Annotated in this window: 410 protein-coding genes, 3 tRNA genes, 1 pseudogene, 1 riboswitch and 6 other annotated features (1 of these 421 running past the window's edge); of the genes and pseudogenes, 329 read left to right on the forward strand and 85 right to left on the reverse strand. The window is 38.5% G+C overall.

Going from position 1 to position 461,373, the window contains the following annotated elements; translation table 11 throughout:
• The 8 genes from BK581_RS17275 to BK581_RS17310 all read left to right on the forward strand — a co-directional run.
• A protein-coding gene (locus tag BK581_RS17275; RefSeq protein WP_078579324.1) for an ABC transporter ATP-binding protein crosses the window boundary here: on the forward strand, positions 1–201 show its 3' portion. It extends 705 nt beyond the left edge of the window; the window shows 201 of its 906 coding nt (coding positions 706–906); its start codon lies beyond the left edge, outside the window; its stop codon occupies positions 199–201.
• Entirely contained in the window at positions 198–986 is a 789-nt protein-coding gene (locus tag BK581_RS17280) for an ABC transporter permease (protein WP_078579325.1), read from the forward strand. Before BK581_RS17275 ends, BK581_RS17280 begins: the two co-directional genes overlap by 4 nt.
• Before the next feature lie 949 nt (positions 987–1,935).
• Positions 1,936–2,238 (forward strand): DUF4212 domain-containing protein, encoded by a 303-nt coding sequence (locus BK581_RS17285; protein ID WP_078579326.1) that lies wholly within the window; start codon positions 1,936–1,938, stop codon positions 2,236–2,238.
• A 118-nt stretch (positions 2,239–2,356) separates the two neighbouring features.
• The gene (locus BK581_RS17290) at positions 2,357–4,030 is read left to right on the forward strand and encodes a sodium:solute symporter family protein (protein ID WP_078579327.1); all 1,674 of its coding nucleotides are present in this window, start codon (positions 2,357–2,359) and stop codon (positions 4,028–4,030) included.
• A 1,565-nt stretch (positions 4,031–5,595) separates the two neighbouring features.
• Positions 5,596–6,426 carry an electron transfer flavoprotein subunit beta/FixA family protein gene (locus BK581_RS17295; RefSeq protein ID WP_078579328.1) on the forward strand — a complete coding sequence of 277 codons (831 nt, stop codon included), beginning with the start codon at positions 5,596–5,598 and terminating at the stop codon, positions 6,424–6,426.
• A complete protein-coding gene (locus BK581_RS17300) occupies positions 6,423–7,466 on the forward strand; it encodes an electron transfer flavoprotein subunit alpha/FixB family protein (RefSeq protein WP_078579329.1) in 1,044 nt (347 codons plus the stop codon). The genes BK581_RS17295 and BK581_RS17300 overlap by 4 nt, the downstream gene beginning before the upstream one ends.
• On the forward strand, positions 7,459–8,754 hold the full coding sequence (locus tag BK581_RS17305; protein ID WP_078579330.1) for an FAD-dependent oxidoreductase: 1,296 nt from the start codon (positions 7,459–7,461) through the stop codon (positions 8,752–8,754). Before BK581_RS17300 ends, BK581_RS17305 begins: the two co-directional genes overlap by 8 nt.
• 1 nt (position 8,755) lies before the next feature.
• Positions 8,756–9,037, forward strand: a complete 282-nt coding sequence (locus BK581_RS17310; RefSeq protein ID WP_078579332.1) for a ferredoxin family protein — start codon at positions 8,756–8,758, stop codon at positions 9,035–9,037.
• Between the two features lie 206 nt (positions 9,038–9,243).
• Here BK581_RS17310 and BK581_RS17315 read toward each other — a convergent pair whose 3' ends face one another.
• Positions 9,244–9,843, reverse strand: coding sequence for a cysteine hydrolase family protein (locus BK581_RS17315; protein WP_078579333.1), 600 nt, complete (start codon positions 9,841–9,843; stop codon positions 9,244–9,246).
• Positions 9,844–10,008: 165 nt separating this feature from the next.
• On the opposite strand from BK581_RS17315, the gene BK581_RS17320 reads away from it, so the two are divergent.
• From BK581_RS17320 to yugI, 3 genes are all read left to right on the forward strand, one after another.
• Positions 10,009–10,506, forward strand: a complete 498-nt coding sequence (locus BK581_RS17320; RefSeq protein WP_078579334.1) for an Lrp/AsnC family transcriptional regulator — start codon at positions 10,009–10,011, stop codon at positions 10,504–10,506.
• On the forward strand, positions 10,503–11,696 hold the full coding sequence (locus BK581_RS17325) for an aminotransferase (RefSeq protein WP_078579335.1): 1,194 nt from the start codon (positions 10,503–10,505) through the stop codon (positions 11,694–11,696). Before BK581_RS17320 ends, BK581_RS17325 begins: the two co-directional genes overlap by 4 nt.
• Positions 11,697–12,169: 473 nt before the next feature.
• Positions 12,170–12,607, forward strand: coding sequence for a S1 domain-containing post-transcriptional regulator GSP13 (yugI, locus tag BK581_RS17330; protein WP_078579336.1), 438 nt, complete (start codon positions 12,170–12,172; stop codon positions 12,605–12,607).
• A 233-nt stretch (positions 12,608–12,840) separates the two neighbouring features.
• Here yugI and BK581_RS17335 read toward each other — a convergent pair whose 3' ends face one another.
• Positions 12,841–13,068, reverse strand: coding sequence for a DUF378 domain-containing protein (locus BK581_RS17335; RefSeq protein WP_078579337.1), 228 nt, complete (start codon positions 13,066–13,068; stop codon positions 12,841–12,843).
• A 301-nt stretch (positions 13,069–13,369) separates the two neighbouring features.
• Here BK581_RS17335 and BK581_RS17340 point away from each other — a divergent pair, with 301 nt between their 5' ends.
• The 3 genes from BK581_RS17340 to BK581_RS17350 all read left to right on the forward strand — a co-directional run bounded on the left by BK581_RS17340 (position 13,370) and on the right by BK581_RS17350 (position 16,694).
• On the forward strand, positions 13,370–14,536 hold the full coding sequence (locus BK581_RS17340) for an iron-containing alcohol dehydrogenase (protein ID WP_078579338.1): 1,167 nt from the start codon (positions 13,370–13,372) through the stop codon (positions 14,534–14,536).
• Positions 14,537–14,698: 162 nt separating this feature from the next.
• Positions 14,699–16,057, forward strand: a complete 1,359-nt coding sequence (locus BK581_RS17345; protein ID WP_078579339.1) for a glucose-6-phosphate isomerase — start codon at positions 14,699–14,701, stop codon at positions 16,055–16,057.
• Positions 16,058–16,268: 211 nt separating this feature from the next.
• Positions 16,269–16,694 (forward strand): YugN-like family protein, encoded by a 426-nt coding sequence (locus BK581_RS17350; protein ID WP_078579340.1) that lies wholly within the window; start codon positions 16,269–16,271, stop codon positions 16,692–16,694.
• A gap of 111 nt (positions 16,695–16,805) precedes the next feature.
• On the opposite strand, the gene BK581_RS17355 is transcribed toward BK581_RS17350, so the two are convergent.
• A complete protein-coding gene (locus BK581_RS17355; protein WP_078579341.1) occupies positions 16,806–17,804 on the reverse strand; it encodes a potassium channel family protein in 999 nt (332 codons plus the stop codon).
• Between the two features lie 102 nt (positions 17,805–17,906).
• Here BK581_RS17355 and BK581_RS20200 point away from each other — a divergent pair, with 102 nt between their 5' ends.
• Positions 17,907–18,065: a hypothetical protein gene (locus tag BK581_RS20200; RefSeq protein WP_169837776.1), complete on the forward strand. Its 159-nt coding sequence runs from the start codon at positions 17,907–17,909 to the stop codon at positions 18,063–18,065.
• Between the two features lie 21 nt (positions 18,066–18,086).
• Here BK581_RS20200 and BK581_RS17360 read toward each other — a convergent pair whose 3' ends face one another.
• Entirely contained in the window at positions 18,087–18,626 is a 540-nt protein-coding gene (locus BK581_RS17360) for a CDP-alcohol phosphatidyltransferase family protein (protein WP_078579342.1), read from the reverse strand.
• A 255-nt stretch (positions 18,627–18,881) separates the two neighbouring features.
• On the opposite strand from BK581_RS17360, the gene BK581_RS17365 reads away from it, so the two are divergent.
• The 4 genes from BK581_RS17365 (at position 18,882) to BK581_RS17385 (ending at position 23,061) form a co-directional block, all read left to right on the forward strand.
• Positions 18,882–18,957 (forward strand) — tRNA-Ala (locus tag BK581_RS17365).
• A gap of 352 nt (positions 18,958–19,309) precedes the next feature.
• Complete coding sequence (locus BK581_RS17375) at positions 19,310–19,657, forward strand: cupin domain-containing protein (RefSeq protein WP_078579344.1); 348 nt, start codon at positions 19,310–19,312, stop codon at positions 19,655–19,657.
• 178 nt (positions 19,658–19,835) lie between these two features.
• Complete coding sequence (locus tag BK581_RS17380) at positions 19,836–21,263, forward strand: aldehyde dehydrogenase family protein (protein WP_078579345.1); 1,428 nt, start codon at positions 19,836–19,838, stop codon at positions 21,261–21,263.
• Positions 21,264–21,714: 451 nt separating this feature from the next.
• Complete coding sequence (locus BK581_RS17385) at positions 21,715–23,061, forward strand: amidohydrolase family protein (RefSeq protein ID WP_078579346.1); 1,347 nt, start codon at positions 21,715–21,717, stop codon at positions 23,059–23,061.
• A 58-nt stretch (positions 23,062–23,119) separates the two neighbouring features.
• Here BK581_RS17385 and trhA read toward each other — a convergent pair whose 3' ends face one another.
• Positions 23,120–23,761, reverse strand: coding sequence for a PAQR family membrane homeostasis protein TrhA (gene trhA / locus BK581_RS17390; RefSeq protein ID WP_211273982.1), 642 nt, complete (start codon positions 23,759–23,761; stop codon positions 23,120–23,122).
• A gap of 254 nt (positions 23,762–24,015) precedes the next feature.
• Between trhA and BK581_RS17395 the strand changes: the two genes are divergently transcribed.
• Both BK581_RS17395 and BK581_RS17400 read left to right on the forward strand, forming a co-directional pair.
• Entirely contained in the window at positions 24,016–24,219 is a 204-nt protein-coding gene (locus tag BK581_RS17395) for a hypothetical protein (RefSeq protein ID WP_078579348.1), read from the forward strand.
• An 18-nt stretch (positions 24,220–24,237) separates the two neighbouring features.
• The gene (locus BK581_RS17400; protein WP_169837777.1) at positions 24,238–24,534 is read left to right on the forward strand and encodes a spore coat protein; all 297 of its coding nucleotides are present in this window, start codon (positions 24,238–24,240) and stop codon (positions 24,532–24,534) included.
• A 415-nt stretch (positions 24,535–24,949) separates the two neighbouring features.
• Here the strand turns inward: BK581_RS17400 and BK581_RS17405 are convergent, their stop codons facing one another.
• The 6 genes from BK581_RS17405 to BK581_RS17430 form a co-directional block, all read right to left on the reverse strand.
• Entirely contained in the window at positions 24,950–25,615 is a 666-nt protein-coding gene (locus BK581_RS17405; RefSeq protein WP_078579351.1) for an HAD family hydrolase, read from the reverse strand.
• Positions 25,616–25,865: 250 nt separating this feature from the next.
• Positions 25,866–26,360 carry a GNAT family N-acetyltransferase gene (locus BK581_RS17410; protein WP_078580007.1) on the reverse strand — a complete coding sequence of 165 codons (495 nt, stop codon included), beginning with the start codon at positions 26,358–26,360 and terminating at the stop codon, positions 25,866–25,868.
• Between the two features lie 74 nt (positions 26,361–26,434).
• Positions 26,435–26,809 (reverse strand): SH3 domain-containing protein, encoded by a 375-nt coding sequence (locus BK581_RS17415; RefSeq protein ID WP_078579352.1) that lies wholly within the window; start codon positions 26,807–26,809, stop codon positions 26,435–26,437.
• A gap of 245 nt (positions 26,810–27,054) precedes the next feature.
• Positions 27,055–28,275: an MFS transporter gene (locus BK581_RS17420; RefSeq protein WP_078579353.1), complete on the reverse strand. Its 1,221-nt coding sequence runs from the start codon at positions 28,273–28,275 to the stop codon at positions 27,055–27,057.
• Positions 28,276–28,533: 258 nt separating this feature from the next.
• Positions 28,534–29,166, reverse strand: coding sequence for a response regulator (locus tag BK581_RS17425; RefSeq protein WP_078579354.1), 633 nt, complete (start codon positions 29,164–29,166; stop codon positions 28,534–28,536).
• A gap of 12 nt (positions 29,167–29,178) precedes the next feature.
• Positions 29,179–30,312, reverse strand: a complete 1,134-nt coding sequence (locus BK581_RS17430) for a GAF domain-containing sensor histidine kinase (RefSeq protein WP_143709705.1) — start codon at positions 30,310–30,312, stop codon at positions 29,179–29,181.
• A 738-nt stretch (positions 30,313–31,050) separates the two neighbouring features.
• Between BK581_RS17430 and BK581_RS17435 the strand changes: the two genes are divergently transcribed.
• The 4 genes from BK581_RS17435 to BK581_RS17450 all read left to right on the forward strand — a co-directional run bounded on the left by BK581_RS17435 (position 31,051) and on the right by BK581_RS17450 (position 35,188).
• Positions 31,051–31,497 (forward strand): DinB family protein, encoded by a 447-nt coding sequence (locus tag BK581_RS17435; RefSeq protein WP_078579356.1) that lies wholly within the window; start codon positions 31,051–31,053, stop codon positions 31,495–31,497.
• Positions 31,498–31,805: 308 nt separating this feature from the next.
• Positions 31,806–32,687, forward strand: a complete 882-nt coding sequence (locus BK581_RS17440; RefSeq protein WP_078579357.1) for an aminoglycoside 6-adenylyltransferase — start codon at positions 31,806–31,808, stop codon at positions 32,685–32,687.
• A gap of 195 nt (positions 32,688–32,882) precedes the next feature.
• A complete protein-coding gene (gene solA / locus BK581_RS17445) occupies positions 32,883–34,034 on the forward strand; it encodes an N-methyl-L-tryptophan oxidase (protein WP_078579358.1) in 1,152 nt (383 codons plus the stop codon).
• A 362-nt stretch (positions 34,035–34,396) separates the two neighbouring features.
• Positions 34,397–35,188: an SDR family oxidoreductase gene (locus BK581_RS17450; protein WP_078579359.1), complete on the forward strand. Its 792-nt coding sequence runs from the start codon at positions 34,397–34,399 to the stop codon at positions 35,186–35,188.
• 148 nt (positions 35,189–35,336) lie between these two features.
• Here BK581_RS17450 and BK581_RS17455 read toward each other — a convergent pair whose 3' ends face one another.
• Positions 35,337–36,134, reverse strand: a complete 798-nt coding sequence (locus BK581_RS17455; RefSeq protein ID WP_078579360.1) for a DeoR/GlpR family DNA-binding transcription regulator — start codon at positions 36,132–36,134, stop codon at positions 35,337–35,339.
• A gap of 348 nt (positions 36,135–36,482) precedes the next feature.
• Between BK581_RS17455 and BK581_RS17460 the strand changes: the two genes are divergently transcribed.
• Together BK581_RS17460 and BK581_RS17465 are read left to right on the forward strand one after the other, a co-directional pair.
• Positions 36,483–38,552: a bifunctional aldolase/short-chain dehydrogenase gene (locus tag BK581_RS17460; protein WP_078579361.1), complete on the forward strand. Its 2,070-nt coding sequence runs from the start codon at positions 36,483–36,485 to the stop codon at positions 38,550–38,552.
• 172 nt (positions 38,553–38,724) lie between these two features.
• Positions 38,725–39,090 (forward strand): sensory rhodopsin transducer, encoded by a 366-nt coding sequence (locus tag BK581_RS17465; protein WP_078579362.1) that lies wholly within the window; start codon positions 38,725–38,727, stop codon positions 39,088–39,090.
• 429 nt (positions 39,091–39,519) lie between these two features.
• Here BK581_RS17465 and BK581_RS17470 read toward each other — a convergent pair whose 3' ends face one another.
• A complete protein-coding gene (locus tag BK581_RS17470) occupies positions 39,520–40,278 on the reverse strand; it encodes a DeoR/GlpR family DNA-binding transcription regulator (RefSeq protein ID WP_078579363.1) in 759 nt (252 codons plus the stop codon).
• Positions 40,279–40,506: 228 nt separating this feature from the next.
• Positions 40,507–41,382 (reverse strand): LysR family transcriptional regulator, encoded by an 876-nt coding sequence (locus tag BK581_RS17475; RefSeq protein ID WP_078579364.1) that lies wholly within the window; start codon positions 41,380–41,382, stop codon positions 40,507–40,509.
• A gap of 118 nt (positions 41,383–41,500) precedes the next feature.
• Here BK581_RS17475 and BK581_RS17480 point away from each other — a divergent pair, with 118 nt between their 5' ends.
• Positions 41,501–42,601, forward strand: a complete 1,101-nt coding sequence (locus tag BK581_RS17480) for a citrate synthase/methylcitrate synthase (RefSeq protein WP_078579365.1) — start codon at positions 41,501–41,503, stop codon at positions 42,599–42,601.
• Between the two features lie 265 nt (positions 42,602–42,866).
• A complete protein-coding gene (locus tag BK581_RS17485) occupies positions 42,867–43,502 on the forward strand; it encodes a pyridoxamine 5'-phosphate oxidase family protein (protein WP_245829135.1) in 636 nt (211 codons plus the stop codon).
• Between the two features lie 230 nt (positions 43,503–43,732).
• Here BK581_RS17485 and BK581_RS17490 read toward each other — a convergent pair whose 3' ends face one another.
• A complete protein-coding gene (locus BK581_RS17490) occupies positions 43,733–44,062 on the reverse strand; it encodes a cyclic-phosphate processing receiver domain-containing protein (protein WP_078579367.1) in 330 nt (109 codons plus the stop codon).
• Between the two features lie 320 nt (positions 44,063–44,382).
• Here BK581_RS17490 and BK581_RS20480 point away from each other — a divergent pair, with 320 nt between their 5' ends.
• The 9 genes from BK581_RS20480 to BK581_RS17535 all read left to right on the forward strand — a co-directional run bounded on the left by BK581_RS20480 (position 44,383) and on the right by BK581_RS17535 (position 54,796).
• On the forward strand, positions 44,383–44,517 hold the full coding sequence (locus BK581_RS20480) for a hypothetical protein (RefSeq protein WP_276327427.1): 135 nt from the start codon (positions 44,383–44,385) through the stop codon (positions 44,515–44,517).
• A 233-nt stretch (positions 44,518–44,750) separates the two neighbouring features.
• A complete protein-coding gene (kduI, locus tag BK581_RS17500; protein ID WP_078579369.1) occupies positions 44,751–45,581 on the forward strand; it encodes a 5-dehydro-4-deoxy-D-glucuronate isomerase in 831 nt (276 codons plus the stop codon).
• 101 nt (positions 45,582–45,682) lie between these two features.
• Positions 45,683–46,342: a bifunctional 4-hydroxy-2-oxoglutarate aldolase/2-dehydro-3-deoxy-phosphogluconate aldolase gene (locus BK581_RS17505; protein WP_078579370.1), complete on the forward strand. Its 660-nt coding sequence runs from the start codon at positions 45,683–45,685 to the stop codon at positions 46,340–46,342.
• Positions 46,320–47,318: a sugar kinase gene (locus tag BK581_RS17510; protein WP_078579371.1), complete on the forward strand. Its 999-nt coding sequence runs from the start codon at positions 46,320–46,322 to the stop codon at positions 47,316–47,318. Before BK581_RS17505 ends, BK581_RS17510 begins: the two co-directional genes overlap by 23 nt.
• A gap of 152 nt (positions 47,319–47,470) precedes the next feature.
• The gene (uxaC, locus tag BK581_RS17515; RefSeq protein ID WP_078579372.1) at positions 47,471–48,874 is read left to right on the forward strand and encodes a glucuronate isomerase; all 1,404 of its coding nucleotides are present in this window, start codon (positions 47,471–47,473) and stop codon (positions 48,872–48,874) included.
• Between the two features lie 40 nt (positions 48,875–48,914).
• Complete coding sequence (locus BK581_RS17520) at positions 48,915–49,748, forward strand: sugar phosphate isomerase/epimerase family protein (RefSeq protein WP_078579373.1); 834 nt, start codon at positions 48,915–48,917, stop codon at positions 49,746–49,748.
• A 57-nt stretch (positions 49,749–49,805) separates the two neighbouring features.
• Positions 49,806–51,302, forward strand: coding sequence for a UxaA family hydrolase (locus BK581_RS17525; protein WP_078579374.1), 1,497 nt, complete (start codon positions 49,806–49,808; stop codon positions 51,300–51,302).
• 34 nt (positions 51,303–51,336) lie between these two features.
• Positions 51,337–52,869, forward strand: coding sequence for a tagaturonate reductase (locus tag BK581_RS17530; RefSeq protein ID WP_169837778.1), 1,533 nt, complete (start codon positions 51,337–51,339; stop codon positions 52,867–52,869).
• A 484-nt stretch (positions 52,870–53,353) separates the two neighbouring features.
• Positions 53,354–54,796, forward strand: coding sequence for a glycoside hydrolase family 28 protein (locus BK581_RS17535; protein ID WP_078579376.1), 1,443 nt, complete (start codon positions 53,354–53,356; stop codon positions 54,794–54,796).
• A gap of 198 nt (positions 54,797–54,994) precedes the next feature.
• Here the strand turns inward: BK581_RS17535 and BK581_RS17540 are convergent, their stop codons facing one another.
• Positions 54,995–55,651: a YesL family protein gene (locus tag BK581_RS17540; RefSeq protein WP_078579377.1), complete on the reverse strand. Its 657-nt coding sequence runs from the start codon at positions 55,649–55,651 to the stop codon at positions 54,995–54,997.
• A gap of 624 nt (positions 55,652–56,275) precedes the next feature.
• Here BK581_RS17540 and BK581_RS17545 point away from each other — a divergent pair.
• The 9 genes from BK581_RS17545 (at position 56,276) to BK581_RS17585 (ending at position 68,245) form a co-directional block, all read left to right on the forward strand.
• Entirely contained in the window at positions 56,276–58,564 is a 2,289-nt protein-coding gene (locus BK581_RS17545; protein WP_143709706.1) for a helix-turn-helix domain-containing protein, read from the forward strand.
• A 541-nt stretch (positions 58,565–59,105) separates the two neighbouring features.
• Positions 59,106–60,644 carry an extracellular solute-binding protein gene (locus tag BK581_RS17550; protein WP_078579379.1) on the forward strand — a complete coding sequence of 513 codons (1,539 nt, stop codon included), beginning with the start codon at positions 59,106–59,108 and terminating at the stop codon, positions 60,642–60,644.
• Positions 60,645–61,094: 450 nt separating this feature from the next.
• The gene (locus BK581_RS17555; protein ID WP_078579380.1) at positions 61,095–62,063 is read left to right on the forward strand and encodes an ABC transporter permease; all 969 of its coding nucleotides are present in this window, start codon (positions 61,095–61,097) and stop codon (positions 62,061–62,063) included.
• A gap of 18 nt (positions 62,064–62,081) precedes the next feature.
• Positions 62,082–62,957, forward strand: a complete 876-nt coding sequence (locus BK581_RS17560) for a carbohydrate ABC transporter permease (protein WP_078579381.1) — start codon at positions 62,082–62,084, stop codon at positions 62,955–62,957.
• A 100-nt stretch (positions 62,958–63,057) separates the two neighbouring features.
• Positions 63,058–63,300, forward strand: coding sequence for a cupin domain-containing protein (locus tag BK581_RS17565; protein WP_078579382.1), 243 nt, complete (start codon positions 63,058–63,060; stop codon positions 63,298–63,300).
• Between the two features lie 17 nt (positions 63,301–63,317).
• Positions 63,318–64,859: a glycoside hydrolase family 28 protein gene (locus BK581_RS17570; RefSeq protein ID WP_078579383.1), complete on the forward strand. Its 1,542-nt coding sequence runs from the start codon at positions 63,318–63,320 to the stop codon at positions 64,857–64,859.
• On the forward strand, positions 64,856–66,415 hold the full coding sequence (locus BK581_RS17575; protein WP_078579384.1) for a glycoside hydrolase family 43 protein: 1,560 nt from the start codon (positions 64,856–64,858) through the stop codon (positions 66,413–66,415). Before BK581_RS17570 ends, BK581_RS17575 begins: the two co-directional genes overlap by 4 nt.
• A 17-nt stretch (positions 66,416–66,432) precedes the next feature.
• Positions 66,433–67,557, forward strand: a complete 1,125-nt coding sequence (locus BK581_RS17580) for a glycoside hydrolase family 88/105 protein (protein ID WP_078579385.1) — start codon at positions 66,433–66,435, stop codon at positions 67,555–67,557.
• 145 nt (positions 67,558–67,702) lie between these two features.
• Positions 67,703–68,245 carry a hypothetical protein gene (locus tag BK581_RS17585; RefSeq protein WP_078579386.1) on the forward strand — a complete coding sequence of 181 codons (543 nt, stop codon included), beginning with the start codon at positions 67,703–67,705 and terminating at the stop codon, positions 68,243–68,245.
• 96 nt (positions 68,246–68,341) lie between these two features.
• Here the strand turns inward: BK581_RS17585 and BK581_RS17590 are convergent, their stop codons facing one another.
• Positions 68,342–69,322, reverse strand: coding sequence for a LacI family DNA-binding transcriptional regulator (locus BK581_RS17590; protein WP_078579387.1), 981 nt, complete (start codon positions 69,320–69,322; stop codon positions 68,342–68,344).
• A 1,227-nt stretch (positions 69,323–70,549) separates the two neighbouring features.
• Here BK581_RS17590 and BK581_RS17595 point away from each other — a divergent pair.
• The 13 genes from BK581_RS17595 (at position 70,550) to BK581_RS17655 (ending at position 87,913) form a co-directional block, all read left to right on the forward strand.
• On the forward strand, positions 70,550–71,863 hold the full coding sequence (locus BK581_RS17595; protein WP_078579388.1) for a Gfo/Idh/MocA family oxidoreductase: 1,314 nt from the start codon (positions 70,550–70,552) through the stop codon (positions 71,861–71,863).
• A gap of 16 nt (positions 71,864–71,879) precedes the next feature.
• The gene (locus BK581_RS17600) at positions 71,880–72,995 is read left to right on the forward strand and encodes a rhamnogalacturonan acetylesterase (protein WP_169837779.1); all 1,116 of its coding nucleotides are present in this window, start codon (positions 71,880–71,882) and stop codon (positions 72,993–72,995) included.
• Positions 72,996–73,239: 244 nt separating this feature from the next.
• Positions 73,240–74,589, forward strand: coding sequence for an ABC transporter substrate-binding protein (locus BK581_RS17605; protein ID WP_245829138.1), 1,350 nt, complete (start codon positions 73,240–73,242; stop codon positions 74,587–74,589).
• Between the two features lie 125 nt (positions 74,590–74,714).
• A complete protein-coding gene (locus BK581_RS17610; RefSeq protein WP_211273984.1) occupies positions 74,715–75,611 on the forward strand; it encodes a carbohydrate ABC transporter permease in 897 nt (298 codons plus the stop codon).
• A gap of 3 nt (positions 75,612–75,614) precedes the next feature.
• Complete coding sequence (locus BK581_RS17615; RefSeq protein WP_078579391.1) at positions 75,615–76,457, forward strand: carbohydrate ABC transporter permease; 843 nt, start codon at positions 75,615–75,617, stop codon at positions 76,455–76,457.
• Positions 76,458–76,501: 44 nt separating this feature from the next.
• The gene (locus tag BK581_RS17620) at positions 76,502–77,530 is read left to right on the forward strand and encodes a glycoside hydrolase family 88/105 protein (protein ID WP_078579392.1); all 1,029 of its coding nucleotides are present in this window, start codon (positions 76,502–76,504) and stop codon (positions 77,528–77,530) included.
• Between the two features lie 254 nt (positions 77,531–77,784).
• On the forward strand, positions 77,785–78,414 hold the full coding sequence (locus BK581_RS17625; protein ID WP_169837781.1) for a YesL family protein: 630 nt from the start codon (positions 77,785–77,787) through the stop codon (positions 78,412–78,414).
• A gap of 375 nt (positions 78,415–78,789) precedes the next feature.
• The gene (locus BK581_RS17630; protein WP_078579394.1) at positions 78,790–80,529 is read left to right on the forward strand and encodes a sensor histidine kinase; all 1,740 of its coding nucleotides are present in this window, start codon (positions 78,790–78,792) and stop codon (positions 80,527–80,529) included.
• Positions 80,530–80,702: 173 nt separating this feature from the next.
• On the forward strand, positions 80,703–82,361 hold the full coding sequence (locus BK581_RS17635) for a response regulator transcription factor (RefSeq protein ID WP_078579395.1): 1,659 nt from the start codon (positions 80,703–80,705) through the stop codon (positions 82,359–82,361).
• Positions 82,362–82,712: 351 nt separating this feature from the next.
• On the forward strand, positions 82,713–83,468 hold the full coding sequence (gene kduD / locus BK581_RS17640; protein ID WP_078579396.1) for a 2-dehydro-3-deoxy-D-gluconate 5-dehydrogenase KduD: 756 nt from the start codon (positions 82,713–82,715) through the stop codon (positions 83,466–83,468).
• 445 nt (positions 83,469–83,913) lie between these two features.
• Positions 83,914–85,065: an iron-containing alcohol dehydrogenase gene (locus BK581_RS17645; RefSeq protein WP_211273985.1), complete on the forward strand. Its 1,152-nt coding sequence runs from the start codon at positions 83,914–83,916 to the stop codon at positions 85,063–85,065.
• Between the two features lie 20 nt (positions 85,066–85,085).
• Positions 85,086–85,916 (forward strand): rhamnulose-1-phosphate aldolase, encoded by an 831-nt coding sequence (gene rhaD, locus BK581_RS17650; protein ID WP_078579398.1) that lies wholly within the window; start codon positions 85,086–85,088, stop codon positions 85,914–85,916.
• Between the two features lie 311 nt (positions 85,917–86,227).
• Complete coding sequence (locus tag BK581_RS17655; RefSeq protein ID WP_078579399.1) at positions 86,228–87,913, forward strand: methyl-accepting chemotaxis protein; 1,686 nt, start codon at positions 86,228–86,230, stop codon at positions 87,911–87,913.
• A 126-nt stretch (positions 87,914–88,039) separates the two neighbouring features.
• On the opposite strand, the gene BK581_RS17660 is transcribed toward BK581_RS17655, so the two are convergent.
• A complete protein-coding gene (locus tag BK581_RS17660) occupies positions 88,040–88,861 on the reverse strand; it encodes a squalene/phytoene synthase family protein (protein ID WP_078579400.1) in 822 nt (273 codons plus the stop codon).
• 497 nt (positions 88,862–89,358) lie between these two features.
• On the opposite strand from BK581_RS17660, the gene BK581_RS17665 reads away from it, so the two are divergent.
• On the forward strand, positions 89,359–89,715 hold the full coding sequence (locus tag BK581_RS17665; protein ID WP_078579401.1) for a hypothetical protein: 357 nt from the start codon (positions 89,359–89,361) through the stop codon (positions 89,713–89,715).
• A 226-nt stretch (positions 89,716–89,941) separates the two neighbouring features.
• The gene (locus tag BK581_RS17670; protein WP_078579402.1) at positions 89,942–91,447 is read left to right on the forward strand and encodes a S41 family peptidase; all 1,506 of its coding nucleotides are present in this window, start codon (positions 89,942–89,944) and stop codon (positions 91,445–91,447) included.
• Positions 91,448–91,716: 269 nt separating this feature from the next.
• Here BK581_RS17670 and BK581_RS17675 read toward each other — a convergent pair whose 3' ends face one another.
• Positions 91,717–93,030: a 6-phospho-beta-glucosidase gene (locus tag BK581_RS17675; protein WP_078580011.1), complete on the reverse strand. Its 1,314-nt coding sequence runs from the start codon at positions 93,028–93,030 to the stop codon at positions 91,717–91,719.
• 163 nt (positions 93,031–93,193) lie between these two features.
• On the opposite strand from BK581_RS17675, the gene BK581_RS17680 reads away from it, so the two are divergent.
• Complete coding sequence (locus BK581_RS17680; RefSeq protein ID WP_078579403.1) at positions 93,194–93,916, forward strand: MurR/RpiR family transcriptional regulator; 723 nt, start codon at positions 93,194–93,196, stop codon at positions 93,914–93,916.
• 294 nt (positions 93,917–94,210) lie between these two features.
• On the opposite strand, the gene BK581_RS17685 is transcribed toward BK581_RS17680, so the two are convergent.
• Positions 94,211–95,188, reverse strand: coding sequence for an NAD(P)H-dependent flavin oxidoreductase (locus BK581_RS17685; protein ID WP_078579404.1), 978 nt, complete (start codon positions 95,186–95,188; stop codon positions 94,211–94,213).
• A gap of 397 nt (positions 95,189–95,585) precedes the next feature.
• Between BK581_RS17685 and BK581_RS17690 the strand changes: the two genes are divergently transcribed.
• The 3 genes from BK581_RS17690 to BK581_RS17700 all read left to right on the forward strand — a co-directional run bounded on the left by BK581_RS17690 (position 95,586) and on the right by BK581_RS17700 (position 98,396).
• Positions 95,586–96,566: a Delta(5) desaturase DesA gene (locus BK581_RS17690; RefSeq protein ID WP_407690354.1), complete on the forward strand. Its 981-nt coding sequence runs from the start codon at positions 95,586–95,588 to the stop codon at positions 96,564–96,566.
• Positions 96,567–96,669: 103 nt separating this feature from the next.
• Positions 96,670–97,785: a sensor histidine kinase gene (locus BK581_RS17695; RefSeq protein WP_078579406.1), complete on the forward strand. Its 1,116-nt coding sequence runs from the start codon at positions 96,670–96,672 to the stop codon at positions 97,783–97,785.
• A 5-nt stretch (positions 97,786–97,790) separates the two neighbouring features.
• Positions 97,791–98,396, forward strand: coding sequence for a response regulator transcription factor (locus BK581_RS17700; protein WP_078579407.1), 606 nt, complete (start codon positions 97,791–97,793; stop codon positions 98,394–98,396).
• A gap of 320 nt (positions 98,397–98,716) precedes the next feature.
• Here BK581_RS17700 and BK581_RS17705 read toward each other — a convergent pair whose 3' ends face one another.
• Positions 98,717–100,069 (reverse strand): sodium-dependent transporter, encoded by a 1,353-nt coding sequence (locus BK581_RS17705; RefSeq protein ID WP_078579408.1) that lies wholly within the window; start codon positions 100,067–100,069, stop codon positions 98,717–98,719.
• A gap of 245 nt (positions 100,070–100,314) precedes the next feature.
• Between BK581_RS17705 and BK581_RS17710 the strand changes: the two genes are divergently transcribed.
• From BK581_RS17710 to BK581_RS17775, 14 genes are all read left to right on the forward strand, one after another.
• The gene (locus tag BK581_RS17710) at positions 100,315–101,994 is read left to right on the forward strand and encodes a PucR family transcriptional regulator (protein ID WP_078579409.1); all 1,680 of its coding nucleotides are present in this window, start codon (positions 100,315–100,317) and stop codon (positions 101,992–101,994) included.
• Between the two features lie 300 nt (positions 101,995–102,294).
• Positions 102,295–103,503 (forward strand): M24 family metallopeptidase, encoded by a 1,209-nt coding sequence (locus tag BK581_RS17715; protein WP_078579410.1) that lies wholly within the window; start codon positions 102,295–102,297, stop codon positions 103,501–103,503.
• 118 nt (positions 103,504–103,621) lie between these two features.
• Complete coding sequence (locus BK581_RS17720; protein WP_078579411.1) at positions 103,622–104,821, forward strand: cystathionine gamma-synthase family protein; 1,200 nt, start codon at positions 103,622–103,624, stop codon at positions 104,819–104,821.
• A 38-nt stretch (positions 104,822–104,859) separates the two neighbouring features.
• On the forward strand, positions 104,860–105,945 hold the full coding sequence (locus BK581_RS17725; RefSeq protein WP_078579412.1) for a homoserine dehydrogenase: 1,086 nt from the start codon (positions 104,860–104,862) through the stop codon (positions 105,943–105,945).
• Positions 105,923–107,377: an aldehyde dehydrogenase family protein gene (locus BK581_RS17730; protein ID WP_078579413.1), complete on the forward strand. Its 1,455-nt coding sequence runs from the start codon at positions 105,923–105,925 to the stop codon at positions 107,375–107,377. Before BK581_RS17725 ends, BK581_RS17730 begins: the two co-directional genes overlap by 23 nt.
• 465 nt (positions 107,378–107,842) lie before the next feature.
• Positions 107,843–108,616 carry an alpha/beta fold hydrolase gene (locus tag BK581_RS17735; protein ID WP_078579414.1) on the forward strand — a complete coding sequence of 258 codons (774 nt, stop codon included), beginning with the start codon at positions 107,843–107,845 and terminating at the stop codon, positions 108,614–108,616.
• A 1-nt stretch (position 108,617) separates the two neighbouring features.
• Entirely contained in the window at positions 108,618–110,216 is a 1,599-nt protein-coding gene (locus BK581_RS17740) for a UDP-N-acetylmuramoyl-tripeptide--D-alanyl-D-alanine ligase (protein WP_078579415.1), read from the forward strand.
• A gap of 34 nt (positions 110,217–110,250) precedes the next feature.
• Positions 110,251–111,447: a D-alanine--D-alanine ligase family protein gene (locus BK581_RS17745; RefSeq protein WP_078579416.1), complete on the forward strand. Its 1,197-nt coding sequence runs from the start codon at positions 110,251–110,253 to the stop codon at positions 111,445–111,447.
• Between the two features lie 284 nt (positions 111,448–111,731).
• Entirely contained in the window at positions 111,732–112,931 is a 1,200-nt protein-coding gene (locus BK581_RS17750; RefSeq protein ID WP_245829141.1) for a PQQ-dependent sugar dehydrogenase, read from the forward strand.
• Between the two features lie 289 nt (positions 112,932–113,220).
• The gene (locus BK581_RS17755; RefSeq protein ID WP_078579417.1) at positions 113,221–113,844 is read left to right on the forward strand and encodes a DedA family protein; all 624 of its coding nucleotides are present in this window, start codon (positions 113,221–113,223) and stop codon (positions 113,842–113,844) included.
• A 295-nt stretch (positions 113,845–114,139) separates the two neighbouring features.
• Positions 114,140–114,400, forward strand: coding sequence for a metal-sensitive transcriptional regulator (locus BK581_RS17760; protein ID WP_078579418.1), 261 nt, complete (start codon positions 114,140–114,142; stop codon positions 114,398–114,400).
• Positions 114,401–114,591: 191 nt separating this feature from the next.
• The gene (locus BK581_RS17765) at positions 114,592–115,368 is read left to right on the forward strand and encodes a DeoR/GlpR family DNA-binding transcription regulator (protein WP_078579419.1); all 777 of its coding nucleotides are present in this window, start codon (positions 114,592–114,594) and stop codon (positions 115,366–115,368) included.
• Positions 115,346–116,272 (forward strand): 1-phosphofructokinase, encoded by a 927-nt coding sequence (gene pfkB, locus BK581_RS17770; RefSeq protein ID WP_078579420.1) that lies wholly within the window; start codon positions 115,346–115,348, stop codon positions 116,270–116,272. Before BK581_RS17765 ends, pfkB begins: the two co-directional genes overlap by 23 nt.
• 5 nt (positions 116,273–116,277) lie before the next feature.
• Positions 116,278–118,137, forward strand: coding sequence for a PTS fructose transporter subunit IIABC (locus tag BK581_RS17775; protein ID WP_078579421.1), 1,860 nt, complete (start codon positions 116,278–116,280; stop codon positions 118,135–118,137).
• 271 nt (positions 118,138–118,408) lie between these two features.
• On the opposite strand, the gene BK581_RS17780 is transcribed toward BK581_RS17775, so the two are convergent.
• Together BK581_RS17780 and BK581_RS17785 are read right to left on the reverse strand one after the other, a co-directional pair.
• A complete protein-coding gene (locus BK581_RS17780; protein ID WP_078579422.1) occupies positions 118,409–119,191 on the reverse strand; it encodes an HAD family hydrolase in 783 nt (260 codons plus the stop codon).
• 170 nt (positions 119,192–119,361) lie between these two features.
• Positions 119,362–120,249 carry a YitT family protein gene (locus BK581_RS17785; RefSeq protein ID WP_078579423.1) on the reverse strand — a complete coding sequence of 296 codons (888 nt, stop codon included), beginning with the start codon at positions 120,247–120,249 and terminating at the stop codon, positions 119,362–119,364.
• 281 nt (positions 120,250–120,530) lie between these two features.
• On the opposite strand from BK581_RS17785, the gene BK581_RS17790 reads away from it, so the two are divergent.
• A complete protein-coding gene (locus tag BK581_RS17790) occupies positions 120,531–121,163 on the forward strand; it encodes a hypothetical protein (protein ID WP_078579424.1) in 633 nt (210 codons plus the stop codon).
• A 61-nt stretch (positions 121,164–121,224) separates the two neighbouring features.
• Here BK581_RS17790 and BK581_RS17795 read toward each other — a convergent pair whose 3' ends face one another.
• On the reverse strand, positions 121,225–121,977 hold the full coding sequence (locus tag BK581_RS17795) for a hypothetical protein (RefSeq protein ID WP_078579425.1): 753 nt from the start codon (positions 121,975–121,977) through the stop codon (positions 121,225–121,227).
• Between the two features lie 365 nt (positions 121,978–122,342).
• Between BK581_RS17795 and BK581_RS17800 the strand changes: the two genes are divergently transcribed.
• The 3 genes from BK581_RS17800 (at position 122,343) to BK581_RS17810 (ending at position 126,331) form a co-directional block, all read left to right on the forward strand.
• On the forward strand, positions 122,343–123,995 hold the full coding sequence (locus BK581_RS17800; RefSeq protein WP_078579426.1) for a methyl-accepting chemotaxis protein: 1,653 nt from the start codon (positions 122,343–122,345) through the stop codon (positions 123,993–123,995).
• 227 nt (positions 123,996–124,222) lie between these two features.
• On the forward strand, positions 124,223–125,914 hold the full coding sequence (locus tag BK581_RS17805) for a methyl-accepting chemotaxis protein (RefSeq protein WP_078579427.1): 1,692 nt from the start codon (positions 124,223–124,225) through the stop codon (positions 125,912–125,914).
• A 174-nt stretch (positions 125,915–126,088) separates the two neighbouring features.
• Positions 126,089–126,331, forward strand: a complete 243-nt coding sequence (locus BK581_RS17810; protein WP_078579428.1) for a YuzF family protein — start codon at positions 126,089–126,091, stop codon at positions 126,329–126,331.
• 120 nt (positions 126,332–126,451) lie between these two features.
• Here the strand turns inward: BK581_RS17810 and BK581_RS17815 are convergent, their stop codons facing one another.
• The gene (locus BK581_RS17815; protein ID WP_078579429.1) at positions 126,452–127,330 is read right to left on the reverse strand and encodes a polysaccharide deacetylase family protein; all 879 of its coding nucleotides are present in this window, start codon (positions 127,328–127,330) and stop codon (positions 126,452–126,454) included.
• A gap of 588 nt (positions 127,331–127,918) precedes the next feature.
• Here BK581_RS17815 and BK581_RS17820 point away from each other — a divergent pair.
• The 4 genes from BK581_RS17820 to ytkD all read left to right on the forward strand — a co-directional run bounded on the left by BK581_RS17820 (position 127,919) and on the right by ytkD (position 130,332).
• On the forward strand, positions 127,919–128,710 hold the full coding sequence (locus BK581_RS17820; RefSeq protein ID WP_169837782.1) for a formate dehydrogenase accessory protein FdhE: 792 nt from the start codon (positions 127,919–127,921) through the stop codon (positions 128,708–128,710).
• Positions 128,697–129,341, forward strand: a complete 645-nt coding sequence (gene mobA, locus BK581_RS17825; protein WP_078579431.1) for a molybdenum cofactor guanylyltransferase — start codon at positions 128,697–128,699, stop codon at positions 129,339–129,341. Before BK581_RS17820 ends, mobA begins: the two co-directional genes overlap by 14 nt.
• Before the next feature lie 29 nt (positions 129,342–129,370).
• Positions 129,371–129,580: a twin-arginine translocase TatA/TatE family subunit gene (tatA, locus tag BK581_RS17830; RefSeq protein ID WP_078579432.1), complete on the forward strand. Its 210-nt coding sequence runs from the start codon at positions 129,371–129,373 to the stop codon at positions 129,578–129,580.
• A gap of 248 nt (positions 129,581–129,828) precedes the next feature.
• A complete protein-coding gene (gene ytkD / locus BK581_RS17835) occupies positions 129,829–130,332 on the forward strand; it encodes an RNA deprotection pyrophosphohydrolase (protein WP_078579433.1) in 504 nt (167 codons plus the stop codon).
• 51 nt (positions 130,333–130,383) lie between these two features.
• Here ytkD and BK581_RS17840 read toward each other — a convergent pair whose 3' ends face one another.
• From BK581_RS17840 to BK581_RS17850, 3 genes are read right to left on the reverse strand one after another with little or no spacing between them, the layout of a single operon-like run.
• Positions 130,384–131,187 (reverse strand): ABC transporter permease, encoded by an 804-nt coding sequence (locus BK581_RS17840; protein ID WP_078579434.1) that lies wholly within the window; start codon positions 131,185–131,187, stop codon positions 130,384–130,386.
• A complete protein-coding gene (locus BK581_RS17845) occupies positions 131,171–131,944 on the reverse strand; it encodes an ABC transporter ATP-binding protein (protein ID WP_078579435.1) in 774 nt (257 codons plus the stop codon). Before BK581_RS17845 ends, BK581_RS17840 begins: the two co-directional genes overlap by 17 nt.
• A gap of 35 nt (positions 131,945–131,979) precedes the next feature.
• Positions 131,980–132,936: an ABC transporter substrate-binding protein gene (locus BK581_RS17850; RefSeq protein ID WP_245829241.1), complete on the reverse strand. Its 957-nt coding sequence runs from the start codon at positions 132,934–132,936 to the stop codon at positions 131,980–131,982.
• Positions 132,937–133,589: 653 nt separating this feature from the next.
• Here BK581_RS17850 and BK581_RS17855 point away from each other — a divergent pair.
• The 11 genes and pseudogenes from BK581_RS17855 to rbsB all read left to right on the forward strand — a co-directional run.
• Positions 133,590–133,976 (forward strand): annotated as a pseudogene (locus tag BK581_RS17855) (hypothetical protein); the annotation flags it as partial.
• A gap of 25 nt (positions 133,977–134,001) precedes the next feature.
• Positions 134,002–134,334, forward strand: a complete 333-nt coding sequence (locus tag BK581_RS17860) for a hypothetical protein (protein ID WP_078579438.1) — start codon at positions 134,002–134,004, stop codon at positions 134,332–134,334.
• 912 nt (positions 134,335–135,246) lie between these two features.
• Entirely contained in the window at positions 135,247–136,713 is a 1,467-nt protein-coding gene (locus BK581_RS17865; RefSeq protein WP_078579439.1) for an ABC transporter permease, read from the forward strand.
• Positions 136,714–136,728: 15 nt separating this feature from the next.
• Positions 136,729–137,400: an ABC transporter ATP-binding protein gene (locus BK581_RS17870; RefSeq protein ID WP_078579440.1), complete on the forward strand. Its 672-nt coding sequence runs from the start codon at positions 136,729–136,731 to the stop codon at positions 137,398–137,400.
• Entirely contained in the window at positions 137,393–138,829 is a 1,437-nt protein-coding gene (locus BK581_RS17875; RefSeq protein ID WP_078579441.1) for a PASTA domain-containing protein, read from the forward strand. The genes BK581_RS17870 and BK581_RS17875 overlap by 8 nt, the downstream gene beginning before the upstream one ends.
• Positions 138,830–139,139: 310 nt before the next feature.
• Positions 139,140–140,108 carry a LacI family DNA-binding transcriptional regulator gene (locus tag BK581_RS17880; protein WP_078579442.1) on the forward strand — a complete coding sequence of 323 codons (969 nt, stop codon included), beginning with the start codon at positions 139,140–139,142 and terminating at the stop codon, positions 140,106–140,108.
• A gap of 17 nt (positions 140,109–140,125) precedes the next feature.
• Positions 140,126–141,010: a ribokinase gene (gene rbsK / locus BK581_RS17885; RefSeq protein ID WP_078579443.1), complete on the forward strand. Its 885-nt coding sequence runs from the start codon at positions 140,126–140,128 to the stop codon at positions 141,008–141,010.
• Positions 141,011–141,012: 2 nt separating this feature from the next.
• Positions 141,013–141,402: a D-ribose pyranase gene (rbsD, locus tag BK581_RS17890; protein WP_078579444.1), complete on the forward strand. Its 390-nt coding sequence runs from the start codon at positions 141,013–141,015 to the stop codon at positions 141,400–141,402.
• Between the two features lie 14 nt (positions 141,403–141,416).
• Positions 141,417–142,916, forward strand: coding sequence for a sugar ABC transporter ATP-binding protein (locus BK581_RS17895; protein ID WP_078579445.1), 1,500 nt, complete (start codon positions 141,417–141,419; stop codon positions 142,914–142,916).
• The gene (locus BK581_RS17900; protein ID WP_078579446.1) at positions 142,903–143,850 is read left to right on the forward strand and encodes an ABC transporter permease subunit; all 948 of its coding nucleotides are present in this window, start codon (positions 142,903–142,905) and stop codon (positions 143,848–143,850) included. Before BK581_RS17895 ends, BK581_RS17900 begins: the two co-directional genes overlap by 14 nt.
• Before the next feature lie 15 nt (positions 143,851–143,865).
• Positions 143,866–144,789, forward strand: coding sequence for a ribose ABC transporter substrate-binding protein RbsB (gene rbsB, locus BK581_RS17905; RefSeq protein WP_078579447.1), 924 nt, complete (start codon positions 143,866–143,868; stop codon positions 144,787–144,789).
• Positions 144,790–145,294: 505 nt separating this feature from the next.
• Here the strand turns inward: rbsB and BK581_RS17910 are convergent.
• Complete coding sequence (locus BK581_RS17910; RefSeq protein ID WP_245829144.1) at positions 145,295–147,229, reverse strand: LTA synthase family protein; 1,935 nt, start codon at positions 147,227–147,229, stop codon at positions 145,295–145,297.
• Positions 147,230–147,700: 471 nt separating this feature from the next.
• A complete protein-coding gene (pckA, locus tag BK581_RS17915) occupies positions 147,701–149,284 on the reverse strand; it encodes a phosphoenolpyruvate carboxykinase (ATP) (RefSeq protein ID WP_078579448.1) in 1,584 nt (527 codons plus the stop codon).
• 482 nt (positions 149,285–149,766) lie between these two features.
• Positions 149,767–149,889, forward strand: a riboswitch (SAM riboswitch).
• 262 nt (positions 149,890–150,151) lie between these two features.
• Here pckA and metK point away from each other — a divergent pair.
• Entirely contained in the window at positions 150,152–151,366 is a 1,215-nt protein-coding gene (gene metK, locus BK581_RS17920) for a methionine adenosyltransferase (RefSeq protein WP_078579449.1), read from the forward strand.
• A gap of 157 nt (positions 151,367–151,523) precedes the next feature.
• On the opposite strand, the gene BK581_RS17925 is transcribed toward metK, so the two are convergent.
• Positions 151,524–152,060, reverse strand: coding sequence for a gamma carbonic anhydrase (locus tag BK581_RS17925; protein WP_078579450.1), 537 nt, complete (start codon positions 152,058–152,060; stop codon positions 151,524–151,526).
• 147 nt (positions 152,061–152,207) lie between these two features.
• Between BK581_RS17925 and BK581_RS17930 the strand changes: the two genes are divergently transcribed.
• Both BK581_RS17930 and BK581_RS17935 read left to right on the forward strand, forming a co-directional pair.
• Complete coding sequence (locus tag BK581_RS17930) at positions 152,208–153,002, forward strand: alpha/beta hydrolase (RefSeq protein ID WP_078579451.1); 795 nt, start codon at positions 152,208–152,210, stop codon at positions 153,000–153,002.
• 35 nt (positions 153,003–153,037) lie between these two features.
• A complete protein-coding gene (locus BK581_RS17935) occupies positions 153,038–154,147 on the forward strand; it encodes a tetraprenyl-beta-curcumene synthase family protein (protein WP_078579452.1) in 1,110 nt (369 codons plus the stop codon).
• 73 nt (positions 154,148–154,220) lie between these two features.
• Here the strand turns inward: BK581_RS17935 and BK581_RS17940 are convergent, their stop codons facing one another.
• The 3 genes from BK581_RS17940 to ltaE all read right to left on the reverse strand — a co-directional run bounded on the left by BK581_RS17940 (position 154,221) and on the right by ltaE (position 156,938).
• Positions 154,221–154,793 (reverse strand): tRNA 5-(aminomethyl)-2-thiouridylate-methyltransferase MnmM, encoded by a 573-nt coding sequence (locus tag BK581_RS17940; protein ID WP_078579453.1) that lies wholly within the window; start codon positions 154,791–154,793, stop codon positions 154,221–154,223.
• Positions 154,790–155,758, reverse strand: coding sequence for a tRNA modification radical SAM protein MnmL/YtqA (locus BK581_RS17945; protein WP_078579454.1), 969 nt, complete (start codon positions 155,756–155,758; stop codon positions 154,790–154,792). The genes BK581_RS17940 and BK581_RS17945 overlap by 4 nt, the downstream gene beginning before the upstream one ends.
• Before the next feature lie 160 nt (positions 155,759–155,918).
• Positions 155,919–156,938 carry a low-specificity L-threonine aldolase gene (gene ltaE / locus BK581_RS17950; protein WP_078579455.1) on the reverse strand — a complete coding sequence of 340 codons (1,020 nt, stop codon included), beginning with the start codon at positions 156,936–156,938 and terminating at the stop codon, positions 155,919–155,921.
• A 311-nt stretch (positions 156,939–157,249) separates the two neighbouring features.
• Between ltaE and BK581_RS17955 the strand changes: the two genes are divergently transcribed.
• Both BK581_RS17955 and leuS read left to right on the forward strand, forming a co-directional pair.
• Positions 157,250–158,458, forward strand: coding sequence for an MDR family MFS transporter (locus BK581_RS17955; protein ID WP_078579456.1), 1,209 nt, complete (start codon positions 157,250–157,252; stop codon positions 158,456–158,458).
• A gap of 125 nt (positions 158,459–158,583) precedes the next feature.
• Positions 158,584–158,812, forward strand: a binding site (T-box leader).
• An 82-nt stretch (positions 158,813–158,894) separates the two neighbouring features.
• Entirely contained in the window at positions 158,895–161,312 is a 2,418-nt protein-coding gene (leuS, locus tag BK581_RS17960) for a leucine--tRNA ligase (RefSeq protein ID WP_078579457.1), read from the forward strand.
• Positions 161,313–161,620: 308 nt separating this feature from the next.
• Here the strand turns inward: leuS and BK581_RS17965 are convergent, their stop codons facing one another.
• Positions 161,621–162,883, reverse strand: coding sequence for a BaiN/RdsA family NAD(P)/FAD-dependent oxidoreductase (locus tag BK581_RS17965; RefSeq protein ID WP_078579458.1), 1,263 nt, complete (start codon positions 162,881–162,883; stop codon positions 161,621–161,623).
• Between the two features lie 299 nt (positions 162,884–163,182).
• Here BK581_RS17965 and BK581_RS17970 point away from each other — a divergent pair, with 299 nt between their 5' ends.
• From BK581_RS17970 to BK581_RS17985, 4 genes are all read left to right on the forward strand, one after another.
• Positions 163,183–163,875 carry a hypothetical protein gene (locus tag BK581_RS17970; RefSeq protein ID WP_078579459.1) on the forward strand — a complete coding sequence of 231 codons (693 nt, stop codon included), beginning with the start codon at positions 163,183–163,185 and terminating at the stop codon, positions 163,873–163,875.
• Positions 163,876–164,044: 169 nt separating this feature from the next.
• Positions 164,045–164,845 (forward strand): pyrroline-5-carboxylate reductase, encoded by an 801-nt coding sequence (gene proC, locus BK581_RS17975; RefSeq protein WP_078579460.1) that lies wholly within the window; start codon positions 164,045–164,047, stop codon positions 164,843–164,845.
• A gap of 20 nt (positions 164,846–164,865) precedes the next feature.
• Positions 164,866–165,267: a secondary thiamine-phosphate synthase enzyme YjbQ gene (locus BK581_RS17980; protein ID WP_078579461.1), complete on the forward strand. Its 402-nt coding sequence runs from the start codon at positions 164,866–164,868 to the stop codon at positions 165,265–165,267.
• A 601-nt stretch (positions 165,268–165,868) separates the two neighbouring features.
• On the forward strand, positions 165,869–167,482 hold the full coding sequence (locus BK581_RS17985) for a putative polysaccharide biosynthesis protein (protein WP_078579462.1): 1,614 nt from the start codon (positions 165,869–165,871) through the stop codon (positions 167,480–167,482).
• 293 nt (positions 167,483–167,775) lie between these two features.
• On the opposite strand, the gene BK581_RS17990 is transcribed toward BK581_RS17985, so the two are convergent.
• Positions 167,776–168,087 carry a winged helix-turn-helix transcriptional regulator gene (locus tag BK581_RS17990; RefSeq protein ID WP_078579463.1) on the reverse strand — a complete coding sequence of 104 codons (312 nt, stop codon included), beginning with the start codon at positions 168,085–168,087 and terminating at the stop codon, positions 167,776–167,778.
• Positions 168,088–168,439: 352 nt separating this feature from the next.
• Between BK581_RS17990 and wrbA the strand changes: the two genes are divergently transcribed.
• The 4 genes from wrbA (at position 168,440) to BK581_RS18010 (ending at position 172,647) form a co-directional block, all read left to right on the forward strand.
• Positions 168,440–169,060, forward strand: a complete 621-nt coding sequence (gene wrbA / locus BK581_RS17995; protein WP_078579464.1) for an NAD(P)H:quinone oxidoreductase — start codon at positions 168,440–168,442, stop codon at positions 169,058–169,060.
• A 456-nt stretch (positions 169,061–169,516) separates the two neighbouring features.
• A complete protein-coding gene (gene ftsW, locus BK581_RS18000; protein WP_078579465.1) occupies positions 169,517–170,719 on the forward strand; it encodes a putative lipid II flippase FtsW in 1,203 nt (400 codons plus the stop codon).
• Between the two features lie 26 nt (positions 170,720–170,745).
• On the forward strand, positions 170,746–171,921 hold the full coding sequence (gene rodA, locus BK581_RS18005; RefSeq protein WP_078579466.1) for a rod shape-determining protein RodA: 1,176 nt from the start codon (positions 170,746–170,748) through the stop codon (positions 171,919–171,921).
• Between the two features lie 18 nt (positions 171,922–171,939).
• Positions 171,940–172,647 carry a pseudouridine synthase gene (locus BK581_RS18010; RefSeq protein WP_322788443.1) on the forward strand — a complete coding sequence of 236 codons (708 nt, stop codon included), beginning with the start codon at positions 171,940–171,942 and terminating at the stop codon, positions 172,645–172,647.
• Positions 172,648–172,844: 197 nt separating this feature from the next.
• On the opposite strand, the gene BK581_RS18015 is transcribed toward BK581_RS18010, so the two are convergent.
• A complete protein-coding gene (locus BK581_RS18015) occupies positions 172,845–173,063 on the reverse strand; it encodes a DeoR family transcriptional regulator (RefSeq protein ID WP_078579468.1) in 219 nt (72 codons plus the stop codon).
• Between the two features lie 381 nt (positions 173,064–173,444).
• Here BK581_RS18015 and pepV point away from each other — a divergent pair, with 381 nt between their 5' ends.
• Both pepV and BK581_RS18025 read left to right on the forward strand, forming a co-directional pair.
• Positions 173,445–174,860, forward strand: a complete 1,416-nt coding sequence (gene pepV, locus BK581_RS18020; protein WP_078579469.1) for a dipeptidase PepV — start codon at positions 173,445–173,447, stop codon at positions 174,858–174,860.
• A 24-nt stretch (positions 174,861–174,884) separates the two neighbouring features.
• The gene (locus BK581_RS18025) at positions 174,885–176,039 is read left to right on the forward strand and encodes an MFS transporter (RefSeq protein ID WP_078579470.1); all 1,155 of its coding nucleotides are present in this window, start codon (positions 174,885–174,887) and stop codon (positions 176,037–176,039) included.
• A gap of 245 nt (positions 176,040–176,284) precedes the next feature.
• Here the strand turns inward: BK581_RS18025 and cysK are convergent, their stop codons facing one another.
• Positions 176,285–177,229 (reverse strand): cysteine synthase A, encoded by a 945-nt coding sequence (cysK, locus tag BK581_RS18030; RefSeq protein WP_078579471.1) that lies wholly within the window; start codon positions 177,227–177,229, stop codon positions 176,285–176,287.
• Positions 177,230–177,350: 121 nt separating this feature from the next.
• On the opposite strand from cysK, the gene thpR reads away from it, so the two are divergent.
• The 4 genes from thpR to BK581_RS18050 all read left to right on the forward strand — a co-directional run bounded on the left by thpR (position 177,351) and on the right by BK581_RS18050 (position 180,582).
• Positions 177,351–177,911 (forward strand): RNA 2',3'-cyclic phosphodiesterase, encoded by a 561-nt coding sequence (gene thpR / locus BK581_RS18035; RefSeq protein WP_169837783.1) that lies wholly within the window; start codon positions 177,351–177,353, stop codon positions 177,909–177,911.
• 24 nt (positions 177,912–177,935) lie between these two features.
• Positions 177,936–178,886 (forward strand): nuclease-related domain-containing protein, encoded by a 951-nt coding sequence (locus tag BK581_RS18040; protein ID WP_078579473.1) that lies wholly within the window; start codon positions 177,936–177,938, stop codon positions 178,884–178,886.
• 62 nt (positions 178,887–178,948) lie between these two features.
• Positions 178,949–179,251 carry a hypothetical protein gene (locus BK581_RS18045; RefSeq protein WP_078579474.1) on the forward strand — a complete coding sequence of 101 codons (303 nt, stop codon included), beginning with the start codon at positions 178,949–178,951 and terminating at the stop codon, positions 179,249–179,251.
• 536 nt (positions 179,252–179,787) lie between these two features.
• Entirely contained in the window at positions 179,788–180,582 is a 795-nt protein-coding gene (locus tag BK581_RS18050) for a phosphotransferase family protein (protein ID WP_308240409.1), read from the forward strand.
• Between the two features lie 129 nt (positions 180,583–180,711).
• On the opposite strand, the gene BK581_RS18055 is transcribed toward BK581_RS18050, so the two are convergent.
• Complete coding sequence (locus BK581_RS18055) at positions 180,712–180,993, reverse strand: YtzH-like family protein (RefSeq protein ID WP_169837784.1); 282 nt, start codon at positions 180,991–180,993, stop codon at positions 180,712–180,714.
• Positions 180,994–181,063: 70 nt separating this feature from the next.
• On the reverse strand, positions 181,064–181,387 hold the full coding sequence (locus tag BK581_RS18060) for a hypothetical protein (protein WP_078579477.1): 324 nt from the start codon (positions 181,385–181,387) through the stop codon (positions 181,064–181,066).
• Positions 181,388–181,607: 220 nt separating this feature from the next.
• Here BK581_RS18060 and trmB point away from each other — a divergent pair, with 220 nt between their 5' ends.
• Positions 181,608–182,246, forward strand: a complete 639-nt coding sequence (gene trmB, locus BK581_RS18065; protein ID WP_078579478.1) for a tRNA (guanosine(46)-N7)-methyltransferase TrmB — start codon at positions 181,608–181,610, stop codon at positions 182,244–182,246.
• 37 nt (positions 182,247–182,283) lie between these two features.
• Complete coding sequence (locus tag BK581_RS18070) at positions 182,284–183,141, forward strand: YtnP family quorum-quenching lactonase (protein WP_078580017.1); 858 nt, start codon at positions 182,284–182,286, stop codon at positions 183,139–183,141.
• A gap of 713 nt (positions 183,142–183,854) precedes the next feature.
• Here BK581_RS18070 and BK581_RS18075 read toward each other — a convergent pair.
• Both BK581_RS18075 and BK581_RS18080 read right to left on the reverse strand, forming a co-directional pair.
• A complete protein-coding gene (locus tag BK581_RS18075) occupies positions 183,855–186,227 on the reverse strand; it encodes a S8 family serine peptidase (protein ID WP_078579479.1) in 2,373 nt (790 codons plus the stop codon).
• 480 nt (positions 186,228–186,707) lie between these two features.
• Positions 186,708–187,031: a PepSY domain-containing protein gene (locus tag BK581_RS18080; protein WP_078579480.1), complete on the reverse strand. Its 324-nt coding sequence runs from the start codon at positions 187,029–187,031 to the stop codon at positions 186,708–186,710.
• A 312-nt stretch (positions 187,032–187,343) separates the two neighbouring features.
• Between BK581_RS18080 and BK581_RS18085 the strand changes: the two genes are divergently transcribed.
• Positions 187,344–188,417 carry a M42 family metallopeptidase gene (locus tag BK581_RS18085; RefSeq protein ID WP_095995567.1) on the forward strand — a complete coding sequence of 358 codons (1,074 nt, stop codon included), beginning with the start codon at positions 187,344–187,346 and terminating at the stop codon, positions 188,415–188,417.
• 72 nt (positions 188,418–188,489) lie between these two features.
• Positions 188,490–189,002 carry a DUF84 family protein gene (locus tag BK581_RS18090; protein WP_095995568.1) on the forward strand — a complete coding sequence of 171 codons (513 nt, stop codon included), beginning with the start codon at positions 188,490–188,492 and terminating at the stop codon, positions 189,000–189,002.
• Between the two features lie 171 nt (positions 189,003–189,173).
• Here the strand turns inward: BK581_RS18090 and BK581_RS18095 are convergent, their stop codons facing one another.
• Positions 189,174–189,620, reverse strand: a complete 447-nt coding sequence (locus tag BK581_RS18095) for a YtoQ family protein (protein ID WP_078579482.1) — start codon at positions 189,618–189,620, stop codon at positions 189,174–189,176.
• A gap of 296 nt (positions 189,621–189,916) precedes the next feature.
• Between BK581_RS18095 and BK581_RS18100 the strand changes: the two genes are divergently transcribed.
• The 8 genes from BK581_RS18100 to murC all read left to right on the forward strand — a co-directional run bounded on the left by BK581_RS18100 (position 189,917) and on the right by murC (position 199,339).
• Positions 189,917–190,939 carry a PTS transporter subunit IIC gene (locus BK581_RS18100; protein ID WP_078579483.1) on the forward strand — a complete coding sequence of 341 codons (1,023 nt, stop codon included), beginning with the start codon at positions 189,917–189,919 and terminating at the stop codon, positions 190,937–190,939.
• Between the two features lie 13 nt (positions 190,940–190,952).
• Entirely contained in the window at positions 190,953–191,273 is a 321-nt protein-coding gene (locus BK581_RS18105; protein ID WP_078579484.1) for a thioredoxin family protein, read from the forward strand.
• Between the two features lie 425 nt (positions 191,274–191,698).
• Complete coding sequence (locus BK581_RS18110) at positions 191,699–192,508, forward strand: DUF1444 family protein (protein ID WP_078579485.1); 810 nt, start codon at positions 191,699–191,701, stop codon at positions 192,506–192,508.
• A 111-nt stretch (positions 192,509–192,619) separates the two neighbouring features.
• On the forward strand, positions 192,620–194,986 hold the full coding sequence (locus BK581_RS18115) for a DNA translocase FtsK (protein WP_245829150.1): 2,367 nt from the start codon (positions 192,620–192,622) through the stop codon (positions 194,984–194,986).
• Positions 194,987–195,172: 186 nt separating this feature from the next.
• Positions 195,173–195,361, forward strand: coding sequence for a hypothetical protein (locus BK581_RS18120; RefSeq protein WP_078579486.1), 189 nt, complete (start codon positions 195,173–195,175; stop codon positions 195,359–195,361).
• A 34-nt stretch (positions 195,362–195,395) separates the two neighbouring features.
• Positions 195,396–196,502 carry a nicotinate phosphoribosyltransferase gene (locus BK581_RS18125; protein WP_078579487.1) on the forward strand — a complete coding sequence of 369 codons (1,107 nt, stop codon included), beginning with the start codon at positions 195,396–195,398 and terminating at the stop codon, positions 196,500–196,502.
• 525 nt (positions 196,503–197,027) lie between these two features.
• Entirely contained in the window at positions 197,028–197,696 is a 669-nt protein-coding gene (locus tag BK581_RS18130) for a hypothetical protein (RefSeq protein WP_078579488.1), read from the forward strand.
• 332 nt (positions 197,697–198,028) lie between these two features.
• Complete coding sequence (gene murC, locus BK581_RS18135) at positions 198,029–199,339, forward strand: UDP-N-acetylmuramate--L-alanine ligase (protein WP_078579489.1); 1,311 nt, start codon at positions 198,029–198,031, stop codon at positions 199,337–199,339.
• A 94-nt stretch (positions 199,340–199,433) separates the two neighbouring features.
• Here the strand turns inward: murC and BK581_RS18140 are convergent, their stop codons facing one another.
• Positions 199,434–200,549: an aminopeptidase gene (locus BK581_RS18140; RefSeq protein WP_078579490.1), complete on the reverse strand. Its 1,116-nt coding sequence runs from the start codon at positions 200,547–200,549 to the stop codon at positions 199,434–199,436.
• A 180-nt stretch (positions 200,550–200,729) separates the two neighbouring features.
• Here BK581_RS18140 and BK581_RS18145 point away from each other — a divergent pair, with 180 nt between their 5' ends.
• Genes BK581_RS18145 through ytxJ form a run of 3 tightly spaced genes read left to right on the forward strand, consistent with a single transcriptional unit; the run spans position 200,730 to position 202,025 of the window.
• Positions 200,730–201,188 (forward strand): DUF948 domain-containing protein, encoded by a 459-nt coding sequence (locus BK581_RS18145; RefSeq protein ID WP_078579491.1) that lies wholly within the window; start codon positions 200,730–200,732, stop codon positions 201,186–201,188.
• Between the two features lie 25 nt (positions 201,189–201,213).
• A complete protein-coding gene (locus BK581_RS18150; protein WP_078579492.1) occupies positions 201,214–201,678 on the forward strand; it encodes a YtxH domain-containing protein in 465 nt (154 codons plus the stop codon).
• A gap of 17 nt (positions 201,679–201,695) precedes the next feature.
• Positions 201,696–202,025 (forward strand): bacillithiol system redox-active protein YtxJ, encoded by a 330-nt coding sequence (gene ytxJ / locus BK581_RS18155; protein ID WP_078579493.1) that lies wholly within the window; start codon positions 201,696–201,698, stop codon positions 202,023–202,025.
• 310 nt (positions 202,026–202,335) lie between these two features.
• Here the strand turns inward: ytxJ and BK581_RS18160 are convergent, their stop codons facing one another.
• Positions 202,336–204,501, reverse strand: a complete 2,166-nt coding sequence (locus BK581_RS18160; RefSeq protein ID WP_078579494.1) for a cell division FtsA domain-containing protein — start codon at positions 204,499–204,501, stop codon at positions 202,336–202,338.
• Between the two features lie 571 nt (positions 204,502–205,072).
• Here BK581_RS18160 and BK581_RS18165 point away from each other — a divergent pair.
• The 4 genes from BK581_RS18165 to motS all read left to right on the forward strand — a co-directional run bounded on the left by BK581_RS18165 (position 205,073) and on the right by motS (position 209,710).
• On the forward strand, positions 205,073–206,170 hold the full coding sequence (locus tag BK581_RS18165; RefSeq protein ID WP_078579495.1) for a bifunctional 3-deoxy-7-phosphoheptulonate synthase/chorismate mutase: 1,098 nt from the start codon (positions 205,073–205,075) through the stop codon (positions 206,168–206,170).
• An 839-nt stretch (positions 206,171–207,009) separates the two neighbouring features.
• On the forward strand, positions 207,010–208,026 hold the full coding sequence (ccpA, locus tag BK581_RS18170; RefSeq protein ID WP_078579496.1) for a catabolite control protein A: 1,017 nt from the start codon (positions 207,010–207,012) through the stop codon (positions 208,024–208,026).
• 105 nt (positions 208,027–208,131) lie between these two features.
• Positions 208,132–208,944 carry a flagellar motor protein MotP gene (gene motP, locus BK581_RS18175; RefSeq protein ID WP_078579497.1) on the forward strand — a complete coding sequence of 271 codons (813 nt, stop codon included), beginning with the start codon at positions 208,132–208,134 and terminating at the stop codon, positions 208,942–208,944.
• Positions 208,937–209,710: a flagellar motor protein MotS gene (gene motS, locus BK581_RS18180; protein ID WP_078579498.1), complete on the forward strand. Its 774-nt coding sequence runs from the start codon at positions 208,937–208,939 to the stop codon at positions 209,708–209,710. The genes motP and motS overlap by 8 nt, the downstream gene beginning before the upstream one ends.
• Positions 209,711–210,046: 336 nt before the next feature.
• Here motS and BK581_RS18185 read toward each other — a convergent pair whose 3' ends face one another.
• Positions 210,047–210,400: a hypothetical protein gene (locus BK581_RS18185; protein WP_078579499.1), complete on the reverse strand. Its 354-nt coding sequence runs from the start codon at positions 210,398–210,400 to the stop codon at positions 210,047–210,049.
• A 312-nt stretch (positions 210,401–210,712) separates the two neighbouring features.
• Between BK581_RS18185 and BK581_RS18190 the strand changes: the two genes are divergently transcribed.
• Complete coding sequence (locus tag BK581_RS18190; RefSeq protein WP_078579500.1) at positions 210,713–211,420, forward strand: 5'-methylthioadenosine/adenosylhomocysteine nucleosidase; 708 nt, start codon at positions 210,713–210,715, stop codon at positions 211,418–211,420.
• Positions 211,421–211,743: 323 nt separating this feature from the next.
• Here the strand turns inward: BK581_RS18190 and BK581_RS18195 are convergent, their stop codons facing one another.
• From BK581_RS18195 to BK581_RS18210, 4 genes are all read right to left on the reverse strand, one after another.
• Entirely contained in the window at positions 211,744–212,907 is a 1,164-nt protein-coding gene (locus BK581_RS18195; protein WP_078579501.1) for an acetoin utilization protein AcuC, read from the reverse strand.
• Entirely contained in the window at positions 212,904–213,551 is a 648-nt protein-coding gene (locus BK581_RS18200; protein ID WP_078579502.1) for a CBS and ACT domain-containing protein, read from the reverse strand. The genes BK581_RS18195 and BK581_RS18200 overlap by 4 nt, the downstream gene beginning before the upstream one ends.
• Positions 213,552–213,572: 21 nt before the next feature.
• Entirely contained in the window at positions 213,573–214,208 is a 636-nt protein-coding gene (locus tag BK581_RS18205) for a GNAT family N-acetyltransferase (protein ID WP_078579503.1), read from the reverse strand.
• A 275-nt stretch (positions 214,209–214,483) separates the two neighbouring features.
• Positions 214,484–217,459, reverse strand: coding sequence for a transglycosylase domain-containing protein (locus tag BK581_RS18210; RefSeq protein ID WP_078579504.1), 2,976 nt, complete (start codon positions 217,457–217,459; stop codon positions 214,484–214,486).
• A 462-nt stretch (positions 217,460–217,921) separates the two neighbouring features.
• Positions 217,922–218,133 (forward strand) — a binding site (T-box leader).
• Between the two features lie 112 nt (positions 218,134–218,245).
• Between BK581_RS18210 and tyrS the strand changes: the two genes are divergently transcribed.
• Together tyrS and BK581_RS18220 are read left to right on the forward strand one after the other, a co-directional pair.
• On the forward strand, positions 218,246–219,517 hold the full coding sequence (gene tyrS / locus BK581_RS18215; protein ID WP_078579505.1) for a tyrosine--tRNA ligase: 1,272 nt from the start codon (positions 218,246–218,248) through the stop codon (positions 219,515–219,517).
• 126 nt (positions 219,518–219,643) lie between these two features.
• Positions 219,644–220,294, forward strand: a complete 651-nt coding sequence (locus tag BK581_RS18220; RefSeq protein ID WP_078579506.1) for a glycoside hydrolase domain-containing protein — start codon at positions 219,644–219,646, stop codon at positions 220,292–220,294.
• A 734-nt stretch (positions 220,295–221,028) separates the two neighbouring features.
• Here BK581_RS18220 and BK581_RS18225 read toward each other — a convergent pair.
• Positions 221,029–221,367: a YolD-like family protein gene (locus BK581_RS18225; protein WP_078579507.1), complete on the reverse strand. Its 339-nt coding sequence runs from the start codon at positions 221,365–221,367 to the stop codon at positions 221,029–221,031.
• 882 nt (positions 221,368–222,249) lie between these two features.
• Here BK581_RS18225 and BK581_RS18230 point away from each other — a divergent pair.
• Positions 222,250–223,638 carry a cellulase family glycosylhydrolase gene (locus BK581_RS18230; protein WP_078579508.1) on the forward strand — a complete coding sequence of 463 codons (1,389 nt, stop codon included), beginning with the start codon at positions 222,250–222,252 and terminating at the stop codon, positions 223,636–223,638.
• A 322-nt stretch (positions 223,639–223,960) separates the two neighbouring features.
• On the opposite strand, the gene rpsD is transcribed toward BK581_RS18230, so the two are convergent.
• The gene (rpsD, locus tag BK581_RS18235; protein ID WP_078579509.1) at positions 223,961–224,563 is read right to left on the reverse strand and encodes a 30S ribosomal protein S4; all 603 of its coding nucleotides are present in this window, start codon (positions 224,561–224,563) and stop codon (positions 223,961–223,963) included.
• Positions 224,564–224,972: 409 nt separating this feature from the next.
• On the opposite strand from rpsD, the gene BK581_RS18240 reads away from it, so the two are divergent.
• Positions 224,973–227,297 (forward strand): diguanylate cyclase domain-containing protein, encoded by a 2,325-nt coding sequence (locus tag BK581_RS18240; RefSeq protein ID WP_078579510.1) that lies wholly within the window; start codon positions 224,973–224,975, stop codon positions 227,295–227,297.
• A gap of 136 nt (positions 227,298–227,433) precedes the next feature.
• Here the strand turns inward: BK581_RS18240 and BK581_RS18245 are convergent, their stop codons facing one another.
• Complete coding sequence (locus BK581_RS18245) at positions 227,434–227,913, reverse strand: GAF domain-containing protein (RefSeq protein ID WP_078579511.1); 480 nt, start codon at positions 227,911–227,913, stop codon at positions 227,434–227,436.
• A 169-nt stretch (positions 227,914–228,082) separates the two neighbouring features.
• On the opposite strand from BK581_RS18245, the gene refZ reads away from it, so the two are divergent.
• Complete coding sequence (gene refZ, locus BK581_RS18250) at positions 228,083–228,727, forward strand: forespore capture DNA-binding protein RefZ (protein ID WP_078579512.1); 645 nt, start codon at positions 228,083–228,085, stop codon at positions 228,725–228,727.
• Positions 228,728–228,742: 15 nt separating this feature from the next.
• Here the strand turns inward: refZ and hisJ are convergent, their stop codons facing one another.
• On the reverse strand, positions 228,743–229,546 hold the full coding sequence (gene hisJ / locus BK581_RS18255; RefSeq protein WP_322788446.1) for a histidinol-phosphatase HisJ: 804 nt from the start codon (positions 229,544–229,546) through the stop codon (positions 228,743–228,745).
• Between the two features lie 231 nt (positions 229,547–229,777).
• On the opposite strand from hisJ, the gene ezrA reads away from it, so the two are divergent.
• From ezrA to BK581_RS18285, 6 genes are all read left to right on the forward strand, one after another.
• Positions 229,778–231,484 carry a septation ring formation regulator EzrA gene (gene ezrA / locus BK581_RS18260; protein ID WP_078579514.1) on the forward strand — a complete coding sequence of 569 codons (1,707 nt, stop codon included), beginning with the start codon at positions 229,778–229,780 and terminating at the stop codon, positions 231,482–231,484.
• A 27-nt stretch (positions 231,485–231,511) separates the two neighbouring features.
• A complete protein-coding gene (locus tag BK581_RS18265) occupies positions 231,512–231,985 on the forward strand; it encodes a hypothetical protein (RefSeq protein WP_078579515.1) in 474 nt (157 codons plus the stop codon).
• A gap of 464 nt (positions 231,986–232,449) precedes the next feature.
• Positions 232,450–233,595 carry a cysteine desulfurase family protein gene (locus BK581_RS18270; RefSeq protein WP_078579516.1) on the forward strand — a complete coding sequence of 382 codons (1,146 nt, stop codon included), beginning with the start codon at positions 232,450–232,452 and terminating at the stop codon, positions 233,593–233,595.
• Positions 233,592–234,800, forward strand: coding sequence for a tRNA uracil 4-sulfurtransferase ThiI (gene thiI / locus BK581_RS18275; RefSeq protein WP_078579517.1), 1,209 nt, complete (start codon positions 233,592–233,594; stop codon positions 234,798–234,800). Before BK581_RS18270 ends, thiI begins: the two co-directional genes overlap by 4 nt.
• Before the next feature lie 373 nt (positions 234,801–235,173).
• The gene (locus BK581_RS18280; RefSeq protein WP_078579518.1) at positions 235,174–235,380 is read left to right on the forward strand and encodes an alpha/beta-type small acid-soluble spore protein; all 207 of its coding nucleotides are present in this window, start codon (positions 235,174–235,176) and stop codon (positions 235,378–235,380) included.
• 132 nt (positions 235,381–235,512) lie between these two features.
• Positions 235,513–237,111 carry an amidohydrolase gene (locus BK581_RS18285; RefSeq protein WP_078579519.1) on the forward strand — a complete coding sequence of 533 codons (1,599 nt, stop codon included), beginning with the start codon at positions 235,513–235,515 and terminating at the stop codon, positions 237,109–237,111.
• A gap of 259 nt (positions 237,112–237,370) precedes the next feature.
• Here BK581_RS18285 and BK581_RS18290 read toward each other — a convergent pair whose 3' ends face one another.
• Complete coding sequence (locus BK581_RS18290) at positions 237,371–238,171, reverse strand: NAD kinase (protein ID WP_078579520.1); 801 nt, start codon at positions 238,169–238,171, stop codon at positions 237,371–237,373.
• Positions 238,172–238,365: 194 nt separating this feature from the next.
• Between BK581_RS18290 and sppA the strand changes: the two genes are divergently transcribed.
• From sppA to BK581_RS18325, 7 genes are all read left to right on the forward strand, one after another.
• The gene (gene sppA, locus BK581_RS18295; protein ID WP_078579521.1) at positions 238,366–239,358 is read left to right on the forward strand and encodes a signal peptide peptidase SppA; all 993 of its coding nucleotides are present in this window, start codon (positions 238,366–238,368) and stop codon (positions 239,356–239,358) included.
• A gap of 11 nt (positions 239,359–239,369) precedes the next feature.
• Positions 239,370–239,921, forward strand: a complete 552-nt coding sequence (locus tag BK581_RS18300) for an RDD family protein (RefSeq protein ID WP_078579522.1) — start codon at positions 239,370–239,372, stop codon at positions 239,919–239,921.
• 76 nt (positions 239,922–239,997) lie between these two features.
• Positions 239,998–240,681: a DUF2953 domain-containing protein gene (locus BK581_RS18305; RefSeq protein ID WP_078579523.1), complete on the forward strand. Its 684-nt coding sequence runs from the start codon at positions 239,998–240,000 to the stop codon at positions 240,679–240,681.
• Positions 240,674–241,150 (forward strand): GerW family sporulation protein, encoded by a 477-nt coding sequence (ytfJ, locus tag BK581_RS18310; protein WP_078580022.1) that lies wholly within the window; start codon positions 240,674–240,676, stop codon positions 241,148–241,150. The genes BK581_RS18305 and ytfJ overlap by 8 nt, the downstream gene beginning before the upstream one ends.
• A gap of 135 nt (positions 241,151–241,285) precedes the next feature.
• Positions 241,286–241,786: a thiol peroxidase gene (gene tpx / locus BK581_RS18315; RefSeq protein ID WP_078579524.1), complete on the forward strand. Its 501-nt coding sequence runs from the start codon at positions 241,286–241,288 to the stop codon at positions 241,784–241,786.
• Positions 241,787–242,024: 238 nt separating this feature from the next.
• The gene (locus BK581_RS18320; RefSeq protein ID WP_078580024.1) at positions 242,025–243,008 is read left to right on the forward strand and encodes a class I SAM-dependent methyltransferase; all 984 of its coding nucleotides are present in this window, start codon (positions 242,025–242,027) and stop codon (positions 243,006–243,008) included.
• Positions 243,009–243,270: 262 nt separating this feature from the next.
• The gene (locus tag BK581_RS18325; protein WP_078579525.1) at positions 243,271–244,461 is read left to right on the forward strand and encodes an acetate kinase; all 1,191 of its coding nucleotides are present in this window, start codon (positions 243,271–243,273) and stop codon (positions 244,459–244,461) included.
• 98 nt (positions 244,462–244,559) lie between these two features.
• Here the strand turns inward: BK581_RS18325 and BK581_RS18330 are convergent, their stop codons facing one another.
• A complete protein-coding gene (locus BK581_RS18330) occupies positions 244,560–244,862 on the reverse strand; it encodes an ABC transporter C-terminal domain-containing protein (protein ID WP_078579526.1) in 303 nt (100 codons plus the stop codon).
• 19 nt (positions 244,863–244,881) lie between these two features.
• Entirely contained in the window at positions 244,882–245,325 is a 444-nt protein-coding gene (locus BK581_RS18335; protein ID WP_078579527.1) for a universal stress protein, read from the reverse strand.
• 223 nt (positions 245,326–245,548) lie between these two features.
• Here BK581_RS18335 and BK581_RS18340 point away from each other — a divergent pair, with 223 nt between their 5' ends.
• Positions 245,549–246,301 (forward strand): SDR family oxidoreductase, encoded by a 753-nt coding sequence (locus BK581_RS18340; RefSeq protein WP_078579528.1) that lies wholly within the window; start codon positions 245,549–245,551, stop codon positions 246,299–246,301.
• A gap of 51 nt (positions 246,302–246,352) precedes the next feature.
• On the forward strand, positions 246,353–246,763 hold the full coding sequence (locus BK581_RS18345; protein ID WP_143709709.1) for a hypothetical protein: 411 nt from the start codon (positions 246,353–246,355) through the stop codon (positions 246,761–246,763).
• Positions 246,764–246,821: 58 nt separating this feature from the next.
• Here the strand turns inward: BK581_RS18345 and BK581_RS18350 are convergent, their stop codons facing one another.
• Entirely contained in the window at positions 246,822–247,922 is a 1,101-nt protein-coding gene (locus BK581_RS18350) for a M24 family metallopeptidase (RefSeq protein WP_078579530.1), read from the reverse strand.
• Positions 247,923–248,312: 390 nt separating this feature from the next.
• Here BK581_RS18350 and BK581_RS18355 point away from each other — a divergent pair, with 390 nt between their 5' ends.
• The gene (locus tag BK581_RS18355) at positions 248,313–248,999 is read left to right on the forward strand and encodes a metal-dependent hydrolase (protein WP_078579531.1); all 687 of its coding nucleotides are present in this window, start codon (positions 248,313–248,315) and stop codon (positions 248,997–248,999) included.
• A 201-nt stretch (positions 249,000–249,200) separates the two neighbouring features.
• Here the strand turns inward: BK581_RS18355 and BK581_RS18360 are convergent, their stop codons facing one another.
• Positions 249,201–249,866 carry a hypothetical protein gene (locus BK581_RS18360; protein ID WP_078579532.1) on the reverse strand — a complete coding sequence of 222 codons (666 nt, stop codon included), beginning with the start codon at positions 249,864–249,866 and terminating at the stop codon, positions 249,201–249,203.
• Between the two features lie 213 nt (positions 249,867–250,079).
• On the opposite strand from BK581_RS18360, the gene BK581_RS18365 reads away from it, so the two are divergent.
• Positions 250,080–251,387 (forward strand): DRTGG domain-containing protein, encoded by a 1,308-nt coding sequence (locus BK581_RS18365; protein ID WP_078579533.1) that lies wholly within the window; start codon positions 250,080–250,082, stop codon positions 251,385–251,387.
• 54 nt (positions 251,388–251,441) lie between these two features.
• Here BK581_RS18365 and BK581_RS18370 read toward each other — a convergent pair whose 3' ends face one another.
• A complete protein-coding gene (locus BK581_RS18370) occupies positions 251,442–251,741 on the reverse strand; it encodes a YtpI family protein (RefSeq protein WP_078579534.1) in 300 nt (99 codons plus the stop codon).
• A 131-nt stretch (positions 251,742–251,872) separates the two neighbouring features.
• On the opposite strand from BK581_RS18370, the gene BK581_RS18375 reads away from it, so the two are divergent.
• Positions 251,873–252,817 (forward strand): DHH family phosphoesterase, encoded by a 945-nt coding sequence (locus tag BK581_RS18375; protein WP_322788447.1) that lies wholly within the window; start codon positions 251,873–251,875, stop codon positions 252,815–252,817.
• 215 nt (positions 252,818–253,032) lie between these two features.
• Here BK581_RS18375 and ytrI read toward each other — a convergent pair whose 3' ends face one another.
• Positions 253,033–253,536 carry a sporulation membrane protein YtrI gene (gene ytrI / locus BK581_RS18380; protein ID WP_078579535.1) on the reverse strand — a complete coding sequence of 168 codons (504 nt, stop codon included), beginning with the start codon at positions 253,534–253,536 and terminating at the stop codon, positions 253,033–253,035.
• Complete coding sequence (locus BK581_RS18385; RefSeq protein WP_078579536.1) at positions 253,533–253,865, reverse strand: sporulation membrane protein YtrH; 333 nt, start codon at positions 253,863–253,865, stop codon at positions 253,533–253,535. The genes ytrI and BK581_RS18385 overlap by 4 nt, the downstream gene beginning before the upstream one ends.
• 197 nt (positions 253,866–254,062) lie before the next feature.
• Between BK581_RS18385 and dnaE the strand changes: the two genes are divergently transcribed.
• From dnaE to BK581_RS18425, 8 genes are all read left to right on the forward strand, one after another.
• On the forward strand, positions 254,063–257,452 hold the full coding sequence (gene dnaE / locus BK581_RS18390; protein ID WP_078579537.1) for a DNA polymerase III subunit alpha: 3,390 nt from the start codon (positions 254,063–254,065) through the stop codon (positions 257,450–257,452).
• Positions 257,453–257,536: 84 nt separating this feature from the next.
• Positions 257,537–258,775, forward strand: coding sequence for an NADP-dependent malic enzyme (locus BK581_RS18395; RefSeq protein ID WP_078580028.1), 1,239 nt, complete (start codon positions 257,537–257,539; stop codon positions 258,773–258,775).
• 107 nt (positions 258,776–258,882) lie between these two features.
• Entirely contained in the window at positions 258,883–259,545 is a 663-nt protein-coding gene (locus tag BK581_RS18400; protein WP_078579538.1) for a FadR/GntR family transcriptional regulator, read from the forward strand.
• 277 nt (positions 259,546–259,822) lie between these two features.
• On the forward strand, positions 259,823–260,695 hold the full coding sequence (gene accD, locus BK581_RS18405; protein WP_078579539.1) for an acetyl-CoA carboxylase, carboxyltransferase subunit beta: 873 nt from the start codon (positions 259,823–259,825) through the stop codon (positions 260,693–260,695).
• Positions 260,688–261,665 carry an acetyl-CoA carboxylase carboxyl transferase subunit alpha gene (accA, locus tag BK581_RS18410; protein ID WP_078579540.1) on the forward strand — a complete coding sequence of 326 codons (978 nt, stop codon included), beginning with the start codon at positions 260,688–260,690 and terminating at the stop codon, positions 261,663–261,665. The genes accD and accA overlap by 8 nt, the downstream gene beginning before the upstream one ends.
• A 132-nt stretch (positions 261,666–261,797) precedes the next feature.
• The gene (gene pfkA, locus BK581_RS18415) at positions 261,798–262,757 is read left to right on the forward strand and encodes a 6-phosphofructokinase (protein ID WP_078579541.1); all 960 of its coding nucleotides are present in this window, start codon (positions 261,798–261,800) and stop codon (positions 262,755–262,757) included.
• Positions 262,758–262,867: 110 nt separating this feature from the next.
• Positions 262,868–264,622: a pyruvate kinase gene (pyk, locus tag BK581_RS18420; RefSeq protein ID WP_078579542.1), complete on the forward strand. Its 1,755-nt coding sequence runs from the start codon at positions 262,868–262,870 to the stop codon at positions 264,620–264,622.
• 152 nt (positions 264,623–264,774) lie between these two features.
• Positions 264,775–265,185: an FxsA family protein gene (locus tag BK581_RS18425; RefSeq protein WP_078579543.1), complete on the forward strand. Its 411-nt coding sequence runs from the start codon at positions 264,775–264,777 to the stop codon at positions 265,183–265,185.
• A 408-nt stretch (positions 265,186–265,593) separates the two neighbouring features.
• On the opposite strand, the gene ytvI is transcribed toward BK581_RS18425, so the two are convergent.
• Entirely contained in the window at positions 265,594–266,700 is a 1,107-nt protein-coding gene (gene ytvI, locus BK581_RS18430; protein ID WP_078579544.1) for a sporulation integral membrane protein YtvI, read from the reverse strand.
• 232 nt (positions 266,701–266,932) lie between these two features.
• On the opposite strand from ytvI, the gene BK581_RS18435 reads away from it, so the two are divergent.
• From BK581_RS18435 to BK581_RS18545, 23 genes are all read left to right on the forward strand, one after another.
• Positions 266,933–267,403, forward strand: a complete 471-nt coding sequence (locus BK581_RS18435; RefSeq protein WP_276540429.1) for a DUF441 domain-containing protein — start codon at positions 266,933–266,935, stop codon at positions 267,401–267,403.
• A 512-nt stretch (positions 267,404–267,915) separates the two neighbouring features.
• Positions 267,916–269,031, forward strand: coding sequence for a citrate synthase (citZ, locus tag BK581_RS18440; RefSeq protein WP_078579545.1), 1,116 nt, complete (start codon positions 267,916–267,918; stop codon positions 269,029–269,031).
• A 150-nt stretch (positions 269,032–269,181) separates the two neighbouring features.
• Positions 269,182–270,447 (forward strand): NADP-dependent isocitrate dehydrogenase, encoded by a 1,266-nt coding sequence (icd, locus tag BK581_RS18445; protein ID WP_078579546.1) that lies wholly within the window; start codon positions 269,182–269,184, stop codon positions 270,445–270,447.
• A 66-nt stretch (positions 270,448–270,513) separates the two neighbouring features.
• On the forward strand, positions 270,514–271,452 hold the full coding sequence (gene mdh, locus BK581_RS18450; protein ID WP_078579547.1) for a malate dehydrogenase: 939 nt from the start codon (positions 270,514–270,516) through the stop codon (positions 271,450–271,452).
• A gap of 417 nt (positions 271,453–271,869) precedes the next feature.
• Positions 271,870–272,586, forward strand: a complete 717-nt coding sequence (locus BK581_RS18455; protein WP_078579548.1) for a response regulator transcription factor — start codon at positions 271,870–271,872, stop codon at positions 272,584–272,586.
• Positions 272,579–274,360: a two-component system histidine kinase PnpS gene (gene pnpS, locus BK581_RS18460; protein WP_078579549.1), complete on the forward strand. Its 1,782-nt coding sequence runs from the start codon at positions 272,579–272,581 to the stop codon at positions 274,358–274,360. The genes BK581_RS18455 and pnpS overlap by 8 nt, the downstream gene beginning before the upstream one ends.
• A gap of 546 nt (positions 274,361–274,906) precedes the next feature.
• Positions 274,907–277,576, forward strand: a complete 2,670-nt coding sequence (gene polA / locus BK581_RS18465; protein ID WP_078579550.1) for a DNA polymerase I — start codon at positions 274,907–274,909, stop codon at positions 277,574–277,576.
• 30 nt (positions 277,577–277,606) lie between these two features.
• Positions 277,607–278,434, forward strand: a complete 828-nt coding sequence (mutM, locus tag BK581_RS18470; RefSeq protein ID WP_078579551.1) for a DNA-formamidopyrimidine glycosylase — start codon at positions 277,607–277,609, stop codon at positions 278,432–278,434.
• Positions 278,435–278,537: 103 nt separating this feature from the next.
• Entirely contained in the window at positions 278,538–279,176 is a 639-nt protein-coding gene (ytaF, locus tag BK581_RS18475; RefSeq protein WP_078579552.1) for a sporulation membrane protein YtaF, read from the forward strand.
• Positions 279,177–279,195: 19 nt separating this feature from the next.
• On the forward strand, positions 279,196–279,789 hold the full coding sequence (coaE, locus tag BK581_RS18480; RefSeq protein WP_078579553.1) for a dephospho-CoA kinase: 594 nt from the start codon (positions 279,196–279,198) through the stop codon (positions 279,787–279,789).
• A gap of 375 nt (positions 279,790–280,164) precedes the next feature.
• Positions 280,165–280,557 (forward strand): adenosylmethionine decarboxylase, encoded by a 393-nt coding sequence (speD, locus tag BK581_RS18485; RefSeq protein WP_078579554.1) that lies wholly within the window; start codon positions 280,165–280,167, stop codon positions 280,555–280,557.
• A 104-nt stretch (positions 280,558–280,661) separates the two neighbouring features.
• The gene (locus tag BK581_RS18490) at positions 280,662–281,069 is read left to right on the forward strand and encodes a DUF1499 domain-containing protein (RefSeq protein WP_078579555.1); all 408 of its coding nucleotides are present in this window, start codon (positions 280,662–280,664) and stop codon (positions 281,067–281,069) included.
• Between the two features lie 77 nt (positions 281,070–281,146).
• Positions 281,147–281,614, forward strand: a complete 468-nt coding sequence (gene nrdR / locus BK581_RS18495; protein WP_078579556.1) for a transcriptional regulator NrdR — start codon at positions 281,147–281,149, stop codon at positions 281,612–281,614.
• A 68-nt stretch (positions 281,615–281,682) separates the two neighbouring features.
• Entirely contained in the window at positions 281,683–283,077 is a 1,395-nt protein-coding gene (locus tag BK581_RS18500) for a replication initiation and membrane attachment family protein (protein ID WP_078579557.1), read from the forward strand.
• Between the two features lie 15 nt (positions 283,078–283,092).
• Positions 283,093–284,031 carry a primosomal protein DnaI gene (gene dnaI, locus BK581_RS18505; protein ID WP_078579558.1) on the forward strand — a complete coding sequence of 313 codons (939 nt, stop codon included), beginning with the start codon at positions 283,093–283,095 and terminating at the stop codon, positions 284,029–284,031.
• 99 nt (positions 284,032–284,130) lie between these two features.
• Positions 284,131–285,237 carry a cyclic dehypoxanthinyl futalosine synthase gene (mqnC, locus tag BK581_RS18510; RefSeq protein WP_078579559.1) on the forward strand — a complete coding sequence of 369 codons (1,107 nt, stop codon included), beginning with the start codon at positions 284,131–284,133 and terminating at the stop codon, positions 285,235–285,237.
• A gap of 380 nt (positions 285,238–285,617) precedes the next feature.
• A complete protein-coding gene (locus BK581_RS18515) occupies positions 285,618–286,511 on the forward strand; it encodes a putative sporulation protein YtxC (protein WP_169837785.1) in 894 nt (297 codons plus the stop codon).
• Between the two features lie 47 nt (positions 286,512–286,558).
• Positions 286,559–286,794: a binding site (T-box leader), on the forward strand.
• A gap of 89 nt (positions 286,795–286,883) precedes the next feature.
• Positions 286,884–288,836: a threonine--tRNA ligase gene (thrS, locus tag BK581_RS18520; RefSeq protein ID WP_078579561.1), complete on the forward strand. Its 1,953-nt coding sequence runs from the start codon at positions 286,884–286,886 to the stop codon at positions 288,834–288,836.
• Between the two features lie 108 nt (positions 288,837–288,944).
• Positions 288,945–289,067 (forward strand) — a sequence feature (ribosomal protein L20 leader region).
• A 109-nt stretch (positions 289,068–289,176) separates the two neighbouring features.
• Entirely contained in the window at positions 289,177–289,680 is a 504-nt protein-coding gene (gene infC / locus BK581_RS18525) for a translation initiation factor IF-3 (protein WP_143709710.1), read from the forward strand.
• An 85-nt stretch (positions 289,681–289,765) separates the two neighbouring features.
• Positions 289,766–289,957: a 50S ribosomal protein L35 gene (gene rpmI / locus BK581_RS18530; protein WP_078579563.1), complete on the forward strand. Its 192-nt coding sequence runs from the start codon at positions 289,766–289,768 to the stop codon at positions 289,955–289,957.
• 38 nt (positions 289,958–289,995) lie between these two features.
• Positions 289,996–290,352: a 50S ribosomal protein L20 gene (rplT, locus tag BK581_RS18535; RefSeq protein WP_078579564.1), complete on the forward strand. Its 357-nt coding sequence runs from the start codon at positions 289,996–289,998 to the stop codon at positions 290,350–290,352.
• A 297-nt stretch (positions 290,353–290,649) separates the two neighbouring features.
• Positions 290,650–290,922 (forward strand): DUF1294 domain-containing protein, encoded by a 273-nt coding sequence (locus tag BK581_RS18540; protein WP_078579565.1) that lies wholly within the window; start codon positions 290,650–290,652, stop codon positions 290,920–290,922.
• 75 nt (positions 290,923–290,997) lie between these two features.
• A complete protein-coding gene (locus tag BK581_RS18545; protein ID WP_078579566.1) occupies positions 290,998–291,582 on the forward strand; it encodes a TVP38/TMEM64 family protein in 585 nt (194 codons plus the stop codon).
• A 336-nt stretch (positions 291,583–291,918) separates the two neighbouring features.
• On the opposite strand, the gene BK581_RS18550 is transcribed toward BK581_RS18545, so the two are convergent.
• Positions 291,919–292,323: a sigma-w pathway protein ysdB gene (locus BK581_RS18550; protein ID WP_078579567.1), complete on the reverse strand. Its 405-nt coding sequence runs from the start codon at positions 292,321–292,323 to the stop codon at positions 291,919–291,921.
• A gap of 519 nt (positions 292,324–292,842) precedes the next feature.
• On the opposite strand from BK581_RS18550, the gene BK581_RS18555 reads away from it, so the two are divergent.
• The 3 genes from BK581_RS18555 (at position 292,843) to BK581_RS18565 (ending at position 295,531) form a co-directional block, all read left to right on the forward strand.
• Positions 292,843–293,343: a dUTP diphosphatase gene (locus tag BK581_RS18555; RefSeq protein WP_078579568.1), complete on the forward strand. Its 501-nt coding sequence runs from the start codon at positions 292,843–292,845 to the stop codon at positions 293,341–293,343.
• 92 nt (positions 293,344–293,435) lie between these two features.
• Positions 293,436–294,515 (forward strand): M42 family metallopeptidase, encoded by a 1,080-nt coding sequence (locus BK581_RS18560; RefSeq protein ID WP_078579569.1) that lies wholly within the window; start codon positions 293,436–293,438, stop codon positions 294,513–294,515.
• Between the two features lie 197 nt (positions 294,516–294,712).
• Positions 294,713–295,531, forward strand: a complete 819-nt coding sequence (locus BK581_RS18565; protein WP_078579570.1) for a YitT family protein — start codon at positions 294,713–294,715, stop codon at positions 295,529–295,531.
• Positions 295,532–295,790: 259 nt separating this feature from the next.
• Here the strand turns inward: BK581_RS18565 and sspI are convergent, their stop codons facing one another.
• Positions 295,791–296,000: a small acid-soluble spore protein SspI gene (gene sspI, locus BK581_RS18570; RefSeq protein WP_078579571.1), complete on the reverse strand. Its 210-nt coding sequence runs from the start codon at positions 295,998–296,000 to the stop codon at positions 295,791–295,793.
• 272 nt (positions 296,001–296,272) lie between these two features.
• On the opposite strand from sspI, the gene BK581_RS18575 reads away from it, so the two are divergent.
• From BK581_RS18575 to pheT, 3 genes are all read left to right on the forward strand, one after another.
• A complete protein-coding gene (locus BK581_RS18575) occupies positions 296,273–297,028 on the forward strand; it encodes a TrmH family RNA methyltransferase (protein ID WP_078579572.1) in 756 nt (251 codons plus the stop codon).
• Positions 297,029–297,661: 633 nt separating this feature from the next.
• The gene (gene pheS, locus BK581_RS18580; RefSeq protein WP_078579573.1) at positions 297,662–298,696 is read left to right on the forward strand and encodes a phenylalanine--tRNA ligase subunit alpha; all 1,035 of its coding nucleotides are present in this window, start codon (positions 297,662–297,664) and stop codon (positions 298,694–298,696) included.
• Between the two features lie 32 nt (positions 298,697–298,728).
• Entirely contained in the window at positions 298,729–301,149 is a 2,421-nt protein-coding gene (pheT, locus tag BK581_RS18585) for a phenylalanine--tRNA ligase subunit beta (RefSeq protein ID WP_078579574.1), read from the forward strand.
• Between the two features lie 168 nt (positions 301,150–301,317).
• Here pheT and rnhC read toward each other — a convergent pair whose 3' ends face one another.
• Entirely contained in the window at positions 301,318–302,277 is a 960-nt protein-coding gene (gene rnhC / locus BK581_RS18590) for a ribonuclease HIII (protein ID WP_078579575.1), read from the reverse strand.
• Between the two features lie 227 nt (positions 302,278–302,504).
• Here rnhC and zapA point away from each other — a divergent pair, with 227 nt between their 5' ends.
• From zapA to BK581_RS18655, 13 genes are all read left to right on the forward strand, one after another.
• Positions 302,505–302,756 carry a cell division protein ZapA gene (gene zapA, locus BK581_RS18595; RefSeq protein WP_078579576.1) on the forward strand — a complete coding sequence of 84 codons (252 nt, stop codon included), beginning with the start codon at positions 302,505–302,507 and terminating at the stop codon, positions 302,754–302,756.
• Positions 302,757–302,761: 5 nt separating this feature from the next.
• On the forward strand, positions 302,762–303,304 hold the full coding sequence (locus BK581_RS18600; RefSeq protein WP_078579577.1) for a CvpA family protein: 543 nt from the start codon (positions 302,762–302,764) through the stop codon (positions 303,302–303,304).
• A 153-nt stretch (positions 303,305–303,457) separates the two neighbouring features.
• Positions 303,458–305,179 carry a DNA polymerase/3'-5' exonuclease PolX gene (polX, locus tag BK581_RS18605; RefSeq protein WP_078580031.1) on the forward strand — a complete coding sequence of 574 codons (1,722 nt, stop codon included), beginning with the start codon at positions 303,458–303,460 and terminating at the stop codon, positions 305,177–305,179.
• Positions 305,180–305,197: 18 nt separating this feature from the next.
• On the forward strand, positions 305,198–307,558 hold the full coding sequence (locus tag BK581_RS18610; RefSeq protein WP_169837845.1) for an endonuclease MutS2: 2,361 nt from the start codon (positions 305,198–305,200) through the stop codon (positions 307,556–307,558).
• 18 nt (positions 307,559–307,576) lie between these two features.
• On the forward strand, positions 307,577–307,984 hold the full coding sequence (locus tag BK581_RS18615) for a DUF350 domain-containing protein (protein ID WP_078579579.1): 408 nt from the start codon (positions 307,577–307,579) through the stop codon (positions 307,982–307,984).
• Positions 307,985–308,538: 554 nt separating this feature from the next.
• The gene (locus tag BK581_RS18620) at positions 308,539–310,236 is read left to right on the forward strand and encodes an AMP-binding protein (RefSeq protein ID WP_078579580.1); all 1,698 of its coding nucleotides are present in this window, start codon (positions 308,539–308,541) and stop codon (positions 310,234–310,236) included.
• A gap of 88 nt (positions 310,237–310,324) precedes the next feature.
• The gene (locus tag BK581_RS18625; RefSeq protein WP_078579581.1) at positions 310,325–312,022 is read left to right on the forward strand and encodes an AMP-binding protein; all 1,698 of its coding nucleotides are present in this window, start codon (positions 310,325–310,327) and stop codon (positions 312,020–312,022) included.
• Positions 312,023–312,473: 451 nt separating this feature from the next.
• On the forward strand, positions 312,474–313,064 hold the full coding sequence (locus BK581_RS18630) for a TetR/AcrR family transcriptional regulator (protein ID WP_078579582.1): 591 nt from the start codon (positions 312,474–312,476) through the stop codon (positions 313,062–313,064).
• A 225-nt stretch (positions 313,065–313,289) separates the two neighbouring features.
• Entirely contained in the window at positions 313,290–314,060 is a 771-nt protein-coding gene (locus tag BK581_RS18635) for an electron transfer flavoprotein subunit beta/FixA family protein (RefSeq protein WP_078579583.1), read from the forward strand.
• A 158-nt stretch (positions 314,061–314,218) separates the two neighbouring features.
• Positions 314,219–315,190 carry an electron transfer flavoprotein subunit alpha/FixB family protein gene (locus tag BK581_RS18640; protein ID WP_078579584.1) on the forward strand — a complete coding sequence of 324 codons (972 nt, stop codon included), beginning with the start codon at positions 314,219–314,221 and terminating at the stop codon, positions 315,188–315,190.
• Between the two features lie 455 nt (positions 315,191–315,645).
• Positions 315,646–315,960 carry a thioredoxin gene (gene trxA / locus BK581_RS18645; protein ID WP_078579585.1) on the forward strand — a complete coding sequence of 105 codons (315 nt, stop codon included), beginning with the start codon at positions 315,646–315,648 and terminating at the stop codon, positions 315,958–315,960.
• Between the two features lie 324 nt (positions 315,961–316,284).
• Complete coding sequence (gene uvrC, locus BK581_RS18650; protein ID WP_078579586.1) at positions 316,285–318,066, forward strand: excinuclease ABC subunit UvrC; 1,782 nt, start codon at positions 316,285–316,287, stop codon at positions 318,064–318,066.
• A gap of 433 nt (positions 318,067–318,499) precedes the next feature.
• Positions 318,500–319,747, forward strand: coding sequence for an aspartate kinase (locus tag BK581_RS18655; RefSeq protein WP_078579587.1), 1,248 nt, complete (start codon positions 318,500–318,502; stop codon positions 319,745–319,747).
• A gap of 398 nt (positions 319,748–320,145) precedes the next feature.
• On the opposite strand, the gene BK581_RS18660 is transcribed toward BK581_RS18655, so the two are convergent.
• Positions 320,146–320,592, reverse strand: coding sequence for a DUF2507 domain-containing protein (locus BK581_RS18660; protein ID WP_169837786.1), 447 nt, complete (start codon positions 320,590–320,592; stop codon positions 320,146–320,148).
• A gap of 426 nt (positions 320,593–321,018) precedes the next feature.
• On the opposite strand from BK581_RS18660, the gene BK581_RS18665 reads away from it, so the two are divergent.
• The 28 genes from BK581_RS18665 to BK581_RS20390 all read left to right on the forward strand — a co-directional run bounded on the left by BK581_RS18665 (position 321,019) and on the right by BK581_RS20390 (position 345,158).
• Entirely contained in the window at positions 321,019–322,368 is a 1,350-nt protein-coding gene (locus tag BK581_RS18665) for a TrkH family potassium uptake protein (protein ID WP_078579589.1), read from the forward strand.
• A 511-nt stretch (positions 322,369–322,879) separates the two neighbouring features.
• Positions 322,880–323,002 (forward strand): hypothetical protein, encoded by a 123-nt coding sequence (locus BK581_RS20485; protein WP_095995573.1) that lies wholly within the window; start codon positions 322,880–322,882, stop codon positions 323,000–323,002.
• Complete coding sequence (locus tag BK581_RS18670) at positions 323,002–324,579, forward strand: spore germination protein (RefSeq protein ID WP_078579590.1); 1,578 nt, start codon at positions 323,002–323,004, stop codon at positions 324,577–324,579. Before BK581_RS20485 ends, BK581_RS18670 begins: the two co-directional genes overlap by 1 nt.
• 28 nt (positions 324,580–324,607) lie before the next feature.
• A complete protein-coding gene (locus BK581_RS18675; RefSeq protein WP_078579591.1) occupies positions 324,608–325,711 on the forward strand; it encodes a spore germination protein in 1,104 nt (367 codons plus the stop codon).
• Entirely contained in the window at positions 325,698–326,888 is a 1,191-nt protein-coding gene (locus BK581_RS18680) for a Ger(x)C family spore germination protein (protein WP_078579592.1), read from the forward strand. Before BK581_RS18675 ends, BK581_RS18680 begins: the two co-directional genes overlap by 14 nt.
• Before the next feature lie 535 nt (positions 326,889–327,423).
• A complete protein-coding gene (locus tag BK581_RS18685) occupies positions 327,424–328,035 on the forward strand; it encodes a succinate dehydrogenase cytochrome b558 subunit (RefSeq protein WP_078579593.1) in 612 nt (203 codons plus the stop codon).
• A 21-nt stretch (positions 328,036–328,056) separates the two neighbouring features.
• The gene (sdhA, locus tag BK581_RS18690; protein WP_078580033.1) at positions 328,057–329,829 is read left to right on the forward strand and encodes a succinate dehydrogenase flavoprotein subunit; all 1,773 of its coding nucleotides are present in this window, start codon (positions 328,057–328,059) and stop codon (positions 329,827–329,829) included.
• Positions 329,826–330,590: a succinate dehydrogenase iron-sulfur subunit gene (sdhB, locus tag BK581_RS18695; RefSeq protein WP_078579594.1), complete on the forward strand. Its 765-nt coding sequence runs from the start codon at positions 329,826–329,828 to the stop codon at positions 330,588–330,590. Before sdhA ends, sdhB begins: the two co-directional genes overlap by 4 nt.
• Before the next feature lie 221 nt (positions 330,591–330,811).
• Positions 330,812–331,273 (forward strand): acyl-CoA thioesterase, encoded by a 462-nt coding sequence (locus BK581_RS18700; RefSeq protein WP_078579595.1) that lies wholly within the window; start codon positions 330,812–330,814, stop codon positions 331,271–331,273.
• A gap of 120 nt (positions 331,274–331,393) precedes the next feature.
• Positions 331,394–331,618: a helix-turn-helix domain-containing protein gene (locus BK581_RS18705; protein WP_078579596.1), complete on the forward strand. Its 225-nt coding sequence runs from the start codon at positions 331,394–331,396 to the stop codon at positions 331,616–331,618.
• Positions 331,619–332,028: 410 nt separating this feature from the next.
• Positions 332,029–332,880: a PRD domain-containing protein gene (locus tag BK581_RS18710; protein ID WP_078579597.1), complete on the forward strand. Its 852-nt coding sequence runs from the start codon at positions 332,029–332,031 to the stop codon at positions 332,878–332,880.
• Between the two features lie 291 nt (positions 332,881–333,171).
• Positions 333,172–333,435 (forward strand): phosphocarrier protein HPr, encoded by a 264-nt coding sequence (locus BK581_RS18715; RefSeq protein WP_078579598.1) that lies wholly within the window; start codon positions 333,172–333,174, stop codon positions 333,433–333,435.
• A complete protein-coding gene (ptsP, locus tag BK581_RS18720) occupies positions 333,435–335,150 on the forward strand; it encodes a phosphoenolpyruvate--protein phosphotransferase (protein WP_078579599.1) in 1,716 nt (571 codons plus the stop codon). The genes BK581_RS18715 and ptsP overlap by 1 nt, the downstream gene beginning before the upstream one ends.
• A gap of 230 nt (positions 335,151–335,380) precedes the next feature.
• The gene (locus BK581_RS18725) at positions 335,381–335,860 is read left to right on the forward strand and encodes a MarR family winged helix-turn-helix transcriptional regulator (RefSeq protein ID WP_078579600.1); all 480 of its coding nucleotides are present in this window, start codon (positions 335,381–335,383) and stop codon (positions 335,858–335,860) included.
• 25 nt (positions 335,861–335,885) lie between these two features.
• Entirely contained in the window at positions 335,886–336,728 is an 843-nt protein-coding gene (gene racE / locus BK581_RS18730; protein WP_078579601.1) for a glutamate racemase, read from the forward strand.
• Between the two features lie 112 nt (positions 336,729–336,840).
• Positions 336,841–337,995, forward strand: coding sequence for a GerMN domain-containing protein (locus BK581_RS18735; protein WP_078579602.1), 1,155 nt, complete (start codon positions 336,841–336,843; stop codon positions 337,993–337,995).
• Positions 337,996–338,156: 161 nt separating this feature from the next.
• A complete protein-coding gene (gene rph, locus BK581_RS18740) occupies positions 338,157–338,945 on the forward strand; it encodes a ribonuclease PH (protein ID WP_078579603.1) in 789 nt (262 codons plus the stop codon).
• Entirely contained in the window at positions 338,938–339,543 is a 606-nt protein-coding gene (locus BK581_RS18745; RefSeq protein WP_078579604.1) for an XTP/dITP diphosphatase, read from the forward strand. The genes rph and BK581_RS18745 overlap by 8 nt, the downstream gene beginning before the upstream one ends.
• A gap of 20 nt (positions 339,544–339,563) precedes the next feature.
• Complete coding sequence (locus BK581_RS18750; RefSeq protein ID WP_078579605.1) at positions 339,564–340,079, forward strand: metallophosphoesterase family protein; 516 nt, start codon at positions 339,564–339,566, stop codon at positions 340,077–340,079.
• A 382-nt stretch (positions 340,080–340,461) separates the two neighbouring features.
• A tRNA-Gly gene (locus tag BK581_RS18755) sits at positions 340,462–340,535 on the forward strand.
• A gap of 22 nt (positions 340,536–340,557) precedes the next feature.
• A tRNA-Arg gene (locus BK581_RS18760) sits at positions 340,558–340,634 on the forward strand.
• 228 nt (positions 340,635–340,862) lie between these two features.
• On the forward strand, positions 340,863–341,333 hold the full coding sequence (locus BK581_RS18765) for a hypothetical protein (protein WP_078579606.1): 471 nt from the start codon (positions 340,863–340,865) through the stop codon (positions 341,331–341,333).
• An 86-nt stretch (positions 341,334–341,419) separates the two neighbouring features.
• Positions 341,420–342,223, forward strand: a complete 804-nt coding sequence (locus BK581_RS18770) for a DUF5677 domain-containing protein (protein WP_245829250.1) — start codon at positions 341,420–341,422, stop codon at positions 342,221–342,223.
• A gap of 96 nt (positions 342,224–342,319) precedes the next feature.
• Positions 342,320–342,490, forward strand: a complete 171-nt coding sequence (locus tag BK581_RS20385) for a hypothetical protein (RefSeq protein ID WP_245829153.1) — start codon at positions 342,320–342,322, stop codon at positions 342,488–342,490.
• Between the two features lie 487 nt (positions 342,491–342,977).
• The gene (locus BK581_RS18780; protein WP_078579608.1) at positions 342,978–343,733 is read left to right on the forward strand and encodes a hypothetical protein; all 756 of its coding nucleotides are present in this window, start codon (positions 342,978–342,980) and stop codon (positions 343,731–343,733) included.
• A gap of 162 nt (positions 343,734–343,895) precedes the next feature.
• Complete coding sequence (locus BK581_RS18785; protein WP_078579609.1) at positions 343,896–344,207, forward strand: hypothetical protein; 312 nt, start codon at positions 343,896–343,898, stop codon at positions 344,205–344,207.
• Positions 344,208–344,217: 10 nt separating this feature from the next.
• Complete coding sequence (locus BK581_RS18790) at positions 344,218–344,607, forward strand: hypothetical protein (protein WP_078579610.1); 390 nt, start codon at positions 344,218–344,220, stop codon at positions 344,605–344,607.
• Positions 344,608–344,633: 26 nt separating this feature from the next.
• Complete coding sequence (locus tag BK581_RS20390) at positions 344,634–345,158, forward strand: peptidoglycan-binding domain-containing protein (RefSeq protein WP_245829253.1); 525 nt, start codon at positions 344,634–344,636, stop codon at positions 345,156–345,158.
• Positions 345,159–345,201: 43 nt separating this feature from the next.
• On the opposite strand, the gene BK581_RS18800 is transcribed toward BK581_RS20390, so the two are convergent.
• The 3 genes from BK581_RS18800 to BK581_RS18810 all read right to left on the reverse strand — a co-directional run bounded on the left by BK581_RS18800 (position 345,202) and on the right by BK581_RS18810 (position 347,733).
• Positions 345,202–345,510: a hypothetical protein gene (locus tag BK581_RS18800; RefSeq protein WP_078579612.1), complete on the reverse strand. Its 309-nt coding sequence runs from the start codon at positions 345,508–345,510 to the stop codon at positions 345,202–345,204.
• 16 nt (positions 345,511–345,526) lie between these two features.
• The gene (locus BK581_RS18805) at positions 345,527–347,128 is read right to left on the reverse strand and encodes a T7SS effector LXG polymorphic toxin (RefSeq protein WP_078579613.1); all 1,602 of its coding nucleotides are present in this window, start codon (positions 347,126–347,128) and stop codon (positions 345,527–345,529) included.
• Positions 347,129–347,526: 398 nt separating this feature from the next.
• A complete protein-coding gene (locus BK581_RS18810) occupies positions 347,527–347,733 on the reverse strand; it encodes a hypothetical protein (RefSeq protein ID WP_078579614.1) in 207 nt (68 codons plus the stop codon).
• 106 nt (positions 347,734–347,839) lie between these two features.
• Between BK581_RS18810 and BK581_RS18815 the strand changes: the two genes are divergently transcribed.
• From BK581_RS18815 to yihA, 20 genes are all read left to right on the forward strand, one after another.
• Positions 347,840–348,262, forward strand: coding sequence for a hypothetical protein (locus tag BK581_RS18815; protein WP_078579615.1), 423 nt, complete (start codon positions 347,840–347,842; stop codon positions 348,260–348,262).
• A 445-nt stretch (positions 348,263–348,707) separates the two neighbouring features.
• A complete protein-coding gene (locus tag BK581_RS18820; RefSeq protein WP_078579616.1) occupies positions 348,708–349,373 on the forward strand; it encodes a DUF3885 domain-containing protein in 666 nt (221 codons plus the stop codon).
• 527 nt (positions 349,374–349,900) lie between these two features.
• Entirely contained in the window at positions 349,901–350,512 is a 612-nt protein-coding gene (locus BK581_RS18825; RefSeq protein ID WP_078579617.1) for a TetR/AcrR family transcriptional regulator, read from the forward strand.
• A 15-nt stretch (positions 350,513–350,527) separates the two neighbouring features.
• On the forward strand, positions 350,528–351,445 hold the full coding sequence (locus BK581_RS18830; RefSeq protein WP_078579618.1) for an ABC transporter ATP-binding protein: 918 nt from the start codon (positions 350,528–350,530) through the stop codon (positions 351,443–351,445).
• Entirely contained in the window at positions 351,445–353,049 is a 1,605-nt protein-coding gene (locus tag BK581_RS18835; RefSeq protein ID WP_078579619.1) for an ABC transporter permease, read from the forward strand. The genes BK581_RS18830 and BK581_RS18835 overlap by 1 nt, the downstream gene beginning before the upstream one ends.
• Positions 353,050–353,937: 888 nt before the next feature.
• Entirely contained in the window at positions 353,938–355,992 is a 2,055-nt protein-coding gene (locus BK581_RS18840) for a BglG family transcription antiterminator (protein WP_078579620.1), read from the forward strand.
• Between the two features lie 56 nt (positions 355,993–356,048).
• Positions 356,049–356,525: a PTS sugar transporter subunit IIA gene (locus tag BK581_RS18845; protein WP_078579621.1), complete on the forward strand. Its 477-nt coding sequence runs from the start codon at positions 356,049–356,051 to the stop codon at positions 356,523–356,525.
• On the forward strand, positions 356,525–356,806 hold the full coding sequence (locus tag BK581_RS18850) for a PTS sugar transporter subunit IIB (RefSeq protein ID WP_078579622.1): 282 nt from the start codon (positions 356,525–356,527) through the stop codon (positions 356,804–356,806). The genes BK581_RS18845 and BK581_RS18850 overlap by 1 nt, the downstream gene beginning before the upstream one ends.
• 107 nt (positions 356,807–356,913) lie before the next feature.
• The gene (locus BK581_RS18855) at positions 356,914–358,176 is read left to right on the forward strand and encodes a PTS galactitol transporter subunit IIC (protein WP_078579623.1); all 1,263 of its coding nucleotides are present in this window, start codon (positions 356,914–356,916) and stop codon (positions 358,174–358,176) included.
• A gap of 209 nt (positions 358,177–358,385) precedes the next feature.
• On the forward strand, positions 358,386–359,417 hold the full coding sequence (locus tag BK581_RS18860) for a zinc-binding dehydrogenase (protein ID WP_078580034.1): 1,032 nt from the start codon (positions 358,386–358,388) through the stop codon (positions 359,415–359,417).
• Positions 359,418–359,450: 33 nt separating this feature from the next.
• Positions 359,451–359,888 (forward strand): ribose 5-phosphate isomerase B, encoded by a 438-nt coding sequence (rpiB, locus tag BK581_RS18865; RefSeq protein WP_078579624.1) that lies wholly within the window; start codon positions 359,451–359,453, stop codon positions 359,886–359,888.
• 276 nt (positions 359,889–360,164) lie between these two features.
• A complete protein-coding gene (gene rpe / locus BK581_RS18875; RefSeq protein ID WP_078579626.1) occupies positions 360,165–360,839 on the forward strand; it encodes a ribulose-phosphate 3-epimerase in 675 nt (224 codons plus the stop codon).
• Positions 360,840–360,886: 47 nt separating this feature from the next.
• Entirely contained in the window at positions 360,887–362,065 is a 1,179-nt protein-coding gene (locus BK581_RS18880; protein ID WP_078579627.1) for a sn-glycerol-1-phosphate dehydrogenase, read from the forward strand.
• Between the two features lie 53 nt (positions 362,066–362,118).
• Positions 362,119–364,119: a transketolase gene (gene tkt / locus BK581_RS18885; RefSeq protein ID WP_078580036.1), complete on the forward strand. Its 2,001-nt coding sequence runs from the start codon at positions 362,119–362,121 to the stop codon at positions 364,117–364,119.
• Between the two features lie 448 nt (positions 364,120–364,567).
• Positions 364,568–365,626: a tetratricopeptide repeat protein gene (locus BK581_RS18890; RefSeq protein WP_078579628.1), complete on the forward strand. Its 1,059-nt coding sequence runs from the start codon at positions 364,568–364,570 to the stop codon at positions 365,624–365,626.
• Positions 365,627–366,048: 422 nt separating this feature from the next.
• On the forward strand, positions 366,049–367,338 hold the full coding sequence (gene tig, locus BK581_RS18895) for a trigger factor (RefSeq protein WP_078579629.1): 1,290 nt from the start codon (positions 366,049–366,051) through the stop codon (positions 367,336–367,338).
• Between the two features lie 423 nt (positions 367,339–367,761).
• Entirely contained in the window at positions 367,762–369,033 is a 1,272-nt protein-coding gene (gene clpX, locus BK581_RS18900) for an ATP-dependent protease ATP-binding subunit ClpX (RefSeq protein WP_078579630.1), read from the forward strand.
• 487 nt (positions 369,034–369,520) lie between these two features.
• Entirely contained in the window at positions 369,521–371,206 is a 1,686-nt protein-coding gene (gene lonB / locus BK581_RS18905) for an ATP-dependent protease LonB (protein WP_078579631.1), read from the forward strand.
• A gap of 226 nt (positions 371,207–371,432) precedes the next feature.
• The gene (gene lon / locus BK581_RS18910) at positions 371,433–373,751 is read left to right on the forward strand and encodes an endopeptidase La (RefSeq protein WP_078579632.1); all 2,319 of its coding nucleotides are present in this window, start codon (positions 371,433–371,435) and stop codon (positions 373,749–373,751) included.
• A 4-nt stretch (positions 373,752–373,755) separates the two neighbouring features.
• On the forward strand, positions 373,756–374,340 hold the full coding sequence (yihA, locus tag BK581_RS18915) for a ribosome biogenesis GTP-binding protein YihA/YsxC (RefSeq protein ID WP_078579633.1): 585 nt from the start codon (positions 373,756–373,758) through the stop codon (positions 374,338–374,340).
• A gap of 317 nt (positions 374,341–374,657) precedes the next feature.
• Here the strand turns inward: yihA and BK581_RS18920 are convergent, their stop codons facing one another.
• Positions 374,658–375,143 (reverse strand): LiaF transmembrane domain-containing protein, encoded by a 486-nt coding sequence (locus BK581_RS18920; RefSeq protein ID WP_078579634.1) that lies wholly within the window; start codon positions 375,141–375,143, stop codon positions 374,658–374,660.
• 304 nt (positions 375,144–375,447) lie between these two features.
• Between BK581_RS18920 and hemA the strand changes: the two genes are divergently transcribed.
• From hemA to ysxE, 10 genes are all read left to right on the forward strand, one after another.
• On the forward strand, positions 375,448–376,839 hold the full coding sequence (gene hemA / locus BK581_RS18925) for a glutamyl-tRNA reductase (RefSeq protein ID WP_078579635.1): 1,392 nt from the start codon (positions 375,448–375,450) through the stop codon (positions 376,837–376,839).
• Positions 376,840–376,857: 18 nt separating this feature from the next.
• The gene (locus BK581_RS18930; RefSeq protein WP_078579636.1) at positions 376,858–377,679 is read left to right on the forward strand and encodes a cytochrome C assembly family protein; all 822 of its coding nucleotides are present in this window, start codon (positions 376,858–376,860) and stop codon (positions 377,677–377,679) included.
• Positions 377,680–377,747: 68 nt separating this feature from the next.
• Positions 377,748–378,680 carry a hydroxymethylbilane synthase gene (gene hemC / locus BK581_RS18935; RefSeq protein ID WP_078579637.1) on the forward strand — a complete coding sequence of 311 codons (933 nt, stop codon included), beginning with the start codon at positions 377,748–377,750 and terminating at the stop codon, positions 378,678–378,680.
• Between the two features lie 17 nt (positions 378,681–378,697).
• Entirely contained in the window at positions 378,698–379,480 is a 783-nt protein-coding gene (locus BK581_RS18940) for a uroporphyrinogen-III synthase (protein WP_078579638.1), read from the forward strand.
• A gap of 16 nt (positions 379,481–379,496) precedes the next feature.
• Complete coding sequence (gene hemB / locus BK581_RS18945; RefSeq protein ID WP_078579639.1) at positions 379,497–380,480, forward strand: porphobilinogen synthase; 984 nt, start codon at positions 379,497–379,499, stop codon at positions 380,478–380,480.
• Between the two features lie 15 nt (positions 380,481–380,495).
• A complete protein-coding gene (gene hemL / locus BK581_RS18950; RefSeq protein ID WP_078579640.1) occupies positions 380,496–381,788 on the forward strand; it encodes a glutamate-1-semialdehyde 2,1-aminomutase in 1,293 nt (430 codons plus the stop codon).
• Between the two features lie 283 nt (positions 381,789–382,071).
• Positions 382,072–382,527: an NUDIX hydrolase gene (locus BK581_RS18955; RefSeq protein WP_078579641.1), complete on the forward strand. Its 456-nt coding sequence runs from the start codon at positions 382,072–382,074 to the stop codon at positions 382,525–382,527.
• A 312-nt stretch (positions 382,528–382,839) separates the two neighbouring features.
• Complete coding sequence (gene spoVID / locus BK581_RS18960) at positions 382,840–384,003, forward strand: stage VI sporulation protein D (protein WP_169837788.1); 1,164 nt, start codon at positions 382,840–382,842, stop codon at positions 384,001–384,003.
• 17 nt (positions 384,004–384,020) lie between these two features.
• Positions 384,021–384,947 (forward strand): hypothetical protein, encoded by a 927-nt coding sequence (locus tag BK581_RS18965; RefSeq protein ID WP_078579643.1) that lies wholly within the window; start codon positions 384,021–384,023, stop codon positions 384,945–384,947.
• Entirely contained in the window at positions 384,944–385,957 is a 1,014-nt protein-coding gene (ysxE, locus tag BK581_RS18970; protein ID WP_078579644.1) for a spore coat protein YsxE, read from the forward strand. The genes BK581_RS18965 and ysxE overlap by 4 nt, the downstream gene beginning before the upstream one ends.
• 345 nt (positions 385,958–386,302) lie before the next feature.
• Here the strand turns inward: ysxE and BK581_RS18975 are convergent, their stop codons facing one another.
• Positions 386,303–386,524 (reverse strand): hypothetical protein, encoded by a 222-nt coding sequence (locus tag BK581_RS18975; RefSeq protein WP_095995574.1) that lies wholly within the window; start codon positions 386,522–386,524, stop codon positions 386,303–386,305.
• Positions 386,525–387,031: 507 nt separating this feature from the next.
• Positions 387,032–387,300, forward strand: a binding site (T-box leader).
• Between the two features lie 136 nt (positions 387,301–387,436).
• On the opposite strand from BK581_RS18975, the gene BK581_RS18980 reads away from it, so the two are divergent.
• From BK581_RS18980 to BK581_RS19010, 7 genes are all read left to right on the forward strand, one after another.
• A complete protein-coding gene (locus BK581_RS18980) occupies positions 387,437–390,082 on the forward strand; it encodes a valine--tRNA ligase (protein ID WP_078579645.1) in 2,646 nt (881 codons plus the stop codon).
• 29 nt (positions 390,083–390,111) lie between these two features.
• Entirely contained in the window at positions 390,112–390,942 is an 831-nt protein-coding gene (locus BK581_RS18985) for an aminotransferase class IV (RefSeq protein WP_078579646.1), read from the forward strand.
• Positions 390,943–391,346: 404 nt separating this feature from the next.
• Positions 391,347–391,688 carry a lmo0954 family membrane protein gene (locus BK581_RS18990; RefSeq protein ID WP_078579647.1) on the forward strand — a complete coding sequence of 114 codons (342 nt, stop codon included), beginning with the start codon at positions 391,347–391,349 and terminating at the stop codon, positions 391,686–391,688.
• A gap of 13 nt (positions 391,689–391,701) precedes the next feature.
• Positions 391,702–392,358 carry a PspA/IM30 family protein gene (locus tag BK581_RS18995; RefSeq protein ID WP_078579648.1) on the forward strand — a complete coding sequence of 219 codons (657 nt, stop codon included), beginning with the start codon at positions 391,702–391,704 and terminating at the stop codon, positions 392,356–392,358.
• A gap of 104 nt (positions 392,359–392,462) precedes the next feature.
• Positions 392,463–393,188, forward strand: coding sequence for a cell wall-active antibiotics response protein LiaF (gene liaF, locus BK581_RS19000; protein WP_078579649.1), 726 nt, complete (start codon positions 392,463–392,465; stop codon positions 393,186–393,188).
• Complete coding sequence (locus BK581_RS19005; RefSeq protein WP_078579650.1) at positions 393,185–394,234, forward strand: sensor histidine kinase; 1,050 nt, start codon at positions 393,185–393,187, stop codon at positions 394,232–394,234. Before liaF ends, BK581_RS19005 begins: the two co-directional genes overlap by 4 nt.
• A complete protein-coding gene (locus BK581_RS19010) occupies positions 394,227–394,862 on the forward strand; it encodes a response regulator (protein ID WP_078579651.1) in 636 nt (211 codons plus the stop codon). Before BK581_RS19005 ends, BK581_RS19010 begins: the two co-directional genes overlap by 8 nt.
• Before the next feature lie 23 nt (positions 394,863–394,885).
• Here the strand turns inward: BK581_RS19010 and BK581_RS19015 are convergent, their stop codons facing one another.
• Together BK581_RS19015 and BK581_RS19020 are read right to left on the reverse strand one after the other, a co-directional pair.
• The gene (locus tag BK581_RS19015; RefSeq protein ID WP_078579652.1) at positions 394,886–395,767 is read right to left on the reverse strand and encodes an ATP-grasp domain-containing protein; all 882 of its coding nucleotides are present in this window, start codon (positions 395,765–395,767) and stop codon (positions 394,886–394,888) included.
• 15 nt (positions 395,768–395,782) lie between these two features.
• Positions 395,783–396,685 (reverse strand): ATP-grasp domain-containing protein, encoded by a 903-nt coding sequence (locus BK581_RS19020; protein WP_078579653.1) that lies wholly within the window; start codon positions 396,683–396,685, stop codon positions 395,783–395,785.
• A gap of 160 nt (positions 396,686–396,845) precedes the next feature.
• Between BK581_RS19020 and BK581_RS19025 the strand changes: the two genes are divergently transcribed.
• From BK581_RS19025 to srtB, 33 genes are all read left to right on the forward strand, one after another.
• The gene (locus BK581_RS19025; RefSeq protein ID WP_078579654.1) at positions 396,846–398,150 is read left to right on the forward strand and encodes a bifunctional folylpolyglutamate synthase/dihydrofolate synthase; all 1,305 of its coding nucleotides are present in this window, start codon (positions 396,846–396,848) and stop codon (positions 398,148–398,150) included.
• 148 nt (positions 398,151–398,298) lie between these two features.
• Complete coding sequence (locus BK581_RS19030) at positions 398,299–399,975, forward strand: sensor domain-containing diguanylate cyclase (RefSeq protein ID WP_078579655.1); 1,677 nt, start codon at positions 398,299–398,301, stop codon at positions 399,973–399,975.
• 82 nt (positions 399,976–400,057) lie between these two features.
• Complete coding sequence (locus tag BK581_RS19035) at positions 400,058–400,840, forward strand: prepilin peptidase (protein ID WP_078579656.1); 783 nt, start codon at positions 400,058–400,060, stop codon at positions 400,838–400,840.
• Positions 400,841–401,463: 623 nt separating this feature from the next.
• On the forward strand, positions 401,464–402,513 hold the full coding sequence (locus BK581_RS19040; RefSeq protein ID WP_078579657.1) for an SPOR domain-containing protein: 1,050 nt from the start codon (positions 401,464–401,466) through the stop codon (positions 402,511–402,513).
• Positions 402,514–402,553: 40 nt separating this feature from the next.
• Positions 402,554–403,978 carry an aspartate ammonia-lyase gene (aspA, locus tag BK581_RS19045; protein ID WP_078579658.1) on the forward strand — a complete coding sequence of 475 codons (1,425 nt, stop codon included), beginning with the start codon at positions 402,554–402,556 and terminating at the stop codon, positions 403,976–403,978.
• Between the two features lie 634 nt (positions 403,979–404,612).
• Positions 404,613–405,191, forward strand: a complete 579-nt coding sequence (locus BK581_RS19050; RefSeq protein ID WP_078579659.1) for a Maf family protein — start codon at positions 404,613–404,615, stop codon at positions 405,189–405,191.
• A gap of 39 nt (positions 405,192–405,230) precedes the next feature.
• Positions 405,231–405,917 carry a RadC family protein gene (gene radC, locus BK581_RS19055; protein ID WP_169837789.1) on the forward strand — a complete coding sequence of 229 codons (687 nt, stop codon included), beginning with the start codon at positions 405,231–405,233 and terminating at the stop codon, positions 405,915–405,917.
• A 607-nt stretch (positions 405,918–406,524) separates the two neighbouring features.
• Positions 406,525–407,565, forward strand: a complete 1,041-nt coding sequence (locus BK581_RS19060) for a rod shape-determining protein (RefSeq protein ID WP_078579660.1) — start codon at positions 406,525–406,527, stop codon at positions 407,563–407,565.
• Between the two features lie 12 nt (positions 407,566–407,577).
• The gene (gene mreC, locus BK581_RS19065) at positions 407,578–408,468 is read left to right on the forward strand and encodes a rod shape-determining protein MreC (RefSeq protein WP_078579661.1); all 891 of its coding nucleotides are present in this window, start codon (positions 407,578–407,580) and stop codon (positions 408,466–408,468) included.
• Positions 408,465–408,980, forward strand: coding sequence for a rod shape-determining protein MreD (gene mreD, locus BK581_RS19070; RefSeq protein ID WP_078579662.1), 516 nt, complete (start codon positions 408,465–408,467; stop codon positions 408,978–408,980). The genes mreC and mreD overlap by 4 nt, the downstream gene beginning before the upstream one ends.
• 177 nt (positions 408,981–409,157) lie before the next feature.
• Positions 409,158–409,850, forward strand: a complete 693-nt coding sequence (minC, locus tag BK581_RS19075) for a septum site-determining protein MinC (protein WP_078579663.1) — start codon at positions 409,158–409,160, stop codon at positions 409,848–409,850.
• A 66-nt stretch (positions 409,851–409,916) separates the two neighbouring features.
• Positions 409,917–410,717, forward strand: a complete 801-nt coding sequence (gene minD / locus BK581_RS19080) for a septum site-determining protein MinD (RefSeq protein ID WP_078579664.1) — start codon at positions 409,917–409,919, stop codon at positions 410,715–410,717.
• Positions 410,718–411,285: 568 nt separating this feature from the next.
• Complete coding sequence (locus BK581_RS19085) at positions 411,286–412,116, forward strand: M23 family metallopeptidase (protein ID WP_169837791.1); 831 nt, start codon at positions 411,286–411,288, stop codon at positions 412,114–412,116.
• On the forward strand, positions 412,109–412,948 hold the full coding sequence (locus BK581_RS19090) for a M50 family metallopeptidase (protein ID WP_078579666.1): 840 nt from the start codon (positions 412,109–412,111) through the stop codon (positions 412,946–412,948). The genes BK581_RS19085 and BK581_RS19090 overlap by 8 nt, the downstream gene beginning before the upstream one ends.
• A 169-nt stretch (positions 412,949–413,117) precedes the next feature.
• Complete coding sequence (locus BK581_RS19095; protein ID WP_169837792.1) at positions 413,118–414,581, forward strand: Rne/Rng family ribonuclease; 1,464 nt, start codon at positions 413,118–413,120, stop codon at positions 414,579–414,581.
• 86 nt (positions 414,582–414,667) lie between these two features.
• Positions 414,668–414,739: a sequence feature (ribosomal protein L21 leader region), on the forward strand.
• Positions 414,740–414,751: 12 nt separating this feature from the next.
• On the forward strand, positions 414,752–415,060 hold the full coding sequence (rplU, locus tag BK581_RS19100; RefSeq protein WP_078579668.1) for a 50S ribosomal protein L21: 309 nt from the start codon (positions 414,752–414,754) through the stop codon (positions 415,058–415,060).
• 11 nt (positions 415,061–415,071) lie between these two features.
• Positions 415,072–415,401, forward strand: a complete 330-nt coding sequence (locus BK581_RS19105) for a ribosomal-processing cysteine protease Prp (protein ID WP_078579669.1) — start codon at positions 415,072–415,074, stop codon at positions 415,399–415,401.
• A gap of 18 nt (positions 415,402–415,419) precedes the next feature.
• Entirely contained in the window at positions 415,420–415,713 is a 294-nt protein-coding gene (gene rpmA / locus BK581_RS19110) for a 50S ribosomal protein L27 (protein WP_078579670.1), read from the forward strand.
• A gap of 162 nt (positions 415,714–415,875) precedes the next feature.
• Positions 415,876–416,373 (forward strand): GNAT family N-acetyltransferase, encoded by a 498-nt coding sequence (locus tag BK581_RS19115; RefSeq protein WP_078579671.1) that lies wholly within the window; start codon positions 415,876–415,878, stop codon positions 416,371–416,373.
• A 19-nt stretch (positions 416,374–416,392) separates the two neighbouring features.
• Positions 416,393–417,133: an MBL fold metallo-hydrolase gene (locus BK581_RS19120; RefSeq protein WP_078579672.1), complete on the forward strand. Its 741-nt coding sequence runs from the start codon at positions 416,393–416,395 to the stop codon at positions 417,131–417,133.
• A 228-nt stretch (positions 417,134–417,361) separates the two neighbouring features.
• Positions 417,362–418,366: a phosphate ABC transporter substrate-binding protein PstS family protein gene (locus BK581_RS19125; protein WP_095995575.1), complete on the forward strand. Its 1,005-nt coding sequence runs from the start codon at positions 417,362–417,364 to the stop codon at positions 418,364–418,366.
• Between the two features lie 113 nt (positions 418,367–418,479).
• Entirely contained in the window at positions 418,480–419,415 is a 936-nt protein-coding gene (pstC, locus tag BK581_RS19130; protein ID WP_078579674.1) for a phosphate ABC transporter permease subunit PstC, read from the forward strand.
• Positions 419,416–419,418: 3 nt separating this feature from the next.
• Positions 419,419–420,303, forward strand: a complete 885-nt coding sequence (gene pstA, locus BK581_RS19135) for a phosphate ABC transporter permease PstA (protein WP_078579675.1) — start codon at positions 419,419–419,421, stop codon at positions 420,301–420,303.
• 83 nt (positions 420,304–420,386) lie between these two features.
• Entirely contained in the window at positions 420,387–421,148 is a 762-nt protein-coding gene (gene pstB / locus BK581_RS19140; protein ID WP_276327436.1) for a phosphate ABC transporter ATP-binding protein PstB, read from the forward strand.
• Positions 421,149–421,163: 15 nt separating this feature from the next.
• Positions 421,164–421,823, forward strand: coding sequence for a phosphate signaling complex protein PhoU (phoU, locus tag BK581_RS19145; RefSeq protein ID WP_078579677.1), 660 nt, complete (start codon positions 421,164–421,166; stop codon positions 421,821–421,823).
• A 25-nt stretch (positions 421,824–421,848) separates the two neighbouring features.
• The gene (locus BK581_RS19150; protein WP_078579678.1) at positions 421,849–422,613 is read left to right on the forward strand and encodes a response regulator transcription factor; all 765 of its coding nucleotides are present in this window, start codon (positions 421,849–421,851) and stop codon (positions 422,611–422,613) included.
• Between the two features lie 654 nt (positions 422,614–423,267).
• Positions 423,268–423,471 (forward strand): hypothetical protein, encoded by a 204-nt coding sequence (locus BK581_RS19155; RefSeq protein ID WP_407690340.1) that lies wholly within the window; start codon positions 423,268–423,270, stop codon positions 423,469–423,471.
• Positions 423,472–423,923: 452 nt separating this feature from the next.
• Positions 423,924–424,607, forward strand: a complete 684-nt coding sequence (isdC, locus tag BK581_RS19160; protein WP_078579679.1) for a heme uptake protein IsdC — start codon at positions 423,924–423,926, stop codon at positions 424,605–424,607.
• 17 nt (positions 424,608–424,624) lie between these two features.
• Positions 424,625–427,792, forward strand: coding sequence for an NEAT domain-containing protein (locus BK581_RS19165; RefSeq protein WP_078579680.1), 3,168 nt, complete (start codon positions 424,625–424,627; stop codon positions 427,790–427,792).
• A 355-nt stretch (positions 427,793–428,147) separates the two neighbouring features.
• Complete coding sequence (isdE, locus tag BK581_RS19170) at positions 428,148–429,041, forward strand: heme ABC transporter substrate-binding protein IsdE (protein ID WP_078579681.1); 894 nt, start codon at positions 428,148–428,150, stop codon at positions 429,039–429,041.
• A 30-nt stretch (positions 429,042–429,071) separates the two neighbouring features.
• Positions 429,072–430,058 carry a FecCD family ABC transporter permease gene (locus tag BK581_RS19175; protein WP_078579682.1) on the forward strand — a complete coding sequence of 329 codons (987 nt, stop codon included), beginning with the start codon at positions 429,072–429,074 and terminating at the stop codon, positions 430,056–430,058.
• Positions 430,045–430,830 (forward strand): ABC transporter ATP-binding protein, encoded by a 786-nt coding sequence (locus BK581_RS19180; RefSeq protein ID WP_078579683.1) that lies wholly within the window; start codon positions 430,045–430,047, stop codon positions 430,828–430,830. The genes BK581_RS19175 and BK581_RS19180 overlap by 14 nt, the downstream gene beginning before the upstream one ends.
• Positions 430,831–430,861: 31 nt before the next feature.
• Positions 430,862–431,623: a class B sortase gene (gene srtB / locus BK581_RS19185; RefSeq protein ID WP_078579684.1), complete on the forward strand. Its 762-nt coding sequence runs from the start codon at positions 430,862–430,864 to the stop codon at positions 431,621–431,623.
• 306 nt (positions 431,624–431,929) lie between these two features.
• Here the strand turns inward: srtB and isdG are convergent, their stop codons facing one another.
• The 4 genes from isdG to BK581_RS19205 are packed head-to-tail and all read right to left on the reverse strand — an operon-like array spanning position 431,930 to position 435,028.
• Entirely contained in the window at positions 431,930–432,271 is a 342-nt protein-coding gene (gene isdG, locus BK581_RS19190; RefSeq protein ID WP_078579685.1) for a heme oxygenase, read from the reverse strand.
• Between the two features lie 22 nt (positions 432,272–432,293).
• Entirely contained in the window at positions 432,294–433,082 is a 789-nt protein-coding gene (locus BK581_RS19195) for an ABC transporter ATP-binding protein (RefSeq protein WP_078579686.1), read from the reverse strand.
• A complete protein-coding gene (locus BK581_RS19200; protein ID WP_078579687.1) occupies positions 433,083–434,078 on the reverse strand; it encodes a FecCD family ABC transporter permease in 996 nt (331 codons plus the stop codon).
• Positions 434,075–435,028, reverse strand: a complete 954-nt coding sequence (locus BK581_RS19205; protein WP_078579688.1) for an ABC transporter substrate-binding protein — start codon at positions 435,026–435,028, stop codon at positions 434,075–434,077. Before BK581_RS19205 ends, BK581_RS19200 begins: the two co-directional genes overlap by 4 nt.
• Positions 435,029–435,891: 863 nt before the next feature.
• Between BK581_RS19205 and BK581_RS19210 the strand changes: the two genes are divergently transcribed.
• On the forward strand, positions 435,892–436,041 hold the full coding sequence (locus BK581_RS19210; RefSeq protein WP_078579689.1) for a YrzI family small protein: 150 nt from the start codon (positions 435,892–435,894) through the stop codon (positions 436,039–436,041).
• Between the two features lie 817 nt (positions 436,042–436,858).
• The gene (locus tag BK581_RS19215) at positions 436,859–437,698 is read left to right on the forward strand and encodes an HAD family hydrolase (protein WP_078579690.1); all 840 of its coding nucleotides are present in this window, start codon (positions 436,859–436,861) and stop codon (positions 437,696–437,698) included.
• Between the two features lie 208 nt (positions 437,699–437,906).
• Here the strand turns inward: BK581_RS19215 and ald are convergent, their stop codons facing one another.
• Both ald and BK581_RS19225 read right to left on the reverse strand, forming a co-directional pair.
• Positions 437,907–439,025 carry an alanine dehydrogenase gene (gene ald, locus BK581_RS19220; RefSeq protein ID WP_078579691.1) on the reverse strand — a complete coding sequence of 373 codons (1,119 nt, stop codon included), beginning with the start codon at positions 439,023–439,025 and terminating at the stop codon, positions 437,907–437,909.
• A 653-nt stretch (positions 439,026–439,678) separates the two neighbouring features.
• Positions 439,679–439,894, reverse strand: coding sequence for a KTSC domain-containing protein (locus BK581_RS19225; RefSeq protein WP_078579692.1), 216 nt, complete (start codon positions 439,892–439,894; stop codon positions 439,679–439,681).
• Positions 439,895–440,416: 522 nt separating this feature from the next.
• On the opposite strand from BK581_RS19225, the gene BK581_RS19230 reads away from it, so the two are divergent.
• From BK581_RS19230 to BK581_RS19245, 4 genes are all read left to right on the forward strand, one after another.
• Positions 440,417–442,204, forward strand: a complete 1,788-nt coding sequence (locus BK581_RS19230) for a putative bifunctional diguanylate cyclase/phosphodiesterase (protein ID WP_169837794.1) — start codon at positions 440,417–440,419, stop codon at positions 442,202–442,204.
• Positions 442,205–442,730: 526 nt separating this feature from the next.
• Positions 442,731–443,162: a disulfide oxidoreductase gene (locus BK581_RS19235; RefSeq protein WP_078579694.1), complete on the forward strand. Its 432-nt coding sequence runs from the start codon at positions 442,731–442,733 to the stop codon at positions 443,160–443,162.
• Positions 443,163–443,636 (forward strand): thioredoxin family protein, encoded by a 474-nt coding sequence (locus tag BK581_RS19240; protein WP_078579695.1) that lies wholly within the window; start codon positions 443,163–443,165, stop codon positions 443,634–443,636. It begins immediately after the preceding gene.
• 55 nt (positions 443,637–443,691) lie between these two features.
• The gene (locus BK581_RS19245; RefSeq protein WP_078579696.1) at positions 443,692–443,955 is read left to right on the forward strand and encodes a hypothetical protein; all 264 of its coding nucleotides are present in this window, start codon (positions 443,692–443,694) and stop codon (positions 443,953–443,955) included.
• 808 nt (positions 443,956–444,763) lie between these two features.
• Here the strand turns inward: BK581_RS19245 and BK581_RS19250 are convergent.
• Entirely contained in the window at positions 444,764–445,351 is a 588-nt protein-coding gene (locus tag BK581_RS19250; RefSeq protein ID WP_078579697.1) for a TetR/AcrR family transcriptional regulator, read from the reverse strand.
• A gap of 112 nt (positions 445,352–445,463) precedes the next feature.
• On the opposite strand from BK581_RS19250, the gene BK581_RS19255 reads away from it, so the two are divergent.
• The 7 genes from BK581_RS19255 (at position 445,464) to BK581_RS19285 (ending at position 453,136) form a co-directional block, all read left to right on the forward strand.
• Positions 445,464–446,030: a hypothetical protein gene (locus tag BK581_RS19255; protein ID WP_078579698.1), complete on the forward strand. Its 567-nt coding sequence runs from the start codon at positions 445,464–445,466 to the stop codon at positions 446,028–446,030.
• On the forward strand, positions 446,023–446,640 hold the full coding sequence (locus BK581_RS19260) for a GNAT family N-acetyltransferase (RefSeq protein WP_078579699.1): 618 nt from the start codon (positions 446,023–446,025) through the stop codon (positions 446,638–446,640). Before BK581_RS19255 ends, BK581_RS19260 begins: the two co-directional genes overlap by 8 nt.
• Positions 446,641–447,081: 441 nt before the next feature.
• Positions 447,082–447,537 (forward strand): MarR family winged helix-turn-helix transcriptional regulator, encoded by a 456-nt coding sequence (locus tag BK581_RS19265; RefSeq protein WP_169837796.1) that lies wholly within the window; start codon positions 447,082–447,084, stop codon positions 447,535–447,537.
• Positions 447,534–450,959, forward strand: a complete 3,426-nt coding sequence (locus tag BK581_RS19270; RefSeq protein WP_078579701.1) for an efflux RND transporter permease subunit — start codon at positions 447,534–447,536, stop codon at positions 450,957–450,959. Before BK581_RS19265 ends, BK581_RS19270 begins: the two co-directional genes overlap by 4 nt.
• A gap of 187 nt (positions 450,960–451,146) precedes the next feature.
• A complete protein-coding gene (locus tag BK581_RS19275; RefSeq protein WP_218247965.1) occupies positions 451,147–451,383 on the forward strand; it encodes a hypothetical protein in 237 nt (78 codons plus the stop codon).
• 161 nt (positions 451,384–451,544) lie between these two features.
• Complete coding sequence (locus BK581_RS19280; protein ID WP_078579702.1) at positions 451,545–452,171, forward strand: hypothetical protein; 627 nt, start codon at positions 451,545–451,547, stop codon at positions 452,169–452,171.
• Between the two features lie 359 nt (positions 452,172–452,530).
• Positions 452,531–453,136: a TetR/AcrR family transcriptional regulator gene (locus BK581_RS19285; protein ID WP_078579703.1), complete on the forward strand. Its 606-nt coding sequence runs from the start codon at positions 452,531–452,533 to the stop codon at positions 453,134–453,136.
• 166 nt (positions 453,137–453,302) lie between these two features.
• On the opposite strand, the gene BK581_RS19290 is transcribed toward BK581_RS19285, so the two are convergent.
• Positions 453,303–454,019 carry a Crp/Fnr family transcriptional regulator gene (locus BK581_RS19290; protein ID WP_078579704.1) on the reverse strand — a complete coding sequence of 239 codons (717 nt, stop codon included), beginning with the start codon at positions 454,017–454,019 and terminating at the stop codon, positions 453,303–453,305.
• 228 nt (positions 454,020–454,247) lie between these two features.
• Between BK581_RS19290 and BK581_RS19295 the strand changes: the two genes are divergently transcribed.
• The 3 genes from BK581_RS19295 to arsC all read left to right on the forward strand — a co-directional run bounded on the left by BK581_RS19295 (position 454,248) and on the right by arsC (position 455,838).
• Positions 454,248–454,913 (forward strand): pyroglutamyl-peptidase I, encoded by a 666-nt coding sequence (locus BK581_RS19295; RefSeq protein ID WP_078579705.1) that lies wholly within the window; start codon positions 454,248–454,250, stop codon positions 454,911–454,913.
• Entirely contained in the window at positions 454,910–455,329 is a 420-nt protein-coding gene (locus tag BK581_RS19300; protein WP_078579706.1) for a GIY-YIG nuclease family protein, read from the forward strand. The genes BK581_RS19295 and BK581_RS19300 overlap by 4 nt, the downstream gene beginning before the upstream one ends.
• Positions 455,330–455,418: 89 nt before the next feature.
• Positions 455,419–455,838: an arsenate reductase (thioredoxin) gene (gene arsC, locus BK581_RS19305; RefSeq protein ID WP_078579707.1), complete on the forward strand. Its 420-nt coding sequence runs from the start codon at positions 455,419–455,421 to the stop codon at positions 455,836–455,838.
• A gap of 198 nt (positions 455,839–456,036) precedes the next feature.
• Here arsC and BK581_RS19310 read toward each other — a convergent pair whose 3' ends face one another.
• Positions 456,037–456,327, reverse strand: coding sequence for a 4a-hydroxytetrahydrobiopterin dehydratase (locus BK581_RS19310; RefSeq protein WP_078579708.1), 291 nt, complete (start codon positions 456,325–456,327; stop codon positions 456,037–456,039).
• 611 nt (positions 456,328–456,938) lie between these two features.
• Between BK581_RS19310 and BK581_RS19315 the strand changes: the two genes are divergently transcribed.
• Positions 456,939–457,976: an EAL domain-containing protein gene (locus BK581_RS19315; RefSeq protein ID WP_078579709.1), complete on the forward strand. Its 1,038-nt coding sequence runs from the start codon at positions 456,939–456,941 to the stop codon at positions 457,974–457,976.
• Positions 457,977–458,204: 228 nt separating this feature from the next.
• Here BK581_RS19315 and BK581_RS19320 read toward each other — a convergent pair whose 3' ends face one another.
• Positions 458,205–458,900: a cytochrome c biogenesis CcdA family protein gene (locus tag BK581_RS19320; protein ID WP_078579710.1), complete on the reverse strand. Its 696-nt coding sequence runs from the start codon at positions 458,898–458,900 to the stop codon at positions 458,205–458,207.
• A complete protein-coding gene (locus tag BK581_RS19325; protein ID WP_078579711.1) occupies positions 458,897–459,424 on the reverse strand; it encodes a TlpA family protein disulfide reductase in 528 nt (175 codons plus the stop codon). The genes BK581_RS19320 and BK581_RS19325 overlap by 4 nt, the downstream gene beginning before the upstream one ends.
• A gap of 112 nt (positions 459,425–459,536) precedes the next feature.
• Between BK581_RS19325 and BK581_RS19330 the strand changes: the two genes are divergently transcribed.
• The 3 genes from BK581_RS19330 to BK581_RS19340 all read left to right on the forward strand — a co-directional run bounded on the left by BK581_RS19330 (position 459,537) and on the right by BK581_RS19340 (position 461,314).
• Positions 459,537–459,974 carry a FixH family protein gene (locus BK581_RS19330; protein ID WP_169837799.1) on the forward strand — a complete coding sequence of 146 codons (438 nt, stop codon included), beginning with the start codon at positions 459,537–459,539 and terminating at the stop codon, positions 459,972–459,974.
• Positions 459,975–459,986: 12 nt separating this feature from the next.
• Positions 459,987–460,571, forward strand: coding sequence for an NAD(P)H-dependent oxidoreductase (locus BK581_RS19335; RefSeq protein WP_078579713.1), 585 nt, complete (start codon positions 459,987–459,989; stop codon positions 460,569–460,571).
• A 305-nt stretch (positions 460,572–460,876) separates the two neighbouring features.
• Positions 460,877–461,314, forward strand: coding sequence for a hypothetical protein (locus BK581_RS19340; RefSeq protein ID WP_078579714.1), 438 nt, complete (start codon positions 460,877–460,879; stop codon positions 461,312–461,314).
• Positions 461,315–461,373 lie beyond the last annotated feature (59 nt).

The following is a 461,373-nucleotide window of genomic DNA, read 5'->3' on the forward strand; positions in this document are numbered from 1 at the left end:
TGGATGGAGAAGGTGAAAGATAACTCATGGATCGAAGGTGTTAAGCATCATAATGGCACGGTTACTCTAGAAGTTAAAAACGTGAATCAAGCGAGACAACAGCTGCTAAACGATCAAGACTTACATGACTTAAATATTGAGCGGTTTGAAGTCGTTAAAACATCATTAGAAGACTTGTTTATGAAGGTGGCGATTAAATGAAGATATGGTGGGTATTATTTAAAAAAGAAATGTCAGAAGCGGCTAGAAATTTTAAATGGATGTGGCTGCCTATCGTTTTTATTTTACTAGGTATTATGCAACCTGTCACATCTTATTATTTACCTGATATGTTAGAACAATTTGGGGACCTCCCAGAAGGGGCATTGCTTGAGATTCCTTTGCCGAGTGGTGCGGAAGTATTAGCGGGAACTTTTGGCCAATTCAGTCAGATCGGGCTGCTCGTCCTAGTCCTTGCTTTTATGGGAACCATCTCCAATGAAAAAAATATGGGAACACATGTTATGGTACTTGTTAAACCTGTGTCTTTCAGAAGTTACATTTTAGCTAAATGGTTACATATTTTAGTAATAGCATCGTGTTCATTTGCAGTTGGTTACATGGCTGCTATCTATTACACGTTTCATCTTATAGAACAAGTGCCTTTTTTAAATATCGTTTATGCTGGCCTTATTTATTTTCTATGGTTAATCTTTCATTTGACACTGATGGTTAGTTTAAGTGCTTTAAGTAAAAGTACGGCTTTTGTAGCATTTATGACGCTTGCTACAGCGGCTGTTTTAACGCTATTAAGTTCATATATCCCAAATGCCATGCGGTGGTCACCTGGGATATTGACAACCCATAGTCAAGCGGTGTTACAATCAGGCACACCTAATAGTTACTTTTGGTTGAGCATTATTATGACAGTATTAGTTACCGTTTTTCTTTTGATTGCTAGTACTCACCTCTTCAATAAAAAGGAATTAACTAAAAGTACCTCTTAAAAGAATGGAGGTCATAAATCATAATTGTTTGACATGCAATCAAATAGAGCATTATTAAGAAAATAACACAGTTCCTGTATATTAAGGAGCTCTGTTATTTTTTTGTGATGTCCTCTGCTCTTCATCAGCTTCCCCTTCTAATGTCTCTGTTTGAAAGGGCTGAATGGTGTCGTATTTTATGACTAATTTCCCCTAATAATCACTCTTTAAAAACAGAATTTTTAAGGCAAAAGGGACATTGAGACGGAAGCTGTCTTGGTACCTATAAATATCAGATCGAATGAAAGTATAAATGTTGTTTATTTCATTTAACACTGGCTTTAGGCCGGCTTCCATCCACTTAATAGCGTCCGGTCATTTGAACTTACGATCATATTAAAAATTTACAGCTAAAGGGGCTAAGGCGGTTTGCCATTGGGAAATCCAGCGATAGGAAAAATGTAGTTAAGTTTACCGAATTTATGATTATAAATAACAACAAAGGAAAAAAAGCGACAACACGAGGCAAAAAATGGCGCATTTTCTTTCTTGACTAATTATTAAATTATAAGCATAATAAAAAATGCAATTTTCATAAAATTAAATCATTTAATGTGTAATTCTAAAATGATAACGCTTTCTTTCACGAAGGGGAGGTACTATGCTTTTTATTTTTACTGTTATCACCTTATTCAGCTTAGTTATAACGTTTCGTTACCGTAAAGTGTTCTTCTTAGCCCTACCATTCCTAACAATTTTTATATATTTCCTTCATCAGATTATCCTTGTCCCAGCACCGTTCATGGAAACTGTTAAGTTTATATTTAGTTTAAGGTAAAAGAAGAGTAGATACGGAGGAGGTATGTAACCGTGAGTGTGCGAGGACTGAGAGAATGTACTATTGGAATGGTAGAAAAGAGTAAGTAAAACCAAAAATGATTAACTCATTGATCTTTGTGGAGGTGACCAAGTGAAGAAAATGGACCGGAAACTAGCAAATCGTTATTTTAAAGAACGAACACGTTATATGAGCTTCTATTTTATCGTTTGGTTCGTCGTTTCTTATGGTGTGGTTATATTTGCTGAGCCATTGAGTCATTTCTCGATCAACGGATATCCTTTTCATTATTTTATGGGGGCACAGGGATCCATTGTCACGTTCATTGTTTTACTGTTTATTAATGCCTCAGTAAGCGATGCTATCGATAAGAAATTTGGTATTTTGAAAAATGATAATAAAAGGTTAAATAAAGAAAAGGCGATTAATAACTGAACTGTTGTGTTTACAAAGAATAAATAGAACTCCTCGAACAATGTGCTTTTAATTTGTTTTTTATAATTTAAAAAAGATATTAATCAATTGCTGAGCGGAAGAGAGAAGGAGGGGTATGTTGGATACACAGTTTTTAGTTTCATTATCGGTTATTATGGCATCCTTTGCCATATACATTGGAATCGCTATATATAATAAAGCACGCGCTACATCGGATTTTTATGTAGCTGGAAGGGGAGTCCCAGCAGTCTTTAATGGTATGGCTATTGGGGCAGATTGGATGAGTGCTGCTTCCTTTATTGGGATGGCTGGCACGATCATGCTGCTTGGATATGATGGGCTCGCGTACATCATGGGATGGACTGGTGGCTATTTGCTGCTCACTTTTTTACTTGCTCCCCAGCTACGTAAGTACGGACGTTATACCGTTCCTGAATTTATTGGTGACCGGTATGAAAGTCATTGGGCACGTTTTATTGCTGCCGTGTGTACGATTATTATTAGTTTCACTTATTCAATTGGGCAGTTGTCCGGCTCTGGTGTGGTTATCGGAAGATTGTTTGAGATCGATGCTAAATTTGGCACGATGATCGGAGTCGTACTCATTGCTTTTTATGCTGCATTTGGAGGGATGAAAGGGATCACATGGACACAGGTAGCTCAATATATTATCTTAATTACTGCTTATTTAATTCCAGTTATCTTCATGTCACTTCAATTAACCGGTAATCCCATGCCGTGGATTTCATATGGTGAGATTATTGGGAAAATGGGGGAACTTGATCGAGAACTTGGGATCTCAGAATACTTTGCCCCATTTACTAACGATACAAAATGGCAGTTCATCGCACTCATGTTTACACTGATGGCTGGAACTGCAGGTTTACCGCATGTTATCGTTCGCTTCTATACAGTTTCTTCTATGAAAGCAGCGCGATGGTCAGGGGCTTGGGCCTTACTGTTTATTGGCTTGTTGTATTTATCGGCACCTGCCTACGCGGCATTCTCTCGTTTTATTCTAATGACAAATGTTGCAGGTAGTAAGATTACAGAGCTTCCTGAGTGGACACAACCGTGGATTGATACGGGAAGGCTGCAGCTGGCGGATGAAAATGGGGATGGGATTCTGCAATGGAATGAATTGATCATATCAAATGATATCGTCGTCATGGCCACGCCAGAAATCGCTAATCTTGGGGTATTTGTTATCGGACTCGTTGCTGCTGGTGCAATGGCAGCTGCCTTGTCAACAGCTGGTGGACTGATGATTGCTATCTCCTCCTCTTTCGCGCATGATATCTATTACCGCGTATGGAAGCCGGAAGCGACAGAACAAACGCGGTTAAAAGTCGCCCGTTGGTCCATCGCCACTGCCACTTTGTTAGCTGGGGTGATCGCTTTAGATCCACCTGGGGCGATCACACAAATCGTCGCATGGGCGTTCGCTCTTGCCACAGGGACATTTTTCCCAGCGCTTGTTCTCGGTGTTTGGTGGAAACGTTCTAATACCAAAGGGGTTATTGCTGGTTTGCTGGTCGGATTAATTACCACACTTAGTTATATTTTTGCTGCTAAGTATGGCGGTTTTACGATTCTTGGGATTATAGATACAGGGGCAGGTGTCTTTGGTGCAGCTGCTGCATTTTTAACAAATATCATTGTCTCGCTGGCTACGGATGAGCCTTCGCAAAAAATTCAAGAAGAGGTAATTGACCTTCGTTACCCTGAACAAATGGTTTATAAGGATGGTGAGGTATGGCTGGTGGATGATCATAAAAAGACATCTCACTGAGAAAGTGCTAGAAGCTGTATCATCCTCTTTTATTTTAATTTAAGAAGGAATTGACAGCTTCATATAAATAAGTGGGTTGATTTCATAATGATGTTTTCAAAGCAAAAACAAGAATCGATACATTTCATTCAAAAGGCGGATGGTTAAACGAATCTTCAATCCAAAGGCAGTTTTCTTATTTTTCTTTTGATTGGTCGTTGAGTCAATCAGGAGATTAGCGTCCGTTAGCTTTCTTCTCTAGCCAGGAGTTTTACGGACGCTTATCTGTGATATGGCTTTATAAAAAGAGGCGGAACGCCACCTCTTGGATCGGGGGGCCGCTCTTATCGGTTGGGGGTGGGCAGGTTAAGTACTCGGTCTGGGACATAGACGGAAAAAATCCCCTTAAATAGTTTTTAGCCATGATGATAGCTTAAATAGACGGAGAAATTCCGCTAATGATCCGGCAAATCTGAGGAATGGAGCGTTTTTCTTTAGATAATCGGAAAAATTCCGCCTATATTCACAAAAATGGGCTCTCTCCTGCATCTAACCGAAAAATATCCGCTTATTTTACTTTCGCTAATGACGCGATTATTGACAAAACTTTTTATCTACAGGTAAAGAGATAAATTAGTTTATAAAAAAGGTGCCTAAATGCGTTTTTTATAAATAACAAGCCTGTTGTATTAGGGTTTCACGTTGTCTTTTTTGTCACTAATGTTCATTAAAGTTAGTTATGGAAAGAAAAAGACCTTTATAATGAGTCAGATGGTAACCCGTCGAAATCCATCTTTAACCTGTTACTTCTTTTTTGGTTCTACGCCTCTAGAATCATTAAAACTGAAAATAGCTCATAATATTTTTGGAAAGGACAGTATAGATGGTTATTGACGAATTTTAAAAATAGGTTGTTACTTTAAACTATTTTTGATATAAATAAACTAAAGAAATCGCTTTCAAACCTTTCTGTTTAGTAAGTTTATAAAATTTCTTTTAACGGATTACATCACCTTTTTATGTAACACTGGCAGTATTAAGGTGATGAAATGTTCTTACAGTTATGATTCCACGCGTGCATTCAACTAGTCGTCATTTCCTCTTAGAGATAGGCACACAGCAAGCTTATTTATCCTTAACTCACCACATTTAACTATCGTGTTCATCTTCATCAACTCAGTTTTTTTACTTGTTACTATTTTAATGAGGGTTAATCATTCTCCTACTTGCATAATAGTGATAAGATAAAGCATTTATTTCGAAATAGCGCTTGAAAGGATTTCTTAATAGTTTAGTAATGAAGGGGGGACGTAACATAACTGGATAGATTAATGACAGCCTTTTATAAGCGTGCTGTGATAACCCAGTTATAGGGGAAGTCATACACTTTTAATAATGGCGGTAAAAATAGCACTATCGTGATGCCATCTTCATTTAGAACGGCATTGTTCGTGAAACTTTGAACAAATGATTGGTAACATCCTTACCGGTGTAGAGACTATGAAACTGTGAATCGGAAGTCCTGTTTAATTAAGAGGGTTTGATATTTGATTCGTAAAATATTGGTGAAAAGAGGGGGGAATGTCATGAATGTTCTAGTTTGTATTAAGCAAGTTCCGGATACGAAGATCATTAAAGTAAACCCGAAGACGAATACACTTGACCGCTCCAGTGCACCGGCTATATTAAATCCGTATGATGCCCATGCAGTGGAGGAAGCAGTGCGTCTTACAGAACAACATGGTGGGAAAGTCATCGTGCTATCGATGGGACCACCCCAAGCGAGAATAGCTATTAAGAAATGTATCGAAATAGGGGCTGATGAAGGCTATTTAATTTCCGACCGGCGATTTGCTGGGGCAGATACGCTTGCTACAAGTTATGCGCTTTATAAAGCAATTGAAAAGTTAATTAAGGAAGAAGGCATTGATCTCGTATTATGTGGTAAACATGCGATTGATGGTGATACAGGGCAAGTGGGGCCTGGTATTGCTCGCCGTATGGAAATTCCACCATTAACAAATGTCATACGTGTGGAGAAAGTGGACACTGATGAAGGAAGCATTATCGTTCATCGTAAAATTGAAAATGGTTATGAACGTATTCAATCAACGCTACCGTGTCTACTTACTGTAGAAAAAGAAATTAATGAAGTCGCTTATTCACCACTTCCTAACATGATTAAAGCTGCTAGGTATGAACCAATAGTATGGACAGTTGATGACTTGAATGATGTGGATGTCAAGCAGTTAGGGTTAAAAGGGTCTCCTACAATTGTTGGGAAAATGTGGCCGCCGGAAAAAAGCTCAGGTGCGGACATGATCGGAGGAACAGTTGAAGAACAAGTTGAGCAATTACTGACAATCACTCTTGAAAAAAGAGAATTATTCAGTGTGAAAGGAGGGGAGACAACATGAATCTTGAGGATTATAAGGACGTATGGGTGTTCATTGAACAACAGGACAGTCACATTATTGATGTAGGATTAGAATTGCTTGGAGCTGGAAGGGAGCTAGCTGATAAACTTGACGTTAAATTGTGTGGTTTTATATTAGGTGATCACGTGACTGAAGCGGCAGAAAGCTTATATGCATACGGTGCAGACAAAGTGTATGTGATTGAGGATCCTATTTTAAAAGACTATCGTACAGAAACATATATGAAAGCAACAGGAGATTTAGTTAGAAAATACAAACCTGAAATTATCCTTTATGGGGCAACAGCCAATGGGAAAGACCTTGCCAGTGCAGTAGCTACAGAAGTGATGACGGGGCTTACAGCCGATACGACGTTATTGGATATTAATGTTGAGAAGCGCTTATTTGAAGCGAGCAGGCCAGCATTTGGCGGCAATATTATGGCCACTATTCTCTGTAAAAAACATCGTCCGCAAATGGCGACTGTTAGGCCAAAAGTTATGAAAAAACCAGACCCTGATTGGCATAGAGAAGGGACTCTTGAACTGGTTTCCGAAGCTATTTCTTTAAAAGAGGACACTCTCCGGACCAAGGTTATTGAAATTGTTAGGGAGGCTAAAAAGGCAGTTAATTTAGAGGAAGCAGATGTTATCGTTGCAGCAGGTAAAGGGATTAAAGACGAAAAAGGGTTCCAGATGGTTAAAGAATTAGCTGATGCTTTAGGTGCTTCCGTAGGTGCGAGTAGAGATATTGTTGAAGCGGGTCTTTGTGGACATGATCATCAAGTTGGTCAAACGGGCTTAACCGTTACACCTAAACTGTATATTGCTATAGGTATCTCTGGGGCCGTTCAACATATTGTAGGTATGCAGAATTCAGACTTAATAATCGCCATTAATAACGATCCTGACGCTGCTATTTTTAATGCTGCACATGTTGGTGTCGTAGCTGATGCATTTGAAATCGTGCCTATGCTAACACAGGCCTTTCGAACTCAGTTAGCAGGAGAAGAAGCAGGGGGAGTGACAGCTGATGTCTGAAAAATTTGATGTGATCGTTGTAGGAGCCGGGCCCGCAGGAACAAGCTGCGCATATACTGCAGCAAAAAATGGTTTAAAGGTTTTGCTTATTGAAAGAGGTGAATATCCAGGGGCAAAAAATGTCATGGGAGGGATTCTTTACAGAAAACAATTAGAAGAAATTATACCGGAATTTTGGAAAGAAGCCCCTATAGAACGGCCTGTCGTGGAGCAGCGTTTCTGGTTTTTAGATAAAGAATCGATGGTGACGACTAGTTATAAAGGTTTGGAGTGGGGGAAGGAGCCTTTTAACAATTTTACGGTGCTCAGAGCGAAATTTGATAAATGGTTTGCTGATAAAGCGGTAGAGCAGGGAGCCCTTCTCATTAATGAAACGGTTGTGACAGAATGCCTTGTTGAGGATGACAAAGTGATTGGTGTTAAAACAGATCGTCCCGATGGCGATATTTATGCAGATGTGGTTGTATTAGCTGACGGAGTGAACTCATTACTTGCAAAGCAGCTCGGTTTTCATAAAGAATGGAAGCCAAATGAAGTGGCATTAACCGTCATGGAAGTATTGAAAATCCAAAAGAAGGTCATTAACGAACGATTCAATATTAAAGATGATCAGGGCGTGTCTGTTGAAATATTTGGAGATGCCACTCAAGGAATTTTAGGCACAGGCTTTTTGTATACAAATAAGGATAGCGTTAATATCGGCGTTGGTACCACGTTATCAGGCATGGTAAAGAAAAAACTAAAGCCTTATGAACTGTTGGATCGCTTAAAAGAGCATCCAATGATTCAACCTTATATAGAAGGTGCGGAAACACAGGAATATTTAGCCCATTTAATTCCAGAAGGTGGCTATCATGCTATTCCTAAACTTGTAGGGAACGGTGTTATGGTTGCAGGGGACGCTGCGCAGTTTGTCAATGCTATTCATCGAGAAGGCTCTAATATGGCAATGGCGTCAGGAAAAATGGCTGCTGAAACAATCATAGAAGCAAAGAAAACAGATGATTTCTCCGAGCGAACACTTGACAGTTATCGAACCAATATTTATGACAGTTTCATTGGAAAAGATCTTAAAAAATATAAAGATGCTGCCCATACATTTGAAGAAAATCCTCAATACTTCCAAGAATATATTCCATTAATGAACGAAGCCATGCACGCCTTCTTCTCGGTAGATGGCACACCTAAACGAGAAAAACAGAAAAAAATTATGGCAAAAATGACGGCAGGAAGAGGGAAGATTGGTTTAGCGAAAGATATGTACAGAGCCTGGAAGGCGGTGAAATAATATGGCGAAAACATTGGAAGACAAACAGTATCTCATTCGTTTTAACTGTGATAAAAAATCACACCTAGAAGTGTTGAATCATGACCTTTGTGCTACGGCATGCCCCGATAAAGCCTGTACACTGTTTTGCCCTGGTGAAGTGTATAAATGGGAAGGTGACCGGATGTTTGTAGGCTATGAAGGCTGTCATGAGTGTGGAAGCTGCAGAATTGGTTGTCCACATGAAAATATAAAATGGGAATACCCGAAAGGAGGACATGGTGTTGTCTTTAGGCTGGCATAAAGTAAAAAAAGGACCCGCGGATACGTCCGGGGGTCTTTTGCCATTATTGGCAAATGAGTGGTGAACATGGCAAAGTGTCAATTAACACTATGAGTATAGGGTTATTATAACTTATCCATTTAACAAGGTAAAGAGATGGATGTGGAGTATCAAGTGCTCTTATTCCTATCATGATCTAGTATAACGGGCGAAAATTAACTTTTCAGCTAGCGCCATTCATATTTTATTGCTTCTAAATCAAGCTCTTCTGAGGGCTGAATAGTGGCTTTTAGGACATGTGCCATTAAGTGAAGGGCTTTGTCGTTTTCTTCTCTAGAATTAGAAGCGGTACAATCAGATGGAATATAGAGTTTGTATCCTCGCATAAACGCATCATTTGCTGTGAAATGTATACACATATTACCAGCCACACCACAAATAATGAGCGACTTTACATTTAAATAGTTAAGTAATAATTCGAGTGGGGTCATAAAAAAAGCAGAGTATTGCGGTTTTAAAATAAAGTAATCATCATCATCAGGTTGTAGAAGATGGACGATTTTCTTACCTTGTTCGCTTTGCTTCATCTCTTCTACAATCCCAGGGAAATCAGATTGCCATCTACCGTAATTGTCATTAACGTATAAAATAGGGATGTTAAGTTCTTTAGCACGCGTTTTTAACTTAGCCATTTTCTTCGCAGCTTTTAGTGTATGTGGAAAAAGTCTTTCTCCGTCTTCAAATGAAAAATCACTGATCATATCAACAAACAATAAAGCCACATGTTCATAATCATGGACATGTGGATGGCTATTTTTTTCACTCATTTTTCCATCTCCTTTGCAAAAATATGTCTGGTATGAACACTCACTGTCATGTAGAATATAGTGAATCAGAAAATTATCATTTCGGGAGGTCTAGACTTTGTAATAGAATTCCCTTTTAATATTAAATAAAACGATGTTTATGTAGATTATTGGGAGGTAAGCAACATGAAAGAAAAAGAACAGGAGTTGCTCAGTTTAATCGAAAAAGAAGGCAGAATGGAGAGTCATCACCTAGCGAAAATGCTTGATACAACGATCGATGATGTAGAAGACATGCTTAGAAGCTTGGAAGAACAAAAAATTATTCTAGGCTATTCTGCATTAATTGATTGGACTAAAACAGATATCCAAGAAAATGTTACTGCGATGATCGACGTGAAGGTGACGCCTAAAAGGGGCGTTGGATTTGATGCTGTCGCCGAAAGGATTTATCGATTTAAAGAGGTAAAAGCGTTGTATCTTATGTCAGGAACATACGATCTCTCGGTAGCTATCGAAGGTAAATCCATGTCTGAGGTGGCCCAGTTCGTTTCTGAGAAATTATCCACATTGGATTCCGTTATTTCCACAACAACGCATTTTCAATTAAAAAAATATAAACACGATGGGGTTATTTTTACAGAGGACGATGATGATGATCATAGAATGGTGGTTTCACCATGACAATCATTAAAACTGAGCATGAACCTAAATTGTCACAAGGAGTTAGGCGAATTCAACCATCAGGTATTAGGCGCTTTTTTGACCTTGCATCGTCAATGGAAAATATCATATCTCTAGGGGTTGGAGAGCCAGATTTTACTACGCCGTGGAATGTAAGAGAAGCGAGTATTCATTCTCTAGAGCGTGGAATTACTGCTTATACAGCAAACGCAGGCTTAATGGAATTAAGAGAAGCCATCTCTGATTATTTACATCGTCGCTTCACACTTTCGTATAATCCGAACAATGAAATTGTCGTAACCGTAGGAGCCAGTGAAGGAATCGACTTAGCTTTAAGAGCTGTTATCGACCCTGGAGATGAGGTGCTTATTGTAGAGCCATGCTTTGTAGCCTATGCACCCCTCGTTTCTCTGATGGGGGGCATCCCTGTATCAGTCCCTGTAAAAGCTGAAAATCATTTTGAACTAAAGGCTAGTGATGTGGCTGATAAAATAACAGAACGGACGAAAGCGATCATGCTGTCCTTTCCTAATAATCCAACAGGTGCTGTTCTAAGTGAGAGTGCATTAAAAGATGTAGCAAAAGTGGTCGTAAAACATGATCTCATCGTCATATCTGACGAGATTTATGCTGAACTAAGTTATGATTCATCTCATGCTAGTGTCCCTAATGCAGTGGGGATGAGAGAAAGAACAATACTTATTTCAGGCTTTTCAAAAGCATTTGCCATGACTGGGTGGCGTGTAGGGTATATTGCTGCTCCAGAGCCCTATGCTAGTGCGATGCTAAAAATTCATCAATATGCGATGATGTGTGCATCTACGATGGCACAATATGCTGCTCTTGAAGCATTAACTAATACGCAAGATGAGATGGAAGAAATGATTGTCAGCTACCGACAACGCCGGAATTACTTCGTTAAGTCGTTACGAGAAATCGGTCTTTCCTGCCATATGCCCGGAGGCGCTTTTTATGTGTTTCCGTCAATCCAAAGTACTGGTTTATCTTCTGAAGCCTTTGCAGAACAGCTATTAATGTCACAAAAGGTTGCGGTTGTTCCTGGTCATGTATTTGGAGCTGGTGGTGAAGGATATATCCGTTGTTCATATGCTGCCTCAATGAAACAATTAGAGGAAGCGGTAGATCGAATTGATCACTTTTTAAAAAATACACAAGTCCGCATTAGGTAACCATTAAAAAGAAGAGACGTATTAAGCACGCCTCTTCTAAAAGGGGGAATACTAGGTTGTAGTATACAGCTATAGTATTACCAAACGGTGTGAAGGCTATACATTCAACTATCCGAAAGAGGACGGTTTTTGTAAAAATCCGTTTTCTTTTATTTTGTAGTGGGAAAACTAAATCTAATAAGATTTTTATCACATCACAGATAACCGTCCGTAAAGTTCCCGGCTCAAAATAGAGAGGATAGTTAAATCTATATAGGGAGGAGCTAACGGACGCTAAAGTCTTGATTGACTCAACTACCAATCATTGGGGGGAGAATGAAAAATCCAACTGATTGAAGGGGCGTTATATTAAATCGTCGTTTTAAAAATATAGGACTATTGTTATAGCGCTTGAGCTATTAATAAAATTTTTTGTCATGATCAGAAAGCTGTGTTATAATTACACAGTTAATAAATAATTAGGAGTTGTTTTCATGTCAGGTCAATATGAAGTAGGTAGTATCGTTGAAGGAAAAGTAACTGGAATTAAGCCTTTTGGTGCGTTCGTTGCATTAGACGAGAAAAAACAAGGGCTCGTTCACATTTCTCACGTTGCACATGGGTATGTGAAAGATATCAATGAAGAATTATCTGTTGGAGATGAAGTGAAGGTAAAGGTTCTTTCTATAGATGAAGAATCTGGTAAAATTTCGTTATCTATTAAAGAGACGCAACCTAAGCCTGAACGTACAGAACGTCCACGTCCACAAAGTAGTGGCCCACGCGGTGGTGGTGGCGGTGGAAATCGTAAACCAGGTGCGGGACAACAAAGCCAGGCGCAAGGTTTTAACACGTTAGAAGACAAGCTTAAAGACTGGCTAAAACAGTCTAACGAAATTCAAGCAGATCTTAACAAACGCATTAAAAAATAAGTGGCTTTATTGCTTTTCCTGAAACGATAAAGAGGCGGCCCGCGGGCTGCCTCTTTTTTCGGTTTGTGAAAAGAATTGAGGGAATCGAGTTGAGCCAGATGAGCCGATGTTTAAAAGTAAATGGTTACTTTTAAACATACGTGATTAAAGCAAAATGGAATTGAAGCAAGTCTTCTTTCGTTAACGAAGCATCCATGGGTAAACACGTAGCTAGTTGATGTACATGGAACGCATTAACGCTGTGGCTCCGGGCTTCTTTCCATCTCCTCAGATGGCTTAAATAATATTGAAATACAATATAAACCTGCCAATCCTACGAGGGCATAAATGAAACGGGAAAAACCGGCGGCCTGTCCACCGAAAACCGCTGCTACTAGGTCAAATCTGAAAAAACCGATTAAGCCCCAGTTTACAGCACCGATTATCGCAATCACCAGCGCAGTTCGTTGAATTCCGTTCATGCGCTCCTCACCTCCTTATAAGGGGTAAATTAGTCATATGCTGAAGCAAAAGTGCTTCTTCCTTTAGAATGATTAATGTCCTTGAAAATTATTCATCAGAAAATAAAAACTTCTCTTTTTGTCTTATTTAACTTTCTAATAAAAGTGAATGATCTTTATTAAGTTAAGGATAGTTATTTCGGATAACGAAGCACATGTTTTGTTTTTTCTTTCTGTGTTCGCCATAATAATAAAGAGACTGTTGTTAAACAGACATGAGATGTTTTATAAAAAGTAAATAGAGGAAGAGGAGGCGTTTCATATGGATCAATTTATTTATCAAAATCCAACGCGACTAATTTTTGGGGAGGGACAAGTTGAGCAACAGCTTGTAGCGCAACTCGAGCCACTTGGCAAGAAGGTTTTACTCGTTTATGGCGGAGGAAGTATTAAACGCAATGGCCTTTACGATGAAGTAATCGGTTTATTAAATGCTAATGGGTTCATTGTGTCTGAATTGGAAGGGGTTGAGCCAAATCCGCGATTGGGAACAGTGAGGAAAGGAATAGAGCGATGCAAAAGAGATGACGTGGACGTCATTTTGGCAGTGGGTGGTGGCAGTGTCATTGATTGTACTAAGGCTATTGCTGCTGGAGCAAAATACGATGGTGATGCTTGGGATTTTATCACAAAAAAAGTGGCGGTAGAAGACGCTTTGCCATTTGGGACAATCTTAACATTAGCCGCTACAGGTTCTGAAATGAATGCAGGGTCTGTTATAACCAATTGGGACACCCATGAAAAATATGGATGGGGAAGCCCACACGTATTTCCAACCTTCTCGATCCTTGATCCACAGAATACATTAACAGTCCCGAAAGATCATACGATTTATGGAATTGTTGATATGATGACACATGTATTTGAACAGTATTTCCACTCTCAGCAAAACACACCGCTTCAAGAACGGATGTGTGAAGCCGTTTTACAAACGGTCATTGATACAGCACCTTCCCTCGTTGAGAATTTAAACGATGTTGCACATCGTGAGACAATACTATACTCTGGTACAATCGCTTTAAATGGTTCGTTGCAAATGGGAACACGTGGTGATTGGGCTTCTCACAATATTGAGCATGCCGTCTCCGCCGTTTACGATATTCCACATGCAGGAGGACTGGCTATTATTTTCCCACAATGGATGAGGTACCATAAGGAGAAAGGGGAACAAAAGCTATATCAACTAGCCACTCGTGTATGGAACATAGATCCTTCCGGGAAAGATAAACAACAAGTAGTGGAAGAAGGTATAAAGAAGCTAGAAAGCTTTTGGCAGTCACTAGGAGCGCCAAGCCGATTGAAGGATTATGATATCGATGATACTCGACTTGAAGAAATGGCTGAAAAGACGATGGTTAATGGACCTTTCGGTAATTTTAATAAGCTGCAGAAGGAAGACGTCCTGTCCATTTTGAAGGCGTCGCTGTAACTAAATAAAAAATCTATGCAGTTATTCTGGCAGATTTAACACATCTGTCAGAAAATATTCGATTTTGAAAGCGATTACTTTTGAGTCGTCACTTGATTATCAGTCATTCTTTTAATAAAGTGAAAAGTGGAAGAAGTTCATTAATACGAAGGAGACTAAATCATGACTAAAAAAGTTTCATTTGATTACTCAAAAGCATCGTCATTTTTAGCGCAACATGAAGTGGATTATTTAGCAGGAGCTGTTGAATCGGCTCACCATGCTCTACATGAGGGAACTGGTGCAGGCAACGACTTTCTCGGTTGGATTGATTTACCTGTGAACTATGATAAAGAAGAATTCTCACGCATTCAAAAAGCGGCGGAAAAAATTAAATCAGATTCAGACGTGTTAATCGTCATCGGTATCGGTGGCTCCTACCTTGGTGCTCGGGCTGCTATCGAAGCGTTAACCCATACATTTTATAATGAAATGGACAAGTCTGGTCGGAAAACACCACAAGTTTTCTATGTAGGTAATAATATTAGTTCAACGTATGTAAAACATTTATTGGAAGTGATTGAAGGGAAAGATGTTTCCTTAAACGTTATTTCTAAATCAGGAACGACGACGGAGCCAGCGATTGCCTTCCGTATTTTTAGAGATTACGTGGAGAAAAAATACGGTGTTGAAGAAGCGCGTAAACGTATTTATGCCACAACGGATAAAGCGAAAGGTGCTTTGAAAAAATTAGCTATGGAAGAAGGATACGAGTCGTTTATCATCCCTGATGATGTAGGTGGCCGTTTCTCAATTTTTACAGCTGTAGGTTTATTGCCGATTGCAGCAGCTGGTTTGAATATTGAGACGATGATGAAAGGGGCAGCAGAAGCACGCGAGGATTTTAGCACACCAGATTTAGCTAAGAATGCTGCTTATCAATATGCCGCTGTCCGTAATGCCTTGTACAATAAAGGCAAAACAATCGAATTGATGGTAAATTATGAACCAGCTCTCCACTTCACGAGTGAATGGTGGAAACAGCTGTATGGAGAAAGTGAAGGAAAAGATGGTAAAGGCATCTTCCCTGCTGCTGCTGACTTTTCTACTGATTTACATTCACTAGGTCAATACGTTCAAGATGGCCGTCGTGATCTGTTTGAAACAGTCCTACATGTTGAATCAACAGCAGAAGAAATGACGATTGAAAAAGCAGAGACTGATTTAGACGGACTAAACTATCTAGCAGGAAAGAACATGAACTTTGTCAATGACAAAGCATATGAGGGGACGTTACTTGCTCATATTGATGGCGGCGTACCGAATCTCGTCATATCTATTCCTACATTGGATGAGTACCATTTTGGTTATTTAATCTACTTCTTTGAAAAAGCGTGTGGTCTAAGTGGCTACTTACTTGGTGTCAACCCATTTGACCAGCCAGGTGTTGAAGCTTATAAGAAAAACATGTTTGCATTATTAGGAAAGCCAGGCTTTGAAGAACAAAAAGCAGAGTTAGAGAAGCGCTTGAAAGATAATTAAATCTCTTTAAAACACGTCTCCAGTAGTGAGGCGTGTTTTTTTAATTTTCAGCAATAGAGCCAAATTTTTCAGCATGAATAGTGACATATTCAGCATTAGAAGAAAGGATTTCCGCAACGAAAGCAATAACGTGAGTGAGTATGAAAGCTTAAAATAAGTTTTGTCATTCAGGATAAACTAAGTGAGATGATGATATAGGGAGGTAGGTCATGTGCTAGAAATTCCCTCAAAAGTGGAAAATCACACGTTTAAATTGTATGATCTAGAGAAAAAATTGAAGCCTGTTGGTTATGTGATTGGTGGTGGATGGGAATATGATCATGGTTATTTCGATTACAAGATAGACGATAATGGCAGTTATTTATTTGTTCGCCTGCCTTTTCAAGCGGTTGACGGAGAAGAATTAGATGTTAAAGGTGTACATGTGACATTAGGACGCCCTTTTTTACTTGCCCATAAATATAAACAGGGCTTGGATGATCATGTTGATGATCCTAACCCTTTAGTGAATCAATTTTCTGAACCGGAAGATCCTGATGCACCATTTCCACCGGAATGGATTGCAGCAGGCCGTGAATATGTGATAGAGCTTGAACAAATGATTTTTAACGATTTAGAAATCTCACCGAGAAGTTAAGTGTTATCAAACAGATAACCGTCCGTAAACCACCCTGCTCAAAATAGAGAGCAGGAGGTATTATATAGATTGGGGGGGAACGGTCGGTAATGTCCTGATTGAAGGATCGTTTTATCGTTTCACATAAATCAGTTCATCCCCTTGCTGTAAGACACATTTTTCTGAAGGGTGAAGAATCGCTTCATGAGCACGGCAAATGCCAAGAAGGAACCGATCAGACGTACTAGCTTGATTGCAAATAGTCCCGAACTTCTTTCCGATATAGTCGGGAGGTAATGGTGCTATACAAAGGTGCTTCGTTTGATTCTGAGTGATAAGCTTTCTAATAACGTCGATTAACCCATGATGGTGGGTGCCATTCGTCAGCAACATCCCCACGTGCTGAGAGGCTTCTATAATTTCATCGGCTCCGGCCCTTTTAGCATTTTTATATTGCTCTGAGGTGAGTAATTCAGCGATGGTATAGGTAGTCGGAGCCAATCCTTTCACTGTGAGTAATGTTAGGATCGTATTGGCGTCAGCAAGCCTTTCTTCAACATGTAAACTAGCGGTAATGACAATCGTATCAGCGTGTCCTATATTAGCGCGAGTTAATGTCTCATCTAATTTAGGATTTCCTTTGATGAAGCGAACATAGCGATATTGAACAGGAAGCTGTAGTAATGTTTCATCGACTAGCACGATGGATTTGGATGGGGAAAGTTGGTGCGTTTGCTCAATCAGTAGCTTACTTCGTTCATTCCAGCCGATGATTAATAAATGGCTTGCATGCTGAGCTGTACCTAACCCCTTTTCAGATTGCTCTTTAATCAACAGTGTAGAAGCAGCCAAGTTTGTAACAAAAAATGAAAATAACGCTATACCTACGACAATTAACAAAATACCTAAAAGTCGTCCGGTTATGGACTTTGGTACGAAATCGCCGTAGCCTACCGTTGAAATGGTAACGATAGCCCACCAGATACCATCTAATAAGGAATCAAAAGTATTAGGCTCTAATGTGTGGATGGCCGCTCCAGCTAAAGCAACGAAGAGCGACACGCCGAGAATAATTTTAAGTAAGACCATCTTTTTTTCATAGAGTTCAGACAATAACGTTTCACGAAACATGTGCGTCTTCCTTTCTAACTTCTATCTTTCCATTATGGGCAAAATAAGGTGCATTCCATTCATGAGTTTGTTACGATAGAACAGGTGAAGGAGGTCGGGGCCATGATTCAAGCACTGATTTTTACGATAACTATATTTATAGGATGGCTCATTTTCGACGCTATCAAACATAAAAAGCTCCTGAAAGAAAATATCATTTCCGGTCTTTTAACAGCGGTGGTTGCGGGTGTTTTTTGGTATATACTTTTTATAGTGTTTTAATCCCAATTAAAAGATTTCACGCTAATGGCCACTGCTTATGAAAAGGCTTTTTCGATTAGCTTGAAAATGATGTGACGTTAAATGAATGAGTAGTTCTTCAACGGCAGAAAAGCTAGCAAGGATACAAACGGGGATAACGAATACATCTAGCGGGAAAAAAATGAATGAAATCGGTAAAATACTCAATGTTAATCCGGTCAGTTTGTTTCCATAGGAATGGACAATACCAAACGTTTTGCACTTCAAAACTACAATAATAAGCGATGTTGCTCTGATGAAGGCGATTATGATAACCAAATAAATAATGAGCGTAGTTGGATTAATAATCCCATACAAAACATACATTAAAATTATGAACGTGATCATATCAGCGAACGAATCAAGTTTTGCACCAAAACGACTTTCCGTGTCGGTCTTTCTTGCTATATAACCGTCTAAGCCATCGCTAATGAAACACATGAAATATAGTGTGAAAAATAGACCTCCTAAAGGTTCGACTAAAAGTAAAAAGGGAGAAAGAACAATTCTAAAGAGTGAAAGGTAATTAGGGATAGAACTCACTTCACACCTCGCCGCTGATTTTTCTTAATCATACACTTAACAATCTTAACAATTAAAAAATGACTATGTTATTTGGGGCAACCTAGTCGCCTTTTTCATTTAAACACAATGATGGACAATATTTGATTAACACATCGGCATTTAAATATGACATAATTTAAATTATTTTTAAAAAATTTAAGAAAAAAGCTTGCGAAATGACAAACTTCTGTTTATAATTTTAAATTGTGAGTCATATTTTACATAATCTTTTACGGGGCATTAGCTCAGCTGGGAGAGCGCAACACTGGCAGTGTTGAGGTCAGCGGTTCGAGCCCGCTATGCTCCACCATTAACATGTGAATGATTAAGAATTTTTACATAGAGGTTCATATGGGCGGTAAACTAGTAAACGTGGTGGGAACTATGAACACTGTCCACATAATTTTTTTACGTGTTATACATATTGGGACCAACGACGCATTTTCTCGCAAAGACGAGGAGGTGTGTCGTTTTTTAATTTTCGTTGATGGAGGAATAAGCAAAGGGGAATTTTGGGGTATTAAACACAAATAACTGATAATTAATGATAAAAAATGTTAATATGACAATATAAGGTTTAGTTTGTTGGCTAAGTGAATGAATTATGAGCGATGTAACATCATTTTTATTTTAATAGATCAGAACAGTAGAGGAGAATTAAAATGATTGAGGGAAAAGTTAATATTAAACAACTTACTGATTCTATAAAAAAACAATATGATAATTTTGTATTGGCGAATATTAACGATCATTGTGTTCGAGTAGCTGTCTTTGAAGGCGTATATGAATGGCATAGCCATCCAGATTCAGATGAAAGTTTTTTAGTACTCGAGGGTGAGTTACAAATAGACATAGAGGGATTAGAAGAGCCTATTATTTTACAGCCACAAGATTTTTACACCGTGACGGCAGGAATAGTACATAGAACGCGAGCTAGCTGCAGAACCGTCAATTTGTGTTTTGAAAAAGACGAGGCTGAAACGGTTTTTATCACAGATAACCGTCCATAAACCTCCCTGCCCAAAATAGAGAGCGGGAGGTCATTCTATTTAGATTGGGGTAACGGTCGGTAATGTTCTAATTGAAGGGAAAGTTCGTTTTATTTTACGCTTTTTGTTTTATATGTGAGTAAGCTGGGAATATGTGCTCTAACTCTTATTTTAATTGAAAGAGAAAGGAGCATGATTTATGCGACAGCAAACGAAACACTTTATTAATGGTGAATGGCTTGAATCGACTGGATCAGAGACGATAGACGTAATTAATCCAGCAACTGAGGAGGTAATCGGAACCATTAGCTCAGGGACTGAAGAAGATTTAAATAAAGCGGTGAAAGCTGCCCGTCAAGCATTTCCTTCGTTTTCTAAGTCCACAAAAGAAGAACGTATTCACTGGCTCGAAAACATTGTGGAAGGGTATGAAGCGAGAAAGGATGAGCTTGTCAATATCATGACAGATGAACTTGGGGCACCTCTATCTGTATCTGAAGATGTACATTATCATATGGGCCTTGGTCATTTTAAACAAGCTGCAGAGTCCCTTTCATCCTATTCCTTTGAAGAGGAAAGAGGCGGTCATACTTTGAGGAAGGAATCAGTCGGTGTGAGCGGTCTTATTACGCCGTGGAATTTCCCTACAAATCAGGTGTCAACAAAGATAGCCAGTGCTATTGCCGCTGGGAGTCCTGTCGTCCTGAAACCCGCTTCTAAAACGCCGTTTGCAGCGATGATTTTAGCTGAAATCATCGATGAAGCAGGTGTCCCTAAAGGGGCTTTTAACTTAGTGAATGGCTCAGGGTCTGTGATTGGTAATGGGATAAGCAAACATCCTGACATCGATTTTGTTTCTTTTACAGGGTCTGGCTCAGTAGGGGAAAAAATCATGCAAAACGCTGCCCCTACAATTAAAAAGGTGGCGTTAGAGCTAGGAGGTAAATCGCCAATTGTCGTCTTAGGTGATGCTGATGTGGAAGAAGCGGCTAAAACAGCACTTTCAAATATTATGACTAATACGGGTCAAGTGTGCTCGGCTGGTACACGTGTTATCATTCCACATGCTATGAAAAAAGAATTTGAAGATAAAATAGTAGAGCTCCTGCCAACCTTCCCAGTGGGAGATCCACGTAAGGAAGGCATAGCCACAGGGCCATTAGTGTCAAAAGATCAATGGGATACCGTTCAGTCGTATATAGAAAAAGGTGAAAAAGAAGCCACAATGCTCGTTGGGGGAACCGGCAAGCCAGAAGGACTGGAAACGGGTTACTACGCAAGACCAACAATTTTTACCGATGTATCGAACGATGCGGTTATTGCCCAGGAGGAAATCTTTGGCCCTGTTACGACAATTATTGCGTACGAGGATTTAGAAGAAGCGATTGATATTGCCAATGACACAGTATATGGATTGGCCGGCTTTGTTGTCGGTAAAAATCCAGAAACTTTGCAACACGTTGCGTCAAACTTACGTGCCGGTCGAATAACAGTGAATAACACTGAGACGGACTTTAACGGGCCTTTTGGTGGCTACAAGCAGTCTGGAATTGGCCGGGAATGGGGAGACTTTGGTATTGAAGAATATCTAGAAATTAAATCTGTGCACGGCATGCCAGCGTCATAATTGATCGTTGAGTGAGCATCCGGTTTGGTTGTTGTAGCAGCCGAATCGGATGCTTTAGTGTGAAGTAAAAACCATGGCAGCTCTGAATGGTTAGAAGAAAGGACAAAGGGTTAGAGCATTGTTGTCTAATCAAATGAATGTCACGATTGCACTATCGACACAGACAAGCGCCCATTAATAAATAGTCTTTATCACCGGGACGTTTTTGAAAAAGAAATGAAGCGAAGACAGGTCTTCGAAAACCCCCACCTGTTGGCTAATCATGGGTATTTTGTATGTTGAATTTGACTATATCAATTAGCTAATTGGTTGTGGAAAGGAATTGAATACATAAATATTGGTAGTAATACTGTTAATTATAGGCATTTTAATTGACGTATGTAGTGGAGGGGCTTTATTCTAATTCTTATAATCTATAAATATCATTTTAATAAAAAGAGAGGGTGTTTGTATGGTAAAAAAAGTTTTTAAAGGTGGCAATATAATAACGATGGATCCTCATATAGGGGATCTTGAAAAAGGTGATATTTTAGTTGAAGGTTCTAAGATTATTGATATTCAGAGAGAGATACACATAGATGACAAAGAATGTGAGATTATTGATGCTACCGATATGATTATTCTGCCAGGTTTCATCGACACCCATCGTCATACGTGGGAATCGCTTATTCGAAACATCGGTGCGGACTGGTCACTACAAACCTATTTAAGTAGTATTTATTACGGTAATATTGGATCTCTCCGGTCCCCTGATGATGATTATATAGGCAATTTAATAGGTGCACTTGAAGCTCTTGAGGCAGGTGTCACAACCATTTTAGATTGGACGATGATTATCTCTCAAGATCATACGGACGAGCTTATTCGAGGTTTACAGGAATCAGGTATTCGAGCAGTATTTGCCCATGGCTCTCCAGGAGAAGGAACATTTTGGGATAGAGAAAGTGAGCGCGTAAACTTAGAACAGGCGAGATATACGAAGAAAACGCATTTTTCATCAAACGATCAGTTGATAACGATGGGACTGGCTATTCGTGGACCTGAATTTTCTGCTTGGGAAGCGACTGTAAAAGAAATTGAATTAGCTCGAGAATTAGATGCTATTTGCAGCATGCATTTAGGGTTTGGCACATGGGGGGCTCAGGACCGTTCTATAGAAAAACTAAATCGCGCAGGTCTACTAGGAAAAGATTTAAACTTTACCCATGCCAACGCTGTTAGCCCAGAGGAAATAAAGATGCTTGTGGAAAAAGGAGGGTCTGTTTCCGTCACACCAGAAGTAGAGATGATGATGGGGCATGGATACCCAGCTACGGGCTTATGCTTGGAAAATGGTTTAAACCCAGCATTAGGGGTAGATGTCGTCACGTCCACAGCAGGTGATATGTTTGCCCAAATGAAATTTGCCTTACAAGCAGAGCGAGCGCGAGTCAATCAGAAGATGTTGGATGACGGGAATATGCCAGGTCCTGAATTATCTATTTCTGCAAGAAGGATGTTGGAATTAGCGACAATCGAGGGGGCTAAAACGTTAAACCTTGATGATAAAGTAGGGTCATTAACCCCAGGGAAAGAAGCAGATATTGTAATGATCCGCACGTCAGATTTGAATCTTTTTCCAATAAATGACCCTGTGGGAGCTGTCGTGCAAACGTGTCATGCAGGAAATGTGGATTCAGTGTTCGTAGGTGGGAAACCAATTAAACGCGAAGGTAAGATGTTAAATATCGATATCACAGGCTTGAAAAAGCAAGCGAACGAGGCAAGAGATGCTATTATGAGTCGCTATCAGCGCTAAAATAAAACATCCCGTTCTGAGGTGCCACAGAACGGGATGTTTTCTATTCGATACGCTCTCATTGAGGTAAAAGGGTTAAGACTGAAAAAAAGTGCATAATACTTCCTGCCAGAACAAAAAGATGCCATAGAGCATGATGGTAGAGAAAACCACGCCATACATAAAAAATAGATCCTACTGTATAAAGCACACCTCCCACAACTAAATAGACAATACCTTGAGGAGGGACATTGGCGATTAAAGGCTTCCAAACGAATACAATCATCCAGCCTAATACGACATATAAAAAGGTTGAAGCATGTAAAAAGCGTTTCACGAAGAAAGATTTAAATATTGTTCCGCCAATAGCAAGTCCCCATACAATTCCAAAAAGCGTCCAACCTAAAGGACCATTTGCTGCGATAAATAAAAAAGGTGTATATGTTCCTGCAATGAAAAAGTAAATCGAGGAGTGATCTAATATTTCAAAAATATCTTTTACTTTCCCTGCCGGAAAGCTGTGTAATAAAGTGGATGATGTGTAGAGTAAAACCATCGAGAATCCGAATAATGAAAAACTAACGACATGCCAAGCAGTTCCGTATAACACAGAAGATACAACTAAGATGACGAGAGCTGCTATGCTTAATAGGACACCAATGCCATGAATAATGGCATTAGCAAGTTCCTCTTTTTTAGTGAAAGTGTGTGTATTAGACAGTGGGATCATCCCCTTTTTTAAAAGTAAACGATAAATCTTTAGAACATCACCTAGTTAACAAACAGCACGATAATCGTATCATACGTTAGAATGCACGTAAGTGTCTACTCCTTAGTTTTTTTACTTTTATGTAAGGCCGAACTGTTCGCATAAGGAAAGCAGAATGTGAATTAACAGGAACTTCTGATATATAAGGATGAAAGAGAGTAAGATGTCTCATACTAGTACAAGAGAAAATATGGAGGTGTTTTTTTGTGAACGAATTATCCTTAAAAGAATTGACTAGTGTAGAAGACGAGATAAGAACTGAGGAAATTTTAGCTAAAACGATTAACTGGTGTGCTAGCCAGTGCGATGATCCTGAAATTAGAGGGGTATTAGAAGGAATTGCAGAACAACACCAATTGAGAGTAGCCGAAATTTCTCAATACTTTAATCGTTCTCATTTAACACAATAATACATAGGAGGACTGATGATGCCAAATAATATGGATGGCCGTGGACTAACAGATAGAGAAATGCTTCAGCTTTGTTTGGAACTTGAAAAAGGACGATGTAGAAGTGCTGCCAATGTCCTCATGGAGACGAGTCATAAAGATCTTAGAGATATTTATGAAGGTTGTTTTGCAAATGCGAAAGACAGTCAATATGACCTATACGAAATCCTTCACAGTAAAGGATGGTACATTCAGTCACAAGCAACCAACGAAGATGTGACACGTGTCCGAGAAGAAATGCGCAACAACCTACATCCCGATGATCAATTTATGTAAGGAAAGAGTCTCACACGTCGTTTTCGGCCGTGAGACTTTTTTCAATTGAGCGAGGTGGAATGGTTTTATAGTGCAAAGGTTTTGCCTTGGTAAGTGAATCAATTTTACAATGACGTTTTTCACGAGCGATAAAACGACTAATATTTATTAATTTGGATGATAACAATAGCCGAAACATAAGATGGGGGCTCCTCCCGGAGGATAAAACGCAGTCTGAAGGTCCACTACTGCGAGGAATTACCGAGCAAAAGTTAGCTGAAGACAAGCACTCGGGAAAGCATCCGTCTGAAGTGAAAGCTACATTCAATATTCGGGTTTTAACATCATATTTTGAATGATGGCATTCCTTTAGTATAGCCCTATTAAAAACGTCATTTTATTGGGAGTGACACCTGAATTAATAAGGTGATAGACTTTATTTTCTTAACTCCTCTAAAATTAAAGGTATTCCCTTCAAATCTTCCACTATGAAGTCTGCTTTAACGTTCTCCCATTGATTGTCTCTTTTCCACACAGCTTTCATACCTACATTTTGAGAAGCTTGTATATCGTTTTCTGGATGATCGCCGACATATATGCTTTCAGATGGTAAAACATTGAGATTTTTTAAAGCTTTTTGAAAGATTTGTGGTTTAGGCTTTTTCATTCCTTCCCATTCGGATATAACAATTGTTTCAAAGTAGTTTTCAATACCTAAAGCCTTAATATTATCCAGTTGGAACTGCCCTTTACCATTCGTTATCATTCCAACGACAAGGTTATAATCCTTTAATTTTTCTAACGTACTAATAAGGTTAGGGAACGGAACACAGCTATAGTGAAATTGACTGATATAATCTTGGAGTAATTCTTCCCAAGTCAAACCAGTAATAGCAAATTCATCGATTAACTGTCGATAGACCTTATCTTTCCACACATATCCTCTTTTATCGAGTTCTATGAATCTAGTTATGTATTTTTCCATTGGGACATGACTAACCCAATGATTAAATCGCTTGTATTGCTTCTCAATAAATAGAAGTACCGATGCATCTCGATTTAACAAAGTGCCATCTAAATCAAATAAAACCGCTTTGAGAATAGTCTTTCACTCCTTAAAGTATGCATTCCCTAATTTTTGTGTATCATTGTTTTAAAAGAATAATCAGTATGAGATAAACTTTTTTCGATTTGCTGTTTCAACACTATCTTTTCCAAAAAAATCACACAAAGTTCACGTTTATCACAGTTAAGCGTCCGTAACCCTCCTGGCTAAAAATAGAGTGGAGAGGGAACGCTATTCTCTTACTGATTCAAGGTCGTTTTAACTAGTTCTAATACCACTGTTTAATTTAAAAGGATTTATAATAAAAAACGGTAGGGTGCAGTTCTCCGTTTGCCGATTTGGCATAATTGGGGATTTTACCAGCTTGACTATAACCCAGTGAAGAATAAAGAAGGTTAGAAGGGTCTCCTTCTCTCGTGTCAAGAACGATTAACGACTTCTGTTCCTGCTTAGCTCGCTCCTCAGCTTTACTCATAAGTGTGCGACCAATCCCGTTACGTCTATAGTTAGGGTGCGTCATTAGTTTTGCAATTTCAGCTCTATGAGCACCATTTGGCTTATTACAAAGGTGCAATTGGACACTACCAGCTATTTGATTGTTTACCTTAGCAACGAAGAGGAGAATGTCATGGTTCAATAAATTTTCCCAATAATGATGAGCATCCATTTGTGAGAGTGGCGGTAAAAACCCAATGGATGCCCCATCCGCTACTACTTGCATCAAAAGTTCAGACAATTTATCAATGTACCTTTCAATTGATTCTATTTGTTCAATTTTCATATTACTATTCAATAAAATCACCTCAAGAATAGATTATTTTCCTACCCGATAACTATTCGTTAACAAACCTATATTTAATATTGTTTATTGATAACTTTAACGTTTTCTTTTGGCACCCACCCTTCTTCTGCATGAGAGGCCTTTTTAACCCATAACCACCCATTAAGTTCTTTGATTTTCACAAGTTCTTCCCCAACCTTTACATTCAATTCTTTTGCAGTATAATCCTCTAAAATCACGCCATCCTCACCTTGAATATGAATGATTTGTTCAGGTACCCATCCCTCTAAATGGTTATCTTTAGTGTAGCAATATATCCAGTTATTCCAATCTTCCTTTCCCTCGTATTTAGTGCCGACAATAACATCTTGTCCTTTAAGCAGGCTAATTGGGCTAGGGTAGTTGCTTGTATGTTGTTTCGTTACTAGATAAATCTTTTTATCCTCCATTATTATTCACTCCTTTAGTAACTTAGTCTTAATAAAAATCAAAAGAAATAGTGTACGAGATAAGGTAAAATCGACAATGAAAATGCATGGGTCTTGACCATCTGCCACATTCATATGAACCTGGCCATCACGTAAGTTATCGAAGTGAAGGCCCGATTCATTACTCTAATTCTGACATCTTATTTTGAATTATGGAATTCCTTCAGTTTATAAAAAAATAAAGAAGATCATGATGCTACAATCTATTAGGCTATTGATTTAACTGGTGCTTCTTTTATCACATGACGCAATGTTATGGTAATGATAATAAATGACACGAAAAGAACGATACTTAATACTTGAAAGGGTAAAATAACATTTTGCACGGCAATCATTTGTGTAAATAATGAAAGGAGTAAAATTCTAGTCCCTAAACCTATGCCACGAAATAAACTATCGACTCTTCCAATCTTGTCATTTGGGATCCGTTCCATTATAAGAGAGTTTCTTGCAACGCGCGTGCCAGCGTTTCCAAACGCAATAAGAACCGTTAAAAGATAAAATATCGAAACAAATGGGAAAAATATATATAGCGTAATTGAGACGGCAAATAAAAGGACTGTAAAAACAATAGTCGACTCATTTCCAACTCTTTTTAAAATGATCGGTAAAAAGATACCTGCGAACACTGCCCCAATACCATACACCATCGTTTTCATCCCGTAAACAGAAGCACCTGCTTGCAAAATGTTATCGATATATACTGGAAAAAGATAATTAGTCATCATGACCCCGATAAAAGGCATAAACGAAGCAACAAGAAAAAGAAATAAACGCGGGTAGCGCATCATGTAAACATACCCTTCTGTTAACTTCCTCCAAAAAGAATCTTTTGTTGGATTTTTAGGCATTTTCTTATAGGGGATAAGACTAAAGAAAACAATCGCTATTGCATAAGTCGTTGAATTTAGTAGTAATAGCCATTTGAATTCTATAATGGGAAGTAGTAGGGCGGCTAATCCTCCTGATAAAACAGCTGCTAATTGACCTTGCACTTCCATGATACCATTTAGCGTTTTATATTGAGATGGTTCGAAAATCTCCTGATTGAAAGCAAAAATAGTTGGATAAAAAAGATTATAGTAAAATGACCCTGTGATAAATAAAATAACGAAATACCATGTTGTATAACTGACACCAGAAAATCCTGCAATCGTGAATAGCATAATAATGAGCAACCCAATCATTTCACCAGCAATAAGCAGGCGTTTACGGGATACTTGATCAATTAAGTTTCCGATAAAAGGGGTAGACATAAATAAGAGTATAGTGACACATAACGTTACATATCCAAAGACCGTTTCTCCGCCATCCTTTGTTACGAAAAGCCAAGGGACAGCTATCATCGTCATCCCTGATCCCATAGAAGAAAACATATTGGCAGCTAACATCTTAAATAGTCGTGTGTCTTTCTTTAAAGTAGTCATGTCACGTCACTCGCGGTAAAACGTTTCCTCTCCAAGTTTAAAAGCTCTACTCTGGGTATGGATATAAATACGTGTAATAATGTCATTCGACATCTCTCCTTCATAATTAGACTTCTCTATTCTCAGTATAAAGGCTCCGAGCCTCCCTTAAATCGGAGTGAGGTTCGAACTTCTGCTACATAAATAGACTTGGGAATGGAGAATGAAAAGTCAGACTAAAGTTGTAGAAAGAGAGCTTACTTAAACATTATTATCTACTTAAAGATGATGCTTAACCGCATAAAGCGCAGCTTGGGTACGGTCTTGGAGTTCCAGCTTCGCTAATAGATTGGAGACGTGTGTTTTCACCGTTTTTTCCGTTATGATAAGACTGGCAGCAATTTCTTTATTGCTTTTTCCTTTCGCGATTTCCGCTAATACTTCTTTTTCCCTTTTTGTTAATCCACTTAGTCGTTTTTCTTCTTTATTGCCGTGAGATAAATGGGACATCACATGAGACGTTACCTTTGGATGTAGCGGGCTTTCCCCCCTATAAACACGCCTAATCGAAGAAACTAACTCATCTGGATCTACATCTTTCAGTTGATAGCCGCTGGCACCTGCTTTGATAGCTGGAATAGCATGGCTTTGGTCAGAAAAGCTTGTTAAAATTAAGACTTTTACATCGGGGAACTGTTCCTTGATTTTTTGGGTTGCTTCGGTGCCATCCATGTTAGGCATGTCAAGATCCATTAACACGATATCTGGTTGGAGTTTCTCGACTAATGTTACTGCTTCCATCCCATTTTTGGCTTCCCCTACAATTTCAAGACCAGCTTGTGTTTGTAAAAAAAATAAGAGCCCTCTTCTAACAACATGGTGATCATCCGCAATTAATATTTTAATCTTCATTTTTCTGCTCCTTTAAATCGGCAATGACACACATATTTTTGTCCCTTTACCAACTGCCGTTTCTAAATTAAACGTGCCACCTATCATATCTGTCCGTTCCTTCATGGAAGCTAACCCTAAAGAACCGGTTCCTTTCATTTTTGAAAAATCAAATCCATTGCCTTGATCTATTATGTCCATGCACACACTGTTATTTTTAACGATGATATTTAATGTAGAATGCTTCGTGTTGGCGTGTTTTTGAATATTGTTTAGTGCTTCTTGACCTATACGCCACAGTACTTCTTCTATTTCTGGCGATAAATCCAGGACGCCATCCACGTTGATAGCCACTTCTATTCCTAGCACTTTTCCATAATTCATTAACGCCATTGCAACCCCCTCTTCCAACCCTTGGGGGCGTAATTGCCAAATAAGAGCTCTCATTTCACTCGCTGCCTCTTGGGATAGGTTTATCATATAGGAAAGCATGTCTTTCATTTTTTCATCATCGGTCATTTCTTTTGCCCCACCAGCGGTCAACTTGAGTGAAAAAAGAAGCTGGTTTACTGAGTCATGTAAATCTCTAGCAAGTCGATTACGTTCATTCATTAAAGCCATCTTTTGTTCAGTTTCCGCTAATTTTATTCGTTTAATGGCCGTTCCAATTTGAAATGCCACGGCTTCTAAAAGAGCTAGTTCCTCACTAGAAAAGTGTGTCTTTTTGGGAGAGGTGACATTTAATAAGCCGAAATTTTCAACTCCTGCACGAAGGGGGATAGTGGCATGATGGGTGATCTCATTCGTCTCTCCCCAGTGATACTCAATGGCATTTTCAAGCCTTTTACATTCAATTATATTAACGGCTCTTTTTAGCCGGCCATCATTAAAACGTTCTATGCACCAACAATCACCTTCACACATCGGCTTTTTATCTTGCCACGTTAACGCAGGTGGAAGTTTGACATCAGCTGCTAGGGTATAATGACCACTGTTATTAACTAAAAAAATCCATCCCGTTTTCATTCCGATGAGTGATAAAAGTTCGTGTAATACTTCTTTAAGCATGAAATCAAGTTCATTTGCTTCATTTAATTTCTCAGCAATGACCTTTAACGTATTAAGTTTCTTAACTTGTTCACGTTCATTTTTATCTGTCATCCTCATTCATCCTCTTTAAGATTCATAGCTACTATACTATTATACATTTCTACTGAAATGAGGAGTACGTTAAAACAAATAAAGCTTTTTCGTCTGAAAAATAGCCGGAGAAAATCCCCTTAAATAGTCATTAGCAATAAAAATAAATTAAATAACCGGAGGGATTCCGCTTATTGACTCGGAAAATCTGAAAATAGGTCGTTTTACTTCGAATAATCGGAAAATTTCCCGTTATATTCCCTAAAATGAGCTTTCTCCTGCACTTAACCGAAAAATCTCCGCTTATTTTGCTCTTACTAATGACTCGGTTATTGGGGGTAAAGAGGTGAACAGTTTTATAAAAAAAGGTGCGTAAACGAGGTTTTTAATTAATGACAAGCCTGTCGTATTAGGATTTCACGTTGTCTTTTCTGTTACTAATGTTCATTAAAGTGATGTTATGCAAAGAAAAAGCTTTTTATAATGAATAAGTCAGGTGATGCCCCGTCCAAATCCACCTTTAACCGGGTATTCTCTTTATTTGGCTGTAAACAACTAGAATTACTAAACTGAAAATTATGATATTATTTATATAATGCTAGTAATCTACATTATAAAACAGGAATAGCGTCAATTTACCTCCATCTTTTTATTGCTCCCCTTGTCAGTCATTTAATTTATCAGCTCATAAATAGATATATATATAGAAAATTATAACGTGTTCAAACAATACCTCATTATTTTAAATTCTTAGGAGGAGATTCAATGAATAAAACATTCAGTCAGTTTGGAAAAATGGGTGATAGTATTTTGAAGTTAAAAGAACTCCCTGAAGACATACTATCTGAACCTATTAAAGAAAGAAAATGGTCAATCATACAAGTGGTTGGACATTTATACTATTGGGATAAATATAATCTTGAAGAGATGGCACCGTATATGACTGAAGGGGCTGATTTACCACAGTTCCCAGCCCATGATCCACATAATGAAGAGGCAATGGCTTTTATTGAAGGTTTTTCTGTTGCATCTCTTATTGATCGTTTTGTACAAACTCGAAAAGAACTTACTGAAGAATTATCTAAAGTCGGGAAAGGTGTAAGGTTCACTATTGGCGGGGGAAAAAGGAAATTCTCAGCAGAAAGTTTTGTTAAAATATTCATTAAGCATGATGACCACCATCTCAAACAAATTCATGAGAAATTACAATAAGGGATAACGATATTTTGCGTATTGATATGAAGCAAACGAAGAGCAACGTATACGCGGGCTGTAAGTGATGCAGCTCGTTTTTATGTCCTACTACTTAAGAAATAATGTGAAAGAAGAGGGGGATTTGAACAACAGTTGTTATTATGTAAAAGGGGCGTTATTATGAAAGTCAGCAAAGCGCTATCTGATGTAAGGGGAATGGTCAATGTCCACGTTGATAGTTGGCTAATAATAATCAATAAAAGTGAATACATAAACTGCCGTTTTTCATAAATTAATGTGGTCATGATGTGAGAGGAGTGAAGAGAATGAGGAATGAGCAAGAAATGTTTGAATTAATAATTTCAGTTGCCAAAAACGACGAAAGAATTAGAGCTGTCTATATGAATGGATCAAGAACGAATCCAAATGTTCCAAAGGATATTTTTCAAGATTACGATATTGTATATGTTGTAACGGACACGTCTTCATTCATTAAAGATGAGCACTGGATTGAGATATATGGGGATGTACTTATGAAACAAGAACCAGATAAACTCGAAAAAGGCAAAGGTCTGGATGCAAATTTTGAGCGTACATACGCCTATTTGATGTTATTTACAGACGGGAATCGGATTGATCTGCGTATTCAAACAGCTGAGGCAATGCTTGAAGAGTATGGAGAAGATAAACTCACTATCCCACTATTGGATAAAGATGCTATTTTACCTTCTATACCACCACCCTCGGACCTCGACTATCACGTTAATAAACCAACAGAGGGGCAATATGATAGTTGCACTAATAATTTTTGGTGGTGTCTACAAAATGTTGCAAAAGGAATACGGCGTGATGAGCTACCCTATTCAAAATTAATGTTTGAATATACAACAAGGGTTGCTTTGGACGAGATGGTCAACTGGTGGATTGGAATAGAGAATGATTTTCAAGTTTCAACAGGAAAAATGGGAAAATACTTTAAGAAATACCTTCCTGAATCATATTGGGAGATGTACATAAACACGTACTCTGATTCAGACTATGAAAATATGTGGCAATCAGTTTTTATTGCTTGTAAATTGTTCCGAATTTTATCACATGATGTAGCTAATCACTTCCATTTTTCCTATCCTGTTGAGGATGATAACAATATGACGAAATACCTTAGACACTTAAGAGACTTGCCTGCTAACGCTAAGGAAATATTCTGATTGTGAAAAATCATTATTGGGTATATGAGTGAAGACCATTATACAGTTTGATATGTCTCGCATGTTAGAGGATATGAACTATTTTTATGGATGAAAGAACAATTTTTTAGGGGAAAACGGGCATAGTGTTGCATATACCATAAAGATTTAATTGGGTAGACTGTATGAGTGCGAAGTGAATTGGAGGCAATGAATATGAAACATTATGACGTCATTATTGTAGGAGCAGGATCGATAGGAATGTCGGCAGGCTATTTTTTAAGTAAAGAAGGAAAACGTGTTCTGCTACTTGATGCGCATGATCCGCCTCATACGATGGGAAGTCACGGTGGAGAAACACGGTTAATTCGTCATGCTTATGGGGAAGGGAGAGCATATACGCCACTTGCATTGAAATCTCAACAGCTTTGGGATGATCTCCAAGAGCAGACAGAGCTGCCAATTTTTCAGAAAACAGGTGTACTTAGCTTTGGCCCAGTGGATACGCCATTTCTAAAAGAAGCATTAGAGAGTGCTAAAGCGCATCATTTACAAGCTGAAAAATTAACGGAAGCAGAGATGAAAAGGCGCTGGGCAGGTCTTCAATTTCCAGAAGAAGGGCCATATATCGGTTGCTATGAGCCTGACGCAGGCGTGTTATTTGTTGAAAATTGTATTCAAACTTACCGAGAGCTAGCTTTACAGGAGGGAGCAGAACTTCTAACTGAAACCCCTGTCAAAGACGTTACGATGAGAGATGAGCAAGTATCTATTCAAACTAGCAAAACCTCTTATATAGCTGATGACGTGATAATCTGTGCAGGAGCTTGGAATAGAATGCTACTCCAAGGCGTTGATCTTATGCTCCCACTGCAACCGAAAAGGCAGGTCGTGGGCTGGTTTGAAGCCAATGATCAATTGTTTGGAAGTTGTGAAGGGTTTCCAGGTTTTTCAGCCCACACCCCTTCTGGTATTTTTTATGGTTTTCCTAGCATCGATGGAAGCGGAGTTAAGGTCGGCTGCCACGATTTTGGCCAAGTGACAGAGCCAGATGAGATGGTTAGAGAATTTGGGGTGTATGATGAAGATGAAGCTGTTCTTTCCCAGTTTTTAAAAACGTGGATGCCGGAAGCGGGAGGACATTTGAAAAAAGGACTTACGTGCTTGTACACAATGACACCTGATGAACATTTTATTATCGATACACATCCAAACAATAATCGTATCTTGATAGCAGCAGGGTTTTCAGGTCATGGCTTTAAATTTGCGAGCGGGATCGGCCATGAGCTAACGCAACACATCTTAAAAGGCAAGACAGAAATAGATCTCTCACTATTCAAATTAAATCGCCAAGCTTTAACAACTTGATAAACGGATACTCATGAGCCAGTAGCAAGTCATTGGAGGAGATTCAATGAGAGGTGACATGTAAGCAAACCTCATCCAATTTCCTAATATTACAGTTAATGAAGTAGAGGAAAACGAAGTGAATACCCATATAAATAGGGGAGTGCAAATAGATGACTTTTGACATTGTCCTGCCTATTTTTAATTGATTGAGAGATGACGTATGGATCTCATCTATCCCATATTAAATGTATTAAACTAAACTTAGGATCTGGGTTGTACTTGGTGAAATGTGTGACAAGTGTTTTAAGAGTGTGGATTAAATATAGTAAACTTAAAGCATTATAAGGGTGAGTCAAGCTATTAGTAAAGGAGATGTGAGAATGGAAGCAACGGAATTTAGCAGTAAGGTTGTTCTCATAACTGGCGCTGCATCAGGTATTGGTTTGGCAGCGGCCAAGAGATTCACTCAAGCTGGTGCTCACGTTTGTATGCTTGATATAAATGAACAGAGACTTAAAGAAGCAGAGAAAGACTTACAGTCTTATGGAACGGAGATATTGCCGATTGCCTGTGATATAAGTGATAACTGTGACGTTCAAGCTGCTATTGAGAAGGCGACAACATTATGGGATAGGTTGGACATTGTTTTTGCCAATGCTGGTATTGGGGGGATGATGGCGCCTATTGAACACATGACAGTGGCAGACTGGAAGAAAACAATTGATGTTGATTTAACTGGTTGTTTTTTAACGGTGAAGTATGCCATTCCATGGATGAAAAACCATGGGGGTTCTATTATTATGACGAGCTCTGTAAGCGGAAACAGAGTCTACTCACAACCAGGATTTAGTAGTTACAGCACAGCTAAGGCTGGTCAGACAGCATTTATGAAAATGGCAGCCTTAGAGTTAGGACAGTTTGGCATTCGCGTGAACGCTGTTTGTCCAGGTAGTGTGGACACTCATATAACGGAACAGATGCGAAAGCACCCTGAAGTAGATAATATTAGTATGCAAGTAGCGTTTCCACGGGGGCGCCAGCCACTCATGCAAGGCAGCGCTACTGCTGATCAGGTGGTTGATGCCGTAGAATTCCTAGCTTCGACTAAGGCAGGGCACATTACAGGTACGGAGCTTTATATCGACGGTGGGGAATCCCTTTTACAAGGATAAACTGGTGGTTGTTTAGAAGTAGGTATCACGCTTCAATTATCAGTATGGTATGACCGGAATTATTGTATTAAGTAAAAGCCTGTCTAAGAGGGATTCATATACCTCTTAGACAGGCTTTGGTGTTTTTAAACAACAAGGAGTAGGTAACTTAGGTTTTTGAGACGCTGATTGTTTTAATGTTTTGTAGTGTATAAGGCTTAAAATCTTGATGTGACGGATCAGCAGAGGTAATTAACGTATGAATATTTTCTAAAGGCAGCCAGCGGACGAGAGATTTTTGTTCGAGCTTGCTATGATCCACTAATAACACGATTTTTTCCGACAATTCGGCAATCCTTTTTTTTGTTTGTGCCTGCATCTCATGACTGTCACTCACACCCCACTCACTGTCAACGGCAGTACATGACATGAAAAAGGTGTCAATATGATAGTCGTTAATCATTTTATCAGACGAGAAACCTACGAGAGACATAGATTCTTGTCGCAAATATCCGCCGGTTAACATCACCGTAATGGCCTTCTTCTTTGCTAATTCAATGGAGGCATGAATAGAGTTGGTAATGACCGTTAAGGGCTTATCTTCTAGGGCCTTTGCCAACTGCAAACTGGTTGTACTGGCATCTAACGCAATAATTTCACCCTCATTTACTAATTTAACAGCCTCTTTTGCCATCGCTTTTTTCTCATCTAAAAACTTCTTTTCTCGCTCAAGAGAAGGTGTTTCAAATCCTTCTACTTGTCTAGGAATGGCACCGCCTCGTACACGAATTAACTGTTTCTGCTCTTCAAGTATTTCTAAGTCACGTCTAATTGTTTCTTCCGTTACATCCAGTTGTTCACTTAACTCGGAAACTCTCACTTTTTCCTTTTCTTGTAATTGGTGAAGTATTTGGCTGTGCCGTTTATCGGCCTTTGATTCCCTAGACAGGTTTATTGAAGATCGCATCGTTCATCTCTCCATTATGTATAGTTTATCTATCATAGATAACCGTTCGTAAGACTCGCGCTCAAAATAGAGAGCAGAGCTAAAGCTATTTAGGCGGGAAATAACGAACGCTAATGTCCTGATTAACTCAACTTCCAATCAGTGCGATAAGGATGAAAACGCCAATGATTGAAGGGTCATTTTATAGTATTCATTATACGCATTTAAATGTAACTTAGCCACTAAAATAACTAACAATAACTTTTGAAAAACAAATAATTGTTTTGAAACAAATATAAAATATTGAAAACAAAAAATACTGCCCTTATAATAAACAAAGAACCACTACTATAGTTAACGGAGGTTATTATGGTCAAATATTTATGGAATGATAGTGACGCACGTGAACTGTCCCCTGGATTAGACGAGCTTGTTTATCGCTCAAACCTTATTGGATCGGATAGGGCTATTTGTAACTGGGGTGGTGGAAACACATCACTGAAAACAGTAGAGAAAGATTTTCGAGGCAGAGAGATTGATGTTATGTGGGTAAAAGGAAGCGGCTCTGATTTAGCAACGATGTCACATAAAAATTTTACTGGTTTAAACTTAACGGATATTCGTCCTTTAATGGCACGAGATCATATGTCCGATGAGGAGATGGTTTCATATCTTTCCCATTGTATGATAGACAGTACTCATCCCCGTTCATCTATTGAAACATTACTTCATGCCTTTTTACCGTATCCGCATGTGGACCATACACATCCTGACGCTATTATTAGTATTTGTTGTGCTCATAATGGAAAAGAAATAGCAAGAGAGATTTTCGGTGATCGCTTTGTTTGGGTGCCCTATGTCAGACCAGGTTTTACACTTTCAAAGATGATTGCTGAAGGAGTGAAAAATCACCCTAGGGCAGATCTTGTGTTAATGGAAAAGCATGGCCTTGTCGTGTGGGGTGATACAGCGAAAGAAAGTTATGATAAAACGATCGCTGTCATTAATGAAGCGGAAGAATACATTAAGAAGCAACGAAATGGAAAGTGCCTGTTCGGTGGTGAAAAGTATTCAACATTGGTTAGGGAAGAGCGTCGAGCTATTTTAGCGGAGATTATGCCTTATTTAAGAGGACAAGTTTATGAAGAAGAGGCGATGATTTTAACGTACAAGGATGAGCCGGAAATTCTTGAATTTATCAATAGCCACGACGCTGATACATTATCTCAAATAGGTGCGGCGTGTCCTGACCATCTCGTACACACGAAACGACTACCGTTATATCTCGATTGGGACCCTGCGACAAAAGATGTAACATCTCTTAAACAATTCATTAATAACGGTATTGAAGCCTATAAAGACGCCTATAAAGCTTACTTTGAGCGCAATAAAAATGAAGGGGATACGATGTTTGAACCTTCACCACGTGTCATATTAATCCCTGGTCTAGGCATGATTAATACAGGGAAAAATTTAGCGATGGCTCAAGTCAGCGGGGCCCTCTATTCTCGAGCGATTCAAGTAATGGCTGGGGCTACAACTCTCGGAAACTTTGTATCTATAAATGAGAGCGAGTCATATGAGATCGAGTATTGGCCGTTGGAGCTTTATAAGCTATCACTTGCTCCAGCAGAAGCTGAATTTTCTCGCAAAGTTGTGCTTGTGACTGGTGGTGCAGGTGGCATCGGCAGTGAAACGTGCCGCAAGTTTGCTGAACAGGGTGCACACGTGGCAGTCACCGATTTAAAATTAGAGGGTGCACAAAAAGTAGCAGATGACTTGAACAATGTCTTCGGTAAAGGTCGAGCGATTGCACTTAAAATGGATGTGACGAATGAAGAGGAGATTCGATCAGCTTATAAGCGTGTGGCACTCACTTATGGTGGTGTCGATACGATTGTGAATAATGCTGGTCTTGCCACCTCCAGCCCCTTTGAGGAAACAACATTAAAAGAATGGGAACTGAATATGAATGTCCTTGGTACAGGCTATTTTCTTGTAGCCCGTGAGGCTTTTAAACAGATGAAGGAACAAGGAATAGGCGGAAGTATGGTTTTTATTGGTTCGAAAAATTCGGTTTATGCAGGTAAAAATGCGTCTGCATACAGTTCTGTTAAAGCGTTAGAGGCTCATCTCGCCCGTTGTATTGCTGCAGAAGGAGGCGAATATGGCATTCGAGTGAACTCAGTTCTTCCAGACGCCGTTTTACAAGGCTCTGCCATTTGGAATTCTGATTGGCGTCATGAGAGGGCTGAAGCTTATGGAATAGACCCGAATGACTTAGAAGAGCATTACCGCAAACGGACGACATTGAAGGTGAACATTTTGCCAACAGACATAGCAGAAGCCATCATATTTTTAGCCTCGTCTAAATCGGCAAAAACCACAGGTTGTATGCTAACAGTGGATGGTGGAGTACCAGCAGCGTATACGAGGTAAATTAGCACATTTCAGAAATCTGACTGAATGTCACAATTGAATTTTCAACGCGAATGAGCACATGAGCATTTGAAAAAATGCAATGAAAGGTGGTCACTCCTAGAGTGGGCACTGTTTAAGTCGTTTTTTACAGAACTAACATTTATTTAATTAGGAGATAGGAGGCGGTGGAATGGAATCGAAAGGGAAAAAACATTGGTTTATTCCAGATGGTTATATTCCGGAACAAAGTTCAGGAGAGGTGGAAAGTCATGAAGCGATCTGCGTCTTAAATTGTCACTCTGAACCTGCTCACTTGTCCATGACCATTTATTTTGAAGATAGAGAACCGTTAGACAAAGTAAGTGAGACGATTCCAGGTCGCAGAACGAAACATATTCGGACAAATAGCCTTCATAACAGTGAGAATAGACGTATTCCTGTCGGTGTTCCTTATGCATTGGAAATCACCTCTGACAGACCAGTTATTATCCAATACAGCCGACTAGATTCATCTCAAAAGGCGCTGGCCTTAATGACAACGATCGGGTATGCATAACATCTTTCTTATTTGAGTAGAGTCGTCTTCTAACGGAATATGATCTGAACGAATGGGCTATTGGAATGTAATTTTTTTGAGATGAATTATTTTACAACAAGGGTGTACCAAAAGGCGCTTAATAAGTGCTTAAGGGGTACCCCTTTTTTATTGATAAATGAATGTCACGATTAAATCTTCAACGCAAAAAATAGATCGATGGCAAACAAACGATAAAGGATCGCAGTGAATAGTGGTGACTCCCACGGGGGAATCAATAGGGTCTAGTCGTATGGATATAAAAGTGAACAAGTTAAACCAAGATTTTATGTGAAAAAATGAGCGGAGGGAACTAGCAGGGAACAGCAAAAAAACGACTACTCAATAGAGAGTCGTGGGTGATGATTATTAACGCTATTTCCCATGAGAGATGTTCTTACGCTGAATGGTTTACACCCTTACAATTGATCTGCCCTCGTTTCTAATTTTTTCATAAAGTTGATCATCAAGGGCTTTATCGGTAATAATGTGGCTAATATCGTCCATAGTAGCAAATTGAATTAAAGCATCTTTCTGAAACTTTGTAGAATCACTTAGAAGAATTATATGGTCAGAGCACGTTAACGCTTCTTTTTTCCAATCTGCATGAAGGCCGTTAAATACAGTTAAGCCGTTTTCTATTGAAATACCTGTCGTTCCGAAAAAGATTTTATTCACGCGAATTTTTTTAAGCATACTAGATGCTTCGGAACCAAAAAGGGAACCCGAAGTACCGATTCGAGTACCACCAGCCATGATGAGCTGAACACGTTCTTTGTCAAGAAGGGTGTATGCAAGTTTTATGTCGTTTGTCATCACAGTAACAGGAAAGTCACCTAATAAACTAGCAAAAGCTTGTGTTGTACTCCCACCATCAATAAGCAACGTATCATTTTCTTCCACATGTTTTAACGCTTCATTTGCAATCGCGTGTTTACTATCTCCATGCTCCAGTTGTCTTTTTTTAATAGGTAAGAGATGGTTTTCCCCTTCAGCTAGTGTGGCACCACCATGGATGCGTTTTAGCATTCCTCTTTGTTCTAATGTTTCTAAATCGATGCGGACCGTTTTCTCTGTCACTTGAAGTAAGTCGCTTAGTTCAGAAACTTTCACAATAGAATGTTTATCAAGTTCATTTAAAATGCGTTCATGACGTTCAATAGAGAGCATATCAGTTTCCTCCACTAAAAAGTATAGTTCATTATACGAACAAAAACAATCATTTGTAAACAGTTTCAAACATTTTTATAACTATAATTAAGACTCTTGTTTTTATTAGCATGCTAAAGAGTACTTAAAGACCAATATAGTGAGGTTCTTTGATTATAGAGAAAGGATACAAGTAATTTATTTAAAGTGTGTCTCCAGACTCGGCCTATGTCTTTTGATGGGCTGTGGTTAAATAAGCTGTTTCAATGTTTGAATAAAACGGTTGGTTATATCGGTTTCAAATTTTTGGATATAATAGGTTGCTGCTAATGGCAACGTGATAGTGGAGGATGTGACCTCGCGAATTCTCTGTTCAGCTAACTCTCTTGTGAGTGTAGAGTGCGGCAAAATCGAAAATCCGATGCCTTCTTCAATAAATCGCTTTGTTATCGACACTTGTGAAACTTTCATCGTGCGGACCTGTCTGTAAGCATTTTTCAATTCCAAAAGAACGGGGTCCCAGTACCCAGGATGGTTATGTGTTAACAAAACATAGGTATTTATTATTTCCTCTAGTGTAACAGAAGAAGCTAGCGGAAATTTATCTAAAGCATAGGGAGCAACTATTTTGACAGGTTCTTCATATACTTTTTCACAAATAAGACCAGATCTACGAGACTCTTGGCGTGACAAGCCGATATCCGCCTTACCTTTATCCACTTCTTCAGCGATTAAGTGAGACTCAAGAACGTGCACATCAATTTCCACATGACGATTTGTTTTTAAAAACTGTTTCATCCAAAAAGGGAGATATGTGGAGGCAATCAAAGGTGAAACTGCAATAGTCAAAGTTTTATTATAACCTTGCCGTAACTTCTCAATATGGTCAATCCCTTCGTCCACATTAGCCATAATAGCTTGTGCATGGTTTAAAAATTCTCGACCGTAGGATGTGAGTCTGACATTCCTTCCTTTTTTCATAAACAAAGGAATGCCTAACTCTTTTTCAAGTTTTCTTATATGAACAGTGACGGTAGGCTGCGATAAAAAGAGCACTTCTGACGTTTTGTAAAAATTCTCATATTCAGCGGCAATTAGAAAAGTACGGAGCCATGTGATATTCATTGCGTTCTCCCCGATTCTATTAATTATGAAATATAATCAATTATACAATAATTATTTAATTTTATTAATGTAAATGCTGCTGTATCGTAAGTATAACGACTAATTCGAGGTGAATAAAATGGAAAATAAGGTGAGAAAAGGATTAGAAGGCGTTGTAGCAGCCGAAACAGCTATAAGTTATATTGATGGGGAACAGGGGGAACTTATTTACAGGGGACACCATGCGAAGGAGTTGGCAATCAACGAAGGGTTTGAATCCGCCTGTTATCTTCTGTGGTATGGGGATCTACCGGATAAAAATAAATTAGATAAAATCAAGCAGGAATTTAGAAATGGCCGACAGCTACCGGATTATGTGAAGAAGATCATACAGTTGCTTCCATTAGAAACATCCATGATGAGTGTGATTCGGACGTGTGTATCTGCAATGGGAGATAAAGAACGAGCGTGGCCCCCATCTGTGACAGAGGCCATTCATTTAACAGCCGTAATACCGGTGATGATTGCGATGAGACAGCGAGTACTTGAGGGAAAAGACATGATAGCACCTCACCCTACTTTGGATCATGTTGCAAATTATTTATACATGCTTACTGGTAATGAACCTTCCAAAGCACATGTTAAGGCATTAGACGCTTATTTTGTACTAACGATGGAGCATGGTATGAATGCGTCTACTTTCACATCACGTGTTGTCACCTCAAGTCAATCTGATATGGTATCTGCCGTAACAGGCGCTATCGGCACGATGAAAGGACCCCTTCATGGCGGAGCACCCACGGAAGTAACTTCCATGCTTGAGTCAGTAGGTATGAAAGAAAATGCGGAAAAATGGCTTAGACAACGATTGGAGAATGGTGAAAAATTGATGGGCTTTGGCCACCGTATTTATAAGACGAAAGATCCACGAGCAGAAGCATTGAAAGAAGTCACAAGAGACTTAACGGCTGAAGATACTTGGCTTGATTTAGCAGCACATGTAGAAGAAACAGCGATCCGTCTGTTAGAGGAATATAAGCCAGGAAGAAAGCTTTATACAAATGTAGAATTTTATGCGGCAGCGGTACTTCGTGCTGTATCTATGCCTAATAGTCTCTTTACACCTACGTTTACAGCGGCGCGTGTAGCTGGGTGGACAGCACATGTCATTGAACAAGCGAACGACAACCGGATTTATCGACCTCAGTCTTTATATACAGGTGATAAGCCCGTTTCCTAGAGAAAAAGGGTAATTTTCGTTTCGGCGTTTTAAATCAGTCTTACAACTGGTTTGTTCCACGTATCTACTTGGAACAATCACTATCATTTAAGCAGATTTTTCATCACACCTTTCTGTTTAGAGATGGTTTTATCTCATTGATTATTCTTTAAAAATAGGTATGATAAAATGGTTTTAATGGCACATGAGATTGACGAAGTTTGTCATAATTATGGTTGTTAATTTTTTAGTTTGTGGATGATAAAAAGAAAAGAGGGAGAAGCTGTTGAGTGAGTGGCCGTTTGAAAAAATTGTTGCGACAGAAGAAGAACTAAGAAATGTGATAGGAACACCTAGTAAAGTAGCGAATCAAAAAGTCGTGTCCTATTTAGATCATCATTGTCGGTCGTTTTTGGCATTATCACCATTTGTCATCATATCAACGGCTAATAACAGCGGGGCATGTGATGCTTCACCACGGGGTGATCAGCCAGGCTTTGTTCATGTAATAGATGATCATCATCTTGTTATTCCTGAAAGACCAGGAAATCGCCGGGGTGATTCTTTAACAAATATTATGGAAAATACTCACATCGGCTTGCTGTTTATGATACCTGGCCTTGGAGAAACATTAAGAGTAAACGGAAAGGCGTGTGTCACGACTGATGAGAGATTATTAACTGAAATGGCTGTGAATGATAATATCCCCTCCCTAGGTATCGGAGTGAAAGTTGAGGAATGCTTTATTCACTGCGCCAAAGCGTTCATACGTTCCTCTCTTTGGAAGCCAGATTCATGGCTTAATAATAAAGATAGACCCTCTGCCGCCCAAATATTAAAAGATCATGTAAAAGATAACACACTGACTGAAAACGATATGTCTGAATTATTAAAAGAAAGCTATGAAAAAAAGCTTTACTAATGTTATATAATTGTTAGGTATTTAGAAGTGATCCAACTTTTAAATACTTTTTTTATTTGGTGAAATGATGGGGCTGCTAAATTATGAACTCTAAACGCCTCAATAAGCATACAAAACAAAATAGCCTGAACTTCTAGATGATGACCGTCAGTTCAGGCTTTTACGCTTTCTATCTGTCTCAAAATGAACTAGTATGAGCGGGCAATCTAGCAGAAAACATGATTAGGAAGTTAACGTAAAGGAAGAGGGCGTAGTTTAATAAGAATAGTAGGGGGGATTTGGGAATTTGCTTGGGCTTGTTTTAAGAAGTAGTACATTGCTTTTCCTCCGCTTGCGTTGGCGGAATGTATTGTAATTGATTTTGCCAATAACTGCTGGCTTACCATCATCTCAACAAGCATGAATCCGTTTCGATGCTTGTTTTCCAAATCGTGATCAAGAGACAGATGGTTCACTTCATTCTGTTGTAAGGTGTCTAAACACTCATCAATCGTTTCAACTAATAAATAGTCTGGCGGGCAAGTTCTGTAATCATCAAGAAAAACATTGATTTCAGTCATATTGCCTCCTCTCACTTTCCACTGTAACATACGATAAGGTTAATGATAACAAGTATATTTTATCTTACTGGCCTGATAGACGGTTATACCGATTTTAAGAGTTTTATCACAGATAACCGTCCGTAAAACGCCTGTCTCAAAATAGAGAGCGGTTAAATCTATGTAGGTAGGAGCTAACGGATGCTAATGTCCTGATTGACTCAGCTATCAATCAGAGGGAGAAGAACGCCAAACTCCTTGCCGCGCTGTGCCCACGATATCTTCACGTGGAAGCAGGCAGAAAAGATCATTTATTTCCTGAAAAAGGGGTTAAGAGAGCGGTGTCATATTTAACGCAAATCTACGAGAAGGAAAGAGTAGGAAACAATTTTACAAGTCACTTTTTTAATGGTGGACATGAAGTGTGCGGTGAGAAGGCATTTACGTGGTTATCAGATGTCTTAATGAGAGAATGATAGTGTGAAATTATAAGGTAATCGAGTCAAAAGTCATTAGTAAAAAGCGCCATGATCAATTGTTTACTAATGGGCTGATGACTCTTTCTCTATGTTGTTTTCCAAATAGTGAACAGCTCGTTATTTTTTACATAATTCATTGTAAAACAATTTTAGTCTTGTTATAATCAAACTGTAACGAACAAAAACGAACTTAAAAGGTACTCATTTTCAAAAGGAAGGGGAATATATAATTGGAGATTAGGTATGCTACAAATCCAGAAGATATGAAGGCGTATACAACTGAGAAACTACGAGATGATTTCTTAATTGAAAGCTTGTTTGTTAAGGGCGAGGTTAACATGGTTTATTCCCATTATGATCGGGTTATTGTTGGTGGTGTCATGCCAACTACGGAAGGATTAAAATTGGATGCAGGTGACGCTTTAAGAACAGATTACTTTCTCGAACGTAGAGAAATAGGGATTGTCAATATTGGAGACAAAGGTAAGGTAACGGTTGACGGGGAAGATTATCCATTGAACAAACGAGATTGTTTGTATGTCGGTCTCGGAAAAAAAGACGTGACATTCCATAGTGATGATCCCTCCTCACCCGCTAAGTTATATATCGTTTCAGCGAATGCGCATAAGGAATACCCGACTCAAGTTTTACCGATTAAAGAGGCACAGCCAACAAAGCTTGGATCAGACGCTGAATCTAACAATCGCACCATTTATAAATATATACACGGGGAAGGTATTCAAAGCTGCCAGTTAATGATGGGTATGACGCTATTAGAGCCAAATAACATGTGGAACACAATGCCTGCCCATGTGCACGATCGGCGTATGGAAGTTTATTTATATTTTGATATGGATGAAGAATCACGGGTATTTCATTTTATGGGAGAGCCGAAAGAAACACGTCATTTACTAGTTAAAAACGAGCAGGCGATACTTTCTCCCCCTTGGTCAATTCATTCAGGTGTCGGAACAAATAACTATACGTTCATTTGGGCGATGGCTGGTGAAAACTATACATTTAAAGATATGGATTTTGTAAAAATGGAAGATTTAAAGTAATGTTGTTTATCGTACCTAGTCACTCTCTGTCGCTGGGTACGATTTTAATAGCTTGTATGTAAGCGCTTTACAAACAAAATATACTAAAAAGAGGTTAGACGATGACACATTTAGTTGATGAGCTAAAAAAGAAGAAGCTTGTAGCAATCATTCGTGGGATAGCCTATAAGGATGGTGAGGCAACAGCACGAGCGCTTAAAGATGGCGGAATAACATTTTTAGAAGTCACGTTAAATACAGATAACGCTTTACAATTAATCGAGGATTTGAATGATCACTTTGATGGAGAGTTAATTGTTGGTGCAGGAACTGTGTTGAATGTGCAAATGGCGAAAGAAGCTGTGGCTGCTGGCGCTACTTATCTCGTATCTCCTAACTTGGACGAAGCAGTTATTGAGTACGGGGGGGCGTGTGATGTAGACGTTTGGCCTGGCACACTTACACCGACAGAAATTGTAAGAGCGTTTGAACTGGGAGCCTCAGCCGTTAAAGTCTTTCCCATCGGAGCAGTAGGCGACGACTATATAAAAAATATTCGTGGACCACTGCCACATATTCCGATGATGGTAACAGGTGGTGTCACCTTGAATAATATGAATCATTATTTTTCTCAAGGAGCTGTAGCAGCAGGATTGGGAAGCAATCTTGTTAATAACACGTTGATCGCTAAAGGGGAATTTTCGCAAATGACAGCGATGGCCAAGAAGTATACAGAATTGGTGAATGGAGGTCTAGCCCATGACAGCCTTACGAAGCGTTGATGTCGTTACCATTGGTGAGAGTATGGTTTTATTTCAACCATCCCCAGAAGGGACGATTCCATATGCCTCTCTTTTTGCCAGCTCGGTTGGCGGTGCAGAATCCAATGTGGCTCTCGCTTTATCGCGGCTTGGTAAGACATCACGTTGGATTAGTAGATTAGGCGATGATCCATTTGGAAAGATGATTTTATCCACGCTTGCAGGAGAAGGGGTTGATGTGTCTCACGTTATAACGGATGATCAGCACCCGACGGCCGTTTTTTTCAAAGAGTCAAAGGGTTATGGAGATCCGAATGTATATTATTATCGCAAGAATTCAGCAGCAAGCTATTTCTCGAAAGAAGATATAAGCAGTAGCTGGTTTCTTGGCGCAAAGCATTTGCATGTCACTGGCATCACCCCTGCTTTAGGTTTGCAGACAGCTGAGATGGTATCGGAAGCTATGAAACAAGCAAAAGAACAAGGTTTGACTATTTCCTTTGATCCAAATATTCGCAAAAAATTATGGCGTGAAGATGAGGCTAGAGAGACCCTCCTGCCAATGGTGGCGTTATGTGATCTGTTCATCCCTGGAATTGATGAAGTAAAACTTTTAGTAGGTGAAAGAGCTAATGACGTCGATTATGCTAAAGCGTGTCAACATTTAGGAGCACAAATGGTGGCAATGAAATTAGGTTCAGAAGGCGCCTATATGCGATTCGGTAACGAGTTTCATAGAGAACCAGCGTACCGTGTCAATCATATTGTGGACACAGTTGGGGCAGGAGATGCGTTTTGTGCAGGTCTGCTTTCTGTACTGCTTGATGAAGAAGATCCTTTTAATATCGTCACATTAAGGCGATCTGTGTCACAAGCTGCAAAACGGGCGGCGGCTATGGGAGCACTCGCTACACAGTTTAAAGGTGATTGGGAAGGGTCTCCAACATTACAAGAGATTAATAGTCTCATCACTGGTGACCAGTACACGACTCGCTAAGAAGATAAAGGTGTTAAGAACAGAGGAAGCTCAGATGAATAAGACGACTGGTTTAGAATGACCGAATGGCTTTTTCTAAGAGGTACTATTTAAGAGCCACCCTTAAAATAACAACGTTGTTATTTAAGGGATTTAACAAGGAGTGATTAACGATGCGAGCCTTTATTCATGACGATTTTATGCTTAATACGAAGCCAGCACAAAAACTTTACCATGACTTTGCGAAAGAGATGCCAATTTTTGATTTTCATTGTCATTTAAGTCCTCAAGAAATAGCGGAGGATCATTCATATGCGAACATGGCAGAAATTTGGTTGCATGGGGATCACTATAAGTGGCGAGCTATGCGAACTTACGGTGTAGATGAACGTTTCATAACAGGCGATGCTTCTGATGAAGAGAAATTTAAAGCATGGTCAAAAACGGTACCTTATACGATTGGAAACCCGCTTTATCATTGGACTCATTTAGAGCTGAAAAGGTATTTTGACACCGATGAGTTACTAAACAGTGCGTCGGCCCCTAAGATATGGGAGCATTGCAACACCCAGTTAGCGAGCTCAAATTTCAGTGCTCGGAACATTATAGAACGATCGAACGTAAAAGCCATCTTTACGACAGATGATCCGATAGATTCATTGACCTTCCACAACGCTATTCGTGATGCCTCACATTTTAATGTGAAGGTGAGGCCAACATTTAGGCCTGATAACGTAATAGATATTCAAAAAGACACGTTTGTAAAGTATATTGAAAGACTTGGTGACGTTGCGAATATATCCATAACAGATGTTGCCGGTCTTATGAGGGCTATTACGTCACGAGCAAAATTTTTTCATGAAGCAGGCTGTCGAGCATCCGATCACGGGATTGCCACACTGCCTTCATCTCCATGTACTGAAGAAGAGGCGAATGCCGTATTCCTTAAAAAGATGAATGGGGACACCGTCACTGCCACTGAAGCAGATAAGTATGAGACATTTATAATGATTTTCTTAGGCAGATTGTACGATTCTCTCGATTGGGTGATGCAATTACATTTAGGCGCTATAAGGAACAATAATGAACGAATGTTTGGGAAGTTAGGTCCTGATACTGGCTATGATTCGATCTACGATTTCCATCTTGGTAAGGCGTTAAATGGTTATTTTAACGAATTGGAAAAGTCAGATGAACTGCCTAAAACAATTGTCTATAATTTAAACCCAGCTCATAACATGGTTATTGCAACTGCAATCGGTAACTTTCAAAAGGGCAGTTGTAAAGGAAAAATTCAATTTGGATCAGGCTGGTGGTTCAATGATCAAAAGGACGGAATGATAAGGCAATTAACAGATTTAGCTAATACAGGATTGTTAAGTACGTTTGTCGGTATGTTGACAGATTCACGTAGCTTTCTTTCATATACCAGACATGAGTATTTCCGGCGCATCTTGTGCAACTTGCTAGGTCAATGGATGGAAGCAGGAGAGGTGCCTGAGGATTATAAGCTGTTAGGAGAAATTGTACAGGGCATTTGCTTTAATAACGCAGAAAGATATTTTAATCTTTCATAGATAACATTCTACCAAACAATCATTAGAGAGGAGATAGCTTATGTCAGTAGGCGTTTTAGCGCATCTTTTTGGAAAGCAGCCTTACGAAAAGCTCGCAACTCAAGTTGGGGCATACGGGTTTACTAATATTCAGCTCGCTTTATGGAAGGCGATTGACAACTATCCTTTCTCTGAACAGAGAGTGTTGTCCCCCGCATTGGCAAAGAAGATAGCAGATGAATTTGCTAAGCACGGTGTTTCGATCTCTGTTTTAGCTTGTTACTTACATCTGTTTGAAAGAGATGCTGAAGCCCGGGAAGTGACACTTGAAAGATACAAAGAATGTATTCGTCATGCCAGGTTTTTTGGTGCTCCGATGGTAGCTACTGAAGTAGGAAAGCCCACTAGTCCCTCTCATAAAGAAGATTGGAAGATTCTTGTACGTTCAGTAGCTGATTTGGCGAAAGAAGCAGAAAAGTGGGGTGTCTTTTTAGGATTAGAAGCGGCGAATGGCCACTTAGCAGGAACAGCCTCTCAACTTAAAGCACTTATAGATGACGTAAAATCTTCCCATATAGGAGTCGTCATTGATCCAGGTAACCTTATGACAAAAGAGAACTTTTCCAGTCAAGATGATGTGATAGCAGAAGCTTTTGACTTATTAGGTGACCGAATTATCGCCGCCCATGCAAAGGATCGAAAATTCAGCGAGACAGGAGAGTTACTTGTATTCCCAGCAGGGCAGGGTGAAATGAATTATGATAGATATCTTAACCTGTTGGAAAAAACGAAGCCCGATGTTCCGATTATTTTGGAAGAATGTCGGCCAGAAGAGATGGGTAAATCGAAAAGGTATATTGAATCAATTCGACAAAGATATGCTCCTTTCTCATAACAAAGAACCACCACATCTGTTTAAAAAAGTGTAAGTTCAATTTCAAGGAGGGACACGATGAAAGAACATTATTTACAAGTTCATAAATCAGATAATGTCATAGTTGCCCTAAGAGAGTTTAAGGAAGGAGAAACAATTGATCTCAGTACTGGCCCTTTAAAGGTAACAGAGACAATCCGTACAGGGCATAAAATCGCTGTCACGAAAATCGAAAAAAATCATAATGTCACAAAATATGGCTATCCGATAGGGAGTGCAAAAGAAGACATTTTACCAGGTGAGTGGGTTCATACCCATAATGTCAAAACCAATCTGGAGGGTACCCTTTCTTATGAGTACGACCCCAAAAAATCACCTCTGAATGTTGACAGAAATTCGGAAAGAACATTTAGAGGCTATCGGAGAAAAAACGGTGAAGTGGGTATTAGAAATGAAATTTGGATTATCAATACAGTAGGCTGTATTAATAAAACGGCTGAAATTGTTGCGAAAACAGCAAATGACATGTACAGAGATGAGCGACTCGATGGGATCTATCATTACCCGCATCTCTTTGGCTGCTCACAACTGGGGGATGACCTGCATAACACGCAAAAAATCTTGCGGAATCTCGTGATGCACCCAAATGCTGCTGCCATTTTAGTCATGGGCCTTGGCTGTGAGAACAATCATATTGCTGAATTTAAAAAGGTTCTCGGCGATTATGATGAAGAACGTGTCAAATTTATCGCAGTGCAAGAAAGTGGTGATGAAATTAGTGAAGCACTTGATTTAGTTGAAGGGCTAGTAGGTTACGCTAAAACATTTGATCGCGAGGATATATCTGTTTCGGAATTAAAGGTCGGGCTAAAATGTGGAGGATCTGACGGCTTTTCAGGCATAACAGGTAATCCATTATTAGGCGCATTCTCTGACAAACTAATTACTCATGGGGGCACAACAGTTTTAACAGAAGTACCTGAAATGTTTGGCGCAGAAAAAATTCTTATGGAGCGGGCGAAGGATGAAGTCGTCTTTAATAAAATTGTTGATTTAATTAATGATTTTAAAGATTATTTTCTCAAGCATGGTCAAAATGTGTATGAAAACCCTTCTCCAGGTAATAAAGAAGGCGGTATCACGACGCTCGAAGAAAAATCTCTCGGGAATGTGCAAAAAGGGGGCTTTGCCGAAGTGACAGACGTTTTACCGTATGGCGAAAGGTTGTCACAAAAAGGGTTGACCCTTTTACAAGGGCCAGGAAACGATTTAGTTTCCGTTACAGCACTTGCAGCTTCAGGAGCTCATATCGTTATTTTTACGACTGGCAGAGGTACACCGTTTGGCGGTCCAGTACCGACTATAAAGGTATCAACTAACACAGCTTTAGCAGAGAAAAAAGAGAAATGGATCGACTTTGATGCAGGACAAATGATTAGCGGAAAAAATAAGCAGGAACTGACTGATGAATTTTTCGATTATATGTTAGATATTGCTTCTGGAACGGTAAAGGCCAGAAATGAGCAATTTGGCTTCAAGGAAATTTCAATTTTTAAAGACGGTGTTATTTTGTAACTTATTCGCTTATATTTCAAAAGGGGTGGCTATTTTGAAACAGTTAAATAAATCTTTAACTATGAATGATATGTCTGCAGATGTTATCCATGATCATCTACCTGATTTACCCGAGAAAGCGATACAGTTCGGTGGAGGTAACTTTTTAAGAGGATTCATAGATTGGTTGATTCATGAATTAAACAAACAGCAATTATTTAATGGGAAAGTGGCGATTGTACAATCACATGTGGCAGGTAGTGAAGTGATTGATATGCTAAAGGAACAGGATTATTTATATACAGTCGTGCTTCGTGGACGACAAAAAGGAAAAGTCATTGATAAAAAAGAGATTGTGTCGTCAATTTCTCGAACGATACATGCCATAGACGAGTGGGCAGTTTTAATGGAAGCTGCCGAATCACCAGATCTTGAAGTTATTTTCTCAAATACAACAGAAGCAGGCATTACCTATAGTGATGAGGGGTATCCGAGGGCTGGAAATGTTCCTGAGTCATTTCCCGGGAAATTAACAATGTTTCTTCATCATCGGTATGAATCATTTGCTAATAAAACCGATTGTGGTCTTGCCATTATCCCATGCGAATTAATTGAGCAAAATGGTGACAAATTGAAAGAACTTGTATTAAGAAAAGCGGAGGACTGGGAGTTGTCAGAGGCGTTCAAAGATTGGGTGAAAAATAACAATTCATTCTGCAATACACTTGTAGACCGAATAGTCACGGGTTATCCGAAGGACGCAGTCGAAGAATATGAACAGGCGCTAGGTTATAAAGATAACTTAATAACTGTTGGTGAACCTTATCATATGTTTGCGGTGGATGCCCCTGATCATGTGAAACACATTCTGCCGTTTCATCGGGCAGGGTTGAATATAAAGTGGGGGGGTGTTGTGCCACACAGAGAATTAAAGGTAAGGCTATTAAATGCCCCTCACACGATGATGTTTGCAACAGGTTACCTTTATGGAGCTGATACAGTTCTTGATGTTATGGAAGAGGAAAAATTAGCTGACTATGTTCAGCGCAGCTTTAATGAATTATTACCAACAGTCAACATGACAGAGAGTGTGAAGAAAGATTTTGTAGAAGACATTAAAGAACGGTTCTTAAATCCATTTAACAAACATTATTTAACCGATATAGGAATGAATGCGCTATTTAAGTATCATTCGCGAATTTTGCCATCGCTTTTATCATTTTATGATCGATACGGACGTTTGCCACAGACAATGGTCTTTTCCCTCGCAGCTATTATTGCTTTTTATCGCCCGGATCATCAAAAAGAGGGAAGATGGTTTGGCAAAAGGGGAGATGAGATGTACAGTATTCTTGAAAATCGGGACGTACTGGACATGTTGACAAGTCTTTGGGGAAAAATTGCGAGCAAGACTCTGTCCCTTGAAGAATTGGTGGAAGCCGTATTAAAAAGTGAGCAAATATGGGGACGAGATTTAACAGCTGTGTCGGAATTACATGAGGGAGTCACTTATCAACTCCATAGCATAAGAGAAAAAGGGATGAAGGAAGCGGTAACGAATTTATTGAATAAAGAGACAACGGTCTAACTAATTAAAATAAGTATATTCTCTGGACGTGACGGCCAGGATATTTAAGGAAATAAGGCGAAATACGGTTGTCATAGCGAGTAACATCTAACCTTACTGATGAGAAATAGGCCAACGTTACTTTCAAATATTAATGTACCTTTGTCATATCACACCAACTTCTTTAGTAGAGCAAACTAAAGAAAAGAAGAAGGGCGAGTAAAAGAAATTATTTGATATATGACTAATCAATTCTATTATGAAGAAGGAACCTCTTCTTTTTAATCACAGATAACCGTCCGAAAAACTCCCTTCAAATAGAATGCATAGAAAATCTATTTAGGCGGGGGATAACAGACGTTAAAGTCCTGATACACTCAACTCTACTGATTGCAGGTTCGTTTTATCCTTCGTGAGTCACCGTATTTCGCTGTGATCACTCTGTCATGGGAGTTGCTCGGTATACTTTGCTTGAACAGCAAATTTCAACAAGGGGGAAACTATTATGGGAGAAGCTAAAGACGGCAATTTCACTATTCATCTTCCGACTATACCGGACTATAACATCTCCATTACCGATTTCGGTGGACAAGGAAATGGGCACACCTTAAATACGCAAGCATTTGTGGAAGCGGTGGAGGCTATTTATAATAACGGTGGTGGGAGGTTAATAGTACCAAAGGGGATTTGGCTCACAGGTCCTATCCGTTTCACGAGCCATATGGAGCTCCATCTTCAAAAAGGGGCTGTGATTGTTTTCAGCCGTGATTACACAGATTATCCTCTCATTATCTCAAGCTTTGAAGGAGAACCGGCCGTTCGTTGTCAATCACCTCTTGATGGTGAGGATATGACTGATATTGCGATTACTGGTGAAGGAGTGATTGATGGAGCGGGAGAGGCATGGCGCCCTGTGAAAAAATATAAAGTGACGTGTAAACAATGGAGCCAGTTAGTGGATAGTGGCGGGGTGGTAGAAGAAGCTGATGATATTTGGTGGCCAACAAAAGCGGCATTAGCAGGGAAACAAGCTGTTAAAAATCTAAAAGATCGCAAGGAATTTTCATTATCTGCTTATGAACCTTACAAAGAGTTTTTACGCCCAAATTTAGTTAGTTTTAGACGTTGCAACATTATTTTAATTGAAGGTGTTACCTTTCAGAATTCCCCAGCTTGGAATATCCACCCTTATATGTGCACGCATGTCACAATTAAAGGGATTCAAGTTAGAAATCCATGGTATGCACAAAATGGTGATGGACTCGATATAGAATCATGTCGTTATGTAAGTGTGGAGGATAGCACTTTTGACGTTGGAGATGACGCTATTTGTGTGAAATCAGGTAAAGATGAAGCTGGACGAAAAGCGGCTATGCCAAGTGAAGACATCCGAATTAAAGGGTGTACGGTTTACCATGGTCATGGAGGTTTTGTTATAGGAAGTGAAATGTCAGGGGGTGTTAGACGCGTGTCAGTGACTAACTGCTTATTTATGGGGACAGATACTGGGTTAAGATTTAAGAGCTGCCGAGGACGGGGAGGCATAGTAGAGAATATTTCAATTTCAGATATTCATATGGTTAATATCAAGCATGAAGCAGTCATTTTTCATATGTTTTATGAAAAAACTGAGGATGAAAACATACGGTGGAAGCCAATCTCAGAAGAAACACCTCAGTTTCGCCATATACATATGAAGCGGCTTACGTGTGCTGGAGCTGATCAGGCGATTTCTATGACAGGCTTACCTGAAATGCCGTTACAGGATATCACTTTCACACACTCAAAATTTCATACTAAACATGGTATAACAGCTTTATATTGTGATCAACTGTCACTTCTAAGTACGAGCGTGACGACCACTGATGAGCCAAAATTTTGTTTAAACCACGTGACGAACCATAATCTAAAGAAAGATGATATTTTTACGGAAACTAAAGTATTCTAGCTGTGCTAAGATATTTTACATTGGAAGAGTAAAGAACCTAAAAAAGTGAAAGACGAGGTTTCCCGTCTTTCACTTTTTAAGTATGATTATTGCTCTTTAAAGACTATCCACTCTAAGGAATAGGCTTTTCATTTCTGATATTTTATTTGAGAAAGAAGCCATACGTAGCCTATTTGTTAAGATAAAGCTTTATATTATTCACTCAGCTTGTAGTAAAGCTTCCTTAGCTAATATTTTCTCCCTTTTCCGCTCTAATAATTTAAAGGCAGTACTAGCGGACCACATCATCACATAAGTCGGAATACTTATAGAGAAAAAAGGAACTAATCCTGGGATAAGCATAAATAAATAATACAAGAGGGCAAGAATGATACCGGTTCCAATTGTCAGATGAAGGTTTGTCATGCCTATTAGTAAAGCATATTTTAAATAATGAATAAAGGGTAATTGAAAATGGACATAAACAGGGAAGAAATACATAAATAAAATAACGAATAAAAGTGCTACAAGCACAAAGAAAAAGAAAAGAAAACTGTAAAGATGTCCGGTTACAATCGATAAATACTGTAAATCAATAAAGAGCACATAAGCGATAGCAACAAAAATCAAAGCGAATAAATTGCCTTTTAAAAATTCTTGTTTGAACGTTTTAAAAAATGTAGCAAAAACAGGGGTATCTGGTTCACCTCTAAGCCATTTTCTCGTTACAGTAAATAAAGCAATCGTTGCTGGGAAAATACCTAAAATAATGCCTCCCATCAAGGTGAATAAGAGCCAAACTAAATTAGCGTAAGCAAGCCGCATGATCCATTCACTAATTCGAAGAAATCCACCCATCAAACCTGACATTTCCATATTAATCCCTCATTTCATTCAATGTCGTTCGTGGACTTTAGCAAAGTAACTTGTCTATTTAATATAACGACCTTCAATCATTGGGCATTTTCGTACTTCTCACACTGATTGGCCGTTGAGTGAATCAGGATATTAGTGTCCGTGAGCTCCCGCCTAAATATATTTTTTATGCTCTCTATTTTGAGGCGGGTGTTTTTCAGACCGTTATCTGTGATAAAGCTCAAGTACGGATTATGAGCTAACAGAGTTAAAGCAATGAAATAACTAGTTAAAATACAATTGGATGTAAACACAGGGTATCACAGCAAAGCTTTACATCGGGTAAAAATGACTGAAGTTCTGAGGAAATGATAACGTTTGAAATTTGCCATAATTAATATATGATTTTATCTGTATATCTTTGGTAAGTTATTTTATAATGTTAATAACAACGTTTGAAAACGTCCCACCTACTCCTAATCCTCTTACATCAGGAAGACACGTCATGCTAATAGTCAATAATCTATGAATACGCAATATTGTAAGCGTAAACATTACTCCTTCGTCCGCCACAGTATCAGTCACTAAGCAAAAGTTTCACTGGAATTAACCGGGGGTGAAAAAGTGAAAAATAAGAGCTTTCTAATGAAACTAATTATCTTTGGCTGCTTAATAAGTATTGTACCGGTTGTTTTTATTGGCACGTTTTCCTATGTCCAATCAACAAATGAAATCCAAGAAAAAGTTAATGAAGAAAAAATACAATCTATGCAACAGGTTAATTCCAATGTTGAGCAAATTTTAACGACTGTTAATTTCACGCTTAATAGAATTATTGATTCTGCTGTAATGGAGCATTCTTTACGTCGATCAATGATCGCTGAAGATTTTCAAATTCATCGAGATTTACGTAAAGAATTAGTTAATTTACAATCTATGGAGACACGGGTAGAGGATATTACAATCCTTAATTTTGAAAGGGATTGGCTCATGAATAATCGTGGAATAAGCAGGTTGGATGAACATCCAGATTCAGCATTATACATATCTTTTTTAGACATGCCAAATAACTCCTCTTGGGAGTTGCTAGAGCATGAAGTATTTGAAGAACCTATTTCTAGTGGAAGTTGTACTTATTCTTTAAGCTTAGTCAAAAAACTACCTACCTTCCAAAGTAATAAATTTGGCTTAGCTTTTGCAAACATCCCTACCTGTACAATCGCAGACATGATTTTTTCTGACAATTCCTCAGAAGAATTTATGATTGTAAATCATGAATTTGATATCATCGTTCACCCTGATGAAGAAATGATCGGACAATCATTATTAAATAGCAATTATGTATCCTCGCTAACGCCCTTTGAAGAAGAAAAAACAGGTCAATTTAATACGACCATACATGATGAACCCTACACTATTACTTATCACACCTCCGATTTTAACGACTGGACTTACTTATCGATAATGTCTATTAATGAGTTAACAGCAGAATCTAAAAGTATCGGTTGGATGACCATTTTGGTTACGTCACTTATGATTGTTATGTCACTTATTACGGTTTTTATTATAAGTCGACGTCTTTATTCACCGCTACAGCGAGTAATGCGACAAATTGAATATCATCTTCCAACATTAAGGAAAAATGAAACGGATGATTTAACGTTGTTAGAGAACCAAGTGACACATTTATTTTCATCAAAAACGACGATGGAAGTAGAACTTCTAGAGCATAAAAAGCAAGTGAAAGTTTTATTTATGAATCGTCTCTATCAAGGCATTATAAAACCATCTGACCTAGAGGAAAAATTAGCGTATTTTAATCTTAACGATATGACGGCTAAGTGGCGTCGGCATGTTGTCCTCACAATCAAGTTAGATTGCATGGAAGAATCAGTATATGAAGCAGCGGACAGGGAATTACTTTCCTTTGCTATGATGAATGTAGCAGAAGAATCTGTACGGGGAATCGATCATTTACCTGTCGTGTGGGTGAACAAATCCTTAGTTATCCTTATAGGCTTTACTGAAGAAGAGTCTGATATACAAATGAATTCAACCATTTACAAGTTAACTGAACAACTGCAAGATAATATTGAAACATGCTTGTATATTACAGTTAGTATTGGCATTAGTCTGCCGTTTGTTAAGTTGTTAGATGCTTCAAGAGCTTACCAAGAAGGGCTCGAAGCTCTAAAGCATCGAATTACATTAGGAAAAGGTGTTATCGTTCATTATGAAACAATAAATTCTGGGAAACATACTTTAATTTATGAATATCCTCAAAGGGCAGAAGAAGAATTAATATTAGCTATTAAAGTTGCGGATAAAACGAAAGCACTGGCACATCTGAAAGCATGGATGAGTAAAGTGTTTAAAGACACGTATTCACCCCGAGAGTACCATATTTCAATGATGCGTCTCCTTAATAATCTATTACTTATCAAACAGGAGAATAGTATTAGTTTTCAAGAAATTGACGTTGAATATGACGCATTGTATGAAGAACTTCTAACGATTCACATGAAAGAGGATATAGAGAAGTGGTTTAAAACAAAGCTGATCTGTCCACTCATTGAGATTTTTAGTAAACGGCGTGAATCTCAGTTTCAAAATATCTCTGAAAAAATGATGGATTTAATTCATAAACATTATGATACAAACATTACATTAGAAGAATACGCAGAAAAAATGCATTACAATGCCAATTACTTAAGTAGCGTCTTTAAACAGGAGACAAATTACACATTTAGTGAGTATTTAGCAAAGTATCGTTTCAAAAAGGCTAAACAGTGGTTAATTGAAACAAACATGACGGTAAAAGAAATTGCTGATAAGCTTCAATATAAAAATTCACAAAATTTCATTAGATCGTTTAAAAAGTTAGAAAATATGACGCCAGGTCAATATAGAAAAGAGTATAGTCGTGTCTCTTAAAGTCTCTCAAAACAATTAACAGTGGCCAGACTTAAACAATATCAAGCAGTGGGGAATTGCTGATGCTTGGGCTCGCCTCTAAGGCGAGTCTTTAATGTTTTGAAAATTATATAAAGGTGAGTAGTTATTGGATTTGAGAAAGGGAGGAAAAATTCAGGAGTATGTCTATGAAAGAGATGCCAAGACTTTTGCTCAGAATCTGGGCGAATATGACATCGTAAAACGGATAATCACTAGATCAGATGGAGGGATAACGGCGCTAAGCAGTACGAGGGAGAAGATGTGTATGAGTTAGTGATTATATACATTATACGTTCGTGTATTTTAGAATTGATGAGGAAACAACGTTGTTATTATGAGTTCTCATAAAATAAGGAGGGGGAAACGGAAGACATTAACTATCACCGAGTTGTCTCATCCTAAACACTACACAAATTATGTAACCGCTGTCATTTTACTTGTGAGTTATCACGTATTTAGTTGGTCGCAATCAAACGGTCAAGGTTTGCTAATAATTTTTTTATAATGGGAGGTTAATTTTATGTTCACTGTTAAAAAAATTCTTTCTCTCTGCGGCATGACTGCAACGTCTCTGTTAATACTGGCTGCCTGCGGTGGAAATGAAAATGTCTCTCAAAGTAATTCCAATGAAGGCTCCGGCAATCATACATCCGATAATGGGGAACCTTTCGAAATTGAGATGATGGCTAATTTACACACACCTGAAACGCCTGATAACTTGCTAAAAGAACTACTTGAAGAAAAGACGAACACCGTTCTTAATATCCAATGGGTACCTGATGGGAACTATGAGGAGCGTTTAAACACAGCTTTTGCTACAGGGACGTTACCGATGGTCGTACCTATGGGTTTCGATATGTTCAATCAATTTAAAGACGCTATGAGAGCAGGGGAGTTTTGGGAGATAGAGCCTTACCTTGAAGAGTTTGAAAACCTTAATAACCTTAATCCTGACATTTTAGACAATACACGTGTTGATGGAAAGCTTTATGCTATTTACCAAGGGCGTCCTTTATCACGACAAGGTATTATTTATCGAAAAGATTGGGCTGATAATTTAGGAATTGATGAGCCCACAAATACAGATGAGTTTTATGAGATGGTGCGTGCGTTTACTGAAGATGACCCGAATGGTACCGGCCAAGATGATACGATCGGAATGACTGATAGAAGTGATCTTGTATATGGGTCTTTCAAAACGATTGCATCATGGTTCGGAACACCGAATTCCTGGGGAGAAGAAGACGGTGAATTATTGCCGGAATTTATGTTCGACGAATACATGGAGACACTCGATTACATGAAAGACATTCATTCGAATGGCTATATGAATCAGGATTTTCCTGTGACGAGTAAAGACGATCAAATCGCACAATTTACTAGCGGCAGAGCTGGGGTTTATGTTGGCTCAATGGGAGATGTTCTCAGTCTTTATAATGATGCCTCTGCCACTAACCCTGACATTGAATTAGCCGTTACCAATTATATCGAAGGACCGGACGGAGAGTATGGTATTTGGGCTATTCCTGGTTTTGGGAGTGTGATGATGTTCCCGAAATCAGCGATTGAAACAGAAGATGAATTACGAAAAGTTCTTGGTTTTTATGATGACTTAATGACGCCAGAAGTAGCTAACTTACTCGTTTGGGGAGTGGAAGGAACACACTATGAAGTTGAGGGCGATGGTATTCGAATTATAGAAGAAAACCGGAACCTAGTCGACACGCAAGTAAGACCGTTCCTCTCGCTCGAAGTAGGTGAGCCAGAATCGAACGGTAGGTATGAGATGGTGGCGGAATATGACGTGAAAGCAGAAGCGGATGAATTAATTATTGATAATAACAATTATTTGATTCATGATCCATCTATAACACTTGATAGTGAAACATATATTACAAATGGTGACCGTCTGCAGCAATTAATTGACGATGCCACATATCAATATATTTTAGGACAAATGGATGAAGACGATTTTAATAATACAATCGAGCGATGGAGAAACGAGGGTGGTGACGCGATAATGGCTGAGTTTAATACGTCATACGCCGAACAAAAATAATAAGATCATAATAAAAGTGCCTCCATTAGGTTGTTTAAACACAGCCATAACGGAGGCACTTTTTTTCTGCTGATTTCTAAGAAGTAAATATGTAGTAATAAGACATTCACTCCTTTGAAAATATACGTACTCGCTGTTCACAGCCTTAAGAAATTGAAAAATTTAGTGGTACGTTGGATGAAAAAATTAACTGACGATGAACTGGTAAATGCCACTTTTAAGAAGGTGTTCTCAGATTGGGAGCTTAATCGTTAACAGGAGACTAGCACACATAATCATCAGCTTAGATTCTGGCTCCCTTCTACTATATAGGGAGAGAAATTTATGCACAGATAAAGATGATTATAGACGTTACTTATGAGGAAACGTACGCTTTTTATATAGAGAGCTTGAAGTAAGTAAAGTGAAAGAGGATCACACAGACTGATAAAAGAGAAAGGGTGAACGAGTATGGAGCCTCAGTTACAAGGGCAGGTAGAGACGTTGACAAAGTCACAAATACGCTCTGCTAGAAAAAAAGAAATATGGAAAAATATTAAGAAAAATAAACTCATTTACTTAATGATTTTACCAGGATTTATTTATTTCTTTATTTACAAATATATTCCGATGTATGGTCTCGTGATTGCGTTCCAAAATTATCAGCCGTATTTAGGGATTACCGGTAGTGAGTGGGTTGGCTTCGAGCATTTCCATAGGTTGTTTACCGGATCGGATTTTTGGATGATTTTCCGAAACACACTTGTGTTGTTTGGCCTTCAACTATTTATATATTTCCCGATTCCTATTATTCTGGCTCTTATGTTAAACGAAGTGAGACATCATATGTATAAACGAACAATTCAAACGCTCATTTATATCCCACATTTTATGTCTTGGGTGGTTATTGTGTCAGTAAGCTTTGTCGTCTTAACGTTAGATGGGGGTATTGTAAACGGTATGCTTGAGTACTTTGGCTTTCAACCGATCAACTTCCTTATGAATGACTCGTGGTTCCGCCCCATGTATATATTACAAGTCATTTGGCGAGAAGCTGGCTGGGGAACAATTATCTTCTTAGCAGCCATCTCTGCAGTTGATCCACAATTATATGAAGCGGCTCGTATGGATGGGGCGAATCGAATTAGACAAATGTGGCACATTACACTTCCAGCAATTAAAAGCGTGATTGTCATTCTTTTAATCTTAAAAATTGGCGATGTACTTGAGCTTGGATTTGAACATGTTTACTTGCTACTGAATGCTTCAAACCGTGAAGTAGGAGAGATTTTTGACACGTATGTGTACACTGCAGGTTTGAGACAAGGACAATTTAGCTATAGTACGGCAGTCGGATTTTTTAAAGGAATAGTTGGCTTGATTTTAATCATTTTTGCCAATAGACTCGCTAAAAAGTTTGGCGAAGAAGGTGTTTATTAACTTAGGAGGTGACTGACGATGGTAGAAGATCGTTCATTAGGCAGCAAATTATTTAATATTACCAATGCTATTTTATTGGGCATCATTGCGCTCATTACCGTTCTCCCATTTTTACATGTTATTGCAGCATCCTTTACGACAAGCGCCGAATTAGCAGCGAAAAAATTTGTATTATTCCCTACAACATGGAGCTTTGATGCGTATCGCTATATCTTTTCTACAGATACGATTTTAAAAGCGATGGGTGTATCGATTGCCGTAACATTAGGAGGCACGATGTGGAGTATGCTTATGTCAACATTAATGGGCTACGGTTTATCTAGAAGAGATCTAGTAGGCCGACGTTATATTACATTTTTCGTTATCTTCACGATGCTATTTAATGGTGGGATGATTCCAACGTTCCTCGTTGTTCAACAAACAGGATTAATGAACTCTTTATTAGCGCTTATTATTCCAGTATCGATAAATGCATTTAATATGATTATATTGAGAAGTTTCTTTCAAAACCTACCAGATGGCCTAGAAGAATCAGCTAAAATTGATGGCTGTAATGATTTTGGTATCTTATTTCGAATTGTTATTCCGTGCTCAAAGCCTGCTATTGCGACGATTTCACTGTTCTACGCTGTGACGTATTGGAACACTTACATGCATGCCATTCTTTATATTAGTGATTCATCTAAGTGGCCAGTTCAAGTATTACTTAGACAAATCGTTGTGTTAGCAAGTGGTTTGAATTATGACGGTGCAGCTTATACAGATATTCCACCGCCAGAGCAAACAGTCAAAATGGCAACGATCGTCGTCGCAACCATTCCTGTTTTACTCGTTTATCCGTTCTTACAGAAATATTTTGCAAAAGGAGCATTGCTTGGTTCTGTAAAAGGATAAGGTGACAGATTCGTAGTGTTAGGTGTTGACGGCAAAGGACGGTTGGTAAACGATATCTTCAGAAGTGAAGTGGCAAATTCATCCGCCAGGAGAACATTTAATGCTTATGGAAGTAGCCTTTAAAGCAGGAGGAATTGGAGAATCACACAGCCATCCTCATGAGCAGATCTCATACTGCCTTAAAGGTAAAGTAGCGTTTCATATTGATGGCGAGACGTTAAGGATTCACGCTGGTCAGTCTGTTGTGATTCCTAGTCATACTGAGCATGGTGTGACAGCATTAGAAGATAATACGTTACGCGATGCTTTTACCCCATTGCGTCAAGATTTACTTAATACGTGAAAGGGTGTGTATAGACGTTGATATATAATATCGTTGATTATGGAGCTGTGGCGGATGGTGTAACAGATAATTCCAACGCTTTTAAAGCAGCGATTAGCGAGTGCGAGGAAAAAGGCGGGACTGTTTATGTGCCAAGCGGAGAATATGTAACAGGCCCAATCCATCTCGTTAGCCATTTAACATTATATTTAGAAGCTGGTTCAGTTATTTTGTTTACAGATGATTTCTCACGATATCCCCCTATCAGAACACGATGGTCGGGTTATGACTGTTATGCTTTCTCACCTCTTTTGTTTGGAGAGAATTTAACGAATGTCACTGTTAAAGGGGAAGGCGTGTTAGATGGTCAAGGTGAGTCGTGGTGGAAGGTTGCCAATGACCTGAAACGTGGATGTTCATATCATGATGAGACAACGCATCGTTTAAGAGCTTTAAATCACGCGTTATTACCGGATTTAAAAACGAATGTTTTAGAATGGGAGAGTCAGTTCCTTCGTCCTCCACTTCTTCAATTCTATGAGTGTAAAAATATCACATTAGAAGGGGTTACGGTTAGACACTCTCCTTTTTGGAATACTCATCTTGTTTACTGCGAAAATGTCACGATTCGAGGTCTCACGTTCGAAAACCCAGCAGATACACCTAATGGAGACGGGTGTGATATTGATTCATGTCGTTATGTAAGAGTAAGTGACTGTCAATTTGATGTTGGAGATGATTGCCTCTGTTTAAAATCAGGCATTGATGAAACGGGACGAAGGATTGGCAGACCGACTGAATACGTGACTGTTACAAATTGTACGATGGCTCGTGGACATGGAGGCGTTGTAATGGGCAGTGAAAATTCAGGTGGGATTCAGCATGTGACGATTTCAAATTGTGTCTTTAATGGAACAGATCGTGGTATTAGGCTGAAAACAAACCGAGCTAGAGGAGGTTACATTAGGCACATTCTTGCAACGAATATTATGATGAATGATGTCTTTTGTCCAGTAGCTATTAATATGTTTTATAAATACGGTATCGATGAGCACGACGAGTTACTGCAAAAAGAAGAAGCGATACCTATAACAGAGAAGACACCGGTTATTGAACATATTTATCTAAGTCATATTACTGTTGATAGAGCAAGAGCTGCTGCTGCGTTTATTTATGGTTTGCCAGAAAAGCCAGTTGCTGATGTCAGGATAAGTCATGTCCACATTCGTATGACAGACGATGAGGAAGAAAAAGGCGGAGAGCCTGATATGGTGAAGGAGTCTGTTAGGATGGCTGGAGATGGGATAGTCGCAAAGTATGTAAATGGCCTGCACCTTCATGATGTAAGTGTCACGACGAGGCAAGGGCCTGCTTTTAAAGTTAATCACGGTACAAATGTCACTCTAAATGACTTAACAATGCCGTCAATTCATGAAGGGACACCTGTCATCGTGTCCCAAGGCGAAAATGAATTATACGTAGGCGGAAATCAAGCTAGTATGTTACGTGATAGTTATTATGAGGCTGATCATCTGATTCATGATGGTAAAAGTCAAAGAAATAGGGAGCCGTTATTATGACTACCTACCGAAATCCGGTTCTTCCCGGGTTCTATCCAGACCCCTCTATTTGTCGCGTTCAGGATGATTACTATCTTGTAACCTCTTCATTTAATTATTATCCTGGTGTCCCTATCTTTCATAGTATGGATCTTGTTAACTGGTGTCAGATAGGCCATGTGCTTGATCGCCCTTCTCAGCTTAATTTAGACGGAACACCTTGTTCAAGAGGGATTTATGCCCCTACACTCCGCTATCACGAAGGGACATTCTATATGATCACGACCTTTGTCGTCAGTCAGACAGGCGCACGGAAAAACTTTTATGTCACGGCCACTGATCCTGCAGGACCATGGTCTGACCCTTATTGGCTTACGGATGCCCCAGGTATCGACCCTTCTTTATTTTTTGATGATGACGGAAAAGTCTATTATACAGGTAATCGCCGGCCCCCCACAGGTCAAGACTATCCAAAACATATGGAAATTTGGCTGCAAGAAGTAGATCTACAAAAGGGCGATTTAATCGGTGAGAAAATGAGTTTATGGGATGGGGCAATGAAGCAAAATCATGCACAAGAAGCTCCCCATCTATACAAATTATTTAGTTATTATTACCTTATGATAGCAGAAGGAGGTACTGGATTTACTCACTCTGTTACGATGGCAAGGAGTAAAAATATTACTGGACCATATGAGGTCTGTAAAACGAATCCTATTTTAACCCATCGGCATTTAGGTAGAGATTACCCTATTACGAACATCGGACATGCAGATATCGTCGACACCCAAAAGGGAGATTGGTGGATGGTCTGTCTCGGTACACGGCCATATGGTGGATCACATCGGAATTTAGGAAGGGAAACGTTTTTAGTCCCTTTCGTATGGGAAGATAATTGGCCTGTGGTTAATCCAGGTAAAGGCATTGTTGAACTGGAAATGCCGTTTCCAAATCTTGAACAAAAAAGGTGTCACGTAGCCCCTGTTTGCGATCATTTTAATAAAAATGAATTGTCTTATCAATGGAATTTTATAAGGACTCCTAGAGGCGATTTTTGGTCATTAGAAGAAAGACCGGGTTTTTTAAGATTAAAAGCAAAGGGTGACGTCATTACAGATGAAGTGAATCCTGCATTTATAGGGCGGCGGCAACAACATATTAACTTCATGGCCCGAACAATAATGGCATATACGCCAGAAAAAGTGGGTGAAGAGGCAGGGCTTGTCTTGTTGCAAAATACGGATTATCAAATACGAGTGACTAAGCTCTTAGTAGGAGGGATGCCATATCTACAGTTGGTAAGGCGGGAAGCTGGAGAAGACACCGTAGTGGCCATTGAATTAGCCCCAGCACACATGACGTATATTAAAGTGGAAGCCTATGGCCAGCAGTACCATTTTTATTATGCTGATCAAGAGGAGGAGTGGTCTTCCCTCGGTGATGTAGTGGATGGACGTGTATTGAGCAGTGATCTTGCTGGAGGATTTGTGGGTGCTTATCTTGGAATGTATATCACAGGTGAAAACCGAAATACTGCTGATTTTGATTGGTTTGAATATGTCGGATTAGATAACTGAAGAGAGGGAGAATTAGGATGGAGGACAATACGTTTTTTCTCGATCAAACACCTTTAGAATGGGCAGAACAAGCATGTCAATCACTTATGAATACGTATGAACCGATCATGTTACCACCTGAAAAGCGCTGGCACTATCATCAAGGTGTGTTTTTATGTGGGATGATTGATGTGTGGAAAGTCACTCAAGATGACACTTATTATGAGTATGTGAAAGAGTATGTCGACGGTCTTGTGGATGATAATGGGAACGTCTATTTTGCCAGAGACGAGCTTGACGCCATTCAAGCAGGGCAATTGCTGTTCCCGATTTATAATCAAACGAAAGAGGCGAAATATGCGATAGCTGCTAAGAAATTACGACAGTTAATCAACACAATTAATCGCACATCTGAAGGGGGTTTTTGGCATAAAGATAAGTACCCGTATCAAATGTGGTTAGACGGTTTGTACATGGCAGGGCCCTTCTTATTAATGTATGCCGAAGCCTTTAATGAACCAGAGCTCGTGGACACAGTTCTTCATCAAGAGGAGCTTATGAGAACACACACAAAAGATGACACAACAGGGCTCTATTTTCATGGTTGGGATGAACGGGGGGGAACACCTTGGACGGAAGAAGGACGGTATCATGCGCCAGAAATATGGGGAAGAGCTCTCGGATGGTACGGTATGGCTTTAACTATGATTGTTGAAAGGTTGCCAGAAAATCATCCGAAAATAGGCGTATTACAAGGTGTTATTCAGAAGTTGGTTAAGAATATCGTTAAGTTCCAAGATGAGGAAACAGGCTTATGGTATCAAATTGTTCCTAAAGGTAAAGAAGCAGATAATTGGTTGGAAACCTCTTGTACAAGTTTGTTCGTTCTGACTATTCTACGAGCAGTAAATCATGGATATGTGGATAATTCCTATGCAGAGTATGCGTTAAAAGGCTATAAAGGAATTATAAATCATAAAGTGAGTGTAAATAAAGATGGCGTGCTCAGCTTAAAGGGAATATGCATAGGGACTTCTATAGGTACTTATGATTATTACGTCAGTCGCGAAACGAGTGTGAACGATTTACATGGCGTAGGGACGTTTGTCTTAGCGAGTGTGCAGTTACACGATTACTTAATTAATGTGGAAGAGACGAATTAGTTGGATTGTTGAAAACTAAAAATCGATAGAAGTGGTTTAAGATCAATTCATAATAAACATCTGTAAACTGGTGACATGACATTGATGCATTCTTTTCTTAAGAAAACCTGAGACTATCGGTAAATATGAAAATAGGGTGAATAGAATGAACAAACTACGTTGGACCTTCATTCTCAGTTCAATAATAGTGTTACAAGGCTGTGGTAACGGAGAAGAGACGTTTGACATTCTTTTTTTCACGAAGGAATTAAGTAAGCAAACGAGTGAAGCAGAAGTGTCTAAAGTGATTTTAGAGCATGTGGATCATTTATCTGAGGATGGTTTATCGGTTACTTTCCACGTGCCTATGACAGAAAAATTTTTTATCGAAGTTGCTTCCCATGAAGGAGATCTTATCATTGCTGATGAGGTATTACTTGAAGCAGGAGTCATGCCTGATGGATTGCAGCCGTTGGATAGTATAGTGGAAAGTAAGGGAGAGCCTACGCCAAATTATCCATATGAAAAACAAGATCCACAGACTGGTGAATGGCGATACTACGCTCTTCCATTATCAGAACAAATGACAGTAATAGAAGATTTAGGGGTTGAAATGAATGAGAGAATAGGAGCTGTCATTCCTATTTACTCAGACTATCATGAGCTCTCGCTCGAAGTATTGCAAATACTTGGAGGAAAAGTGGATTGAATAAAAGAGCCAGTACCCCTAAAAAAATGGGTGCTGGCTAAGCGTGTAATAGTGAGAAGAGGGAAGGCTTAAAGCATGAATTTAATAACATAAAAATTAAGAAGGCATCTCAGCTTTTACCTCTATTAACTCAGGCGATAAGATCGTTGAAGGAGGAATGTTTTTATGTTCCATCATATTTATTAGCCTGTTTACGATCGCATCCGTTATTTTTTCTAGAGGGACACCGATAACAGATACAGGACTTTCAAACGTTGTTGTTTGAGGGATATTATCATAGCTGAGTATCGTTACATTTTCCGGTATTAATAAATTTGCTTCCTGAACAGCTCGAATGATTCCTTTTGTTAGATCAAAGCTTCCACTAATGATAGCGGTGATGGTGGAAGGGAAATCAGCAAGAAGCTCTTCAGCTGCTTTGTAACCATCATAGTATGTCATGCCATTAGAATTGATTAATAAGTTAGGAGGAATGTGACCAGCTCCATCTAACATCCCTTCTTTAAAACCTAGCACTTTTTCTTCTTGTAATGGATCCATACCTGATAAATCACCGATGAATGCAATATGTGAATGGCCCGCTTTAATTAAATGAGAAACAGCCAAGTAAAGAGCACCTTTTCGGTTAACATCTATGACAGGAAATGGTGAATTGTGTGAGCTCCCATAAACTAAGACAGGCACATCAGGAATTGAAGGGACCTGGTCTGTCATTTGGTCATAGAAAATTAAAATAGCATCTACTTGGATACTTTGAAAAGTCGTGATGGCGTCAGACATATTATTAATTGATATAAGTGATTTATATCCTTTTTCTTCAAGGTGCTCATTGATTTGTGTCATTAATGCTGCATGGGCCGCTCTTTCGACAGTGGGCCAAATAATGCCAACTGTATTCGAACGTTTAGATACAAGACTTCTAGCAGCAACGTTTGGATGATAACCGAGATTGTCGGCAATGGCCATTATACGTTTTTTTGTCGGTGCTTTAACAAGTGGGCTATTTCGTAAGGCTTTAGAGACAGTGGAATAACTAACGCCAGCAACTTTGGCTATATCTTTAATCGTGACACTCATAAAGCTCACCTCTTTCGTTAAATAGTTGAGATAGCGTTTTCATTATACTTCGGTAATGACTATAAGTTTCTTTGTAAAGGAGGGCTTTTTCAGACATAACACCTGTTGAGGTGGCAAATTAATGTTATCTTTCAAACAATGGAAACCAACATATAGCAGGTGTGACTTTGTTGGTACTTATCGCAGGAGATCGATTCGATGATTGGACGATGTTTATGCTTGACAGTTTAGTATGATAACATTCGTGAACAATTTAAAATAACTCCCACTGAATGAAGGTTCGTTTTATGCTTCTTATTCTGTCAATGTCTTTATGTGTTTATTTTATCAGCTTTTGGATAGCAACGCTGTGTCATTTACGTTACGACCGAACGGTGACGATTATGTATAGTACCAGTATGGGGCTGGTGCGGCCATCATTGTACTATATTTTCCTCCGTCTACAGGATATTTAATTGGTTGTGATACAGTGTTTCAATAGCTTTTAGTATTTATAATCCTGAATCCGTGATAGTAAGTGTTGATATGCCATCCATCTACTCGCTTTCCGCGGGCGGCTGGTGAGCCTCCTCGACCTGCGGTCTGTGGGGTCTCACCCTTGCCTTTGATCCCGCAGGAGTCTCCTAGATTCCTGTCATATCAACTTCTATATATAATTTGTATTGGTTTTAGTTGCTTAATAAGCCTGATAAAGTGATCATTTTTCAGGCTCTAAATCACAGTTTTCACTCGTCGACGAATAACTTTTTTCTTCAGTGGGGCATTTTCTTCTTTTAGGCTACTTCATTTAGAATTTTCTATTTACTCGAAGTAGTGAATGGTGGCGACTCCAGCGGGAACAGCGCGAGCTGAAGACCCTACAGACGCATTTTTTACGTCGAGGAGGCTGAGGCCGTGTCCGCGGAAAGCGTCCACCAGCAACGGATTCGACTATTCACTCTACAAAGTTAAATTATAAGATTTTGAGGTTTGATACAAAGAGTAAATTATGTCATCACGGATTAAGGTAATATTAAGAATGTTAATGCCTTACATTAACAAGGTCTTATCGTTTTAAAAACTAACAAATCGTTTTCTATTTTACGAAGGTTATATAGGTAGCAACGTAAATTAAAGGATGTTTGCTATAGTAAAAGCGAGAAAATGAAAGCGTTGTCTTTTTGGGGAAGTTTTGCTAAGGGCGAACATTTTAAAAAAATAATGCCGTTATATAGGAGGAGGGCCAATATGAATAAACGTATTGTGATTTGTGGCGTGAGCAATAGAAGTATGGGGATGTTTATTGAACCGTGCCTTAATCGTTTTTATGAGAGCAATAGGATTGTGGGGTTACTTGATAAAGATGTAAAAAGATTAGCTATCTGTAAGGAACGTTTTCCTTCTTTAAGTGAGCTTCCTGTTTATCAACCAGATCAGTTCGAGCAGATGATCGATGAAACTAATGCTAATACGGTTATTGTAGCAGGGAGAGACGATACACACGTGGACTATATTGTGAAAGGATTAAAGCATGGTTTGAATGTCATTACTGAGAAACCGATGGTGACAACGGCAGCTGATGCAGCGAAGGTCATGAAAGCTGAAAAACAAAGCAAAGGAAATGTGCTTGTCACCTTTAATTATCGCTACAATGCTTTTCATCGAAAAATAAAAGAATTACTATTAGCAGGTAAAGTAGGACGTGTGACGTCGGTCGATTTAAATTGGTACATTGATACGTATCATGGGGCGAGCTATTTTAAGCGTTGGAACCGAAAGAGAGAGTATTCAGGAGGATTGTCTATTCATAAATCCACGCATCACTTTGATCTAGTTAACTGGTGGCTTGATCAGATCCCTGAGCAGGTCTTTGCTTATGGGGCGTTAAATTATTATGGTGAGGAAGGCGAGCATAACCCTAGTAACAAAACTGGCAGGTACTGTGCCACCTGTGATGAACGCTCATCCTGTCCGTATTATACAAGGTGGTTCAGCCGTTCAAATGGCACAGTATCTGTAAAAGATGATCATTTGCAGGCAAATAGTTTTGAGGATGCTTACTTTGATTATACGGATTATCGTCCAGATCAATGTATTTTTGATAATGACATTTCTATTGAGGACACTTATACAGCGACAGTCAAATATAAAGGTGGTGCGCTGTTGAGCTATTCTATTAATTTCTCTTTGCCGTATGAGGGATACAGGCTTGCCATAAATGGTACGCATGGGAGAATAGAGACGACTGAGTTTCATGAGCCGAGCAGGGTTCCTTTTCCGATCCCAGAGCAAACAATTGATTATTTTCCTTTGTTTGGAGGAAAAGAAACGATCCACGTGGTACAGTCTGAAGGCGGGCATGGAGGTGGAGATCCACTTATTCAGGAGGATTTATTTTTAGGTGAAAACCCTAACAGAGCGTATGATATTTTAGCCGGCGCTGAAGCAGGTGCATGGTCGATCGCAATAGGTGAAGCAGTATGGAAATCAGCGAAAGAGAATAAACCATATTGTGTGGCCTCTCTACTTCAGAATGAACAAGGGGGGCAACAAATTAAATAAAGGGGCTTACGACACTATGAGGCAGCAATTAGCTTATTGTTTTAAAAAAGGGTATGAAATGAAAGAAGATGTTATGACTTTACTAAGTGAGAAGGATCTTCATCAATCTTATGGTTGGATAACGACGCCACTTGTAGAGGCGTTTATCGAAACAGGTACGGAGGCTTTCTCCCTGCCTGGACACTACAGTATGGATAGTGGATATTCTTTTTTCACGGAGGTTCCGAAAGGGCAATATAGTGTCACGTTATACTTTGAAGCAGGGGAACCACAGGATATAACGGTTATATTTAATGAAGGTCAACGTTTAGTGAAACGAAAGTTAGAAGAAAAGGAAATGGTATATGAGGTAGCCTTACGAGTAGAAAATCGGCTATTTATGATGGCTGTTTTGCCACATTTAGAGCGCCTTGTTAGGCTGACAATAGAGAGTGAACCGACTATGCCTGTCATTTACCTTGCTGGAGATTCAACAGTAACGGAACAGCCAGCTGCAAGGTATCCTTATTCAGGATGGGGACAGATGTTACCACTATTTTTACACCCGACTATCGCTGTTGTAAATGCAGCTAAATCAGGTAGAAGTTCGAAAAGTTTTATTGAAGAAGGACGTCTTAACGCGATAGAGAAGGAGTTAAAAAAAGGTGATTACCTTTTCATTCAGTTTGGGCACAACGATGAAAAAACAGATGAGAGAGGTACAGACCCAGATACGTCATATCCATTTTATTTACGTCAATATATTCAAGTAGCATTGGAAAAAGGGGCTTTCCCTCTACTGATAACGCCTGTACAAAGACGAACGTTTAATAGAGACGGCACTTTGCAAAATACACACAGTCGTTATGAAAAGAGTATGTATCGCGTTAGTAAAGAAGACGGTATTCCTCTTATTTCGTTAGGTAAGATAAGTAAACACATGATAGAGCAACTAGGCAATGAAGCTTCCAAAGAACTTTTTATGTGGCTGAACCCCGGTGTCTATAAAGGATTCCCTGAAGGAGCAGAGGACAATACTCATTTCACAGAAAAAGGCGCTTCTGAGATAGCTAAGCTAGTGGTAATGGCAATGAAGGAAACCTCACTTTCAGGATTACTTCCCCATATCGATGATAATCATATAAATACTTAGTTAGTATGGTGTGATGCTTTAATGTGGGGTGATCAGCATCAGGTGTTTTTTCATTTACTCCGTATAACCTCCTCACGTTAAGAGACAAAAACGATAACCACCTACTGTTACATTTTCTTTGTTTTAAAAAAAATTGTTGTTTTTCAAAAGTGATTTAACGTTTCTTAGCTATCATCATTGAAATATTACTACTATAATTAAATGTAAGCACTTACATTATAGTTTCGAAGGGGGATTTAAGCGGATGAAAGATACATCTCAGAAAAGATGGCTCATGAGTATGTTGCTTATTGGCTTGATGATTGTGGTAACAGCATGTGCCGGTAATGATAATACGACGAGTAATGGATCAAATGGCGACGATGGCACATCACCATCTAATAATGGTCAGACAGATAGTGATGGAGATGTTACCATACGTGTTGCCTGGTGGGGTGGACAGGAACGTCATGACATGACACTTGAAGCTATTGATTTATTTGAAGAAGAATACCCTCATATAACAGTTGAACCTGAATATACAGGTTGGGATGGTTACTGGGAGAGATTAAGCACACAGGCGGCAGGTAACAATCTACCAGATGTTATAAATATGGATAACTCCCGTCTAATGGAATATAGCAGCCGTGATTTAATTGTTGATTTACAACCGTTCGTGGATGAGGGGCTTATTAATTTAGACGATGTGGATGAGGTTTACCAAGATTTGAATGTCACAGAAGATGGTTTTGTGATGGCTATTTCTATCGGTGCTAATGCACTAGGTATTATTGAAAACAGAGAGGTGCTTAATGAATATGGGATTGAGTTAGAGCCTGGTTATACGTATGATGATTTGATTCATGCCCTAGAAGACATTCAATCAGCTACAGATGACGAATTTTTTGGATTTGATTTAGCCAATTCGGAGTTTGAGATGTTTTTCGTTTATGCCCGGCAAAATGGTCAATCTGTCTTCAATGAAACAGGTGATGGTTTAGGATTTGAAGAAGATGTATTAGTTGATTTTTTTGACCTTATTCAAACGATGGTTAATAATCACGTGGCTCCTCCCCATGATGTGATGATGGATTATATTGATGGCGGGGATTCAATGGTAGGCGAAGGTTCTGCAGCTGCAAGTATGGCTGCAAGTAATCAAATTATTGGGCAACAGCAATCATCAGAAATGGACCTCGGTCTTAATTTAATGCCTCACCTAGAAGGCGGTGAATACGGAAACTGGATACGTCCTAGTATGTCATTTTCCATCTCTGCTCATTCTGAACAGCAGGAAGCCGCAGCTGCGTTTATTGACTTCTTCACAAATAATATTGAGGCAAATGAGATTTTACAAGCAGATCGAGGTGTTCCGGTATCATCAGTTGTTCGCGATCACCTATCTGACATAGTAGACGGTGCTACAGCAGAAACGTTTGAATTTTTAGAACTGGTAGAAGGTTATACAAGTCCGGCAGATCCTCTTTCTCCTCCAGGGGAATCTGAAGTACGTGGGTCTTTTCAACGTGTTGTTGAAGCATTGAAATATGATCAAGTAACGCCTGAAGAAGCTGCTCAGCAATTCATACAGGAAGCAGGGGCAATCTTACAATAGAACGATCGGTACAGCAGGCCATTCATAATGGCCTGCTGAAACATAGGAGGCGCTGATATATGGCAAAGACAGAAACCGATATAACTAGCCCTAAGCTTCCTTCTCCTGATGCAGAGCGTAAAAAGATGGAAAGGAAAAAGGCGTTAAAGGAAAGCTTAACAGGTTATGCGATTATATCGCCGTGGTTAATAGGATTTTTCTTTTTAATACTAGGGCCGATTGTAGCTTCGTTTTATTTATCTTTCACTGATTATGATTTACTATCAAGCCCAAATTGGATTGGTTTTGATAACTATATTAACATCTTAACGAATGACCCTAGATTTAGACAGTCATTAACGGTTACCCTTATTTTTGTGTTTGTGTCCACACCGCTAAAGCTTATTTTTGCTTTGGCATTAGCGATGCTCTTTAACACAGGCAGAAAAGGAACAGGCTTTTTTACAACGATTTACTACATTCCTTCTATTATCGGAGGAAGTGTCGCTATTGCGGTTGTATGGCGAATTATTTTTGGGCGAAATGGGGCAATCAACGACATATTGACGACGCTCGGTTTAGAAGGGATGAATTGGATAGGGAATCCAGATACGGCTTTGACAGTACTCATTCTCCTTGTTGTTTGGCAGTTTGGTTCCCCGATGATTATCTTTTTAGCTGGGTTAAGGCAAATACCAACTGAATTATATGAAGCAGCCAGTGTGGATGGCGCCAATAAATTACAGACATTCTTTAAGATCACGATCCCGATGCTGACACCAGTTATTTTCTTTAATCTGATTATGCAGACGATTGGCGGGTTCATGATTTTTACACAGGCTTATTTAATTACTCAGGGTGGTCCGATGGATTCAACACTTTTCTATGCTCTTTATTTGTATGAAACGGCTTTTGAATATTTAAGAATGGGATATGCGTCAGCAATGGCCTGGATACTTTTACTTATTATTGCTGCGATTACACTGTTGTTGTTCAAGTCGTCAAGTCGTTGGGTGTTTTATGAGTCGGAAGGAGGGCGTTAATTAGTGAAAAAGAAACGAACCCTCTCAGATATTGTGTATTATACGTTTGTTATTTTATTTGGATTTGTCATGATCTATCCGATCCTTTGGATGGTTATGAGTTCGTTAAAACCTGAAACAGAAATTTTCGGCAATGCAGCTTCTCTTCTTCCAGGAGAATGGCAGTGGGGAAATTATAGCCGTGGCTGGGAAGGATTTGGACGTACAGGATTTGATGTTTATTTTAGGAATTCAGCGATTGTAACAGGGCTCGTTGTTATCGGAACGGTGTGTTCTGCTAGTTTAGTTGCTTACGGGTTTGCGAGAATTAATTTTAAATTTAAAGCAGTGCTGTTTGCATGTTTAATGGCAACGGTCATGCTCCCCGTGCAGATTACACTCATTCCTCAATATATTTTATTCCATAACGTAGGATGGGTAAATACGTTTTATCCCCTCGTCGTTCCTGCCTTTTTAGGCGGACAGCCGTTCTTTATTTTCTTATTGATTCAATTTATAAGAGGGATTCCAAGAGAGTTAGATGAAGCGGCGATCATAGACGGATGTAATAAATTTGGTGTGTTCTATCGCATCATTTTGCCATTATTAAAACCGGCTCTTGTAACGGTTGTTATCTTCGCTTTTATGTGGACATGGGATGATTTTTTAGCGCCATTAATTTATTTAAATAGTGCTAATTTGCATACGGTAACGCTAGGGCTACGTAATTTTATGGATGCAGATGGAGGGACGAATTGGGGCCCGTTGCTAGCGATGTCCTCGCTGTCATTATTCCCTCAGTTTATCTTATTTGCATTCTTTCAAAAATATTTAGTACAAGGAATTGCGACAACAGGATTGAAATAGTGAAAGAGAGGAAAGAAATAATGTGTTTGAAGGAGGGGCCGGACTTGCCGCCATTACAGTTTGATGAACAAGAAGTGAAAGAGACGATTGATAAGGTAGTAGAACGGACATTTAACATGGATTTTCCGTGGGACTGGCCGGGAGGTGTGGCGTTTTATGGCGTGACTGAAGCTTATGAAGTAACAGGAGAGACAGCTTATATGGAGAAAATTAAAACATGGATCGATGAGGAGCTAGAAGATGGCTTACCCCCTCTAACTGTGAATGCCGCATCCATAGGTCATCTTTTATTATCTTTATATACGTATACTGAGGAAACAAAATATTTAGATATCGCCACACAGATGGCAGAGTATTTGGTAAATGATGCTGAACGTTTTGATGATGATGTGCTACAACATACAGTTAATGGTGATAAATATACTTTTCCTGAGCAAGCATGGGTAGACACGATGTTTATGGCTGGATACTTCCTGTTGAGAATTGGGAAATTGCTTGAGCGAGATGACTTTTTTGAATTTGGACTAAAGCAATATCATGGACACGAGAAATTTTTACAAGATGATGAAACAGACTTGTATTATCATGGATGGGATAATATTGCGGGCAATCATATGTCAGGTGTTTTCTGGGCTAGAGGAAATAGTTGGGCTGCCATTACGATGGCAAGGGCGTTAGAATTAGTTGAAGTTCAGCATCCATCCTATATGATTATAGATGGCTCGCTTCGGGATCAGCAAAGTGCCCTTGTCCGTTTACAATTGGACTCCGGCTTATGGCCAACAGTTCTCAAAGACCCTGATTCTTATGAAGAATTATCAGGCTCTTGTGGTATTGCGGCTTCTTTACTTGTAAGAGGTAAGCTTTACAATAAACATATTCAGAAAGCCATTACCGGTATTTTAAATCATATTAAAGAAGATGGGTCTGTCATGAATGTATCAGCAGGAACAGCTGTTATGCATGATACACAAGGTTATAAAGATGTTCCGGCAAAGCGGGTACAGGGCTGGGGACAAGGTTTGGCCTTAGTGTTTCTAGCTTCTTTGTTAAAGCGACGTAACATTTCTTAATGACTAATTGATTGGTTGGTGTATAATACCCGGCTTAAAAAGTGGCCGGGTTTGGTTTTTATCCCACTCTTAAGGGGCAGTAAAACCCCTACTTTAAAACTTAAGAAGACCGAAAAGTTTAGGCGGGGGAGGAAGGAACCCCCCACACACTTATGAAGCTTAGCTTTATCTTTGTACAGTTACAGTAAATGTATGAGAGCTATGAGGTCATGAGAGGTGAGCATGTTCTGACTGAAATGAATGAGGGGGATAATATGAAAAAATTTTCGAGTACGTTTTATACCTTTTTTGAAATATTAATGAATTTAGCCATATGGAATACGATTTGGTTGGTTCACACCATACTTGGGTTAGGCATTTTTGGATGGGCTCCTGCAACTGCTGCATTATTTTCTGTTTTGCGTCAAGAAAAGCTAGACCAGCGAGATGTTCCTAAGTGGCGGACTTTTTTTACTAGTTATAAACGAGAATTTGTTAAAGCAAATATTATTGGTTTTCTAGTTGTAGGGGGTGGGGGAGCCATTTTGTTCAGCTTTAATACCCTTCTCTATATGGGATTTGGACTGAGATTACTATTTGGGACGTTATTAGTTATCCTTTTTATCATGTATTTACTCACGTCAATTTATATATTTCCAGTATTAGTGCATTATAATACGTCCCTTATGAAGCATATTCGTTTTGCACTTATGATTGGACTCGCTTATTTACCTCATTCGTTGTTGATTGGAGTTACTATTGTGTTGATCGGGGTTATTTATCAGGCTTTTCCAGGTCTCATTATGTTCTATTTAATGAGCTTTCCTGTAGCAGTCATTTTACCTATCGTTTTACATGTGTTTAAATCAATCGAAGAAAAAGAAGTAGTACCAGAACGCATGTAACTTGCTTCGGTTATTGGCACACCACTTCTTAAGTTAAAAAAATGGGTTCAAATGAACTTTCATCAGTGGGCGCTTTCATTCTCTCCCCCCTGATTGGTCGTTGAGTCAATCATGACATGACCATCCGTTATCTTCCAGCTTAATAGATTTCCTTTGCTCTCTATTTTGAGATGCGTGCTTTAAGGACGGTTATCTGTGATAAACCGCAAAATTCTACATCTTTATTTCGTGAATCATGGTATTTTAGTGTTAGAGATAATAGACGATGTGCATGTGAACCTAACAAATTTATTTACAAAACCTCATTATGATAACGCTTTCTTAATAAAGCCATCTCACAGCTTGTAGATTAGTTGGAGAGGATGTGACAGTCATATGCTTATGTTTAGAAAATATCGCATTCATAGTATTTTCTTTGCAAGTTTTTTTATATTTACGGTTTCTATTTTAATCGTTATCATTTTCTTCAGCTACCACTATTCATCAACGCAAATTATTGATACAACGACTGAGTATCAAAAAAATAATCTCTACCGCTTAAGTGAAGAATTAGGAGACAATTTGAAATCTTTTCAAGACTACTCTGTTATTTTGTCACGACAGCATAATTTTAGGCAGGTTATTAGCGGACGGCAATCGGTAAGGGAACAAGCTAGTGGTCGAACCTCGTTAACGAATGATTTCTCTAACGTGATTTATAGTGTTCAAGCGTTGCATACTGTGGAAATTTTTATGTCTTCCCCACCAGTGGATAACATTCAATTTCCGGTTAGATATTCAGAACTAGCGTCAATTTTTGAAAAGGAATGGTTTCAAGATATAGAGGATAGTGCTTATTCGTGGTTAGGACATCGAGAAGTTGACACGACAGCTGGACCTACCGAAGTCATTAGCTTAGGACGAAAAATCAATACATCAAACGGTGACTTATCTGCTGTCATGATTATCAATCTTGACCCGCTCATTGTAGAAAATTGGCTTAGAAAAGATTATGAAGATTCTCATATTGTTCTGCTAGATCATATGGGGACGATCGTTGCTTCCACTAACCAAGAAGAAATTGGGGGGAATGAATATGGTGGCTTAATAAATGGTTCTCAAGAATCATTTTTCGATTCGCCATCACAGAGCCAACGTCAGTTAGACAATAACCTTGTTGTCACAAGTTCGATTCCCTCTGTTAATTGGACGGTTATTCAAATTACACCTTATGAGGAATTAACCGAGGGAAGTGTGAATATGGCTAAAAAGCTAGGTCTAATCGGCGTCGTAGGTGTGCTGATCGTTCTTATCGTGACGTTCTTTTTAACAAAGAAATTTACATATCCTATCTTACAATTAGCCAACGTAATGAAATCTTATCGATTAACACAAACAAAGGTATCGCTCCCGCAAGGTTATCGAAATGAATTCGGTGAGCTTTTTGAGGGGTTCGAAGAATTGACAAACAATATGGAGGAACTTTATAAATCTCTTGATGATCAGCACCATCGACAAAGAAAAGCAGAAATTAAAGCGCTGCAAGCGAATATTAATCCACACTTTTTATATAATACGCTGGATCAGTTAAATTGGATGGCGATAGAAAAAGGGAATATTGATATTAGTCGTATGCTTGAACTACTGGGTAAGATGCTTAGAATTGGGTTGTCCAAAGGTGAAAGTATAATAACGATAAGAGATGAATTGAAGTACTTAGAATATTATATGAACCTTCAAAAAATACAATTAGAAGATAGCCTAACCTATGATATGAGAGTAAGTGACAATGTGTTAAATTATTATATTCCAAAACTCACGTTGCAACCCTTTGTTGAGAATGCGATTATTCACGGTTTCCGTGACAGAAGGCATGGTGTCATTATGATTGATATGAAAGAAAATGCGCAAGACTTAATCCTTTATGTGATAGATAATGGCATTGGTTTTTCAAAACCCCCACTTTTAACGAATAGTCAACAACATCTTGGCGGATACGGGATAAAAAATGTAATAGAACGTTTAAATGTTTATTTTGGAGATAAAGCAGATGTTCAGATTGATAGTGAGGAAGGGAGAACCACTGTCTCAATTACAATCCCGAAAGTCAGTAATAAATCTCATTTGTCAGCTTAATTTGATTCATCACAGAGAACCGTCCGAAAACGCCCATCTCAAAATACAGCGGAGATAAATTTATTTAGGTGGGATGTCCTGATTCACTTTACTACCAATTGGTGGCAGAAGAACGAAAATGCCACTGATTGAAGTTTCGTTTTATAAACTTTGCTTGTAGGGAGGCCTTCAGCATGTGGAAAGTCGTGATTGTTGACGATGATGATAAAGTATTACGAGGAATGCGAAACATTATTCCGTGGGAAGAGTTGTCCTGTGAATGGGTTGGAGAAGCGAGGAATGGTGAAGAAGGGCATCATGTGATAATGGATTTAGAACCAGATTTAGTCATTACAGATATTTATATGCCTGTTATGAATGGTCTTGAGATGATTGAGCAGGTGCGAGCCTCAGGATTGAACACACGGGTGATCATATTAAGCGGCTACAATGAATTTGAGTATGCTAGACAAGCGATGCGATTAAGCATTGATGACTATCTGTCGAAACCGGCTTCACCAGATACAATTAAAGACGTACTCATCTCATGTGTTAATAGTCTGGAAAAGGAGGCTATTAAGCAAATGGAAGTGAGTGAGCTGAGGGAAAGAGTAGCGCTTTATGAACCATTAGTGGAAAAGGAATGGGTGAAGGCGGTCATAACAGGAACGACAACTCATTTAACTAATTTGCCTCGTACTCTCGATCAATTAACCCGTCGTTGGTCTCAGCAACAACATGTGATTATGACGATTAGTTACGATCAATCATTGGAGGCATCGTCTCTCTATAAAAGTGGTTGGTACTTATTTAGATTTGCGACGGAAAATGTGATTAATGATGCTGTTAATAAATATATTGATGATAGTCATTATATTGAACTGCATAGTCATCAAACAGCGTTATGCCTCCACATAAATCAAACTAAAGGTAAAGTAAATGACGAGCTACTCAATCATATTAAACATGATATAGTGACGAAATTAGACACATATTTTAAATTGAAAGTACGCGTTGGCTTCGGGTGTTTTAAAAATGAATGGGCTGATATGGCTATTTCGTTGAAGGAAGCATTAATGGATATAGACCAGGAAGTTCAAGAGGTGACAGGCCTTTATAATGAATTCATGTTTAATGAAGAGACCAAGCTGAATTCAAAGAGTTTATGGTTAGATTCTATAGAAAATATCCACCGATTATCCGAAGCTATCCGCTACGCTGATAAAGCGAGTGCACAACATGTCATTCAAGCAGCGTATTTTTATTATAAAGATCACCCTTTTAACATGTCAGAAGTCATGCGAGCAGGTATCGAAATGTGGACGATTATGACGTATTCCCTCTATGATATCGGAATAAAAATTGATGAGATGTTTTCAGATACATTTGATTTTCATTCAGGTTTGACAAAGCTCTCTCATTGGAAAGAATTTAAAAATTATATGAATGACCTTATAAGTCACATTTGTGATCATCAACAATGGGATGAGAATCTTAAACACCGTCAATTAATTGAACAGATGCTAGATTATATTCATAAAAATATCAGCAAAAATATTACATTACAAGATATCGCTAATGAATTGTATATCTCTCGTAACTATCTCGGTCAAATTTTTAAAAAAGTGGTGGGGGAATCTTTTAAAAATTATTTAACGAGAGTACGTATGGAGAAAGCTAAAAAAATGATTCAAGAGGGCGACCACTTGATTTATGAAATTTCCGAAAAAGTAGGATTTATAAACCCTGCTTACTTTACAACGACGTTTAAAAAATATACCGGTTACACGCCTTCTGAACTTATCAATCGAAAATTAATGGCAGCTCATGAACAAACAGTTCAGGATGCTTAATTGCTTGTTTTCCCTCACATATCACGTAAGGGTTTTATTTTCATCTATCTATCTAAATTGTTTTCTAGATATGTTATTCACCTACTTACTTTCACCAGACGTCAAAATTGGAATAATGAATGTGAACTGTATTTCAGACGAACCCTTTCCCGGGGGCTTGTCTTCAGCTAACTTTTCCTCAATAAATCTTGTTTTTGAAACATCATTATAAAATCACCTCAAAGTACAAATTTAATGCCAATTTCAATCTCGTTTTCTTATAAATAAATACCCAATTTTCAAAGAGTATGTTACAATCAAACTATAATGAACTTTATCGAACATAATAAAACATAACTAGGGAGTGAAAATATGAAGGAGATGTTTTCATTAGAAGGCAAAACAGCTGTGGTAACGGGGGCTACAAGAGGTTTAGGACAAGGGATGGCTCTTGGTTTAGCAGAAGCTGGCGCTGATATTATCGGGATTAGTTACTTGCCACAAAAAGAGACTCAAAAGGAGGTTGAAGCACTAGGTCGTCAATTTTTTGATATAAATGCGGATTTGTCTATTCAAGACGAGTTGGCTTCTGTAGTAAAAGATGCGATTTCCAAAACAGGAAAAGTTGACATCCTTGTTAATAATGCTGGCATTATTCGAAGAGAGCAGGCAGAGAATTTTAGTGATAGAGATTGGGATGATGTTGTAAATGTCAATTTGAACGCCGTTTTTCGTTTGTCGAGAGATTTTGGTAAACACATGATTGAAAACGGTTTCGGTCGCATTGTAAATGTGGCGTCAATGCTCTCTTTTCAGGGAGGTTTAAAAGTACCTTCGTATTCTGCGACAAAACATGGTGTGGCTGGCTTAACCAAATCATTTGCCAATGAGTGGGGAAGTAAAGGTATTAATGTGAATGCCATTGCTCCTGGATATATGGTCACGGATAATACTGCACCACTTAGAGCGGATAAAAATCGTTCTGATTATATTACGTCTCGCATTCCAAAAGGCGAGTGGGGAACACCAGAAGATTTAAAAGGACCAGTTGTATTTCTAGCTTCTGAAGCAGGTCGTTACGTTAATGGGCATATTTTATGTGTGGATGGAGGATGGATGAGCTCATAAATAACAAGAACTCTCCCCTTGATTTATACCTCATAAGAGATCACTTGCTCTCTTAATTGATGATTAAGGCGATATACACTTAATAGTGGAGTGATAGCACATCTTTGTTGTTCACTTTTCTCCAAATCATGACGATTAGTTATGTTGGTTTCTTGAGAGGTAAGCTTTGTAGCTTAAAGGAAAGTCCTTTACTAGGAAAACAATGTTTTAAAAACGAGCTGGGTGTGATTTTAGAGCTAAGCTCGTTTTTGTTATGATTTTTTAAATAGTTAAAGATTAAAATATTTGAAATAAAAATATAAATATATATTTTGTGTGAAAAATAAATAATTTTATTGTTTTAAAAGAAAAACAACTTATAATTAAACTATATTAAACGACTTGATTAGGTGCTTTTGCTTAAGATTTAAATGTGAATACCTGAACATAATGACAGGAGGTTTTCATAATGGGGAAAGTTTTTCACGTGCCTGAAACAAATTTAATGGGATGTGGTTGTTTAGCAGAGATAGGAGTCTATATATCCGAATTGAACGTCAAGAAAGCCTTACTTGTAACAGACTCTATGCTTTCGAAAAATGGTGTGGTTGATAAAGTTATTGACGTTTTAAAAAAAGCGAACATAGCTTATACCACATTTGACCACGTTAAACCTAATCCAACTGTTCAAAATGTGACAGATGGTGTAAGACATTATAAAGACGCGAACTGTGATTTTATCATATCAGTTGGAGGAGGATCTCCACAGGATGCGGCAAAAGGGATTGGCTTAATGATAACGAACGGTGGGGATTTACGGGATTATGAAGGCGTTGGGAAAACAACATATAAATCTGTTCCCATTGTAGCAATCAATACGACAGCAGGCACATCAGCAGAATATACGATCAATTACGTTATTACAGATGAAGAGCGGCATGTCAAAATGGTGATGGTCGATAAAAACAGCCTTGTAAAAATCTCGGTTAATGATCCTGAATTAATGGTCAGTAAGCCATCTAATTTAACTGCAGCTACAGGGATGGATGCGCTCACACATGCTATTGAGGCGATTGTAACACCAGGTGCCTATACGGTTACGGATGCTACTGCATTGTCTGCAGTGGAAATCATCTTTTACTATTTACCACGGGCAGTGGCAGATGGAAAAGATATGGAGGCGCGTGAGCAAATGGTATATGCCATGTTTCTAACGGGTATGGCCTTCAACAATGCCGGTTTAGGCTATGTCCATGCTATGTCCCATCAGCTTGGGGGCGTCTATGATTTACCACACGGCGTATGTAATGCCATGCTTCTGCCAGTGGTTGAGAAGGAGAATGCAAAACGACATCCAGATAAATTCCCGCTAATTGCGAAAGCAGCAGGTATTAATATTGAAGGAAAGACGCCTGATCAATGTGCAGATGAAGTGATTAAAAAAATAAAAGCATTATCCAAAGTAGTCGGCATTCCTACTAGATTATCAGAATTAGGAATAGATAGTGTAGATATTAATCTTTTGGCGGAAAATGCCATGAAAGATGCGTGTGCATCAGGGAATCCTTTCATCCCCACAAGACAGGAAGTCATCGACATGTTTAAAGAGATCGTATAATGAGGAGGAGCGGATTAAGAATGACTGAAACAGTTAAGAAGACGATACTGAGTGCTGACTTTATGCAAGACATGATAAAAACGACAACAAACCTTTATAGGTTAGGCTGGGATGAGCGTAATGGTGGAAACATCAGCTATCTTTTAAAGGAGGAAGAAGTAGCTGCTTTTACAGATGTTAATCAAACGATTAAAACTATTCCGCTAAATTTTCATATACCTGAGCTTAGTTATCACTATTTTTTAGTGACAGGGTCGGGCAAATATTTTAAAAACATTGTGGATGCTCCTGAAGAAAACCTTGGTATCATTCGTATTAATGAAGGAGGGGAAACTGCAGCTATCATTTGGGGGTTTAGTCATGGCACCTTACCCACTAGTGAATTACCGTCACATTTAATGGCACATAAGGAAAGGTTAGCAAGGGATGCCAGTCATCGGGTTGTTATGCATACACATACTACACACTTGATTGGGATGACGTTTACGCATACCTTAATAGAAAAGGAGTTTACAAGAACACTATGGAAAATGTGTACAGAGTGTATCGTTGTCTTTCCAGAAGGTGTCGGTATAATTCCTTGGATGATCCCAGGAACAGATGAAATTGGCAAAGCCACTGCTGACAAGATGTCTGACGTTCGTCTTGTTGTCTGGCCCCACCACGGTGTATTCGGGACGGGTAATACAATGGATGAAGCATTCGGATTAATAGAGACAGCTGAAAAAGCGGCGGAAATTTATTCTCTCGTGGAGGGGAAAATCAAGCAAACAATTACGGACTTGCAATTATACGATTTGGCTCAAGCGTTTAATGTAAAGCCTAGAGAAGGCTATCTAAATGAGACTTAAATTAACGACCAAAAAAGCGCCTTATTGAAAGGCGCTTTTTACTTTTGTAGTAGATCTTTTTAGGTTGCCATGTTCATCGACTTACAGTAACCGTAAAACGGATTAACGAAAACGCTAGAAGGGGATGAGAACTACCTTACATCTATAGTATTAAATGGTATTTAACAAGGAATAAACAATTGTATAATTAAGGACTTTTGATTTTGTGAACTTTTTGTGACATCTATTTTCAACATCTATGTTACTATATACGAATCTAAAAAATTGAAAATAATTAGGTATAAAAGACTAAATAAGAGAAGGGGTTCAAAATGAAAAGTAGTTTAGCTATAAAACTTAACGTTCTTATTTTTTCAATATTAATTTTGTTTTCCATCGTGCTAGGTAGTGTCCTTTACAAGCAAATTACAGATGGGATCAAAGAAGCAGCTGTAGAAAAAGCTGCTTCAGATTTAGAATTGGGATTTCGTTATATTGATAAAGCGATACCTGGAGAGTGGTATGTAGAAGAGGGTGTTCTTTATAAGGGTGACACACCTATGAATGAAAATTATGATCTTGTTGATGAAATAGGAGATATGACTGGCGGTACAGTTACCCTATTTCTTCATGATACACGAATAGCTACAAATGTTATTTTGGATGGTGAACGGGCTGTGGGGACCCAAGTTTCAGAAGAAGTTGCAGAAGCAGTATTGTCACGAGAAGAGATTTACTTAGGTGAAGCAGATGTAGCAGGTTACAGTTATCAGACAGCTTATATGCCAATAACAAGCGCTAATGGTGAAGTTGTTGGTATTTGGTACGTGGGTGCTTCTCAGGAGTTTATAGATAGCACAGTTAAGAGTGCCATGCAGGGATTTCTAATTGTTTTAACTGCTGTTATGGTAGTTGCAGTAGGTGCCGTATTTGTATTCACTAAGCGTTTAACACGCCGTTTAAGTAAATTAACTGACGGTGTGAAAGCGGCAGGAGAAGGTGATTTTTCAATTCAATTTTCTGATACGTCTAAAGACGAATTCGGCCAATTAGCTGGAAGTTTTAATACTATGGTAAAAAAAATTCATAGATTGTTATCAAATGTGTCTCATTTGTCTCAACAAGTAGCTGCGTCATCTGAACAGTTAACAGCTAGTGCTGAGGAGACAACGAAGGCGACAGATCAGATCTCAGAATCGGTTCAAAATGTAGCAGCTGGTACTGAAAAGCAGTTAGAGAAAGCGGTTGTTTCTAATGAAGTAGCTGAAACAATCTCTTTCGAAATGGAGAATATCTCTCATCATATAGAACAGGCAAATGAAAAAGCAAATAGGACTTCCAAAACTGCTGAAGAAGGAGGTAAGGTTGTCGATCAAACGTTGATGAAAATGAAAGACATTCAAGACAAGTCGGAGAGTGGCGTACAAGTTATTCGTAGTCTTAGTAATAAGTCTGTTAAAATAGGGGACATTTTGTCCGTCATTTCAGGAATCTCTGAACAAACGAATCTTTTAGCATTAAATGCTGCAATTGAGGCAGCGAGGGCTGGCGAGCAAGGGAAAGGATTTGCAGTTGTTGCTGAAGAAGTTAGAAAGTTAGCTGAGGAATCTGGGGATTCTGCTAAACAAATTAGTACGATGATTGGTGAGATCCAAGAAGGCATTAGTGAATCTGTGACAGCGATGGAAAGTAGTCGCACGTCTGTTGCATCAGGAATTGAGAATGCTGATAAAGCAAAAGAGACTTTTAAAGATATCAGTGAGGCGATTAAGGATGTTTCCGATCAAGTCATGAATGTGACTGAAGCAACTCAGCACGTGACAACAAATATAGGGAAAATGGTTACCTCAATAAATGAAAGTAAGCTTATTACGGAAAATGCCGCTGGTTATTCACAGAATGTGGCTGCTTCTACCGAAGAACAGACAGCTACTATGGAGGAAATTGCATCATCTGCTTTCACGTTAGCTAAAATGGCTGAAGATTTACAAAAAGCGGTAAGTGCTTTTAAGTTATAAGAGGATGAAATAAAGAGAGTTTTTTTAAATAGTATGTTTGGAAGTGGCACATTACTTAAGGGCAACCGTCTATTTGAGACGTTGCCCTTAAAAAATACATATATTCAGAACAATAGTATATCTAAATTAATGATAATTTTTAATATCTTCAACCGTTTGATTCACTTCGTCTCTAGACATTTTTTCACGACCAGACTTTAGAACATGAAGTGTTCTCTTGGCTAATTCTAGCGGGATTTTGCAAAAGAGACTAACATTTTTACTAGTGATGTCTTTCATATATTCATCTCCGAGAGCAAGGTTGGCCTCAGCGTACTGAAACGTATCAGCAATATTCCAATTTTTAGGTATGAATGAAATTCCTCGATCTTTATCTTCTTCTTGATTACGAAGAATATTGACTGTCTGTAGGCCGCGTCCGTAAGCAATAGCATAGTCTCTGTCCGTTTTCGTTCCATCTCGCCATTCCCAAATATCAGAAAGCATAACACCTACAAGACCGGCTACATAATAGGTGTAATCGTCTAAATCTTCTTTCGTTTGAATATCCCAATTTTTTTCGGCCCATTTTGCCATACCTTGAGCCATAATACTTGTAGATTCCTGCACTTTTTCTATAATATCCGCAGGGCAAACTGAAAGCCAATCGCCGAGTCTTATTGTCACTTCAGGGAGTAGCTGTTTGTAGGGCTCAATCAATTCAAGGTATGCGTCATTGTTAAAAGTGTCGCTTAATAAAACACTTGTTTTCGAGAGAAGATGAGATTTCGTTGCAGGTTCAAGATTCTCATGGTCTTCAATTTCGTCAATTGCCCTCATACATAAGTAGGCGGAAGCCACTGTTTTTTTTAATGTGGGCTCTAATAATGTGATTGGAATATAAAAGGTTCTACTTGTTTTTTTTAATTGTCCCATAGCCTCTTTATGTAACTGTTTCTCATTCTTCATATCATTTCCTCCTTGATTTTACCCCAAAGCTTATATCATCACTAAAAGGACATCGCACTTAAATTTAACAAACGCGATATAGTGAAAAGTGTTTAGAAATATGTCGAGTACCAAGTATCATTTACTCTAAAATACTACAAAAGCTTATCATTATTCAACTTTTTTAAGAAGAGACAGGATAAAGACTTTTATCTTTCTTTTATATTTTTTAAGAAATGAACGCCTTTCATTATACAAACTACCGCTGTAACAAACGCCTCATACATTAATCTTCTACTGTAGGCGGGCGCTTTCTCGAGGTTTGTTTTTTACTACAGCCTACTTTTTAAAAACGAGCAGGTATTATTGTCCCTTGGTCGTGTTAAACCTTCAATATGTAACAGTCAATAGTATACCACCTTCTGGCACTAATTCATTATTTTAATTCTAAAGGTGGAAGTGTTTACATGTCACTATGAAAGGGAACAGATCAGTAAAACTTGAAAGGAGATTTACGTATGAGTCAAAAGATTCAAGCGTATTTCAAAACTGAAAATGATGCTGAAAAAGCAGTAGCACACTTACAAAAATTAAACACGTCTAATGTAATAGTTGATGAACTTCCTGAAGGTGGAAGATCGTTGATTCTTTTCCCTGTTGCTAATCTGGGTACCACGGGAAGTGGGATGGGGAACTTTGGAGCTCCTGGCTTTTTTGGAAGTAAGGAAGAAATAAAAAGTATGGGATCAAATAAAAGCGAGACGTTTACTCACATTGTGGAATTTAATATATCGGAAGATGAGGCTAAAGAAGCGTTTGCTACGCTTAAGGAAGCGGATGCATATATTGATTCTGAGCTGAACAGTTCTCCCTAAACTTGAACCTACCCTTCCACATTTAAGCCGACTAAATGTGTTAGAAAAAGTTGATAGGTTATATAGGCTCGCCTATTGGCGGGCTTTCTTAAATGTGTGTGTGCAAGAGCTTGAGAGAAATACTCGCCTGTATGTATGAAAAAGATATAGTAAATTTAGAATGTTTTCTTTTCATAGAAACTTTTTCATAAATATATTCGTAATGATAGAAGGGAGGGAACGATGAATGATGACATGGATAATTAGCCTTCTTATTCTATGCAGTCTCATTGCTGGATGCAGTGAAGTAGTAGAACCAATAAGTGACATTGAAAAACTTCGTGATATTACGATCGAAGAACGTTTTTCTGAATCCGTGAGGAGGGATGAGATAGAAAAATACTTACATAAAGAGAATGGTGATAACGAGATTGAGTCAGATGATTTAAATATGCTAAAAGTGTCTAATGGGAGAGCGGAGACAGTCACAAAAGAGGAAATGTTACTGGATAGTCATCTGTTAAATCAAATATGGTCTCATTCTTATGCATTATATGAGGTGTATGGTGGTCAAGATAGTTTTAGTCAAGCACATGAGTTATTGACAGCGACTATTGAAGACGAGTATTCCGAAGGGGAGGAGGCTAATTACGAGGAGTTCATTGCACTTATTAGTGATCATTATGCTTTTATAACGGATCAACAGTTATTAATTGATGGTTCCCCATTTTTTGACCGTGAACATCAGTTTTATATTACTGAAGAACTGACTTTTGTGAAAGATGATAATAATAATTATTGGCTTTATAAAGATAATCATAAAAAAGACAAGGTGGTCTCTATCAATGGAGACGATCCTGATGTGTATTTGCTCCCAAGTCTTAACTTTGAAGGGGAACTAGTTTATTTTCCAGGGATGTATACAGATTATTTGCCGCAAAAATTATGGGATATTGATTTGGAGAATCAAGAGACTATAGAGGTGACCGTACGTCAATCTGGATTAGACCGTTTAAGAGACACATCGTTTGACGTTTATGAAGACGAAGAGGTACCAATTATTCAGCTGAGAAATATGTTAGTTTACAAGGAAGATTCATATAATTATGAAGATATGTTGGGCTCAGTGGATCAGGTAGAGGATGAATCGACTTTTATCCTTGATTTACGAAATAATAATCAAGGGCACATTAAGTTTGCCCAGGAATGGTATAAGAGATTGACATCACATGAACCGAGTATAAAAAGTTATTCTGCTCAATTAATGACGCCTACTACCATTACCTTTTTAGAGGATAAGGTAGAAAGAAACAGAGAAGCGGGGGTTGAATGGGGAGGTTTATTGGATACTGAAGATCCTTTTAACATTAACGAGTATCATGATGTGACTCGGTTGCAGTGGTCGATTGAAGAAATGGAGACAGATGGCATAACTGAGCTTGATTCCACTATTTATATTTTAATTGATGAAGCGACGAGTGCATCTGCAGAAATACTAGTGGCTTACTTACGACAGCATCCTAATGTGTATATTGTAGGTGCACCTAGTGAAGGTGCCATGAGTTCAGGAAACAGTCAATTAATAGAACTTCCCCACTCAGGGGCAAAAGTGAGTATACCTAGTATGTTCCGCTATCATCCACAATTTTTAGAAAAAGAGGCCATTGGTATAGAGCCAGATTTATGGGTTTATCCCCGTTTTGCGAGAGAACGTGTCGTGAAGTGGATAGATAATAATAATGACGATTTATAAACTTTTAAATTAAGTTAAAGAGTTTTTTATTGCACAGATAAGGGTTTGTAAAACCTCTCGCCACAAATAAAGAGGAGAGCTAACTCTATTAAGGAGGGAAAAAACGACCGCTAATATCCTAAGTAAAGCAACTCCCACTGATTGAAGGGCCGTTTTATAGAGGCGCGTATAGATGACGTAAAAATGAAGAACGATCCTTTTGTTCGCTCATTAGAGGGACTCAAAAAGGGAGGCCCTCAATTGTCTTTGGGGCGTCCCTTAGTTACTGCTTACTGAAATTGAGGTAGATATTCTTTGTGCGCTTCAAGCATTTCATCGAGTATGAGTTTAGCGGTTGTATCAGACGGGACAAGTGGATTAATTGTCATTGCTAACAAGGCTTGATCGTAGTCACCACTAACCGCCGCTTCAGCAGCAATGCGTTCGAAAGATTTAATTTGCTGTACGAGCCCTCTTACAGAGACGGGGAGATCGCCAACTGCTAACGGTTTAGGACCATCTTTTGTAATGATGCAGTTTACTTCTACAGCGGAGTCGTCCGGTATACTGCCAATCGCCCCTTTGTTTAACGTATTGACAGGTTGAATATCACCACGATCATTATAAATGGAATCGATAAGATTACAAGCTGCATCACTATAATAAGCACCACCGCGTTTTTCTAGTTGTTCAGGTTTGGTACGCAAGGTTTCATCTTTATATAGTTCAAATAACTCTTTTTCCAATTGTTGAACAACTTCAGCCCGAGTTCCTTCTTCGGCTGCGTTTTTCTTCTCTTCTGCCAACATATCAGACGTTTTATAGTAATAACGATGGTATGGACAAGGAAGCATATTTAATGCTTTCAAAAATCCTGGTTCCCACCCGATGTCTACGATGTTTTTCATCGTCATTGAAGAATCTCCTGACGTTATTTTATTAATAACGTCTTCTGTGACACACTTGCCGTCTAAATAAACGTCCATGCCGTATACCATATGGTTTAATCCAGCAAAATCAACGTGTATTCTATTGGCTTCCACATCAAGAGCTTTGGCTACACCCATTTTAATCCCTACAGGCACGTTGCAGAGCCCGACGACTTTGCGCCAGTTAGAGTGTCTATAAATAGCTTCTGTTACCATACCAGCAGGATTTGTGAAATTAATTAACCATGCATGGGGGCATAGACGTTCCATATCTTGAATAATATCAAGGATCACTGGGATAGTTCTTAACCCTTTAAAAAGCCCTCCTGGACCATTTGTTTCCTGCCCGATTACATCGTACTTCAAAGGAATTCGTTCGTCTTTAGCACGCGCATCGAGTAGACCAACACGAAATTGAGTTGTGACGAAATCGGCATCTTTTAGGGCCTTTTCACGGTCAAGTGTGAGATGAATTGTCATGGGAACACCAGCTTCTTCTACCATTCGTTTAGCAAGGTTCCCTACGATTGTGAGTTTTTCTTCTCCTTCTGGAATATCAAGTAACCATAACTCACTGATCGGTAATGAGTCATATCGTTTAATAAATCCTTCGACTAACTCTGGTGTATAGCTAGAACCGCCACCAATAGTTGCAATTTTTAATCCTTTTTTAATCATGTTTAACACTCCTTTAATATTATAAATATAAGATAAGATGGACGAAAACCATTTCATTTGTATAATAGAAAGTGAAATAAACGTATGAGCGTTTTATACTATTTGAAGGCGCTTAAATAATGACAATATGGCGTAAGCCAATGTAAAAAGGACGATGCTAATGTTTACACCGAAACAGCTTGCCCGCTTTTCTGACTTAGACACACTTCTATATCACTACATACTAGCTCACGGAGAAAAAGTTGCTTATATGCGGATTAGAGAACTGGCGGAAGTAACACATGTTTCTCCAACGACTATTTTACGCTTCTGTAAGAAACTTGATTGTGACGGTTTTTCAGAATTTAAAACTAAGTTAAAGCTTTATTTAGAGAAAGCGGAAACGAAATGGTTAAATCATAGTTATGAATCAATGAATGAATTTTTGGAACGGACATTGAAATCAGATTATCAAGCTCAATTAAGTGCCATCGCAGACGAGATTGTATCTTCCTCACAAGTTGTCTTTATCGGAAGTGGTAGTTCAGGCATCCTAGCAGAATATGGTGCTCGTTATTTTTCAAGCTTAAATACTTTTTCATCAGCCATAAGTGACCCATTTTATCCGATTAACGGAAAGCAAATACGTCATAGTCTTGCTATTATTTTATCTGTATCTGGTGAGACACAACACATTGTTTCTAAGCTACATCGCTTTCGAGAAGAAGGTGCCACGATTGTAAGTATTACCAATACAAAAAGTAACACAGTAGCACAGTTGGCTGACTACCCATTAGCGTATTATATTAATACTGAATTTAATGATATTTCCAATGTGACGACTCAACTTCCTGTTCTCTATTTAATAGAAACGCTGGGGAAAATAGTGTTTGAAAAGTTATAACTCATTGTGATGCGTAGATGCCTTATTTTAGGGTAATGCGCCCTTTTAAAGCTTTCAGTCACGTTGAAGGTATGCTTTGTAATGATAATAACGTAATGCCTTTAAAGCGGGTTTTCTAGAGAGAAACTCTCAATTTAAAATTTGTGTCGGCCCTCCTTTGTGGTCTTACACTATTTATTATTACTGTCTTGCTTTGTTCAGTAAAGAGTATATAGGCAATGAGGAAAACGTCTATATAAAAAGAAACGTGTTCCAACAGAGGAACACGCTGTACCATATTGAACGTTTTATGGGTTAAGTAGGTTGATTAGAAAGTGTACTCGTTAAATCTCTATATTCTTTAATAATATTATCAATAATGTTCTTTACTGGGAGGATATCATTGATTTCATGCACACGAGACCCACTAAAGACAAGGCCTTCTTCTGCATCGCCTGCACGGGATTTTAACAAAGAATCTAAAATACAAAAGCGATGTGAGCATTTCTTTAAACATGACATACATTTTTCAATTTTTACTTTTTTTCCATCACTTATTTTGTTTGTGAACGTATTTTTAATGGCACGTCCTTCTAACCCGACGACAGATGTTATTAAAGTGGTATCTCCTTTTTTACTAGAGAGATACTTTTCTTTGAAAGATTGGGGGGCATCACATTCAGTGCTAGCAACAAATCGAGAGCCCATTTGGACACCAGAAGCGCCCAAAGATAACGCTTTTTTAACATCGTTGCCATTGATAATGCCACCAGCAGCAATCACTGGAATATCAACTGATTCCACGACTTCAGGTAATATATCGAAAAGTGGTCTATCTGTCCCTAAATGTCCTCCGGCTTCAAATCCTTCGACGACGACAGCTGATGCTCCTAATCGTTGAGACATTTTTGCTAATTTTCCAGAAGAAACAATAGAGATGACAGGCGTGTTGTATTCTTTCCCCCAAGCATACATATCTCTAGATATACCAGCACCTGAAATAATAAAGTCCACTTTTTCTTCCAGAGCCGCCTTCATTGTGTCAGCAAAATCTGTCATGGCATATAGAACATTTACACCTATATAGCCAATACCTTTTGTTAGTTTGCGAGCTCTTCTAATGTGGCCTTTCATTTCCTCTATTGGGATACCTGTTCCGGAAATGATCCCCATCCCCCCGGCATTTGCAACGGCTGCTGCTAAATTGCTAAGAGATATACCTACACCCATTCCTCCTTGAATGATCGGTACTTTAGGCTTCATCTGTGCAATTTTTAGTTGTGGTAATTCCATTCAACTCACCCTCTTATTGTGTCAGTAGAGGTCAATGGTAAGAATATGTTTACTTAACATGACCTATACAGATCGTATCAACACAAAAGTGTCATGACAATAAAAATTACCACCAGCCTATGATAATTGGTTTTAATTATGAAAATTTTATGACAATTCGAAAGTGACCTTTTTATGATTAAGAGTAAGGATTCATGTGGGGCATAGTGTTAGAACGAGGGAGGTGCTTCATCAATTTGTCGATATGACATTTGTCATATCATTTATCTGACGCTTGTGACTTATATGGGAAACAGATTGTAGGTATACTTATAAAAGTGACAAAAATGTGTCCTTTAAAATTGTTCAGGAGGCGAGTGCCTTGAGTAAAGAAAGTATTGTTAAGTTAAAGAAAGAGATGGCACCTTTCGAAAAAACAGAACGAAAGATAAGTATTAAACAGATGATTAACACGTTAGGGCCTCTTGTGATTTTATGGTACTTGGCTTATTTAAGTCTTGAAGTGTCTTATTGGATGACAATCCCTTTACTTATTACGGCAGCGGGTTTTTTAGTTAGAACCTTTATTATTTTTCACGACTGCTGTCACCAATCTTTTTTCAAAAGTCGTAAAGCGAATGATATACTTGGAACAATCACAGGGATTCTAACCCTGGTTCCTTACCAACAATGGAAAAATAGTCATAATATTCATCATGCAACAAGCAGTAACCTCGATAAAAGAGGAACAGGAGATATGTGGCTCTTAACGATAGAAGAATATGCAGCAGCCTCCATCTGGCGAAAAATAGCTTATCGCCTTTATAGAAATCCTGTTGTTATGCTAGGACTTGGCCCACTTGCAGTCTTTTGTATTGATTATCGTTTTAATACAAAGGGCGCGAAACGAAAAGAAAGACTTAATACGTATGTGACAAACGTGTCTATCGTAGCTTTGTACGGAGCATTAATTTGGGCTATCGGTTGGCAGTCTTTTTTACTAATTCAAGGACCGATCCTACTCGTTTCTGGCATGTTAGGTATTTGGTTATTTTACGTCCAACATCAGTTTGAAGATACGTATTTTGAACATGATGACGAATGGAGTTACGTGCAGGCAGCTGTGGAAGGAAGCTCTTACTATAAGCTTCCAAAGGTGTTGCAATGGATTACAGGTAACATTGGTTTTCATCATGTCCATCACTTAAGTCCGAGAGTTCCTAACTATTATTTGGAGAAAGCGCACGAAGCCACACCACCTCTCCAAAAAGCAACGACAATAACGATTGCAACGAGCTTCAAATCATTACGCTATCGTCTTTGGGATGAAACGACAAAATCTTTTGTTACATTTAAAGAAGCTAAGAAGTTAATGATGAAGAAAACGCACTTAGCATAGGTGAAATGAGTGGTAATATGGGGAAAACATGCCTATATAACGCCTCATATAAGCTATAATATAGAGGAACAGAAGACGCTATAAATGGAAAAGAGGTGGGATGATGAAAAATTGGACGAAAAAATTTCGAAAAAACACGGGGCTTAGTCCTTATGTTTGGGTCGTTTTTTACATCCTGCCCTTTTATTTCATTTTACAAGATTCCTCCACGTTGGAAACGATGATTGGTATTGTGATGACCATTGTTTTTTTCCTATGTTATGTCTTATCGTTTGCTTCTCATGGATGGCTTGTTTATTTGGGAGCCAGCATGCAAATTGCCATTTCAACTGCCATGAGTTTGTTGTTCGGTTACATTTATTTTTTTCTCTTTCTAGCCTTTTTTATCGGCAACCTTAAAAATAGAGTTGCCTTTTTTACGTTATACATTATTTTACTCATTACAACCTTCGGAACGAGTTACTATGGATTCCTTATGCATAGTGTTTTTATTACACAGCTTCCGTTCGTCTTTTTAAGCATTATTGCTGTTATCCTTCTACCGGTTAATACGTATAACAAAAACAAAGAGGAACAGCTTCAAGGACAACTTAATGATGCCAATAAACGTATCGCAGAGTTAGTGAAATTAGAGGAGCGGCAACGTATATCGCGAGACCTTCATGATACCTTGGGACAGAAGCTTTCTCTGATTGGTTTAAAAAGTGATTTAGCGGCAAAATTAGTTGAAAAAAATCCCTCAAAAGCACAGCTTGAGATTAAAGATGTTCAGCAGACAGCTAGGATCGCCTTAAAAGAAGTGCGAGAATTGGTTATGGAAATGCGAGGGACAAAACTAAATGATGAAATCAATCGGGTTGAACAAATATTGCAAGCAGCAACGATTAAATTTCATCTTGAAAAGCCAGACGAACTACCACGTATTCCACTAATCATTGAAAATGTTGTGAGCATGTGTTTAAAAGAAGCAGTCACGAACGTCGTTAAACACAGTCAAGCATCCAAGTGCGCTATCATAATAAAAGCTTTGAAAACAGAATTAACTATTACTATTTCTGATAATGGCATTGGGATAGGAAAATCTGAACGTAATAAAAATAGTGGCTTACAAGGGATGAAAGAAAGGCTGGAATTTGTGAACGGGCATTTGAAAATAGAGGATACTAACGGGACCAATGTCATTATTAATGTACCTGTAATAAGCAATCGAAAGAGGTGAATCAGTTGATTCGAATTATTATTGCCGAAGATCAGAAAATGTTACTCGGCGCTCTTGCTGCTTTGCTGGATTTAGAAGAGGATATGACGGTTGTTGGTAGTGCGAGTAATGGAAAAGATGCTATAGAGCTAGTTTATAAACATCAACCAGATGTATGCATTATGGATATTGAAATGCCAATAAAAACAGGACTGGATGCTGCCGAAGAGCTGAAATTGAAAGATATAGCGTGTAAAGTCATCATTTTAACAACTTTTGCCCGAACAGGTTATTTTCAGCGTGCAGTAAAGGCGGGAGTCGATGGCTACATGTTAAAAGATAGCCCGAGTGAAGAGCTTGTGAATGCGATCAGGAGCGTCATGTCAGGAAGACGCATTTATGCACCAGAACTAGTGGACGAATTTTATAGTACGCCGAATCCTCTTACTGAACGTGAAAACGATGTACTTCGGTTAATGGCTGACGGAAAAAGTACAAAAGAAATTGCAGATTTACTACATTTAACAAATGGTACAATTCGAAACTATATCTCTTCCATTCTTGAGAAACTTGAAGTCAGTAATCGTATTGAAGCGATTACGCGCTTTAAAGAAAAAGGTTGGTTTAAATGATTCTGTCATAACAAATGTTGATATGTTCACTAGACATTTACTCGCATCTAGGCAAAGGTATTACTGGATATAATCTTGTGATGTCTTTCTCGTCCTCAGGAATTTTATGTTGAAAAAGCAGCGACATCACGATAGAAACGGTCAGCCAGTATCGGATTCAAGTCATTTTTTTTGAATTATCGAGCGCATAAATAATCACATCATAACGCAGTTTAATTGTATTTAATGGTAAGTGTAATGGTGAAATACTTGTAATGTTCTGGAAAGAATGTATTATAAAATAAAAAAGCTCCGCCATTGGCGAAGCTTTACACGCTATTTTAAAATAAACCGATGGAGCTTAAGAAAATAATTAAGATGGCGATTGGCGCAATCGTTCGTAAAATAAATATCCACGTATGTCCAATCCATGTATCTCCAAAATCTGATGCTTCCATAGCCTCTGCTTTGTTCCAGCCTATCCCCACGAATAACGCAATAAGCAAGCCACCTAGCGGCAAGAAAATGTTAGATGCAATAAAGCTCATGGAGTCTAAAATATCTCGACCGCCAATTAACGTCACATGGTCTAGCGCTCCATATCCGAGTGAGGAAGGAATACCAATTAAGAAAATGATTCCTCCAATGATGACAGCGGCTTTTTTTCTAGACCAGTTGAACTTTCTCATAAAATAAGCGACGGCTACTTCCAGCAATGAAACCCCAGAAGAGATGGCAGCTGCTGTAAGTAGGAAGAAGAACAATGTACCAAACACAACCCCTAAGCTCAAGCTATTGAAGATATCAGGAAGTGTAATGAACACGAGTCCAGGACCTGAATTTGGCGCATTTCCAAATGCAAATACAGCAGGAAAAATCATTAAGCCTGCTAAAATGGCAAACAGGGTATCAAGTGTCACGACACTAACAGCAGCTCCTGGCAGCTTCTCTTTATTTGATAAATAACTTCCATACGTAATCAAAGCACCCATCCCGAGACTTAATGAGAAAAATGCTTGACCGAGAGCTGCTAAATAAACATTTGGATCTCTTAATGAACTCCAGTCTGGTGAAAATAAGAAAGACAACGCTTCTTGTGCACCGCCTAATGTTAAACTATAACCAGCTAAAAGAATGACGAGAATCGCTAGAAGTGGCATAAAAATTTTATTTGATTTCTCAATCCCTTTCTTAACACCGACGTACACAATGCCAATTGTTAATATCATAAAAATAGATTGCCAAATTAACGGTGAATAAGTACTCGTATGAAATTCAATGAAATAACTTTCTGAACCACCTTCACCACTAATAGCTGGCCCACCTAAAACGTACTGGAAGAAATAATGCAAAGCCCATCCGGCGACCACCCCGTAAAATGACAGGATGATGAAGGCGGATGCGACTCCTAAAAATCCAGTAACGAACCAAGGAGTTCCTGGTGCTAACGTTTCAAATGATCCGACAACATCACTTTTTGCTCGGCGACCAATTGTAAATTCAGCCATAAGAATAGGAATTCCAATAGCGATGATACATAAAATATAAAGAAGTAAAAATGTACCTCCACCACTTTCACCTGCTACATAAGCAAAGCGCCATATATTTCCCAGTCCGACGGCAGATCCCATGGCGGCAAGAATAAAGCCGAGTCTTGATCCCCACTGTTCGCGGCCTGTGTTTAAATCGTTCACGAATGTTTCCTCCTTTAAAACGTTGAAGTGTAAAAATAATAACTTAAATACTATAACATATTGTGCAACATATTTGTCAGTTAATTAAGATTTTTTACTATAAAGTTTGAGTGTAAGTCATCCAGGGATTATATACGTGCTTGGATTGTCAACGAGCGTATTTCATGAGAAAATTTCTTAATAGTTCAATTAGCAGAATATTATAAAATTTCTTTTGAGAAGTCAATTATAAATGAGGTGAGAGAATGGGGTTAACAGCACATAAAATCGTTCAATTACCTTTATTAAAAGAGGCTATAGTTTTAACGGGTACTCCTTATTTAAAGGAGACACCGATTGAGTGGATATCTGTGATAGAAATGCCTGTAGAAAACTTTGTAAGGGAAAATGAATGTGTATTAACAACTGGTATTGGTTGTCATGGAGACACGCTGTTGTTAAAACAGTTTGTGAAAGATGTCATTCAATCGGGAGCGTCTATGCTTGGAATTGCTACCGGACGTTACATATTTGATTTGCCTCAAGAGATCATCCAATTGGCAGAAGAGCATCAGTTTATAATTGTGGCGGTCCCTTGGGAAGTAAGGTTCGGTGATATTATGCATAAGGTTTTAGAAGAGATAAATCAAGATAAGAAAATAGAACGTCAACTGACTGAAGAAATTCGCCGGGAATTAATTAATGATGTTCTGCAAGATAAAGGGCTTCAAGAGATAGCGGAAGTCATTGTAAAGCATATTAATGTGCCAGTAGTCATTACAGATTATGCCCGTTACGTCCGTGCAGCCAAACCAGTCGAGACAGAAACACTTAAGAAATTTCAGCAAGACGACAAGGTCCCTTTGTCAGCTAATGAATCACCAAATGTCACCTATATTGAACATCCGTTGTACCCTCACATTGAAGGCTATTATGTCCATGGCGAGAAATGGTATCAAGTGTTAATTTCGACAAATCACCGAAAACAGGGATTTTTATGGTTTACATTACCTGACAATAAACCGTTATCGTGGTTCATGATGAACGTACTTGAACATGGGATAACCGCCTGTGCCCTCTATTTTTTAAAAGAGAATGCGATTGAAATGACTGAAATTAGACTCAAAGATAATTTTATTTTAAAGTTAGCGAAAGAGCAGAACAGTGACTTACGGGAGCTTATGTCTAAAGGGGAATTATTAGGTTATGATTTAAAATGCACTTATATTTGTATTGTCGGTGAAATTCGCCTTCGTGAAAAAACAGCCTCTTTTGCTAAATTTAAGCAAGATCGTCCGCCCACATCCTCTTTACAAAGCTTAAACTATTACATCCAAAAAGAAATTACACATGCAGCACGACTTATCGGGCGGAAGGCAATGGCCACATTTGATGAGGATGAGGTGATTATCTATTTACAAACCGATCATCACCTTCATACAGAAACAGCGAACGAATTTTTAGATACCATTGAGCGGAGGTTAAATGAGTTATTAACGGAAGTGGTATTAGTTTGGGGAATTGCGGCCCAAAAAAGCGAGCAAGGAGGGTTTCATGAAAGTTATAATGAAGCTAAAAACGCGCTTGAGTTAGGTAAAAAACAACATGGTGGGGGAGAGCGGACTTTTTTTAAAGATACTCGAATTAATAGAATTCTTCTAGCTGTGGCTGATCATAAAGATATCATTCATGTCGTCAAAGAAACGATTAAACCTCTTATTGAGTATGATGAAAAAAGGCAAACAGATTTAATCCACACCTTTATGACTTACAATAAACATAAAGGTAACGTCAGTCAAACGGCAAGAGAATTAAACCTTCATCGCCAATCGTTAATTTATCGACTAAGAAACATTGAATCATTAACCCAGCTTTCGCTCATTAATGGAGAAGATATCTTTTTGTTAGAGTTATGTATTCGGTTATGGCAATTACGAGTAACCTAATAGAAGTTGAATTTAAGCGTTTGTTTTGGAAATGAAAGTATAAAATAATAAGAGATCCCATTCATCTACCGGCTTATTATACGAGCTGGTTTCTTTGTGTGAGATAAATTGTTTAAAGGCGGCATTCAGATAAGTGCCGAGGATGAAGCAGGTATGTTAATAGAGGCGGATATATGAATGTGTATAAAAGGTCGCAAAGAAAGTTCATACACTTTGCACATGACATTATGTTAGCCATTTTAATATAGTAATAGTACGAAATATCTAAAAATTCTGCAATTTGAGAAAGGTGGATTGAATATGCTGCCGTTTGATTTAATTGAATATCAAAAGCGCCTTCATAAAACAAAATCCCAAATGGAGAAAAAGGGCATTGAGGTTCTGTTAATAACTGATCCGGCTAACATGAACTATTTAACAGGTTACGACGCCTGGTCGTTCTATGTACATCAAATGGTAGCCGTTATCATTGACGAACCTCAACCCATTTGGTTAGGCCGTTTTCAGGATGCTAACGGTGCGAAATTGAAAACATGGTTGTATGAAGAGAACATCATCGCCTATCCTGATTACTACGTCCACTCGGACAGCTATCATCCTATGGACTTTATGGCGAGAATATTAACTGAAATAGGTCAAGGGAATAGACGTATTGGGATAGAAATGGATCATTACTATTTTTCAGCGAAGGCGTTTGAACAACTGAGACTGGGACTTCCAAATGCAGAATTTATCTCAGCCGACTTATTGGTGAATGGTGTTCGGTTAATTAAGTCAGATAAAGAAATTGAGTATATGGAGAGAGCAGCTCGCCTTGCGGAACAGGCGATGTACCACGGTATTGAAACAATTAGAGCAGGTGTACGAGAATGTGAAGTAGCAGCTAAAATCTATTACTATATGATAGCTGGAACAGAGGAGTTTGGAGGCGATTACCCGGCAATAGTACCTTTATTACCATCTGGGAAAAACACAGGGATTCCTCATCTTACATGGACGGATAGAAAGTTGGACGAAGGGGATTCCATTGTCATAGAGCTGGCTGGTTGTTATCACCGGTATCATGCCCCGCTTGCAAGAACAGTTAGTATAGGGGCACCGCCTCCCGCCTTAGAGGAATTAGGACCGATCGTGACAGAAGGTGTTAATCGTGTACTTGATGCAGCAAAACCAGGCGTTACATGTGGCGAACTAGAGGAGGTATGGCGAAAAATCATTCGCAAATATGGCATCGAAAAAGAAGCCCGACTTGGCTACTCCGTTGGTCTAGGGTACCCGCCAGATTGGGGTGAACATACAGCTAGTATTCGGCGTCATGATAAGACAGTCCTTCAACCGAATATGACGTTTCATCTTATTCCAGCTCTCTGGTTTGATCATTATGGTCTAGAAATTAGTGAAACGTTCAAGGTATCAGAAAGTGGTTCTGAGACATTAACTCAATTTTCACGTGAATTAATTGTCAAGCATCCTTTTATGATACCTCATCAAGATGGTGAAATATCTTGAAACGAATAAATGATCAGATGATGTGAATCTGGTAACCTTCGAGGATAAAAAAGATTAATGAAGCCCGTTTTAAAACTTAGTAACTACTTTTACTAACCATACTAAGGAGGCGTTAATTATGAAGCAACCGAATATCGGAACACAATCTATCTGGGCAGGGGAAAATGACTATCTAGCATTTGGGGCTACACAAGTGCCAGTCGTTCACAGTGTCTCTTTTGGGTATGATGACATGGATGACTGGTATGACGTAGCTGTAGGACAAAAAGAGGGTCACATTTATGGGCGTAATACGAATCCCACTGTTCAGGCATTTGAAGAAAAAATTAAAATTCTTGAAGGTGCAGAATCAGCTACTTCCTTCTCCACAGGAATGGCCGCGATCAGTAATACATTAAGTACGTTCCTGTTTCCTGGAGATAGGATAGTATCCATTAAAGACACTTACGGTGGAACGAATAAAATTTTTACAGAGTTTTTACCTAAGCAGCAAGTGGAGGTCATGTTGTGTGAGACGGGAGACCATGAGGCTGTAGAAGCAGAGTTGGCAAAAGGCTGCCAGGTGCTGTACCTTGAAACACCGACAAATCCTACAGTGAAAATCACCGATATTAAACGGCTTGCTAAAGCGGGAAAAGAATCGGGAGCAATTGTTATTGTAGATAATACATTTGCAACACCAGTGAACCAACATCCTTTAGCATTAGGCGCTGACCTTGTGATCCACAGTGCAACGAAATTTTTAGGGGGGCATGCTGATGCGCTAGGGGGAGCATTATGCGGTTCTAAAGAATTAGTGGAAAAAGTGTATCACTATCGGGAAATCAATGGAGCGACACTTGATCCAATGGCGGCCTATTTGCTATTACGAGGTATGAAGACGTTGAAGTTACGAGTGGATAAGCAAAATGAGAATGCTATGGCTGTGGCACGCTTTTTACAAACCATTGACATGGTAAATGAGGTTTTTTATCCAGGGCTTGATTCACATTCAGGCCATGAGATAGCAAAGGAGCAAATGTCAGGATTTGGCGGGATGTTAAGCTTTTCCGTTCGTGGTGGTGTAGATACAGTGAGGCATTTATTGCCAAAACTAAAATATGCTAATCGTGCAGCCAATTTAGGCGCAGTAGAAACGATTGTGGGCCCAGCGAGGACGACGAGTCATGTTGAGTGTACACCAGAGGAGCGAGCTGCTATGGGAATACCAGAAGGTTTAATCCGTTATTCGGCAGGTATTGAAGACATTGAGGACCTTATTGCTGATTTACAGCAAGCGTTTGCTGCTTTACCGGCAGATGTTGTGATAAAAGCATAATGATGTTTAAGTAAGGCCATACGAACGGAGGTACTGATATGAAAATAGCATTCATTGGCTTTGGCGGTGTAGGGCAAGCTCTTGTGCAAATGATTGGCGATACGAAGAATACATTGTTAGAGGAAGTCGGAATGGAAATAGACATTGTAGCCGTATCAGATATGATGAAAGGGGCTGTCTATGACCCTAATGGGCTTGACGGAACGCTTCTTCTCGACACTATTGCACGTCATAAAGATCTGATGTATTACCCTGATACAGCTCATACTGTGAAAGGGATGGATAGTTTTGAAACAATTAAGCACTCGAATGCAGACATGATCGTTGAAGTCACTTACACGGATGTGGTGACAGGACAACCGGCAATCGATCATTGTCGACTTGCATTTGAAAATGGTAAAAGTGTTGTCACAACTAATAAAGGGCCAGTGGCTATGGCATATAAAGAGCTTAAAGCATTGGCGGAAAGAAACACCCTTTTCTGGGGATTTGAAGGGACCGTCATGAGTGGTACACCTGCATTAAGGCTTCCATTCACGACATTAACTGGAAATACGATAACAGAAATAAACGGTATTTTAAATGGTACGACCAACTATATGATCACTGAAATGGAGCGTGGGCTTAGTTATGAGGAAGCTTTAAAAACAGCTCAAGCGAGAGGCTATGCGGAAGCAGACCCAACGAGCGATGTGGCAGGTTATGATGCTCGTTACAAGGCGGTGATACTTGCGAATGTTATTTTAAAACATCACATAACAGCAGAAGAGGTAGAATGTACTGGAATTGAAGATATAACGGCATCTATGGTAAAAGAAGCGGTGTCTAATGATAAACGGTGGCGGTTAATCGCCACACTGAAACGGCATGAAACAGGAGTGGAAGCATCTGTAGGACCAAAATTACTTGATAAAGATCACCCATTAGCAACGATTACCGGTGCAACGAATGCGATTGTTTATAACTGTGATTTAGCTGGACCCATAATGCTTACAGGGGCAGGGGCAGGCTTAACCGAAACTGCCTATTCTTTACTCATTGACCTTATTAATGGATACAAATCAGTTTATCATCAAGCAAGTCAAAAGGTGGTGCATGAGCATGCAGATACAAGTTCGGACTGAAAAAATGCTTGTTGCAGGAAATTGGCTGGAAGCACGGACGATGTTCGATGTTATTAATCCACAAAACAATGAGGTGATAGCAAAAGTCCCTAAAGCAACAGAAAAAGATATGATGAGAGCCATTGAGAAATCTGAAGAGGCATTTCGTCATTTAGCTTCATGGCCTACACATGAACGTATAAAGGTACTGCAAAAAGCAGCTGATTATGTTGCGAACAATTTTGAGAATTTTGCTGAAACGATTGCTTTAGAAGGAAGTAAAACCATTAATGAAGCGAGGAGTGAGGTGACACGAACGATTCAAACATTAAACATAAGTGCGGAAGAAGTGAGACGATTAAAAGGTGAAACGTTGAATTTCGATCAGAGGGAAGGAAGTGAAAATAGAACAGGGTACTATTACCGATTTCCCATTGGTATTATTGCTGCCATCACCCCATTTAATGATCCTTTGAACCTCGTAGCGCATAAAGTGGGGCCAGCTTTAGCAGCAGGTAATCCGATTATTGTTAAACCTGCCTCAAACACACCACTAAGTGCTTTATTGCTAGCAAAAGCGTTAGATGAGGCAGGTGTTCCGAAAGGGTTTTTATCTGTTGTGACAGGGGCTGGGAGCGACATTGGAGATACTCTTATAACCCATCCATTTGTAAAAATGGTGTCCTTTACAGGCGGCTTTGAAGCAGGGGAAAAAATTGCCCACAAAGCGGGATTAAAAAAGGTTGCAATGGAGTTAGGATCTAATTCTCCCGTTATTGTTTTAAAGGATGCGTGTCTATCGGATGCTGTCATTTCCACTGTTTCAGGTGCGTTTTCAGCAGCAGGTCAAAATTGTTTAGGGGTTCAACGAATTTTCGTAGAGGAATCTGTTTATAAGCCATTTATTTCTGCATTTGTTGACCGAACAAAAGAATTAACTGTTGGTGATAAAATGTCTGAATGGACGGATGTAGGCCCATTAATTAATGAGAAAGAAGCTAAGCGAGTAGAAACATGGATCGAGGAAGCGGTTTTTGAAGGAGCAGTCATTGAGACAGGGGGTAGACGTGAGGGAGCATATATTCAACCAACAGTTCTTACACATGTTTCACCTCAGTCCACCATTTATCAGGAGGAAGTTTTCGGGCCTGTCGTTATGATTGAAGCGGTGGGACATCTGAAGGAGGCAATAAAAAAAGCGAATGATGTGAATTATGGCTTACAAGCAGGTATTTTCACAAAAAATATGGATCATGCTTTTTATGCTGTTCACCATCTTCAGTCTGGTGCCGTGATGGTTAATGATAGTAGTGATTATCGAATTGATGAGATGCCTTTTGGAGGTGTGAAAGGCTCGGGGCTAGGCAGGGAAGGTATACGGTATGCCATTCATGATATGACAGATCCAAAGGTAGTTTGCTTCAAGATTGATAGCATGTGGGGTGTGTCTTAACTGAATATGTTTTTTCTTTAAAATAAAAGCCTCTAACACCTGTTGTTCAACTCTAACGGCGTGTGGGAGGCTTTGACGTTTTATTAATGTATGTTAAAAATATAAACGTCTTTAGAAATGTAGTATACTTAAATTTATCCCACTCTTAAGGGGGAGTAAAACCCCACTGATTGAAGGTTCGTTTTATGTTTTTACAAGGCAAGTGTGACGTTTCCGGGTGAATGACGTCATTATATATTAGAGAAACTTCTTAATGGAAAAATCGATGTCTACTAGGTGTTAGACAGCTACAGCAATGCTGATTCTGACACCTTCTTTCATGCGCAAGAATATGATAAAATAATACACGGGAAAATAGGCCAAAAAACCATATGTAGAACGAATAAACACAAGGGTATTTAGCGTACATATAAGGATTGAAAAGAGACTTACTACAATGCGGATAAATAAATGAGGAGCGCCAATATGAAGATTGAGTTAACAGATGTCACATTAAATTATCATGTTTCTGGGGAAGGACAGGAAATTATCCTCTTACATGGATGGGGAGCAAACATTGCAGCGGTTGCACCTATCCATAAAAATCTTGAGCAACACTTTAAAGTATACAGTCTCGATCTGCCAGGGTTTGGTGAAAGTACTGAGCCCCCTTCACCATGGCGTGTTAAAGATTTTACTAATGCGCTGCGTGAATTCGTTGAGAAAATGGGAATTGAACACCCTATTCTTATGGGCCACTCCCACGGAGGCAGGATCGCTATCATGTATACCGCTACTTATGGGGATGTTAATAAAGTCATCCTTGTAGACAGCGCTGGCATAAAGCCGAAGCGTAAAGCAAGCTATTATGTAAAAGTTTACACATATAAAGCGGCGAAAAACATATTGAAGCTACCAGGTTTGAACAAGTATAGAGAGAAAATCTTATCTAATATGAAAGCTAAAGTAGGCTCTACTGATTATAAAAATGCCAGTGGTGTCATGCAACAAACACTTGTGCAAGTAGTCAATGAAGACTTGCAACATTTAATGCCAAAAATAACTGTTCCAACCTTGCTTATTTTTGGTGAAAACGACACTGCCACTCCTGTTTCTCACGGTAAGCGAATGGAAGAGCTTATACCGGATGCGGGTCTTGTTGTCTTAAAGAACGCAGGGCACTTTGCTTACCTTGATCAGTTACATCAATTTAATGTGATCGTAAATACATTCTTAGAAAAGGACCGAAGGAGCTCGTAATATGACTATTAAAATTATTTTTTTTACACTACTATTAATTACATGGATATTGCCTGTCGTTTTAAAAACAAAGCGAAGTGTTCATATGCTTCAGCTAAACTCATACCGAAATGAAAGGTATGGAAAATGGATTAGTCAAAATCGTCCGAAGGTCTTTCCTTCTTTAGAAGGATTATATATTGTCCCTATCGTTTTGGCACTATTAGTTGACTCTCCAGCCGTTGTATTAGGAAGTGGTGGGCTGATATTTTTAGGTATCTACCTTTATTTTAGAAACAGCCAGCAAACAGAAAAGAAAAAACTTGTTTATACGCAGCGTGTCCAGCGCTTGCTTGGAACGACTTATATTATGTATGGTCTAACAGCAGCAGGAGCGATTATAGCAGGTGCGTATCTCAATTTACTAACGGCACTTATCATTTTAATTTTGGCAGCAGTTTTACCTTACTACATTATCATGTTTGCGAATACGATTAACCGTCCTATTGAAGCGAGAATTAGTCAGGGCTTTGTGAATGATGCAAAACGATTGCTTAAAGCCTCTCCAGAGTTAAAAGTGATCGGAATTACTGGAAGCTTCGGTAAAACAAGTGTTAAACACTTTGTTCATGCGGTTTTATCCTCTAAATATAATGTCTTAATGACGCCTGAAAGCTATAACACAAAGCTTGGCGTTACTAGAACGATAAACGAACAGCTAAAACCATATCATGACATTTTTATTGCAGAAATGGGAGCTAAGCAAGTAGGAGATATTAAAGAAATATGTGACATAGTAGATCACCAATATGGCATTTTAACAGCGGTTGGTGAGCAGCACTTGGACACATTTAAAACACTTGATAATATTAAGAAAACGAAACATGAAATCGTTGAAACATTGCCAGAAGACAGTGGTGTAGCTATCTTGAACAAAGATGATAAAAATATTATGTCCTATACACCGCAAAACCCTTGTCGTAAAGTTTATTATGGCGTAGAGCGAGAAGATGTGGATCTCCATGCGAGTAACATTGCCTTCAGTTCAAAAGGGATGACGTTTACCGTTACGACGGCTAGTGGGGAAACAGAAAGATTTCTGACACGGTTATTAGGTAAACATAATGTCTATAACATTCTTGCGGCACTTGCTATCGGTTTAGAAATGGGGCTAAAGTTAAAGGACATGGCACGTGCAGTTAAACAAATGGACCCTGTCCCTCATCGATTAGAATTAAAACGATCCACCGGAAATATTACGATCATTGATGACAGTTTTAACTCCAATCCTGTGGGCTCCAAAATGGCAGTAGATGTTCTTGGACGTATGGAGGGCTATCGTATGCTTATTACGCCCGGGATGATTGAACTAGGTGATAAAGAATTTGACATTAACAAAGAATGGGCTCGTTACTCAGCAGATAAATGTGATTTTATTATACTCGTTGGTAAAAAACAGACGTTGCCACTTCAAGAAGGATTAAAAGAGGCCGGCTATCCTGAAAATCAATTTTACGTAGCGAGTGATCTACAGGACGCTCTTCGGAAAATGCACGAAGTGGCCCAAGCAAATACAGTCGTTCTGCTGGAAAATGATTTACCTGATACATTTAATGAGTAAATGAAGATAGAGATAGAAAAGGATGGTTTAAATCATGAAAACAAGAGTAGCAGTTATTTTTGGTGGCGTCTCAGTCGAGCATGAAGTATCGGTTATTTCTGCACTTCAAGCTATTCAGAATATGAATAAAGATAAGTATGACATCATTCCCCTATACATTTCGAAAGAACGAGTATGGTATACAGGTGAAGAATTATTAGATATTGAAAACTATAAAAATGTAACGTCGTTATTACAAAAAGCACAAAAAGTAGTGTTAACACGTGACGATGAGGGGCGTGTCGTCGTGCAAAAAGAACCACGTCCTCGCTTTGGGAAAAGTACTCTGCACGAGGTAGATGTGGCGTTTCCGATTATTCATGGGACATTTGGAGAAGATGGCGTGCTTCAAGGATACTTAGAATTATTAAATCTTCCGTACGTAGGCTGCGATGTCTTATCTTCTAGCACCGGGATGGATAAAGTCATTATGAAAAATGTTTATCGTGATTCTGGATTGCCAATTCTTGATTATCTATGGTTCTATAGTACGCAATGGGCTGATGACCCGATGGCTTGGACAGAAAAAGTAAAAGAGACGCTTGATTTCCCGGTTATTGTAAAGCCTGCTAACCTCGGTTCGAGCGTGGGAATAAGTAAAGCAGAGAATAGTGAAGAACTTGAAGAGGCGGTCGATTTAGCAAGTAAGTTTGCCACGAAAATTGTCGTGGAAAAAATGGTGCAAAACATGACTGAAGTTAATTGCTCTGTTGTTGGGGACTATGAACACGTGGAAGCATCGGTCTGTGAACAAGTGCTAGGTAGTGATGAATTCCTCTCTTATGAAGATAAATATGCAGGCAGCGGTTCAAAAGACAGTGGCGCAAGTAAAGGAATGGAAGCGACAAACCGCATTATTCCCGCAGAGATTGGTGATGACAAAACGAAGGAAGTGCAGGAACTTGCTAAAAAGTCATTTCAGCTTCTTGGATGTAGTGGTGTATCACGTATTGATTTCATGATAGATAAAGACACGGATAATGTCTATATTAATGAAATCAATACAATTCCAGGTTCACTTTCTTTTTATTTGTGGGAACCAGCAGGAAAACCTTATAAACAGCTGCTGGATGAACTTATCCAACTAGCTTTAAAACGTGAACGTGACCGTAGTCGATTAATGTTTTCCATTGATTCAAATCTCTTTTCATTACAAAAGGGCGGAGGCTCTAAAGGTTCTAAAACAAAATAATAATCTTATCAAACCCACTTCGGTGGGTTTTTTCAATGTTCATAAGAAAGAGTGAAGATGTATCATTCTTGAAATGACTTGTTAACTTTATCACAGATAGCTGTCCGTAAAATTCCTGTTACAAAATAGAGTGGAAAGCTCAGTCTATTTAGGCGGGAGATAATGGACGCTAATGTCATAATTCACGTAACTATCATTCAGTGGAGAAGGACGAAAACGCCCGCTGCTTGAAGGTTCGTTATATGCTAAGTAGGGTAAATATGAGAAAAAGGAGGAAGATGTTCATGAAACAAAAAGAGATGCGACTATCATTAGCAAGTTTGTTACTTGTTTTAAGTGGGATGTTATTAACAGCATGTCAGACGAATGGACAATCGGGGAGTAATGAAAGTGACACTGCTGAAAGAGACACGCAGAGTGTTAGAAACAATGACATAACTGATACGCATGAAGCTAACAATGAGCATCATGATAAAGATGAAAGAGATGCCATGCCTTTAAAGGAAGTGACACCTGATGAGTGGCAAGTGGAGGTATTAGCAGAGAACCTCAATATCCCATGGGCGCTTAATGTTCATGAGGACGTTATTTTTATGACTGATCGTGAAGGGCATATTATCGAAATTGAAAATGGGGAAACGAGCCAAAGTGAATTGCAGACGTCAACGCCAGTGGCTCATATAGGTGAAGGGGGACTTCTCGGATTTGTATTAGCAGAGGACTTTTTTGATACAGGGGAAGCCTATGCTTATTATACTTATCAAACAGATGAGGGGCATTTTGAAAATAGGATCGTCCGTGTTGAACAGCAACATAATAATGGATGGTCTGAAACAGAAATTTTATTAGATAATATTCCAGGTGCTGAGATTCATAATGGTGGGCGGTTAGCGGTCGGACCAGATGGTATGCTTTATGCGACAATAGGTGATGCTGATATTCCAGATGCGGCACAGGATGAGTCGAATCTAGCCGGAACTATTTTAAGAATGACACCTGAAGGAGATATTCCTGAGGATAATCCCATAGAGGGTTCTTACGTTTATAGTTATGGGCACCGGAATCCACAAGGGCTTGCTTGGCGGAATAATGGTGAGATGTATAGCTCCGAACATGGCGCAGTAGGACATGATGAAATAAATATCATTGAATCAGGTCATAATTATGGTTGGCCAGTTATTGAAGGGGATGAAACAGAAGAAGGAATGGAAGAACCCCTGATCCATTCTGGGGAAGATACTTGGGCACCATCAGGAGTGACTTTTTGGGAGGAGCAACTTCTTGTGACAGGATTACGTGGTGAAGCACTTTATTTATTTGATGAAGAGGGGGAAGAAATGATAGACATATTTAGTGGCGAAGGTAGATTAAGAGATGTAACCTATGATGGGGATGCTCTGTATGTCATTACGAATAATAGAGATGGTAGAGGCCAACCGAAAGAGAATGATGATCGTCTCTTAAAACTGACGTTAAATCAATAGACGAGTTTTAACTATAAATGTTCCTCTTTTTTTTCCTCAAAATAAGAGATGATGTGAAATAGCTTGCTTTATTTTGAAAGGAGCTTATGAACCTGCCCAGTCAGTTATTTAATAGATGGCATGACTTATAAATAAAAAGAGGGATTTCCTAAAATTTAAAGACTGCTTTCATAAAGCGTCATGTTTTACAAACGTTAAGCAGGGTATTCTAATTTAAATAAGACGGCTAAATAAAAGGTGATACTACAATACTGACCGTTACTATTTTAGTATAGGCGAGGAGATCATAATGATAGAGTTAATTTTTGATTTGCTTCGGCAGCTAGGCTGGATAGGATTAGTCATAGGAGTTGCCATAGAAGCACTCTCAATCCCATTCCCTGCGGCTATTTTCGTCCTTGTGTATGGCTATTTACTAAATCCTACTTGGCTTGACATTTTACTATATTCCGTTTGGACCTCGCTTATTTATGTGACGGTGAGTTTTATTCCTTATGTCATTAGTATTCGTTATGAATCCGTTGTGAGGGAGAAAATGCCAAAACAAAAAATGGCGTTTGCTCAAAAGTGGGTTGATAAGTATGGGGATTGGATGATTGCAGTCGGACGTTTTATTGGAATGGGGTATATTACGTATATAGCTGGTTTCAGCCACATGACTAAATGGAAATTTGCTTCCTTAACGTTTATTGGTTTCTATCCGTTATCTATCATCATGTTTTATTTAGGAACACTTGGGAATATCGAAGCCATGATCACACGCTTTCAACAAGCACAATGGCTAATATTAATAGTCTTAGGGATCTTGTTAATCTTATACATTATTTTCCGAATACAACGCCGAAAGAAATTTAAAGAAAACTCTCCGATTGGCAAGCCCAAAAGGCGAAGACAGAGGGGTAGTTGCCCTTAGGCGGATAGAGAAAATGTAGGAAACATCTATCCGCTAAAGAAAACTCTCCGATTGGCAAGCCCAAAAGGCGAAGACAGAAGGGTAGTTGCCCTTAGACGAATATAGAAAATATAACGAACTCAATGACTAACTACTTGTATAAGTATGAGACCTTAGGCTATTATGTGTTAATGTTAGCTTAGATAGTAAAAATATAGTAAAATGATCAGAGAAGATAGAATTAAAGTCCCTTTCAAGGATAATGTTAATTAAGAAAAATCACTGTATGTTTTATTAAGAAAGGTGGTACTGGCAAGTGGAATATTCCAAAGATATGAAAAACCGTTTAAGACGCCTTGAAGGTCAAATACGTGGTGTTTTACGCATGATGGAAGAAGAGAAAGATTGTAAAGAAATCATTACGCAAATGAGTGCAGTAAGAACGGCTCTTGATCGAGCAACAGCATATGTAGTAGCAAGAAATTTAGAATCGTGTCTCCGAAATGAATCAGAAAATGAAGAAGTTCGTGAGGAAATGATTGAGGAAGCAATTAAAATGCTTGTCAAAAGCAGATAAGAATAAATAAAATGATGTGCCGGAAAGCCAGATAAGGCTTTCTTTTCTTTTATCTTGATGATTGCTTTTTACCGATTATGATTAAAAATGATTGATGTTAAAAATAAATAAAAAAAATTTGACTAATTTTGATTGATTTTGATCGGTTTTGATTGTATAATGACATTAATAAGTGAAAAGGTGTGACTACCATGTTAACTTATGAACGACATGAAGCCATTTTACAACTGCTAGAGAAACAAAAGATCGCTAAGCTTGCGGAATTAGTTAATGAGACAGGTGCTTCTGAGTCAACGATACGCAGAGACTTAACGATCCTAGAGAATGAGAAAAAAATAAAGCGTATTCATGGTGGGGCTTCACTGCTAAAAAGAAAAGTAGAAGAACCGTCCATGATAGAAAAACAGCAACAATTCACTGTAGAGAAACAACAAATGGGTGAAAAGGCTGCTGGATTTATAAAGGATGGAGACAGCTTATTTATTGATGCTGGGACATCTACACAGGCAATTCTTCCTTACATTAAGGCAAAAGATGTCGTCATTGTAACGAATGGCCTCAATATTATTGAGGAAGCCATTAATCTTAATTTTCGTACGTACGTGCTTGGGGGATATGTCAAATCAGGTACCCATGCTTTTGTTGGTAAAGGAGCTGTAGAAGCCATCCAACAATTTCAATTTGACAAAGCTTTCATCGGAACAAACGGTGTCGACTTAAATTTTGGTTATTCCACGCCGGACCCGGAAGAAGCGCAAATTAAACATTTAGCAATTAAACAATCTAACCATTCATTTGTTTTAGCAGATTCATCAAAATTCGGTGATGTCACGTTCGCAAAATTTGCAGACTTAAATGAAGCCGTTCTCATTACGACGGAAGGCGATGATGATGAATTTTTTAAAAAGCTCAAACAAATAGTGACACTTGAGGTGGTGAAGGACGATGATATATACAGTAACCATTAATCCATCTATTGATTATTTAGTGAATGTAGACAATTTTCAATTAGGTGAAACAAACCGTGTAGCAACTCAGAACATGGTGCCAGGAGGAAAAGGAATTAACGTTTCAAAAGTCTTAAAAAATTTCGGCATGGCGTCCGTAGCTTTAGGATTTACAGCAGGATTTACCGGTCAGTATCTTAAGCAGGAACTGATAAAAGATGGTGTTGATTGCCAGTTTATTGATACACCGGGCCATACACGAATTAATGTAAAACTAAAAACAGACACAGCGACAGAAACAGAAATTAATGGCGTCGCTCCAGATATTAAACAAGAGCATATTGATCAACTATTTCAACAACTTGATAAACTGCAAAAAGGCGATCTACTTGTCTTGTCTGGAAGTCTACCAACTGTATTAGAAGCCGATCTCTATATGCAACTTATTGATCATGCTAAAAAGAAACAGGCGCACGTCCTCGCTGACACGAGCGGTGAACCGCTGAGACATGTTTTGAAAGCGTCACCGTTTCTGATTAAACCGAATGAGAAAGAATTGCAGTATTTATATGAAGGACAAATTACTGATCTTGATTCAGCTATCGAATTTGCTCAAAAAGCGATTGAAGATGGTGCCGAGCATGTGCTAGTCTCTATGGCTGATAAAGGTGCTGCATTAGTTTCACAATCTCAGGTATATACCGCTACTGTCCCAAAAGGTACTGTCAAAAACTCTGTTGGTGCAGGGGATTCTATGGTAGCCGGTTTTATATATGCTTACTCCCAGTCACGCGATTTACAGGAAGCTTTTCGCTTTAGTGTTGCGGCTGGAAGCGCTACAGCTTTCTCCGATGGTATGTGTACCGAAGAGAAAGTCAAGTCATTATTATCTCATATTTCTATTAAAACAAGAAAGAAAGGGTGATTACGATGAGAATTACTGAATTATTAACGAAAGAGACTATTTTACTAGATTTAACCTCAACATCTAAAGACGCTGTCATTGATGAATTGGCGGAAAAACTAGACGCTGCTGGGAAGTTAAGTGATAAAAAACTTTTCATAAAAGAGATTCATAATCGTGAAAGTCAAAGCTCAACAGGAATAGGCGATGGCGTGGCTATTCCTCATGCCAAAACGAAAGCAGTAAAAGATCCAGCTATCGTATTTGGTCGCTCAAAAGAAGGTATTGATTATGAAGCACTAGATGGTGAAAAAAGCCATTTATTCTTTATGATTGCGGCGAGCGAAGGTGCAAATGAAGTCCATCTTCAAGCGCTTTCTCGCCTTTCCACATTGCTCATGGATGATGAATTTCGCAGTACATTAATGGAAGCGCGTTCAAATTCGGATGTTCTAGCTGCAGTGAACAAGAAAGAAAAAGAAAAACTGGATTCGACAGAAAAAGAAACAGCAACTGCACCAAGCGCAAACCGTCCTTATTTTGTAGCAGTGACAGGGTGCCCAACAGGTATTGCCCATACGTATATGGCAGCTGATGGGCTAAAAGATAAAGCCAAAGAGCTAGGTTATGATATTAAAGTTGAAACAAATGGATCTGATGGCGTCAGAAATAAACTAACTGCTCAAGATATTGAACGGGCTGATGCTGTCATTATCGCAGCGGATACTGAAGTAGAAAAAGCACGATTCTCAGGGAAAAAGCTTATTAGTGCACCAGTAACGGCAGGCATTCGCCGTCCAGCTGAATTATTGAAACAAGCGGCTGCAGGTGATGCTAAAGTTTATCAAGCAGATAGTAAAGAATCAGGAAGTTCTAGTGAAGAAGATAAGCGTCCAGCTTTTTATCGTCACTTAATGAATGGGGTTTCAAACATGCTCCCATTCGTTGTCGGGGGCGGGATTCTCATTGCCTTATCGTTCTTCTTTGAAGATCAAGTAGAAGGCGTAAGGACGCCGTTTGGCGACATCTTGATGGAAATTGGTGGCGCGAATGCCTTTTCTCTTATGGTACCAGTGTTAGCTGCATTTATAGCTCGAAGTATCGCTGATCGGCCTGGGTTTGCTGCTGGTATGGTCGGGGGACTGATGGCTAGTAATGGAGACGCCGGTTTCTTAGGTGGTATTATCGCTGGTTTCTTAGCTGGATATTTAGTTGTAGCTCTCAGAAAAGCATTCGCTTTCGTTCCACAGTCGTTAGATGGCATTAAAACGATTCTGTTATTACCGTTATTTGGTATTTTCTCTACTGGTCTTATCATGTATTTCATCGTGACCCCTTTAGCTGATGTCCAAGGAGGACTCGTTAACTGGCTTGAAGGATTAGGCACAGGAAACATCGTATTATTAGGCATTTTGTTAGGGGCCATGATGGCGATCGACATGGGTGGTCCAATAAATAAAGCAGCATACACCTTTGGTATTGCCATGATTGCTGCTGGTAATTTAGAACCTCATGCGGCCATAATGGCAGGTGGTATGGTGCCACCGTTAGGTATTGCATTTGCAACGACGTTCTTTAAAAATAAATTTACGAAGCAAGAAAAGGAAGCTGGAAAAACAAACTATGTCCTCGGTGCCTCATTTATTACAGAAGGGGCGATTCCATTTGCTGCTTCTGATCCAGCACGAGTCATTCCAGCTATTGTTGCAGGTTCAGCGGTTGCTGGTGGTTTATCAATGTTATTCGGTAACGCGACAGAAGCACCACACGGCGGCGCTTTCGTCATATTACTTGTTAATAACTGGCCGATGTATATCGTTGCCATCTTAGCAGGAGCAGCCGTAACAGCTACGTTGCTTGGAATATTAAAGAAAAAAGTAGTTTAAATAAAGTATTTATCTCACTCTAAAGGGGGCAGTAAAACCTCCACCTCAAAACTTAAGAAAATCGAAAAAGTTTGGTTGGGGGATAAACTGCGCCTAAAGGTCCGATAAGTTAAACTAACAATCAGTGGGGGATGAAGGAAAACTCCCACTGATTGAGCTTAGCTTTATAAATGAAGTAAAGGGTATCCTTAAAAGTCCACTTTTAAGGATACCTTTTTTTATTCCAGATAAACGTCTGTAAAACTACCTACTCAAAATAGAGAGGTGACGGTTAGTCTAATTTCTCTAGCAGTGGAAAAAGCTCGCTCAACTCTTTAATCTCATAATTTGGCTGAATATGGCTCTTGTCTTTGTTGAAGCGATTAAGCCAAACTGACGTGATCCCAGTTTCATTAGCGCCAAGAATATCCGTGTTCAGATTATCTCCGACCATGAGAGTGTCGTTAGGAAGAACGTTCATAACCTTTAATGCGTAGTCAAAGATTTCTCTGTCAGGCTTGCCCTTACCAAATTCCCCCGAAATAATAATTTTATCAAAATAAGGGGCTAATTCAGGTGTAATAGTCAGCTTCGTATTTTGCAACTCTGGAGAACCATTGGTCAACATGAGTAGCTTATATTTTCCTTGTAACTTCTCTAAAACAGATAACGCATCATCGAACAAAAATGGTACCTTTTTTCTTTCTTCTGGGAACCGTTCACCTAATTCTTTGCCTAACAAAGGGTCATCTACCCCTAGTTTTTTTAAACCTTGTGTCCAAGCCTCTTGCCGATATGTTGGAACGATCTCTTTCATTTTGTTAAATTGAGGGCCTGGATCATTAAATTGTCCCCACAGTCCTTCAAAGGGATTAATCCCAATCATTTTAGTGAAGTTAAATGTGTCATAACGACTGTATAGCTCCTGGGCACTATTTCTGACTGCTTGCTCCAAGGCTTCTACATCTAAGTCATACTTTGAAGCAGCGTATTGACACGTTAATTCGAAGGCTTTTTTAACACTTTTTTCATCCCATAATAATGTATCGTCCAAGTCAAAAAAGATAGCTTTCATCTCAACTTCCTCCAGTCTTATGTACAGATGCCATTAATGAATAGGGTATAGAAAATCCTTCTCTCTGTAAATAGCTGATTAGTATGAAAATTAAAATCTTTTAGAGATCTTTTGTTAATACTTCGTTAAAAATCCCGAAAGCTCAATGCTTCGGGACTAGACAATCTTGATTATGAAGTTGGTTTTAGCGGTCGGCGCTGATTATCGAATGTAAACCCTTCACCTGATACTTCTTTTACATCATTGACTGAAAAGAAAGCGTAGGGGTCCACGTCATCAATTAAATTCTTTAATTGGACCAATTCATTTCGATGAATAACACAATATAGAATTTGACGTTCATCTGCAGTGAAGCTTCCTTTTCCAGTAAGCACGGTGGATCCTCGGCTCATACGCTCAATGATCACTTGGGATAACTCATCTGCTTTTGATGAAATAATCATGGCAGACTTAGCGGCACTGGCTCCTTCAATAATGAAATCAATCACTCTACTTGCAACGAATACTGCAACAAGTGTATACATGGCATGGAGTAAAGATAAATGAATAAGGGAGATGATAATGACAACTGCATCAAAACATAGCATAAATTTACCAATACTTATACCGAAGTATTTATTTGCCAACCTTGCCAGAATATCTACTCCCCCTGTTGTACCTCCTGCTCTAAAAATCATGCCTAAACCTGTACCGACAAATACGCCTGCAAAAATGGAAACGAGTATCATATCATCTTGCAGTGGGAGTTGTGTAACAGGGTATAATTCAAAAATTCTTAACGAAATGGATAATGAGAGAGTTCCAATTAGACTATAAACAAGCATTAATCGTCCAAATAATTTATAGCCGATTAAAAAAAGTGGGATATTAAGTAACAGGTTTGATAACGACGGCTCGATTTTAAAGAGGTAGTAGAGTAATAGAGTAATACCAGTAAAGCCCCCATGAGCAAGACCGTTTTGTAAATTAAAATGAATAATGCCAAAACCGAAAATCGTTGTCCCGATAAAAATGATGATAATTGGCCGTAATTTAACCCCTTGAAAAAGACGTGCCATCGTCATTCCCTCCTTTTGTTTTAGACCAAAGAAGTATAACATAGCAATGGCGACAGCCCAACAGACTTAAGATGAAAAGATTAAAGTCTTTATATTCAGAAAATAGAAAGTGTTAATAAAAAATCAGCTGACTTCTTTTCATGATAATAGAGGTAAAAACAATGATGATATAGATATCTTGTATAGACGGAAACGCATCTGTGAGTTTTGTCTAAAGTTGTCATACTTTGTTTCAGCACGTCTCATTGTTTAGTATAATAAACGTTAGAGGCGGGATAACAATGTTCAAAAAAATGCTAATGAGCATGATATTTATGACGGTTTTAATCGTTGGAGGTTTATTATTTTATTTTAATTCGACCACAGGGGGGCTGTTTGGAAAAGCAGACTCTAGTAGTCGAGGCGCTTTAGCTAAAACGTTTGAAGATGACACGTATATGTATTATTTATCGGAAACACAAATTCAGCAAGCGATTACAACAAGTACTACAACAGTAGATTTAATTGAAAATTTTCTTTTAGAAGAAAAACAAGGTGAGGGCTCAGGTGTTGCTTTTGCATATGTTGAAACACCTTATTTAACAGTTGTAAAAGAAGCTCGTAAAATATATGATTATACTGGTAGAAGGCCTGTGGTGGAAGAAGTTAAACCAAACTTAATGGATCAATATTTACCGGTGCATGTTCGTTTTTATGAAAATAAGGCTTATATTTATGATGTACAAATCGGGCAAGATGATGATAGTATCCAGCCTTATAAAGTAGATAATGCAAATGGCGGTACAGCAAAAACCATTTATTTAAATGTAGAAAAGTTGGATTTTTCGCAACCACTAACGATTACTACTGTAGATAGAATTGATTCATCTCAAATGAGCGTATTTTCTTTAGAATTCGATGAGTATGCTCCATGATATTAGAACAAAACGGCTGAATTCAGCGTAGGTATTACTACGTTGACATTCAGCCGTTTTGTTAGTTTGTGTCAATTAATTCTGGATGACTTTCCATCAGTTTTTCCATGACTTGTTGATCGATATCATAATATAAATAGGTAAGGTCATCATCAGGGTCTTCCCCATTTTCCTTTGCTACATCGTCTTTAATCGTTGCCCAAATGTAAGGCCTTAAATAATGAAACTCTAACTGTCGATAATAGAGATTATCATTAATAGAGGCAAGCTCTTCTAGTAATAATCTTGTACTAGTTTCTTCTTCTGTATCTGAATCGTTTTCAACAAAAGCGGCAAGGTCCTCAGGTTCATATGAAAAACCATATTTTTCCTGAGCGAAATCGAACCAAGCTTTTATCTCTAAAGACATCCAGCGAGCATCATCTTCTGCAGAACCTTCTTCAGCAGCTTGGTCCTCAAAAAGAAATGTATAGCGTTGGTAAAGAAGTGCATGGTCATAGAGAGTTTCTTGGGTTAATTCCTCTGCTTGCTTATTGAAAGAAGTGTTAGAAATGGCTTCTTGAGCATACTGGCGCAGCTCTTCATCACTTTCGATGAGTGCCGAATCGTCAATGGCACTTTCAGAAATATTATTGGATGTACCTGTGTTGCTATCAGTACCAGAACTTTCAAGTTCGGTTCCAGTATTGTCACCGCTCGTACTAGGCCCAGAATTCTCAGTATTCTCTGCTCTCTCCAGAACAATTAATAGAAAAAGTAGGATGACAAGAATCACAGAACCGGCAATTAATATGATCAGTTTATTTCTTTCCATGTTTCACCTCTAGAGTCTACAATAATTGAACACTTGGCTTGATTATATCATGTTGAGGTAGTGAGAGGTAATATAGCACATTTAGAAAGGTTTAGAGGTCCAGTGAGATATAGGGACTATTTAAGATATTTTCATTATAGTGAAAAGTTTTATACGTTAAAGAAGATCTGTATGGTATTATATACATAGGTCAAAAGTTGCTTAAAATGATAACGCTTAATTATGATCTAAAGAATTAGTATGGATTGAATCACCGGAAATAACTAGCGAATAGGTAATAGTCAAAAGGGGGTTACTTTATTAAGAAGATAGCCTCTTTAACGCTAACAGAATTTAAATACTTAAGCTGAAAGGAACCTATAGTTATGTGGAAAAACAGATCGATTCAAACAAAATTTCTTGCAGGTTTTACATTGGTAGTACTCTTATTTGGTGTTGGATTTATAGGTAGTTTTTATTATTTAAATAATGTAGAAGCAGAAACGCAGCAAATGCAGGAAAATACAGAGCGTCTAACGGTTATTCAAGAATTAACAACAAATCTTCAGCAACAGTCAATTATACTGACAGAAGGTGGCTCTATAACAGAGCTTCAAGACTTGCAAGAGATGTTTGCAGAATATCAACAGTCATTTGAAAATCAAGTGACTACAGAGGAACAACGAGAGATATTTGAGACTGCGATGGCAGCCTATAATGATTTTTCAACAGAAAGTGAGCGCATGCTTTCAGCAAATAACGAGGTTGATATTCAGCAACAGGGAGCGTTAAGAGATGAGGCTGTAAGTGGGTTAATGAGCTTAATCAGTATTTATGATCAGCAAGTTAGCGACTCCTCACAAGCTGTATCCTCTGAAATTAATGTTACAAAAATACTTATGGTTGGTTCTTTAAGTATTGCCTTTATCCTTGGTACAGTAGTGTTTGTTATGATCGGCTTAGTTGTTTCCCGTTCTCTAAATAATGTGATTGCTACCCTTACACAAATAAGTGAAGGGAATTTGCAAGTCGAGATGTTAGATGATCAGTCGAATAACGAGATCGGAAAAATGGCTAAAGCAGTGAATAAAATGGTCACGCAACTGAAGGCTTTGTTAGGGCAAGTCGATGATATGTCCACACAACTTGCGGCTTCATCGCAACAGTTAACTGCCAGTGTCAATGAGTCAAGTTACGCTTCTGAACAAATTACCTCATCCGTTCAAGAGGTTACTGGAGGGGCAGAAAAACAAGCAGAATTCGCTCATGAGAATAAAGATGTTGTTAAAGAGATGTCTGTTAATATTGCTTCATATACTGAGCATATACAGAAGGTCAATCAAACATCTGAAACGTCTGTTGTTTCCGCAAAAGAAGGCGAACAGATGATTCAAGATAGTATTGATCAAATGAAGAACATCCGTGAAATGACAGATAACATGTCCATGTCTGTGACAAGACTTGCACAGAAATCAAACGAGATAGGGACTATATTAGGAATGATTACGGGTATTGCAGAACAAACCAATTTGCTAGCCCTTAATGCGGCAATTGAAGCTGCAAGAGCTGGTGAACAAGGTAAAGGTTTTGCCGTTGTAGCAGATGAGGTTAGAAAGTTAGCAGAACAAACGACGAGTGCGTCTGGTGATGTACAAGGTCTAATTGAAACAATTCAAAACGAAATCGAATCGTCAGCGATGGCCATGACAGAAGGTTACATGTCAGTAGAAGACGGAGAGAAAATGGTTAATAATGCAGGAACCGCATTTAATGAGATTTCTGGTGCTATCGGAGCGATGAGAGAACAATTAAGCACCATTGCTAGTGGTATGCAAACAATGGAAAGAGACACTGAAAAAATGCTGACAACAGCTGATCAGTCATCTGATTTATCCAAATCCTCAGTAGATGCCATGCAATCTGTAGCAGCAGCTACTGAAGAACAGCATGCCACACTTGAAGAAATTAATGCCTCTTCAGAACAATTGGCTAACATGTCAGAAAACTTAAGAAAAGCAGTACAGCAATTTAACCTATAATGATAGGAAAAACACCTGATAACCGTGTCAGGTGTTTTTTCATATTTTCCATTTACATAAAAGTAAAATAGGACTTTAGGTTGTTACCAAAAGACTTTTCACTATTTTAGACCTACTTATTTCTAAGCTAAAAGAATTATGATATGATGATTTTATCAAATTAGAGTCTTTTGTACTGCGTTTTTAGGACTAATTATTTACAAATAATGTATAAAGGGTGAAGAAGAGTGAAATTTTTACATAATGCTACGATGTCTATACGATTAAAAGTGCTAGGTACATTTGCATTTACTATTCTTTTACTCATCATAGGGGCTGTTGTCACCTATTTTCAACTGAGTGGGGTTGAACGAGAAATGGATGTGTATGCTGATCAGAGCGAGAGAGCTGTTATTGCAGCTAATGTTGCTTCATCTATAAGAGGTAAATATATTGCAATCAGTGACTACTACCGTACTGGAGAAGAGGGAAATCTCACGAGGTATGATGATTTTTCTGGTCAATTGACTACTGAATTAGCAGCGCTTGAAGGACGGATGTATACTGAAGAATCAAAAGAACTATTTAATTACCTTCAGGCCCAAATTTTAGAATTCGATGAGAGAGTGGAACGTATTCCTGGTGACTCAGGTCCTCTGCAAAATCAACGATTACAGGAATTGACAGAAACGAGATCAGCGGTCGTTAATAACGCACTAAATCTTTCTGATGTCATGCTTGAGGAAGCAGAAGCAGCAGAAAAAAGTGTTTATGACATAATTTCGATGAACATCGTTTATTTTTCTATAATGGTTCTGATTGTCATTGTTAGCGGAGGAAGTATTTTCTGGTTTGTAACACGTAATCTCTCGAAGAGTTTAAATCAGGTTGTTGGGACAGCTGAACAACTAAGTAGAGGCAATTTAGCCGTTGAAAAAATTGAGATTAAATCGCAGGATGAAGCAGGGAGAATTGGAGTGGCTATTAATCAAATGATTGATAATCTCTCAACAATGATTACGAACGTGCGTAGGACATCTGACCAAGTAGCAGCGAGTTCAGAACAATTATCAGCCAGTTCTACCGAAACAACGAAAGTAACAGAAGAAATCACGGAATCAATTCAGGAAGTAGCCTCAGGAGCTGATTCACAAGTAGAAAAAGCTGCTGACAATGAACGAACTGTTAATGACATGTCAAAAAGCATTGACTTAATCGCGTCTAGTATAGAGACCGTAAATGAGTCTTCTAAGGTGTCTGCACAGAAAGCGGAACATGGGACTGATGTCATTTCTTCCACCATGTCTCAAATGACATCTATTCACGAGTTGACAGATAAAATAGCCGGATCAGTTAATGGATTAGCTGTCAGTTCTGAAAAAATTGGATCTATTATTTCTCTGATTACAGATGTTGCGGAACAAACCAATTTATTAGCTTTAAATGCAGCAATTGAAGCTGCACGGGCTGGGGAACATGGCAAAGGATTCGCAGTTGTGGCAGATGAAGTGAGGAAATTAGCTGAACAAACAGGAAATGCAACGAATGAAATTAGCAGCTTAATAGCCCATATCCAACAGGATATTCAACACTCTGTATCCTATACGAAAGAAGGACGCGAAGCAGCTCAAACGGGTATGAGTTATATGGAGGATGCAGGTAGATCTTTCGAAGAACTATCTGAAGCGATACATGGTGTCTCATCTCAGATGCGAGAAGTAACGGCAGCTGTTGCACAGGTCGAAGAAGGTGTTAACAGGGTCAAATCTTCTGTCGAAGAAACAACATCAATTGCAGAGCAATCTGCCGGTTACACACAAAATGTTGCTGCGTCAGCAGAGGAGCAGAACGCGTCTATGGAGGAAATTAGTTCATCAGCTGATCAATTGGCGAAAATGGCAGAGGAATTGCAGGAATCTGTCAGTAAATTTAATTTATAATCTGTTTAACAATAATTGACATATAAGATTTTAAAATGAAACGGTTGTCCAGAATAGGGCAGCCGTTTCGTTATAACATCACCTTCATAGGTGAAGACGGGTAAAGACAAACACCATTTCTTTTATTGGGCATATGATGAGAGTGGCTAGATATAAAAGGAAAGGAATGATTAGATGTATCATGATGAGTCACGACATACAGAATATAATGATACGCTCCAGTATGTCAGCCTGTATGACCCATTTGTCTACCAGACACTCCAATCTGTCCAAGGTTCTATCGTAGTCGTTCAAACTTGCCAAGGAAACATTAGAGGAAGAGTTGCGGAAGTTAAACCAGACCATGTGGTCATTGATTCCGATGGGGCGACTTATTTTATACGGACGCAACAAATTATTTGGGTAATGCCTCAATAATAATATTGTTTCGGAAAGGAATGCCTCCCAGTGCATTCCTTTTAAATATGATAATGGTATTGCTTTAGGCATTAAGTTTCCTTGTCCTTTCATGCGTGAGAATAACTTGTCTACAATAGATCATTCAACTAACGTTTGATCTACTAAATGAACGAACGTAAAGCCGTTTTCTTTAAGCTGAGGAATAGCGGCCATCACCCCTTCGGCTGTGCCACTTTTCGGCTGATTCATGTGTAAAAGTGGAATTGATCCAGGAACAACAGTCAGCAGAGCCTCCTCCACTTCACTAGCTGAATAGGTAGCACCAGCATCTCCGAGGACGTCATAATTAACGATTGTTAAACCAAGGTCTTGTGTCATTTGGACAGCAAGATCATCGTAATGGGCTGTACCTGAGCGGAAAAAATTTGGTAAATGACCGGTCATCTCATAAATTAACGTCTGGTTGTCCATTACCTCATGTATAATCTCCTCGGCGGATGCCGTTCCCTCAATCCCCCAAGCTGTTTGCCCAGAAACAGATAGAGGGAGGTGATTTGTACCGTGGTTTTGAATCGAAAATAATGGCTCTTCAGCTAGCATCATAAATGTCTCTTTGTTAGCTTCAATCCAGCGAGCATTTATAAACAAAGTGGCAGGGATTTCTTCCTCTTTTAAAAAGTTTATTAACGTCTCATCATATTTTTCTCCCCATGTGCCGCCACATGCATCAAACGTTAACGCGATGATCTTTTCTTCTGTATCTATTTTATTTTTAACACCAGAAATGTGTTCTCCCCACTCAGTGGCTTCTAGGTGCTGATCTTGCCACTTATTTAACACGTCATTGGTTCTAGTTTGAAGATTAACAGAAGGCTGTTTCACAGGAGACTTAGTAAAGACGGCTTGTGTTACGTCGTAGGTGTTACTTTGAGATGTGTTTTGCAGGTTAAGTATAACGTAAGTGACACCTCCCAAAAACAGCAGGCTTAAAACAGAGATGATTCGTAAGGTCTTCATAATCCTTCCTTTCCCTAATAACACAGCTAATAATGATGAGTGTTCCTTATAAAAAGTCCGTATTGGATGTCATAAAGTTTCTTTTATTATAAAGTAAAGAGGCTGGAACAAACACCAGTAAATCAAAAAATATAGTGACACTCATCCAATAAGTTTTGAGTAGGTGCTTAAATATCCTGCTAAACTTTGCTGTTGATTGTCGTTTCGCTACAAATGCTATTGTATCAGTTTCCTAGGGAAAACTGCCTTGCGGGCTCTTCGGAGAATATTTTCCTCGAAGTCATCTTTTACTTATTTCTATAATCAACTACTTTTAAATTTTTTTAGACACTGAAAAGAAACTTGATAATGTATCGGGGCTTTTCATGCTTAAATTTTATAAAAGAGAAAAGTGTTGTGAATAGGTAATGACGTTTTTTTACGTGTTTAACTGATAAATGAGGAATGAAAACAAAAATAGACATAGGGAGATAATCAACTTCTTTCTTAAAATAGAAGATGTTCTTTATATAATCAACCACACAATGTAGACAGTTTTTAAACGCTAGGGCTATAATAGTTATAAGCCAATAATCTGGGGGGATGACGATGGATTCTCAGGTGGTAGCTAATCGCTATATGCAGTTGCAAAGGGCTCTTTTTAACGAGCAGCAATTATTAAAAGAGCAGTTTCTCCCTCATATAAAAAAGATGTTTGGAGATATACCTTTAAATCGAGAAGTCCCAGTCCTTATGCAGCTACCGCGGCCAATACCTATTGAACTATATAGGGCGTCATTGCAAGCGGTAAGCCACATAATAAGTGATAATGAACCACACATTAAACAAGACATTTATAAGCTTATAAATGAACTAAGTGATCAACAGGCTGATCAATGGATTAAGGCAGCGATTAAATATGAGATGACTTACTTTCACGATTTAGCAAAAAAGCAGCACGTATCAGACTGGCTCCCTCATTTTCTTGCTGAGCAAGCATTTCGACCCTTTGCGCAAGGCATTGCTCATTTACATGCGTCGATAATGACCGAATTTAATGTCATGGGGACATGCCCTTGTTGTGGTGAACCACCGAGACTCGGCAAAGTAACGCGAGATCAAAAGACAAGTTTAGCTTGCCCTAGGTGTGAAACGCAATGGTACAAACAACGTTTAGCATGTGTGCATTGCGGTGATGATAAAGAAGAGAATACCTTTCACCTTACGATTAAAGAAGATGAATCTGTGCATATTGAAATTTGTAGCACGTGCAATAACTATTTAAAGCTAATTGATCGAAGCTCCTATCCTGAAACGATGTCGGCATCGTTATTGGATCTACAAACGATCCATCTTGATTTTGCCGCACAAGAAGAAGGATTTGGCGATGACAATTATTAACGAGTCTAAAAAGAAATGTTTAAATGTGACGGGCATTATTCTCGCCGGTGGTAAATCAAGCCGAATGGGTGTGAACAAAGCGTTATTACCCATCCAAGGGGACGAAACGATTCAGAGGCTTACTAATGAGCTTTTAACCTCAACTAAGAGTATGATAATAGTAACCAATGATACTGACGCTTATACATTTTTGAAACAGCCACTCGTCCATGATAACTATGTTAATAAGGGGCCTTTAGCAGGTATTCAAGCTGGGTTGGCGGCTTCTCATACAGAGTGGAATTTTATTACGGCATGTGATATGCCCTTTTTAACTCATAAGGTTGTTGAGATACTTTTTACAAAAGCAAATAAATTACCTCATAAGCAAGTGATAGTACCACAAATAGATGGGAAGAAGCATCCATTGAGTGCCCTTTATCATGCGTCTTCTTTGCCGTATGTTACAGAGTGTTTAATGAAAGATAAGCTCAGAGTATCTGAGGTGGTGTTCGGTTTAGATTATGAGGTCATCACTGAACAAGCCTTTTTAAATGCCGGCCTTGAAAAAGGTGTAGTAGAAAGAAATTTCTTTAATATGAATTCAAGAGAAGATTATGAACAAGTCATGCGCGATGTTGATAAAAAATAAATGTGACATTCACTAAGGAGGAAAAAATGATGTTGGCGAATATTGGATTTCCTGGCTTGTTGCTTATTTTAACTATAGGACTTATTATTTTTGGACCACAAAAACTTCCGGAGATTGGAAGGGCAGCTGGACAAACGGTTCGAGAATTTAGAAAATCAACAAATGAATTAACAAAGGATATCACGGGACCTACTCAAGAGACATCTAAAGAGATAAAGGCGTCGACTAAAGAAGAGTAGAAGATATTTTTAAAGAACAGCTCTCACTCATTATGAGCAAAGGGAAGGTAAAAGACTGCTACTTCTCTGTACTAGAAAGAGTTGCCCGCAGTCATTTTAACTGTTCATAATGGAGATTATCGTTTGAGGAGAAACTGATTAGGGAACTTTAGCTATTAGGCCTATATGAACGGTGCTTTAGATGAAGCTACCACATCTAATTTGTTTGCCCGTTTACTATTTTCGTTTCCTTTTGGAGGTTAACCGCAATGTTAAAAGAGCATTTATTTAAAGATTATTATAATAACAATGTCCGCTTTTCTACTAAGGATCATCCGTACTCGAAGGAGCCGCGACATGTTTGGGTTATAGCACGTTATAAAAATAGCTGGCTCTTAACGATACACCCCTCAAGAGGTCTTGAATTTCCAGGAGGAAAGGTGGAAAAAGGAGAGACTGCTTGTGAGGCTGCCAAGCGCGAAGTATTTGAAGAAACTGGCGGACATGTTACTATTACTAACCTTCATTACATAGGACAATATCAGGTAGAGGGAAAAAGTGAAACAGTCATAAAGAACGTTTATTATGCAGAAATTAAAGAGCTTATTTCTAAAAAGAATTACTTAGAGACAAAAGGTCCAAAGCTCGTTAAACATTTACCTGATAATGTGAAAGAAAATAAGCAGTACAGCTTTATTATGAAAGATAATGTTCTTTCGTTAAGTTTAAGTGAAGTGGAGCGACGTTTTTTTATAGCGAAGCATAATTCTTGAAGATAATATTTCCTGGTTGACTTACTATTTTTCATGAAAAAGCTCATGGCCTTATGTGCGGTGACCGATGAGCTTTCTTTCAATTAATTCAACCGTTTGATACATAGCGGTAGCTAAGATGGCAATGATCACGAGAGAAAGCATGACTAATGTAAAATTGAAGACTTGAAAACCGTAAATGATTAAGTACCCTAAACCTTGCTTTGAAACGAGGTATTCCCCGACGATGACCCCGACCCATGCGAGTCCAACATTTACCTTCAAGGTGGATATCATAGTAGGATAAGATGCAGGGAAAATCACATGAAAGAATGACTGGCGCTTTGTGGCACCAAAGCTTCTCATCACTTTTAAGTAATTATCATCGACCTCTCTAAACGCGTTATATACGACCATTGTTGTGATGACTAAGGATACAAGGATACCCATAGCTATAATTGAGGCTAATCCTGGGCCGAGTCCTACAATTAGGATCGGACCTAACGCTACTTTTGGCATGGAATTTAGCACCACAAGGTAAGGGTCAAGGACGCGCGATAAAAATGGTGACCACCACAAAATAGCAGCTAGACATGTTCCTAATAGTGTCCCTAATAAAAAGCCAGCAACGGTTTCTAAAAGTGTGACCGATGTGTGGGTTAACAAACTACCATCTTGCATTCGTTCCATAAAGAGCTGCCAAATCCTACTTGGAGAGCTAAACAGTAGTGGATCGATCCATTTAAGCGCTGTGGCCACTTCCCAACTGGCGAAAAAGAGAAGTAAGATGGCGAGTTGAAGCGTTCGGATTTGTCGATTTTTGTTTGTCGTTCGACGACGAAATTTCTTATGAAGCTCCTCACGTATGTGTGTCATGACTCTCCATCTCCTTCCATATTTGCTGAAATAACGGATTAAATTCGTCAGCTAATCTCACGTTAAACGGCAGATCATCCGCTAAATGCAATGGTATATTAAACGTTTTTCTAATCGAACCGGGCCTACCGGTAAGTAAAATAATACGGTCGCTCATGGCGATAGCTTCCCCAATATCATGAGTGACAAGAATCGCAGTCTTTCCATGCGTGCGTATCGTTGAAAAAACGAGATTTTCAAGTTTTAATTTTGTCTGATAATCAAGAGCAGAGAAAGGCTCATCAAGTAACAGGAGTTTGGGGTCAGTGGACAACATTCGTACAAGTGCAACTCGTTGCCGCATCCCACCTGATAGCTGGGACGGGTAATGGTGTCGTTTATCCGCTAAGCCGAGAGTGGTGAGCATATCAAATGCAAATGCTACATCCTGTTCAGTTGTTTTTCCCATCGTTCTAAGTCCAAGGGTAATATTCTCTTCGATGTTTAACCAAGGAAATAAATAATCTTGTTGAAGCATATACCCCGTTTCAGGTGTTGGTTCTTCAATAACTGTCTCCTCCAACAAAATCTGCCCGGTAGTCGGATGGAAAAGACCCGAAATTAACGATAGAAGCGTTGTTTTCCCGCATCCGCTTGGTCCAATTAACGATATGAATTCACCTTCATTAATCGTAAACGATATATTCTCAACTGCTGTTGTCATAGTGTCATAAGTGAAAAATGTTTTTTCAACGTTTTCTAGTTCAAGAAAGGCCATATCTTTCCCCTACCTTTCATTAGTGTGCAACATCGTTACTCCTTCATGATCTGCTCAGCTATATCCCGATTTACTAATGTACTATAGGTAATTTCTTCTGGTAACTCGCCAGCTTCAGCCATCATCGCTTGTAAATGGTACCAACCTTCCTCTTCCAACACTGGTGAGGTAGCGTATGAACCTTGATCCTGGTATCGTTCTATGACTTGTTCAATGACCTCAAGTGGTGTGTCATCAAAATACGGATCGATCGATTCAGCAATGGTTGCTGGGTCTGTTTGTTTTACCCATTGTTGTGCACGGTATAGAGCCCGAGTGAAGCTCTCAATAACATGTTGATGATCATCAAGGTAACTCTGTTTTGCCATATACACAGTATACGGAACATCCCCCGACTGTGTGCCGAATGAATCGACAATATGGCCAATGCCCTCTTGTTCAAAAAGGGTGGCTTGCGGCTCGAATAATTGTACAAAATCACCTGTTCCCGAAGCAAAAGCAGAAGGGATATTACCGAAATCAATGTTTTGAACCATCTCCACATCGTGATGCGGATCAATACCGTTTTCCTTCAGAACATACTCGCCTACCATCTGTGGCATGCCACCTTTACGTTGGCCGAGAAATGTCTTTCCCTTCAAATCTTCCCATTGAAAATGATCTATTGGATTTCGTGAAACTAAAAATGTACCGTCTGTTTTGGTCAGTTGAGCAAAATTAATAGCTGGATCATTCGCCTCCTGAGCATAGACATAAATAGATGTTTCAGCTCCAACGAGTGCGATATCTGCTCCATCTGATAAAAGTGTTGTCATCGTTGTATCGCCGCCCCAAGTAGTTGTCAATTCTATATCAAGGCCTTCTTCTTCAAAAAAGCCTTCTGAAAGAGCGACATATTGAGGAGCATAAAAAATAGACCGAGTGACTTCTGCAAGCCTGACCTCGGTCATCTCATCTTCTGTGTGACAGCCCGCGAGTAGGGCGGTGAACATAGCGCCGAGAATGATAAACAAGCTAGACATTTTCATACTAATTCTCCTTTTTGTCATGACATATCAACTTATGTGATTGTGATAACGTATGTGATAAATAGTGAAAAGGTGCAGGCTCATATTAAAAGAGGAGAAGTGATGGGCACACACATGTGACGGGTGAAGTGGAAATTGAGAAAAGATGACTTGATAAAGTTTAATTTAGTCACTTTATAGGACGGTTTTTTATAGAGAAAAATTGAAACAAATAGGCGTTTTAGACCATGTAATGTGCCATTCGTATGAGCATTCTATAACTATTTTCTTTAAAAGTTCTATCTCTAGTGTCAATTTGTGAGTTTACCTATATGAGAGGCGTGTCAAATAGACAAGGGATATGTTAATCAATTGATAAACGGGTCTTTTTACCTGCTTTAATAATAGTTTGAACCTAAAAATCCCTTCTTTAAAATTTATTAATCTTTTATATTGTATCCTAGAAAAAGGTTAAAAAGCCAACATGATTCCGATATTAGCATTGTAAACAGTAATTTTAGTTTGAGAGGAGATGGAGAAATGATTAAGAAATTCTCATTATTGTTAGCTTGTTTGACTTTAGTTTTTTTAGGAGTAGGGACCTTTGATTCTGTAGAGAAGCAGGTCCTGCTCCTCCATTAACTTATATGAATATTGATGCGATCACATCTGATGGTGGTGGATTCGAATGGCACTATCCTGATCAAGAGTATATGAGTACAGGTTATACAGCTAGCGGAAGTGAGATTTATATTGTGACATATGTTGAAGGTTATACTTCAGGTATATACCCAATGATATTTGTGGATGGAGAGAATGTTACAGATCAAACTTATAGAACAAGAGAAAAACAATACCTTTCTGGGTCAGATAATATTATTTACGGTTATTTAGACTATAGAACTATACCGTTAGAATTGTTTGAAGGTCAGGAACAAGGAGTTATAACACTATTTGCTAGAGATTTGACAAGTCCATTAAATACATTGTCAGTAACTAGAAGTTTCAACATAGATTGGAATTAATTAACATGATACAAGGAGGAACTTTATGAAGCTATACGAGAAACATCCAGCAGCTTGGGTAGCCTTTACAAATATGACCGTTTTAGCTAGACATAACGCTAAAAGAGAAGGTCTAGCAATCTCCGAAAATAATAAATCAATGGGATTTGAGGAATTTTTAAACATGATGGAACAAGAAGAGGTAGTTAATCCTAACCTCTCTAGAGAAGTTGATAAATTTCAGAAACAAAGTAAAGACTTACAGATTAGAATGGGAAGTAACTATACCATTCAAAATGAAGCATTTAACTATGTTGAAAAAGCATATGAGTTAGGTATTATAGATCCGAATGGTATGTTGCATAAAGGAAAGGCGTAGTCATGTAAAAGCTAGTAGGGGAACCTGCTAGCTTTTTATATATGGATAGAGACATACTCAGCCTTGATAATAGAGGAGGATTAAGGAAAAAGCGACTGCTATTAAGATATTGTAAGTAAATAGGAATGTTTTACATGTATTCGTAAACTTTTAAGAGAGTTAAAGCGTCTTAGTATTAAGTTCGCAAAACTTTCGTTTAGATAGTCATTCAACAGCATGTGAGCCTTTATTTTTCACTTATAGTTTTATGAGGCGTTAGTTGAATAAATGTCACGATTGAATTTTCACCACGAACAAGCGAACGATGATAAATGGTCTATATCACATGTTCGTAAAAAAGGGCTACAGAGTTGGTGACTCATCAGCGACGTCTGCAAAATCAATGATGCGAAAGGTGTTATCACAGACAACCGTCTGTCTGAGGGAAGGTGACATACATTAGTCGGTTTTTGACATTTTATTTTGATTTATGACATTCATTCATTTATAAAAGTATTTTATCAACATATTAATTAAGGGAATTTTTTGTTATCTTTAACCGCTTTTTTGTCAGATAGCCTGCTCGATTTTTTTAAGATTTATCCTCACTCAATTCGCGTATGGATAATCCTTAGGCGTTAATCAACTTGTGAATATTTGTTGTAAGTAGCTATTTTTTTCAAAAAAGAATTGGAAGCTAAACAGAATGCTATCTCAATATAAAATATTAAGTTTGATTTCACTTTGAAATAAGGAGAGATTTTTTGGAAAAATGGTTGATATTACTAGTAATATAATAATATAATATATAAGGTTACTGGAAAAAATTGCTAATAGACCTCAAGGAGGTGTTTTAGTGATGACGCCCAGTGATAGTAACATAAAGAAAAAAGTGTTTAAGCACTAATCTTTTATAATATGAGGGGGTTTGAGATGAACTTTATTAAACGTGGACTATTAGGTATTACAAGAAAAAAAGGTAAGTCATTGATTTTATTGGCCGTTATTTTTATTTTAGGAAATCTTATATCAGGGGCAATTTCGATCCAACAAGCCACCGATAATGTTGAATCAACCATCAAAGAAAGACTGGGAACGGCAGCATCGCTTGAGCTTGATTATGAAGCATTAGAAGCTATGGATGACTCAGAGATGAATGATTTTGAGATTTCGAATATAGATATTGCTCTCATTAAACAAATTGGTGAACTTTCATATGTGAAATATTATGACTATAGCATGTCTACACACTTAGGTTCAGAGAGTATTGAAAGTTATCAAGGAGAGGAGATGGAAGAAGAGGAGATTATTTGGGAAGGTCCTAGCATGGATTTCATGTTGAAAGGGATTAACTATGCTCCTGTTATTGATTTTGAAGAACAGAAAGGAAAACTTGTTGACGGTCGTGTTTTTACAACAGATGAGGTGGAAAATGGTTCTGCTGTCGCGATTATTTCAAATAAATTAGCAGAAAAAAATAATCTTCATGTGGGAGACACTTTTACGTTAAACAATGAGGTTTATGAGTACTCAGAATCTAGCGGTGAAGAGGAGTTAATTGCTTCTCGTGATGTTGTCTTAGAAATAATAGGCTTATTCGAACCTCAATCAGCCAAAGAAGATAAAGGGGAATCATCAAGTAGTGGGATGATCGATTTTATGGACATAGACTATCAAAATACCGTGTATGTACCTAACGAAGTGGTCTCAAGTGAAGACAGGTACCGTTGGGAAGAGTATGCGAAAGTGGATGATAGTTTTGCAATAATGCTTGAGGAAGAAGAGGATTTAGACTATTATCAACCGACGTTTTTCTTAAATAATCAAGACGATACTGAAGCATTTAAGGAAGAGGTATCGCCATTGTTGCCAGAATTATATATAGTGGTGAATGCTAGTGACCAATATGAAAATATTGCAGCACCCATTGAATCTATGTCTACCATATCCGGCTATGTTCTACTAGTTGCTGTTATTGCAACAGTACTGATCATTGGCTTAGTAGTCTTATTATTTTTGCGTGATCGCAAACGGGAGTTAGGTATTTATTTATCGTTAGGAGAACGTCGTAGCCGTGTTGTAGGGCAAATTCTAATCGAAGTCATGATTATTGGACTTATCGGTATTACCTTATCTTTGTTCAGTGGTAACTTTTTGGCTCAAGGTGTCTCTGATACGATGCTCCAAGCTGATCACGATCAATTTCAAGAAGATACAATATATTTTCATGACTTCGATATAGATTTAACAACAGACGATGTACTGGAGTCTTATCAAGTTAAACTTGATGCAAATTATATTATCATGTTTTATGTTGTTGGTTTATTGACGATTCTTGTATCAACTGTTATACCGTTAACGTATATCGTGCGATTAAATCCGAAGAAAATAATGATGTAATAGAGAGGTGAGACCATGATTTTAGAAGCGAAAGATTTAAATTATTACTATCAAGATGGGGAAAGTCGTCGTTATATCTTAAAAGATACATCTGCTTCTTTTGAGAAAGGAAAGTTTTATACGATTTTAGGACAGTCTGGTTCTGGAAAGACGTCATTTTTAGCGTTACTTAGCGCTTTAGATTCGCCACACAGTGGCACAGTTTTGTTTAATGACCAGGATATTAAACAAATTGGTTATGAAAAGTACCGTCGCAATAATGTCGGTATTATATTTCAAAGTTATAACCTGATCCCGTCTTTAACCGCAGTAGAAAATGTGTTGGTTCCCATGTCTATTACTGAAAACGAACTGCCAGAAGACACGAAGACAGTGGCATATAATTTGTTAGATTATATCGGTATTGTAAAAAGCAAAGCAGATCGTTATGTCAATCAACTTTCTGGGGGAGAGCAACAACGTGTTGCCATTGCCCGGGCCTTAGCGACAAATGTGGAGTTAATTCTTGCTGACGAACCGACAGGAAATCTTGATGAAGAAATGGAACAAGAAATTATTGATATCTTCAAAAAATTAGCTCATGAACATCAAAAATGCGTCATCGTGGTCACCCACTCCAATGAAATTGCTTTACAGTCTGATCAAACCTTCAGTCTCAAGAAAGGTGTATTGACGTCTAATGAGTGATTTTTTATCAAAATTCAATAAAAAAAACTACGATGATCTATTAGATGAGCAAGATGAAAAGGGAAAAAGCAGTGATAAATCGGAAGAACCACCACAAAAATCAGAAGAAACAGCGTCAGCCTTGGAAAGTGAATCTATGCCTAAACCTTTGTCTACCAGAAGTAGTCGGCGAGACGAGGCAGTAGAAGAATTGGAGATCGATCCAGATTACCAAAAGAAAAGACGACGTATGATGTGGTTGATTATTTTGGGTACTATCATAGCTTTTGCGTTAATTGCTTTCATTTATTATCGAGCTGTTCATGCTGAAGTAGAAGATTTTGTAGGAAGCCCTGTTTCAGATGCACGCACTTGGGCTAACAAAAATGACGTGACTCTCGAATTATCAGAGGAATATAGTATGGAGCATGAAGCAAATCAAATTATTTCTCAAAGTATCTCTGCGGGAAAAAAGATACGTAAGGGTAAAGATATTCAGTTAGTTAGTAGCTTAGGACCTGATCCAGAGGCTGTAATTCCACTACCTGATTTTTCGGAGATGAATCAAATGGAAGCACAGAATTGGATTGAGGAAAATAAAGCAGAGAATCTTCAACTCGTTGAAGAATACAGCGATGACGTAGAAGAAGGAGAGTTTCTTCAACTAACCATCAGAGAGAGCGACATTGATGCATCAGAATATCAACGTAAAGACAGTGCGGCTGTCTACTATTCAAGAGGGAAAGAAGTCTTTGAAAAGAACATTACCATACCTGATTTTACTGGAAAAACACGAGAAGAAGTGGAACAATGGGCAGAAACAAATGAAATCGATATGTCTTATGAAGAAAAAGACTCTAACAGTGTAGAAGCGGAACTTATTATTAGTCAAAGTGAATCACCAGAAGAAAAAATTGCTAAAAGAGATAAAATGGAAGTTGTTGTCTCTTTAGGAAAAGCGACAGAGGTGCCGAACTTCGGAGAGCTTACAATAGATGAAGCGACTGCTAATTATCCCGAATTGTCAGTCATGGTGAAACAGAGATTTCACTCAGAGGTTCCGTATGGAGGGCTTATCTCACAATCGGTTGAGGCAGGAACAAAGTTAACGGAAAAAGATGATATGGAGGTTACTGTTACATATTCAGAAGGACGTCCATATTTGGGTGATTATCGCGGTCAATTAGAAGGTGATTTGCCAAGGTTGTTTTATGAAGAATATCAGTCTAAAGGGGCAGATATTAATTATATTGTTAAGTATGTTGACTCCCCCGAGGTAAAGGGAACGGTTGTGAGTATGAGCAAGTTTAATGAATTTGTGCCCATGACATATACTGTGGAAATTAAAATTAGTAATAATGCATCAGTAGCAGCAAATCCACCAGAAGAATTTGAGGATGAAATAGACGATTCTTTTGAAGAGGTGGAGACTGCAGATTCTGGAGAATAAAACAACATCACTGTTGATGAAAGCTCTTAGTGACCCTGAAAAATGTAAGTAACTATTAAAAATTAAAGTGGGTTGATGGTCAATTGAACGAAGTTATGAAATGATGGCGTCTCCTTTTATGCAGTCCTTCATCCGAGGACTGCATAAGTATATTAATAGACATTATATAGGTTAGGTTTTGTGTCCACCTATGACCGATTTAACGAATATTGTTTCTATATATACGGTGATCAATATTTTTGTTGACACATGTCAAAATGTATATTATTCTTTATGTAACCGGTTACACAAAAAGATAGGCGGAATGACAATGGCGACGATTCGAGATGTAGCGAAAAAAGCAAATGTATCAGTGGCGACGGTATCTCGCGTTTTAAATAATAAAGGGTATGTAAGCGAAGAAGCTCAAAAAAACGTGATGGCAGCAATTGAATCGCTTAGTTATACGCCAAATTCCGTAGCGCGCACCTTATACAATAAGTCTTCAGGTATGATTGGCTTAGTACTACCGGATATTACGAACCCGTTTTTCCCTGAATTAGCGAGAGCGGTGGAAGATGTTGCCCACACTTATGGTTACACAGTTGTGCTATGTAATTCTGATGAAGAAGTAGCAAAGGAAAAGAAATATTTTGACGCCCTGAAGCAAAAATATATTGATGGTATTATTTTAACGACGAGCAGCTTAACTTCTAAAGATTACGATCGGTTGGATTTACCAATGGTTGCACTAGATAGACGGATTGGCGATCATATTCCGACAGTCGTCTCTGAAAATAAACAGGGGGCCTGTGAAGCAACAGAGCATCTGTTAGCAAAAGGGTGTCGTTATTTGGCACATCTAAGAGGACCTGAAGGCGTTAAGACAGCTGACGAACGTTATAAAGGTTTTATGGAAGTGGTTGAACAGCATGGAGTGGAGCACGTCGTGTTAAATGCAGAGTTTCAAATCGATAAAGCTGAAGCGGTAGCACAAGAACTCTTCACAACTTATCCGCAAGTTGATGGCGTGTTTGCCGGAAGTGATGTGACCGCAGCAGGCGTGATGAAAGCGGCCCATACCTTAAATAAAAGAATCCCTGCTGATATAAAACTTATAGGCTTCGATGGTATCCCGTTAGGAAAAATGCTTGTCCCTGCCTTATCCACGGTAGAACAATCTATTTATAAAATGGGGGCCCTCTCAGCAAGATTGCTTATTAAGCAAATAGAGAAACAACCGATGGCGTCTATGTATTATGAATTACCAGTTAAATTAATAGCTAGGGAAACGACTTAGATGAGGAGTGTGAACGTATGAAAAAACCAGTTGTTACAGTTATAGGTAGCTTAAACATGGATTTAGTCACGCAAACAAACTCTTTTCCTGTAAAAGGTGAAACAGTGATAGGCGATCACTTTATGACAGTCCCTGGGGGAAAAGGTGCTAATCAAGCAGTGGCAGCAGCACGTTTAGGGGCCAATGTAAATCTTATTGGACGTGTGGGAGATGACCCCTTTGGGGAAATCTTACTGAGAAACTTAACAGAGAATAGTGTTTTTAAAGCGAATGTGGAACCGGTTACAGATTGTGCCACAGGTGTGGCTACGATTATTCTGCATGATCGTGATAATCGTATTATTGTCACACCGGGAGCTAATAATTATGTTACTAAAGAGTACATTGTCCAACATGAGAATGTGATTTTAACGAGTGATATTGTGTTGTTACAAATGGAAATTCCGCTTCCGACGATCGAATTTGTCCTCCAGCTATGTGAAGCATCAGCAGTTCCTGTCATCCTTAATCCGGCACCAGCGCATCAACTTTCGGAAGAAGCATGGCAAAGAGCAACTTATCTCACACCTAACGAAACAGAGAAGGAGCTTCTATTTGGCAAAGAGCCGAGTGAATATTTGAGAGAAAAGCTTATCGTGACTGAAGGAAAGCATGGTGTATCCTTTTTTGAAAGCGGTTCCTTTGATAGGGTAGATGGTTGGAGCGTGACGCCTGTAGACACGACGGGGGCAGGAGATACGTTTAATGGGGCAATGGCAGTGGCGTTATCCGAAGGGAAGTCAAAAGCAGAAGCTATTACATTTGCTAATGCAGCAGCAGCCATGTCCATTCAAAAGCTAGGAGCACAGGGAGGTATGCCAACTAGGCAGGCATTAGAAGAATTCATACAAGTGGGGGACTGACGATGAAAAAAAGAGGGATATTAAATAGAGATATCGCGACAGTGTTAGCACATTTAGGTCATACAGATCGCATAGCGATTGCAGACTGCGGACTACCAATTCCACCTCATATACCGTGTATTGATATTAGCCTTCGTTTAGGAGAACCAACTTTTCTTCAAGTATTAGATGAAGTTCTAGAAGATATGGCAGTGGAGAAAATGGTGATGGCTGAAGAGATAAAAGAGCAAAATAGCTCTCTTTATCAGGTAATAAAAGATAAAGGAATCGACTATACTTTCGTTTCTCATGACCAATTTAAACAGGAACTTACACGAGTAAAGGCAATTATTCGTACAGGAGAAGCAACACCATACGCTAATGTGATTCTTCAATCTGACGTCATATTTTGAAAGGATGAAGGCCTATGATTATTCGAATGGAAGGCATTCATAAAGCTTTTAGCGGAAATAAAGTGTTAAAAGACGTGTCGTTTTCACTAGAAAAGGGTGAGATTCATGCCTTAATGGGGGAGAATGGGGCAGGTAAGTCCACGTTAATGAAGATACTCACTGGTATTTACCCTTTAGATAGCGGAAAGGTAGAAGTAAAAGGTAGGCAAGTCGTGTACACACATCCAAAAGATGCAGAAAAAGACGGTATTGCGGTTATTCATCAAGAATTAAATATTCTTCCTGAATTAACGGTGGCTGAAAACTTATTTTTAGGAAATGAACAAACGATAGGGAAAACCGGCATATTGAAAACACGGGAAATGAATAGACAAGCTGTTCAAGTATTGGAAAAGCTCGGTTTAAAAGTAAGCCCGACAGCACGAGCAGGGAGTTTGTCCATTGGGAAACAACAAATCATTGAAATTGCGAAAGCATTAAGCACTAATGCTGATATTATCATTATGGACGAGCCGACTGCTGCTTTAACGGATAGAGAGATTGATACGTTGTTTAAAACGATAAGGCAGTTAAAGCAAACAGGTGTCACATTCATCTATATTTCTCATCGAATGGAAGAAATTTTTTCACTGTGTGATCGCATCTCAGTATTGAGGGACGGTGAATATATCGGGACAAAAGTGATTAAGGAGACTAACTTTGATGACATTGTGAAAATGATGGTAGGTCGCGAACTTGGAGGAAGGTTTCCTGACTATGATTTAACACCAGGCGATATTAAATTGGAAGTGGAAAAATTAACGCGAGATGGTGAATTTAACGACGTTTCTTTTCAAGTCAGGAGTGGAGAAATCTTTGGTATATCAGGGCTTATGGGAGCGGGAAGATCAGAACTCGTGGAAACCATCTTTGGCTATCGAAAAGCCACAAGTGGTATTGTGAAAATCGACGGTAAGGAAACTGCAATAAAAGATCCTCAATCCGCGATTCGACATGGAATTGGATTTGTATCAGAAGATAGGAAATCAAAGGGGCTCATCGTTGATTTTTCTGTTAAAGAGAATTTAAGCCTTACTAATTTAACGGATATTTCCCATCTAAACTGGCTTAGCACAGAGAAAGAAATGGCACTATACACTGACTTAGTAGCAAAGCTTGGCGTACGAACTTCCAGTCCTCAGCAGGCAGCGAAATCGCTCAGTGGAGGTAACCAACAAAAAGTTGTCATTGCCAAGTGGCTCGGACAGAATACACGGATCTTAATATTAGACGAGCCTACACGTGGGGTAGATGTAGGTGCAAAAAGAGAAATTTATAACATCATGAATGATTTGGCGAAGCAAGGTGTGGCAATCATTATGATTTCATCAGAGTTACCAGAAGTCATCGGTATGAGTTCACGTGTTGGCATTATGAATGAAGGTAAATGGATGACGATTTTAGATAGAGATGACTTAACAGAGGAGACAATTATGCATTACGCCACAGGAGGGGATAAACATGTTCGCCAATAAAAAATTTAAGTCCACAATTGGCTTGTTAGGGCCTTTTATTGGACTGTTCCTCATTGTTGCTATTATAACGATTTTAAACCCTAGTTTTTTATCTTTTGGTAATGTGTTAAATGTGTTGCGTCAAGTGTCTATTAATGCGCTTATTGCTTTCGGGATGACATTTGTTATTTTGACTGGTGGCATTGACTTGTCGGTTGGGTCGATGCTTGCATTGTCAGGGGCAGTTACTGCTACACTGATGGCTTCTGGTGTTGACCCCGTTTTAGCAATGCTTATCGGTTTACTGACTGGTGTCGTATTAGGAGCGATAAATGGCTTTATTATCGCCAAAGGGAAGGTGGCACCGTTTATTGCCACGTTAGCTACCATGACGATTTATCGTGGTCTTACACTCGTTTTCACAGATGGCCGTCCTGTCTCAGGTTTAGGCGGGGAGAATGGTATGTTTGAATTATTAGGACGAGGTTATCTTTTCGGTGTTCCTGTACCGGCAGTAACTATGCTTGTTAGCTTTCTCGTTTTATATCTTATTTTAAAGAAAACGACGTTTGGGCGACGCGTTTATGCGGTGGGTGGTAATGAAGAAGCCTCTATTTTATCTGGTATTAAAGTAGACCGCATTAAAGTATATGTGTATTCCTTAACCGGTTTTTTATCGGCTTTAGCTGGCATTATATTAACCTCAAGGTTGAATTCAGCTCAACCGACAGCGGGAACGATGTACGAATTAGATGCAATCGCAGCTGTTGTGTTGGGTGGAACAAGTTTAACAGGGGGACGAGGTTGGATCGTCGGTACTTTAATCGGTGCCTTGATCATAGGTGTTTTGAATAATGGGTTAAATTTGTTAGGTGTGAGTTCCTTTTTTCAGCAAGTTGTCAAAGGCAGTGTTATTCTCTTGGCGGTACTTATGGACCGCAAAAAAAATGCTTAAAGGGGCGATTTTATCATGAAAAAGTTAGGTTTATTAATGGCGTTAGCAGTGCTGAGTTTATTGGTTATTGCGTGTACAACAGAATCTCCAGTTAATGACACATCGAATAATACCGCTGGTAATGATGACGGAGATTTTACAGTTGGATTCTCCATTTCAACGTTAAATAACCCGTTCTTTGTGACGCTACAAGAAGGTGCTGAAGAAAAGGCAGACGAGTTAGGTATTCAGTTAAATGTTGTTGATGCTCAAGATGATAATTCAAAGCAAGTGAACGATGTGGAAGACTTGATTCAACAGGGTGTTGATGTGATTTTAATTAACCCAACAGATTCTTCGGCAGTCGTATCAGCAGTTGAATTAGCGAATGCTGAAAATATTCCTGTCATTACGGTTGACCGAGGAGCAGACGGTGGAGAAGTAGTGGCACATATCGCTTCGGATAACATTGCAGGTGGCGAAATGGCTGGGGAGTTATTAGTAGAGCTTGTTGGAGAAGGAGCCGAAGTAGCAGAATTAGAAGGTATTCCTGGATCATCAGCAGCCAGAGAAAGAGGAGAAGGGTTTAATAACATTGCAACTGAATCACTGGACGTAGTGACATCACAAACAGCTAATTTTGATCGAGCAGAAGGATTATCTGTCATGGAAAATATCCTTCAAGGTAATCCGAATATTGAAGGCGTTTTCGCTCATAATGACGAGATGGCATTAGGAGCACTAGAAGCTATTGAAGCATCGGGAAAAGATGTAATCGTAATTGGATTTGATGCGACAGATGATGCTGTGACAGCGGTAGAAAACGGTCGATTAGCTGGTACTGTGGCCCAGCAGCCAATTATGATTGGTGAGAGCGCCGTACAAGCAGCATTCGACCTGCTTAGTGGTGAAGATGTGGAAGACTTTATTCCAGTCGATTTGGAATTAGTGACAGAATAACCTTTTGTATCATCGTATTTAGGAGAAGCCATTGTTTTGTGACAATGGCTTTTTTTCAATTTTCTAAGATCTGTAGTAAAATCTGTGGCCTAACAGGGCCTTCGAAACTTAGAGGTACCGTTTGCATAATTTCGTTTTTAGCCAAGAAAACAGCGATATCGGCTCGACATTATATAGTCTATGGGAAAGTTTCCGAGCCGCTTCAGACTTCGCCTTACTTCTTTGTTCGTAAGAGTCTCCTCTATTTCAGAAGCACCACTTTCATTAAAACCTTTCAAAGATTATGACCAGCAAGGGTTTTGGATAATATAGTAGTTTTTTTGCCCTTGATGTCAAAATGATTGAATGAAATTGTTGTCACAATTTAAAACAAAAAAATCTATATAAAAGGGTCTTTAAGTTGATTTTAAAGTGACTATTTTGAAGAAAACAGACTAGTTTAAGTGATACATAGAAAAACCACCTTAAAGCTTATTCGGCTTTAAGGTGGCTGGTTATCTACAGTTTAAGAAGCATTTTCTTCTTGAAGCTCTTCTTTCATGGTATCAACATCATTTGCGTCAGTATCTTCGTTATTATGGTTTCGGCCATCAAAACGTAGAAGGTCTCCGTAAATAATTTTATCAGAGTATTCTAGTTCTTCATGTACACGATCTAAATAGGGTTCGCACTTTTCATCGTCTGTCGGTTCACCAGTTTCTTTAGAATAGCAAACTTCATTGACATAAACGATTTCATCTGTTATAAAGTTACCATTTCTAAGAATTGTAAATTCTTCGTAGTCTTCTGAGAAGATGTTATCACCGAAGATCGTTTGATTTTCCACTTCAATTCCTAACAAATGGAGTATGGTCGGTCGAACGTCTATTTGTCCAGAGACCTTCGAGATTTTTTCACCTTCCATCCCTGGAATGTGGATAATAAATGGCACTTGTTGCAGTTGTGTTTCAACAAATGGTGTCACGTCTTCACCTAAAAACTGTCCCATCGCTCTGTTATGATTTGATGAAATTCCGTCATGATCACCATAAATGACGATAATGGAATCTTCATACAAGCCTTCTTCTTTTAAACGCTCAAATAAAACTTTAATGGATTCATCCATATAACGGACGGTTGGGAAGTACTTGTTTAAAGTATTACTATTAGAATCAAATCTATCAATATACATGTCTTCCTCGTCTAGATCAAATGGGAAGTGGTTTGTTAACGTGATAAGTTTTACTTCGAATGGCTGTGGCATGTCTAGCATGTGTTCAACAGATTGTTCCATGAAATCGATATCTTTTAAACCCCAGCCTACGCTATTCTCTTCCGTAATTTCATAGTCATCTTTCGTATAAAAATCGTCGTAACCGAATTGATTATACATCACATTTCTATTCCAAAAGCTCCCATTATTTCCGTGCATAGAGGCTGTGTAGTACCCATTTTCATTTAAAATTTCAGGTAAGGCGTAATACTCGTTGGTAGCGTGAGAGAAAAAGACCCCACCTCTTGCCAACGGATATAAGGAATTATTAATAAGAAACTCCGAATCTGAAGATTTACCTTGTGCTGTTTGATGATAGAACTGATCAAAATAATAGCTTTCTTCTACGAGCTCATTTAAAAACGGTGTAATTTCCTCACCATTGAGAGTTTCGTTAATAACGAAATCTTGGAGCGATTCTGCGGCCACAAAAATAACATTTTTACCTTCAGCGATGCCATATAAATCTTTTTCTATACTTGGTTGGTTCTCCCCAATAAATTCATTCACTTCTTCAAGGCCAGATTCATTTGCAAATACGCGTGGAGCTTGAGAAGCAGTATGGAGATAAGCATCATAAAGGTGGAAACTGTAAACGCCTAGATTTTTGACTAAAAGTTCTCTGTCAAATGTTCGTGTCAATAATTGTGGACGTTCAACATTGGCAAGACTAACATTAATGATCGTTAAAATGATAATAACCGCATAGTAGGGACGGAGATCTTTAAAACGATGCTTGTACTTGACAACTTTCCCTGCTTTTTCCCACTTGTGAATTAAAACACCTGCAATCACGATATCTACGAAAAATAGTATATCGTACCATTTAACAAGGGTATGGATACTTGACCCTAAATCAGCCATGTTGTTACCCATGAAAAGGAGCGGAATTGTAATGAAATCTGTAAATTCTCTATAATAAACCACGTTTGAATACAATACAATTGAAGCCAGTGTCATAAAAACGAGCATGTAATAAGTTTGTCTGCTTTCTTTACGACGTAATAAAAACGTAATGACTAACATTAAAATAGGTAGAGGGTTTAATATGAGAATAATGAATTGGTTCATATTTTCTATCGTTATATTAAACTGTGTAACCCCTACGATGACCGTCTTAAGCCATAAAAAGAACAGGGCAATCCAAAAGATTGACGGCTTCTTTAAATTATTTTCTTTTTTCATCATGTTTTCTTCCCCCATAAATTAATCTTTATCTGTAATATGTTTAAGCTATCTCATAGCTTAACTGTAACTATAAAAGTGTGTTGTGTTATCTATGCATAAGGACATAATGGATTGTGTCTGTTTTTATAACCCATTTATTAAAGCCCTTAAAAATAACACACTTCAACTATTATAGTCCGTTTGTAAATGAAAAGTAAACAAAATATGAATTAATTATAATAGTTAGACGTGCTTTGAAGTAAAAAGTTCCGCAATTCTATATATAATTACTTAATTTTACAAACTTTTTCTATCTATACCGGGGTGTTTGTTCATTTTAGTGACTAAGGCTAGCTTAATGTGTTCCGATATTTCCTTCTATAACAAAATAAAACATGTTCTTCCTGAGAAGGAACAAGGATCGATATTGAAACATCGATCATCCTTAAAGGAAGAACATGATAAATGGAAGACTTTCTATACGAAAGTTTTTTAGATAAGCGGCCCACCGATTAATACATCTCTGGATATGTCTTTAAACCGGTTGAAATTCTCTTTGAATTTATAAGCTAGCTCTTTCGCTTTTTGTTCATAGGCAAGGGGTTCTGCCCATGTTTGCCATGGGAGTAAAAGATGATCAGGAACGCCAGGGCAATGAAGCGGAATATTTAACCCAAATACTGGATCTTTAGTCGTTTCTGCTGATTGTAAATCACCTTGAAGGGCGGCTCTTACCATTGCTCGAGTATAATGTAAACTGATCCGGTGACCAGTGCCATATGGTCCCCCTTGCCATCCTGTATTAACGAGAAACACATCTGTGTTATGCTCCGTCATTTTCTCCCCTAACATTTTGGCGTAGTGGCTCGGATGTAACGGGAGAAACGGTGCACCGAAGCAAGCTGAGAAAGTGGCTGTTGGTGAACTAATTCCCCGTTCTGTCCCTGCTAGCTTGCTAGTGTAACCTGATAAAAAGTGATACATAGCTTGTTCTACTGATAACTTACTTATTGGAGGGAGGACTCCAAAAGCATCAGCGGTTAAAAAGATCAATGTTGAAGGGTGCCCGCTAATACTAGGTATGGTTGACGAATCAATGGAAGTTAGGGGATAGGCAGCTCGCGTATTCTCAGTGAAGTCTGTAGCATCATAGTCCGGCTCTCGTGTGTGTTCATCGATGACAACGTTCTCTAAAACGGCTCCGAACTTAATTGCATTGTAAATGTCTGGTTCTTTTTCCTTGCATAAATTAATACATTTGGCATAGCAACCACCTTCAATATTAAAAATACCTGTCGGAGACCAAGCATGTTCATCGTCACCGATGAGTGACCGGTGTCGGTCAGCTGAAAGAGTCGTTTTACCTGTGCCAGAGAGGCCAAAAAATAACGCCACATCTCCTTCACTACCAACATTAGCTGAGCAATGCATAGAGAAGACCCCCTGTTTTGGTAATAGGTAATTCATAATAGAAAAAATCGCCTTTTTCATTTCTCCGGCGTATGCTGTTCCACCTATGAGAATCGTTCGTTTTTCAAATGAGGTGATGATAAATGCCTCTGAGCGTGTGCCATCACGTGTTGGATCAGCTTTGAATCCTGGAGCGCTAACAATCGTGAATTCTGGCAATTGTGTGGCTTTTTTTTCTTGCTCTGGGCGAATAAATAACTGTCTTACAAATAAATTATGCCATGCTAATTCATTTACGACCCGAATAGGATATTGATAGTTAGTGTCGGCTCCGGCAAAGCCCTGTCGTACAAATAGTTCATCCTTATCAGCTAAATAATGTAAAACTCTTTCATAAAGACGTTCAAAAGTTTCAGATGAAATGGGTTTGTTAACAGAGCCCCAATGAATATCTCTTTCTGAGGAAGCCTCTTTAACGATGAACTTATCCATTGGAGAGCGACCGGTGTACTCCCCTGTTTTGGCTACAAAGGCCCCTGTGGCAGTTAGATGCCCTTCTTTTCTAGCTAACATCTTTTCAATTAAATGGGGGACAGGGAGGTCCTTGTTCACATTGTTTCCTTGTATCAGCTGACACAATCTTGTTTCAAAATGAAGCATACTCATAGTATCCACCCTTTCAAAATAATTTACTTCGTTTTCCTGTGAGGGGCACCTTTAAGACAAGACGAACGTGAATGTTCATTAATGTAAGAAGGTGTGTAAACTTTCACGAAAAGCCAACTAGTTAATAACGTGTCTTAATCTTATTCAAATAATATAGTATGACTTATATATTATAAAGTATAATACATTAAGTTTATATGTGCTATACTTTATTGCGGAATTGAGAAATCAAATTAAGGTTAAGCGTGAAGGAGACAGATGAAAGCGAGTGATTTTTAAAAGGTGATTTTAGAAGAATTGATAAACAGATATTGGTTAAAAGTAAGAATATGACTACAAGTTTAGTGTAATCGAATGTCTACCTAAAAAGAGAAAGAAATTTAAAAGCGTCATAATATTGTCACAGTGTTATGAGAGAAGAAGTTAAAGGATGAAAGTTGACACTTTAAAAAAAATCGGTTATTCTTTCTTGAGAACGGATACTCTTATCCTGAGTAGGCGGAGGGACAGGCCCAACGAAGCCCAGCAACCATCACTAAGGCAAAATGTGAACGGTGCTAACCTGCAAGGCATACGCTATCATACGGTGTCTTGACCGATAAGAGGTGAAAGGCGAATGGATTCAAACCTTTTCCTCTAGTCAGGGAAAGGTTTTTTATACTTCTATGAAAGTCTGACTATTTAAAGGCAGGAAGCGTAGGATATTATGCCGATGCGCTTTTAAAAGTGAAGCTTTCCAAACAGCACTTACGATGTTGTTGTAAGTGCGACAACTCACCAGCTAATCTAGTGAGGAGAGAAACCATTCTACAGGAGAACGAGTACCGTCATCGGCAATGAGTTGAAAAAATTGAGGAGGTACATAAAGTGGCAGGAAAAACACGTTTATTTACATCAGAATCGGTGACAGAAGGGCATCCAGATAAGATTTGTGATCAAATATCGGATTCTATTTTAGATGAAATTATGAAAAACGATCCTAATGCAAGAGTGGCATGTGAAACGTCAGTTAACACAGGACTTGTGCTTGTAGCTGGAGAAATTTCAACCTCAACATATGTGGATATCCCAAAAGTTGTTCGAGAAACGTTGAAGGAAATTGGATATGTACGGGCGAAATATGGATTTGATTATGAAACATGTGCTGTACTCACGTCTATTGATGAACAATCTCCAGATATTGCACAAGGTGTCGATCAAGCACTTGAAGCGAGAGAAGGCCATATGACTGATGACGAAATTGAAGCAATCGGTGCAGGAGATCAAGGGTTAATGTTTGGCTACGCAGATAATCAAACACCTGAACTTATGCCACTGCCAATCTCCTTATCACATAAACTTTCTCGTCGTCTTGCAGAAGTGCGCAAAGATGGCACATTGGATTATTTACGTCCTGATGGAAAAGTACAAGTAACAGTGGAATATGATGAAAATCAACAGCCAGTTAGAATTGATACGATTGTGATTTCTACTCAACATCATCCTGAAGTAGAATTAGCACAAATTAAAGCAGATTTAACGACACACGTTATACGACCAGTTGTTCCAGAGGTATTTTTAGATGAAAACACAAAATATTTTATTAATCCTACTGGACGTTTCGTGATTGGTGGGCCTCAAGGGGATGCTGGTTTAACTGGTAGAAAAATTATTGTAGATACGTATGGCGGATATGCGCGCCATGGAGGTGGGGCTTTCTCTGGTAAAGATGCGACTAAAGTGGACCGTTCTGCCGCCTATGCTGCCCGTTATGTGGCAAAAAATATTGTAGCAGCTGGTTTAGCTGAACGGTGTGAGGTTCAATTAGCGTATGCTATCGGTGTTGCTCAGCCAGTGTCGATTGCAATTGAAACATTCGACACGGGAAAAGTATCGGAGGAAGTACTCGTTAAAGTAGTACGAAATCACTTTGACTTGCGTCCTGCAGGGATTATCAAGATGCTTGATTTACGTCGACCAATATATAAACAAACTGCTGCCTATGGGCATTTTGGCCGTACAGATGTTGCCCTTCCATGGGAGGCGACAGATAAAGCGGATCTTATGAGAGAAGAGGCTTTTGCACTAGCAAAGCAATCTTAATTCGTTTTAACCTATCTAAATTAAAGAGCACGCATGATGTGAAATGACTTTAGTCTCGTCAACTTATAGTTGGCATGAATAAAGTATTTCTCGGTCATCAGCGTGCTTTTTTAGTTTAATTCAGTTAATTGAGTATATCTTCCCATATTTAACTGTGTCACTTTTTAGTGTTACGTTGCTTCTCTTCAAAACGCTTATAATAAGCGGCTTTTGCCATGTAGTCTTCTCTGATCCGTTTCATTTCTCTAAAGTCGTCATCTGTCAATTCGCGTATGACTTTAGCCGGATGACCGAGTGCTAATGTTCTTGGTGGAATCTTTTTTCCTGGCGGGACGAGACTTCCTGCACCAATAAAGGCTTCTTCACCGATTTCTGCGCCATCAAGAATAAGTGACCCCATTCCTATCAAAGCGTGTCTATGAATGAGGCAACTATGTAACGTACATTGATGGCCAACTGTAACCCCTTCTTTCAAATGCAATGGGATGTTAGGACTTTGATGAAGAGTACTATTATCCTGGACATTAACGTTCTTTTCAATGATTGTTGGGGCTACATCTCCACGTATGACTGTATTAAACCATATGCTTGTATTTTCATGAATAGTGACATCGCCAGTAATAATAACCCCTGTTGCAATAAAAGCTTCTTCACTGATAAGAGGGGTTTTTCCGTTATATGGGTAAATAGTCATCAACTCGCCTCCTTAAAAATACTTATACTTTCACCAATAGTTTAGCAAATTTTCTTTTGGGAACGAAATCTCAATTTCTATGACTTGACGAAAGTGTTATGGAAAGGGAAGATAGTAAGAAAACAGACTGAATCGAAGGTGATAAATATGTGGAGATGGGAAGCAAAGTCAAAAGAGGCTAAAGGGGTATTTGTTGTTGTTCACGGAGCTGGAGAATATCATGTGCGTTACAAGTGGATTACTGAGCGGTTAAATGAATTTGGGTTTCATGTTATACTCGGGGACTTACCTGGCCAAGGGACAACGGAAGGGAGAAAAGGTCACGTAAAAAGCTTCAATGACTACATAAAAGCTGTATCAGGCTGGCTTAATGAAGCTAAAAAGTATGGTTTACCTGTGATTTTATTAGGCCATAGTATGGGAGGCCTTATATCAACTCGCACGCTAATGGAGATGCGAGAAGAAAAGCTCCCTCAAATGGTGATTTTGTCATCACCTTGCTTTGGATTATTTAATAAAACGCCGATAAACAAAAAGATACTTTCATTGGCATTGAATAGAGTGACACCTGGTTTGAGGTTTCCGTCAGGTCTTGAAACAGGATCAGGTACGCGCGACCCGTTAATGCGGGAACGAGATGCCACCGATCATTTGTTAATCAAAAAAGTTAGTGTCAGATGGTATAGAGAATTAGATAAAGCGATGAAAATAGCTCATGACAATACAGAACGCTTTCCAGAACTACCGCTACTTGTGATGCAAGGTGGCGATGACCGAATTGTTGATAAATTTAAAGTGAAAGAATGGTTTAATCAAGTGGATTTAAAGGATAAATATTATAAAGAATGGGAAGGACTGTACCATGAAGTGTTAAACGAACCGGAAAAAAATCACGTGCTGGCTCATATGCTCGGTTTCGTTACGATGAATCTTCATAATTAAGTGGTTCTGTTCACCGTGTGATGGAGGAATGTGAAGTGACGATCCCTACGACATCTTGGTCTCTTATGATTCAAATATATAAAAAGGTTATTCCGGAGGTCTATACATGCTTAGATGAGTGGCGGAAGCGAGCTAAAGAGATTCCAGATCCAGAGCTTCGGGAACAAGCGTTAGCAAGTATTGCTAACAAAGCGTTTCACTGTGAAGGTGGTGCTGTCTATGCGCTATTGGCAGGTGATCATCTAAAGGAAGCAGTTAAGTTTATTGTGGCTTATCAAACGATCAGTGATTATTTAGATAATTTGTGTGATAGAAGCACTTCGTTAGACCCAAAGGATTTTAGTGCGCTTCACATGGCGATGTCAGATGCTCTTACAGTAAACGCACCATTGCATGATTATTACCACTATCGAAGTGAAAAGGATGACGGGGGATATTTATCTGAGCTCGTAAAAACCTGCCAGACGTGTATCTTATCATTTCCTGCTTACAAGGAGGTTGAAGCTCAAAACCTTCAGTTAGCTTCTTTATATAGTGACTTACAAGTGAATAAGCATGTCCATCACGAGAACAGAGAAACACGGCTGATTGATTGGTTTGAACAGCATAAAGCACAGGTGGCGCCCATGACATGGTATGAATTTTCGGCTTGTACAGGATCAACTCTCGGAATATTTTGTTTAAGTTCATATGCAGCAGGTGACGCTTCCTTTTCAAAAAAAGAGGCAGAGCTTGTTAAAGATGGGTATTTCCCTTGGGTTCAAGGGCTACATATTATGATGGATTATTTCATTGATCAAGAGGAAGATCGTATAGAAGGGGATTTAAATTTTTGTTTTTACTATGAGAGTGACGAAACACTACTTAGTAGAATGGAACAGTTCTTTATGAAAGCTGATGATTCGCTAAAAACTCTGAGAGATAACAAATTTCATCGGCTCATTAATAATGGGTTACTCGCTATTTATCTTGCGGATGAAAAAGTCAAAAAAGATGCTAATTTAAAAAGAAATAAACGTCGCTTAATGCGTCATGGTGGAATGACAACGTTACTCTTTTATTCATTTATAAAGTTTAACCTAAAAACCGCCCGAAGAGAAAAAGCGACAGGGGTAGTGAGGCTAGGACAAAACAGTTTTTATTGAAGTAGAAGATGCGATTATCATTTATGATAATCGCATCTTCTTATGTTGGAATAGTATAAAGAGCATTTTATTCTTAGCGCTTTTCGATAGCAATAATAAACGGCGGGTTATTTCGCTGATTCGTGAATCGATATTCTAGCACATGGTACATGTCTTGAGGCAATTGACGTACAAAAGGTATGACCACCTCTCGCTCTTTTTTCCCTTCCATATGGCCACTATAAATGACTAGTATGAGAAGGCCCTCAGATTTTAAATGAGTTAAAATATGACGTATCGCTGTGATCGTTGTCTCAGCTATGGTTACGATCGATTTATCACTCCCAGGCAAATAGCCTAAATTGAAAATTGCGCCATCAACTTGTCCGTTATGCTCAGTTTTTAGATATGTGAGTAAGTTTTCGTGTCCATCATGAATGAGATTGACAGGGGTTAACGCACTTTCTGACATAAGCCGGCTCTTAGTTGTCTCAATCGCCTGCTTTTGGATATCGAAGCTATATACAAAGCCGTGTTCGCCAACGCATTTCGCTAAAAAGAGTGTATCATGCCCATTACCAGCTGTGGCATCAATCGCTATCCCACTCTTAGGAACGGCTTTCGCTAATAATTCCCTTGCGAAGGGGAGAATACGTGTTAATTTCATAACGCAATCCCCTTTTGACTACCGTCAGTAGAGAAGTATTTTCCTTGCCAACTGTTACGTTCTTTCATTTCTTTATCGATCCCATTTAGCACTTCCCACTTATTTAAACTCCACATCGGTCCGATCATTAAATCTGCAGGACCATCTCCTGTTAAGCGGTGAACAATCATTGAAGGAGGAAGGACTTCTAACTGATCACAGACGAGCTTAATATAAGTCTCTTTATCCATTAAGTCCAGCATCCCTTTTTCATATTGTTTAACCATTGGCGTCCTTTTTAATAAGTGGAGTAAATGTATTTTAATCCCTTGGACATCTAGTTTAGCCACTTCTTTAGCCGTTTGAAGCATCATGGCATTCGTCTCCAATGGCAAGCCGTTAATTATATGAGAGCATACGCGAATACCATGCTTGCGAAGCTTTTTTACACCTTCAACATAACATTGAAAATCATGAGCGCGGTTAATAAGTTCTCCTGTTTGATCATGGGCCGTTTGCAAACCTAACTCCACCCATAAATAAGTGCGCTTATTCAGTTCTGCCAAGTACGCAACTACATCATCTGGTAAACAGTCAGGACGTGTGGCGATGGAGAGACCGATCACATCTTCCTGCTTTAAAATGACCTCATACATGTCACGAAGCTCCTCTACGGGGGCATACGTATTTGTATAGGCTTGAAAATAACCGATATATTTTCCCGAGCGCCATTTTTTATGAAGTTTGTCTTTAATCGTATGAAACTGTGTGACTAAATCATCACGTCTGTCGCCGGCAAAGTCGCCAGAGCCTCGCTCACTACAAAATGTACAGCCACCGTAAGCAACATTTCCATCCCGATTAGGACAGTCAAATCCCCCGTCTAAAGGGACTTTAAATATTTTTTCACCAAATTGCTGTTTCAAATGATAATTCCATGTGAGATAGCGCTTATCTCCGAAAAGATGCGCTTGTTCGTTAGTCATCGCATTGTCAACTGCCTTTCATTTATCACAGGTAACTGTCCATAAAGCGTCGGCGTCAAAATAGAGAGGAGAGGTATCCTTATTTTGCCGGGGCTACCGGACGCTAAGGTCCTGATTAACTTAATCTTCAATTAGTGGGATCACTGATTGAAGATTCGTTTTATGAACATGTTTTTAATAAGTTAATGACGTCGTTAATATTTTTTGTAGATATATTTAAATGTGTTGTGAAACGTAATGCTTCAGGTTTATATTGGATTACGGAAATGCCTTTTTCAGCTAGCAGGGATACCCATTCTTTAGCTGTCTTAGCAGAGTGGGCTGTGTCGGCAATAATGATGTTGGTATGAATGTCGTGAGTGACTACCATATCAGTATATCTATTTATTGCAGCTGCTAACATTCGAGCATGTTCGTGATCGTCTTCCAAACGTTTTATATTTGATTTTAACGCTAGCAGGCCTGGAGCTGCAAGTACACCTGCTTGGCGAAGGCCACCTCCGAGCATTTTTCGTTTTTTTCTGGCGTTAGCGATAAATTGTTTACTACCAGCTAGAATGGATCCTACAGGGGCACCGAGCCCTTTTGAGAGGCAAAATTGTACGGTATCCACATGTTGCGTAATCGTTGTCACGTCTTCTTTGATGGCAACTGCAGCGTTAAAGAGACGAGCGCCATCCATATGTACTGGCACGTTATGGTGAGTGGCTATTTCCGCTACATGTTTTAAGTAATCAATCGTTAACACAGTTCCACCGCTACGGTTATGCGTGTTTTCAAGCCAGATTAGGCCTGTTTCAGGGAAATGCACATCATCTGGTCGTATGGCTTCCTCCAGTGTTTTCAATGGTATTTCTCCGTTTATGTGGGGAAGTGTACGTGATTGAACACTAGCAAAAGCAGAAATAGCGCCACCTTCATAAATAAATACGTGCGCGTCTTCGTCCATAATCACTTCTTGCCCTAAATGAGTATGAGACAAAACGGCTATTTGATTACCTTGTGTACCGCTTGTGACGAAGAGGGCCGCTTCTTTTCCCACAAGCTTAGCTGCGTATGCTTCTAATTCATTGACTGTAGGGTCTTCTCCATATACATCATCACCCACATCAGCTTTTGCCATCACATCCCGCATTAACTGGCTCGGTTTGGTAACTGTATCACTTCGTAAATCAATCATGAAGCTCGTCCTCCTCTATGGGTCTGTTTCTTCTATCCTATCACACTTGCACAGCGTGAAAATAATACTAATCATTACAAAGGTGTGATTTGATCACAGATAACCGTTCGTAAACGTCCTAGGTCAAAATAGAAAGGAGAGCTAACTCTATTTAGGCGGGAGCTAACGGCCGCTAATGTCCTGATTCACGCCACTACCAATCAGTGGAGAGGAACGGAAACTTCCACTCATTGAAGGTTCATTTTGTTGCTAATTAAATCATAATCATCTAATCTATTAGTTAGTGTATCGAAATAATGGAGGGGAAATACGTGCCAAAAGCAATTTGGATTTTAGTCATTGGGATGACAATTAATGTGACAGGTGCGTCATTTTTATGGCCGCTGAATACCATATATATGAGTCAAGAACTAGGGCGTTCTTTAACAGTGGCTGGCAGTATTATTATGATAAACGCAGCTGCAGGGGTTGCAGGGAATCTATTAGGTGGTAGGTTGTTTGATAAAATTGGTGGCTATAAAACGATTATGGCCGGCGTTACGATTACAACAGTGAGCGCCTTTACGCTAGCTGTTTTCCATCAGTCATTTATAGCCTATGTACTCATGCTCACCACGATTGGATTTGGTGGAGGTATGATGGTGCCTTGTATGTATGCATTAGCCGGAGCGATTTGGCCTGAAGGTGGACGCAAGCCGTTTAATGCCATGTACGTGGCACAAAATGTGGGTGTTGCCGCAGGGGCAGCCATTGGCGGGTTGCTTGCCAGCTTGAGATTCGATTTTGTCTTCTTTGGGAACGGTGTGATGTATTTTAGTTTTTTCTTATTGGCACTCACTTTTTTTAAACATCTTGAAGAGGAAGGAAGGAAAGTATCAGCTTCCTCTACGTTTCAACAGACAGAGCGAGTGGAAAGTAGTAAGCGATTCCAAGCACTTCTTTTGCTATGCGCTGGCTTCTTAGTGTGTTGGATTGCTTATACTCAGTGGGCATCGACTATTTCCGTTCATACGCAAAACTTAGGAATACCTTTAAGTGCGTACAGTCTATTGTGGACGATTAATGGGGGAATGATTATTTTTTGTCAGCCTCTTATTAAATTTTTTATAAGAAGATGGGTTCATTCTTTAAAAGCACAAATTTATGTGGGGCTTAGTATTTTCATGGTTTCGTATTTAATTTTAGCTAGTGCTGAAGTGTTGACAGCATTTGTGGTAGCGATGATTATTCTAACATTGGGAGAAATGTTTGTTTGGCCAGCTATACCGACAATTGCGCACACATTAGCTCCAAAAGGAAAGGCTGGCTTTTATCAAGGAATTGTCAATAGTGTCGGAACTGGAGGTAGGATGATTGGACCGCTTTTCGGTGGACTCATGGCTGACTTATTTGGAATGGCGGTCTTATTTTATGTGCTTGTCGCTATGTTTTCGATTGCCTTTATCATGACCCGAATTTTCGATAAAGGCGTTCCACACCTGGATTTTACGAAAAAACGACAAGAACGTTCAGCTTCTTAGAGGAGTGCTATAAAATGGTCGTTCACTAGAGTCTAAAAATACATTTTTTGTAAGGTGTATGAGCAAGACTTGACAGTGATTGTGTCACCTCATAAAATAACGTATAATGACGATAAATGAATGTGAAAAAAATGTAGAAAAGGATTAGTAATGAAGTAACCTTGATACAGAGAGTTAACGGTCGGTGAAAGTTAACCATGGTTGTTCATGAACTCACCTTGGAGTTGCAAAGGGGAAATCATTTACCCTTTGTCGTGTGACTGGCGTTAACGGTATAGAGTGAGTGCTTATGAAATTAGCGCTAAACGTGGGTGGTACCGCGGGAAGGATGATTATCAGCCTCTCGTCCCTAGTCATAACTAGTGACGGGAGGCTTTTTGCTTTTAAGCGTTTAAGTAACACTAACTATAGAGAGAGTTTTAAGGAGGTAACAAAGTTGGCATTTGAACATCAGCAAATCGAAAAAAAATGGCAGCACATTTGGGAAGAAAACAAAGTATTCGCGACAACAGAGGACCCAGCTAAGAAAAAGTTTTATGCATTGGATATGTTCCCATATCCATCAGGAGCAGGGTTACATGTAGGACATCCAGAAGGCTATACAGCCACTGATATTTTGTCACGGATGAAGCGTATGCAAGGGTATAACGTCCTTCATCCAATGGGATGGGATGCTTTTGGTTTACCGGCAGAACAATATGCGCTTGATACCGGTAAGCACCCGCGTGAATTCACAGAACAAAATATCAATAATTTCCGCAGACAAATCAAAGCACTCGGGTTTTCTTACGATTGGGATAGAGAAGTGAATACAACCGATGAGAAATATTATAAATGGACGCAGTGGATTTTCCTTCAACTATATAAAAAAGGGTTAGCGTATGTGGATGAAGTAGCGGTTAATTGGTGTCCTGCATTAGGCACTGTCCTAGCCAATGAAGAGGTTATCGATGGAAAAAGTGAACGGGGCGGTCATCCGGTTGAACGCCGTCCGATGAAGCAATGGATGCTTAAGATAACCGCTTATGCAGATCGACTTCTTGAAGATTTGGAAGAGTTAGATTGGCCTGAAAGTATTAAAGATATGCAGCGTAATTGGATTGGCAGGTCAGAAGGTGCGGACGTTCATTTTAAGCTTGATGAGCTTGGAAAAGAGGTGACCGTTTTTACAACACGCCCAGATACTTTATACGGAGCCACGTATCTCGTACTAGCGCCGGAGCATTCTCTTATTAATGACTTAACGACGGCAGAGCAAAAAGAAGCGGTCACTGCTTATCAGCACCAAGTAGCGACAAAAAGTGACTTAGAACGCACAGAACTAGCAAAAGAAAAAACGGGTGTGTTTACAGGTGGGTATGCGACTCATCCTGTAACAGGGGAAAAACTCCCTATTTGGATCGCCGACTATGTTCTCGTTAATTATGGAACAGGAGCGGTAATGGCGGTTCCTGGACATGATGAACGAGATTATGAATTCGCCAAAACATTTAATTTGCCGATTAAAGAAGTGGTATCAGGTGGTGATATTGCAACAGAAGCATACGCTGGTGACGGGCCACACGTTAATTCTGACTTCTTGGATGGCCTTCATAATGAAGAGGCGATTTCAGCAATGTGTGACTGGCTAGAAGAAAATAAAAAAGGGGAACGACAAATCACTTACCGATTACGTGATTGGTTATTTAGCCGTCAACGTTATTGGGGAGAACCAATTCCGATGATCCATTGGGAAGACGGAACAATGGAACCCATTCCTGAACACGAGTTACCACTCACACTTCCTGAAATGGAGGAATTCAAGCCATCGGGCACAGGAGAGTCACCGCTGGCTAACAATACTGAGTGGTTATATGTCACAGATCCTAAATCAGGTAAAAAAGGACGACGTGAAACGAATACGATGCCACAATGGGCAGGGAGCTGCTGGTATTACTTGCGTTATATTGATCCGCATAATGATGAACAGCTTGCTGATCCAAAGAAGTTACAACAATGGTTACCAGTAGATATTTATATTGGTGGTGCGGAACATGCAGTTCTTCATCTCCTGTATGCGCGATTTTGGCATAAAGTGTTGTATGATATCGGCATCGTACCAACAAAAGAGCCGTTCCAAAAGCTTTATAACCAAGGGATGATTCTTGGAGAGAATAACGAAAAAATGAGTAAGTCAAAAGGAAATGTCGTCAACCCAGACGATATTATTGAGTCTCACGGTGCGGATACACTTAGACTTTATGAAATGTTCATGGGCCCATTGGATGCTTCCATCGCATGGAGTGAGAATGGATTAGATGGTGCGCGGCGTTTTCTCGACCGTGTATGGCGGTTAATCATTACCGATGAAGGAAAGCTAAACCCTATTATCGCTGATGCTCATGGCAGTGACGAGATGACCCGCGTCTATCATCAAACCGTGAAAAAAGTGACGGATGATTTTGAGGGATTAAGGTTTAATACGGGTATTTCACAATTAATGGTGTTTGTAAATGAAGCTTATAAACAGGAAATGCTATCAAGAAGTCACCTGGAAGGCTTCCTTAAATTATTGTCGCCAGTGGCTCCTCATTTAAGTGAAGAACTATGGAGCCACCTAGGACATGAAGAGACGTTGGCATACAGCTTGTGGCCAGTTTATGATGAAACATGGCTCGTCGAGAATGAAGTAGAAATCGTGGTACAAGTAAACGGAAAAGTTCGCACAAAACTGATGGTAGCTAAGGAAGCTACCAAAGAAGAATTAGAAGAACAAGCACTTACATTAGAGAAGATAAAAGAAGAAATAGACGGCAAAACCATTCGAAAAGTAATTGCTGTCCCAGGAAAATTAGTGAACATTGTTGCTAACTAACACTAATGGGCGTCCGACAGAATAAGACACGATGAGCTGTGTTATTATTCTGTCGGGCTTTTTTGTATGGGCAAAATAAAAACAACTGCTTAGCGTCAGGATGTGTCTTTTCAAAACATAAAATGAATCTTTAATTAATGGTCCCAATGATTGATAGTTGTGTTAATGAGGACATTAGCGTCCGTTCCCCCCTAAATAGATTTATCTTTCCTATCTATTTTTGACGTGAGCGTTTTATGGATGGTTAGATAAAACAAAACGCCCTTCTTCAGATTAACGAAGAGAGGCGAAATGATAAAAAAACTTTACTACTGACCCGCAGCTGCTTTTCCTGCTGTATAACCAGTCGAAAAAGCAACGGTTATATTATAACCACCGGTATAACCATGTAAATCAAGGACTTCACCGCAGAAAAAGAGCCCTTTGACTAGCTTTGATTCCATTCGTTTCGGTTGAATTTCTTTCACACTAACACCGCCTCCGGTGACAAACGCTTTTTCGATAGAAAGAGTCCCTGTGGCTGTCAGTGGGAAGCCTTTAATAAGCTGAGCCAGCTCCCTAAGCTTGGCGTGAGCAAGCTCTGGATAAATGGCTAAAGGATCAATATGGGCCATCTCTAATAAAATTGGGATAAGGCGCTCAGGCAAAAAGCCTTGAAGGGCGTTTTTAATCGCTTTTTTAGATTGTTCTTTAAGTAACTGGACGAGTTGCTGTAACACGTCTTCGGTGGTTTCCTTAGGAAACAAGTCCACCTGTAAGGGAATCGCTGTATCCGGATGTTTTTTTCGTGCTTTAACAACATATTGGCTACAACGCAAACTAATTGGACCGGAAACCCCAAAATGAGTAAAGATCATATCTCCTTCATGAGCTTTAATGACTTTTCTTTTTTTCGGATCCAGTACAGATAATTGAACATCTCTTAATGAAAGACCTTGTAATGTTTTCGCTTTTATAAACGCGTCATGACATGTAATTGGAACTTCAGTAGGATATAAATCTGTTACCGTATGCCCTGCTTTCACAGCCCACGGATAGCCATCACCGGTGGAGCCAGTGTGGGGAACCGATTTTCCACCTACCGCGATAATAACTCGGTTCGTTTCAAGTTTTTCACCATTTTTTAATAAAACCCCTGTAACGCTAGTGATCGACGGATCATAAAGGATGTCACATACTTCTGTATTCGTACGAATAGAGACATTTAATGAACGGATTTTATTTAATAAAGCTCGGACCACATCCACCGCTTTATCATTTACGGGGAACATTCTGCCTCGATCCTCTTCTTTTAATTTTATTCCTAGACTTTCAAAAAAGGCAATAATGTCTTCATTATTAAATATAGAGAAGGGGCTATGCATGAAGCGCCCATTACCCGGGATATGCGTAATGATATCCTCGATATCCGCACGATTAGTTACGTTACAGCGCCCTCCACCGGAAATGGCAAGTTTGCGTCCTAGTTTTTTCCCTTTATCGAGCAGTAAGACTGTTGCACCGTGCTCAGCTGCTGCCACGGCTGCCATTAATCCAGCTGGCCCACCACCGATGATTATGACATCAGTCATCTTAACGCCTTCTTTCTTGTCAGATTCAATTCATCTATCCGATTTTACTGTGCTTGAAAGAAGGAAGCAAGCTTTAGTGAAAAAAACAGGTACCATATTTATTTTTCAGAAAAATAACGCCAAATTAAGCGATTATTAGTTATTTATCTACCTGAGAGACGGTGAGGGTGAAATACATATCAAATAGTTGAATTTTTTTTGAAAAACGCTGTTTTATTTCTCATTTGAATGTGGTAAACTTCAGGTGGGAAATATTCTACCATTGTTTATGAGTGAACTCGTGAAAGGAGGAGAGGCACATGTTTCAAAACTTGAAGGAAAAGTTTGAAGCAAAACGTGCGGTTTGGGCTGAGGAGACACAGGCTCGTATTAATAACTATGCTATTTTGGAAAGACGAAAAATGCTAGCAGAGATGAAAAGAAAAGAGACGTTACAATCTCTATTAAATTCGGAGGTCTCTAAGTACCTTAAAACAGTTTTACCAACTTTTTTATTGAAACCAGAAGCGAGCCGAGCGCTTTTAAACATGTTGCATGCTCGCTCTGAAGGCACGGTAAGCATAAATCTCAATATGACAAAAGAAATGCGGCAAACACACCTGTTTTATCACAATGAATTAGACGTATTTATCACCTTACTTGAGCGAAAAGGCTTTGTGCTTGAAGGGAACGAAGACTTATTCTTAACCTCTTTTTTAACGACCTTAAGGGAGTACAACTATCGTTTATGCATAGATGTTTACGGTGATTTTGTTCCAGATGATGCGTCGTTATTAGAGGCTTTTGATCGGTATTTTGAGACCGTTGAAGATAAATTTAAATATGAAAGCGGAAATGTGGACTTTTTCGCAGCTTACTTAAATCAAAAAGGGATAGTCGATGGCAATTTAACTAAAAGCCGGTTAAAACGTAAATTAAAGCAATATGAAAAAGCAAATAAACATGAATTTAAGTTAAAGAAATTAGAACGGAAGCTACAGAATATTAGCTAAATATATGGAGAGCTGGAGATCTGACATCGTCAGATCTTTTTTTGGTGAAATGCGGCTTTAAAGATGATCTTGAATATGGCTAACCATTTTAGTCGATACCGTATGTCATTTTTACATGATAGTTCGTTCGTGGTATGTTAGAAGACGTAGTGAAGGAGATGAATGAGGTATGACATCATTATTAGTTATTGGAGCAGGGAGAATGGCAGAGGCTATTATTTCAGGCTTAGTGGCAGAGGAAAAAAATATTTTCTCATCTATAACCGTTTCAAATGTTTCAAACAAAGATAGGCTTAGCAGGTTAAAGCGTACATATGGTGTTCACGTGACGCAAGATGCTATAAGTGAAGTAGCTTCTCACGATGTGATTTTATTGGCTGCACCCCCCGATGCGCATAATTACTTGCTGGAACAGTTGAAAGAAGTGATAGATCATCAGCTTATTTTAACAGTAGCAGCAGGAATTGATCCAGCTTATATAGAGGCCCGCCTTAATACGCGGACACCAGTTGCTTGGATTATGCCAAACACCGCGGCAAGTATCGGAGAATCAATGTCCACGTTTACGTGTGGGGAATATGTGGAAAATCATCATAGAACGATCATTAACTATATTTTGTCATCCATTGGAGAATCGGAAGAACTATCAGCTGAAAAAGTTCATGATTTAACTGCGGTTACCGGAAGTGCGCCAGCTTTTTTGTACGCTTTTGCGTTGGGGTTAGAGGAAGCGGCTGTGAACTATGGGGTTAGTCGTAAACAGGCGAGGAAGCTCGTGACCCATATGTTAAAAGGATCAGTATCTATGCTAGAACATAATGGGGAACCACAACAATTAATGGATCAAGTGGCATCTCCCGGAGGCTCTACGGCTAAAGGGCTAGAGGTTCTTAATGAACAAGGTTTTATGAGCATGCTAAAAGATGCGGTGAAGGCGACTAACAATCATGCACGTACTCATAACCAATAAGAAAGTAGGTGAAGAGAGAGATGCTCAAGAAATTAGCGATCACCACAGGCTCACGAGATGAGATGAAGGATATGACGGAAGAGGTGCAGCAAGTCGTTAATGAGAGTGGTGTCCAATCCGGGGTTGTATACATTTACTGTGCTCATACAACAGCAGGAATTACAATTAATGAGAATGCAGACCCAGATGTGAAACATGATATGCTCATGCGCTGGGATGAGGTTTATCCATGGCATCATGATAAGTATCGGCACGTAGAAGGGAATACTGCGGCTCATTTAAAAGCAAGTACGACAGGGGCTTCGCAAATGGTCATCATTGAAAATAGCAAACTCATTTTAGGCACGTGGCAAGGTATTTATTTTTGCGAATTTGATGGCCCCCGACAGCGACACGCCTATGTAAAAGTTATCGAAGGCTAATTAATTAAAAGAGCGCAATGAAGTCTCTTATTACAACGTTATTAAGCTAGGAAAGAGCCTATTTCCTAGCTTTTTTCATGTTCTGCTTTTGTTCTGTACAAGCCTTAATGAAGAGCGAGAAGAAGGTGTAAGTTCAAATAAATCATATACATCTTCGAAAGCGATTATTGTATGTGAGGCATTCATATTAATTAGAGATAAAGCATGGTTAACTCTCCTCTCCATACCCAAAGTCAGCTTTCCCCTATTCACCATAATACAAATGACTGTGTCATTTTGCTAGTTTTAAAGTGTGGTAATAAAGTGCGAGTTTATCACAGATAAACGTCCGTAAAACTCCGGCTTCAAAATAGAGAGTAGAGCTATCTCTATTTAGGCAGGAGATAACGGACGCTAATGTCCTGATTAACTCAACTAACAATCAGTGGGAGAAGAACGAAAACTCCCACTGATTGAAGGTTCGTTTTATAGTCCTTTAGAAGGGGATAGCACGAATAGAATAAATGACTGGATTAATTGCAACATAATTCCCTACTTTTTAATAAAAAGTATGATAAAATGCTATCAGTGTTATGTGAAACTAAGGTGAGGAGCAAGAGACATGTCAGAGCAGCAATTAATTAGAGGTACGGTTATTCTAACGGCGAGTGTCTTTATCTCTAAGATTCTCGGGTTAATTTACGTGTTCCCATTTACAGCAATTGTGGGAACAAAAGGAATGGCACTTTATACATATGGCTATTTGCCCTATACAATTATGTTAAGTTTATCTACGCTCGGAGTTCCCCTTGCCGTGTCGAAATTTGTGTCTAAATACAACGCTCTAGGCGATTACAGAACGGGACAAAGGTTATTAAAATCGGGCATTGTTGTGATGCTTATAACAGGTATCATTGCCTTTTTAGCTTTGTTTTCCTTAGCGGAGCCCATTGCAAAACAAGTCGTTGATCCTACTGACTTAAAGGGGAATTCCTATGAAGATGTCATCTTCGCTGTCAGGATGGTCAGTGTGGCATTATTAATTGTCCCAGTTATGGCGATTATAAGAGGTTATTTTCAAGGACATCAGTCGATGGGGCCTACAGCTGTTTCTCAAGTTATTGAGCAAATCATTCGAATTGTTTTTATTCTTTTATTTGCTTTTCTCATTTTGAATGTATGGAACGGTGAATTAGGTACTGCTGTTGGTATTGCTACATTCGGGGCTTTCGTCGGTGCCCTTGGCGGTCTGGCTGTTTTGCTAATCTATTGGAAAAAAAGAGGCCCTAGTCTAAAAAGGCAAATTGACGAGAGTACAGTAGAACAAAAGCTACCTCTTCGCAGTATGTATAAAGAATTATTAACTTATGCCATACCGTTATCGATAGTGGGATTAGCGATCCCATTATATCAGTTAGTTGATATGGTTACGTTTAACCAAGCGATGCAAGCGCTTGGCTATGATATGAATGTCGTCGAAACTTATTATGGGGCATTTTCACAAACCACTCATAAGCTTATTCAAATTCCAGTGGCACTTGGAACAGCCATGTCGTTAACGATCATTCCAACCGTGACAAACGCATTTATAAATGAAGAGCATGATCGTCTACAACGAACTATCACGCAAACTTATCAAATCATTTTGTTCCTTACTGTTCCAGCAGCAATTGGTCTAACGGTGCTGGCGGAGCCTGTCTATGGTGCACTATTTGGTTTAGCTGATTTAGCTGAGGGGGCCGAGGTGTTACGATCGTATGCATGGATAGCGGTGGCATTTGCCATCTTTGCTGTAACTGCAGCTATTCTTCAAGGAATTAACAGGCAAAAATGGGCTGTTATTGCATTGTTAGCTGGGCTTGCCTTTAAAATACTATCAAATACACTGCTTATTTCATGGTTTGAGGTTCATGGCGCTATCCTCGCTACAGGAATAGGATATATAATTGCCATCGCAATAAATATTTGGGCTATAAAAAAATATGCAAATTACGATTATACATTTGTCTTTAAACGATTCTTACTTGTTTGTTTGTTCACCGGCATGATGGCAATTGTCGTTGGATTTTTACAATACGGTCTTATGCAACTTCTTCCCATAAATACGAGAATGGATGCTCTTATCATCCTTGCGGTCACTGTTTTATCAGGTATTGTCGTTTATTTGAATTTAGGCATTCGCTCAGGACTGGCTGGTCAAATCCTTGGAGAGAGATTTAAATTCTTAAATAAATAGAAAAAAACTATAAAAATAGAGGCGTGTTAGGATATTACCACCTCAAATAAAAGTTATTCCGCTTCGGTTAGATGACGCACAATAATATTTTTGTAAATGACTTGAAACTATAAAAAGAGATAAAAAGTAAAAGGGAAGTTGTTTAAGACATATGACGACTTCTCTTTTTTGTGACTTTTAACTGCCATAAACGAAGAAAAAGACCTTTTCGCAATAAGCAAAAGGTCGACCTTAAACAGCTATTTTATATACCAAATGAAAGCTATCAATTTAGCCTTCGAGTAAATTTAAGTTCAGTTAACCCATTTTTCAGCCCAATGCTGAATTTCGTCAAGAGCAGGTTTTAATGCTTCCCCTTTTTGCGTTAGCTGATATTCTATCCTGACTGGTGTTTCTGGATAGACAGACCTTTCAATTAGTCCTGCTTCCTCTAATTGCTTCAAACGATCAACGAGCATTTTATCACTCATACTTGGTATATTAGATGAAATGTCCCGAAAACGAACAGGTCCTTGTAAAAGTACTCGAAGGATTAAGCCATTCCATCGTTGGCCAAGTAGTTGAAATGCAGATTCAAATTTTGGGCATAGATTCATCTTTTCCATTGTTATATCACTCCCTAGGCATCTTTATCACAGATAACCGTCCGTAAAACGCCCGCGTCAAAATAGAGAGGAGAGATAAATCTATTTAGGTGGGAGGTAACGGACGCTAATGTCCTGATTCACTCAACTAACAATCAGTGGGAGAAGAACGTAAACTCCCACTGATTGAAGGTTCGTTTTATGCCTGACATTATTATATCATACTCTACTTGACAATAGTACACGGCACAGAATTTTTCTTACTAAAGGTAAGTAACATACCGAATGATTGGTCGTATCAAAAAATAAGAGGTTTAGTGGTGTTGAATGACAGGAATTATAGAAGTAAATTCCGTTATAAGGAGTGTTGAACATGACAAAAGTGTTAGTACCGTATTACAGTACTTACGGTCATATTTTTACGATGGCACGTGCTATCGTGGAAGGTGCTCAAGAAGTTGAGGGGACAGAAGTCAAGTTAGTGAGAATTGAAGAGTTTGACGCGGTAAAAGATGCCATGTCTGAACAAGATGCGTATGTGCACGCCCAAGAGGCGCAGAAAGATGTCCCTGTTGCGACTCATGATGATTTACGATGGGCTGATGGTGTTGTGTGGGGGATCCCGACACGTTATGGGGCGATGCCTGCCCAAATGAAGCAATATCTCGACTCTGCCGGGGGGTTATGGGCAAATGGTGAATTAGAAGGGAAAGTAACTGGGATTTTTACAAGTACCGGTTCGATCCATGGCGGGCAAGAAACAACCGCCATCACTTCACTTGTTCCCTTATTACACTTTGGATTTATCTTCGTGGGGCTTCCTTATGGAGAAAATCCAGAACAGCTAACGACAGATGGCATTGGTGGGTCACCATATTCAGCTTCTACAATTGCTGGTCCTGATGGCAGCTCACAGCCAGATCAAAGAGATTTACTGATGGCGAAGCGATTAGGCAAAAGGGTTGCCAGTGTGGCGAAAGCATTAAGAAGTTAAAAAATAACGATTCATTGTGAAGATCACACCAATACTATATTTCGTAGGGCTTTAAACTGCTGTATATTTACAGCGGTTTTTTCTAGTATGAACGAAACTTTTTTTATTTTTTTTCGTCTATATGTGAGACGTTAATTTAGTTATTAAGTGAATTTAACCTAAAATTGACTTGACGCCAAGGCTAAAAATATCTAACTAAGAATAGTACGTTATAATTAAAAAAGGTTAATAGCACATGAATTATTGAATGAATGAATGAGTGATTGAATGTAGGCCATCTGCTGGGTTAAAGAGCAAACCTCTTTGTCTCTTGATCTTCTAAAGATCGGGTATTTAGTCATTTGTCAGAAACTTTTATTTTAATGACCACGGGAAGTCTCTTTTAGCAAGAGGCCCCATCTGCTATAATGAAAGAATTAGCATGGTCGTTGCCCTACAGGCACGGAGGTGAACACCTTGGAAGAAGAAAAGCGTAAAGGGCTTTATATAGATTGGTATCTTATTGTCAGTATAGTACTTCTGGCTTTATTTGGACTTGTGATGGTGTACAGTGCAAGCTATGTTCAAGGCTATCAGGTTTATGATAACATGACTTATTTTTTTGATCGTCAGCTACAATGGCTGGTGATTTCTGCTGTTATGTTCACTTTTTTTATGTTTTTTCCGTATCGTCATTTTCGCAAATTAGTGCCATGGATTGTGTTTGGCTCGTTTGCGTTATTGCTCCTCATTTTAGTTCCGGGAGTTGGCTATGAAGTTAATGGCTCCATGAGATGGATTAATGTTGGTCCCATTAGAATCCAACCATCGGAGTTTGTTAAAGTCGGATCTATAATTTATTTGGCGTATGTTTATTCAAGAAAGCAAGCATATATTAATAAGTTTTTTACGGGTGTTATGCCACCGTTAATTATTGTGCTCGGATTTTTTATTCTCATTATGTTCCAACCAGACTTAGGGACGGCTACTTCCATTGTATTAGTGGCGGGATTATTAGCGTTTTGTTCTGGAGCGCGTATGCTTCATATTATTTCTTTAAGCTCGCTTGCGGCTTGGGCACTGTACCATTATGCTCAATCAGCACCTTACCGGTTAAATCGGTTATTAGGCTACCGAAACCCGTTTGAATTAGAGCAAACAGAAGGGTTTCAGCTTGTCCAGTCGTATATTGCCATTGCCCATGGTGGCCTTTCAGGTGCTGGATTAGGCCAGAGTGTCCAAAAACTATTTTACCTCCCCGAAGCCCATACTGATTTTATTCTGGCGATTGTCAGTGAAGAATTGGGGTTAATCGGTATTGCCGTCGTCTTTTTATTAATGCTTGCGATTATTGGTCGTGGGGTGATAATAGGCACTCGTTGTAGAGATGCTTTTGGAAGCTTGCTTGCCTTTGGTATTGTTTTTCAGCTGAGTATTCAAATGATATTTAATGCAGGAGCAGTTAACGGTCTCTTGCCTATTACAGGGATTCCATTTCCATTTATTAGCTACGGTGGGTCTTCATTATTAGTTAATTTCATCGCCATGGGTATCCTTGCAAATATTTCGAGACGCACTGAAAAAGAACGACAAGAAGGCTTGGAAAAAAATGAGGCATTACCTTTAGAAGAGAATGAAGAGATTCAAGTAGGAAGACCGCATGTGACGGTTGTGAAATAAATCTGAAAGTGTGAGTAGGTGCATCTATGCAAGAGAGAAAAAGTGCGTTTCAACAGTTAGATTATTCGTTATTATTTTTTCTGTTTGTCCTTATGTGTATTAGTTTATTAGCGATATACAGTGCGGCTGGGCAATATAATGTTCCCATTTTCTTCGTCCAACGCCAAATTATTTGGTTTGCTGTAGGGACAATTTTAATGCTTGCCGCTATGATGGTGGATTATGAGAATTTTAAAAACTTTTCAATTCCTCTCTATATTATGGGAATGGTCATGTTACTTATTGTCCGCTTTGTCCCTTTTTTGAGCGCTGAGAGAAATGGTGCTAGGCGTTGGCTAGGGTTAAATAATGAACCACTTTTTCAGCCTTCTGAGTTTGTCAAAATCTTTTTGATCATTGCTCTGGCTCATTTAATTTTTTTGATTGCAAAAAAACCGCGAGAAAAATCCTTTAAATCAGATTGTATTGTTGTGGGAAAAATCTTAGCTGTCGGTTTGCCGCCATTTGCATTAATTTTAGTTCAGCCGGACTTAGGAACGGCGTTAGTTATTGCAGCAATTATTTTTATTATGATTTTAATGGTCGGTGTGTCGTTTCGAATGATCGGATTACTCGTGGGGCTTGCTGGTTCATTTATTGCTTTTCTAGTCTGGCTTCATAACCAATATTTTGAGTTTTTTAGTATATTTATAAAAGGACATCAATTAAGCCGAATTTACGCGTGGCTCGATCCTAGTGCTAATACTGGAGGAGAGGGGTATCAGCTTTATCATGCAATGCAGGGGATTGGTGCTGGTCAGCTTTATGGGAGCGGGTTTGGAAGTGGTGTGAAAGCTCAAAGCGGTATTATTCCTGAGCTTCATACCGATTTTATTTTTGCGGTAATTGGTGAAGAATTTGGCTTTGTGGGTGCTACTGTCTTGCTCGTCGTCTACTTTTTGTTTTTATATCGCATGGTTATCATTGCCTTTAACTGTAACAATAGTTTTGGAACTTACTTAGTAGCAGGTGTTATTGGGTTACTTGTGTTTCAAATCTTTCAAAACATTGGGATGACGATCGGTTTAGTGCCGATTACAGGACTTGCGTTACCTTTCATTAGTTATGGAGGAAGTGCGTTAATTACGAACATGTTAGCGGTAGGTATCGTCTTAAATGTTAATATAAGAACGCGTCATTATATGTTTGGTGAAGAAGAGTGATGAAATGAGGGAGTTATCTTGCGTGCGGATAAATTGCTAGCGTCGATGGGCTTCGGTTCTAGAAAGGAAGTCAAGAAGCTGCTTAAAAAAGGGGGCTTTACCGTTAATGAAGCCGTCGTGAAGGATGGAAAAACGCATGTCACCCCAGAGACTGACACCCTTGAAGTATTTGGGGAACGGCTTTATTATAAACCTTTTATTTATTTAATGATGAATAAGCCTCAAGGGGTCGTCTCGGCCACGGATGATAAGCGAGATAGGACTGTCACTGATCTATTGGAACCTGAAGATGCGCTATATGTTCCCTTTCCAGTTGGACGACTAGATAAGGATACGACGGGGCTGCTTCTTTTAACAAATGACGGACAGTTAGCCCATAAACTCACATCACCTAAAAAAAAGGTGGATAAACAATACCTTGTGCATCTAGAGAAATCAATAGATGAAGCGGATATTTTAGCATTAGAGCAAGGGATTGAGCTAGATGATGGCTACGTGACAAAGCCAGCTGTTGTGGAATTGGTGAATGATCAAGAAAAGGACGTCGTATACCTCACAATACAGGAGGGAAAGTTCCATCAAGTAAAACGCATGTTTCAAGCCCGTGGAAATCGCGTTGTGGCGTTAAAGCGTAAACGGATCGGGCCACTTAACTTGGATGAAACGCTGTCACTTGGCACGTATCGCAAACTTACGGAAGATGAGTTGGAGAAGTTGTTAGAATAAAAAAAGCTAGGAGATATTATCTCCTAGCTCGTTCTTTTAAAAGCAAGATGTCTTATTTGCAACGTCTTTTATCATATATTTGTTCCGACTTTCCACAGGAGTCACCATCATTCGTTCCAAGTCGCAAACATTTTATTATTAATTTCAAATGTTTTTCGTTATATTGAGCGTGCCATTGTACTATGACGTTCATTCAATTAAGAGACTTTTACTTTTTTCTTAGTTGTTGTCCAAACGCCTCGTTCTGTACTTACTACGAGCTTGTTGTATTCTAACACATTAAGATCCCGCTGGACAGTTCGTTCAGTGATCCCAAACTCCTCAACTAATTCTTTTGTAGAGACGCTTCCCTTTTTTTTGATAAATAAGTAAATTGATTTAATTCGGGTTAACATCCGCTCAGTTGAAGGATTCAAAAAACCACTCCTTATTAATGGTCACCTGTTTGTAATAGAAAAAGTGCGAATGCAAGGCGACTTTTTTTAAGACATTAAATTAAAGGGACAGATCAATGAATGTTAATTATCAGAATACAAACGTCTCGGATAGTGAGATTGCCGAGTGAACGGTAAAGCCATTCTGTCAGAAGGTGTGAGAGACTTACACATGGTAAGGTATTAATGTTAGTCTATACGCCCCTCCTTTCTATAGTTTAACGCAGAAAAGGGTCACAAGTAAAGAAAGACTCATTTTTAAAGGAAAGAAGACTATGTCTTTATACTTATTCATTGGAAGTCTTTTCTAACACATGATAAAGTCGTATACTTATAAATATCGCTTTAAATGGAGGTTTAGACGTGAAAAATTGGAAACAAGAGGTAGAAAAGCGGCAAGACGAACTAATTCAAAGTACATGTGAATTCCTGAAAATACCAAGTATGTATGATTCGGCGTCTGTGACTACGGAGGCACCGTTCGGTGAGGGGATTGCGAAAGCTTATAACTGGTTATTAAATAAAGCCCAAAAAGAAGGCTTTCGAATTAAAGATTTGAGCGGTAAAGCAGGTCACATTGAGTGGGGGCAAGGGGACGAGGTAATTGGTGTTTTATGCCATATTGATGTTGTTCCAGGAGGAGAAGGATGGACAACGCCAGCTTTTTCAGCTGATATTAGAGATAATCATATTTATGCAAGAGGGGCTCTTGACGATAAAGGGCCGACAATGGCTTCCTATTATGCGTTGAAGCTAATAAAGGAACTTAATATTCCGTTGAAAAAACGAATAAGGCTGATCATTGGGACGGATGAAGAAAGAGAATGGCAGTGTGTAAAGCATTATTTTAAGTACGAAACAATGCCGGATATTGGATTCGTACCAGATGCTGACTTTCCAGTAATATGTGCAGAAAAAGGGATCGCTGATTTTCTTTTTTACAAAAAAGCGATTATAAGCGATGGCTTGGTTATGTCTTTCTCAGCAGGCACACGTTTTAATATGGTCCCAGATAAAGCTGTTGTGACGCTTAATCGTAAACGAATAAAGGACTTAGATCTCCTTAAGCAAGTGTTTACTGTTTTTTTGAGCGAAGAAGACTTAACAGGTAAGTGGGAAATGGATGAAGCTCGTGTTGTATTAACCTTCAACGGTCTTGCTGCTCATGGAAGCACACCAGAAGAAGGACGAAATGCGGCATTAGCTGGGGCTGCTTTCTTAACAAAAATCTCGTTGAGAAAAGAGGAAAAAACGTTTTTCCAATTTCTAAATCAATTGTTTTATAACGATTATCTTGGAGAAAGACTCGGTATTTCTTACACTGATGAAGAGCTAGGAGCGGTCACGATAAATATAGGAACTTTATCGTATGAAAGGGATAAAGGGATACGCGTAGGGATTAATTTACGTTATCCAAGTGGGGCTGACTATCAAACAATAATGAAGAATTTAATTAAAGCATTTGATACGATTGATATGGACACAGAAGTTGTCAGCCATCAAGAACCGCATGGTGTAAGAAAAGATCATCCCCTCATTAAAGTTCTCTCTGATGTTTATAAACGTCATACTGGTGAGAGTAGAGAGCCCATTGCGATTGGCGGTGGCACTTATGCGAGAGCTTTACGAGCGGGAGTTGCTTTTGGTCCACTCTTTCCTGGGCAGCCGGATGTGATTCATCAACCAGATGAATATATTACGATCGATCATCTCATTAAATTAACAGCGATTTATGCAGATGCTATGTCTATATTGGCAAGTAATGAACTTAAAGAATAAGGGGAAACAGAGGTTAACATACTAATGAATAAACGGACATTTTTAAACATGAAGGCATTTTATTTCTTTTCTTTTTTTGCAATAGGTGGACTCTTTCCGTTACTTACGGTTTATTTAAATGATGTGGGGTTAACAGGAGCCCAAATTGGGGTGATAACGTCAATCGGCCCGATTGTTATGCTGCTTTCGCAACCCATTTGGGGAATACTAAGTGATTATACGAAGAAGCCACGAGTATTATTAACGATTGCAGTAATTGGAACAGGGATTATTGGATTCACCTATTTATTTGCTGAAGACTATGTTATATTCGTCACCATTGCAGCAGGTTTGGCCCTGTTTCAAAGTGCCATTGTCCCCTTATCGGATAGTATGACGATGAATTATGTGTCTCTCCATGGGGGGAATTACGGAAAAATTCGTATGTGGGGGGCAGTAGGGTTTGCTTTAGCTGTTTGGATTATGGGAAATTTATCTGACTGGTTTGGTCAACCTGTTATTTTCTATGGATTTGCTATCGTATTATTTATGAGTGCGTTTTTTTCTATTAAAATGCCGAATGGGACTGTCACCGCAGCGATTGATTTACGTGGTGGGATGAAACAACTTATCAAGGTACCAGGGTTTTTATTATTTCTACTTATCACCTTTCTAGTTTTCGGGCCTATTATGGCGAATAATTTTTATTTTGGCTTACTTATTCAGTTTACGGGAGGCACTTTGGCAGGTGTTGGTTTTGCGTTTTTATTGGCAGCTGGAAGCGAAGTGCCATTCATGCACTGGGCAGGAAATTGGATTAAAAAAAGAGGCGTTTTAGTCATTTTATTTGTGGCGTCATGTGTTTCTGGTTTAAGATGGTTATTTTACGCAGCAGGTCCTTCTCCGTTGTTCATTTATGTGACAACAATTATACAAGGGTTCAGCATTGGACTATTTGTACCTGCCGCATTGCAATACGTGATAGATATTGCGCCAAAACAAGTCAGAGGGACAGCTGTTGCTGTTTATTCAGCTGCCGGAAACGGTCTTGGTGCTTGCTTTTTTAGTATTAGTGCGGGGCTTATTATGGATAGGTACACCATACTGTCTGTGTATATGTTTTATGGTACGCTATCCCTCGTTGGGGCGGGCCTAACTTTATGGCTAATTAATAAGCAAAGGACAGTGAAGGTGGTATAATTCAGAAGAATAAAGCGGCTTTATTACGGATAACCAGTTTGTAAAACGCCCGTCTCACAATAGAGGGGAAAGATAAACCTATATAGGCGCGAGGATAACGGACACTCATGTCCGATTCACCAACTATCAATCAGTGGGAAAAGAACGAAAACGCCCCCTGATTGAAGGGGCGCTTTATGAAAAGTCGTTTTTATGCATTCCCGTTAACGTAGGGACAGTATATAGACGAATATTGAACGCTATCATTAAACGTTCTGTGAGTCAAAATCAAACAAGTCAGTGGACAAGTAGCGTTCTCCTGTATCACACGCAATTGCGACGACGATCTGGTCTGGAGAAAGTCGCTTGGCTACTTGTAAAGCAGCATAGCATGCAGCTCCTGAGGATGGTCCCACAAGAATCCCTTCTTTTTGGGATAAATCCCGTGTCACTTGATAAGCATCTTCATCACTAATTTGAAATATCTCGCTATACACGTCCTGATTTAAAATAGGTGGAATAAATCCTGGGCTTGTTCCTACGAGCTTGTGAGGGCCTGGTTTTCCTCCGGATAATACTGGAGATCCTTTAGGCTCGACTACATGTATAGTCGCATTTGGATACGCTTTTTTTAATTTTTCGCCTGTGCCTGTAATTGTGCCGCCGGTTCCAGAAGCTGCTACAAAAGCAGATAGATCTTTACCAAGTTCGCTCATGGCTTTAATAATTTCAGAGGCCGTCGTATGGCGGTGCGCATCAGGATTAGCGGGGTTCTCAAATTGCATTGGCATGTAACTGTTAGGTATTTTTTTAACTAGCTGATGAGCTCTTTCAATAGCCCCAGGCATCTTTTTGTCGCCGGGAGTTAATTCTACTTTCGCACCATAAGCTTTTAGAAGATTAATACGTTCTTGAGACATAGTGTCAGGCATCACTAAAATAGCCTTAAGGCCTTTAGCTGCTGCTGTCATGGCTAAACCGATGCCTGTGTTTCCAGAAGTGGGTTCGATAATGACGGAATTTTCATCAATTAGCCCTTGCTTTTCAGCATGTTCAATCATATTGAAAGCTGCGCGATCTTTTACGCTTCCGCTCGGGTTCATAAATTCTAGTTTAAGATATACTTGAGCCCCTGTTGTGACAGGGAGTTGCTGTAATTTAACAAGTGGGGTATCTCCAATGAGTTCGGACATGTTATTTACAATTTTCATCTCTGTTTGTCATCCTTTCCTGTAGACAGTACAACGTGTAAAATAGTATTACCTATTAAAGCGATATGTTTAATTTTTATTGTATCACAGCTTCTTTGGAGGACAAAAGGAGGGGCCTATTTTGTCAGATTTCCATAGTTTTATCGGAATACCATTGAATCAACAGATAAATAAAGTTTTTTCACAGCTACAAAGTGACTATGAGTTAGAAAAGTATTACAAAAAAATAGTCGATAAACATGACTTTCACCTGACATTACTGTATTTAGGTGGATGGGATGCTCAAAACAGGGTAAAGTTATGGGAGCGGCTAAATAAGAGATTAAACGCCTATCCAACTGTTTCGCTAAGGTTTCAACAGCTCGATTTTTTCGGGAAACCGAAACAACCAGGTGTTTTTTACGTGAAGGCGGCTGAAAATCCTCACTTGTCCAATTTGCATACGATCGTTCAGGAGGAAGCAGCAGCCCTTAACTTCCCGTTGGAAAAGCGGTCGTTTAAGCCACACGTAACTTTAGCGAAAAGGTGGAAAGTGACAACATCGAATAAGCCAAAACACTGGGAGTTCCCAATGGAAATGAATGACGTCTTTGTAACAGCAGATACTGTGTGCCTTTATCGGGTTCATCCGCACAAGCAATCGATGTATGAGAGGCTGTCTACAATTAACTTATCTGAATAAGGACTTATGAGAGGGTGAATGTAAATGGCACAACTCGTTAAATTGTCTGATTATGTTTCGCGTTACGAAATTGATATTTATCGTTATCCATCACGCTATGTTAGATTAAAAAGGGAACGGTGGGAACGGGTTAGACAAGATTGGGAAACCCGTAAGAAAGGTTTTCAAGATTTACCCTTATGGCACTCCTATGAAGATAATAGCGAATCATTTATTCAGAAATCATTAAGAAAACTTCCATGGAAAAAGTCTGAGATTCAAGAAGAAGTGGAGTTGCCTACAAGAACTGAAATAACGCATCATTCTTTAGAAAAACTAAAACAATCTTTCCGAGAAGAGCTCTTTCAGTTCCAACTTAATTGGGCGAGTTCTACTATTTCAGAGAAATCCCATGTGAAGCGGAGTTATTATTACGATAAGTTTTTATACTACCTCTTGCAAAATCTTCCTGATACTTTTTTTGTCTTCTATGAACCTGTGTTTTTTATGAAGAAGGCACCTGTGGATTTGGATGTCATTATTTTAACCCCAACGGAGTTGTGGTTAATAAAGCCTTTGAGTGGAAATGATCACACTATTTACCAAACAGAGACAGATAGGTTTTGGAAAAAAAGCGAGAATGGTGTAGAAGAGCGATTGTTAAATCCGTTTGTGACATTAAAACGTATGAAGACGGTAGTAGAAACGATCTTAACAGAAAATCATATCACATTGCCTGTGAAAATGGCGGTAGTGGCTAAGGATAGCTTCATTGATGTACCACCAGTGAGCAAGCGAGTTAATTTAGTGGATAAACGGCAAATTGAGAACTTTAAAAAGTTGTTATTAAAAAATCAAACCCCTATAAAACATCAGCAGTTAAAAGTTGCTGAAACATTGCTTGCACATTCTTTAACGATATCAGAAAACCGTTTGCAAGAAGAGATCGATGAAGAACAAAGAGAAGAGACAGATTCAAGGATTGAAAATGATTAAATTATCCGTTAAGATAATAGAGGTGTTTGGAATTGAAATCATGAGGAGACGGGCTCATACCAATGACTACTTATAAACTGACACCTTACAATGGAAATCCGATCCTTCATGTTCGTAACATTTATGATTGGAAAGGACATAGAGGAATTGAATTATCACTAACTCACGAGAACATTACCGTCTTTGCTCACTCATTCCAATTGGCTTTGAAAGATTTAGAAGAGTGGTACTTACTGCATAGATCTGAAGAAAGCTACATGCAATTTAAGTCAAAGACGAAAGAGTATATGATTGAACCGGCTATGACATGGCGTGAAAAGAAAAGAATTGATGACAGCCTCGTAGACTGGATCAGTACCTTGTAAGAATGATAGTGGGAGAATAGCAAAGACGAGGACAACCTTGCCTATGTAAAAATGATGGAGCAAGGTTGTTTAGTAGTCTTAAAAAATGGTTTATTCATTATTTTCCGAGAGCTTTTTTAGCTTGGCTATAGGTTCATTATTAACTAAATAAAGATTTATTAGTTAAAAGAGAGAAAAAATGGTATTTTTTATTGATTATTTGCTATTCTAAAAATTTGCGAGTTTAAGTTGAAGAAACGTTAAATGTTCTTTACAATAATAAAAGTGCTTCGCTTCGCTAAAACAAGTGTTAAATGAATCGAGGCAATTTTTACACTGCAGAATGTTCGATTGAGTAGAGAATGAGCTCCTTAAAAAAAGTGCGATACAAGTACTTTTTTACATATAACAGCTATATAAACAGAGAAAGATCGGAAGTGTATCTGTTGTATTCAAATTGTCATAACGGCAACAATTATGTCACATACTTTGTATGTTATCCATGACTCACATTGCTGAGGTGGAGGGATAGAATAACGGATGAATGAAAAATGAGGGTGAAACAATTGGAACATTTCATGGGTGAAGGATGGCAGTTACGACCGGCTGGTGGGGCTACAGGAGAGGCGTATATTGCCGAACAAGGCGAACAAAAAATCTTTATTAAACGTAATTCTTCACCGTTTTTAGCTGTGCTTTCAGCAGAGGGAATTGTTCCAAAATTGTTATGGACAAAACGCCTTGAAAACGGAGATGTGATCACAGCACAGCGTTGGGTGGACGGTCATGAATTAAAAGCGACTGATATGAATGATACCCGTGTTGCATCTTTGTTATCAAAGATTCATCAGTCCAAAGATCTACTGCATATGTTTAAAAGGATGGGGAATTTGGCTTTAACGCCTGAGCATTTATTAGGTAAGTTAATGCATAAGAGAGAACGTGCAAACTTTGAAGATGCTACTATAACTGAAGCATTCAAGTGGCTTGTAGAAAACATCCCTCTTTTATCTGAAGAGAATTATGTCGTTTGTCATGCTGATATCAATCATAATAACTGGATGAGTAATGGAGAGAACCATCTTTATTTAATTGATTGGGACTGTGCTCAAGTGGCGGATCCAGCCTTAGATCTAGCGCCTCTCTTGTACATCTATATACCTAAAACAACTTGGCCTAAATGGCTTGAAATATATGGAGTGGACATGTCTGTAAGTTTATTAAACCGTATGCGTTGGTATATGATCGTAGAATGTATCGATAATATCTTATGGTATAGGGAACGAAATGGAGTCAAAGAGATGCTAAAGTGGTCTGATAAATTGAAGAATGTCTTAAAAGAAAGAGACTAATATTGCGATAACACCTAATAAAACCCGAAATAATTTCTCGGTATAATAGGTATATAAACAGCCCGAAAAGACTTTCACACCTTTTCGGGCTGTTTATAGTATGTGGCGATGCTTACATAGGTGATACCTTTAATGGAACTTTTCAGATTCATGGTTCACTTGCTGAATCCAACTATCTAAATCCACTTTACCTAAATGACTGTGTGCACCCTCTTTATCATGCTGATAGGCATATTGTTCGATGGACAAAAGAGTTTGCTTTAAATCTTCAGGAGTAGCATTGTTTTGGACGAGAGACTGGACAAGACTTTGTAATTGATGGAACTCATCATGACTACCATAATCTTCTGTTAATTGATTAGCCAAAATATCTTTCAATAATGTTAATTGATGATAGTAATTTATTGCCATTATCATTCACCCTTTCAATCGTTAAAAAGAAAACATTCTTAAGAGAAAGGGTATGGAGTAAGAGCTGATTTTATACTTCTCTACCTTTCCGTTGTTCATAATCAATTGTGACCTTTCCCCCGCCATTTATGAGAAGGCCTACTTCTTCGATCCACCTTGCCATATTAAGTGAATGGTGATGGACAACATCGTTAGGGTGTGAGCTAGTGATGACTTTATCAGCAAAAATATGAATTTCTTGAATCGTACCGGTGAAGTTTGGATTGAGCTCCATGTTTCTCAATTCTTTAATGGTCTCGTTTAGACGGAAGATCGTCTGATTTTTTAGAATAGGTGTTTCTTTTAGTTCATACAGTAAGGTTTGGACGTCCTTTAGTAATTCTTCTCTAGCCATGACAGGCTCCTCCTAACAGAATTTAGTCTCGTTAATCTCGTTCCCTTTATGGAGGATTTTACACGTGTTTTTGGATGGAATTTAAACATTGAATATGAGAGTTTAAGGTGAAGTTATTGCAAAAGAAATCTGACGAGTGTAGCGATTTATGATATTCTGGTTTTGTACTGTGTAAACACATGAAAACAATGGTTTAAATTGAGATGGAGAGTGACGTCACATGCGTTTAAGAAATAAGCCATGGGCAGGCGAATATATCGAAAGCCACCCAGCAATTGTAGAGCAAGATCCTGAAAAATGGAAAGGAAGATGGTATGAGAGGTTTGGAAACGAGGCGCCTCTTCATATAGAAGTAGGTACTGGTAAAGGACGGTTCTTGACCGAAATGGCAAAAATGTACCCTCATATCAATTATATCGGTGTGGAAAAATATGAGAGTGTACTTATAACAGCTGTTCAACGAGCTGTTGAGGAAAACATACCGAATGTGGTGTTTTTACAAAAGGATGTCAGTGACTTAACAGACTATTTCAGTCCCAAGGAACTTGATAGAGTATATATTAATTTTACTGATCCATGGCCAAAAAAGAAGCATGCAAAGCGTCGGTTAACTCATGAGTATTTTTTAACAAAATACCGCGCTTTGCTTAATGATAGAGGTGCGATTCACTTTAAAACAGATAATCAAGGGTTATTTGAATATTCTATAGAAAGTATGTCTAAATATGGCATGGCTATCGAAAATGTTAGCTTAGACCTTCATAATAGTGATATCGAAGGAAATGTTATGACGGAATATGAAGAGAAATTTTCGAATAAAGGTATGCGCATATTCCGACTTGAAGCCCGTTTTAAATAAAGAGTCCCATAAGTGAAAGGAGACGGTCAATTTGGCGATGGAGACATGGCATGTGTCAGATCATATGAGATTAACATGGTTGAATGGTGGTGTTACTCACATGGATGGAGGTGCCATGTTTGGTGTGGTGCCAAAACCTTTATGGGGTAAAAAGTATCCTGTAAATGAAAAAAATCAAATCGAGCTAAGAACGGACCCGATACTTATCCAAACAGGCGGTAAAAACCTACTTGTGGATACTGGAATCGGCAATGAAAAATTATCTGAAAAGGAAAAACGAAATTTTGGGGTGACGCAGGAATCTAAGATTGATGAAAGTCTCAAAATGCTTAATCTGTCACGTCAGGATATTGATCATGTCTTAATGACTCACATGCATTTTGATCACGCTTGTGGTTTAACAATTATGGATAACAATTCGTTAGTGTCTGCCTTTCCTAATGCTACTATTCATGTTCATAAAACTGAATGGGAGGAAATGTGTGCACCAAATATTCGTTCTCGCAATACGTATTTTTCGACTAATCGAGAAGGCATTGAGGAGCAAATCGCCACGTTTGAAATTGATGTGGAAGTGGTCCCAGGTGTTCGATTAATTCACACTGGAGGGCATAGTGCGGGTCACGCCATTTTAAAGTTGTCAACTGAGGATAAAACGATCTGGCATTTAGCAGATATTATGCCGACCCACGCTCATCTTAATGTTTTATGGGTATTAGCGTACGATGATTATCCAATGGATTCCATTGAAGCAAAACAGGCTTATATCCCTAAAGCGACTCAAAACGGAGAATGGTTTATTTTTTATCACGATTATCGTTATCGAGCCATCAAATGGGATAGTAACGGTCAACAGATAATCGATGCTTTGGAAAGAAATATGAAAAATGAGTAAAGATAAAGGGAAGTGTGGCATAATCAAGTATTAATCATGTCATAAAAGGGTTTGCAGTGTTTTTTAATTAATTCACTCGCTTATTCATAGTGCATAAAAGCCGAGTCAAGGTACAGAACGACGGCTTTCGAGGCGTGAGGTGGAGGGGGACGACTTGCTCTAACATACACGACGTTTCGCTACGAAATCCTAGATGCCGATTAATAGATGGCGTAACCAGTGCCTTTAGCATGTCATGCTTTAAAGCTTATACGTTGTATCTTAAAAAGAGGCTGGGACAAAACCCAGTGAATAAGGATGGCCCTGACTTATTGTGAAAGCCATTTTTTAAATTCATGTTTTCGTTATTTAGGTTGCTTGTCAAAAATACACTCGCTTGCCGCGGGCAAGGCTTCAGCTAATCGGGGGAAGATCACCCCGATGGATCTTCTGTTCCTGCGATTACTCGTCGCAAATAAATTAGCTCTTGCTTTTCCCGCAGGCGTCTCGTGTTTTTGACAACCAACGGGTTTAAATAAAATTCATAACTTGAGGAAGTACACCGCCAGAACAGCACACAAACTGTTTTATAACCACACAAAACGCTTCCGACTATCATTTTTGATAAATCGGAAGCGTTTTTTCTGTTTAGAGACCGTTATGTCCCAGTCTCTGAAATACGTTTTGTTAGTTTACATTATGAAACCACATTACTTAAAAGTGAGAGTTGCTATTTAGTCCACAGTAAAGTCTCCAATCACATAGACTTCTTCAACTTCATTAGCCCCAATAAACGTAACGAGAGAATAGTCGCCTGGTTCCAGCTCTTTGTAGATGGAAGAGGCATCAATCTTTAAATGCTGTTCGCCTTGGGGAAGAGGACCAAACTCTTCAAGGAAAGTAACAGGTTCTAAATTTGCTGTGAACAAATATGTTTCGACATAATCGACAGGTCGATTTAGTTGAAGTTGAAAATCGATGATTCCTTCATGGACATTGTTGATGCTCCCATAACTCAAATGAGGGTAGTCTGGGTCCATGACGAACAGAATAGTCGGTATTTCTATTTTTTCATCCCCGTGTGATAGTGTAATCATCCCTTCATAATAACCACGTGTTAAAGCACTTGGCTTTACTTGGACATTCATCGACACTTTTTGGGTACCACCTGGTTTAACGTTTAGATTCTTGCTTGTGGTTACTCTTATATGCTCATTGCCTTCATAAAATTCGATATCAATGTTATAGCGCTTTCGTTCATTCGATAAATTTGTAATTTCAAAGTGCTGCCTTTCTGTTTGACGCCCCTTCTCTTTATCGAATACGCCAAATGAATGAGAACCTGGTGTCACTAATGTTTCCGTAGTTAATGCTTCTACGAGTCTAATGCTGCCGGCACCTTGGGTATTAAATGGATATCTAACACCCTCTCTATCAAAAATAGGGGCAGCTGTATTCATTAAGGCTGCTTTTACTTGTGTTGTATCCCAATCAGGCTCTGCTTCAAGCAGTAAAGCTGCAGCCCCTGCCACATGTGGTGAAGACATGCTCGTCCCTTGCAATGAGGCGTATTCTTCATCTGGGAAAGTACTGACAATGGCAACTCCTGGTGCTGCTACATCTGGTTTAATCATCCAAGTCCCATAAGTTGGTCCCCGGGAAGAGAAGTCAGCGATTGTTTCCCCTATTTCCCCGTCAGGCGTTATATTAAATGTGAGGGTGTCATGTCCTTCCCTTAACTCATTTAGAAGTGTTTCACCATCTGCTTGATTCATTTGTAACGTTGGTATCTCCATACCTGGAATGTAAAGATTTAAATTTCCACTCACATTATTATATATTATGGCACCCACTGCACCTGCATCAGCAGCGTTTTCAACTTTATCTACGAAAGGAATTTCCCCTCTTTTAATGATGGCGACATGTCCCTGTACATCAATGTCTTCAAAATCTTCTTCGTATCCAAGGCCAGCATTTACGAATGTGTGAGTGGTGTTGTCAAGGGCTAGTAGATCTTCTTCATTGGCATATCCCATCACCTCAACAGATGGATACGTAACATTATCGCTGGTGAAAATGTTAGCCTCAAAGGTATTGTAAGGAAGTTGAGTAGCACCGACAGATATAGCTTCACGACTTGTAGCAGGAGAGCCGACTGTCCAGTTGTCAGGCCCGCTGTTGCCATTAGAGGTAACAGCTACGACACCTTCTTCCATCGCCCAATCAAGCGCTAATGATGTGGCAAAGTCAGGGTCATTTATACTGTTCCCTAAAGATAAATTCATAATGTCAACGCCATCTTTATAGGCCAGCTCAATAGCTGCAACCACATCAGCAGTGGTGCCTCCTTGGGGGCCAAGAGTGCGATAAGCAAGTAAGCTCGCGTCTGGAGCGACACCTTTAATTTGACCGTTAGCAGCAACTGTTCCAGCTACGTGGGTACCATGATATTGCCCTGCCCCTTCTTGTGGATCATCATCGTTATCAACAAAATCGTACCCCTTATAATCACCAAAAGCATGTTCTAAATCGGGGTGGGTATAATCAACCCCAGTATCGATGATAGCGACAGTGACACCGTCTCCCGTAATCCCATATTTCTCCCAAACTTCCGGCGCACCGATGAATGGTGCACTATCCATCATCTTAGGTGAGAAGCTTTCTTCTGGAATGATTTCAGGCTCAAATGTATCAGGTTCATAAGTAATGGAAGGATAAACAGCTGCCACACCATCAATGTCTAGTAGCTGAAGAACATCTTTTTCTCTTAATGTTAAGGCGAATCCAGAAAATAAATATTCATATTCTCTTATAACATCACTCTCTGGTAAAAGATCGGTTACCTCGTCTGTGAGCTCATTTAATGTAGCAGTCAGATTGGCTTGTGTTTGGACTTCATCTGTATGCTTTGCTTCCACAAGAGAAGGCTCTTCCAACTGAACCATAACGGTTACCAATTCTTCTGAGGTAAAATCGTACTCTCCCTCTATCAAAGTTAAACTTTTAAAATCTTCCGTCGTGGCTTCACTCGTTAATGTAAAGCTACTCATTAATAAGATAAAACTGCAAGCTAATATAACTGTTTTTTTAACCATAGACTTTTTCATAGATTCCTCCTTGTTTCGTTTTTTTAATAAGAGACAGATAACATTAATGGAAAAAGACACGTGATTCATTCATCTATTTCCTACAATGGAATCGCCTTACTAAATGTATTTCGACACACGAGAGGAATGTCCTTGTAACCAAAGACTTATTATTCAGAATTTTAAAAAGAAAATAGTGATCTTTACTAAAGATGTTATTTAAAATAGTTAATTAGGACTGCTGAGTAGACAAAATTCATGGTTATTCACTATCATCTAACAAAAGATATTCAACCTAATGCCTAGTGTGTTTTAATGGAAGGGTGAAAAATGAAGGAAGTCATAAGGAGGAAACATCACGAAATTAAAAGGCAGAAAGGTGAATGTAGGTCTAAAGTTCTGTTTCGTGTGAACAACGAGAAGGAGGCTTAATGATGAGGAAGTGACTATAATGCGTTAAATGAAAAAAACCTATTGAAAAAATCAACAGGTTTCGTATAATTAATCTTCTTGTTTATTAAGTGCTAAAACGGTGCCAGTGGCAGCATCTACAAAAAATTCGTAAGCTGACAGGTTTCCGTCAGTATCAGAACATGTCAGTCCGCCACGATAGACGTTAAATAAGAGATGATCTTGTTCAAATTCCTCTGTTATCATATGTATCCATGACCCTTCAATTTGACCAAGATGCGCGGTTTTTCTTTTTACTAATTTTAAGGCCTTTTCAGGTGCTAATTTACCTTCAGATCTGTCTAACTGGTTCTTCGCTAGAAGTGTTACGGCAACTCCCGCCCCAACTCCAGCTGCAAAGCGTTTCCATCCCAATGCTGTCACCTCTTTCTTAATATATACCTTTCACAAATATCATCAATTTCATTCTAAGTATATCGAAAGTAGCCATAAAAGCCAATCGTCTAACAGAAACTTACGCTATTGAAGATTTGGCGCGAAAAAATAGTAGAGGAAGAGGCATATAGTAAACGGTAAACAAATTATTTCGTTTACCCACGCTTAAGGGGCAGTAAGATCCCCACTGATTAAAGTTTAGCTTTATCGAAAAAAGTGGAAAGACATGATACATTTCGATAAAATGGATAGTACTGATACATACTAATAATGAGGGGAAGGAGCTTTATAATGAATAATGAAACGTATGAAATGTTTGAGACGTTGACTCAGCTTCCGGGAGCACCGGGATTTGAGCGTGAAGTAAGACAGTACTTGAAAAAAGAATTGCAAAAATATAGTGATGATATTATTCAAGACCGTTTAGGTGGAGTATTTGGCGTGAAAAAAGGGGATGAAGACGGACCAAAGGTCATGGTCGCCGGTCATATGGATGAAGTAGGTTTTATGGTAACATCGATCAATGACAAAGGATTAATTCAGTTTCAAACGTTAGGTGGTTGGTGGAGCCAAGTGTTACTTGCTCAACGGCTTCACATTATAACAGACAACGGACCTGTGACTGGTGTGGTGGGGTCTATTCCGCCGCATCTTCTTGATGAAGCTAAACGAAATAAACCGATGGAAATTAAGAATATGTATATTGATATTGGAGCAGACAACAAAGAAGATGCTGAACGCATAGGTGTGAAGCCAGGTCAACAAATTGTTCCTGTTTGTCCTATGGAGAAAATGGCAAATGAGAAAAAAATTATGGCTAAGGCTTGGGATAACAGATATGGTGTAGGACTCTCCATTGAATTGTTAAAAGCGTTGAAAGAGGAGTCAATTCCAAATACGCTATATTCAGGGGCGACTGTTCAGGAAGAAGTAGGCTTACGTGGGGCTCAAGCTGCGGCAAACATGATTCAGCCGGATATCTTTTATGCGTTAGATGCAAGCCCAGCTAATGATGCTACTGGAGGAAAAGATGCTTTTGGCCATTTAGGTAAAGGGGCACTTTTAAGAATTTATGACCGTACGATGATTACACATCGAGGAATGAGAGAGTTTATCATTGATACTGCGGAAACAAATAATATTCCATATCAGTTTTTCATTTCTCAAGGTGGGACAGATGCAGGTCGTGTTCATATATCAAATAGTGGCGTCCCTTCAGCTGTTATTGGTATTTGTTCAAGGTATATCCATACTGCTGCTTCTATCATTCATGTCGATGATTATGCAGCGGCCAAGGAATTGATTACGACACTTGTCAAACAAACAGACAAGACAACCCTTCAAACTATTCGTGACAATGTGTAAGAAGAATGGGAATCTCGCTTTGGCGGGATTTTCTTTCGTTCTATTTCTACTAATAACAAAAGGAGATTAATAGTGACTATTTTAAAAGTTGGCACACTAAACGAAGCTAAATTGATGTCCGTACGTGACGTATTTGGAGAAACATGTGAGGTATATGGTTATGAAGTCCCTTCTGGTGTATCCGCACAGCCTCTCACTGATGAAGAGACGAAACAGGGAGCCGTTAACAGGGCGATGTATCTTATTGACAAAGAATCAGCTGATATAGCACTAGGACTGGAAGGGGGCGTCATGGTTATAAATGATCATTATTTTTTATGTAACTGGGGAGCTCTTGCAACAAATTCCGGTCACATTTTCGTGGCTGGAGGTGCTCGAATTCCATTACCTGATGAGGTGGCTGCTAGTATAAAAGAAGGGATGGAATTGGGAGACATTATGGACCGGTATGCCAGTAAACTTAATGTTAGGAAAAATGAAGGCGCTGTTGGCATTTTAACGAATTTACAGGTAACGCGATCAGAGATGTTTAGTCATATTAATCGACTGCTTAAAGGGCAGCTTGAGAGAGCTAAAAAGATATAATATTAAAAATGTTAAACTGTCTATATAGTTTATTTAATGTGGCGTAACGCACTTTATATGGTTGGAGGTTATGACTTCTCGTTATAAGCGAAGTGCCGTCCATCCATGCTAGGTGAGAGAAAAATTTGAATAAACAGGAGCTGAGAAAAAGGTCAGCTCCCTTTCTTAATGTTAGTCATTATCAAAAATATAAGCTAATGTGTGTAAGGCTTGGTCGATCGTCTCTACGGTTACTTGTGCTTTTTCAGATAACTCTTTGAGTGGATGATGAAGTTCGGCTGGTCTGACTAGAATGAGCGGCTTATTTAAAGCAACGGCGGACGCAGCATCTGCAGCACTGTTCCATTGTTTATATTTTTCTCCGAAGAGAGCAATCACAATATCTGATTTTTCCATTAGGACACGAGTCCGTAAGTTATTCATTTTTGAAGCAGCTTCATCTTTTAAAATAGGATTTGGCTGCTGTCCGAGAATTTCCTCGCCAATATTATCTGAGCGGTCGTGGTTTTCCATCGGACCCACAAATGTGATTGGGAGTTTTTTTTCGGAAGCTTTATCTTTTAATGTTTTGCGCCAATCATCATGAATTTGTCCAGCCAAATAGACGATGAGTTCCATATGTTTTAACCTCCTTAATAGTTGGTGACTCAAGAGTCGCCTTTTCCTGCATAATAAAATAAAAACCATTTTCAATCAAGGTTATGAGATTATGTCATTAAAAAAATGGTGTAGCACATATGATATGATGTCTAATGGATATAATGGGTTGATGGTATGCGTATGGAAAGTGAATAAGTCCAACTATCGTGCTCAATAACTGAAAGCATTAGGCTAATGTGACGAAGAACGCAGGTTTGATTCGGTATAGTCAGTCATTCTAATAGAGAGATTTGTATTCTGAAAAGGAGTTTGAGATGAAAGAATTTTTAAAGCGGAAAGGGGTTGAACCCTCTTTTCATAATTATGTGATAAAAGCATTAAGTTATATGGCCTTAGGGTTGTTCTCTTCGTTAATTATCGGATTAATCATGGAGACACTTGGAACGCAGTTAGGTGATATTCCTGGTGGTGCGCTGCTTATTCAAATGGGTGAGACAGCTATGGGGTTATCAGGTCCCGCTATAGGGGTTGCTGTTGCTTATGGATTAGGTGCCCCACGCCTCGTCCTTTTTGCGGCTGTTGTGGGTGGGGCTGCTGGAGGTGAAATGGCAGGCCCAGCAGGAAGCTTTATTGCTGCATTACTTTCCACTGAAATCGGCAAGTTAGTATCACAATCAACAAAAATTGATATCATTGTCACCCCTTTTGTAACGATTGCTACTGGTGTGATAACGGCTTTGTTTATCGGTCCTCCCATCGGTCAGGCTATTAGCCAATTTGGCCTTTTTATCATGTGGGCCACCGACCAACAGCCATTTGTCATGGGGATTTTAGTCGCTGTTTTTATGGGGCTTGCCCTCACAGCCCCTATATCAAGTGCAGCCATTGCTTTTATGCTTGAGCTTGAAGGGATTGCTGCAGGTGCTGCCACAGTAGGATGTGCGGCACAAATGGTCGGCTTTGCTGTCAGTAGCTTTCGAGAAAATAGGTGGTCAGGCTTGCTCGCTATTGGTATTGGTACATCCATGCTGCAAATCGCCAACATTATTAAAAATCCGTATATTCTTATTCCCCCAACATTGACGGCGGCTATTCTTGGGCCGATATCTACGCTTGTTTTCATGATGGAAAATAACCCAGCGGGAGCAGGAATGGGAACGAGTGGCTTTGTGGGTCAGATCATGACTATTCATACTATGGGGAGCTCGTTGGGCGTTTTAATTAGTATTTTTCTGTTGCATTTTCTTGCACCTGCCATCCTTAGTTTGGTATTCTCAGAATGGTTAAGAAGGCTAAATAAAATTAATTTAGGTGATATGACGATCGACAAATCGTAAGGAGGTAAATAGAATGAAGGAATTAACATCTATTGAACATTATCATGATGTAATCGGTGGGGAGGGAACAGTTTTAATGTTTTCTGCTGGCTGGTGCCCTGATTGTGTTGTGATTGAACCGGTGCTGCCTGAGTTAGAAGAAAAACATAGTGATTTGGCATTTTATAAAGTGAATCGAGATGACTTTATTGAATTATGTCAAGAATTAGAAGTATTTGGTATCCCGAGTTTTCTCGTGTTCAAAAACGGAAAAGAAGTCCATCGATTTGTAAGTAAAGATAGAAAAACGAAGGAAGAAATTGACGCATTTTTAAGTGAAGCTAAAGAGAAATAATACTCATTAAAGTAAGCGATAAATAGACTGTTGAGATATAATGTACTCAACAGTCTATTTTGTATTGGAAATGTCTATGTGACTTAACTTGTACGGTAGGTAGAAGTGGGGAAGAATATGGACAATGGTGCTATTTTTACAGCTGCTACGGCATTTGATAGAGAATATGAAAAAACCTAATTTGTTGTAGAGTTATTGAGTTGTTAGTGGGAATAGACATGAATATCTAAAGCGATTAGAGCTAGTTGTTCATGTCTATTTCTAAGTTGGTATTTAGAGCAGATATGTTGTTGATTAATCTCATTACTGAAAGCAAACTTTAAACCTTTAAAAGATACATCTGTTTTTTAATGAAATTATGAGCAAGACAATTGGTAATAGTGCGCTCACGTGTTAAACTAGCCGTGTACTGGAGGGACGAAACAATGAAATCAATTCAAATAAAAAGAGAGATAGAGAGCAAGTTAACTAATAACAATTGGGTAACATCTTATAATAGGGAACAAGATACACTGCGAATTGTTGATAAACGTGTTGATAAAGGGGTGACGATCAATTTAGCTAATCTCGCTCCGAAGTTTGAAAAAGATAAAGAAAAAGCTTTACAAGAAACGATCAATACGATTACTGAAGGATTAAGACTGTTAACGGCAGAGCTAGAACTATCGGGAAGAGAGCGTCACATTTTCCCGGTTATACGTTCCACATCTTTTCCTACAGAAACACCGGATGGCAGACAGTTAATTTATAGTGACCATACGGCTGAAACACGCATTTTTTATGCACTGGATCAAGGGGGATCTTATTCATTAATTGACAAAAAAACATTAGAAAAAGAGAAAAAAACATTTGAGGAAATTAAGGAAACAGCACTGTTTAATATTAGATCGTTAAATAACGAGATGAAAGAAGATAAAGTAGCAGGAAATACATTCTACTTTCTTACAACTGGAGATGGTTACGAAGCTAGTAGGCTGCTTAATGAAACATTATTGAAAGAGATGAATGAAAAAGCATTAGGTCAACTAACAGTGGCGGTCCCGCATCATGATGTGATTATTTTTGGAGACATCCAAAACGAAGTAGGATATGATGTTTTAGCGCAAATGGTGTTTCAATTTTTCTCTGAGGGAGGACTCCCTATTACAGCGCTACCATTCATGTATGAAAATGGAGAATTAGAACCAATATTTATTTTAGCTCAGAAAAAACGTCAAGAGACGAAAAAAGATTGATGATTTTTATCGCTACAAAAGTTAATATGAAAGAAGGAAGATTAAAGAAGAATCGCCCAAAGGTGGTTCTTTTTTATTCAAACGTGTAAAGAGATGAAATAGGTGATAAAAATGACGAATAAAAATTCTAATGGATTTATATCGAAAATAAAAAAGTGGATGTTTCCAGATGATGATGAATCGGTAGCAGAACCTAAAAAACAGAAACGCTCAGTGTCGATTCAGCGAGCTCAGCCATTAAATCGTCCAGTCAAAAAAAGTCAACATGATGTGAAAGTGCTTCGTCAATATCCGGAAGGGAGCTTTAGGTTTCCTGTTATTAAAGACACCCCTACTGAGAAAAAGGGGCCGTCTCGGTTTAGCAAAAATTCAAGTGGCTCATTTTCACGTCCTGCTACTGAGCGACGTACTGAGATGAGACCCTTTCAAAAAAAGATGATGATGCAAGAGACGGTTTCTCAGGAAGGGAACAATACGACAGAAAGAAGAATGTTTCAAGGGCATGATTTTAGAGCCCGTTCTATACCGTCACCGGTTCACGGCTTTGGAGAGAGACAATCAAGGACCTCTACTACGTTTGATAGTAAGAAACGACCTATTGTTAGCGTAACTCCCCTTAATAAAGAAGGGGCCCGTGATAAAATTATTCAGAAGAGAGAAGAAGAGCCTGCAAAGGATATCACAAAGGGGTTTGAGGCTTCAGAGGTGAGGGGTTCTTCTCTTAGAAGCAACACTCATCAGGCTGTTTATAAACACAGGGAGGAGAAGAAGGAGACAAATGAAAATCCACCGTTCGTTAAAGAGAGTAGCGATGCCTTAATGGCAGAACCGCGGAGTGAGTCAATTCCTGACTCAGTTATGTCCGTGTCGAACGATTTACAGCGTGATGATAAAGAAAGCGATTGGTTATCTGATTCATCAAAGCAGGAAACTGAAAAAGCCCCTCCAATGGCACAACAGCCGTTTTCACAGGGTGCTAAGAAAGCTACTGATAGTGAATCACAACCTGAGCCCAACCACCTTGTTACGACCGATGGTGTCAGTAGTCTTGGTGAAGGGGAAGAACCGACATATGATTTTCCAACACTAAATTTGCTCAACCATACGAAAGTGAACACAGGGGATGACGATTGGTGGCTTGATGAAAAGGCACATCAGTTAAATAGTACATTTGAATATTTTCATATTCGAGCTCAAGTGACCGGTGTTACAAAGGGGCCTGCGGTAACTCGCTTTGAAGTGCAGCCGGAACCAGGTGTTAAAGTAAGTAAAATTGTGAATTTAACAGATGATTTGAAGCTTAGTCTGGCAGCGAGAGAAATTCGTATTGAGGCGCCGATTCCAGGAAAAAACACGATAGGAATCGAGGTGCCTAATGAAAACGCTGAGCCTGTTTTTTTGAGAGAGCTGCTTGACGATTCGATTTTTCAACAACATCCTTCACCATTGGCGGTGGCTATGGGAAAAGGGTTATCAGGAGAACCGGTCATTATGGATCTACAAAAGATGCCTCACGGGTTAATTGCTGGGGCCACTGGGTCTGGTAAAAGTGTGTGTGTCAACTCTATTTTAACAAGCATAATATATAAAGCATCCCCTGATGATGTTCGGTTGCTATTAATTGATCCTAAAATCGTGGAACTTGCACCTTATAATGATGTTCCACATTTGGCAGCCCCAGTCATAAATGATCCAAAAGAAGCAACAGAAAGCTTGAAATGGGCTGTAGCAGAAATGGAGAGACGTTATGAAGAGTTTGCTAGAGCGGGTGCAAGGGATATAGCGCGTTATAATAAGAAGATGAAGCAGAGTGGTCAAGAAGATGATACCTTGCCTTATATACTCATTGTCGTAGATGAGTTGGCGGACCTCATGATGGTGTCGCCACAAGATGTTGAAGATGCCATCTGCCGTATTGCCCAAAAGGCAAGAGCGTGTGGTATCCATTTACTCGTTGCGACTCAACGTCCTTCTGTAGATGTTATTACAGGGCTTATTAAAGCGAATATTCCTACTAGAGTGGCTTTCTCTGTATCTTCTCAAGCAGATTCTAGAACGATTCTCGATGGTGGGGGAGCAGAAAAGTTGCTTGGAAAAGGGGACATGCTTTTATTAGAGAGTGGTACGTCAAAGCCCGTTAGACTTCAAGGAACGTTCGTCTCAGATGATGAAATAGAACGTGTTGTAGACTATGTGAAGCACTCGCAACATCCAGGTTATTTATTTGAAAAGGCAGAATTGAAAGAGCAAGTAGCCGCGGAAACAGAAGATCCGTTATTTGAAGAAGTGTGCGATTTTGTTGTGGAACAACAAGCTGCTTCTGCTTCATTGATTCAACGACGTTTTCGTATTGGCTATAATAGAGCTGCTCGTATGATTGATGATATGGAAGCACGTGGGATTGTATCGCCACAACGAGGAAGCAAACCGAGAGAGGTTTATTTGACAAACCATACCCATAAAGACGACAATAGGTAAAAGAGCGAAATTAAGACTACACATTCCGCTACTTTTTTAATACAATGGTTAGTAATTGTTATTAAATAAGACAATTGAATATGAAGGGATCCGTGAAAGGCTTTTCAGGTGGTAAGAACGGAACAACATTGTTAAGTTCATCACGTTTCACTCGAGATCGAACTAATACCAGGGAGGGATGTTCGTATGCAACAGATATCTTTGGAAAATTTGGTTCAACATGTGTCTCCACAGTGGCTTCACCTATTAACATCTAAGGAACGGTCCCAATCAATTGTATTAAGAGACGGCCTCCAGCGTTTAAATGCTGAAGATTTAGCAGAAATTATGGAAGCCGTTATTCAAGAACATGCTAAAAAATACTATTATCATTAACGAAAAATAATGAGGGGTTTCAAGGAGAAAATCAATGAAAGAAATTCATTTAAAGCTTCAGGGAAAAATTAAACGTTTAACAAACAAAACTTTTAAATTTGATGAACGTGTTAGTGAAGGTTGGTTTTCAGCTGTTTATTTTTTAAAAACAAAAGAAATAGCTGAAAAATATAAACCAGATAACATCGTCACGATGCAATTCTTTCAGAAAAAAAAGGCAGTTCTTTGTGGAACTGATGAAGTCATTGCGCTACTTGAAACATTCGCAGTGCATCCTGAAGAGCTGGAAATCCATTCACTTGAAGACGGCGATAAAGTTGAGCCATTTGAAACAGTGATGACGATAACGGGTCCCTATCAATATTTTGGTTTTTTAGAAGGTGTTATAGACGGTATTTTTGCAAGGAGAACCTCTGTGGCTACTAACGTTTATGAAGTTGTTACAGCAGCAAAGTCAGCTGGGAAAGAAAAACCGATCATATTTATGGGTGATCGCGATGACCATTTTATGATGCAATCAGGTGATGGTTATGCAGCGTATATCGGTGGTTCTAAAGCTCAAGCAACACATGCTATGAATGAATGGTGGGGGAAGCGAGGCATGGGTACGATGCCTCACGCACTCATTCAGTTATTTGAAGGGGATTTAGTAGAAGCGACTAAAGCATACAAAGAGACTTACCCTGACGACAATTTATTAGCACTGGTAGATTATAATAATGATGTCATTACAGATTCGCTGAAAGTAGCGAGAGAATTTGGTGATGAATTAGAAGGGGTTAGGCTTGATACCTCTAACCACTTAATTGATAAATACTTTACCCGACACCCGGAAGTTCTCGGCACATTTGACCCTAGAGGGGTCAATCCCACGTTATTATTCGCCCTTCGTGAGGCGCTAGATAATGAAGGATTTCAACATGTGAAGATTGTGGCCTCTGGGGGATTTGATGCTGAACGAATTGAACGGTATGAACGTATGGGAGCACCTGTAGATATGTATGGTGTGGGGAATAGTCTACTTAAAATTCACATTGGGTTCACAGGGGACAATGTGAAACTAAATGGTGATCATCAAGCTAAGGAAGGTCGCCGTTTCCGGGAAAATCCTCGTTTAAACCGTATTACATTTGGTCAATGAAATAAGTAGTTCGTAACTTATGAATGATGATCAAATAGTGCTGTAAGGGAACATAAAAGCTGTTCATTGTGGATGAATGAACAGCTTTTTCTTAACGGATAAATTCAGATAAGCTGATGCTTACCTCAATAAAATGAGTGTTATTTTTGATATAATATTTCTAAAGAGGTATGTTTATCACAGAGAACCGTCTGTAAATCTCCCTGCTCCAAACTCAAGCGGAGAGCGACATTATTTAGATGGGTTCTAACGGCCAGTAAAGTTCTGATTCGCTCATCTACCAATCAGTGGGCGTGAAACGGAAACACCCACTGATTGAAGATCGTTTTATTATGCAATTACTATGTCAACTTTCAAACTAGCACCTGTTCATCTAAAGGAACTGAGGCATTGTCAGAAGGAAAATAGCAGCATTATTAATGCGGAAAATGATAGTTCCTGAAAATGGTGTGAAGCGGGTGATACGTTGTGTCACTTATGCTTTACTTAATAAATAAGTTTTACTTCTCAAAGGGGTTATTGGAGATGAACGGCAGAAGAGCGGAATTTTTAATCGATCTTCAAAAAATAAAAGCGCAAAAACAAAAAAAAATAAATGATATTTTTGCGGATTTATATGAATGGATGTTTATTTATCTTCAAACGGAAACGAATCTTCGGGAAAAGGTCCGTGCCAAACAATTATTTAGACATAAACTCGACCTGAATAAAGAAGAAGTATTAGATAATGATTTACAAGTCCATTTAGAACATTGGCTATTATTAGATTATGTAACGGTCGCAGGCTCCAGGCTGTTTGATATATTCGTACGAACCAAACAAGAAAAAATGTCTAAAGAGATGCTCGAGCTTAGTGGTATTTTAATGCTTGTGCATTTTGAACCTGTGAAAGTGATCGATGTGGAAAAAGAAGTGGTCACGTACGATACATTATTCGGTGATAATACAGATCTTTTTCAGGCTTCCCCATTTCTTTTTAGTGTGGATGTGAGACCTGAACAATTAGCGCTCATACGTACCGCAACGATTGGATTTGAAAGAAAAATAATTGGTCCATCCATTGTTATAGATCCTTCTTTTGAATCGGAAGTAGCGGGTATATTTAAAGATGTACATGATCAAGGATACCATGTTTGGCGCCGATACTTTAAAGAATATGGTATTGACATGCTAAAATATAGAAAAAAAACGTAAACATCATAAAAATAACAATGAAATAGGTTATAATCACATATACTTAAATTAAAGTCTCTCTTTATTAACTAAAAGAGTACCTTTACTTCACAATAAGCATCTATTGAAGCAAGATCCTGTTAAATTATCAAGACCATTGCGTCATGGTGAGCCGCTTTTTTTTCTGCTATAATAGTGTAGCGTCCAAGGGGAAAAAATAGGATAATAAACCTTAAATATGTTTATGACCAAATCTAAATCTTGTTGTGACTAACTTTTTTTATAAATAAATATGATTTGAAAAAAGCGCATTAAAATTAGTCGTACTTTAATTAAATCGTGGAGGTTCAACGATGACAGCATATCATTTTATTGGAATAAAAGGCTCTGGCATGAGTGCGTTGGCACAAATATTATCTGACATGAAACATCATGTCCAAGGGTCAGATGTCAACAAAATCTTCTTTACACAAAAACCTTTAGAGAGTAAAGGGATTCCAATATATCCTTTTGAGAAAGCGAATATTCATGAAGAGCAAACGATTATTGCTTCTCCAGCCTATAACGACGAGAATGCTGAAATACAGGCAGCAAAAGAAAAAAACATGAAAATTCATTACTATCCACACTTTTTAGGGGAATTTATTCAAAACTTTACAAGTGTTGCAGTTACAGGTTCGCACGGAAAAACATCGACAACGGGACTGCTTTCCCATGTGATAGGTGAAGCTCGCCCTACATCCTATTTAATAGGTGATGGGACAGGGAAAGGTGAAGAAAACAGTGAGTATTTTGTTTTTGAAGCCTGTGAGTATCGAAGACATTTTTTAAATTATCATCCTGACTATGCGATTATGACAAATATTGACTTTGATCATCCTGACTATTTTAAAAATGTTGAGGATGTTTTTGAGGCGTTTCAAAGCATGGCTATGCAAGTTAAGAAAGCATTGATTGCATGTGGTGACGACGTATATTTACAACGTCTCAATGCCCAAGTGCCAGTACTATATTATGGATTAACCGAAGATAATGATTTTTATGCCAAGGATATTCAGTCAGATGCTGAAGGGACTCATTTTGATGTTTATGTTCGTAGTTCCTTTTATGGGTCATTTTCGATTCCAGGATATGGGGATCATAATGTGTTGAATGCTTTAGCTGTCATTACTCTCTGTGATTACGAAAATATTGAGCTGGCTACTGTCCAGAAACAGTTAAAAACATTTCAAGGGGTAAAACGTCGTTTTAGTGAAAAAGAGCTGGGAAATCAAATCCTCATTGATGATTATGCCCATCATCCAACTGAAATTTCAGCCACAATAGAAGCTGCGCATAAAAAATATCCTGAGAAGGAAGTTGTGGCTGTTTTTCAACCTCATACTTTTTCTCGAACGCAAGCATTTCTTGATGAGTTTGCGTCTAGTTTATCGGCGGCTGATCGTGTTTATTTATGTGATATTTTCTCATCTGCTCGTGAAAATAATGGGGAATTAACTATTCACGATCTACAAGATAAAATTTCAGGCTGTGAGATTATTCATGAAGAAAAAACAGATGTCTTGCAGACACATGAAAACAGTGTCATTATTTTTATGGGAGCTGGAGATGTACAAAAATTCCAGAAGGCATACGAACAAACGTTAGAAAAACGAGTGAAATAGGGGAAGGTCAAAAAATCTGTTGTGAATGAACACAACAGATTTTTTATAATTAAAACAAACGAGGATTATTAAATAATACGAAAGTAATAGACTTTTACTTTAAGTTTTCTGGATTTAACTCTTGTAAGTCCTCTGTAACAAAGCGCCCATCTTTACGGATCAATTCACCATCAAAATAAATGCTTCCACCACCATATTCAGGTCGCTGAATCGTGACAATATCCCAATGGATAGCTGAATCATTGTGGTTATAAGCATTGTCGTATGCTTGTCCAGGGGTGAAGTGAAAGCTACCATCGATTTTTTCATCAAATAAAATGTCTTGCATCGGGTGTAAAATATAAGGGTTCACTCCGATGGCGAATTCACCAATATAACGTGCTCCTTCATCTGTGTTTAAGATATCATTAATTTTTTTAGGGTGATTAGATGTGGCTTCAATTATTTTACCTTGCTCAAATGTGAATGAGATATTTTCAAATGTCGTACCTTGATAAGGCGATGCTGTATTATACGTAATGGTACCATTTACAGAATCCTTGACAGGGGCTGTATAAACTTCTCCGTCTGGTATATTTAATTTACCCGCACACTTTATAGCTGGCATCTCTTTTATAGAAAAATGTAAGTCTGTGCCTTCACCTGTAATATGTACGTGATCTGTACGAGTCATTCGTTTCACGAGGGAGTCCATTGCTTTATCCATTTTGGCGTAATCCAAATTACATACATTAAAATAAAAATCCTCGAAACCTTCTGTACTCATCTGCGCTAATTGGGCCATAGAATGACTAGGATAGCGAAGGACAACCCATTTGGTATGCGGTACTCTAATTTTTCTATGGACCTCTGTTCCGACTGTTTGCTCGTGAAGGCTCATCTTTTCTGATGGGACATCGGATAATTCGTTTATATTGTTTCCAGCCCTTAAGCCGATGTATGCATCCATCTGTTTCATGACGTAAGATTCAAAATCAGCAGTCATCTTTTGCTGGATATTTGAAGCACCTTTAATCAAGTAGCGGTTTATTTCATGCTCTTTCAGGGAAACGAAAGGAATAGCTTCGGCGGCGTAAGCCTCTTCCACAAGGGCTTGAACTAATTCTTTTTGCACGCCAAAATTTTCGATAAGGATTTTTTCTCCTTTCTGTAAATTGATTGAGTAACGAATAAGATTTTTTGCTAAAGTTGTTATACGAGGATCTCGCATGTTTGGCCTCCTTTAAAAGTGAAATGATCATTACCCTTCTATTTTACACGGATGATAAAAAAGAAGCGAGAAACGTAACGGAGGGAAGGTTCGTTTTATTAGGAAGGTGACCTGATCTTGTGGAGGTATGACAGTTTACGGTACAATGAAGAAAAACGGCATAATTGGGAGGTGTCAGACATGGAATGGTTAATGAGTGTAAGTGTAGCGGTCATTGCTGTGGCATTTGTGTTATTTGTTATTTATTCAATTAGCATCTTCATCTCGATAAAAAAAACAATGGTGAATATCTATGCAACTGTTGAAGATTTAAAAGGGGAGATGGAAGGTGTTAAGAAAGAAACTGAACAATTATTACATAAAACAAATCGTCTAGCTGATGATATACAACATAAGTCAAATTCGTTGAATAGTGTGTTTGATGCAGCAGAAGACTTGGGGCAAACTTTTCAACACGTCAATCAATCAGTTAAAAAAGTATCCTATGCTGTTTCTAAGCAAGCAGATGAACAATCTGAACAGGTCGCGCAAGCTGTCAAATGGGGAAATGTCATATTAGAGTTTTGGTCAAAATGGCAGGCTAAGAAAGCGGAGAAAGCAGCAAAAGCAGAGAGCACTGTTACCTCACGTGGTGAATAAGGAATAATATGAGGGAGGAATTATTATGAGTGATAAAATGAACACAAAAGATTTTTTAATTGGTACTTTAATAGGTGGGATTGTTGGTGCTTCAGCAGCATTTTTATTTGCCCCTAAATCAGGGAGAGAATTACGTCAAGATATTAATGAGCAAGCAAGAGCCGCTAAGGATAAAACATCTGACTGGACCAATCAGGCAGTTGAGAAAGGAAGCACAATGGCTTCAACAGCTGCAAGAAGTGTGACAGATCAATCAACACAACTTATTGATAAAGTGAAAAAATTAGCGCTGTCTGTTAGAAAAGATATGCAGACTTTATCTGAATCAGCTGACTACTTAGCGGATGATTTGAATGGTATCAGCGAGGATATTGCTGCTTCTGTTAGACAAGAAGTAGAAGATTTACAACGCTCTGTTGAACAACTTGTTAAAGAAGTGGAGCAAAAAGAGCAGGAAAAGAAAGCAAAGCAAGATGGGCAACAGCATTAAGGAGGATGACGCCAGCGATGAATAAATTGACTGATAGCACTGAACTTACACAATTACTTACAAATGAAGAGACGTTTTTCTTGCTGAAAAACAGCACGACATGCCCGGTTAGCAGTGATGCTTTTCAAGAGATGGAAACGTACGCTAAAGCAAATGAGACACTTCCTGTTTTTTATTTAAACGTACAGGAGTTGCGTGATGTCTCAAATAAAGTAGCTGAGGATTTCGGTATTAAGCATGAATCCCCGCAACTCATTTTATTTAAACAAGGCAAGGCTGTATGGAATACGTCTCATTGGAATGTGACAGGTAAGAATGCTGAAGAAGCAGTGGCTGAATTTAGCTGAACCATTAGTATTCGAATTCATCAATTAACTGGGGATAAGGCATGCCTTCCAAGTTGACCGAGAGTGACATTCTTACAGAACAATTAACAAAGTAGTAATTATGGCTGTAAATCCATTACAAAAATGACCTCAATCTTGAACGGATGAGGTCATTTTTACGTATTTTGACGTACAATTATCACAGATAACCGTCAGGAAAGAGGAGAGCGACATTTATTTAGGCGGGAGCTAACAGCCGCTCATGTCCTGAATCACTCAACTAGCATCAGTTGGGGAAGCAAAAAATGCCACTGATTAAAGCTTAGCTTTATTAAGCATCAACCCATTTTAATTGTAAAACATCACCATGATGAATCTCGCTAGAGAATGAGGTTTCTTCATCGTTTCTTAAAATAACGGGTTTTTTCCGTTCTTCTTTTTCGGGGCGTTGTATCTTCACTTTAGTGAACACATCTTGGAAAATAAAAGGCGTTACAGTCTTTTTTTTAATCTCCAAAGAGTCCCCGTGCTTTATTTTGGAATCAACGGTCACTTTATCTTTATTAATGTAACAGTCATATAGCTCTTTCTCGAGATAAACGGGTTTCCCATTAAATGTGACGATGAGCTCTCTAGTGACTGTATCGTAATTATGAGATAATACATCTTTTATTGTAGGTGGAGCGTCGTCTTTTTTTACGATATCTAATCGATCACCCTGCTGAATAGGAGCTTTTAGTGAGACACTTTTACCGTTAAGGAGAAGTGCTGATTCAGTTGTTTCAAAAGACATAGGCTGTCCATTAAGTGTTACTTTCATGCGCTGTGATATGACTTGTTCTCTAGCTATATGAAGGAGAGGCAAGACGTCCTCAACCGTTTCAGGGAGTTGACAGACAATCGTATCGCGGTCTTTCAATGATGCATTAAAGGCTGTCTCTTCTCCATTTTTAATTAACCGAGGTGAAAGGCGCTTTTCCTCCCCATTAAATATGATAGTCAGTTCAGGAGGTTGATCTACAACATCTTGAATAGTTGCTGAAGCATCTTGGCCATTTGACCCTCTTTCTACTTCAATATGATCGCCATGAATTAATGGCGCATCAAGTTCAGTTGGAACGCCGTTCTTTTTTAATAGTGGTGGTGTACCATGCATGCCAGGAATCGATACAACTCGGCCGTTTACTTTTACCATGATGGCCATTCCCGGTTTACCATAAAGCTTTGGTAATTCAAGCCCGCTAGATAGGAGTCCGTCTCCTACTGTCAGCTTTTTAATATCGAATAAACGCACGCTTTCATCGTTCACTTGAATACTAATGTATTCTACTGGACTTTCTTTTGCTGCAATGGCAATACCAATAGGCGTGACAAGCTCTGGTGTTGCATCATATTCTTTTTCAAACGTGAGCTTTTTAATAGCATCAATCCCCCTAATGGCCACACGGTTTTCAGGAAGTTCCAGTCGCTCAGCAATCTTCTCTGGTAAATGAGGTGTCATACTACCTCCTCCAACAAGCATGACAGCCTTTGGTGCTTTACCGTTTAGCTTTAAGACTTCCCTTGCTATTTGATCGGCTAAATGATTGATAGCACCTTCAATGGGCTTAATAATCTCGTCACGAGAGAATGATGTTTCTAGCCCTAAAATATCGGTCATCATTAACTCATCGTGACTAGATAGCTGTCGCTTAATATTTTCCGCATCAGGGAAGTCTAATAAAAAGTGATCACTCAAGGCTTCTGTAATTTCGTCTCCAGCATTCGGGACCATCCCATATGCTGTAACAGTACCTAAGTCAGTAATCGCAATGTCTGAGGTTCCCGCTCCTATATCTACTAAGGCGACATTAAGCCGTCTCATAGAGGAAGGAATAAGGACATTTATGGCTGCAATAGGTTCTAAAGTTAATGCTTCTAATTCAAGGTCGGCACGCTGCAATGCTGAAATTAAAGATTCTACAACAACTTTAGGTAGAAAAGTTGCAATAACTTCAATTGATACCTTTTCTCCACGTTGGTCGAGTAAACTACCAATCACTTCACCATCTAAGCAGTAATTAATAACTGAGTAACCGACACAGTAATCATTTATTTTTTGCCTACTGTCAGCATTTTCATTAGCTAATTCAAATTGCGCTTTTTGGACAGCGCTTAATTCGAGATGGAGTAAGGAGGGCCGATCAAAAATTGGTTTTCCGAGTATGTCCCTTTCTACAAGTGCGCGCTTCGTCTTTAAAGAACGCCCAGCAGCTGCGACGCATACCTTTTTTAATTTACCATGGGTTGCTTCTAAATGTTCTTTCACCTGAAGAATTTTCTCTGATACAGCGAGAACATTATGTATTTGACCATCAAGCATGGATCGCTCATCATGTTCAATTGAGTAAACGTCTAAAACATGGTATCCTTGATCTCTTTTCTCAAGCATGAGGCCAACCACAGAACGGGTGCCAATATCGAGACCAAAAATAAGGTTAGATGAAGCCTCTTTCATATACAATTCACCTCGTATAAAATGATATGCTTTATTCATTAAAAATACTGATTGCAATTAAACAGCTTGGACATATAAAGCCTGAATAAGAGAAATAGCTCGTAAATAGTGATTGAACGATAGAAAATAGAAAATCGTTAGGCTTCCTCTTAAGAATAGTCGCTTATTGTCAATTAATAAATGAGCATTTTACGCTTAATACTAATTAGGAATCAAATTGAGGGCTTATTTCAGTATAATGCGTTCGATTTATCACCATTACAATGAGTTTTTTGTGTAGTTAGTATAAGTATCATGCCAAAAATCTCATTATAAAATGACTTAAAAGGAAGTACCCTATCGTAAATAAGTAAATTAACTGTCTAAATGTCTCTCATTGTGTTATTTTTTATTATACATGAAATTGTTTAATGGTTGGTATAGCAACATTTTTTAACCTCACAATCACTTTAATGCTTAAAAGCGTTTAAGAATTAAAGAAAAAGTGATGACATTCTTAATAATATCGTTTATAATAGTGGCTAAATGAAAAGTCTTAAGAGGCTTTGCTGCTAAGAGAGGGGTTTTTTTGATGGGAAATGAACAATTAGAAGAGTTGAGAGACCAATTGGATAGCATTAATGAACAATTGGTTGAGTTAATTAATGAGCGAGCGAAAGTAGCGCAAGAGATTGGACGAGTGAAGCGGGCGCAGGGTCTTAATAGGTTTGATCCAGTTAGAGAGCGCAAAATGCTAGATATTATTGAAAATAAGAACAAGGGGCCGTTTGAAACGTCAACCCTTCAACATATTTTTAAACAAATTTTTAAAGCTAGTCTGGAATTACAAGAAGACGACCATAGTAAAGCATTGCTCGTATCACGTAAAAAACAACCACAAGATACGATCGTGACAATCCGTGGTGAAAAGGTCGGGAATGGTGAACAGCGTTTAATTGCTGGTCCTTGTTCTGTAGAAAGTTTTGAACAGGTAGACGAAGTGGCTAAAGCACTGAAAAAAGAGGGGATTAAGTTTCTTCGTGGAGGTGCTTACAAGCCAAGAACATCGCCATATGATTTCCAAGGTTTAGGTGAAGAGGGACTTAAGATATTAAAAGAAATTGCAGATAAGCACGACTTGGCTGTCATCAGTGAAATTGTGACGCCACATGACATAGAGAAAGCTGTTGATTACCTTGATGTCATTCAAATTGGTGCGAGAAACATGCAGAACTTTGAGTTACTAAAAGCTGCTGGAAGCGTCGATAAGCCTATTTTATTAAAACGTGGTTTGTCAGCGACGATTCAAGAATTTATTAATGCTGCTGAATATATTCATTCAAAAGGAAACGGCAATATTATGCTATGTGAGCGTGGTATTCGTACTTATGAAACAGCCACACGTAATACGCTAGACATTTCGGCCGTGCCGATCTTAAAACAAGAAACACACTTACCTGTATTCGTAGATGTGACACATTCAACTGGACGACGAGATTTGCTTCTACCTACAGCTAAAGCTGCCCTTGCTGTTGGAGCAGATGGTGTTATGACAGAGGTTCATCCAGACCCTGCTGTTGCTCTCTCTGATTCAGCACAGCAAATGGATATTCCTCAGTTTCATGAATTCATGAAAAATTTGGAAGAATCAGGTCTGTACAAAAAGACTCAAGCAGCTTCGTCTAAATAGTAAGGTGTTCATCTATATAAGAGAAAGCTCCCTTTAAATAGGGGCTTTTTCTTGTGTTAGAAAAGGTCTTTATCACAGATAAAAGTCCGTAAAACGCCTGCGTCAAATTAAAGAAGAGAGCGACATCTATTTAGGCGGGAGATAATGGACGCTAATGTCCTAATTCACGCAACGATCAATCAGTGGGCCTAGGACGAAAATGCCGATTGATTGAAGGGTCGTTTTATGTCAATGACTGTCCAATTGTTAAGAAAAAATCAAATGATCTCTTTCTTAGATTAAAAGAAGTTCATAGCAAAGTTCGACAAAAAGGAATAGTTTCCAGTTTTTTGAGACACGCTAGCATTAGAAAGTGATAGGTCCTATAAGTCATGCGAAAGGTATTCAATGGTTGAAAAAAATACTAAAGTAAACGTCGGTCGTGCTAATGGACGTTTGAACTTTTAAAACGTGAGACTGCTACATTTAACATACCATTTACACTGTATACGGATATACCGACATTATCTACATACGATCCTGTAAGCCTGATGATAAAGATGACACACTTCTGAAAAAAATAGTCATATTATTGCCGATATACGGTAATGAAGAACCAATTTGGAAAAGGAAAAGCGACACGAATACATAGGATTTGTAGGATAATGACTTTTTTTGGGATAAAACCGGTTATATTATCCCTTATCCCATATGATTTTTTCTAACTTCCCTTAATTTTTAGGAGGATATGTCGATATAAATAAAGAATTTGCGCCCCTCCTGAAAGTGTCGTATTATAGCAGTACATTATGAAAGTATGAAAGCCATATTATGTAAGAGTTTTGAGGAGGAAGCGAGTAATGAATATTACAATTTATGATGTAGCAAGAGAAGCTGGAGTGTCTATGGCCACCGTATCTAGAGTGGTTAATGGAAATCCGAATGTCAAACCAACTACGAGAAAAAAAGTGTTAGAGGCCATCGAACGTCTGGGTTATCGTCCAAATGCAGTGGCAAGAGGCTTGGCTAGTAAACGTACCACGACTGTAGGCGTTGTCATCCCTGATATTTCAAGTACATTTTTTGCAGAGCTTGCTAGAGGGATTGAAGATATTGCCACAATGTATAAATACAATATTATCTTATGTAACTCTGACCAAAATAAAGAAAAAGAAATTCATCTAATTAATACGCTGCTTGAAAAACAAGTTGATGGAATCGTGTTCATGGGTGGTGAGATCACAACTGAACATGAGGAAACGTTTAAAAAATCACCAGTACCAATTGTCTTGTCGGCTACGATTGACGATAAGAAAGAATTCCCTTCTGTCAACATTGACTATAAGCAAGCAGCTTATGATGCTGTAAAATCCTTGACGGATGAAGGCCACACAAAAGTAGCCATGCTGTCAGGGACATTAGAAGATCCTGTTAATGGCTATCTAAAATTCTCAGGTTATAAAAGTGCTATACAGGATGCTGGCCTTCATTTAGATGATGATCTCGTAGTAATTGGTGATTATTCGTATGACTCCGGCTTAGAGGCAATGGCATCGCTACTCAAGCTAAAAGAGCGACCAACAGCTATTTTTGCTTCAACAGATGAAATGGCACTGGGTCTGATTCACGGGGCTCAGGATGCGGGTGTTAAGGTCCCTGAGGATATCGAAATAATTGGCTTCGATAATACTCGCTTGGCAACGATGGTGAGACCGACTTTATCCACAGTCGTGCAACCGATGTATGATATTGGTGCTGTCTCTATGAGACTCCTTACAAAATACATGAATAAAGAAGACGTGTCGGAGAATGTCGTCATTCTTCCACACCATGTTGAGTATCGCCAGTCCACATCCTTCACTGCCAAAGGGGAATAACGTTTTACTGTTGGTTTCTGTCATTAAACGATGGCGGAAACCAATGTGTTACAAAAAAGTTCTCTATAGAGAAAAAGAGAAATGTGTAGGGTTAGGGAGAGGATTATGAAAAAAATTGATTTGTTAACACCAATAGGCATATTTATCGGATTAACAGCAGTATTTGCAGCTATTTATACGAACGCGTCAGGTGCAGGCTCACTGACAGACTTTATCCAGATTGCCTCAATCCTCATTGTTCTAGGCGGAATGTTTGGCGCTATCTCGATAAACTTTTCTTTTGCTGATATTAAATTACTTCCAAAAGTCATAAAAGAAACATTTCAAACGAAAGATCAAAATTTGCAAGAGCTCATTAACACATTCGTTGATCTTTCTGCTAAAGCAAGACGTGAGGGCCTTTTAGCCCTTGAAGCGGGTCTTGAAGATGTAGATGATCCCTTCATTGAGAAAGGTGTATTATTAGCTGTTGATGGAATTGAACCTGATATTATTAAAGATATTATGATGGCTGAAGTATTAGCTATGGAAGAAAGACATAGAAAAGGCCGAATCATTTTAGAAAAAGCAGGGGAGTATGCCCCAGCATGGGGGATGATCGGAACATTAGTAGGTCTCGTACTGATGCTTCAAAACTTAAATGATCCATCTACCCTTGGGCCTAATATGGCAGTTGCTCTTTTAACAACACTTTATGGAACCCTTTTAGCGAATCTCGTCTTTATACCTATGGCTAATAAACTTGCTTTAAGCACTGAAGAAGAAGTGTTTGTTAAACAAATTGTTGTAGAAGGTGTTATTGGTGTTCAATCAGGTCAAAACCCTAAGATTCTAGAAGAAAAATTAAGTGCGTTCCTTCCAAATCATGTTAAAGATAGCAATGGCGAAGAGACAGAGGAGAAGGATATGAATGAATAGGCGGAGGCAGAATAAAGATGACAAAGGGGCACCGAAATGGATGGTCACCTTTTCAGATATGATGACGCTCATTCTCGTTTTCTTCATTTTGTTATTCTCTATGTCTGTCGTTGATGCTACAAAGTTTAGAGCTATTGCTGAGTCATTTCAGGATAGAGCTGTATTTGACTTTTATCCTTCTATCGTGCCTTTTGAAAATCCGGCAGAAGATCGGGAAGTTAAAGACGATCCATTTGAAGAAGAGGCGGATCCATTTGAAACCTATTTAGAAATGGACGAGGAAGAGATCAATGAACAGCTTGATAGCCTTCTTGAAGAAGTGGTTGAATATCTGGAGGAAAATGAACTAACTGAAGAAATCACGGTATCAAGAGATGACAGAGGCGTTGTTCTCGTGTTACAGGAACAAGCCCTCTTTGAAACAGCCCGTGCTGATATTATTTCAGAGGCTGAGCCTTTCCTTGGCAAGGTAGGTGCTCTCTTAAATGAAATACCGAATATGGTTAAAGTAGAAGGACATACGGACAGCAGGCCTATCAGTACAGCACAATTCCCCTCTAACTGGGAGTTGTCCGGGGCTCGTGCCAGCAGTGTCATCCGGTTTTTAATCGACGAATCTAATCTAGAGGCGGGGCGCTTCTTAGCGATAGGTTACGGTGATACACGACCAGTAGCTCCGAACACCACACCGGATAACCTACAGCAAAACAGACGAGTCGTCATTGTCATCTCAGATCCTACGTACAGCGATGATGATCTATACTAATGATAAAGTTAAGCCCGAGAAAATTTTCTCGGGCTTTTTAATATGGGTGACAACAGCCTTGACTGAACTACTTAACGCATAAGAATTGAGTCTTATTATAAAGTAGTAGATTCAAAGCAGCAGCTGAATATAGTTGTGACAGAATATATGAGATCACTAAACAATGCCTAACTCATATTAGCCACGAACTCCAAAATAGGTTATTTAGATCCTCATTTAACGTTCCAAATTGAACGAACGAAGAAGCAGATGAATTAGCCAGAGCTTTTCGAGATGTATTTGCAGAGTGGTTGGATAAAAAGGACTAATAAAAAGGGGATGTATAAGTTCCTAAAACTACCGCCTCACGAATAAAAATGTGGCGGTAGTTTTTTTACCTTGTTTTTTATAATCTTTCAAAATAGATAAGTACATAACTAAATTCATTAGTTCTTCTTCATTTTCTTTCCGATATTGTAAGCCTGCAAAATATAAAAAAATCATTAACAATGATACCCCTACCCCTAATGCGATGACTGGTAAACTAAAGAGGTAAATTGCCAACCTCATCATTTTATTTTTACATAGAAATATTAATATCGCCACAAGAATTGGAGCGAAATAATAAGTAGGAAAAGTATATAATGTTAAGTACGTGAGGACATTCACTATAATAGCTAAGGCTAGAATGATCCCATTTCGAACACTCATAATTATAAACCTCCTTTGTGACCTTCATGTTTCTTAGAAGTTATTATTAGGAAAATAGGGTTTAGTGTTGTAAATTCACATTTTCCTGACCCCTATTCACCAAAAAACATGATCTCATTCAAACCCATTAAGACATATTAATACTAGCATAATTAGGAAATAATGACATGCGAAAAACAGCAATAATTAATAATTGTTAGATAGACTGACTCACCGTAAGAGGGGTGGATAATTCAATAGCATCCCCACCCCTTTATTTATATAATAAGATAATAGCGGAAATTGAATGTTTGTAGAGGGAGTGATAGTATCATGACAATCGGGATTATTGGGGCAATGGATGAAGAGGTTTTATACTTTCGAAAAAGGATGGTTGATTTTGAAAGTATTTCTCATGGTAAACAAACATTTTATAAGGGACGATGGCATGGTCATGAAACGATCGTTGTGAAATGCGGAGTAGGAAAAGTGAATGCAGCTATGGTCAGTCAGATGCTGATTGATGTTTATAATGTAGACAAGCTCATTTTTACAGGGGTGGCAGGAGCAGTCAATCCCGAGCTAAATGTTGGTGACATTCTTATTTCTCAATCGTGTCAACAACACGATATCGAGGCCACAGCTTTAGGTTTTTCACAGGGCGTCATTCCAATGTATGACGGCCCGTCGGTATTCCAGGCAGATCCGACTTTACTTAACATCGCTTATTCAGCAGCAAACGAGCTAGCAAAAAAAATGGAGAAGGCAGTTTTAAAAGGGAAAGTCGTCAGTGGCGATCAATTTATCTCAGACCCTTCTCAAGTGACATTGTTGCGTGAGATGTTTACAGCAGATTGCGTTGAAATGGAAGGGGCAGCGGTTGCTCATGTAGCTGATTTTAACCACATTCCTTTCGTCATTATACGCTCCATTTCTGACAAAGCCGATGGAAAAGCCAGTGGGGATTTTCAAACGTTTATGGCAGAAGCTGCTCAAACGTCAGCTGAAATCGTCAGTCATATGCTGGAATTGAAATTATAAGACAATGTTTGTTATGTGAATCAATTTCATAATGTTGTTTCTGAATGATATCTATTGATTTTTATTTAATATGTGGCTAATAAAAAGTGGCTGCAATGTATGAGGGCGACTCACGGAGGAGGATCCTCTTTTGCAGGAATTTACCGAGCAAAGGTTAGTTAAAGACAAGCCCTCGGTCTGAAGTGAAGGCCACATTCACTATTAGGACCTTGATATCTTATTTTGAATGAGGCATTCCTTTGAGTAACTAAAAGTGTGAAAAAGCGGCACTAATCTCGTACCGCTTCTTTCTCTTTTAAGTAATAGAAAGTGATGGACGTCATTCAATCGCTTATGTCTATGATGGGCTTTAACGCTTTTATTAATGAACGTCTGTTTTTTGTTTCTATGTCTGCTTGTCGGGAAATATGAGGGTAAATGCCTTCAGGATCTGTCCATGAGGTAGGTAAGGATACGGGCGCTTCTTTTTCCCATTGTTTAATCCATGTGTCTGGTATACAGGTCTTCATTTTATGCTGTTGGTTTGACATTTCAAGCCACAGTGATGACCAGGCACGGGGAACGACTCGCCAAATATCATATCCCCCACCACCTACGGCAACCCAGCGCCCATCACAAAATTCGTGTGCCAGTTCATGAGCTAATTTAGGGATTTCGTGAAAAATGGTCATCGTACTGCACAAGTGGGTTAAAGGATCGTAATAATGAGCATCAGCCCCATTTTGTGTGAGAATAATATCAGGTTTAAAATAAGCCGTCACCTCCCTCATCGCTTTTCGATATGAAGAAAGCCATGAGGCGTCCTCAGTGAACGCTTCAAAAGGTATATTGAATGAATAGCCATAACCATCCCCGTGCCCCCGCTCGTTCACATGTCCTGTGCCAGGGAAAAGGAATCGTCCACTTTCATGAAATGAGAGTGTGCATACGTCAGGATCGTTGTAAAATGCCCATTGGACCCCATCTCCATGGTGAGCATCGGTATCTACATATAAAACGCGTGCCCCATATTTTTGCCGAATGTATTCAATGGCTATTGAACTGTCGTTATAAATACAAAATCCTGACGCTTTCCCTCTAAAGCCATGGTGAAGGCCACCGCCTAAATTCAATGCATGAGAATAAGCATTGGACATGACACAATCGACAGCGGTTAAGGTGCCCCCTACGAGCCAAGCAGCTGCATCATGCATCTGGGGAAAAACGGGGGTATCATCTGTACCAATGCCGTATGTCGTACGGTAAGAGGAACGACTTTGTCCTTCTGCTGCTGCAATGACAGCTTGAATGTAATCCTCATCATGGATGAGAAGAAGCTCTTCTAATGTTGCTTGCCTTGCTGGGAGAATAAAGTCGTCTGAAAGTGCATCAGCTGCTTTCAGTAAATCAGTTGTAATAGATAATCTGTGCTGATTGAAAGGGTGGTCATGATGAAATTTGTATTGCAGCTGTTCTTGGGAAAAAATATAGACTGCCTCTTGTTTCATTGTGTCATCCCCACATCTTGCGGCCAAACAATCTTGTAATGCTTCTCTTTTAACGCAGATATTAATCCTCGCATATCCATACATTGAATACGGAAAACGAGCGTTTGTCTTTCAGAATTTGAAAACGAAGGATATACAAGGACACTATGAATATTAATTTTATGTCGCTTTATGACATCGCTCACATTAGATAATTGACCAGTTTCATTTGGAACATCAATTTCTAGGCGAGATGTAGGTAGGTCAGCCCCCGTTAATCTGACTAATATATTAAGTAAATCCGTTTCCGTAATAATTCCGATAAGACGCCCATTTTCTTCGACTGGTAAGCAGCTAATTTGTTGCTCTGTCATTATGTGGGCCGCTTCTTCCACGAAATCATCAGGAAGGGCTGTTATCACATTTTCAACCATTACCTTTGATACGGGGAGAGACATGACATCTTCTTTAGGTTTGCTGTCAAAAATGGAAGGAATAGCATCACTTAAATCTCGATCTGATATAATTCCGACTAAATGATTGTGTTTGTCTACGATAGGTAAATGACGAATTCGGTGGAGGAGCATTAATTTTAAAGCTTCCGAAAGTGACATCTCAGGTGGGGCAACTATCACTTTCGTCACCATAATATCTCGCACATGCATGCATATCACCTTCCTAATAAATTACAACATATATTTGTGTTTAAAGCGAACTCGGTTAAACTCATGAACCGCGTCGGGAGTGACACGTTTACCAATGCGAGCCATTAAACAGTTTGCTGGGTGGGAGCAAATTTCTGGATCATCAGTGGCATACCATTCTAAGCCCCCGGTCTTCATGACTTTTTCCATAACATCACGGTATTCCCAAATAGATAATCCTGTACCTCTTAAATCCCAATGCCAGTAGTATTCAGTGGTGATAATAATATAGTCTTCCATCGCTTCATCCATCATCGCTACTTTTAAAAGGTGTTTCGCAATTTGATGACCACGGTAATCGCTGGACACCTCAATTGCACCTAATTCTAATAAATTATCTAGCTCAATTTCTGACCATCTCTCTAATGGATCTGGATATAAGAAAATAGCATAGCCGATAATTAAATGGCCATCCCTTGCTACGATAATTCGGCTTTCATCCAAATCAGCTACTTTTAAAAGCGCTTTCTTTTGTTGGTCAGATGGACGAAATGCTGTCAGTTTTGAATCTAATTCACATTCTTCAAGGGTATGTTTTGGAATAGGGCCTTCGATGATGAATTGATGATTGTCTTTTGATTTGAGTCGAAGTGACTTACAGGTTTTTCGGTGCTTCACAAGCATCCCACCTTGAGAAGTATTGAATCACAAAAGTCTGTTACCCCTACTATAACATATTCTTTTAACAGGAGAGTGAGGGAAATTTGGCGAACTAGCCGTCCACATTTAAATATTTAGGACGTACGAAAAATGTCAGCCTACGCAATGCAGCTGTTTCACATGTTGTTCTCGTGCTATCCAATAAAGGCGAGGCTTTTGGAATATGCCTATAACGCATCAGTAGAAAATGGCGGGCTAGAGAAAAAGCTAGGAGAAAGTTTCTCCTAGCTGTATTAATTAGACGTATTCGTGTTGTTTGATTCATTATTATCTGTTTCGTTATCATTCTCATTATTATTCGAATCATCTGTGTTGTTATTGTCATTTGATTCGTTCTCGTTATCATCCTCGTCTTCACGAGTAGCGTTGTTATTGTTATTAGAGTTGTTGTTTTCATTATTATCATTGTTTGAGTTGTCGTCATTCTCATTTTCATCTGAGTTAGATTCATCGTCATTTCCGTCATCATTTGATGAGTCATCATCGTCATCATCAGGATTGCCGATAGATACATCATCACCAGCTGATGATTCTCTTCCAGCTACATCTACAGCTGTGACGTAATAGTAGCCTGAGCTCCCTGAATAACTATAGCTCTCATCCCAACGAACACTATCAACTTTACTAAAGTTGGAACCATCTGAAGAGTAGTAGACGCGATAGCCGATCACATCTCCTTCATGATGTGTGCTCCAAGAGATACTATTTCCTGATGTGGAGACTGATCGTAAAGAATCGGGTGTTTTCCCATTATCAGGTGCCTCTTTATCGGGAACAAGGTTATCCCATCCATCTGGAATGTATTCGGATATATCCCCATCTGCAAAGTCAAAGTATTCTTCTTTAATGGCTACCCCTGCTTTCGTAAATTCAGTCGGTGTTGATTCAAGGGCTTTGTACATGTCATCATTGACACGCACATATTGTACACGGGATAAACTGTCATCTTCTTCTGTTGGGACATATTTTACATTAAATAAGTCGGTTGTGACAAAACCAGCTTCCCGACATAAATCAGATGGGAGTTTACCGGAAATGCCACAAATGGATTGACTGACGATCCCATCAGGTTGCTCAAACCGCTCTGAAGGCGCTATTAAGTCAGGTTCTACCTCATAAGCTGCATTTGCCAAAGCGGCCCATAACATTTGGGTGCGCTGGTTATACCGCATGCCATGTGATTCCTGCGGTATTGGCTCATTGTCACCAAAACCGAGCCAAATACTTTGAGTAATATTTGGATTTCCACCAACGAACCAAGAATCTCTAATTTCTTGACTCGTCCCTGTTTTTCCGTACAGGTCTGAATTAAAGTTAAGGTAGCTCGGCAATTGTGAAGCTGTCCCACCGCTTGACACCACATCACGCATCATATCAATCATCAAATAGTTCGTCTGAGGAGAAAGGATATCGATTTCTTCAGACTCATGTTCAAACACTACCTCGCCATCAGATGTTTCGATGCGTTCAATCATATAAGATTCTTGTCGAACGCCATTGTTACCGAAAGTAGAATAGGCACTCGTATTTGCTTCAATGGTCATGCCGATCGTTCCAAGAGCAGTAGATTCATAAGGCTCATCTTCCTGCATAAAGCGCTCAAATCCATAGTTAATAAGGGCTTCACGCGCGATACTATGATCTACTTTCGCAAACTCCCTAACAGCAGGGACGTTACGTGATAAAGCGAGTGCCTCACGTGCTGTCATTAAGCCTCTATGGGAATTATCAAAGTTAGTGACGTTGTCATTATTTGCCCTATAAGTATATGGCGTATCAGGGGTAATAAAGCCTGGCTGTAAGACACCTGTTTCAAAGCCGACAGCATACGTTAGTAATGGTTTCATCGTGGAACCTGTATGGCGTATTGCTTGTGTCGCATGATTATAATTTTGCGTTTCATAATCACGGCCGCCAACAAAGCTAATAATAGCACCGGTAGAATTATCAATTAAAACAGACCCAGGCTCTTCCGGCCGTGTAATTTCAACTTCTTCACCATCTTCGTCAGTGACGATTTCTGTTCTACTTGGAGCGAAGTAGCTAAAGTTTTCAATAACCTCTTGTTGTGCGTCATAAATATCTTTGTTGATCGTCGTGTGAATTTTATAGCCTTCTCGTTGAAGGGCTCGCTCGGCTTCTTCAGTATATCGACTTATCATGAGCTCTCGTTGAGCCTCATCATCAATTTCATCGAGGTCAACACCATCTTGTTCCATTAACACTTCAGCTAAAATTGGTCTTGCTCGTCTTTGGACTTCATCGGTTACAAACGGATATGCCTCAAGACTACTAGCACGAGCTTCTGTCAAATTTTCTCGAATATCATAAGCAAGCGCTTCTTCAAGTTCTTCATCGGTAATATAACCACGGCTGTGCATACGGTTTAACACAGTAGTCATTCGATTTAGCCCCGCTTCAAAGTCCTCTTTCACCACTCCTTGAGAAGTAAAAGGTGTATAGGCAAATGGACTCTGTGGCAATCCGGCAATAAAGGCCGATTGCGCAATATTTAATTCAGAGGCATCAACACCGAAAATACCTTGAGCTGCTGATTGCGCGCCAGCTACTTGCCTTCCATTGGCATTCCTACCGAAAGGGACGACATTTAAATAAGCTTCCAGAATCTCGTCTTTTTCAAAGAAATTTTCTGTTCTAATCGCTAAGAGTATTTCAAGAGCTTTCCGATCGTGTGTCACGTCGCTTGTTAAAACTTGATTTTTGATTAATTGCTGCGTTAAAGTACTCCCACCAGTTTGAGTATCAGCATTAGAGAAGTCTTGATAAACGGCTCTAAATAATGCTTTAGGTACAATGCCTTCGTGTTCATAGAAGTATTCATCCTCAGTGGCAATCACCGCATCAATTAAATGTTGAGAAATATCCTCTAAATTTACTTCTCTTCGTTCTAAAGGACTTGGTAAATCCCCTAAATATACGTCGTTTGCAAAATATATTTCGGTTGCTTCCTCATAGTCATAAATATCATTTTGAATGTCTTCAAAACTGCGAATCGGTTCATCTTGTACAAGTGATGCAAAATAACCGGCTGCAGCCCCTCCAATAAAGAAAAGAGAGATAAGGGCAAGTGTGGAAAAAATCAAAAATAAATTCCAAAAAACCTTCGAGGTAACACGGACCCCTTTTATGACAGATTGAGGTTCTTTCCGTTTTAAAAACGCTTTAACAGAAAACCTTTGATCACTCATTTTTCAAAACCCCCTAAAAAGTCAACAACATTATAGCACAACCTTCAAAAGCTGCATAACCAGAAAAATAACAAATTTTGTACATGTCAGTTAGAATAAGTCCATTGTTGTGATGGCATATTTTATGCCTGTTGTTTTATGATATTTTTTTTAAAACATTAAACTTAAGAAAGAGCATGATAAATAAGGGAGAACAGGCACTTTTCTTTGATGAGTGAGCTAGAAAAATTCATTTAAATATATGCGGATGGTCACTTAATATGAGATATGGTAAAAAAGAATCATTTTCTATTTTGCAAACTCAGTCCCCTTTCATTAACTAAATCAATGGCTTGTTCTTCTTTAATATTGTGTGGATAGCAGATATCTTTTTTGTAGTTAAAAGGTTGATGATAGCAAATAGAATTGACAATAAACATGGACGTATGCTATTAATATAGAACAGAATGAGTTCATTTATATATGGTAACTGTGAAAAGGATGAAGTAGTTTATGCCTCCCTGCCCCAGAGAACCGGTGGTGCTGTGAACCGGTGTATAGGCAATAAACGAATTACCTCCTTGGAGTTTATTTATGGAAACATAAATCGTCGGTGAGGCGTTAACTCACAATTCGAGGTGGGAAAGCACTATTTTCCAATCAGGGTGGTACCGCGATTAATCATCGTCCCTTAATGTTATTAAGGGGCTTTTTTATATGTTATAGAAACGAAAGCACCTTGATAACTTTCTTATAAAAGGTACAAATAACTGTGGAATTATTAAATTAAAGTTAGGGTGGAAAAAAATGACAACATTACTTGAAGATTTAACGTTTCGTGGGCTTGTTAACCAAATGACAGATGAAGAAGGCTTGAAAGAACTGATAGACAAAGAATCAGTTAAGTTGTACTGTGGTTTTGACCCCACTGGTGACAGCCTTCATATCGGTCACCTATTAACGATTTTGACATTGAGACGTTTTCAGTTGGCAGGGCATAAACCGTATCCGTTAGTAGGTGGCGCCACTGGTTTAATCGGTGATCCTAGCGGAAAAAAAGCAGAACGGACATTAAATGAACAAGCAGTTGTGGAAGGCTATAGCGACAAAATAAAAACGCAGCTTCAACGTTTCCTTGACTTCGATGGCACGAACGCTGCGACACTTGTTAATAACTACGACTGGATTGGTTCCATGACAGTTATTGATTTCCTGAGAGATGTGGGTAAATATTTTGGACTAAATTATATGCTTGCTAAAGAATCTGTAGAGACACGAATCGAAACGGGTATATCTTTTACAGAATTCAGTTACCAGATATTACAATCTTATGATTTCTACCGTCTTAACAAAGAAGAAGGTGTGAAGTTACAAATTGGTGGTAGTGATCAGTGGGGGAATATTACCGCAGGACTTGAATTAATCCGCCGTATGTCAGGTGAGGAAGAAGGGGAACGACCAAAAGCATTTGGTTTTACGATTCCACTTGTAACAAAGGCAGATGGTACGAAGTTTGGTAAAACTGAAGGAGGAGCGATTTGGCTCGATCCAGAGAAAACGTCCCCGTACGAATTTTATCAATTTTTGTTAAATACAGATGATCAAGACGTTATTAAATTCCTGAAGTATTTTACATTTCTAACGCGTGAAGAAATTGAGGCATTGGAGATCGAATTAAAAGAGCGTCCGCATGAGCGACTTCCACACCGTCGTTTAGCTGAAGAATTAACAGCTTTTGTGCATAGTGAAGCAGCTGTTAAACAGGCAAAGCGGATTAGTGAGGCATTATTTGGCGGCGGTGATTTAAAAGAGTTAACGGGTGAAGAAGTGCTGCAAGGTTTTAAGGATGTACCATCTTATGACATGCCAGAACCTGAAAAAAGTCTGGTTGATTTGCTAGTGGATGCAGGGATTTCACCATCTAAACGTCAAGCACGTGAAGATATTAAGAATGGTGCCGTTTATATTAATGGTGATCGTTGCCAAGATATAGATAAGCAGATGGGGATGGATGATAAAATCGATGGTCAATTTACGATCATTCGTCGCGGAAAGAAAAAGTTTTATCTTATAAAATAATCGTTAACCAGATGTTTCGGCATCTGGTTTTTATTGTTTTTAAATTTTCCACTAACATGTAGAAGGCATCGGTACAAACACCTACCTCGTTTGCTGTTCATATAATGTGGAGAAGGAGGTGAGCGGATGAGAAATCTTTACTGGGGGGTGGACTCTGCCACAGATGTTGATCAAGCATTGTACGCGTGTGTAGTAGCTAATTTTGGCCAGCCGGATTTTTGGGGCAGATATTTGACAACTGTTCCGAACGTTAATGAAGGGCTTACACGTGAGGAAATTGCATTTTTGCAAGGTGTGGGAATTAAATTGATGCCGATTTATAATGATTTTAGCGAAGCATTAGGCTATACACAAGGCAGGGTGGCAGCAAGGAACGCGATTTTTCACGCCCAAAGACTAGGAATAACAGGAGATATTTTTATTTTTGCCAACTTGGAAAATTTCTTTAATATCGATGCAGATTGGCTAATTGGCTGGGCGGATGCCTTTGTCGATAGCAGCTTCCGTCCGGGGTACTATAACGACCCGATCGAAGGGGATTTTAATGAAGCGTTTTGTGAGGCACAGGAACAAAGTGAAAATGTTAGGTTTCAAACAGTCTTGTGGAGTGCCGAACCTGAACCGGGCGTCACGACAAAAGCGAACACCCCTGTTTATAACCCAGAAGCTCCTGAGTGCGGGGGGAATGTGTGGGCCTGGCAATATGGTCGGGACGCCGCAGCTTGCCCGATAGATACCGTTCTTATGGAGGAACGGTTGTTTAATAGTCTGTTTTAGGATGCGAGTGGTCTATTCTTATATGGAGGAAGGGGGTGGTCCCGATAAGTGTGTACTTAGGAGACCATCCCTATTTGTCCTACCATGATTTTTTTATCACAGATAACCGTCCGTAAACCTTCCGTCTCAAAATAGAGAGGAGAGTGACATATTTAGACGAGAGAATACTCTGTTCGACTCACGGGCGTAGATACAATGTTAGTGATGGCATGAGGTATGAAGGTTAGGTTTATTTTGGGGTATCAGATTAAGAGCCCGATCTTAGAAATAGGCGGAAAAAACTCTCTTAAATAGTCATTAGCCATGATAATAGCTTAAATAGACGGAGAGATTCCGCTAATGACCGGGAAAATCTTAGAAATGGGTCGTTTTGCTTTGCACAACCGGAAAAATTCCTCTTATATTCCACAAAATGAGCCCTCTTCTGCATCTAATCGGAAAATATCCGCTTATTTTACTTTCACTAATGAACTAAATTATTGACAAGATTTTTTTAAGGGTAGAGAGAAGCCGGTTTATAAAAAAGGTTGAGACCTCATTTAAACCGAGTTTTTTATTAAAGGTCAAAGAATGACAAGCCACCTATTAGATTTCATTTGTCTGTTTTGTCACTAATGTTCTTTAAAGTTATGGTATGCAAAGAATAAATCCTTTAAGTCAGGTGGTATCCCGACAAAAGCTCCCTATTTTGGCTCTAAACAACCAGAATCATTAAACTGAAAATTATGACATTATTATAGCCTCTCGATCACTTTAATCAAGTTAATTTTTATCCACTTATCATTAATTTTAACCTGTTTAAGCTGTGTATCTATTTTATCAATAATCCCGATTACATCCGTATAATAGCCTTCATGCCAGTGTGTTAGTTTAACTTCTAATGTATATCTCATGGAGTCAAAGGCGATGTGGCCCATGTCCGTTAGTTCATCCTCAGTTAAATGAGGTTTAGGATCCTCGGCTTTTTCAAGATCGTACTCCCTTAAAGCTTGAATGTGTTCCGGCAACATCATTCGGCTCCCTTCCCACATTAAATTACCTCTTCGTAAAAATATGTCCTCGTGTTTTTTCATGGTGTCACCTCTTTATAACCAAATTACAAACAAACGTTCGTATTGTCAACTGGTTATTGTTACCTATATAAGAGGTGTATGAAATAGGAATTAAAAGGAAAGGCGAAAAGGCGCCTATTTTCGTAAAAAAACGAGTGATTAACAGCATATCCCGTGAAAGAATGCTAGTTTAGTGTAAGATATAAGCCACATTCTAGTTTGGGGAGCAGTAGATTACGGTGCTAAATATATAGTGGTTTAATGCTTTCTACATGTTTTTTTAGTGAATTATTATTGAGCTATGTATTCGTATTTAAAAACATGTGTCATTATTTCTTATAAAAAGTAATCACTTAAAGTAAAACAGCACTTTCGCCTAGTTTTCATGGGTTTGTCGTCCGTATAAATGGAAATGAAACTAATTTTTTCCTTTATTCAGGGTAAAATGAGAACAAAAGAATGTAGTTATTTCTTTATCTAATTTTTGATTCATTCTTGGGATAAAATAACCCATTTTTAAAATGGAGATTTGAAGATAGTAATAGTGATTGTCCTAGAAAAAAGAAGAGCTATAGAGAAAAGACAGAAGGCAGGGGTAGTATTGAAATATTTTTCGGGAAAGGTTTAATAGTTGAAGTGGATGCCATCATAATAGTTTGCTATTCTATGTAGGAAAATGACCATATATGGATACAGTATCATAAGTGCTATGACTTTTTACTAATAAAGAAAGACGATAGGTATATTCTTGAAATTGACTAAAAAAAAATTGTTCTATACAATGAATTCCGTTACATATTTTGCAAAAAAGAGGGTGATGGTGCTACATATACTCCTTAAAAAGTGCAGACTAAAACGATTTCGTTGCAGTATGAAAAGTTAAACCATTACAAGGAGGAAAATATGAAAAAGATAACTACTATTTTTGTCGTATTGCTTATGACAGTGGCGTTGTTCAGTATAGGAAACACGACTGCTGCTGATAATGATTCAGTTGTAGAAGAACATGGGCAATTAAGTATTAGTAACGGTGAATTAGTCAATGAACGAGGCGAACAAGTTCAGTTAAAAGGGATGAGTTCCCATGGTTTGCAATGGTACGGTCAATTTGTAAACTATGAAAGTATGAAATGGCTAAGAGATGATTGGGGAATAAATGTATTCCGAGCAGCAATGTATACCTCTTCAGGAGGATATATTGATGATCCATCAGTAAAGGAAAAAGTAAAAGAGGCTGTTGAAGCTGCGATAGACCTTGATATATATGTGATCATTGATTGGCATATCCTTTCAGACAATGACCCAAATATATATAAAGAAGAAGCGAAGGATTTCTTTGATGAAATGTCAGAGTTGTATGGAGACTATCCGAATGTGATATACGAAATTGCAAATGAACCGAATGGTAGTGATGTTACGTGGGACAATCAAATAAAACCGTATGCAGAGGAAGTCATTCCGGTTATTCGTAACAATGACCCTAATAACATTATTATTGTAGGTACAGGTACATGGAGTCAGGATGTCCATCATGCAGCTGATAATCAGCTTGCAGATCCTAACGTCATGTATGCATTTCATTTTTATGCAGGGACACATGGTCAAAATTTACGAGACCAAGTAGATTATGCATTAGATCAAGGAGCAGCGATATTTGTTAGTGAATGGGGAACAAGTGCAGCTACAGGTGATGGTGGCGTGTTTTTAGATGAAGCACAAGTGTGGATTGACTTTATGGATGAAAGAAATTTAAGCTGGGCCAACTGGTCTCTAACGCATAAAGATGAGTCATCTGCAGCGTTAATGCCAGGTGCAAATCCAACTGGTGGTTGGACAGAGGCTGAACTATCTCCATCTGGTACATTTGTGAGGGAAAAAATAAGAGAATCAGCATCTATTCCGCCAAGCGATCCAACACCGCCATCTGATCCAGGAGAACCGGATCCAACGCCCCCAAGTGATCCAGGAGAGTATCCAGCATGGGATCCAAATCAAATTTACACAAATGAAATTGTGTACCATAACGGCCAGCTATGGCAAGCAAAATGGTGGACACAAAATCAAGAGCCAGGTGACCCGTACGGTCCGTGGGAACCACTCAAATCTGATCCAGATTCAGGAGAACCGGATCCAACGCCCCCAAGTGATCCAGGAGAAAATCCAGCATGGGACCCAACGCAAATTTACACAGATGAAATTGTGTACCATAACGGCCAGCTATGGCAAGCAAAATGGTGGACACAAAATCAAGAGCCAGGTGACCCATACGGTCCGTGGGAACCACTCAATTAAACAATATAATTGATAAAAATTTACTAATCAGATAATGAGAATGCCAATAGTCTAAATTTGAAGATTGGCATTCTCATTTTACAATTAATTAATTTAATCATTGAAAATATTTAAGAACGAATTTGATAATATCCAAGGTACCATACTTAATTGGTGGTACTTTTTTCTGTACTTATAGCTGCCATTTCCCGAAAAAGCGGTCGAAAACTGGTGTGTTTTTCTGCATAATATTATAAATGTCAAAACATAAGAAAAAGCCTTGAAACATTGATATAACAACGTTTCTAAGGCTTTTCTGTATTTCTTATTCAGTGTATGCCAATTAACGAGAGTACCACTCAACGATAAGTTGTTCGTTAATTTCAGCTGGAAGCTCAGAACGCTCAGGTAAACGAGTGAACGTACCTTCGAGCTTATCTGCATCAAATTCAACGTAAGCAGGCGTAAAGTCGTTAACTTCAACAGCTGCTTTGACGATATCAAGATTACGTGATTTTTCACGCAAACCGATAGTTTGACCAGGTGTTACACGGTAAGATGGAATATCTACGCGTCCACCATCTACAGTGATATGGCCATGGTTAACTAATTGACGTGCTTGACGACGTGTGCGGGCAAGTCCTAAACGATAAACAAGGTTATCAAGACGGGATTCAAGTAAAACCATGAAGTTTTCACCGTGAATACCAGACTGTTTACCGGCTTGTTCGAAAAGACGTTGGAATTGGCGTTCGTTCATGCCGTACATGTGACGAAGTTTTTGCTTCTCTTGAAGCTGAAGGCCGTATTCCGTTAATTTTTTACGTTGGTTAGGGCCGTGTTGTCCTGGGCCATAAGGACGTTTTTGAAGTTCTTTTCCAGTTCCACTTAATGAGATACCAAGGCGGCGGGAAATCTTCCAGCTTGGTCCAGTATATCGAGCCATAATATAGCTCCTCCTTTAATATAGAAAGTGTTGTGAAATAAATAACAGTAGTAATCCCGTTCATACCGTCATTTCATTTTAGGCACCTTCGCCTCGACAGCTAGAGGTTACACAATACCCCTCGCACAAATAGCGGGAATGGAATGAACAACATGACGTTTACTTTGGCTGTCTTATTTGCACAAAGTACAGTGTATAATTTTTTGGCTTATAAGTCAAGGGAGAGAACGACTATGTCAAACAATCATTTTGTTTTGCCTATTTGATAATGCTTACATGGAGAAATCATTGTATGGATCAAAAAAAGTAATAGTTACAACTAGTAAAATAGAACGATTTTCATGTATAATGGATCATATACTAAAGTTTCATTTACGAACTTTATCAACGTAAGAGAGAAGGGGAAGCTATGATTACAGGGGAAAGATCGCTAAATTTTTCGACTATCTTTGAGACCGTCTTTCAGGACGATTGTCTCATTCCGGAAAAATATAAGCCAGCCATCTTTTTTTTAGCAGAAAATAATGGAGAAGTCAAAGTGTCAAAACAAACAGGGGATGTCCCCTTTATTATGACTGATTCATTTTCACATATGTCCCCTGATTGCTTTCGTGTCCCAGAAGCAGATTATATTATCATGACAGTAGATATGGCTATCCATAATAATGACTATAGTTGGCAGGGGTTATTTGGTGCCTTTTTTAAAAAAGATGCTAGAAAATTAGGAGAAGTGAAAGCTTACTTGAACGGCTTAAAGCCGTCGATTCATTTGGCGGCGGCAATGAACAAAGAAAATGTTCCGACTGCACGTTCTTTGCATACCTTTAATGTGCATGACAAGATTGCACACATGCTTAAAGAGACACATTATACCGATGAATTAAATGTATTTACAGATGTTTTTGCCCACCAGTTAAAAGATTATGTATCGAAAGAGGACGACGTGGCTGTCTTACTTAAAGATCCTTTTAGCTCCTATTATGTGTTAGAGGCTTCTACAAATGCCGCTTTGACTGATCAGAAAAGTCAATATACGATCGAGCAAATGACGCTGGCAGGTTTGCTTCAGTCTTCTGATAAAATGGGGGCTTATATTATTGAAAAAAAGGATGTCCCCTATTCGCTCTTTCGCGCATTATGGGCATATAATGATTTTTACATCATGCCGATTTTCTATAAGGCGGATTGCATTGGTATGATTATGGTTCTCACTTCACATGGGGAATGCAATCGGACGCACAATGGAGAAATGCTAAAGCTGACGTCAGATTTAGGTGCTTGGTTCAATAAGCTGATTCACGCTAAGCAAATGAGTGTAGAAAAGATAAGGAAAGATTTGTTACTAAAGGTTACTAGAAAATTTTATAGCTCTAAGGATGTAGGTGAGATTCTCGGTGAAATCGTGGAATCCCTACGCGAAGCTTACCCTGGGTGTAAGGTGAACTTAATGCTCTCGAACGAATGGGATGTTGCAGAAACACTTCCTGTTCAAATGCTAGATTTACAAGATTCGGTAGATGAAACGGCAGCTAAAGCGTATGTGACTGGAGAGCTCATCGTAACAGATACGACTATTAACGGGAAAACGATTCTTACTGTTCCGTTAAAGGGGCGCCAAGGGGTATATGGTGTTTTTGAAATGGAAATGGCTGTTTCGCAAATTTTCACTCACAGTGAATTGGAGTTTATTCAAGTTCTTGCGGATACAGGAGGAAATGCTATTGAGAATGCAGAGTTATATCAACAATCACGTCAGTATATAGAAGATCTTCAATTAATTAACCAGACCTCTCATCTCATTAACTCCAATTTGAAGGTAAATGAAGCGGTTGATCTAATGATGAACAAGATTATCGAGGCGTTTAAAGCGGATGAAGCTGGATTCATTATGTTTGATGATCGTTGGACGTTTAAAGATGGTGGACGTACATGGAGGTACCCTTCTGAAGAATTATTTGAAAATAACGTAAAGATTGCTGATTTAGTTATGACTTTAAAAACAGGCAAACAGGAGGTATTTTTAGGCGACTGGTCTAAAAACGTAAAGAATCCACCATTTAAGTCCGTTATTGGTATTCCAATGGTGCATAACAGCCAAGTAATTGGTGGTGTACTAGTCTTCAAAAAAGATGCTTATGCATTTAGTTTCGACTCTTTTAAATTATGTCAGTCTCTTGTGCACCATTGTACACTAGCTTTTGTTAATGCGATTCTACATGAAGAAATGAAGGAACTTGTCGTTACAGATTATTTAACGAAACTCTATACGCGTGAATATATGGATGAAATTGTGACTCACTCTATGAAAAATGACGGCTATGGCGCGTTTATTTTACTTGATATTGATCATTTTAAATCCATCAATGACCGATTTGGGCATCAAGCAGGAGATGCTGTTATTATCCAGGTAGCAAAAGTGATTCAGTCCTACACGAAACAAGACCGCGATATTGGTGTTCGTTGGGGAGGCGAGGAACTAGCAGTTTATTTACCGAAAACCGATGCTACCCATGCAGGTGATGTAGCTGAGCGAATTCGAATTATCGTCAAAGAGGAAACGGAACCGAACGTAACCGTTTCGTGTGGTGTATCTAGTTGGGCTTCTGAAGAAGGGATACCATCGCTAACGAAATTATTTAACGATGCAGATAAAGCTTTATATAGAGCGAAAGAAACTGGAAGAGATAAAGTTGAATTCTTTCATGAAACCGATAATAACGTGGAAGAACTTTAATTTAGAAGAAAGATGACATATCAAATGTGCATCACTCTTTTATCCAGCTAGTTAATGTTATTTTAAAACGTGTGTAAAATAACAAAAACGCTGAAAGGACAAGTGTCCTAAACGGCGTTTTTGTTTACGTATTTATTCAAATATGAGAGGACAATACTTTAACAAATTGCTGTAAGCCTTGTTCGTCCTCTTCTGAAAAACGTCCTTTTGACGGGCTATCGATATCTAGGACGCCTAGAAGTTCTCCATTCTTTAAAAAGGGGACCACAATTTCAGAATTTGAAGCGGCATCACACGCTATATGGCCAGGAAAGGCGTGAACGTCTTCAACACGCATCGTTCTTTTTTCTTTAGCGGCTGTACCACAAACCCCTTTGCCATAAGCGATTCTAACACAAGCTGGTAACCCTTGGAAGGGACCTAAAACAAGCTCACCTTGTTTCCATAGATAAAAACCTACCCAATTAACATCGGTTAAAAATTGATTTAAGAGGGCTGATGCGTTGCTTAAATTGGCAACTTGGTCCTTTTCTCCTTCTAATAATGCATCGAGCTGTTTAGCGAGGAGGTCATATTTAGCTGTTAAAGATCCTTCGTATGTTTTTGGTTGAAACAATGGTCTCATTCCTTTCAAAAGCTTTTGAAAATTATAACACAACTCGTTATCCAATGGAGAATTAAAAGTGTTTTTGTCGAGTATTCTTTGCAGGAAATTGTCTTTCCGACAAGGAAATTATAAAGACTACCGAATTTCACTTGAGTGATCAAGGAGGTGCTATGCTAACATGAATAAAAAAGCCTCAAAGAATAAAGTGATGCAGGCTGCTATTGAATTGTTTAATGTTAAAGGGTTTAGTGGAACCTCGGTGCGAGATATCGCTTTTAAAGCAGAGGCGAATGTGGCGCTGATATCTTATTATTTCGGCAGTAAACAAGGACTGTTGGAGCATCTTATGACGCACTTTCTTGAAGGGTATGTGGCTGCGATTGAGTCGCAATGTTTAGATTTGGAAGACGATGTCGAGCTCATATTTGATCGGTTATTACAGGCTATTTGGAATGTTATGGTGTATCAGCAGAAGCATCATGCACTAGCACGGTTTGTTCATCGAGAGATCACGTTAGATACCACCCTTGTCAGAGAACTCATGTCTTCGTATTTAGCAAAAGAAAAGCACCTCTACCATACATTATTAGTGGCAGCATATGAGAGAGGTGAGATGAAAGCCCGTGCGAATGAATATTTTGTTTTACAACTAAGAGGCATGCTCACAATGCCATTTTTGCATCCTCAATACATTCGAGAGGTTTATCATTTAATGCCTCATGAAAATCACTTTCTTGATAAATACTTCTCTGAGTTGTGTCAATGGGTTTCAACCCATTTCAAAGATGCTGTCACGAGCGTTCCTATACAAGATCAAACATGACAGCGGTTTTCTACATTAGAAAAATCTTGCCACTTCATCTCTAGAAGTCCCTACATAATTGGCTGTATGAGCATCGGATCCATACACAAGTGGAATGTGCATTTCTTTCGCTTTTTCAATCCAACGTAACGGTGGATAAGTTTCACCACAATGCTCTTTGCTTAAGCCAGCAATATTAATATCTAATGATTTATTATTATCTCTAACTGTTTCAAGTGTCTTCATTATCAAAGGTGTATCATCAAAATCACGAGGGAACAGTTTTTGAAACTTTCTAGCAAGCGAGATGTGGCCGATACGACATGGTGTAAATTGACCTAAGTTGGCTTCAATGGAAGCTTGGACGGTCTTGTAGTACAACTCATATACTTTTTTGATGGAGCCACAAGCACTTATGAGAGACTGAAATGCCTCTGGACTATAGTCGATACAATGGTAGGAGCCATTAGGTGCTTGGAGAAAGTGGACAGACAAAATGCTATCATCTAATTGGTGTCCCCATGTGTTTAACAACATAGCAGTCTGCTCGGAAAAGCCATCGATATAATCTATTTCTAACCCAATGTTGATCTCAATAGAAGAGGCATATGTTTGTTTGGCAGCATAACAGGTGTCTATGTAAAGAGACAATTGATCAGGTGATAGGGCAGAATCCTTAGTTGGAACAGGATCTGTGAATCCATTAGGTAAAGGGGCATGCTCCGTGAAAGTGATCGATGTCACCCCCTTATCAATTGCATTTTCAATATAAGCCTCTAATGGGTCTGAGGAGCCATGCGGGCAAAAAGGTGTGTGGATATGGTGGTCATGTGTAATCACGTCATAGTCTCCTTTCTTTTCCTTTAAAAAATCATGAAGAAAGACGACCACTTTCGACCTTTCCATGATATGATAGAAGTAGGTATCACTAAGTATAGTTAGGGAAATGCGAATACGTTTAAAACGTCGCTAAAAGATAAGCTATATAAACGTTTATTTTATTCTGGTAACGGGTATATTCTATCATAATTTTTATAAAGATGAACACATAGGTTAAGGAGGCCTCATAATATGTTTTTATATATTGTATATACTGTCATAGTTCTTTTTTTAGTCACAATTATCTATGGGGCATGGGCTAGAAAGAGAATTTATAAAGAAGTGGACAGGCTGGAAAGTGAAAAGTTGCAATTAATGAATGAGCCTGTAAGAGAAGAGCTGGCCAGGATAAAAGGACTAAAAATGTCTGGCGAAACGGAAGAGCGCTTCGAACAGTGGCGCGAAGAATGGGATAATATCATTACAATTCAACTTCCTGATATGGAAGAAAAGCTATTTGATATTGAGGAAATGGCAAATAAATATCGGTTTCAAAAAGCGAAACGCTATATTAAGTTTATGGATGAAGAGCTAGCAGCTGTTAAACAACAAATGAAAGAAATGATAGGAGAAGTTGACGAGCTATTACATAGTGAAGAAAAGAATCGAGAGGATATTCATGCTGTTAAAGAGCAGTTCGATGATACGAAAAAGAAACTGTGGGTCCAAAAAGGGACGTTAGGTCAAGCAGCTCCAATAATTGAAGCGCGTTTAAAGGAAGTTCATGAGATGTTTGATCGCTTTGATGAGCAAACAAACGAAGGTAATTACTTTCAAGCAAGGGAAATACTTCTTGAAATGCAATCTTTGTTAACCGTTTATTTTAATTATATGGATGAGATACCCCAGCTATTAGTTAAGTTGGAGAAGGATCTACCAAAACAATTAGAGGAATTAGAGAAAGGTCTTGAAGAGATGAAAGCTGATGGCTATCCTCTTCATCATTTCTCATATGAGTGGCAAGTAAATGAGATGAAACGGCAACTTATTGCCACATTACCTGTAGTGGAAAACCTACAATTAGCCGAGGCTGAGGAGCCAGTACAGCATATAGAAAATGAAATTAATGATATATATGGAAAACTAGAACATGAAGTATTATCTCGTAATTTTGTAGAAAAAGAGCTACCTGAACTAAATGAAAGGTTAACTGGCCTACGTCAGCTATTCGAAGAGTTAAGTGCAGAAATAGAGACGATTAAACTCAACTACCGGCTTGATGAAGAACATGATCGCCATCAAATGAAGCTAGAGAAAGATCTTAAAAATTTATTCAGTCAATTTGCTGTACTTGAAGATGCCCTGGAGGAAAAAAAGCAATCTTATACAACACTTAGGAAAATGACGCAAGATTTTCAAGAGCAAATTCAGGTGACGGAAGATGACATAACTGAAACAACAGATAACCTTAATCTGCTACGTAGTGATGAGCGACAGGCGGAGCAAACGATTCAGGATTTGAAACATACGCTTTCACAAAGCCAAAAACATTTACAGCGTAGCAATATCCCTGGTGTGCCTGAAAGTAGTATGATGCGGCTTGACGAGGCTGAAAAGCTTTTGCGATCAGCTGCTGAGGGTTTAAATCAAATACCAATATCGATGAAAGAAATTAATCATAAAGTCGATCAGGCTAAAAAGCAAGTGGATGAATGTGTCACAGAGTTAGAAAAAACAATTGACCATGCCCACCTTTCTGAGAAGGCGATACAGTATGGAAATCGTTACCGCAGTCAAAATGATCACGTTAATATTAAGCTTTTACAAGCTGAGGATCGCTTTAGAAATTATTTGTATGAAGAAGCTTTAGAGCTGGCAGTGGAAGCCCTGGAGCCTATAGATCCTGATGTTCTTGAAAAAATCAAGGAGCAGGAAACTTACCAAGTGACGTATTCTTAATAAAGGGGATTTCGGAGGGGATCACTCATGAAAAAAACGTGGATGATAGTAGGAAGTGTCACTCTTCTTTGTATCACAAGTTGGTTGTTAGTCATTGTCATCCTGTTTGACCCTTTTTCAAAAAAAGAATTAACAACTTTGCAAGGTGAAGAATCTTCGTCCCTTTTTGATGTATATGGAGAACATTTGAGTAGCAGTCATCAGGCAGATTTAATAGGACTTGAGGAGTTTGAAAAGGAATTAGCCGCTGACAATCCTTCTTCCTCTACTGAGATTAGTTTAGAGAGTGAACCAGCTGAAGATAAAGAGTTAAAAAGGGATAGGAAGGAAGAGGATAGTGTGGAGAGCGAGACTAATCACACTGATCTCAATAAAGAAAAAGTCACAGAAGAAATAACGACTACGAAAGGTATACGTCCTGGAGATTTTTCTCATATAGCACCTGATGGTATTATTTCTATTGAAAAGCTCTTTGAAGAACTCTCTATAGAAGTGGAATAATGGCATGATGATGAGTTGCCTGCTAGGTCTTAATGAGCCGAAGCAGGTTTTTTGTTTGTTAAGTGTTGTTCTAGGGCGAGTGAAATTGGAAAATGACTTTCTTTATTAATATAAAACGAACCTTCAATTAGTGGGTGTTTTCGTCCTTGTCCTACTGATTGGTCGTTGCGTGAATTAGGACCTTAGCGTCCATTAACTCCCGCCTAAATAGATTTTATCTCTACTCTCTATTTTTGGGGGAGTTTTATGGACAGGCTATCTGTGATAACAAGGTGATAGGTATAAAACATATCATAACTGTAAATGGAGCACACTAACACTGTGATTTGTGTCGTCTTTACACTAGTTTAAGGTTTGAACATCAAGGCTTGAAAAAAGTAAGTATTTAGCTGTTTGAAAAATAATAATTATGGTATGATACTTTGTTGAATATAGTTTCTAGACAAATGAAGGGGTCGTTTGGAATGATATATTTTGATAATAGTGCTACAACACTACCGTACAAAGAGGTAGTGGATACTTTTGCAAAAGTTTCAATAGATTATTTTGGTAATCCTTCATCGCTTCATCCTATAGGAAAAGCGTCTGAGCAGCTTATGGAGCAAGCAAGAAAAAGAGTAGCTGCGTTACTTAACGTGAATGCCTCCGAGATTGTGTTTACTTCAGGTGGCACTGAAGGCAATAATTTGGCGATTAAAGGGGCTGCTTATCAGCACCGTTCACGTGGCAATCACATTATTACGACAGGTATAGAGCATTCTTCTTCTTATGAAGTGTGTAAACATCTAGAAAAAGAGGGGTTCTTAGTAACCTATCTGATACCTGATAAAAACGGTTGTGTATCAGCTTCGGATGTGAGAAAAGCCTTAACGGATAAAACAATCTTAGTGTCTGTCATACATGTTAACAATGAGCTCGGAAGCATCCAGCCGGTTGAGGAAATTGGGTCTCTATTGGCTGAATATCCAAAGGTATTGTTTCATGTAGATCACGTTCAAGGTGTGACGAAGGTGCCCATTAATTTTCAAAGGGCAAATATAGATCTCTGCACCATTTCAGCACATAAATTCCATGGACTTCCAGGTAATGGTGTTGTGATAGTGCGTGACAACGTAAAATTGGTCTCTTTGTTCTCAGGAGGAAATCAACAAGCTGGTTATAGAGCAGGGACAGAAAATGTAGCAGGGATTGTGGCTATGACTAAAGCGTTACGAATTACCTTGGATGAAGCGGAAAAAGGGACAGATCACCTTCAGCAAATGTCACATTGGTTGGAAGAAGAGTTAATGAAAATAGATGGTGTTATAATTAATTCTCCGGCAGAAAGAGCACCGCATATTTTAAATTTTTCTATACCAGGGTTAAAGCCAGAGGTTGTCGTTCAAGCATTAGCAGAACGAGACGTGTACGTGTCTACAAAATCTGCTTGTTCATCGAAAAAGAATGCCCCTAGTCGTATATTGGTGGCGGCAGGATTTGAGGAGAAACAAGCTAATTCTGCCATCAGATTATCTTTCTCGTTCAGTAATACAAAAGAAGAAGCTTCGGTTTTTCTCGAAAAATTAAAAGAAGTAGTGGCGACGATGAAAAAGGTGGTAAAAATCAAATGAAGTATGATCATATTTTAATCCGTTATGCGGAATTATCTTTAAAAGGAAAAAATAGAAAGCAGTTTGAACAGAAGTTAGAAAGAAATATTAGAGAGGTTTTAAAAGGTTTTGAAGCAATTAAAGTAAAACGTTCCTTTGGTCGCATGTTTGTAAAATTGAATGGTGAAGAGGAGACAGCTGTGTGTCAGAAGCTACAGACTGTATTTGGCATCCATTCTCTTAGCCCATCAATAAAAATTGCTTTATCAGAAAAGGAGATAAGTGAGGGCGCTTTATGGGCAGCGGAAGATGCTTTACCATCGGGAAGAGGAACCTTTAAAGTGTCAGTGAGGCGTACCAATAAAGATTTTCCAATAGGCTCACAAGAAATGAATAAGGTGATCGGCGGTCATATTTTACGAAATATGAATGAGATTAGTGTGGATGTTCATAACCCAGATGTTGAATTAAAAGTGGAGATCAGATCTGAAGCTGCTTATATATCATCTAAAGTTCTTAAAGGAGCAGGTGGGTTACCAGTAGGAACGAGCGGAAAGGTTTTACTAATGCTCTCTGGAGGGATAGACAGTCCTGTAGCAGGCTATCTTGCCTTGAAAAGAGGTGTTACATTAGAGGCCATTCATTTTCATAGTCCTCCTTTTACAAATGAAAGAGCGAAGCAAAAGGTTGAGGATTTAGTAAAAGTGTTAACACAATTTGGTGGGACGATTAAGCTCCATATCGTGCCTTTTACTGATGTGCAAACGCTGATTCATAAGCAAGTACCAGATAATTATGAAATGACGGTTACGAGACGTTTTATGCTGAGAATAGCCGAAAAAATAGCAAAGGTACACCATGCTAAAGCGATTGTAAATGGAGAAAGTCTTGGACAAGTGGCTAGTCAGACGCTTGATAGTATGTATACAATTAATAGTGTGACAAATCTGCCTGTATTGCGTCCCCTTATTACAATGGATAAACTTGAAGTAATTGAGCAGGCAAGAAAAATTGGTACATACGATATCTCAATTTTACCTTATGAAGATTGCTGTACTATTTTTTTACCAGCCGAGTCGAAAACAAAACCAGATAAAGACAAAGCGGAACGATATGAAAGTTTCCTTAATCTTGAGGAGATCATTGATGACGCAGTAAACCGAACGACGAGCCATGAATTTACGCCTTCTGCAGATGAAGAGTCAGAAATTAATGAGCTTTTCTAAACGTAAGAATATAAAGAGAATATCACAATTGAAGATTCATCATGAACAAGCGAAAAATACTAAATAATTTAAATCGTATGGTCGTTTTATAAAAGGTTATAGATTAAGAACAGGACTAACAGAGCAATGTTGCGAAAGAATTTATCGCCTCATTTTTAGACGTCCCACGATAAAACTACGTCTCTGGCATTCACTGTATGCTTATTTTTAGAGATGGCATATGTGTTTGGATGAAGGAATGGATAGAGTAACTGATGGTTTAGTTAAAGCAATATGATATCATTTTTCAATTATTGGATGTCTAACCAAGATTCTTCTCGAATTAGATCATTTCTTTTGTCGCATTATAAGCGTACAAGGGAGGTGAGATTATATGGCTAATAACAACAACAGCTCAAATCAATTAGTAGTCCCTGGGGTACAACAAGCGTTGGATCAAATGAAATACGAAATTGCTCAAGAATTTGGGGTGCAACTTGGTCCAGATGCAACTGCACGTTCTAACGGTTCTGTCGGTGGTGAAATTACAAAAAGACTTGTTCAAATGGCAGAACAACAAATGAGTGGGTATCAACAATAATATAAAAATATGTGACTCTAGGGCATCCGAATGGGTGCCCTTTTATTTTTGATTTATATCTTAATTGCCTGTATGATGAATTTGTTATATATTTTACAGAATTAAAGCTGTCTGTGGAAAGGAGCACTTTCTTTGGGAACTTTGTGGTATGGAGGAAGAATACGCACCCTTTGTAGTGAAGAGGATGTGCAAGAAGCAGTTTTTGTTGAAGAAGGACATATCGTGAGTGTCGGTCGGTTAGCCGATTTAAAGCTTAAACATGAAGGCACTATTTCCGAGGAAATAAATCTACAGGGCGCTGTTATGTATCCTGGATTTGTTGACAGCCATTTACATATGATTGGACACGGAGAAAAGTTGCTTAAACTCGATGTCTCAGATGTGACAAGTATTACGAGATTATGCGCCATCTTAAAAAAAGCGATTAAAGAACTCCCGCCTGGACAATGGCTCGTGGCAGAAGGGTTTAATGAAAATTTATATGATCAGCAACTAGTTCCAGATAAGTATGTGCTCGATAGCGTCTCTTTACATCACCCGATTATCGTTTCAAGGGTGTGTCGACATGCAAGCGTAATAAATACATATGCTTTACAGTTAGCTGGGATTGATAAACATACTCCTGAGCCTGCTGGCGGGATAATTGTACGTGATGAGCATGGTGCACCAACTGGCTATTTGCATGATCAGGCACAAGAATTAGTTAAAAAATATTTGCCAGAGAAAGATTTTACTTATGTAGAAAAGGCTCTCTCCACAGCTGTTAATGATCTTCTTAAAAAAGGGTATACAGGAGGACATTCAGAAGATCTAAACTATTATGGTGATGCGGACGCTACTCTTAAAGCGTTTTACAATGTGATAGATAGTATACATTGTAAATTTCGCACGAATCTACTTATCCATCATGAGGTAGCCTCTGGCATTTTATCTAACTATCATCAAACTGATCACCCCTACGTCGAGCTTGGGGCGGTGAAAATTTTTGCTGATGGAGCTTTAGGTGGGAGAACTGCTTTACTGAGTAAGCCGTACGACGATGATCCTTCCACTTGTGGGGTGGGGATTCATACGAAAAGTGAACTTGAGGAGCTTATCAAAGAAGCCCGTGCTTTCTTCAGACCAGTTGCGATACATGTCATTGGAGATAAGGCGCTTGAAATGGCGATCGAGGCCATTGAAGCATACCCTCCTGAAGAAGGACAGCGTGATCGTTTAATACATTTGCAAGTAACGAGAGAAGATTTAATAGCTCGTTTGCAACAGCTTCCTGTAGTTCTCGATATTCAGCCTAGGTTTGTTGCTTCTGATTTCCCATGGGTCGAGAAGCGTCTTGGAAAGAAAAGGTTGGAAACCTCCTTTGCTTGGAAAACATTCATAGATAAAGGGCTAATGTGTGCAGGAGGCTCTGATGCCCCGATTGAACCAATTGACCCGATGCTTGGTATTCATGCAGCTGTCACGAGACGGAAACCTGAAGAGGAACATGCAGGTTATAACCCACATGAAAAACTATCGTTATACGAGGCGCTTACGTTATTTACTACTGGCAGTGCAAAAGCGATCGGAAAAGAGAATGTATATGGCAAAATAGCAAAAGGATATAAGCCCGACTTTACAATTTTAACAGAGGATTTGTTTGACCTTTCTCCTGATGAGTGGCTAAATGTTAAAGTGGCTAAAACTGTAGTGGATAATACAATTATGTACGCTTTAAATCAGAAGTCGTAAGTTAAGGAGAATGTGCCACGATTGGGTGGCGTCATATGGGTTAAGTTTAAAAAGAAGAGAGAGATTAAATATTTGGTAACATGTATTAGGAAATAAGTAGACAACAAAGTGGAAGTCTTGCGTATACAAAACTTCCACAGGCATATGATTTATCACAGATAACCTCCGTAAACAAGTTAACGGACGTTAATGTCTTTATTAACTCAAATTACGACTCAGGGGGGCAACGACGAAAATGCCCACTGATTGAAGGTTCGTTTTATAAAAAGCTACGTTTGACTTTATGAATAAATAAATTGTCTTTTAAGCGAAGTGTTTTAATGGTTCTGTCACTTACTTTCACTTTCACTTCATGTGAATGGCGAATACTTAGGGCTTCATTATCAGCACCAATGATAGGATGATCATTACCATCTTGTACGATTTTAAGGATGAGCTCACGATCGTTATTTAATATGAGAGGTGATCCTAAAGTACGATATTGATTGTTGTTAAGAGAAGCAATTTCAGTTAATTGCATAGCGTTTAATTTAGGGTCCACAACCGCCCCTTTTAGTGATTTATTATAAGCGGTACTACCTGTAGGAGTAGACACAATCATGCCATCTCCACGGAAGGTTTCAAGATGGATACCATCGATGAATACATCGATAGCAAATGTTTTGATGATGTTAGACCGAATCGATAATTCATTTAGACACTGGAATTCCTGAAGATCGTCAACAGTGACTTGAAGAGTGGGGTAGCGTAACACTTCGATATTTTCTGCTTGCATGCCCAACTCTATTTTTTCTAAGTCATTTAAATTAAAATCAGTATAGAAGCCAAGCTTATCGTCGTTAATCCCGATGTAGAGGCAATCCTCACGGAAACCTGTTTTTCTGATAGCTTGAAGGAATGTTCCATCGCCTCCAATACTGGCAATGATATTGGCTTTATCAGGTGATTCAGCTAACGTAAAACCATGTTTCTTTCCAAGCTCACGAAGCTTTTGAACTTTTTCATCAAGTTCATCATTTGGCTTATAAAACAAATAGACCTGTTTTCTCTCACTCTTCATGTTGGATGCATCCTTTCTTCTTACATGATTTTCATCAGTTTCGTTTTTTCTGTAAACACGTTAAAATAAAACTTAGTGTCCCACATAAGTCGTAATATGAAACTAAACTTCTACTATTATCGTATCAAATAATAGGTCATTCGTGGGTATTTACATAAATAAAACGCTTTATTAATTTTAGCAGGAGGGATAAGATGAATGCAAAACGATGGATTGGCCTCGCTATAGCAGGTGTCCTTTTATTAGCAGCAACACTCGTATCTTTTTTTCAAGCATCTATGGAAGAATCTTTTGAAGGCTTCTTTGGCGGAGCAGGAGAACCCTTTCATGAAAAGATTTTGGAAACTGGAACAGGCAGCGGTAAAATTGCCGTTATTCATGTAGATGGGATCATACAGAGTGGTGCTTCTGGTGGGCTTTTAGCTGGTGGTTATGACCATCAGATGCTGTTGGATCAGCTTGATTATGCAGCAGAAGACCCAGAAGTACATGGTATCGTGCTAAGAGTGAATACTCCTGGTGGTGGCGTTGTAGAAAGTGATGAAATTCATGATAAAGTGGCGACTGTTCAAGAAGATTATCACAAGCCCGTTTACGTGTCCATGGGAAGCCAGGCAGCAAGTGGCGGTTATTATATTTCAGCACCTGCTGAACAAATTTATGCTAATCCGCAAACAATTACGGGGTCCTTAGGCGTCATCATGTCCTCAATTAATATCAGTGAGCTTGCTGAGAATTGGGGTATTCAAGAAGAAGTGATTAAAAGCGGACCTTATAAAGATATCATGTCTTCAACGAGAGATATGACAGATGAAGAAAGAGCCATTTTGCAAGATCTTGTTGATGATGCTTATGAGCAATTTGTTGATGTTATTGAGGCAGGTAGAGATTTTGAGCGTGATGAGGTATATGATTTAGCAGATGGCCGTATATATACAGGTTCTCAAGCTCTAGAGCAAGGGTTAATTGATGGGCTGGGTCATCAGGATGATGTGGTTCAAGCACTTGAAGAAGCATTAGGTTATGGAAACTTAACTGTAGTGGAATACGAAGCGAATATCGGCTTTTCCTCATTACTAGGAATAAAAATGAATGAGTTATTTAGTAATCAAAGTCATTTAACAGATATAGAAAGCTGGTTCCGTCAAAATCAAGGCGCACAGCTAATGTATTTATATACTGATTGAGGTGATAGCTGATGAGTGAAGATATCCATAACGAAGAACCTATTGAAAATCAAGACATTAACAGCAGCGACACGGCAGAAGAAATCACCATTCTATATGCAGGATTTTGGATGCGTTTTTGGGCCTATGCTGTTGATTCGATAGTGGTGTGGAGTATTAATGGTGTCTTATTTGTACCATTAATGGCTCTCACTGGGGTGGCGAATGTTACTTGGGGGACAATAGCGTTAGCAGCAATTGTCGTGTCTATTGTCTCGTTTGTGTATTTTTCAATTATGACTAAAATGCTTGGTCAAACCCTAGGCAAGCTCATTTTTGGGATTAAAGTTTATAGTTATGATAAAGAGGAGCTTACATGGTTAGATGTTATCTTTAGAGAAGTTGTGGGACGGTATCTCCATCAAGCGCTTCCGATTTTATTCCTCCTTTATACGATCGTTGCTTTTTCTCCTGAAAAAAGGGGAGTCCACGACCGTTTAGGCAATACATTTGTAGGACTTGAACCAAGGCGTTCCAAAAAGATGATCGTTCATCATCATCCAACGCAAGAACCACTTACCTGATAGCTATTGCTATCAGGATTTTTTTATGTTTTTTGGTCATGCTAAGACTGGAAGATGATGGACTTGGGGTGAAAAAATGTTTACGATTGCTAAAATAATCATTTTTATAATCGTTGTTTTATTAGTTTTGATCATGTTTTTAACTCTAACAGTAAATGTCTCTTTTCATCAAAGAAATAAACAGATTGATGGAAAAGTAACCCTATCACTTTTGTTTCGCCTCATTCGCTATACGATCACTATTCCATCTGTTGCAATGGATGATGAGTCACCGTCACTTGTTTTTAAAGAAGAAAAAAGTGGCATGGGAATGGAAGAGCAAAAACAGGAAAAATTAAGTTACTTGGAGGTAATCAAAGATATAGAATTATTTCAGCATTTTTTAGAGGAAACGGTCGGCTTTTATAACATTGTGACATACTTTTTATCTAAAGTGCGTATCACTTCCTTATCATGGGAAAGTAAAATTGGCGCTGGAGACGCTGCTAAAACAGGTCAACTTTCAGGAGCGGTTTGGTCACTTAAAGGAGCCTTTTTAGGGATCTTATCAACAAAAGTCATCGTTACTAAGCGTCCTAAACTTCAAGTAGATCCTATATTCCAAGGATTTATGTTTGGAACCTTGTTTCAATGCATGCTTTCATTTCGAATCGGTTATGCTATCCATGCGGCTATTAAAGTATGGCGTCACAAAAAACGTGGGAAAGACCTTAAAGAGAAGTTATTAAAACAAAGGAAAGGCAGTGATGTCGATGTCTGAACATCCTATTCAAGGATTAATGAAGACTGCAATGGAAAATTTAAAGGAAATGGTTGATGTTAACACGATTGTTGGAGATCCAGTAGAAACACCTGATGGAAGCGTTATTTTACCTATTTCAAAAGTAGGGTTCGGTTTTGCTGCTGGTGGCAGTGAATTTGTATTAAAAAACCATCATCTCAGTAGTCCGGGGCAGAGACATGCTGAACATGAAGAGGGAAAGCATCCTTTCGGTGGAGGTAGCGGCGGTGGAGTGTCTATCACGCCTATTGCCTTTTTAGTTGTAAATGGCCATGGTGTGAAAATGTTGCATCTTGACCATACTGCCCATTTATATGAAAAGTTAATGGAGTTTACACCGCAAGTTGTTGAAAAGATTCAGCAAATGATGCAATCGGCAGGCGTAAGAAACCAGACACAAACGCAACCAACGACGCCGCCTAATATGGAAAAACCGTTTGAATTTTAAAGGCATGTTTTATGCTAAGGAAAAAATAATTCCGTTGCCACATAAAAAGTGAACAAGCACATTACTATTTTTAGTAGTAAATGTTGTGGTACTCTTATTAAGAAAGAATAACTCTTAATAGGAGGCGATCTCATAATGCCAAAGGTAACATTTAAAGAACAGCCTGTAACACTTGTAGGAGATGACATTTCAGTAGGAGACAAGGCACCAGATTTCACCGTTTTAGCTACCGATTTATCTGAAATAACATTATCTGATTCGAAAGGTAAGATTAGATTAATTAGTGTTGTTCCTTCTATCGATACAGGTGTTTGTGACCAGCAAACACGCAGGTTTAACGAAGAAGCGGCTAAATTAGAGAATGTTGAAATCCTCACAATTAGTGTTGATTTACCGTTTGCACAAAAAAGATGGTGCGCTGCAGCCGGGATCGATAATGTCCAAACATTATCTGATCATCGAGACTTAGATTTCGGTAAAAAATATGGTGTTGCCATTGAAGAACTCCGCCTGCTAGCTAGAGCGATATTTGTAGTAGACAGTTCAGATACTGTTGTCTATGTTGAGTATGTTCCAGAAGTAAGTCAGCATCCAAACTATGAAGAAGCCATTAATGCGGTTAAAAACGCTAAATAAATTCCTAATTAAAAGTACCTCTTACGGGGTGCTTTTTTTGTGGGGATTAGAGGAGAGCAGTGTGCTTTAAGGCGACAAGAGGCCCATATAATGAGTTAACTTTTGTCATTAAGGTAGAAATCTAATACAATATGTACGAAGCTCATTGACTATAAGGTCTCGAGTTAGTTAGGGATTATATACGACTGACGATTATAAGGAATAACAAAAGGACGTGATGGACGTGCAGGAAGCTACAATGACTGAGACAATTTACAATGTATTAGATCAAGGTGCTGAAATAGTAAAAAGTGAGAAAGATATATTGTATTTAGAAGCATTAAGCTATATGGGAGAGATGATGTTTAACAGACACACTGATGAAAGCCTTCAAGGTAGTGAGAAGTTGGACAAGCTATTAAGTGGTTTGCCGGATAAAGGGGTAAAAACAAGGGAAAATTACCGAAGAGCGATGCAACTAGCTGTTTTGAAAGGAATGCGCGAAGCAACTCAGCCTCATCATGCTATGACACCTGATGCAGTAAGCTTATTTATAGGCTATATTGCTAATAAAGTACTCAGTCATGATGATAAGACCAAGCATGTGGTCATGGATCCGGCGGTAGGGGTAGGAAACCTTATGACAGCAGTGTTGAATCAATTGGAGAAAGAAGCGCTTTTTGTAGGAGTAGAACCTGATGAAACACTCTTAAAGTTAGCCTATGCAAATGCCAATTTACAGACCCATGATGTAGAACTTTTTCATCAAGATAGTGTGAGCAGCCCGTTAATAAAGGAAGTAGATCTCGTTGTTTCTGACCTTCCTGCAGGTTACTATCCGAACGATGCAATAGCAGAGAAATTTGTTACTAAGGCAGCTGAGGGTCATTCATTCGTTCATCATCTCCTAATTGAGCAAGGTGTTAAACACGTGAAAAAAGGAAGATTTCTTATTTTCCTTGTCCCTAACACCCTTTTTCAGAGTGAACAGTCGAAACAGCTTCATACGTTCATAAAACAGGAAACGATTATTTATTCATTCATGCAGCTACCTTCATCAATGTTTAAAAATCAAGCTGGCGCAAAGAGTATTCTTGTTTTAAGAAAGCAGAGCGAAGGAATAGTAGCACCAAAGCAAGCGTTATTAGCAGAACTACCCTCATTTTCGCAGGAAGGCTCTCTAGCTGATATGATGGGGCGGATTTCGACATGGTTTGATGACCATCTCAAAAGAGATCATTAATTTGTCACAAATATGTCACATTTACACGAACTGTATTACTTTCAATTTTAATTTTTATCTGTATGAGAACAGTCAGAAGTGCTTTGGGCTTTGAAGGGCTGAAATTGCAACGTTTTCTCAAGGGGAGGTGTTATAGTTCTGTATTAAAGAGTTTATTGAAACAGAGGTTGCAATCTTAAACATCTCATGTTTTAATTATCTATGGTATAACAAAAATAGTATAACGTCTTAAACTATAGAAGATTGAAGGAGAGAAGTGAATATGTCGAAAATTATGGCTATCAATGCCGGCAGCTCATCATTGAAATTCCAGTTGCTGGAGATGCCTGAAGAAAAAGTGGTAACGAAAGGAATCGTGGAACGGATCGGACTTAACGATTCTATCTTTACCATTGAAGTGAGCGGCGAGAAGAAAACTGAAACAAAAGATATTGACGATCATGCTGAGGCAGTGAAAATTTTGCTTGATAAGTTAATTAGCTTTGGCATTATTAAGTCGTTAGACGAGATTGAAGGAATTGGCCACCGTGTCGTTCACGGAGGAGAAAAATTTAATGACTCAATCTTGATTACTGAAGAGGTGATTAACGGTATTGAGGAAGTGTCTGAACTTGCGCCTTTGCACAATCCAGCTAACTTAGTTGGAATTCGCGCTTTTAAAGACATTTTACCTAATGTGCCCTCTGTAGCAGTGTTTGATACAGCTTTCCATCAAACAATGCCTGAGAACTCTTACCTATATAGTTTGCCATACGAGTATTATGAAAAATACGGCATTCGTAAATATGGATTCCACGGGACGTCTCATAAATATGTTTCTGAACGTGCAGCTGAAATGCTTGGCCGTCCGCTTGAAAACTTGCGTCTTATTTCTTGTCACTTAGGAAATGGGGCAAGTATCGCAGCTATTGAAGGTGGAAAATCAATCGATACATCAATGGGCTTCACGCCTCTTGCCGGAGTTACGATGGGAACACGTTCGGGAAATATTGACCCTGCTTTAATTCCTTATATTATGGAAAAAGCAGATTTATCAGCTGAAGAAGTTATGAATGTATTGAACAAAAAGAGTGGTATGCTTGCTTTATCAGGCTTCTCCAGTGATTTGAGAGATATTGAAATGCAAGCAGAAGAAGATAATGGACGGGCACAATTAGCACTGGGAGTATTCACATCACGTATCCATAAATACATTGGCTCTTATGCTGCACGTATGCACGGTTTAGATGCTGTTATTTTTACAGCAGGTATTGGTGAAAACAGTAGCACGATTCGTGAACAAGTCTTAAAAGGGTTAGAGTTTATGGGGATTTATTGGGATCCATCTCTCAATAAAACACGTGGGAAAGAAGCATTTATTAATTACCCTCACTCGCCTGTTAAAGTGATGGTTATACCTACAAATGAAGAAGTTATGATTGCTAGAGATACTGTAAGACTTTCTCATAATTAAGAGTGACAAAACCCCTTTAGGAAAAACATCCTATTGGGGTTTTAATAGTCATGCTATCAGATACTCAATGTCACATGTTGTTAGCTATATGATCGGCGTCAAGCAGAGATGGTAATGTCGTCGCCAGCTCGATACCATATCCATAAATCATTAATAATTGAAGCTAATTCTGCAATATCCCTGTTAAGTTTACAGCTTTTTTCGAAGTTTTCTTCACGGTAAAGGGCGTTTTGTAACTTATTAATTTTACGTTCTATTTCCTCAATTCTATCTGGGATTGTGCCGCGTATTTTCTCCCAAGTCACTAAAATAGCTGTTTGTTCAAGAAGGGACAGCTCCTCCCATGTTCCTGAAAAAGAAGGTAGCCTAATACCGAGTCTGGCGTCATACGAAAAGCACATAGTGTCCTCCTCTTCATCTTTAAGAATCCGTTCGTACAATAAGCACATCACATTTAGCATGCCTCGTAATATGCTCGGAAACACTTCCAATTAAAAAGCGTTCAACGGCATTTAAACCAGTTGCACCTGTTACGATGAGGTCTACTTCATACTTCTTTGCGACTTCTTTAGCAATTTTCACCTTAGGAGAACCGTAATCAAGAATGAGAGTGACATCATTTAATCCGTCGTTTTGTGCTAATTTCTTGTACTCTTCAAGCATGTCACGAGCATATTTTTCAGCCTCGGAAAAAATCGTTCGATCATAATGTTCAACGGATGCAAACGTACGAGTGTCGACGATATGAGTTAATAACAGCTTTGCCTCATGATCTTTTGCAAGTAGGAGCGCTTTTCGAAATGCTCTTTTTGCCTCGTCTGAACCGTCAACAGCGACTAAAATGTTATCGTATTTAATTGACATAGGAAGGCCTCCCTTTATAATTTGGTAAAAATTGATTCTACACTTCCATTATAACAAATACCCTTTTAAACAGAGGAGTATTCTTACATTAAATATGACAACCTGTGACTATTAACGCTTTGTGTCTGAGTAAATGTTTTTACTTTCAAAGCTTACACTAAGTATAATAAAAACAGATAACCTTATTCAATAAACAGATCTAAATAGAAATGAGGGAGCACACATGCGCCACGCATTAATAACGGCTGGGTCTAAAGGTTTAGGGAAAAAGGTAGCAGAAGCTCTGCTTAATCATGGATATTCGTTAACAATTAATTATAAAAGTGATGAAGAGGCTGTGAGACAATTAAAAGATGACTGGCGAGATAACATACAACACATTCAATTTGTTAAAGGAGATGTGACTAAGAAAGAGGACTTAGTCAAGCTTGTGAAAAACGCGTATGAACGTTTCGGTAGAATTGATGTGTTGATACTAAATGCTGGTCCTTATGTGTTCGAAAGAAAAAAATTAGTTGATTATACAGATGACGAGTGGGACGAGATGGTAAGTGGCAATTTATCTTCTGCATTTCATCTGTTTAAGTGTGTGATACCGTATATGAGAGACCAACAATACGGCCGTATTATTACCTATGGCTTTCAAGATGCACAGAACGCGCCAGGGTGGCTATATCGATCTGCTTTCGCCGCAGCTAAAGCTGGCCTAGTGTCATTAACAAAAACAATCTCCATTGAAGAGGCTGAACATGGTATAACAGCAAACATGGTATGCCCAGGTAAAATAACTGGAGATATGAAAGAAGCTTCTATACAGGATGCTGTAGAGGATAAAGAAACACCGGTGGGCAGGTCAGGAACAGGAGAAGATATTGCTAGAACTGTGATGTTTTTATGTGCGCCAGAGTCTGATATGATTACCGGGAGTGTTTTAGAAGTAACAGGTGGAATAAACGTGTTACATAAATATAGATAAAACATGTATATGATCCATTATTTACCTCATACTAATCATGAGGTGATGAAAATGAAGAGATGGAGAGGCTCTAGAAGGTGGCAAGTGATCCTGGTTTTAGGATTGATAGCCAGTATAGTCACTTATCAGCTTCACGCCTATGCTGATAGCTATCCTTGGCTTGAGGATATGACGTTAGATGTTAAAATTGAAACGGATACAACCATTTATGAATGGGAATATGAAAATCCGAATAGCTTTGAATATGAAGAGGGCAGTCTGATTAAAAGAGGGGAAAAAGCAAAAGACTCTTTTGAACACTTGTTACAAGTCCTTGACTTAACGCAATCACAGATTACTGATGATATGGTGAGTGAGTTATCTAAGGAATTTAAACAAATTAGACGAATAAGTGCTCGACGAGTTGATGGCGATCATTGTTTGCAAACATGGGTGTGGAATCATAGTGGCAACGACGAGTAACGTTAAAGTTAGGCCCCTCAGAGAAGCAACTCTGAGGGGCCTAGTTTAAGGGGGCGTATTAGGTCGATGTGACAACAGTTAGTTCTTTTGTAAATTGAGTTAAGACCTCATAACCCCCCTCTGTTATAAGAACATCGTCTTCGATTCTCACTCCTACACGATTAGGAATGTATATACCTGGTTCAATAGTGATAGTCATCCCTTTTTCAAGCGTTTGTTTATTTGTGCTAGTTAATGAGGGAAATTCATGAACGTCTATCCCTAAGCCATGTCCAATTCGATGGGGAAAGTATTCTCCAAAATGCGCTTTTTGAATAATGTCCCTTGCTGAATGATCTAACTCTGCAATGGGGAGTCCAGGTTTACATTTAGTCAGGGCTTCTAATTGGGCTTCCTGCACGGTTTGATAGATCGCTTTATTATCTGCAGTGACATGATCAAAGAAGACGGTCCGTGTAATATCAGAGCAATACCCTTTCCAGACAACTCCCAAATCAAATAAAACAGCATCTCCTTTTTGGAGTGATCTGTTTCCTGGTATACCATGAGGGTCACCTGCTTTTTCGCCGAATAACACCATCGTTGAAAATGACATCTCCCGAACGCCTTCTTTTTTTAGTGAGTATTCAATAGAAGCCAGTACCTCCATTTCAGTTATACCTTCTGTTAACGCTGCGATACCAGCTTTCACACCTTTATCTGCAAAAGTAGCAGCTTCACGCAATAATTGTTGTTCATAAGGGCTCTTTAGAATTCTCAATTGATTGAGGTATGTATCCGCCTCACAAAACTCAGCTTCTGGAACGATAGACTGCCAACATTTAAGCCGTTCCCATGATAGAGAGGATTCGATAGCAATAGTATGAAGACGTATTTTGCTTTTTTTTATGTAGTGAGCTAGTTTTTCCCACGGGTTTTCTGTGTCATCGTACCCGATGATGTCGCCTTCAGTAAACAATGACTTAACTTGGTTTACCTCCATATTAGGGCATATGAGTAGTGGATGATGGTTTTTAAACACAATGACTGACACGAGACGTTCATGAGGATTGGTGTCAAACTGACTTAAATAAAAAACATTAGCGCGTGTTTGGACCATCAAAGCATCCACATTTTCATTTTCTAATTGATGTTTAACTTGTTGTAGACGCTCAAACATGTATGTGCCTCCTTTAAAATATGAGTGTAGCCTATAATCATTTTATCACAGATAACCGTCCGTAACCCTCCCGGCTCAAAATAGAGAGAAGAGATAATCTAATTAGACGCGAATAACGGAAGCTAATGTCCTGATTCACTCGGGCCAACAGGATGTTGGTCACACAAGCGTTTTCGCAGGACGCGAAGACGTTAGCTTGTGTTCCTTATCAGTGGGAGAAGAACGAAAACCTCCACTTCTTGAAGGTTCGTTTTATCATTATTTAAAACCTACGTCATAAATGAAAAGAAAATGAAGGATTTCTGTCCATTTATATCAAATAAAAGCATAATGAGAGAGAAAGCAGGGTAAGGGGAGAAGAGAACTATTTTTATAAAGGAGAGGACATGTATGAAGGTATCTTATCATGGACATTCTGTTGTAAAGATTGAAACGAATGGGACCAATATTTTCATCGACCCGTTTATTACGGGGAATGGAATGACAGATCTTAAGGCCGACGATACGAAGGCAGATGTGATTTTACTCACTCATGGGCATAATGATCACGTAGGTGATACGATCGACATTGCTAAAAGAAATGATGCTTTAGTGGTTGCCCCCTTTGAATTAGGAACATATTTAGGATGGCAGGGGCTTAACGTGCATCAAATGCATATTGGTGGTACATTTGAATTTGGCTTTGGAAAAGTTAAACTGACGCAAGCCTTTCATGGTTCTTCTTACACGGAGGAAGAAAATAAACGTATCATCTATACAGGTATGCCAGCAGGAATTTTATTTTCGGCTGAAGGGAAGACAATTTACCACGCAGGAGATACAGGACTATTCTCTGATATGAAGTTAATAGGGGAACAGAATGACATTGATTTGGCTTTTTTACCGATCGGTGATAACTTTACAATGGGGCCAGAGGATGCCTTAATTGCTGCTAAATGGCTTGGAGCAAAACAAGTTGTTCCAATTCATTATAATACGTTCCCTGTCATTGAACAGGATCCAGAAGCATTTGCAAACAAAGTAAGCTCAGGAAAAGGACTGGTTTTAAAGGCGGGAGAAGAGCTGGAGTTAGTTTAGAAAAACCTCGGTTTGAAGTGATGATTATGTGCAAGCCACACGATAAGATGTTATGAACATCATAACGAGCTGAGCCCTTGTCTAAAAAGGGTTGTCAGCTCGTTTTACGTAAATACTATAAAGGGAGAGTTTAGTATGTTACTCATGTTATTAAAACCCCCATGGGAGAGAGGAAAAGCTCTAATACGTTGAGTGTGAGAACTAAGTGTGTCTACTTTGCATGTAGTTCAACACTTCCTGTTCGTATTGCTTACCTAAGTAAACACCATCTAGCCTTGTTGCTTCTGCAGCAGCGTATTTTTTTTCAAGTAATGGCATTAATTCATCCCAGATGAGCGCCCTTTCTGCATAATCACGATCGAAATTAAGCATAAATTCTTCAATAGTCAAATTTAGTCCTTCTGACATTCCTATAATGGAGGCTGGTAAAGAATTTTCATAAATCTCGAGGTTATAGCTTGCCTGCGAGTCGATATCTTCATCAGTCATAACGACGCCGTATTGCCTTTCAGCGTATTCTTTCCAAGCCGCTTCATATTGTTGACGGGCATAAGCCATCTCAAATATCTCATCTTCTGTCCATGGCTCATTATACTCATGTTTTTGTATGTAATAGCGTACATACCACCGGAGTAAGTCGTCACGATTAGGACGGTAAAGGGGTGTGGCTTCATTAAAAATGTCTAGTGCTTGTTCAGTTAATGCCTGATAATCTTCCACTGTTAAGCTTGCTTGGTTTTCCCCTATTATGACTTCCACAGGGTTACTTTCTTCATTAGCTGTCTCGTTGATATTCTCATTTTCTCCATTACATGCTATGACGAGAATGCACGTGCTACATAACGAGATTAATTGAAGTATTTTCACTCTTAGTCTCCTCCTCTCAGTGGGGTGAGTCAAGTGCACCTCAGTATTAATTCTAATCGGTTCGTTTATCTAAGAAATGGCTAACAGATAGACATTGATTATATTTAATCCTAGATTGGTGCTTGATGTCAAAAGTTCTGACGATTATACTTGTAATAGTACAGGCGTGAAGAAGTGAGTGAACAGTTTATACTTGAGGGAGTGAACCCTAATATGACAAAGCATGAACAAATATTACAGCACATCCGTTCATTAGACGTAGGAAATAAAATTTCTGTTCGACACATTGCTAAAGTGCTGCATGTAAGTGAGGGAACAGCATATAGGGCAATTAAGGATGCAGAAAATCAAGGGTTAGTGAGTACGATTGAACGTGTAGGGACGATTAGAATCGAAAAGAAACAAAAAGACAACATCGAGCGACTTACATACGCTGAAGTCATTAATATTATTGACGGATCTGTTTTAGGAGGGCGTAACGGACTCCATAAAACGTTAACTAAATTTGTTATTGGAGCTATGAAAGCGGACGCGATGATGCGTTATATTGAAGCGGGCAACCTTCTCATCGTCGGTAATAGGGAAGAAGTACATAAGTTAGCTCTTGAAGAAGGCTCAGCTGTTCTTATTACAGGTGGCTTTGATACGAGTGAAGAAGTAAGACGGCTTGCTGACTCACTTGATCTACCTATTATTTCTACCTCGTATGATACGTTTACGGTAGCGACAATGATTAATAGAGCCATTTATGATCAACTGATCAAAAAAGAAATTATTTCTGTAGAAGATATTTTAATACCAGTTGAAGAAACGAATTATTTAACCATCTCCCATACTGTGGAAAAATGGCATGAATTAAATAAACAAACGAATCATAGTCGATATCCAATTGTCGATAACGAGTTAAGGCTTCAAGGAATCGTGACAGCGAAGGATGTTATCGGTGTTAATCCTTTTATAGAAATAGAAAAGGTCATGACGAAACAGCCTATTACCGTCACGAGTCAAACGTCAGTAGCTTCTGCAGCTCACATAATGGTATGGGAAGGAATTGAACTTCTACCTGTTATCACATCGTCAAAAAAATTAATCGGAATTATTAGTCGACAAGATGTTTTAAAAGCGTTACAAATGATTCAAAGGCAGCCTCATGTGGGGGACACGATCGAAGACCTAGTGACCCGCCATTTGGAGGATATTTCAACGTCGAAGGATTTTGCCTTTCAATTAGAGGTGACCCCTCAAATGACGAATCACCTTGGGACTATTTCATATGGTGTCATGACTACGATTGTAACAGAAGCAGGGAGTAGAGCCCTAAGAAAGTATAAAAAAGGTGACTTAGTTGTAGAAAATATCACCCTCTTTTTTATTAAACCGGTGCAAATTGAATCCGTGATGCAGGTGCGACCAAAAGTATTAGAAGTTGGACGGAAATTTGGAAAAGTGGATGTTGAACTTTATCATGATGAGCAAATCGTCGGTAAGGCTATGCTCATGGCTCAGCTGATTGATAGATAAGTGCTTCTACCGACAGAAAACACAGCGTTTAATAAAACGCTGTGTAAGTCAAATCTAGTTCGTTTCAGTTGATGTTGCTTTTGGGGAATAGTTTTTCAGAAGGCGATATTGTTTCCAACCAACGAAGACGTTGATACTCCCAACCACAAGGAAAATAAGGGCTACAACAGCGGCCACAGATGATTGGAGACTCATGTAGCTGTTGATTCCAAAGGAAATTAGGAAAATTCCTATAGCTATACTGCTTTTAAGCGAGTAACTGCGTTTTACTAGTGGTTCAACTTCTCGAGACTGTTGAACTTTTAAATAGACAAAGGCAACGAGAGAAGCGAAAATTAAGGCAACTAAAAACATAGTGAATGCTCCTTTAAAATACAAGATAACCTATATAATATTATTGTAATCTACAATGAGTAAGTAAGCAAATAGCTATAACTGTTTTCCTTGTTTAGATAAGAAGGTGTAAGTATGAGAGGACTGAGATAATGACAATGACCATGAAACAAACAATTATTAATGAGATTAAAAAATGGGATTCAATTATCATTCACCGTCATGTACGTCCTGATCCAGATGCCATTGGGTCACAAGCGGGATTGAAAGCATTAATTCACACTGTATTTCCCCATAAGAAAGTTTATCTTGCAGGAGAGCAGGAAGAATCCCTCGGTTTTCTAGCACAGATGGATGAGGTAGATGATGATATTTTTCAGCGTTCACTAGTGATCGTGTGTGATACAGCTAATACAGATCGTATCGATGACCAACGCTATGTTAACGCAAACGTCGTGATTAAAATAGATCATCACCCTGATGTGGATACATATGGTACGTTAAGGTGGGTGGATACAAACGCCAGTTCAACCTCAGAAATGATTTTTGACTTGTTTGAAGCGTGCGAAGCCGAGGGAGCTAGTTTAAATCAAGAGATAGCTCGTCTATTGTATGCAGGAATTGTAGGAGATACAGGTCGTTTCCGTTTTCCAAATACAACGGAAAAAACATTTTTGGCCGCAGCACGTCTCGTTCAAACAGGTTTTTCGCGGCCAGAGCTGTATGACGACCTTTATGAGACGCCATTAGCGGTCTTAAAACTCCAAGGTTATGTCTTAAGTCAATTAACGGTAAGTGACAGTGGTGTAGGTGTCGTGCGTTTGCCCAAAGATGTACTTGAAACATATCACGTAACCTCTAAAGAGGCTGCTTCAGTTGTTAATAGCTTCTCAACACTCAAGGGATTAAAAGCATGGGTCTTTTTTGTGGAGGAAGAAGATGTGATTAGAGCCAGAATCCGCTCGAAAGGGCCAGAGATTCATGAGTTAGCTGCTCGTTTCAACGGTGGAGGGCATCCAATGGCATCTGGGGCATCCCTCTTTTCGTGGGAAGAAACGGATACTTTTTTAAAGGAATTAGAGCAAATCTGTAAATGAGTGACAGTTGTATGAGCATAACTAGAAAGAAGTTCATCAGTAAACTGCATATACAAAAGAAAGTTTACTAATAAGAAGAGCTAGAAGAGAGACTGTCTTTGAGGGCATCTCTCTTTTTACCACAGATTAACCGTCCGTAAACCTCTCTGCTCAAAATAGAGAGGGGAGAGACCTCGATTAAGATTGAACGACGTATACATTCTTTAAAGTACGTTCTAGTCAGCAGAAACAATCATGACATGGATTTCTAGTGTTGTGAAAAGAAAAAGCTGCTCCACCTTTAGCTGGAAACGTTTATCATTGATAATAAATATTTTATTTTCCACAGTTTTTAATAGAAATTCCCTTGAATTGGCAACGGATTCGATATCTTTATTACGAACGTTCTCTAATTCACTTTCCACCGCATCTCTTAGTTCATGTAAAGTTAATTCGCTTAGCTTCACCTCTGATTCATTAATAAATTCAATACGAATATCCTGAACAGTTAACAATTGCTGATTTTCTCTATTTTGTTTATCTTGATCTTCTCGTAAGATGTCAATTGTTTTCTCATGTTTGTCAATGACAGCTTGTTGATTGCCAATTTCTAATAAGAGATTTTCATGAACAGTACCGAATTGGAAAAGAAAAAATACCCAGCCGATGATGGTACCGAGAAAAAAACCGGCAAAAAAACGCTGCCAGCTTTTGTCACGGTACAAAGTAGGAATCCTCATTTTATCCCCTCTTGGGTGATCCACTGAATTAAAACCGTCCCACTGTGTGCGCCTGACAGGGCGGCAAAAATCATAATTAATGTTTTGACAATATCAGCATGTGTTCCTTCGAAAATACCTCGCTCTAGTGTGGAGATGGCATCGAATGTTCCGCCTATAGCAGCTACGAGAGCCCATATCTTTAAACTGGAGGCTAAATCATACATAATAGATAGAGGGGGTTTTCCAATAAGGTAGGCTCCAATGCCACCGATGATCGTACCACCAATAATGACGCCGAAAGCCACGAAGAAATCTATAACAAGTGTTGCGAGAAAGTCTTTATCCATGAAAAATCCTCCTTGGAAACAGGCTCATAGTCTATACTTATGGACAATCTACAGCCCGTATGACAACAAATTAACAATGAAACAAACGTATGTTTGGTATATACTTGTACATAGACTATAATAAAAACCAACAGGCGGCTCATAGCAGTCTTTAATTAGAAGATAGAGAATTTAGAGGCATTAAAGGGGGGATTATAATGGCTTTTGTCCATTTGCACGTTCATAGTGAATTTAGTCTACTGCAAAGTGTAGCGAAAATAGCCGACCTCGTGGAGACAGCTGCAAAAAAGCAATTTAAAGCGATAGGATTAACGGATATTGATGCTATGTACGGTGTTATTCCTTTTTATAAAGCGTGTCGTTCACATAATATTAAACCGATTATCGGTGTTGAATTAAAGGTTTCAGAAGGGCCATTATTATCGCGAAGTCGTACAGAAGAACGCCTTATTTTTTTAGCGGAAAATTTTGAAGGCTATCAAACATTATTAAAATTAACAAGTCAAGCACAAAACAGAGAAAATGCTTATGAGCCGTATATTTTATATGAGGAACTAGCTACTCTAAAAGGGGTCATCATTATTAGCCCATTTCAACAAGGGAAAATCCAAAACGCCCTATACGAAGGTGTCCAAAATGAAGCAGAAAAAATGTACACCTATCTTAAAAGGTCAGTTGGCGAGGAGAATGTGTATATTGAAGTACAAAATCATTGGAGGCGAGAGGAACGGGAAAAACTACTTGCTGTTAGAGATTGGGCTTTAAAAGAACAAGCGAAAGTAGTAGCTACAAACCATGTTCATTTTATAGAAAAAGAACAAGTAGAGGCTCACAGAGTAGTCGAAGCTATTAAAGCAGGGGAAACACTTAAGGAACAGCAGAGCCACGCTTCATCTGAAGAATATTATTTAAAAGATGAAGACGAAATGATTCACGCTTTCTCTTCCTGGCCAGAAGCGCTTGAGGAAACAGGGAAATTAGCTGATCGGTGTCATGTTGAGATTCCTCTGGGTGAACTGGTTTTACCGAAGTTTCCCGTTTCAGATGGAGAGACCGCCGAGACACTACTAGAACGTCTTTGTAAAAAAGGTTTAGAAGAAAGATATGTGAATCCTAGCAAAGAGGTTTATGACAGGCTTGACTATGAATTGCGTGTGATTTTTGACATGAATTATTCAGACTATTTCCTTATTGTAGCTGATTTTATGAATTATGCTCATAAGAATGATATTTTGACAGGTCCTGGTCGTGGATCTGCAGCCGGCTCACTAGTCGCTTACGTCTTAAAAATTACGCAAGTAGACCCAATAAAATATGGCTTACTTTTTGAACGCTTTTTAAACCCTGAACGTGTGTCTATGCCGGATATCGATATTGATTTTTCTGACCAGCAACGTGATGAAGTCATTCATTATGTAGCACGTAAATATGGTGCGCAGCATGTGGCCCAAATTGTGACATTCGGAACATTAGCTGCTAAAGCTGCATTGCGCGATGCTGGTAAAGTATTAAGCTTGGAACCAAGAAAAATTGATAAAGTGGCAAAGCTCATACGAAGCAAGCCAAATTTGCGAATACGTCAAGCTGTTAGTGAAACACCTGCCTTAAAGGATCTGATGAAAGATGATGATGAATTAACATTACTGTTTAAAGTTGCATCAGATATCGAAGGGTTACCTAGACATACATCGGTTCATGCGGCCGGTATCGTTATCAGTCAAGCGCCGCTCACGGATGTGGTCCCGTTACAGAAAGGACATGACGGGCTATCATTAACCCAATATCCTATGGGGGATTTGGAAAGTATCGGCTTATTAAAAATGGATTTTCTTGGATTGAGGAATTTAAGCTTTATTGAAAAAATAAGTGAGCTTGTGAAAAAAAATTCTGGACACGAGCTTCAAATCACGACACTTTCTTTGGAGGATGAGGCTACATTTGCTTTATTGGGAGAAGGAGACACAAGTGGTGTTTTCCAACTTGAATCTTCGGGGATGAAAAGTGTGTTAAATCGATTGAAACCATCCCATTTTGAAGACATTGTTGCGGTAAATGCGTTATACCGCCCCGGGCCTATGGAAAACATTCCATCTTACATTAAACGGAAGCACGGCGAAGAAACAGTCATCTATCCCCATGATGATTTGCAGGCTATTCTAGAACCTACATATGGCGTGCTCATTTATCAAGAACAAATTATGCAGATTGCTTCAAAAATGGCAGGATTTAGTCTCGGGCAGGCAGATGTGCTGAGACGGGCGGTAGGTAAAAAGAAACGTGAGACTTTAGAAGAAACGAGGGTAACCTTTATTGGAGGGGCGGTAGAGCAAGGATACACTATAGAAGAAGCTGAGAAAGTGTATGACTTGATCGTTCGTTTTGCTGATTATGGATTCAACAGAAGTCACGCAGTAGCGTACAGCATGATCTCCTACCAGTTAGCCTACTTAAAAGCTAATTATCCGTTAGAATTTTTAAGTGGCTTAATGGATATGTCACTTCACCATCAAGATAAATTAGCGGAATATATTGCTGAAGCTAAGCGTAAAGGGATTAACGTGCAACGCCCATCCATTAATACAAGCGAAACAGGATTTACTATATATGATAACTGTATATGGATTGGTCTAGCTGCTCTTAAAAATGTAGGTATACAAACGGTAAATGCTCTCCTACAGGAGAGAGAAAAAAGGATGTTTGAGGATTTGTTTGATTTATGTGCCAGATTACCGTTAAGACTTCTCGGAAGAAGAACGTTGGAATCGCTCATTCTTTCAGGAGCTCTCGATGATTTTAACATTGATCGCGCGACGTTATTAGCATCATTAGATGATGCCATTGAATACGGTGAAAAGGAGCAGGAGAAACTAACACTAGGCGAAGACTTTTTATTTTTTGAAGAGGAACAGAAACCGCACTATACTCAGGTAAATCCTTTATCTGCTAAAGATAGACTTCAATCTGAAAAAGAAGTGTTAGGTTTTTATGCCTCAGGACATCCTATTGAACATGAAAAAGTGATCTTGTCTCCATACGACCGGATGACAATACATAAGATCAAAGACTTATCTGATCATCATACAGTTAGGATGGCAGGAATGGTGGAAGATGTGCGTGTGATTCAAACGAAGAAGAAAGAACAAATGGCTTTCATCCGTTTATCAGATGAATCTGGAGAAATGGAAATAACCATTTTTCCACAAGCGTATAGTACGTCACACACAAAATTTCAAAGGGATGAGTTAGTATTTATTGAAGGAAAGGTCCAACTTCATAATGGAACTAAAAAAGTAGTGCTTGATAAATGTGTGACGATCGAGGAACTAAAACGAAAAGAGAAAGAAAGACAGCAGCCTGTCTTATATCTATTTATTACCCATCTTCATGAAAAACAGGGTTTAGATGACCTAAAAGAGCTGCTACAAAATATGCCTGGTGAAGTACCTGTTGTGTTAAAGTATCAGTCAACAAACAAGGCTGTTAGGCTATCGGAGATGTGGAATGTCACTGATAATGAGGACTTTCTTATTAGACTAAAAAGCCTAATTGGAGCAAAGAACGTCTATTTAAAAAATCCGAGGGTGTAAGAAGATAAAATATTTGTTATAATGTAACATGTCCAACGGGTGGTCAGACCACTCCAATATACGGGAGAAGGGAGTGTGAGAAGCGTGACGACACTCAGGGAAGAAGCATTACATATGCATCGAGTTAAAAAAGGGAAAATCGAAACGACACCCAAAGTAGCTGTACGTAATGCAGAGGATTTGTCGTTAGCTTATTCACCAGGTGTTGCTGAGCCATGTAAAGAGATATTTGAAAACCCTAAAACAGTGTATGACTATACAGTTAAAGGAAATATGGTAGGGGTAGTATCGGATGGAACTGCTGTCCTTGGTTTAGGAAATATCGGACCGGAAGCTGCCATGCCTGTTATGGAAGGCAAAGCCGTTTTGTTTAAATCGTTTGCTGGTGTCGATGCATTTCCAATATGCCTTAATACAACGGATGTTGAAGCTATCGTAGAAACGGTTAAACGAATGGAGCCAACATTTGGTGGTATTAATTTGGAAGATATTGCGGCACCAAGGTGCTTTGAAATAGAAGAGCGATTAAAAAAAGAAATGAACATTCCTGTGTTTCACGATGATCAGCATGGTACTGCAATTGTGACCGCTGCTGGTCTCTTGAATGCTTTAAAATTATCAGGTAAAAAACTTGGAGAAATTAAAGTAGTGGTTAATGGTGCAGGAGCAGCAGGCATTGCTATTATAAAGTTACTAATGAGTATGGGATGTAAACATTTTATTCTTTGTGATTCAAAAGGAGCCATCTATGATGGGCGTCCTTATGGCATGAATCAATTGAAGCAAGATATGGCTCTCGTGACAAACTTGGAAAAACGGGATGGCTCACTTGAAGAAATTATAAAAGGAACGGATGTCTTTATTGGGGTTTCTGTAGCAGGTGCGTTAACAAAAGAAATGGTTAAATCTATGAATGATAATCCCATTATTTTTGCAATGGCTAACCCTGTACCAGAAATAATGCCAGAGGAGGCTAAAGAGGCTGGAGCCAGTGTAATAGGCACTGGAAGATCTGACTTTCCTAATCAAGTAAATAATGTATTAGCTTTCCCAGGTATTTTTCGTGGCGCTCTAGATGTCTACGCCACTCACATCAATGAAGAGATGAAAGTAGCTGCAGTAAAGGCTATTGCAGGCCTTGTGGGAGAAAGCGAGTTAAACGAAGATTATGTCATACCTGCTCCATTTGATGCGAGAGTAGCACCTGCTGTTGCGAAAAGTGTGGCACAAGCTGCTATGGAGACAGGCGTTGCAAGAAGGCAGGTAGACCCAAAAGACGTAGAAATAAGAACGAAAGATCTGACGATGATTGATAACACTTAAAAGCCTTAATATACTTAAACATCAAGCCTACAAGGGTTCTCACTATCATGGTTGAGAGCCCTTCACCACTGAAAACGAATGATTGTCGGAAGGACTGACGTAAACGTATGAGTGTAGGTAGTAAGGTATATTTAAATATATTAAAAGAAATTAGTCGCATTATGCAAGATGATCAGTTGGAGCCGGGAGATAAACTACCATCGGAACGTGAACTTGCCGAACGTTTACAAGCTGGTCGATCTTCAGTGAGGGAAGCTTTACGGGCTTTAGAGCTTTTGGATCTCATTGAAACAAGAAAAGGTGAAGGGACATTTATACAGCAAGCAGGAAGCCACCGGCTAGCTGACATTTTAGCAAGTTTTTTGCTGAAAGAAAAAAAAGCGAAAGAAGATGTTACTGAAACACGACGTATTCTTGAAATAGAAGCAGTCAGACTTGGTTGTGAGAGAGTGGAAGAACATCAATTAGCAAAATTGAAAAAGCTCATCAATACAGCTATTAAAAAATACGCCACTGGCGTAATACCTGTTGAAGAAGATTATTTATTCCATCAAACGCTTGTAGAAACTAGCCATAATAACTTATTAATAAATATTTGGCGTCCTCTAGTTGAGTACGCAAAAATAGCGTTAGAACAATCTTTATCAAGAGAAGGACGTCCAGACGATGCGTTAGAAGAGCACGAGGAAATTTATCGGGCACTGGAAGCAAGAGATGAGACCGCAGTAGTCCAAGCGTTAAGTAAGCATTTAATTAACAGTCGCTTCTAAAAATTGATACCTGTTAAATTTGGTTAATAAGTTCTCTCAAAATAATGAACAAGCATGACTTGTATTCCATATAGAAAAAAAGTATGATGAAACTTATTTATGGAAAAAATTGTTTAGGACTAACTTTCAAACACTTAAGGTACATTATCTCATATTTATGACGACACGCTATGACCTTTCGATGATAGAATCTTTATTTAATTGTTAATCTTTGTCATTCATTGAAACAGTTTAGGAATTATCCCTATCTTATTACGACGTAAAAAGAGGTGACATTATGAGAATTTTTTCAAAGAAAAAAAAGTATGCTACGATTCCTTCTGAACAGGCGAAACAAGAAGTGCCAGAAGGTTTAATGGCTAAATGTCCGCAATGCAAATCAATAATGTATATTAAAGAGCTTAAGAAGAATAAAATGGTCTGTGATCAATGCCAGTTTCATCACCGTCTTACAGCTTGGGATAGGCTAGATTTTACGCTGGACGAAGGAACATTTGAAGAATTCGACTCCAGTCTTGTTGCCGGTGACCCTTTAAAATTCCCTGATTATAAAGAAAAGTCTGCGAAAGACCGGGATACAACTGAATTAAATGAAGCCATTGTTACTGGAAAAGGGAAAATAGGTGGATTTGACGTTATAATTGGCGTTATGGACGCCCGCTTTCGCATGGGGAGTATGGGATCAGTTGTTGGGGAAAAAATTACAAGAGCGATTGAACGAGCGATTAAAGAGAATTTACCATTCATTTTATTTTCAGCTTCTGGAGGAGCTAGAATGCAGGAAGGCGTTTTCAGCCTTATGCAGATGGCAAAAACAAGTACAGCATTAAACCGACTACACGAAGAAGGCGGTTTATTTATTAGTGTGATGACACATCCAACAACTGGCGGAGTTTCTGCTAGTTTTGCTTCATTAGGTGATATTAATCTAGCTGAACCAGCTGCACTCATTGGATTTGCTGGACGGCGTATCATTGAACAAACAATTCGTCAAAAGTTACCAGAAGATTTTCAGACAGCAGAATTTTTATTAAAACATGGCCAACTGGATAAAGTAGTTCATAGAAAAGACATGAAACAAGTGTTGACTACGATTTTGGAAATACATTTTCCTGGTGCACACGAAAAGAAGGAGGAAGACCATGGCTGATCAATTCCCTTTCGAAAAACCGATTATTGAACTGCGAAATAAAATTTCAGAGCTTAAAACGTTCACATTAGAAAAAGACATTGATCTTTCAGGAGAAATTGAGAAATTAGAGGGGCGTCTTGAGCAGTTAGAAGAAGATATATATGGTAATATGGGCGCCTGGGATCGTGTGCAGATTGCAAGACATAACAATAGGCCAGGGACGCGAGATTATATTGATCGACTTTTCACAGATTTCCTTGAGTTGCATGGTGACAGAGCCTATGGGGATGACGAGGCTATTATTGCAGGGATTGCTAAATTCGAAGAGGAGCCAGTGACAGTCATTGGTCACCAGCGGGGGAAAGATACGAAAGAAAATTTACGGCGTAATTTTGGTATGCCACATCCAGAAGGCTATCGTAAAGCATTACGTCTTATGAAACAGGCGGAGAAATTTAAGCGTCCTATCATATGTTTTATTGATACAAAAGGGGCTTATCCGGGAAAAGCAGCTGAAGAAAGAGGGCAAAGTGAAGCGATTGCTAAAAATCTTATTTCTATGGCTGGCTTAAAAACACCTATTATATGTATTGTCATCGGTGAAGGTGGCAGTGGTGGCGCCCTTGCATTAGGTGTAGGTGATCGGCTCTATATGCTAGAGAATTCTACGTATTCCGTTATCTCACCGGAAGGAGCCGCCGCATTGCTGTGGAAAGATGCTTCACAAGCTAAGCGGGCAGCAGAAACGATGAAAATTACAGCACCTGAGTTAAAGGAGCTTGGTTTAATTGACGATGTCATACCAGAAATCCGTGGAGGCGCCCATCGAAATGTTGATACTCAAACAGGCTATATTCGGTTAACTATAAAATCAGCACTGCTAGAACTGAAAAAAATTGACCTGAGCGAAATTGTGAACAAACGTTACGAAAAATTTAATAAAATCGGCCAATATACGGATGAAAACGTTGTCAATGCTGAGGAATAAGACATGGGACTTCATTCATTTCAGAGCTGACACTAGCCTGACACAGGCTGTCTATTGTTTTTGATTAATGAAAATGGTATTTTTAACACATGTTATAAAACAAACAGATGTTAAACAGAGGTGAATCGATCGATGAAACGAATTGGTGTACTAACTAGTGGTGGTGATTCTCCTGGAATGAATGCAGCCATCAGAGCTGTTGTCCGTAAAGCTATCTTTCACGATGTGGAAGTTTATGGTATTTATTCAGGTTATGCCGGCTTAATTAGTGGTGATATTAAAAAATTGGAGCTTGGTTCCGTAGGCGATATTATTCATAGAGGCGGCACAATGCTTTATACGGCCCGCTGTGAAGAATTTAAAACGCTAGAAGGTCAAAAAAAAGGTATTGAGCAATTAAAAAAATTCGGCATTGAAGGTCTCGTAGTTATCGGTGGGGATGGTTCTTTCCGTGGCGCTGAAAAGCTCACTGAACATGGTTACCCAACCGTGGGTGTTCCAGGCACAATAGATAATGATATTCCAGGTACAGATTTTACAATTGGATTTGATACAGCGTTAAATACAGTTATTGAAGCGATTGATAAAATCAGGGATACAGCAACATCTCATGAGCGCACTTACGTTATTGAAGTGATGGGAAGAGATGCTGGAGATCTTGCGCTATGGGCAGGACTAGCAGATGGGGCTGAAACGATTATGATCCCTGAAGTTAATGAGGACATGGAAGACATTATTAAACGTCTAGAAAGAGGGCATCAGCGAGGTAAAAAGCACAGTATTATTGTAGTAGCTGAAGGTGTAGGCTCTGGCGTCGAAATAGGAAAAGTTATTCAAGACAAAACAGATCTTGAAACACGGGTGACAGTACTTGGTCACATTCAACGTGGCGGTTCTCCAACAGCGCAAGATCGTGTCCTTGCCAGTCGCTTAGGCGCAAAAGCTGTCGAAATGCTACTAGAGGGACAAGCAGGGAAAATGGTAGGTATTGAGAATAATCAACTTGTATCCCACGAGATTGATGAAGTTCTTGCAAGACCACATGAACTTGACAACGCTATGTATAAACTTTCTAAAGAGCTGTCAATTTAAGTACCTAAATGACACGCCGACACTACATATAACTGGGACAAATAGTTTGTCCTAGTTTTCGTGTGGGAACAAAATGAGTAAAGTGTTACACATAAAGAGGAGGATAATAAATGAGGAAGACTAAGATTGTATGTACGATTGGACCAGCAAGTGAATCGAAAGAAAAACTAACGGATATTATTAAATCCGGTATGAATGTGGCACGATTAAATTTCTCTCATGGTGATTATGAGGAACATGGTGCAAGAATCGAAAATATCCGAAAAGCTGCACGTGAAACTGGTGAAAATGTGGCCCTTTTACTTGATACTAAAGGCCCGGAAATTCGCACACAAACACTTGAAGGCGGAGAAGCATCATTAGAACGTGGTAGTACTGTCCGCGTCTCTATGACTGAGGTGACAGGGAATAAGGATGTTATTTCAGTAACATATCCAGGTCTTATTAATGATGTACACGTTGGGTCTAAGCTTTTACTGGATGATGGCCTTATCGAATTGCAAGTAACTGAAATTAAAGACAATGAACTGGTAACAGAAGTTTTGAACAGTGGGGTATTAAAAAATAAAAAAGGTGTTAACGTGCCTAATGTTAGTGTTAACCTTCCAGGTATTACTGAAAAAGACGCTAATGATATCATATTTGGTATTGAACAAGGTGTCGATTTTATCGCTGCTTCCTTCGTTCGCCGTGCTTCTGATGTTCTAGAAATTAGAGAGTTATTAGAAAAACACGATGCGACACATATCCAAATTATACCTAAAATCGAGAATCAGGAAGGCGTCGATAACATCGATGAAATCCTTGAAGTATCCGATGGCCTTATGGTAGCGCGCGGGGATTTAGGGGTAGAGATCCCAGCTGAGGATGTGCCGCTCGTTCAAAAAGATTTAATTAAAAAGTGTAATAAGCTAGGGAAACCTGTTATTACAGCGACTCAAATGCTTGATTCTATGCAGCGCAACCCAAGACCAACTCGTGCTGAGGCTAGTGATGTTGCTAATGCCATTTTTGACGGTACGGATGCTATTATGCTTTCAGGAGAAACAGCAGCTGGATTGTATCCAGTTGAATCTGTCCAAACAATGAGCAATATTGCATTAAAAACAGAGACAGCTCTTAAATACAAAGATATCTTACGTAAACGCTCAAAAGAAAGTGAGCCAACAGTCACAAATGCTATTAGTGAGTCTGTTACTCATACTGCGCAAAATTTGCAAGCAGCAGCTATTCTTACATCAACTGAAAGTGGCCATACTGCTCGTATGATTTCAAAATATCGACCAGAAGCTAAAATCGTAGCTATTACACGAAATGAGCGTGTTTCAAGAGCATTAGCTCTCGTATGGGGAGTTTATACCCAAGTAGGGCCTCAAGTAGAGACGACAGATGAAATGCTTCACCTTTCTGTAGATGAGGCGTTAAAAACAAACCTCGTGAAAAATGGGGATCTTGTCGTTATTACAGCAGGTGTTCCTGTAGGTGAAAAAGGAACAACAAACCTCATGAAAGTTCACGTGATCGGTGAGATAGCTGCTAAAGGTCAAGGAATTGGCCGGAAATCTGCTACAGGTCAAGTAGTCATTGCTAAAACAGCTAATGATGCTTTAACTAAAACAAAAGAAGGCGATATTCTTGTCACGCCGAACACAGACCGGGATATGATGGATGCGTTTGAAAAAGCGTCTGCTGTTATTACTGAACAGGGTGGGTTAACATCTCATGCTGCGGTAGTAGGCCTTAATTTAGGGATCCCTGTAGTGGTTGGTGTAGAGGATGCGACTTCAACATTCACTGATGGCGATGAAATTACTGTGGACAGCCAGCACGGAAAGATTTACAAAGGACAAGCAAGTATCTTATAATATATTTACAAAAAGAAGGAATAGGTACTATTCCTTCTTTTTATATTAGCCTTCAGATTATGTTTTACAAAGTAGAAAAGGGTTCATAACAACTGAAGGCAAACAGAGATGTTAACGTCCGTGCTGACGTAACTGTGAAAGGAAGAAATATAATGGGAAAATTGTTTTTACTTCTCTTGATTATCGTTCCTGCTCTGGAAATTTGGGTACTTATTCTATCAGGTAATGCGTTTGGTGTGCCTGTTACGATATTATTAATTATATTAACAGGTGTATTAGGGGCAGCCCTTGCAAAAAAAGAAGGCCTTAATGCCATTAGAACAGCCCAAATGCAGGCCTCACAAGGACAAATGCCTAGTGGTGTAATGCTTGATGGTATTTGCATACTCGTTGGTGGCGTAGTTCTTTTAACACCAGGATTTATTACCGACGCTCTTGGCTTCTTCTTACTTATTCCCCAAACGAGAGCTGTTTTTAAAGGATTTTTACAGCGAATATTTCAAAAAGCCGTTAAATCTGGCAGCTTTATTTATGTCTCCCATAATCGATGGGGCCGTAAATAGGTAGAATGATTATCATCGAATTTTGAACACGAACAAAATCATAGATATTCTTTATCAAGTGTGTAATTTTAAAAAAAGTCTTCATAATCTTTAAACATAAGGATATCTCTGATTCTGTTCAGAAGGTATCCTTTTTGCGTATTATTTTAAATGAGTTTTATTTAATTCCGTTGATTGTCAAAACACGAGACGCCTGCGGGAAAAGCAAGAGCTGAAGCCTTGGACATGACAAGCGAGTATATTTTTGACAAGCAACCTAAAATAAAGAAAATATGAATTAAAAAATGGCTCTCACAATAAGTGAGGGCCAGCCTTATTCACTGGGGTTAGTCCCAGCCTCTTTCTGTAGACGTTTACAACAGATACTGCCACTGTTCTAATTTGAATTGCCGACTCCTTAAAGATGATTTACCGGAACAAATAATGCTTAATTTCTTCAAGTACACGGGCATTTTTCAGCGTTTGAATGATTATTAAGATAAAAGGTCCAAAGAGTATGCCGGCAAAACCAAACACCTGATAACAAGCAAATACAGTAAATAATAAAACTAAGGTAGGCATCCCCATATGATGAGCAAGAATTTTTGGTTCAGAAAGCTGTCTTTGAATGACGACGACCCCATATAAAATAGACAGTCCGGTTGTCATATACCAATTAGCATTTAAAAAAGAATAAATAATCCATGGGATGAACACGATTCCCGTTCCTATATAGGGAAAGATATCAACAACAGCAATTAGGAGGGCTGTGGTGAAAGCATAATTAACGTTAAGAATAATTAAACCTGCAAAAACAATAAATGCAGTTATGAGGACTAAAATGAACTGAGCCATCAAATAATGACCTAAGGCAGCTTTCCACTCTTTGAAAATTCTCCCACTTACATATGTGAAATGATGAGGTAAATGAGTATTTATCCAAATCATGAGTTGCGGCCAGTCTTTCGTAATAAAAAAGGAGGCTAGTAAAGAGAATAGAATCATTGTTAACGCGTGTGGGAAGGCTATGAAAAAGTCCTTTAATTGATTTAGAAAAGCTTGAATGATATTTCCAATCTGCATACTTCCTTCATTTAAAATTTGATCAATTGATTGATCAAATGTCATACCAGATTCACGTTCTAAACCACTAGTGAATTGAGAAAAATCCGCAATAAAAGGGAATAAATATGTGTTTATCCATTGCTGAATAGTTTTGGTCAATTCTTCTATATAACTCGGTAAGACTTTTGCTAAGAACGACAACCCTTGTACCATTTCTGCTATAATGACCGTCATTAATATCATTAATAGTAAGATGAAAGTTGCAATAACAATAAATGTAGCCACGGCTCTTTTCCATCGTAAATAATTTTCTAAGTAGTTTACAAAAGGCAAAAAAATCAAAGAGAAAACAATAGCTAATAAAAATGGGTAAAAATACATAATAGCTACTGCCACGGTAGCCATTACAACAAGAATGATACTTGACAAAATGACGGTACGTTTGATTAAAAGAAAAGATCTTTCAGACATCTATTTCACCTGCTTAAATCAGTATTAGAGTCTTAATATCTTTGAAATGTGCGCGGTTAGGGTGAACTACTTATATGAATGTATGCATGTCCTGTTTGTTTATACTCAAAGATAAGATTTTTTTGAGGTGAGGAGTAAGGGAAGTTAAGACGAAGGAGGGGATAACTGGTGCGAGAAAGAGAGGAACTGTGATAGTATAGTTAGCGGAATGATGGATAGAAGGGGAATAATAATGACTCAACCAACTATTTTTATGCTTATTTTACTTGCTATTGGCTTATTTGCTAAAAATCAATCTTTAATTATTGCTGTCGTGTTTCTGCTTGTTGTTAAATGGAGTGGATTAGCTGATAAAATTTTACCGTTTGCTCAGCAAAAAGGGATTAATATAGGCGTTACAATTATAACTATTGCTGTCTTAGTTCCCATAGTAACGGGGGATATTGGTTTTAGAGACCTACAAGAAGCTTTGAAATCATCATATGCATGGATTGCTTTAGCCTCCGGCATTTTTGTGGCTATCATTGCTGCTAATGGGATTGAATTGCTTCAAAATGATCCACATATTACTGCTGCATTGGTGTTCGGGACGATTCTTGCTGTGGCTGTCTTTAACGGCGTAGCTGTAGGTCCACTTATCGGTGCTGGAATTGCTTATCTGGCCATGAAAATGGTTGAATTTTTCAGCTCTATTGGCGGATAATCGTCTTAGAAAAAATCTATCAATTTATCACTGATAAGCGTCATTAAACCTAAAGGCTCAATAAGATAGAGAGAAAAGTAACTCAATTTAGGTGGGGGTAATTAATTACCAATTAGTGGGGCAGAACGAGAACTCCCACTGATCGAAGGTTCGTTTTATTTGAAATAGTAGTATAAATCAGAATATTTTCTTCCTTTAAAACTTTTTCGTTCACAAAAATGTTAAAAATGGTATAATGATAAACGAATAAAAAGAAATACATAGACAGTTAAGTTGCTCTCGCTAACTAAGGTTTTTCGTAAACGCTTACTAAAAGAGATTTCTTAGTCAATTATTTAAGGCTGAGCGCATGTTTATGAGAAAGTATCGAAGGAAAATAAATAGAGTAGTACCACTAGTTTCACGCACAGGAGTAAATTGTCTGTCGTAAATACGAGTTAATCGAGAAACCTTGGAGGATGAAAGAAGGAATAATGAGAAACCGCATATTTTATCTGTAAAGGAGAGGTAGCATGAGTACGACTAAAGGATTGGAAGGTGTCGTTGCTACGACATCAAGTGTAAGCTCAATTATTGATGGGGTATTAACTTATCACGGTTATAATATTGATGATTTAGCTGATTATGCCAGTTTTGAAGAAGTGATTTATTTATTGTGGAATCATAAGCTTCCCAATGAACAAGAACTGATCTCTTTTAAAACAGAACTGTCTTCCGCAGCCGTAGTTCCCGAGGCAGTCATTGAGCAATTACGTACTTTTCCCGTTGATAAAGTTCACCCTATGGCGATGTTAAGAACAGCTGTTTCTAACCTTGCTTTGTTTGATGAAGAAGCGGATGAGCAGGATGAGGCTGCTAACTATAGAAAAGCAATTAAACTTCAGGCACAGCTTCCAACTATCATAACCGCTTTTTCGCGGATAAGGCGTGGTAAAGAACCGGTTAAACCTAATGAAAATTTAAGTTTTGCTGCTAATTTCCTTTATATGCTCAATGGAGAGAAACCTGATGCTATCTCTGAGAAAGCTTTTAATAAAGCGCTCGTTTTACATGCAGATCATGAGTTAAATGCCTCAACTTTTACCGCTAGGGTTTGTGTGGCAACATTGTCCGATATGTATTCGGGGATTACAGCTGCAATTGGCGCTCTTAAAGGCCCTCTACATGGTGGTGCCAATGAGCGGGTGATGGCGATGCTTACAGACATCGGTGAGGTGGATAAGGCAGAGGCCTATATAAAAGACGCTTTAGCTCGCAAAGTGAAAATTATGGGGTTCGGTCACAGGGTATATAAAAATGGTGATCCTCGTGCCAAACATTTAAAGGAAATGTCTCGCCAGTTGACTGAAATTACAGGAACTAACAAGTGGTATGATATGAGTGTTAAAATTGATGAAATTGTAACGAATGAGAAAGGGTTATTACCGAATGTGGATTTTTATTCTGCATCCGTTTATCACAGCCTTGGCATTGAGCACGATATTTTTACACCTATTTTCGCTGTAAGTCGTGTTTCTGGTTGGATAGCTCATATTCTTGAACAATTTGAAAATAACCGACTTATTCGACCACGTGCAGAATACACAGGACCAGATCATCAGGCCTGGATACCACTCGAAGAAAGATAATGATGGCGGATAAAAGAGGGGACGATCAAACTCCTCTTTTAACGTATGTCTTTTTTCGAGTATAATCAAAGTCATGTGCTGTCTGTTGCATTCCTTAAAGGATGTTGGCAGTATAAATATATTACATAGTGACTATTAGGAGGTTTTTTTATGTCAGGACAGAAAATTACTGTAAATAATGGTGTATTAAATGTTCCGAATGAGCCAGTTATTCCATATATCGAAGGTGATGGTATTGGGCCAGATATTTGGAAGGCTGCCTCACGTGTGATTGAAGCTGCCGTTGATAAAGCCTATAACGGTGAGAAAAAAATTCATTGGACAGAAGTGTTAGCTGGTGAGAAAGCTCATACGCAAACAGGTGAGTGGTTGCCGGATCAAACTTTGGATACTATTCGTGAATATATTATTGCGATAAAAGGACCGTTAACTACGCCTATCGGTGGAGGGTTCCGTTCTTTAAATGTGGCGTTACGTCAAGAGCTTGACCTTTACACATGTCTACGTCCAGTGAGATGGTTTGAAGGTGTCCCATCACCAGTTAAACGACCGCAGGATACAGATATGGTTATTTTCCGTGAGAATTCAGAAGACATCTATGCGGGAATTGAGTACCAAGAAGGCACTGAGGATGTGAAAAAAATCGTTGATTTTCTTCAAAATGAAATGGGAGCAACGAAGATCCGCTTCCCTGAAACATCAGGCATCGGTATTAAGCCAGTGTCTCAACAAGGAACTGAGCGCCTTGTACGTGCAGCTATTCAATATGCATTAGACGAGGGACGAAAGAGTGTAACGCTCGTCCATAAAGGAAATATCATGAAATTCACTGAAGGGGCCTTCAAAAATTGGGGCTATGAATTAGCGGAAAAGGAATTTGGTGACAAAGTCTTTACATGGGCTGAATACGATAAAATTGTAGAAGAAAAAGGGAACGATGCTGCAAATGAAGCCCAGTCACAAGCAGAAGCAGATGGCAAAATTATTGTGAAGGATGCTATTGCGGATATTTTCCTTCAACAAATTCTTACACGTCCTAAAGAATTTGATGTTGTAGCAACAATGAATTTAAACGGTGACTATATATCTGACGCTTTAGCTGCACAGGTTGGCGGAATTGGTATTGCTCCTGGCGCAAACATCAATTACGATACAGGACATGCCATTTTTGAAGCCACTCACGGTACAGCACCAAAATATGCCGGTTTGGATAAAGTGAATCCATCGTCTGTTCTTTTGTCTGGTGTTTTAATGTTACGTCACTTAGGATGGGGCGAAGCTGCAGACATGATCGAAAATGCCATGGACAAAACTATCGGTAGTAAGACGGTGACGTATGACTTCGCGCGCTTAATGGATGGAGCGACTGAAGTGAAATGTTCAGAATTTGGAGATGCGCTTATTAATAATCTATAAACTTTTCAACGTAACATCACTTTGAGAAGGGTAAGATACTTATCCAAAAACGAGGAGATGACTAATATGGCAATCAGACGAAGAAAGATAAGTGTTGTCGGAAGCGGTTTTACAGGAACGACCACGGCTCTCATGGCGGCCCAAAAGGAGTTAGGTGATGTCGTACTTGTGGATATCCCCAATTCGGAACAACCTACCAAGGGGAAGGCATTAGATATGTTAGAAGCGAGCCCTGTTCAAGGGTTTGATGCTAATATTATTGGAACTTCCGATTACAAGGACACCGCTGATTCAGATATTGTCGTCATCACTGCAGGTATTCCACGGAAACCAGGAATGAGCAGAGATGACCTTGTGAGTACGAATGCAAGTATCATGAAAAGTGTTACGAAAGATATTGTCAAATATTCACCAGATTGTTTTATTATCGTTCTGACCAATCCAGTAGATGCCATGACTTATGCTGTTTTCCAGGAATCCGGTTTTCCTAAAAACCGTGTTATCGGACAATCAGGTGTCTTGGATACAGCGCGGTTTAATACATTTGTGGCACAAGAATTAAATGTTTCTGTAGAAGACGTGACAGGATTCGTTTTAGGGGGCCATGGAGATGATATGGTACCAATGCTACGATACAGTTTCGCCGGAGGTATTCCACTAGAAAAGTTAATTTCGAAAGATCGTTTAGACGCGATTGTGGAGCGAACGCGTAAAGGTGGGGGAGAAATTGTTAATCTACTAGGCACAGGGAGTGCTTATTTTGCTCCTGCAGCTTCTATTGTTCAAATGGTTGAAGCGATCTTAAAAGATAAAAAACGTATTCTACCATCTATTGCATACCTAGAAGGTGAATATGGCTATAACGATATTTACTTAGGGGTGCCTACAGTCCTTGGAGGCAATGGATTAGAAAAAATATTTGAATTAGACCTTACAGAGGAAGAGAAGCAGCAACTCGATAAATCCGTTGAATCTGTTAAAAGTGTATTAAAACTTGTTAAATAGTGTGACTACTAAGTGTCTCGAGAAGCTGTTTAAATATAGCTTCCGAGGCACTTATTTATTTTAATAGGAGCGGGCTTTTATTAACAGAGCATGGATTATTTTCTTTATTTATATCACTTACAAACCAATGAATGTTAAATATGAACTAGTGCACTACTTTTAAAAAGAGTTGTGGTAAAAGAAAGCGCCTCCTGAAGATTCATGTATGAGTCGTTTTTTACAGGTATAGTTTGTACGATGACATTGGTAAACGCATTAACATTTATAAATGCTAAACAGTTAAAGAAAAGAAATGTAAAAAAGCCATTTTTGCGACTTTGTTAAAAAATGAAAATGTAGTATGATGAAATTAAACAGTCACAAAAAAACTTAGAGATTGCTTTGATAGGGGATCAAAGCGGTGCAGGAGGAACCAGTATGTCGCAAAAATTATTAATTGTCGATGATGAAGAATCAATTTTAACCTTGCTACAATTTAATTTGGAACAAGGTGGTTTTGATGTGACGACTGCTATGGACGGAAAAACAGCATTGAATACAGCGATGGAGACATCATTTGATTTAATCATTTTGGATTTGATGCTACCTGAGATGGATGGTTTAGAAGTGTGTAAAGCCTTAAGACAAAATAAAATTTTAACACCTATCTTAATGCTTACCGCAAAGGATGAAGAATTTGATAAGGTGCTAGGGTTAGAGCTAGGGGCGGATGATTATTTAACGAAGCCTTTTAGTCCAAGAGAAGTTGTGGCGAGAGTAAGAGCGATTCTTCGACGCTCTCAGAAAATGCTACAAAAAGATGATGTGGAAAAAAACACTCACAAAATGACGATCGGCGATGTGGAGATTTTTCCAGATAACTATGAGGTTTATTTGCAGGGGGAAGCGTTAGAATTAACACCTAAAGAATTTGAATTACTCGTCTACTTAGTCAATCATAAAGGCAGAGTTTTAACGAGAGATCAGTTATTAAATGCTGTTTGGAATTACGAATTTGTAGGGGATACGCGCATTGTCGATGTACATATTAGTCATCTGCGTGAGAAAATTGAACCAAATACGAAAAAACCAATATATATAAAAACAATACGTGGATTAGGGTATAAATTAGATAACCCGTTTAAAGATGAATAGCTATCGATTCAGATTAATCGTTCCTTTATCATTAATTATTTTACTTGTTCTATTTAGTTTAGGTGCAGTGCTTGGTCCTTTCTTTAAGGATTTTTATTTAGAGAGAATGTTTGATCGGATTGAAAAGGAAACACATTTAGTTGTTTATCAGCTTGAAGAAATAGATCTAACGGATGAAACGAGGGTTCAAGAAAGGGTTTCAGAGATTGCTGAACGACTTGATGTTCGTTTAACAGTCATTGAAGAAGAAGGTGAAGTACTAGCAGAAACTGCCACTTCGCCCGAGGAAATGGATAATCATCTAAATCGTCCAGAAATTCAGTCTGCTGTGGATAATGAGGGTGGAAGAGCAACAAGGTATAGCGCAACCGTTGGAAAAGAATTGTTATATTTTGCTTTGCCTTTTGAGACTGAGACAGGTTCCTCAGGATTCATCCGTTTAGGGGTGGCAATGGATGAATTGAATGCTGTGTACCAGAATATCTGGACATTACTATTTGTTTCTTTTTTTATTGCTTTTTTAATTATTTTAGTATTAGCATCTAAATTGACGAATCAGATGGTAAAACCCGTTGAGGATGCACGGCGTGTGGCCAATGAATTGGCAAAAGGTAACTTTGAAGCAAGGACATTTGAAGGGGAAAATTTAGAAACCGGAGAGTTAAACCGCTCGATTAATGTTCTTGCTGAAAATTTATCACAAATTACAAGAACCTATGAAAGTCAACAAGAAAGACTTGAAACGCTCATAGAAAATATGGGAAGTGGCCTCATATTAATTAATGCTAAAGGTGATATAACGCTTATAAATCGTTCATGTAAAGAACTATTTGATGAAGAAACAGAACTATGGAAAAACCAGCTTTATTATAAAGTCATTAAACACAAACAAATCATTCAATTTATACAGGAAATTTTTCTGACAGAATGTCGTACGAGGAAGCCTCTTAAGCTTTCTGTAGGTATTTATTTTAAACATGTGGACGTACATGGTGCACCGATAATTGGCATCGATGAAAAGTTAAAAGGGATTGTCCTTGTTTTTCATGATATTACTGAGTTAAAGAAACTCGAGCAAGCTCGAAAAGATTTCGTGGCAAATGTCTCCCATGAACTTCGAACTCCTGTTACATCCCTAAAGGGTTTTACAGAAACATTACTAGATGGCGCAATGGAAGATGAGAACTTAAGAAAACGGTTCTTAACAATTATCGCCAATGAATCAGAGCGGTTAGAAGGATTGATAGTCGATTTATTAGAGTTATCAAAAATAGAAGGTGCTAAATTCCAATTGAATTGGCAACATGTCACGTTAGAATCAGTCGTGGATGAAGTATTTATAATTTTGAAAAATAAAGCGGAAGCGAAAAAGATGAGGCTAGAAAGAAAAGTAATTGGCTCCACATGTATTGAAGGAGACCCTCATCGGATTAAACAAATTCTCATTAATCTTGTTAATAATGCGATCGTTTATTCACCAGAAGGTGGCCGAATTAATGTAAGAGTTAAAGAGCAAACGGAAACGGTTATTTTGGAAGTGGAGGACACTGGCATTGGTATTAATAAAAAAGAGATACCTCGCGTGTTTGAGCGGTTTTATCGTGTGGATAGAGCACGCAGTAGAAATTCTGGGGGCACGGGCCTCGGTTTAGCCATTGTTAAGCATTTGGCTGAAGCTCATCATGCCAAAATATCTGTAGAAAGTGAAGTAGGGAGAGGGACAAACTTTAGGCTCATGTTTTATAAAAAAAGACAATCAGAGCTAGAGGAGTAATTTGTCAGATGTAATAGTAACTTTACAGTCTCTTTAAAGTGAGTTAATAGTTATTCGGTATATTATAAGAGTGACTTGTTTATTGGAAACGCTATGGATGAATGATTATTCAGGAGAAACCCTACCTGATCTCTCAATCAATCCGTTCGTTTCCGTCGTGAGCGAAAGTTCCCCCCTGGACTCTCGCTCTTTTTCTACTTCACAATACAAACAAAAATATCCCTCTCTCTCCTCCATTTTTACTTACACATGATACCTATGAGAATATAAGCCAATATGTTATGTTAGTCTCTACGCTCATTAAGTATATCTTCCCCTGAGCAAAAGGAAAATAAGTGACTAAGACTAAAGAAGAAGAGCATTTTTTCTCGATGATAGGTCAAATTAAACTTGTTAGAAGGCATTACTGATAGGTTATAGCTTACATTATTTTTAGGAAGCATCTCATCAAAATAAGGTTACTAACATATCAACCCTTCAAAATTAAAATCATTTTCCGTGCCTCATAAACCAATTGAATAATGAAAAAACAGAATTCATGATAGAATAAAATTATTAATTAAAAACGAGGTGTTGAATGTGGAAAAACTCGTCTTAGTAGACGGAAATAGTATTGCATATCGTGCTTTCTTTGCATTACCACTTTTAAATAATGAAAAAGGCGTCTATACAAATGCTGTATACGGCTTTACAACGATGATTCTAAAAATATTAGAAGACGAACAACCGACACACATGCTTGTAGCATTTGATGCAGGTAAAACAACGTTTAGACATGCCACATTTAAAGAATATAAAGGGAAACGTGAGAAGACCCCGCCAGAACTAGCTGAGCAGCTACCAATTATGAGAGATTTACTAAAGGCTTTTAATATTCGCTACTATGAAGTAGATAATTATGAAGCCGATGACATAATTGGCACCCTTGCCACAAATGCAGTTAACGAGCAACAACAATGGCAAGTTAAAATTTACACAGGTGATAAAGATTTACTCCAGCTTGTATCACAAAATGTTCATGTTTCGTTGACACGAAAAGGTATTACGAATGTAGACACGTATGATCTGCAATTGGTAGACGATACATATGGCATAACCCCTAAACAAATTGTTGATATGAAGGGGTTGATGGGAGATAGCTCAGATAATATCCCTGGAGTACCAGGAATTGGAGAAAAAACGGCCTTAAAACTACTTAAAGAGCACAAGACCGTTGAAGGTGTTTATGAAGCAATTGACAGTGTAAGTGGCAAAAAATTAAAAGAAAATCTTGAACAAAATAAAGAGCAAGCATTTATGAGTAAAAAGCTTGCAGAAATTATGCTTGATGCGCCAGTAACCATTGCCCTTGATGAGCTAAAGTTAGGCGAAAGAGAGAACGACGAGCTAATCAGCTTGTTTAAAGAATTAGAATTTAATTCTCTCCTTGATCGACTTGGAATGGAGGCAACTCCCTCTGGCTCAGAGGAGATGGAAGACCTAGACGTACAACGTGTTAATCACGTGACAGAAGACATGCTTCAATCACCATCAGCAATCGTCGTTGAAGTGTTAGAAGAAAATTATCACCAAGCTGATATAATCGGTCTAGCGATAGCCAATGAAACAGGTACGTATTATTTATCGGCGGATGTAGCATTAAAAAGTGATGTGTTTAAAAGCTGGGCGTCTGATGGCACTAGAGAGAAGTACATTTTTAACGCTAAAAGGGCAGTTGTAGCTCTGGGCTGGCAGGATGTTGTCATGAATGGCATTATATTTGACGTGCAGATAGCTTCTTATTTAATTAATCCATCTGCAAGCTCACATGATTTAGCCGATATTGCCAAACGGCAGAAAAGCCTTCAAGTGCAGTTAGATGAATCGGTATATGGAAAGGGGAAAAAACGCCACATTCCTGATGTCACTATCTTATCTCAACATTTAGGACGTAAAGCCACTGCTTTACTTGAATTAAAAGAAGTATTATACGATGAATTGCAGAGAAATGACCAACTAGATTTATTTGAAAAGCTCGAAATGCCGCTATCAGTCATTCTTGGAAGAATGGAAATGAATGGTGTAGCGGTAGATGGAGACGTTCTAAGAGAAATGGGTAAAGACTTATCACATCGGTTAGAAAAAATGGAAAAAGAGATTTATGAGCTTGCAGGCACAGAATTTAATATTAATTCTCCTAAACAGCTTGGTGAGGTGTTATTCGAAAAACTAAACCTGCCTGTCATTAAAAAAACGAAAACGGGTTACTCTACTTCAGCTGATGTATTAGAAAAATTACAAGATTCTCATGAGGTGATACCGTTAATATTGCATTATCGCCAATTAGGAAAACTCAATTCCACTTACATTGAAGGGCTGTTAAAAGTGCTTCATAAAAAGACCGGGAAGATTCATACGATTTTTAATCAAGCGATCACCCAAACAGGAAGATTAAGCTCAACTGAACCTAATTTACAAAATATCCCGATACGACTTGAAGAAGGACGGAAAATTCGTCACGCTTTTATACCAGAAAATAAACATGCACGAATCTTAGCCGCTGACTATTCACAAATTGAATTACGTGTACTCGCCCATATTTCTCAAGATGCCAATTTAAAGCAAGCATTTAATGAGAATATGGATGTACATACGAAAACAGCGATGGATGTTTTTGGAGTGGATCATACAGAAGTGACGGATAATATGAGAAGAACAGCGAAAGCAGTGAACTTTGGCATCGTTTATGGTATTAGTGATTACGGATTGTCACAAAACTTGGGGATCACAAGGAAAGAGGCACGAACTTTTATAGATAGGTACTTTGAAAGTTATCCGGGCGTAAAAGAGTATATGGATACGATCGTGGAAGAGGCACGGGAGAAAGGATTTGTTACAACGATGCTGCACAGACGTCGTTATTTACCTGAGCTTACCAGTCGCAATTTTAATCAACGCAGTTTTGCTGAACGAACAGCGATGAATACGCCGATTCAAGGAAGTGCTGCTGATATTATAAAAAAAGCGATGGTAGACATGGCTGAAAAAATGGAAGAGCAAAACATGAGATCGCGTCTTCTTCTACAAGTGCACGATGAACTTATTTTTGAAGTGCCGGAAGAAGAACTAGAACAGATGACAAAGCTTGTACCTGAAGTTATGGAAAAAGCGGTAGAGCTGGATGTGCCATTAATAGCAGATGTAGCACACGGTGATACTTGGTACGATGCAAAATAATAAGGGAAATGTGAAAAGTAGGTGAACGATATGCCAGAATTACCTGAAGTAGAAACAGTAAAACGAACATTAACTGAACTCATTAAAAATGAAACGGTCACAAAGGTTAGTGTTGAGTGGCCGAAAATGATAAAAGAGCCAGACGACTCAGCACAATTTAGCGTGATGATGGCTGGGCAAACATTTAAATCGATCGAGCGAAGAGGAAAATTTTTAATCTTTCGTCTCGATGATTACAGCCTAGTATCTCATTTGCGTATGGAAGGTCGTTATGGTGTTTTTGAGCAAGATGAACCTACAACAAAGCACACTCATGTGCGATTTTTCCTTGAGAGTGGTAAAGAGCTTAGATATGCGGACGTCCGTAAATTTGGAACGATGCATCTGTTTCCAATCGATACAGAATTACAGCAGCTGCCTCTCGCCAAATTAGGGCCTGAGCCATTATCATCTGATTTTTCATCAGCCAGATTAAAAAAACAGCTAGAAAGAACGACGAGAGCAATTAAATCAGCTTTACTAGATCAAACGATTGTAGCTGGTTTAGGTAATATTTATGTGGATGAAGCTTTATTTAAAGCAAGGGTACACCCGGAGAAAACAGCCAATATGTTAACTGATGACGAGGTTGAACAGCTTTTTATAAGTATTAAACAGACCCTAAGTGATGCAGTGGAAGCTGGCGGTTCTTCAATTAAGTCTTACGTAAATGGTCAAGGTGAAATGGGGATGTTTCAACAACAATTAAATGTGTACGGTCGAGCTGGTGAACCATGCCGTACGTGTGACAGTATGATCGTTCGTTCTGTCGTTGGTGGGAGAGGGACACACACATGCCCTACATGTCAGCTGTTATGAAGATTATTTAGTTACAACTGTATGAAATAAATAAGATTAACGTACAATGGATGGGCCTCTGCCATATAATAACTTAGTTTAAGTAAGAAGGAGGCTCATTCCATTGACCGAATTACTGTCATTACTTATCCTTGCGTTTGCTGTCAGTTTAGATAGTTTTAGTGTTGGCCTTACCTACGGATTACGGCAAATGAAGCTGCCAATGTTATCTGTTCTGTTTATCATGAGTTGCTCTGCGGTGGCTATTCTACTAGCTATGTGGATAGGGACTACAATCAGTGCTTTATTGGCACCTGAGCTTGCAGAGACGCTAGGTGGCATACTCCTTATTATGATCGGCCTTTATGCCTTGTTTCAAGTATATAAAAAGCCGCCTATTCATTCCCCCTCTTTGAGACAGGAAAAAGTTCTCATGAACGTGGAATTAAAACGTCTCGGTATTGCCATTAATGTGTTAAAAAAACCGATGGAAGCGGATTTGGATGACTCCGGTTCCATAACAGGAGTAGAGGCTATTTTACTAGGCGTGGCTCTGTCACTAGATGCATTCGGTGCAGGTCTAGGCGCAGCTCTTTTTGGTGTGTCACCTTGGCTTCTTGCTCTCAGTGTTGCTGTCATGTGTGGCGTATTTTTGAACGCTGGAAAATGGTGTGGTGTGTGGCTTAACCATTCTGAAAAATTAAAAAAGCTTTCATTTTTACCAGGTGTTCTGCTAATTTTTATCGGTATATGGAAACTGTAGTATTTTTGGGGGTGGAAGTTTGATCATTGGTCTAACAGGTGGCATAGCAAGTGGAAAAAGTACGGTGTCTAAAATGATACGTGATGAAGGACTCCCTGTAGTGGATGCAGATATTATTGCCCGTAATGTCGTTAAACCTGGAAAAAAAGCGTATCATCAAATTATTGATCATTTTGGATTAGCCATTCTTAAACAAGATGGCCAACTAAACAGAGAAAAACTAGGGGAGATCATATTTAATGATGATAAAGAAAGAGATGTATTAAACCAAATTGTTCATCCGCAAGTAAGAAAAGAATTGAAAGATCAAGCTGAGTCTTTACGAAAAGAAGGACATTCGATTGTTATACTTGATATCCCACTTCTTATAGAAGGAGAACTCTTTTATTTAGTAGATAATATCCTACTTGTATATGTTCCGAAAAGCATTCAATTAAAACGATTGAAAGAACGCAACAACTATACAGAGGAAGAGGCATTAAAACGCATTAACTCTCAATTATCTCTTGATAAAAAGAAGGCATATGCTACCTATATTATTGATAACTCCTCTGACTTAACACATACGAGAGAGCAAGTGACAACTTTATTGAAAAACCTAAAAGCGTTATAATGGAGTCCAACAATATAGTGGGCTCCATTTGTCATTTTAACTTGAATCCATCCACGTATAAATTGTGTCATCATGGATTCAATTTAAATATACTTATTTTTAAAATTAATAAGGGGCTAATGATTAATAGTATTAAATGGTATGTTAAGAGCCTCGCGAACAAGTGAATTCATAAGGGAAATAATTCATTTGTAAAACACATTAAAAAGTATTTGCATTGGTATATTAAACACAGTATACTAATTTTCGTGAGCATGATACTAAGCATATTGGAGAATAGTTGTTACTCAAGGGTTAGGACCTCTTTGGACTAACTTTCCCCCAGTAACTAATAACTAAAACATCTCCATGCTAAATTTAAAGGGGGATTTGACCATGGAAACAATGGGAAGGCACATCATTACCGAGCTATGGGGTTGTGATACAAATAAATTAAATGATATAGGATTTATAGAGAAGCTTTTTGTCAATGCAGCTTTAGAAGCGGGGGCAGAAGTAAGGGAAGTGGCATTTCACAAATTTGCTCCTCAAGGAGTTAGTGGCGTTGTCATTATTAGCGAATCTCACTTAACAATCCATAGTTTTCCTGAACATGGTTACGCCAGCATCGATGTTTATACATGTGGAGATCGTATTGACCCTCATGTCGCATCTGATTATATTTCACGTGAGCTCCATGCTAAGACAAGTGAAGTGGTGGAAATTCCTAGAGGGATGGGCCCTATTGCAATTGCAAATAAAAAAACAGTGGAAGTGGGTATGGCCTGACAGCTTTCATGTACGCTCTCTGTCTTCATGAGAGCGTTTTTTCAATTGAACAAATCGCCATTTACTGCTATCCTTATAGGTAATAAGGTGGGAGATGGTATGCTATGGCAATAAAAAATACATTCAGAAAAATTTTTAGTACAAGTACTGAAACGAGAGAACACCATCACGAAGACAGCCTCAAAACACGTTATTATAAGACAATGAAAGATAAAGCAATGATGGAAGTAGAAACGATGTTAAGAAATCGGAAAGGGTTTGAAGTTGCCTCTGTTTCTGAGGACCATGGCGAAATTGTCGTCAACGTAAAAAGCGGGAAGAAAACCTTCGTTGTGGCTACTATTATAATGGTCCGTCCGTTTCGTACGGCAGTGGACTTTTCTGTTTCTACTGAAACGTTCTTATTCACAGATTTTGGACATAGTCGTAAAATGATCCGTGAACTATATACAGATTTGGATAAGCGGTTGCAATTTGTGGGGACAGGCTTAGGTGATGAATTAGCTAAATAAAACGGTACCATTTATTTGCCAAACTCATAAAACATCTTTAAGATCTAACAATCAGTGTACGAATGGAGTGACAAGTCATGATATGCCCTAATTGTCAGCACAACGGGACGAGGGTTCTTGATTCCCGACCAAGTGATGAAGGACGCTCAATTCGCCGTAGAAGAGAATGCGACGCATGTAGCTATCGATTCACAACGTTTGAAAGAGTAGAGAAAACGCCTCTTATCGTTGTGAAAAAGGATGGGAATAGAGAAGAATTTAGCAGAGAAAAGCTCCTTCGTGGTCTCATTCGAGCTTGTGAGAAACGACCTGTCCCATTAGAGAAATTAGAAAGTATTACTGAAGATGTAGAAAAAGATATACGCAATCAAGGCTTATCGGAAGTAAGTAGTGATGAAATTGGTGAAAATGTGATGGAAGCCTTAGCGACAACTGATGATGTAGCTTATGTCAGATTCGCTTCTGTGTATAGACAATTTAAGGATATTAATGTGTTTGTCGATGAACTTAAAGAGCTCATCAACAAAGGTAATAACGACAAATAAATGGAGCCTAGCCGCTCCATTTTCTCTATATGTAAAGCAATAAAGTGGGAAAGATTAGGTGAAATATCATGCACTGGAAAGAAATACTCCCTTCGAATGGTTATACGGCCTATATGACAGATTATTTACAAGTATCTGATAAAGAAGTGTTAACACTTCTTTATCAGCCTCTTATTGGATCTGTTGCATACAGTCTATACATGACATTGGCTATTGATGTTCAAAAACAACCACAAAAAAAAATTACGAGAATTCATAAAACGATTATGACGTTTACTGGTTTGCCTCTTGATGCTATATTTTCAGAGAGAAAAAAGTTAGAGGCTCTTGGATTAATGACGGTATATCGAGAAAAAGAGACGGATGAGTATCACTATTTTTATCACCTTCATCCTCCAATGTCAGCTAAAGATTTTTTTGACGATGACCTTTTAAGTGTTTTTCTTTATAATCGTCTTGGCACGAAAGAACGTTATCGTGAACTTCGACAATATTTTGCTGTTAACAGCGTTGACATAACGAACAAAGAAAATATTACACAAGGCTTTAGTGAGGTCTTTACATCTCTACATCCATCAGAGCTAAAAAGCACGACGTCTGAGATGCTTGAAGCTTTATCGTCTTCCATGCCTTTGATGGGGCGGCATGCCTCTGAGAGCTCTTATTCTATTGGTGAGAGTCAGTTTGATTTTCAAAAACTGCTCGATTTCCTTCCAAGCTTTGTACCGAAGGAAGAAGTAGAAAAAGAGCAAAACCAGCGGCTGATTGCCCAATTAGCTTTTATGTACAAGCTTTCACCGGAGGAGATGGCTAACATTGTGCAGGATGCGATGCTCCATGCAGAACAATTGGATGATGAGCAATTAAGATTACAAGCGAAAAGGCGTTATAGAATGAGTGAAGCTGATGAGCCACCTAGACTCGGTTTAAGAAAGCAACCTGAAGAACTAACAACTGCTCCTAAAGAACCGAAAACACAAGAAGAGAAAACAATCTTCTACTTTGAATCTACTGCTCCTATCGAATATTTAGAAGAATTAAGCGATGGTGCAAAGGTTTATGAAGGAGATATTGATATCATTGAACGCCTGATTTTCGAATACAAACTTACGCCAGGTGTGGTCAATGTCTTACTTGATTATATCTTTATGGTGAACGATAAAAAGCTTTCAAAAGCCCTTGCCTTTAAAATTGCAGGCCACTGGAAGCGTAAAAACATTCAAACTGTTCAAGATGCGATGGCTTTGGCAAAGAAAGAAAATCAGAAGAGTCAAAGTAGTAAAGCATCAGTAAAAAGTATTTCTAGCCAAGGCAAAGGCTATGGTGGTCAAGTAAAGAAAGAACCCCAGCCAAAATGGATGACGGACGAAAATTGGCAAAAAGAAGATTGGAGTGCTGAAGAGCTTGAACAGGCTAAGCGTGAAGCAGCGAAGTATCGTGATTTATTAAAGAAAAACAAGTAGAAGGAGGGATCGGACATGGAGTCTATTAATCAATCATTACGACAGTTTTCAAATTCCCGTCTTCAACAGCAATTTCAAAAATTAAAGAAAGACGTGTTGGAAGATGCTCGTATACGCTCTTATTTAGCCTCACATCCTGAATTGACGACAGAGCAAAGAGACAACGGCTTAAATGAGCTTTATCAATATAAAGAGCAATGGCAAAACTGTGATAAGTGTCCTGGTCTCGATGCATGTCCTAATTTAATTAAGGGGTATCAACCACACTTAACGATATATAGACATGATATTCACCTTGAATATCAAACTTGCCCTTTAAAAAGGAAAGCTGACGAAAGAAAGCGACATGCTTCTTTCGTTAAAAGCCTTTATATCCCTAAAGAAATGACAGAGGTTAGTTTCGACGATTTTCATGAAGATAATCCGTCCCGTGTCAAAGCATTTGCGAAAGCAATGGGATTTTGTGCAGAAGTTAAACCAGGAGAAAATGGCAGAGGTTTATATATTCACGGTCCTTTCGGAGTTGGGAAAACGTTTCTTGTTGGGGCAATTGCTAATGATTTAGCTGATAGAGAGACGACCACGATGATTGTCTATGCACCTGACTTTTTCAGAGAATTAAAAACTGGCATTTCAGATGGGTCTTATCAGAATAAATTAGACGTGGTGAAGCAAGCACCTGTTTTAATTTTAGACGATATTGGCGCTGAAACGATGTCCAATTGGATTCGGGACGATATATTAGGTGCTATGCTACAATTTAGAATGATGGAAAAACTTCCGACTGTTTTTACGTCAAACTTTGACTTAGATGAATTAGCCATCCATTTGTCCTCTACTCAAAGGGGTGGTATAGAGAGGGTGGACCAGTTAAAAGCCGGAAGAATTCTTGAACGAATTAAGCATATGAATGATGTGATTGACATGAAAGGGGAAAACAAGCGAGAGAAATAAACATTCCCCGTTTGTTTTGAGACAATTACCACCGAAATTAATGGAATATATGTTACCATGGAATAAGATGATTAAAGCATTGGAATGGAGGAGACATAGATGAGTATTGATCATATTCTTGATCGGGTAAGACAAGGGGAGCGTCTCTCAGTTGATGATGCCATTGAACTATACAAGAGTGATGAAGTAGAAAAAATGGGTGAACTAGCTAATGACATTATGAAAAAGTGGCATCCAGAGCCTGAAACGACCTTTGTTATTGGCAGAAACGTTAATTATACAAACCTGTGTGATACATATTGCCGGTTTTGTGCATTTTATCGTCCGCCAAACGCGAAAGACGGATACGTATTGGATAACGAAGAGATTTTTAGAAAAATACAAGAAACGATAGATGTGGATGGAACAGAGATTTTAATGCAGGGCGGGACGAACCCTAATTTACCTTTTAGTTATTACACAAACTTACTGAGAGAAATCAAAAAGCGGTTTGACATTACAATGCATTCTTTCTCACCAGCAGAGATTTATAAAATGGTTGAAGTATCAGGACTTTCATTAGAGGAAGTGTTAAAAGAGCTCCACGAGGCTGGACTTGATTCTGTCCCAGGGGGTGGAGCAGAAATTCTTGATAACCGAACTAGACGTCGGATCAGTCGTCTCAAAGGTACTTGGGAAGAGTGGATTGACTGCATGAAAGCAGTTAAAAAAGCAGGGATGCACGGAACTGCTACAATGGTCATCGGTTTTGGAGAAACATATGAAGAACGCGCGTTGCACCTTCAAAGAGTGCGCGATGCTCAAGACGAAGCGGACTGTTTTCTCGCCTTTATTTCTTGGACGTTCCAACCTGACAATACAAATATGAAAGGGGAAAGAATAACCCCAAGAGAGTATTTAAAGAATCTGGCCATATCTCGTATTTTTCTTGATAATATCGCTAATTTTCAATCCTCGTGGGTTACGATGGGGCCGGAAACAGGCAAGAAGTCTCTATCATATGGATGTAACGATTTTGGGAGCACGATGATGGAGGAAAATGTTGTGTCAGCAGCAGGTGCTACTTATAAAGTAGATACGAACCTTATTATCCGTTTTATTCGTGAAGCCGGAAAAATTCCTGTGCAACGAGATACGAAATACAACCATATTCGTACCTTTAAAGAGGGAGAAAAAGCGGAGCGGGACTTTGTGATGCAAAATTAGCATAATACTTTAGGAAAGAAAAGGTATCTAGAGAATTTAACTATTGGTATCAATCATTTCATTTTAATGATTGATACCTTTTTTACGTGGACACCTATCAAGGGGTGACAGGTTATCTTTGTCACATCACCTTTTTAAATTTCATAAGTCGGTAAAATGGTGGTGTGTCGCGTCACCTTGGTTAAAACACGTAGTAAAAATGCGAAGCAAACAGTTCTTTTTTTACTTAATCACCTCTTTTATACACAGAGGTCGAAAACTTCAACTCATAAAACTAATCAGGCTCCATATACATGTACTAGTGTGAGGAGTTGAAGCACAACATGGGGAAGCACTACTTAGACCCTCAACTCGAAATGGACGACTAGGAGGGGCTGCTGTTGCTAGTTATTGAGTTTAAGGATTCACACATCGGTGAAGCCTTTTATCATCAACTGAAACAATCATTAGCTGTTACAAAACGATCGAATGACGACCTCATTCATATTCATTTTAAAGAAAAGGAGACATTGACAACGTTATCGATTGAAGGACTTAATTCTCTGCGAAGAGATGAGCAACAAGCTATCATCAGTGTTCTTACAAATGTAACAATCACTCACTTTTTTCCTAAGTGGTTAAAGGAATTTCTTAAAGACATGTTCTATTATGAAGATGAACAAGAAATTCAAGCTATTATTCAAACAGCTAAATCATTATTTTTTCCATCTGGTGGGGAAGAAGACAGAAATTTCACCATGGCCTTTTTACAGTGGCAACAAGATATTTTCCAAAAGTTAGCACCATTTGTCGAAAATAATATCTCATTTTCCTTTGATTCGTTTTTGTTTTTCCGCTTGAAGCCTTCTCGTGAAAAACTGTTATCTTTAGCGGAGTTAGCTATTGATGAATACAAACTGGAAATGGAATATCAATTAATGCTTGATCGTTGTCGTGATTTTTTGAAAAGACAATCACCGCGGGTGCATACCGTTTACGTTTTTTTGAAGAATGGCATTGAGTTTTATGATAGTGAAATGAAAAAAATTTCTGTACAACAAATTTATGAATGGTTAGAAACCGGAACCCCATTTGAAAAGAATTTGCCAGTTAATGAACGAATGATCGGACCGCTTGTCAGTATGGCACCTAAGAAAATTATCATTGATTCTGCTTATTGTGATGATGACTTATATCATACGCTTAAAAATATATTTGAGGAACGACTCTTTACATCTTCTATGACGTTTGTTCAAAAACAACCTTCTGTTAAAAGATCTTCATTTCTGTCTTGATTTTCTAGTCATACATGATTATAATACTATCCATAAGCAAACTGTCTATAAAAGCGATGAAAAGGACATGAATCATGAGGTGAGTCATACAGAGAAGGAAGCCATTGGCTGGAAGTTTCCTATGATCAATCCATGGATTTACCCCCTTAGAGCTGCAACTTGGAACAGACAACTGTCTTAGTATATGTTTGCCGGTTTTCCCCGTTACGGAATGAATGAAGCTGAATATGTGTATGCTATTCAGAAACAAGGGTGGAACCACGGTCTCACACTCGTCCCTTTTGATTGAGGGATGAGTGTTTTTTGCGTGCTATTTTAGATACTCGCTGCGATAACCGTCCCTGGAGAGATTATAAAAAAGGAGTGGGTCACATGGCAGATGGTAAAGAGATGATTCAACTAACTTTTCCTGATGGAGCTAAGAAAGAATTTTTAAAGGGAACGACAACCGACGAGATCGCTGCCTCTATCTCTCCGGGCTTGAGAAAGAATGCTTTAGCCGGGAAGCTTGATGGAGAGCATATTGATCTTAATGAGCCGATTTTAACTGATGGAAAAGTAGAAATTATCACGTATGATACGGAAGATGGTCTTCATATCTTAAGACATAGTACTGCTCATTTACTAGCACAAGCAGTCAAAAGGTTGTATGACGATGTTAAGCTTGGTGTGGGACCAGTCATTGAAGAAGGCTTCTATTATGACATTGAAATGCCTCATAAACTGACACCAGAGGATTTACCAAAGATCGAAAAAGAAATGAAACGCATTATGGATGAAAATCTTCAGATTAGACGTATCGAAGTGAGTCGTGAAGAAGCCATGGAAAAATACAAGAAAATCGGCGATGAGTTAAAACTAGAATTGCTTGAAGACATACCAGAAGGTGAATCGATTAGTATTTATGAGCAAGGAGAGTTTTTTGATCTTTGTCGCGGCGTGCACGTTCCTTCTACGAGTAAATTGAAGAAATTTAAATTATTGCAAATAAATGGGGCTTATTGGCGTGGTGACAGCAAAAATAAAATGCTGCAACGTATTTATGGGACTGCCTTTCCGAAACAGTCACAAGTTGATGACTATTTAAAGCTTCTTGAAGAAAGGAAGGAGCGGGATCACAGGAAACTAGGGAAAGAGCTCGAAATATTTACAGTCAATCAAAAAGTGGGACAAGGATTACCACTTTGGTTACCTAAAGGGGCAACTGTTCGTCGAATTATCGAGCGATATATCGTCGATGTTGAAGAACGATTAGGTTATGATCACGTCTATACACCTGTGCTTGGAAGTGTTGAATTATATAAAACTTCAGGACATTGGGATCATTATCAGGATGATATGTTCCCTGTGTTGGAGATGGATAACGAGGATCTTGTTCTTCGCCCGATGAATTGCCCGCATCATATGATGATTTACAAGAATCAAAAACACAGCTATCGCAATTTGCCCCTAAGAATTGCTGAGCTAGGTACCATGCATCGTCATGAGATGTCTGGGGCTCTCGCCGGGCTACAACGTGTGCGGGGCATGACTTTGAATGACGCTCATATTTTTGCCCGACCAGATCAATTAAAAGAGGAATTTATTCGCGTTGTAGAATTAATTCAAGCCGTGTACGATGATTTCGGAATTAATGACTATTATTTCCGCTTATCTTACCGGGATCCTGAAGATAAAGAAAAATATATTGATAATAATGAGATGTGGGAGAAAGCGCAAGGAATGTTAAAAGAAGCAGCTGATGAAATGGGTGTTGATTATATAGAAGCTGAAGGAGAAGCCGCTTTTTACGGGCCGAAGCTTGACGTTCAAGTAAAAACAGCTTTAGGAAAAGATGAAACACTTTCTACAGTCCAACTAGACTTCCTCCTTCCTGAGCGATTTGATTTAACGTATACAGGAGAAGATGGGAAAGATCATCGTCCAGTGGTCATACATCGCGGTGTTGTTTCAACGATGGAACGTTTTGTTGCCTTCCTGTTAGAAGAATATAAAGGGGCTTTTCCAACATGGCTCGCCCCAGTACAAGTACAAGCTATTCCTGTTAGTGACGTTCATATGGATTACGTCCGTAAAGTTGAAGCTGAGCTTAAAAAAGCAGGTGTACGTGTGAATGTAGATGTAAGAGATGAAAAATTAGGCTATAAAATTCGTGAAGCTCAAATGAAAAAGATTCCGTACTTGCTCGTTCTTGGTGACAAGGAAATCGCCACAAATGGCGTTAATGTCCGACGTTATGGTCAAAAAGAAACTGAAGAGGTTTCACTTGACCAATTTATAGGTCAGATTCAAGAAGACATTAAAAATTATTCGAGGCAACGCTAAATGTTAAGTGAGAGGATCTGAAATTCTTATTTAGGTTTCATGAGAGAATGTGTGTTGACAAGGCTACAACCTTGTGATAAAGTAACCAAGTGAACATTATACAGAAAACAAAGCAAGAAGAAGCGCCCGCTTCTCACCTAGTCGGTCATTAAACTGGCAGGTTATGATTTTTTAATCTTAACACGTATGTAGAAGTGTGGGCGCAGAATGCACCCACACTTTTTTGTCACGTCTTTTCCATGATTTTAGAAGCAGCGACTTTTTAAAATAGGAAGAGAGAAAAGGAATCTCTTGCTTTGAACTGTTATTATTATGGAGGTGGCTCAACATCAGTAAGGATATGTTCGTTAACGAAAACATTCGCGCACGGGAAGTTCGTTTAATTGGTGCTAATGGTGATCAAATTGGTGTCAAGTCAAAACAGGAAGCCCTAGACATGGCTAGAAATGCTGATTTGGATTTAGTCATGGTTGCACCTAATGCTAAACCTCCTGTCTGCCGAATTATGGACTATGGGAAATATCGTTTCGAGCAGCAAAAGAAAGACAAAGAAGCTCGTAAAAAGCAAAAGGTTATTAATATCAAAGAAGTTCGTTTAAGTCCAAATATTGAGGATCACGATTTTAACACGAAGCTTCGAAATGCAAGAAAGTTTTTAAGTAAGGGGGATAAAGTGAAAGCAGCTATCCGTTTCCGTGGACGTGCTATCACTCACTCCGAGCTTGGCCGAGATGTTCTTATGAAACTAGCTGAGGAATGCAAAGATATCTCAACTATAGAATCAAAGCCTAAGATGGAAGGGCGCAGCATGTTTTTAGTCCTCGCCCCGACAGCTGAAAAGTAACATCAGTCTTCTAATGCCAGCTTTTCGAGGTTAGGCCGACAATTTATGAAGACAACAATGATTTATTGGACAGGAGGAAATAAGAATGCCTAAAATGAAAACACATAGCGGTGCATCTAAACGCTTTAAAAGAACTGGGAGCGGGAAACTTAAGCGCGGACACGCTTTTACTAGTCACTTAGCTGCTAACAAATCTCAGAAGCAAAAGCGTAAACTACGTAAAGCTGGGCTTGTAAGTAAAGGTGACCAACGACGAATTGATACAATGGTAAAATAATTAAAACTACTGAGAATGACTTATAAGGAGGGATTACGATGGCTAGAGTAAAAGGCGGGTATGTTGCCCGACGGCGTCGTAAAAAAGTTTTAAAACTTGCAAAAGGATATGTAGGTTCAAAACATAGATTATTTAAAACAGCACAAGGGCAGGTAATGAAATCTTTCCTATATGCTTACCGTGACCGTCGTCAGAAAAAACGCGACTTCCGTAAGCTTTGGATTGCTCGAATTAATGCAGCAGCCCGTATAAATGGTTTATCTTATAATCGTTTCATGCATGGCTTAAAGCAGTCTGGCATTGACATGAACCGTAAAATGTTAGCTGATTTAGCAGTCAATGATGAAAAGGCATTTACTGAGCTTGCTGAAAAAGCGAAAGCTGGTTTAAAATAATACAGTGATTGGGAGCGGTATATCAGGTTGGAGATCAACTTGATATACCGCTCTTTTTAGGTATAAAGTAAAGGCTGTTACTTGAATGAATGTCATCATTCAAAATAAGATATCAACATTCGAATAATGACTCTGATTTTCACTCTAGACAGACGGACCCTAATGTCCTAATTGAAGGTTCGTTATATCACTGTATATAAATTAAATCACTTAATAAACGAGATGAACCATTCTAAATAAGGTAGTAAATTGGCCCAAGAGAACAGATTTAAAATAACATATAGTAAGGAGAAACGAATGCAAATAGTTGATATTAGCCTTGTAATATGGCTTTTAATGATGAATTTAATTGGGATAATATTAATGAAGATAGATAAGCGCCGGGCTCGAAGGAATGAATGGCGAATATCAGAAGCAAGGCTCTTTTTAATAGCAGCACTCGGTGGCGCAATAGGTATGTGGTTTACATCAAAGGTTATTAGACATAAGACTAAAAAATGGCGTTTTCGCCTCGGATTCCCATTGTTTACTATATGTCACGTGGCTTTACTTGTTCATTTTTCTATGTGAAAATAGAGCTTGGTAATTTAATAGCATGTACATTTTTTTTTGGTCATAGAATAGATTGAAAGGGGAGATACCATCATGGATTCATTCAACGAAGCAATTCCTCAATTAATAGATGATGCTGGATGGATGGCGCCTGTCCTCTTTATAATTCTTCATTTAATAAGACCGTTATTATTTATCCCTGTTATTGTTGTATGCATTTTAGGTGGTTATTTATTTGGATTTTTTTATGGAACATTGTATTCTATTGTAGGTTTATCACTCATGAGTCTCGTGTTTTATAAACTTATAAATTTATTTCCATTTTTTCAGAAGCGTATTATTAAATTAAAACAGAAAGTTTTTAAAGATCGATTGCTTACAATTGGGCAAGTTATGATTCTTAGAATGATGCCTTTCGTTCATTTTCATTTACTCTCTTTATATTTAATGGATATGACAAAAACATACCGTGAGTATATGACATATTCGATTGGTGGTGTCATTTTTCCTTCAATGCTTTACACAGCATTTGGTCAAGGCATCACAGAGCTACCTTGGTATTTATCACTTGTTTTTTTCGTTCTTCTGGCAATGATTTTTTCCTATTTAGGTAAGAGGGGAACAGCTGTTTATAAATGGGGGAAATTCTTTCCGAGTAAAGTGTATGAACGTAGTTGAAGAATGCTAAAACCCCCTTCCACCCATCTTGGGAGCATGATTGGAAGAGTGGCCGTAGCTAAGCTGAGAAGCTAGAAGTATTAGTTAGACGTTTGGAAATGAAGCTGTGGGACTACGATCAAAATCAGTGGCTTTACTTTTGGAAAACTAACGTTAGGCGTGGGAAACAGAACCTCAATGGAAAGGAACGAGAGAGTTCTTAAATGACAATCAGCAAACTTCATTTATTGATCCACCAAAAAACAGAAACATTCCTTAAACGGAGCGTTTCTGTTTTTTGTTTAGGAATGTTTTTCAGTGGCTGCTGGCATGGAGAAGTGTATTTTAAAGAAACGGTTACTTTCCTTGTCTTTCAAGGCGTTTTAATAGGTTGCTGATTGGTGGCCGCCATTGAATATCAGCTTTGGGATAGCGTAGTCTTAATTCTTTCTCAATAAAATGAAAGTCACGGCGGCTTAACCCATGTAATTGATCGATATCCTCAGAACTAACGATAATCGAGGTGACTTCAAAGGAATCGTCAGCCGGGCCAAGGAATTTTTCCGCCTCAAATAAAGCGTTGCGAAACGTAAATAACACATTTTTTCTTACGTTATCTGGATCATCAAGTAAATAAAAATAACCATTATGGTAAGCTCTTTCTAATTTACGTCGAGGGTCCAGGGTGTATTTAATTAAACTGAAAATAATAATTCCAACGGCTAACAGGAGGAAGATTCGAAATAGAATGACGGTTAACATGATATCTCTCCTTCATACACGTGAATGAATGTCATAATTCAAAATAAGATGCCAAAATTCGAACAATGACTTTGACCTTTACTTCAGACGGTTTCCCGAGGATATGTCATCAGCCAACTTTTGCTCGGTAACCCCTAGCAAAAGTGGCTCTTCCGACTGCGCTCAATCCCCAGGAGTCGTCGTCTTACGTTTCGGTCACTTTTTGTCACAGAAAACCGTCCGTAAAACTCCCGCTTCGAAATAAAAAGCAGAGAAAATCTATTTAGGGGGAGCTAATGTCACTCGATTACTAATCAGTGGGAGAAAGACGAAAACACCCACTGATTGAAGGCTCGTATTATTATCATTGTTCGCTTCTTCGTGTAAACACTCTTTTAACATACACGCAATAGGTGTGAATCACTCTCATATGTGCTACGATTGAAAAGAAACAAGGTTTCAAAATAGTAAGCAATCATTTAAGATATAATTAAAGTATAAAATTATAATCAAACGTAAATCAAGGATAAGGAGTGTCAGATGAATTTTTTAAAGCTGTTTGAGATGCAAAGAACGTTAGATTCATACATAGAAACTAAACAAGGGTTACATAATGAGGCGTTACTAGAACGTAAATTGCTTGCATTGCAAGTAGAGCTTGCTGAACTAGCAAATGAGACGCGCTGTTTTAAATTTTGGAGCACCAAAGAGCCATCAGAACGAGACATTATATTAGAAGAGTACGTAGACGGCATTCATTTTATTTTATCTATTGGCCTTGAATACGGGTACGATAAAACGTGTCATTGCCAATATCCAGAAAGTGTGAGTGTGTCTAAAGAGGTTTTGGTTACAGACTTTTTTAACGTGACAGACAAACTTCTTAACCTGAGAAAAGAAGGCTCAAAAGAGGCATTTGAGGAACTTTTTACCAGTTACTTAACGATAGGGGCACATTTAGGCTTTAATGGTGACGATGTTGAAGAGGCCTATATGAAAAAAAACGATGTCAATAAACAAAGGCAAGATCAAGGATACTAAGTTTTGCTGATTATATTTTGCATAAAAAATTGAAATCAGGCCAAACTCGATATAATCAATGACTCATTATAAAATATAGGAGGCGTGTGTAAATGGATGATATGTTAGTAATGCTAAAAGATTTAACAGATGCTAATGGGACACCAGGGAATGAACGACAACCACGAGAAGTGATGAAAAAGTACATATCTTCTTATGCAGATTCGGTAGAGACAGATCACCTTGGCAGTCTTATTGCCAAAAAAACAGGTTCAGTGGAAGACGGGCCAAAAATTATGGTAGCGGGACACCTAGATGAAATAGGATTTATGATCACGCATATAGATGATAAAGGATTTTTAAAATTCCAATGTCTCGGAGGCTGGTGGGAGCAAGTCATGCTTGCACAGCGTGTGACAGTCATGACCAAGAGTGGCAACATTCCGGGGGTTATCGGTTCTAAACCTCCGCATATTTTAACCCCAGAAGTCCGTAAGAAGTCTATGGATAAAAAAGAGATGTTTATCGATATTGGTGCTACAAGTAAAGATGAAGCCATGAGCTTTGGAGTTCGACCTGGAGACACGGTCGTACCGGTATGCGATTTTACCATTATGAAGAATGAAAAAATGCTAATGGCTAAAGCATGGGATAATCGTATTGGCTGTGCCATTGCCATTGAAGTACTGCGCCAACTTAGTGATACAGAACACCCTAATACAGTCTATGGTGTGGGAACCGTACAAGAGGAAGTAGGCTTACGAGGAGCAAAAACTTCTGCACACCTCATTCAACCTGATATTGGATTTGCAGTGGATGTAGGCATTGCAGGGGACACACCGGGGGTAACGGAGAAGGATGCATTAGCAAAGATGGGAGACGGTCCACAAATTGTGATGTACGATGCCTCTATGGTGGCTCATACGGGCTTGCGTGACTTTGTGACTGATACAGCTGATGAGAAAAATATCCCTTATCAGTTTGACGCTGTCCCAGCAGGAGGGACAGATTCTGGTTCGATTCATTTGACTGCAAACGGAGTACCAGCTTTATCTATTACAATTGCGACTCGTTATATTCATACTCATGCAGCTATTTTACATCGTGATGATTTCGAGAATGCTGTTAAGCTCATTGTGGAAGTGATTAAGAAATTAGATAGAAAAACGGTTGACGCCATTACGTTTGATTAAAAAAATGATTGCCGACTGCAAATTGCAGTCGGTTTTTTGCTTTTCGTAATAATGTTTTAGTGAATGACAATGATGATAGAGAGGAAGGTAACAGAGAAAAACCTTCTTTAATAACAAAAAAGAGGTGTAACTATTGACGAGGGGTGGTATGAATCAGTATAATTCCAAAAGTAATTTAAGGAATATGGAGTGATGTCATGCAACGGGGAATTCGCCTACTTGTCATTTTTATTGCGTCAATTGTTATTGGTGTTGCATTTAACTTATTTTTACTACCACATGAAGTATTAACAGGTGGGGTAACAGGCCTTGCAATGGTTTTTGGTCTTATGACACCTGTGAATACAGGGTATTGGATCGTTCTACTAAATGCGCCGATCTTCGTTTTGGGCTGGATGAAGTTAGGAAGAGAATTTATAGGGAATAGTATTTTTTCCGTTCTCATCACATCGATTTCGATGTTATACATTCCAATTATTCAAGTAACGGAGGATGCGTTATTATCGTCGGTCTTTGGCGGGGTCATTGCTGGTGCTGCAATTGGTGTTATTATCCGTTTTTATAGTTCCACAGGAGGATTCGATATTGTTAGTCTTGTATTAATAAAAAAGTGGGATGTGCCTTTAGGAGGCTTAATTTTTGCACTCAACAGTGTTGTTGTGTTTATTTCTGCTTTTTTCTTTGCGTGGGATTTAGCCTTGTACACGATGCTGTCAATCTACATAACTGGCATTGTAATTGATCGTGTTCATACTCGTCATGTGAAGCTTAGCTTAATGGTAGTGACGAGTAAAGGTGACAAATTAAAGAAAGAGCTCCTAGCTAATCTTGTTAGAGGAATAACGGTCATTGATGGGAGAGGAGCCTATTCAGGTGAAGATAAGAAAGTGTTGTATACAGTCATTACTCGTTACGAGTTGGCGATCATTAGGCCCATTTTGAAAGAGATAGATCCAGAGGCATTTGTAAGTGTGAGTGAAAGCATGGAGGTTATGGGGAATTTTAGACGGGATTAACAGCTTTGTCTATTACGCACCTTATTTTATCGCAGCTAACAGACGCTAATGTCCTAATTGACTCAACTATTAATTAGTGTGAGAAGAACAAAAACGCCCACTGATTGGAAATTCGTATTATCTTGAGACTGGTTTTGGTGGATTAGATAGATAACGGCACGTTCTCCCACTATGAACACACTTATTTAATGGCATATTATGCAACGGAGATTAACACAGAAAAAAGGTCTAAAGCTCGAGGTTTAGACCTTTATAAAACTTATTTTAAACCGGAAGCGATACGGTCTGTTATGGCATTCTTCTCTTCTTCACTAGCCGTTTTCCAAAAGACTTCCATGAGGACACCTAATCCTGGAAGCATTTTCTCCTCTCCGCTTTGGATGGCGTCAACTATTGTAGCCTCGACCTCCTCTTGGTTACTACCTGATACATTTTCTAGAATGGCACCACGTAAATTAAAATTGGCCATAATGAACCTCCCTCTCATTTTAGTTTCTATTAAGGAATTGAATCGTTTTGTTTAGTTAATTCTGTTATAGTATGGTTGGAACCTTTGAACAATATGTACTTAGAAAGTGTTATCGGTTTGCTGAGACATGAAAGCTAGCTGGATCAATGTATGGTGAATCGTTTTTAAACAGACGCTAGAAGTGATTAGAAGCTGGTATCATGAGGAATACATTTACTAAAGATGACGTGAACATAGTGAAGGAACAAGGTGTTTATTGAAAGGGGTAACAAATGGAAATCATTGAATCCGTACAAAATTCTAAAATAAAATCATGGAAAAAACTTCATACCAAAAAAGAACGTGATAATACAGGTCTTTTTATCATTGAAGGTATCCATCTCATTGAAGAAGCCTTAAAATCCGATTTGGTTATTAAAAACTTAATTATTGAAGAACACAAACACATGCCTGTAGAGTGGCATGTGAAAGAATTACCAACGGTTACTGTGACAGAGAGAGTCATGAAGGAAATATCTGAAACAGAGACCCCTCAAGGGTTTGCCGCAGTTTGTCAACAGCCTGAAAATGAAAATCTTTTGCTAGAGGAAGGGAAATATTTATTCGTGGATTCTGTCCAAGATCCAGGTAATTTAGGAGCAATGATTCGTACCGCCGATGCTGCAGGCATATCAGGTATCATTCTTGGCCACGGCACAGCCGACCCTTATAATGGAAAAGTCATTCGTTCAACACAAGGCTCGTTGTTTCATTTACCTGTGCAAAAAATGGATCTCGAAGAAGCCATTGACCTATGTCATGACAATCATATTCCTGTTTTTGGTACGAGTCTGCATGGGAGTACCTATTCAGCGATTGCTCCGCAAGAAAATTTTGCGCTGATTGTTGGAAATGAAGGTAGTGGTGTAGACAAGAAATTGCTTGAAAGAACAAGTCAAAATCTATACATCCCGATTTTTGGTGAAGCAGAATCCTTAAATGTTGCCATCGCTACCGGTATCTTACTATACCATCTAAGAGGGGATTGATGGATGCGATTCATCTGTGATGTGAAGCAATAACCACTTTAGGTAGTTCGCTAATTGGGTGTAATGCGTGTTAGAGCTAACTATAATAGTTGTGGCATGATGGTATTTAATGATTAATGATCGTTAGTCAGTCAGTTTTAACAGTCCATAACGTTTTCGAAAGACTATTTGCCTTCATTGTCAAAACCTTATATAATAGTCACAGACATATCATAAGAAAAGCTGTGATGGAGATTAGTATGCCGATTTTGGACCAACAATCAGGGAAGAGATGCCATAGACTGAGAGCAACTCTAGGTGGGACACGGCGGAATTCACTCCGGAGCTGACACCGGACTACAGGCGCATTTCGTCTGGAAAAGGTGCTCCGGCAAGCAAGCCGTTAAGTTGTTCTTGAGTGAATGCTTGAAAGCACAATGTCAAAGGCATTAACAAGGGTGGTACCGCGAGTCTTCGTCCCTTTTTTAGGGGAGGAGACTCTTTTGTGTTTTCAAAATAATTGCAACTCTGCAACCTGGCTTAAAATCGACTGTAAGGTCTTAAAGTCATTGATCACTGAGTGATATCTGAAGGTCATATCTCGATGTAGTGATGACAAGAGCAGTTCATTTAAAAACATAAGGAGGAAAAGGGATGTTAGACCGTTTACAAGAACTTCATGATGAAGCAATGAAAAAAGTAGCTGATGCTTCAAATTTAAATGATTTAAAAGAAGTAAGAATTGCTTATTTAGGAAAAAAAGGCCCCATTACCGAGGTGATGAAAGGAATGGGGAAGCTTTCAGCTGAAGAACGGCCGAAAGTAGGACAAAAAGCTAATGAAGTAAGACAGTCGGTTCAACATTATATCGAAGAAAAAGAAAAAGCATTTGAAGAGGCAGCTTTATTAGAAAAGCTGAAAAAAGAAAGCATTGATGTAACATTACCTGGTCGCCAAATAGCGAAAGGAGGCCGTCATCCATTAACATCCGTTATCGAAACGATTGAAGATGTGTTTATTGGAATGGGCTTTAGCATTGCTGAAGGACCAGAAGTAGAAACGGATTATTATAACTTTGAATCATTAAACTTGCCAAAACATCACCCTGCCCGTGATATGCAAGATACCTTCTTTATAACGAGTGATTTGTTGCTTCGGACGCAAACGTCACCTGTTCAAACGAGAACGATGGAGAAGCATGAAGGAAAAGGGCCAGTAAAAATAATCTGTCCTGGAAAAGTTTATCGCCGTGATGAAGATGATGCAACGCATTCCCATCAATTTATGCAAATAGAAGGACTTGTCGTTGACGAAGGTATACAGATGAGTGACTTAAAAGGGGTTTTTGCAACATTCGTGAAAGAATATTTCGGTGAAGATAGAGAAATTCGTTTACGACCTAGCTTTTTTCCATTTACTGAACCGTCAGCTGAATTAGATATTTCCTGTGCGATGTGTGGAGGAAAGGGCTGCCGTACATGTAAGCATACTGGTTGGATTGAAGTGCTTGGTTCAGGAATGGTCCATCCTAATGTCTTGCGAATGGGTGGCTTTGATCCTGAGAAGTATTCTGGATTTGCGTTTGGAATGGGTGTAGAGCGCTTTGCTATGTTGAAATATGGTGTTGATGATATACGCCATTTTTATACGAACGATACCCGCTTTTTATCACAGTTCTCGCGAGTATAATTAGGAGACGTATTACTAAAGGAGGAAATGCTGTGTTAGTATCATATAAATGGCTGAAAGACTATGTTGAGATTGATGATTTGTCAGCAGCAGACATCGCAGAAAAATTAACGAGAAGCGGTGTTGAAGTAGATGCTGTTCAATCATTAAATGAGGAGATTACCAATCTTGTTGTTGGGAAAGTACTTACGTGTGTCAAACACCCAAAAGCAGATAAACTCAATCTTTGTCAAGTGGATGTAGGAGAAGAACAACCTATTCAAATTGTCTGCGGGGCTAAAAATGTCGGTGAAGGGCAATTTGTAGCAGTAGCACGAGTGGGGGCTCGCCTACCTGGTGGTATGAAAATTAAACGGGCTAAATTACGTGGTGAAGTATCGGAAGGCATGATTTGTTCCTTACAAGAGCTAGGTATCCAAGGGAAAGTTGTTCCTAAAAAATATAGTGAGGGTATTTTTAACTTTCCACAGGAAATGATTCCTGGTGAGGATGCCCTTGCACCACTTGGCCTTGATGATACACTGCTTGAACTTGACCTTACACCAAATCGTTCTGATTGTTTGAGTGTGCTCGGAGTTGCTTATGAGGTAGCTGCAATTCTTGGACGAGACGTGAAAGTTCCTGAACCTGCCCTTGTACCAGCTAAAGAAAAAGCATCTGACAGGATCGCTGTTCATGTTGAGGCCAACGGTGACAATCCTTACTATGGCGCAACCGTGATCAAAGGAGTAAAGATTAGTGAATCACCTCTCTGGCTGCAAACAGCTTTAATGAATGCAGGTGTCCGCCCTCTGAATAATGTTGTTGACGTTACAAACTATGTTCTTCTAGAATATGGTCAACCGCTACACGCTTTTGATTTAGACCGTTTTGGCTCTGAAAAAGTAGTTGTGCGACGCGCAACAGAAGGTGAGCAGATTGTTACTCTTGATGAAACTGAACGAACTTTAACAGGTGAACACCTTGTCATTACAAATGGTAAGTCTCCAGTCGCTATCGCTGGCGTGATGGGTGGAGCCACATCAGAAGTGAATGATGAGACAGTTAATATTTTGTTAGAATCTGCCTATTTTAGCCCTAGCACGGTGAGAAAAGCCTCAAAGGATCTCGGATTACGAAGTGATTCAAGTATTCGTTTTGAGAAAGGCGTTGATCCGAATCGGGTTGCAGAAGCGGGAAAGAGAGCGGCTTCTCTCATTCAACAGCTGGCAGGAGGAGAGGTTTTATCTGAGACTGTTAAATTTGATGAATTATCCCGAGAAGAAAAACGTATTGACATTACGCTCGCTAAAATCAATGACGTCCTAGGGACATCACTGACAGAAACTGATGTCACAAATATTCTGTCACAATTAAAATTTAATCATGACTATGAAGACGGGACATTCGCTATTAACGTGCCTACAAGACGACAAGATATCACGATTAAACCAGATATTATTGAAGAGGTGGCTCGCCTTTACGGCTATGATAATATCCCAGTGACGTTGCCTAATACATCTGCCACACCAGGTGGCCTCACAACGGAGCAACGACAGAAGAGAAGAGCGCGTCGTTTCCTTGAAGGTGCAGGAATTCATGAAGCGGTAAGCTATTCATTAACAACAGCAGAAAAGGAAGCGTATTTTAAAGAATCAGAAGGCTTACGTGTGAATGTAGCTCTCCCTATGAGCGAAGAAAGAAGTACACTAAGGACGACACTTCTTCCCCATCTTCTAGATGCGTTAAGCCATAATAAGAATCGAAATGTCTATGACGTGCATTTATATGAAATAGGATCTGTTTTTCATACAAAAGAAAAAACAATCACAACTCAACCAGAAGAGAAGACATATTTATCTGGTGCTTTTATGGGATTGTGGCACGAACATAGCTGGCAAGGTGAAAAGAAACCAGTGGATTTCTATGTCATTAAAGGTGTTGTCGAAGGGTTATTAGAAGAGCTACATGTGTCAGGAGAAGTGCGCTTCGAACAAACGGAGAAGGCTGGTTTGCATCCTGGTCGAACAGCGACACTTTTTATCAATGATAAAGAAGTTGGATGTCTCGGTCAGCTCCATCCAGCTGTAGCGAAAGCGTGGTCGTTACCAGCCACCTACGTATTTGAGTTGAACCTTCAACATCTGCTAAGTTTACCAGCAAACGTGGTTCGTTACGAAGCTATTCCGCGATATCCAGCGATTCAAAGAGACATTGCTTTAGTAGTAGACGAAGCTGTTCAAGCTGAAAAACTGAAAAGGGTTATCATGGCATCTGGTGGTCGCTTACTACGTCATGCAGAGGTATTTGATGTCTATCAAGGTGAACACCTGGAAGAAGGAAAGAAGTCATTGGCTTTTTCCCTAAAGTATCAAGATCCTGAAAAAACATTAACAGATGACGAGGTAACAGCTGTCCATACCAAAGTGTTGCAAGCTTTAGAAGAAAAAACGGGTGCGACACTCCGTTCCTAGAGTGTATTAATCAAAATAGACCTCAGAACCGGCTCTTCAGAGTAACGGGCGTCTGAGGTCTTTCCTTTTTTGTCTTACTTTATAATATTATGTGACTTTATATGGTCAAAAATCACGTTTATAGTGCGAAAGGTATCATGATACTATTTTATTTTTAAAAGAGCATTCTTAAAGAGCTAAAGCGCGTTGAGTGTTGGAAAAATGCCATTTTGTTATAGAGTAGAGTGTCTCTTTCCCGTATTGTTGGATAATCTCTTTAGCGGCAAGATCTACATGGGGACCAGCCCCTTTTGGAATCGTAACACCGAATTTTTTAGATAATGTGTCCATTTCTTTTAAGAAAGCATAGCGTGCGAGAATGGAGGCAGTAGCTACTGCTGGATGCTTACTTTCAGCTTTCGTTGCAAAGTAAATCGGTTTTTTTGCTGACCAAGTTGTCCCGTTATTTGAGAGGTATTTAAAATAACCACTTGGGGTGACGAATTGATCTACAAGCACACCGTCAAAGTCGAGATTTTTTTCTTTACAGGTGGTCATTACATTTATGATCGCTCGATGGTGTAAGAGTGCTTTCATTTCGCCTTGATTCATTCCTTTTTTTTGCATGTGGTTATATTTATCATTTTTTAAAATAAGTAAACTATATATACATTCTTTCAACAGTTTTGGAGCTAAATCGCGAATATCGGCATCTTTGATTGTCTTTGAGTCGCGTACCCCCCAACTGTCAATTGTCTTCATTTGTTCAGCTGTTAAATGAACACAAGCAACGGTCATAGGTCCAAAATAATCGCCAGTTCCTGTCTCATCACTACCGAGAATGGTGAGTGTTTCTAGATTATTAGGGGGATAATAGCTATGGTTATCCACATGACTTTTTTGAGTAGTAGATGTTGCTAGCGAGTGTTTAGGTGTTGATGACTCATTTTGCCATTGGGCGGCCTCTTTAGAAGCCTCTTTACCTTGAAATAGAACTTTTCCAGACTGATAGGCGGTCACGTGACAACCTACTGCTGTTTTAGCACTGAAAATAGCTCCTTGAGGGACTGTTGCTTTCAAAGATGAACGATAGTGATCTTTCATATCATCCAATTTTTTTCTTGAAACGTTAATGACTTCATAACTCATGAAATGTCCGCCTTTCATTCAAATAAAGTGACAATGTTGCGACATTGCGGCTATGTACAATCTGCTTAGTTGGGACTCACACGTGCGTAAATTAGGAAGTTTTCTCTAAGTATAGACAATTTATAGCCTTATTTCATTACTTAAGCAGATTTAATTTATATTTTCAACCTTTGACTGACGTGTTATGATATATGTTAGGATTTCTAAGACGAACGGGGGCTTAGTTGGTGGGAGAAGAACGGGAGAAAAATCGAACCAATGTGACAATTTATAATCAGCCTTACACCATCGTCGGTGATGAAAGCTCTGAACATATTCAGGAGGTGGCAGCCCTCATTGATACAAAGATGAAAGAGCTCAAACACCACAATCCGTATTTAGATTCTACTAAATTAGCTGTATTAACAGCAGTAAATATCGGTAACGATTATTTATCCATATTAAAAAAATTGGAAGATGAAAAGAAAGACGAGGACTAAAGACGATGCTTAGTGTCATACTGTTTCTTGCTTTAATTATTAGCTTTTTTATTGGATTCCGCCGCGGGCTCATTCTGCAAATTTTACATATTGGCGGATTAATTATCTCTTTTGTGGTCGCTTATTTATACTACGAAGATGTGGCTCATTATATTAGGCTATGGATTCCTTTCCCACAGTTATCAGATAATTCGGGGTTAACGTTACTCGTTGAGGCTTTCAATGTTGAGTTAGTCTATTACAATGGTATTGCATTTGTTATTTTGTTTATCATAACGAAAATTCTAATGCAGATTGTAGCTTCTTTGTTTGATTTCATCGCCCACCTACCAATTCTAAATATGTTAAATGGTTGGCTTGGTGGCTTTCTCGGCTTTTTAGAAGGTTTAATCATTATTGTTATTATCCTTCATTTAGCAGCCCTTATACAAATCGAAATGGTTCAGACGATGTTACAAAACTCATCATTTGCTCAAATGATCTTAGATTATACGCCAATTATCTCTAACCAACTAAAAGAATTGTGGATACAGGGTCGTCACGATTAGCTTTCCGTCATCGATGGAAAGCTTTATTGCTGTTTGAAAATAGGAGATCACTCCAAGGGATCTATTCTACTTGCGAATAGTCGCACGGATTGGCTATGATGAAGAAGTAAACTGAACTGTGACTATGTTAAGAGGTGAAAAGTAATGACGATGATGAATAAAAAAGACGTGCTAAATGCATTAGAGCAAATTGCTGTCTACTTAGAGATAAAAGGAGAGAATGCTTTTCGAGTGTCTGCGTATAGAAAAGCAGCTCAAGCGTTAGAACGTGATGAACGCACACTGGATGAGATAGAAGATCCATCAACTTTAAATGGAATCGGTAAAGGAACAGCCGCTATCATTAAAGATTTAAAAGAAACAGGTGAAACGGCCTTATTAACCGAATTAGCAGAGGAACTCCCAGATGGCTTACTGCCATTGTTGAAGCTACAAGGTCTTGGTGGGAAAAAAATAGGCAAGCTTTATCAACAATTAGGTGTTATAGACGCTGAATCTTTAAAGAAAGTGTGTGAAGAGAAGCAAGTGAGAGATTTAGCTGGATTTGGCGCTAAATCCGAAGAAAAAATACTTGCAGCACTTGCTGACTTAGGTAAACGTCCAGAACGTCTCACAATTGCACAAGTACTTCCTGCAGCGGAGGACTTAAAAAAGCATCTTGCTAGTATTGAAGCAGTCGAGCGTTTTGAATTAGCCGGAAGCTTTAGAAGGGGAAGAGAAACAGTCAAGGATCTTGACTTTATTATTTCCACAGACGATCCGCTCAATGTAGGTGAAGAATTAGTTGCCATGCCCCATGTGACTGAAATAATCGGTCATGGCGAAACGAAAGTCAGTGTGGAAATTACTTATGGAGAAATCATTGTCCCTGTTGATTTTAGAATGGTTAAAGATGAGTCGTTTGCAACAACACTCCATCATTTCACTGGTTCAAAGGATCATAATGTATTAATGCGTCAACGAGCCAAAGAACGAGGGGAAAAAATAAGTGAGTATGGTGTAGAGGAAGAGGGAACTGACAAGGTGCACCATTTCACTACTGAAACCGCGTTTTTTAACCATTTTAATTTACCTTTTATTCCCCCTGAAATTCGTGAGGGAATGGGAGAATTAGAAAAAGCCGTACAAGCTGATAAACTGATCAACGAAGACGCCATCAAAGGTGATCTTCACATGCATACGACGTGGAGTGACGGGGCTCAATCCATTGAAGACATGATAGCAGCATGCCAAAAAAAGGGATATGAGTACATGGCGATCACAGATCATTCTCAGTATCTAAAAGTAGCGAATGGTCTCACAGTCGAAAGGTTAAAGCGCCAACATGCCGAGGTGCGTGCAATTAATGCCAAACAGGATTCATTTACTGTTTTCACCGGGATTGAAATGGATATTTTACCTGATGGCACATTAGACTATAGGGATGATGTACTGAAAGAGATCGATTTTGTTATTGCTTCTATCCATTCGGGATTTAGTCAGGACGAAGAAACGATTATGAAACGTTTAGAAGCGGCCTGCCGTAATCCATATGTTAGTATGATTGCTCATCCTACAGGAAGATTAATTGGACGAAGAGACGGCTACCCTGTAAATATGAACCGCTTATTTGAACTAGCGGCCGAAACACAAACAATTCTTGAGTTAAATGCAAACCCAAATAGACTTGATCTATCAGCCGATATGTTAAAAAAAGCACAGGAGTGTGGCGTGAAAATTTGTATTAATACAGATGCACACAGATTTGATATGCTTGATCATATGCCAATCGGAGTAAAAACTGCTCGGCGTGGATGGCTAACAGAGGAAACAGTCGTTAATACGTGGAGTGTTGAAACGTTTAGTAATTTCATAAAAGAAAAAAGACAGGGATAAGTGGAGGTGACCCTTGTGATCAACAAGGTTAGTCGCATTTTAGAATACGATAAAATGAAAAAGCAGCTCATCGAGTTCGCAAGCTCTTCTTTAGGTAAACAACGTGTCAAAGAGTTGCTTCCTTTGTTTGATTTTGAATCTATCAAAGAGGCACAAGCGCGTACTCAAGAAGGTGCAAAAGTGATTCGATTAAAAGGCCAAGCACCTTTAGGCGGGCTGAGAGATATCCGTGAATCGTTGAAAAGGGCAAAGATCGGTGGATTACTGAGTGAACATGAATTGCTTGATATATCCTCGACAATATACAGTAGCCGCCGCTTTAAACGTTTTGTGGAAACACTTATAGAAGAAGGCGTTGATATTAAAATTTTGCCTGAGCTCGTAAAGGATATTGTGCTATTAGCAGAGCTTGAAAAGGACATTAATCAGGCGATTGATGAAAATGGTGGTGTCCTAGATTCTGCTAGTCCTGCTTTAAGGTCAATACGCCAACAGATTCGCTCTTATGAATCAGGCATAAGGTCTAAACTTGAAAGCATCACACGCTCTTCTAGTGGACGGAAAATGCTTTCCGACGCTATTATTACAATCAGGAATGACCGTTACGTTATTCCTGTTAAAGCTGAATACAGAGGTCATTTCGGCGGCATGGTACACGATCAGTCAGCTTCAGGTGCTACCCTGTTTGTGGAACCAGAATCTGTGGTACAAATGAACAACCAGTTACGAGAAAGTAGAATGAAGGAAGACCAAGAAATACAGCGGGTACTTCATGTTTTATCGGGACAAGTTAGTTTAGAAGTTGACGCCCTAACAATGAATGTTAGTGTGATGACAGAAGTGGACTTTATGTTTGCTAAAGCGTTATATAGCCATTCAATTAAAGCGATTGAGCCAAAATTAAATACTGAAGGCTTTATTAAAATGGACAAAGCTCGGCACCCGCTTATTCCCGAAGATGAAATCGTTCCGATTGATATAGAACTTGGTGGGGAATTTTCCTCACTGGTTATTACTGGTCCTAATACAGGCGGAAAAACCGTCACACTAAAAACGGTCGGCCTTTTAACATTAATGGTTCAGTCAGGCCTTCATATTCCCTGTGATGAAGGATCAGAAGCGGCTATTTTTCAGAAGATCTTTGCGGATATTGGGGATGAACAGTCGATTGAACAGAGCTTAAGTACGTTTTCCTCTCATATGACTAACATCGTTAACATTATGGAAGAAGTGGATTTTCAATCACTCGTTCTTTTCGATGAGCTTGGTGCGGGGACGGACCCTACAGAAGGAGCTGCACTCGCTATTTCAATATTAGATCGCGTTTACAGCGTAGGAGCCAAAGTCATAGCTACAACTCATTATAGTGAATTGAAAGGCTACGCTTATAATCGAGAAGGTGTTAAGAATGCCAGTGTCGAGTTTGATGTGGATACATTAAGACCAACGTATCGTCTTCTCATCGGTGTTCCTGGTAGGAGTAATGCCTTTGCCATTAGCAGACGACTTGGTTTGAGTGACCAGATTATTGACGAAGCTAAAAATCACATTACAGCAGACTCTAATAAAATGGAAAACATGATTTCATCACTTGAGGATAGTCGGAAACTGGCTGAGAAAGAGATGGAAGAGGCGGAGCGATTAAGAAAAGAAGCAGAGCAAATTCATCATGAGCTTGCTCAGGAGATGGAGAAACTGGAAGAGGAAAAGCAAAAAGTTCTTCAATCTGCAGAGAATAAAGCAGCAGATTCTATAAAAAAAGCAAAAGAAGAAGCGGACCAGATTATCGAAGAATTAAGAGAAATTCAAAAGAATAACCCTGCTGTCAAAGATCACGAGTTAATAGATGCTAAAAAACGATTAGAAATGGCAGAACCGTCTTTAACCGCCCAAAAGAAAAAATCTGTACCTGTAAAACATAAAGCTGATGTAGATAAGTTAATGCCAGGTGATGAAGTAAAAGTGATAAGCTTCGATCAAAAAGGTCATATCGTTGATAAAGTAAACGACAAAGAATATTATGTTCAACTTGGTATGATGAAAATGAAAGTAAGAAAAGAGGATCTTCTTTACATTAACCGTCCGAAGGCTGTGGAAACGAAACCACTAGCAACGGTACGAGGAAGAGAAGCCCACGTGAAAACGGAACTAGATTTACGGGGAGAACGATATGAAAATGCTATGCTTGAAGTAGAAAAATATCTTGATGATGCTGTCTTAGCAGGTTACCATCAAGTTTCCATTATTCATGGTAAAGGAACGGGCGCCTTAAGGAAAGGTGTTCAAGAACTACTGAAAAATCATCGAAATGTACAAGAAACACGATTAGGGACACAGGGAGAAGGCGGGTCCGGTGTGACCGTCGTGTCACTTAAATAAATGGAGGAGGATGCAGGGATGAAAGTCTTCTTTACACATGAATACGTTTATACTGCTGGTGTATATAGCATCGTGGTTCTCAGTATTATCATCGCCCTTTCAATTTTTGAGTGGGTAACGACTTACAGTACTTGGGGCGAAGTCAAACAAGGGAATCTTGCGGTGGCTTTGGCTACCGCAGGAAAAACGTTCGGTGTTGCAAATGTTTTTCAACACTCAATCATAGCAAATGATACTGTTTTGGAAATGCTCGGTTGGGGTGCCTATGGATTTATTCTCCTATTATTCGTTTATTTTATTTTTGAATTTCTCACACCTGGATTTAAAGTTGACGATGAACTAAAGAATAATAATAAAGCAGTTGGTCTCATATCGTTTGTCTTATCGGTCTCGTTATCTTTTATTATTGGAGCAACTATTAAGTAAAGGCATGAAAAAGGAGCAAAAGTATGGAAACACTTTGGAAAGTCCTCGTAGGGCTATGTGTGGGGTTTATGGTTGGTGGAATCATATTCATGATTTTTTTCTAAATAAAAGGATAGATAGGGAGCGGTCTCATTAAGGAGCCGCTTCTTTTGTTTGCCTAGCATGTAGGATGTCTAACATCCGTTTTTCTGAGTATGACTATGTTTCATGAACTCATGTAAGTCCATTTAAATTTTCTTGGTCAAGTGTAAGCCCTCATTTGTGTCTCCTTCTTTCGCTCATGGATTGTTGACCAGGTTTACTTGAGAACAAAGACATAGTGAGATAAAAGGGAGATGGAAGATTGTTCAGAATAACATATTGGTGATTAAAAGTTCATAAAGTTTTAACAAATATGTTTTAATTTGAATGCGTTTTCATTACAATGGATGTAAGAGAGAAGAATGCCTTTAGATGAGAACAGCGGCGACGGATAAATACTTGGGGGCCGTTTGTGCTGTTTCATCGACAATCATTGACTGAAGGAGAGGATAAAGACCAAGGGAGGTTGTGCGATGGAAACAGTAACGGAAAAGCCATGGTTGAGACATTATCCGGAAAGCATTCCCGCGTCCATAAATTATGAAATCGCCACATTACAAAGCTATTTGAAGCGGGCTGCGGTAAATTTTCCTGATAAATCAGCCCTTCATTTTATGGGTAAGGAGATGACGTACAAAGAAGTTTATGACAATGCATTAAAGCTAGCGGATCGATTAAGAGCGCTCGGTGTAAGAAAAGGTGATCGAGTTGCTATCATGTTAGCAAACAGTCCGCAGGCAGTGATTTCATATTATGGGGCACTTTTTGCAGGAGCTATTGTCGTAGAGACAAATCCGTTATATGTAGAGCGAGAGATAGAACATCAGATGAATGATGCAGGGGCAAAAGTAATGATTTGTCTCGACCTTGTTTACCCTCGTATCGCCAAGGTTCAAGAGAAGACAAATTTGGAGCATATCATTGTCACAGGTATCAAGGATTTTCTGCCTTTTCCTAAAAGTATAATTTATCCTTTTATTCAAAAGAGAAATACGGGGCTAAAAGTGGAAGTGGCGTATAACGACCACCTGCATTCGTTTACTGACCTACTCAAACGAGGCGAGGTACGAGAAATTCCTAACGATATTGATCCTATGGAGGACTTGGCACTGTTACAATATACGGGAGGGACTACAGGGCCTGCTAAAGGGGTTATGCTCACACATTATAATTTAACCGTGAACACTCAGCAATGCGAAGAATGGATGTATAAATTAGTACCGGGAGAAGAAGTCGTCCTCGCAGCTTTACCTTTTTTCCATGTGTATGGCATGACAACTGTCATGAATTTAAGTATTAGAATGGCTTTTAAAATGATCATCATTCCAAAATTTGATGCTAAGGGGATTTTAAAAGCTATTGAAAAGCACAAGGCAACACTCTATCCTGGTGCGCCAACAATGTATATTGGGCTGTTAAATCATCCTAATATTAAAACATTCAACCTTTCTTCAATAAAAGCATGTATAAGTGGCTCTGCTCCGTTACCATTAGAAGTGCAGACGACGTTTGAAGAAGTGACAAATGGACGGCTGGTGGAAGGTTACGGTTTAACGGAAACATCGCCCGTCGCCGTGTCTAACTTGCTGTGGGGGGAACGAAGGCAAGGATCAATCGGATTGCCATGGCCGGATACAGATGTGGCAGTGCTATCGGCAGAAACAGGAGAAGTAGCAAAGCCGAAGGAAGTTGGAGAGATTGTCATTAAGGGTCCTCAAGTCATGAAAGGCTATTGGAAGCGCCCAGAAGAGACTCAAGCCGCATTTCGCGGGGAATGGTTCCTAACTGGAGATATGGGATATATGGATGAGGAGGGCTTTTTCTATATCGTCGATCGCAAAAAAGATCTTATCATTGCAGGTGGTTTTAACATTTATCCACGTGAAATTGAAGAAGTTCTTTATGAACATGACAGTATACAAGAAGTTTGTGCAATCGGTATTCCTGATCCTTACCGTGGGGAGACGGTAAAAGCATTTGTTGTAACAAAGGAAGGGATGGACGTGACCGAAAAGGAGCTTGATCACTTTGCTAGACAGCATTTAGCATCTTACAAAGTTCCTCAATACTATGAATTTAGAGACGAACTACCTAAAACGATGGTCGGTAAAATATTACGTCGTGTTCTTGTAGAAGAAGAGAAAAAAAAAGCTGAAAATCTATCCAACTAGCGATTCTTAGAGATATTATTGTCTCTACTTTAACTTGACGAGAGAAGCATGTCTCATTTGAGAAAAGGGGTTTCCTAGGAGGTTTCAAATGAGAATGGTTAGCGAGAAACCATGGTTAGCTCAGTATCCGGATGTTATTCCGAAAAATATTCATTACGATGATAAACCACTTCAAGATTATTTAAAAGAAGGAGCGGAGGAACAGCCGAATAAAATATTAGTTCATTTTATGGGGAAAGAAATGACCTTTTATGAGGTGTATGATGCGTCACTTAGATTTGCCAATGTCTTGCATTCATTAGGTGTGACAAAAGGGGATCGGGTAGCACTAATGCTTGCTAATACACCCCAATCGGTTATTAGTTATTACGGGACGCTACTAGCTGGTGGGATCGTGGTACAAACAAATCCGATATATGTTGAACGGGAACTAGAACATCAACTTATGGACTCTGGTGCTAAAGTGATTGTTTGTCTTGACCTTGTCTATGAACGGGTCATTAATGTGAAGCCGAATACTGCTATTGAACACGTTATTGTTACAAAAATGAATGACTATTTACCTTTTCCTAAAAACATCATATATCCTCTTAAACGGAATAAGACAACAAAACGTAAGCTAAACATCCATTACACTGATTATACTCATTCATTTAAAAACCTGTTGAAACAAGCAAACAATGATTTAATGCCAGTTAATATTGACCCAAAAGACGATTTAGCCCTTTTACAATATACCGGTGGGACGACAGGTGTGGCAAAAGGGGTTATGCTCACACATTATAATCTTGTTGCCAATACGACACAATGTATTAAATGGATGTATAAACTTGATCATAGCAATGAGGTTGTTCTCTGTGTCCTGCCTTTTTTCCACGTCTATGGTATGACAGTGGGTATGAATTATTCTGTGATGGCTCGCTCAAAGATGGTTATTTTACCGAAATTCGATGTGAAACAGACATTGAAGGCGATACAATCACAAAAAATCACTATTTTTCCTGGGGCACCCACGATGTATATCGGTTTAATTAACCATCCTGACGTTACAAGTTATCATTTATCATCCGTTAAAGTATGTACGAGTGGTTCCGCACCACTACCATTAGATGTTCAGAACAAATTTGAACAATTAACAGGAGCCAGTTTATCAGAAGGATTTGGACTTACAGAGGCATCTCCAGTTACCCACTTTAATCTTTTGTGGGAGCAACGTCCGCCTGGAAGTATTGGTGTTCCATGGCCTGATACTGATGTGGCTATTTTATCCTCGGAAACGGGTGAACGGGCTTCTACAGGAGAAGTAGGCGAACTCATCATTCGGGGACCACAAGTGATGAAAGGCTATTGGAATCGTCCAGAGGAAACGGAGGCGGCCTTTCAAAACGATTGGCTCCTGACTGGAGATATGGGATATATGGACGAAGAAGGCTTCTTTTACATTGTTGATCGGAAAAAAGATATGATTATAGCAAGCGGCTTCAATATATACCCACGCGAAATAGAAGAAGTCCTTTATGACCATCCCGCTATTCAAGAAGCCGTTGCTATAGGTGTTCCTGACCCTTATCGTGGGGAAACAGTCAAGGCCTTCATTGTAAAAAAAGAAGACGAGGATTTAACAGAGGATGAATTAATAACATTTTGTAAGCAGCGTCTTGCTTCGTACAAAGTGCCTAGATTAATAGAATTTCGTGATGATTTGCCAAAAACATTAGTAGGCAAAATATTACGAAGAGCTTTAACTGAAGAGGAAAAAGAGCGACAAGAGAAGCAACCGAGTTAATAAGTGTGAGAACTTGATGAGAGCTGTCAAGTTCTCATTTTTTATCACAGATAACCGCCGTAAAACCCCACCTCAAAGTTTAAGAATACCGACAGGTTTAGGTGGTGGATAAACTGCCCCTAAAGGTACGATAAGCTTAGCTTTATGACAACGCTATTTACGGTCGTTTTTATTGCCTTTTTATAGTCTCTCCTTTACCTGCTATCTTGATAATTCTAGCAGAAGAGAGTTGATTCTTATCTCATTTAAGATTAACATGGAGGGGAGCGATACCGATCAAAAACGGATATATCGTGTGTGATAGGGGTGGGATTAGCCTTGTTGGAAGAAGTGATTCGTATTCTCCATGTGATAAGTAGAAAAGCTGATTGACAGCTAACAAGTAATCATCTAAAATAGATTATGAATGAACAATCATTCATTTTGTTAGAGGGAATAAGGACGTGATAAGATGGGTAAAAAACGCGGGCAAAAATATGAACAAATTATTGATGCTGCAGTAAAAGTGATTGCAAAAAATGGTTATCATCAATCGCAAGTCTCGAAAATAGCCAAGGAAGCTGGCGTAGCAGATGGTACGATCTATTTGTATTTTAAAAATAAGGAGGATATTCTTATCTCTTTATTTGAAGAGAAAATGGGACAATTTGTTGAGCGCATCAAAGAAAAAATGGAGGCAGAGACATCTGTTGAAAAGAAATTATTAATCTTAATCGAAATGCATTTTATGCAATTAGAGATGGACCATGATCTCGCCATTGTCACACAACTTGAATTAAGACAGTCTAACATTGATATCCGCTATAAAATTAATGAAGTGTTAAAAGGATATCTGACACTGATCGATTCTGTCATTGAAGAAGGGATTGAAAAAGGTGTATTTGGAAGCAATCTTGATTTACGCGTGACACGACAGTTAATATTCGGAGCAATGGATGAAGTCGTAACCAATTGGGTTATGAAGGAATGTAAATATGAGCTTATTACACTTGCAGAACCTATTCATCGTATGCTGCTGAATGGTATGACAGAGAACACCTAGATTTAAAAGGATCTGATATTGTTTTCTGGGATGGTTTCATATAGCCACTTCATTGGCTCGTCAGCACGAAATAAATTCACATTTGAATGTCAAGTTATAGTTCCCTATTTAACGTTATTTAAGATAACAGTGATGAAAGGAGAGAGATCTCCTTTTACTTTAAATAACAATGAAAGCGCTTTATGATATGGGTTCATTTACTTTATTTATTAGGAGGGCATAGCTATGAACATTTTTGTCATTATGAAACGCACATTTGATACAGAAGAGAAGATTTATATTGAAAATGGTGAAGTAACAGATGACGGGGCTGAATATATTATCAATCCATATGATGAATATGCGATTGAAGAAGCCATTCAACAACGTGATGAACATGGTGGAGAGGTGACAGTGGTGACAGTAGGTGATGAAGAAGCAGAGAAACAGCTTCGTACAGCACTTGCTATGGGGGCAGATAAGGCAGTGTTAATTGAGGAAGAAGATGTGGAAAATTGTGACCCTTACTCCATTGAAATCCTTTTATCAGCTTATTTCAAAGAACAAAACCCGGATCTCATTCTTGGTGGTAATGTTGCTGTTGATGGAGGTTCAGGCCAAGTGGGGCCACGTCTGGCAGAAAACCTAGGTATTAATCATGTCACATCTGTTACTAAGCTAACGATTGAAGATGAAAAGGCACATGTTGAAAAAGATGTAGAAGGTGACCAAGAATATCTTGATATTTCATTGCCTCTATTAGTCACGGCTCAGCAAGGATTAAATGAACCGAGATATCCTTCACTTCCAGGAATTATGAAAGCAAAGAAAAAACCATTTGAAACATTAGATTTAGATGACCTTGAGTTAGAAGAAGAAGATGTAGAAGGGAAAACGGTGACAGTGGATCGCTACTTGCCACCAGAAAAGCAAGCGGGTAAAAAGCTTGAGGGTGATCCAGAGGAACAAGTAGCTAAGTTAGTATCTTTACTTAAAACGGAAGCTAAAGTGATTTAATTACGTTAACCGAATTTCCTTTTGAAAAAAGCATGATTTAAAACGTATTAATTGAGTATGAAATAGGTGAAGATCGGTTTAGTAGTTAGTCATTTTAGAAGTATAACTTAAAATGGCATTTAAAAAGCCGATTTTTTCAAAGAGGAGGAGATGGATTGATGCCAAATAAAGTGTTAGTATTTGGGGAACAACGAGACGGGGAATTCAGACAGGTTGTCTTTGAAGCCATAGCAGCTGCAAAGCAGATAGAAGAAGATAGTGAGGTTGTAGGTGTTATCATTGGCAAAGAGGAGACCAATCAAGTAAATCAGTTATATCACTATGGAGCAGATCGTGTTGTGAGTGTGGCACATGAGCGATTAGCCCACTATACACCTGAAGGGTATGCTCAAGCTTTCAGAGACGTCATTACTAAAGAAAATCCCAGGGCTATCGTGTTTGGACACACGGCTATAGGGAGAGATTTAGCACCGAAACTAGCGAGTAGGCACAAATCTGGCCTTATTTCTGACGTGACAGAAATAGAACGAACAGGTGATGAATGCTTATTTATTCGACCTATCTATTCAGGTAAAGCATTTGAAAAAGTGATCATCAAAGAAGGCCTAACGTTTATTACAATTCGCCCTAATAATATTCCAGCATTAGAGCCAAACACGGATCGCACTGGAGAGGTTGAAAAAAGTGAAACAGAAATCGCTGACTTGCATACTTTAATTAAAGATGTGGTCAAAAACACATCGTCAGGCGTAGACTTATCAGAAGCTTCTGTTATTGTATCTGGTGGAAGAGGTATGAAGACTAAAGAAAATTTTAAGCTACTTGATGAATTAGCAGAAGTGTTAGGAGGAGCTGTTGGCGCATCACGTGGTGCTTGTGACGCAGAGTATTGTGATTATGCTCTCCAAATCGGTCAAACAGGTAAAGTGGTCACACCTGATTTATATATTGCAGTAGGCTTAAGTGGTGCTATTCAACATGTGGCTGGCATGTCTAATTCCAAAATAATAGTGGCTATTAATAAAGATCCTGAAGCTGAAATTTTCCAAATTGCCGATTACGGTATCGTAGGTGACTTATTTGACATTGTGCCTAAATTGACTGCTGAGTTTAAAAAAATACTTGTTTAATCCAATTTTGAAGGCTTTAAGGAGTCCTATACTTCTTAAAGCCTTACGCATTTAGATACGTATGCAAGAAGCCTATGTTCAGATATAAATCGTCGGTTATAGCTAGTGATAGAATACAGAAAATGAGAACGGGCTAGCAGTTTATTACTAATAACCGTTCATAAAACGCCGACTAATTGAAAGTTCGTTCGTTTAGTAGTAGACAAAGAAGGGAAATGAAAAGCAATAATGGCCTAATACAGGACATTCATTAAAGGGATAATACAAAGTTCAGTTGTTAGTAAGCATACTTTTTGCGTCATGCTATAAAATCCTTTATGATATGATTAGCAAGGATTGGTTAACCTAACAAGGGGTTCGCTAAGGGGTTTCTTTATATAAAAGAAATAAGTGTAATCATGCCTTGTGAAAATAGTGAAATAGATGTTTTGTATTTAATTGAGGAGGAATGACAAATGGCAATTGTAAACGTGACTGATGCAAATTTTTCAAATGAAACAAATGAAGGTGTTGTCTTAGCTGACTTTTGGGCGCCATGGTGTGGTCCATGTAAAATGATTGCACCTGTGTTAGAGGAATTAGACGGAGACATGGGAGATAAAGTAAAAATCGTAAAGCTTGATGTGGATGAAAATCAAGAAACAGCTAGTAAATTTGGTGTCATGAGTATTCCAACACTACTCGTATTTAAAGATGGAGAAGTCGTTGATCAAGTCGTTGGCTTCCAGCCTAAAGAAGCACTAGCTGATACTCTTAACAAGCATCTTTAAGTTATTATGTCTTAAAGACTGGCGCCTCCTAAGGTAGCCAGTCTTTTACTTTCTATACTACGATATTGTTCTCTCTTATATGTGAGGAGCGTTAAGGAATTTTATCACAGATAACCGTCCGTAAAGCTCCCTGCTCAAAATGAAGTGGAGAGGTAAATCTATTTAGACGGAGCAACCGGTCGTTAATGTCCTGATTAACTCAACTAACAATCAGGTGGGAAGAGAAAAAAACGCCACTGATTGAAGGTTCGTTTTATATAAGAGTGGAAACGTGAGAAATGCCCATGCTATAGTAAGGTTAATTGATGTTAAAGGATGATTGTTATGACCCAATTAAAGGAGAAGATTCAGCTTGTCCCAGCGCAGCCGGGCTGTTATCTGATGAAAAATAAGCATAATACGATCATTTACGTGGGGAAAGCGAAAATTTTGAGAAATAGAGTTCGCTCTTATTTTACCGGATCACATGATAAAAAGACACAAAGGCTTGTAAGTGAGATTGTAGATTTCGAATATATTGTAACCTCTTCAGACTTGGAAGCTCTTTTACTTGAGCAAAACCTTATAAAAAAATATGAACCACGGTACAACGTGCTATTAAAAGATGACAAAACTTATCCTTTTCTAAAAATTACTAAGGAAGAACATCCGCGCCTTATTACGACAAGAAAAGTAAAAAAAGACGGTGGAAAATATTTCGGTCCTTACCCTAATGCTCAAGCAGCAAATGAGACAAAAAAATTGCTGGATCGGCTTTATCCACTGAGAAAATGTAGGACACTGCCAGATAGAGTATGCTTGTATTATCACATTGGTCAATGCCTTGCACCGTGTGAATTTACAGTGACGAAAGATACAAATGATAACATGGTTGAAGAAATTGCTAAATTTTTAAACGGTGGACACAAAGAAGTGAAAGAAAGCCTGACGAACAAAATGTTGCAAGCTTCCGAGGAATTAAATTTTGAACGTGCTAAAGAATTTAGGGATCAAGTGAAGCATATTGAAGCTGTCATGGAAAAACAAAAAATGACGTTAACGGACCAAGTAAATCGAGACGTCTTCTCCTACTATGTTGATAAGGGATGGATGTGTGTTCAAGTGTTTTTCATCAGACAAGGAAAATTGATTGAACGGGATGTATCCATGTTTCCAACTTATCAAGACCCTGTAGATGATTTTTATACGTTTCTTGGTCAATTTTATTTAGAGGAACAGCACAAAAAGCCAACGGAGATTTTCTTACCTTCATCTGTTGACATGGAGATGGTGTCGAAATTTTTGAATGTACGGGTGATCCAACCGAAGCGCGGACAGAAGAAAGAACTTGTCGAACTAGCGACAAAAAATGCCCGGCTAGCCTTGCAAGAAAAATTTGACCTTATTGAACGAAATGAACAAAAAACAATCATTGCTATTGAACGATTAGGGCAGGCCATGAACATTGATACACCTTACCGTATTGAAGCTTTTGATAATTCTAATATTCAAGGTGTCGACCCTGTCTCGGCGATGGTGTCCTTTATAGACGGTAAGCCAGACAAACAAAATTATCGCAAATACAAAGTTAAAACGGTACAAGGACCGGATGACTATGAATCTATGAGGGAAGTCGTTAGAAGACGATACTTAAGGTTACTAAAAGAAGAACAGCCATTACCTGACTTGATCGTCATTGATGGGGGAAAAGGTCAGATTTCAGCTGCTATGGGGGTACTTGAAGATGAGATTGGACTTAGTATTCCCGTTTGTGGCCTTGTAAAAGATGAGAAGCATAAAACGTCTCAACTTATGATGGGTGATCCCCCGAACATTATTACCTTAAGTAAATCAAGTGATGAATTTTATTTGTTACAACGTATACAAGATGAGGTACACAGATTTGCCATTAGCTTTCACCGGAATGTTAGGAAAAAATCAATGTTTACCTCTGTTTTAGATAAAGTTGAAGGGATTGGAGAAAAACGAAAACGTCTGCTACTAAAGGAATTTGGCTCATTGAAACGCTTAAAAGAGGCGTCTGTTGAAGAAATTCAGAGTGTGGGAGTACCTCAGTCTGTTGCTCAAACGTTAAGAAGAGTCATGGATGAAGAAGGTAATAAATGAGGATAGATCCATGTTGCCTTAGTGAAAAACGTTTGATAACCTATTAAATGAGTTTTGCAACATGATATTTGAAAAAAGAACCCACACTTTATCCGAGAAGATGTGGTAGAAGCAGCGAAACTATTAGAAAGAATTGCACCCTATTGTAAGAGGTTGTGGCACTCTGCTCTCCTTATCCGCGCTGGGCATACCATGTATCAGTGACTTTTTCAATGTAATAACCTGTGTGGAAGACTATCTACCAGAGAACTTTAATTCTGTATAGTCAGTCGATCACGACAGCGAGACATCTCTCTGTCGTTTTTATGTGAGAGTGAAAAAAAGTATCGCTGTATGCAAAAAAATCGGAACTTTCTTTGTATTTTAAGAAGATGATTTTTAAAGGAAAAACTTGAACAAAAAATGTTTGCAATAGGTCGAGGAGGCGTTCATATTGACAACGGTTGTTCAAAAGTTCGGTGGGACATCTGTGGGAGATGTAACAAAAATTAAACGAGTTGCGAAAAAAATTAAACGAAAAATGGACGATGGACAAAAAGTTGTTACGGTAGTGTCAGCAATGGGAAAATCAACGGATAAGCTAGTGGAACTGGCAAACGATATTACCGATTCACCCGACCCAAGAGAAATGGATATGCTTTTAACCACCGGGGAACAAGTGACGATTTCTTTAGTTGTTATGGCGCTAAAGGAACTTGGGGTTGATGCGGTTTCTTTAACTGGCTGGCAAGCAGGAATTGAAACTGAAGATGTGCATCAAGATGCACGTATTACGGATATAAAAACGGAGAACGTTCAAAAGCACTTAGATGAAGGAAAAGCTGTACTTGTAGCAGGATTTCAAGGAGTTAGTGCTTCAGGCAATATTACGACCTTAGGAAGAGGCGGTTCTGACACAACAGCAGTGGCACTTGCCGCTGCTCTAGAAGCAGAAACCTGTTCCATCTATACAGATGTTACGGGCGTGTTTACAGCTGATCCACGTTATGTTAAAAAAGCACGAAAATTAGACAGTATTGCCTATGATGAAATGCTTGAATTAGCTAACTTAGGCGCTGGTGTTTTACACCCTCGAGCTGTTGAATTTGCAAAGAACTACAATGTGTCACTTATCGTCAGATCTAGTATGGAGGACGTGGAAGGGACACTAGTGGAGGAGGAAGCGACTATGGAACAAAATTTAGTTGTTCGTGGATTAGCATTTGAAGAAAATGTGACTAAAATTACGATTGAACGTTTACCTAACCGGTATGATACGATGTCAGTTCTCTTTACATTATTAGCTGAAAAGGGCATTAATGTGGATATCATTATTCAACAAATGACAGCCGACCATGGTTTAAATGTGTCCTTTTCCATTGATACAGCCAACCTAGGGAAAGCCCTTGATATCATTCATGATAATAAAGCTGAACTATGCTATAGCACCGTCCGTCATGAAAGCTCACTGGCAAAAGTGTCAATCGTAGGTTCAGGCATGGTGTCTAATCCAGGCGTAGCGGCCAATATGTTCAAAGTGCTGGCAGAGCAAGAAGTAGCCATTAAAATGGTCAGTACCTCAGAAATAGCTGTATCTGCAGTTGTACCTGAAGAAACCATGGTGAAAGCTGTAGAAGCACTTCATGCCTACTTTGATTTAGATGCTAAAGAAAAGGAAAAAATTGAAGCTGTAAAAGGTTAAATGAGACGCTGGAAAAGCGGAGACTCTTGCGGAAAAGGAAGCAAGGCGAGCCCCCACAAAGGTGAAGCTTGAGGAGGCTCGGTAGCTTCTCTGCGGACTAGTAAGACACGACAAGGGCGATGTCACAGTTGATGCCCTTGGGTGAAAGCGAAGCTATGCAAGCCGTACCTCTGATTTCAAAGGTGGAGTTATTCAACAGTACCTATTTAAAGCGTGAGTAGAAGTAAGAAGCTGTCCCAACAACGTATATGTTTGGTGACAGCTTCTTTTGGTTATATCCCCATTCTTTTAAAAGCCCTTGGCTGACATTCTTGTGGGGTGGCAACATAGACGGAGAGTAACTATAAGAAGAGATAACCCTTAACGAAAAATAAGGGAAAGCTTCCATAAAGTTAGTTTTAAAGCTCAATCTCACGGGCAGGATCTTTTCTATCCCACCTCACAGTAATTGATACAGTCAATGGCTTCTTCTTTTTTATTGAATAAGATGCCTCCGAAATAAGTGCTTTTTCATTTTCAGTTATTTGAGCTAAAAAACCAGCTTCTAAGGAAAAAGGCCTGTCTTTATTTTGGTGTGTTGCAGTTAATTCATAGACTTTTTCTTCCCCTTTTTCTTTTACTTGTTTTACTTTACCCCAATTAGCATCGTTAAAAAAATTTTCTATGCCTACACTTTCGACATCCTTCATCTTTTTTCGAGCTAACGATTTACCAGCCCAATATAATATTACTGCTTCATCTTCTCCTAATAGTTCAGGTAAAACATCTTGTCTCAGCAAATCATATCCATAAGCTGGGACTAGCTGTCTTTCCTCAACGTCTTGAACACTCTGTTTGTCTGTCATTATTCTCATCCTTCGTCTAATGGTGATCACATCAACCTACTCTCTCGCAGGTATCAATTAAAGTAGTTATACAATAATAAGGTAACTTTTCATTTAATCTTATCATAAAGGCTTACCTTATTGGCTGTTTTATTAAAGAATTCTAGGAAAGACATATAGTAATTTGTCTTTTTACTCGGTTATGTGTTTTAGGGGAAATACTTAGTATATAAGAGGCGTTGTCCTAGAAAAGCTATTCTCTTGATTCTTTATTGTGTTGTTGCGCGGTGGAAAGTATGAACGACTGAGAGTACCAGTGTATGGAAAGAAAAAAGCAATCATTAGCGAGGCAATAAAAGTTGCTAAAGAAAATTTTTAAACGAGTATGGCAACACCTGAGAGAACCATGATATACTTAACCCCGATATCTGTTGGAGGTAAGTAAAGATGAAAATGAAGTTGTCGAAAATGTTAACCCCTTTTAGAATTATAGTGGGTTCATACATAGTTGCTATGTTTCTTTTTAGTGTTTTGCTGTTTTTACCTATTTCTTCACAAGCTGGGGTGTCAGTTTCTTATTCGGAAGCGTTGTTCACCGCTGTTAGCGCTGTCAGCGTAACGGGGTTAACAGTAGTGAACGTTTCAGAAACGTATAGCACCCTAGGTGTTTTTTTCCTCGCTGCCGCTATTCAATTAGGGGGTATCGGGGTGATGACATTGGGGACATTTGTTTGGATGGTGCTAGGTAAGAAAATTGCTTTGTCTCAACGAATGCTCATCATGGTCGATCAGAATCAGATCTCCTATTCTGGCCTTGTTAAGCTAATGAGGGGAATTTTATTAGTAGCTCTTTTAATTGAAATTGTAGGTGCACTCATACTCGGTACATATTATTTAAATTATTTTGATACGCCAGCTGAAGCGTATTATCAAGGGGCTTTTGGAGCATTGTCGGCTTTTACAAATGCAGGATTTGATGTGACAGGCCAATCTTTAATCCCATTTGCCGATGATTATTTCGTTCAACTAGTTAATATTTTACTCATTTTTGCAGGAGCTATCGGCTTCCCTGTACTAATGGAATTAAAAGCCTATTTTTCATCTGCTAATCCCAATTATCGATTTAGTTTATTTACAAAAATTACGACTACAACGTATTTTATCGTGTTTATAGTAGGTGTAGCTGGTCTTTGGCTTATTGAACGAAATGCGTTTTATGAGGGTTTATCGTGGCACCAACAGCTCTTTTTCTCCATCTTTAATTCTGCTACGGCTAGAAGTGGGGGGTTAGCGACGATGGACATTTCTCACTTAACGTTAGCGAGTCTTTTGCTTATATCTGCACTGATGATTATTGGTGCCAGTCCTTCTAGTGTGGGTGGTGGTATTAGGACGACGACGTTAGCGGTGATGTTCTTAACGATAAAAAGCTTTGCTTTAGGTCGTAGTGATGTGAAAGTATTTGGCCGCGAAATTCATCAGGAGGATCGGCAAAAAGCATTTATTGTCCTATCTGTGTTCGTTGTTGGACTTTTTATGTCCATAATACTGATCGCAGGGTTTGAACACAGTAGTGAAATTGAACTTATGGCGATTATTTTTGAAGCGAGCTCAGCGTTTGGGACGTGTGGATTATCTATGGGAATCACTCCCCATTTAACACTTCCGAGCCAGATTACACTCATGATCCTGATGTTAATTGGTCGAGTAGGGCTTGTGGCGTTTTTATTTTCCATTAGAGCAAAAGAGAAAAAAGTCCATTATAAATATCCGACAGAAAGAATTATCATTGGCTAAAAGTCTGTAAAAATAGTGATTAAGACATTGGAATATAAATAAAATCACATAAGAATAAGAAGTGCCCGTCATAAGTCTTCCTTGAAAATAAAAAGGAAGGCTTATTTTATTTGAAAGATATCGCAAGACGTAAAAACGATCGCATAAAAAAGCCGATTTAGGAAAAAAATAACGTCACATCCTGAAAAACAATCAATATATTTTTGTATGAAAAGGTATGTTCACAATTAAACAGGTAATACGAAAAAGGCAATATCACATATTCGTTTTTTTTGACTGAAGTGAAAGACGGAGAGATTGAGATAATTCTATGATGCGAAAAGGTGATGTCCCATCATTTAGTTGAAGGCAACCCCCTCGAGAAAGTGAATGTCTTTAGCGGAATATGAGTGTAGGAGACGTTTTTAAGGTGTGTTTTGTTTGATGAGATACGTCTACAATGAGGCATAAAAATACGATCTATGAGTGTTCGGTCCCTTAATGTTTGTTGATATTATAAGGAGGTTCAAACATGAAGCAAATTATTTCTTACCTTCCAGATTGGATAGTATATGTGCAAGCTTTCTTCGCAATGTTTGTCCCTCTTATTATGAGGAAATTATTCAGCCAAGTACATGATCTTGAGGACAAATAATGAGGATTAAATGGTCGATATTAAACAATAAAGTCAAACAAGAGACTTCCTCGAATGATATCAAACAAGAATCTAAGGATACACTAGCGTCCTCCGATTATTTTACAGGTGATCTTACTGAAGATATAGAAAAAATGAGACAAATGATTGGTCATAATTCAGATGTCCATTTTCGTGACTTGTATCTAGGTGAGACAGGGATTAGAGCGACCCTTGTTTTTGTAGATGGGGTAGCTGACAGACACCTCATCAATAAATACATTATCAATTCGCTTATGTACGGTTTCCCAAAAGAAGTAGAGCCAGCACAGTCTGTTGAGCCTTTTTCATCATTTATCGATTATATTCAACATCATGTTCTATCAATTAGCCAAATTAATCAAACTAGAATGGTGAGTGAAATAGTATTAGACGTATTGAAAGGTTCAACAGCATTGTTGATTGAGGGCTCAGAGGAAGTATTAAATCTTGGTACAGGGATTGTAAAATCCCGTAACATCGAAGAACCAATTTCTGAACCTTTAGTGAGAGGACCGAGAGTTGGTTTCACGGAAGTACTAAGAGAGAATACTGCTCTGTTAAGAAACAGTGGTAAAAATAAAAATTTATCATTTGAGAAATTCCTAGTTGGGAAAAGTACTGAAAAAGAACTTGTCGTAGCTTATATAAAGAATATTGCTAATACGGAATTAGTGGAAGAGGTCAAGAGGAGAATAAACAAAATTGACATTGATAATGTCCTTGAATCAGGTTATGTGGAGCAATTGATCGAAGACAATGTTCTCAGTCCTTTTCCCCAAATACAAAGTACGGAACGTCCTGACCGGGTTATTGGGGCATTATTGGAAGGACGAGTGGCCATTCTATTAGATGGGACGCCATTTGCCTTGATCCTTCCGGTGACATTTAGCATGTTATTACAATCACCGGAAGATTATTATGAACGTTGGATTCCCGGCACACTTATACGCGTATTAAGGTTTTGGGCAGCTTTTTTTACACTCACAGGGCCTGCCTTGTATATTTCTTTTATTTCTTTTCATCCTGGCTTGATCCCTACTAAGCTAACGATGTCCATTATTGCCACACGTGAAGGCGTTCCTTTTCCATCTCTGATAGAAGCACTCTTAATGGAAATCGCGATTGAAGTTTTACGAGAAGCAGGGTTACGTTTGCCTAAACCTGTTGGCCCTGCTATAGGGATTGTGGGAGGACTCATTATTGGAGAGGCTGCCGTACAAGCAGGTATAGTCAGTCCGATCATGGTCATTGTTGTGGCAGTCACTGCGATCTCATCCTTTACAATTCCTCAGTATAGTGCAGGGGTTACACTCCGTATCCTCCGTTTTGTTGCCATGTTTTCCGCTGCAACATATGGACTGTTTGGGGTCATTCTATTCTTCCTCTTCCTTGGTGCTCATATGGTGAAATTAAAAAGTTTTGGCGTCCCCTATGTTAGTCCAGCTGTACCATACCGAGTAAGTGATTGGAAGGATTTTATTTTCCGTATGCCGATTCTTTTAATGAAACGCCGGCCGAAAATGATGCATACAAAAGATTCAGTACGTAAAAGTTAATTTCGGCTAAAGAAAGGAATTAAAACGAATGATCTCTCATCCTAAAGATAAAATTACGACGCCTCAAACCGTTGTTTTTATTACGAGTTATAACATTGCCATAGGTATTCTCACCTTGCCAAGAGTAACGGTGGAGGAGGCTGATTCACCTGATGTTTGGATAACTGTCATTTTAGGTGCCGTTATTGCGTTCATATCTGGGATAATTATTGTGAAATTAAGTCAACAATTTGTAGAGAAAACCTTTTATCAATATAGTCAAGATATTGTGGGGAATCTAGTTGGTAAAACTCTTAGCATATTATTTATCATTTATTTTTTAACGCTTTCTGCCCTTGAAATTAGGGTGCTAGCTGAAGTAACCGGCTTTTATTTACTAGAAAATACGCCTGGATGGGCGATGATTATGCCAATGATGTGGGCGGGTATCTATTTAATTTCAGGAGGAATAAACCCGCTTGTACGGTTACTTGAAATTATTTTCCCATTTACTGTTATCATTTTCATGCTCGTCCTTTTCATGAGCTATAACCTTTTTGAAATCAATAACTTACGTCCCGTATTAGGATTAGGAGTCACCCCTGCCTTAAAAGCTATAAAAACCACTGCCCTTAGTTATACATGTTTTGAATCTTTGCTTTTTCTCGTAGCGTTTATGAAACATCCAGCTAAAGCTGTAAAAGTTGTTGTTATTGCAACGATTATTCCTTTAGTGTTTTATTTGCTGACCGTTGTCATGGTTATCGGCGTATTTTCGATTGATGGTGTGGTAACTAGAGTATGGCCAACGATTGATCTTATTACAAGTTATGAATTACGCGGTTTAATTTTTGAAAGATTTGATTCACTCTTACTTGCGGTATGGGTTATGCAAATATTTGCCACTTTTATTATTACATATTTTGCAGGAGCTCTCGGGTTTGCTCAAGTTTTTAATAAAAATATATCTCTGTCTATATATATTGTACTTCCCGTTGTTTACATCATTGCTATGGTTCCTAAAGATCTCAATGACATCTTTACACTAGGAGATTGGATTGGTAATAGCGCGATCTTCTTATTCGGTACCGTGCCATTACTGCTTCTTATTATCACCAAATTAAAAGGGGGCAAAGTAAATGCAAAAATATAAAATTATGAGAGGGGTGAGAAGATTTATCATTTTTTTTTCAATACTCTTTATGTCAGGGTGTTGGAGCAGTGTGGAAGTTGAGGAGCGTGGTTTTGGAGTAGGAGTTGCATTCGATATTGCTGAGGCGTCCGAAAATAAAGAAAGCACAGACTCTCTAAAAAAAGATCTTTTGACAGTTACCTATCAACTTATAAACCCAAACCCTACGAGTCAGGACAATGGTGAAGCAGTAAGTGGAAGAAAGCCCTACAATAATATATCTCAAACAGGAGATTCTATCCATCAAATTGTGCGGGAACTCGCGCGGGAGAATGAGCATCCTGTATTTATGCCTCATTTAAAGGTACTAGTTGTGAGTGAAGAGATTTTAAAGACACTCAGTTTAGATGAAATACTCGATTTCCATTTTCGCGATAATGAAGTAAGATTAAGTACTCTTGCATTTGTTAGTTCTGGAAAAGCTTATGAGACGTTGAGGACAAACCAAAACGACACGTTCCCTGCATTTCGCTTATTAGACATTTCAGGGAATGAATACCGAACAACAAAGCTTTTGACACCAGTGCCATTAGCAAAATTGATAGGTAAAATGCATTCAGGCTCTAGTTTTCTTCTACAGAATGTTGTTTCTTCAAATGGGGAAGTTAAATTTTCCGGTGCTGCAGTTATTGATGGCAAAACAAATAAATGTCTAGGTTTTTTAAATGAAGAGGAGTTAGAGGGCTACACTTGGTTCACTGGAGAAGGTGAAGGCGGGGTGATAAGAACATTAGATAAGGAGACAGATCAGATCGTTATATTTGAAGTAGATGAAATGGAAAGCTCGATTACCTCTACGATTGATGGCGCCCAAATTGCGTTTGATGTGAGTATCAAATCAGAAGGCATGTTATCTGAAAGTTGGATTGATTCAGAGGAAGCCATTGATAACGAATTCATTAAAAGGATTGAAAAGGAAATAGAAGAAACAGTGGCGCAACTGGTGACAGGCGTGCTAGAAAAAACGCAACAGGAATATGAAGTAGATGTTATGGGGTTTGGAGAACATTTAAGAATTAATCATCCTAAAGTATGGGAAGAAATGAAAGATGATTGGGATCAAACCTTTAGCGACGTTCCCATCACATCTAATGTGACAGTAAAAATTGTCGATTATGGTTCAAGAATTGTTAAGTAAACAGTGCCATGACTAATCCTATCGCTAAGGTTAGTGATCAACAAAAATTAAGCAGGAAAATGAAAGACTGGCAGTTGAAGAGTTTAGGGAACTTTCACCAAAAAGTATAAGATTTATCTCACTCTTAAGTGGCAGTAAAACCTTTACCTGAAAACTTAAAAAGATTGAAAAGTTTAGGTGGTGGATAAACTGCCCCTAAAGGTCCGATAAGTTAAATTGGGATGAAGGAAAATCCCTACTGATTAAAGCTTAGCTTTATGACGATTATTTTAATGATAATATCACTGTCAATTAGACAGAAATTTATGAATATACCAACGTTGTAAACGCTTTACGATAAAAACAATCAGTGAATCCGCTTTCTTGACGAAGGTGTGTGGGAGGAGTAAAATAGAATTGTCATATATTATTCAAAAATATGACCTTTTAAGCTATTGACAAAGTTTTTATCTTAATAAATTTAGTATAGAGGAGGGTTTTTAAAGTTGTACCTGTGTTAATCTCCAGAAATCTATTATTTTAGGGGGAGAGTAGGATGTCTTCAAACCGAGAATTTTTCTACAGAAAGCTTCATTCATTGTTAGGCGTTATCCCGGTAGGGGCTTTTTTAATTGTTCATTTAAGTGTGAACTATTTTGCCGTGAGAGGGCCTGAAGCTTATAATCAGGCAACACATTTTATGGAAAACCTCCCATTTCGCTATTTTATGGAAGCGACGCTAATATTTCTTCCATTAATCTTTCACGCTATTTATGGTTTATACATTGCCTTTCAAGCAAAACATAACACTTCTACATACAGTTATTTTAGAAACTGGATGTTCAGGCTTCAGCGGACGTCTGGCATTATCGTGTTAATCTTTGTGACTTGGCATGTGTGGGAGACACGAATTGCTGCTGCAATGGGGGCAGAAGTGAATTTTAATATGATGGCTGAAATTGTAGAAAACCCACTAGCACTAATATTGTATATTATTGGAATTACAGCGACGACATTTCATTTTGCTAATGGGCTATGGTCGTTTGCTATTACGTGGGGAATTACAATTACACCAAAATCCCAAAGAATTTCAACGTATGTGACGATGGCTATTTTTGTCGCCTTAACTTTTGTAGGCGTAAGGTCCATTCTTGCATTCGTAGGATAGTAAAAAGAGGGAGTGTTAATGATGAGTAATGGGAAAATTATCGTTGTGGGTGGCGGACTAGCCGGCTTGATGGCAACGATTAAAGCAGCAGAAGCAGGAATGAAAGTTGATTTATTCTCAGTCGTACCTGTAAAACGGTCCCATTCCGTCTGTGCTCAAGGTGGGATAAACGGGGCTTTAAATACGATGGGTGAAGGTGACTCTACTTGGGAGCATTTTGATGATTCAGTTTATGGAGGGGATTTCCTAGCCAATCAGCCTCCGGTTAAAGCGATGTGTGATGCAGCACCAGGCATTATTCATTTGTTAGACCGTATGGGGGTTATGTTCAATAGAACGGCAGAAGGGTTATTGGCTCTTAGACGTTTTGGAGGTACGCAACACCACCGAACCGCTTTTGCTGGAGCTACGACAGGTCAACAACTCTTATATGCCCTAGATGAGCAAGTAAGAAGGCATGAAGTCAGTGGTCTCGTAACCAAATATGAAGGCTGGGAGTTTTTACACGCTGTCCTAGATGAAGATGGTGTATGTCGAGGAATGACCGCACAAAATCTTAACTCTTCAGAAATTGAATCCTTTAAGGGTGATGCCGTTATTTTAGCTACTGGTGGCCCAGGAATCATTTTTGGAAAATCGACGAATTCTATGATAAATACTGGCTATGCTGCTGCAGCTGTTTATGAGCAAGGGGCTTATTATGCTAACGGAGAATTTATCCAAATTCACCCTACAGCTATTCCTGGAGATGATAAACTCCGATTAATGAGTGAATCAGCCCGTGGTGAAGGCGGTCGTGTCTGGACATACGACGAAGATGGAAAGCCGTGGTATTTCCTTGAAGAAAAGTATCCGGCATACGGTAATCTTGTGCCGAGAGATATTGCCACAAGGGAAATTTTCCACGTTTGTGTGGATCTTAAGCGGGGAATTAACGGGGAAAACATGGTTTATCTTGACCTTTCTCATAAGGACCCAAAAGAGCTAGACATTAAATTAGGTGGCATTATGGAAATCTATGAAAAGTTTATGGGGGATGATCCACGGAAGGTGCCGATGAAAATTTTCCCAGCTGTTCATTACTCTATGGGTGGTCTTTGGGTGGATTATGACCAGATGACAAATATTCCTGGCCTATTTGCAGCAGGGGAAGTGGATTATTCTATCCATGGTGCGAACCGGCTTGGAGCTAATTCCCTTCTATCATCGATTTACGGAGGTATGGTTGCAGGGCCTAAAGCAGCAGAATATATCCAAGGCTTAGAAAGTACGTCGGAAGATACACCGGAAAGTGTGTTTGCTGATCAAGTAGCAAAAGATAAGCAACAATTCGATGATATATTGAACATGAAAGGCGATGAAAATGCGTTTAAACTGCATCAGGAATTAGGTAATTTAATGACTGATAATGTGACGGTCGTAAGGGAGAATGATAAGCTTAAAGCGACTGACGAAAAGATTGTTGAACTACTTGAACGCTATCATAATATTAGCATTGACGATACAGCAAAATGGACGAACCAGAGTGCCGCATTCGTTAGACAATTAAAGTCAATGATGAATTTAGCACGAGTGATTACGATCGGAGCATACAATCGAAATGAAAGCCGTGGGGCACACTATAAGCCAGAATTCCCCGAACGCGATGATGAAGAGTGGTTGAAAACGACGAAGGCTAAATATAATCCAGATACTCATTCTCCTGAGTTCGAGTATGAAGAAGTGGATGTCTCTTTAATCAAGCCTCGTAAGCGCGACTATACTTCTAAGAAGAAGGCGGGTGAAAAAGCATGAGTGAAAAAACAATTGAACTCGTCATTAAGCGCCAGAAAGACCAGAACAGTGAAGCCTACGACGAGAAGTTTAAAATTCCTTATCGTCCAAATATGAATGTTATCTCAGCATTAATGGAGATTAGACGAAATCCTGTCAATGCCAATGGTGAAGAAACAACTGCAGTTGCATGGGACGCGAGCTGTCTTGAAGAAGTTTGTGGGGCCTGTTCAATGATTATTAATGGCAAGCCGCGACAATCCTGTACAGCGCTTATTGATCAATTAGAGCAGCCGATTAAATTAGAACCAATGCATACTTTCCCAGTATTACGAGATTTAACAGTCGATAGAAGTAGAATGTTTGATTCATTAAAACGAGTGAAAGCTTGGATTCCAATTGACGGCACTTATGATCTCGGTCCCGGTCCAAGGATGCCTGAAGCTAAACGCCAGTGGGCTTATGAACTATCTAAATGTATGACGTGTGGGGTGTGCTTACAAGCATGTCCGAACGTGAACAGTAAGTCTGAATTTATTGGACCAGCAGCCCTGTCACAAGTGCGTCTCTTCAATACACATCCTACAGGAGCCATGCAAAAAGCAGAGCGTCTTGAAACATTAATGGAAGGCGAGGGTGGATTAAGTAATTGTGGAAATTCACAAAACTGTGTGGAAGCTTGTCCGAAAGGTATCCCATTGACGACATCGATCGCCGCTTTAAATCGTGAGACTACCCTGCAATCATTTAAGAACTTCTTTGGGACAGACCATACAGCTTAAAGGACGACTCAAGGAAAGGGGGGATAGCACCCCTTTTCTTCCTTTCATGGGTTAAAAGTCACAAAGCTAACTAATCACTAGTTTGAACATTTGTCCGACACGACTCTTTTAGTGTTAGATAGAGAAAGCATGTACTTGAATGGACGCTACATTCAAGTGTTTTCTCTGACAATTATGAATGATTATTCATTCATATACTAGAATTTAAGGAGGGCTATGTGATGAAAAAACCGACCTATATAACTGATTATGAGGCATGGTGTAAAGAATTTAATTATTTCTTCCCGGTACAGGTACGTTTTTCAGAAACAGATGCTTTTGGACATTTAAATAATACGCAAGCCTTTGTTTATTTTGAACACGCACGGATTCAATTTTTAAAAGTCGTCGGTTTGATGACACTGTGGATGAAAACGGATGATTTGATTCCTGTAACAGCAGATTTACAATGCGATTATTTTAAGCAAGTATTTTTTGATGAGGCGTTGCGAATAGGCGTCAAAGTCATGTCTATTGGAACATCATCTGTAGAGCTGCATTATATGATTTTGAATGAACAAAATCAGGTATGCATGACAGGAAGAGGACGGATCGTTCAAATATCGAAACGAACAGGGACATCAAAAGGGTGGAATGACGAGACGATTAGCCTTTTAAAAAAGGGGCAAACAAAAACGGGATAGACAATCTGTTGCTTTCGCCTTTTCTTGTCACGGTGGGAAGTACCTTCACATATCATACTCATGACTAAATATTCGCCTTAAAACGATTTTAGAACAGCCCATGCAAGAAAGGGTGAATGTATGAAGGAGCATGATTTTAGGCCGAAACCACTGTTGACTAAGCGTGAAAGGGAAGTTTTTGAACTACTTGTGCAAGATCAAACTACGAAAGAGATCGCTTCCCAACTGTTCATAAGTGAAAAAACAGTTCGCAATCATATTTCCAACACAATGCAAAAGCTAGGGGTAAAGGGGCGATCCCAAGCTGTCATTGAGTTAGTCAGATTAGGTGAACTGAAAATCTAATGTGAGCCGGCTTCTTAAAATGGAAGCCGGTTTTACATGATAGAATCACGGTTTCAATTGGAATGACAGTCATGGGAGTGCTCGTGTTGGTTTATTACATAAAAACGTCATTATTTGATCGATCAAACTAACTGGTGTAAATAACTTGAGGAAAGAAAGAGGTGGTCACACACAGACTATTTGTATATGTTTGTGTGCTATAGGGATCTTAATTGGTGAATTGATTGAAATATAGACAGTAACTTAGCACATTTTTCTTTTTCAAAACTCATCTTGCTATTCTTCCAGCTCTATTTGTGATGTCAACGTGCTAATTAAAAATCATTTGATCATTTAGTAGTAAGTTTTTGAACATTATATGATATGATGGGGATATAAATTGTCTAAAAACCAAAGAAGGTGTCGAATCAATGGTGAGGGGCCCATTTTATGTTCATAAAACGTTAAATAATAATGTCGTGGTTGCTGAATCAGGAGATAACAAAGAAGTTATCTTTATTGGCAAAGGCATCGGTTTTGGCAAAAAGAAAGGCGATATCTTTGAAGAAAAGACGTATGATAAAGTCTATTCTCTCGTTGATGAAGTTGAGCAAGAAAAATATTTGCGTCTCGCAACGAAAGAATCAGAAGAAACGTTGCTGATTATTCATGAAGCGATCGAAAAAATCCACGAAGCGATTGGCTTTCGGTTAGGGGAACAAATTCATTCTGCGCTAACTCAACATCTAGCCTTAGCTTTGCAAAGGACGAGAGATCAAACAGATATTAAAAATCCTTTTTTAACAGAAACGAAATGGCTCTATCATGACACGTATTTGATTGCACAAAAAATTGTCGATTTTATAGATAAAAAAACAGGCTATAAACTTCCAGAAGCAGAGATTGGTTTCATTACACTCCATATTCAAAGTGCCATTCGAGATAGTGACTCCGTCATTAATAAAGAATCTGATTTAATCACTAGATGTATTAAATATATTGAGGAAAAAACCGATATCGTTTATAATAAAGACACTGTCAGTTTTAGAAAGCTCATCCATCATTTAAAAAATATGATACGAGATCCTATGACAGTAGATTCACAAGCATTAGAGCAAAGTATTATTTTAATGTTGAAGGAAAAAGATCCGGTATGCTATAATATATCCCGGAACTTAGTTCGGATGATTGAGAAGTCAACGGCAGTTTCTTTTAGTGATTCGGAAGTGTTACATCTCATGCTTTATATTCGAACACTGATTGAACAAAATAATAAACCATGACTCGTTTACGTGTTACTGATATGATCAGGCATGAGTAAAGAGGTGTGAATGATAAGGAATAGCTGTACGATAAGGCATTGTTCCATGGGGCTATGGCCCCCAGTCATCACGGCCCATTACTCATGTCTTTTTTAGTATACATTTAGGACAAATGTCTGAATTTGTCGCTTTATAAATGGGGAAAATGGGTATCATGAGTAACAGTGAACGATGTTTGACATCCATCGTAAGACAGATCATCATCTGAATAGTCAAATTTTAAAAAACATAAAATCTAAGGAGTGTTTAATCATGGCAGAGAAAAAATTTAAAGTAACAGCAGAAACAGGAATCCACGCACGACCAGCAACACAACTTGTTAATAAAGCAGGTCAGTACGAATCTGAAATTACACTTGAGTATAACGGAAAATCTGTTAACTTAAAATCAATTATGGGTGTTATGTCTCTAGGTGTTGGACAAGGGGCAGATGTGACAATTAAAGCTGAAGGACCAGATGCAGACGACGCAATCAAAGGTCTTGATGAGATCATGAAACAAGGACTTGCTGAGTAATGTCAACACAACTTACCGGCATTGCTGCTTCAGCCGGGATTGCCATCTCAAAAGCGTTTCGTCTTGAAACACCGGATTTAACGGTAGAGAAGAAAACGATTGACACTATTGATGAAGAAATTCAGGCACTGGATGCAGCTCTACAAACCTCAAAAGATGAACTGGAAAAAATTAAAGAAAAAACGAGACAGGATCTCGGTGATGAGCATGCAGAAATTTTTTCTGCTCATCTTCTTGTTTTAAGTGATCCTGAGCTCGTGGATCCAATCCGTCAAATGATAAAGGATGAAAAGGTTAATGCGTCGTTTGCATTAAACGAAATTGCTAATCAGTTTGTTGCTATGTTTGAAGCAATGGATAATGATTACATGAAAGAACGAGCGGCAGACATTCGCGACGTCTCTAAAAGAGTACTATCACACCTTTTAGGTAAACCGATTGTCTCACTCGCGGAAATTAATGAAGAAGTGGTCATTATTGCAGATGATTTAACACCTTCAGACACTGCTCAGTTGAACAAGAAATATGTTAAAGGGTTTGCGACAGACATCGGTGGTCGAACGTCTCATTCAGCTATTATGGCCCGTTCCATGGAAATTCCAGCAGTTGTGGGATCAAAGGAAGTAACGGATCAAGCTGATGCGGGCATGAATGTGATCGTGGATGGGCTTGAAGGTAACGTTATTATCAACCCTTCTGATGATGAATTAGCTGAGTATCGTCAAAAGCTAGCAGATTACGAAGAGCAGAAGAAAGAGTGGGCTAAGCTTGTTAATGAGCCTTCAAAATCAAAAGATGGCGAACATGTTGAATTAGTCGCTAACATTGGTACACCTAATGATTTAGAAGGTGTTATTAATAACGGTGCTGAAGGTGTTGGTCTCTATCGTACAGAATTCCTTTACATGGGGCGGGATGAGTTGCCGACGGAAGATGAGCAATTCGAAGCTTATAAAAAAGTCGTGGAAACGATGGATGGAAAGCCAGTTGTTATTCGAACGCTTGATATAGGTGGAGATAAAGAGCTCCCTTATCTCGATCTTCCAAAAGAAATGAACCCCTTCTTAGGATTCCGTGCCATAAGACTTTGCCTTGAAAAAGATGATATGTTCCGAACACAATTGCGAGCATTATTGCGAGCCAGCACTTTTGGAAATCTGAAAATAATGTTTCCTATGATCGCAACGCTAGATGAATTTAGAGAAGCGAAAGCATTATTAGAAGAAGAAAAGAGTAAGCTCTTAAGCAATGGCGTAGAAGTAAGTGACAACATTGAAGTAGGTATTATGGTTGAGATTCCTTCAACTGCTGTTATGGCACCGCAATTCGCTAAAGAAGTTGATTTCTTTAGCATTGGTACAAATGACTTAATTCAATATACCTTTGCAGCTGACCGTATGAATGAGCAAGTATCCTACTTATATCAACCATACAACCCAGCTATTTTACGTCTTGTGAAAATGGTTATTGACGCATCTCATGCAGAAGGTAAATGGACTGGCATGTGTGGAGAAATGGCCGGTGATGAATTAGCTATTCCGTTATTGCTTGGATTAGGCTTAGATGAATTCAGCATGAGTGCTACGTCAGTGCTTCCAGCAAGAAGCCAGATCAGTCAAATGACGAAGGCTGAAGCACAGTCTATTGCTGAACAAGCTCTTACCCTAAATACGGCTGAAGAGGTTAAGCAATTAGTAGAAAAGACTTTCTTGTAATTGAGTGGCTTAGCTAGAAAATGAGAGGATCTCGTCACGTCTAGTTAACACGATATGATCGTTCAATAACACGAAAGCATCATCACTCATTGCGCTGGTTTACAGCAGAGCTTTTGCTGTATGCCAGCGTTTTTAAACATAGGCAACCGCTTATACTTGAAATCCATTATAAAAACAGAGAAAATATAAGTGTCCATGTTAATGTTTCGTATTCCGAAAGGAGGTATAATATGCCTGAACAGCAAAAGGATAAGACAAGGGAACAGCTTCAAGTTGAGGAAATTGAAAAGTCTCTCAGATTAATTGCGGACATTGTTAAACAAAAAGGACGCGAAATTCTGAATGAGTTCCCGATTACACCTCCACAATTTGTGGCACTGCAGTGGCTACATGAATATGGTGATATGACTATAGGAGAATTATCATCAAAAATGTATTTGGCTTGTAGCACAACGACAGATTTAGTGGATCGTATGGAAAAGAATGACCTCGTAGAGCGGGTAAAGGATACGAATGATCGTCGTGTTGTCCGTATTCACCTTCTTTCTAAAGGTGCCACTATTATTCGTGAAGTGATTAAGCAACGACAAATTTACTTACAAGATGTTTTAGGAGACTTTTCAAAAGAAGATGTAGACTTTTTGGAAAAAAGTTTAAGCTTTCTTTATGATGAAATGAAAAGAGATGCGAAAACATGGAAGTCATTTTAATATATAGATAAAGGGACGTTGAAGCGTGAAAAAACCAATTGGTGTAATTGATTCAGGGGTCGGAGGACTAACTGTTGTCTCTGAAATAATAAGACAATTGCCGAAAGAGGAAATAATCTACATCGGAGATACAGCACGCTGTCCATATGGACCGAGAACAGAAGAGGAAGTGCGAGCATATACGTGGGAGATGATTGATTATCTCACCTCTCATGATATTAAACTTCTAGTTATAGCATGTAATACAGCGACAGCTGTCATATTAGAGGAAGCGAAGGAGAGGCTCTCTATTCCCGTGTTGGGTGTTATTCATCCTGGTGCTACTGCAGCATTAAAAGTAACAACCAACCATCATGTTGGCGTGATAGGGACAGAAGGAACCATTTCGAGTGGCGCCTATCATCGTGAATTGACAACAATCAATGATAAAGTAAAAGTTGTCAGTTTAGCTTGTCCTACGCTTGTTCCCCTAGTTGAAACTGGAGAGTTTACTGGCCATATGGCGAGAGAAATAATAACGAAAGCATTAGCACCAATTCTACAATACGATATCGATAGTTTAATCTTAGGATGTACACACTATCCCTTACTGGCTCCTTTAATAGAAGAGGTAGTCGGCTCTAATGTGAAGGTCATCTGTTCTGGTGATGAAACCGCATTGGAAGTGAGTTCACTCCTATACCATAAAGAACTTCTTTATACTGGAGATATCACACCACACCATATTTTTTATACGACAGGACTAAAAGCTAATTTTAAGAAAGTAGCTGAAGAGTGGTTAAAACCTCACTCGTTAGATATTAGGGAAACGGATTTAAGATTACCGATTCGCTTTTATCAGAAAAAAACAGCTGGATTTCGTTCTTAAGCGACTAAAGCACAGCGCATTTTAATGCGTTGTGCTTTTATATATTCTATTGGTCTAAAAGGATGAAAAAGCTCGTATACATGATAGTACAAACTGTCAAGGAGGGAATGCGATGTTGCGCGGCTCGGGAATAAGAAGGTCTTCAGCTATGATTGCAGGAGCAGCTGTTTTGCTTTTAACGGCATGTGGATCACAAGCGACAAATGATGTATTAGAGGAGTTAGATCCGCCACAAATTGATTATATCGAGGATGAAAACGAATTAGAAGTTGAGGTTATTGAAGACGATATCACTGATGAAGGTGAGGTCAGTTCCATAACAGATGAGAGCATGGAAGAAAACGAGACGGAAGAGGCGGCTTCTCCTGAAGAAAAAGGGGGAGAAGTAACGGTTCAAGGAGAGATCCGTGAATTATACCTACTAGATAGTAATGGCATGGTAGCACCGCAGTCAGTAGAAGTTATAAGTGAAGAAGATGAATTGACGGCATTGGCTGAACATTTAGTGCAAGAGGGGCCGGTTACAGAAAATCTGCCAAATGGTTTTCAAGCATCTTTGCCAGCTGGTACAGAAGTTTTAAGTGCTGATCTGAATGAACAGGGTGTGGCAACGATTAACTTTAATGATTATTTCGGAGAGTATCATCCTGCTCAAGAGATGCAAGTTCTACAGTCTTTAACATGGACATTGACACAGCTGGATGATGTTGATAAAGTGAGCATTCAAATCAATGGTGAAGATTTAACTGCTATGCCGCACAATGACACACCCATTGGTGATGGCTATACAAGGGCTCATGGGATTAACTTAGAAATGACAGACCAAACAGACCTCGTCTCTACAGAACCAGTGGTCGTTTACTTTTTGAACCAGACAGAAGACCAAACATACTATGTCCCAGTGACGCGTCGTATTAGTCAAGAGGAAGACAAATATCAGGCAGTTATCAATGAATTATTGGAAGGTCCCCATTACATGTCTGAGCTCTTAACTGATTTCAGGCAAGAAGTTGAACTTATTGAAGAACCGGAATATCATGATGGCACAGTTGTGCTTAATTTTAATGAGGCGTTACTAAGCCAGCATGATGGGACAGCTTTGTCTGAAAATGTTTTGAACATGATTGTGTTGTCATTAACTGAACAAGAAGAAGTGAATAGTGTGTCATTTATGGTTGAATCAGAAGAAGAGATAATGGTGAGTAACGGGGAAGCTTTGTCAGAAGCTGTGGTGAGGCCCGACCATGTTAATATTGGACAATTTTAAACAAACGGTCGATAATTGAAATTCAAGGACGAAAGGCTTATCATTAAAGAGGTAGCTGTAAAGCAGCTGCTTCTTCTTTTTTCGCTGTTAGCAAAGTGCTAATTTTGTTAAGTATTAATCTACATACTAGTAAGTAGTAACCATGTAAGGGGAGTGACAATATGCGTCATGATGGACGTTCAGCTAATGAATTGAGAAAGGTAGAGATTGTTCCGCATTACATAAAACATCCGGAAGGATCGGTACTCATCACGTTTGGAGATACAAAGGTTATTTGTTCAGCCAGTGTTGAAGAACGTGTTCCCCCCTTTATGAGGGGGCAAGGAAAAGGCTGGATCACCGCTGAATATGCGATGTTACCACGGGCAACAGAGCAACGGAACATAAGGGAATCTTCGAAAGGGAAGATCACAGGACGTACGATGGAGATCCAAAGACTTATTGGGAGAGCTCTCCGGTCTGTCGTTGATTTAGATCGTTTAGGTGAACGGACAGTTTGGGTCGATTGCGATGTTATACAGGCTGATGGTGGAACCCGAACAGCCTCTATTACAGGCGCTTTCGTAGCAGTAGGACTTGCTTTTGAGCAACTTATAAAAACATCTAAACTAAAAGAAAACCCGTTAAAAAATTATTTGGCAGCCATCTCTATCGGTGTGACGTCAGAAAACGACGTAGTTCTTGATTTAGATTACGTGGAAGATTCCCAAGCCGATGTGGATATGAATGTGATTATGACTGGTGACGGTCAATTAGTAGAAGTACAAGGCACTGGGGAAGAAGCCACTTTTTCTCGTAGCCAGTTAAATGACATGCTTGATTTAGCGGAAAAAGGAATAAACGAGCTTTTTACGATTCAGAGACAAGCACTCGGGGAATTTGCAGATAAAATGAACATGGACGATAAATCAGAGGATAATAATGGGCAGGAGCGGGAACCAGATGTATAAAGAGATTTTTATTGCTACGAAAAATAAAGGAAAAGTAGCTGAATTTGAAGCTTTCTTTGCTGCCAAAGGGTTAACGGTTAAATCGCTGTTAGACTTAGACGAAGATATTGATGTTGTGGAAGATGGCAAAACGTTTGAAGAAAATGCGATTAAAAAGGCAAAAACAATCGGTGAACTTATTCATAAGCCAGTTTTAGCCGATGATTCTGGTTTGGCGGTAGATGTCTTGAACGGAGCGCCAGGTATTTACTCAGCTCGCTATGCCGGTCCTAATAAAGACGATCAAGCAAACAATGAGAAGCTGTTAAAAGAACTGGCTAATACGAATGATGAAGCACGTACGGCTCAATTTGTATGTGCATTAGCTATTTATTTCCCATCTGGTGATGTGAAAACAGTACGAGGTATTTGTAAAGGAACTATCTCACATGCACCGACAGGCAATCATGGATTTGGGTACGACCCTCTATTCTACTTGTCAGAACTAGGGAAAACGATGGCACAACTCACAAAGCAAGAGAAAAACACATTAAGTCACCGGGCAAATGCTCTTATGACATTAAATGAGATGTGGGATAAGTGGACGCTACAGGAATAATCGTGAAGAGGTGATAACTGATGAGAGCTTTAATTATGAGTGACAGTCATGGTTGGGAAAATGAATTAAAAGAAGTAGTGGATAGACACCGTGCGGAAGTGGATGCTATTTTTCATTGCGGTGATTCAGAGCTGAGTGCGGCCTCACCAGCTCTTCAAAACGTCTATACTGTGAGAGGCAATTGTGACCACGGTTCAGACTTTCCAGAAGAATTAGTTGAAACGGTGAGGGATACGACTTTTTTCGTCGGTCACGGTCACTTGCTAAATGTGAAAATGACCGAGATGAATCTCATTTATAAAGGTGAGGAAGCTTCAGCAGATATTCTTTGCTACGGGCATACTCATATCCCTGTTGCGACTGAAGAAAAAGGTAAGATTATTATTAACCCTGGAAGCATGAGACTACCAAGACAATACAGTGTGGGTAGTTACGTTATAGTCGATACTTCTGACACAACTGTAAATGTGAACTTCTACTCAATTGATGGACAAAAATTAAACGACCTAAGCAAAAGTTTTTCTAAAAACGGTTGACATTAAGGCGGAGATTGTATATATTAAATATTGTCGCTGTTAAACATATTTTTTCTATACAGTCTCCGTTATAACATATTTAGACATTGTGGTGTCTTAGTAAACATGCTGGAGACATTTATACATGAAAAAGCGGGAGTTGTCTTGACGGATAAACTCCAGAGCAAAGCTAGAAGAGGAAGAGATATGTTAGGTCGGGAAGTAATTTAAAGTCTATACATAATCATAGGCGGGTGACGTTTAGTGGTAAAACCTCAGCCACGAACAAAGCATCTATGAAAAGACATTGAGTTGTCTCGACGGATAAACGCCAGAGCAAAGCTAGAAGAGGAAGAGACATGTAGGTCGTGAGAAGCAACCTAAAGTCTTTACATAATCATATGCGGGTGTAGTTTAGTGGTAAAACCTCAGCCTTCCAAGCTGATGACGAGGGTTCGATTCCCTTCACCCGCTCCAATTAAATCTTAGCAGTAACATTGTCCCAGTAGCTCAGCTGGATAGAGCAACGGCCTTCTAAGCCGTCGGTCGGGAGTTCGAATCTCTCCTGGGACGCCATTTAAAACATCGTAAACCCTTGGTATATAAGGGTTTTTATTTTTGGTTAATATATGTTAAATCGGTAATTATCATAAAATGGGGTCGGATTGGGGTTTAATTTAATTTTCCGCCCCTTTTTTGTAAAGAATTCATTGAAATGGTCTGCTGCTGCTCTATCCACATTGACGATATTATGTCCATAAATATCCATAGTCGTTCCAATTCTCGAATGGCGAGCGAACGTATATGAGATCAGAGATTTATATATTAGAGAAAGTATTTAAATTTAAACAATTAGTGGAGACAAATGAAGAATTTAATGAATCTTTTTGGATAGAATTTGAAAATTTTTTTGAAGTTATTGAAAAAGAATACTTTCAATTAATAAGGACCATATCTGATGGATATGTATGGCACAAAAATAGCAAGAACTTTGGTTTTCTAAAGAAATTATGTATTTCATATTTTATTTATATATATGATTTCACTAAATATGGAATGGTTTTTATGAGTTCTATGTTAATATTTACAATAAGTTCAAGTGTAGTGGAAAAAGAACCATTAGGAGAATCTGAGACTTTCACAATGATTTTCACTCTATTTATTATGTTTGTTATTTTATGGGTAGTGTATACTATTATTTATAAAGATGTCGCTAGACACAGAGAAAATAAATTTGAGGACAAGAAATTTAGTGTAAAAAATCTATACAGTTGAAAAATACAGGGGAGCATACCCTGTTAAAGTGGATACCGATACCTTATTGGGGCAACTAAGTTTGATGAGGGGGAAGATTTTTGAAGATGTTAAAAAAGACTCTAAAAGAGTCTAATGGTGCAATTCAATTAATCATAAACAATTACTTTAATCCTAAAAATAAAATATTAGAAGTGGAAGATGTTGTAATCTTAGCGTTTTTCGAAGATTTAACTGAGAAAGTAGAATCACTAAGGCTTCTTGTAGAGGAAAGTAAAAGTGCTTCCCTAGATACAATTTTAAGGAGTATATTTGAAAGCTATGTTTATCTTAAACTTTTATTAAAAAATGACTATATGTTGTATGGACGTTCTTATTTTGCAGCAAAGAAAATTAATAATCTCCAAATGTTTCATAAGACAATCTCTCAAGGGAAACAAGGAGAAGCAATAAGGGAATTGTTAGGGGATCCGACGATAGAAGATTTAAAGAGGAAAGCTAATATTGAAGACGCAGAAGACATTGATACTGAAATCATAAAAGTAAAAGAAGACTTTTCGGATGTTTTCAAACACCGAAACGAAAAGCAAGTTTGGTATAACCTGGATGGTAAGACTGCTAACTTCGAACAACTTTGCAATAAAAAAGGTATTGATATGTCTGCAGAATATGACCTGATATATCGATCACTTTCGAAAGAAGTACATGCAAAAGATGTTTTAAATAGATGGAGATTTGAAAAAGAACAATTTTCTATTTTAGAACAACCAACGGATCCTCGAATGCATATTTCAATGTCAAATACTTTTTTATTAAATACAATTGATCGGTTGTACCCTTTTTATGGTTTAAAAAGTAAACTGAGAAAGTTTAGAACTTTTTTAGGAATTAATTATAAATTATCAAAATGAATATAGTTTTACCAGCTCACTGGAGGACGCTAAGAATGACGGTTAACGCCGTTTTTCTGGCGTTCTCTTTTTATTTTACGAGGAGGGATCGTTTACATGAACAGAAAAGAGATAGAGGAAACTCTAAAAGACTACCACTGGATGATCAATAGCATCAAGATAATCAGAGAGTCCATGGAAGATGCTGGTGAAGGTTTGACGGCTCAATATGGCGATGAGTCTGGACAATCAAAGCCACCCTGTTTATCAAGAGGTCAGGAGGCGTGAGAAGCGGTGGCGGATTGTTCACAAGTACGAGAAAAAAATAAAAGTGATTCAATCCAGGATGCATCTCGTTAAAAATCAAAGGGAAGGTGAGGTTTTGCATTGGCTTTTGGAAGGTAAAAGCATGACTTGGATAGGAGGCAAGCATATGGGATTATCAGATAAACATATAAGCAGATTAAGAGACAACATCAAGGCGAGAATGTCGGATATGTCGGAAAAAATGACAAAAGAAAAAGCTTGCGTGTAGAATGGAAGGAAGGACGGGGAGGTCAAACACCCCCGTTCTTTCAACTTATAAAGGGAAAAAAGATAGAATTAAGTAATATGCAGCTACTAATGCGCCTAAACTTAGTAGAACATTAACAATAGGACGCAAAATAGCGTTAAGTAACTCTTTAAGCATTGTGACACTCCTTATATAAAATCTAGGTCTATTATAACAGGAATTTCCCTCTTCTTGTCGAATTGGTAGGAAGGAGGGGGAATTATGTTGAAAAACAAAAAAGAAATATTTTGGACATTAATGATTATTTTTTTAATTCTACTTATTATTTTAATCTGTATAAAAATTTATTTCTTATTACCTAACTTAAATGATACGATTTTTGTAAGTTTTATAGGTTTTTCAGGAGCTATTCTTGGTGGCGCGCTAACTTTAATCGGTGTACTCATGACCATTGATGCAAATGAAAAAATAAGACATAAAGATGAATTGCCACAGAAAATAAAGCGTTTAGAAAAGGCTATGGATTTATTTACTAATATATTTGATAATGGGTTTTCTAAATTGGATGATGATCCCTATCGAACGAAACCGCATTTCATGAGGATAGATAAAGAATATGAGCTGAACAGTACAGAGGAATACAAATATTTTACCGATCTTTTTTTACGGGAAATAAAAGAAGAGTTGTTACATGCCGATGCAGAAACTTATAGATGGTTTTTAAACCTAAAGAAAGATATTTTAAAGAAGGATACAGAGTTGTTTTTAGAAGTACATAGAAAATTAGATAAGTTTAAATTTAATTTAGTCGAAAAACATGAAATAAATATATTCGATAGCGAAGAGGTTGAAACAATAATACTTAATAAAGAAGAAGAAAAGGAGCTCGAAGAACTACAGATAATCGTATATGAAAAAGATAGTGAATTTTTATCCGAACTTCATAAAATGTATATGGATTTATACAATAAATTATATTTTAAAACAGAAGATACAATTAATAAATTAGATTATTAAATAAGCACCCACTGTGGTGCTTTTTTCTATGCAATGAATCCTCTTCACAGGGCTGATATAGGAACGACAGTAAATAAGCGGTTCCTGCTCTGTGAAGGGGATTTAACATTCGCGTTGAAGGAATATCCCCCTTTGTCGAATATGTGGGCAGGAGGGGGTAATATGGAGGCTGTAGGCGAACAGATTATTGATATTGGGTTTTTGATCTTACCGATTAGTTTTATAACCTTTTTTTTATTAAGAACACTAGAACATTTGTGGCGTAAAGTGATAGCCTCTAGATTAGTTAAATGTATCTGGTATCTTGCATACGGTTCATTAAATTTAACAGGTCATGTGAGTTTGGAATTATTAGTTGTGTTTGTTATTTTTATTGAAGCTGGAGATTTATTTTTTGATTACTTAAATCGAAAAAGAGTACTGAAAGAAAGGCTAGAAGAAGGGGAATTGTACAAAAAAATTAGCATATCATAATGGGGGAATCATGTCTTGGTACGAAATATTAATAAACATAGTAATTGCAATATTTACTGGTCTAATTTCAGGTTATATAGTTTCAGCTTATTATAGGAATAGAGAAGAAAGAGAACGAAATAATCAAGAAATTCATTCATTTAAACAAAGGTTAGGTAGATACTTGGAGTTAATATCTATTGAATTACAAGCATTTATTGAGTCAGATCAAGGTAATGAAGAATGTGAGATTTTGAAAAAAAGCCTCATTGATCCTCCAGTCTTAAGAAATGATATAGAGTATGAAAATGATGAAATTAGAAAGGCGTTTAAGGTTTTGAATGAGCTAAGTACTGATTTGAGTTCTAGTCCTAATCACAACATTCATTATTTTGAACAGCTTTCAAAGATTAGAAGATAAAGGAAGATAAGCCATTTTTGCACAAAGTGGCAGAAGGGCATGCCAATGCGATTGTTAAAATGTTTGGACTTAAGTCAGACTCGGCTTCTGACGGTTCAAGTTCCCCGAGTAAGCCAAGTTCATCCAAGCCTAAGAACTCAAACAAATCAAAGAATAAAGCGTCTGGCACAATCGCCACGATCCAGAGAACACTTAATAGTCGATATAGTTTGAGTATCTCAGTCGATAACTTGTTTGGCCCTCAGACCAAAAGGGCGCTAGTCAAAGGGCTACAAACAGAACTTAATAGACAGTTTAACCGTGGACTTACAGTTGACGGTATTTTTGGGCCTAAAACACGTAGAGCATGTGTGACAGTCCGGCAAGGGGCAAGAGGAAACATCACATGGATTCTTCAAGCTATTTTACATTGCAAAGGGACGAGCCCAGGAGCGATAGACGGGATCTTTGGATCCAAAACAAGAAGCGCCGTCCGTACTTTCCAACGACAAAATAATTTACAAGTTGATGGGATTGCAGGACCGCAGACGTTTCAGATGTTGTTTAAGTAATAAAAAAAGCAGGGGTCTATTGCCCCTGCTTGATAATTATCTATCAATCTTCAATTTTTATTTCTTTTCCATAACTTTTTATAACCTTCATGTTCAATTCTTCAATCTCTTGAAAATGCCAAATAAAAGTGTTTGTGATTCTATGAATTTCAAATAAAATATTTTCTACTTTTTCGACATTATCTATACTTACTGATTTAAAATTATTAAGCAAACCTTCTAATTCATTTGACAGTGTTTTGAAGTCCTGTAAATTTTCATATTGTTCATTAATCTCTTCTTGAGAAACTACATTACTTATTGTATTAATTTTGTTAAGGGCATTTAGTACTTCTTCTAACTTCTTATCCATTATTTAGTCCTCCTTTTTATCTCCATCCACGAACTACACGTCCATATGCTTTTTCAGTTTTATCTTTATTTAATGTACCATCTAAATTTAGTACATATTTCACATTCCCTGTCTTATCTATTACTTCTAAATGGTCTTTGTGTAATGCGTCAAGATAAACTCCATAACCTTTTTTCAGATATTGGTTATCAGTTTTCTTTTCTACCTTATAAATTGATTGTCCATCGTACTTTACTTTTGATTTTGATAAGGAGTTACTTATTGATTTTCCAAATTCCATATCAAAAAACTCATTCATATTTGAAACAGGTTTAACACTACTCTTAGAAACACTTGCACCATTATCGATACCTTTTGCTATATCTACAATGTCATCGCCATGTTTTATGCCCCTGGCTCCATATTTAACACTGTCCGCGATAGGTCCGCCAATAACCCCAGCAGCAGCCAATGCTTGTTCCCAAGCTTCTAATTCACGTCCAGTAACCGGATCAAATCCAAATATAGCTTCAAAGCCTGACTTTACATTACTGATACCAGGTGTAAAATCTGCAGCCATAGATATCCCTTCAGCTGGATTATCTTTAAAGAAATCTACTGTGCCTGTCGCCAAGTTCCCCACTGTTTCAAAAGTAGCCTTAAAACCATTGTAAGTATCCAAGGCTGTTTTATCCAACCAACTCTCTTTTTTAATGGTGGCATTAGACAAAAGAATGCGACTGGAAATCATACCAAAGTCTTTAAGATATTGTTTCCCCTTTTGAAGAGCACCTGGTCCATTTTTAGTCACATCAGTATATATCTTTTCGAATTTTTCTCGGTGTTCTTGCATCTTTCTTATTTTTCTAATGCGTGCGAGAGCATTTAAAGAAGTTCTATCAAGTACGTTGAGACGTTGCTTTGGATAGCTCCCCGTTAATTCGGCCACTTGTGATGCTCGATTTTCTAACACCTCTGTCAGCGTACCATGTGTGGGTAAATGCTGCAATTGGTCCACTGAAAAGCCTTTAACACTTAGATGACCACTATCCATGGCCCCGTGCATCTCCATTACGTACTTACTTAATGTTCGCAAGGACTCCTTGATGTACTGCAAAGAGGCTGTCCCCATGTGATCGAATTGCAGTACTTTATCAACGGTTGCGTTAGCTTCTCTTTTGGCCACATGAATGGCCTGCTGTACATCGCTGTCATCAATAAGAGGGATAGAAATAATGTCTTGAATACTTCTTAGTGTATCATTCACCGAATCTGTTAATGACATTGTTGTTTTACTGACGCGGTCGAGTCCATCTTGGACATCATTTTCAATGAACGCTTGATCGATGAAGCCACCTGAGGCCGGCTCTACTATGTCTAAAGATTGTTTGATCTGCTGGAGCGTGTGCTCGTAATCATGCATGAACAGTCTGAAGAACTGAATGAATGGGATATGGCACGTGGCATAGAAATTACGAATAGCTTGACCGCCTTGGCCTCTAAACGCATCTTCTAAGTTAATGAAATTGTTAAGCGCCACTTCCACATCGCGCATTTGGTTTTCTTTCTCGTGTAGCGCCTGAATGGTGATATCAATCGCTTCATGAACCTTATCTACATCTAATTGCTTCATACTCATAGAATAGACGCTCACTTCCTATTAAATTATAAAACGAACCTTCAATCAGTGGGAGTTTTTGTTCCTCTCCACTGATTGGTAGTTGAGTTAATCAGGACATTAGCGTCCGTTAGCTCGTACTAAAATAGATTTAGCTTTACTCTCTATTATGTGGTGGGAGGTTTACGGACGGTTATCTGTGATAAATGAAAAAAAGCGTGATAGGCACGCCTCTATACATAATAATGGAAATAGATTTAAGGTTAAATAAGGAAATAGACGTATTTTTCAGAAGTTATAGGATGTGGCTGTAAATGAAAAGTCAGATGATATAGGTCCTTAGTCATTCATCTATAGATGAAAATAAAAGACTAGCACATCAATAGGCTAGTCACGATAGTCTCTCGGTAGGCTTAAAGTTACGCTTTCTCCCTCAACACCACGTCCTTACTTTTATCTTTATCCCACCAAATGAGCTTCTTATCTACAAGGGCCGCTAGTACCGCGTCCAATTCTTTGGGAGTTTTACCTGTGAATTTAAGTATGTTGTTATATTTAGTGTGCTGGCCTTTGACATGCTTATGATTGAATACGATACGGTACACTTTACGTTCTGCGTCTGTCATGGGTGTCACCTCGCTAATATTTAAAATACAAACAAACGTTTCCTTCGTCAAATGGTTATTGTTACCTATATAGGTAGCGTGTAGAATAGGAGGAAAGGAGGTGAGTATGAAGTATTTATATTTTATTTTAATGGGAGTTTTACTGGTAGGTTGTGCAGAAACTGATGTAGACGCAAATGAGAATGGTAGTAGTGATGACAGCTTTTTAACAAGAGAGATGCAAAATGACTTTTATGAAGATGCAAGGCAGATAAAACGAATCATTGATACTGCCTTTAAAGAGGAAAGGCAGTTAGATCATGATGAACAGATTCTTTTTGACAGATTTGATAATAAATATGACTCAAGCGATTTGACTTTTTATGAAGATGACGTTTACCACTATCTATCTATGATTCGGATATACTTGAACAGATCTGTGCGAGATGACCCTCAATTGGATAGCGAGGAAACTTATGCCGATATGTACTTGGATGGATTGGGGCGGATTAAAGATATATTAGATCAGGCAGAAGTCGTCCAGGATTAAAAAACAGCAGCTGTTTTTATATAGCTGCTGTTATACACTAAAAATATATTTTACACATATTTTACACAAGATAAGGTTAAAGCCTTACAAAATAAGCGAGTTTCTACTATTATATATGTCCTCCTGGGACGCCATTTAAAACATCGTAAACCCTTGGTATATAAGGGTTTTTATTTTTGGTTAATATATGTTAAATCGGTAATTATCATAAAATGGGGTCGGATTGGGTGGGCATTTTCTGTCTCTTTTTTAGTGAAATATCGTTGTTTTTAATTTAGTATGTTGCATGATGAAAGGCCAGAATAAATATCATTTCCTTTGTGCTAAAGGTAGTCGCTCTCCGCACGCCCCATCTATCAATCAGTTTTCTTAATAAAAGAACATAGTGTAAAAATGTTAGTAAGTAATAGAACAAGTTCATACGATCCGAATGGAGGTCCTTATTATGGCGTTAAGGGAATATTTAAATACATTTTTTCCAGGGTTATGTTTACAACCAAGCCTTTTTAAGCAATGGGGTGTAGGCATTCATTTTGAACTAGGAGAAGGGATATATCAGTTTAAAGATGACAATAGACTAAACATTGATAGGTTTGAAAGAGTTTATTATCAAGCGTTATCTCTTTTTAATGACCTTTTTTCTGAAGAAGATGACATTTATCTCGTCACAAATGTTTATCTTTACAACAGGAGTAGAAAAAAGATAAAATCAACAAAGGTGTATGACCACTTCCTCAAAAATAAACAGCTTAAATTTAAATTAAGGCAGGAGACTTTACCATTTGTTTTAAGTGATGAAGATACAGAAGAGTACAACACAACGCAGTTTTACCTAAAGTGCAAAAAGCAAGATTTAGATTACTTTTTACTCATTAAAGCGGCTTGTAATGAAGATTTCCCGTTGAGTCCCAAATTTGGCCAGAAGAACGGATCCTATTATCCAGATGTATTTTTCATAAATATTTCTAAGAATCTTATCTTCTTCATTTATGATGATAGAGGCTGCGAAGTTATTGCGAATAAAAAAGAGGCCTTATTACCGTTATATAAAGAGTATAATCGCTGGATTCCTGAATATGACCGAGAACAGATAGACCAAAATTTTCAATAAAAAACTTGAATCAACGTTACTTGATACTTAGTGGACTTATACATGTACTTTTGGATAAATTGTTCGTTTTTGGAGTATGAATAATGCCAATTAAGTTATTTTTAAGAGGACGTTTCACAAATGATGGTGAGCGTCTTTTTTAGTGAGTATCCGTCAAAACTGACTTTCCCACAACCTGTAAAACTATTTGATTAGGATTTTTACTCATGAAGTGCAGTGTTTATTATGATACACCTAAATTTTCCTGGACTTTAATTATTAGTCAGACATTTTCTGTGTTGGACGACCTGGTTATAGATGACATTGAAATTTCTACTAATTTATCCTGCTAATCTTTTCCTCTTATAATCATATTTTTCTAATTTGTAAATTTTAGTTATAGAATAGCAATAAGCATACACCATACACCATACATTTATGATGATCGCGACTTTCGTTTATCTAAAGTATTGACCACGCTGGTCACTCGTGATATATTTAAATGACCACATTGGTCAACGAAGTTTTAGAAAGGAGCAGATGTATTTGTGTACACAAAATTTTATAGTCTTCCGTTAGAGAAACAAGAGCGTATTATCAATGCTGCTATTAATGAATTTGTAAAAAATGGCTATGATAAAGCGTCTACGAATGATATTGTCCGTGGGGCAGAGATTTCTAAAGGTTCCCTATTTAACTATTTTAATAATAAAAAAGATTTGTATTTATTTTTGCTTGAATATGCGACAGGTATTGTTGATGACATTTATCAAGAAATTGATTTTAATGAAACCGATATTTTTAAGCGAATGGGGCAAATTGGTAGGGTTAAGTTAAATATTCAAAGAAAATTCCCACAAGTGTTTAATTTTTGGTTTTCTGTCGTTAATGAGAAGTCTGCTGAAGTCAAAGCTGAAATTCAGGAAAAACAAGATAACATCCTTAAAGAAGGATTTGAAAGGATTTACGAAAATATAGACTATTCAAAGTTTCGCCAAGGTCTTGATATTGAAAAAGCAATTAATATCCTAAATTGGACGATGGTCGGCTTTTCTGAAAAATTAAAAAATGACATATCTTCTATTGAAGAAGTAAGTGATGAAGCTCTCAAAGAGTGGGATAGTTATTCGGAGTTGTTGAAACATAGTTTTTACAGATAAAAGGAGGGGACAACGATGAGCTTGTTAGAAGTTAAAAATCTCAAGAAACGATTTGGCACGTTTACCGCTTTAGAAAATGTCAATCTGGAAGTTAATCATGGGGAAGTGTTTGGATTTATTGGTCCGAATGGTGCAGGGAAATCAACGACGATCCGGGTTTTGCTCGGTATTTTAAAGGCAACTGAAGGACAGGTGCGGCTGTTTGGTAAGGATGCTTGGAATGATGCGGTGGACATTCATAAGCGAATCGCCTATGTTCCTGGTGATGTGAATTTATGGCCAAATTTAACCGGTGGAGAAGTTATTGACTTATTTGTGAAATTAAGAGGAACGAACCACAAAAGTAGGCGTGATGAACTAATAAAAAAATTTGATTTAGACCCCTCGAAAAAATGTCGTACCTACTCTAAAGGAAACCGGCAAAAAGTAGCATTAATAGCCGCCTTTTCGTCAGAAGCGGACTTATATATTTTGGATGAGCCAACGTCTGGTCTAGATCCGCTCATGGAACAAATTTTTCAAGAATGTGTGAAAGATGTTAAGGAGCAAGGGAAAAGTGTCCTGTTGTCTAGCCATATTCTTTCAGAGGTAGAAAAGTTATGTGATAAAGTAGCGATTATTCGTGATGGTCGTATTATCGAAACAGGGACGCTAACTGAATTGCGTCACTTGACACGTACAAATGTCCTCGTAGAGACAAAGCAACCGATTACGGACCTAAGTCAATTAAATGGGGTGCATGAGATAGAAGAGACTGATCAAGGGCTGGCATTTCAAATAGACACGGAAGAAATGGACAATGTGATGAGGCATATTAGTGAATTTGGAATTGTTAAACTTGAAAGCTCTCCACCGACATTGGAAGATTTGTTTATGCGTCATTATGAAAAGGCAGACAATATAACAGAATCAGGAGTGGGAGGTACAAATTAATGGCTCAGAAAATTATTGCTAAAACGGGTCATCTTTCACGATTTATTCTCCGGTTAGACAGGTTAAGGATTCCACTATGGTTAATCGGATTAACGGTCTTCACTTTAATTATTCCTCCTGCTTTTGATAATTTATACGAGACGCAGCAAGAGAGAGAGGCTATTACAGACACGATGGCCAATCCTGCCATGACAGCGATGTTAGGCCCTGGTAACCTAGAAAACTATACCCTCGGTGCCATGATGACTCATCAAATGTTACTAATGACCGCCGTTATTGTTGGTTTAATGAGTATATTAGTCGTGGCGCGTCATACAAGAGCCGATGAAGAAGAGGGAAGAATTGAGATGATACATTCGCTTCCTGTAGGACGTCTTTCTTACTTAAATGCTTCCTTACTTGTCATCATTGGGACGAGTTTAATATTAGCATTGCTCGTTGGCTTTGGCTTAACTGCTCTTGGAATAGAAAGTATGAATATAGAAGGATCTTTACTTTATGGTGCTGCTTTAGGAGGGACGGGGCTGGTTTTTGCTGGGGTGACTGCTGTCTCGGCACAGCTTTCTGGAAGTTCGCGTGGTACGATCGGCTTGTCACTTGCTGTCTTATTAATTGCTTATCTGTTTCGATCGATTACAGATGTGAGTAACGATACGTTATCTTGGCTTTCACCTTTAGGGTGGGTGTCCAAAACGGACGCCTACTCTGAAAACCATTGGGGACCGATTATATTAATGCTTGTCCTTTCTATCATTTTATATGTCTTAGCTAATTATTTAAATAGCATCCGCGATTTAGAGCAGGGGTTTTTACCTGCGAAATCAGGGAGAAGACGTGCTTCACACTTTTTACAGAGTCCTCTAGGTCTTGCCCTTAGACTACAACGAACGGGGATGATAGCATGGGCAATTGGTTTATTTGTTCTCGGGGCTTCTTATGGTTCCATATTCGGAGATTTGGAATCATTTATAGAAGGGAATGACATGTATGAAAACATGTTGGTTCAAGTCGAGGGGATCTCAATAGTCGAGCAATTTCTACCAACGCTAATGATTGTTATCGCATTAATAGCAACGGTACCGCCTTTAATGGCGATAAATAAACTTCGTGGAGAAGAGAAAAAAGGTCGTTCTGACCATTTATTAGCAAGAGCGGTCTCACGGATTAGACTTATGGGTGGCTATTTGGTTCTATCATTAGTGAATGGATTTGTCATGCTTTCCGTAAGTACGTTTGGCTTGTGGGCTGCTGGAGCAGCGGTTATGGACGAAGGGCTTGAATTTACTATGGTTTACAGAGCAGGAATAGTCTTTTATCCTGCGATGATTGTCATGATCGGTCTTGCTGTACTTTTGATAGGGTGTCTGCCAAAGCTGACACAAGTGACTTGGATTTACCTTTTATATTCCTTTATTGTTGTGTATTTAGGCCAAATGTTCCAATTCCCAGATTGGGTAGCTCAATTAACGCCATTTGGGCATATTCAAAAAGTTCCTATTGAAGATGCCTCATTTTTGACGCTCTTTATCTTGAGTGTTATTGCAGTAGTAGTCATCATGATAGGCTTCATAGGTTATAGAAAACGGGATATGGAAAGTAACTAAAAAGGAGAGTCTCTAGTCATTTTAGTGAAAGACTAGAGGCTCTTTACTATTCAAATTTAAAATGGACAAACGAGGTATGCTGTCCACAGAATAGTCCCCAAGCTGAACGCTACAGCTTTAAAAGTAAGGTATTGTCTTAAACTAATAAATCATTCTAGTTAAAATAAAAAACATTAATACTTGCCAGTGTGTTTTAGGCGATAGATGGCTTTGTGGGGGAAAACCATTCAAAGCTATTTTTTGTGAAATGAAGTTTTCACTTTGGCAGGTAGCTCATCAATCGGAAAAAGCATGGATGAATTGTTGAATTAAATGACACTTATAAGAATCAGCTTGTACGACAAAACACCATGGCAAAGCATCTGTTTTTAAATACTGATTAAAATGTGGTAGTTAAGTTCAACCATTTTGTATAGTCATAGTTCAGAATAAAGTGTCAATAGTTGAATAACGAATGTGGTCTTCACTTCAGACGGACGAAATATTATTCGTGTTATTGCTTTAAAAACAGTATTATCAAATTCACTCATAGGTCAAATTAATTTCTATCAGAATCACATAGTGAAATATATAGCTCAATTCTTTTTACTTTCAGCCTCGATTCTCCAATCTCCAAATCTGTACCCCAAAAAAACTCATTTTCAGTCTTGCAGCCTTTGATGCCATGACAGCAGATAAAATAGACATAATGAGTTTAAAAATTAACTCTTTCACTCTAATAAGCTCTGATATGATAAAGAAACTATTGTCGAAATAAGTCGGCCTCATATGTAACAAATAGATTGTTCATCACAATGATGCACAATTTAGGGGCGAATATATGTGATGAAAACGCATACATTTTGGGGATTATTGATGATATATTGAATTCAAGGAAGGAGGTACTATATGCAACTAGATGACCGCAGCTGGCAATTATTAATGGAGGTCATGGGTAATCCGTCGATTAGAAACAAAGATCTTGAGAGAAAATATCATCTTAACAGGAGACAAATCAGTTACAGCTTTGAAAAAATTAATGACTGGCTTAATATGAGCGGAATGCCAAAAGTTAAACGGAATAGGCAAGGTCAATTTTTAATTGATCCTGTACTTATTACAACCTTCCAAAAAGAACAAGAGGATACAAAAGCATATGTTTTATCAGAACAAGAAAGGGCTCGTTTTCTCATTTTAATGCTATTAGGTAGAAATGAAGAACTTTCGTTGTTTCATTTAACGACAGCACTTGATGTTAGCAAAAATACTGCTTTACGAGATTTAAAAAATGCGCAGGAGCTTGTAAGAGAAATGGGCTTAAATATTGAATACTCTAGGCAATCTGGTTACAGGATCGTTGGAAATGAATTTAAAAAGCGTAAACTCCTAAGTGATATGACGAAAAAGGTCCTTAACATTTACAATGGTCAACAGCTGATAATGAAAATTATGGATATTCCTAAAGAGCAAATTAAAGATATTAACAGACGAATAGAAAATGTGGAGAAAACGCTGGATTTAAAATTCACAGATGAAAAAATGGCCACAATGCCATACATTTTCTTATTTATTTTAAGGAGAATAAAATTTGGTAAAAAAATTCGTCTATTTATGATTCATTTTAATGAATTATCAGATACAAAAGAATACAAAGTTGCTGAAGAGTTTTTGAGCGAGCTGGACCATATTCCAATGGAAGAGCGACTGTTTATTACACTATATCTTTTAACATCAAATGTTTCTTCTTCAAAACTATTAACAGAAAAAACAATGCCAGAACTTATCCAGGCGATCGATGAGATGTTATCGATTTTTGAGAAGAAAGCATGTATCTATTTAAACGATCGTCAACAATTACTTAATAAAATTTTGCTTCACCTTAAGCCCGCTTATTATCGGATTAAATATAAGCTAACTGAAACCAATGCATTACAAGATTCAGTCAGTAAAGAGTTTGAAGAGCTTCATCACCTTGTAAGAAAGTCGACAGGGCCCTTAGTAAATTTAATTGGCTCTAAAATTCCTGAGAGTGAGACGACTTATTTAACGATGCTTATTGGCGGTTGGCTTACGAGACAAGGTGTGAGTATTAACGAAAAAATAAAAGCTGTGGTCGTTTGCCCTAACGGTGTCTCAGTATCACGTTTAATGTCCAGTGTACTGAGTGAATTATTTCCTGAATTTATCTTTCTTGATACGTTATCAGTAAGAGAGTTCAATAGCTATACATTAAATTACGATATCGTATTTTCTCCAGTGATTGTGGAGACTGAAGCAAAACTTTTCATCGTTAAAACATTTATTGAAAAAGAAGAAAAGCATCGATTAAGGAAGCAAGTGATGAGAGAAATAAACGGGTATGTCCCATCAGATATGAATACGGAAGAGATAATGGCAATCATTGCAAAATACGCCACTATAAAAAATAAACAGGCACTAGAAAAATCATTGGGTCACTATTTTAGTCAAGACAATACACCAAGTGTTATTCAACAATACGAAGATAAAAAGCCTGATCTATCAGATCTTATTACAGAAAAAACAATCCGCTTTAAAAAATCTGTTGTTGATTGGGAAGAAGCTATATGTACAAGCGCTCAGCCATTATTACATGAAGGAAGCATTCATGAGAGATATGTAGATGCCATTATACAAAACTATGAGCCAGCTGACCCCTATATTGTGATTGGCCCGGGCCTTGCAATTCCACATGCAGGTTGGGAAGAAGGCGTAAACCAATTGGCGATGAGCCTACTAAGGCTAGAAAAACCTGTTAAGTTCTCAAAAGATGTTGCTGTCCAGCTTATTATTGTCATTGCAGCTCCTGATAAACAACAACATTTGAGAGCTTTGATGCAACTGATGAAGTTAGCTAGAAATCATAAAGACGTGACACAGCTCATTAAAGCTAGAACACCTAATGATGTCATGAAGGTCATTCGAAAATATGCAACAGAAGAGTAAAAAATATAATTAATAGCGTTAAAATTTTCAACTATATACAGATAGGAGCGGCCCACATGCACTTTGATGAAGAGTTAATTTTAAAAGAGGTTGAAGCCGGAACGAATAAAGAGATATTAATGAAGATGGCTGAAAACCTCGAAAGTAAGGGATTAGTAAAAGAAAGTTATAAGAAAGCAGTGATTGAAAGAGAAGAGGCGTTTGCCACCGGATTACCGACAATTAGTTACTCGGTTGCTATCCCACATACGGATGTTGAACACGTTAATAAAAAATCAATTAGTGTGTCGGTATTGAAGGAGCCTGTTGCTTTCGGCATTATGGGTGAAGAATCTGACACGACCCCTGTCAAAATTGTTTTTATGCTTGCTATGGATAAAAAGCACGATCAACTAGATTTATTGAAACGATTGATGCAATTGTTCGCTGATCCAAAAACATTAGACCTTATCGTGAATGAACCAAATAAAACGACGATAAAGGATCATATTTTAAGTTTGCTTCATTTATCACATAAAGGAGGTGAAAACTAATGAAAAAACATATTTTAGTAGCTTGTGGGACAGGTATTGCCACATCAACCGTTGTGAACGGAGAATTAGAAAAAATCTGTAAGGAACATGAACTCGACGTTAACTTGATTCAATGTAAAGTATCTGAGATTTCCTCATATGCCGATCAAGCAGATTTACTTATCACAACTACAATTATAAAAAAAGAGTACCCATTTCCAGTTATTAACGCTAGAGCGTTCCTAACCGGTATTGGCCTTGATGAAGTTAAACAGGACATTTTACAAGAGCTAAAAAAGTAATAGCTGATCAAACCATGCTTTGAAAAGTGGAGACTCGTATGAGAGATGATGAAGCTTTTAAAGTAAGAGATTCTAAGACATTAAGCAATTAATAAGGAGGCTTTACAATGGATCAAATGGTTGAAGCTTTACAAGCCTTTCTCGCTTTAGGACCGACTGTTATTCTACCTGTTGCCATCTTTCTTATTGGTATCGCTTTTCGGCAAAAAGCAAGTAGGGCATTTCGTTCAGGTTTAACGATTGGTGTGGCATTCGTTGGCATTTTACTTGTCGTTGATTTACTAGTTAACAACTTAGGTCCAGCAGCTAACGGTATGGTCGAAAGATTTGGTATCGAATTAAATGTTATTGATGTCGGTTGGCCAGGGGCTGCTGCTATGTCGTGGTCATCACCAATAGCAGCACTTATTATTCCTATAGGTATTTTCGTAAATGTTATCATGCTTGTCACTAAAACGACGAAAACAATGAACGTTGATATCTGGAACTTTTGGCATTTTACATTTACCGGTGCGATCGTTTATACCATCTCTGGCAGTATGATACAAGGCCTCATTGCAGCTGTTTTGTTCCAAATAGCATGTTTAAAAATTGCTGACTGGACTGCACCAATGCTTCGAGATTATTTTGAACTACCAGGAATCTCCATCGCTACAGGAAGTACTGTTTCTTATGCGCCATTAGGTATACCACTTGTAAAGGCTATCGGTAAAATTCCTGGTTTAAAAAGATTGAATGCAGACTCTGACACGATTTCCAACAGATTTGGTGTGATGGGGGAACCAATTTTTATGGGGCTTGTTCTTGGTATTGCTTTAGGCTTTCTCGCAGGTTTTCCCACAGGTGAAGTGATACAAATTGGTATGGCAATGGCAGGGGTGATGGTACTCATGCCGCGGATGGTTAAAATTTTAATGGAAGGGCTTACACCAGTATCAGAATCCGCCCGTGAATTTTTAAAAAAACGTTTTGGGAACGAAGATATTTATATCGGATTAGATGCGGCGGTCGCCATCGGTCATCCTTCAGTAATTTCTACAGCTTTAATTCTAGTACCGATTACGGTAGGAATGGCTGTTATACTTCCCGGTAACAATGTGTTGCCATTCGGTGACTTAGCAACTATTCCGTTTATTGTCGCATTTATTGTAGGGGGAGCTAAAGGGAATATTATCCATTCGGTGATAGCAGGTAGTATTTTAATCGGTTTATCACTATTTATGGCTACAGACATTGCGGCTGTTCATACACAAATGGCAATTGATGGATCCTTTAGTATCCCTCAAGATACAAATCTTATCTCTAGTATCGATCAGGGAGGTAACTTGATCAACTGGCTTATTTGGAGATTTTTCGAGTTATTTAACTAGAGATTACAACAAGAGAGGGACAAAAAACGAGTAAGAAAGAAACTACCGCCAAGCAGTTCAAAATCTTTCTTACTCGCCTCACAGCCCGTAAATAAAGAGACTGTCCCTCTATTTTCACATAAGGACACTGGCATTTTCAAGTTACTATAGCAAAAAGAATTTGTCAGAAATGTGGCGTTTTGTTATGACATTTTGGGAGGGTTAGAATGATGAAAGCCTTAGTTAAAAAAGAGCTAGGATTTGGAAAATTAGAGTTAATTGACGTTGAAGAACCAGAACCGAGGGAAGGAGAAGTGAAAATCCTTGTAAAGTATGCTGGTGTGTGTGGTTCAGACATTCATACGTATGAAGGCCATTATAAGGTGAAAGCACCAGTCACACTAGGTCATGAATTTTCTGGTGAAGTGATTAGCGTTGGAGAAGGTGTGACGGCATTCAAACCGGGAGATCGTGTTACCTCTGAAACAACTTTCTATATTTGTGGAGAATGTCAGTATTGTAAAACAAAAGACTATAATCTATGTCAACATCGTAGAGGTATCGGTACACAACAAAATGGAGCGTTTGCTAAATATGTATTAGCTCGGCAAGAAAGTGTCCACAAGCTCCCAAAAAATGTCGACTATCTGTCAGGAGCATTTACTGAACCTTTAGCTTGTTGTTACCATGCTGTTAAAAAAGCACATATTAAGCCTGGAGAATTAGTTGTGGTTCTTGGACCAGGGCCAATTGGGTTATTAACTGCTCAGCTCGCTAAAGACGCAGGGGCGACGGTCATCATCACAGGTTTAACACAGGACCACGTCCGTTTGGAAAAAGCAAATGAATTAGGGATTGACTATGCTATTGATATTCAACATGAAGATGTAAAAAAATTAGTAGACTCTCTAACTGACGGTTATGGAGCAGATGTTGTTATAGAATGTAGTGGCGCTGTGCCAGCTAGTAAATTAGGTCTTGAATTATTGAAGAAAAAAGGAAGATATGTACAAGAAGGTATTTACCCGAATGATGAAATAACGATAGATTTCTCAAAAATTATTCAAAAAGAATTAGTTGTAAGAGGCGCCAGAAGTCAGAAGAGCTCTGACTGGGAACCTTCTTTACAACTCATGAACAATCAAAGGATAAATGCAAAAGCTTTGATAACTCACACGTTTAATATCAATGAATGGGATAAAGCATACTCTGTCATTAAAAGTGGTGAAGCCATCAAAGTTATCTTTCAATCATTTGATTAAGGGCAATCATTTTGAAAGAGAGGCTTATGATCTATGAAGATTTATATTGGAAGTGACCACGGTGGATTTCGTTTGAAGGGAGCAATTACACAGGTGTTAGACGATCTCCAACTAAGCTTTGAAGATATGGGAACGCATTCAACTCGATCAACTGACTACGGTCCTATAGGCAAAAATGTGGCTGAAAAAGTCGCTTTAAGTGAGGATGCAAAAGGGATTCTAATTTGTGGAACGGGTATTGGAATGTCTATCATCGCAAATAAAGTGCCAGGTATCCGGGCAGCAGTCGTTCATGATGTGTTCTCAGCTGAAGCAACAAGAGCACATAATGATTCAAATATTCTTTGCTTAGGTGAAAGAGTCATTGGACAAGGGCTAGCAGAAATGATCGTTCAAACATGGTTACAGACAGTCTTTAAAGCAGGAAAACATGAGCGCAGAATTGATTTTATTAAGAGATATGAAGCGTAACAATGTGTTGTAAAAGCCATCAGTAGTTATTTCCAAGGAAATAACTAGTTATAAGCTAAATCTAAAACGGGGTGATGAGATGGTAGAAACTATGCTCGATTTTTCATTGGGTCCACATGGGAGATTTTTGAGCAACTTGTACAATGAACATCAGTTGATTATTCATACGTTTGTCATTGGTATAGTCATTGGAAATCTAGTGTTCAAAAGATTTAAAAAAAGAAAAGCACCACTGAATGATAACGAGCAAAGTAGTGTGAATGAGGTACGATCTTTATGACTGATCAAACACTCAAATTGGCTCCGTCTATATTAAATACCGATTTTTCGTTGATAAAGAAAACGCTTGAGGAGACTGAGGCAGGTGGGGCTCATATGGTTCATTTCGATGTAATGGATGGGCATTTTGTACCTGATATTACATTTGGTCCTGCCTTTGTAGCTTCATTAAGACCGTTAACCTCGCTACTTTTTGATGTGCATCTCATGGTAGAAAATCCTGAAAATCATATCCCACAGTTTATAGAGGCAGGCGCAGATATGATCACATGTCATGCAGAGGTATGTCCACATTTATACAGAACAATTCAAACAATTAAAGCTTCAGGAGTGAAGGCGGGAGTGGTGTTAAATCCAGCTACGCCTTTATACGTTCTTGATGGCATATTACCAGAGTTAGATATGGTATTACTCATGAGTGTAAACCCAGGGTTTGGGGGGCAACAATTTATTCCTTCTGTGTTAGAGAAAATCGGTCGATTGAGGGAGGAAATAATTAAAAGCGGGAGGGAGATTGATATAGAAGTTGATGGAGGAATTACACATGATAATGTGAAAGGGATCACAAATGCTGGTGCGAATATTATTGTGGCTGGGACAGCTATATATAGTCATGAAGATATAAAATCAACGATCTGTGATTTTAAAAAAAGAATGGGAATAGTCGTATAGATTGAAAATTTTTCAAATCCTTTACATGCGAGGAAGGTGGAAGCAGAATGACGTCATTTTCTCAACTATTAAATAAGCCTTTTACATGCTCGTGCGGAAGAAAACACACTATTTCTATTGAACACATTGCGCTAAACGATCATCTTTCCCCTTTAGATCAACTGTGTATTGACTATTTAAAGGGGGAAAAACTTTCCATTGTAAGTGATGCCACTATATGGTCGGTTATGGGAGAAGCTGTTACAGCTAAATTCGCAAAAGGTGGATTTAAAATTAGTCACTTTTTATTTGATAATACAAAAGTGAAACCTGATGAAAAAGCACTGGGGCAGCTTCTCATGAACCTTCCAGTTGATACAAATGGACTCGTTGCAGTTGGATCAGGTACAATAACTGACCTTGTCCGCTATGCCGCTACCATTACTAATCGTCCTTTTATATCGGTGCCATCAGCTCCTTCAATGGATGGCTATGCATCCAGTGTTTCATCACTTATCTATAATGGAAGAAAGACGACTTATAAGGGGAAAAATGCCTTTGCCATTGCTGGAGATGTGTCGATCATTGCTGAAGCTCCTCAAGACTTGGTTCAAGCAGGTTTTGGCGATATCATAGGCAAAAAAATCGCCATAAGCGATTGGCTACTGTCATATATGCTTAACGATGAATATTATTGTCACTATGCCGCCTCACTCGTGAAGAGTTCCACGGACTTATGCATTCGCAATGTGAGTGCTATCACTCACAGCCAGTTAGATGGCATTCACTCTTTAATGGAAGCTTTAGTTTTATCTGGACTAGCTATTTCTTTAGTAGGAAATTCACGACCTGCTTCGGGGACCGAACATTTGCTTGCACATTACTTTGAATCCGCTTTTATTAAAGCTGGAAAAGCACCTGTATATCACGGGATGGCAGTAGCTTTAGGCACACTTTGTGCCACTCATTTTTATCAGTACGTTCTAGACACTTCAGCATTTGCTTCTTTAAATTTAAGTGATGTGCTACGTGACCAAGTGCCATCTGTAAGAGAGGTTGAGGCCTGGCTTGAAGGAATAGGGCTATCAAAAAATCCACTCGACTATAAAATTGAAAAACCGCTACTAGAAGAGGCACTTCTAAAAGCGCGATACACGAGGGATAGATATACGATTTTATCATTTGCTGCTGAACATGGTTTATTAGAAAAGGCTGTTTCTCATGTGGTGAGGGAAATGTATGTTTAATAGAGTCAAGAGAGTTAATGCTAGCTATTTTAAGGAAAGAGGTTGATCAGAAGATGTCAACAAAAACATCGATTGATTCATTGGCAATTAAAACTATTAGAACATTATCAATTGACAGCATTGAAAAAGCACAATCAGGACATCCAGGTATGCCTATGGGAGCAGCTCCGATGGCTTACAAACTATTTTCTACCCACATGACTCATAATCCAGCAAATCCTAATTGGTTTAATCGTGATCGTTTTATATTATCAGCAGGACATGGATCCGCTTTATTATACAGTTTACTTCATTTACATGGCTATGATGTGACTATTGAAGATCTCAAGTCATTTCGCCAATGGGGAAGTCGTACACCTGGTCATCCAGAGTTTGGACATACCGTAGGAGTTGAAGCAACCACAGGGCCACTTGGTCAGGGATTAGCTATGGCTGTTGGTATGGCGATGGCAGAAGCACATTTAGCAGCCACATATAATAGGGACCATTTTCAAATTGTGGATCATTTTACGTACAGTATTTGTGGCGATGGAGATTTAATGGAAGGCATTTCTGCTGAAGCAGCTTCCCTTGCAGGCCACTTAAAACTTGGCAAATTAATTGTTCTATATGATTCAAATGATATTTCATTAGATGGCGATCTTCATCATTCTTTTTCTGAAAATGTGTTGAACCGTTTTAAAGCATATGGCTGGCAAGTGCTACGTGTTGAAGATGGAAATAATTTGGAGGAAATTTCTAGTTCGCTTGAAGCTGCGAAAAAAAAAGATCAACCGACCCTTATTGAAGTCAAGACAGTGATTGGTTTTGGATCACCTAACAAGGGTGGGAAATCTGCGTCTCATGGTGCACCACTTGGTGAATCTGAGGTGAAATTAACAAAGTCTGCGTATGAGTGGCCACTCGAAGAAGATTTTTATATTCCAGAGGAAGTAAAGCAACATTATGCAGAATTAGCTAGAAAAGGAGCGAAGCAAGAAGAAGTATGGGTGCAAATGTTTAATGACTACAAGAGAATTTATCCTGATATCGCCAAACAACTTGAAATGGCTATTCGTGGAGAATTGCCATCTAATTGGGATGAAGAGATGCCAGTTTATGCCGCAGGTGAAAAACTGGCAACAAGAGTAACTAGTGGAGAAGTATTGAATACTTTAGCGAAAAATGTTCCAAGCTTAATTGGGGGTGCGGCAGATTTAGCTTCATCGAATAAAACAAACTTGAAAGGTGAAGGTAATTTCAGTGCGCGGAATTACTTAGGTAGAAATATCTGGTTTGGTGTAAGAGAGTTTGCTATGGCAGCGGCTGTTAATGGTATGGCTCTCCATGGAGGCGTGACACCTTATGCTTCGACGTTTTTCGTGTTCTCAGATTATTTACGCCCTGCTCTAAGGTTATCATCTTTAATGAAGCTACCTGTTACCTATATTTTCACACATGACAGCATTGCTGTTGGCGAAGATGGACCGACCCATGAACCGATTGAGCAATTACCGGCTTTAAGAATGGTGCCAAATTTATCAGTGATCCGGCCAGCGGATGGAAACGAAGTAGCCGCTGCATGGAAGGTGACATTGGAATCAAAGCAACCGACTGCACTTGTACTAACACGCCAAGGTGTACCAACTCTAACAGGAACAGATAAGCATGCTTATGAAGGCGTTCGAAAAGGTGCTTATATAATTTCCAAGGCCGCAGGGAAAGTTGAAGGCTTACTCCTTGCCAGCGGATCCGAAGTAGCGCTGGCTATAGGTGCTCAAGAAAAACTTGCTGAGGAGGGCGTTTTTGTGTCTGTCGTAAGTATGCCGAGCTGGGATCGATTTGAAAAGCAATCAAATGCATATAAAGAAACCGTATTACCGAAAAAAGTAACAAAACGCTTAAGTATTGAAATGGCTTCGACCTTTGGGTGGGAACGCTATATTGGCCAATGTGGTGAGGCACTGGGAATTGATAGATTTGGAGCCTCAGCTCCTGGAGATCATTTAATGAAGGAATTTGGCTTTACAGTTAAAAATGTTGTAACACGATTTAAGCAACTAATGAAAAGATAAAGGGATATGGCTACCACCTTTGGATAGATGTTTGGCAGTTTCCAATAGTGGGAATAACGTTAGGTAAAGTTGCCGGTTTAGAGAGTCGAAAAATATTTTTCGGCTCTCTGTCATTTTAATTTAAGAAGTTCGTAATTTGTGAAGATGGGTCTATTTTGGACATGGAGGGTCAAGTTATAAACTAACATCGTGAAAAACGACTTCATCATGCAAGAAAGGGAATAACAATACATACCTATAAGAAATAAACGGTATTGAGTATGATAAAGGTCAGCTAGTTGTGTCATTTAAAGCTTACTTGTAAGAGGGTTACTATTTTACAGCCGTGATAAATAGCAAACTTTTGGACGTGAATTGGTACTTTAGTCATTAATTCCATTTGTTTTTCTATTTCTTAATTGATAAACTAAATGAAAAGAATATCCAACTGTAAAGGTGGTTAGCTGATATGGGGAAGCAGGCAAACGGTCACGATGATAATGTTATTCTTTTTCCTGGACTGGTGCCGAGACTTGTAGATAAAGGAATGATCTCGTTAAAGGAAAAAAAATATTACGATGCTTTAACCTATTTTAAGCAATCGATAGAACTAGAGCCAGAGCACCCCCAAGCCCGTTATGGGCTCGTCATTACAAACATTGAATTAAACAGGCTGGCAGAGGCTAGAATTCACTGTGAATCAATGTTGCATGAAGGAATTGGGGACTATTACGATGTCCTTCAAGTGTATGTGTCTTTGTTAGTCCAATTAGGGGATTATCAAGAAGTGGTAAAGTTATTAGAGGTGGTGATTGCGGAAGATAAATTACCTGCTAAAATGGCAGAATCATTTTATCATTTACTGGAATTCTCCCGTCAGATGACTGAAGGCTATGAGAGTGTTGAAGTGGAGGCAGAAAACGGGGGTGATGACTCATTGGAGCTCGTTCCCACAACGGAAGAACTGATTCAAATACTTGAGAAGGGGAACCTTGACCAGCAATGGGGAGCAATACAACAACTGAGCCAACACGATTCTTTAAAAGTAGAAAAAGCATACAGGTCTTTCCTTAAAGGAAGAGACAATAACCCAGTGTTAAAAAGCTATTTACTCCAAACACTCAAGGAAATGAACAGTCAGGGAACATTCGATGTACATAAGTTTGGTAAAGACTTTATTGTGACTATTGAAGACCTAGAGGATGTGTTTCATGAAAAATTTGGAAAGTCTGTCATATCAAAGTTAGAAATGACACTCGCCCAAAAAAATCCATCACTGTTTGAAATGGTCCAACAAGTATGGTGGCATTATTTATTTGCCCTTTTTCCGGAATCACCAGAACCACTTGATATTAATATATGGGCCTGTGCATTGCATCATATGGGAAGGAACCTTTTGGAAGAGGACACTCATATTGAGGGAATCTTGACATTATATCAGGTTGAAGAAGAGGACGTAAAAAAAGCTGTTGATCACTTGAAACAAATTGAAACATTACTTTTTTCAATGGACCATAATGAGAATTAGGCTTTTGAATACATAATCTAATCAGAACTTAACTTACTTTAAATTGTACATAATTAAATAATTAGCAGGATTCAGCAATACCATAAAACGGGAAGTATACACGTGAGATTAAACTAGCGTGACAGAATAGAGTTTTGAATAACTAATAAACTTCAGCTTAAACCGTCAATTTAATTACAGATAACTATTTGTAAAACGCCAGCCACAAAATGGAGAGGAAAGATAATCTATTTAGGCGAGAGGTACCAGAGGTGAATATCCTGATTCACACTACCAAATCAATGGGGGAAAAACGAAAATACTCATTGATTGACGGTTCGTTTTATAAATCATTGAAATGCATATGCCTTGTGTTATAATATAAGGGTTGCAAAACAGTAGCGATAAAAATGATCTTTTTTTATGTTGGAGGGAAAGTATATATGTCAGCAAAATGGGAAAAAAAAGAAGGTAACTCAGGTGTCCTTACGGTTGAAGTAAGTAGCGACCGTGTAAACGATGCATTGGACCAAGCCTTTAAAAAAGTTGTTAAACAAGTGAACGTACCAGGCTTTCGTAAAGGTCGTGTACCACGTCCTCTTTTTGAACAGCGCTTTGGTGTGGAGTCTCTTTATCAAGATGCATTAGACGTACTATTACCACAAGCGTACTCAGAAGCAGTCGAAGAAACTGGCATTGAGCCTGTAGATCAACCAGATATTGATATTGAAGATATGGCTAAAGGAAAGCCATTAGTATTCACTGCTACAGTCACTGTGAAACCGGAAGTTAAACTTGGTGATTATAAAGGGCTTGAAGTAGAAGTGGAAGATACGAGTGTCACTGATGAAGATGTAGACGCTGAAATCTCTAATCTTCAAGAAAAACATGCAGATCTTGTGGCAGTTGAAGATGGCCAAATCGAAAAAGGCGATACCGTCGTTTTTGACTTTGAAGGATTTGTGGATGATGAACCATTTGAAGGCGGAAAGTCAGAAAATTATTCCCTTGAAATCGGTTCTGGTCAATTTATTCCAGGCTTTGAAGATGAGATGATTGGTTTGAAAACAGGCGAAGAAGCAGAGGTAAATGTGACATTTCCTCAAGACTACCATTCTGAAGCCCTTGCAGGAAAGCCAGCTAAGTTTAAAGTGAAGATTCATGACATTAAACGTAAAGACTTACCTGAGCTCGACGATGAGTTTGCAAAAGATGTTAATGAAGAACATGAGTCATTTGCTGCTCTAAAAGAAGATGTCCGTAAAAACCTTGAAGAAACAAAACAACAAGAAGCTGACGCTAAAATGAAAGACACTCTGGTTGAAAAAGCAAGTGAAAACAGCGACATTGATCTTCCAGAAGCGATGGTGGAAACTGAAGTGAAGCGGATGATGGATGAATTTGGTCAACGTTTACAATCACAAGGTATGTCTATGGATATGTATTATCAGTTTGCCCAAACAGATGAAGAAGGCATGAAAGCCCAATTCCAAGATGATGCTGAAAAAAGAGTACGTGTAAATTTAACATTAGAAGCTATTGCGGAAGCTGAAAAGTTAGAGGCAAGTGACGAAGATGTAGATGCAGAAATTGAAAAAATGGCTGATATGTATAAACGCTCAGCGGATGAAATTCGTCAAATCCTTGATATGCAAGGTGGCGTTGAGACGTTAAAAGGTGATTTAAAAGTACGTAAAGCCATAGACTTTTTAGTAGAAAACAGAAAAAAATAAGTTAATCGTTAATCACATAACCATCTGTTTCGTAAAGATTTAATTGGGGAATATTCACTTATTGCGTTATAATTTCCTATATTTTCCGAAGCAAGTGTGGAAAGGTAGTGGCAAGGCGCGACGGAGAATCGTGCCTTGTTTTGTACATAACTTAGGCATATACATTTTTATTGACAATTAAAAACTGTTTCATTTATTCTAAATCGAACATAACTATAATCAGAGGTAGGAAAAGCGCTTTACTTATCATCTGTCAGATAATTATGGTACAATTCAGGAGAAAGGATGAATGAACAGGAAACGATGCAAATAATACCTGAATGACTAAAAAAAGATATTCAGACGTACAATGTAAACATACAAATATCTAAAGGGCTTTTGAACATGCCTGAACGTTTAATCTTAATGTAAGGGGTGAATAGGATGTTTAAATTCAATGAAGAAAAAGGACAATTAAAATGTTCTTTTTGTGGTAAAACACAGGACCAAGTGAGAAAATTAGTAGCCGGCCCAGGCGTGTATATATGCGATGAATGTATTGAATTATGTACTGAAATCGTGGAAGAAGAGTTAGGTTCTGAAGAAGAAGTGGAAATGGAGGATATTCCTAAGCCTCAGGAAATTCGTGATATTCTAAATGACTATGTTATCGGTCAAGACCAAGCGAAGAAAACGTTATCAGTGGCGGTGTATAATCACTATAAACGAGTAAATTCCGCTTCTAAGAACGATGAAGTTGAGTTAGCTAAGAGTAATATCTGTCTGATCGGGCCCACAGGTAGTGGTAAAACCCTATTAGCACAAACCTTGGCACGCATTTTAAATGTCCCTTTCGCAATAGCAGATGCTACTTCTCTCACTGAAGCGGGTTATGTTGGTGAAGACGTAGAAAATATACTGTTAAAGCTTATTCAGGCTGCAGACTATGATGTAGAAAAAGCTGAAAGAGGCATTATCTACATTGATGAGATTGACAAAGTGGCTCGTAAGTCAGAGAATCCATCTATTACAAGAGATGTATCTGGTGAAGGGGTACAACAAGCCCTATTGAAAATTTTAGAAGGTACTACTGCTAGTGTACCACCTCAAGGGGGCCGTAAGCACCCACACCAAGAATTTATTCAAATTGACACGACGAATGTCTTGTTTATTTGTGGCGGTGCCTTTGATGGAATTGACCAAATTATTAAACGGAGATTAGGGAAGAAAGTGATAGGCTTTGGTTCTGATACAAATGAGTCTGATTTAAAGGAAGATCAATACTTATCTAAAATTCTCCCTGAAGATTTGTTACGTTATGGCTTAATTCCTGAATTTATCGGTCGTCTTCCAGTCATTGCAAGTCTTGAACATCTGGATGAGGCCGCTTTAGTAGAAATTTTAACAGAGCCAAAAAATGCGCTCGTTAAACAATACAAAAAACTCCTCGAGCTAGATGAGGTGGAGTTAGAATTTTCTGAAGAGGCATTGCGTGAAGTGGCAAATCAAGCTATTGAACGTAAGACAGGGGCGCGTGGATTACGGTCAATTATTGAAACCATGATGTTAGATGTCATGTATGAGCTGCCTTCTCGTGAAGATATTGCTAAATGTATCATTACTGATGAAACAGTTAGGGATTTAAAGCGACCGACGCTTCTAGCTGAAAATGGCGAAGAAATTAAAGAACAAAAAGAGCCAAAAGAAAGTGCATAAAGACTTTACCGTCTCCAATTTGGAGACGGTTTTTAATTTATCACAGATAAGCGTCCATAAAAACTCCCGGTTAACATAAAGTGAATAGCTAAATCTATTTAGGCGTGAGCTAACGAAAGTAATGTCCTGGTTAATTCAACTATCAATGGGAGAAGAGCGAAAACGCCTATTGATTGAAGGTTCACTTTATCCAATTCTTAAGGGGCAGTAAAATCCCCATTGATTGAAGCTTTACTTTGTATCCTCCTCCGATATATCACGTTCAAATGTGTTTATGTAATGCTAATTTCTGCCTGCTTCAGAAATCAAGATTAAGTGTTAAGTCTTCGGTAAGACTATACATACAGATCAAAAAGCAAAGCGAACATAAGAGGACCGTAAAAGACTTATTTGTCGTCGCATAGCTGAAATTTAGGATAAGGAAGGAGTATTTAACAAACTTAATAAACACCTTTGTTAAGGCAGTCAAGGTCAGGAGGAGGATATAATGACAATTACCGGTATGATGGTGCTAATACAACTTTTTTTCGGAGTTGTGATAGGTCTGTACTTTTGGAACTTACTTAAAAGTCAGCATACGCAACGCCGTTCTGTAGATAAAGAATCTCAAAAGGAAATGGATCAACTTAGACGAATGAGAAAAATAAAATTAACAGAGCCATTGTCAGAAAGAGTAAGACCAAAAAATTTTGCTGATGTTGTAGGACAGTCTCATGGAATTAGGTCATTACAAGCAGCTATTTGTGGGCCCAATCCTCAACATGTCATTATTTATGGCCCACCTGGTGTAGGGAAAACAGCGGCTGCTAGGCTCGTACTCGAAGAAGCAAAGGCAAATCCAAATTCTCCTTTTCGATTTGATTCAGTCTTTGTAGAATTGGATGGCGCTACGGCTAGATTTGATGAAAGAGGCATTGCTGATCCATTAATTGGGTCAGTACATGATCCGATTTATCAAGGCGCTGGTGCAATGGGGCAGGCCGGGATTCCGCAACCAAAACAGGGGGCTGTGACAAAAGCACATGGAGGCATTCTTTTTATCGATGAAATTGGCGAGTTGCATTCGATACAAATTAACAAGCTGTTAAAAGTATTGGAAGAACGAAGAGTATTTTTAGAAAGTGCCTACTACCATGAAGAAAATCCCCAGATCCCTGAACATATTCACGACATTTTTAAAAAGGGATTGCCTGCAGATTTTAGGCTAATAGCAGCTACTACAAGACACCCTGAAGAGATACCGCCAGCGATACGGTCCAGGTGTGTTGAAGTCTTCTTTAGGGGTCTGACTCAAGAGGAGGTAAGAAAAGTAGCTGCAAAATCAGTAGACAAACTTGGGATGGATGTAGAATCCGCAGTTTATGATCAAGTGGCAAGCTATGCAACTAATGGTAGAGAAGCTGTCAATATGATTCAGCTAGCTGCCGCCATGGCAATTAATGAAGGAAGACAAAACGTGAGAATTGTTGATTTAGAGTGGGTTATTCATGCTGGACAAATGTCACCGAGAATGGAAAAGAGAATCTCCTCTATCGATAAAATCGGAGCTGTAAATGGTTTAGCAGTGAGCGGTCCTGGTGCAGGAATGCTTTTAGAGGTGGAAGTGACAGCTTTAAAACGAGCAGCTGGTGGAGGCCTCATTGTAACAGGTATTGCGGACGAAGAAAGCACGGGAAACCAAATGAGAAGTGTCAAACGAAAAAGTATGGCGAGAAGCTCAGTAGAAAATGTTGTCACTGTACTAAAACATATGGGAATTAAAACGGATCAGTATGATTTGCATGTGAATTTTCCGGGAGGTGTTCCTGTTGATGGTCCTTCAGCAGGAATAGCGATCGCCACTGCAATTTATTCAGCCATACACCGTATTCCCGTTTCTCATCACATCGCAATGACAGGAGAAATTAGTATATATGGCGATGTAAAACCTGTTGGGGGAGTCGTAACAAAAGTGGAGGCGGCAAAATATGCTGGTGTGTCAGAAGTTATCATCCCTAAAGAGAATAACCAAATGGTCTTACAGGACGTTGAAGGTATAACGGTTTTTCCAGTAGAGAACTTAAAAGAAGTTTTTGATAAAGCATTAAAGGTAACAGAAATAAATAGGGAAGAAATACAAGACACACTTCTTAACTCGTTTTCATTGTTAGACAAAGAAGGCTCAATAGGATAAAATTGAACAAGACTCATGTAGGGAAGCCCTAAGACGTGATCCGATGGGATGACGTCGTTTTTGTCTCAAGGAAGTGACAGGCAAATGATTGAAACAGGTTAAGTAAACGAGCCATTTTTACAACCAGTATGTGGATTGTAAAGAATAACAAGCTTTACAATCCTCATTATCAGTTAAAAGCCTCATGTGTAGAAATGACATGAGATTTATGGAGGTGTATTTACATATGACTGAAAAAGGAATGAGAAAACTCCCATTACTACCACTAAGGGGATTACTTGTTTACCCTACGATGGTATTGCATTTAGACGTAGGGCGGAAAAAGTCTGTTCAAGCCCTTGAAAAAGCAATGGTGGAAGATCATGAAATTTTCCTAACTACTCAGAAGGAAATTTCAACTGATGAACCGAATAAAAACGACATTTATAACGTGGGAACGTTAGCGAAAGTTAATCAAATGCTTAAGCTGCCTAATGGGACGATTAGAGTCCTTGTGGAAGGTATTCAGCGTGGTATGATTGAACGCTATAATGAACTTGAAGACTTTTCAGAAGTTGAAGTGACGCTTGTGGAGGAACGACAAGAAGCGACGGTTGAGGAACAAGCATTAATGCGTAACGTCTTGGAACAGTTTGAACAGTATATTCAGATGTCGAAAAAAATCTCTCAGGAAACATTTGCTTCTGTGTCAGATATCATAGAACCAGGGAGATTAGCTGATATTATTGCATCTCACTTGCCATTAAAAATGGTACAAAAGCAAGAAATATTAGAAACGATGTCAGTAGAAGAGCGTTTAAGTCAGATTTTAGATATTTTAAGTAATGAAAAAGAAGTGCTTGGCCTGGAAAAAAAGATTGGTCAACGTGTAAAAAAATCCATGGAAAAAACTCAAAAGGAATACTATCTACGAGAACAAATGAAAGCTATTCAAAAAGAGCTTGGTGATCGAGAAGGTAAAGAGAGCGAGATAGAAGAGCTAACAGAAAAAATAACAAGTGCTCATATGCCTGAATCAGTAGAAGAAAAAGCGATGAAAGAATTAAAACGGTACGAAAAAATGCCGGCAAGTTCAGCAGAAAGCTCTGTGATTCGTAATTATATCGAATGGCTTGTTCAAATCCCCTGGACGCAAGAAACGGAAGATTTGTTAGACATTCACCGTTCGGAAAAGGTGTTAGATGAAGACCACTACGGATTAGAGAAAGTAAAAGAACGTGTTTTGGAATATTTAGCAGTCCAACAGTTAACACAGGAATTAAAAGGGCCTATTTTATGTTTGGCAGGTCCTCCGGGGGTAGGGAAAACATCGTTAGCCCGCTCTATTTCAAGATCATTGGACAGAAAGTTCGTCCGTATCTCACTTGGGGGTGTTCGAGATGAAGCGGAAATTCGTGGTCATCGTCGAACTTATGTAGGCTCTATGCCTGGACGAATCATTCAGGGGATGAAAAAAGCAGGTACGGTGAATCCTGTATTTTTACTGGATGAAGTAGATAAAATGGCAAATGATTTTAGAGGAGATCCATCCGCTGCATTGTTAGAGGTACTTGATCCAGAACAAAATAGTACGTTTAGCGATCACTTTATAGAGGAACCATATGACCTTTCGAAAGTCATGTTTGTCACAACGGCAAATAACATTGGTGCCATCCCTGCTCCCTTGAAGGATAGAATGGAAGTTATTCATATTCCAGGTTATACAGAAGTAGAGAAAAGCCAGATCGCAAAGGAGTATTTGTTGCCAAAACAAGTGAAAGAACACGGTCTTTCCAAAGGGAAGATCCAAGTGCGGGATGACGCTATTTTAAAAGTAATTCGTTTTTATACGCGTGAGGCGGGTGTCCGTAATCTTGAGCGTCAGATGGCTACGATCTGCAGAAAAGCTGCCAAAATGATTGTCTCTGATGAACGGAAAAAAGTTGTCGTGACTGAGAAAACAATTGAAACCATGTTAGGTCAACCGAAGTTTCGCTACGGTAAAGCAGAATCTGAGGACCAAATCGGTGCAGCTACAGGTTTAGCTTATACGGTGGCGGGCGGAGACACTTTAACAATTGAAGTGTCTGTGGCTAAAGGAAAGGGAAAATTAACGCTCACTGGAAAGCTTGGAGATGTGATGAAAGAGTCCGCTCAAGCCGCCTTCAGCTACATCCGTTCTAAATCTGAAGAATTATCCATTGATCCGGCGTTTAATGAAAAAAATGATATCCATATTCACGTTCCAGAGGGGGCAGTACCAAAAGATGGCCCATCCGCTGGTATCACAATGGCTACAGCTTTAATCTCAGCTTTAACGAATCGCCCTGTCCGAAGAGAAGTAGGAATGACTGGAGAAATAACTTTAAGAGGGCGCGTACTACCTATCGGTGGCTTAAAGGAAAAAGCAATGAGTGCACATCGAGCGGGGTTAACGGACATTATTATGCCGAAAGATAATGAGAAAGATTTGGAGGACATACCTGAAAGTGTCAGGAAGGACCTCATCTTTATTCCCGTTTCCCATCTAGACGACGTTCTCAAACGCGCATTGAAAGAGGAGTAAAGACATGAAAATTACTAGCGCAGAATTAATTATTAGCGCCGCCAAAGATCACCAATTTCCTGGAGGGCCATTCCCAGAAGTGGCCCTCTCAGGACGTTCAAATGTTGGGAAATCGTCATTTATTAATACGTTACTAGCTAGAAAAGGGTTAGCCCGGACGTCCCAAAAACCCGGTAAAACGCAAACGTTGAACTTTTATTTTTTAAATGACCGATTTCATTTTGTAGATGTTCCAGGCTACGGTTATGCCAAAGTATCAAAAAAAGAACGCGAGGCATGGGGCCGGGTGATGGAAAGTTATTTCACTCATCGTGAACAACTTAAAGGAGTTATCCAGCTGGTAGATGCTAGGCATAAGCCTACGGAAGATGATATTATGATGTATGATTGGTTAAAGTATCATGAACTTCCTGTCATTATTGTGGCAACAAAAGTAGACAAAATACCGAAAGGGAAATGGGATAAGCATGTGAGTAACATCAAGAAAGAGCTGAATCTCCATGATGAAGACCCTGTCATACTTTTTTCATCAGAGACAGCTTATGGTAAAGACCGTGCATGGAAAGAAATCACCCGTCTGTTGTTTTAAGAAAACCCCTTTCAGTCGTGTAAGAATGGTTTATTAGTAAACTAAGTAACTAGTATTTGTATAAATGTTAAAAGTTAAGTCAGTATAAATAAACGATAGCAAGGACTTGTCTAGGGAGGACAAGTCCTTTTGTTTTGCTTAAGACTTAAAATAAACTAAAATGGGCCAAAACACTGATGCACGTGGAAAACCGAGCCAACATATGTGAGTTTTACTGAAAATGGTTAAAATAAGCCCTTTCATTACAGCGCAATTTTCGTTACTCTATATAATAGATGTACTCGTTATTGTTAAACGAAGTATAGAGAAAAAATCTATTACTTTCTGCGAATAAATAAAAGATAGATGCCTATCACAATTAAGATAAAAGGTAGAAGGTTACTAAAGCCTCCATACAAAGTATTTAGCCATAATGTAATGGTGTCGTAAAAAATAGCAACTACCGAAACAAGGAGTAAAATTAAACCGGGTGAGATGCCATCGCGTCTATGCACGCCATATTTTAGTAAAAAAGCAATTGCTACAATAAGGGTAATATAAGGCCATTCATACTCCCACGCGTTGAACGTATGGACGCCGTGAAAGAAGATACCTAAGCCGAGTGATACAACACCTGAAAAAAGTTTTGCCTCTTCTTTATTTGATAAACCTTGCCATGCTAGTATCAGTCCGATAAGGGTGAGAAACGACGGCCATTGAAACAAAATATCTTTATACGGAACGTCAATACTAAACTGGTTAACTAATAAATAAATGCCCATGATAACAAGAATAATACCGGGTAGAACACGATGAGACTTCATAGATAGTCACTCCTAAGCTAATGGATAAGATCATACAAAATGATAAGATTAAAAATATTTTTATTGGAAATGCTAACAAAAATTACTTCTTTAGTTTAAGTAGAGAAGGTATAGTGTATATGTACGAGTGTTCACAGAAAATTCATAAATAGACAAAACAAGTTTTTATTATTCTTTGATTAAAAATGTTATAATCTAATATAGGTTATTATTAATAAGGATGAACAAGCATGTAAAATATTTGTCATAATTCATTTTTCAATGTAAAATGGATGTCGGTTTGAAGTCAAGGGGGGATGACACGATGCACATCCTAGTTATCAGTTTGAATTATAAAACAACTCCAGTAGAAATACGAGAGAAATTTTCATTTCAAGATGATTTAGATGAAGCTTTAGTTAAGCTTCGTCAGTCTAAAAGCATCTTGGAGAATGTCGTGATCTCTACTTGTAATCGTACGGAACTTTATGTTGTTGCAGACCAATTGCACACGGGGCGCTATTATACAAAGGTATTTCTTTCTGAATGGTTTGGTATTCCTAAGGAAGAGTTCAGCCACTATTTACAGGTTCGTGAAGACGAGCATGCCATTGAACATCTCTTTCGTGTAGTTTGTGGGCTTGACTCGATGATCCTTGGTGAAACACAAATTCTTGGTCAAGTAAGATCAAGCTTTTTAGCCGCACAGAAACAGGACACAACTGGAACTATTTTCAATCAGCTATTTAAGCAAGCCGTCACATTAGCAAAACGTGCCCATTCAGAAACAGCTATCGGTGAAAATGCTGTCTCCGTAAGTTATGCAGCAGTCGAATTGGGCAAGAAAATCTTTGGTGATTTCACTGATAAAAAAGTGCTTCTTATGGGAGCCGGAAAAATGGGTGAATTAACTGCGAAACATTTGTCCTCTAATGGGGTGAATGATATCACAGTGATTAATAGAACAAAACAAAAGGCAGAAGAACTAGCAGAGAGATTTGTTGGTCGTGCAAAAGATATGAGTCAGCTCGATCAATCACTAGAAGCAACAGATATTATGATTAGTTCTACGGGATCAAAAAATTATGTAATTACAAAGAAAGACGTCCTTGACTTAGTTAAGAGGCGTAATGGACGACCACTATTTCTTGTGGATATAGCTGTTCCAAGAGACCTCGACCCCGAACTTGCTGATCTTGATAATGTGTATTTATACGATATCGATGACTTACAAGGCATTGTCGCTGCGAACTTAGAAGAGCGAAAACGGGAAGCCGAAAAAATCGAACTCATGGTTGAAGAAGAGCTGATAGGCTTTAGTCAGTGGCTAGATACGTTAGGTGTGGTACCTATTATAACGGCACTTCGTGAAAAAGCCACTTCTATTCAAGCTGACACAATGGAAAGTCTTGAGAGAAAACTGTCAAGCTTATCTGAACGTGAAAAGAAAGTGATTAGAAAGCATATGAAAAGTATTATAAATCAACTTCTTCGTGATCCTATTACAGCATTAAAAGAAGTACCAGGAGAAGAAAATTCAGATGAATTATTGTCTTATATGACGAAAGTGTTTGCTTTAGAAGATCATTTAACTGAACAGGAAGCAACGTTATCCTGTAATATCCAAATTAATAAACTTGAACGCGAGTGGAATATAGAAAAACGTAAGTCAAAATTGGCTGGTCAGCAAAGTCATACCGTTGCCCGCTCTTACTAGAGAGAGGGGGAATCATCGATGCTAGGCTTGCATCTGTTATATATTTTTATTATTGTTTTTTATTGTATGAGCGTGTCCGGGTACTTTATTGATTTCATTCAAAACAACCAGAAGGTGAATCGGATTGCCTTCTGGTTGCTTTCTATTGTCTGGATTTTGCAACTCATATTTTTATTACTAAGAGCACTGGAATACAGCCGTTTACCAATCATGACCATTTTTGAGGGGATGTTTTTTTATTCTTGGATTCTTGTCACATTCTCACTCATTATAAATAAGGTTTACAAAATGGATTTTTTAGTCTTTGTCGTCAATCTTGTTGGTTTTTCTATTTTGACGATAAGTCTCTTCGCACCTGCTGGGGATGTTTCAGCTGAATTTGCTGATTTATTTATACTAGAACTCCTTATTATTCACGTTGTTATGTTACTTTTTGCATACGGCTTATTCACTCTTAGCTTTTCATTTGCAATGCTTTATTATTTTCAACATCATATGCTTAAGAAGAAACGATGGAGTGACAAAATGTCTAGAATAGGAAATTTATCGCTATTAGAGAAACGGTCATTTCAGTCGGCATTGTTTGGCTTCCCATTTATGCTCGTTGGTTTAATTTTAGGCGTTATTTGGGGTTGGACTGAACTGGCTACTTTTCCATGGAATGATATTAAGGTGTTAAGTTCCTTTCTCTTGTTAGCGATGTATGGATTTTACCTTTTTCAATACAAAGTCAAGCAAAAAAGAGGTTATGGTCTTACACTTTTAAATATAGCCGCTTTCTTAGTATTATTAATTAATTATTTCCTTTCAAGTTCATTTTCACAATTTCACATTTGGTAATCAAACGGTAATTTGTGATTAAATAGTATTATAAGAAACGATAGTTATGGCGTTAATGGAGGTCTATAATGAGAAAAGTAGTCATAGGTTCAAGACGAAGTAATTTAGCGATGACGCAAACAAAATGGGTAATTAATGAATTAAATCAATTACAGTTACCTTTTGAGTTTGAGATTAAAGAAATTGAGACAAAAGGGGATAAAATTCTTGATGTCACCTTATCTAAAGTAGGAGGAAAAGGACTTTTCGTTAAAGAAATAGAGAAGGCAATGTATGATGGTGAAATTGATATAGCTGTTCATAGCATGAAAGATCTACCATCTGAAATGGCGGAAGGTTTAACAATCGGAGCCATACCAAAACGAGTTGATCCAAGAGATGCCTTTATTTCAAACAGTGGACAATCTTTAATGGAGCTCCCAGGCGGTTCTATTGTTGGCACTAGCAGTTTACGCCGAAGTGCTCAAGTGTTAGCTAAGCGACCAGATTTAAACATTCAGTGGATTAGGGGAAATATAGATACACGTTTAAGAAAGTGTCGTGAAGAAGAGTTTGATGCTATTATTTTAGCCGCAGCTGGTTTAGAAAGAGTTGGTTGGACAGAAGAGATCGTCACTGAATTTCTTGACCCAAGCATTTCTCTTCCGGCAGTGGGCCAAGGGGCATTAGGTATTGAATGCCGTGAGGATGATAAAGAGCTTATTGAATTGTTAAATAAAATCAATGATCCCGATACTGAGCGGACAGTGACAGCTGAAAGGGCGTTTCTTCATACGGTTGAAGGAGGCTGCCAAGTCCCTGTAGCAGGTTATGCTACTCTGGAAGAGGATGGTCAAGTAAAGTTAACTGCACTAGTTGCTTCTCCAGATGGCAAAACGGTATTTAAGGAAACAATTGTAGGACATGATCCTGAGAAAATTGGTAAACAAGTAGCTGAAAAGATGATGAATGAAGGGGCAAAGGAATTGCTCGACCAAGTGAAAGCAGAATTAGATCATTAGTTGAGGGAGGAGGGCGTATGCAGTCACTTGAAGGAATAACTGTGTTGAATACAAGGCCTCCTCATCAAGCGCAGGACCTTTCAAAGGCAATTGAACAGGAGGGAGGAAGAGTTTACGAACTCCCTCTTATTTTACTTAAACCACCAGAAGATAAATTGCGGTTACAGAAAGAATTGGAATATATACACAAGTGCAACTGGATCATTTTTACGAGTGTGAATAGCTTTACTTTTTTTCTACACGCAGTTCAAGAGGCTGGCTATTCCCCCGAGAGTATCATGCTAAATAAAAAGGTGGCGGTCGTAGGAAAAAAAACGGCCAAATGTGTCCAAGAAGCAGGTTACGGAGTAGATGTCATTCCCACTGTATTTAATGCAGAGTATTTAAGGGATGCATTGATTGCTAAAACAGACGAGACGGCTTCCTTTTTTTATCCGAGAAGCCAACAAGCACGCCCGGTTTTAAGTAGTGGGCTCCAAGTAGCAGGAAGACGTGTTTTTGAAATGATCGTCTACAGGACAATATCCAATAAAGCCCATATTGAGCAACTCCATCATCTTCTTAAATATAGGCAAATAGATGTTATTATACTTACGAGTCCTTCAGCTGTTAAAGCCTTATTTGACCAAGTATCCTGCGATTTACATAAATTATTGAAAGAATCATTAATGTTTGCAGTGATTGGGAACATAACGAAAAAAGCTCTCCAACGCTATGGTGTTAAAAAAATTATGATGCCAGAAACATTTACGTCAGAAGGATTGGTGGCAACGATTAAAAAAAATAGTAAGCAGTTTTAAAAGGAGGAATAGTGTCATGGATGGTGTGACATTTCGTCGGCACCGGCGATTGAGAACGACGCCGACGATGCGGGCGATCGTTAGAGAAACGTATGTATTAAAAGAAGATCTGATCTATCCGCTTTTCGTACTAGAAGGTGAAAATATTAAGAATAGCGTTTCTTCAATGCCAGGGGTTTACCAATGGTCTTTAGATCTCGTCACTGAAGAAGTACGCGATGCTGTTAGTAAGGGGATAAAAACGATCATTTTATTTGGTATACCTGATCATAAGGACAGTGTAGGGTCATGTGCTTATGATGCTAAAGGGATCGTTCAACGGGCTATACAAAAAATTAAAGCTGATTTTCCAGATCTAACGGTTATCGCTGATACGTGTCTATGTCAATTTACGGATCATGGGCATTGTGGGGTTATAAAAGATGGCAATATATTAAACGATGAATCGTTAGAACTTTTAGTTAAAACAGCTGTGTCACAAGCAGAAGCCGGGGCAGATATTATTGCTCCGTCTAATATGATGGATGGTTTTGTGGCCGCAATTCGTCAAGGGTTAGATGTAGCAGGTTTTCATCACGTACCAGTCATGAGCTATGCCGTAAAATATGCGTCGGCTTTTTATGGCCCATTTCGTGACGCAGCCCATAGTTCGCCTGCATCTGGAGACCGTAAAACGTATCAAATGGATCCAGCGAATCGACGTGAAGCATTTCGAGAAGCACAATCAGACGTTGATGAAGGAGCTGATTTTTTAATCGTGAAGCCAGCTCTTGCTTACTTAGATATTGTACGAGATATTAAAGAACGCCAACAAGTTCCGGTTGTGGCATATAATGTTAGTGGGGAGTATGCCATGATTAAAGCAGCAGCGCAAAATGGTTGGATTGATGAAAAGGCTGTTGTTATGGAGAAAATGACAAGTATGAAACGAGCGGGGGCAGACTTGATTTTGACTTACTTTGCAAAGGATGTCGCTAACTGGCTCGATGAAAGGGAATAGAAAGGTGGATGTAGGATGACGTTTAATCGTTCTGTTGATGCGTTTAAGAAAGCCAAGAAACTAATGCCAGGAGGGGTAAATAGCCCGGTTCGTGCCTTTAAATCTGTCGATATGGATCCCGTCTATATGGAGAAAGGGAAAGGGGCTCACATTTGGGACCTTGATGGCAATAAATATATTGATTATGTTTTGTCATGGGGACCACTCGTCCATGGTCATGCAGATGATCAGGTTGTTAAAGCATTAAAAGAAACGGCTGAAAAAGGGACAAGCTTTGGTGCACCACATTTGATGGAAACGAAGTTGGCAGAACTGGTGATTGAGCGTGTACCTTCCATTGAAGTTGTGAGAATGGTTAATTCTGGTACAGAGGCGACGATGAGTGCATTAAGACTTGCCAGAGGGTTTACAGGCAGAAATAAAATAGTGAAATTTGAAGGTTGTTATCATGGACACGGAGATTCTCTGCTTATTAAAGCAGGTTCAGGGGTTGCCACTTTGGGATTGCCTGATAGCCCAGGTGTCCCTGAGTCTGTTGCTTCAAATACTTTAACGGTTCCGTATAATGACATAGAAAGCTTGAAACTGGCTTTTAAAAATTTTGGTGAAGACATTGCTGCTGTGATTTTAGAACCTGTAGCAGGAAATATGGGAGTAGTCAAACCTGAACCTGGCTTCTTAGAAGGTGTTCGCTCGGTAACGGAAGAGTACGGAAGTCTCATGATTTTTGATGAAGTCATGACAGGGTTCCGCGTAGGCTACAATTGTGCTCAAGGAGAACTGGGCGTCACGCCTGATCTAACGTGTTTAGGAAAAGTGATAGGTGGAGGATTGCCTGTGGGAGCGTTTGGTGGGAAAAGAGAGATCATGGAGCGGATTGCCCCGGCTGGTGATATTTATCAAGCAGGCACATTATCAGGAAATCCATTAGCTATGACAGCTGGCTATGAAACGTTACGGCAGTTGACCCCCGAAAGTTACAAGCATTTTGATAAAATTGGGGACCGGTTAGCTAAGGGGTTAGCGAATGCGGCTAAAACGTATAATATTCCTCATTATGTCACGAGAGCAGGCTCGATGGTTGGTTTCTTCTTGACCAACGAAAAAGTGCTCAATTTTGAAACGGCCTCATCGTCTGATTTAACAATGTTTAAACACTATTTTAAACTGATGTTGGAACACGGAATATCGTTACCTCCGTCACAGTTTGAAGGCATGTTCCTCTCAACTAAACATACGAAGGAAGATATTGATAAAACGATTACTGCTGCTGAGAGAGCGTTTGCTACCATTCGACAAATGTCATAGAATAAAGCGCCTTACCTGGCTGAAAGGCAATATATGGTAAGGCGCTTCTTTTATTTAAGTATATGACGCGTCTCTCTTAACTCTATGTTATCGCATTATATTAATAGTAGTGGATGAAATCGTCATTTTAAAAGGCTTGGCTATTGCTACAAATGTTAGGTTTTAGTGGACATTTGATATAACTTATAATTGGTTTGAATATAAGAGAAATGATCAATCTCAAAAAGTTGGCTCAATTAATTTTAATAGAGATAAGATAATAATAAGGAGAGTGGCAAATTTTATGAGTTATTATGAGATGTTACGAGCATATGTAGGTAAAGAGACACTTATCTTACCGGGAGCAGCGGTTATTATAAAAAAAGGAGATAAGGTATTGCTGCAAAAACGGGTTGAAGGTGAATGGGGCCTTCCTGGTGGTTTGATGGAAATAGGAGAAAGCTTCGAAGAGACGGCTCAGAGAGAAGTTAAGGAAGAAACAGGATTACTAATCGAACTAGAGCATTTACATAAGTATGATATCTATTCTGGAAAAGAGTATTATGTGGAAGCTCCGAATGGTGATCCTTATTTTGCAGTGACAGTCCTTTTTTATACGTCGAATTTTGTCGGGGAATTATCCATAGAAGATGAGGAGACGTTAGATTTACAGTTTTTTTCGTTTTTATCACTCCCGGAAAAAATAAGACCTTCCCATAAAAGATTTTTAAATTTATTTTATACAAATAACCGTCCGTAAAACGCCCGCCTCAAAATAGAGACCAGAGATAAGTCTATTTGGTGGGAGACAACGGACTCTCATGTCCTGATTGACGCAACTATCAATCAGTGGGATTGGGAGGAAAGTGCCTACTGAATGATGATTCGTTTTATGATAGTCACGTGAAGTAGAGTATATGTATTATATTTTGAAGAAACTGCTTAGGCATAATTCCTTCTCTATTTTCATAGAAGTGTATCGTATAGTCCCGGTGTTTTTTAGAAATGGACAACAAGAGATTGTCTTATGACATCGATGGTCAATAGATCGCGGAGAAGAGGAGGAATTACATTGACAAATGAAGGAACGTCATCGCTGTCTTTTTCCATGAAAGAAGGAATTTGGCTTGAGCGAGGGTATGAAGCAGACGGACTCATGTCATTGGAGCTTGAACCGGATATATCTATAAGTGAAAATGGTGAAGAAGTAAGCGTTCACGGGGTTCTTAACTTGACTGGTGAGTACAGAGTGAGTAAAGAAGCTGATAGTAATAGCTCTCATACTGAGGGGGAAGATCTCACGGGCATGCCTTTCCGATCTGTAGAAGAGATTTCTTTTTCAGACGAAGGCACAGGACACATGCATCATCAGTTTCCACTAGATATCACGATTCCAAGAGAACGGATTAAGGACTTATCGGAGTTGGCCGTGAAGGTAGATACATTTGATTATCATATACCTGAGCGAGGTTTTTTAGAAATTAGTGCGGAGCTATCGATTGAAGGCGTCAGATCGGAGGAAGAAGATCTTCCTGAAGAGGTGGAAACAGAAGAACTTCTTGATGAGCGGTCGTTTTCATTTGAACAGGTCGATGCTGAGCCAACAAATGATGAAAAGGAACACGACGTTCACGGTGAAGATAGGGGAGTAACGGAGGGAGAAGCTGGTGACGTTGAAAATGAGCGAGACTCTTTGGATGAAAATAATGAAGAAGTAAATGAGTCCCCCCACTACACATTAAAAGCTGCTTCACCAAAAACAGAAAGTGACCGAATAACACAAGAAACAGTTAATCCAGAGAAAGTAGTTACAGATAGCGCCATACAAGCGAGTGAAGAGGAGTCTTCTTATAATTCCAAGGAAGCATATGAAAGTCAAACTTCTCCTTCTCGTGAAGACGTTACCGAGACTCAACAGCAGAAGGAGACAATAGAGCATCAAGAGCTTGAAAAGCCTGAAAAGGATGAAAAGACCGACGCAGTCGGTAGAGATGAAATAGAAGAGCCTGAAAAAGAAAATGCCCTTTATTTAACGAAAATGTTAGCAGGCGATCAGGAAGCCTATTCGAAGTTAAGAATGTGTATTGTCCAAAGTGGTGAATCTTTAGAAACGATAGCAGACCGTTACAGAATACAGCCTAGTCAGTTAATAAGAATGAATCGCCTAAAAGATGAAGACGTTAGTGAGGGACAAATTCTATACATTCCTGTAAAGCAATCATCCTCATTAGAATAGAGGGAGGAGGCAAAGGAATGATTGAATTAGACCATATTGAAGAAAGCTATCCTTTTCAGCACTTACGCTGGGTAGATGAAGGCCGCATCATTGATACTAATAAAGGAAAGAAATGCCTAAAATTTTGGCCTGATGAGCATATGCTACAAGCTCAAATTACATGGCGGGAAGAACTGACTAAACAAACAGGTGTTTTAACAGATAGAATGATTCAGACTTCTAATGGCGAAAAAGCAATCTCCACGGGAGCTGGTTGGATTACACTACATGATATGGTGGAGGACCTTTATCCAGTATGGAACCACCCAAATAAAATCGGTGCTTTTTTAGGTCACTATATCACTATGCCATACAGGTACACAATGAGCAGTGGATCCCTCCCTCTTAATGATGAAAATATCTCTTTAGACAGGGAGCGGCTTGTTCAATCGCTCCCTGTACGCTCTGTGTCATATAAACTAGTGGACAAATTAAAAAAGGAGGCATTAACGCGGCTAGAAAGAGTTGCAAGCTTCCTAAAGCGTCACGAGTTAACTGACACACCTAATGAGGTTGTTTCAATTTATACTTTAGCACAAGCGAAATTGGTACATGGCGAATTATTCTGGGAAAATAATGAGAAAAAAAGTACTTCACCCTATAAAGTATTGCGGCGGTGCTTGGGAGAATGGGAAAATCGAGGGGACTCACTTTATTTACTTTTGAATGGTTTGAACAGGACTTTCCCATTGAATAAGGACAGAGGCACCTTATTATTAGCACATATCGTCTATCCTTACGAAATGATTAAATTTATTAATCGGTTAATGCAAGAAACGGATATAACACCCGGTCAGGAAAAGGCCCAATTGAATGATTTAGTGACAGAGTGGGATACAAATAAACGAGTATGTGAAACGATGGTAGATTGGTTACAAGATGTTAGAGAGAAGGTTGTACAATGAATAAGAATGAGTCACAATTTTTGAAAACAATGGGGCCTGTTTTGTTTCACTATGATTTACAGCCTACTCACATCACATCTAAAGGTAATGTTCATAAACTGGTTACTCATTATGGAACATTCGCCTTAAAAAGGACAACTATGACACAAGAGCAGGCTGAATGGTTTGTACATGTTATGCGTAAGTTGGAAAGAATCGATTTTCCTTTTTTTGTACCTGTTTTACCGACTAAATATGGTGACTATACTGTATTTGACGGTCAATTTATCTATTATTTAATGCCATGGTATGAAGATCACCACACGTTTCGCCATGGCTCCGACCCTGAAGAAGCATTATTGGAAGAACTAGCAAAGCTTCATGGTTTAACAGAGAGGTCAAGGGACACAGAAGCACAACCTTTAGAGAAATCGTTTCAGCAATTGAAGGAAAGATGGGATTTACGAAAACTAGAAATGGAAAAGTATATAGATGAGATGGAAAAGCATACTTACTATTCCCCTTTTGAACTGACGCTATTAACACATTTTGAACGAACGAAACAAGTGGCCGCTGAGGCTGAGAAGTATTTGGAGAAATGGCTTGATACTGCAAAAGATAAAAAACATCAACGAACCGTCTTGTGCCATGGACGACCAAATCGTTCTCATGCCTGTTTCGATGAATACGGAACAGCGTACTTCATTAATTTTGAGAGAGCCGTACAAGATACCCCTGCAAGAGACACTGCCTTACTATTTCGCCATCTTTTTCAAGTTCGTCCTTGGGATGAGCACGATGGAAAACATTGGCTTAGCATATATGAAAAACATTTTGCGTTTTTTGATGATGAGAAGTATTTGTTTATGAGCTATTTGCTTTTTCCAGAAAATATTTATCAAATGGTAGATCACTTTAAATCACCCTCAAGGCAAAAGTCTGAAATGCACCTCGTTATGCAACTGGAAAGGCGCTTGCTCACGATGAAACGCATTTTTCGATTTGTAAACTCGATATCTAAGCCGTCTTAAGGTAAAACGAAGTATTAGTCAAGTTTCATCGTATATAAAAAAAGGACACGACGAGTGTATAACCCAGTGATTAGAAATGGCTCTCACCTATGTGAGAGCTATTTTAAACATCTGATGTTATGTTTACAGTAGGATTGCGTGCAAAAATTTATTAGGGGTTAATCGTCGTTAACTCCTTTAAGTTTTAAAAAAGGGCCAAAAGATGCATTTATATTATCTTTACATTTAAAGATGAATCATCGTTACAAACTATAGAAGAAATGGTGGCACCTATTTCATAGTATAAAAACTTTGAGAAAGGCTTGTCTGTGTTTTTCTTGTTAAAAAGTGACTGAGAGAGGTTAGTTAAGGCATCCAGTAAATAATATAAAGTGCTACAAACACTGTTAATAAAATGACATCTAAGGTAGTTGGCAAAAAAAGTGTGCGAATGAGTTGAAAAATAATAAGGGGTAATAGCAATTGATGAAACATATCGATGATTTTTCTTAAACGCCAATGAAGTTTTGATTTTTCAGCTCGCCGTTTCATAGATTTGGCTATTTTATGATGAGTAAACCGCCTCATACATACACCTCTTTCACACGAGTTAAGATAATCTATGCACATGGTTAGGAAACAGTGTCTAGGTTAATTAGGATAAAATTGACGTTATGATTAAATGGTAGGAAAAAGGGGGACGATACTAAACGTTATCGCTCAATAAACTCTACATAAGTCCCTTCTCTAGCCTATTGTTTAAAAAACGTTGTCATGCTGCTAAGTTACAGCCATTTTTAGTTGGAGAAGTCAAAATACCTCTCAACTGATGCTACTCTTTCTATAATTAAGGCTTATGCTGCTGGCTTTGTCTTATTGACAAATGAAATGACAACGCAAGGTCAAACCAATATTATAACTATTGAGCCGCAACATTTGCTGCTATAAAAATGTTATATATCCTTAAGCACTTCAATATAATAAGCAATAGGCGCAAGAGTGGATTACCATTATGAAGGATGAAAGTGAAGAAGAGAACTTTGCTATTGATTATGATTCAAAGTCAAGGTAAAATACGGATATACAAGATAATTAATTAAAATGTTGAGAGGGAAGAGTACGTCTTGAACCCGCCAGAGAGGAATATCAGCATTTGTTGCTGCTGAAAGGTATTCCCGGATGTAAAGATGGAAGGTCGCCCTGGAGTTGTGATGATGAAAGGTAGAACGATTTACTCACTAGTTATCACCGGCAAGCGCCGTTAACGCATTTAAGTGTACAGAAAGCATATGCACTAGTTTAAGCATGTGTTTCCTGTAAACAAAGGTGGTACCGCGAGGAATTTAACTCCCTTCGTCCTTTGACGAGTGGGGGTTTTTTGTGATTTCTTAAATGGTGAATAAAAACAACACTTAAAGTTAAATACCATGTTTGTTTAACGGTTTGAAGCAACTAAGTAATAATGCATGCAACTAACAATAAATTAAGGAAGGTGTTAACATGTCAGAAAAACCTAACACGACGATGCCACCGAAATACGATCCACAGGCAACAGAGGCTAAATGGTACCCATACTGGGTCAATGGTAAATTTTTTGAAGCAACAGGGGATGAGACAAAACAACCGTATACGATTGTGATTCCGCCACCAAATGTGACAGGGCGACTTCATTTAGGGCATGCGTGGGATACAACACTACAGGACATTTTAATTCGTGTGAAACGTATGCAAGGCTACGATGCACTTTGGCTCCCTGGAATGGATCATGCAGGAATTGCGACTCAAGCTAAGGTAGAAGGGAAGCTAAGAGAACAAGGACTATCTCGACACGACCTCGGCCGTGAAAAATTCCTTGAAAAATCATGGGAATGGAAGGAAGAGTATGCGGATTTTATTAGAGAACAATGGGCTAAGCTTGGTCTATCTCTCGATTACTCTCGTGAACGGTTTACGTTAGACGATGGTTTGTCACAAGCTGTTCGAGAAGTGTTTGTACGCTTGTATGAAGAAGGGCTTATCTACCGAGGAGAGTATATCATTAACTGGGACCCTCAAACGAAAACAGCTTTATCTGATATTGAAGTCATTTATAAGGATGTTCAAGGGGCATTCTATCATATGAAATATCCATTAGCAGACGGAGATGGTCATATTGAAGTAGCTACGACAAGACCGGAAACGATGCTAGGAGATACAGCAGTTGCTGTCCATCCAAATGATGAAAGATATCGTCACTTAATTGGCAAAAAAGCCATCTTACCTATCGTTGGCCGTGAAATAGAGATCGTAGCAGATGATTACGTGGATATGGAATTTGGCTCGGGAGCTGTTAAAATTACACCTGCCCATGATCCAAATGACTTTGAAATTGGGAATCGCCATAATTTAGAGCGGATCTTGGTGATGGATGAATCAGGAACAATGAATGAGAATGCAGGAAAGTATAAGGGGCTTGATCGTTTTCAATGCCGTAAGCAAATCGTAAAAGATCTTCAAGACGAAGGCATACTATTTAAAATTGAAGAACATACTCATAGTGTTGGACACTCTGAACGGAGTGATGCTGTGGTAGAACCTTATTTGTCTACTCAATGGTTTGTCAAGATGGGACCATTAGCAGAAGAAGCTATCAAACTTCAGCAGAAAGATGGGAAAGTTAATTTTGTTCCGGACAGGTTTGAAAAAACCTATATGCATTGGATTGAAAATATTAGAGATTGGTGTATCTCAAGACAACTATGGTGGGGACATCGTATCCCAGCTTGGTTTCATAAAGAAACGGGAGAAATTTATGTGGGAAGGAAAGAACCGGACGACATTGAGAATTGGCAGCAAGACGAAGATGTACTTGATACGTGGTTCAGTTCTGCCTTATGGCCTTTTTCTACAATGGGATGGCCGGATAACGAAGCAGCTGACTACAAGCGATACTATTCAACGGATGCTCTTGTTACAGGGTATGACATTATTTATTTTTGGGTAGCTCGCATGATTTTTCAAGGACAGCATTTTACAGGTCAACGTCCGTTCAAAGACGTCTTGATCCATGGACTTGTGCGAGATGCGGAAGGGCGAAAGATGAGCAAGTCACTAGGGAATGGCGTCGATCCTATGGACGTTATTGATAAGTATGGTGCTGATGCTCTTAGATTTTTCTTAAGTACAGGAAGTTCGCCAGGTAATGACTTACGATTTTATTGGGAAAAAGTGGAGGCTAACTGGAACTTCGGGAATAAAATTTGGAATGCCTCACGTTTTGCTCTGATGAATATGGATGGGCTAAAATATGAGAATATAGATTTAACAGGTAAAAAATCGATTGCTGATCAATGGATATTAACAAAGCTACAGATGACGATTGAACATGTGACGAAATTTATTGACACTTATGAATTTGGTGAAGTTGGACGAGCACTCTATAATTTCATTTGGGATGATTTTTGTGACTGGTATATAGAAATGGCTAAATTACCATTGAACGGGGAAGATGGAGAAGCTAAACAGATGACTCGTTCTGTATTAGCATATGTGCTTGACCAAACAATGCGTTTACTTCATCCATTTATGCCATTCATTACAGAAGAGGTGTGGCAACATTTACCACATGAAGGAGAATCCATCACTGTGGCATCATGGCCGGTAAAAGACGATACTTTAATGAATGAACAAGGTATGAAGGATATGCAGCTTCTTCAAGATATTATTCGTTCAATTAGAAATACGCGATCAGAGCTAAATGTCCCTATGAGTAAAGAAATCACGCTATACATTAAGGCCGATTCAGAGGAAGTTCTGAAGCAGCTTGAACGTGGGAAAGCTTATATTGATCGATTCTGTAACCCATCAGAGTTAAAATTAGCTACGAACTTGATAGCTCCTGAAAAATCTATGAGTTCAGTTCTTTCAGGTGTTGAGCTTTATATGCCTTTGGCAGATCTATTGGACTTAGATGCGGAAATCACCCGTTTAAATAATGAATTAAAGCGACTTGATGGTGAAGTGGTGCGTGTGCAAAAAAAGCTTGCTAATGAAGGGTTTATTAGTAAAGCTCCTGAAAAAGTAGTTGCTGAAGAGAAAGCGAAAGAAAAAGATTACATTGAGCAACGAGAAAAAGTGCAATTAAGATTGAACGAATTAAAAAATTGATAATATGAGGATGGAAGAGGTGAAGGAGAATGGCGGAAATTGCGTTTTATAAAGACTCATTTATTGCTATTGATGCTGAAGTTGTGCCAATTCAAGAGAGGGCTCATCAGTTTGGTGATGGTGTATATGAAGTTATTCGTGTTTATAACGGAAAACCATTTTATTTGGAAGCTCATTTAGAACGTCTAGAAAACAGTGCTGCAGCTATTCAACTCAGTTTGCCATACACTCTAGACGAAATCGCTGACATTTGCCATGAAGCAGTAGCACGATCGGCCATTGATGAAGCAGAAATATACCTTCAAATTAGCCGTGGCATCCATAGTAGGCAACATCATTTTCCTGAACCAACCTCTCCAGTTTTAGCCCTTACAGTAAAGGAAGCTAGGTTGGTTTCCTTTAAAAAGAGAATGGAAGGGTTTCGTGTGCTAACGACAGAAGATGATAGATGGAAAAATTGCTATATTAAATCATTAAACCTACTGCCAAATGTTCTCGCTAAACAAAAAGCAAAGGAGTTCGGGTGTGATGAAGCAATCTATCATGAGAATGACACGGTTAAAGAAGGATCCAGCAGTAACATTTTTGTTGTAAAAAAAGGTTTACTATTTACGTATCCACCGTTAAAAGGTATTCTTCACGGGGTTACTCGAAAAATCGTACTCAATTTGGCTGGAGAGTTAGATATTGAAACAAAGGAAGAACCCTTTAGTCTCGATTTCTTATATGAAGCAGATGAAGTATTTCTATCGAGTACAAGTTTAGAAATAATGCCTGTAAAGCAGGTGGATAATCAATTATTACCTACAGAGCGCCCTATAACAGCGAAGCTACAGGAACATTTTCAAAAATTAAAATAATAATGTTTTAAGCTCCCTTAGTGGGGGCTTTTTTTAGATTCTGTCATATAACTTAAAAAGTTACGGTTATACAAGGAAGTACCTAACCAAATAATTGAAGCCAATTGTGACTCAAAAAGAGGACTGAGCAATTGTCAGAGTATCTGTTTTTAGAAAGTATATTGTAGCATACTAGAATTTTGGATGATCAGAGGGGGGCTACGTGAGTTCTTGTTTTTAGACACTTCATTGATTGACATCGCCTCCTACTATCCAACCAATAAGGTAATAAGAATAAGTACAAAAAGGGGACATTATAACAGATATACGCCTCCAGTCTTATAAAAGATAAATCTGTAGGACGTTATACAGAAATCGGATACCAGCTAAGATAGAAATAAGAGATGTGAGAGGAGGAAATGATAATGAAAACTTTTTTATTATTTATTGCGGCGATTATTGCTCTAGGTATTTTATTAATTAATATAGGGCCGTTAATCATGTTTGTTGTAGGTGGTTTTCTACTTTATATTATCTTTAAAAAATTTGTAAAGGCGCAATCAACAGGCGCGAAAGTGATGTGGGTTGTCCTTGGGCTTATCGTTTTGAGTATGACCATTTCTAATGTTTTTGGCTTAATAGGTCTAGTTGCATTGTATGTCTTGTATCAGTTGTTTAAAAAGGAGAAAGCTCCTGACCACTCTGCAAATCATGATGACCCATTTACAAACTTTGAAAACCAATGGGCTAATATTACTAAATCTTAAGGAGATGATTAAAATGGCAAATATCTTTACCAGAATTTTTGATAGCATTGAGAGTGACATACATTCACTCTTAGATAAAAAAGAGGAAAATAATCCAATTCAAGCATTAAATCACTATTTACGACAAAGTGAAAAAGAGACTGAGAAGGTGAGAAAGCTCATTGAACGTCAACGCCAATTAAAAGAAGAATTTACAGTGGAACGTAAAGAGGCTGACGAGATGGCTGATAAACGAAAGCACCAAGCTGAAGTTGCTGAAAAAGCTGGAGAAAAAGAGCTAGCTGAATTTGCTCTAAACGAATATGAAGAATATGCTGCCAGAGCAGAACGGCTGACATTAAATGAGGTCGAAGCGATGAAGCAACTTGAGTCGTTAGAAAAACGATATGAAGAAATGCAACATAAATTAAAGGATATGCGCTTAAAGCGGATGGAATTAATGGGGAAAGAAAATGTAGCTCGAGCTAGATACGAAATGAATAAACTAACAGGTTCATCAGCTGATAAATCTTATCTGAAATTTTCTGAAATGGAACGTTATATTGAAAACTTGGAGTCCAAAGTGACGAATGATTATCATCATCACACATTAGATAGTAAAATTGCCCGATTAGAAAAAGAAATGGCTGATAACAAAAACAAAGACGAGAAGAATGAAAAAGTGATATGATAAATGAGGGAGCGCATAGCGCTCCCTTGTCCTAATAAACAATTATTAACGATAAACCGGTAAAGACGACTTATCGGACCAACTAGAGGAAAGGGGAGAGTCTTATGTTAAAAAGAATTCCAACAAGATCAATGAATTGGATTCTTATGATAACGTTGGCTATCCTCTTTTTCGAGTTGATGTTTTTCGGTGGGGGCCTCTTTTTCAGTGCACTATTTCTAGGTTTTTTGACATTTATAGGATGGAAAAACTACAGAACTTTTCTTGGAAAACTCCTTTTTTGGATAGGGATAGTAAGCCTTGCCTTAAATATTCTAACGATGTATTCTGTTCGATTTTTATTTATCGGGTTACTCGTACTATTCTTTCGAGAATATCGACGATCCAGCCATGACCCGGATTATATAAAACCAAGAATGACAAAAGGTGATCGAGAAAAAGGAGAAATTGTCACATCTAAGCCATTATTTCAACATCGATTTCTTGGAGATCAGCAAACTGAGGACATGCCTTACCAATGGCGAGATATAAACATCCATGGAGGCATCGGAGATCGAATTATAGATTTAAGCAATACTGTCATTCAAGACGACGCTATTATTTCCATTAGACATCTCTTTGGTAATATAAAAATTTATGTTCCTTACGAGATAGAAGTATCTGTTCATCACAGCACCATGTTTGGTAATGTGTCCATTTTTCATAAAGTAAATAAAAAAATGTTAAATGAAACGATGATATATGAAACAGAGAATTTTCAACAAGTCAAGCCAGGGGTAAAAATTGTCACGTCTGTTTTTTCAGGCGATGTTGAGGTGAGACGAATATGAGTAGTCTCATTCGGCAAATATTACTCGCTATTCTTATAACAAGCTTATTTTCATGTCTCATACTAGCTGCTACGTTTTCTGTCTTTCCGCTGGTGAGGTGGTCTGATTTATGGCAAAGCCGGATATATAATGTGCCATATATCTACTTTATTCTAATGTTAACAGTGGTAACGGGAACGATGATTGGAGCTTTATCGAGACTAGTCAGTCGAAAAAAAGTGATAGCCATTAGTCAATCGTTAGAAAATTTAATTAAAGGGAGAAAATTAAAGCTGGAAGAAAATGAAGGAAGCTCTGACTTAGGCTCTATTCAAAAAAAATTAAATGAGATTGAAGAAAAAATGACGAAGCAGGCAGAAGTAGCTCAAAAATTAGCAACTGAAAGAGCAAATGATCGTGAAAAAAGCCTTCAAGAAGTGGTTGTTCAAGAACGAAACCGACTGGCTCGAGAATTACATGATTCTGTAAGTCAGCAGCTGTTTGCAGCATCCATGATGATGGCAACGATAAATGAGACGAATCCTCCGTCAGACGAAGGGATGAAAAAGCAGCTTACAATGGTAGAGAAGATGATAGATCAGTCTCAACTGGAAATGCGCGCCTTGCTTTTACACTTGCGTCCTGCTGCGTTAAAGGACAAGTCTCTTAAAGAAGGTATTGAGGACTTACTAGCTGAATTAACGGAGAAAGTATCTCTCAAAATTGAAGTTAAACTGGAAGAACTGTCAGTTGATAAAGGGGTAGAAGACCATTTATTTAGAATTTTACAGGAATCTGTGTCAAACACCCTGAGACATGCTAAAGCCGCCAAACTTAACGTGATTCTAATAGAACGTGACCAAACAGTTATTTTAAGAATTTCTGATGATGGGAAAGGATTTAATGTGCAGGAAGTGCAAAATCATGGTTCATACGGCCTGCAAAATATGCACGAGCGAGCAGTTGAAGTAGGGGGAGTTTTAAAAGTAGTTAGTGTGGAAAATGAAGGGACAAAGTTGGAAGTAAAAGTGCCAACATTAAAAAAGGATGGTGAAACAGATGATTAAAGTCTTATTTGCAGATGATCATGAGATGGTTAGAATTGGTGTCTCTTCTTACTTATCTGCTCAGCCTGACATTGATGTTATAGCGGAAGCTGACGATGGGACAAAGGCGGTAGCATTAGCGCTAGAATTAAAGCCTGATATCATTTTAATGGATCTCGTTATGCGTGAAATGGATGGGATTGAAGCAACGAAAAAAATTACCACTGAATGGCCTGAAGCTAAAATTATCATCGTCACGAGTTTTCTAGATGATGAAAAAGTATATCCTGCACTAGAAGCAGGCGCTACGAGCTATATGCTAAAAACGTCAAAAGCAAGTGAGATTGCAAAAGCGATCAGAGCGACCTATAGTGGTCAATCCATTTTGGAACCTGAAGTGACTGGGAAAATTATGTCTAAAATGCGACAACCGTCATCTCCTCAGCTCCATGAACAATTGACTGAAAGAGAAAGTGAAGTCCTTCGTTTAATGACTGAAGGAAAGAATAATCAGCAAATTGCTGACGAATTATTTATTGCGTTAAAAACAGTAAAAGTTCATGTAAGTAACATTTTAAGTAAGCTAGACGTGCAGGATCGTACCCAAGCAGTTATTTACGCTTTTAATCAAAAATTATACGAAAAGTAAAGAAGTAGTGGCCGATAGTTCTTTTACGCTTTCCTAGTGTCTTCTTTTTCCAGTTCTTTAGCGATATAGGCAACAAAGATCTCTGCAATGTCGATAGCGCTGTGGATATAAAGGCTGCGGCAACCGACGGCGTCCTCCATCTCGTTGAATAAAAGATTGCCATCGTTATCAATGAGAAAATCAATGCCAACAAAGTCGAGGTGAATGGCATCTGTAATAAATGATATAAGACGTTTCTCAGACTGATTGAGCTCATAAAAACGTGCACTTCCTCCCATAGATACATTCGCTCTGAAGTCCGTTGCTGACTCACGTAGAATAGCACCGATAATATGATTACCGACGATGTATACGCGTAGATCTTTACCTTTTTGACCACCTACCGGTTGAACTAGTAAATTATCATTTAAAGACGTGACTAGCTCATGTATTTCCTCTGAATCATCAGCTAATTTAACACCGGTACCGCCTTTTCCAAGAGGATCTTTTATGATCATTCTCTCTTTTGATATCTTATTGTCATTGAGAAAAAAATGTTTGTGAACAGCAGTGCTTGATAACATTGGGATGCCAATATTTGATAAAACGGCATGTGAAAGTCGTTTGTCATTAGCGATTCTTGCTACATAGGCCGTATTAAAGCAACGAATACCTGCTAACTCGAGCACCTCATTCAACCAGGGTGTAGCCGATCTATTAATCACAAAATGGTAATGTAGCTCGTCGTCAATTAAAGGACCTACTAAATATTTTGGATTTGATAAGTGAATACATAACTGTTCGTATGCCATTACTTCTAGGTGCAGCTCCATATTCAGACAATGCTGTTGAAGCATATTAATAAATTTTATATTTCGAGTGATTTCATGTTGTTTATAAATGACTAAGCCTCGTTTTTTTTCCACTGTGTATCCACTCCTTTAATGAGTTGTAACAGTATGCTTAATATAATCGACCATATGATCTGCGACATTAATACCTGTACAATCGTAAATACTTCGCAGGTGTGGGTTGGAGTTTACTTCACATATAAGCGGACCATCTTCTCCAATTAAGAGGTCAACCCCCGCAAAATCAGCACCTACTGCCTTGGCAGCTGCTATAGCTAATTGACATTCCGTTTTAGTAGGGTGATAAGGATGTGTCGTGCCTCCGGCTGTTACATTAGCACGAAAGTCACTCTGCGAGTTCCGCTTCATAGCAGCAACGACAGAATCCCCTATCACATTGAGTCGAAGATCTGTGCCTAAACTGCTGAAAATAGGCTGTTGATAAAGATGATCAATACCTGTGAGACGATGGGCAACTTCTTCTAATTCAGTGCGCGTTTCGACCCAATAAACTTGTTCACCAAAGGAACCATAAGCTTCTTTAACAATCAATGGTAAACCGAGCTTTGCTTCCACTATTTTTAGATAATTTTTAACTTTCAACGGCATACCTGGATAGATCATGGGGGCGATGATCGTTTTAGGCATAGGGAGATGTCGGTCATTTAAAATACCATGCATGATAGATTTATTATCACAAATGTGAATTGACGATGAGCGGTTAAAAAGACGCACTCCTTGTTTTTCTAATTGTCTTGCTAAATGGAGGTCTTTATCGGCAAAGTGAATAAAGTCGGGTTTTGAGTGAGTACGCTGATCTTCAGAAACTATAAGGCCCTTTTCTCCTGTCATAACTAGAAGTTCATCATTTGTCATTTTTTTAATAGAGACTCGTTGTTTTTCACACGATTCAACGAACCAATCTACGTATTCTAGGAATTTTGGTGTTTTTAAATGGCCATTAAAAACAATCCATCCTTTTAATTCACTCATTAAGTCAATCGTCCTTTCAAGAAAGAATTACCGTATGTTAGTATTAATGTGTTCTATTACTTGATACTTGCTATACTAATTGATGATGGCATGTTTACATCCTAAAATCAACTAGCATGATGCTAGTAAGACTATCAAATTGATAACTAAGGAGAAGATCATGAAACTGACCTATTCTGAAGCGATTGCTTTATTGGCAGAAAAGAAGGCAGCAGGAATTGTCTATTCACTAGAACGTATGGAAGAACTTATGGGCTATTTAAATCATCCTGAAAAAGAAATACGGTCTTTGCATGTAGCTGGGACAAATGGCAAAGGATCTGTCTGTGCTTTTCTCTCCTCTATATTAAATGAGGCTGGTTTTACAGTAGGGGCTTTTAATACCCCTGTTTTCGGTGAGGAAAAAGATCAATTAACCGTCAACCGCGAGCCTATTTCAAAAGAAGAGTTTGCAAGAGCTTTTAGTGACATTCTGCCATCTGTGGAAAAAGTGGAAAGGGAGCGTCATGAGATTGTTAGTGAATTTGAATGTATAACAGCACTCGCTTTTTATTACTTTTCTCGTTTGAAGCCTATGGATATTGTTCTTATTGAAGCTGGAATGGGTGGACGCCTAGATGCTACAAACGTTTTACCATCGCCAATCGCCACAGTTATTACGAATGTTGGTTATGATCATCAAACTTTTCTAGGGGATACCATTGAAAAGATTGCAATGGAAAAAGCGGGTATTATAAAATCATCTTCACCTCATTTTACTGGTGCAGATGGAAGTGCTCTTCAAGTGATAAAAAAGGTAGCAAATAAAAGAAAGACGCCCATTTATTCGTTGCAAGATAACACCCATATCAAACAGTTAAACAGCGATACATTTGAGTTTAAAATGGTAGGTATGTCATCGGCGAAATCATACACACTTGCATTAAAAGGGCAACATCAAGTAATGAATGCAGCGTTAGCCTTGATGACGATAACTGTGCTAGCTGAACAATTACAGTGGACCATGACACAAAAGGACTTAAGACAAGGTCTTTTTCGAGCAGCCTTAGAAGGAAGGTGGGAGACTATCAGTTATGCACCAGAAATTATCATTGATACGGCACATAATGATGATGCAATGATAACTGTTTGTAATAATATCACGGACTTATCTCATAACAAGCAAATGACAGTTCTCTTTGCTGCCATGAAGGATAAAGCAGTAGGAAACATGCTTAAACGTTTACGTTCTCTAAATATTAAGGTTTATGTGACAGAGATTTCAACGCCCCGCTCTATGACAAAAGAAGATTATCTACAAGTGACAGGTGTGACTGAGCAAGATATAATTATTGATTGGAAAAAATGGGTGAATGATTGGTTTAACAAGAAGGAGCAAAACCACATTCTACTTGTGACAGGTTCACATTATTTTGCAGGGATATGTCGAAGTTATATGATTGATGAGATCAAAAATAGCAATTAGGTAGTTTGTCTAAGTAGGGATGAAACAAGTGAGTCATTTGACTTAACAAATTATACAAACTATGGTAATGTAAAAGATAATTACTACAGTATTGTATTAAATCGGTGTCGTGTGAACCCTTTGAAATTCATTAAGGATGTGACCAAACGTGTCAGAAAGAAAACAGCTTTCCCTCTGGATAACATGGTTAGTCATTGTCCCGCCATTTATTTATTATATTATAGAAAACACGCTCCACTTATGGCAGACCTCTTGGCTGGCCATTCTTTCTTTTACAGCCCTTATTATGGTGGCATCTTTATTTCCTATTCAAATTAGATATACGTCTGTTATTCCTTTTCATGGTATATCTTTAGCTATTTTTCTCCACTTTGGTCTATTAATTGAAATCCTCGTGACACAAATTGCAATTCTAACCACTCTTTTCAGATTAAAAATCTCCACTCATGATCTTCATCGTATACCCATAAACGGATTAATATTTCTAGCTACTTCGTTAGGTTCAGCAGCTTTATTTTACTTAGTAGGTGGTACAACCGGTCATTTTACAGTAGGTATGATGGTGGAGATGGCGGTGCCAATTTTAGTGTATACGTTGACTTTTTTTGTATTAAATAACCTCTTGCTCTATCTCTGTCATTATTATTTGTTAGGTATGCGTGAGGTGTCTTTTTTTGATGAGGCTTTTAAGTGGCAGGCTATCAGTTGTTTGCTAATTGTTTTAGTGGGACTGGCTCTCGCTATGCTTTATGAGGAAGTTGGATATATTGCTGTCCTTATAACGGGAATACCGATAGTCTCAGTTTTTTTAATTCTTAAAATCTACAATGAAGATAAGAAAACGACAGAATTACTTAAACAGGTTAGCTCTTTTGGACATGAGGTAAATGATAGCTTAGAGGTTAACACTATAATTGAATTATTCATATCAACGTGCTCGAAGATTTTTCCTGCTCAAAGTATTTTATTATTCGAACAAGAAGATTATTATGATTTACGGCCGATCTATATGAGCCAATCTCTTGATAAGGGGGCGTTATCAGAAGGGGATGGGGTAAGTAAGCACGTTTTACAAACTGGGGCATCCGTACTCTTTACATCGAGAAAACAGTGGGAGCATTTAGATTCAGAAAATGTCCTTTCAGGTAATCAATCCATTATAGCGGCCCCATGTATACGAAATCATAACATTGTAGCCGTCATTACACTGACGAATCAACGAAAAAATGCTTTTCAAAGAAGTGATCAAAAAGTATTAGAGATAATTGCTAATTATTTGTCTGTAGCTGTGCAAAATGCGAGATATATTGCTCAAACTAAGAAGGATAGTGAATGCTGCGGCTTAACAGGATTGTATAATTTCACCTACTTTAAAAAGATTTTAAGAGATTATGAAAAAATAGAAACGTATGCGATTGTGGTAATTGACTTAGACCATTTTAAATCAGTCAATGATACATATGGTCATCAAAGTGGAAATGATGTTCTCATTCAAGTGGCAGAAATACTCACACAGACGGTAAAAGATGACGGAATCGTGGGTAGATACGGAGGAGAAGAGTTTGTTATTTTACTAGATAATGTTCAGTTGTTTAAAGCGTTCGAACTGGGAGAGCGGGTTAGACGTGCCATTGAATCAAAGTTCTTTATTGTTTCTGATGATCTAGTTAAAGGGGAGAAAAAATTAATTAACATTACTGCTAGTATCGGTGTGGCTTCAAAATTGTCAGAAGAAACACCCATTGAAGTTTTGAGACATGCTGATAGAGCAATGTACACTGGTGCAAAGCAAAAAGGTCGCAATAAAGTAGCGCAATACTTATGACATTTAGCACTTCTAAAATTGTGCGAGTTAAATATTTGTTATATTTCATAACATCCATAAAAGGTTAGTCAGGGGAGTGATTATGGAATTCACTATGTTAATGTATCTAATCATTTTTTTAATTGGTGCTATTTTCGGCTCGTTTTTTAATGTGGTGGGTCTTAGGCTTCCGGAGAAAGAATCTTTGATACTGCCAAGGTCTCATTGTCGTAGCTGTAAAGTAAGTTTAAGAGCATTAGAATTAGTACCAATTATCTCCTTCATCATCTTTAAGGGACGGTGCCGTACGTGTCAAACAAAAATCTCCCTTCTTTATCCTCTCATGGAGATAATGACGGGCGCATTATTTGTATTAGCAGTAATGGGAATTGGATTAAATTGGGAACTTCTCATAGCACTTTCATTTATCTCCCTATTGATCATTATTACTGTCAGCGATTTGATGTATAAAGTGATTCTAAATAATGTGCTCTTATTATTTCTTATTTTCTTCATTCTACTTCGTCATACACTCGTGCCATTAGCTCCATGGTGGGATGCCTCGGTAGCTTCGATTACAGGATTTGTATTGTTGTTACTACTGGCTGTTTTATCTAAAGGAGGGATGGGGGGCGGAGATATAAAATTGTATGGCGTACTCGGCTTTGTTCTTGGCACTTCTAATCTCTTCTTATCACTTTTAATAGCTTCCATAATTGGTACTGTAGTTGCTTTAATTGGCATGTTAATAAAAAAATGGGATCGAAAAACGATTGTTCCCTTTGGACCATTTATCGCGATTGGCAGTATAAGTGCTTACTTTTTTGGAGAAGAATTAATTACATTTTATTATCAGTGGATCCTTAGTGTTTATTATTGGTTGTAGCTCTTAATTTTTAAAAAATGAAAGCTGATGTCCGCGAGACATTTCTACCTAAATGAATGTCATGATGCAATATCTCGCTCATTTTACCGAGTAATATTGAAACTAATAATAAAATGTTCGTCATTATAAACGGAGAATTGGAACGAAATATGACGATTCCTATGGGAGGAATAGAAGGCTTGAAATTCATTCTGACTGAACTTTGCAAAAGCAGAATAAGTTGCAACCGAGCCCTACGGAAAGCGACGACCTGTAGTGGAAATGAGTCTTAACTTTCGGAAAAAAACGATACGACATATTTATGAAATCGATCCATCTGTATAATTTTAATTTTTCTGTTTATGCTGACTATAAACAGGTGAGCCGTTAGTGTGTCAATGTGGAGATCTATCTATTAAACGAAAATTCATAATGCAACTAGGTAGCTAACGGTACGCCTTGAGTGTGTTTTCTCAAAACTTAAGCATGGTCAATTAGAAGTGAAATCTAGTAGTGTACTATTTTGGTCTCTATAAAAATGGGCGAATTCCTTAAACGCATGCACATGTTTTCAGTTCTATCAACTTAGCTTAGATAATAGACTTGTATAGAGAGCTGTGAGACAGAAAGGAGTGCATAACGACGTGAATCGAAAAAAAGATGTTACTGTTAAATTAGATGGTAAATATAAGGAAGTAGAAACGTGGACAATTCCAGTAAATGAACGGACTAATAATAAAAGCATAAAGTCAACGGAAACGAATGATATGTTTCAATGGAAGACAGATCACTCTCATTCATCTAATAAGGAGAAAATTGTTGACCTTCATAAGAGGCGTCGCACAATGGAAGAATTAAGAAAGCCTTTTTGGGATGATGGTAAAAGTGACCATAGCCCAAAACTCCCCCCTTCTCATCGGAAAAAAACGAAGCGCAGTCCGAGAACGTTTGCCTTAAGCTTATTAAAAAATGCTGTGTTTCTTGCTGTGTCGTCTGCTGTCGTCATTGGCGGCGTGTTCGGCATGTTGTTGCTCTCCATGCTTTCTGCAAATGGTACAAGCTCTGGAGCAGACAGTGGATCGGAACCAGCCCCCCCTATAACTTCTATCACAGAAGAAGAAGCGATTAAACAAGCGGCAGAGCTTCCAAGTCTACACGTCTACGTTGTTCAAGCTGGTGCTTTCTCTACGATAGATAAAGCTAAAGACATGCAAAGGGAATTAAGTGAAAAAGATATCCCTTTCATGATTGTGGAGGAGAAGAGTAACCATTACTTGTTTATTGGCGCGGCCGAGAATAAAGAGAGAGCAGAATCTTTGGCTAAACATTATGAGTCAAAAGGGGTGGAAACATATGTCAAACCATTTAATATCGAATCAAGGGATCTTCAAATGAGTGAAGAAACGGCACAGTTTTTTTTCTTAGGGGCTACTTGGATAGGACAGCTGGCTGAAGTAACTGAGGAAGGTATATCAGGGGAAGAGACGGAAATTTTAACGGAGACACTAGCAAAATGGGAAGAAATAAGCACGCATTCTTTGCTGGAAAATAATGAGGCTGAGGCACTTGTAAGTGAGTGGATGGCTTACAGCAAGCAATTAAATACTGAAGAAGCTTCTTATAAAGAAATTCAAGAGATATTACTTAAAAGTCTGCAAATTTATGATACATTAATAATGTTGATAGAAGGGTAAGGGACCTAAATTATATATTATCGAAGGGAGATTGCTGATAATGACAGCTATGAGAACGGAAAGAGACTTAATGGGAGAACGTCAAATTCCTGCGCATGCCTATTACGGTATACAGACAGTGAGAGCAAAAGAGAATTTCCCTATTACAGGCTATCCGCCACACGAGGAATTAATTAAAGCATTTGGGTATGTTAAGAAAGCAGCAGCGAAAGCTAATTCCCAGGTAGGAGCTTTAAACAAAACGATTGCTGAAGTAGTGATGAAAGCAGCTGATGAGGTGATTGAAGGAAAATTTAATGACGAATTTATAGTTGACAGTATTCAAGGGGGCGCTGGTACGTCATTTAACATGAATGCAAACGAAGTCATCGCCAATAGGGCTATTGAATTATTAGGGGGAGAAAAAGGAGATTATCTAAAAGTGAGCCCTAACACCCATGTAAACATGGCTCAATCAACAAATGATACTTTTCCGACTGCTATTCATATCGCATGTCTGAACTTATCACATGGCCTCATTCATATGTTAAATGAATTAATTGAAACGATGACAAAAAAAGAAGATGAATTTGATCATGTTATAAAAATGGGGAGAACTCATCTTCAAGATGCTGTTCCCATTCGTCTTGGTCAAGAATTTGGTTCATATCGCAGATTACTTGCGAGAGATCTCGCGAGAATTAAGCAATCAGTGGATCATTTGTATGAAGTGAACATGGGAGCGACAGCAGTTGGAACAGGCTTAAATGCGTTACCAGAATACATAGAGAAAGTAACGAAAAATTTAGCAGAAATGACGGGGATGCCTTTCCATAGAGCAGAAAACCTCGTGGATGCTACTCAAAACACAGATGCTTATACACAGCTGTCTGGGGCGATGAAAATATTAGCTATTAACTTGTCTAAGATTGCGAATGATTTGCGTCTTATGAGTTCAGGGCCACGTACTGGATTTAATGAAATCAACCTTCCTCCAAGGCAGGCAGGCTCCTCCATTATGCCTGGAAAGGTCAACCCTGTTATGTGTGAAGTTATTAACCAAATATCTTTTCAGGTTATTGGGAATGATCATACTATCAGTCTTGCTTCAGAAGCAGGGCAACTTGAATTAAATGTGATGGAGCCAGTTCTTGTATTTAATTTATTGCAATCATTTTCTATTCTAAAAAATGGTATCCACGTTTTTAAAGAGTTTGCAGTAGATGGCATTGAAGCAAATATTGAACGTTGCGGAGAGCTTGTAGAAAATAGTGTCGGTATTATCACAGCGATTAATCCACATGTCGGTTATGAAACAGCTGCCCGTATTGCTAAAGAAGCGATTACCTCAAAGCGGCCAGTTAGGGAAATATGTCTTGAAAAGGGCATATTAACTGAAGAAGAGCTAAACAGAATTCTAGAGCCGAAAGAAATGACAAATCCAGGAATTGCAGCTCCTGACTTGATTTTTGGCCAGGATATTTAAGTTTTAAATCGTGCTTTTGGGAGGAAGTTATAAGACCTGAGGTTTAATCTTCCTCTTAATCTTGTCTTTTTTATAGTTGAATGAATGTCATGTTTCAAAATGATATTAAAGTTCGAATAATGATTGTGGCCTTCACTTCAGAACGATGCTTTCCCGAGAGCTTGTCTTCAGCTAACGTTTGCTCGGTAAATTTTAGCAACAGTGAATCTTTAGACTGTGCTTCATCCTCAGGGAGTCACCATCTTACGCTTCAGCCATAAATATAATTCAATAGATATTAGTCGTTTATTGTTTATAAATCCAACCTTCAATCAGTGGGCGTTTTCGGACTTCTTCCCACTGATTAGTAGTTGAGTGGAGCAGGACATGAGCGCCCGCTATCTCTCTTCTCTATTTCAGGCGCGGGTTTTACGGACGGTTATCTGTGATAAATTCTCATTATGAAATTGATTCATTTAGATTATTTTTTATGTGAAGGACGTATGAATCTTATATCACATTAAGTAAGTGACATAAAAACGAATTGGTAGTTAAGCGATCGCCGCCACCCTGTATTATAGGATTCAATACTCCACCCTTCACATAAATGAATGTTTGTATGAGATTGATTTATAAAAGAAAGGGATCATTGACTATGAAATCAGTTATTTTAGCTTCACAATCACCTCGAAGACGTCAGCTTTTAGAACAAGTAAATATTCCCTTCTCTGTCGTACCAAGCTCCGTAGAAGAAATAGTTGATAATACCCTTTCTCCTGCTGATATTGCTATGTCTTTAGCAAAGCAAAAAGCTGATGAGGTTTTTAAACGGTACCCTGAAAGTGTCGTTATCGGTGCAGATACCATTGTTGTTGCTCAGGGTAGAATTCTTGAGAAGCCGTCTGATGTGCAGGAAGCTTATAATATGCTTCAGGTTCTTTCAGATGTTAGCCACTCTGTTGTGACAGGTGTGACGATAAACTCTCATGAAAAGACCGTCACTTTTTATGAGGAAACTATCGTGCATTTTTATCCTTTAACACATGAGGAAATAGAAAGGTATGTAAGTAGTGGTGAGCCGTTTGATAAAGCAGGTGCGTATGGTATTCAAGGTTTGGGGGCTGCTTTGGTAAAAAAAATTGAAGGGGATTATTTTACGGTAGTTGGGTTGCCGATTGCTCAAGTCGTTCGTACATTAAAGAAATTTGACATTTACCAAACCTCATCAAATTGAGGAGCATGTTATAGTGTCACAAATTTAAGGAGGTAATTTATGACGTCATCATTTATGATAAGAGATGTTCCAAAAAGTGAAAGGCCGAGGGAAAGAATGTTGCGAGATGGAGCAGAAGCATTATCTAATCAGGAGCTGATCGCACTGCTTCTGCGATCAGGGACAAAATCTGAGTCTGTCCTTCAATTATCTACACGGGTTATTCAGCATTTTAATGGATTAACCCTTTTTAAAGAAGCACAAGTAAAAGAGTTAACAGCTATTAAAGGAATAGGAGAAGCTAAAGCGATCCAACTATTAGCCGCTCTTGAATTAGGAAAACGAGTCTATCATTTTTCATCTGAAGAGCGCTATGTGATTCGATCTCCTGAAGATGTGGCACAATATATGATGGATGAAATGCGACAGCTTAATCAAGAGCATTTTATCGTTCTTTACTTAAATACAAAGAATCAAGTTCTCCATAAAGAAACAATCTTTATTGGCAGTTTGAATGCCTCGATTGTTCATCCGCGGGAAATTTTTAGAGAAGCTTTTCGCTATTCCGCCGCTTCGATCGTTTGCCTTCATAATCATCCCTCTGGAGACCCTGAGCCAAGCCAACAAGACATTGAAGTAACGCAGCGATTAGTTGAGTCTGGGAAAATGCTTGGAATTGCGTTGCTCGATCATGTCATTATCGGTGATAGACGTTTTTCTTCTTTAAAAGAAAAAGGGTATGTCTAATCAAAAAAACTAATTAGGAAGCCTCTAATTTGACCTCTTTAATTACACTTTCACTTTCCCCACTACGCCATAATGAATGTCATCCTTTAAAAATAAGATGTTATAATTCGAATACTTCAGATTACGCTTCATCCTCAGGGAGTCGCTGCCTTATGTGACAGTCACTTTTTATCATAGTTAAATGTCCGTAAACCTTCCGACTCAAAATAGAGAGGAGAGCTAATCATTCTATTTAGGCGGGAGCTAACGGCCGCTAATGTTCTGATTGACTCAATTAACAATCAGTGGGAAAGCGCCCCTACATTGAAGGTTCGTTTTATCATTGTCATTGAATGAATATTATTTGTCTGTCTTCCCTTCATTTTGAGAGATCATTTTCCTTCTCTTTTTAAAAGGTCATGGATCGAGCATTTGTCTTATGTACATGCCGCCCTTGTTATGTTAGGATAAAATGAGGTTTTTTATGTGAAGTATTTTAAAAAGCTACTCATTATTGTAAAGATTGAGTATAATTAAATTTATGAGCTTTACATGAATGATAACAAGTGGAAGCATCATATCATAAAGAGAATGTTTCAGTTTCATAAGATGAAGGGAGATTACATAGATGTTTGCAGGATTTTCTAAAGATTTAGGGATTGATTTAGGAACAGCTAATACGCTTGTATATGTTAAAGGAAAAGGTGTTATTTTACGTGAACCGTCCGTGGTGGCGATTCGTTCAGATACAGGTTCGATAGAAGCAGTTGGAAATGACGCTAAAAATATGATTGGTAGAACGCCTGGAAATATAGTGGCGATTAGACCGATGAAAGATGGTGTTATTGCTGATTTTGACACCACGGCAACAATGATGAAATATTTTATTCAACAAGCCCTTAGAAACCGTTCTATTTTCACGAAGAAACCTAATGTAATGGTTTGTGTGCCATCAGGTATTACTGCTGTAGAAAAACGTGCAGTAGAAGATGCTACAAAGCAAGCTGGCGCGAAAGAGGCTTATACAATTGAAGAGCCATTTGCTGCAGCAATCGGTGCTAATTTACCTGTTTGGGAGCCGACAGGGAGTATGATTGTGGATATCGGCGGTGGTACGACGGAAGTGGCCATTATTTCTCTTGGCGGAATTGTGACAAGTCAATCTGTTCGTGTAGCCGGAGATGAAATGGATGATGCAATCGTTCAATATATTAAAAAAACGTATAGTCTTATGATCGGTGAACGAACTGCTGAAGCTATTAAATTTGAAGTAGGAGCTGCCGGTTCTCCAGAAGTTCACGATGAAATGGATATACGTGGACGTGATCTCGTCTCAGGGTTGCCAAAAACAATCTCTGTAAATGCTCAAGAGATTACGGCTGCTCTAGAAGATACAGTGACACAAATCATTCAGGCTGTAAAGGATACGCTTGAGCAGTCACCACCGGAACTTGCAGCTGACATCATGGATAGAGGTATTGTGTTAACTGGTGGAGGGGCACTATTGAGTAATCTTGATAAAGTGCTGTCAGAAGAAACAAATATGCCAGTACTCGTTTCAGAGGATCCATTAGATTGTGTTGCTATAGGTACTGGTAAAGCATTAGAGAACCTTCATTTATTCCGTTCAAAAGCTGGAATTTCTGTCCGTTCAAACCGAAAAGGATAGTAGGTGTCGCACATGTCTTCTTTTTTTTCTAATAAGCGACTCATTGTATTATTAGTTTGCATGATCATACTAGTAGCATTAATCGGTTACTCTATGAGTGATCGTAGGAGTCTGTCATGGCCAGAGCAGTTTGTAGCCGATACAGTCGGTTCTCTCCAGTCTGCCTTCTCTAGACCCGCTCATTTTGCAGCGGGTTTCTTTGACAACGTGCGTGACATGAGAAACTTGTACGAAGAAAACCAACTATTAAAATCGCATTTAGATGAATATGCGTCATTGCAAGTAGAGTTAAGCCAGCTTCAACGTCGAAATGAAGAATTAGAGGCAGCTGTTGACTTACAGGATGATCCTGATTTAATGAGCTACACTGTTCGATCAGCAATTGTTATTCACCGTTCTCCAGACCGTTGGAATGAGCAGGTTGGCATTAATAAAGGGGCTCAGGATGGTTTAGAGGAGAACATGGCGGTTATTACTTCTGAAGGTTTGATTGGTAAAATCGATCAGGTATCGCAATTTTCTTCAACAATTCGTCTTCTGAGTGATCAAGATATCACAAATCGGATTTCAGCCATGGTCGATACAGATGATGAGACCGTGTATGGGTTCATTGAAGGTATGGATGAGGAAACTGGTTATTTACGATTTACAAAGATTGATATGGAAGCTGAACTGGAAAATGGACAGATAGTGTCCACTTCTGGATTAGGGGGGGTTTTTCCTCAAGGCCTCCAAGTCGGTGAGATCGTAGAGTATGATACAGATGAATTTGGCTTAACACAAATAGCATATGTAAAACCCTCAGCAAATTTCTCACATTTGGATTATGTTATGGTAGTGGAACGAGGCGCAGATACATTGGATGAAAAGATTAATCCGGATTTAGAGGACGATGACTCATGATCGTTAGATATTCTTTATTTATATCATTGTTCATTCTATTCATATTTGAAGGTACTATTTATCAAGTCTTCGCTCCAGATTTTTATGGTTTTCCTTATGAATTGATCCCACGCTGGATGTTTATGCTTATATTGTTAATGGGGATCTATCGAGGCCGAGGATATGGACTATTACACGGGATTATATTTGGCATCTTGTATGATATTGTTTACTCACCTGTACTGGGTGTTTATGCGTTTGGGATGGGGTTAATTGCGTATGTCTTATCCATTTCTCTTCCTTTTGTTAAAAATAATTTAGCAATTACAATTTTAATGGTCATTTCAGGTGTGGCTTTATTAGAGTATTATGTGTTTGGTATGATGACTCTTTTAGGGATTACTGACTTGTCAAACGATATTTTTCTAACTGTTCGTTTTATTCCTACACTTATTATGAATTTAATCATATTAACCATCGTGGCTTATCCGGTAAAGCTATGGTGTCAGAAGGTTGATTCGGAAATTCAATAATCGATTGATCCAAAGGCTTTTGAAACTGATTGAGTTTTTAAGATAAAGCAAAACAGTCTATGATATTGGTATTCATGGAAGAGTGTTTCTATATAGTCAATGTGATAAAAATCTCTTCTAAAAAAAGATAGGCTTTTCTTTTGTTATAATCGCCTATGTGAGGTGAGGGTTTAAGTCATGAAAACAAATCAAAAAAAAAACCAATATGTCATTATCAAGGGGACTAAAGATGGCCTGACATTTATTCTGGATGACCAATGCTCGATGGACACGTTAAAGAGTGCTTTGAAAGAAACGTTGTCTGATCGCCCGCAACCCTCTAAAGAATCACAAGGGCCTGTTAAAGCGAAGCTTGCTATTGGGAAGCGTTATTTGGAGAACATAGAGCGTCAAGAGCTGGCGTCTTTATTCTCAGAAGAAATGAATATTAAGGTAGAAGATATAGAATCAGATGTAATTTCAAAAACAGAAGCTGAGCTCCTTGTAAAAGAAAAGCAAATGACTCAAGTAGCCAGAATTATTCGATCTGGACAAGTTATAGAGTTGCAGGGAGATCTTCTTATTATTGGTGATGTAAACCCTGGGGCGACAGTTAAGGCAACAGGGAATATCTACATATTGGGTAAATTAAAAGGGATTGCTCACGCTGGAAGTAATGGGAATAAAGAAGCGGTTATTTGTGCTTCTGTAATGACACCTTCACAGCTCCGGATAGCATCTGTTGTTAGACGTTCACCTGAGGAGCCAGACCAGCTGATTGAACAACAAATGATGGAATGTGCTTATCTCAATGAAAATGAAGAGATAATTCTTGAAAAACTTCATAAATTGTCGAAAATCAGGCCGCAGCTAGCAACAGAATTATGTTAAAGCACTTTACTAAAAGGGTGTTAATTATACAGTTGTTAAACCGGGTGTTAGAAAGGGGAGAATAATGTGGGAGAAGCCATAGTTGTAACGTCAGGTAAAGGCGGTGTTGGAAAAACGACGACCACTGCAAATATCGGGACAGCATTAGCTTTGTCAGGTAAAAAAGTATGTTTAGTTGACACAGATATTGGTTTAAGAAATCTTGATGTCGTGATGGGGCTGGAAAACAGAATAATATATGACCTCGTCGATGTCATTGACGGTAATTGCCGACTTCAACAGGCGTTAATAAAGGACAAGCGTTTTGATTGTTTATTTCTCCTTCCAGCTGCTCAAACAAAAGATAAATCAGCAGTGGAACCAGAACAAATGAAAGAATTAATTGATGAATTAAAGCAAGATTATGATTATATTTTGATTGATTGCCCAGCGGGGATTGAACAAGGGTATAAAAATGCTGTAGCTGGAGCAGATAAAGCAATTGTAGTCACGACTCCTGAAATATCTTCTGTTCGAGATGCAGATCGAATTATTGGTTTACTTGAAAAAGAAGAAAATATTTCTCCACCAAAACTCGTAATTAATCGGATTAGGAATCATATGATGAAAAATGGGGAAGCCATGGATGTAGAAGAGCTAGTCTCCATATTAGCGATTGATTTATTAGGCATTGTTGTTGATGACGATGATGTTATTAAATCCTCTAATAGTGGAGAGCCTATTGCATTAGACCCGAAAAGTAAGGCATCAATAGCTTATCGAAATATTGGACGGCGAATTACTGGAGAAACGGTCCCTCTCATGTCTCTCGAAGATGATAAAGGAATGCTGACCCGAGTGAAGAAATTCCTTGGCATCCGAGGATAAATTAGAAGAACTTTGCTTTCACTGTAAAGTGAATTGTGGAAGATAATTTTCTTAAGAGATAACTTATAATAACAGTGTGTCACATGTTATAGTCATTTGAATATGTTAGTTAGCACCCCTTATAAATAATTTTTACCTCCTTCTTTTATAGAGAAGGGGGCTTTTTTCATTAGCGAATTTATTAAGACATAAAGACTTATAAATGCTAGGCTCTTATTCAAACCACGCATTCAAAAGCAAGAACTAGGGAAGCTGATTACGGTGAAATAATCTAAGGTTTTATAATGTACATACAAAACTATATGTTGAGATCGCCTTTCCGTTTGTTTTATCACAGATAAAGGACGCTCATGTCCTGATTGGAGGTTCGTTTTATAAAAGTATATATATTGTGGGACTACCATATAAATATGACAGGACTCTATGAATTCCTAAATATAGGTTGGTAAAAGCGGATTAAACATATAAATGTATATTTTGAGATGTTAGTAATTGAGAAAGTTCTATCTATAGTTGGACGAGCATAAGATAAACTATGACGATACCATTGGACAAGGATGGGGAGTATATGAATGATAGAGTTGCAAAGTTAAAGCGAAAGATGGATGCTAGGAGACGCAAACGACAAGATAAAAAGCGTCCTAACAAGTCTGTACAGAGAATGCGGAGTGAAGGTCAGTCATTGTGGGACATGAAACATGATGAAGAACGAGAGGACACTATCTATTCATTTGATACGGTAAAAGATAAATCACTTCAAAAGCCAAATACAGAACCTTATTTCAATAGGGATACTTTCATAATGCAATTACTTGCTGGTATTTGTTTTTTTCTTATAATCGGGATTCTTATGCAAACGAGTACACCAGCTTTAGATCAAGTAAGACATTTTGTGGAACGGCAATTTAAAGAAGAATTTGAATTTGATCGTGTTGCTCTTTGGTACGAAGATTTATTTGGACGACCAGTAGCTCTCTTTCCTAGCCAAATGGAAGCAGTAGCTCCAGGTGATTTGGAAGAACAGGTGCCCAATCAATATGCTTTGCCAGCATCAGGGACGATAAAAGAGACATTTGAGCAAAATGGCAGAGGGATTTATGTAGAAACAGATTTAGAAGAGGCCGTCGAAGCTGTAAGAAGTGGTGTGGTTCGATATATCGGTGAAGATGAAGAACATGAATGGGGACAGGTAGTTGTTATAAGTCATTATGACGGGGGAGAATCATGGTATGGCATGCTTGAAGACATTTATGTGAATCTATATGATCATGTAGATAGTGGAGATGTCTTAGCTAGCGTCTCTTCTCACGCTGAAGATGAAGAGACAGGGATTTATTATTTCGCATTAAAAGAAGGGGATGTTTTTATAGATCCGGTTGACGTGATTTCCGTTGATTAATTTATTACGTTTAATAAAAATTCACCCTTTACTATGGGTTATTTTAGGTATTGGTGGAATGGCGGGATTATTTAAAGAGATTCTCATGCTTTTATTTATTATCATGGTCCATGAATTAGGTCATGCTTGTACAGCAAACTATTACGGCTGGCGTATTCGTAAAATTGAGCTAATGCCGTTCGGCGGCGTGGCTGAAATGGAGGAGTATGGCAATCGTCCCGTTAAAGAAGAATTTTTCGTCACTCTAAATGGGCCTTTGCAGCATCTATGGATGATTTGTGCTAGTATGTATTTATCAGGTACACCTATTTGGTCTGAGGCAGATCATCAAATATTTTTATTTCATAATATCTCAATTTTGATATTTAACTTACTGCCAATTTTACCGTTAGATGGTGGAAAACTACTTTTTACATTACAGAGCTATTTTCTTCCTTTTCAAAAGTCGTATTACTTAACGACTATTCTTTCCTTAATTATGCTCACGATTATGACGTTTATAGCTTTTATGATCTTACCATTTCATCTAAATTTAGTGGTCATTGTATGTTTTTTATGGCTGCATCAATACTTAGAATGGCGGCAACGGCATTATCATTTTCTACGTTTCTTATTAGAAAGGCAGCGGCTGCAACTGAATAAAGAGAAGAAAAAGATTCCTGTTCCTCCTGATATCACAGTGTCTCAAGCCGTAAAAGAAATTTATCGAGAAAAAAAAGGAATTTTTTTAGTGGGAACCGAGAACGGTGAAAAATATGTGAATGAAACACTCGTCCTTCAAGCTTTCTTTGACCGACAGCATAAAACCCTCCCATTAGCCCTTCTTATATAGTAAGGGCTAATGTTATTGGCAATAACTTATATGAGGATTTATAATAAAGAGATCTAATGACTAATAGTGTGAAGGTACATGAAACTCTTTAAGAACAAAGAATGAACTTCCTAAGAGTTCATAAAATATGTGAATGATACAGGGATGAAAAAGATTGGAGTAATGAATTGTGAGACAAATTGTGTTGCACCGACGGTTTGAAGACATTAGAGGTGCCGTGATTGAGAATGGGACCGTCGTCGAGTGGCTTTTTGAAGGGAAGATGGATTTACTGAAGCCTGGCATTATTATAAAAGGGAAGGTCGAAACGATTTTACCAGGGATGGATGCGGCTTTTGTTAATATTGGATCGGAAAAAAACGGCTTCCTATTAAAAAAAGAATTAATTGTTTCTCAGCATGAAGAACATAAATCTAAACCAATCACGTCTTTACTAAAGCAGGGCCAATCCATTATTGTTCAAGTAAAGAAAGAAGAGTTCGGAACAAAAGGGGCGAAACTCACTGAACAATTATCATTTCCTGGGAAATACCTTGTTTATTTACCGTTTGGTAATTACATTGCAATCTCTAAGAAAATTAGTCATGATGAGGACCGTGAACAGTTACGAGTAATAGCTCAAAGTAATCTTGAAAATAAAGAAGGTATTATTTTTCGGACAAGTGCTGCAAAAACATCTACTGTCAAATTAAAAGCAGAACTGGCGTTTTTGAGAGAACAATTTACTACCACTATGAGAAAAGCGCAAGTGCATGAAGGAATAACAATTTTGTATAATAGCACATCGGTTACAAGACGTGTGATTAGAGACTTTATCGATCATGAAGAGACCCAATTTGTTGTTGATGATATAGATGATTATAAAGAACTGACAGCTAGCTTAACTTCTGATGAAAAGGATAAAGTCACTCTATATCAAGGAAAAGAAAACCTTTTTTCTTATTTCGATCTGGATAAAGTACTAGATAAAACACTTTCTTCATTTTTATGGTTGAAAAACGGTGGCTCGCTTCACATTGATTACACTGAGGCCATGACAATTATTGATGTGAACTCTGCAAAATTTACTAGTAAACAAGGACTGAGTGATACTGCCAAAAAAACCAATCTCGAAGCTGTCACAACAATTGCGCAACAACTTAGATTGAGAGATATCGGTGGCATAATTTTGATCGATTTTATCGATATGCCATTAGAAAAAGATAGACAGGACGTTATGTACGCATTAAAAAATGCACTTAAACCTGATCGTACGATAACAAATGTGCTTGGATTTACTCAATTAGGGCTATTAGAAATGACGCGAAAAAAAACACGTAAAGCGATACATGAAATCATCTATTCGAATTGTAATGTATGTGGAGGGACAGGCTTGGTAAAAAGCGAAGCTGAAGTAGCAGCAGAATTAGAGGAAGCACTTTTTGCCTTCCGTACTTCTGAGGCTGCTGCCTTTGTAGTAGATGTTCATAAAGGGACGTTAGCATTATTCTTACATGAAGGTAAACGCCGTTTAAAGTGGTTGGAGAACGTTCTGTCTAAACGTATTTTTTTAAATGGTGTGACGGAAACAGGCTTTCAGATTAGATTTGAAGGGGATGAGCAAGAAGCTCGGAACTTTTGGAACAAAGTCTAGGGAGATATAATGGTTCATAATGGGAGTATTGACATGCCATTTTACATTATGGTATGATTTCCTTTGTTAGTTGTTTGGTTGCGCCCAAAGAACTGCAACCGCACAGATCAGGTTTGAAGCACTCAAGTGCACCTGTGATGGCGAGTCTGAGTATTGAAGGAGGTGCGCATATGTACGCAATTATTGAAACTGGTGGAAAGCAAGTAAAAGTAACTGAAGGACAAGAAGTTTACGTTGAAAAGATTGATGTAGCTGAAGGTGATACAGTAACTTTTGACCGTGTTCTTCTCGTTGGAGGAGATGACACGAAGGTAGGAGCTCCCCTTGTTGATGGAGCTACAGTGACTGCAAAGGTAGAGAAACATGACCGTGCGAAAAAAATCACTGTCTTTAAATATAAAGCTAAAAAGAACTACCGTCGTAAGCAGGGTCACCGTCAGCCATACACAAAAGTGATTATCGATAAGATTAATGCTTAAGGTGTAGGCCGATGATTCATGTAACATTCAACCGGAATGACGATGGAACGATCCATACATTTACGATGAAAGGCCATGCGGAATCAGGTCCTTATGGATATGATCTCGTCTGTGCAGGGGTGTCCGCTGTTTCTTTTGGAGCAGTGAATGCTATTGCCGATCTTTGTGATACAAAGATGATGGTTGAAACGAAAGATGACGGAGGCTTTCTCCGCTGTCGTGTTCCTAATGGGTTAAATCATGACACGTTTGAGAAAGTGCAATTACTGTTAAATGGTATGCTTGTCTCCCTGAAAACAATTGAGGACCAGTATAGCCAATTTATACGTATCGATTCATAAATACAGGAGGTGAAGACCATGTTCTTAAAATTAGACCTTCAATTTTTTGCCCAGAAAAAAGGGGTAGGTAGTACAAAAAACGGTCGTGACTCTATTTCCAAACGTTTAGGCACAAAACGTGGTGACGGACAATCTGTTACCGGTGGATCCATTTTAGTACGTCAACGCGGCACTAAAATTTATCCAGGTGTGAACGTTGGAAAAGGTGGAGACGACACATTGTTTGCGAAAGTTGATGGCGTTGTTAAATTTGAACGCGTTGGCCGTGATCGTAAACGTGTAAGTGTGTATCCAGAAGTTCAAGAAGCATAAAGTTAAAGCTCTGACGATTATTTAGACATAATCGTCAGAGCTTTTTTGTTTGTAATGGAGAACAAGATTTCAGGATAATAGTAGAAAAGCAAAAAATATGGTAAGTTTTATACGTTATATTTGTGAGTAATAATGAGAGTTATATGTCAACGGAGGTACCGAATGGGACAAGATATAACAGAGATGACTTTTGAACATTGGACACAAGTAAAGGCGATCTATGAAGAAGGGATCACTTCAAAAATAGCTACCTTTGAAACTAAAGCACCTACATGGGAAGAATGGGACTCTTCCCATTTGTCTCACTGTCGTTTAGTAATGGTCACTGGTAAGATAGTTATAGGTTGGGCAGCTTTAACGCTCGTGTCTAGTCGATGTGTGTATGCGGGAGTGGCGGAAGTGAGTATATATGTGAAAGGGAGTGAAAGAGGACAAGGTATTGGTTCAGTCCTTTTGAACGAACTCATTAAGCAAAGTGAAAAGGAACGTATATGGACACTACAAGCGGGGATATTTCCAGAAAATAAAGCAAGTCTGCAACTTCATTATAACAATGGTTTTCGTTTAGTTGGTAGGCGTGAAAGAATTGCTAAACTTAATGGTAATTGGAAAGACGTATTGTTATTGGAACGCCGTAGCTTAATAACAGGGGTAATATAGAAATAAGGAGGTAAATGAGATGAAGGTAACTGTTATAGGGTATTGGGGAGCTTATCCTGAAGCCAATGAAGCAACGAGCTCTTTTCTTGTAGAAGAGGGAGAGACTAAAGTATTACTTGATTGTGGTAGTGGGGCGGTGGCTAAATTACAAAACAAGATTGAATTAAAAGAGTTAGATGCTGTCATTTTAAGTCATTACCATCATGATCATATGGCAGATTTAGGTGTGTTAACCTACAGTCGCATCGTTGACATAAACTTAGAAAAAACAGATAGACCACTCCAAATTTTTGCTCACAACTATGATAAGGAAGCATTTGATTCATTAGGGAATGATACTTATACATCAGTAATCGCCTATAATGAATCTACACCTTTAATCATAGGTCCCCTCAAGGTGAGTTTTCAAAAAACTGCCCATCCTGTAACCTGTTATGCGATGAAGGTAGAAAGTCAACTTACAAATAAAGTGCTTGTTTATACAGCTGATACGGCATTTGAAGAATCACTTATTCCTTTCGCTGAGAAGGCTAATTTATTAATTGCTGAAACAAGCTTTTACGCTGGTCAAGATGGCCGGAAATTTGGGCATATGACGAGCGAAGAAGTAGCTAAATTAGCGACTGCTTCTCAAGCTAAGTCTGTACTTCTAAGTCATTTACCCCACTTTGGCTTCCATCATCAGCTTAAGTCAGAAGTTCAAAGAGGGTATAGTAGGGAGGTTAATCTGGCCTCATCAGGAGCTATTTTTCACTTGTAATCCAATGTGGTGAAATAGATAGAACTCATATTTCCCTAATCAAATCTTATGCAGTTAAAGAAGCACCACTAGTGTCCGAAGCGACGCTAGTGGTGCTTCTTTAACCACAACCTTTACAAACACTTTACAAAGCATTTACTTACTATTCAATCTTCCTTAATATATGAAACTTATACTTTAAGTGTGGTCAAGCGATCATAACATACTAGTCTCGTTAAGAGGAGGAAGTTGAAATTGAAAAAGTACAGCTTATCATTTTTAATGGCAGGGCTTATGGTAGTCACTGCGGCCTGCGGTGGTAACGAAAATACGGCAGGGGGAGACAGCAACACTAATTCAAGTAAAACTAATAACAATGATTCGTCATCTGAAGAGTTGTCTGGAACAGTTATTATTGACGGTTCTGGGACGGTATATCCTTTAATGTCTAGAATAGCAGAAGAGTATATGGTAGAAGAACAAGAAGGCGTCAGTGTGGAAGTGAGTCGCGGCGGAACAAGTGCTGGAATGAGCCGATTTGTAGCTGGCGAAACAGACTTATCGAATGCCTCTCGGGAAATTAGAGAAGAAGAGCTTGCTGAACTTGAAGAGAACGGGATTGAAACACAGGAATTCAAAGTGGCATTAGATGGGTTAACAATCGTCATACATCCTGATAATGATTGGGCTTCTGACATGACGGAAGAAGAAATTAAAACTATGTTCGTTACAGGAAATTATGCAGATGATGATAATGTAATGTGGTCTGATATTCGTTCCGATTGGCCGAATGAGCCAGTAAACTTTTACGGACCAAATGAAAATCATGGTACACATGAATTTTTTGTAGAAGAAATTATTGAAGAGCAAGACTTAGTAGACACGATTAATTTACAACAAGAGTACTCAACACTTGTTAATTTAATTTCTGAAGATGAGCATGGTATCGGTTTTTTTGGATATGGCTATTATGCGAACAATACAGATGACCTACAAGCGGTAGCTATTGATTTTGGTGACGGTCCTGTTGCACCTTCACTTGAAACTATTGCAGAAGATGGTGATTATGCGCCGTTTACTCGCCCAGTTTTTACAAACTTGAGCTATAACTCAGCACGTGAAAAAGCTGAAGTAAAAGATTTTGCTGAGTATGTGTTCACAGTAACGAATCAATTTGCTGAAGAAACAGGCTTTGCCCCTCTTCCGGAGGATGAGCTAGAAGGCTATATTAACGACATTCAAGCAATCAACTAATATGTTTAATAGAGATGAGAGTAGAAAACACTCTCATCTCTATCCTTAAATGAACGCATTGTTTAACATGAATGAAAGATTAGAAGCACGATGTGAGTGAAAGGGGCATTAACATGGCTCAGCATGAGAGCGTAAAAGAGATCATTCAATATAAAAAAAAACGTACAAAAACAACGTCAATCATTGAAAAAATCATTCCCTCTTTGTTATTTTTAGCAGCATTCATTTCTGTTCTAACAACGGTGGGAATTGTGTTCACACTCATCTTTGAAACAGTTTTATTTTTTAGAGAAGTGTCATTCATCGAATTTTTCTCAGGGACAGTGTTAAAACCTTTAAGTCCTGTAGATCCTCAATTCAGTATTTTACCATTAGTCATGGGGACTTTTATGACAACACTCATTGCAATGTTAGTAGCCATTCCAATAGGGTTGACGACTGCTGTATATTTGAGTGAATATGCATCAGGGACAACGAGAAAAGTGTTAAAGCCCCTCATTGAAGTTTTAGCAGGAATACCAACAATTGTGTATGGTTTTTTTGCATTTACATTTGTTACACCAGTATTGAGAGAAATCATCCCAGGTTTATCTGCTACAAATGCGCTCAGTCCTGGTATAGTCATGGGAATTATGATTATTCCAATGGTAGCTTCTCTCTCAGAAGATGCGATGAATTCAGTGCCTAATGCTATGAGAGAAGGTGCTAAAGCACTTGGAGCTACACAGCTCGAAGTCACTTTCCGTGTTGTTATTCCTGCTGCAATTTCCGGAATTATTGCGTCATTCGTGTTAGGGATTTCCAGAGCTATTGGAGAAACGATGATCGTGACAATAGCCAGTGGTAGCTCTAAAAATTTCACATTCGATGTGACGCAGTCAATGCAAACGATGACAGCTTATATTGTAGAAATCACGAGTGGCGATGCAGCCGCTGGGACCACCATATATTATAGTCTTTATGCAGTGGCCATGACGCTATTTGTATTCACACTACTTATGAACATGCTAGCAAGATATATTAGCAGCAGGTTTAGGGAGGTCTATTAATTCATGAAATACATCGATTTATCAGCAGTCGAAAAAAAAATGTCCAAACGTTTGCTCATGAATAAGGCTGTTAAATATATCTTTCTATCAGCAACATTGTTTGGGCTCGTCATATTAGCGATTCTTGTTTACCGAGTAGCTATAGATAGTATTGGGTGGATAAATTTAGACTTTCTAACTAATAAACTATCAACGGCACCAGAGCGAGCAGGGATTAAAGGAGCTATTGTAGGGACATTGTGGCTTATGCTTATTGTTGGACCTGTGACGATGATATTAGGAGTGGGAACAGCCATTTATTTAGAAGAGTATGCAAAACGAGGGAAATTACATTCATTTATTCAAACCAATATTAGTAATTTGGCTGGTGTTCCTTCAATTGTGTTTGGAATCTTAGGCTTAACTATTTTCGTGCGGTTATTTGGTTTCGGTACCAGTATAATCGCAGGTGGCTTGACAATGGCGCTCCTTGTCCTCCCGATCGTTGTAGTATCAGCCCAAGAAGCGATTCGATCAGTTCCGAGCTTTTTGAGAGAAGCCTCTTACGGCATGGGGGCAACAAAGTGGCAGACCGTAAAAAATGTGGTATTACCAGCCTCATTACCAGGTATTTTAACAGGCGTTATTTTAGCCCTCTCTCGAGCAATTGGAGAAACAGCTCCACTTGTGGTTATCGGTATTCCTGCATTGCTTATACCAATTCCATCCAGTATCGGTGATAACTTCACTGCTTTACCAATGCAAATTTATTATTGGACGCTAGATTCAGTTATGGTGGATGAATATGCTAACCTTGCTGCAGCCACCATTGTTGTTTTGTTAATTGTACTTATCTTATTGAATTCGACGGCAATCATTATAAGAAATAAATTTCAAAAAAGATATTAAAAGGAGGATAACCTAGTATGGGATTAAACCAAGTGATAGATGAGCGTGCAGAGACAGACGAGCGTGTGAAAGATGAATTTTCCATGGACAAAAAGCTTGTTTTTAATACAAGAGGACTTAATTTATGGTATGGAGAGACACATGCACTAAAAAATATAAACCTTCCAATTAGGGAGAATGATATTACAGCGATTATTGGTCCATCAGGCTGTGGAAAGTCCACATATATTAAAACGTTGAACAGAATGGTAGAACTAGTTTCAAGTGTAAAAGTGTCAGGAGAGATTCTCTATAGAGGAGACAATATCTTTCAACACTCATACCGAGTAGAGCAACTGAGAACAAGAGTGGGGATGGTTTTTCAAAAACCGAATCCCTTTCCAAAATCTATCTTTGACAATGTGGCATACGGCCCACGCATTCATGGGATTCGAGACAAAAAATTACTTAAACAGATTGTCGAACAAAGTTTAAAAGGTGCAGCCATTTGGGAGGAAGTTAAAGATCGTTTAAATGAGAACGCCTATGGACTTTCTGGAGGACAACAGCAACGTTTGTGTATTGCCAGGTGTCTTGCAATTGAGCCAGATGTTATATTAATGGATGAACCAACATCAGCACTTGATCCTAAGTCCACCTTAAAAGTAGAAGAACTGGTACAAGATTTAAAGAAAAACTATTCTATCATTATAGTCACGCATAATATGCAGCAAGCGGCAAGAATTTCTGATAGAACGGCATTTTTTCTTAATGGTGAAGTGATTGAATATGACGAAACAGATCTCATTTTTTCAACACCAAATGACAAACGCACTGAAGATTACATTACAGGGCGATTCGGTTAAGGAGGAACGGGAAATATGCCTACACGAGAGACGTTTGAAACAAACTTAGCGGAGTTAAAAGAAGACATCATGTTTTTAGGTACAATGGTTGAAAAAGCTTTCGAAGCGACACTTGATGCTGTCGTACATGCTGATGAAGTTAAATTTGATGATATCATTTCTAATGACAAATACATTAATGAATTGGAATTGGAGATAAATGAAAAAGCGACACTTCTTATTGCCAAGCAACAACCCGTAGCTTCTGATCTACGTAAAATCATTGTAACACTGAAAGTATCCAGTGATTTAGAACGAATGGGGGATCTAACCGTTGATATGGCCAAAGCGGCAAAACGGATAGAGGATCGTGAGAAAGTGGATAACTACATGGAAGACTTGCTGGCTATGGCTGAAAAAGCACAAGATATGTTAAGAAAAGTACTTGCTGCCTATCGTGCTTCAGACGTTATAAAGGCTCAGCTCATTGCATCACTAGATGATGAAATAGACGCGGCTTATGGAGACTTTGTTCAATCGATTTTTAAAATGGCTATTGCCGGTCATGATTCTCCAGAGTATATTACCCAGATGGCATTTATATCAAGATATATTGAACGAATAGCTGATTACTCTACGAATATCGCTGAATGGATTGTTTATGAAGTTAATGGACAACGATTTGATCTAAACTAAGACTAGTGAGAAAGTTGTTGATTCTATGAGTGAGGCTAAGGTAGTACCTCGCATTTTAATAGCAGAAAAAGATCGATCAGTGCGAGGTGAAATACAACAGATTTTTCGATCATATGGCTATGAAACATGGGTAGTGGCAAATGGAAAAGACGCGTTAAAAATCATTAACAGTCTTAAGCCAGATGCTGTTATTTTAGACATGGATTTACCTGAACTAAGTGGACTTGATGTGTGTCGGGAATTGAGACAAACACTAAATAATTGGTTGCCTGTGGTACTTATTTCAACTCAATCTGATGAAATAGAAGCTGTACTCGGAATGGAATTAGGTGCTGATGATTACATGGTAAAACCGCTTCGCTTTAAAGAACTTGTTGCAAGAGTAAAGGCGGTGTTGCGACGAGGACAGCTTTGCTGCTTAGAAAATGAAACAAAAGAAGAGGTGGTTTCTGCATTAAAACAAGGAAAATATAGGAGCGGTGAATTAGTCCTTGATCCTGTTCATTTGACACTTTATAAAGGAAAAAAACCTGTTGAATTAACAAGAAAAGAGTTTGAGCTTATGTTTTTCCTGATGAAAAATAAAGGAAAAGCTTTTACTAGACAGCACTTGATTACGGCATTGACAGTTAACGATCAAACGTATGATGAACGAATTATAGATGTGTTCGTAAGTCGTATAAGGCGACAAATTGAGCCCAATCGGAGGAATCCATTGTATATAAAGACTGTCAGAAATGTGGGATATATGCTGAAAGATGTTCCCATAAAGCATAAAAGCTATCAATAAGGAGTATTACGAAGCGGTGAATCATTATTCACCGTTTTTTTTATCACAGATAATCGTCTGAAAAATTCTCGCCTCAAAATAGAGAATCTATATAGGTGCACTAGCATTGCATAAAAATGTCAATAGTTCAAGTTGTTTAAAGCCAATAAAGATAATACCCGATTAATGGTGGGGGATATCACCTGAATTAAAGGACTTTTTCTTTGCGTAACATAACTTTAATGAACATTATAACTAGATAACGTTAATTAGTGACGAGAAGGACACGTGAAATCCTAATAATCATTAATAAAAACCTCGTTTACTCACTTTTTTAATAAAACTGTTCACCTCTATACCTTTAGATTAAGGAGTCTTGTCAATAATCGAGTCATTAGTGAGAGTAAAAATAAGCGAATATTTTCCGGTTAAATGCAGAAGAGAGCTCATTTTTGGGGATATAGGGGGAAATTTTCCGACTATGCAAAGCAAAACGAGACATTTTCAGATTATCGGAGTCAATAGGCGGAAACTCTCCGTCTATTTCTCAGATTGGGTTCTTAACCTTAGCCACGATAAGAGCGAATCTTCACGATCCCAGAGGCGGGAATCCGCATATTTTTATCAAAGATTTTTTTATCCTCTTGTCACTTAGCTTTAAAAGAACGCGTATATGTGTTTGATCGCGGTTATTTGGCTTATAAGCGCTTTTATCGCATGACGGACGATAGCTCTTTACGGAAAAACGCTGTTTACGATTTTAAATTATCGGAAGAATCAGTTGTGTTGGACGATCAAATAATTGTTATCGGCACGACTCAAAAACGTGCTGAAAACGACTTCAGACTGTTAAAAGTGATTGATTCAGTTAATCACTAATTGATTTGGTTCGTTTTATGTCGAAAGTAGGTGTAATCAACTTCTGTCCTTAAATAAGTACAGATAGTGATATTTACAATTATTTCTATGTTATATAGCTTGTTTATCATAAAAAGGTGTGACTAAAATCACATTTCTAATTGACAATGATTATCACTTGGGATAATATAAATTCGTGGAAACAATCTATTATTCTTTCTAACATTGGGATTTAGGGGGGATTGCCTATTCAAACAGATAGGATTTTATTTTTCATTTTAATTGAGAATGATAATCAATGAGTTGATTATGAAGCATATGAGATAGGAAGAAATTATCAATTCATTGTTCAAATGTTGAATCGTTTAGTAGAAAAAAGCATGAGGTCTTTATTTTTTAATCAACATTGAGAATGATTATCACTATCGATATCATTGTTGCTATCACTATTGTAAGGATGGAGGAGAGGAATTTTGAAAAATAAAAAAACAGTTATGTATTATTTTACGTTGTTAGTTATGATCACAAGTATCCTGTCTTGGTCGTTATTGCCCAATAAAACGATGGCTGATGAACAGCTTGCTGACGGTACATACACCATTCAATACACAGTGTTACACGCAGAAAATGATTCCGCTTCAATGGCTAACGACTACTGGGAGAAGCCAGCTACAATTACTGTCGCTAATGGTCAGATGAAAGCACAAATGACAATTAACCATAGTTCATGGGTGACTGAGTTTAAAGTCCCTAACAATGGTGGTTTACAAGATGTTACAGTTATTAGCGCAGATGAAGCAGCGGATAAAAGAGTGGTAGAATTTCCGATTTCTAGCTTGTCAACACCTCTTGAATCAAAGATCCATGTGACGGTAGAGGACATTGATTATGACCACGATTATACAATAAGACTTTCTTTTGATTTAGATAGTTTACAAACTGTAAGTTTAGCAGAATCAGCTAGCAATGAAACTGAAGTGACAACGGATAATACCACATCAACTAATGGTGAAACATCTAATAATACAGAGAGTGGCTCTACGGAAAACCCTGAAACGAGTGATAATCATGTCATCATGTGGGGAGCATTAATGTTGGCTGCACTAACGGTACTAGCCTTTACACGCTTTAATAAAGCGAGTTCAAGTACAAATTAAAAGAGGGGTTGAATGCTTTGAATAAAACATGGCGAAAATTAGTAAGTATTCTATCAATATGGATGATACTTTTTGCTTCCCTACTGCCATCAGTAGCAGGAGCAACAACTGACTCTTCATTGCTAAACGGTGAATATAGTATTAATTTCACTGTATTAAAAGATGGAACAGAAGATGCATCTGCGATGGATGGCTATACACAAAAGCCAGCTAAAATTATTGTGACAGACGATGGAATATTTGCTGAAGTAACGCTAACGAATAGTGATTGGATCAAAGTATTTCAAACAAAAGTTAATGACGACTTTGTAGATGCAGAAGTCATTTCTGAAGATGTTGACGCTGATACACGTGTCGTGCGTTTTCCAGTAGGGGATCTGTCAGAAAAACTAGATGCTTATACGCATGTCGTTATACCAATGATTAATTATGATAATTGGTATAACGTGCAGTTTCAATTTCATACTGATAGTTTAACAGAAGTGAATGTTGAAACCCCAAAGGAGGAGCCAGAAGCTGAAATACCTACATCTCCAGATGAGGAGTCTGAGGAGAACGATGGAACCGTTCCAGAAGATAATGACGCGATAGAAGAAGAGCCAGATCATGGTGAAGAAGTCCCGGCTCCAGAAGAAGATAAAGAAGTTGAAGAACCATCTGTGGAAGTACCAGAAGAAGAGCAAGATCAAGATACGGCTTTGGCTAATGGCACATACACGATTGAATTTGAAGCTCTTCATGCTACGGAAGAACGTTCATCAGCGATGGCTAACTATCTTGGTAATCCCGCCAAACTTATAGTTGAAGATGGTCAATCATCATTGCTCTTAACGGTAATAGAACAACCTGGTCAATTAATAACTGATTTACGATTTGATATTGAGGACGAATTAGTTAGCGGGGCTGTTATTAGTGAAGATGAAGCGACTCTTTCACGTGTCGTCCAGTTTGAAAATGTAGACTTGGACACAATGGTAAATGCAGAGGTAGATATGTATGTCCCAGCAGCTAACTACTGCAATACACAAAAATTCCGGTTAGATTTTAACTTAGACTCATTAACGGTTGTGGATGACGATCAGCCTGAGGAAGAAGAGTCAAGTAATGATCATGACTTAGAAGTAGGCGACTATACAGTAGATTTTAATGTTCTAAAAGATGGAACAACTGATGTTTCTGTGATGGATGGTTACACAGAGAAACCCGCCGTTGTTAGTGTAACTAACTCTGGAATATATGTTGAATTAACGTTAACAAGCAGCGATTGGATAACGTTGTTTCAGACAAAACAAGATGGGGAGTTTATCGATGCTGACGTCGTATCTGAAGATGCAGCCGCTAATACAAGAGTAGTGAAATTTCCTGTAACTGACTTAGAGGCGTCTTTAGATGCCTATACACATGTCGTCATTCCAATGTTAAATTATGATAATTATTATACGGTTCAACTATCTTTTGATAAAGATAGTTTGACATCTATAGATGAGGCACCAGAGGAACCTACAACACCTGAGATTATTCCGCCAGAGATTGTAACTGGAGAGAATGGAAAGCTTTCACTTGCTATTCGCGATAGGCGGAATTTTACCTATGACGAAGGTAACAACACCTATCACATTGTCCACAGTGCCGTCTCATCATTTGAACTGAGCTTGGATATTTTAGCATCACTAGATTCTAATAGTTATATCTCTTTTTCAATCGGAAACGATGTAACCGCTATTTTCTCTATTGATAACGTATTATCGGAATTTAATAATGAAGAACAAGTTATCTTCGGATTTGAGAAAATAGTAGATAGCAACTTAAATGAGGAAGCCGTTAGTAATTTATATGACTTTTCTGTTAGAGCTGGCGACCGAGAAATGACAGAATTCGCTGATGGTGTCACCTTAACATTTGCAGTAGACACTAATAAGGTGGCGAAATGGAACGACTTATATGTTGTCTATGTGAATGATAAAGGTGAAAAAGAAGATATGATTGAGCCATTATCAGTTGATTCATCCGGTTCTACTGTTACGGCAAATGTCACCCATTTCAGTACGTACGGTGTGTTTGAATTATCCAATGAAGAAGATGGAGAGAACACACCACCTTCAAATGGGTTAGATGATGGCACATATATGATTGATTTTACTGTATTAAAAAATAATACAAATGACGTATCAGTTATGGATCAATATACAGATAAACCTGCTTCGCTTATTGTAGAAAATGGTGAGCAAGCAATTGAACTGACTCTCAACCACAGTAACTGGATTGAAACTTTTCAAGTGAATGAAAACGGGACTTATGTAGATGCGGAAGTTATAGACATAGATACAAACAATGATAAACGGACAGTTAGGTTTGATGTTGATGATTTATCACAAGCGACATCGGCATACACCCACATAGTTATACCAGATATTAACTATGATAATGATTATGAAGTGCAAATCGCTTTTGACTTATCAAGTATCACTGACAGTGACGGGAATGTGGTCACACCGACTAATCCATCACCAGTCATTCCTACACCAGTGACTCCTTCCACTCCTAATGGTCCAAATCAGGGTGTGACTATAGAAGAAGGACTATCAGACGGTGAGTATACAATTGATTTCACTGTATTAAAAAATAATACAAATGACGTGTCAGTCATGGATGATTACACGCTTAAACCTGCAAGATTATCAGTTGAAGACGGAGACACCTATGTCACGGTTACCTTAACACACAGTGATTGGGTTAAAGTATTCCAAACAAGCCAAAACGGGACTTTCACTGATGCACAAGTTGTAGGTGTTGATGAAGCAGCTAATACACGTGATGTTAGATTCCTAGTTTCTGACTTAAATGAGTTACTAGATGCTTATACAGAAGTTTATTTTGAAGAACCGATTTTATATGATGGTAAGTATGTCGTTCAATTTTCATTTGATGTAGACAGTATTACCCCTCTAGGTACAGGCGGACTAGGAAATGGCGAAACGTCAACTGAACGTCTTTCATTCAATCCTAGTGGCAACACAGAGGATGGTTTGACATTTAATCGAAACCCTAACGATAACGGAACTGCCTCGGACGGCCAGGAGCCTAATTCAAAAACGTCTGATCCAGCCTTAATCGGATTACTCATCGCATTGATAGCAGGATCTGGTTTTTGGTTAATTCGTAAATATCGTCTCGGAACGCTGTAATGAATATAAGGTCATGTGGGTCTCCGTGTTGTGCCTCTTCACATGATAAAAGCAAACATCGCAGCGGATGAGACAGAATCTGATTATAAGTGAGATTTTCTAACGAGAGATAACTCATCTCTTATTAAACAAGTCTTGATATGCATCATAAGCGTATCAAGGCTTCCTTTCTATTTTTCACAGATAACCGTCCGTAAAACACCTGCGTCAAAATAGAAGAGAGAGATAACGGACGCTCATGTCCTGGTTCACGCAACAACCACTCAGTTGGAGAAGAACGAAAACGCCCACTGATTGAAGATTTGTTTAATCAGGACTGAGACTGATTGGCTCAAGAAGAGAGGAGAGAAGTAATATGTTTAAAGGTATATGGCATTTTTTTTCATGTGGTTTATTTCTCCTTTTAATTGGGTGCTCAAGTAGTGAGCAAACTGTTATGGAAAATGAGCAACTGGAGAAAAATGATTCTCAGGAAGAAGATATTCGCATTGTGGCCACTACGGTAGCTACTACTGAAATATTTGATGCACTGGAAATAGATCTTGTTGGTATTCCAACTAGCTATAAGGATCTCCCGGAACGCTATGAAGGACTTCAAGAGGTTGGTAACCCGATGAATCCTGATATGGAATTAATCAAGTCATTACAACCTACAGATGTGATTTCAGTTACCACCTTACAGACAGATCTTGAAGAAACATTTGATGCTGTTGATCTTAATGCGACCTATTTAAATTTACAAAGCTTAAGTAACATGCTTGACGAAATTGAGATGTTAGGAGAGAAATTTGATCGCGAGGAGCAAGCAGAGGCTCTTGTTTCTTCAATTGAAGAAAGACTTACTTTAATTGAAACAGAGGTAGAGGATGAGGAATCGCCTTCAGTTCTCATATTATTAGGTGTTCCAGGAAGCTATTTAGTGGCGACAGAACACTCTTATATTGGGGACTTAGTCAAACGGGCCGGTGGTGAGAATATCGTGTCAGGAGAAGAAGTTGAGTATTTGGCTTCTAACACTGAATACTTACAACAAGCTAATCCCGATGTGATTTTAAGAGCTGCCCATGGGATGCCTGAAGAAGTCGTAGACATGTTTAATGAAGAATTTCAAACAAATGATATTTGGAAGCACTTTAACGCTGTTCAAAATGAGCGAGTGTACGATTTAGAAGAATTATTGTTTCCTACAACAGGTAATTTAGCTGTGGAGGAAGCGATGAATGAGTTAGTAGAAATGCTTTATCCTTAAAACATTATTATTAATTAGGAAGGTTTCGTCATGACAAAGAGATTATTAAGTTTTGTAGTTGTCTGTGTTCTCTTGTTTAGTGTTGTATGTTATTCGGTAATGACTGGCAGTATTCAAGTGAGTATGGGTGACCTTGTACGTGGTCTGATAAGCGGTACAGATGAAGAGGTCCAAGTGATAAAAGACCTCAGAATACCGCGCATTATCATTGCGGCTTTTGCTGGGGCAGCATTAGCAGTTTCAGGTGTTCTTTTACAAGCTGTATTACGAAACCCTTTAGCAGAAGCAGGGATTATTGGGATATCCTCAGGAGCGGGATTTACTTCAATATTATTAGTCAGTCTCTTTCCTGCTCTGTATTTTTGGTCTCCTCTTTTTGCTTTTATTGGTGGAGCACTTGCATGTTTTCTTGTATACAGTTTTTCTTGGCGTTCCGGGTTTAGTCCGGTAAAAATGATTTTAGTAGGTGTTGCTCTCAATGCTGTATTTAGTGGATTAAGTGATACATTCAATTATCGTGGTAGTTATACAGTGACAAGCATTAGCCCAACGACAACATCTACCTTGGCAATGAAAACATGGACAGACGTTGAGATTATTGTTGTATTTGGTTCTATCGGATTACTAATTTCATTCTTTTTGTATTCTTCTTGTAATCTCCTCGTTTTGCAAGAAAAAACAGTAAAAAATTTAGGTGTATCAGTAGCTCGATCTCGTTTACTTGTTTCGGCTATTGCCGTTCTTCTCGCAGCGGTTTCCACCGCAGTTGCTGGATTAATTGCCTTTATCGGACTTCTTATCCCTCATATTGCGAGACAATTAGTTGGATCTGATCATAAATGTCTTCTACCGTTTTCAGCATTAGCTGGAGCCTTTTTACTTGTGTTGGCTGATACGTTAGGTCGCCTTATTATTGCGCCAAATGAGATTCCAGCATCAATCATTATGTCGATCATAGGTGGGCCATTTCTCATATTTATGTTGAGAAGGAGTGAAAAAAAACATGGAAGTCTGTAATATTAAATTCTCCTATGGAAATAAAATTCAGCATTTAAACAATGTAACAGCTTCTATTCCTTCTGGAGAAATTACGACAATTATTGGACCTAATGGCTCTGGAAAATCAACATTATTACAAATGATGTCTAAAAATTTAGTGCCCGATAGCGGTGATGTCATTGTTGATGGAAAAAAAGTCATGGACTACTCGCCGAAAGCTTTGGCGAAACGTCTAGCTGTTGTCCATCAGCAAAACAGTGCACCAGTAGATATGACGGTTGAAAAACTCGTGAGTTACGGTCGTATTCCATATAGACAATTATTTAAAAATACGTTAGAAGAAGACCGTGATGCAATTGATTGGGCGCTTTCCTGCACACACTTGTCTGAGAAACGGCAAGCTAAAATCCATCACTTATCGGGGGGAGAACGACAAAGAGTTTGGATTGCCATGTCGCTTGCGCAGAAAACGCCTATTCTTTTTTTAGATGAGCCCACAACCTATTTGGATATGTACCATCAATTTGAAATACTCGATCTTATTGAACAGCTTAATCTCACGTATAAAACGACGATCGTTATGGTCTTGCATGATTTAAATCAAGCAATTCGCTATAGCAGTCATTTGCTTATTATGAAGCAGGGCGAACTTTTAAAAGAGGGTGCGCCGGAAGATGTTATAAGTGAGAAAATGATTAAGGATATTTATGGTGTAGATGTTCTAATTAAAAAAAATAATGAGAGTGGTTTATACATGGTGCCTATCGGAATAAAAAATAGAGACAACTAGCATTGACCCATAAGATAAAGGGGAGGCTTCAATGAAAGAGAAAAAAGAGACAAAACAAGGAAGACGGTATGTACAGCGGCTTATGACGTTAGTATGTGTCACTGTCTTAGGTGTGTCGGCTTTTCAATTAGTATCGATTCTGTTAGATTATCGAGAAAATGGTCAAGTCATGAGCGATATCCAATTAATTTACGAGGATCAACAGATATCAATGACAGAAAGTAGTGACAATCGTGAGGCGTTTGATTCGTTACTAGCTATTAATGATGATATTGTAGGTTGGATAACGATGGACGGTACGAAAATAGACTATCCCATTTTACAAGCAGAGGACAATGATTATTACCTTGACCGTAATTACCTTCATGACCAAACGAGAGCTGGAAGTATCTTTATGGACTATCGAAATGATATAACTGGAACTGATAAAAATACGATTTTATATGGACATCGTATGAGGGATGGCTCCATGTTTGGACAGTTAGACGAATTTCTTGACCAGGATTTTGTTAGTGAGCATAATCGCTTCTACTATGATACGTTGTACGATAGCTATGAAGTAGAGATATTCTCTGCATATATAACGACAACGGACTTTTACTATATTGAAACAGAATTTAGTGACCTAGATGAATATAATAGTTTTCTTAATGAATTAAAGGCTAAATCAGACATCCACACAGGTGTTGAGGTGACTAAACATGATCATATTATAACGCTTTCCACGTGTGATTATCGATTAAATCGCGACACAGGTCGTCTAGTTGTTCATGGGAAAATTGTGAATTCCTAAATTGTGAGGGGAATTGAAGTTCAAAGATTATTCAATCTCTCATTCTATGCAATCTAAAAAAGAGGATCTCCCATTTTATTCGTTTACAGTCACACACAGGAGCAGGGACGTGGTCATGAATAAATTTTTTATTTAAAGTTTATAAAACATCCGAACGGATTCAAAAGATTCCCGTTCGGATTTTCTATAAGTAAACGTTTGTCATAGTCTCTGTCTTTCAATTGGGGGAGCAACAGCGATACTAATAGGCTTAGATGGATGGTAAAGTCGACATAAAGATAAATAAAACGTGGCATTAGCGCTCAATTAGTTAGCTTGTTCAGTTGTATTATCGACTGCTGTCAAGGGTTTTCGTGTCACTTTTACGTCATGATATGAAATGTGATTATCAAGGATATAGTCGGGGACTTCTCGTTTTGAGTGAGATTCTTTAAAAGCATCGCTAGTGGTCCAGTTTTTAAAATGGTCCTTTGACTCCCAACGTGTCATGATGGCCACTTCATCATAATCGTGCGTGTTTTCTGTTAGTAAGACTTCTAAGCCGAGGAAACCTTCCATAAATTCTACTTTACCTACTTTATTAAAGCGCTCAATCAGTTTGTGTCCATCCCCTTTTTTAATTTTTGATGTGTTTGTCACAATAATCATTTTACATTCCTCCATGTTTAAATTATTTTATTGCCCTTCGCTTGATGGGGATAATAGTTGGAAACTCTTCTTTGAAACTAACCCTTGCATCAATGTTATAGACCTTTTTTAAAAAATGTGAATTAAGAAGTGTTTTAGGGGGTCCCTCATCACTAATCGTACCGTCTTTCATCGCAATTAAGTGGTCACAATAGGCAGCTGCCTGTTGCAACTCATGGAGCACCATGACGACGGTGATCTGATAAGTACGATTAATCTCTTCTAACATCTCCATGACGTCTAATTGGTGAGCGATATCTAAATAAGTTGTAGGTTCATCTAACAATAAGATATGTGTTTTTTGAGCTAGAGCTAAAGCAATACGTACTTTTTGTTGTTCACCTCCTGATAAAGTATGGAATAGACGCTGAGCATGGGAACGTGTCCCGGTGACAGACATGGCCCAATTGATTACTTCGTTGTCCTCTTCATTAAGTGTGGTTTGAAACCATTTTTTGTACGGTGAACGACCGAAAGCAATTAGTTCTTTTACTGTAAGGTTTGGAACCGACTGTTTTATTTGAGGCATCATCGCTAATAGACGTGCAAATTCTTTTGTATTTAGATTTGTTGAAGGCTGTGAATCAATGGTCACATGACCTTGATCCTGTATGAGCAGTTTGGCAATAATTTTAAGTAGCGTTGATTTTCCCGAGCCGTTAGGTCCGACTATGCCCGTCATTTTACCGCTTGGGATGGAAGTTTGTAACTTGTTAAGTTGAAAGCTGCCGATGGAGAGTGAAAGATTTTCTGTTTCAATAGCATTGTCCATTCATGTTAGCCTCCGTTTTTTCAATAAATATAAAAAGAATGGGGCACCAAGTGCTGCAAGTAAAATACCTACAGGAAGTTCAATAGGATCAAACCAAGAACGAGCGATTGTATCAGCAAAAACAACTAGAATTGCGCCTCCACATGCAGATAGTGGGAGTAAGTAACGATAATCTTCGCCAATCAATAGTCTGACAGCATGGGGGACGACGAGACCAACAAAGCCAATTAATCCTGCTACACTGACAGCAGCACCCGCTAAAAAAGCAGCCAATGAAATAAGTAAAAACCGCTGTAATTCTACTTTTTGGCCTAGTAGTTTAGCAGAATCATCACCAAGTTGCAGTATATTCGCCGGTTTTATGGCAAATAGTGATAACACTAATCCTACAACAGCATAAGGGGCCATAAATTCTAAATGATACCAACTACGTCCATTTAAGCCACCAGACAACCAAGGAATAACTGATTGAACGCGATCACTATATATGACCATGAGACCATTTTGGCCGGCGCCTATGAGAGCATTAATCGCAACTCCAGCTAAGATGATTTTTAGTGGAGAAGCGCCTTTGTCCCAAGCAAGGGTATAGATAAGCATTGATGTGATAAACGCACCGATAAATGCAGTAAGCGGTAATAAATAACTGAATTGAGGGAGAGCAAGCATCGTAATAGTTGCAACAAATCCTCCGCCCGCTGTTACGCCAATAATGCCAGGATCAGCTAATGGGTTGCGCATAACGCCTTGCAGTAAAGCGCCTGCTACAGCTAAACATGCCCCAACTAAAAAACCAATAAGTATTCTTGGAAGTCTAATATCCATAATAATGGTTTGATTAATAGGGTCACCAGCGCCGTTTATGGCAAGCCATATATCATTATGGGAAATCGAGACCCCACCGGAGATGAGAGCAAATAATGAGACTAATAGAAAAAGTGGCAAGATGGCAACAAGAGCTATCACTCGTCGTTTGGATCGTTTTTCAATACTCATGAGTCATCAGACGCTGATTCAAATAGGGTAACGAGTAAATCGAGCGCTTCCGTAACACGTGTACCTGGGTTAGTACCGAAAAGGTCAGATGGCAAAAGCTCTATATGGTTGTTTTTTACAGCATTGATCTCGCTCCAAGCAGCATTTTGTTCCATTTCCTTTAAAAATCCATCTTTCACTTCATCAGAGTTACCATGACTCATGATTAAGATGTAATCAGGATTCGCTTCTACCACACGTTCAGTATTGATTTGTGCATATTGAGGATAGGCTTCCAATCGGTCAAAATCACTAGCAATGTTATTAGCTCCAGCAATGTCAAGAAGATCGCCGCTCAGTGAATTTGGTAAAGCAGCCATGTATGTACCAGGAGCACCATATACAAGTAAGACGTTGACACTTTCATTATGAGTGACGCTCTGAATCTCTGATACCTTATGTGTAATGGTTTCAACTATTTGTGCTGCTTCGTCCTCTTTTTGAAGCATCTGGCCAAATAAAAGTACTTGTTCTCTAATATCGTCTACTGATTGAGCATCAGTTAAAACAATTTGAGCACCTAATCCTTGTATAGTTGGAACGTCTTTGGCGTTCATTTGCGTATGGCCAAGAACCACATCTGGTTGCACATACGTCAATTTCTCTAAGTCAATTTCATGCGTAGAACCAATTTGTTCCACCTCTTCTGCTTCTTCAATCACTAAGTCAAAGGAAGTAGTTGGTCTGCCTACTAAGCTTCCACCGAGGGCATAAATAATATCCATATCGCCATTACTCAACGCTGCAATACGTTCAGGTGCTTGTTGAAAAGTAATCGTTTGCTCAGCAAAATCATCAATTGAATATAAACCTTCAGAGGATGCTGGTGTTACATTATTAGCAGCGGACTCACTACAGGCTGTTAACAGAGCTATTAGTGTGATGAGTGGTAAGATTACACGTGATATCATAGCAAATCTCTCCTAATCCCTTATCTAGATGATAATGAAAATCATTATCATAGTTAAATAATAATGAGAATCATTATCAATGTCAAGATAATAATTATTAGTTAAGAAGATAGCTAGATTAAGGTAATAAAAAGCAGTAGAAGCATGTAAATGCAGGTTTTATGTAAGGAGTATGACCAGTGGCCATCATTCATTCCCTTATTTAACATGTTTAGCATTGTAAAAACAATTAAATTGTGAGTAAGGATTCTATAGTAGAGAAGTTAAAACTACGGTGGAGACTACTATTACTATATATGGCGTCCTTAACATGTTGGTTAATATAGATATTTTAAAAAGGTCTATAGTAATTCCTTAGGGAACAAAGTGTTGTGGTTTAATGTTTAAATGATAATGCTCAACGTCGATCAAAAATATCGGGAAAATTTAGAATTTAGTGTTTACTTTTTCAAATATTAGCGTTATGATTATAACTATATTTACCAACATTACCAAAGGAGGCGAATCACATGATGACAATTAGTTTGCAATGTACTCAGTTAGATGTTAACTCATATATGTCTCATCATCGGTCTGCCTTTGGTAGAGAGCCTTCTTGTTTATTGAGATAAAGGTTCTTATCTATCTTATATAAAGCACATTAATTAGGCAGACCGATCAATACTATCGGTCTGTCTTTTATTAGTTAGGAAATGTCACAGCTTTTCTAACTACATTAACAACTGGGTAGTGCTTTTAAAAAGCTCTTCCAATTGCTAAAAAAGAGACCAACATGTCGTGGTCTCTTTTTTTATTTCAAAGTATCTAATTGAGTTTAAAGGGGGTGATAAGTATTAAATATGCTTAGAGGGAGGTGATAAATCATGCTTTTTCATATTCTTTATTTTACAATTACTATTAAGCGAAGACGTTATACAAACAAAGAAACAGAACGCGAGCAGAGGATAAATGAATGTCTTGAAAGGAAGCGACGCTTCGAAGACAAGTATTATGAATTTTTTAGAAATATGTAATCAACTAAATCTTTTATTAAATGAGAGGAGGAAAAAAGATGAAAAGAAGAGCCTGTCAGTTAACCTGTGTGTACGCTGTATTTTTGCCAAAGGGGAAAGGGTTTGTTTAGCAACCTAACTTTAAAGCAATTCTTAATCATTCAACAATGGAAACTCGTTGACTAAGAGCTAGGCAAAAAAACAAGAGCTTCATTTAACGACCGAAAGTGCCAGTTTTAAGGATAGATTAAATGTTTCAAGTGGAAACTTAACTTCTAGAATTATTGACGATGACATGCGACAGCTAAAATAAAATTGGCCCCGGTTTAGTGTTTTTACTGGACCGCGGGCGTTTTTTAATTACTTTAAAATTAACAGCCTGAATTCTCATATCCACCTCATTTCAATTTAAATGGCTACCATTAATCCTTTAATCTTAATGGTGAGGTACGTCTCTTTTATAGTGATAATCAAAGGAGATAAACTCAAGGATGACTGTGGAATAATGATAGATAATAAAAGGTAGTTATAACAGAGATATGCTAAAAACGCCATAACTCACTTATTAACAAAATTATTATAAAATATTTACAAAGTTAATAATAGGTTAATATGCCACCTAATTCGCCTATTTACTGTTAAACTTTCTTTGGAAGAATAGTATTCTTGTCTATCCAAAAACAGGCTTGAGCGTTTATATTATTTGAACTTTTAAAGAGTAAATGTCTTTGTGAGGTTAGTTTATAAGTACAGAGGACAATGTAAAGTGACTAGTTAAAAAGCAAGTTGAACTTTTAATTTGTTTGTTATAATCTTCCTATGTAAAGGAACAAGGAGGATGAATAATGTGATAGAAAAGAGAGTATACATATTTGATCTTGATGGCACGTTGTACGAAGGTTCTGATCATTTCGATTTTTATGCAGATAGACTGTTAGCAGACGTCACCGAAGAATTTAAAGAAGCTTTTCAACAAGATTACATTAATATGAAAGATGGTCGGCATAATGTGATGATCGGTAAAGCATATGATGTGATAAGAGATATTGTCATAACCGTTGATCCCATGACACTCCAAGCAATTGAAGCAAAAACATGGGAAGGTAAAGTTAGACCAGATATGTTGTCTTACTATGGGGACTCACCTCTCACCTTTGACTTTAAAAATATAGTGGCTATAGGTGATGGTTGGTGGTTGCCATTTGCTTGTGCAAAACATTATGGGGTGAAAGATTGCTACCCTCATTATTTGGAAACAAAGGCGTATATGGTGAGTGATTCCTTTAACCTACAGAAAATTTTTGGCCTGAAAACATTTCTAAAAGAATTGAAACAAAATCATCCTCTTGTTCTTATGACGAACAGTGATAAAGAAGATGTGCTTAGATTACTAAATGAATTAGACTTAAAAGGTATATTTGATCATATTATTTCATCTGCGAAAAAACCAACGTTAACGAGCCAGTTGTTTGAAGCATTAAAAAAGCAATATGAGCTTCCTTTTCAACAACTTGTATCTGTAGGGGATAATTTTATAAATGAGATTGCTCCGGCATTGATGCTTGACATGAAAGCAGTCTACATTTCCAGTCACCCGCATCAGACTTCTCATGCTAATTTATGGCATGTACAGCAAATAAGTGAATGGATCAATTCAGATTGGGAAATATATAAATGACATAAGTAAGATACTTAATCCCATAAAAAGAACCTTTTTATCCCAGACACCTCGTCCGTAAAGCTCCCTACTCAACAAAATAGATGGAAAGCGGTAAATCTATTGAGGCGGGAGCTAACGGCGGCTAATGTCCTGATTAAAGGTTCGTTGTATAAGGTTTTTCTAAAAGCCTTATACAAAGGTTCAAAAAAACAAAACAAGATACTAATTACATATTAAGGGCTTCTTCAACCGGTATATATGGATAGTTTAGATCTCGGGCAACAGCTTCATAAGTGACAAAGCCACTTGCGGTATTAACGCCTTTTACTAGAGCAGGGTTACTTTTAAGAGCGTGAGGTAGACCATAATTAGCAATTTGTAAAGCATAGGGAACTGTCACATTAGTTAGCCCAATGGTGGATGTGCGCGGAACGGCGCCAGGCATATTAGCAACAGCATAATGAACCACATCGTACTTTGTATAAGTAGGAGAGTCATGTGTGGTTATTTTATCGACTGTTTCAACAATCCCACCTTGGTCAATAGCGACATCAACTATCACTGATCCTGGCTTCATTTCTTTCACCATATCCTCAGTCACTAACTTCGGTGCTTTAGCACCTGGAATTAGAACAGCTCCAATAACAAGATCGGATTCTTTCACGGCTTCTGCAATCGTTAACGGGTTACTCATGAGAGTATTAATTTCAGTTCCAAAAATATCATCTAATTGTCGAAGTCTTTCGGGGCTTAAGTCCATAATAGTGACATCAGCACCAAGTCCCATTGCTATTTTTGCTGCATTCGTTCCAACTACTCCCCCGCCAATGACAGTGACTTTACCTCGCTTAACCCCAGGTATACCTGATAGTAAAACGCCGCTTCCTCCTTTTGGTTTTTCAAGAAATTGCGCACCAATTTGGGAAGCCATTCGACCAGCAACTTCACTCATTGGAGTAAGTAGCGGTAATGTTCTGTTTATTTCGACGGTTTCATAGGCAACAGCTGTCACCTTTTTTTCTGTAAGAGCGTTTGCTAAAGGAGGGACAGCAGCTAAATGTAAATATGTAAAAAGGATAAGTCCTTCTCTAAAATACTCGTATTCAGATGTCAATGGTTCTTTCACTTTCATAATCATATCGGAGTGAGCCCATAAAAGTGAAGGGTCATCGTATATTTTTGCTCCGGCAGCGAGGTAATCATCATCTGTAAATCCACTTCCTATACCTGCTGTTGTCTCAATCATGACTGAATGGCCCGCTTGGTTAAGAGTTAAAACCCCTGCTGGTGTGAGAGCCACACGATTTTCGTTATTTTTAATCTCTTTAGGTACCCCAATTTTCATACGATCACTCTCCTCAAATTTAAGATATGATTTAGAAATGTTGGTTTAACGCCTGTTTTTTTAAGACAGAATGTTTTTGTTCATTGTCTTTTGGTTAAAGTAATGGCGCAATAAGAAGTTTAAATCAAACCTATTGTAACGAAGTTCCTTACATTCTGCCACCTTTTTCAAGATAATTTCACACCTAATACAATTTTAAGATCATATATATAGTGATTCTATCAAGGGTTAGTGTCATTTTGAGAAGACATTAGTCTGAGGGAGGTTTTGAATAAAAAATCAGAAACTCAAAAGAGCTTCTGAAAAGTTATCGTTTTTTAGAGACTAACTACGACTTGTGATTCGTTTAAGTATTATGGCGAGTGCTAAACGGAGGTGTACAAGCTACTAAGGAAGAATTGTATATTTTTGGATTATCAGATGCTTGATAGGCGAATCAATCATCATTCACTAGTCTGGTCTTCTTTTAAAGCGCTTTATCACAGATAATCGTCCGTAAAACGCCACCTCATCTAGAGCAGAGATAAATCTATTTAGGTGGGAGATAAAGGACGCTCGTGTCCTAATTCATTCAACTACCAATCAGTGGGGGAGGAACGAAAATACCCACTGATTGAAGGGGCGTTTTATCCATAACGAACACAATTACTTAGTTAATTTGTAATTGTCCGAGCTGGATACCTGTCTTCAATTCTTCCATGGAAGAATTCCTGCATATCATTAGATGACATTAAGCCAACGTAATCAATTTGATCGACTTCGTAAAAGATTAAATAACGCTCATCTTCCAATCGGACGTGAAGTTGTTTCTCTAACTCATCATACCCGATAGAACGAAAGTACCCTTGAGGAAATTCAGTAAATTCCATCTTAAATCACCTTTCTTTATAAAAAATCGTATTGTGCATGGAGGAGGGGTTAATGGACCATGAATATATTATGGAGACGTTGTATGTAGCTTACCCGTAATGAGATAGAACCAAACGATAAGATTTCCAGTAAGACCATGAGAAGTTGAAAATGTAGAGATTTTTTCTCATCGGAAGGTTTAGTACTAAGTAGCGTTAAGATGATAACAAAGACAATTTTTCTTTTTAAGGGAATAAGCGATGATCTAAACAATAACTAATAGGTAGTCTATATGTCGAATATACAACCTAATATTAGACAAAAATCATGAAAAGACCTGATTTTTCGTGCTGGAATAACGAAAATGGTAAAAAAAACTTGCGTCTAAAGACTCAAAAAGCATAAAATGAAACAAAAGACGTGTAATCAAGCCATTATCAGGGAAGAAGTGTTTTAGGATTTATCTATTTCCCTGACGAAAAATCAATTTAAACATGACTATCGTTTTAGTTTTATGGTATTTATCACTCAGGAGGGGGAAAATGAGTAAACAGCTAAATAAAAAGAAGGTGCCTTCTATCAGTCAAAAATGGCTAGCATTATTTAATAAAGAAGAGGAAGACCAATGTATAGAGAAAGATGAGGATATTTTACCTTATTGTTTAAAGCAAGCAATTGAAGAAGTCGCTTTAATTGTTCTTACAGATTTCAGTGGACGAATTGTATATATGAGTGACGAGTTATTGACAAAACTAGACTATCTATGGCGTGACGTGGATGGAAATCACTATATTAATCTTATTGATACTGCCTCAATGGAAGAAAATGTCAGAAAAAGCCTCCATGACGTGTTGCATGATGGTAAGAAAAGAACTATAGAGACGGTTCATCGAAAGAAAGACGGGACATCGGTTATTTTTGATACGACGTTCTTACCTCTTCCACAAAGTAAGCCTTCTCATGATCAACTTTTTTTAATATTACATCAAGATACGACATTGTTGAATAAAGCAGAAGAATTGATAAATGATTTAGTTACTTTAGATTTGGCCACAGGATTGAGAAATCGTAAGCAATTTGATCAAGACTTAGCTAATTATGTTAGAGAAACTGAAAATTCTAGGAAACAAATAGCAATCCTTTTCTTGGATCTAGACCGTTTTAAGTTTTATAATGATACGCTTGGCCATGTAACAGGGGACAAACTGATTGAAGCTATTTCTAAAGAGTTGAAGCTTTTTGAGAATAATGACGTCTCCGTTTACCGTTATGATGGGGATGAATTCACCGTTTTAATTAATGAATCTAACATAGGCGATAGTGGTATGGAGCTTGCTAAAGCCATTTTAAATAGGTTTTTAAAACCCTTTGTTGTTAAGGGGAATGAATTATTTATCACAGCCTCAATTGGGATCGCTCGGTGTCCAGAAACAGGAACGACCGCTAGCCAATTAGTGCAGCAAGCTGAGGCTGCCATGCATTATGCGAAAGAGCGAGGGAAAGGTGACTATCAACTTTATTTTCCATCTTTAAAAACGCATCATACTGAGAAGCTGCTCATAGAAACACGACTTCGGGAAGCATTGGGAAGTAATTCATTTACTCTTTCTTATCAGCCTCAGATCGACCTTAAAAGTAAACAAGTAGTAGGGGTTGAAGCACTCATACGATGGGAAGATAACGTGTTAGGTAAGGTATCACCAGTAGAGTTTATCCCCGTTGCTGAAGAGACAGGTCTTATCGTCCAAATAGGAGATTGGGTCTTGCAAGAGGCATGTCATCAGGCAAAGATTTGGTATGATCAAGGGTTTCATCTCCGAATAGGTGTAAATATTTCTCCCATTCAGTTTCAAAGGCCTGATTTCGTTGAAAAGGTCAATGGGGTATTGCAAGAAACGGATCTCCCTCCCAAATATTTAGACTTAGAGATAACGGAAAATGACCTTCTTTATAATCGTGACGAATGCTATAAAACGCTTAAGCGTTTAAAAGAGTCAGGTATAAAAATCTCGATCGATGATTTTGGAACTGGATATAGTTCTCTAAGCTATTTAAGACGTTTTCCTATTGACACTTTAAAGATTGATAAATCATTTATTAAAGAAGTGATTCAAAATATAAATGACCAGGCTATTGTCACGTCCATCATCCAATTGGCACATAATATGAATATGCGTGTCATTGCCGAGGGCGTGGAAACGTCAGACATGGTAGCTTTTTTAAATGATAGAGAGTGTGATGAAATGCAAGGCTTTTTATATAGTATGCCCCTTAAGAAAGAGGATGTTATACCGTTTATAAATAACACAGAACCTCAGAAGGTGCTTTAATTATAATGGCAAACTAAGTTGAAGGGAAGGTAGGCGTTTTTTGAGGCCAGCTTCCTAAGGATTATAAAGTTGACATGACGATAAAAGACCTGTACAAGAACTCGCCTAAACGGTGAGTTTTTAGTTTTGAGCTTTAAAAATGAAACCAAGCCAGATTATTTTACAAATAGACGATTTTAAAAAAGGTTTTTCGTTGAGATAAATAGAATTATTCTTTACACTAAAGGAAGCTTAAACTAAGGAGACAATTTATCACAGATAACCGTCCGAAAAAACGCCCGCATCAAAATAGAGCTGAGATAAATCTATCTAGGCGGTAGATAACGATGTCCTGGTTGTCTCAACTGCCAATCAGTGGGAGAAGTACGACGACCATTCCCACTCACACTGATTGAAGGTTTTTCTATGGTAAAGGCCAGATTCGTACTATTGGGAAGCGCCTTTAATCTTTTGCAAAAAAGCGATTTTTTGGATACATTAATTATTAAGAAATGAAAGAACTATTAAACGAAAAGAGGGACTAAAGTTGACTGCTGCAAAAAAGGTTGAGTATCTACTTTTAGGAGCTTGGGGAATGGCTTTAATCGCGACACTAGGCTCTTTATATTTTTCTGAAATTCAGCGATACGTAGCATGTGAATTATGCTGGGTACAACGTATATTTATGTATCCGTTAGTTGTTACGCTCGGTATTGCAGCTGTCAAAAAAGATGCTAAGCAAGCGTATTATACGTTGCCATTGACAGTGATTGGAATGGGGGTTTCTTTATATCATTATTCTGTACAAAAGCTATCCTTTTTAGCTGAGGCAGGGGAAGCATGTGGTTATATCCCATGTAATTATGAATACATCAATGTTTTTGGCTTTATCACAATTCCATTTCTTGCTTTAACAGCTTTTACTATTATTTCTATCCTCATGATTATGACGATTAAAACTACAAGGAGTGACAAATAAATGAAAAAACTCATTATTTTTGGGAGTATTATTGTGGTGTTATTTGGTGCTATCGGTTTTCTAACGCATTATCAAAACACCCAGACAGCTCAAGGCAACCCGTTTGGAAAGAAGACTCTTCATAATGAAACAGTTGAGCAATTGGATGATCCTCTGTATCAAAATATTATTCTCCCAGATGAATTAGAGGACAAGCTTGCTAATGGCGAAGATGCGACTATTTATTTTTATAGTGGGCGATGTGAATACTGTAATTTAGCTACGCCAATACTCGTCCCTAAGGCAGAAGAAATGGGTGTAGACTTACAATTATTTAACCTGTTAGAATTCGAAGAAGGTAGGAATGACTATAATATTCGAGCGACACCTATGGTTGTTCATTATGAAAATGGAGAGGAAGTAGCCCGGGTAGAAGGTAAGCTAGAGGCAGAGGGCTATGAACGTTTCTTTGAAGAAGTTGTTTTAACAGATTAAACAGTGTCTTATTTAGGAATACTAAAGGTAAGTACTAACTAGCAAGGAGGAGCCTATGGAGAAATTGTTAAAGTGGATTGGTTTAGCTATATTTCTTGGCTGGACGGTAGCTATCTTAGCTAATTTTAGTGTATATCAGCATTCAACAAGGGATACTGCTGGTTTAAATCCAATGGTAGAAGGTATTTTGTTTATGGCAATGATGCTTGGCGTTTACATTATTATTTGGAAATCGTTTGAGAAGAATCGCCAAGTAGCGTCAATACAATTAGTTGTCTTAGGCTGTATTTCATTAGGGATAGCTGTATTATTGTTGTGAGAGTTACTGGTATAAAAAAATCAGTTTAATACCTCTTTCTCAAATAATATTATATTAGATAATCATTTCCTTTGTAAAAAATCATTTGATGAATACGAAAATTGATTTTTCAATAGACGAGCGAACAATGATTAAATGTGTCTATCCAAATGTTCGTGTTTAAAAGGGCTGCAATAAAGGAACGGTCAGCGAAGTCTGAAGCTCTTAATAATGATGTAACAGGGTTTTAGTGCCCTATTTAGCTAAAGAGGGAAGTGTCGATGGATTTTCTTCGAGGACACGGAACAATAAACATATTTTGTACTCTCTCAGAAAAGAGTAAGGATTTATGCGAGAACACAGCCATTATCTTTGACGCCTCATCGCGAGAGAATCAGCAGGAGGTTAAGAGGAAGTCATTGAATGATATTTTCATAGAAGTCAAATCACCATAGTCTCTTTTTTAGGGACTATGGTTTTTATTAACTGAATGAATATCATCATTCAAAAAAAGATATCAACGCATTCGAATAATGATCGTGACCTTCATTTCAGACGGACACTCTCTGGAGGGGGTGTCTTCAGCTAACTTTTGCTCGGTAAATCTAAGTAAAAGTGGATTTTCAGGCTGCGTTTCAGTTTCATCTTCGCATATTAAATCAAACGAATCTTCAATCAGTGGGTGTTGTCGTCGTGCTTCTCCCCCTGATTGGCAGTTAAGTCAATCAGGACATTAGCGTCCTTATCTCCCTTCTCATTATGAAATCAATTCAACTCCCTATTTAGCATATAGATATAATTTTTTCCAATTGGAGACCTTTTGCTTTACTTAAGTGTTCCTTAAATAGTGACAATAGAAATCTGATTGTATGTGCCATTGGTGCAAAAATTTTTCTTTATTACGGTCTAATGAATAATGCATACCAAATGCATCAAGTGTAATGACAATGCTTTCTGCAATGTTTGTTAATGCCGCATGTGATATTGGCTCTATTGAACGGATATAATCACTGAAGATGTTGATTAGATGTTGCTTTAGTTTATCTATCCGAACCTTATAATCAGGATTGGTCAATGCAAAATTAAAGTAATGAAACATAGCGATGAAAGTCTCCTCTTTTTCCACTGAAAGTTGAAGGGTTAATTCACCTAACATATGAAAGAATTCCTCTAATGTTTCAAATTCAAAATTGGATAAGGTGTGTGCTGTTTCTGAAGTAATGCTTTCAAAAAGATCAATTAATATGTCATCTAGGGAACGAAAGTGATGAAATAAATTGCTTTTGCTAATGCCAGCTTCGTCTGCTATTTTTTTGGCACTTAAACCAGACATACCTTCTTGTGCAAGGATAGTAGTGGTGGCAATACGTATACGTTTTTTCGTTTCTATACCTTTTTTTCTTCTTAAGTCGTCCATTTATATCACCCATTATAATATATCACTAACTGTCCGATCGGTCAAAATTAATATTGACCGATCGGACGGTTAGTAATATGATGGTATTACATAAAATAAGGGAGGAATTGCGATGAATGAGGGAAAAGTAAATATACCTAAATTTTTTCATGAATTGTTTGGTACAGAGCAGAAAAAAAGTGACTTAGCTATTGTTATTTTCTTCACAGTACTTTCAGGAATAATTGTCAGTGTGGTGACAAAAGATTTTTTAATGGCGCTTACATGGTATCAAAACATTGTATTACTTCTTTTATACATTGATATAGCAGGAGGTGTCATAGCCAATTTTACGTTTGGGACAGATACCTATTATCAAACAAGGCCATTGGGTAGATGGGTGTTTATCGCAATTCATATACAACCAGTGCTCTGTGCATGGGTACTTGGAGGCTCAATGGCACTAGCATTCAGTGTCTGGGGTTACACAATAGCATCTGCTATCGCTATAAATTTGTTAAGGACAATGTCATTTCAAAAAGCACTGGCAGGGGCTTTATTGACTTTAGGGCTAATAGGCATATTCCTTATAAGTGAGAGGATTGAAAATATTCTTTTAATTATTTACATGATGTTTATGATTAAAGTAATTTATAGTTTTGCCGTGGCTCATCATAGTGAGAAGGCCCTACATGGTTAAAATTAGCAGGCATAATTTTAAAGCGTCTAGTACATTATTAGGAACAGCCTTTTCAAATGACCCTTTATTCACCTATTTATTTGCAAGTCATTCAAAAGCAGATATCACTAAGTTTTTTCATTTCGTTTTAACATATCAGCAAATAAAGGAACAGTTAATCATAGGTAAAAAAGAAAATGATCTTTTGCAAGGCTTAGCATGCGTTGAAAAACCACAAGCGACAAAAACTATTAAGTCAGTTTTAATACAAATAAAGTTATTTTTGCTTATCTTGCAATTGACTTTTCAGGTAAAGTGGAGGGCATTCAAAAAAATCAATTACTATATGAAAATGATAAGTGCCCGACGTCCAACAGAGCGGCATCATTATTTAGTTTGTATTGGAGTGAATCATAAAGAACAAGGAAAAGGGGTAGGAAAGTGTCTACTTGATGCCATTCATGAGATAGTTGATCATGATCCTTTAACAACAGGGATTGCACTTGATACAGAGAATGAAGATAATATCGCCTTTTATAGATCGTTCGGCTATCAATTGATAAGTGAGGATAGACTGGGCGAAATAATGATCTATACAATGTTCAGAAGTAAAAAGAGTGTTAACAAGTAGCCTTTTATCACAGATAACGGAGGTTAACGTCCTGATTGAAGGTTCGTTTTATAAATCAATCGTCTAATGTTACATTATTTAATTTATCTTGTATCGACTTTGACACCTGTCACTCAAAAGTCATTCAAGCCCTATTTTTTTCACTTACTAAAAACATTAAGCCTAAGAAATGTTATCAAAAAACACTTGTTTATACTGATAAAAGTGATCTAAACAGGATGAGTCAGAACGAAGACTCCAAGTTAATTCATGACCATTTTTGTAGAGATATAAATGTGCTATTTTAACACTAAATCTGGTCTTGGAGTAAAGAGGTCCAACCGAGAACATTCCAAAGTTATCTTTAACAGTGGTACTTCTTTTTGATTGACATTTTAGTATGACATGCTTATAGTTAAAAAAGTTAATTGTTTAATTTCTTAATAATTTATGAGGTGTTTTATGAATCATTTAAATGACGTGTTTGATGAAATTGAAAAATATCTTGTGGATATTAATTTGAGACTTAATTATGAATTCAATTCAGAGTTTGCAAACAAACAAATGTCAAAGAACCAACAGCTAATACTTTATTTAATTGGTGTCAATGGCATTAATCATGTCAAAGACTTAGCTTATTACATGAATTTGTCTGCTAGTGCCATCAGCCAAATGATAACAAAAATGGAGCAGATGCATTTAGTAACAAGAGAAATTGATACAACTAATAGGCGGAGTACTATACTTAAATTAGGAAGTGAAGGTGAAGCACTACTCGAAGAACTTCAAGATAAACGTAGAAAGATAGCGGCTAAATATTTAACGAAAATGGATGAAAATCATTTAGTAAATATTAGGGATGCTCTGAAACATGTAAATGACATTATATATAAAGCACAGGAGGAGGATTCCAAATGAGACATTTAACCGGCTTTTCAATAAAAAGGCCAGTTTTTACATTGGTCACAATGACACTCTTTATAATACTTGGATTTGTTTCTTTAACCAATATCCCGTTAAAGCTTATACCCGATATTGATGCACCTATGGCAGCAGTTGTGACAAGCTATAATGATGCTAGCCCCGAGGAAGTAGTTGATAGAGTTACAAAGCCTATGGAGGACAGTCTATCAACTATTTCAGGATTAAATAATATTAGCAGTATCTCCATGGAGGGTTCCTCCATGACTATTCTAGAATTCTCATGGACAACCTCCATAGATGATGTAGAGAACGATATTATAAGCAGGATGAACCAAACAGCCCTACCATCGGGAGCAGGGGAGCCACAATTTCTAAAATTTGACCCCTCGCAGTTTCCAATCATTCAGCTTTCTTTATCAGCTGGTACCGAAGATGCAGACTTAAATAGCCTTGTTCAGGAGCTCGAATCTGATTTGCTTCGAATTGAAGGCGTTGCAACAATTGACCTTTTAGGAGATGCAATTGATGAGATTGCCATTACTCTTGATCAAAATGAACTGGAGGCCTATGGGCTTGATCACACCGACGTGATTCAAGTTCTTCAAACACACAATGTTACTGCGCCAGGAGGTGTCGTAACAGATGGTGATACAGATATTTCAACCCGTGTTTTATTTGAGTTAGGTAGCGTTGAAGATGTAGAAAATATTGTTCTAACGGTTGATACTGAATCAGGAGATGATATTACCCTCGCTGATGTAGCAAATGTAGAAATAGCACCAGAACCCATTGATGTCATTACGCAAACGAATCAGGAAGATGCTATTTTAGTTAGCGTTCAGCAGCAGGCTGATGCTAATACGTCTCAAGTATCTCGAGACTTTAGAGACGGATTAGATGAGCTACTAGAAGAGGAGCAATATAGCGATATTGATTCAGATATTTTGTTTGATCAAGGCAATTATGTGGATAGGGCTATATCAAGTGTAGGGATAGCACTTCTTGGCGGAGGAATCATTGCTATGCTTGTACTATTCGCCTTTTTAAGAAGTTTTAAAACACCTTTGTTAATCGGTATCGCTATACCGTTTTCTGTCATTGTCACTTTTGTGTTGTTATATTTCTCTAACTTCTCATTAAATATTATGACGCTGGGTGGCTTGGCCCTTGGAATCGGGATGTTGGTCGATAATTCTATCGTTGTTATTGAAAATATTTATCGACATTTAGCTATGAAAAAAGAACCAAAGCAAGCTGCTTATGAAGGAACTAAGGAAGTAGCTACAGCTATTACAGCTTCCACATTAACGACTATTTCTGTCTTTTTACCAGTGGTATTTATTTCTGGAATTGTCGGAAATCTATTTAGAGAATTTGCTCTGACCGTCTCCTTCAGTTTAGTAGCATCACTCTTCGTAGCTTTAACTATCGTGCCGATGCTTGCTAGTCGCTGGCTTAAAGCACCAACAGAAGCAGTTGAAGAAAAAAGAAGGGATTCCCGATTTATCGGATTTTTTGATAGCTCAACAAGATGGGCACTTAAGAATAGATTGATTGTTTTCTTAATAACATTTGTTCTTTTAATTGCCGGTGTCTTTGGAGTATCAAGAGTAGGAACAGAGTTTATGCCTGCTACCGACGAAAGCTTTTTTCAAATCGAAGTGGAGAATGAAGCAGGTACAACGTTAGAGGTTACCTATGAAGATGTTCAAGAGATTGAGTCGATATTAGATGATTATGCAGAAATAGAACATTACACTGCAATAACGGGTTCCTCTGGTAGTGGTATGCAAATGGGCGGAGGAAGTACCGCACATGAAGCAGTTATTTATGTCACCCTTGTTCCGATAGCCGATCGAGATACGTCCGCGATGGCATTTATTGATACTATTCGTAGAGATGTTGAACGAGCAGCTCCTGATGCTGATATTTCAATGCAAGTCGAGGATTCACTAGGAACGGATCCGAATACCTTCACGTTTGATATTAGTGATTCTAATCCAGAACGCCTGGAAGAAGTAGCTCATGATTTGTTAGAAGAATTCAATGAAATGAATGAATTCACAGACGTCACAAACTCACTTGAAGAAACGATACCGGAATTGCAATTAACGATTGATGATGAAGCGGCTAGAGAAGCAGGACTAACACCAGCTGCAATTGCCGAAGCTGTTAACGAAAAAACGGGGGGCGTCTTTGCGACTCAAGTGGTGACGGCTGAAAATGATATTTATGAAGTGCACGTACGTTATGATGATGAATATATTGATAGTTCTGAGGCATTGGAAGAGTTACTTATCCGTAATAATGAGGGTGAGTATATAGCTTTAAGTGATTTAGCTGACTTTGATGAAGGAACGAGTCCTGAAACGATAAACCGTGCAAATCAGGAACAGGCAGTTCAATTTTCTCTTACGTTCGGTGCGGATTATAACTTAGGAGAAATAAATGAATTAGTTGTTGAAACCATAGATGATTATGAAATGCCTGATGAAACAACGATTAGTTATACAGGTGATCAGCAGTTACTTGAGGATGCCTTAAGTGATTTAACACTTGCCTTAATTTTAGCGATTGTGTTTGTTTATCTCGTATTAGCTGCCCAATTTGAATCTCTTAGATACCCATTTGTTATCATGTTTACTGTTCCATTAGTCATCATTGGGGTAGCGATTGGTTTAACAGTAACATTAACACCTATTAGTGTGACAGCATTTATCGGTCTCATTGTGCTCGTAGGGATTGTTGTTAACAATGCGATCGTTCTCGTTGATTATATCAATCAACGAAAAGAAGCTGGATATCGCAGCTATGAAGCCATTATTGAAGGAGTTAAAGATCGGGCAAGACCAATATTAATGACGGCCTTAACGACTATCTTAGGTTTAGTGCCACTGGCTTTAGGAATCGGTGAAGGGACAGAAATTCAGCAGCCGATGGCCATTACAGTGATTAGTGGCATGATCAGTTCAACATTTTTAACGCTTATATTGATTCCTGTCATATATAGTCTGTTTGATAAGGACACACGATTTATTAATAGAAAATATATGATGCCTGACGGTCAACGCATTCCTGCCTATTTGTTGGAAGATAAATACACAGACGAGCAGGGGCGTGCAAGACAACATTACGAATTACCTTCTAATGGATCAGAAAATCTATCAGAACCACAGCTTTCCGAATTTTATAAAGAAGCTGATGAAAGTCCGTTTAATGAGTATGACCTAGAAGTAGTAGAGAGTGAGAAGCTTGAGGACTCACATAAAGGTGATTCTGAGGTGGAAGAAGTTGAGCCATCTGGCACCCATGGACCAGTAAAAAACGAGGACAATATTTCTGAAATGAGTAAGGAGGATCTATTGCACGCTTTGGAAGAGATAATAGAAAAAAATAAAAACAACCGCGATAAATAATGATGATGCTTTGTGAGAAAGAGGGAGGAAAACCTTCCTCTTTTTTTATGATCAAAAGGATGTTCAAAACAGGGGAAATACCCTTTTATCGGTAAATTCCGTGTAAAATAAGTAATTTAAGGCGTTTGTCCAACCAAAATTCATCCTTCTCAATACACTATTATGAAGATGTTGAGGAGGTGAGCACGTGAGTCAGATGCAATATTATTTTGATATATGTAACAGGTACAAAGGTAGGCATGTGCATATAACAGACTTGTGCGGTAGAAAATATTACGGAAAAATTGTTCATGTGGACCAACATCATGTCTATTTGCAACCGACAAGTGATTTTGGAGGGTATGGATACGGTTTTTATACCATTCCGATAGCACTAGCAGCAATTGGCGGATTCGCTTTAGGAGCAGCATTTTTCTGGATTTAACTGGAATGAGGAGCAGAGCCTTGCGGCGAAAACCAACTTCATGTCGAATGAAGTTGGTTTTCTTGTTCTAAAAAAACTTTTCATTTACTAGCACATAGTGATAAACTATAGTAGTTACAAAATGGCTAAATAGAGCCTTATCCGTAAAAGGGGAATGGATAATGAAGAAGAGTAATCTCTTTGCTTTTATAGGGTGTGTTTTCCTTATCCTTGCAGCTTGTAATGATAATGAGAAAGGATCGACAGAGAAAATAGATGAATCTGATGATCTTAGTACTCTTGTTTCTACGAATAAGAAATTGACTGAACAACTGGAAGATGAACGGCAGAAAATAGAAGAATTAGAAGAAGAAAATAGGCGCTTAAAGAACGACATTTTAACATATAAACAGCAAGCGATTGAAACAGAAGAGCAGCATGAAGACGAACTGGCATTGCGAGTGGAAATAGAGGAGAAATTGTTAGACATCTTTGAATACATGCATGAAAGAAATCATGATGATTTACAAACGATGCTTGCTTCAAATGTGACCATTGATCATGAATTAGAAGCTTTAAATATAATGGAACACGATAGTGGCATAGATAGGACGATGCACTACTTACAATTTGACCCTGTTCCTTACATAGCCCAGAGGGGTTTTTCATTAGTGGATGACACACATTATACGAGTGATTATGCTATGTATACATTAACCGACGATGGTTTCCAGTATGACGGTGGGGTTGAAGTTGTATTTTCATTTGAAGAGGAATGGAAACTTTCCTCCATACGATATGTACAATAATAAGAAGTAAGGAAAAGGCTGGTTTAATTTTAAACCAGCTTTTTATGTGGTTAACACGATATAAAAATCTATCGCAGTGTGGGCTTTTTCCTTCATAAATGGAGACATCATCTTTCATTGGGACAAACTTTAAATTTTAATAGTTATAGAAAGATGTTCACCAGATAAACTCATTTGTCTCTAGAGGACACTGAGCAATAGGAAAATAAGATTTCATGAATTTGTCATAGAGATGATACGGAATTGTAACTAATTAACGCGTCACAACGCGTGATTCTTATTTATAATAAAGATAAGATGTGAGTCAGTACTATCATTTGTGAAAAGATGCACATTATGACATCCAGGTGGTGAGTTCAATGGTTAAGACAGGTAATGCAACGATGACAACGGAAGAGATAATACTCGAAACGGCGATTGATCTCATGGAAAAAAAGGGGTTTAAAGCAGTTACAACGAAGGAAATTGCTGCTGAATCTGGATTCAGTGAAATGACACTGTTTAGACATTTTGGTACAAAGCAAGCTCTCTTGGAGAGAGCAGTAGAAACACACTCTTATTTAATTGATATGAAAGCTATACTATATGATCATGTTAGCTATAATTTGAAGGAAGATTTAAAGAGAGTAAGCGAAACCTATCATAAATATAATCAATACAATTATAAAATTGTGCTTCTTTCCTATCAAGAAAGACACACGCATCCTTTTATTGGCGAACAAATATCAGAAAATCCTAAAAGGCTTAAAATGTATTTAGTAGATTATTTTAAAGAAATGCAAAAGCAAGGAAAGATGGTAGACTGTAATGTGGAGGCTCAAGCGATGAATTTTTTGTGGATGAATTTAGGTTTCTTTATTGCCCGCCATCTTGGTGGACAAAAAGTCTCGCATATGCCCTTGGAATCTTTTATAGAAGAAAGTGTTACGTTATTCGTGCGAGGACTAGAAGTACGAGAACCTTAATTAAAATAAAAGTGATAAAGGTAGATGAAATGACTAGTGTTAAACGAGACAAGAATGTTTACCTGTCTCGTTTTTTGCGTGAAGAAACTATTGCTGAATTATGCGAAGGACTTAAGATAAAAATTCCCGTCTGTTATTGAGCGTTATAGATAATTTAGTGACGTGATTAAATTGTACATTCCTCAAAGGGGCAATGACTACAACGCAAATGAGCTTGTAAGAAAGGCAAATCGTGAATTGTAATATATTTTGTATTTACAGAGATGATTTTTTGTTTAATAAGTCTTTTTAAAATTCTATTAATACTTTCTCTTGTGGCTCCTACATAGTTAGCTAGTTCCTGATTCGTTATTTTACGATTAATAAGAATCCCTTGAGAGACTGGTTGGCCATATTCATTAGATAGCCTCACTAAAATAGAAAAAACAGCGCCTTGCTTTCCGCAGAAAACAAGGTCTCTAAATTGAGCCATCATGACTTGGTTTTCTTTGGAGAGCCATTTCATAAATGCTACCGCCAATTCTTCATGAGCTATGAGAAGACGCTCTAATTGGTTACAAGTAAAACGTAACAGCAAAGCTCCTTGGGTTACCTCTGCATTATATTGATATTTTAATGAATTAAATATGCTCAGTTCCCCAAGAAGATCATACTGTTTTTTCTTTTGTAGGAAAAAAACTTTTCCTTCTGCAGATGTTTTAGTAAGTCTTACTTGACCTTCTAAAATAAAATAAATATGTTTAGGAACCTCGCCTTCATAAAAGATGATACTCTCTTTGTTCGCAGAAACTTCTGTTCCTTCTTTAACTAACAGTTCCTGCATTGATTCAGGGATCAAATCATAGAATGACAGGCGGTCCAGTTTTTTATCGGCGATAGGCATAGGTTCTTCACCCCTCTAATAGTTGTTACCTCTTAGATGTTAATAAACAGGTCATATGCTTATCCTATCACATAGAAAATAAGGCATAACGGTTAAATAAAGAATATTTTATTACATTTTCATATGGTTAGTAACTGAAGTCTTAGTGTGATATATAGCAGACTAATTGAAGTCTTGCAATTTATGACATTTAAGAAGAAAATAGAGAGGGAAAGGATGTGATGTGATTTGCGATTACTAATTAGTGGATTTGAGCCATTTGGTAGCATGACCCGAAATCCCACTAGTGATTTAGTTAACTGGGTATCTAAACGGGGCTTTGGACAACATGTGACATTAGAGACATTAGTACTGCCGGTCGTTTACAAAGAATGCGACGTACAATTGATAAAGAAAGTAGAGGATTATCACCCAGACTTTGTAATTTGTTTAGGTGTAGCAGTAGGTAGATCAGCTATAAACCTTGAAAGAATTGCAATCAATCTTCAGGATTCTGCGGGAGAAGGTAGTATAGGAGATAATAGCGGAGATCGTCCTGTTAATAGAGTCATAGTTGAAGGTGGTCCTGATGGTATTTTTGCTACTCTTCCATTAGGGCGCCTATATCAAGCCTTGAAAAAGCAGTCTATTCCAGCTTATATCTCTAATAGCGCAGGAACCTACATATGTAACACTACCTTATATTCCCTCTTATATCATATTAAATTGAAGGAAATGAACATACAGGCAGGCTTTATCCATGTACCAGCTACCCCTGACATGGCAGTGAATAATCCAGCCTTATCAACGATGGCAATTGAAACACAACAAAAGGCGTTAAGTGTGATTATTAATACATTAATGAACGAGTATATCTTTGATGATAACGATAAGGTAAAAGGTGATTGCATATGACGATTGGAATGATAGATGATAACCATCAATTATATGTCCTAAATTTGAAACTTAGTCACAACACGCACATCCTTATAGGGAAAAGGGAAGTCTACTTTTCAGAAGGATTTTACGTCTATATTGGAAGTGGAATAAGAAATATCCGGAAACGTGTTGAAAGGCATTATAAAGTGGAAAAAAGAAAGCATTGGCACATAGATTATATTAGAGAATACGCCGAATGGCTAAATGCTTGTACCTTTCCTCTGGGTGATGGAGAGTGTGCTCTGAAAAAGTTGGTACAAAAGGCAACAGGTGGGACGGTGGAAGTGAAAAAAATAGGGTCATCTGATTGTGGATGTGACAGTCACTTTTTAAAAGTGACATCGCCCTTTCAACCTTGTCTCCTCAGCGCGCAGCCCTTTACAAACTCTTAATGTTAAAATACAGCCAGTCTTCTTTTGAAGTGTGGATAAACATGCTAATATATAAGTGGAATCTTATATAATGAGTAGGAGGCAACATGATGACGAAGCCAATTATTTATTTTTTGTGTACAGGTAATTCTTGCAGAAGTCAAATGGCGGAAGCTTGGGGGAATCATTATTTGGGTGATAAATGGGATGTTTATTCAGCTGGTATTGAAGCACATGGTGTAAATCCGAAAGCTATTCAAGCAATGGATGAAGTAGGGATTGATATTTCTAATCAGACCTCAGATATTATTGATCAAGGCTTACTTGAAAAAGCAGATTTAGTTGTGACTTTATGTGGACATGCCAATGATGTTTGTCCAGCAACACCTAAAAATAAAGATCGTGTCCATTGGGGCTTTGATGACCCAGCTAAAGCCGAAGGAACTGAGGACGAAAAGTGGTATGTTTTCCAAACTGTAAGAGATGAGATAGGAGACAGAATTAAAAAATTTAAAGAGACAGGGAAATAATGACGGGTTATCATTATAAGTAAAAGGCTCAGTCCATAGTTCTAGGACGAGCCTTTTTTAGTGATATTTCAGCACAAGAAAACGATTCATAAAACGCCCGTCTCAAAATAGAGTAGAGATAAATCTATTTAGGCGGGAGAGAAGGAACTCTAATGTCCTGAATAAAGGTACGTTTTATTACACAGTTGAATATGAGTGTTAAGTATACCGTAAGTATGTTCGGTCGTATGCGTGAGCTGCTTCAAAATCTTTCTGAGTTAAACCACCTTTGTCAAGAGTGCTTAACTTAATTGTTACAGTCGTGTGATTAATAATCATGTAAGGGTGGTGCTGACGGTCTTCAGCCAAATCAGCTATTTCATTAATAAATTGCATTGCTTTCGGAAAAGTTGGCAGGTTGTACTGTTTTTTTATCCAAGTTTCATCTTCAAGTTCCCACTTTTGAGAATCTCTTAAACTCGCTTGAATCTCTTCATGTGATAAAACCACAACTCATCGCCTCCCATTTCAATTATATATTGCCATCATATCAAATCTCCTATTTCAATAAAAGGCAAACAAAAGTTTTATTGGCTATCTAGAGAGCTAAAAAGAAAAGATATGTAAAAATATATGAAAACCAAAAAAAGATTTAAATTTAAGAAATTGTGACGATATAATGACTAACTAGTTCTAAAGACTGTGTTTTTTTCCTTTGCTTTTGTATATTATAGTGAAATATATATCGTTAGGAAAGGATTTTCGTAACATGATATCGTTTATCCCACACTTAAGGCAGTAAAATCCCCGCCTGAAAACTAAAGAATATCGAAAAGTTAAGGTGGGGGATAAACTGTCCCTAAAGTTCCGATAAGTTAAACTAACAATCAGTGGGGGGGAAGGAAAACTCCCACTGATTGAAGCTTAGCTTTTGATAGATTGACGGCCATAAGGGTGGGGTTTTCCTATGCGTGATTTGAATTTCGTTTAGTGAAAGTAATGATAGCTATCAATTTAGCATGAACGTCTATACCTTATAAAGGAATTGCTGAGTTTAGTTTTAAAGAATAGGTATGGCAAGATAAAGTAGTGTGAATTACTCCAGAAAGTAGGTGTTTAACGTGGAAGCAGAAAGTGTTTATCGAGGGGAAATTCCATTAGTGAATAAAGGGAGATTATTACTCCAAATAGAGGATGAGATGATAGCTCGCCAATTGAAAGCACGATTGGTGGTAGTAGGTGTAGAGCTTGTATTGGATGGCATCTGGTTACAAATTAAATATTCCTCATGGGTTCAACTTCAACGGTGTATTGGGCTAGTACAGATGATTTTAACCGATAAACAAATGGAAGTATATGAGGGTAGTTTGTTAGGAGAAGTGAGGTCAGACGATTATCGAAAAGTAACACTTCCACTTAGCCAGCTTTCTCTTATTATTGAGAATCCATCGTTTGTCAAAATAATTCAAGAAAAACTATTTCAATCTTATATGCAGCCAATCATCTCATCGAAAGAGCGAATCATTACCGGTTATGAATTTCTTTTACGGCCAAACAGTAAGGTCTATCCTTTTGTACCAACAGATCTTTTCATGTTTGCCCAGCATGCTGGTTTACAGAATATGTTAGATAGCCAATCGAGAATTAATGCTATAAGAACAGGGGCACAAATGTTATCAGAGGGAATGAAGTATTTCATTAACTTTTTACCATCTTCCATTAATGATCCTATCCAGTGTTTAAAAAGCACATTTAAGGCCGTAGAAGATTACCGTGTGAATCCATCGGACTTAGTTTTTGAAGTGGTAGAAACAGAAAAGATTTTTGACATTAACCATCTTAGAAATATCTTTCAATTTTATAGGCAGGAAGGCGTTAAAGTAGCATTAGATGATGTGGGAGCAGGGTATTCTACTTATGAAATATTAAAGCAATTAGTACCTGATTATGTCAAGATTGATCCAACACTTATTCATAAGTGCCATTTAAGTGAGAGGAAAATGAATGATATTAAATACTTGCGAAATATTTCACAGCAATTAGGTATCATTTTACTAGCTGAAGGTGTGGAATCAGCCGAGGAATTTGCAGCTGTGGAGCCATTTGTAGATTTAGTACAGGGTTTTTACTTCGGCAAGCCAATTAGAAATCCAGCTTAATTAAGGTTTGTCTGTATTGATAGTACTCCTTTGTTACTCGGGAATTAACACTAAACAATTACCTTCGTAATGATGACCTCAGAGCAAACCTTAATGTCAGCATATTTTCTAGTATACATATTACATAAACTGAAAAAAGCATCTTATAGTCTAATTGAAAAAAAGGCTGTGTTCGCGTTTATAAATAAGAAACTGTTTTATTAAATGAGATGATAATTATTCCTCTGTTTACAAGTTCATTGTTGGGGTAATGTAAGCCATATTCCCCGTAACTAACAGTAACCCCAGAATGATTAAAATCGCCCCACTTAGGATGGATATGACATGGATATGTTTTTGTAAAAATTTCAAAACAGTAAGACTTGCACTTCCTGCAACACCAATTATAATAAACGGGATACCGAGGCCAAGACCATACACACTTAAAAGACCTCCCCCTTGCCAAATGGTTTCTGAGTCAGCAGCCATAATTAAAATAGAACTGAGCATTGGACCAATACATGGTGTCCATCCGAAACCGAACGCCATGCCCATTAAGGCAACACTAACAAGCCCACCTTTTTTCTGAAAGGCTTTATGAAACCGAACTTCCTTATTGAACAATTGAAATTTGAGTAGGCCTAGTAAATGTAAGCCAAATAAAATGACGATGAATCCAAAAAAACGAGATAGAAAGTCAGAAAAGGCAGGTGTAAATAAATTTCCTGCTGCTGTTGCACCCATTCCTATTAACAGCAAAGGGATAATTAACCCTACTACAAAGGCTAATGTCCGAGGAACGATTTTAAATCGTGTTGCTTTTGTACCGTGTAAATCAGTAAGTGATATTCCTGTGATTACGGCAATATAGCTAGGAATAAGGGGAAGGATGCAAGCTGAAGCGAATGATAAAAAGCCCGCTGAAAAAGCTAGCCAGATAGTCATTGGTTATCTGGATCACTTTCATGATGATAGGATTCATACGCTTCTTCATACCTTTGCCCTAGCTCTTCGCTTGTAGCGATAATATATGGATGAGTTCCTAATTCGTTCCCCTTTTCATCGAAAAAAACATAAGTTGGAGAGACAGAAACGTTGTAATAATTAGCTAAATCACGCTTCGGGTCAACTCCCCACAGATGAGTCGCTTTATATTCATTCTCAAACTTATCAAGGATTTCCCTTTCTTTGCCGAAAAACACGATCGTAATGACCTCAATGTCACTCTGACTGGCGATGAATTCTTGAATAAATGGCATTGAGTAGCTGCAACATTCACATGGCACAGCAACAAACTGCAAGATCGTTTTTTTCTGTCCAATATAATTTTCTAAATTAATCGGTTCTTCACCATTAATTCTATTTACGGTTGTAACATTTTCAGAACTGTCATTGAAAAAAAATGAATAAGCAGTATACCCCATACCTGCTAAAATAAAAATAATTAAAATAACGCCTATTTTGTTCAATCTTCTCAACTCCCCAATTTGAGCTACACGTCATGTTTAAAGATAGCAGTAAAAGCTTACATTTTATATAATAAAGATAGTTTTATCTTATATGATAGAGGGGAAGAGGAGAATGCTTAAAATCGTCAATTTCATGACAATTACCATTATCGTCACAGTATTAATAGTTGGTTGTAGGTCGACAGCTTCATCTGATGTAACAGTAACCTTTTTACAAGACGGGGACACTTTTGAAACAGGGGAATTTCATACTTTCGAAGTAAGGTTAATGGATGAAACTGGGGAGCCTATCGAAGTTGATAATGTACAGATACATATTAATATGGAAAGGATGAATCATCCAATGACAGGGACGATGAGAATGGATGATGATGGAACTTATTCTGTAGAATTACCTCTTGCAATGGAAGGAGAGTGGTATGTGGATGTGACCACTTTGTTAGAGGATGAAGAAAGCATTGAAAGATTTTATATTCATGCTGAAGGGGAAATGGCTGAAGATTATATGAGAGGGTTTGATGCGGATAAAGGAGAAGTGCCTAATCATTAGAGGGGGGTTAAAATGAATTATTTTATTATCTTCATGCATCCTTCTGAAGATAGCTTCAATGGAGCGATTTTACGAGAAGTAACTAGTCAATTGGAACATGAAAATCACGATGTAAACGTGTTGAAATTAAGTAATGATTGGTTCAACCCGTATTTGTCAAAGGAAGAATATGAAGCTAGTTTACAGGGAGTTTATCCTCCAATTATTGCTCAGGAACACGATAATATCCGCCAAGCAGACAGGCTCATTTTTATATTTCCTCTTTGGTGGGGAGGGTTTCCATCTATTGGTAAAGGCTATATAGATCGGGTATTTTCATATGGTTTTGCTTATGAATTGGATGGTGAAGAGCCTATTCCACTGTTAAAAGATAAAAAAGCTTCACTCATTTTTACTACTGGGACGCCAGAGAGAGACTTTAAAACTTCTGGTTTATATGAGAATACTGTAGAGTTAATAAATAAAAGTATTTTTCAATTTTGTGGGATAACGTTAGATGGTGTTTTACATTTTGGAGATGTGATTCAAGTCTCTGAGGAAACGCGCCAAAAAATGCTACAAGCAACTCGTGAGTTTACTAATAAACTATCCAGTTGATACTTCATAAAAGTATGTTTTGCAATGGAAGCTGATCGTTGTGATAGCAATGCTAAAACAAGCATAGACGTAATATTGGTAGGAGTGTGCTTTTACTAGGAAACATTTGGGACGCTGAAGGTTTAGTAATTACAATGTACCAGGTTGGCATAAAAGATAAATCACGGCTAAAGATGCATCTAACTAAACCAACTAACGTGTGGCACGGCCAATTTCCTAAACATATGCACAATTATACGCCCTTTTCATATTATGAAGTGTGTCAGCTTGACATGAGACGTTAAATTAAGGAAAGGGGTTTAAACATGGCGTGCAATTGTAACCAAAATGCTTCACATCCACACTATGTCCCTCATCACCAACAGATGGCAGGACATAGTGCGCACCCGATGCAACAGCCTCAAGGAATGATGCCGATGCAAGACCAGACGATGTACGGTTATCCGATGCACCAACAACCTCATTATCCATCTGCTGTAGCAGGACAACAGGGACATGGGGGCTACGATCCAAGTGCACTATATCAAACGCCTACAACTATGCAAATGCAGCAACCTATGCAGCAGATGGGGCAATATCCACAGCAAATGAATTGGCAGGATATGCAAGCTTATGGAGGGTATCCATCTCATCCAGGACAGCAGCAAATGATGAGTCAACCTCAATACATGCCTCAACACGGTCATGGTGTCATGCCTGCTACAGGTTACGTTCCTGAGGAACACGATGATGATTTTGAGTAATCATACTGGGTAAGAAAGAAGGCATCGACTGAGTCGATGCCTTTTCATCGGCTTTAGCA

Origin of the sequence: Salipaludibacillus agaradhaerens (genome assembly GCF_002019735.1) — a bacterium.
GTDB lineage: Bacteria > Bacillota > Bacilli > Bacillales > Salisediminibacteriaceae > Salipaludibacillus > Salipaludibacillus agaradhaerens.

Coding starts and splice junctions, on each gene's coding strand:
- trmB (WP_078579478.1), top strand. CDS start 181,608: ATGCGTTTAAGAAATAAGCCATGGGCAGGCGAATATATCGAAAGCCAC.
- BK581_RS17810 (WP_078579428.1), top strand. CDS start 126,089: ATGTATCATGATGAGTCACGACATACAGAATATAATGATACGCTCCAG.
- BK581_RS18880 (WP_078579627.1), top strand. CDS start 360,887: ATGACGTCATTTTCTCAACTATTAAATAAGCCTTTTACATGCTCGTGC.
- BK581_RS18265 (WP_078579515.1), top strand. CDS start 231,512: ATGAAAAAAACGTGGATGATAGTAGGAAGTGTCACTCTTCTTTGTATC.
- infC (WP_143709710.1), top strand. CDS start 289,177: ATGTTCGTTAACGAAAACATTCGCGCACGGGAAGTTCGTTTAATTGGT.
- BK581_RS17625 (WP_169837781.1), top strand. CDS start 77,785: ATGAAAAAATTTTCGAGTACGTTTTATACCTTTTTTGAAATATTAATG.
- BK581_RS17295 (WP_078579328.1), top strand. CDS start 5,596: ATGAATGTTCTAGTTTGTATTAAGCAAGTTCCGGATACGAAGATCATT.
- BK581_RS17600 (WP_169837779.1), top strand. CDS start 71,880: ATGAGGCAGCAATTAGCTTATTGTTTTAAAAAAGGGTATGAAATGAAA.
- BK581_RS18700 (WP_078579595.1), top strand. CDS start 330,812: ATGAAAAAACCGACCTATATAACTGATTATGAGGCATGGTGTAAAGAA.
- trxA (WP_078579585.1), top strand. CDS start 315,646: ATGGCAATTGTAAACGTGACTGATGCAAATTTTTCAAATGAAACAAAT.
- BK581_RS18280 (WP_078579518.1), top strand. CDS start 235,174: ATGGCTAATAACAACAACAGCTCAAATCAATTAGTAGTCCCTGGGGTA.
- BK581_RS19175 (WP_078579682.1), top strand. CDS start 429,072: ATGACAAAGAGATTATTAAGTTTTGTAGTTGTCTGTGTTCTCTTGTTT.
- BK581_RS17815 (WP_078579429.1), bottom strand. CDS start 127,330: ATGAAGACCTTACGAATCATCTCTGTTTTAAGCCTGCTGTTTTTGGGA.
- BK581_RS18845 (WP_078579621.1), top strand. CDS start 356,049: ATGCACTTTGATGAAGAGTTAATTTTAAAAGAGGTTGAAGCCGGAACG.
- sppA (WP_078579521.1), top strand. CDS start 238,366: ATGAATGCAAAACGATGGATTGGCCTCGCTATAGCAGGTGTCCTTTTA.
- BK581_RS18225 (WP_078579507.1), bottom strand. CDS start 221,367: ATGAAAAAACACGAGGACATATTTTTACGAAGAGGTAATTTAATGTGG.
- BK581_RS19180 (WP_078579683.1), top strand. CDS start 430,045: ATGGAAGTCTGTAATATTAAATTCTCCTATGGAAATAAAATTCAGCAT.
- BK581_RS18140 (WP_078579490.1), bottom strand. CDS start 200,549: ATGCGAGATCCTCGTATAACAACTTTAGCAAAAAATCTTATTCGTTAC.
- BK581_RS19035 (WP_078579656.1), top strand. CDS start 400,058: ATGGAATTCACTATGTTAATGTATCTAATCATTTTTTTAATTGGTGCT.
- BK581_RS17380 (WP_078579345.1), top strand. CDS start 19,836: ATGCGACAGCAAACGAAACACTTTATTAATGGTGAATGGCTTGAATCG.
- BK581_RS17545 (WP_143709706.1), top strand. CDS start 56,276: ATGAAACTAATTATCTTTGGCTGCTTAATAAGTATTGTACCGGTTGTT.
- BK581_RS17685 (WP_078579404.1), bottom strand. CDS start 95,188: ATGGAATTACCACAACTAAAAATTGCACAGATGAAGCCTAAAGTACCG.
- BK581_RS18490 (WP_078579555.1), top strand. CDS start 280,662: ATGGCAATAAAAAATACATTCAGAAAAATTTTTAGTACAAGTACTGAA.
- BK581_RS18800 (WP_078579612.1), bottom strand. CDS start 345,510: ATGGATAAGAAGTTAGAAGAAGTACTAAATGCCCTTAACAAAATTAAT.
- BK581_RS17560 (WP_078579381.1), top strand. CDS start 62,082: ATGGTAGAAGATCGTTCATTAGGCAGCAAATTATTTAATATTACCAAT.
- BK581_RS17320 (WP_078579334.1), top strand. CDS start 10,009: ATGAAAGAAAAAGAACAGGAGTTGCTCAGTTTAATCGAAAAAGAAGGC.
- BK581_RS18635 (WP_078579583.1), top strand. CDS start 313,290: ATGAACATTTTTGTCATTATGAAACGCACATTTGATACAGAAGAGAAG.
- BK581_RS17310 (WP_078579332.1), top strand. CDS start 8,756: ATGGCGAAAACATTGGAAGACAAACAGTATCTCATTCGTTTTAACTGT.
- BK581_RS19215 (WP_078579690.1), top strand. CDS start 436,859: ATGAATAATGTGATAGAAAAGAGAGTATACATATTTGATCTTGATGGC.
- BK581_RS18940 (WP_078579638.1), top strand. CDS start 378,698: ATGCAGTCACTTGAAGGAATAACTGTGTTGAATACAAGGCCTCCTCAT.
- BK581_RS17670 (WP_078579402.1), top strand. CDS start 89,942: ATGATGACATGGATAATTAGCCTTCTTATTCTATGCAGTCTCATTGCT.
- BK581_RS18955 (WP_078579641.1), top strand. CDS start 382,072: ATGAGTTATTATGAGATGTTACGAGCATATGTAGGTAAAGAGACACTT.
- motP (WP_078579497.1), top strand. CDS start 208,132: ATGAAAAAAATTGATTTGTTAACACCAATAGGCATATTTATCGGATTA.
- BK581_RS17710 (WP_078579409.1), top strand. CDS start 100,315: ATGGGGTTAACAGCACATAAAATCGTTCAATTACCTTTATTAAAAGAG.
- citZ (WP_078579545.1), top strand. CDS start 267,916: ATGAGTACGACTAAAGGATTGGAAGGTGTCGTTGCTACGACATCAAGT.
- BK581_RS17410 (WP_078580007.1), bottom strand. CDS start 26,360: ATGAAAATTGAACAAATAGAATCAATTGAAAGGTACATTGATAAATTG.
- BK581_RS18790 (WP_078579610.1), top strand. CDS start 344,218: ATGTCTTGGTACGAAATATTAATAAACATAGTAATTGCAATATTTACT.
- BK581_RS17785 (WP_078579423.1), bottom strand. CDS start 120,249: ATGGCACGTCTTTTTCAAGGGGTTAAATTACGGCCAATTATCATCATT.
- aspA (WP_078579658.1), top strand. CDS start 402,554: ATGACAGCTATGAGAACGGAAAGAGACTTAATGGGAGAACGTCAAATT.
- kduD (WP_078579396.1), top strand. CDS start 82,713: ATGAAGGAGATGTTTTCATTAGAAGGCAAAACAGCTGTGGTAACGGGG.
- BK581_RS17875 (WP_078579441.1), top strand. CDS start 137,393: ATGAGTGATTTTTTATCAAAATTCAATAAAAAAAACTACGATGATCTA.
- BK581_RS18840 (WP_078579620.1), top strand. CDS start 353,938: ATGCAACTAGATGACCGCAGCTGGCAATTATTAATGGAGGTCATGGGT.
- pnpS (WP_078579549.1), top strand. CDS start 272,579: ATGAATAGCTATCGATTCAGATTAATCGTTCCTTTATCATTAATTATT.
- BK581_RS18185 (WP_078579499.1), bottom strand. CDS start 210,400: ATGAGTGTTCGAAATGGGATCATTCTAGCCTTAGCTATTATAGTGAAT.
- thiI (WP_078579517.1), top strand. CDS start 233,592: ATGAAGTATGATCATATTTTAATCCGTTATGCGGAATTATCTTTAAAA.
- rplU (WP_078579668.1), top strand. CDS start 414,752: ATGTACGCAATTATTGAAACTGGTGGAAAGCAAGTAAAAGTAACTGAA.
- BK581_RS19115 (WP_078579671.1), top strand. CDS start 415,876: ATGGGACAAGATATAACAGAGATGACTTTTGAACATTGGACACAAGTA.
- BK581_RS18980 (WP_078579645.1), top strand. CDS start 387,437: ATGTCAGAAAAACCTAACACGACGATGCCACCGAAATACGATCCACAG.
- motS (WP_078579498.1), top strand. CDS start 208,937: ATGAATAGGCGGAGGCAGAATAAAGATGACAAAGGGGCACCGAAATGG.
- BK581_RS18555 (WP_078579568.1), top strand. CDS start 292,843: ATGAATTTTTTAAAGCTGTTTGAGATGCAAAGAACGTTAGATTCATAC.
- BK581_RS17430 (WP_143709705.1), bottom strand. CDS start 30,312: ATGAGGATGACAGATAAAAATGAACGTGAACAAGTTAAGAAACTTAAT.
- BK581_RS18615 (WP_078579579.1), top strand. CDS start 307,577: ATGAAAGTCTTCTTTACACATGAATACGTTTATACTGCTGGTGTATAT.
- BK581_RS18550 (WP_078579567.1), bottom strand. CDS start 292,323: ATGTTAACCGTCATTCTATTTCGAATCTTCCTCCTGTTAGCCGTTGGA.
- BK581_RS17550 (WP_078579379.1), top strand. CDS start 59,106: ATGTTCACTGTTAAAAAAATTCTTTCTCTCTGCGGCATGACTGCAACG.
- BK581_RS18725 (WP_078579600.1), top strand. CDS start 335,381: ATGCCTGAACAGCAAAAGGATAAGACAAGGGAACAGCTTCAAGTTGAG.
- BK581_RS17605 (WP_245829138.1), top strand. CDS start 73,240: ATGAAAGATACATCTCAGAAAAGATGGCTCATGAGTATGTTGCTTATT.
- BK581_RS18160 (WP_078579494.1), bottom strand. CDS start 204,501: ATGAAAGAGGCTTCATCTAACCTTATTTTTGGTCTCGATATTGGCACC.
- BK581_RS17795 (WP_078579425.1), bottom strand. CDS start 121,977: ATGGAAAGAAATAAACTGATCATATTAATTGCCGGTTCTGTGATTCTT.
- yihA (WP_078579633.1), top strand. CDS start 373,756: ATGAAAATTACTAGCGCAGAATTAATTATTAGCGCCGCCAAAGATCAC.
- ccpA (WP_078579496.1), top strand. CDS start 207,010: ATGAATATTACAATTTATGATGTAGCAAGAGAAGCTGGAGTGTCTATG.
- BK581_RS17470 (WP_078579363.1), bottom strand. CDS start 40,278: ATGCTCTCTATTGAACGTCATGAACGCATTTTAAATGAACTTGATAAA.
- BK581_RS17775 (WP_078579421.1), top strand. CDS start 116,278: ATGAGAATTACTGAATTATTAACGAAAGAGACTATTTTACTAGATTTA.
- ytvI (WP_078579544.1), bottom strand. CDS start 266,700: ATGTCTGAAAGATCTTTTCTTTTAATCAAACGTACCGTCATTTTGTCA.
- BK581_RS19105 (WP_078579669.1), top strand. CDS start 415,072: ATGATTCATGTAACATTCAACCGGAATGACGATGGAACGATCCATACA.
- BK581_RS17590 (WP_078579387.1), bottom strand. CDS start 69,322: ATGAGTGTCACGATTAAAGATATAGCCAAAGTTGCTGGCGTTAGTTAT.
- pstB (WP_276327436.1), top strand. CDS start 420,387: ATGGACAAAAAGCTTGTTTTTAATACAAGAGGACTTAATTTATGGTAT.
- sdhB (WP_078579594.1), top strand. CDS start 329,826: ATGAGTGAAAAAACAATTGAACTCGTCATTAAGCGCCAGAAAGACCAG.
- rbsB (WP_078579447.1), top strand. CDS start 143,866: ATGAAAAAGTTAGGTTTATTAATGGCGTTAGCAGTGCTGAGTTTATTG.
- refZ (WP_078579512.1), top strand. CDS start 228,083: ATGAATAAAAAAGCCTCAAAGAATAAAGTGATGCAGGCTGCTATTGAA.
- BK581_RS18025 (WP_078579470.1), top strand. CDS start 174,885: ATGAATAAACGGACATTTTTAAACATGAAGGCATTTTATTTCTTTTCT.
- BK581_RS20485 (WP_095995573.1), top strand. CDS start 322,880: ATGAAGCAAATTATTTCTTACCTTCCAGATTGGATAGTATATGTGCAA.
- rph (WP_078579603.1), top strand. CDS start 338,157: ATGCGTCATGATGGACGTTCAGCTAATGAATTGAGAAAGGTAGAGATT.
- uvrC (WP_078579586.1), top strand. CDS start 316,285: ATGACCCAATTAAAGGAGAAGATTCAGCTTGTCCCAGCGCAGCCGGGC.
- BK581_RS19335 (WP_078579713.1), top strand. CDS start 459,987: ATGAATTATTTTATTATCTTCATGCATCCTTCTGAAGATAGCTTCAAT.
- BK581_RS18240 (WP_078579510.1), top strand. CDS start 224,973: ATGATTACAGGGGAAAGATCGCTAAATTTTTCGACTATCTTTGAGACC.
- BK581_RS19060 (WP_078579660.1), top strand. CDS start 406,525: ATGTTTGCAGGATTTTCTAAAGATTTAGGGATTGATTTAGGAACAGCT.
- BK581_RS18105 (WP_078579484.1), top strand. CDS start 190,953: ATGAAGGAATTAACATCTATTGAACATTATCATGATGTAATCGGTGGG.
- BK581_RS18455 (WP_078579548.1), top strand. CDS start 271,870: ATGTCGCAAAAATTATTAATTGTCGATGATGAAGAATCAATTTTAACC.
- pfkB (WP_078579420.1), top strand. CDS start 115,346: ATGATATATACAGTAACCATTAATCCATCTATTGATTATTTAGTGAAT.
- BK581_RS17735 (WP_078579414.1), top strand. CDS start 107,843: ATGAAGATTGAGTTAACAGATGTCACATTAAATTATCATGTTTCTGGG.
- pyk (WP_078579542.1), top strand. CDS start 262,868: ATGAGGAAGACTAAGATTGTATGTACGATTGGACCAGCAAGTGAATCG.
- BK581_RS17435 (WP_078579356.1), top strand. CDS start 31,051: ATGAATAAAACATTCAGTCAGTTTGGAAAAATGGGTGATAGTATTTTG.
- BK581_RS17490 (WP_078579367.1), bottom strand. CDS start 44,062: ATGACTGAAATCAATGTTTTTCTTGATGATTACAGAACTTGCCCGCCA.
- BK581_RS17870 (WP_078579440.1), top strand. CDS start 136,729: ATGATTTTAGAAGCGAAAGATTTAAATTATTACTATCAAGATGGGGAA.
- mreC (WP_078579661.1), top strand. CDS start 407,578: ATGTCTTCTTTTTTTTCTAATAAGCGACTCATTGTATTATTAGTTTGC.
- BK581_RS17580 (WP_078579385.1), top strand. CDS start 66,433: ATGGAGGACAATACGTTTTTTCTCGATCAAACACCTTTAGAATGGGCA.
- liaF (WP_078579649.1), top strand. CDS start 392,463: ATGTTAAAAAGAATTCCAACAAGATCAATGAATTGGATTCTTATGATA.
- BK581_RS18665 (WP_078579589.1), top strand. CDS start 321,019: ATGAAAATGAAGTTGTCGAAAATGTTAACCCCTTTTAGAATTATAGTG.
- BK581_RS17450 (WP_078579359.1), top strand. CDS start 34,397: ATGGAAGCAACGGAATTTAGCAGTAAGGTTGTTCTCATAACTGGCGCT.
- ytxJ (WP_078579493.1), top strand. CDS start 201,696: ATGAATAAATTGACTGATAGCACTGAACTTACACAATTACTTACAAAT.
- ezrA (WP_078579514.1), top strand. CDS start 229,778: ATGTTTTTATATATTGTATATACTGTCATAGTTCTTTTTTTAGTCACA.
- BK581_RS17520 (WP_078579373.1), top strand. CDS start 48,915: ATGTCAGTAGGCGTTTTAGCGCATCTTTTTGGAAAGCAGCCTTACGAA.
- BK581_RS17555 (WP_078579380.1), top strand. CDS start 61,095: ATGGAGCCTCAGTTACAAGGGCAGGTAGAGACGTTGACAAAGTCACAA.
- BK581_RS18040 (WP_078579473.1), top strand. CDS start 177,936: ATGGCACAACTCGTTAAATTGTCTGATTATGTTTCGCGTTACGAAATT.
- hemB (WP_078579639.1), top strand. CDS start 379,497: ATGGATGGTGTGACATTTCGTCGGCACCGGCGATTGAGAACGACGCCG.
- hemA (WP_078579635.1), top strand. CDS start 375,448: ATGCACATCCTAGTTATCAGTTTGAATTATAAAACAACTCCAGTAGAA.
- BK581_RS18055 (WP_169837784.1), bottom strand. CDS start 180,993: ATGGCAATAAATTACTATCATCAATTAACATTATTGAAAGATATTTTG.
- nrdR (WP_078579556.1), top strand. CDS start 281,147: ATGATATGCCCTAATTGTCAGCACAACGGGACGAGGGTTCTTGATTCC.
- pheS (WP_078579573.1), top strand. CDS start 297,662: ATGTTAGACCGTTTACAAGAACTTCATGATGAAGCAATGAAAAAAGTA.
- BK581_RS17455 (WP_078579360.1), bottom strand. CDS start 36,134: ATGCGATCTTCAATAAACCTGTCTAGGGAATCAAAGGCCGATAAACGG.
- BK581_RS17525 (WP_078579374.1), top strand. CDS start 49,806: ATGAAAGAACATTATTTACAAGTTCATAAATCAGATAATGTCATAGTT.
- BK581_RS18270 (WP_078579516.1), top strand. CDS start 232,450: ATGATATATTTTGATAATAGTGCTACAACACTACCGTACAAAGAGGTA.
- BK581_RS18975 (WP_095995574.1), bottom strand. CDS start 386,524: ATGAGGCGGTTTACTCATCATAAAATAGCCAAATCTATGAAACGGCGA.
- BK581_RS19300 (WP_078579706.1), top strand. CDS start 454,910: ATGACGATTGGAATGATAGATGATAACCATCAATTATATGTCCTAAAT.
- BK581_RS17720 (WP_078579411.1), top strand. CDS start 103,622: ATGAAGCAACCGAATATCGGAACACAATCTATCTGGGCAGGGGAAAAT.
- ltaE (WP_078579455.1), bottom strand. CDS start 156,938: ATGATTGATTTACGAAGTGATACAGTTACCAAACCGAGCCAGTTAATG.
- wrbA (WP_078579464.1), top strand. CDS start 168,440: ATGACAAAAGTGTTAGTACCGTATTACAGTACTTACGGTCATATTTTT.
- tyrS (WP_078579505.1), top strand. CDS start 218,246: ATGACAACATTACTTGAAGATTTAACGTTTCGTGGGCTTGTTAACCAA.
- ysxE (WP_078579644.1), top strand. CDS start 384,944: ATGAATAAGAATGAGTCACAATTTTTGAAAACAATGGGGCCTGTTTTG.
- BK581_RS17655 (WP_078579399.1), top strand. CDS start 86,228: ATGAAAAGTAGTTTAGCTATAAAACTTAACGTTCTTATTTTTTCAATA.
- BK581_RS17280 (WP_078579325.1), top strand. CDS start 198: ATGAAGATATGGTGGGTATTATTTAAAAAAGAAATGTCAGAAGCGGCT.
- BK581_RS18710 (WP_078579597.1), top strand. CDS start 332,029: ATGGTGAGGGGCCCATTTTATGTTCATAAAACGTTAAATAATAATGTC.
- BK581_RS18965 (WP_078579643.1), top strand. CDS start 384,021: ATGATTGAATTAGACCATATTGAAGAAAGCTATCCTTTTCAGCACTTA.
- BK581_RS19320 (WP_078579710.1), bottom strand. CDS start 458,900: ATGACTATCTGGCTAGCTTTTTCAGCGGGCTTTTTATCATTCGCTTCA.
- BK581_RS18770 (WP_245829250.1), top strand. CDS start 341,420: ATGTTAAAAAAGACTCTAAAAGAGTCTAATGGTGCAATTCAATTAATC.
- BK581_RS17800 (WP_078579426.1), top strand. CDS start 122,343: ATGTGGAAAAACAGATCGATTCAAACAAAATTTCTTGCAGGTTTTACA.
- mdh (WP_078579547.1), top strand. CDS start 270,514: ATGGCAATCAGACGAAGAAAGATAAGTGTTGTCGGAAGCGGTTTTACA.
- rbsK (WP_078579443.1), top strand. CDS start 140,126: ATGAAAAAACCAGTTGTTACAGTTATAGGTAGCTTAAACATGGATTTA.
- BK581_RS19210 (WP_078579689.1), top strand. CDS start 435,892: ATGCTTTTTCATATTCTTTATTTTACAATTACTATTAAGCGAAGACGT.
- BK581_RS17325 (WP_078579335.1), top strand. CDS start 10,503: ATGACAATCATTAAAACTGAGCATGAACCTAAATTGTCACAAGGAGTT.
- BK581_RS19020 (WP_078579653.1), bottom strand. CDS start 396,685: ATGAGTGAATTAAAAGGATGGATTGTTTTTAATGGCCATTTAAAAACA.
- BK581_RS19245 (WP_078579696.1), top strand. CDS start 443,692: ATGGAGAAATTGTTAAAGTGGATTGGTTTAGCTATATTTCTTGGCTGG.
- BK581_RS17465 (WP_078579362.1), top strand. CDS start 38,725: ATGGAATCGAAAGGGAAAAAACATTGGTTTATTCCAGATGGTTATATT.
- BK581_RS17475 (WP_078579364.1), bottom strand. CDS start 41,382: ATGAATATCACATGGCTCCGTACTTTTCTAATTGCCGCTGAATATGAG.
- BK581_RS18815 (WP_078579615.1), top strand. CDS start 347,840: ATGAAGTATTTATATTTTATTTTAATGGGAGTTTTACTGGTAGGTTGT.
- BK581_RS17585 (WP_078579386.1), top strand. CDS start 67,703: ATGAACAAACTACGTTGGACCTTCATTCTCAGTTCAATAATAGTGTTA.
- BK581_RS17780 (WP_078579422.1), bottom strand. CDS start 119,191: ATGAAAGCTATCTTTTTTGACTTGGACGATACATTATTATGGGATGAA.
- BK581_RS18685 (WP_078579593.1), top strand. CDS start 327,424: ATGTCTTCAAACCGAGAATTTTTCTACAGAAAGCTTCATTCATTGTTA.
- BK581_RS17745 (WP_078579416.1), top strand. CDS start 110,251: ATGAAAACAAGAGTAGCAGTTATTTTTGGTGGCGTCTCAGTCGAGCAT.
- BK581_RS17715 (WP_078579410.1), top strand. CDS start 102,295: ATGCTGCCGTTTGATTTAATTGAATATCAAAAGCGCCTTCATAAAACA.
- BK581_RS18545 (WP_078579566.1), top strand. CDS start 290,998: ATGGATTCATTCAACGAAGCAATTCCTCAATTAATAGATGATGCTGGA.
- BK581_RS19255 (WP_078579698.1), top strand. CDS start 445,464: ATGAATGAGGGAAAAGTAAATATACCTAAATTTTTTCATGAATTGTTT.
- BK581_RS19225 (WP_078579692.1), bottom strand. CDS start 439,894: ATGGAATTTACTGAATTTCCTCAAGGGTACTTTCGTTCTATCGGGTAT.
- BK581_RS18995 (WP_078579648.1), top strand. CDS start 391,702: ATGGCAAATATCTTTACCAGAATTTTTGATAGCATTGAGAGTGACATA.
- BK581_RS17385 (WP_078579346.1), top strand. CDS start 21,715: ATGGTAAAAAAAGTTTTTAAAGGTGGCAATATAATAACGATGGATCCT.
- BK581_RS18325 (WP_078579525.1), top strand. CDS start 243,271: ATGTCGAAAATTATGGCTATCAATGCCGGCAGCTCATCATTGAAATTC.
- BK581_RS19010 (WP_078579651.1), top strand. CDS start 394,227: ATGATTAAAGTCTTATTTGCAGATGATCATGAGATGGTTAGAATTGGT.
- BK581_RS18060 (WP_078579477.1), bottom strand. CDS start 181,387: ATGGCTAGAGAAGAATTACTAAAGGACGTCCAAACCTTACTGTATGAA.
- BK581_RS19150 (WP_078579678.1), top strand. CDS start 421,849: ATGAGTGAGGCTAAGGTAGTACCTCGCATTTTAATAGCAGAAAAAGAT.
- BK581_RS18200 (WP_078579502.1), bottom strand. CDS start 213,551: ATGCATGTGCGAGATATTATGGTGACGAAAGTGATAGTTGCCCCACCT.
- BK581_RS18095 (WP_078579482.1), bottom strand. CDS start 189,620: ATGGAACTCATCGTCTATTTGGCTGGACAAATTCATGATGATTGGCGC.
- BK581_RS17305 (WP_078579330.1), top strand. CDS start 7,459: ATGTCTGAAAAATTTGATGTGATCGTTGTAGGAGCCGGGCCCGCAGGA.
- BK581_RS18130 (WP_078579488.1), top strand. CDS start 197,028: ATGAACGGCAGAAGAGCGGAATTTTTAATCGATCTTCAAAAAATAAAA.
- BK581_RS17755 (WP_078579417.1), top strand. CDS start 113,221: ATGATAGAGTTAATTTTTGATTTGCTTCGGCAGCTAGGCTGGATAGGA.
- BK581_RS18735 (WP_078579602.1), top strand. CDS start 336,841: ATGTTGCGCGGCTCGGGAATAAGAAGGTCTTCAGCTATGATTGCAGGA.
- BK581_RS18745 (WP_078579604.1), top strand. CDS start 338,938: ATGTATAAAGAGATTTTTATTGCTACGAAAAATAAAGGAAAAGTAGCT.
- proC (WP_078579460.1), top strand. CDS start 164,045: ATGACATCATTATTAGTTATTGGAGCAGGGAGAATGGCAGAGGCTATT.
- rhaD (WP_078579398.1), top strand. CDS start 85,086: ATGACTGAAACAGTTAAGAAGACGATACTGAGTGCTGACTTTATGCAA.
- BK581_RS19120 (WP_078579672.1), top strand. CDS start 416,393: ATGAAGGTAACTGTTATAGGGTATTGGGGAGCTTATCCTGAAGCCAAT.
- cysK (WP_078579471.1), bottom strand. CDS start 177,229: ATGAAAATTGTAAATAACATGTCCGAACTCATTGGAGATACCCCACTT.
- BK581_RS19280 (WP_078579702.1), top strand. CDS start 451,545: ATGAAGAAGAGTAATCTCTTTGCTTTTATAGGGTGTGTTTTCCTTATC.
- ytfJ (WP_078580022.1), top strand. CDS start 240,674: ATGTCTGAACATCCTATTCAAGGATTAATGAAGACTGCAATGGAAAAT.
- BK581_RS18620 (WP_078579580.1), top strand. CDS start 308,539: ATGGAAACAGTAACGGAAAAGCCATGGTTGAGACATTATCCGGAAAGC.
- BK581_RS17535 (WP_078579376.1), top strand. CDS start 53,354: ATGGGAGAAGCTAAAGACGGCAATTTCACTATTCATCTTCCGACTATA.
- BK581_RS18045 (WP_078579474.1), top strand. CDS start 178,949: ATGACTACTTATAAACTGACACCTTACAATGGAAATCCGATCCTTCAT.
- ytkD (WP_078579433.1), top strand. CDS start 129,829: ATGTTAAAAGAGCATTTATTTAAAGATTATTATAATAACAATGTCCGC.
- arsC (WP_078579707.1), top strand. CDS start 455,419: ATGACGAAGCCAATTATTTATTTTTTGTGTACAGGTAATTCTTGCAGA.
- BK581_RS18630 (WP_078579582.1), top strand. CDS start 312,474: ATGGGTAAAAAACGCGGGCAAAAATATGAACAAATTATTGATGCTGCA.
- accA (WP_078579540.1), top strand. CDS start 260,688: ATGGCTGATCAATTCCCTTTCGAAAAACCGATTATTGAACTGCGAAAT.
- BK581_RS18290 (WP_078579520.1), bottom strand. CDS start 238,171: ATGAAGAGTGAGAGAAAACAGGTCTATTTGTTTTATAAGCCAAATGAT.
- BK581_RS18860 (WP_078580034.1), top strand. CDS start 358,386: ATGAAAGCCTTAGTTAAAAAAGAGCTAGGATTTGGAAAATTAGAGTTA.
- BK581_RS18115 (WP_245829150.1), top strand. CDS start 192,620: ATGACGAATAAAAATTCTAATGGATTTATATCGAAAATAAAAAAGTGG.
- BK581_RS18330 (WP_078579526.1), bottom strand. CDS start 244,862: ATGTGCTTTTCGTATGACGCCAGACTCGGTATTAGGCTACCTTCTTTT.
- mutM (WP_078579551.1), top strand. CDS start 277,607: ATGCCAGAATTACCTGAAGTAGAAACAGTAAAACGAACATTAACTGAA.
- BK581_RS17680 (WP_078579403.1), top strand. CDS start 93,194: ATGTTTACACCGAAACAGCTTGCCCGCTTTTCTGACTTAGACACACTT.
- BK581_RS18500 (WP_078579557.1), top strand. CDS start 281,683: ATGCACTGGAAAGAAATACTCCCTTCGAATGGTTATACGGCCTATATG.
- BK581_RS18640 (WP_078579584.1), top strand. CDS start 314,219: ATGCCAAATAAAGTGTTAGTATTTGGGGAACAACGAGACGGGGAATTC.
- clpX (WP_078579630.1), top strand. CDS start 367,762: ATGTTTAAATTCAATGAAGAAAAAGGACAATTAAAATGTTCTTTTTGT.
- BK581_RS18070 (WP_078580017.1), top strand. CDS start 182,284: ATGGAGACATGGCATGTGTCAGATCATATGAGATTAACATGGTTGAAT.
- BK581_RS18300 (WP_078579522.1), top strand. CDS start 239,370: ATGAGTGAAGATATCCATAACGAAGAACCTATTGAAAATCAAGACATT.
- BK581_RS18565 (WP_078579570.1), top strand. CDS start 294,713: ATGCAACGGGGAATTCGCCTACTTGTCATTTTTATTGCGTCAATTGTT.
- BK581_RS19025 (WP_078579654.1), top strand. CDS start 396,846: ATGAAACTGACCTATTCTGAAGCGATTGCTTTATTGGCAGAAAAGAAG.
- BK581_RS17895 (WP_078579445.1), top strand. CDS start 141,417: ATGATTATTCGAATGGAAGGCATTCATAAAGCTTTTAGCGGAAATAAA.
- tpx (WP_078579524.1), top strand. CDS start 241,286: ATGCCAAAGGTAACATTTAAAGAACAGCCTGTAACACTTGTAGGAGAT.
- BK581_RS18625 (WP_078579581.1), top strand. CDS start 310,325: ATGAGAATGGTTAGCGAGAAACCATGGTTAGCTCAGTATCCGGATGTT.
- dnaE (WP_078579537.1), top strand. CDS start 254,063: ATGGCTTTTGTCCATTTGCACGTTCATAGTGAATTTAGTCTACTGCAA.
- icd (WP_078579546.1), top strand. CDS start 269,182: ATGTCAGGACAGAAAATTACTGTAAATAATGGTGTATTAAATGTTCCG.
- BK581_RS18220 (WP_078579506.1), top strand. CDS start 219,644: ATGAGAAATCTTTACTGGGGGGTGGACTCTGCCACAGATGTTGATCAA.
- BK581_RS19285 (WP_078579703.1), top strand. CDS start 452,531: ATGGTTAAGACAGGTAATGCAACGATGACAACGGAAGAGATAATACTC.
- BK581_RS19240 (WP_078579695.1), top strand. CDS start 443,163: ATGAAAAAACTCATTATTTTTGGGAGTATTATTGTGGTGTTATTTGGT.
- pfkA (WP_078579541.1), top strand. CDS start 261,798: ATGAAACGAATTGGTGTACTAACTAGTGGTGGTGATTCTCCTGGAATG.
- BK581_RS17985 (WP_078579462.1), top strand. CDS start 165,869: ATGTCAGAGCAGCAATTAATTAGAGGTACGGTTATTCTAACGGCGAGT.
- BK581_RS19260 (WP_078579699.1), top strand. CDS start 446,023: ATGGTTAAAATTAGCAGGCATAATTTTAAAGCGTCTAGTACATTATTA.
- BK581_RS17630 (WP_078579394.1), top strand. CDS start 78,790: ATGCTTATGTTTAGAAAATATCGCATTCATAGTATTTTCTTTGCAAGT.
- BK581_RS17505 (WP_078579370.1), top strand. CDS start 45,683: ATGACACATTTAGTTGATGAGCTAAAAAAGAAGAAGCTTGTAGCAATC.
- BK581_RS17480 (WP_078579365.1), top strand. CDS start 41,501: ATGGAAAATAAGGTGAGAAAAGGATTAGAAGGCGTTGTAGCAGCCGAA.
- BK581_RS18385 (WP_078579536.1), bottom strand. CDS start 253,865: ATGGATAAAGACTTTCTCGCAACACTTGTTATAGATTTCTTCGTGGCT.
- BK581_RS17925 (WP_078579450.1), bottom strand. CDS start 152,060: ATGACTATTTACCCATATAACGGAAAAACCCCTCTTATCAGTGAAGAA.
- phoU (WP_078579677.1), top strand. CDS start 421,164: ATGCCTACACGAGAGACGTTTGAAACAAACTTAGCGGAGTTAAAAGAA.
- BK581_RS17665 (WP_078579401.1), top strand. CDS start 89,359: ATGAGTCAAAAGATTCAAGCGTATTTCAAAACTGAAAATGATGCTGAA.
- BK581_RS20385 (WP_245829153.1), top strand. CDS start 342,320: ATGAACAGAAAAGAGATAGAGGAAACTCTAAAAGACTACCACTGGATG.
- BK581_RS17850 (WP_245829241.1), bottom strand. CDS start 132,936: ATGTTCACCGCCCTACTCGCGGGCTGTCACACAGAAGATGAGATGACC.
- BK581_RS18765 (WP_078579606.1), top strand. CDS start 340,863: ATGAGATCAGAGATTTATATATTAGAGAAAGTATTTAAATTTAAACAA.
- BK581_RS17595 (WP_078579388.1), top strand. CDS start 70,550: ATGAATAAACGTATTGTGATTTGTGGCGTGAGCAATAGAAGTATGGGG.
- BK581_RS18370 (WP_078579534.1), bottom strand. CDS start 251,741: ATGTTTTTAGTTGCCTTAATTTTCGCTTCTCTCGTTGCCTTTGTCTAT.
- isdG (WP_078579685.1), bottom strand. CDS start 432,271: ATGATTATTGTGACAAACACATCAAAAATTAAAAAAGGGGATGGACAC.
- BK581_RS18195 (WP_078579501.1), bottom strand. CDS start 212,907: ATGAAACAAGAGGCAGTCTATATTTTTTCCCAAGAACAGCTGCAATAC.
- BK581_RS18350 (WP_078579530.1), bottom strand. CDS start 247,922: ATGTTTGAGCGTCTACAACAAGTTAAACATCAATTAGAAAATGAAAAT.
- BK581_RS19205 (WP_078579688.1), bottom strand. CDS start 435,028: ATGATATCACGTGTAATCTTACCACTCATCACACTAATAGCTCTGTTA.
- BK581_RS17695 (WP_078579406.1), top strand. CDS start 96,670: ATGAAAAATTGGACGAAAAAATTTCGAAAAAACACGGGGCTTAGTCCT.
- uxaC (WP_078579372.1), top strand. CDS start 47,471: ATGCGAGCCTTTATTCATGACGATTTTATGCTTAATACGAAGCCAGCA.
- BK581_RS17860 (WP_078579438.1), top strand. CDS start 134,002: ATGAAGCTATACGAGAAACATCCAGCAGCTTGGGTAGCCTTTACAAAT.
- mobA (WP_078579431.1), top strand. CDS start 128,697: ATGACAATTATTAACGAGTCTAAAAAGAAATGTTTAAATGTGACGGGC.
- BK581_RS18305 (WP_078579523.1), top strand. CDS start 239,998: ATGTTTACGATTGCTAAAATAATCATTTTTATAATCGTTGTTTTATTA.
- BK581_RS17910 (WP_245829144.1), bottom strand. CDS start 147,229: ATGATGAAAAAAGAAAATAATTTAAAGAAGCCGTCAATCTTTTGGATT.
- BK581_RS18575 (WP_078579572.1), top strand. CDS start 296,273: ATGGAAATCATTGAATCCGTACAAAATTCTAAAATAAAATCATGGAAA.
- BK581_RS18855 (WP_078579623.1), top strand. CDS start 356,914: ATGGATCAAATGGTTGAAGCTTTACAAGCCTTTCTCGCTTTAGGACCG.
- BK581_RS18660 (WP_169837786.1), bottom strand. CDS start 320,592: ATGACAGACAAACAGAGTGTTCAAGACGTTGAGGAAAGACAGCTAGTC.
- BK581_RS17540 (WP_078579377.1), bottom strand. CDS start 55,651: ATGGAAATGTCAGGTTTGATGGGTGGATTTCTTCGAATTAGTGAATGG.
- BK581_RS17335 (WP_078579337.1), bottom strand. CDS start 13,068: ATGAACGGAATTCAACGAACTGCGCTGGTGATTGCGATAATCGGTGCT.
- BK581_RS17980 (WP_078579461.1), top strand. CDS start 164,866: ATGCTCAAGAAATTAGCGATCACCACAGGCTCACGAGATGAGATGAAG.
- BK581_RS17315 (WP_078579333.1), bottom strand. CDS start 9,843: ATGAGTGAAAAAAATAGCCATCCACATGTCCATGATTATGAACATGTG.
- rpe (WP_078579626.1), top strand. CDS start 360,165: ATGACTGATCAAACACTCAAATTGGCTCCGTCTATATTAAATACCGAT.
- BK581_RS19195 (WP_078579686.1), bottom strand. CDS start 433,082: ATGGACAATGCTATTGAAACAGAAAATCTTTCACTCTCCATCGGCAGC.
- murC (WP_078579489.1), top strand. CDS start 198,029: ATGACAGCATATCATTTTATTGGAATAAAAGGCTCTGGCATGAGTGCG.
- BK581_RS19250 (WP_078579697.1), bottom strand. CDS start 445,351: ATGGACGACTTAAGAAGAAAAAAAGGTATAGAAACGAAAAAACGTATA.
- hemL (WP_078579640.1), top strand. CDS start 380,496: ATGACGTTTAATCGTTCTGTTGATGCGTTTAAGAAAGCCAAGAAACTA.
- ptsP (WP_078579599.1), top strand. CDS start 333,435: ATGTCAACACAACTTACCGGCATTGCTGCTTCAGCCGGGATTGCCATC.
- BK581_RS18820 (WP_078579616.1), top strand. CDS start 348,708: ATGGCGTTAAGGGAATATTTAAATACATTTTTTCCAGGGTTATGTTTA.
- BK581_RS18785 (WP_078579609.1), top strand. CDS start 343,896: ATGGAGGCTGTAGGCGAACAGATTATTGATATTGGGTTTTTGATCTTA.
- BK581_RS17840 (WP_078579434.1), bottom strand. CDS start 131,187: ATGACACACATACGTGAGGAGCTTCATAAGAAATTTCGTCGTCGAACG.
- BK581_RS18600 (WP_078579577.1), top strand. CDS start 302,762: ATGCTTAGTGTCATACTGTTTCTTGCTTTAATTATTAGCTTTTTTATT.
- BK581_RS17300 (WP_078579329.1), top strand. CDS start 6,423: ATGAATCTTGAGGATTATAAGGACGTATGGGTGTTCATTGAACAACAG.
- BK581_RS18210 (WP_078579504.1), bottom strand. CDS start 217,459: ATGAGTGATCAAAGGTTTTCTGTTAAAGCGTTTTTAAAACGGAAAGAA.
- BK581_RS17440 (WP_078579357.1), top strand. CDS start 31,806: ATGAGGAATGAGCAAGAAATGTTTGAATTAATAATTTCAGTTGCCAAA.
- BK581_RS17340 (WP_078579338.1), top strand. CDS start 13,370: ATGGATCAATTTATTTATCAAAATCCAACGCGACTAATTTTTGGGGAG.
- rplT (WP_078579564.1), top strand. CDS start 289,996: ATGGCTAGAGTAAAAGGCGGGTATGTTGCCCGACGGCGTCGTAAAAAA.
- BK581_RS18540 (WP_078579565.1), top strand. CDS start 290,650: ATGCAAATAGTTGATATTAGCCTTGTAATATGGCTTTTAATGATGAAT.
- BK581_RS18320 (WP_078580024.1), top strand. CDS start 242,025: ATGACTGAGACAATTTACAATGTATTAGATCAAGGTGCTGAAATAGTA.
- BK581_RS17900 (WP_078579446.1), top strand. CDS start 142,903: ATGTTCGCCAATAAAAAATTTAAGTCCACAATTGGCTTGTTAGGGCCT.
- BK581_RS18680 (WP_078579592.1), top strand. CDS start 325,698: ATGCAAAAATATAAAATTATGAGAGGGGTGAGAAGATTTATCATTTTT.
- mqnC (WP_078579559.1), top strand. CDS start 284,131: ATGAGTATTGATCATATTCTTGATCGGGTAAGACAAGGGGAGCGTCTC.
- BK581_RS17420 (WP_078579353.1), bottom strand. CDS start 28,275: ATGACTACTTTAAAGAAAGACACACGACTATTTAAGATGTTAGCTGCC.
- BK581_RS18340 (WP_078579528.1), top strand. CDS start 245,549: ATGCGCCACGCATTAATAACGGCTGGGTCTAAAGGTTTAGGGAAAAAG.
- BK581_RS17415 (WP_078579352.1), bottom strand. CDS start 26,809: ATGGAGGATAAAAAGATTTATCTAGTAACGAAACAACATACAAGCAAC.
- BK581_RS17400 (WP_169837777.1), top strand. CDS start 24,238: ATGCCAAATAATATGGATGGCCGTGGACTAACAGATAGAGAAATGCTT.
- BK581_RS18230 (WP_078579508.1), top strand. CDS start 222,250: ATGAAAAAGATAACTACTATTTTTGTCGTATTGCTTATGACAGTGGCG.
- lon (WP_078579632.1), top strand. CDS start 371,433: ATGACTGAAAAAGGAATGAGAAAACTCCCATTACTACCACTAAGGGGA.
- BK581_RS17820 (WP_169837782.1), top strand. CDS start 127,919: ATGGATTCTCAGGTGGTAGCTAATCGCTATATGCAGTTGCAAAGGGCT.
- BK581_RS18850 (WP_078579622.1), top strand. CDS start 356,525: ATGAAAAAACATATTTTAGTAGCTTGTGGGACAGGTATTGCCACATCA.
- BK581_RS19265 (WP_169837796.1), top strand. CDS start 447,082: ATGAATCATTTAAATGACGTGTTTGATGAAATTGAAAAATATCTTGTG.
- BK581_RS18890 (WP_078579628.1), top strand. CDS start 364,568: ATGGGGAAGCAGGCAAACGGTCACGATGATAATGTTATTCTTTTTCCT.
- BK581_RS17880 (WP_078579442.1), top strand. CDS start 139,140: ATGGCGACGATTCGAGATGTAGCGAAAAAAGCAAATGTATCAGTGGCG.
- BK581_RS20200 (WP_169837776.1), top strand. CDS start 17,907: ATGATTCAAGCACTGATTTTTACGATAACTATATTTATAGGATGGCTC.
- BK581_RS18750 (WP_078579605.1), top strand. CDS start 339,564: ATGAGAGCTTTAATTATGAGTGACAGTCATGGTTGGGAAAATGAATTA.
- BK581_RS18085 (WP_095995567.1), top strand. CDS start 187,344: ATGAATAATGAAACGTATGAAATGTTTGAGACGTTGACTCAGCTTCCG.
- BK581_RS18810 (WP_078579614.1), bottom strand. CDS start 347,733: ATGACAGACGCAGAACGTAAAGTGTACCGTATCGTATTCAATCATAAG.
- BK581_RS18830 (WP_078579618.1), top strand. CDS start 350,528: ATGAGCTTGTTAGAAGTTAAAAATCTCAAGAAACGATTTGGCACGTTT.
- rpiB (WP_078579624.1), top strand. CDS start 359,451: ATGAAGATTTATATTGGAAGTGACCACGGTGGATTTCGTTTGAAGGGA.
- srtB (WP_078579684.1), top strand. CDS start 430,862: ATGAAAGAGAAAAAAGAGACAAAACAAGGAAGACGGTATGTACAGCGG.
- BK581_RS18110 (WP_078579485.1), top strand. CDS start 191,699: ATGAAATCAATTCAAATAAAAAGAGAGATAGAGAGCAAGTTAACTAAT.
- BK581_RS19270 (WP_078579701.1), top strand. CDS start 447,534: ATGAGACATTTAACCGGCTTTTCAATAAAAAGGCCAGTTTTTACATTG.
- rbsD (WP_078579444.1), top strand. CDS start 141,013: ATGAAAAAAAGAGGGATATTAAATAGAGATATCGCGACAGTGTTAGCA.
- BK581_RS17375 (WP_078579344.1), top strand. CDS start 19,310: ATGATTGAGGGAAAAGTTAATATTAAACAACTTACTGATTCTATAAAA.
- BK581_RS17765 (WP_078579419.1), top strand. CDS start 114,592: ATGTTAACTTATGAACGACATGAAGCCATTTTACAACTGCTAGAGAAA.
- BK581_RS18400 (WP_078579538.1), top strand. CDS start 258,883: ATGAGTGTAGGTAGTAAGGTATATTTAAATATATTAAAAGAAATTAGT.
- BK581_RS18125 (WP_078579487.1), top strand. CDS start 195,396: ATGAAAGAAATTCATTTAAAGCTTCAGGGAAAAATTAAACGTTTAACA.
- solA (WP_078579358.1), top strand. CDS start 32,883: ATGAAACATTATGACGTCATTATTGTAGGAGCAGGATCGATAGGAATG.
- BK581_RS18930 (WP_078579636.1), top strand. CDS start 376,858: ATGCTAGGCTTGCATCTGTTATATATTTTTATTATTGTTTTTTATTGT.
- isdE (WP_078579681.1), top strand. CDS start 428,148: ATGTTTAAAGGTATATGGCATTTTTTTTCATGTGGTTTATTTCTCCTT.
- BK581_RS17845 (WP_078579435.1), bottom strand. CDS start 131,944: ATGGCCTTTCTTGAACTAGAAAACGTTGAAAAAACATTTTTCACTTAT.
- BK581_RS18150 (WP_078579492.1), top strand. CDS start 201,214: ATGAGTGATAAAATGAACACAAAAGATTTTTTAATTGGTACTTTAATA.
- BK581_RS18990 (WP_078579647.1), top strand. CDS start 391,347: ATGAAAACTTTTTTATTATTTATTGCGGCGATTATTGCTCTAGGTATT.
- ald (WP_078579691.1), bottom strand. CDS start 439,025: ATGAAAATTGGGGTACCTAAAGAGATTAAAAATAACGAAAATCGTGTG.
- BK581_RS19085 (WP_169837791.1), top strand. CDS start 411,286: ATGAATGATAGAGTTGCAAAGTTAAAGCGAAAGATGGATGCTAGGAGA.
- BK581_RS17865 (WP_078579439.1), top strand. CDS start 135,247: ATGAACTTTATTAAACGTGGACTATTAGGTATTACAAGAAAAAAAGGT.
- polX (WP_078580031.1), top strand. CDS start 303,458: ATGAATAAAAAAGACGTGCTAAATGCATTAGAGCAAATTGCTGTCTAC.
- BK581_RS17460 (WP_078579361.1), top strand. CDS start 36,483: ATGGTCAAATATTTATGGAATGATAGTGACGCACGTGAACTGTCCCCT.
- BK581_RS17940 (WP_078579453.1), bottom strand. CDS start 154,793: ATGAAATTAACACGTATTCTCCCCTTCGCAAGGGAATTATTAGCGAAA.
- BK581_RS17690 (WP_407690354.1), top strand. CDS start 95,586: ATGGCACCTTTCGAAAAAACAGAACGAAAGATAAGTATTAAACAGATG.
- hemC (WP_078579637.1), top strand. CDS start 377,748: ATGAGAAAAGTAGTCATAGGTTCAAGACGAAGTAATTTAGCGATGACG.
- BK581_RS18670 (WP_078579590.1), top strand. CDS start 323,002: ATGAGGATTAAATGGTCGATATTAAACAATAAAGTCAAACAAGAGACT.
- BK581_RS18365 (WP_078579533.1), top strand. CDS start 250,080: ATGACAAAGCATGAACAAATATTACAGCACATCCGTTCATTAGACGTA.
- ytrI (WP_078579535.1), bottom strand. CDS start 253,536: ATGAGGATTCCTACTTTGTACCGTGACAAAAGCTGGCAGCGTTTTTTT.
- BK581_RS18560 (WP_078579569.1), top strand. CDS start 293,436: ATGGATGATATGTTAGTAATGCTAAAAGATTTAACAGATGCTAATGGG.
- rpmA (WP_078579670.1), top strand. CDS start 415,420: ATGTTCTTAAAATTAGACCTTCAATTTTTTGCCCAGAAAAAAGGGGTA.
- BK581_RS17730 (WP_078579413.1), top strand. CDS start 105,923: ATGCAGATACAAGTTCGGACTGAAAAAATGCTTGTTGCAGGAAATTGG.
- BK581_RS17510 (WP_078579371.1), top strand. CDS start 46,320: ATGACAGCCTTACGAAGCGTTGATGTCGTTACCATTGGTGAGAGTATG.
- BK581_RS18705 (WP_078579596.1), top strand. CDS start 331,394: ATGAAGGAGCATGATTTTAGGCCGAAACCACTGTTGACTAAGCGTGAA.
- BK581_RS17565 (WP_078579382.1), top strand. CDS start 63,058: ATGCTTATGGAAGTAGCCTTTAAAGCAGGAGGAATTGGAGAATCACAC.
- BK581_RS18780 (WP_078579608.1), top strand. CDS start 342,978: ATGTTGAAAAACAAAAAAGAAATATTTTGGACATTAATGATTATTTTT.
- BK581_RS17575 (WP_078579384.1), top strand. CDS start 64,856: ATGACTACCTACCGAAATCCGGTTCTTCCCGGGTTCTATCCAGACCCC.
- sspI (WP_078579571.1), bottom strand. CDS start 296,000: ATGGCCAATTTTAATTTACGTGGTGCCATTCTAGAAAATGTATCAGGT.
- BK581_RS19230 (WP_169837794.1), top strand. CDS start 440,417: ATGAGTAAACAGCTAAATAAAAAGAAGGTGCCTTCTATCAGTCAAAAA.
- sdhA (WP_078580033.1), top strand. CDS start 328,057: ATGAGTAATGGGAAAATTATCGTTGTGGGTGGCGGACTAGCCGGCTTG.
- BK581_RS17970 (WP_078579459.1), top strand. CDS start 163,183: ATGTTTCAAAACTTGAAGGAAAAGTTTGAAGCAAAACGTGCGGTTTGG.
- BK581_RS18425 (WP_078579543.1), top strand. CDS start 264,775: ATGGGAAAATTGTTTTTACTTCTCTTGATTATCGTTCCTGCTCTGGAA.
- BK581_RS17660 (WP_078579400.1), bottom strand. CDS start 88,861: ATGAAGAATGAGAAACAGTTACATAAAGAGGCTATGGGACAATTAAAA.
- BK581_RS18375 (WP_322788447.1), top strand. CDS start 251,873: ATGACAATGACCATGAAACAAACAATTATTAATGAGATTAAAAAATGG.
- BK581_RS18920 (WP_078579634.1), bottom strand. CDS start 375,143: ATGAAGTCTCATCGTGTTCTACCCGGTATTATTCTTGTTATCATGGGC.
- pckA (WP_078579448.1), bottom strand. CDS start 149,284: ATGAGTATGCTTCATTTTGAAACAAGATTGTGTCAGCTGATACAAGGA.
- rpmI (WP_078579563.1), top strand. CDS start 289,766: ATGCCTAAAATGAAAACACATAGCGGTGCATCTAAACGCTTTAAAAGA.
- BK581_RS17355 (WP_078579341.1), bottom strand. CDS start 17,804: ATGTTTCGTGAAACGTTATTGTCTGAACTCTATGAAAAAAAGATGGTC.
- minC (WP_078579663.1), top strand. CDS start 409,158: ATGAAAACAAATCAAAAAAAAAACCAATATGTCATTATCAAGGGGACT.
- BK581_RS18120 (WP_078579486.1), top strand. CDS start 195,173: ATGCAACAGATATCTTTGGAAAATTTGGTTCAACATGTGTCTCCACAG.
- BK581_RS18145 (WP_078579491.1), top strand. CDS start 200,730: ATGGAATGGTTAATGAGTGTAAGTGTAGCGGTCATTGCTGTGGCATTT.
- BK581_RS19050 (WP_078579659.1), top strand. CDS start 404,613: ATGAAATCAGTTATTTTAGCTTCACAATCACCTCGAAGACGTCAGCTT.
- pstC (WP_078579674.1), top strand. CDS start 418,480: ATGGCTCAGCATGAGAGCGTAAAAGAGATCATTCAATATAAAAAAAAA.
- rpsD (WP_078579509.1), bottom strand. CDS start 224,563: ATGGCTCGATATACTGGACCAAGCTGGAAGATTTCCCGCCGCCTTGGT.
- BK581_RS17990 (WP_078579463.1), bottom strand. CDS start 168,087: ATGGAAAAGATGAATCTATGCCCAAAATTTGAATCTGCATTTCAACTA.
- BK581_RS17725 (WP_078579412.1), top strand. CDS start 104,860: ATGAAAATAGCATTCATTGGCTTTGGCGGTGTAGGGCAAGCTCTTGTG.
- BK581_RS17965 (WP_078579458.1), bottom strand. CDS start 162,883: ATGACTGATGTCATAATCATCGGTGGTGGGCCAGCTGGATTAATGGCA.
- BK581_RS19200 (WP_078579687.1), bottom strand. CDS start 434,078: ATGAGTATTGAAAAACGATCCAAACGACGAGTGATAGCTCTTGTTGCC.
- BK581_RS18715 (WP_078579598.1), top strand. CDS start 333,172: ATGGCAGAGAAAAAATTTAAAGTAACAGCAGAAACAGGAATCCACGCA.
- BK581_RS17930 (WP_078579451.1), top strand. CDS start 152,208: ATGTGGAGATGGGAAGCAAAGTCAAAAGAGGCTAAAGGGGTATTTGTT.
- pstA (WP_078579675.1), top strand. CDS start 419,419: ATGAAATACATCGATTTATCAGCAGTCGAAAAAAAAATGTCCAAACGT.
- tatA (WP_078579432.1), top strand. CDS start 129,371: ATGTTGGCGAATATTGGATTTCCTGGCTTGTTGCTTATTTTAACTATA.
- BK581_RS17610 (WP_211273984.1), top strand. CDS start 74,715: ATGGAAAGGAAAAAGGCGTTAAAGGAAAGCTTAACAGGTTATGCGATT.
- BK581_RS17790 (WP_078579424.1), top strand. CDS start 120,531: ATGTTCAAAAAAATGCTAATGAGCATGATATTTATGACGGTTTTAATC.
- speD (WP_078579554.1), top strand. CDS start 280,165: ATGGAAACAATGGGAAGGCACATCATTACCGAGCTATGGGGTTGTGAT.
- BK581_RS17750 (WP_245829141.1), top strand. CDS start 111,732: ATGAAACAAAAAGAGATGCGACTATCATTAGCAAGTTTGTTACTTGTT.
- BK581_RS18835 (WP_078579619.1), top strand. CDS start 351,445: ATGGCTCAGAAAATTATTGCTAAAACGGGTCATCTTTCACGATTTATT.
- BK581_RS18165 (WP_078579495.1), top strand. CDS start 205,073: ATGGGAAATGAACAATTAGAAGAGTTGAGAGACCAATTGGATAGCATT.
- BK581_RS19340 (WP_078579714.1), top strand. CDS start 460,877: ATGGCGTGCAATTGTAACCAAAATGCTTCACATCCACACTATGTCCCT.
- BK581_RS18335 (WP_078579527.1), bottom strand. CDS start 245,325: ATGTCAATTAAATACGATAACATTTTAGTCGCTGTTGACGGTTCAGAC.
- BK581_RS17945 (WP_078579454.1), bottom strand. CDS start 155,758: ATGACTAACGAACAAGCGCATCTTTTCGGAGATAAGCGCTATCTCACA.
- BK581_RS18345 (WP_143709709.1), top strand. CDS start 246,353: ATGAAGAGATGGAGAGGCTCTAGAAGGTGGCAAGTGATCCTGGTTTTA.
- lonB (WP_078579631.1), top strand. CDS start 369,521: ATGACAATTACCGGTATGATGGTGCTAATACAACTTTTTTTCGGAGTT.
- mreD (WP_078579662.1), top strand. CDS start 408,465: ATGATCGTTAGATATTCTTTATTTATATCATTGTTCATTCTATTCATA.
- BK581_RS19005 (WP_078579650.1), top strand. CDS start 393,185: ATGAGTAGTCTCATTCGGCAAATATTACTCGCTATTCTTATAACAAGC.
- BK581_RS18435 (WP_276540429.1), top strand. CDS start 266,933: ATGACTCAACCAACTATTTTTATGCTTATTTTACTTGCTATTGGCTTA.
- BK581_RS18675 (WP_078579591.1), top strand. CDS start 324,608: ATGATCTCTCATCCTAAAGATAAAATTACGACGCCTCAAACCGTTGTT.
- BK581_RS18100 (WP_078579483.1), top strand. CDS start 189,917: ATGAAAGAATTTTTAAAGCGGAAAGGGGTTGAACCCTCTTTTCATAAT.
- BK581_RS17345 (WP_078579339.1), top strand. CDS start 14,699: ATGACTAAAAAAGTTTCATTTGATTACTCAAAAGCATCGTCATTTTTA.
- BK581_RS18805 (WP_078579613.1), bottom strand. CDS start 347,128: ATGAGTATGAAGCAATTAGATGTAGATAAGGTTCATGAAGCGATTGAT.
- tkt (WP_078580036.1), top strand. CDS start 362,119: ATGTCAACAAAAACATCGATTGATTCATTGGCAATTAAAACTATTAGA.
- BK581_RS18355 (WP_078579531.1), top strand. CDS start 248,313: ATGAAGGTATCTTATCATGGACATTCTGTTGTAAAGATTGAAACGAAT.
- radC (WP_169837789.1), top strand. CDS start 405,231: ATGACGTCATCATTTATGATAAGAGATGTTCCAAAAAGTGAAAGGCCG.
- BK581_RS18075 (WP_078579479.1), bottom strand. CDS start 186,227: ATGAAAAAGTCTATGGTTAAAAAAACAGTTATATTAGCTTGCAGTTTT.
- BK581_RS17635 (WP_078579395.1), top strand. CDS start 80,703: ATGTGGAAAGTCGTGATTGTTGACGATGATGATAAAGTATTACGAGGA.
- thrS (WP_078579561.1), top strand. CDS start 286,884: ATGGCAGATGGTAAAGAGATGATTCAACTAACTTTTCCTGATGGAGCT.
- BK581_RS17425 (WP_078579354.1), bottom strand. CDS start 29,166: ATGAAGATTAAAATATTAATTGCGGATGATCACCATGTTGTTAGAAGA.
- BK581_RS17740 (WP_078579415.1), top strand. CDS start 108,618: ATGACTATTAAAATTATTTTTTTTACACTACTATTAATTACATGGATA.
- rodA (WP_078579466.1), top strand. CDS start 170,746: ATGCAAGAGAGAAAAAGTGCGTTTCAACAGTTAGATTATTCGTTATTA.
- BK581_RS18190 (WP_078579500.1), top strand. CDS start 210,713: ATGACAATCGGGATTATTGGGGCAATGGATGAAGAGGTTTTATACTTT.
- tig (WP_078579629.1), top strand. CDS start 366,049: ATGTCAGCAAAATGGGAAAAAAAAGAAGGTAACTCAGGTGTCCTTACG.
- BK581_RS18985 (WP_078579646.1), top strand. CDS start 390,112: ATGGCGGAAATTGCGTTTTATAAAGACTCATTTATTGCTATTGATGCT.
- dnaI (WP_078579558.1), top strand. CDS start 283,093: ATGGAGTCTATTAATCAATCATTACGACAGTTTTCAAATTCCCGTCTT.
- accD (WP_078579539.1), top strand. CDS start 259,823: ATGAGAATTTTTTCAAAGAAAAAAAAGTATGCTACGATTCCTTCTGAA.
- BK581_RS19330 (WP_169837799.1), top strand. CDS start 459,537: ATGCTTAAAATCGTCAATTTCATGACAATTACCATTATCGTCACAGTA.
- yugI (WP_078579336.1), top strand. CDS start 12,170: ATGTCAGGTCAATATGAAGTAGGTAGTATCGTTGAAGGAAAAGTAACT.
- rnhC (WP_078579575.1), bottom strand. CDS start 302,277: ATGAGTTATGAAGTCATTAACGTTTCAAGAAAAAAATTGGATGATATG.
- BK581_RS19290 (WP_078579704.1), bottom strand. CDS start 454,019: ATGCCTATCGCCGATAAAAAACTGGACCGCCTGTCATTCTATGATTTG.